This is a genomic window from Micromonospora sp. NPDC005413, assembly GCF_040606435.1.
Lineage (GTDB): Bacteria > Actinomycetota > Actinomycetes > Mycobacteriales > Micromonosporaceae > Micromonospora.
In genome coordinates this window covers 1-361,061 of record NZ_JBEXEV010000003.1, presented here as the reverse complement: position 1 = coordinate 361,061, position 361,061 = coordinate 1, and the positions used below count along the sequence as shown (strand labels likewise).

Sequence of the window (361,061 nt, the reverse complement as noted above, 5' to 3'; positions counted from 1 at the left end):
CGGCCAAAGCCGCCACCACTTCGTGGTGGTGAGCCAGGCTACGGCGTAGCGCGTCCGGGGTGTACCGGGAGAAGGTCCGCCATGGCCCGCGCGGCCGGGACCGGCTGGTTGTACGTCCTGCCCGCGCTGGTGATGTACGCGGTGTTCGTCCTACGCCCCCTCGCGCTGACCGTCCAGTACTCGCTCTACGACTGGAACGGCATCGGTGTGGCCCGCTGGGCGGGACTGGACAACTACGTCACCGTGTTCACCGACAGCGACCTGCTGAAAATCATCGGCAACGCGGTCATCCTGATCGTCTTCTTCAGCTTCATCCCGGTCGCCCTCGGGCTGCTGGTGGCGAGCATGGTTCGCCGGATCACCACCGGCGCGTTCGGGACCGTCGTCCGGACGATCCTCTTCCTGCCACAGGTCATTCCTCTGGTGGCGGCCGGTATCGCGTGGAGCTGGCTGCTCTCGTCGAACGGGCTGATCAACCAGGTGCTGCGCGCCGTTGGGCTGGGCGGCCTTGCCCGCGCCTGGCTGGGCGACTTCGACACGGCGCTGCCCGCCGTGGGCGTGATCGGCGCCTGGGTCCTGCTCGGCCTCTGCACGATCCTGCTGGTCACCGGCATGAGCAAGATCGATCCTGCGCTCTACGAGGCCGCCCGCCTGGACGGCGCCGGGCCGGTCCGCGAGTTCCTCGCCGTGACCCTGCCCAGCCTGCGTCAGGAGATCGGGGTCTGCCTCACCGTGACGATCATCGCCGCGCTGGCCAGCTTCGACATCGTCTACATCTCCACCAGCGGCGGTCCTGGTCTCCAGACCACCGTTCCTGGTTTGGAGATCTATCGGCTGGCCTTCTCGCAGCGTCAGGTCGGGCTCGCCTCCGCGCTCGCTGTCGTCCTGATGCTGTTGGTGCTGGCCTGTGTGCTGCCGATCCAGCGACTGACCCGCGGGGAGAAGCCGTGAACCTGAGCCGACGTGAACAGGTGACCGGCCGGGTCTTCCTGATCGCACTGATCCTCGTCACCCTGCTGCCGTTCGTGAGCATGCTCTCGGCGGCGTTGCAGCCCCGCGGCACCGTGCCCAGCGGCTTGGCCTGGCCGTCGGATCCACAGTGGGGAAACTTCGCCGACGCCTTCACGGCCGCCAACATGGGTGCTCTGCTTCGCTCCAGCCTGCTCATCGTGGCCGGTGTCGTGCCGGTGTCCGTGCTCATCGCCACCATGGCCGGGTTCGGGCTCGGCCAGCTGCGGGTGCCCGGCGGCCGACTCGTCTTCGGCCTCCTCCTCCTCGGTCTGACCCTGCCCTTCGAGGCCGTGGTCACCCCGCTCTATTACCAGATGCAGGATTTCGGCCTGCTCAACACCCGCTGGGCCATCATCCTGCCGCTGATCGGCCTGTACATGCCGTTCGCGGTGTTCTGGATGCGGGCGCATTTCACCAACGTGCCGGTCGAGCTGTCCGAGGCGGCCCGGGTGGACGGCAGCAGCACCTGGCAACTGTTCTGGCGGGTCCAGGTGCCTCTCGCCCGGCCGGCCATCGCCTCGCTGACGATTCTGATGTTCCTCTGGACGTGGAACCAGTTCCTCCTCGCCATCGTCCTCGTCGATGACGCCACCAAACGCACCATGGCGGGGGCGCTCGGCGCATTCCAGGGCCAGTGGGGCACCGATCTGGTGCTGCTGTGCGCCGGATCGCTGCTGATCCTCACCCCCACCCTGATCGTGTTCCTGATCTTCCAGCGACAGTTCATCAAGGCTCTGATCCAGGGATCAGTGAAGGGGTAGGCAGTGGTTACGCAGCCGCAGATCCACGGCGACGTCGACGAACGCTACGGGCGCGTCGCCGACGTCTTCCGCGACAACTTCACCTCTCAGGGAGAGGTCGGCGCCGCGGTCACCGTCTACGCACGGGGCCGCAAGGTCGTCGACCTGTACGGCGGGGTGGCCGACACCCGTACCGGGCGGCCCTGGGACGCGCACACGCCGGTCGTCGTCTTCTCCTGTACCAAGGGGATCCTGGCGATCTGCGCCTACCTGCTGGTCCAGCAGGGCCGGCTCGACCTCGACGCTCCCGTGACGCGCTACTGGCCCGAGTTCGGGCAGCACGGCAAGGCACACATCCCCGTGCGCTGGCTGCTCACGCACCAGGCCGGCCTGCCCGCGTTGGACCGCCCTCTGACCCTCGACGAGGTCCTGGCGTGGGACCCGGTCATCACATCGATCGAGGCGCAGGCACCGTTGTGGCAGCCGGGTACCGCACACGGCTACCACCCCATGACCTATGGCTGGCTGGTCGGTGAAGTGATTCGCCGTATCACCGGCCAACTACCCGGCGCGTTCTTCCGCGACACCGTCGCGGACCCGCTCGGCCTGCACACCTGGCTCGGGCTTCCGGCTGCCGAGAGCGACACTGTCGCATGGGGCCTCGCGCCACCTCCGGACGCCGACCCGTTCGTGGACCCGGTCGCCGAACGAGGAATCACCATGGGCGGGGCCTTCGCCTTTCCCGCCGACTCGTTCGGCCTGGTCAGCTTCAACGACCCCGCCATCCGGGCCGCTGGTGTCCCCGGGGCGGGCGCGGTGAGCACAGCGGACGGCCTGGCCCGCCTCTACGCGGCCTGCGTGTCCGACATTCAGGGTGGGCCCCTGCTCGCGGTCGGGTCGGTGGACGACGCGGTCGTCGTCCGTTCGCGGGGCCAGCAGCGACACGGCCCGCCGGACACCGGGCAACGCTGGGGCACCGGCTTCCTGCTGCACTCGCCCCCGGCCCGGCCGATGCTGGGTGAGCGCAGCTTCGGCCACGACGGCGCCGGCGGGAACCTGGCCTTCGCTGACGCGCAGCACGAGGTGGGGTTCGGCTACGTGGTCAACCAGATGCGCGGAATGGGCGACGAGCGCGCCAACCGGCTCACTGCCGCCGTCGGCGCCTGCCTCGACGCCTGAGGCGGCCGGCTCCGTCGTCGATCGCACCGCGTTCGGCTCTCCGGTGTCGCCCCGGCGATACCGGGGAGCCTGCCGTGGTCGGAGACCGCGCTTCGGCTCGCCTCCGACCAGGCACGCTTGTGGACGGTCCGTCTGTCGTCTCCGGTCCTGTTCGGCGACGGCCAGGCCGGCGCGAATCTCCGGCCGGCCTCCGCCACCGTCACCACCTGGCTCATGCCGTGGGCACAGCTCGCGTTGCTGTGTCTTCTCGCCGTACTGCTCATCGGCCTGCGGGCGGCGGCCCGGCACCGCCGGCGTCGGCTGGCCGGGCTGCTCGCCCGCGCCCGGCAGGAGGGCCGGCAGGAGGGCGAGGAGTCCGTGCTCGTCGGGGGTGCGCTCGCCGGTGACCCGCCAGCGCGATGAGATCGCGCCGGCGGATCGTGGCGATGCGTCGCCCGGCCCCACACCGTGTGCCGCGGCGTCAGGGCTTCGTCTGGTTGAGCAGCCAGCGGAGGATGCTGCTGTCCTCGTAGGTCGGCCCGAACGCCGCGTGGTAGTCCGGCAACGAGAACGCTCCGTCGGCGTACTCGGTGTAGCGAACGAGGTCGGCGGCCTGCTCCGGGGTCTTACCCCGAGCCTCGTACGCCTGCCGCAACATCGCCGAGGAGTTGCGTGCGCCTGAGACGTTCAGCAGGTGGTCGTGCTCGCCGTGCGTGATCCAGACCGGCACCTCGGCCGCCGCGATGGCGGTTGCCTGCGCGGCGTTGACCGGGAAGCCGCCGGTCACCAGCCCACCGGCGAACAGGTCCGGCCGCTTGGCGAACGCCGCCCACAGCAGTTGGGAGCCGTACGACACCGTGGTCGCGTACACCCGGTCGGTGTCCACGGCGAACTGGCCGACGAACTGGTCGAGCAGCTTGATCAGCAGGTCGGCCTCGGCGGCCCCACCGACACGCTGGTGCTGGGGCGCCAGGACGATCACGTCCTCGGAGGTGCCGGTCCAGCGTGGTTGGAGCCATGCGGTCGCCGGGATGTCGGCGGCGAGTTGGACACCGAGGTTGTCGCCGTCCCAGCCCATTCCGTGGCCGGGGAGAACGACCATGAGCGGGTACTTGCGGCCGGGCTGGTAGTTCTTCGGCAGGTGGTAGTGGTACGGCAGCACCATCCCGCCACTCAGGAACGAGCCGTAGGTGAACGAGTCGACCAGTTCGTCGACCGGCTTCTCGGTGACCGGACGGGACTCGCGAGGGGTGGCCTTGGCGAGCACGGGCCCCTTACCGGACCCACGGCCGGGCTGCCCGTGTACGTCCTTGCGTTGCTTCACCTGGGTCGGCAGCTCGGGATTGACCTTCACGGTGCAGAGAAAGGTCGGGCACTTGGAGACCATGACCGTCGAGCCGCCCGTGTCGGCGGGGTCGAGCTCGACGATGACGTACCGGCCCGGTGCCGACCGATGGTCGGTACGCGTGCCCGGCACGCCGTTGGTGTAGGTGTGTGTGATGGTCCGGTCGGCGAGCTTCGGCAGGTCCTCGATGGGGTTGAATCGGAAGTTGTAGATGGTGTCGGTCACCGAGAACGTGGCGGTGTCGAGGGTGCGGGGGTTGACCGTCGCGCCGTACTCGATCGCCACCGCGGAGACCTTCTGACCGTACGTGTAGACGGTGGTGATCGGGGTGATGCTGCGGATTCCGTCCTCGGCGCCCCGGCTGCCGTTCGTGCTGCCGTATGCCGTGCCGGAGGCGCCAGCCAGAACGAGGGTGGCGACGAGCGGAGTCAGTCCTTTTCGCAGTCTCATGCGAGTCCTTTCTCGGGACGGTGCGCTCAGCTAGCGATCTCTGGGGAGGGGCGAGAGTGTCGCTAAACTGATTTAGCAGAGCATCGGTGGCGGTTCCGGTCGTGTCAAGACCGACCTGGCAACAACCCGGAGCCTTCGCCTGCGCAGCTTCCGCTGGACCTCCGGGTGCCCCCGCGAGTCAGCCAGGCCCCGACGTTGGTGCCGCTGCCGATCAGACGGCATGCCGGTGCGCTGGCTCTCCCGTGGGCACTGCAACAAACCTGCAAGCGCTAGCCCTTGCCTTCAGGGAAACCGCTTTCCTACCATTGCGTTACATCGATGTTTCATTCTTGAACCGGGCGATCGTGTATCGAGCTACGCCGTCAGGGGGCACCCGTCTGCGTGGCGACTCCCTGCCGTGGCCAGGGCGATGGGGATATCGATGAAGCTTCTTCGATTTACTGCCGTCAATTTCTAACCGGTCGAGAGGGTTCCGACCGACAGGTGGGCGGTCACGACGACCGCCGCAGGCACCGGCACAAACCAAACGAATGCGAAGGTGAGACGAGATGAGACGACCAGTCGCGCTGCGACTTCAGGCAGCGCTGGCCACGGCAGCCGTTGGGATCGCGATCGGGGTGGCCCTGCCAACCCCGCAGGCGTCGGCGGCGGCCGGCAACGCCACCGGCTACGCCACCCAGAACGGCGGGACCACCGGCGGTGCGGGCGGGCAGACGGTACGGGCCACCACGGGGACGGCGATCCATGCGGCGCTGTGCGGTCGGGCCAGTAGCAGCACCCCGATCACCATTGAGGTCACGGGAACCATCAACCACGGCAACACCAGCAAGGTGTCGGGTTCGAGCTGCAACACCGCAGCGGGCGTGATCGAGCTCAAGCAGATCAGCAACGTCACCATCATCGGGGTCGGCAGCGGAGCCGTCTTCGACCAGCTCGGCATCCACATCCGCGACTCCAGCAACATCATCATCCAGAACGTGACCGTCCGGAACGTCAAGAAGTCGGGCTCGCCCACCTCCAACGGTGGAGACGCCATCGGCATGGAGAGCACGGTCCGCAACGTCTGGGTCGATCACGTCACCCTGGAGGCCTCAGGCGGGGAGTCGGAGGGGTACGACGGCCTCTTCGACATGAAGGACAACACCCAGTACGTGACCCTGTCGTACAGCGTCCTGCGCAACTCCGGTCGCGGCGGCCTCGTCGGGTCCAGCGAGAGCGACCTCTCGAACGGCTTCATCACGTACCACCACAACCTGTACGAGAACATCGACTCCCGGACGCCGCTGTTGCGCGGTGGCACGGCACACATCTACAACAACCACTACGTGAGCCTCCACGAGTCGGGCATCAACTCGCGGGCAGGGGCGAAGGCCAAGGTGGAGAACAACTACTTCCGGAACTCCAAGGACGTCCTGGGTACCTTCTACACCAACGAGCGTGGCTACTGGCAGGTCAGCGGCAACGTCTTCGACAACGTGACCTGGTCCAGCGCCGGCAGCGAGAACTACCCCGCCGGCCCCAACCCGACGTCCAACACCACCGTCAGCATCCCGTATTCGTACAGCCTCGACGGGGCGAGCTGCGTGCCCGACATCGTTCGTCAGACGGTGGGCGCCAACACGGGTCTGAAGGTGTCGAACGGTAGTTGCTCGCCGCAGACCCCGGCGCCGACCACGCCTCCTCCGACCACGGCGCCTCCGACCACGCCTCCGCCCACCACGCCGCCTCCGACCACCCCGCCCCCGCCCAGCGGGACCAACCTCAGCCTCGGTGCCGGTGCCGATGGCTCCAGCAAGGCCAGCGGGACAAGCTACGGCAACGTGCGCGACGGCAACATCAGCACCTACTGGTCGCCGGCCGGGTCGACCGGCTCCATTTCGATCAAGTGGGGTTCCGCCACGCGGGTGTCCCGAGTGATCATCCGCGAGCCGTCGGGGACCCAGGGCTCCATCGGGTCCTGGCAGCTCATCAACCACGACACGGGGGGCGTCCTGGCCTCCGGCAGCGGGGCGGGTTCCATCACCTTCTCCGCGACCTCACTGAGCAAGATCACCTTCATGATCAACAGCTCGGGCGGTGCGCCGCGGGTCGGTGAGTTCGAGACGTACGCCAGCTAGCAGCCGGCGGGGCGGGAGCGGTGACCCTGTCGCTCCCGCCCCGCGCCCGCGTACCCGTCACGAATGTGCCGCTGGCAGCGTGTCCATGAAGGAGCTGACCGAGAAGACGGCCCGGCCGGGTCCGGCCGGGCCGTATCCGGGTGGACTGGACAGGCCGTGGGCGTCCATGGTTGCCCGGTAGACCTCGAGCAGCCGGACGTGGTATTCGAGCGGTGCTCCCTCGGGGTTGGCCCGGCCGAGCGGCGTGGTGGGCTCCGGGCACCAGGTGGTGAACCGCGGTGTGATCCCTCTCGACATGAAGTATCGAAGTCCTTCGGCGGTGGAGTCGATCGCCTCGCTCACGGTTCGGAAGCCGTGCGGGGCGGCCATCTCGATGCCCGCCACGAAGTTCGGGATCACGTTGCGTGGGCCGAACACCTCGGCAGAATCGAGGATGCGGCGGTGCCATTCCTCCCTGCCGACGTACCGCTCCTTGCCGGGGCAGTACAAATCGAACAGCCGCTTGTCCCACACCTCGTAGTTGGGGTGGTAGATGCGGATTCCGTAGTCGTGGAATCGTTGCACGTCGGCTCGGGGCAGCGCCTGGGCGACGACCTTGCCGATCCACCGCCCCGGAAACCGCTCCTCGATCGCCTGGGCGTACCGACCGTAGAAGTCCGCCTCGGCCAGCCCTCCGACCTGCGAGGTGATGCTGCCACCGGTGAGGGTGTATGCCTGTGAAGCCCGGTCGGTGTCGTGCCGGTCGATGATCTCCAGAGCCTCCAGCACCTCGTCAACGGGCTTCACGCCGGTGTAGGGGCGGCCAGCCTGCTTGTGCTGCCGCCAGTTGTGGTTGATGTCGCAGAACTGGCATTCCTCTTTGGCGCCGAAGTATTGGCAGACCCGGAACGCGGTCAGGTAGATGAGATAGCCCCACTGAATTGTCGGAGCGACCTCCATCACCGACTTACCGTTGGCGAGCGTCTCGCGGTAGTACGCCGGCATCGGAGGTAGTCCGACATCGGCGACCGGCCGTCCGTCCAGGAACAGGCGCAGCCGTCCGTCGCTGTCGGTTCGGACCCGGTACGGCGAGCTGGGGTTGGTGCGGACCGAGACGACGGTGCGGCGCAGCTCGTACGGCCCCCCGCTGAGCACGATCTCCTCCGGCGGCCGGCGCAGAGCGGCCGTCCCCAGCTCCGGCAGCGTCCGGTGATCGAAGGAGAAGATGAAGTACGACTTCGGCTTGATGTTTCCGTTCTCGTTGTCCGTCAGCGCCGCGTCGTCGAAGGCCAGTCCGCCGCGAAGCAGATCCTCCTTGAGGACCGCCTCTCGCGGCACCTGCGGGAAACGGCTCATCAGTTCTTCGATGAGGTGGGTGCGCGACGCCATACGGGCCTCCTGGACGCGGTGAACCGAACCGGGTGGCAGCACCACCCGGTTCCGGCGGATCAGCTCTGCTTGGTCTCCCAGAAGATCTTCGAGATCTCCTCGATCTTCGTGAGGAGCTGCTCCGCGACGGTCGGGTCCGCGGCTCCCTTCGCGCCGCCGGCACCGGCCAGCTTGGTGGCCTCGTTGAAGAGTCCGTGTAGCTGCGGGTACTTCTCGAAGTGCGGTGCCTTGAAGTAGTCGGTCCACAGGACCCAGAGGTGGTGCTTGACCAGCTCGGCCCTCTGCTCCTTGATGATCAGCGATCGCGTCCGGAACTCCGGATCGTCGCTGGCCTGGTACTTCTCGGAGATTGCCTTGATCGACTCGGCCTCGATGCGGGCCTGCGCCGGGTCGTAGACGCCGCAGGGGAGATCGCAGTGTGCGCTCACGACGGTGCGCGGGCGGAGAAGGCGTGGCAGGTGCATCAGAATCCCTCCGACAACAATGATGAGGTGACGAACTCCTGTGCGTGCCAGGCCAGCCGCTCGTCATCCGGTCCATGGAGAGTCTCGCGGCGAGGGCGCGACTTGATCCACACGCTGACGCTAGAACCTCAACCGCACTTCAAGTCAAACTGCTCGCGGGCGGAGCCAGTCTGGCGAGGAGTGCGTCCAGGGACAGGTCCGCGGCACTGGGCAGCAGGAGATCCGCGGCCGTGAAGCGGCCGTGGTCCGCGTGCGGGTTCGGTACCGCCACGCAGCGGAGCCCAGCGGCGTGTGCCGCCGCTACGCCGTGCGCGGTGTCCTCGAACGCGACCGCCTGCTCCGCAGGCAGTCCGAGTCGATCCAGCGCCAGCAGGTAGACGGCTGGATCCGGCTTGTGCGCAGGCACTTCCTCGCCGGTTGCCAGCACCTCGAACCGTGCCCGTAGCCCTGCCTGATCCAGCAGTGCGCCGACGTGTGTGATGGGGGAGCTGCTCGCCACGGCGAGCCGCAGCCCCAGCTCTGCGGCCCGGTCCAGCCACCCGAGGATGCCGGGTGCGGGCTTCAGCGCCGAGTTCAGTTCTGCTCGGTACGCCATTCGCAGCGCGTGGCTGGACGCGCGCTCGTAGGCCGGCCCGACCACCGCTTCGAGCGCGGTGTAACGCGCCTCGTTCGCATCGCCGCCGTGGTCGGCGAAGAAACCTGTGGGATCGAGCAGTAGCCCATGCCGCCGCCACTCCCAGCGCCAGCTCTCCAGCAGCGTCGTCTCGGTGTCCATCAGCAGACCGTCGAAGTCGAGGATCAGCGCCTTGGTCGTCACACCGGCCAGTATCCCGGTCCCGGCCGCTGTGCATCCGAAGCCGGCTCACTGCCTCCTGACGTGCTGATTCCGGATGAGAGTCAGCAGGGCGGCATGCGTCCGCTCGTCCGCGGCCACGACAAGACCGTCCCCGCCAGCGTCAAGCGGCCGGCCGTCGATCCCGGTGACCACACAACCGGCGGCCTGACAGAGGGTGATGCCGGCCGCGAAGTGAACGCTGTCCCGGAGACGGTGGCCGTCCGTGACGTAGGCGGCGCGGCGGCCGGCAGCGACCCAGGCCACGGCCAGGGTGGTGGAGACCACCCGTGGGCGGAACTGCTCGATGAAGCCGTCGTCGGCGAGCATCCGGGCGGCCAGGAAGACGTCCTTGTTGGGGAATGGCGGGTCGAGATTGACATCGACCAGCCTCGACTCGGCCGACGGGGCAAGTCGTTCGTCCGTATCACCACGCCGGACATACGCGGCGGTGCCGTCGGTCCAGAACACCTCACTGGTGAACGGGTCCGCCGAGGCGGCCACGTCCACGTGTGTCCCGCTTCGCAGAGCGACGTTGACCGAGGTCAGCATGCTCCGCACGGCATAGTTCAACGTTCCGCACAACGGATCGACCAGCCACATACGTCCGTTCTCGCCGGAGCCCGTACGGCCGCTCTCCTCACCCAACATGACGTCGTCCGGACGCGCCGCGCGCAAGATGTCGAGGATGGCCTTCTCCGCCTCGACGTCGGCGGTGGTGGCGAAGTCGTCCCCGATCTTCATGAAGCGTGTCAGCGATGATCCGTAATGAGAGCGGACGACTGTGGCTCCGGCTTCCGCCGCCTCGATGGCCAGCGCATGGTCTCTGATCGACATGCACAAACCTTAGGAGCCACGCCAGACCGGCGCCATCTCGTGCGGCGCCGCCGGCCCCTGGTCGCGGCCCGCCGGGCAGACGAGAGTGCAAGCGACATCGGTGTACGCCTGGCCTGTCGCAGGTCACGCCACGGTGAGGGTCAGTCTGGCAGCTCGATGATCGGCAGGTGGCTGACGACCGCCGTCATGATCATTGGAGCGTCGCCGTCGCACTGGTTGACCGAGACCGCGATCCACCGGCCTTCGGCCGCCGTCGGCCCCCAGACCGTCAGGTCGCCGTAGCAGTCCATGTCGCACAGCGATTGAAACAGCGTCGGCATGGGTTGGCCGGCCTGGTCCCGAAAGAGCGGTACGCGCATGGAGACCTGCCGGTGCGGGCCCCACCGGTGGTCGAGCTCCCGTACGACGAGGGCCAGGTTCGCCTCAGCGGCTTCCTCCGCCCGGTTCCATTCGGCCTCGTACACGCCCGTGAGGTCTTCGCTCTCCCAGAGTGGCGTGATCCGAAAGCCCTCGCCCCGGGTGCCGGTCCACTCCCCGGTGGTCGGATCCCCCTCGGTGACCGGCGCGCCCTGTGTGGGCAGAGCCGCGGCGAGCATCGACTCGATGTCGGACACGGCCCGACGGGTCTCGAACGCCTCACCGGCCCGAACAGTCATCGCACGCCTCGTTCCGCCGTTCGCAGTCTGCACCACATCTGTCGCACGCCTGCCCCCTCAGCCTCCGGCCCTCGATCATCGCCCAAATCATCGTTGGTGAGCCAGGGTTCGAGGTGGACGTGCCGTCTCCTGGCCTATGCCGCTTCGTCTGATGTCGAGGCTCGGGCAGAGGCAATGATCCGTCCACGCTCCGACTCAGAAAAGCGGTCGAGCATGGCACGCACCTCGTCAGCTCTCACGTTGGCCCCGAACAGCTCGCTGCCCGGTTCGAGCCGTACCCCCTCGGCGAGAGGGCCGGCGACGACCGGATCGAAGCCGAGCGCGTCAACGAGGGCCGCGACCGCGGTGAGATCAGCGGGACCGTCGCCAGCTATCGCGATGGCCTTGCGGCCGGCTGCTCCAGCTGGCCGCGCCTCGTCCTCAAGATCGTGGTAGCCCATGTGGTTGAACGCCTTGACGACGTGGGAGTCGGACAGGAACGCCTGGACGATCTCGCTCGACGAGGTACCCGGGTCGGTGAGGTCATCGCGAATGCCGTCGATCTCCCACCAGTAGTTCATGGCGTCGACGACGAGCTTGCCGTGCAACGCCTCGACGGGAAGGCTGCGGTACTTGCCCAGCGGAAGGGCGAGGATGACGATGTCGGCGCCAGCGGCAGCGTCAACCGCGGTGGCTGCTGCCGCTCCCGGTGCGAGCACCTCGACGGTGAGGGCGATCTTCGCCGGGTCGCCGGATCCGGCGACCAGCACCCGATAGCCGGCGGCGACGGCGAGCCGAGCGAGCACCGTGCCCACCTTGCCGGCCCCGAGGACACCGAGGGTCTGGGGCCGGCTCCGGTCGTTGTCGTTCATGACTTCCTTCCGGTGCTAAAGGTGTCCGTTGGCGTTGTTCAGCTGGCGAGGATGTCACGGACCATGGGGACCACCTTGGAGCCGTACAGTTCCACCGCCCGCAACCGGGCGCTCACCGGCTGCGCTCCGGCGGAGTAGATGAGGTCGAACCTGCCGACGCCGAGACTGCGGATCGCGCGCGCCATCCGACGGGCCACGGTCTCCGGTGAGCCGATGTAGAGGGAACCGTTCTCCACCTCGGAGTCGAACTCCTGGCGGCGGATCGGCGGCCAACCCCGCAGTGCGCCAATCCGGTTCCGCATGACCCGGTAGTGCGGCCAGAACACCTCCTTGGCCTCCTCGTCGGTGTCGGCGATGAAGCCTGGCGAGTGCATCCCGACCGGGTGCGCGGTCGTGCCGAGCTGCTCGGCGGCCCTCCGATAGAGGTCCATGTAGGGCGCGAAGCGTTCGGGAGCACCGCCGATGATGGCGAGCATGAGCGGGAGCCCGTACTGGGCGGTACGCACGACCGACTGCGGCGAGCCTCCCACGCCGACCCAGGTGCTCAGGTGCCCCGATTCTGTCTTCGGGAAGACGTCGGCGTTGTCCAGTGGGGCACGCAGGGTGCCGCTCCAGGTGACCGGCTTCTCGTCCAGCAACTTCACGAACAGCTCGATCTTCTCCTCGAACAGCGTGTCGTAGTCGCGCAGGTCGTAGCCGAAGAGGGGGAACGACTCGGTGAACGAGCCGCGACCGAGGATGACCTCGGCCCGGCCGTGCGACAGCGCGTCCACCGTGGCGAAGCGCTGGAACACCCGGACCGGGTCGTCCGAACTCAGCACGGTCACCCCGGAGGCCAGGCGGATCCGCGAGGTACGGGTGGCGATTCCGGCCAGCACCGTCTCCGGAGTCGACACCGAGTACTCCGGCCGGTGGTGCTCGCCCAGGGCGATGACGTCGACGCCGAGCTCGTCGGCGAGCACCGCCTCGTCGACGACCTGCCGGATCGCCGCAGCGTGGGAAACGAGCTTGCCGGCATCGTCCTCCGGCACGTCGCCGAAGGTGTCGAGGCCGAACAAGAGATCAGACATGGGTGGGCTCCTTCGCCAACAGCTCCCGGACCCGCGGCGCGACCTCACTGCCCAGCAGTTCGATGGTGCGCGCGCGTGCCTCGCGGGGCAGGTGCATGATGTCGTACTTCAGATCGAAGCGGCTCAGCCGCAGGTCGCGGGCGACCGTGGCGATCTTCCGCGCCACCGTCTCGGGTGACCCGACGAAGAGTGCTCCGCGGGCGATTTTCGACCTCTTGGCGCGGGCGGTCCGGTTTGTAGAAGCCGCGTTCCTCGGCGAGCCGCGCCACGACCGGCTCCCAGTACCGCCACCACGTCTCCACCGCCTCCTCGTCGGTGTCTGCGACAAGGCCGAGTGAGTGCTGCCCGATTGGCTGCAGGCTATGCCCGAATTGTTCGAGGGCCTTGGTGTAGAGGTCGACGTGGCCGGCGAACCGCTGGGGTTGAGCCCCAGCTCGAAGCCTGCCGCTGCCATCGTTCCCTCCTCGGTGCTCCGCGCCGTTGACCCACGGGAGCGGACCTACCGGTTGACGTGTCAATGATGTTAACTTGGCGATTGACACGTCAATTCCAGGAGATGACATGACGGAGGCCACACCCGGGCGGCGGGGAGGACGCCAACTCCCGACCGCCGAGGAGCTACGGATCTGGCGGGACTTCATCGAGACCACGGCAGCGCTCGGTTCCCGGCTCGAGTCCCGCCTGCAGAGCGACTCCTCGCTGTCGACGGGGGACTACGCCGTACTGCTTGCTCTCAGTGAGGCGCACGGCCAGGCGATGCGTTCTTCCGACCTCGCGTCACACATCGGTTGGGAACGCAGCCGGCTCTCCCACCACCTGGGGCGAATGGAGCGGCGCGGCCTCATCCGCCGGCAGGAGTGCGCAACTGTTCCCCGAGGGGCGGAGGTGCTGCTCACAACGACCGGAGCCGAAAAGTTCCGGGGAGCCACAGTTCCGCACCTGCGCGCCATTCGTGAACTCTTCGTCGACGCCCTCACGCCCGAGCAGATCCTCGCGGCGGGCGAGATCGCAGCGGCACTCAGAGCGCACCTCGACGTACTGCGCTAGGAATGATCACCATGCGCCTCTTCGGTCATCCGGCGAGTTGCCGGAGCACGGTGGTGTCGGTGATCGTGTCGTCGGCGGCGAGCAGGATCGCCTTCGACAGGATCGTCGACAGCATGGGGTCGTCCTCGAACGGCAGGTGGAGCCGGCCGGTGCGGTCGCGCGCCGGGACGATGCACAGGTAGGCGTCGTTGGGCTCCATCATGATGGTGCCCGAACCGAGGTGGATCCGATAGGTGCGGATGTTTCCACGGACGTGCAGGTACCGGTCGGAGAGATCCACCCGCTCGGCGATTTTCGTTCGCGGTAGAAGCCGAGCCAGCGCGTCCCGGCGTACCTCCGCTGACGGGGCCAGTGCCGCGCTGACCGTGCTGTGCCAGTAGGCCTGGAACCGATCCTCGCCGCGATCGGCCCACTGTGGGTCGGTGGCGATCGACGTGACGCCGACGAACAGGTCCACGTCACGCATGGCCTCACTGAAGACCAGCGGTGGCACGTCGACGGCCGTCGCCGGCCGCCAGTCGGTGCCATCGCGCCGAGCGAAGCGCACCTGGTCCGTGGAGCAGTATTCGACGTCGTAGGTGGACGGATCCGGGTTGTCGACCAGTTGGTGGTGGAAGGACGCCCGCCACGCACCGCCTCCGAGGAGCTTGGTGGCCTCGCTGTCGTAACCACCATCCCAGGTGCCGAGGTAGCCGGTCTGCCAACCCCGCGTGCGCATGAGGGCGTTCGCCTGGCGGTAGCGCAGGATGTGGGCGGCGAACCGGTTGGAGTAGAGGTGTGTCCCCTCCTCGGCGGGCGTGACCAGGTAGACCTCACGGAAGGCCTGTTTGAACGGTTGCGTCAGTGCAGTGGCGAGCACGTGCTCACGCCACGCGAGGACCTCGTGCGTTGTCGCGCGGGCGGGATGCCACAGCCTGACCCGGTCGCCGGCAATGACCCGGCCGTCCCGATCGACAATCGTCCAACCGTCGTTGTCCCGTCGGGGCAGGCCCGTGGACCAGAGATGGCCGTCGGTGCTGGTCTCCCAGAGCAGCCGTCGCCCGTAGGTCCCGGTGATCGGGTGTTCGAGGTATCGCGACGACCAGTCCGCGTACGACCAGGTGCGCTCCTCGGACAGCAGCCCCTCCACCCGCTGGCGCTCTGCGGTCATCGTCGCGCCAACGCGTTTGACGAGGTCACGCAACTGCTTGAGCTCGTCGCCGTACGCCTGCTTGACCTGGCTCGGGACGCTCTTGAGCGGGGCAGCGTCACGAGCGAAGGTCAGTCGCGCCTTCTCGCCGGTGACGTGGACCGTCGCCTCGTACGGCCCAACCTGCGTGCAGAGTCGCCCCTCGGGGCTGAGCCCGTGGTCGTCGATGGCGAGTTCCATCACCTCGCTGAGCGACCACCCGCGCAGCGCGCCGATGCGGGCCAGTGCGGTCTGGACGCGGCTCTGCACCGCCTTGTTCTTGACCGTCACGGCCAGCCTCGCCAGCGTCCGCACCGGCACCTCGCCGCTCCGGCCCGCGAGCAGTTGCACCGCCGCGACAGCCGTGCGTTGGGCATTGGGGAAGCCCGACGCCTGTGGCGGTGCCGCCGCCGCAGCGGCGGTGACCCGTGCCAACAGGTCAGTCGCCGACTCGTCGGGCTGCCGCGACAGCGCCCACGCCAGCCCGCGCAGGAGGCGGTCCGAGTCGTCGTGCAGGCGCCGCCCGTACGCGGCGAATGTTTCAAGGACCGACCGGACGGCCTCAGCGCCGCCCGGCGCGGTGGCGAGGAACTCGTCGAGGCGCCGTTGCCATTTCACCGGTGCTGCCGGCTTTTCCAGCGAGGCGCAGTGCGCCAACAACTCCGGTACGCCCGGCGCGGAGAGGACGCCACTCATCTCGGCACGGACGAGCGGCCCGAACCCGTCTCCACGGTGGAACAGCCATGACGGCAGACGACGACCGGTGGCGCGATCGAGGGCCGCGCCGAGCAGTGCGACGGCACGTCGTCGAGGCTCCGCCGCGATGAAATAGCCGCTGGTCAGTTCGCTGAAGAGGGCGTCGAGGGCCGGCACCAGACCGGCCAGCTCGGTGGGCGCCAGGCGTGCGGCGATCACGGCCGGCAGCTCCAGGTGAGCACCGAGGTCGTAGAAGTCTCCGCGCGCGACCACCTCCAGACACCACACGAGGTCCGCCCGCGTCCAGGGCAGGTCCCCGTCGGCCAGACTCCGCACCACATCGTTGAGCCCACCAGGATCCGAACTGGCCACTGACTCGCGGTGCATGGCCAGCGCCGCGCTGCGGCGCTCCTCGGCCGGCCACGACCCGACGGCGGTCCACTCCGGCACGTTGGTTACCGAAAACCTCCAGTGGTAGGTGCTCGCGCTGTGCAGAACAGCTCTGATCCGAGCATCGGCCTCGGTAAGACCGGTCTCCACGTCTCGTCGGTCCGCATCGGTCAGGCCGGGGAGGAGTTCGGTCCAGTCACCCATGTCAGCCACCTACCAGCGGGACGAGTCGCACGAAAGCCACGTCCGGGTCGGCGAGGAGGTCGATCTCCTCGTCGAGGTCCTCGATCTGGCGGTTGCCGACCAGCAGCAGGAAGCCGTTGCGGGCGAAGGCGGCACAGGCCGCGTCCGCCTGCTGCTCCCAGTCGAGCCGCCGGCCCCGGGCGACCCGGTAGCCGTTCAACGTGGCCTCCGTGTCGGTCGGCTGCACCGGCCCGCGGAAGTGCTCGGACCGGTGGGAGTTGAACCTCGCGACCTCCTCGCGTACCCGCAACCGGACCAACTCCCGAGCTGAGATGCGATCTGGCAGGCCGGTCAACGGCCAGTGGTCGATGGCTTTCCCGGTCGCTGTCTCATCCCGCACAATCGCCGTGGCCATGCCGCCATGCTCCTTGCCTTGAGGTGAGCGGCATCATGGCACGGGCATCCGACGGATCTGGGGTTAGGCTTCGGCGTATGTCAGGGTCGCGGTGGCGTGGCCGGACGGCGGACACGGCTCTGGTGCTCGCCGTCGGGTTGGTCGCCCTCGTCGGCCTGGTGGTGCAGTCGCGTGGCATCGACACCGCCGCCGAATGGGCGGCGCTGCTGGCGGTGCTGGCTTCCGCCGGTGCGCTGTGCTTCCGCCGCCGACATCCCGTGCCGGTGGGTGTGGTGGCGCTGGCTGCCGTCGGCGCGTACGGGGTGTTGCTGCACCAGCCCGGCCCGATCATGCTGGTGTTCGTCGTCGCGCTCTACACCGTTGTCGACGAGGGATATCTCTGGGTCGCCATCGGGCTCGGTATCGCCTCGGTGATCGCCTTCGCCGTCGCGGACAGCGACAACCGATCCCCGGAATCCATGAACGGGGCGACGCTGTTACACGCCGGTTGGCTCATCGCGGTGATCGTCGGTGTGACCCGCAACCGTCGGGCCTACCTTGCCGAAGCACAGGCCCGGGCAGTCGCCGCCGAGCAGCGGGTCGAGGAGGAGGCTCGGCGACGGGCCACCGAGGAGCGATTGCGCATTGCCCGCGAGCTGCACGACGTCCTTGGCCACCACCTCTCGTTGATCAACGTGCAGGCCAGTGCCGCATTGCACCGGCCGGATCCCACCCGGTCCGAGCAGGCGCTCACCGCGATCAAGCAGACCAGCAAGGAGACGCTGCGTGAGTTGCGTACGACGCTGGGCGTGCTGCGGCAGGAGGGCGAGGCGCCGACCGTGCCCGCGCCGGGCCTGGACCGTCTTGACGATCTGATCGCGACGGCCGGGCAGTCTGAGTTGAAGATCCGCACCGAGCTCGCCGAAACCCGGTCGCTGTCGCCCGAGGTCGACCTGGCGGTGTACCGGATCGTCCAGGAGGCGCTCACCAACGTGGCCCGGCACGCGGGCGCCACCGCCGCGGTGGTCCGGGTTCGGCCCGACCACGACGACGTGCTGGTGGAGGTGGAGGACGACGGCACCGGAACACCCGGGACGCCCGGCAGCGGAATCCTCGGCATGCGCGAGCGAGCCCGGGCGCTCGGCGGTTCGCTGACAACGGGTGCACAGCCGGACGGCGGCTTCCGGGTCTGCGCCCGACTGCCGTTGCGGCCCGTCCCGGCGCAGGCGGGGGAGCCGGCGTGATCCGGCTGCTGCTCGTCGACGACCAGACTCTGGTACGCGCGGGCTTCCGGTCCATCTTGGAGGGGGAGGACGGCATCGAGGTGGTCGGCGAGGCCGCCGATGGCGCCGAGGCGGTGCGGCTCGCCGGGCAACTGCGGCCGGATGTCGTCCTCATGGACATCCGGATGCCCGTGCTGGACGGCCTCGCTGCCACCGGGCAGATCGTCGCGAGCTGCGAGGCCCGCGTGATCATCCTGACCACGTTCGACCTGGACGACTATGTCTACGCCGCGCTGCGGGCCGGCGCGAGCGGGTTCCTGGTCAAGGACACCGAGCCGGCTGAGTTGATCCACGGAGTGCGGGTGGTCGCCCGCGGTGACGCGCTGATCGCGCCGTCGGTCACCCGTCGGTTGATCGCCGAATTCGCCGCTCGGGCCAGACATCCGGACCCCGGGCCGCGACTGAGCGTGCTCACCGAGCGGGAGCGTGAGGTGCTGGCACTTGTCGCCGCAGGCCTGTCGAATGACGAGATCGCGGCACGCCTGGTGCTGAGTCCGGCCACCGCCAAGACGCATGTCAGCCGTATCATGACCAAGGCGCAGGTTCGGGATCGAGCCCAGTTGGTGATCCTCGCCTACGAGGCCGGCCTGACTGTTCCCGGCTGGCTCGCGCGCTCCGACGCCCGTCTGCGGGTGACGGAGCTGTAGCCACACCGCGACCGCTCAGGCGGCCAGCCGGCCGTTGCGGCGGGAGCGGACCAGTGCCAGCCCACCGAGGACCACGCCGACCAGCCCGACCGCCAGGGCCACGAAGGCACCGCCTCGCCCGTTGCCCGTGCCGATACCACTGTCGGACGTGGCCACCACCACCCCACCGAGCGCCATGCCGGTCAGCCCTGTTGCCAGGGCCAGGACGGCACCGAGTCGCCCGGTGCCGGAGCCGGTGCCGAGGCGACTGGCGGGGCGGGCCAGAGCCAGCCCACCGATGACCGCGCCGACCAGCCCCAGCAGGGCGGCCACGCTGGCACCGAGTCGCCCGGAGCTCATGACGAGAGCCGTGGCGGCGCCAGGCTGGGAGGCGTGTGCGGCTGTCGGTTCGGCCAGGTCGATCGCCCCGAGCGGGGCGGTTACGGCCGCGGCAAGCAGATGCTGGATGGACATCGCGTTTCCCTTCGATCGTCTGACGGGTACAGCCGGCAGCGTATGTACCGGAGTGCACCCGGGTCGTCATGCCGGGGATGTCGATGGGCCTACCACCCGGGATGTACCGGTCGACGGCGTCGTACTGCCGCAGTTGTCGTCCCGAGCTTCGATGCGCCTTCAGCCGCTGACCCGTGTGGTGCCGGTCAGGGTCGCAGCCAGAAGACATCCCGAAGGACTGCGTTGCGAGCCCTTCAATGGGCTCTGGCCAGCAGGAACGCCTGATCGTCGCGCTCGGTGCCGCGAGCGCGCCGTACCAGGCGGCACTCTTCTCGCAGGCCGGCGGCCTCGATCTCGGCAGCGACCTGGTCCGCCGTGTAACGGTGGCGTTCAAGGTGGATCTCGTGCCCGAAGCGGCGGTACGCCGCACCCACGTCGCACGAACCCTGACCTGCCTGAAATCCGACGAGCAGATGGCCGGATGGGCGGAGGACACGGGCCGCCTCCGCGAAGATGCCCGCCTGCCCGGTGGGAGGTGTGTGGATGGTGGAGTACCACAGCAGCACACCGGCGAACTGGTCGTTGCGGTAGGGGAGGGCGGCCAACGAGCCGACGGTGAACGTCAGGTCGGAGTGGTCGCGTCGGGCCATGGCGACCATGCCCGGAGACAGATCGACCCCCTGCATTAGACACCCGCGCTCGGTGAGGTACCTGCTCATCCGGCCGGGGCCGCACCCGGCGTCGAGGACCCGTGCGTCGCCACCCGACGTTACCGCCTCCGCGAACGCGTCGATCATGGCGAGGTCGAGTGGAGCCTCGGCGCGCGTGTCCGGCAGATAGGCGGCGTAGTCCCTGGCCACCGTGTCGTAGGCACGTCGCACGCCGCGGAAGTCGAGTGGATCTGCGGGCGAGGAAGTCACGGGCCGCATCATTGCACCGGCGAGGCACCACCCGGTCTGGGCTCCAGCACCACCACTGCGGTTTCCGACGGCCTCCGCGTCGCGTGGAGCGCGATGTTCGCGTCGACCTCGCACCAGCGTGCCCACAGTCGCGGTCGCTCGCCGTCGGTGGCGGCGCGCGCGTGTACCAGTCGTCGCCCGTCGACCAGCTCGATGGACGCGCCCGGATGGGCCTGCAGGTTGAGCCACCAGGCCGGCTCACCCGCACCCCACCCGTTCATCGCCAGCGTGACGAGGTTCGGGCCATCCTCGAGGTACCCGACGATGACGCTGCGCTGTTGACCGCTGCGGCGGCCCGTAGTGGTCAGCCGCAGCGTGCCCCACCCGCTCGGGCGCGGACGCCACAGCCCGAACCGGCCGCCCGAGACCCGGTACATGCCGCGATGCACCGACCAGGCCAGACGGATGAACCAACGCGGCGGAAGCTTCGGCATCTTCGCCCCTGGACCGTCCGACATGATGACCTCCTACACCTGCGACGTGCTGCGGTCGTGGTGAGTCGCGGCTGCGGGCTCATGGATCGGGATCACAGTCTCCGCTGTGGGTGCCGAGCGCATCCTGTTGTCCATGATCTGACCTTGGACCGGACCGTTCGACTGAGTCCGCGAATCACCGCCGATGGCGCGAAGGTTGTCCTGCGGCGAGATCGACGAGGGCTACCGCTGCCAGGCGTCGATGGTTCGTACGCCGTCGCGGAGGGCACGGTCCATGATGGCGGGGTTGCCGCTGGTGCCCTCCCACCCCTGGTCGTGGAACACCGTCACCGCGGTGTCGACGCGTGCCACGGCGATCTGGGTGGACGCGTCGCCGCCGGTGCGCTCTCCGTTCAGGCTCGTCTCGGCCCACGTCAAGGTCAGCAGCAGCGCCTCGTCGCCGACATCGGGCAGGGCCTGGCCCTTCACGGTGACGGGGTTTCCGGACTGGTCGTAGGAGGGGCATGCCTCCACGGCGGTGCGGAGACGTCCCATGTACCCCGAGGCGCCGTCGCCGTCGAAGGTGAAGATCGTTTGGTGGATCATCCCCTGCGGCACGTTGGTCGGTGGCTCGTCAGCCTTCTTGTAGGTGACGGTCATCGCCGCGCTCGCGGTGACCTGTCGGCCTCCGGTGCCGAACTCGTTGCCACACAGTTTCGGCAGGGCATCCGCGACCGGCGTGGCCCGTCGCGGAGATTTTCGCAGCTCGGAAGGCAACTCGACGAAGGCCGACGTCGGGATGGTCGCCTGGGTGCTCGCGCTCGGCGATGGTTGGTCGGTCGGGTTCGTTGATCCCACTGCGGTCGTCGGCGCCGTGGTCGACAGGGCTGGGTCGGGCGAGTCCTCAGCAGCGGTGCAGGCAGTCCCGAGTGCGATGGTGCCGAGCAGCGGGATCAGCGCAAGCAGCCTTCGCGTACGGGCGGACGGTGGCGGTGTGTGTCGGCTCATGATCACCCCTCGTCTATCCCTGGGCAGTTCCCTCCGACGAGCCGTCCGAAACGACCCTGGGCAGCCGCCGGTCGCCGAATGGTGCTGTGGGAATCGGGGTGTCCCCACATCGGCCGGGCCGCTAGGCTGCCCGCATGATCAGCGTGATCGCTCAGTGCACCGGGCCGTCGTGTGACGTCCAGGTTGGTGCGCGGCGACGCCGGCGATCCGTCGCCCGCCCGCGCTGACCTGTTTCCTGCGACCGGCGGATCGAGCCGCCGGTCATTCGCTGGTCGTCCTCGGTCCGCCCGCATCTCCCCCCTTTCAACGGCTCGCGTGACAGCGCGGTTCCGAGCGAGATCGGCGTACTCATGGATCTTGAAAAGTTGTTGTCCCACCGGCTGGCGCCGGCGTTCGCGGCGGTGGCCGGCGGACCGGTCGACCCGCTCGTGCGGCGGTCGCCGCGCGCGGACTTTCAGTCCGACGCGGCGCTGGCGCTGGCCCGGCGGCTCGGCCGCCCGCCGCGCGACATCGCCGCCGCGGTGCTGGAGCGCGCGGTGCTCGACGACGTCTGCGCAGAGGCGGAGGTCTCCGGGCCGGGTTTCATCAATCTGACCGTTGCCGACCGGGCACTGGCCGACCTGGTCTCCGGGCTGGCCGACGACGCCCGGTTGGGCGTGCCGCCGACGGCGGCGCCGCAGACCGTGGTGGTCGACTACTCGGCGCCCAACGTGGCGAAGGAAATGCACGTCGGGCATCTCCGCTCCACGGTCATCGGTGACGCGGCGGTTCGGCTGCTGGACTGGCTCGGGCACCGGGTGGTGCGGGTGAATCACCTGGGTGACTGGGGGACACCGTTCGGCATGCTGATCGAGCACCTGGCCGACCTCGGCGAGGCCGGGGCCGCGCACGAGTTGTCGATGGGCGACCTGGACACCTTCTATCGGGCGGCCCGGGTGAAGTTCGACGCCGACGAGGCGTTCCGGGAACGGTCGCGGCTGCGGGTGGTCGCGTTGCAGGGCGGCGACGAGCGGACACTGCGGTTGTGGTGGCTGCTGGTGGCGCAGTCCGAGCGGTACTTCCTGACCGTGTACGACCTGCTCGACGTGACGTTGTCCGGGGATGACTTTCGGGGCGAGAGCGCCTACAACGACCTGCTCGCGGGCGTCGTCGACGACCTGGACCAGTTGGGGCTGCTGGTGCCCAGCGGTGGGGCCGACTGTGTCTTTCCGGCCGGCTTCAGCGGTCGGGACGGCGAGCCGTTGCCGCTGATCGTGCGCAAGAGCGACGGTGGGTACGGCTATCCGGCCACCGATCTCGCCGCGCTGCGGCAGCGCGCCAGCGAGCTGGGCGCGACCCGGCTGTTGTACGTCGTCGGGCTGCCGCAGCGGCAGCACTTCGCGATGGTGTTCGCTGTTGCCCAGGCGGCCGGTTGGCTGTGCCCGCCGGCCCGGGCCGAGCACCTGGGCTTCGGTTCGATCCTCGGCGCCGACGGGCGGATGCTGCGCAGTCGGGCCGGCGAGTCGGTGAAGTTGGTCGGGCTCCTGGAGGAGGCCGTTGCCCGCGCCACCGAGCTGGCCCGGAGCAGAAACCCGGAACTGGACGCCGAGGCCGCCGCCGAGATCGGTCGCGCCGTCGGCATCGGCGCGATCAAGTACGCCGACCTGTCCACCGATCGGACGAAGGACTACGTCCTGGACTGGGAGCGGATGCTCTCCCTGGACGGCAACACCGCGCCCTACCTCCAGTACGCGTACGCCCGTATCCGGTCGGTGTTCCGGCGCGCCGGAACGGCCGCGCGGCTGGACACGCCCATCGTGCTCGCGCAGCCGGTGGAGCGGGCGCTGGCGGTCGAGCTGCTCGGCTTCGGCGGGGTGGTCGGCGAGGTGGAGCGGAGCCTCGAATTCCATCACCTTGCCGGTTACCTGCACCGGCTCGCGACCGCGTTCAACGCGTTCTACGAGCGTTGCCCGGTGTTGCGTGCCCCGGACGAGCTGCGGGAGAGCCGGCTGCTGCTGGCCGAGCTGACAGCCCGGACCCTGCGGCAAGGGCTGCACCTGCTCGGCATCCACACCCTTGAGCGGATGTGACGGGTCAACCACCTGCTCGATCAGCGGGCCTTCTTCGTCGCCCGCTTTCGGGGCGGCGTCAACAGGTCGGCGATCTGCGCGATCGCCGCGGGCACCAGGCGGTAGTACGCCCAGACCCCGCGCTTGTCGCGCTCGAGTAGGCCGGCCTCGGTGAGAATCCGAAGGTGATGACTCACGGTCGGCTGGGAGAGATTGAGCGCCGCGGTGAGGTCACTCACGGACGCCTCACCTTCCGGCGCGGACTGGATCAGGCTGAGCAGCCGGAGACGAGCCGGATCGGCGAATGCCTTCAGCACCCCCGCGAGCCGCTCGGCATCGGCCCGCTTGATTGGATCGCCGGTGAGCGGCGAGATCGCAGGCATGGCAGTTTTCGCAGTTCCCACGCCTGCCATAGTTACACCAACACCATCAATAAGCCGGTAGAACCGGCACCAGTAATCCGATGGCGTCCGTACGGCTGGCTAAGACGGCTGAACGTGAGTCGATCCTCGACGTCCGTGGTGGCGTACGGGCCGTGTGGGGCTTCGCGGAGCCCCACACGGCCCTACTACGGTGTACGCACCGTCGGACCAGCCGAGCCTTCGGGTCAGCGGCGCGGTTTGGGCGTGATGCGCGGCAGGACGTACGGCGGTCCAGCGAAGATCAGGTCAGACTTCAGCTCGTGGTATGCCCGCTTGGGCTGGTAGTTCTCGTCGTAGATGGTGGCCAGGCCCTCCGGCGGGTCGTCGAACCAGCCCGGCACCCAGGAGTGATTGTCGCTGAAACCCCAGACCGTGTACGACAGGCAGCTGCGTACGGCGAGGCACGCCTTCATCAGCACGCTGAAGTTGGCTGCCGACGCCTGCAGTCGGGGGTTGATCTCCTCCGAGTCGCCGGCCTGGACGGCCTCGGTCATTCGGCTGCGGACGTCGACCTCGGTGAACGCGGTGGCGACGCCGAGCCCGCTGAACTTCTTCAGCGCGGCGGTCACCTGGAGGGTGTCGTAGTTGCCGTACTGGGTGCCCAGGTGGCCCTGGGAGCCGACGCCGTCGATCGGCACGCCCTGGGCGCGCAGGCCCTTGGTCATGTCGTAGACGAACTGGGTCTTGTCGTTCGCCGGGTTGCCGGAGCCGAATGCCTCGATGTTGTAGTCGTTGTAGAACAGCAGGGCCTTGGGGTCGGCGGCGCGCGCCCAGCGGAACGAGTCGGCGATGTAGCCGGGCCCGAGGTTCTGCGCCCAGAAGCCCTTGTAGTGCAGGGTCGACGGGGTGTCCCACGGGTCGCTGACCGCCTCGTTGACCACGTCCCACTGCCAGATCTTGCCCTTGTAGCGGCTGGCAACGGTGGTGATGTGCTTGCGCAGCAGGTCGCGTAGCTCCTGCTTGCTGATGGAGCCGTCGGCGACGCCACTGGTCAGCCAGCCGGGAAGCTGGTTGTGCCAGACCAGCACGTGGCCCCGCACGCTCTGCCGGTTGCGCTTGGCGAACTCGACGAGCTGGTCGGCCGCTGCCCAGTCGTAGGTGCCGCGGGTGGGCTCCAGGCTCTCCCACTTCATCGCATTCTCGGCCGTGACCGAGGAGAACTCGGTGGAGGCCAGCTTGCGGTACTGCGGGTCGCTGGCGTCGTTGAGCGCCTCACCGCTCACGGCGGTGCCGATCTGGAGGCCGTGGCGCTGGCCGAGGGTCGCGAGGCTCTGCGCCGTGGGGTCGTACGGCCGGCTGGCGGTGGCCGGCACCGTGTTCAGGGCGGCAACGGTCGCGACCGCGACCGCGCTGACGGTCATCCACTGTCTCAGCTTCATGTGCCTTCCTTTCCACACCATCGATAGACATGTGTCAATCAAGAAGTTGAGGGTCCGGTGTTGGCGGGTGCTGATCGGGGGGTCGGGGCGGGGCGCCCGGGGGTTCGGCCCGGTCCTGGGTGGAGCCGGTAGTTCCGGCCGGAAACCGGAAACTTGCTCGAAACGTTAAGGTGGTCGATGCGTGGGCGTCAACGCTGAAAACTTCCGGAAATTGGTCATATGAGCTGCGGAACCCCTCGCATCCCGTCAGCGAAACTTCCGAAGGCCCGCGGCATGGCGCCACCCTCAGGTCGAACCGGTACCGTCCCGCGCATCATCGGGGCAGCCCACGCTGGCCTACCTCGCGGCGGGCGATCGAGGGCTGCCCGGCTACGTGAAGGGCCTGTTCGTGGCGGGCTCGGCGGTACTGACCGTCAGAAGTCAGCGCAGGCCGGCGAAGAGGTCGTCCTCGGGCGTCGGCGCGCCGGTCCGGTCACGGACCCGCAGGAAGGTCTCCACGCCCATCAGCTCAGTGAACCGCTCCTGGCCCAGTTGCAGGAAGAAGATGTTCTCGGTCTGACTGGCATGGGTGGCCAGCGCGTCGAACTTCTGCGCGCCGTAGCTGCTCGTGTCCACCCAGGTGGTGATCTCATCGTCGGGCAGGCCGAGCTGCGGCCCCGGCTCCGCCGCCGCATCCGGCTCGGCCCACTCGACGCCGAGCTCCTGCATGATCCGGCCCAGCTGCTCGAACGCCGTGCGCGGCACGGTGGTCCAGTACACCTTCGCCGGGATGTCCGTCATCTCGACAGCGGCCATGGTGATCCGATGAGCCTGGATGTGGTCCGGGTGGCCGTAGAAGCCGTTCTCGTCGTACGTGACGACGACGTCTGGTTGGTACTGCCGGATCAGCTCCGCGAGCCGGCCCGCCGCCTCCGCCACCGGCGTTATCCAGAACGCGCCGGGCAGATCGTTGGTCGGCCAGCCCATCATCCCGGAGTCGCCGTACCCGAGGGTCTCCAGGTGGGTGACCTTCAACGCCGCGCAGCTGGCCTCCAGCTCGGCCTGGCGCATCGCCACGACAGCGGCCGGGTCGTGCCCCGGGTCGCCGGGCTTGACCCCACCCGGGCCGTCACCGCACCGCCCGTCGGTGCAGGTCACGAGCACCGTCGTGATCCCCTCCGCCGCGTACCGGGCAAGGACGCCACCGGTGCTCGTCGCCTCGTCGTCCGGGTGGGCGTGCACCGCCATCAAGGTCAGAGGTCGCTCAGCCATGCCATCACCCTACGAGCCGCCGGGCGACCTTGGTTCCTCGCGGGTCAGGAATGCCGTCCGGGCGTTCCACCCGGACGGGGTCGCCGCGGACGAGTTCGTCGTGGATGCGCCACCGGGCGGTGGTGACGGCACGCCGCGCCGCCTCGTCGCCGTGCTCGATGCGTTGCCGCAGCAGTTGCAGGGCGATACGACGGTTGAGGCTGAACTGCCGCTCCTCGTCCACCACGACGACGATGCCCGAGGGGCGGTGCGTCGCCCGTACCGACGTGCTGGCCTTGTTCCGATGCTGACCGCCCGGCCCGCCGGTACGGCAGGCGACGATGTCGACATCCGACTCCGCGAACGTCGTCGGCGGGGCGTCGAGTTGGGGCTGCCGGGCGGTGACGTACCAGTTCTTTCGGCCGGCGCTCGCCCGGTACGGACTGGGGGCCTGCCAGCACAGGGTCCCGGTCCAGGAGCCGGCGAACGCCTCGGCGCCGGCACCGGAGATCTGGATGAGCACCGATCGGTAGGTGCCGGGTCGGTCACCGGGCACGGCCTGGATCTGCTTGACCGTCAGACCGTGCCGGGTGCCGTCGGCGGTCAGGCGGCGCAGTAGCTGGGCCAGCGCCCAGGCGCACTCCTGCGGGCCACGCCCGGCGGACAGCATCAGGTGCACGCTCATGACCGGCCTCGCCGGCCGCGGTGGTCCCGCCGGTCCCGTCGCGGCGCGGACCCGAGGTCGGGCGTCTTGTAGGTGACCAGGGGAGTCGTGCTGACCACCGGCGTGGCCAGTCGGTGCTCGACGAGGTCGGCGATCACCTGCTCGATGCGCTTGTACGCCGTGGGCGCCTCCTCGAAGAGCAGTTGGCGGTCGCCGCACACCACCAGCGAGCCCACCGGCGTGCGGCGTAGCTCCTCGACCGTGTGCTTGGCCCGACCCCGCCGCAGGGCGTCGGCGCGCGACATCTTGCGGCCGGCGCCGTGCGCCACGGAGTGGTTGGCGTCCGGCCCGGCGTGCGCGGCGACCAGGTAGGACGCGGTGCCCCGCGTACCGGCGATGAGGACGTCGCGGCCGTCACCCGGCGCCGCGCCCTTGCGGTGCAGGTAGACCCCGTCCCGGACCTCGACCAGGTTGTGGCACTGATCGACGATCGGCTCGGTGGGCTCGGCACCCAGCGCGGACGCGACCCGGGCGGCCAGCACCCGGCGGTTGAGCGAACCCCAGCGCACCGCTTCGTCGTGCATCGTCAGGTATGCGGCGGGATCGGGGGCGGCGCCGGCGCCGTGGACCTCGGTGTGCGCCCGCAGGATCCGCTCGCCCAGACCACGGGAACCGCTGTGCACGATGAGCACGAGATCGCCGGCGTCGAGCCCGAGACGCCCCGCGTGGGTCGAGTCGAGAACGCTGCCGACACTCGCCAGCTCGACGAAGTGGTTGCCCCGGCCGACCGTCCCGAGGCCGTCCAGGTGGCCGGCGGGAACGTCGCCCTTCAGAACGGCCCAGGCCGGGTCGTCGGCGTCCTGCTCGGGGTCCAACGCGCGGTCGAGGTCGGGGAACCGGGAAACGAGCCGCTCGGGTACGGCGCGCTTGAGCTTGATGGGGAACACGGCGATGCCGCAGCCGATGTCGGAGCCCACCAGGAACGGGTACAGCACGGTCGACGCCATCGCCGCACCGATGGGCGCGCCCTTGCCGGGGTGCAGGTCCGGCATCGCGGCAACGTGGATCATGCCGTCGAGGGCGGCCACCTGCTGGCACTGCGCGAGCGCATCGGACTCGATCCAGCTCGCGGGGGAGGCGAACACCATGACAGTGGCAGGGGTGGACGGGGGCAGGGACTCCCGAGGGGAGTGGTGCTGGGACAAGGACGCTCACTTCTCGCTGAGAACGTAGGAACGGACGGCATCACGGCCACCGGGAGGCGTCACCGGTGGCGCGGAGCAAGGGGGTGGAGTCCGTCAGTACGTCATGGACGTCACTCTCGCGGAGCCCGCCGCACCCCACAAGCGATTTTTTCTCGCGACGTACGCTGCCGCGATGAGCGCACCGCGTCGCATCCTGGTCTACGGGGTGTATGGCTCCGGCAAGTCCACCCTCGCGGCGCGGCTGGCCGAACAGCTCGGGCTGCCCTGGTATCCGGTGGACGATCTGCTCTGGCGGCCGGGCTGGGTCGAGGTGCCGGTCGCACAGCAGCGCAGCCGGATCGAGGACATCTGCCGGCGGGACCGTTGGATCATCGACGGGGCGTACCACGGCTGGCGGGACGTACCGTTGGCTCGTGCCGACCTGGTGGTCGGCCTGGACTATCCACGGTGGCGTTCCTTCGGGCAACTGCTGCGGCGCACGGCTCGCCGGCTGGTGACGGGCGAGGAGATCTGCAACGGCAACCGCGAATCGCTGAGCAGTGTGCTGTCCCCGGACTCGATCCTGGTGTGGCACGTCACCGCGTTCGGCCGGGCCCGGCGGCGGATGCGGGCCTGGCAGACCGGCTCGTCCTTGCCGCCTGTGGTGTTGCTGCGCTCGCCGGCGGACCTGGATGCCTGGCTGGCCGGACTGCCCCGCCAGTGAATCCGCGCGAACAGCCGTCGAGGGAGTCGGTGAGCTATTGGGCTGAGGGTGGACCGAATGGTGAGTCCCGGAAGGGCCCGGCCGGCAGGTCGCCGGCCGGGCCACCGCTCAGGACTCCTGGTTGCGACGCCGCGTGAGGAAGAACACGAGCGCGCCCAGCACGACCATGACACTTCCCATGCCCGTCATGGCCGGAACCACGTTGCCGCCGGTCACCGGCAGGATGGGTGTCTTGCCGCCACCAGGGCTGCCGGGTGCTCCAGGGCTGCCGGGTGCGCCGGGGCTGCCGGGTGCGCCGGGGCTACCTGGTGCGCCGGGGCTACCGGGTGCTCCGGGGCTTCCCGGTGTTCCGGGGCTTCCGGGTGCGCCGGGTGCTCCGGGGCTACCGGGTGCGCCGGGGCTACCTGGTGCTCCAGGGCTGCCGGGTGTGCCGGGGCTTCCGGGTGCTCCGGGGCTTCCGGGAGCGCCGGGGCTGCCGGGTGCTCCAGGGCTACCGGGCGGGCCGGATGGTCCCGGCGGGCCGGTTGGCCCGGGCGGGCCGGTCGGCCCGGCGCACACCGGTGCGGTGATGACGTTGGTGTCGAGGGTGACGGCGGCGGTTCGCGCCAGCGCGCGGCCCTGGAGGGTCGCGCCCGTGGCCATCGTGATTGCCGCCTGGGCCATGATGGTGCCCACGAAGGTGGTCCCCGTGCCGATCGTCGCCGAGCTGCCGATCTTCCAGAACACGTTGCAGGCTGAAGCACCGTTGATCAGGACGACGCTGCTGTTCGACGCCGTCGTCAGCGAGGAGTCGACCTGGAAGATGAACACGGCCGACGGGTCGCCCTGGCCGTTCAGCGTCAACGGCCCGGTGAGCTGGGCGGCCCCGATCCGATAGACCCCGGCGTTGAGCGTGTTGCCGCCGAGTTCCGCGGGAAGGTTGGTGAACGGGGTCCGGCCGGCGGCGTCGTTGAAGGCGATGGTCAGGTCGCTCTGGGCCTGGAGAGCGACCGCGTCGCCGAGGTGGACCTCGCCGCCGATGGTTGCCGTTCCAAAGCCGGACGCGGTGTTTCCCGGGAACCGCCCGAGACTCTGGGCCAGGAAACTGGGGCCGGTGTTGGTGGGCTCGGCCCCGGCCAGGACGGAGAAGTCAGCTGCCGTCCCCAGGTTTACCGGTGCCTCCTGCGCATTGGCCGCAGTCGAGCTGAAGAGCAACAAGCTGGCCGCCACGGTGGCGGCTGCGGCAGCCGCGAGCGCCGGCATGACCGCCCGCCGCCGTAGGCGAAGAATGGATTTAGCTGTCACAGAACACCCTCCGTGGGTACTACTCGCAGGAGACGTCTCGCGAGCCGTGTCCTGCGCAACGGCCTATATGGCGCCGACAAGCGCGGTGACCACCACATCACGTCCACCGCGCAAATGCGGCAAAACGGTACAATAGCTAACGCCTGTCAATGCAAATTCGACTGGCCTTCGCGTTCCTGTTTGTTGGTTTCGCGTTCCCGTATGGGTTCGCCGCCACGACCACCCGGGCCGAGTCGACACTGCGGCATCTGATGTCGGGGCGGGGAGCGCCGCCGGCGACAGCGAACGCGGCCCCGGAGCAGTCGAGTGGCTGGCGTCCTTATTGCAGGGCCGTTGGTGCCGGCCTGATCGCGCGTCCGTGGACGCAGGGCGAGGACGGGCTGTTGCTGGTGGCCGGGAAACGGAACTGGCGCAGTTCCTCGATCACGAATCCTTGCGCCCTGATGGCGGCGATGGTGTCGCGACTGGTGTGGCAGCCGGCGAACAGCTTCGGCCACAGCGTCGCGTCGACCAGCCGTTGGGTTCGGCGCAGGCGGCTGGGCTCCTCGGCGGCGACGTGCTCGAAGAAACGCAACTGGCCGCCGGGGCGCAGCACCCGGCTGACCTCGGCGAGCGCGCTCGCCTGATCGGGCACGGTGCACAACACCAACGCGACCACGGCAGCGTCGAACTCGCCGTCCCCGGCGGGCAGCGCGTCGGCCAGACCGTCGACGACCGTGACCGGCACCGGAGCGGACGGCGCGGCGCGCTCGGCAGCGGCGCGCAGACGTCGTTCGGGTTCGACCGCGACGACCTCGGTCACGCCCGGCGGATAGTGGGAGAACATCCGCCCGTTGCCGGCGCCGATCTCGATCACCCGGCCGGACAGGCCGGCCACCAGGTCCCGTCGGAACTGCGCCGTGCCGGCACGGTCCATGGCGACGCTGAGCCGCTCGTAGACCCGGGCGAACACCGGGTGGGACACCGCTGCCACGTCGACCTCCGGGGGTCAGGTGATCTCCGTCGGACTGTTCTCCGGCGATTGTCCCGCATCCGCGCAAGGTTTCGGTCCTACTGGTGGGCGGGCAGCACGACTCAACTGAGTGCAGACAGGACGTGGTTCGATCATGAAGGTCGTCGTCATCGGGGGCAGTGGCCTCATCGGTTCCAAGCTCGTGGACCGCCTCGGGGCGCAGGGCCACGAGGCGGTGCCGGCCTCGCCGAAGACCGGCGTGAACACATTGACCGGCGAAGGAGTGGCCGAGGCGCTCGCCGGTGCTGACGTCGTCGTCGACGTGTCGAACTCGCCCTCGTTCGAGGACACCGCCGTGCTGGAGTTCTTCGAGACCTCCACCCGGAATCTCCTCGCCGCCGCGACGGACGCCGGGGTGGGCCACTACGTGGCGCTCTCCGTCGTGGGTTCCGACCGGCTCCCGGACAGCGGTTACCTGCGGGCGAAGGTCGCCCAGGAGAAGCTCATCACCGCGTCCGGGATCCCGTATTCCCTGGTGCACGCCACGCAGTTCTTCGAGTTCGTCCAGGGCATCATCGACGCCGCCACGGACGGTGACACCGTGCACCTCGCGCCTGTGCTCATTCAGCCGATGGCCGCGGACGACGTCGCGGCCGCGGTGGCTGAGGTCGTGGTGGGCGCGCCGACGAACGCTGTGGTCGAGGTCGGTGGCCCGGAGCAGTTCCGCCTCGACGAACTGGGCCGATCCGTCCTCGCGGCCCAGCAGGACCCTCGCTCGGTGGTGGCCGACCCCGGCGCCCGGTACTTCGGTGCCACGTTGGGCGAACGCTCGCTCGTTCCCGCCGACGGCGCCCGCATCGCCGGTACGCGCCTCGACGACTGGCGTAGGCGGGCGAGCCGAGGGAAGTGACCCGGCCCGCTACGTGGGTGTGACGGGCGGATCGGCCCGCCGACCGAGGCGCTGCACCAACTCCCGTACCGCCTCGGTGAACGGCTCGTCGGATTCGTCCGGCCAGTGCCCGTGGATGGGTGGGGGGACGCTGTCGCCGGGTGGCGTCACCACGTCCCGGGGATCGCGCTGTCGGCGATCCACCGCGGCTGCCGGGTCGGACGTGGTGGCCGACTCGGGTGGCCGGTGTGCGGAGAAGATCCAGCCGCCGATGGGGTCGGTGTCGCGCCACAGGTTCACCCAGCGCCAACCGACCCGGCGGCCGATCTCGTGCAGTGCCGCGTCGTCGACGTAGGCGGGGAAGAGCCGCGCGTAGAGCCGGCGCAGCGGTGACCCGTGGGTGAGCAGGGCGACGCGGCTGGTGACCTGCGGCGGCAACTGGAGCACCGTGGCGGCGAGCAGGACCGAGCCGTGGCTGTGCCCGGTGAGCAGCACCGCGTTGCCGCGCTCGACGAGGTACGTGATTCGGCGGGTCAGCTCCGGCACCGCCCGCTCCGCGTAGCAGGGCGGGGCGAACGGGTGGGCGGCGCGGGGCCAGAAGGTGCCAAGATCCCAGAGGACGCCGATGTGCCGCCGGAACGGAACGGTCCGGTAGGCGAAGGTGCCCCCGATGATCAGGCCGAGGATCATGGCCGCGATCACCCAACTGCCGAACGAGATGCCGAAGGTGACCGCGTCCGCCGGCAACTTGGCGTTCCGCTCGATGACGTCGGCGGGCAACAGTCCCAGCAGGCCGATGGTGGTGGTGGCCGTGCCGAGGCCGGTGAGGCAGCCGTAGAACACAGCCAGCGGCACCAGTTTCTCGGTGAACCGCGCCCGGGCTATCGCGTCTCGGACCTGCCGCAGTCGGGGCCCGGCCCCCGCGGGCGGGCTCGGGTAGTCATGCGCGACGATCGCCGCCGCAGCCCGGCGCCGTCTGCGGCGGGAGAGCACGATGACCAGGCCGGCGACGATCAGCGTGACCAGCACAGCGCGAAAGAAGCCGTAGATCGCCCAGGTGTATCCCGGGGGTGGACCCGTGGCGATGCCCTCCCCGGTCGGCACGTCGCGATCCAAAAAATCCGCCACCCGGTAGACGAACTCGGCGGAGTACGCCACCGCCAGGCTGATCCCGGCGGCCGCGATCACGAGCGCGCCCAGCCCGAACAGCGGGGTGGCGCCTCGTGCCCGGTCCCGGCGCCAGAGCAGCACCACGCCCAGTGCGACCAACAGCGTCGTCTGTGCGACGAACAACCCGGCCAGGGTCGTGTCGTAGCCGGGAAGTCCACGCCCGTCGTGCCACGGCTGCGGGCTGGTCAGCACATAGGCCAGGACGACAAGGGTCAGGACAGTGGCAGCGGTCCGAAGCGTGCGGGTGACCCTGTCGAGCCGCTGATCGTCGGCAGCCCGGTCGATCAGCGAGGGCGTGCAGAGCAGGCCCACGCTGACCGCCAGGACCACCCCGGTGGTCACCGTCAGCGCGATGGTGGCGGCCGTGGCGCCGCTTGCGGCTCGAGCCAGGAGCAGAGTGAGGTCCAGCGTCGCGAACGCGGCGGCGACGTGGATGGCGCGCAGCCGACCCACCAGCGGCTCGGCGTCCCACCGACCGACCGTGCCGAGCCGAGACCCGCAGACCTCCTGACGGGGTGCGCGAAACACCTCGAACGTCCGTTCCGGGCGGGTGCTGATCCGCCAGACCAGGGCGATCGCGGCGGCCGGGACCAGCGCGAGCACCGCCAGCCGCGGTCCGACCGGCCGCCCGCCCAACCAGGACAACCAACTGCGCCCGGCCAGGCAGCTTGGCGAGGACAGGCACTTCCAGCCGATCATGTCCAGGGCGACACCGGCGATGGCGAGCACGTACAGCACGGTGAGCGTGAGCGCCAGCACCCGGCACAGGGACTTGACCATCGCCTCGGAAGCGGGATTCGCCGGACGCATCCAGATCGCTACGTTGACCAGCATGAACGGCAGCAGGAAGACCACCGCCAGAGTGCGGGCCACGGTCCCGGAGGGCAGGTCACCCCAGTGGTACGCCTCCAGCGTCACCCCGTGCGCGCCGGTGGGGTCCGAACGTTGGGGCCGGGGCCGGTAGAAGCCCCCGCTGCGGTCACCCGCGACCTGCGCTGTCTGCTGCAGGTCCAGCACCTCTCCGGCGCTCGCGCCGGAGACTCCGTGCACCCGCAGCTCCACGACGTCGCCGGAGACGTCCGGCCCACTCAACCGCGCTGATCCATCCAACATCCCCCCGAGGCGTTTCGGCAGCCCCTTGTCACGCGTCCCACCCGAGGTCAGCTCCGCCAGCATCGTGCCGGGGCCCCGCCACCCGGATGGCGGCAGACCGCGGCCTACCCGAACCGGACGGCCTCAATCGCGGCGGGCAGGGACGCGCCGCTTGCCGCCGACCGGCTCTCGCGAGGACTCAGTGCGCCCTGGTGGGTGTCAGGTCGGTCCTCGCCTGCCCGGTGTCCGGGTCGAAGGGGAACGAGACGTGCTGGTGGATCATCTCCCAGCCCAGCTCGGCCCGCTGGAACACCCGGGTGCCCCGGGACCAGCTCACGGTCGTGGCGCCGTCCGGCTGTTGCGCGGTCATCCGGTTCAGGCCCCACGACACGGCCAGGTCGTCGCGGACGATGACCGCCAGCTCAGGAACGGTCCAGGTGACTGTCCCGGTGCTGACGTCGAGGCCGTTCGCGCAGACCGCGCGAACCTGGTCCCTGCCGACGTACTCCAGCGGTTGCTCGTGCTCGTACGAGACGACGGGCTCGGCGATCGGTTCCATGATCCCGTCGAGGTCCTTCGCCTCGGTCGCCTCGAACCAGCGCTGGTGCAGGGCCCGTACCTCGTGCTCGGAGGTCTCGCGGTCGTCGGCACCGCCGTCGTCGGCGAAGGAGTGGTGTTCGTGCGCCACGACCCACGAGTCGTTCTCCTTGCGCAGGCCGAGGGTCAGGCGCAGCAGAAGCTCCGGCCGCCTGGCGAGGTCGTCGGAGGTGCCGCAGCGCAGCAGCGCGTTGGCGTAGGCCACGGTGTCGCCCGCGGTGATGTCGAGGCTGGTCAGCTCGAAGGCGGCCCCCGATGCCTGCCACCGGAAGAAGTCCGGCCAGGTCCGCTCGTAGGCCTCGATGCCCCTGACCCCCTGGTGCGGCGGGGGGACGTCGTACATGACGATGTCCGCGGAGTGCTGGGCGAGGACGCCCGGCAGGTCACCGGCGTGGACCGCCTGCGTCCACCGTTGGATCAGCTCGCGGATCTGGGTCTCGTCGTCGGCCATGGTGCTCCCTCGTGGGTCGGGTTGCGCTCACCTCTACAACCCGCGCGGACCGACAGACTCATCGCCGCGTGCCGAACGACTTTCCTCGTCCCGGTCGAGATCCTGGTCGAGCTGCATCCGCAGACCGCACATCCGCAGGGTTTCCGGGGTCAGGAACGACACCACCTCGGCGATCCGATCGTCGCGCAGCGCGACGACGTCCAGGGCCGCCGCCGTGAAGACCGACGCCTCCGGGCTCCAGAGGTACGTCCCGAACGCGAGTTGCCCGTTGGCGTACGTCGGGACGAGGCGCCACCGGACCGACAACGGGCCGTCCAGCAGGAACTGCCGGATCGCGTCGTGGCCCTCGTACCACTGCGGCAGCGGCGGCATCGAGTACCGGGCGTCGTCGGTGAGCATCGCCAGAATCGCGTCGACGTCGCCCCGCTCCCACGCGGTCACGTATCGCCGCGCCAACTCGCGTACCTTCTCGTCGCCGAGGCCGCTCAGCTCCACCTGCTGGCTGCCGGTCGGGCGCAGCGCGTCCACCACCCGGCGGGCCCGTTGCAGGGCGCTGTTGACCGCGGTGACGGAGGTGCCGAGCAGGTCGGCGACCTCGGCGGCGGGGTAGCCGAGCACCTCCCGTAACAGCAGCACGGCCCGCTGCCGGCCGGGTAGGCGCTGCAGCGCCGCGACGAACGCGAGCTCCAGGTGCTCACTCTCGACCAGCCGCTGCGCCGGGTCCCGCTGCTCGACGGTTACCGACCGCCGGCCCGGGTACGGCCCGAGCCAGGCCGTCTCGGCCACGGGCGCGGCCCCCGGCGTGAGGTCGGTCGGCAGCTCCCGCCGGCGACCCCGGCCCTCGATCATCGTGAGGCACCGGTTCGTGGCGATCCTGTAGAGCCAGGCTCGCAGAGCGCCGCGATCCTCGTACCGGTCCCGGCTCTGCCAGGCCCGCGCGAACGTCTCCTGCACCGCGTCCTCGGCGTCGTGGAAGGAGCCGAGCATCCGGTAGCAGTGGGCCGTCAGCTCGTCGCGGTGCTCCTCGACCAGCCGTACGAACGTCACGGTGGTGCAGCCTACATTCAGCGTGGCCGACGTCTGGTCCTCACACGGCCGGCTGGGCATCGATCCAGCGGTGCCGGGGAGGGTTGATCCGGCCACGGCGGGGAAGGTGCCGCCATGGTCGCTGCCGGTCGGCGCGGAGCGGACGGGGGCACTCCGGCGCGTGCCGGCGACACCGTTCAGGGCGGCCGGGCGGCGACCTTCGTCCGGCTCCGGGACCGCGCGGCGGCCACGCTGCGCGACCGGTTCCGTCGGGTACGGGCCATCGGCGGCCTCGCCGTGCAGGCCGGCCTGGCGGCGGCGCTGTCCTGGCTGGTGGCGCACGAGCTGCTGCACGTCTCGCAGCCCGTGTTCGCGCCGATCTCCGCCGTCGCGACCCTCGCCGCGTCGGTCGGCCAACGGCTGCGCCGCACCGTCGAGCTGATCATCGGTGTCACCGTCGGGGTAGTGGTCGGCGACCTCCTGCTCACGGTGATCGGCACCGGGTGGTGGCAACTCGCCCTGGTCGTCGTGCTGGCGATCGTGGTCGCGTTGTTCCTCGCCGGCAGCGCGGCGGTGGTGATCCAGGCCGGGGCGACGGCAGTGCTCATCACCACGCTCAGCCCGACCGTCCATGATCTGGAGATCCCTCGGTTCGTGGGTGCTCTCGTCGGGGGAGGGACGGCGCTACTGGTCACCGCCGTGTTGCTGCCGCTGAACCCGCTGCGGGTGCTCAACCGGGCCGCGCGACCGGCGTTGGACCTCCTCGTCGCCCAGCTCGACGCCACCGCCGACGCTCTGGCCGAGCGTGATGCCACCCTTGCGCGTACGGCCCAGGGCAGGTTGCGGCAGAACAAGGATGAGCTGAAGGCGTTCGTCGAGGCGACCCAGGGCGCCCGGGAGGCCAGCACCCTGTCGCCGCTGCACTGGCACGAACGGCACGGGCCGGTCGGCCGGTACGCGCGGGCGGCAGAGCCTGTCGACCGGGCGATGCGCAACAGCGGGACGTTGATCCGTCGGGCGGTGACGCTGATCGAGGACGGTGAACCGGTTCCGGAGCCGCTGCCGAGGGCGGTGGCCGAACTCGCCGAGGCCGTCCGGTTGCTGAAGCGGCAGTTCGCCGCGGGTGATGAGCCGAAGCGGGCGCGGGAGCAGGCGCTACGGGCGGTTGAGGTGGCCGGCCAGGCGTACCGGGAGGGGGTTGGTTTCTCCGGTGCCGTCGTGGTGGCGCAGGTTCGGACAACCGTCAGCGACCTGTTGGTGGCCGCCGGGTCGACCCAGGAGGAAGCGAATCGCCTGGTCCGGCGCACGTTCGGTGCCCTGCGGACGTCCAGCGACCCGCGGCGGCCTGATCGGATGGCACCGCCCTGAGCCATGGGTGTTGCGCATTGAGCCAAACTGGTGCCATGATGGTGCCATGGAGCTGAGGTCTTACGTCGAGAACCTGCGTGACGAGTTCGCCGTGGCTGCGGAGGGCGTCGACCCGGAGGCCCGGGTGCTGGCCGAACGGCTCTTCACGCAACTGGAGGCGGCTACCCGTCTCACGTTGCTCGAGGCGCTGTCCGACGCGGCCGACGAGATCACCCGTGAGCTCGCGCCGGGTTCGGTGCACGTCCGGTTGCGCGGGCGGGAGCCTGATTTCGTGGTGACGCCGGCCAGCCCGCCGGTCCAGGAGGCGGGGGAGGTCAGCGGGCCGCCGACGCTGTCGGCGCCACTGCTCGCGCCCGACGGTGACGACGGCGGCACCTCGCGGATCAACCTTCGGCTCCCCGACCATCTGAAGGCCAGCGTCGAGGAGGCTGCTGGCCGCGCCGGGCTCTCGGTCAACGCCTGGCTGGTGCGAGCTGTGGCCGGCGCCATCGGGGCGGGCGAAACGGAGCGTCGCGCGCCCCGGCGGGCGGAGCCGCGCTCCGGCCAGCACTTCACCGGCTGGGCCCGCTAACTCCCCGTACCCCCTCTTCCTTCGCGCCGCTGACCAGCGGCGACATCCGTCGACCACCTTTCGGGAGACCACCATGCCTGTTTTCGACACACCAGAGCCGATCTCCGTCCAGCTCGACCTGCCCGTTGGGGACGCGTGGATCGCCGCGACCGACCGCACCGACACGGTGGTGACGGTGCGGCCGCGTGACCCGTCGAGCAAGGCCGACGTGAGCGCGGCGGAACAGACGACCGTCGAGTACGCCGCCGGGCAACTGCTGATCAGGGTGCAGAAGAGTTGGCGCAGGTACGGCTTCGGCTCCGGGCCGTCGGTCGACGTCCTGATCGAGTTGCCGACCGGGTCGCGGGTGCACGCCGAGGCGTCGTGGGCGGCATTCCGTTGCGAGGGCCGGCTGGGCGAGTGTCATATCAAGACCGGCAGTGGGATCCGGCTCGACGAGACCGGGCCGCTGGACATCGACAGCAGCCACGGCGAGATCGCGGTGGAGCGCGTCACGGGCTCCGCCCGGGTGAAGGCCTCGTCCGGCAAGGTGCGCATCGGTGCGGTCGACGGCACCGCCGAGATCAAGAACTCCTCCGGCGACTGCTGGATCGGCCGGAGCGGCGGTGACGTGCGGGTCAACACCGCGTACGGCGACATCACCGTCGACGCGCCGATGGCCTCGGTGACGGCACGCACCGCGTACGGCAACGTCCGGCTGGGCGAGGTCGTACGGGGGTCGATCGAGCTGGACACCTCGTACGGGGCCATCGAGGTCGGCGTCCGTCGCGGGACCGCCGCCTGGCTCGACGTCAGCTCCAAGCACGGCCGCGTGCACAACGCGCTCGAGACGACCGACGGCCCGGCACAGACCGACGAGACGGTCGAGGTCCGAGCGAACACCTCCTACGGCGACATCGTGATCCGCCGCGCCTGATCCGCCGTCCGGCACCGCCCACGAATTGAGGAGACCATGGCCAGCCCTTCCCGACCCGCCATCATCGCCACCGGCCTACGCAAGTCCTACGGCGACAAGGTTGTGCTCAACGGCATCGATCTGGAGATCGCCGAGGGAACCGTATTCGCGCTGCTCGGTCCCAACGGCGCCGGCAAGACCACCATCGTGCGGATCCTGTCCACCCTGATCGACGCCGACGCCGGCGACGCCCGTATCGCCGGCCACGACCTGGCCCGGCAACCCGACGCGGTACGCGAACTGATCGGCGTCACCGGCCAGTTCTCCGCCGTCGACAGCCTGCTCACCGGGCGGGAGAACCTGAACCTGATGGCCGACCTGTGTCACCTCGACAGGGCGGCCGGCCGACGACGTGTCGGCGAGCTGCTCGACCAGTTCGACCTGACCGAGGCGGCGGGCAAGCCGGCGTCGACGTACTCCGGCGGTATGCGCCGGCGGCTCGACCTCGCGATGACCCTGGTCGGCGAGCCTCGCATCATCTTCCTCGACGAGCCGACGACCGGGCTCGATCCGCGCAGTCGCCGCGCGATGTGGCAGATCATCCGTGAACTCGTCTCCGGCGGCGTCACCATCCTGCTCACCACCCAGTACCTGGAGGAGGCCGACCAGCTCGCGGATCGGGTCGCGTTCCTCGACCACGGCCGACTGATCGCCGAGGGCACGCCGCGCGAGCTCAAACAGCTCATCCCCGGCGGTCACGTCGTGCTCCAGTTCGCCGACCAGGCCGGGCTCGACGCGGCGGCGCGCACCCTCACGACGGCCACCCGCGACGACGCGGCGCTCACCCTGCAGGTGCCGAGCGACGGTGGGGTCGGATCGCTGCGATCGCTGCTCGACCAGCTCGACCGGGCCTCCGTGAGCGTGGCCGGTCTCGCCGTGCACACCCCCGACCTCGACGACGTCTTCCTCACCCTGACCGGCCAACCCGACAACGAAAGGGCCATGGCGCGATGAGCACCCTCACCCTCGCCGTCCGCGACTCGAGCACGATGCTGCGGCGCAACCTCCTGCACATGCGGCGCTACCCGTCGCTGACGCTCCTGCTCATCGGCGTCCCGGTCATCATTCTGCTGCTGTTCGTGTACGTCTTCGGTGGCACGCTCGGTGCCGGCCTCGGCCCCTCCGGCGACCGCAGCGACTACGCCAACTACGTCACCCCCGGCATCCTGCTCATCACGGTGGCCAGCGCGGCGCAGGGCACCGCCATCTCGGTCGCCATGGACATGACCGAGGGCATCATCGCCCGGTTCCGTACCATGGCGATCTTCCGACCGTCGGTCCTCACCGCGCACGTGCTGGGCAGCCTGATCCAGACGATGGTCAGCATCGCGGCCGTCACCGGCGTGGCACTGCTGGTCGGATTCCGGCCCACGGCCAACCCGGTCGAATGGCTCGCCGCGATCGGCGTCCTTGCCATGATCACCTTTGCGGTCACCTGGCTGTCGGTCGCCCTCGGCCTGGTGAGCGAGAGTGTCGAGACGGCGAGCAACCTGCCCATGCCGCTGGTGCTGCTGCCGTTCCTCGGCAGTGGGTTCGTCCCCACCGACTCCATGCCGGCCCCGGTACGGTGGTTCGCCGACTACCAGCCCTTCACGCCCGTCATGGAGACTCTTCGGGGCCTGCTCCTCGGCACCGGAATCGGCGCCAACGGGATCATCGCGGTCGTCTGGTGCGTCGTCATCAGCGTGCTCTGCTTCCTCTGGGCCAAGGCCCTGTACAACCGGAATCGGGCCGCCTGATCCGACAGGCGCTCGACGTCCAGCCAGCGCGACGGACGGCCCGGCCCCGGTGGGCCGGGCCGTCGGCTGTCCGTGTCGCGGGCGCGCCTGCCGATCATGCTTTCGCGTGGTCGCCCGAGGTCGTCCTGGAAACGTCGAATGTTATCGATAACAAGGCCCGGCCATTCGGCTGTGTGATGCACCTGCCGATCTGCGGAGCGCGCAGTCGTGAGCCCAGCGGCATCCGGCAGCCGGTCCATAGATCTGATCATGAGGACTGAGCGGCCGTGTTGATGTTATCGCTGACATCGTCGCCGGCCGGCCGGTGGTCGTGATCGGACACTCGCCCCGCGGGTCGCGCAGGACGCTGCACCTGTCGCCCTGCCTGCCGAGGAGGTTCCCGGTCGAGGCGGAGCCGGGTGTCGTGCTCCGGTCGCCGCACCCTGCGGTCGGTCGGAATGAGGCGTTTTGCACCGGTCCGATATCGACGCGCCCGAGTCGATCCGGCTTCCGCGTTCCGTTACGGAGCTGTTGCGGTCAGATGTCTTGACGAGCCTGGATGTGAGCGTTAACACTATCCCCGTTAACGGTGGAGGTGAACATGAACCGTGTGGACGGAGCTGACGACCGCTACGTCGTCGGTGTCGATTTCGGCACCCTGTCCGGACGAGCTCTGGTGGTCCGGGTCGGCGATGGTGCCGAGCTGGGGACCGCGGTGCACGAGTACGGCGACGGAGTCATCAGCGCGGCACTCCCGGGGGGTCGACTGCTGCCTCCGGACTGGGCCCTACAGAACCCGGAGGACTACCGCGACGTGCTGCGGTACGCCGTTCCGGCGGCACTGTCGGCGGCAGGGGTGGACCCCACCGCGGTCGTCGGCATCGGCATCGACTTCACCGCCTGCACGGTGCTGCCGACGAACGCCGACGGCACTCCGCTCTGTGAGGATCCCGAGCTGCGCGACCGGCCGCACTCCTGGGTCAAGCTGTGGAAGCACCATGCCGCGCAGCCGCACGCCGACCGCATCAACGCGCTGGCCCACGAGCGGGCGGAGCCGTGGATCGGCCGGTACGGCGGCAAGATCTCCGCCGAGTGGCAGTTCGCCAAGGGACTGCAGATCCTGGAGGAGGACCCCGAGGTCTACCACCGGGCCGAGCGCTTCATCGAGGCAGCCGACTGGATCGTCTGGCAGCTCAGCGGCACCGAGACCCGCAACGTCTGCACAGCCGGTTACAAGGGCATCCTGCAGGACGGCCAGTACCCTTCCGAGGGCTTCCTGACCGCCCTCAACCCGGGCTTCGGCGACTTCGTGGCCAAGCTGGACGGCCCGTTGCTGCCCCTCGGTGCCCGGGCCGGCACGCTCACCGAACGGGCCGCCGCGTGGACCGGCCTGCCGGAGGGGATCGCGGTGGCCGCCGGCAACGTCGACGCGCACGTCACGGCGGCGTCCGCGCAGGCCGTGGAACCCGGCCGGCTCGTCGCGATCATGGGGACCTCGACCTGCCACGTGGTCAACGGCGCGCAGCTCGCCGAAGTGGCCGGGATGTGCGGTGTCGTGGACGGCGGCATCAGCCCCGGCGCATGGGGTTACGAGGCCGGGCAGAGCGGCGTCGGCGACATCTTCGGCTGGTTCGTCGAGCACGCCGCCCCGGCTGGCGTCGCCTCGCACGAGCACCTCACCGAGCTGGCCGCGAGCCAACCGGTCGGCGCGCACGGCCTGATCGCGCTGGACTGGTGGAACGGCAACCGCTCGCTGCTGGTCAACCACGACCTGAGCGGGATGATCGTCGGAATGACCCTGGCCACCCGGCCACAGGACATCTACCGGGCGCTGCTGGAATCCACCGCCTACGGCACGCGGATGATCATCGAGGCGTTCGTCGAGGCCGGTGTCGCGGTGAACGACCTGGTGATCGCCGGTGGTCTCACCTCCAACGAGCTGCTGATGCAGATCTACGCCGATGTGACCAGGCGGCCGCTGAACATCATCGGCTCCGCGCAGGGGCCGGCGCTGGGGTCGGCGATCCATGCCGCCGTCGCCGCCGGTGAGTACCCCTCGGTCCACGAAGCGTCGCAGGCGATGGGTCGGGTGCACGAGGCCGTCTACCGACCGGATCCCGACCGGGCGCGCGCCTACGACGCCCTGTACGCCGAGTACCGGACGCTGCACGACCACTTCGGTCGCGGCGGCAACGACGTCATGCTCCGCCTGCGGGCGATCCGGAACGCGGCGGCCGAGACCGCCGCGGCCACGCACGAGACCGCGCTGGAGGTGGTCGCATGAACGCCGAGGTGACCCGACAGATCGACGAGCTGCGCGCGACGGTCGCCCGCCTGCACGCCGAACTCACCCGGTACCGCCTGGTCGCCTGGACGTCGGGCAACGTCTCCGCGCGGGTTCCCGGCCAGGACCTCATGGTGATCAAGCCGAGCGGCGTGGGCTACGACGATCTCTCGGCGGACACCATGGTGGTGTGTGACCTCAATGGTGTCCTCGTCGAGGGAGACCTCGCCCCGTCCAGCGACACCGCCGCCCACGCCTACGTCTACCGGGCGATGCCCGAGGTCGGTGGGGTCGTGCACACGCACAGCTCGTACGCCACCGCCTGGGCCGCGCGAGGGGAGGCGATCCCCTGCTACCTCACCGCCCAGGCCGACGAGTTCGGTGGGGAGATTCCGATCGGTCCGTTCGCCCTGATCGGCGGCGACGACATCGGCAAGGGCATCGTCGGCACGCTCGCCGGGCACCGCTCACCCGCGGTGCTGATGCGCAACCACGGCGTCTTCACCATCGGTCGTGACGCCCGCGCGGCGGTCAAGGCCGCGGTCATGTGCGAGGACGTGGCCCGTACGGCCCACCTGGCTCGCGCACTCGGGCAGCCGGTGCCGATCGGGCAGGACGACATCGATGCTCTTCACCATCGCTACCAGAACGCCTACGGTCAACAACTAGTCCCACCGGCGGGTTCCTGACCGTCCACCGGCCATGCCGGAACCCGTCGGTCTGCACCACGGAGGTACCAGCACGCACCACCCGCGTACGCCGCTTTCCGCACCTCGGCGGCTGGCGCGGTCACCCACCACACCCAGCCAAGGAGATCCGATGAGAAAGATGCGAACGCACTCCGCCTCGTGGCGCGCAGCCGCGGTCGTCGCCAGTGTGCTGCTCGTCGGCAGCATCGCGGCCTGTGGCAACAGCGACACCGGCGGCGGCACCAAGGACGACGGCAAGATCACGATGGGCTTCTCGCAGGTCGGCGCGGAGAGCGGCTGGCGTACCGCGAACACCACCTCGATCAAGGATGCCGCCTCGACGGCGGGGATCGAGCTGAAGTTCGACGACGCTCAGCAGAAGCAGGAAAACCAGATCAAGGCGATCCGCAACTACATCCAGCAGAAGGTCGACGTGATCGCCTTCTCGCCGGTCGTGGAGTCCGGCTGGGACACCGTGCTGAAGGAGGCCAAGGACGCCAAGATCCCGGTCATCCTGACCGACCGTTCGGTGGACTCGGCCGACAAGACCCTGTACAAGACCTTCCTCGGCTCGGACTTCGTCAAGGAGGGCAAGCTCGCGGGTGAGTGGCTGGTCGAGCAGAAGAAGACCGCCTCGGGTCCGGTGAACATCGTCGAGTTGCAGGGCACCACCGGCGCCGCGCCGGCGAACGACCGCAAGAAGGGCTTCGCCGAGGCGATCGCCGCCAACCCGAACCTGAAGGTCATCGCCTCCCAGACGGGTGACTTCACCCGGGCCGGCGGCAAGCAGGTCATGGAGCAGTTCCTCAAGGCCAACCCGAAGATCGACGTGCTGTTCGCGCACAACGACGACATGGGCCTGGGCGCGCTCGAGGCGATCACCGCCGCCGGCAAGGTGCCGGGCAAGGACATCACCATCATCACGGTCGACGCTGTCAAGGACGGCATGCAGGCTCTCGCCGACGGGAAGTTCAACTTCATCGCGGAGTGCAGCCCGCTGCTCGGCCCACAGCTGATGGACCTGGCCAAGAAGGTCCACGCCGGCGAGACGGTGCCTGCTCGGATCGAGACCGAGGAGACCACCTTCACGTCTGAGCAGGCGAAGGAAGCCCTGCCCAACCGCAAGTACTGATCGACGCTGGGGGTCGCCGCGCTCGCGTGGCGGCCCCGCTGCGTCGCCCCTGACCCGCAACGGACCGGGCATGGCCCGCGACCATCCCGTACACCACGCCCGCCCGAGCGACCCGCAGGGACGACCGGGCGGGCGTACGGGAGCGCAGCGGCCCATCCGTGTCGACAACCCAGAAGAGGTCTGATGGGATGACGGATAGCCGTCCGGTCCTGACGATGACCGGGATCAGCAAGTCCTTCCCCGGGGTGCGCGCACTCCACAACGTCAACTTCCGGCTCTTCCCCGGCGAGGTGCACGCCCTGATGGGCGAGAACGGCGCCGGCAAGTCGACCCTGATCAAGGTGCTGACCGGCGTCTACGACACCGACGACGGCACGATCACCCTCGATGACGAGCCGGTGTCCTTCACCGGGCCGATGCAGGCGACCGCCGCCGGGGTGAGCACCGTCTACCAGGAGGTCAACCTCTGCACCAACCTCTCGGTGGCGGAGAACATCTTCATCGGCCGCGAACCCCGGTTGCTCGGTGCCGTCCGGTGGGGTGAGGTTCGCCGCCGCGCGCGTACGCTGCTGGCCCGCCTCGACCTCGACCTCGACGTCAGCGCGCCGCTCGGGTCGTATTCCCTGGCGATCCAGCAGATGGTCGCCATCGCTCGCGCCATCGACATCCAGGCCCGGGTGCTGATCCTGGACGAGCCGACGTCCAGCCTCGACGCCGGCGAGGTCGCGCAGTTGTTCCGCATCATCCGGCAACTGCGCGACGAGGGCATCGCGATCCTGTTCGTCACCCACTTCCTCGACCAGGTCTACGAGATCGCCGACCGCATCACCGTGCTGCGCAACGGCGGGCTCGTCGGCGAGTACACGACCGCCGAGCTGCCCCAGCTCTCCCTGGTGGAGAAGATGATCGGCAAGGAACTCGACGTCCTCGAGGGGATCGAGGAGCATTCCCGCCGGGACCTGGCCACCCTGGAGGAGGGCACCCCCCTGGTGGCGGTGTCGAACTTCGGCCGGGCGGGCGCGGTCGAGCCGTTCAGCCTCACCATCCACGCCGGCGAGGTGGTGGGCCTGGCCGGTCTGCTGGGCTCCGGGCGTACCGAGGTGGCGCGGTTGTTGTTCGGGGCCGACCGGACCGACGGCGGTCAGGTCGCGGTCGACGGCACGGCGGGCAGCCTGCGTACCCCCGCGCAGGCCATCGACCAGGGCTTCGGTTTCTGTTCGGAGAACCGCCGCGCGGAAGGCATCGTTCCCGACCTGTCGGTCCGCGAGAACATGATTCTGGCCATGCAGGCCGCCCGCGGCTGGCTACGGCCCATCCCGCGTCGTCGTCAGGACGAGCTGGTCGACAAGTACGTCAAGGCGCTCAACATCCGGCCAGCGGACCCGGAGGTGCCGGTCCGCAACCTCTCGGGTGGCAACCAGCAGAAGGTGCTCCTGGCCCGGTGGCTGATCACCGAGCCACGACTGTTGATCCTCGACGAACCGACCCGGGGCATCGACATCGGCGCGAAGACCGAGATCCAGAAGCTCGTGACGCAGTTGTCCGACGGCGGCATGGCGGTGCTGTTCATCTCCGCCGAGCTGGAGGAGGTGCTGCGCCTCAGCCACAAGGTGGCCGTGATGCGGGACCGACAAATGGTCGCACAGCTCGCCAATGACGACAGTCTCAACGCCGACCGCATCATGCAGACCATCGCCAGTGGATCTCACCGGGAGGAGGCAGACCGATGAACGACACAATGGGCCGCTACCGGACGATGATCGGTCACCGGCTGTTCTGGCCCGCTGCCGTGCTGGTCGTCATGCTCGCCGCGAACACGATCTACCGGCCCGGGTTCCTGTCCATCGAGCTCAAGGACGGGCACCTGTACGGCTCGCCGATCGACATCCTGCGGCTGAGCGCGCCGCTGATCCTCGTCGCGCTGGGCATGACCCTCGTCATCTCGACCGGCGGCATCGACCTGTCGGTCGGCTCGGTGTGCGCGATCAGCGGCGCGATCGCCTGCATGTACATCAGCAAGCAGCCCGACCAGAACAGCCTCGTCGTGGTGCTGACCGCACTGGCGATGGCGTTGGGGGTCGCGCTCGTGCTCGGCGCGTGGAACGGGGTGCTGGTGGCCGTGATCGGGATCCAACCGATCATCGCCACCCTGATCCTGATGGTGGCCGGCCGGGGCCTCGCCCAGCTGATCACCCAGGGCCAGATCATCACCATCAACTCCGAGCCGTTCCGGGCGATCGGGCTGGGCCACCTGCTGACCCTGCCGCTGGCCATCTTCATCGCCCTCGCCGCGGCCCTGCTCGTCGCCGCCTTCACCCGCCGTACCGCACTCGGCATGATCATCGAATCGGTGGGCGGCAACTCCGAGGCGAGCCGACTCGCCGGCATCCGCTCCGGCCGGGTCATCTTCCTCGCGTACGTCCTCAGTGCCGTCTGCGCCGCGGTCGCTGGTTTCATGATGACGGCCAACGTCTCCAGCGCCGACGGCAACGCCGTGGGCCTCTGGGTGGAGTTGGACGCCATCCTGGCCGTCGTCATCGGCGGTACGTCCCTCGCCGGCGGCCGGTTCTTCCTCAGCGGCACCATCCTCGGCGCGCTGATCATCCAGACCCTGACCACGTCGGTGTACGCCATGAACATCTCACCGCAGACCTCATTGCTGTTCAAAGCGGTCGTCGTCATCGCCGTCTGCCTCATCCAGGCGCCGGCCTTCCGGGCCCGGTTCACCCGCCGTAGGCGCAACGTTCCGCCACCCAACGCCATCGCCGACAAGCCGAAGGAGCAGGTGCCGGCATGACCACTGGATCGCTCACCGCCGGCCGTACCCGGTTCCGGCTGCCGAGGCGGCAGATTCCGGTGCTGGCCACGCTCGCCCTGCTCCTGGTCATGTACGGCATCGGGGTGTCCCAGTACCAGGCGTTCTCCAACGTGCAGGTCATCTTCAACGTCTTCATCGACAACGGCTTCCTGCTCGTCGTCGCGGTGGGGATGACCTTCGTGATCCTCACCGGTGGCATCGACCTGTCGGTCGGGTCCGTCGTCGCCATGACGGCGATGGTGTCGGCCTGGCTGCTCCAGGAGGGCCTGCCGGCGGCACTGGTGCTCGTCATCGCCCTGCTCATCGGTCCGACGCTCGGCCTGCTGATGGGCTGCGCCATCCACTTCTTCGAGATCCAGCCGTTCATCGTGACGCTCGCCGGGATGTTCTTCGCCCGCGGCATGTGCACGTTCATCTCCGGCTCGTCCATCCCGATCACCGACGGGTTCTGGACCAGGATGTCGCAGGAGCGGATCGGTAACCCCGGGGGCAACTTCGTGTCGATCAGCGTGCTGATCGCCTTCGTCGTGGTCGCCGTCGCCGCGTACACGCTGGCCTACACCAGGCTGGGGCGCAACGTGTACGCCATCGGCGGTAACCCCCAGTCGGCGCTGCTGATGGGCCTGCCGGTGGGGCGTACCCGGATCGCCGTCTACACGATCAGTGGCCTGTGCTCCGCGATCGGCGGGATCCTGCTGTCCTTCTACACCCTCTCGGGCGCGCCTCTGATCGCCGTCGGCATGGAGTTGGACGTCATCGCCGCCGTCGTCATCGGGGGCACCGTGCTCACCGGCGGCGCGGGTTACGTCTTCGGAACCGTGCTGGGCGTACTGGTCCTGGGCGTGATCCAGACCCTCATCACGTTCGACGGGAGCCTCAGCTCCTGGTGGACCAAAATCGTGATCGGCGGTCTGCTCTTCGCGTTCATCCTCCTGCAGCGCCTCATCGGAATCCGTTACAAGTGACCGCCCCTCTCGTGGAAGGCAACCCCATGGCACCACACAACGCACCCGAGATCTGGTTCCTCACCGGCAGCCAAGGCATGTACGGCGAGGAGACGCTCCGGCAGGTGGCCGAGCAGTCCCGTCAGATCGCGGCCGCGCTCAACGACTCGCCGCAGATTCCCGCCCGAGTGGTCTGGAAGCCCGTCCTGACCAACAGTGGTGAGATCCTGCAGGTCTGCCGGGAGGCCGCCGCCCAGGGCGCCATCGGGGTCATCGCCTGGATGCACACCTTCTCTCCGGCGAAGATGTGGATCGCCGGTCTGGACGCGCTGAAGACGCCGCTGCTGCACCTGCACACCCAGGCCAACGTCCTGCTGCCGTGGAACGACATCGACATGGACTTCATGAACCTGAACCAGGCCGCTCACGGCGACCGCGAGTTCGGGTACATCCAGACTCGTCTCGGTGTGGCCCGCAAGACGGTGGCCGGGCACGTCAGCGACCCGCGGGTGAGCGCCGGGATCGGGGCGTGGGCCCGCGCGGCGCTCGGGTGGTCGGCGATGCGGTCCCTGCGGCTGGCCCGCTTCGGCGACAACATGCGCGACGTCGCGGTGACCGAGGGCGACAAGGTCGAGGCGGAGCTGCGCTTCGGCGTGTCGGTCAACACGTACGGCGTCAACGACCTGGTCGAGGTGGTCGGTGAGGTCACCGACGCGCAGGTGGACGACCTGGTCAAGGAGTACGAGGACACCTACCGCATCGTCGGCGAGCTGCTGCCCGGGGGTGAGCGGCACGACTCGTTGCGGTACGCCGCGCGCCTGGAGCTCGGCATGCGCGCCTTCCTGGACGCTGGCGGGTTCCGGGCCTTCACCACGAACTTCGAGGATCTCGGCGGGCTGCGTCAGCTGCCTGGCATCGCCGTGCAGCGGCTGATGGCGGACGGCTACGGCTTCGGTGGCGAGGGCGACTGGAAGACCTCCGTCCTGGTCCACACCCTCAAGGCGATGTCGGTGGGCGTGGACGGCGGCACGTCGTTCATGGAGGACTACACCTACGACCTCACCCCGGGCGAGGAGTTGGTGCTTGGTGCCCACATGCTCGAGGTCTGCCCGACCATCGCGTCCGACGTACCCAACGTGGAGATCCATCCGCTGAGCATCGGCGGACGGGAGGATCCGGTCCGGCTCGTGTTCGACGCCGCGCCCGGTCCGGCGGTGGTGCTCGGTCTGGCCGACATGGGGGAGCGGTTCCGGCTCGTGGCCAACGAGATCGACGTGGTGTCTCCGCCGCAACCGCTGCGCCGGCTGCCGGTGGCTCGGGCCGTCTGGCGTCCGCGACCCGACCTGCCCGGCTCGGCCGAGGCGTGGATCACCGCTGGTGCACCGCACCACACGGTGCTGTCGCAGGCGGTGGGGGTGGAGGAGTTGCACGACCTGGCGGAGATGAGCCGGACCGAACTCGTCGTCATCGACGCCGACACAGAACGCCGCCGCTTCGCCAACGAGATCCGCTGGAACCAGGCCTACTACCGGCTGGCCCGCGGCTTCTGATCGCGCGGCCCGGCCGCATCCGTGACGGGTGGTCCGTCCCTGCCCGCATCCCTCGGGCAGGGGCGGGCCACCCGTCTGCGTGCCTGCCTAGCACGACCACGAGCCGATCGGGTTACGTCTTGACTAAGGGCGTGTTATCGCTCACAGTCTATACCCAAGAAGGTCGATGTCTGTGGCTGGCCCGGCCGCGATCTTGTTTCTCCCCGTTCGCGGCAGATCAGTGCCTCGACCCACGGTGAGAGATGTTAGCGATCACATTCGGCGATTCGGCCAGCTCGGCACACCGCCCGGTGCCGCGGATGCCGACCCAGACCATTCGGTTCGCGTCGTCGAAGGAGGATCATGGTTGCCATCGGTCGGGTTCCCTGGGTAGCGCCATCAGCGCGAGGGCGGGGGTGGTTGGCGCGGGTCGCCGCCGCCGCGGTCGCGGTGGTGGTCGGCGGCGCTCTGGCGGCGGTCGCGCCAACGGCTGCCTCGGCGGCGACGGTGGACACCAATGCGTGGTACGTGTTGGTGAACCGCAACAGCGGCAAGGCGCTGGACGTGTACAACCAGGCGACGAACGACGGTGCGCGGATCACGCAGTGGGCGCGTAACGACGGTGCGTGGCAGCAGTGGCAGTTCGTGGACTCCGGTGGTGGTTACTACCGGTTGAAGTCGCGGCATTCCGGCAAGGTGCTCGACATCTACAACTTCTCCACCGCCAATGGTGCCGCGGTGGTGCAGTGGGCTGACGGCAACGGGACCAACCAGCAGTTCCGGTTGGCGGATTCGGCCGGCGGTTACGTGCGGCTGATCAACCGGAACAGCAACAAGGCGGTGGAGGTGCAGAGCGCCTCGACCGCCGACGGTGGGAACGTCGTGCAGTACGACGACTGGGGTGGCAACAACCAGCAGTGGCAGCTCGTCCAGGTCGGGGGAGGCAACCCGCCGCCGTCGGGCAGCACGTACTCGAACCCGGTGGTCTGGCAGGACTTCGCCGACGTCGACATCATCCGGGTGGACAACGCGTACTACATGTCGGCGTCCACCATGCACTACTCGCCGGGCGCGCCGGTCCTGCGCTCGTACGACCTGGTGAACTGGGAGTTCGCCGGTCACTCCGTGCCCCGGCTCGACTTCGGGTCGAAATACGACATGAGCGGCGGTAACGCGTATGTCGACGGGATCTGGGCGTCGACGTTGAACTACCGGCCGAGCAACAAGACGTACTACTGGGCCGGGTGCATCGACTTCGCGCAGACGCACATCTACACCGCGACCGCCGTCGACGGCGCGTGGAGCAAGCACACCACCATCCCCAACTGCTACTACGACGCAGGCATGCTGATCGACGACAACGACACCATGTACGTGGCGTACGGCAACGGCAGCATCAGCGTGGCGCAGTTGTCCGCGGACGGGAAGTCGCAGGTTCGCGCCCAGCAGGTGTACACCACTCCGTCGAGCATCGGCACACTGGAGGGCGCCCGGTTCTACAAGCGCAACGGCGCCTACTACATCTGGCTCACCCGCCCGGCCAACGGCCAGTACGTGCTGAAGTCGACCAACGGTCCCTTCGGCCCGTACGAGCAGCGTCAGGTGCTGCTCAACCTGCCCGGCCCGATCTCCGGCGGTGGCGTGCCGCACCAGGGTGGGCTGGTGCAGACCCAGAACGGCGACTGGTACTACATGGCCTTCGTCGACGCGTACCCCGGTGGTCGGATGCCGGCCATGGCGCCGATCACCTGGACCAGCGACGGCTGGCCCGTGCTGCAGACGGTCAACGGCGCCTGGGGCAGCTCCTACCCGAAGCCGAACCTGCCCGCGCCACCGCGAGCGGTGAAGCCGCTCACCGGCACCGACACGTTCGCCGGCACCACACTCGGCCCGCAGTGGGAGTGGAACCACAACCCCGACAACAGCAGATGGTCGGTCAACAACGGGCTGAGCCTGCAGGCCGCCACCGTCACCGGCGACCTGTACGCGGCCCGCAACACGCTGACCCACCGCATCCAGGGCCCCAGCTCCACCGCCACCATCGAGTTGGACTACTCCACCATGCGCGATGGTGACCGCACCGGCCTGGCGGTGTTGCGCAACTCGTCCGCCTGGATCGGGATCCGTCGGGACAACGGCATCACCCGACTGGTCATGCAGAACGGCCTCGCGATGGACGGCAACTGGAACACGACCAGCACCGGCAGTGAGGTGGCCAGTACCGCCGTCTCCGGTGGCCGAATCTGGTTGCGGGCCAACGCCGACATCAGACCCGGCTCCGGTCGGCAGGCCCGCTTCTCCTACAGCACCGACGGGGTCACCTTCACCTCATTCGGAAATGCCCTGACCCTGGCCAACAACTGGCAGTTCTTCATGGGCTACCGATTCGCCATCTTCAACCACGCGACCCAGGCGCTCGGTGGCGCGGTCACGGTGCGGCGGTTCGACCTGACGACGCCGTGACACCAGTCACACAGCGATCGGTCTGACCGGTGGCGCCGATGAGCGATGTCGGCCCGGCATACGCGGTCGGCGCACCGCGTCAGGTTCTCTCCGGCCTGCTCCACGCTCTGTCCAGGAGCGTGGAGCAGGCCGGCGCTCTGCCGGACCCAGGCCCGCGCGCCGGTTGGCGGCGTGCCAGCGCGGGGATGCGTCATGCGGCCTCGGCACGTCCCGCATTACCCCGCAAAGCCGTGCCGTGTCCGGATCGTTAGCTGGCGTAGACTGTCGACGATCCAGCGCTGGTCACCTGGGATTCAGCACCGGCGTGGTGGCTGAGCGAGGGGATCGGGCCGGGCCGCTCCAGTCGACGTCGACGGGCTGCGGGCCGGAGATGTAGCGGGGGGAGTGAAATGGCCGTCCACGGTCCCGCGATGACGGACGTCGCTCGTCTGGCCGGTGTCTCCCATCAGACGGTGTCGCGGGTGCTCAACGGGCACCCCAACGTCCGGGAACAGACCCGGCTGCGGGTTCGGGCGGCGATCGCCGAACTCGGCTACCGCCCGAACGGCGCGGCTCGCGCCCTGGTGACCGGCCGATCGCAGGTCATCGGCGTGGTCGCGCAGAACACGACTCTCTACGGGCCGGCGTCGCTGCTCGCCGCGTTGGAGCAGACCGCCGCGGCAGAGGGTTTCGCGGTCAGTGTCGGCAGCGTACGGGACCTGGACCACCGTTCCATCTCGGCCGCCGTTGAGCGGCACCTGTCGCACCGGGTCGCCGGCATAGTGGTCATCGCACCGGTGGAGTCGGCGGGTGAGGCGCTGGAACGCCTGCCCAAGGATGTCCCGTTGGTCACGGTCGACGGTGATCCGAGCGGGCCGGTGCCGTTGGTGACGGTCGATCAGGCGGCGGGTGCCCGGGCGGCGACCGAGCACCTGCTCGACGCGGGGCATCGCACGGTCTGGCACGTCTCGGGGCCGTCCGACTGGTTCGACAGCGTTGGCCGCATCGACGGCTGGCGGAAGGCGCTGCTGGCCGCTGGTGTGGACCCGCCGCCGCTGATGCCGGGGGACTGGTCCGCCGCCTCGGGTTACCGGTGTGGGCAGATGTTGGCGCGGATGCCAGAGGTCACCGCGGTCTTCACCGCCAACGACCATCTCGCGCTGGGTGTGCTGCGCGCGTTGCACGAGTTCGGCCGGCGAGTGCCGGACGACATCAGCGTGGTCGGCTTCGACGATGTGCCAGAGGCGGCGTACTTCATCCCGCCGCTGACCACCGTCCGTCCGGACTTCGACGCGGTGGCGCGGGCAAGCCTGCAGATGCTGCTGACTCAGATCGAGTCGGGCGCCGGTGGGGCGTTGCGGCAGACCATCGCCCCAGCCCTGGTCGTCCGCGAGAGCGTCGCTCCACCGCGTCGCTGACGGCCGGGCCGACCAGAGGTCGCCTGGCGCAGCGCTGGGCACCGGTCTCGCCAGCGTCACCGCCCGTTTCCAGTAGATGGCGGTCGATGCTCCGCGCCAGCATCACCTCACCTCGCCGCAATGCCCGGCTCGTCGCGCTGGATAAGACGCGACTCGATCCATCAATGCCGCTGGCGATCGATGGCGTGCGATGCGACCACGGGAAGGTATTGAACCTCATGAAATGTCGCCGTAACATGATGGACGTCTCTGTTAGCGCTAACAAATATTGGCGTCCAGCTATCGCCCCATCGACCAGAGATCGTAGTCACGGGCGGGCGCCACCGACAAGGAGGCTCGATGAACCGCATCACTCGAGGTCGTCGCTGGGGCAGCGTGCTGGCGGCCGGACTTCTACTCGCCGGCGCTCTGGTCGGCCTTCGCGCCCCAACGGCGCAGGCACTGGACAACGGCGTGGCACGCACGCCTCCCATGGGTTGGAATTCGTGGAACTCGTTCGGTTGCAACATCAACGAAGCGCTGATCCGGCAGACAGCGGATGCGATTGTCAGCACCGGGATGCGGGACCTGGGCTACCAGTACGTCGTGGTCGACGACTGCTGGTTCAACCCCAACCGGGACGGCTCCGGCAACATCCAGGGCGATCCGGGCCGGTTCCCCAGCGGGATGAAGGCGCTCGGCGACTACCTGCACGCCCGGGGCCTGAAGTTCGGCCTCTACCAGGTGCCGGTCGACAAGACCTGCGCACAGTACTTCGGCGCCTACCCCGGGGCGACCGGCAGTCGAGGCCATGAGGCGCAGGACGCGCGCCAGTTCGCCGCCTGGGGCGTCGACTTCCTCAAGTACGACTGGTGCTCCCCGGAGGGCAGCATCGACGAACAGGTGACCACCTTCGCCCGGATGCGGGACGCGCTGGCCGCCACCGGCCGACCCATCGTCTACAGCATCAACTCCAACAGCATCCACGCCAAGACCGGCCCGCAGCGCAACTGGGGCGACGTGGCCAACATGTGGCGTACGACGGAGGACATCACCAACGCGTGGAACACCGGCCAGACCAACGGCTACCCGATGGGCATCCAGAACATCATCGACGTGACCGTGCCGCTCGCGTCGTACGCGAGGCCGGGTGGCTTCAACGACCCGGACATGATGGAGGTCGGCCGTGGCGGCATGACCGACACGGAGATGCGCAGTCACTTCGCCATGTGGGCGATCATGGCCTCGCCGCTGATCGCCGGCAACGACGTACGCAGCATGAACTCCGCGACGCAGACCATCCTCAAGAACCCCAACCTGATCGCGATCAATCAGGACGCGCTGGGGCTGCAGGGGACGCAGGTCTCGTTCGACGGCACCCGTCGGGTGCTCGCCAAGCGGCTCGCCAACGGTGATGTCGCCGTCGCCCTGCTCAACCAGGGTGGGTCGACGACGACGATCTCGACCACGGCGGCTGCCGTCGGCAAGTCCGGGACCTCGTTCACGCTTGTCGAGGCGTGGTCCGGTGCCACCAGCTCCACCAGCGGGGCCATCAGCGCCAGCGTGCCGTCGCACGGCACTGTGGTGTTCCGGGTCAGCGGTGGCGGGACGACTCCGCCGACGACCCCACCGCCGACCACGTCGAGCGCGTTCGCCAGTGCCTCCTCCGGCCGCTGCCTCGATGTTCCGGCGAGCAACACCACCAACGGCACCCAGCCGGTGATCTGGGACTGCAACGGCGCCGCCAACCAACGCTGGACCATCAATGGTCAGACCCTGCAGTCGCTCGGCAAGTGCCTGGACGCACCCCTCAACGCCACGGCCGGTGCCCGGGTGCAGATCTGGGACTGCAACGGCGGGGCCAACCAGCGGTGGACGATCAACTCCAACGGCACGATCAGCGGCGCGCAGTCCGGGCTCTGTCTCGACGTCAACAACAACGGCACCGCCAACGGCACCACGGTGCTCCTCTGGACCTGCACCGCGGCGGCCAACCAGCGGTGGTCGCAGCGGTAGTCGATCGGGTCCGCCGACCGATTAGGTCGCGGTAGCCCACCTGATCCTGCCGCAGTTGGTGCCCGCGGACGACGACCGTCGTCCGCGGGCACCAACCTGTGGGGCTTGCACCGACGACCCTGAGTCGCCACGACCTCCGCTTCACAGCGGAGCGGCCAGGTGGCTACGCTGCTTCAATGCCTCCGTTACGAGACCGTGACACCGGTATTTCGGATCAGGTGTTGACGCAGTCAATGTGAGCGCTAACACTACCCGAAAGATGACAGTTGGCCCCGGCAGTCGGCGGGGGAGTCCGGAGAGGAGAAGCCCGTGGGCAGGAAAATCCTGGTTGCTCTCGGCGGCGCGGTGCTGGCGCTGAGCATGGCGGCGTGCAGTGGCGGAGGTGCGGGCAGCGGTGGTGACACCAGCGGCGACAAGCCCGGGGACCTGACCATCGGCGTCTCGATGCCGACCCAGACCTCGGAGCGGTGGATCGCCGACGGCAACGCGGTGAAGTCGAAGCTGGAGGCGAAGGGCTACAAGGTCGACCTCCAGTACGCCGGCGACGACATCCCCACCCAGTCGCAGCAGGTCGACCAGATGATCACCCAGGGCGCGGACGTCCTGGTCATCGCGGCGATCGACGGCACGGCGCTCAACAGCCAGCTACAGGCTGCGGCCGACGCGAAGATCCCGGTCATCTCCTACGACCGGCTGATCCGTGGCAGCAAGAACGTCGACTTCTACGTCAGTTTCGACAACTACAAGGTTGGCGTCGCCCAGGGCACCGCGCTGCTCGTCGGTCTCGGCCTGCTGAACAAGGACGGCTCGAAGGGCACGGCCAAGGGGCCGATGAACATCGAGCTCTTCGCCGGGTCGCTCGACGACAACAACACCCAGTACTTCTTCGGCGGCGCGATGGACACGTTGAAGCCGTTCATCGACGACGGGACGTTGACCGTCAAGTCCCGCCAGACGACCCCCGAGCAGGTGGCGATCCTGCGGTGGCAGCAGGAGGCCGCGCAGAAGCGGATGGAAAACCTGCTCACCTCCGCCTACAACGACGGTGCCGTGGTCAGCGGCGTGCTGTCGCCGTACGACGGCATCTCCCGCGGCATCATCACCGCACTGCAGAACGCCGGCTACGGCAGCGGCGCGAAGAAGCTCCCGGTGGTGACCGGCCAGGACGCGGAGATCGCCTCGATCAAGCTGATCAACGACGGCGTGCAGAGCTCCACGGTCTTCAAGGACACCCGCCTGCTGGCCGACCAGGCCGTGAACGCCGCCGAGGCGTTCCTGCAGAAGAAGCAGCCGCAGGCCAACGACACGAAGACGTACGACAACGGTGTCAAGGTCGTCCCGGCGTACCTGCTGCCGTTCGCGACCGTCTACAAGGACGACATCAAGGCGACGCTGATCGACTCCGGCTACTGGACGGCGGAAGAAGTCGCCGCCGGTCAGGCCAAGAAGTAATCCATCCGTCGGGCTCGGCGGTCCCCGCCGAGCCCGACGCCATGGCGTAACGCGTCCGACCTGACAGAGGGCAGTGACAATGGACGACACCATCCTCGAGATGCGCCGCATCACGAAGACCTTCCCCGGGGTGACCGCGCTGGAGGACGTCACCCTCGCGGTGCGCCGGGGGGAGATCCACGCCATCTGTGGCGAGAACGGCGCCGGCAAGTCCACCCTGATGAAGGTGCTGTCCGGCGTCCACCCGTCCGGTTCGTACGACGGCGAGATCCTCTTCGACGGCAAGCCGATGCAGTTCCGGGGCATCCGGGACAGCGAGGCCAACGGCATCGTCATCATCCACCAGGAGCTCGCCCTGGTGCCGTACCTGTCGATCGCGGAGAACATCTTCCTCGGCAACGAGCGGCGCAGTCGCGGCGGGCTCATCGACTGGAACCGGGCCAACGCCGAAGCGGCTCAGCTGCTGGCGTCCGTCGGGCTGCACGAGAACCCCGTCACCCCGGTCATCCAGCTCGGCGTCGGCAAGCAGCAGCTGGTCGAGATCGCCAAGGCGCTGTCGAAGAAGGTGCGCCTGCTCATCCTGGACGAGCCGACCGCAGCGCTCAACGACATCGACTCGGCTCACCTGCTCGATCTGTTGCGGGCACTCAAGGACCAGGGCATCACCTGCATCATGATCTCGCACAAGCTCAACGAGATCACCGCCATCGCCGACTCGACCACCGTCATCCGCGACGGGCGCGCGGTGGAGACCCTCGACATGAAATCCGACGAGGTGACCCAGCAGCGGATCATTCGGGGCATGGTCGGGCGCGACCTGGACAGCTTCTACCCCGACCGCGAGTCGTCCCCCGGCGAGGAGGTTCTCCGGATCGAGGACTGGACGGTGCGGCACCCGGTCCAGGACCGGATGGTCGTCGAGGGCGTCGGCCTGTCCGTACGCGCGGGCGAGGTCGTCGGCATCGCCGGGCTGATGGGGGCCGGGCGGACCGAGTTGGCGATGAGCGTGTTCGGTCGGTCGTACGGGCGCGACATCCGGGGCCGGCTCTTCGTCCGCGGGCGGGAGGTGCACGCGCGCACCGTCGCGGAGGCGATCGACAACGGCATCGCCTACGTCACCGAGGACCGCAAGCGGTACGGCCTCAACCTCATCGACGACGTTCGGCGCAACGTGTCCGCCGCCGCCCTGGACCGGCTGTCCCGCCTGGGCTGGGTGAACGGCAACGAGGAGATCAAGGTCGCCGAGGCGAGCCGGCGGGAGATGAACATCCGGACGCCCAGCGTCATGGCGGTGGTCGGCAAGCTGTCCGGCGGCAACCAGCAGAAGGTCGTGCTGTCGAAGTGGCTGTTCACCGACCCGGATGTGCTGATCCTGGACGAACCCACCCGGGGAATCGACGTCGGTGCCAAGTACGAGATCTACACGATCATCAACCGGCTGGTGGCCGCCGGTAAGGCGGTGATCATGATCTCCTCCGAGTTGCCGGAGCTGCTCGGCATGTGCGACCGCATCTACACCCTCGCCGCCGGCCGGATCACCGGCGAGATGCCGGTGGGTGCAGCGACGCAGGAGAGCCTCATGGAGCTGATGACCAAGGACAAGGAGCTCGTCGCGTGACCAGCATCAAGACCCCCTCGACGGAGCGCCCGACGCCCCCGGACAGCACGCCCGCCGCCGCCCTGCACAGCGGAACGAGCGACCTGCGGGCGCTGGTGTTGAACAACCTGCGGCAGAGCGGGATCTACGTCGCCCTGGTCGTCATCGTCGCGCTCTTCGCGCTCCTGACCGACGGGGTGTTGCTGAGCCCCGGCAACATCACCAACATCGTCCTTCAGTACTCGTACATCCTGGTGCTCGCGATCGGGATGGTCATCCTGATCATCGGTGGGCACATCGACCTGTCGGTGGGGTCGGTGGTCGCGCTGACCGGGGCGGTCTCCGCCGTCCTGGTGATCCAGCAGGGCTATCCGTGGTGGGTCGGCGTCCTGGCCGCGCTGGCGGTTGGCGTCGCGGTCGGCGCATGGCACGGGTTCTGGGTGGCGTACGCCGGCATTCCGGCCTTCATCGTGACCCTGGCGGGGATGCTGCTGTTCCGGGGTCTCACCCTGCGGGTCCTCGACAACATCTCGCTGTCGCCGTTCCCGGCCGAATACCAGCGGGTCGCGGCGGGCTTCCTCAACGGACTGCTCGGCGGGCAGGGCTTTGACGCCTTCACGTTGCTGATCGGTGCCGTCGCCGTGGCCGGGTACGCGGTGAGCGGCTTCCGCACCCGCGTGGCGCGCATCCGGTACCAGCAGCCCGTCGAGTCGTTCCCGCTGTTCGTCGCGCGGGTCACGGCGGTCGGCGCGGTCATCATGTACTTCGCCTGGCAGTTGGCGCACGCCCGTGGGCTGCCGATCGTGCTGATCATCCTGGCGGTCCTCGTGCTGATCTACGGCCTGCTCACCCGGCGTACCGTCTTCGGTCGACAGGTCTACGCGATCGGCGGAAACCTGTCGGCGGCGGCGCTGTCCGGGGTGAAGGTCCGCACCGTCAACTTCTGGATGTTCGTCAACATGGGCTTCCTGGCGGCGGTGGCCGGCGTCATCTACTCCTCGCGGTCGAACGGCGCCCAGCCCGCTGCCGGCAACATGTTCGAGCTGGACGCGATCGCCGCGGCCTTCATCGGCGGTGCGGCGGTCACCGGCGGGGTGGGCACCGTGGTGGGCGCGATGGTCGGCGGTCTGATCATGGCGGTGATGAGCAACGGCATGCAGCTGATGGGCGTCGACCAGTCGACGCAGTCAGTGGTGAAGGGCCTCGTCCTGCTCGTCGCGGTCGCCTTCGACGTCTACAACAAGCGCCGCGCCGGCGCAGCCCGCTGACCTGTCGACGGTACGCACGTGCCCCTGCTCAACAGGTGAGCAGGGGCACGCGCTTGTCAGCGTTCAGTGGCAGCTGCCCGTGTCGCTGTCGCTGTAGGTCTGCCCCGCCACCGGCACGAACTGCCAGTCGTAGCTGCCGGAGTGCAGGGTGAACTTCAGGACCCCCCACGCCGAGCTGTTGCGCGCCTCGCTGTTGGGCTGGATGGTGCCGAAGCTGTAGTGACCCGCACCGCCCATCCCGGCGACGAAGCTGCGCATACCCCGGCTGGAGTCGGCGCCACCGGCCGGGTTCATCGGCCCGAACCGCTCGTACACGTGGTTGTGCCCCCACACCACGACGTCGGCGTTGTAGTCGTAGAGCGCCTGGTACAGCGGACGCGTCGACGTCGACGGCGCGTGGTTGGAGCTGGACGTGAACAGCGGGTGGTGCCAGTACGCCAGGGTGCACGGCTTGCTGCTGGCGGCCAGGTCCGTGCGCAGCCACTGCTCCTGCGTCGAGCCGGCCGACATGCTGATGTTCGAGTTCAGCGACACGATGTGCCAGTTGCCGAGGTCGAACGAGTAGTAGCCGCGGCCGCTCGGGCCGGCCGTCGTACCGAAGTAGTTGTAGTAACCGGTCGCGCCCGACGTGTTGTAGTCGTGGTTCCCCGGCGACGGGCGGGTGCGCGTCTTGTGGCGACCCCAGGTGGGCTCGTAGTAGCTGGTGAACTGTGACGCGGTGCCGCTGTCGTAGACGTTGTCACCGAGAATCGCCGTCCCCGCTCACCTGACCGCCTTGGTGCCGGGCTCACTGTCTCGTAGAAAACCTTCGATCAATTCGTTGACTTTGACAGTTTGTGCCACAACAATCGTCATCAACATTTATATCCATCTCTGCTTGTCCTCCTGCCGGTACGAGGCACCCACGGCGGTTCTGCGAAGGTGAGGTCACGATGAGACACGGTCGACGATGGGTCGGCGGCGCAGCCGCGACCCTGTTGATGGTCACCAGCCTGATCGGGGTGGCGCCGGGCGTCGCCGCCGCAGCCGTCACCCCCGCGCTCACCGCCGCGGTGACCGCCAAACTACTGGGCGCCGCCGAGCTGTCCGTCGCAGGTGCGCAGCGGGACACCCGGGTCACCGTCAGCCGCACCAGCGGCCGGTGGGCGTTCGGCACCGCCGTCGCGCTCGCGCCCCGACAGGAGGACGCCCACCCGACCGGCTCGATCTTCATCGCCCGATCCGAGCCCGCCGGGTGGCGGATCGCCTTCGACGGCGAGGCCGCCTTCGGTGAACTGGCTGCCGAATCGCCCCTGGTGACGGGCCAGGAGAAAAGCGTGCTCACCACCACGCCGGCCCCGATGTACGCGGGCGGCGACTTCCGGACCGGGATGGCCCTGCCGTTCGGTGTGGGCCAGACGTGGACGCTCACCAGCGGCCCGCACGGCTGGGGCGGAACCGAGTGGCCGTACAGCTCGGTCGACCTGGCCGGTGGTGACCAGGTGGTCCGCGCGACCCGGGCCGGAACGGCGTACACGATGTGTCAGGGGTGGATCCGGGTCATCCACGACCGGGGCTACTCGACCGACTACTACCACCTGTGGAACAGCATCTCCGTCAACGGCGCGGGCGTCGGGCAGGGCGCTGTCCTGGGCAACACCGGCACCGACGTCACCTGTGGCGGCGCAGCCTACGGCCGGCACGTCCACTTCGGGCTGCGGCAGAACAGCGCGTACGTGCCGATCGCCGGCCACGACATCGGCAAGTGGGTGCTGGCCAACGGCGGCGCCGCCTACCAGGGCGGGGCACGGCACGGGTCGGCCTGGGCCGGTGTCGGCGGCGGCCTCTACAACTACGGCGCGCTCGGCTTCAACCAGGGGGTGGTCGACGCGAACGGCGGTGGGGTGCTCACCCGACGTGCCGGGCCGGGGACCGGCTACGGCTCGCTCGGCTCGGTGGCCGACGGCGCCACCGTCACCATCTCCTGCTCCGCCAACGGCACCTCCCACACCGGGCGGTACGGCACCACGGCGCTCTGGAACCGGCTGAGCGACGGCAGTTGGGTGTCCGACGCCTACCTGTCGACGGGTGTGAACGGCCCGATCAACGGCTGGTGCTGACGAGTTCGACCGCCGAGGTTGGCGGCTCACGGGCCGCCAACCTCAGTCACCGCAAGGAGTGCTCATGTCCGTTCGAAGCTTCCACCGAGCCCGGCTCCTGCTCGCCCTGACCACCGCCCTCGCCGGAGTCGTCACGGTCGCGTCACCGGCCGCGGCCGATCCCAACGGGACGTCAGCGTCGTCCCGCCCGCTGGCGACCGCGTTCGACACCGCCGCCGCACGGTACGACGTTCCGCGCGACCTGCTGGTGGCACTCGGATATGCCGAGTCGCGGCTGGACATGCACCGCGGCGCGCCGAGTGCGGCCGGCGGGTACGGGCTCATGCACCTGGCGAGCAACACGCAGGTGCACACCCTGGAGGAGGCGGCAACGCTCACCCGGCTCACTCCGGGCGCGCTGCGGGCCGAACCCGCCGCGAACGTCCTCGGGGCGGCCGCCGTGCTGCGCTCGTACGCCGATCAGGCCGGCCTCACCGACGTGGCCCGCGACGACGTGAACGGTTGGTACGGACCGGTCGCCCGGTACGGCGGCGCCACCGAGCCGTCGGTCGCGCGGCTCTACGCGGACACCGTCTACGACCTGCTGCGCGCCGGGTTCACCTCGACGCGCGGCGAGACGGTGGTCGGGCGGGCCGTCGCGCCCCGGCGGGGTGGCCTGGAGCGGGCCGCCGTGCTCGGTGGGATCGGCACCCTCAGCACCGACTACGGGCCGGCCGCGTGGGCGCCGGCCAGCACGAGCAACTACACCGTGGCCAGTCGACCGGGCAGCCACCCGGTCACCCGCATCGTCATCCACATGACGCAGGGCTCGTACGCCGGCGCCATCGGCTGGTTCCAGAACCCGGCAGCCCAGTCCAGCGCGCACTACACCTTCCGATCCTCCGACGGGGCGGTCACCCAGTCGGTGCGGGAGAAGGACATCGCCTGGCACGCCGGCAACTGGACCTACAACACCGGGTCGATCGGTATCGAGCACGAGGGGTACGTCGACAATCCCGCCTGGTTCACCGATGCGATGTACCGCGCCTCCGCCGTGCTCACCCGCAGCCTCGCCACGAAGTACGGCATACCCAAGGATCGGGCGCACATCATCGGGCACGCCGAGGTGCCCAGCGCCAGCCACACCGACCCGGGCCCGAACTGGAACTGGACCTACTACCTGCAACTGGTCAACGGGATCACCGGCATCGGCTCCGGCACCGTGAGCACCAGCGCGAGCACCCTGAACGTGCGCTCCGGCCCCGGTGCCAGCTTTCCGGTCGTCGGCTCGGTCGCCGACGGTGCCACCGTCGCCATCTACTGCCAGGCCGTCGGAAGCACGGTCACCGGCCCGTACGGCACCACGTCCGTCTGGGACCGGATCGGCACGAATCGCTACGTGTCCGACGCCTACCTGCTGACCGGCTACGACGGATACATCCCGAACGTGCCGCGCTGCTGACGCGGTTCGGCACCTGACCGCGGTCGCTCAGGCGCCTGTCGGCGAGCCAAAGAGCAGGTCCAGCTGGGCGTCCAGCGCGCCCAGCGCCTGCTCGGCGGTGTACTGCCCGCCCAGCAGATAGAGGCCCAGCCCTTCCATAAGCGCCAGCAGGCCGGCAGCGGCGGCGTCTCCATGCCCGTCGGGCAGGACGCTGGCGATGAACTCGGTGAGCTGCCTGGTGTCCTCACGCAGGCCCGGCGCGGCGGCCGGACGCACCGCCGTGTAGGCGAGGAACGCCAGTGCCACCCGTCCGTCGTCACGGGTCCGTTCGTCGAGCGGTAACAGCGCCGCGATCATGGTGCGCAGCAGAAGCCGGGGGGAGGGGTTCTCACCCAGGCGGGCCAGGGCCTCGGTGACCCGGATCTGGCCGCGCTCGCGGACCACTGCCAACGCGAACGCCATCATCTCGTCCTTGGTCCGGAAGTAGTGCTGGACCATCCCGGCGGACACGCCGGCCTCGGCAGCGACGTGGCGGAGGCTGACGGCCTCCAGGCCCTGGTCCGCGGCGACCCGCATCAACGCGTCCGCGATGAGGGTGCGTCGCTCCTGGTGATCGACCTTCTTGGGCATGACCTCGATCGTTTCACAGTGGGTGGTCCGGAGACTCCGCCCGCGTGGGCACCTATCGGCTGACCGCTCCGGTCGCGGGGGTGCCGCGAGCACTGCGTAGCAGGCCGGCCGGGTCGTCGGCATACAGCCGCACCTCGTCGACGGGCTCGGTCCGGCCCCTGGCCAGGTCGAAAGTCATCGGCCGGCGCAACCGGACGTCGACGCTGGTCTGACTGCCGACCGAGATGTGCAGCACCCGGCGGTCTCCCTCCTGCTCTATCTGCACGGATCTGCTGGAGGGCAGCGAGCGATAGCGCTTGTGCAGCGCCTCGACGTCCGTCCACGGGATCCACAGGTCGATGCCCGAACTCAGCCGCACCCGCAGGCCCGTGTCGCCCACGACGTGAGGGTGGATCTTCATGCTCGCGAGGAGGCCGAGCATCCAGAGCAGGCCCCAGACGCCGAGTACGAGCACGATCCAGCGAGCCGGTCGCCACGGCACCACGTTGCTGACGATGAGGTCGAAGATGGGAATCTCGATCGCCGACAGGGCGATGAAGATGCCGAGGATCGGCTTGACCACGTCGAGATAGCCGAACGGGTCGTCGCCCGGAGCCAGCGACAGTGGCCTGCGCCGTGCCCACACGTACAGGCTGCGCCACATCGCGCCCTCGGCTGCGGCGGCCCGGCGTAGCAGCGGGCCGATCGTGGCCCGGGCTGGGGGGTTCGTGTCGATCATTCCTCGTCCTCCGGGTGGTGATCGGGAGGTCGGCGCGATCATCCGCGAGCCCACCCTCTAGGCAATACGGGTGCATTGCAACCCACCGTACCCCGTTTGGCAATGCGACTGCAATCCCATCGGGTCGGGGTGAACGGCGGACCGCGACCCGCAACGGACGCCTTGCCGGCGTCTGCCATGCTCGGGCCGGTGACGACCGGCCGCCCCACCAGAGCCCGCACCCATCGCCGCCCGCGGAGCCGGACCATCGGCCTGCTCGTCGCACTCGTCGCGTTGGCGGTCGTCGTCGGCGTGGCCCTGGTCGTCGTGCCGCTGCTGCGGCCGGTGGGCCCACGCCCGCTCTTCCAGATGCCGGTCACCTGCGGGGAGACCTGGCAGCTCAGCACCTATCCCGGCCACGACGACTACGACGTCGACCTGTTTCCGATCGAGGGCGAGGCGTGGGGGCGACCGGTGCTCGCGTCCTACGACGGAACCGTCACCGTGGCGGGCATCAACGGGTCACTGGGTGGGCGTACCCCGGAGAACCCGGAAGGTCCGCGCGGTCGCGGCGGCGGTTACTGGGTGAAGATCGATCACGGCGGCAAGTGGGAGACGCAGTACCTGCACATGCTCGAACCGCCGCTGGTGAAGGTCGGTCAGCAGGTCGCGCAGGGTGACCAGATCGGGCGACTCGGCAGCACCGGCAACTCCGGCGCGCCACACCTGCACTACGAGCAGCGCCGAGGCTGGGACAAGGTCGAGACCTATTTCGACGGTACGGCGTCGGGCATCACCACCGACGAACGCGAACAGACGCTCCGGCGGGTGAGCAACAACTGCGGCCCGGTCTGACCGTCAACGGCGTCGGGCCGTCTCCCGCGCCCGGCGGGGTTTTCCCCGGCACGGCTCAGGGCACTGAACCGGTGGACAGTTCAGACGCGGAAAGGAGCCGGCGATGGTCAAGGGTGACGTTGACACTTACCACGAGGACGGGCAGTGGAAGAACCGCCCGGAGGGCAACGAGCGGGCCAGCAGCACGCACGGCTCCAAGGCCGACGCGCAGGCGCAGGGTCGCGAGATGGCGGCCGACCGTGGCGTGGAGCACGTGATCAAGAAGCAGGACGGCACGATCGGGGAGAAGAACACGTACCCCCGCAGCCGTGACCCCCGGGACATCGAGGGCTGACAGCTTCCAGCCCCTGTGGACTGACCCCTTCGGCGTGGCCGACGGGGTCAGTCCGCTTTTGTCAGGCCGGAACCACGTACGGGAACGTGTCGGCGCGAGCGCTCCTGGTCACGTCCGCCGTGAGACCGGAGGTCATGGCGGTGTTCAGCACCAGGGCGAACATCACCTCGGGCGCGTTGTCGGCCATCGTGCGGCCGTTGCGGGCGGCGAAGCCGTAGTTGGCCGCCGTCCCGACCTTGTACGACAGCACGTCGGGATAGAGCTGCCGCGCCACGCTCCAGCCGTACGCCTGCGGGTCCGGCGCGGTGCCGTTCGCGGCGACGACCCCCGCGACCGCCGACGCGATCCCCTCGCCGTCCTCCTTGAGATCGTTGCTGGGGTGCCGGACGTTGGCCGGGTTGGAGAAGTCGGTGTCGGTGGGCCAGAAGATCGGCCACATCATCGGGTGACCAGCGCGGTTGATCTGGCGCCACCCGCCGGCGTCGGTTGCCAGCATGGTGCGACACCAGACACCGATCTCGGTGCCGTCGCGCAGCAGCGGCTCGTCGTGGGAGACCTCCAGGACGATCGACTCGACGGTCGTGCCGGCGAAGGTGTTCGTGGCCTTGTCGGCTCGCCAGGTCGAGTGGTCCACCTTCGCGCCGTTCTGGACCGCGCCGTTGATGGTCGCGAGCCCGTTGAGGTCGACGAAGAACGGGTCGGTGATCCGCCCGGCCCAGACCCGGGCGTTGCCGCCGGTCGACACCTCTCCGGTCCGGCCCTGGACGATGGGCGTGCCCATGGCGGCGTCGTCGCGGGCATCCGCGCTGGTGAGCTCGTAGAGCTGGAACGTCTGCCGACTGTCCCCGTCCGGCTCACCGAAGGCGAACCGGTAGGTCAGTTCCTCGGTCTCCCCGCCGTTGAGGTGAATCTTGAACTCGTACCGCGCCTCGGCGTGGAAGCCTCGCTTGATGTCAGCCTTCGTCACCGAGCTGTTGACGTCCATGACGAACACCGTGGAGCGGTCGCCGCCGAAGACGAACAGGTCGTCGATGAAGAGCTGGCCGCTCTTGGCGGCGAGAGGGGTGTCAAGGTGGTGCGACATGGGTTCACTCCTGGCGGGGTCGGACTTTCAGGAACAATCCGAACATAACGCCCGTGTTGTCGCTTCCTCGCGGCAACGGCGGAAGCGGCCCCGTACGCGCCGATGCCGGCGGGTCAGAGCGCCCGCTGGGCGATGATGGCAGCGCGGAGACGGTCGAGGGCCTCCGCGCGGGCGCCGGTCAGGGACGGCTCCTCCGCCAGCCGTGCCGGGCGTACCTCGACGTGGCGGGGCATCCGGGTGAAGGCCGTGGTGATGGCGTCGAAGATCGCGGGGTGGCCGCCCCAGGGGCCGCCGATCATCACCAGCCGCGGATCGGTGAGCGCGACGACGGCGGCGAGCACGCCGCTGACAGCGCGCCCCAGCGCCGCCCTGCCGGCCGCCGGGAGAAGGCGGACGCGCTCGACGTCGATGGCCGTCGTGCCAGCGTGGCGGAGGTCGAGGTCGTCGAACACGTCGATGAACCGGGTTGCCCGGTCGTGCGGGCCGATGGTCACCAGGTGCGCGATCTCGCCAGCGACCCCGGTGTGGCCCCGGCGTACCGCGCCGTCGCTGACGACCGCGCACCCCAGTCCCTCGCCGAGGAAGACGTACGCGAAGTCGTTCAGGCCCGCCGGATCGATGTCTCGTTCGGCCTGCGCCGCCCAGTTGACGTCGTTGTCGACGATGACCGGGCCGGCGACGTGTGGCGTCAGCACCTCGACCGGGTCGAGTTCGCCGAGCAGGAACGGGGCGTCGGGCAGCCGAATCAGTCTGCCGGTGGCGCGTTCCACCGGGTCGGCGGCGCTGACGACCGCCAACCGGATGATTCCTTCGACGCCGTCCTGTGCCCGCGTTGCGGCAGTGCGCAGCGCAACCGTCACCTGCTCGGCCGTGGCCGGCCGGCTGATGTCGTGCCGGGTCCGTCCAACGATGTCGCCGTGGGCGTCGACCCGCTCCACCACCACCCCGTCCGGGGCGATGCTGATGGCCAGGGCGGTGCCGACACTGTCGGCGAGGGCGTAGTACGAGCCGACGCGGCCCCGGCCCCGCCCGCCGGGGGTCCGTTCCCCGGTGTCCACGACCAGGTGGGCTTCGGTCAGTCGGCGCACACTCTCGCCCACCGTCGGCTTGGACAGGCCACTGCGGGCCGCCAGATCAGCCCGGGTCAGCCGTCGTTCCCGCATCAACTCGCGCAGCACGTGCTCGTCGGTCAGCGAGCGGAGCAGCTCCAGTGAGGGCTTGACGATGGTCACGTCACGATTCTAGGCAGGAGCCTTGCCTAGAAGGGCCCAGTCCCCCTACAGTCTTCCAAGAAGGAGCCCTTACTAGAAGGAGTCGCGCCATGGACGCCCACCCCGTACTGGCTGCGGCCCCGCTCCCGGCCCTGCCGCACTGGGAATCGACCCCCGCCGACCTCACCGCCGCGATCCGCGAGATCAAGGCCGCGCTGCGGGCCCGGATCGAGGCCTCCGGCCGTACGGTCGAGGAGGTGTTCGCGGTCGTCGAGCAGCGGGTCCGGGCCAGGGCCGAGGAGATCGCCGCCGCGCGGGACCGGGGCGAGACGATCTGGCCGATCATCGAGTACGCGGACATCGCGGCCGGCACGGTGCCGGCGGAGGCGGTGGCGAAGCTGCGCCAGCGGGGTTGCCTCGTCGTGCGTGGCCACTTCGACCGCCAGCAGGCCCTCGACTGGGACCGCGACATCGTCGACTACGTGGACTCCAACGAGTTCTTCGAGGCCTACCGCGGCCCCGGCGACGACTTCTTCGGCAGCGTGGGGTCCAAGCCCGAGATCTACCCGATCTACTGGTCGGCAGCGCAGATGCAGGCCCGTCAGAGCGACCGGATGGCCCGGGTGCAGGCGTTCCTCAACAGTCAGTGGAAGCACGAGTCCGAGGGCGTCCGCTGGTTCGACCCCGATCGTGACTCGCTCTACCCGGACCGGATCCGCCGCCGGCCGCCGGGCGCCGACTCCAACGGACTGGGCGCCCACCTCGACCCGGGCACCCTCGACCTGTGGATGACCGAGGCGTACCAGACCGCCTTCCGGCACCTCTTCGACGGAACGGTCGAGCAGTACGACCCCTGGGACGCCGCCCACCGCACCGCCGGCCCGCAGTATCCCGGCACCACCATGTGCTCGGCCTTTCGCACGTTCCAGGGCTGGACCGCCCTGTCAGACATGGACCACGACCAGGGGGTGCTGCACACCGTCCCGATCCCGGAGGCGATGGCCTACCTGCTGCTCCGGCCGCTGCTGGCCGACGTGCCCGCGGACGACATGTGCGGCGTCACGGTCAACCAGGTCTTCCCCGTCAGCGAGACGTGGCACCCGCTGCTCATGGACGCCCTCGCCGGCATTCCCGACGTGCGGGCGGGCGACTCCGTGTGGTGGCACTGCGACATGATCCACAGCGTGGCGCCGGTGCGGGACCAGCAGGGTTGGGGCAACGTCATGTACATCCCCGCGGCCCCGTGGTGCCCGCGAAACGAGCGGTACTCGGTCGCCGTCCGCGAGGCCTTCCAGGACGGGTCCAGCCCGACCGACTTCCCGGCCGAGCACTACGAGCGCGACTGGCCCAACCGCTTCCAGCCCGACGGCCTGAACTCCACGGGGCGGCGCGGTCTGGGCCTCGACTGATCGTCGCCACGGGGGCCGCCCGGCCATGTCGTCGGGCGGCCCGCTCGTGTCGGTGTCGTCAGATGCGGGACCACTTCTGGTTGGCAGCGCCAAGGCAGTCCCAGAGGTGCAGCTTGCCGCCGTTGTTGGGGTTGGCTTCCCGGACGTCCACGCACTTGTTGGCGTTGAGGTTGACCAGGTCGCCGGCCCCGTTGAGGGTGAAGCGCTGGGCCGGATTGCCGTTGCAGGTGACGAGGTTGACCTCCGTGCCGTTCGCGGTGCCGGCCCAGGCGGGGTCCATGCACTTGCCCATCGCGCGGACGGTCCCGTCCGAGGCGAAGGTCCAGGCCTGCGCGGCGGTGGTGTTGCAGTCCCAGATCTGCAGCTTGGCGCCGTCGACCGGGTTGGCGCTGGGGATGTCGATGCAGCGACCGCTCTGCGTCCCGCGGATCCGGCTGGTGCCGGGAGCGGGGTCGCCACCACCGCCGGAGGTGTAGCTCGACACCCGGACGTAGTCGACGAGCATCTGCTGCGGGAACTGCGTGGAGCCGTCCGGGTAGCCGGGCCAGTTACCGCCGACCGCCACGTTGAGGATCATGAAGAACGGGTGGTCGAACACCCAGCGGTTGCCGCCGAGGCGGGCGGGGTCGACCCGGTGGTACTGCACCCCGTCCACGTACCAGGTGATGACGTTCGGCTCCCAGTCCACCCGGTAGGTGTGGAAGGCGTCGGCGAGCGGGCTGCCGAGGGTGCGACTGCCGGTGATGCCTCCGCCGCCGGAGTACCCGGGCCCGTGCACGGTGCCGTAGACGGTGTTGGGCTCCTTGCCGACGTTCTCCATGATGTCGATCTCGCCGGCGTCGGGCCACCCGCCGCCGGTGCCGAGCATCCAGAACGCCGGCCAGATGCCCTGGCCGCGCGGGATCTTGATGCGGGCCTCGAACCGGCCGTACGTCTGGGTGAAGGTGGCCGCGCTCAGCAGCCGCGCCGACGTGTACTCGCAGCGCCCGTAGTGGCACTGGTAGTTGGCGGGGTTGTCCCGGCGGGCGGTGATGACCAGGTTGCCCTGGCCGTCGTGGACGGCGTTGCTGGTGCTGTTCGTGTAGTACTGCCGTTCGTTGTTGCCCCAGCCGCTGCCGCCGATGTCGAACCGCCACTTGTTCTGGTCGACGGGCGTTCCGGCCGGGGAGTTGAACTCGTCCTGCCAGCTGATCGGGCCGATGGCGGCCTCGGCCCGGTCGGATTGTGCCGGGAGGACGAGCGCCGCGGCGGTCGCGACGAGGGCGACCGCCGCGAGTACGACAGGGCGAAAGCGGAGGCGGGGGCGGGCTGTGAACACGGGAGGCTCCTCAGCGAGGGGGTGGCGGAGGCTGCGCGCCAGAGAGGCAGAGAGCGCTCTCTAGAGCGAAGCATGTCGATATCATGGCTTTCTGTCAAGAGTGTTTCCAATGCGACGACCGTCCGTTACCGCCTGATGCTGACCAGTGAGCGGCGGGCCGTCGGGCCGGCGGGGATCGGCCACGGGGTGACGCCGGTCCATGCCTCCGAGATGGACGGCGACCGCCCGCCGGAAGAGTCGTCGACGTGCCCGTCGACGTGCGGTCGCGTTACTCGATAGCGGTCGAATCGACCCTTCCTATTGCCGTGGGACGTCCACGCGGGACAGGATGACGAGGCGCGCAGGAAACCTCCCCGTAACCTGCGCGCTGCTGGTCTCTGTCACAAGGAAGTGGGAGTCAGTCATGAGCGACGCGTCGACGGCGCTGGGTGTGCGCCTCTACCCGGACCTGGTCGAGCGGGGTGGTCTGGCCCCCGCGCTCATCGAAACCGCTACTCGCCACGGGCTCGATCTCGGTCGGGTGACCGCTCCCGAGCAGGGACGGAGCCGGTTCACCTGCGCCGAGCTGCACTCCGACCAGGGCGTGGTCTGCGTGGGGTTGGGATCGCAGGCCCGATACTTCATGATCGACCTTCGGGTCTCGGGAGAGGTCCTCGCGCGGGGCGACGTCATGGACCTGGTGCAGGTCGCCCAGGTGGCCTCGGCCTGGCGGGCCGGGCTGACGTTCGCCGAGCTCACCGCCCGATTCCCGTTCATGGAGGAGATCAAGCACCGCCCGGCGCCGGTGGCCCAGGTCAGCTAGCCGGCAGAGCCGGCCGCGGCCGTTCGACGGTTCTTCGTCCGAGATTCGAGCGGCCACGTCCTCGACATCCTCGCCCATCCGCCATCGTGACGCATGCAAGATCGTGCTCGATCCTGGATGTAGTGGTGTCGACGCCGGGGGGAGCGCACTACATCCCGGAAGTAGCACGATCTTGAGCGGCGGAGCGACGGAGCGGGGCGGCGGGGCTGAGCGGCGGAGTCTCCGCACCGGCGAGCCGACGGGCGGCCACCTCGGCGAGTTCGGCTACGCCGAGACCTCGGCGAAGAACTGCCGCAGAGCGTCGGCCACCAGGGTGGGTGCCGTCATGGTCACGAAGTGCGACTGGCCCGGCCAGACGACGTAGCGCGCCGCGCGGATCGTCGTCGCGAGGGTGTTCATCGTCGTGGGCATCGGCTCCCACGTGTCGGCGCCGGCCAGCAGGAGCGTCGGCACGCTGATCGAGGACCACCGGGTGATGTCCGTGCTGTCCTCGGCGAGGGCTTCAAGATCGTGCAGCCAGCCGATCGCCGAACGCCTCGCCTCGACCGGGTCGGGCCTCCGGTCTCCGGCCGCGGCGGCGAATGCGGCGACAACCTCCGCCGGAACCCGTGTCACGTCGTTCAACGCCGCTGCCATGGCCTCGGCGTCGTCACGCTCGAAGGCGGAACGGTACCGGCCGAGCAGGGGTGCCGTCTCCGCTCCGGCCGCGAAGAGCGGTGGCTCGAAGATGGCCAGCGAGCGTACGTCGCGCGGATCAGCCGACGTGGTGTGCAACGCCAGGGTCGCTCCGTAGGACGCTCCGACGAGATGGACCGGCTTGCCCGAGGGCTGGCGTGCCGCCTCGATGACGGTAATCAGGTCGGCGGTGTCGTCCTTGAAGGACTTGGTGCCGGGAGGGGCGTCGCTGGGACCGTATCCGCGCCGGGCCGGCATCCACACCTCGTGGTCGTGGGCGAGGTGCTCCGCGACGGCAGCCCATGAGTGCAACCCGCCGCCCGAGCCGTGCACGAGGACGACGGGGTCGCCGGCACCCAGGCGCCGGACCACCAGGCGGGTTCCGTCGGCCGACTCGACGTGCTGATCGTGGGTGTTCACTTCTGCTCCCGAGTGCCGGTTGGCCAGTTGCTCAGAGTGGTGTGCACGGCGTCGAGGATCGAGTGCCAGGACGCGTCGACAGCGCGGGGATGCCCGAAACCGTCGACCGCTTCGAGACTGGCGAAGCCGTGAAAGGTGCTGCGGACGAATCGCACCGCGTCGGTCAGAGCCGGCTCGTCGAGCCCGTACCCGCGCAGCATCGCGTAGCTCAGCTCGATCAGGCGCAGGTGCCCCGCCGAACTCGTGCCGACCTCGGGCGGTAACTGGAGCTGCGTCGCGGCGTACTGCCCCGGGTGCGTGACGACGAACGCGCGCCAGGCGTCGGCGAACCCGACGAGGGCCTGCTGGCCTGCTCGACCAGCCACGGCGATCGCGAGTTCGTCGGCGAACGCGGCCGCCGCCCGGACCGCGACCTGCTCGATCAACGCGTCGCGACTGCGGACGTGCACGTACAGGGCGGCGTCCGAAACCCCGAAGTGCCGGGCGACGGCCGCAACGGTCAGCCGCGACAGACCGACCGAGTCCGCCAGCTCGGCTGCGGCCGCCGAGACGCGCGCGCTTGTCAAACCCTGCCGTGGCATACCGAACCTTTGACCCGCTAGGAAATAACTTAGGGGCCCTAAGATAGCACCACAGCGAGCCCGCTCTGCCGGACCAGGGCATGAACGGCCCAGTCGGGGGAAGACCGGCTGTTCCGTCGTGATCAAGGTGGTGCTGCACCCGAGCTGAGGTCGGTTCGGCGTGCGCGCCGCCCCTCGTACGGTCATGATCCGCACTTAAGGGACGCCGAGGCACTGATCCGTCCCCTGGTGTCCCGGCGCTGGCAGCTGACCCTTGTCGATTCGTTCCTCCAGCGGAGGCGTGGGTCACACCGGCCGGCCGGGTGTCGTCGTGGCGCCCCGGGGGGCGGCGGGGGAGCCGGCGCTCGATCACGATCATTGATGCGCCGCCGGCGCCGTGCGCTGACGGGCGTCCGACCCGCCGCAGGTCGTGCCTGGTGGACAGCTGCCGGAGCCGATCGGCGGTGTCGTCTGCGGCCCGGGAGGGTGCCGCGGCCGGACCCGCGGTTCCGGGAGGGGTTGCCGGGATTGCTGTGGCAGGCGAGCACTCTGCTACATCTATATTGCCGAATTGTTACATTTTCAACAGGCTCTCGCCTTGCGGATGGCCCTCCGGCCGCAATACGTTGCCGTCAACAACAAAACCGAGTGAAGGTCAAACCTTCCGGAGGCAACGATGACGTTGGCGAGGTGGTACGAGCGATGAGCGACGTGCCCATCCTCCTTGAGATGCGCTCCATCACCAAGGAGTTCCCCGGAGTCAAGGCCCTCTCCGACGTCAACCTGGTGGTTCGCGCCGGCGAGATCCATGCCATCTGCGGCGAGAACGGCGCGGGCAAGTCCACGCTGATGAAGGTTCTCAGCGGGGTCTACCCGCACGGCACCTACGAGGGCAAGATCGTCTACCAGGGGTCGGAGAGCAAGTTCTCCGACATCCGGGCAAGCGAGAACGCCGGAATCGTGATCATCCACCAGGAGCTCGCGCTCATTCCGGGCATGTCGATCGCCGAGAACATCTTCCTCGGCAACGAACCGCGCAAGCGGGGCGCTATCGACTGGAAGGCCGCGAACCGGATGGCGCTGGACCTGATGGCCCGGGTCGGTCTGCAGGAGGACCCGGACACCCTGATCAAGGACATCGGGGTCGGCAAGCAGCAGCTCGTGGAGATCGCCAAGGCGTTCGCCAAGGACGTGAAGCTGCTCATCCTGGACGAGCCGACCGCAGCTCTGAACGAGGCCGACTCCCGGCACCTGCTGGACCTGCTGCGTGGTTTCCGCTCCCGCGGCATCACCTCGATCATGATCTCGCACAAGCTGAACGAGATCGAGGCGATCGCCGACCAGATCACGATCCTGCGTGACGGCCGGACCGTGGAGACCCTGGACGTCAAGGCGGACGGGGTCGACGAGGACCGGATCGTGCGGGGCATGGTCGGCCGCGAGCTGAGCAGCCGGTTCCCGGACCACACTCCGAAGATCGGTGAAGTCTTCTTCGAGGTCCGCGACTGGAACGTCCGGCACCCGATCTCCGCCGACCGGCAGGTCTGCAAGAACGAGAGCTTCGTGGTGCGCCGCGGCGAGATCGTCGGCTTCGCCGGCCTGATGGGCGCGGGCCGCACGGAGTTGGCGATGAGTGTCTTCGGCCGCTCCTACGGGGTGTTCGAGTCGGGCACGATCATCAAGGACGGCAAGGAGATCGTCCTGAAGTCGGTCGCGGACGCGATCGACAACGGGCTCGCGTACGTCAGCGAGGACCGCAAGGCGATCGGCCTCAACCTGCTCGACGACATCAAGTCGTCGACGGTGGCCGCCAAGCTGTCCAAGATCTCGCACCGCGGCGTCCTGAGCGAGGTCGAGGAGTACCAGGCGGCTGAGGCGTACCGCAAGGAGTTGCGGACCAAGGCCCCGACGGTCGATGAGAGCGTCTCGAAGCTCTCCGGCGGCAACCAGCAGAAGGTCGTCCTGGCGAAGTGGATGTTCACCGACCCGGACCTGCTGATCCTCGACGAGCCGACGCGCGGCATCGACGTGGGTGCCAAGTACGAGATCTACGGCATCATCCAGCGGCTCGCCGACCAGGGGAAGGGCGTCGTCGTCATCTCCTCGGAGCTGCCTGAGCTGATCGGGCTCTGCGACCGCATCTACACCGTGTTCGAAGGCTCCATCACGGGCGAGATCGCCCGGGCGGACGCCACCCCGGAAAACCTCATGAAGCAGATGACCTCGACGAAGAAGATGCTGACACGATGAGCCGATTGAAGGACCTTCAGAAGAACCTGTTCGGAGGCACCACCTCCAACGCTCGCCAGTTCGGGATGATCTTCACCCTGGTGGCGATCGTCGTCCTGTTCCAGATCCTGACCGATGGCCTCACCCTTCGGTCGGACAACCTGATCGCGCTGTTCCAGCAGAATTCGTACATTCTGATTCTGGCCATCGGCATGCTCATGGTGATCGTGGCCGGGCACATCGACCTCTCGGTCGGCTCCGTCGCCGCCTTCGCGGGCATCCTGGTGGCCAAGTCGATGGCCGACTGGTCGCTGCCCTGGCCCGTCGCCATCCTGTTCGGCCTCGGGATCGGTGCCCTCATCGGTGCCTGGCAGGGCTTCTGGGTGGCGTACATCGGGGTGCCGGCGTTCATCGTCACCCTGGCCGGCATGCTGCTGTTCCGTGGTGGCAACCAGTACATCGGTAACGCCAACACGATTCCGGTGCCGGAGGGCTTCCGGGAGATCGGCTCGGGCTTCCTGCCCGAGTTCGGTCCGAACACCGGCTACAACAACGCCACGCTGCTGCTCGGTCTGGTCGCGGCGGTGGCGGTGGTGTGGCGCGAGATCCAGGCCCGCAAGACCCGTCGGGCGATGGATGCCGACCCGGCGCCCATGTGGATCTCGATCCTGCGGATGGCCATCATGGTCGGGGCGATCGCCTTCGCATCGCTGCGCTTTGCCAGCGGTCGCGTCGGCACCAGCTTCCCGATCTCCGGCATCATCCTGCTGGTCCTGGTGATCGCGTACTCCTTCTACACCCGCAACACGGCCGGTGGCCGGCACATCTACGCGGTGGGCGGCAACTCCCGGGCAGCCGAGCTGTCCGGCGTGAAGCTCAAGCGGGTCAACTTCTTCGTCATGATGAACATGTCCGTCCTGGCCGCGCTGGCCGGCATGATCTTCGTGGCCCGTTCGGCGGCCTCCGGACCGCAGGACGGCAACGGCTGGGAGCTGGACGCCATCGCCGCGGTCTTCATCGGTGGCGCGGCCGTCTCCGGCGGTATCGGCACCATCAGCGGCTCCATCGTTGGTGGTCTCGTCATGGCCGTGCTCAACAACGGCCTGCAACTGATGGGCGTCGGCACCGACCGCGTTCAGATCATCAAGGGCCTGGTCCTGCTGCTGGCCGTGGCGATCGACGTCTACAACAAGAGCCAGGGGCGTTTCTCCGTCATCGGAAGTCTGATGCGACCGTTCCGTCGCGAGGACTCCGCCCCACCCGGCTCACCGCCGGACGCGGAGCGCGAGCCCGCCAAGGCAGCGGTGTCCGGCTGACGGCCACCGACCTCTCCACCCTTCTCCACCTTCAGAAAGGCAAGTCCTCACATGCGTAAATCTTTCGGCACCTCGGTGGTGGCCATCGGTGCCGCCGCCATGCTGGCCCTCGCCGGCTGCGGCTCCGGCCGCGACGACGATTCCGGCAGCTCCAGCGGTGACACCAAGGGCTTCGCGGCGAACTCGCTGATCGGTGTCGCCCTCCCGGCCAAGACCTCGGAGAACTGGGTCCTCGCCGGTGACCTGTTCAGCAACGGTCTCAAGGAGGCCGGTTTCCAGGCTGACGTGCAGTACGCCGGCGCGTCGACCACGGTCGCCGACCAGCAGGCTCAGATCACGGCCATGACCACCAAGGGTGCCAAGGTCATCGTCATCGGCGCGACCGACGCCGCGCAGCTGTCGACCCAGGTCGCGGCGGCCCACGCGGCCGGCGTGAAGGTCATCGCGTACGACCGGCTCATCACCAACACGCCGGACCTCGACTACTACGTCGCGTTCGACAACTTCAAGGTCGGCGAGCTCCAGGGCCAGGCCCTGCTCGACGGCATGAAGGCCAAGAAGCCGAACGGCCCGTACAACATCGAGCTGTTCTCCGGCTCGCCGGACGACAACAACGCCGGTGTGTTCTTCAACGGCGCGATGAGCGTGCTCAAGCCGGAGATCGACAAGGGCAACGTGGTCGTCGCCTCCAAGCAGACCGACGTCAAGCAGACCGCCATCCAGGGCTGGAAGGCCGAGGGTGCGCAGGCCCGCATGGACCAGCTGCTGACCTCGACCTACGGCAGCAAGGAGCTGGACGGCGTCCTCTCCCCGAACGACACGCTGGCCCGCGCGATCCTGACCTCGGTCAAGGGTGCTGGCAAGCCGACCCCGGTCGTCACCGGTCAGGACTCCGAGGTCGAGTCGGTCAAGTCGATCGTCGCTGGCGAGCAGTACATGACGATCAACAAGGACACCCGCAACCTGGTGAAGGAGACCATCAACATGGTCAAGGCTCTCCAGGCCGGTGACGCCCCGCAGGTGAACGACACCAAGTCCTACAACAACGGCAGCAAGGTCGTCGACACGTACCTGCTCCCGCCGGTCGCCGTCACCAAGGCGAACGCGGCTGAGGCGTACGCCAACGACCCGAAGCTCGCGCCGCTCACCAAGTAATCACCACACGGTAGGCAGCAACGCCGATGGGTCCCGGATCTCCTCTTCCGGGACCCATCGTCGTCCTTGCACCCCCGCACCACCCGGTACCGACCCGGAAGGAGGTCTGACCGTGGCGACACCCGTCCGGTCCAGGCCAGCCGGCGTCGGCCGCAACACCGAATCCCGGCTGCCGTCGGTCCCCAGTGCCAGCCAGGAGGAGGTCCGGCGGCAGAACCTCGGCGCTGTGCTGCGCTACGTCCACCTGCACGGGCCGACGTCCCGGGCCGAGCTGACCACCCGACTCGGCCTCAATCGCAGCACCATCGGCGCCCTCGCGGCTGATCTGGCCGCCAGCGGCCTGGTGACCGAGGAGGCGCCGACCACCGCCCGTCGTGCCGGCCGCCCCTCGCTGGTGGTCAGCCCTCGCTCCGATCGGGTCTACGCGCAGGCGCTGAGCATCGACGCGGACCGACTGCGTGCGGCCCGGGTGGGCCTCGGCGGGCGCATCCTCGACCTGCGCGAGGTCGCCCGCCCCAGCGGGATGTCGACGGTCGACGCTGTCGGGCCGCTCGCCGACCTCGTCCGCGACATGGAACGCTGCGTGGCCGCCGACGCGCTGCTCGTCGGCGGAGCGGTCGCGGTCACCGACACCACCCGGGACGCGGACGACAGGATCCGGATCGTCGGCATCGACGGAACCCTCGGTGCCGCGCTCGATGCCGAACTCTCCGCCGGCCCGGGTTTCGTGGCCGGAGATCTCGCCGACATCGCCGGCTTGGCCGAGCACGTCCGCGGCGTGGCGGCGGGCGTCGATGACCTCATCTACCTGCACGGCGGCATGGGCATCAGCGCCGGCATCATCATGGGTGGCCGACTGGTGATCGGGCACCGGGGCCACAGCGGCAAGGTCGGGCACATGGTGGTCAACCCGAACGGGCTGCCCTGCGGGTGCGGCTCACGCGGCTGCTGGGAGACCGAGATCAGTGAGACCGCGTTGCTGCGGCACGCCGGCCGGGAACCCCACGACCGTGCAGCGGTGGCCGAGGTGCTGCGCGCGGCGGCGGACGGCGACCGGACTGCGCGGGAGGCGGTCGAGCGGGTAGCCGACTGGCTGGGCTTCGGCGTGGCCAATCTGGTCAATGTGGTCAACCCGGACGCCGTGGTGTTCGGCGGCTCGCTGGGCGACATCTTCACGGCCGGAGCGGGCGTGGTCCGCGAGCGACTGGACGCCATGCCGCTGGCGGTCTCCCGCGAGCACCTGCGCCTGGAGGCGGCGGTGCTCGGACCGGACGCCGTCCTGATCGGCGCCGCCGAGCTGGCCTTCGACAAACTCCTGGCCGACCCGCTGAACGTCGGCGTCGCCTCTCAGCTGAGGACCACAGAAACCGCGTAGCCCTCCGGGCCGATGCGCCAAGCGTGGTCGGGCTCAGCGATCACCTCGAACACCTGACCGTCACCAACAGGCCGCGATGCCCCATGCCGTTTGCCGCCGTAAGTGCTACCGTACGTCGTACGACAGGGGCGACGGTGGCATCGAGGGGGAGCGACGTGACGATCGGCGAGGACGCGATAATCGCGCAGGGCCTGCGCAAGCGGTATGGGAACAGGTACGCGCTGGACGGCTTCGACCTGCGGGTTCAGGCCGGCACGGTGTGCGGCCTGCTCGGCCCGAACGGAGCCGGCAAGACCACTGCCGTACGGATCCTCTCCACCCTGCTGCGCTTCGACGAAGGTCGGGCCGAGGTGGCCGGGTTCGACGTGGCACGTCAGCCCGAGCAGGTGCGCTACCGCATCGGGCTGGTGGGGCAGCAGGCCGCGCTGGACGAGATGCTCAGCGGCCACCAGAACCTCGTCATCTTCGGCCGGCTGTTTCACCTCGGCCCGAAAACGGCCCGGCGTCGCGCCACCGAGTTGCTGGAACGGTTCGGCCTCGCCGACGTCGGCGAGCAGCCGGTGAAGGCGTACTCGGGTGGTATGCGCCGGCGGCTGGACCTCGCCGCCGGGATGATCCTCACCCCGTCGGTGCTCTTCCTCGACGAACCCACCACCGGCCTCGACCCGCGCGGTCGCAACGAGGTCTGGGAGTCGGTCCGGGAGTTGGTACGCGCCGGCACCACCGTCCTGCTCACCACCCAGTACCTGGACGAGGCCGACCAGTTGGCCGATCGGGTCTCCGTGGTGGACGCCGGCCGGGTGATCGCCGAGGGCACCCCGGACGACCTCAAGGGCCGCCTCGGCGGCGACCGCCTCGACCTGGTCCTCCGCGACCGCGCCGATCTCGCCACCGCCCTGCCGCGGCTGAGGCAGGTGGTCGGGGTCGAGCCGCAGGTCGACCACGACCGGCGTCTGCTCAGTGCCCGGATCGGGGACCGGGCCGCCACGCTCACCACCGTGCTACGGGTGCTCGACGAGGCAGGCGTGCAGGTGGCGGACGTCGCGCTGCGCCGCCCCACCCTGGATGAGGTGTTCCTGCACCTCACCGGGCATCGACCGCAGCCCTCCGAGGACGGCACGACGCCCGGCGTCCGGACGGCCGGTGTGCCCGCCGACATCGAGGAGGTCCCGGCGTGACGATTCTGACCCTGCCCGGCACCGGATCGCCGGCCCCGCGCTCCACCCTGTTGGCCGACAGCATCACGCTGACCCGGCGGGGCCTCGCCCACTGGCGCCGCGATCCCGGCCCGCTGATCGGCTCACTCGGTTTCGACATCCTGATCGTGTTGATGTTCGTCTATCTCTTCGGTGGCGCCATGGAGGTGCCAGGTGGTGGGAGCTACCGGGAGTTCCTGCTGCCCGGCATGTTCGTGATGACCATGGTGTTCGGCATCAGCCTCACCACCATCGCCGTCTCGGCCGACCTGGACCGCGGGGTGACCGACCGCTTCCGGTCGATGCCCGTCTCGCCGCTGGCTCCGCTCCTGGGACGGGCGGCGGCCGACATGCTGTTCGCGTTGGTCACCCTCGTGGTGATGCTGTTGGCTGGTCTGGCGCTCGGGTGGCGGGCGCACGGCGGTGCCGGCGGCACGCTGGCCGCGGTGGGGCTGATCCTGCTGCTGCGGTTCGCCCTGGTCTGGGTCGGCATCTTCCTGGGACTGGTGATGCGGGGCCAACAGGCGGTATCGGGGGTGCAGATCCTGGAGTTTCCGCTCGGCTTCCTGTCCAACGCGTTCGTCGCGCCGTCCACCATGCCCGCCTGGCTGGGCGCGGTGGCCGAGTGGAATCCCCTGTCGGTGACCGTCGGCGCGACACGTGAGCTCTTCGGCAACGCAGGCTGGGGCGGTGACTCCTGGGTGGTCCAGCAGTACCCGTGGCTGGCCGTCGTGTGGCCAGTCGTCCTGGTCGCCGTCTTCCTGCCGCTCTCGGTGGCCCGCTACCGCCGACTGAGTGGTTGAACCGGAGCTTTCGCACGTCGTACATCACGATTGTCGGGTCGGTGGGCGGCCGCCCACCGACGGTCGATCAGGAGGCAGAGTGTCGTTCGTGGTCGTCTTCACCCCGGGCGATCCGCCCCGGACCGGTACGGTCCACGTCCACCATCCGGTCGACGACGTGCTGCCCGAGGAGTTCGACGGGTTCGGCGAGGGCGGCGAGCTGACCGACCCGAGCGAGGCCCTGCTCGACCTGCCACCCGAGAGGCCCGACAGCAGCCGTCGGTGACGGACCGACGCGCCCCGGCGGCCGGGCACCGGGGCGCGCCACGGATCAGCCGGCGGGGCGCAGCACCCGGCCCGGTCCGGCGGCGTTGTCGGCGGCGGCCTGGCTGCGCTGCGTACCGGTGACACAGACGTCGTCGCCGAGGAACGCCTCGCGCCACACGTAGCCGGCGACGCAGGTGTGCGGGCCGTACGGGCCGCTGACCCAGCGGCTCGCCGCGGCGGCGTTGTCCGCGAGCACCTGGGATCGCGTCGTGCCGGTGACACAGACGTAGTCGGACTGGTCGGCGTCGCGCCAGACGTACCCGCTGACGCAGCTGCTCGGGCCGAACACCAGCCGGGCCGGGTTGCGCCGGGACGCGGCGGCGGCGTTGTCGGCGGCGGCCTGGCTGCGCTGGGTGCCGGTGACGCAGACGTCGTCTCCGGCGTACGCCTCGCGCCACACGTAGCCGGCGACGCAGGTGTGCGGGCCGTACGGGCCGTTCACCCAGCGGCTCGTCGCCGCGGCGTTGTCCGCCCACACCTGGCTTCGGGTGGCACCGGTGACGCAGACCAGGTCGCCGGCGCGGGCCTCGCGCCAGACGTACCCCTGAAGGCAGCGGTTGACCACGTCGGTGGTCACGGTCACCGAGGCGGCGTTGCCGGACACCCAGTTCACGCCGATCTGCACGCCATTGGCATTGAGCGACTGCGCGGGACCGCCGCCGGGGCCGCTGCGCAGCAGGGTCGGGGTGCCGTCGCGGACCTCGTGCAGCAGCACGGTGTCAGTGGGGATGCCGGCGCTCCAGCCGGTCTTGCGACGGAATTCGACGGTGTAGTAGTGGAACAGGTCGGCCGGGTCGAACGGGATCCGGACCAGTTGCGGGCCGCTCGCGGCGGGCACCTCCAGCGGCGCCAGGGTGAGGGTGCGCGACCCGACCCCGTCGGCGGCCATGGTGAAGACCCGGTCCTTCGGAAGCCAGCCCAGCTCGTCACGGTGCGGCCCGTTGAGCCCGACCGCGCTGGTGCCGTAGTTCGCGGTGCCGAAGGCGTGGATGTGCATCGCGCTCATCTCGTCCCACGGGTCGTCGTACTCGCCCGGCTGGGACCATGGCGCGTTCTGGTACGTGGTGTCGTTGGAGAACGAGTGGCCCAGGTTGTAGCCGTGCAGCATCTCGTGCGCGGCGAAGCCGACGTTCCAGGCGCCCGGGTCGAGCAGCACCCGGCCGCCGGCCGCGCCCGAGTCGACCCAGTCGTTGAGCATGACCGCGATCCGGTTTCCGGCGGGAACCGCGTAGCCGGCGGTCGCCGCGGTGTCCACGCACCGCTGGATCCGGGTCCACCGGTCGGTCGACTGGAACTGCGCCAGGGTGTACGGCATGGTGTACCAGCCTCGGACCACCGAGCCGGCCAACGACACCCGCCCGCCGGACTGGTCGGCCAGGTAGTCCGCCACCCCGCCGGTGCCGATGCCGGCCGCGGTGAGGAAGTTGGCGAAGTGCGACGGCGGTTGCGGCTCGGCCGGTTTGTCGCTGAACTTGCACAGCAGCACCGACCAGGCCGTCGCGTTGCGGATCGGACTGGCCGCCGCCGGTGCGGCCGGCAGCGCCACCGCGCCCAGCACCGCACAGGCGAGCGCCACGGTCGACGCGGCGACCCGACGAAGAATTCTGGACTTCACGCGTGCGCTCCCATCGCTGCGGCCCGCCGGACGCGGGCCTCGCGGTCCACATGGGAGCACTGATCGTGATCGGACAGACGCTTTCAGTCGCTTTGGCGACCGGCTGGAATCCGACTCCGCTGGTCGACGCCATGTCGGTGGTCGCCGTTAGGCTCGGCGGCGTGGAGGTGCACCAGCTCGATCGCGTGCAGGCACGACGCATCGCCGTCCGGGCCCAACTGCTGGCCGCGTCCCGGCCGACCGACCTGCTGACCGTGGTGCGCCAGCTGACGCTTGTGCAGATCGACCCGACGGCCGCCATCGCGCCCAGCGCGGACCTGGTCTTTTGGAGTCGGCTCGGCTCGGCGTACCAGCCGGCGCACGTGCGGCAGGCACTGGAACAGGACCGGACGCTCTTCGAGCACCAGGCGATGGTGCGGCCGATGGACGATCTCGGGCTCTACCTCGCCGCGATGGCGGCCTGGCCCAGTCATGAACGGCAGCGCGAATGGCTGCGCGGCAACGACTCGTTCCGGCGGGACGTGCTCGACCTGCTCGGCCGCTCCGGGCCGCTGCTCTCCCGCGACATCCCGGACACCTGCGTGGTGCCCTGGCCGTCGTCGGGCTGGACCAACAACCGCAACGTCACCCAGATGCTGGAGTTCCTGGTCCTGCGCGGTGAGGTCGCTGTCGCCGGTCGTCAGGGCCGACAGCGGCTGTGGGACGTGGCGGAGCGGGTCTATCCGGCCGGCACGCCCGTCGTCCCGTTGGAGCAGGCGCACCGGCTCCGCAACGAGCGGCGGCTGCGGGCGCTGGGCATCGCGCGGGAGAAGGCGGTGGCCGTCCCCGGTGAGCCGGCGGAGGTCGGTGACGCTGGTGAGCCGGCAGTGGTCGAGGGCGTCCCGGGGGTCTGGCGGGTGGACCCGGCCGCGCTCGGGCAGCCCTTCACCGGGCGTACCGCGCTGTTGTCGCCGTTCGACCGGCTGGTGCACGACCGGGTCCGCCTCGCGGACCTTTTCGAGTACGAGTACGTGCTGGAGATGTACAAGCCGAAGGCCAGCCGACGGTGGGGCTACTTCGCGTTGCCGATCCTGCACGGCGACCGGCTGGTCGGAAAGGTCGACGCCACGGCCGACCGTCGGCGCGGCATGCTCACCGTGCACGCCATCCATGAGGACGTGCCCTTCACTGCGGAGTTGACCCGGGCCGTGCACGATGAGCTGCACGACCTCGCGTCCTGGCTCTCGCTGACCGCCGAGGGCCTGCGCTGACGGGTGATCGCCAGGCCCCGTGGCCCCGGCGATCACCCGTTGCCGAGCTACGCGATCCGGCGGACCCGGCGCACGGCCAGGTAGAGCAGGAGCAGGGCAAGGGCGACGAAGATGCCCGTCTCGATGCCCTGGAACAGCCAGAACCGGTCCGCCGGTTGGTACAGCTGCCAGTTGTACGCGCCCGGCTCGATGCCCAGCTCGGCCCCGCAAGCCCGACCGTCCGGCCCCTTTCCACCGGGCGGGCACTGGATCCGGGTGTCCGCCGCGATCATCGTCCCGTCGGGGTTCCGGACGCCCTGGGCGAGGATCCAGTCCCCCCGGCTGATCTCCGGGGTCCCGGTCCCCTCAATCGGGAAGGTCTGGGTGCGGGCGGGCTGGTAGTGCGGCCGGGCCAGGATCGCCACGGCCGCCCGTACGCCGATGAACCCGGCCAGGGTGATGCCCATGGCGGGCAGCATCCGCTTCCAGACGGTGCCGGTGAAGATGCCGAGCGCCACGGCGAAGAGGGTGTAGCCGATCGGGGCGACGCCCTGCAGATCGAACACGATCAGGCCGAGCCGGCCCTCGCTCGCGGCCTGGGTCAGTGGCCCGACCCACCACGACATGCCCAGCCCGTAGCAGACCGCCGCGAGCACCGTCGCCGCGCCGACCAGGCCGAACTTCACCAGGGCCCAGCGGGCACGGCCGACGCCCTGGGTCCAGACAAACCGGTGCGTGCCCTGCTCCACCTCGCGGGCGACCAGCGGGGCACCCCAGAACAGGCCGACCAGCACCGGCAGGGTGAGCAGCAGTACGGCCACCAGGTTCAGGCTGCCGTACCGGTTGGTGAAGCGGCGGAAGCCCGCCTCACAGGTCTCCCGGGTCGCGTCGGCCACGTTCGTGCCGGCAAGCTGGCGTGCGCAGTCCGCCAGCCCGAGATCGGCGAAGCTGTGCCGCATCGACAGGCCGATCGGCACCATCAGGGCGGCCAGCGCCGCGAAGCCCAGCAGGGTGAAGAACGCCTGCTTGCGGTGTTGCCGCCAGGTCAACCAGATCATGCTGGCACCCCCCACTCGCTGTGACTGGTCTGCGTGGTGCCGTCGGCGAGGTAGGCCAGGACGATGTCCTCCAGGCTCACCTCGCGGACCGTCCAGGCCGGATCGGTGACCGGGCCGTCGGTCTGGACCAGCAGCGTGGACTGCCGGTCGGTGTGGCTGGCCCGGACGACGGCGGCGACGCCCCCGATCGGACCGCCGTCGTGCCGGGGGCCGACCAGCTGCCGGTGCCCGGACACCAGGTCGTCGACCGCGCCGGAGAGCTGCACCCGGGCGGCGTTGAGCACGATCAGGTAGTCGCAGACCCGTTCCAGGTCGGCCAGCAGGTGCGAGGAGAGCAACACGGTGGTGCGCGCGTCCGCGACGCTGCCCATCAGCGACTGGAGGAACTCGCGCCGGGCGAGCGGGTCGAGGCTGGCGACCGGCTCGTCGAGCAGCAGCAGCCGGGGCCGCTTGGCCAGCGCGAGGGCGAGCGCCACCTGGGCCCGTTGCCCGCCGGAGAGCTTGCCGACCGGCCGGTCCGGCGGTATGCCGAGCTGGGCCAGGCGGGTACGGGCCAGCGCACCGTCCCACCGCCGGTTGAGCTTGCTGCCGGCGGTGACCAGCTCGGCCGCCGTGAAATCCCGGTACAGCGGGGTGTCCTGTGCGACGAACCCGATGTCGGCCAGGCCCTCCGTGTCGCCGTGCGGCGACCTGCCGAACACCCGGACCTCACCCGCGTCGGGTTTGAGCAGGCCGACGGCCAGGTGCAGCAGCGTGCTCTTGCCCGCACCGTTCGGCCCGACCAGCGCGGCGATCCGGCCGGCGGGCAGGTGCAGCGAACAGTCCCGCAACGCCCAGGCGCTGCCGTATCGCTTGCCCAGCCGGTCGGCCTCCAAGACCATGTCCATCCTCTGTCCTCTCATTCCGCTCCTGCTACCGCTTGACGGCGGTGCGAGCGCTCGTTGCTGTGCCTGATGGTTCGCTGGCTCACGCGGGCTCCTTCTGTGGCGCTTCGTCGGCCAGGGTGGCTCGCAGCGTGGTCTCCACCAGGGCGATGACGTCCTCGGCCGTGAGGCCGGCGGCCTGCGCCCGGTGCAGCCAGGCGACCAGGTCGTCGCGCAGCTCGGCCTGGTTGGGCAGGGACGCGCCGGCCAGGGTGCGCCGGACGAACGTGCCCACCCCGGGTCGGCCGCTGACCAGACCCTCGATCTCCAGCTCCCGGTACGCCTTCAGCACCGTGTTCGGGTTGATCGCCAGTGACTGCGCGACGTCCCGGACCTTCGGCAACTGGTCGCCCGGCACCAGCAGGCCAACCCGCAGTGCCTGTTTCACCTGCTGCACGAGCTGCATGTAGGTGTTCACCTTCGACCGGCTGTCCAGCACAAACTCGATCACTCGAGACGATCCTTCCTGTTGTCCTACGACAGTAGGACTAATAGACAGCTTCACTGGGAGCCCGATCGCTGTCAAGGGCGGCGCGGCGAATCGCCCCGAACGGGCGAGGCCCCGGCCTGGTCGGCGGTGTTGGCACCAGAAGGCCAACCGTTGGCACCGACGGGTCAGCGGGCCGGGAAGGGAACGGGCAGGCGATCCATACCGGACGGGGAGGTGTTCGATGGTCACCAACGAGCTCACGGTGTCGACGGCGACGCCGTTGCAGGCCGCTCGCGCCCGGGGCCGGGTACGCGGGCGCCTGATCCTGCTCGGCCCGGCGTTCATCGCCGCCGTCGCCTACGTCGACCCCGGCAACTTCGCCACCAACTCCGCTGCCGGCGCCCGCTACGGCTACCTGCTGGTCTGGGTCGTGGTGGTGGCCAACCTGATGGCGATGCTGGTGCAGACACTCACCGCGAAGCTGGGTCTGGCCACCGGGCGCAGCCTGCCCGAGCTGTGCCGGGAGCGCCTGCCCCGTCGGGTGAACCGGCTGATGTGGGTGCAGGCCGAATTGGTCGCGATGGCCACCGACCTGGCCGAGGTGATCGGTGGCGCGGTCGCCCTGTACCTGCTCTTCGGCATCCCTCTGCTGCCCGGCGGGATCATCATCGGCACGGCCGCGTTCGCCGTGCTCGCCCTGCGCACACGCGGGTACCGCGCCTTCGAGATCGCCATCGCGGTGCTGCTCGGCGTCATCGTCCTGGCCTTCGCCGCGAATCTGCTCGCCGCCGGGTCCGATCCCGGCTCCGCCATGGCCGGTCTGGTGCCCCGGCTCCAGGGCACGGACAGTGTGCTGCTCGCCGCCGGCATCCTCGGCGCGACCGTCATGCCGCACGTCATCTACGTGCACTCCGCCCTGACCCGCGACCGCATCCCCGCAGCCAACGACACCGAGCGTCGGATCCTGTTCCGCGGCCAGCGCACCGACGTGCTGCTCGCCTTGAGTGCGGCCGGCGCGGTCAACCTCGCCATGTTGCTGATCGCCGCGGCCAGTTTCCGGGGCGGCGGCCCGGGTGGCGCGGACAGCCTGGAGGGGGTGCACGCCGGGCTCGGCCAGACCATCGGCACCGCCGCCGCGTTCGGCTTCGCCATCGCCCTGCTGGTCTCCGGGCTCGCCTCCACCAGCGTCGGCACCTACGCCGGCGAGGTCATCATGCAGGGCTTCCTGCGCCGCCGGGTTCCTCTGCTGCTGCGCCGGCTGGTCACCCTGGTGCCCGCGCTGGCCGTGCTCGCCATCGGCCTCGACCCGACCCGGGCACTCGTGCTGTCGCAGGTCATCCTCAGCTTCGGTATCCCGTTCGCGCTGGTCCCGGTGGTCGCCTTCACCCGCCGTCGCGACCTTATGGGCAACCTGGTCAACCACCCGCTCACCACCGCCGCCGCGTCCCTGGTGGCCGTCCTGGTGGTCGCGCTCAACGCCTTCCTGCTCTGGCAGGTCGTCGCCGGCTGAGCCGGCATGGCGGGCTGAGCCGGCTGAGCCGGCCGGGCGGGCTGAGCCCGCTGAGCCGGCCGGGCGGGCTGAGCCCGCTGAGCCGGCCGGGCGGGCTGAGCCCGCTGAGCCGGCCGGGCGGGCTGAGCCGGCTGAGCCGGCCGGGCGGGTGCGAAAAACGCCAGCAGGTCCGCCGCGACGGTCACCAGGGCGCCGGAGTGTGTAGGCCGGGTCGGAGCGGGTACCGCGTTCGGGCTGGTCGGGGCACGGCCGGCGATGAGCCGAGGTGCCGTACTGCGGAAGGATCCTGCGTGGGGTCGTACCGGATCGGGTGGACCGCCGGAAGCCAGGTGCGACCGGATCATGCGGGCCACCGACCGCTGACCAGGCTCGCCACGGCGGGCCTGGCGACGCACGTGTTCTTCGAGTTGGGCGCCGGCGTCGGAATGCCGGCGGCCTCCGTCCTGGGCCCGGTGCCCGCCGCCGGGGTGTGGGCCCTCGGCACCGGGACGCTGTGGCGGGCGGCCGGCACGCGTCGGGCGTCCGGCGACGCGGTGTTCGCCGTCTGCAACGGCGTCGGGCTGGCCGCGGTGCTCGCCCACCTGCGTGGCTGGCCGCGCCGACGGACCCGGCTGGGCCTGCCGTGGCTGCGCGAGTGCGAGGGGCTGGGGCCGGAGCTGATGCGGTTCTACAACCCGATCCTGTACGCGTGGGGTGCGGCCGCGTTGGCCGCGTCGCTGCGGGAGAACCGGTCGGCGCCGCGCTACCTGCCGCTGCTGGCGCTCGGCCTGGTGCCGTTGTTCATCGTCACGCAGCACGCGGAGCATTGGCGACTACGCGAGGTGGCCAGCCGCCGCCCGGGGTGGTGGAACCGCCGGCTGCGGCAACTGGACTGACCGCCACCGGACGTGGCTCAGTCGGTGGCCGGCACGGTCACGTCCGCCGGCCCTCGTCGCGGGTGGGGATCTCCTGGCGCTGTTCGAGGACGTCGGCTGTGTCGGCCTCGGCCGGGAGCGACGTCGCATCCTCGAGCGTGCCCGCCGGCAGGGATCCCTGCTCGGCCAGATCAGCCTCGGACGCCTCCGGGTCCACGTCACCTGACATTCGGTCCGGCGGCCCCAGGTCGACCGCTTCCTGCCGTTGTTCCAGGGCGTCCGCCTCCGGCGGGGGAAGCGGATCACTCTGCTCGTCCCGGTACGTGCTCATCGCGGCCTCCTACCCGGCTGTTGTCGACATGCCGCCGGGCCGCTGCCTACCCGTCACCGTCCCACTCACGCCTGACCGCCACGGTCCGGTCGTCCGCTCACCGCCCGCGGCATCGGTCCGGCCGTTCGGCGCAACCAGCGCGGCATTCGGCTCCCGCCCGCACCGGACGACCCCGACCACTCAACCCATAGTCGAGCATCGATGCACGCGTCCAGCTGTGGGCGCCGTCTTCGGCGTACCACACCACCGCCGAAGTCCCTGGACGACCGGCGAGAAGAGGGATCAAGCATGCGATGGAACGCACGACGGGCTGCCGCCGGCGGCTTCGGGCTCGTCCTCGGCGCCGTGCTGGCGCTGGCCCAGGTCGCACCCGCACAGGCGGAGTCCAACGGCGGGGTACGGGTGATGCCGCTCGGTGACTCGATCACCGACGGGTACAACGTGCCCGGCGGGTACCGGATCAACCTGTGGCAGCGGCTGGCCGGCGGCGGCTACACCGTCGACTTCGTCGGCTCCCAGTTCAACGGGCCGGCCAGCCTCGGCGACCACGACCACCAGGGCCACTCGGGCTGGCGTATCGACCAGCTCGACGCCAACATCGTCGGCTGGTTGCAGGCCACCACCCCGCGTACGGTGCTGCTGCACATCGGCACCAACGACGTGAGCCAGAACTACGACCTGGCCAACGCGCCCGCCCGGCTCTCCGGCCTGATCGACAAGATCAGGTCGACGGTACCGGGGGTCGAGGTCTTCGTCGCCACCATCACCCCGATATCCGACGCGACCCGGGAGGCGCGGGTGCAGGCGTACAACGCGGCGATCCCCGGCATCGTGGCGCAGAAGGGAAGCCGGGTGCACCTGGTCGACATGCATGCCGCGCTCGGCACCGCCGACCTCGCCGACGGTGTCCACCCGAACGCCGGCGGGTACGACAAGATGGCGGCCCGCTGGTACGACGCACTGCGGTCGGTGCCCGACAGCCTGGTCCCGCCGGGCCCTCCGGTCAGCAGCCCCGTCGGCCTGGCCAACCCGAACTCCGGGCGCTGCCTGGACGTCTTCGGCGCCAGCACCACCGCCGGTGCCCAGACCATCATCTGGGACTGTCACGGCGGCGCCAACCAGCGCTGGACCCGTACCGCCGCCGGGGAGCTGCGGGTCTACGGTGACCGCTGCCTGGACGTGAATGGCGGGGCGAGCGCCGACGGCACCAAGGTGCAGATCTGGACCTGCAACGGCGGCGCGGCCCAGCGCTTCACCTTCCGCGCGGACGGGGCCATCGTGCTCGCCTCGGTCGGCAAGTGCGTGGACCCGGCGTCCGCCGGCACCGCCAACGGCACCAAGGTGCAGCTCTCCACCTGCAACGGCGGCGCCGCCCAGCGCTGGTCCGTGCGGTAACGGTCGCGGCCGGTCCCGGGTGGCGCGGGTCAGTCGACCAGCGCCACCGGGGACCGCTCCCGGCGGGGCCCGGCGGTCAGCCCCAGCGCCAGCAGCGCGGACACCGCGCCGACCAGGAAGAACAGCGAGGCCACCGGCTGGCCGAGCCACTCCCACAGTGGGTGCCACGCCGGGTGCGGCTCGCCCAGGTGGTGGTGCTCCATCAGTTGTGGCGCGGCCAGCAGCACCGGCAGCCACCACAGCACCATGGTCACGCCGAACAGGACGCTCGCCGTGCCACTCACCCGGCGCCCCTCGGTGCGTCGGCTGGCCCAGCCGAAGACCAGCCAACCGGCCACCGCGCCCAACAGCGTGCCCCGGCGAAGAGGCCGCAGATGACCGCCGCCAGCTCGGCCCACGATGGATCATCGATGCATAGGCAAGGATCTGATCGTGTCCCCCTCCCAGGTCCACCACCTATGGGCGGGATCAGCCAGGATTGGCGAGGGCGGCCGAGGCACGGCCGCGATGAAGGGTGGGTCATGGGGGTACGGAAGTGGGCCACCCGGGGGCGGCACGCTCGCGCCGGTACGGCACTGGCCAGCCTGCTCACCGGCGCGGTGGTGCTCGCGCCGGGCGCGGCGGTGGCTGGCGCGCCGGGGGCGGGGACGCCGGTGTGCCAGGTGCGCGACGACCGGCTCCGCGAGCTCTCCGGGATGGTCGCCACCGACGACGGGTACGTGGTGATCAACGACGGTGCCGACGACGAGGCCCGTCGTCGGATCTTCTTCCTCGACCAGCGCTGCGCGGTGGTCCGGACGGTCTCCTACCCGTCCCGGCCCCGCGACACCGAGGACCTGGCGATCGGCCGGGACGGCACCATCTGGGTCGCCGACATCGGCGACAACGACCGCTCCCGGCCGACGATCGCGCTGTGGCGGCTCGCACCGGGCGCGGACCAGCCGGTGCTGCACCGGATGGCGTACCCGGACCGCCCGCACGACGCGGAGGCGTTGCTGCTCGACGCGGACGGGCGGCCGTTGATCGTCACCAAGGGCGGCAGCGGCACCGTCTTCCTGTACGCGCCGACCACCGCGCTGCGGCCGGCCGCGACGACGCCGCTGGCCTCGGTCGGCCAGGTGACCCTGCCGACGACCAGCACCAGCAACCCCTTCTCGTTCCTCGGGCGGGGTGTGATCACCGGTGCGGCCAGCGCACCGGACGGGCGTCGGGTGGTGCTGCGCAGCTACGCCGACGCCTTCGAGTACGACGTGCCCGATGGCGATGTGGTCGCCGCGTTGACCTCCGGCACCGCGCGGATCACCCCGTTGCCGGACGAACCCCAGGGCGAATCGATCACCTACAGTCGCGACGGCCGGTCGCTGCTCACCGTCTCCGAATCCGCCGACCAGCCACCGGGCACCCGTCCGACGATCCTGCGCTACCCGGCCACGGCCACGACGGCCACCGCCGCACGCCCGACGGTGGCGCCGACGGCAGTCCGTCCGGTCGCCGAGAAGGCCGGCGGCGCGGGCGACCGGACCTGGCCGCTGGTTGCCGGCGCCGGGACACTGCTGGTGCTGCTCGGGCTGGCTGGTGTGCTGCGCTGGAGGCGTACCGCGCGCCGGTGAGCGAACAGGGCGGTGCGGCAGGATGGGTGCATGGCCGTGCTGTCCACGCTGCGTCACCCGATCATCGCCGCCCCGATGGCTGGCGGCCCGTCCACGCCAGCGCTGGTGGCAGCCGTCTCCGCGGCCGGTGGGTTGGGCTTCCTGGCAGCCGGGATGATCGACACCGGGCGGCTGGTCGCCGACGTCGCTGAGGTCCGCGCGCGCACCGACCGGCCGTTCGGCGTCAACGTCTTCCTACCCGACCCAAGTGGCGTCGACGAAGCCGCCATCGAGGCGTACGCCGAACGGCTCGCCCCGCAGGCAGCCCAGCGCGGGGTGAGCCTGGGTGAGCCGGTGGGCGGCGACGACGCGTACCCGGAGAAGCTGGCCGCGCTGCTCGCGGACCCGGTTCCGGTCGTGTCCTTCGTGTTTGGGCTGCCCGATCGGGCAGCGGTGGCCGCCCTGCGCGAGCGGGGCACCGAGGTGTGGGCCACGGTCACCCGCCCGGACGCCGCGCAGGCCGCCGCCGAACTGGGCGTGGACGTGGTGGTGGTGCAGGGCACCGAGGCCGGTGGGCATCGCGGCGGTCTACCGGACGACGACGACTACGCGCTGCTGCCGCTGCTCCGACTGGCCGCCGCCCGTTGCGACCGGCCGCTGGTGGCCGCGGGCGGGATCGTCGACGGCCCCGGAGTGGCCGCCGTGCTGGCTGCCGGTGCCGCCGCCGCGCAGCTCGGCACGGCCTTCCTGCGCTGCCCGGAGGCGGGCAGCTCGCCGATGCACCGGGCGGTGGTGGCCAGTGCCGCGCCGACGGCGTTGACCCGGTCGTACACCGGCAAACGGGCCCGTGGCGTGGCCAACGACTTCCTGCGCCAGCACGACGCGGCGGCGCCGAGGGGCTACCCCCAGGTGCTCCACCTGACGCGTCCGCTGCTCGCCGCCGCCCGGCGCGACGAGGACGCGTCGGTCGCCAACCTGTGGGCCGGACAGGCGCATCCGCTGGCCCGGGACCTGCCAGCGGCCGAGGTGGTCGCCGAGGTGAGCGCCGGCGCCCTGGCCGCGCTGGCCGCGGTGGTCGAGCGGTCGACCCGCTGGGGCTGACCAGGGCGCCGGAAGTCCGTACGGGCGGGCGGGACAGGCCGGGCGGGAAACCCGTTAGAGTCTCGCCGTGATCGAGATCGGCGCGCAGGTTGACCTGTCCCACCCGCCCGACCGGGTCTGGCTCGCACTGACGGATCGGGAACTGCTCGGCCGGTGGTTCGCCGAGGCCGAGACGATGGAGGGCGTACCGGACCGGCTGTTGGTGCACACGGCCGGGTTGCCCGGCTTCGAGGCCAACGTCGAGGTCGAGGTGACCGAGCAGCGGGTGCCGGAGCTGCTGGCGCTGCGCTGCGACGAGGCCGGCCGGCTCTCTGAGGCGACCTTTGCCATCACCGCCACGAAGCAGGGCTGTTGGCTGGAGGTACGGGAGGTCAGGACGCACGGCGCGTGGTCCGCCGAGCAGCACGAACCACGGGAGCAGCAGCTTCGGCAGGCGCTGACCGTGCGACTGCCGGCCATCCTGGACTGGCTCGCCTTCCAGCAGGTCGACCTGCGCCGCAGCGACGGCGGGATGACCGCCGAACTGCCGCTGATCGGCGCATTCGGCAAAGGGCGCGCCCGCCGGCGTCGCCGCCAGATAGCCGCGGTGCTGGTTTCAGTGGCGGTCGTCGGAGCAGTGGCGGCGTGGGTGGCGCTCCCGACCGAGTCGAACCAGAGCGCCGCGCCGCCCTCGGCCCCGTCGCCGTCGTCGTCCGTGACGGCCGCCGCGCCCGCCGCCACGCCGCGGGCGACGCCCTCGGTGCGCCCCTCGCGGACGGCCGCGTCGGCGACCGCCCGCCCGAGCCGGAGCGCGTCGGTGAAACCGTCGCCGACCCCCACGTCGGCGCCGCCGCCCCCGCAGCCGTTGACGGCCCGCTACGACACCGACTCCAGCCGGCTGTTCGGCTACACCGGCGAAGTGGTGGTCGACAACCCTGCTGCCACACCGGTGGGGGACTGGGTCGTGGTGGTCAATCTCGCGGAGGGCAGCACCGTCGACGACGCCGATGGCGCGGACTGGCGACAGGACGGGCGGGCGGTCACCTTCACCGGGGCGGCCGTGCCGGCCGGAGGGTCGCAGACATTCCGCTTCGACGTGCGTGACAACCGGCCGAAGGCCAGGGAACCGGAGGCCTGCACGGTGGGCGGCAACCCCTGCGCCGGCCTCTGACCTAGGCTGCCGTCATGGCACTGCTGCACCGGGCGACCCTGCGCCCCACGAAGCTCGACCTGCTGGCGGCCTGGCTGCCCGGCCGACCCTGGTTCGTCGGACCGACCGGTGTCGACGTGGTGAGCCGGGGCGCATACCGCTTCGACGACCCAGCCGGCGAGGTCGGCGTCGAGACGATGCTGGTCGGCACCGCCGACGGCCCGGTCCATCAGGTCCCGCTCACCTACCGTGCCGCGCCCCTCGACGGTGCCGACGACTGGCTGGTCGGCACCACCGAGCACTCGGTGCTCGGCCCGCGCTGGGTGTACGACGGCTGCGCCGACCCGGTGTACGCCGCCGCGCTCGCCCACGCGATCCTCACCGGCAGCGGCCAGGCGGAGCAGTACGTCGAGGTCGACGGCCGGCGCGAAGTGCGTGAGCCGACCATGACGGTCGTCGTCAGCGACGCGGGCGACGCGGGCGACGCGGACGTGCCACCGGTCGGCGCCCTGCGACGGGTGGTCGACGAGGACCACGCGCTCATCAGCACCGATTCCGTCGAGCTCGTCGTCGTCCGCCGGCCCGGCGCCGGGGCCGACCGGTCAGCCGGGGTCACGCTGAGCGGCAGGTGGGACGGTCAACCGACGACCGTGCCACTGGCGTACGCCCGAGTGCTCTGAGTGTGCGGTGGGCGGCCCGAGCTTCTCGGGCCGCCCACCGCGTTCACCACTGCGCCGGAGGCGGGGGCGGCGACACGGGTGGCCGGTCGTCGCAGGTGATGGTGTTGGGCAGCAGCCACGGGGCGAGCCACCCGCCGTCGTTACCGCCGAGGTCGGTCAGGGTGAACTCCGAACCGGCCGGGGTGAAGTGGAACGAGCCGCAGTTGTTGACGCCGACCGCGCCCACGTTGCGGGCGTCCACGTTGGCGAACGAGGCCGATCCCGCCGAGCGGGCGCTGACCACCGAGGTGCCGGTGCCGTCGACCCGGACGTCCCGGAACCGCACGTTGGTGATCGAGTAGAGATCCTTCACCGGCCAGTCGCTGACCAGCATGATCGCGTTGTACGTGCTGTCGAGGTACGCGTCGCCGGTCACCTGGATGCTCGCGTCGATGCTCCGGTCCAGGGCGAAGATCCAGATCGCGCCCAGCCCGATGTTCCAGTTCAGCTCGTACGTACCGGCGCGGGCCGTGGTGTTGTTGGTGAACCGCAGGTGCCCGGTGAACGGCTCCGCGCCGAAGCGGGAACCGGCGTGGATGCCGCTGCCCTCGCGGACGGGATCGGCGATGAGGTTGTGCGAGACGGTGGTGTCCGTGCCGCCGTAGATCGCGATGCCGTTGGCCAGGGTCGGTGACTGCACGGTGTTGTGGTCGAACGTGTTCCGGGCGTTCGCCGTCTTCTCCGACCACATCGCCAGGCCGTCGTCACCGGTGTTGCGGACGAAGTTGTGCGCGACGAGAGAGTCGGTCACACCAGTGTGGAAGTTGAGCGCGTCGGCGATCTGGTCGACGATGATGGTGTTGGTGACCCGGAGGTTCCGCATCGGCCCGTCGAACCACAGGCCCACCTTGGTGTGGTGCAGGTAGAGCCCGTCGATGGTCGAGTCGCTCATCGCGCCACCGATCGCGTTGACCTGGTCGGTGTCGATGCGCTCCCGGACGTCGCCCTCGATGGCGAAGCCGGAGAGGTGGACGTTGTGGCTGCCACCGTCGGCGGCGTCCCGGCCGTAGAAACCGACGCCGGTGTGCACCGAGCCGTCCGGCGTGGGCTCCGGCAGGGCGACCTCGCGGCCCTTGATGATGGTGTGCCAGCTGCCGGCGCCCTCGATGGTCACGTCGTCGACGATGATGTGCCGGTTGACCTGGTAGGTGCCCGGCGGGACGTACACCTTCAGGTGGGTGCGCCGGGCGAAGGCGATGGCCCGGTCCAGTGCGTCGGCGGAGTCCCGCCGGCCGGTGGGGTCCGCGCCGAAGGCCAGCACGTTCGCCGCGAGCAGCCGGATGCGCGGCGGCGCGACCAACTCGGAGTCGAGCAGGTCGATCACCGTCCAGGCGGCTGCGCTGCCGGGAGGCGCGGTGAGCCGGATCTTGTCACCGGCCCGGTAGGTGCGTCCGAGCAGGAGTCGCTGTTCGTCGTAGAAGTGGTTGGGCCGGAACGGCGTGCTGATGCTCGGGTACGGCGTGGTGGCCGACGGCACGCACTGGCACTCGGTGATCCACCAGTCCGGGTGCAGCAGCCCGGCCTGGGGGTCGTTGGTGAACGGGTACTGGTTGTAGAGCCATGAGTACTGCGACGTCAGCGTCATGTCGCGCACGTGCTTGCCGTTGACCGCGACCCGCAGCGGCGCGGTGATCCCTCCGCCCTGCGGCGCGTCCGGGATGCTGTACCGCACGGTGATCCCGTTCGCCGCGCTGGGCAGGACGAACTCCACGTACTCGCCGGGGGTGAGCCGGACCGCCCGGCGGCCGGAAGCCTCCGCGGGCAGCGTGTAGGCGGACCGGTCGGGTCCGATGATGTCGCCGTTGGTGCAGGCGTTCTCCGCCTCCTGCTCGACGAAGTCGACGTCCGCGCCGCGTCCGGCGACCAGCGCCGGATCGAGGGCGGCCCGGGTGACCACCGGCGCCGCGCCGGGGGACGTGGGTGGGCCGGCGGCGGCCACGGTGGGGCCGACGACCAGCATGGTGAGGCCGGTCGCGAGCGCGACTGTGGCGGCGGCCGGCCGGCCTGGGCGCCCCCGCGCCGGCATGATGGTCCGAAACATCGGTGACCCTCCTCAGTGGGTGGTGGTGGGAGGTCCGTCCGGCGCCCCCGACGCCCGACATTGATCGTCATGATGCCAGCACCGAACACCGCGTTGCAAGACAACAATCGAACAGCGAAAAGAAGCGACAATGAGACCGCAAGAAATGGACGGTTGTCGAGTTGAGGTGTCGTGCGTCGCCTACCCCCAGCCTGCTGACGGCCGGCGTAGGCTGAGCCGCGTGGATCAAGAAGACCGGATCGCCCTATTCCTCGACTATGAGAACCTCGCGTTGGGCGCGCGCGACAACCGTGGCGGCGCGGCGTTCGACTTCCGTCCCATCGCCGACGCGCTGGCCGAACGGGGGCGGGTGGTGGTGCGCCGGGCGTACGCCGACTGGTCCTACTTCGACGAAGACCGCCGGATGCTCACCCGGTCACACGTCGAGCTGATCGAGATCCCGCAGCGGATGGGCGCGTCCCGCAAGAACGCCGCCGACATCAAGATGGCCGTGGACGCGATCGAGCTGGCCTTCGAGCGCGACTACATCTCCACGTTCGTCATCTGCAGTGGCGACAGCGACTTCACTCCACTCGTCCACAAGCTTCGCGAGCTGAACAAGCGGGTCATCGGTGTCGGGGTCGAGGGGTCGACGTCGGCGCTGCTCCCGCCGGCGTGCGACGAGTTCCTCTACTACGACCGGCTGGAGGGTGTGGACATCCCGCCGACCCGCAGCCAGCGCGGCCGTCCGACCCGGCAGGCCGGCCCGGACCAGCGCCCGCCCGAGCCGGAGCCCGAGGTGGACCGTCGACCGGCGGGCGAGGAGCCCGGACGGGACGTGGACACACTGGCCGTGCTGGTTGCCCAGACGGTGGCCGGGCTGCAGGGCAGCGCCAACGGCGAGGTCACCGCCTCGCGCCTCAAGCGCACCCTGCTGCGCAAGGATCCGACGTTCAGCGAGTCCGACTACGGTTTCCGCACCTTCGGCGAACTGCTGCGGCATCTCGCCCAGCACAACGTGATCGAGCTGGCCGAAGGCCCCGCGAAGGGTGACCCCGAGGTCTCGCTGCCCGAGCACGGCGACCGGGAGGTGGCGTTCGGCCTACTCCGCGGCGTGGTGGCGGAGCTCGGCAGCGGTGGCAACCCGGTGGCGCTGTCCGGCTTGAAGAACCAGCTGCGCCGGGCCCGGCCCGACTTCAGCGAGAAGAAGCTCGGCTACCGCAGCTTCCTTCAGTTCTGCAAGGCCGCCGCCACGGGTGGAGCAGTCGACCTCCGGTGGAGCCCCGAAGCCGACGACTACCTGCTCACCGCGCAGGGGTGACCCGCTCGTCATCGGGAACGCGATCCTCTTGCTCAACAGAGCGGGTACGCCGGCTCTCTGAGCCGCCGCTCAGCAGGGGAAGGGTCGCCGTTGCGGTACCAACCATCAACACTAGACCCGATTTGCGCCTGAATTGCGGCTCTTACCCCGTTATAGCCCTACCTGCGCCGTACCCTCGGCGCAGAAATTGCTATACGGTCGGCGAATGAAGGTCGAGGAGCATTGGTGGAACGGAGACACGACTCCGCGCGGGCGCCGGGACGTGTATATCCGTACTGATGGGCAAGGTTGGGAGGTCCGCGCCCAGATCGGTGGGGCGTCGGGTCGTGAGCGGGTGCAGCAGTGCCCCAGCCGGGCCTCGGCGGCCATTCTCGCCGACGCCTGGCGCGGCACCCACCCTTCCTGGCGCGAGCTGAAGCAGCGCTGATCCGGCACCGGGCCGGGCCGGCAACGCTCCTGGGCTCCAGCCCGGCGCGGCCGCCGACCGGCCCGGCGCTCGGTTCTCACCCGCCGAAAGGCAGCCCCTGCTCGCCGCGTCGCCGCGATCGGTGGCAGCTCAGCAGGGCGGTGCTCGGTGTGTCGAGTTGCTCAGCTGCCAACGATCAAGAAAGCGGGACCGGGAGTACGACGCCCTCGGTTGCCGACCGGTGCGCCAACTCGATCAGCTCGACCGTGGCCACCGAGTCACGGGGGTCCACCGGCATTGGCGCGCCGTCACGCAGTGCCGTCGCCACCTGCTCGTAGAAGCTCTGGTACGCGCCGGGCTCAGTCGGCACCGGCCGCAGCTCACCGTCGACGCCGAGCATGCCGTACCGCTCCGGCGGGACCTCGCCCCAGCCCGGCTGGCCCGGACGGCCGCCGTCGTGCAGCGCCGCCTCCTGCACGTCCAGGCCGAAGCTCGTGTACGCCGCCCGGTCGCCCAGCACCCGCAGTCGTGGCCCGAGCTGCCCGGTCACCGCGCTCATCCACAGGTGCGAGTGGACCCCGTTGGCGTGCGTCAACGCCACGAACGCGTCGTCGTCGACCAGGGCGTCCTGCCGACGGCGGTCCACCTCCGCGTAGACGCGGTCGACCGGCCCGAACAGCTGCACCGCCTGGTCGATGAGGTGCGCGCCCAGGTCGTAGAGGGCACCGCCGGCCTCACCGGGCCGGTCGCTCTCCCGCCAACCCGCCTTGATCTGTGGCCGCCAGCGCTCGAAACGGGACTCGAAGCGGGTCACCCGGCCCAGCTCGCCGCCCTCGACGAGCCGACGGACGGTACGGAAGTCACCATCCCAGCGCCGGTTCTGGAACACCGTCAGCGGCACCTCACGCTCGGTCGCCTCGTCGATCAGCGCGCGGCCCTCCGCCGCTGTCGCGGCCAGCGGCTTGTCGACGACGACCGGCAGCCCGGCGGCCAGCGCCGCCCGGGCCATCGGCACGTGCTGCCGGTTCGGCGTCGCCACCACGACCAGGTCCAACGCGTCCGGCGTACGCCACAACTCGTCGGCGTCGGCGACCAGGCGGGCGTCCGGGAAGTGCTGTCGCGCCTGCTCGCGCCGCTGCGGATCACGGGTCACGATGGCGTCGAGCCGCAGCCCGGGGGTCGCGGCGATCAGCGGTGCGTGGAACACCCGGCCCGCCAACCCGTACCCCAGCAGACCGACCCGCAGCGCCTCCGCCATGCCGTACCCCTGTCTCCCCGGTCCGCGCCCTGAGTGACGGCGGTACCGCTGAGGGGAATCTACGCCCCGGGCGGTCGTGCCCGATCTCGGCCCGGCGCTGGTCAGCTCGCCAGGTCGGCCCGCAGGTAGGTGAGCACCGCGAGCACCCGACGGTTGGTGTCGTCGCTGGGCGGCAGGTCGAGCTTCAGCAGGATGTTGCCGACGTGCTTGCCGACCGCCGCCTCGGTGACGTGCAGCCGGCCGGCGATCGAGGCGTTGGACCGGCCCTCCGCCAGCAGCGCCAGCACCTCGCGTTCCCGGGCCGAGAGTTTGGCCAGCGGGTCGCGCGGGCGGTGCAGCAGTTGCCGCACCACGTCCGGGTCGATGGCGGTGCCGCCGGCGGTGACCCGGCGCAGTGTGTCGACGAACTCGGTGACCTCGGCCACCCGGTCCTTGAGCAGGTAGCCCACCCGCTGGCCGTCGCCGCTGTCCAGCAGCGCCGCCGCGTACCCGGTCTGCACGTACTGGCTGAGCACGACGACCGGCAGGTGGGGCCGCTCGGCGCGCAATGCGACGGCCGCGCGCAGCCCGTCGTCGCGGCGGCCCGGCGGCATGCGGATGTCGGTCAGCACCAGGTCCGGTTGGTGTTCGCGGGCCGCGTCCAGCAACTCGGGCGCGGAGCCGACGGCGGCGCACACCATGAACTCGAAGCGGGTCAGCAGCGCGACCAGGCCCTCGCGCAGCAGCACCTCGTCCTCCGCGAGCACCACCCGGGTCAGCGACGGCACGGCAGCTCCACCCGGACCAGGGTAGGCCCGCCGGGCGGGCTGGCGAGCAACAGCCGGCCGTCCGCGGCGGCGACCCGGTCGGCGAGGCCGGTCAGACCGGTGCCCCGGCCCGGGTCGGCGCCGCCGTGGCCGTCGTCGGACACCTCGACGACGAGGTCCGCGCCGGCCCGGGTGAGGCGCACCTCGGCGCGGGTCGCCCTGGCGTGCCGGGCGACGTTGCCCAGAGCCTCGGACACCACGAAGTAGGCGGTGGTTTCGACGATCTCCGGCAACTCGCCGTCGGGATCGGCGTGCACGATGACCGGGATGGTGGCCGCGTCGGCCAGCTCGCGTACCGCGCCGGCCAGGCCGAGGTCGGTGAGACTCTGCGGCCGGATGCCGTGCACCAACTGCCGCAACATCACCATCAGACCCCGGGCCTGGTCGTGCGCGACGGCGAGGGGCCGGGCGGCGGGGGAGTCCTCGGGTACGTCCAGCCGGGCCAGGCCCAACTGAAGGGTGAGGCTGGTCAGCCGGGGTTGCGCGCCGTCGTGCAGGTCCCGCTCGATCCGGCGCCGTTCGGCCTCGTACGCGCCGACCAGTCGGCTCCGGGACCGGGCGACCTCGCGCAGCGCCGCCGCCTCCACCGGTCGGGCCAACACCCACCGGGCCACGGCGGCCTGGATGGCGGCGAGGAGCCCGGCCGCGTACCCGAGCACCGGGAGAAGCAGCACACCCACGACGGCGTACGGGATGGCCTCACCGGTGGAGTCCACCGTGCCCCAGAGCACGACGACCTCGTCGGCGTCGCCGGCCAGCCAGGGGCTGGCGATCAGCCCGAGATCGAGCAGCACCAGAAGCAGGAAGATCCAGTACGCGACCGGCGCGAACCCGCCCAGCCAGAACAGGTACGCCACCTCCCGCCAGGTGGCGGCCATGCGGTAGCGGGCGGCCAGGCCGGGCCATGGCGACGCGGGCAGCGGACGCCCGTCCACGAGCCTGAGCCGCCAACGCTCGACGGCGGCCACCGGGAAGCTCACGAGCGGGGCCAGCGCCAACAGGATGAGGCTGCCGGCTGCCAGGAACAGCATCAGGCTGATGGTCGGCGGTCGGCTGTGTAGCCGAACCGCGTTGACGGCGGCCAGCATGGGTGCGCCGATGACGAGCAGCCCGACGGCGAGCATGCCGGCGATCGGCACGGTGCTGATCAGATAGGCCACTGCACGCCAGGGCCAGGCGGAGATCAGCCAGTCGCGGCGGCGCAGCGCCTCGGCCAGGTGACGAGGGTGTTCCGGGGTCATGCCGAAAGACGCTAATCGGGGCAGCCGGGCCGCCCCAGCCGTCCAGAACCACTTCCGGGGTATGCCCAGCCCTACCGTGACCGTCCGGACGTTGGCGCTGATGGGGTGGAAATGGGTGTGGTGCGGCCGGAAACGGGAAGAACGCGCCGTCGCGCGGCCTGCGTGACCTGTGCTGGCGGCGGCTGGAGAGACATGGGTGTCAGAACCTTCGTGGTGGTCGGCGGGACCAGCGGGCTCGGCCTCGCGGTGGCCCGGCTGCTGGTCAACGAGCACCAGGTCGTGGTGTTCGGCAATGTGTCGGCCGAGGTTGCCGCAGCGACCGACGAGCTGGGTTGCGACGGGGTGCTCTGCGACATCTCTTCGTACGAGCAGGTCCGCGACGGGTTCGCCGAGGTGGTGGAGCGCTACGGCACGATCGACGGGGTGGCGGCCTGCGCGTCGATGTGGGCCGGCGGCGACCTGACGGACCTGCCGGTGGAGCACATCCGCCGGGCCGTGGAGATCAACGTTCTGGGCATCACGTACCTGCTGCGGGAGGCGGTGGAGCACCTGCACCGGCAGGGCCACGGGAACGTCGTGTACATCGGCGCGATGGCGCTGACGGCCCCCCGGCCCGGCATCCCCGTCTACCGGGCCACCAAGAGCTACGGCAACAGCCTGGTCGATTCGCTGGCCGAGGCCCAGCACAGCAACCGGGTCAAGGTGATGCAGCTCCATCCCGGGCCGATGCCGACACGCCTGCAGGAACGGGTCGGTGCCGAGTTCCTGGACGAGGTGTACGCCATGCCCGAACAGGTCGCCACCGAGGTCGTCCGGTTGCTGTTGCTCGAACCTGACGATCTCTACGTCTCCGGCGAGCGCGTGCTGCGCGCGGACGGGCGGTGGTGACGGCCGCAGCCGGACCCGACGACCGTCCGGCCTCGGCGTGGGCGCCGCTGCGGACCGCGGTCTACCGAAACCTGTGGCTGGCCCTGCTCGCCGCCAACATCGGGACCTGGATGCAGACGGTCGGCGCCCAGTGGCTGCTGATCCACCAATCCAACGCCTCCACCCTGGTCGCCCTGGTCCAGACCGCCAGCCTGCTGCCGGTGCTGCTGCTGGCGTTGCCCGCCGGGGTGCTGGCCGACAGCTTCGACCGTCGGCACCTGCTGATCGCCGTGCAGCTGTTCCTGGTGGCGGTGGCGGTGGCGTTGACACTGCTCACCCTGACCAACCGGATGCCCCCGGCGCTGCTGCTCACCCTCACCTTCGCGTTCGGGGTCGGGCAGGCGCTCACCCTGCCGGCCTGGGCGGCGGTGATCCCGGAGCTGGTGCCACAGGGTCAGCTGCGGTCGGCGTCCGCGCTCGGTTCGATCAGCGTCAACGTGGCGCGGGCGGTCGGGCCCGCGGTGGCCGGCGTGCTGATCGCCCGCACCGGCGTCGCCCCGGTGTTCGGCCTCAACGCCGTCGCTTTCCTGATCTTCGCGTACGCGTTGTGGCGCTGGCGGCCCGGCAATGCCCGCGCGGTCGAGGTGCCCGAGCGGTTCACCGCCGCGCTGCGCGCCGGTAGCCGCTACGTACGCCACTCGCCGATCGTGCGCCGGCTGTTGCGCCGTGCGCTGGTCTTCGTGGTCCCGGCCAGCGCGCTGTGGGCGTTGTTGCCGTTGGTGGCCAGCCGGCGGCTGGGGCTGGGCTCCGGCGGGTACGGGCTGCTGCTGGCCGCCCTCGGGGTGGGCGCCATCGTGGGTGGTGTGCTGCTGGCCGTGATCCGCACCCGCCTGTCGGCCAACCAGCTCCTGCTGATCGCCGGGGTGTTGTTCACCGTGGCGCTGGCCGTGGTCGGCACCGTACGGGTGGTGCCGCTGGTGCTCATCGCCCTGCTCCCCGCCGGGATGGCCTGGGTGACGGTGCTGGCCAACGTCAACGCCGAGATGCAGCTCTTCCTGCCCAGCTGGGTGCGGGCCCGGGGCCTGGCCGTCTATCAGGTGTGTTTCGCCGGCGGGCAGGCGGTCGGCGCGCTCCTGTGGGGGTTGGTGGCCGACACGGCCGGGCTGTTCGTCGCCTACCTCGCGGCGGCGGCGCTGATGCTGGTCGGCACCGTGACGAGTCGGATCTGGCCCCTGCCGGACCTGCGGTCGGTGAACCGCGAACCGGCGGCCTACTGGCCGCAACTGCACCTGGTGCACGAGCCGGACCCGGGGGTGGGGCCGGTGCTGGTGACGGTGCAGTACACCGTCCGCCCGGAGCGGACCCAGCCGTTCCTGGCGGCGATGGACCAGGTGCGCGGCGCCCGGCAGCGGACCGGCGCGATGCGCTGGGGGTTGTTCCGACCGGCCGAGACGACGGACCGGTTCGTCGAGGTGTACATGGTGCCGTCCTGGGGCGAGCACCTACGCCAGCACGGTGGCCGGTTGACGGGCGAGGACCGCGAGGCCGAGGAACGGGCCCGGGAGCTGACCGATGGCGAACCGGAGGTGCGGCACCTGATGCCCGCCGCCGCCGGCCCGGCGCTGTCCGACGACCGCGAAGCCCTCTGATCTCCGGGCGGCCCGCTGTGTACGCGCGGCGTACGGCGTACGCCCGCGTTGTTAGGATGGCCGCACCATGGCGAGTGAGCGCAAGGCGACCGCGGACCCGGCCCGCAGCCTGGCCATCCTCTGGCGCACCCGGGAGCCGACCAGCCGCAGCGCCGGGCCCGGGCTCAGTGTCGACCGGATCGTCCGGGCCGCGATCGAGATCGCCGACGCCGAGGGCCTCGACGCGTTGACCATGCGTCGGGTCGGTGAGGCGCTGGGTGTCGGCACCATGTCGGTCTACACCTACGTGCCGGGCAAGGCCGAACTCGTCAACGTCATGGTCGACACCGCGTACGGCGAGATGCCGCGCCCCGCCGTCGAGGGAGACTGGCGGGCCCGGCTGGAGCGGATCGCCCGCGACAACCTGGCGCTCTACCAGCGGCATCCCTGGATGCTGCGGGCCGAGACGACCCGACCGGTGCTCGGCCCGCACCTGGTGGCCAAGTACGACCACGAGCTCGGCGCGGTCGACGGCATCGGGCTCACCGACGTCGAGATGGACGCGGTGCTCACGCTCGTCCTCGGCCACGTGAAGAGCGCGGCGCGGGCCGCCTCCGAGGTGGTCGACCTGGAGCGCGAGACCGGCATGACCGACGGCCAGTGGTGGCAGTCGCACGCGCCCTGGCTGGCGACGTTCATGACGGCCGACAGCTACCCGACCGCCTCGCGGGTCGGCACCGCCGCCGGCCAGCAGCACGGTGCCGCGTACGGCCCGGAGTACGCCTTCGAGTTCGGCCTGCAACGCGTCCTCGACGGGATCTCGGTGGTTGTCGTCGAGCGGGCGTCCAGCGGGTAGCCGAACCGGTCAGGGCCCCGCGTCACCAGGGGCTCGCCCATCCCGGTCCTGCCATTGCCAGGAAAACCAGGAACCCGGCTGTCGCCCGTTCCCTGGGTGACAGTGTCTGGCGTAGGCGTGATCGAGAGATGGGACAGCCATGACTGAGCGAATCATGAACCCGTTCGGTTTCGCCTCGACCGCCTCCGTCGGCTGCGGCAGCTGAACGCCGGGAAGGGTGGCGATGGTGAGCTGGCTCTCCGGGCGGCTGCTGCAACGACGGGAGAACCCCCGCCGAGCGTCGTTCCTGGAGCTCTTCGTCGACCTGGCCTTCATCTTCGCGCTGACCCGGCTGTCCCAGGCGCTGCTCGACGACCCCAGCCTCAACGGCGGTTTCCAGGTGCTGCTGATGCTCTGGGTGATGTTCGGTGGCCTGCTGATGGCCGCGGCCGTGCCCACCGCGTTCGCCGAACACGCCATGGTGTTCGCCCTCGCCTACGTGGCCATCCACCTGGGCAGGGCGGCGCTGCTGGTCCCCGCCCTGCGGGGGCACCCGCTGCAACTGCGCACCGTGCGGGTGGCGGTCTGGTTCGCGATCTCCGGCGCGCCCTGCTCGGCCAGATGTCGCTGCTGGTGGCGCTGAGTGGGCAGGTGCTGTGGCACCACGGCCGAGGAGAACGCCGTGAGGCGCTGCCGCGGGGATTGGGCGCGGCGGTGGTCGCGGCCTTCGCGGTCGGCCTGGGCGGCGCGTTCTCCGCCAACCTCGTCTATCAGAGCGGGCACCTGCTTGGGGGCTACCGCGGTGACGGTGGGCCGCCGCTGGCGTACCAGTGGTCGATCCTGGCGTTCTTTCTGCACGTGACCGCGGGGGTGGTGCTCTGCGGCGCGTTGACCCTCCTGTCGCGGCGACGTCGGTGGCGCGTGGCGGCGGCTATCACCGCCCGCGACTTCCCGGCGGTGACGCCCGAGAACGCTGGGCGGCTGCGGCGGGTGACGAAAGCCGTCGCCCGGGCGCGGTTCGCCGAGTGGCTGGGACTGCTCGCCGTCACGTACGCGGCGCTCGCGGCGCTCGGCCTGGCCACAAGCCTGCTGAGGCTGTTCGAGCTGGCACCGGATGAGCTGCCGTGGCGGCTTCTCGGGCTTCCGGCCAGGGCCGTCGGGATGGGGCTCGCGGCGGGCAGTTACCTCATCTCCGCGGTGGTCCTGGCCCTGCTCCTGGGTGGAGTGTTCGCCTACCGCACGGCGTGGTTCCGCCGGCACGTCGGCATTCTGTGGGACCTGGGCACCTTCTGGCCCCGGGCCGCACACCCGTTCGCACCCCCGAGCTATGCCGACCGCGCGGTGCCGGAACTGGCCGACCGGATCACCCATCTGACCGAGCGACACCGCGGGGTGCTGCTCTGTGGGCACAGCCACGGCTCGGTGCTGCTGGCCCTCGCGGTGCTGCGGCTGCCCCCGCGGGTACGCCAGCGCGTCGCGCTGCTCACCTACGGGTCGCCGCTGGACCGCCTGTACGCCCGGCTCTTTCCGGCCCAACTCAACGAGAACGTGCTGCGCGAGGTGGGGGAGCGGGTCGAGTGGCGGTGGCTCAACCTGTGGCGGGAAACCGACCCTGTCGGTGGTTGGATCTTCGCCGCGCACCGGCCCGGTGATCCGCCCCCGGATCCTGCCGATCCGGCTGGCCGGGTCGACCGGCGGTTGCGGGACCCACGGGACCTGCTGCCTGTGCCGGGGGAGCGCCGTCCGCCGCCGCTGCGGGGGCACCATCCGGGCGAGTCCGACCCCGAGTTCCGGGCGGCGGTGAGTGAGCTCGTTGGACGCCTGCGTGGTTCTGACTGAGCGCCCCGGCTCTCCGGCCGACGGGTGGGGACGGCACCGGTCAACGCGCCTCGGGCGACCGGTCGCTCTCCGCCACCGTCGCTCGGACCTTACGCAGGGTGGCGTCGGGCGCGCGGATAGCGGCACGCCACCGGTCCAGCGTCCGGGTGAGCACCCCGACCACGAACTGCAACTGGTTGACCTGCTCGCGGAGCAAGCCCAGCTCGGATCGTGCGTTCAGCGCCTCGCCCTCCAGCTGGGTGATCCGGGTCTGCAATGGCTGCACCAGGGTGAGGGCGGCCTCGGTGAGGGTGTCTGCGGCGTCGGCCTTGAACTTGCCCCGCTGCGACACCACGGTGGCGATCGCGGCCAGGCCGGTGCCTCCGCCGAGGATGCCGAGCACGCTGAGCGCCACCTGCACCCAGGGCGGTGCGGCGGGCGTCGGGGAGGTATTCACGTGACACTTCCCTGTAGCTGTTCGTAGCTCACGCATTCGCAGGCCCGGGCCAGGCGGTGCAGGTCGACGGCGATCTCCCCGGCCCGCCAGAGCGATCCGACCGTCACCGCGACGACGAATGACGCCGTGGCGAAGGATTGTCGGCCCGACATGGCCATGAGGGCCACCGCGTACATGCCGGTGATCGTGCCGAGCACCAGGACCGACGCGAGTTCGACGCCGAGCCCGGTGGAGAGACGGCCGGGCCACAGGATGCCCAGCAGCCCGCCCACGCCCACCGCGATCAGACCCACCTCCCAGGCGATCTGGATGGGCACGGGCATGGCCGTCTGGACGGTGGTCGGCCGGACATCGAGGGTCGCCATCAGAATGCCGCAGACGGGTGCCGCAGCCAGGACTGCCACCTCGTACGGCTGGCGCTGGGATCGGAAACGCAGGTGCCCCACGGTGACTCCTTGGTCGAGGACCGTCATCCAGCAGCGGCCGGTGGGCCGGTGCCGTTCGGTGGGTTGCGACCGTGGTGCGGCGGTCCGTGTGGCGAAGCCCGATGGTGCGTTGCGGGATGGTGGGTCGTTGGTCGAGGAGGTGAAGCGACTCGCCGTCGTTGGCTGGCCGATATCTGCCTGTGTAGCACCGATGACCGGTTGGCGTCCACCTGGTGTAACGTCGCGTTTCCGCAGGTCAGAGCCATTGCTGGACGATCGGCGTGCGGTGGGTGGGACGGAGAGCGGCGACCCGGCAGCACCGTGACCGCCCCGTGACACTAAGTGTCTTGTATCTTACCCACGGTGACACTGGTGCGACCGGGTCGCCGATCGATCAACGGGCGAGCAGGGCGCGCACCGCCCGGACCACCTCGGCCGGTGACTCCTCGGCCATGAAGTGCCCGCAGGTGACCGTCTGGTGCGTCAGGTCCGGCGCCCACGACCGCCACAGCCCGGCCGCGTCGTAGCCGAGCGCCGCGCCCCAGTCCTGCTGGAGCACGGTCACCGGCATCGTCAGCTGGCGACCGGCCGCCCGGTCTGCGGTGTCGTGGGCGACGTCGATCCCGGCCGACGCCCGATAGTCGGCGATGATCGAGGTGACCGCGTTCCGGGACGTGCGCAGGTACGCGGCCCGCACGTCCGCCGGCAGCGCCTCCGGATCGCGGGTCCACACGTCCAGGAAATGGCCGAAGAAGGCGTCCGGGCTGCCGCCGATCAGCACTTCGGGCAGGCCGGGCGGCTGCGCCATCAGGTACAGGTGAAAGGCGACCGCGGCGGTGGTGCCGTGCAGCACGTCCCACATGTCCAGGGTCGGCAGCACGTCGAGCAGGGCGAGCTGGGTGATCGCCGCCGGATGGTCGAGACCGGCGCGGAACGCCACCAGGGCGCCCCGGTCGTGTCCGGCGAGGGCGAACCGTTCGTGGCCGAGCGCGCCGGCCAGCGCCACGATGTCGGCGGCCATGGTGCGCTTGGCGTACCCGTTGCCGTCGGTGTCGAGGGGCTTGTCGCTGTCGCCGTAGCCGCGAAGGTCGGGGCAGATGACGGTGTGGTCGGCGGCCAGGTCGGCCGCGACGTGCCGCCACATGAGATGGGTCTGCGGAAAGCCGTGCAGCAGCACGATCGCCGGCCCGGAACCGCCCACGGCGGCGTTGAGCGTGACACCGTCGGCGACGGTGACGCGCCGGTAGTCGAATCCGTTGATCCTGGGGTCCACGGGGAACCTTCCTGGTGAGCAGTGCCGGCTGGGGCGGTGGCCCTTCGCCGTCGTACGTCGTCGAGCCTGCCCGGCGGTGATCAGCGGACGGTCAGCGTCGAATGAGTGCGGGCCGGCCGAGCGCCTAGATTGGTGCCATGACCAGGCAGCCGACGGCACCTGTCGCGGTGGCGTTCGGCGTGCTCGGGCCGGTGACCGCGGCGACCGAGCGTGGCCCGGTCGCGCTCAGGGGGCACCGGCAGCGCCTGGTGCTGGCCCGGTTGTTGATCGCCCACGGTCGGGTGGTGCCGGTGGATCGTCTCGTCGACGACCTGTGGGAGGTCGCGCCGGGCGGCGCGGTGGGCGCGATCCGGACCTTCGTCGCCGACCTGCGCCGGGCCCTGGAACCTGATCGACCGCCCCGGCAGCCGCCCCGGATCCTGGTCACCGAGCCACCCGGGTACGTGCTGCGGGTCGCCCCGGCCGCGGTGGACGCCGGTCAGTTCGAGGCGGCCGTCGGCGAAACGAGCCGGCTGTTGGCGGCGGGACGCCCAGCGCCGGCCCTGGACGCGCTGGACGCGGCACTCGGGCTCTGGCGTGGGCCCGCGTACGCCGACTGCGCGAACGAGGCCTGGGCGGTCGCGGAGATCAACCGACTGGACGAGCTGCGGATGCTCGCGGTCGAGCGGCGGGCGGAGGCGCTGCTGGCGTTGGGCCGGCCGGACGAGGCCGCGGCCGACCTGCCGGCCCACCTGGCCAGCTATCCGCTGCGCGAGGACGCCTGGCGGCTGCTCGCGGTGGCCCGGTACCGCGCCGGCCGGCAGGGCGACGCGCTGGCCGCGTTGCGCGAGGCCCGGGACGTCCTGGTAACCGAGTTGGGCGTGGACCCGGGGCCCGAGCTGCGGCGGTTGGAGGCCGACATCCTGGCCCAGGCGCCGCACCTCACCCCGCCGCTCGAAGGCACCGCCGCGCCCAGCCCTGCGGGATTGGTGCGACCCCTCGAGTCGGGCCCGGAGCGGCGTTCTACGGCCCGGCCCGATCCGGCGCGGGAGCGTCCGTTCGTCGGCCGCGATGCGGAACTGGACCGGCTGCGGTGGGCCGCCGAGGCCGCCTCTCAACGCCGCCAGCCCACCCTCGCGCTGCTCAGCGGTGACCCGGGCGCCGGGAAGACCGCGCTGGCCGAGACGTTGACCCAGTGGCTCGCCGCCGAGGGCTGGACCACGGCGTGGGGACGCAGCCCGGAGTACGAGGGCGCGCCGGCTGCCTGGCCGTGGAGTCAGGTCACCGACGCGCTCACCGGGCCGGCCGACGTCGTCGAGGCCGTCGGGCCGGCTGACGGCTCGGGTGACCCCGCCGTCACACGGTTCCGCCGGCACCGTGCCGTGGCGTCGCTGGTCTCGGCGGTCGCCGACCGGGGGCCGGTGCTCCTGGTCCTCGACGACCTGCACCGCGCCGACGGTGACACCCTGGACCTGCTGACCGCCCTGCTCACCGGCCCGCAGCCGGCCACCGGGCCGGTGCTGATCCTCGGCACCTACCGGGCCACCGAGATCAGCTCGGAGCTGACCGCCGCCCTGGCCCGCGCCGCCGGGCTGGAGCCGGTCCGGGAGTATCTCGCCGGCCTGTCCGCGTCCGCGACGGGCGAGTTGGCCCGCGCCGTCGTCGGGGCGCCGCTGGACCGGGACACCGCCCAGTTGATCCACCACCGCAGCGGCGGCAACCCGTTCTTCGTCCGCGAGCTGGCCCAGTTGTACGCGGGCGAGGGAGAGGCGGCACTGGCCGCGGTGCCGCCCGGGGTGCGTGACGTGATCCGGCACCGGTTGGCGCAGTTGTCCGCGCCGACCCGTACCGTGCTGCGGCAGGCAGCCGTGCTCGGCCGGGACCTCGACCCGGAGGTGCTCAGCACGCTGGCCGGTGACCCGTCGGTGGTGCTGGACGCCGTGGACCGCGCCCTGCAGGCCGGCTTCCTCACCGAGCGGGAGACCGACGGGCGGCTGCGCTTCACCCACATCCTGGTCCGCGACACGCTCTACGCCGACCTGTCCGCGCCGCGCCGCGCCGCCTGGCACGCGGCCGTCGCCGAGGTGCTGCGACAACGGGATCCCATCGAACCCGCTGCCCTCGCGCACCACCTGCTCCGCGCAGGTGGACCGGTCGCTGCCGGTCGCGCTGCGGCGTACGCCCGCACAGCCGCAGATCAGGCCGAACGGGGTGGTAACCCGCACGAGGCGGCCCGCCTGTGGGGGCAGGCGATCGACGCGTACGACCGCGCCGAGGGGGTCGAGCAGCGCGAGCGGTTGACCGCGTTGCTCGGCCTGGGGCGTGCGCTGGCCGTGACGGGCCGGCTGGCTGAGGCGCGGCGGCGGCGAGCCGAGGCGATCGGCGCCGCCGAGTCCGCCGGCGACCCCCGGCTGATCGAGGAGGTGCTGGCCGGCTTCGACGTGCCGGCCATCTGGACGCGCAACGACGACGACCTGCTCTCCGAGCGGATCGTTCGAGCCGCCGAGCATGCCCTGACCGCTCTCGGCTCGACCGGCTCCGCGCAGCGCAGCCGGCTGCTGAGCACCCTCGCGCTGGAGCTGCGCGGCACCACCACCGACCGTGGCCGCCGTGCGGCGGACGAGGCCGAGACGATCGCCCGGACCATCGGCGACCCGGGGCTGCTGGCCTTCGCGCTCAACGCCCGCTTCATGCACGCCTTCCACCACGTCGGTCTGGCCGCTGCACGGGCCCGGATCGGCGCCGAACTGGTCGACCTGGCCGCCCGGCACCAGTTGGTGACCTTCGAGGTGCTCGGCCACCTCGTCCTGGTGCAGGCACACTGCGCGCTGGCCGACCGGCCCGGCGCCGATGCGCACGCCCGCGCCGCCGACCGCCTCGCCGAACGGTACGAGCTGCCGCTGGTCGGCGTCTTCACCCGGTGGTACGCCGCACTGCGCCTGGCGCTGGACGGCGAGTCGGCCGGGGCGGCGGACGCGTACCGGACGGCTGCCGACCGGCTGACCGCCGACAGCATGCCGGGCCTGACCCGCGGGCTGCTCCCGCTCGCCCTGCTCGGTCTGCGCCTGGCCGAGGCCGTCGGCGGCGACCAGCCCGGCGGTGCGGACCGGCCGATCCCCGGGCCCGGCGGGGCGGACTGGGCGGCCCTGGACTGGGGTCCGCACGAGCCGTGGGTCCGGCCGCTGCTGCTCCTCGCCGACAACGACCGGGACGCTGCCGCAGCCGCCCTGCGGACTCTTCCGGACGGGCCGCACGATCTGCTGCGGGAGGCGCGGCTCTGCCTCGTCGGCCGGGCGGCGCGCGCCCTCGGCGACCGGGTCACGATGGAACGGGTCTACGCCGGGCTGCTGCCGGCCGCCGATGAACTGGCCGCCGGCAGCGGGGTGCTCACCGTTGGCCCGGTGGCCGGGCACCTCGCCGACCTGGCCGACGCGCTGGGCCGCGACGAGGAAGCGGCCGGGCACCGCCGTGCGGCCCGCGCGGTCACCGCCCGGGCCCGCGCCGCAGCTTCCTCGCCCTGACCGCTGCCCACGGCGACTTGCCGGTTTCTGTCGGAACCGACCGGCGGGTGCGGTCAGATGGGACCACCGGTGTGCATGTCACCGTCGGCGGACGATCGAGGGGGTACGCCGTGGAGGGGCTCGTCCTGATCGTGGTGCTGGGCGTCACCGTCCTGGTCGGCACCACCCTCGGCGGTCGGTACCGGGTCGCCCCGCCGGTCCTGCTCATCGCGTTCGGGGTGCTGCTCGGGCTGACGCCGCCGCTGTCCGACCTGACCCTGGAACCGGACCTGGTGCTGCTGATCTTCCTGCCGGCGATCCTGTATCGGGAGAGCCTCACCATCAGCCTGCGCGAGATCCGGGCCAACCTGCCGGTGATCGGCCTGCTCGCCGTGGTGTTGGTGGTGCTCACCATGGTCACGGTGTCGTTCACCGCGCAGGCGTTCGGTGTGAACCCCGCCGCCGCCTGGGTGCTCGGCGCGGTCCTCGCGCCGACTGACGCTGCCGCGGTCACCGGCCTCGCCAAACGGCTGCCCCGGAAGCTCCTCACCACCCTGCACGCCGAGAGCTTGATCAACGACGGTACGGCCCTGGTGGTCTTCGCGGTGGCCGTTGGCCTGCTCACCGGGAGTGCGGAGCCGGGCGTGCTGGGCATCGGCGAGGAGTTTGTCGGAGCCAGCGTCGGCGGCGTGCTCGCCGGCCTGCTGGTGGGGGGCGCCGTGGTGCTGATCCGCAAGCGGCTCGACGATCCGCTGCGCGAGGGCGCGCTGAGTGTGCTGACGCCGTTCGGCGCCTTCCTGCTCGCCGACTCGGTGCACGCCAGCGGTGTGCTGGCGGTGGTGGTCGCCGGCCTGGTGCTGGCCTACGCCGGCCCACGGGTGATCCGCGCCCGGTCCCGGGTTCTGGCGTACGCGTTCTGGGACCTGTCCACGTTTCTGATCAACGGCGGGCTGTTCGTTCTGCTCGGTACGCAGATACCCCGGGCGGTGCGGGGCGTCACCAGCACCTCGCCGCAGCGGGCTCTGGTGATCGTGCTGGTGGTCACCCTGGTCGTCATCGCCACTCGGCTGCTCTTCATCTACCTGACCGCGGAATCGGCGAGGCTGCGGCGCCGCCGGATGGTGGACGACGGCGGAGGTCCCTCGATCTGGCGGGTGGGAACGGTCGCCGGCTGGTCTGGCTTCCGGGGGGCCGTGTCGCTCGCCGCCGCCCTGGCCGTCCCGACGGTGACGGTCGCCGGTCGACCGGTGGTCGAACGCGATCTGATCATCTTCGTCACCGCGCTGGTGATCGTTCTGATCATGCTCATCCAGGGCACCACCCTGCCGCTGGTCGTGCGCTGGGCAGGGCTGGTCGGCGACCCGGAACGCAGCGACGAGACCCGGCAGGCCCGGCGGCGGGCCACCGAGGCGGGCCTGGCCGTTCTGCCCCAGGTCGCCGCCGAGATCGGTGCCCAGGAGGAGTCGGTGCGTCGGCTGCGAGCCGAATACCAGAGGCACCTGGAGGACGTCAACGAGAGCAGCGGGTGTACCGGCGAGGAACGCCGCCTGGAACGCCAACTGCGCCTCAGGGTCCTCGCCCACAAACGGCGCGAGGTCACCCGCCTGCGGGACAACCGGGAGATCGACGACCTCGTGCTGCAAGAGCTCCAGGAAGCTCTGGACAACGAGGAGATCCGGCTGCTGGGACGCGGGCCCAACGAATGATCGCCAGCGGCCTTCCTGCCGGCGCGGCTCAGAGCACCTGGGCGAGGAACCGGCGAAGCCGAGGGTGCTCGGCCCGTTCGAAGATCGCCTCGGGCGGCCCAGCCTCCAGCACCACGCCACGGTCCATGAAGGCAACGGTGTCGGCGACCTGCCGGGCGAAGCCCATCTCGTGGGTGACCACCACCATGGTCATGCCTGCCGCGGACAGGTCGGCCATCACCCCGAGGACGCCCTTGACCAGCTCCGGGTCGAGCGCCGAGGTCGCCTCGTCGAAGAGCATCACCTCGGGCCGCAGCGCCAGCGCCCGGGCGATCGCCACCCGCTGCTGCTGACCGCCGGAGAGCTGCGCGGGCCGGGAGTCGGCCTTTCCGGCCAGCCCCACCAGCTCCAGTTGGGCACGGGCGACGGACTCCGCCTCGTCCTCGCCGAGCTTGCGGAGTCGGCGCAGCGCGAGGGTGACGTTGCGCAGCACGCTCATGTGGGGGAAGAGGTTGAACTGCTGGAAGACCATTCCCACCCGCTGCCGCAGCGCGTCCGGGTCGTCGCCCAGCACGCTGCGCCCGTCCAGCAGCACGTCGCCGCGGTCCGGCTCGATCAGCCGGTTGATGGTGCGCAGGAGGGTGGACTTGCCCGACCCGGACGGGCCGATCACGCAGGCCGTCGCACCGCGCGGCACGGTGAGGTCGACGCCGCGCAGCACCCGGTTCGGCCCGAAGGCGAGGTGCACGTCGCGGACGTCGAGGCTGACCGAGGTGGTCGTGCCGGTGGTCGTCATCGGTTCCCTTCCGTCGCGGCGGGCAGCGCCGGCGCGGTGTCGTCGTCGTCCTCGTCGGCCGGTGCGGCGGTGGGCCGACCGTGGCGCAGCCGCCGGTCGATCCAGTTGACGACGTGCGTCAGCGGCACGGTCAGCGCCAGGTAGAAGAGCCCGGCCAGCAGCAGCGCGGACTCGTTGCCGGTGGTGGCCGCGTAGTCCTGCCCGATCCGGAACAGCTCCCGCTGGCTGGCCACCAGGCCGAGGAAGTAGACCAGGCTGGAGTCCTTGATCAGCGCGATGAGCTGGTTCACCCAGGCCGGCAGCACCCGCCGGATGCCCTGCGGAATGATCACCAGCCGCATCGCGTCGGCCCAGGAGAAGCCGAGAGCGCGAGCTCCCTCCAACTGGGCGGCCTCCACCGACTGGATGCCGGAGCGGAAGATCTCCCCGATGTACGCCGCCGCGATGAGCGACAGCGCCAGGATCCCCAGCGGGTAGGGGTCCGGTCCCCAGACCCGCATGCCCAGTGGGGCCAGCCCGACGCCGATCAGCAGGATCGTCGCCGCGGCCGGTAGCCCCCGGAACACGTCGGTGTAGACCCGCGCCGGCCAGCGCAGCCACCGGCTGCGGGAGATGCCGGCGACGGCGAGCAGCAGGCCCAGCACCGAGCCGAGCAGGGCGGCGGAGACCGCCAGGATCAGCGTGTTGGGCAACCCGACGGTCAGCATCTCGGGCAGCGCCTCGCGCATCGCGTCCCAGTCGAAGAAGGTCTCCCACATGGTGCTCAACGGATCCATCGGTCGCCTCTCCTACCGCCCTGCTCGCTCGTCACCGGGTACGTCTCAGGACGCGGTCGACGCGGACGCCGACGGCACAGTCGACGCGGACGCCGACGGCACGGCCACCGTGCCGCTGCCCGGCTTGAAGTCCTCCGGGACCGGCCGGCCCGGGTAGTACTGCGCCTGCAACCGGCTCCAGGTGCCGTCCGCGATGACCTCGTCGAGACCCTTGTTCAGCGCCTCCCGCAGCTTGTCGCTGCCCTTGGCGACGGCGTACGCGGTCGGTGCCGGGCTGAGCTGCTTGGCCGCCACGGTGATCTTGCCCTTGCTGTCGGCGGCCGACTTCTCGCCGATCTCCGCCGGAGCGATCCACGCGTCGGCCGTGCCGGCCTTGAGCTGGTTGATCGCGCCGTTGTAGTCCGGCACCCGCACCGGGTCGAGCTGCTTGCCCGTGGCGTAGTCGTCCTGGACGGTGCCCTGGACCACCACGACCCGCTTGCCGGCGAGCTGGTCGAAGCCGGTGATCGGCGAGCCGGCCGGGACGTCCAGGCCGAAGTAGCCGAAGTCGTAGCCGTTGCCGAAGTCGACGGTCTTCTTCCGCGCCTCCGTGATGGTGATCGAGGAGCTGCCAACGTCGAACTTGCGGTTGTTGACCTGGGAGAGCAGCGCGGAGAAGTCGGTGCCGACGAACTCGACCTTCAGGCCGAGCTTCCCGGCCACCGCGGTCAGCAGGTCGTTGTCGAAGCCGGTGAACGTGCCGTCCTTGAGGTACACGTTCGGCGGTGCGTCGGTCAGCGTGCCGGCGCGCAGCACGCCCGGCTGGGCCAGGCCGTACGGGTTGGCGGTGGTGTCGGACGAGCTGTCCCCGCCGCAGGCGGTGAGCGCGGTGGCGGCCAGGATCGTGGCCGCGCCCAGGGCAGCGGCGCGGGTCAGGGCAGGAAGGAATCGCACGGGTGTCTCCGAAAGGGTTGCGTCTCGGCGCGCACGGGCGTGCGCCGCCGACGGTGCGCCCGATGGGCGTACCGCTGGGGAGGTTTCGGGAAGAGGGGTGCGCTAGTGCGCGGTGCCGCGACGACAGGCGGCGCTGCACATTCGCATCATGTCCACGTGCCGTCGCCGGGTCAGTGCGGGCGAAGGCCAACCGGCGGGGAGTTCCGCGACGTCGGTCGGTGGGGCGGTGCTGAGGATGCGCATGGCTCTCCCGGGTCTGTGCTGACCTGGGTGCCAGGCCACGCTTGCACCGACGTCGTGCCGGTGCCTGGTCTTCACCCGGGGCACCCCACCGCGGAGGAGGGTTGCCGGCCAGCGAGCCGGGGCTTTGCGCTGGCACTCATGACCTGCGCCGAGACTAGCAGCAGAGGTCCGTCGATCGTCCAGTCGATATGACCACGCTCACCGTCCGCGCCCGACGCGCGGCCCGCAGGTCAACCGGCGTGCACGTGCGGGCGGCGCGTCTGGTCGGGCTCCTGGCGGCGCAGGATCTCCCGGGTGACCGAGGCGATCTCGCCCTGCCCGAACGCCAGGTAGCGCAGGACGTTGCGGGTCGGGCCGCCCTCGGTCCACTCGAAGTAGATGTGTGGGCGCCGCCGGCTGCGGTTGCGGATCTCCAGCAGCATGGCGGCCAGCGCGTTCGGCACCGAGGAGCTGGCAAGCCTGAGCACCGGGAAGCGGTCGTGCGCCACGCTGCCGCGCACCAGCAGGCCGGTCTCGAAGTCCGACGGGTCGGTGACCTGCACCTCGACGAAGATGACGTCGCTGTCGTCGGGGAAGTCGTTGTCCGCCACCGTCTGGGCGAGCTTGTCGCGGTACTCGGTGAGGTCGCGCCGCTCCGGCTCGTGCGCGATGAGGCGGATCCGACGCTCGCTCCGCTCGGCGATGAACGCCGTCGCGACCGGGTCGAAGTCGACCCGGTCGACCCGCAGCTCGAAGGCCCGCATCACCCGCGACAGCACCGACACCACGATCATCCCACCGATGAAGCAGGCGGCGATCTTCACACCGTCGGGACGTTGCACCACGTTCGCCGCTGTGGTGTAGACGAACACCACAGCGATGGTCCCGAACGCGACCGTGCGCCCCCGCTGCCCGCGCCGCCGTGCCGCGAGGGTCACCGCTGTCGCCGCCGAGGTGATCAACACCAGAACCCCGGTGGCGTACGCGCCGCCCTGCGCGTCGACGCTGGCCCGGAAGACGACCGTGATCAGGAACGCCACCGTGGTGAACACCAGCACCAGCGGCCGGATGGCCCGCGCCCAGGTCGGCGCCATGCCGTAGCGGGGCAGGTAACGCGGTACGAGATTGAGCAGACCGGCCATCGCCGACGCCCCGGCGAACCAGAGGATCCCGATGGTCGACAGGTCGTACACGGTGCCGAACACCTGGCCGAGGTGCTGGTGCGCCAGGAAGGACAGGGCCCGACCGTTCGCCGGGCCGCCCGGCTGGAACGCCTCGGGCGGGATCAGCACGGTGGTGGTCACGCTGCTGGTGATCAGGAAGACGCTCATGGTGGCGGCGGCGGTGGTGAGCAGCCGACGCGCGCCCCGGATCCGGCCCAGCGGCCGATCCTCCGAGTCCTGACGGTCCCCCCGGATGTGTGGCATCACCGCCACCCCGGTCTCGAAACCGGACAGGCCCAGCGCCAACTTCGGAAACAGCAGCAGGGACAGCGCGACCACCATCAGGGGATCGCCGTGCCCGGTGGTCAGCGTGGTGGTCCAGTCCCCGACCGCGCTCGGATGGGTCACCACCCGCCACAGCGCGTCGGCGATCACCACCGCGTTCAGCGTCAGATAGACCGCGACCAGGACGACGGCGATCCCGATGGCCTCGCCGAATCCCTTGAGGAACACCGCGCCGAGCAGCGCCACGAGCAGCAGCGTGAGCAGGACCTCGTGGCCCTTGAGGCCGCTGGGCCAGAACGGGTTCTCGTCGAGGTGAGCGGTCGCGTCGGCCGCGGACAGCGTGATGGTGATGATGAAGTCGGTGGCCGCGAAGCCGAGCAGCACCAGCACGAGCAGCTTGCCCGGCCAGTAGCTCAGCAGGCGTACCAGCATCGCGATCGAGCCCTCACCGTGCGGGCTCTCCACCGCCACGCGGCGGTAGACCGGCAGCGCGCCCAGCAGCGTCACCAACACCAGCACCAGGGTGGCCACCGGCGACAGCGCCCCGGCGGCCAGCGCCGCGATGCCCGGCTGGTAGCCGAGCGTCGAGAAGTAGTCGACGCCGGTCAGGCACATCACCTTCCACCACGGGTGGTGCCGCTGCTCCCGCGGGCGGACGTGCAGGCCCTGCGGCACGGGTTGCTCCGACCGGTCGTCGAGCAGCCAGCTCCGCAGCCGGTCGGTCCGCCGGCCGGCGCGCCTGTCGACCTCCATCGGCGCTACCCCCGTCGTCCGCCCATGGTCACCGCGAGTATCCGTCGGCGGGCCGGCACCCGTCCGCCGGTGCGCGGAACCCGCCCGCTGTGGGCGTCCGGGCGAGTGGCGCGTCGGGGTTTCGGGCCGGAGGCAGGGGGGAAGCAGCGCCTCCCGGCGCCCACCCCGACCTGCCCCCGTGTGGGCCGGGAGGCCGCCGGACGGGCGGCCCCGGGAAGGGGGGGTGGGTCATGGTCGGCGGCCGTCGGTTTCGCCCGGGTGGTGGTTTCGGCCGCCAACTCGACGAGTCCGAGACAAGGGTTGGCGTGCCGCCACCGACGGAGTCGCCCGCTGCGCCCGCCGGCGGCCTGGTGGACAGCGCGGTCTACATCCGAGGGCACCGTTTCGCCTCACCGTCCGGCCTCGCCGAGACGTACCGCTGCCTGCAGGACCAGGACGGCGCGATGGCCTGGATCGGGTTGTACCGGCCCGACATCGACCAGGTCACCTCGCTGGCCCGGGAGTTCCGGCTGCACGACCTGGCGGTCGAGGACGCGATCAACGCCCACCAGAGGCCCAAGCTGGAACGGTACGGGCACACGCTGTTCGTGGTGCTGCGCGCCGCCCGCTACGACGACCTGCGGGAGGAGGTCGAGTTCTCCGAGCTGCACCTGTTCATCGGGCCGGGCTTCGTGGTCACCGTCCGGCACGGTGAGGCCCCCGACCTGGCCGCGGTGCGACGGCGGATGGAGACCGAGGCGCAGATGCTCGCCCGGGGTCCGGAGGCGGTCCTGTACGCGATCCTCGACGAGGTTGTCGACGGGTACGCGCCGGTGGTGGCCGGGCTGGAGAACGACATCGACGAGATTGAGACCCAGGTGTTCGGCGGTGACCCGAACGCCAGCCGGCGCATCTACGGCCTCAGCCGCGAGGTCATCCAGTTCCAGCGGGCCGCCCGCCCGCTGCTCATCGTGCTCGGCGCGCTGGCCGACGGCGCCGGCAGCGCCAGCACGGACGAGGAACTGCGCCGCTACCTGCGTGACGTGACCGACCACCTGACCCAGGTGGTGGAGCGGGTGGACGGCTTCCGGCACCTGTTGCAGAACATCCTCACCGTCAACGCCACCCTGGTCTCGCAGCAGCAGAACGAGGAGATGCGCAGCCTCACCGCGGCCAGCTACGCGCAGAACGAGGAGCTGAAGAAGGTCTCGTCCTGGGCGGCGATCCTGTTCGCTCCCACGCTCATCGGCACGGTCTACGGGATGAACTTCGTCCACATGCCGGAGTTGAACTGGCGCTTCGGCTACCTGTTCGCGCTGCTGTTGATGCTGCTGGTCTGCGGCACCCTCTACGTGATCTTCAAGCGGCGCGGCTGGCTGTGACCCGCGCGGCCGAGGATCACTCGATGCCGCGCAGGATGTGCCGTTCGTCGTCGAGGTCGTCGTCGCCGGCACCGATCCGGCCGAGCAGGACGGCGGCCGCCCAGATCGTCAGTGGCGTGGCCGCCCCGGTCAGGCCGCCGCCGGTCCGGTCGTCCCGGGTCTGGCTCCGCTCCGCGCGCGGTGGCCTGCGCTGAGCCTGCATAGGCACTGCCCCTTCTCGTCGAAGCCGCCCTCGGCGGCACGAGGTGCGCCCGCGCCACCGCCTGGGTCACCCGCGCTCGGGCAGGTCACCACCGGTACGGCATCCAGGTCGAACCATCCCACGCCAGGCCGCATCACCACCGCTTGTTTTCGGTTTCCCGACTGTCGCATGCCAAACCGGACATTTTCCTCTAGGGTCCGGTCGATGTGGTCGGGTCAGGGCAGCGGGTGGGCGATGGCGCGCGCGTGGTCGGTGAGCGCCGCGCCGACCACGGTCGCGGCCAGCGGCAACACCTCGAGGCAGCGCCGCACCGCGGCGGCCATCAGCGCGTTCGGCACCCGCATGGAGAGCGTGCAGTGCGGCACCCAGCGGCCCGGCTGGTAGTGCTCGGCCAGGGGGATGCCGGCGGCGGCGAGCCGGTCGTACACCATCTGGTGGTGGGTCAGCAGTTCCGGGGTGGGTGCCGGGCCGAGCCAGAGCACCCGCCCGACGAACTGCCCGGCGTGCTGGAAGTCGAGTCGCAGCGGGGCGGCCACGACGGTCCCGCGCAGCGCCTCGGCGACCTGCTCGGGGTTGAAACGGGGCGCCACCGCGAGCGAGACGTGTGGCCGGTGGCGCTGCTCCCACAGCGACCGCATGCTCTGCACGCCCTCGGCCTCCAGCGCGTCCCAGAGCACCCGGATCCGCCGGGTAGCGTCCGGGTCCAGATACAGCTCCAACGCCGCGACCACGTGATCACCGTAGTGGCCGAGGTTTGATCGCCCGTGTCGGCGGTACCTGATCGGAAACCAACCAGGGAGGCGTGCCCGTGGACGTGAGTGACCTGTTGACCGAGACATACGGCCGACTGCCCGATCTCGTCCGGGCGGCGGTCGACGGACTCACCCCGGAGCAACTGCACCGGGCGCCCGGCCCGGGCGCCAACCCGGTCGGCTGGCTGGTCTGGCACCTGACCCGAGTCCAGGACCATCACGTCGCCGACCTGCTCGACGCCGACCAGGTCTGGGTGAGCGGCGACTGGGCGGGTCGGTTCGGGCTCACCGCCGACCCGGACGACACCGGCTACGGCCACTCGCCGGCGCAGGTCGCGGCGGTCCGGCCAGAGAGCGCGCAGGCGCTGATCGACTACTACGAGGCCGTCGCGTCGCGTACCGGATCGTTCCTGACCGGCCTGCGACCGGCGGACCTGGACCGCGTGGTCGACGAGGCGTGGGACCCGCCGGTGACCCTCGGCGTCCGCCTCGTCAGCATCGCCGAGGACGACCAGCAGCACGTGGGCCAGGCCGCCTACGTGCGCGGTCTGATCGAGGTCGACTGACCGGCGGCGTCCGCCGGGCTCACGGCACGATCACGGCCCGGCCCTCCAACGTGCCGTCGCGCATCTGCCGGTACGCGTCGAGGGCGTTGTCGAGCGCGAAGGTGGTGGTCTTCGGCTTGACCAGACCCCGGGCACCCAGCTCCAGCACCTCGACCAGCTCGGGACGGCTGCCCCAGTAGGTGGTCGCGATGCTCACCTCGTACGGCACGGAGAAGAACGAGACCCCCACGGTGCCTCCGCCGATGCCCACGATCGTCAGGTCGCCCACGGTGCGGGCCACCGCCACGCCGAGCGCCAGGGTGGCGTCCACGCCCACGAAGTCGAGCACCACGTCGGCACCCCGGCCCCCGGTGGCCTCCCGGATCTCCTCGGCGGCGGTGGCGCCCGAGGTGACGGTCTGGTCGGCGCCGCACTCCTGCGCCAGCCGCAGCGCCTCGGCGCGGGTGTCCACGGCGATGATGCGGGCGGCCGTGGTGGCCTTGAGGATCTGGATGCCCACATGTCCCAGCCCGCCGACCCCGATCACCACGGCCGTGCTGCCCGGCGGAAGCTTCGGCCAGGACCGCCGGATCGCGTGGTACGGGGTCAGGCCGGCGTCGGTCAGCGGCGCCGCGTCCACCGGATCCAACCCGTCCGGCAACGGCACGATGTGCCGCGCGTCGGGGACCAGCTCGTACTCGGCCATGCCGCCGTCCAGACCGAGCCCACCGCCCCCACTCGGCACCGGGGCGCCAGCCGGGTTCTCGCAGTACGGGTCGACGCCGACGCGGCAGCGGGCGCAGGTGCCGCAGCCCCACGGTCCGAAGACGGCGACGGGCTGGCCGATCGTCAGCCCTGTCACGCCGTCGCCGAGGGCGTGCACCCAGCCGGCGTTCTCGTGGCCCAGGGTGAACGGCGGGTTCCAGGGCATGGTGCCCGGCTCGAACTCGTCCATCAGGTGCAGGTCGGAGTGGCAGGCGCCGGCACCGCCGATCCGAACCACCACCTGTCCCGGCCCGGGCGTCGGATCCGGAACCTCGACCAACTCCGGTTCCGACTTCCACTCCCGCAATCGCAGCGCGCGCATCCGGTTCTCCCATTCTTCTCGGCCTGACCGCAGGCTCCCCACCTCCCCGCTGAGCAAACGGCCCAGGTGAACCCGCCCTGCTGGGTTCGCTCACCCGTTCCGGGTGAACCGGGCTCACCCCGGCGTGGGTGATCCTCCGAGGAGCCGTGGGGAGGGGACCTGATGGGCACGACGGTGGCGCAGTACCTGCAACAGTTGGATCCCGGCCGGCGGCCCGACCTGCCGGAGACCACGGCCGGCACGCTGCGGCTGGACGTACGCGGCGCCGGCTGCACCGATCACTGGTACCTGACCATCGCCGACCAGCACGTCCGGGTCACCCGCTCCGACGATGACGCCGAGCTGATGGTCCGCGCGGACCGGACGGTCTACGACCGGATGGCGAGCGGCGAGATGCACGTGGCCACAGCGCTGCTGCGCAACGAGCTGACCGTGCAGGGCGACCTGCGCCTGTTGATGCTGCTGCGGCGGATCTTTCCCGGGCCGCCCGGCGCCCGTCATCCGCGCGAGCTGGCTCGGGCCGCGATGGATGGGCGGGCCGCGATGGATGGGCGGTTCGCGGTGGACGGTCGGGATGAGCGGTCGTGAGGCAGGAACTGGTGCACGTCATCGCCGGCAACGCGTTCGCGATCAGCGACGCCCAGGGTGACATCGAGGTCGATCCGCGGGCACCCGTCGGTCTGTTCGCGTTCGACACCCGTTTCCTGTCCCACTGGGTGCTCAGCGTCGACGGCGAACGGCTCAACGCGCTCTCCCGCGACGACATGACGTACTTCGAGACCCGCTTCTTTCTGGTCCCGGGCGTGGCGAGTCACTACGTCGACGCCGACGTGTCGGTCATCCGGCACCGCTCGATCCACGACTGCTTCCACGAGAAGATCACCGTGCTCAACCACTCGTCGCAACCCGCCGAGCTCACCGTACGGATGGAGATGGGCAGCGACTTCACGGACATCGCGCAGATCGGGCAGCGCAGCGGGCGAGCCGTCCAGGTCGTCGCCGACTCCGCGGGCCACCAACTCGTGCTGCGCTACGAGCGGGAGCGGTTCGCGCGCGAGACCACGGTGCAGAGCAACGCTCCCGTCGACGTGGACGAGGGGGGCATGACGTTCCGGATCCGGATCGCCCCCGAGGGGCAATGGGAGGCCGACCTGCACGTCAGGATGACCATCCGGGGCGAAGACGGCCAGGACATGCGCGCCGGCCTGCAGTCGCACCAGCAGGCCGTCCGCACGGGAATGCGCGAGGACCTGGCGGACTGGCTGGACCGGGCACCGCACCTGGTGGCCGAGCGGAACGGGCTGGAGGAGACGTACCGGGGCAGCCTGGCCGACCTGGCGGCACTGCGCTACATGCCGCTGTCGCACAGCGAGCGGGTGCCGGTCGGTGGCCTGCCGTGGGCGATGGCGTTGTGCGGGCGGGACAGCATCATCACCTGCCTGCAGACGATGGCGTTCACCCCCGAGCTGACCCCCGCGACTCTGCGGATGCTGGCGATGTTGCAGGGCGGTCAGCTCGACGACGAGCACGACGAGGAGCCGGGCAAGATCCTCACCCAGCTCCGCTACGGCGAGTCGGCCGCGTTCGGCGACCGGCCGAACGCGCTGTACTACGGCGCAGCCGACATCACCCCCCTCTTCGTCGTCCTGCTCGACGAGTACGAGCGCTGGTCCGGTGACGCGGACCTGGTCCGCGAGCTGCGCCACCCGGCTCGGATGGCGTTGGACTGGATCGACGAGTACGGCGACCTGACCGGTGACGGCTACGTGCGCTACCAGCGCCGAAACGAGCGGAACGGCACGATCAACCAGTGCTGGAAGGACACCCCGGATGCGATCGCCGACGCACACGGCCGGCAACCCGCGTTTCCACGCGCCACCTGCGAGTTGCAGGGCTACGCGTACGACGCGAAACGGCGCGGTGCCCGGCTGGCCCGGGAGTTCTGGGGCGACTCCGCGTACGCCGACCGGTTGGAGCGGGAAGCGGCCGAGCTGAAGGACCGCTTCAACCGGGATTTCTGGCTGCCACACCGGGAGTACTACGCGCTGGCGCTCGACCCGTACGGCGAGCCGGTCGACGCGCTGTCATCCAACATCGGGCATCTGTTGTGGAGCGGTATCGTCGCGGACGATCGCGCGGAAGCGGTCGCCGAGCACCTGGTCGGACCGCGATTGTTCAGCGGTTGGGGCGTGCGCACCTTCGCCGCCGGGCAGCGCACGTACAACCCGATGGGCGCACATCTCGGCGCGGTGTGGCCGTCGGACAACGCCCTGATCGCCGCCGGGCTGCGCCACTACCGCCTGGACGCGCAGGCGGCCCGGATCGCGGGCGGTATTTTCGACCTGGCGCAGACGCTCGGTAGGGCAGTGCCGGAGCTGGTCGCCGGCTATGACCGCAGCCTGACGAAGTATCCCGTCCAGTTGCCGTCGGCCGGTCGCCCACAGTCGTGGTCGTCGGGGGCGCTGCTGATGTTGCTGGGCACCACGCTGGGGCTGCGACCCACCGGCGACAACCTGTTGGTGAACCCGGCCCTGCCCCAGGGCTTCGGTCGGCTGGAGCTGCTGGACATCCCAGGTCGCTGGGGCCGCTCCGACGCCTATGCGAGAGACCGAACCACCTACCACCAACCCGGCGGCCGCCTCCGCTGAATCTCCACCCCTGCCCGCCCGCCCACCTGCGCGGTTGTCACATCAGCCCCGGCAGGGACCGGAGGTGACAGGCGAGGTGGGCGGTGCCGGAACGTCGGCGGACGCGGCCCGGCTCAGCCCATGGTCTTGGCGCCGTCGATCGACTCCCGCAGGATGTCGGCGTGCCCGGCGTGCTGGGACGTCTCGGCGATCAGGTGCAGCAGCACCCGACGGACCGTCCAACTCGCCCCCGGCTCGAACCAGGGCTTCTGCGGCAGCGGGTGCGACGCGTCCAGGTCGAGGGTGGCGATCAGCTCGTCAGTCTGGTCGGCCACCTCCTGGAACCGCTCGACCAGCCCGGCGAGGGTCTCACCCGGCACCATCCGGAACTGACCGACCCAGTCGACATCCTCGCGCTGCATCGCCTCCGCGCCGCCCACGGCGAAGAGCATCCAGCGGTGCGCGGTGATGGTCACGTGTTTGACGAGGCCGCCGAGGCAGAGCTCGCTGACAGTGGTGCGGGTGGCCGCCTGCTCGTCGGTGAGCCCGTCGACGGTCTGCAGGAGGAAACCCCGGTGCCGGCGGAGCGCCTGCAGCAGGTCGGCGCGCTCACCGGTGAGCTGCTCCGTGCTGGTCATGGTGTGCCGCCCTTCCTCGATATTCACTCGGTGTCACCGTAGGACGAGGCACCGACACTTCCCGGGCTCGACACGAGGGCGGCGTTGGGTCACCAGCGGTTGCCGATCTCCGCCAACGGCGGTCCACTGAATGACATGGGTGTCATCAAGGTGGGAACGTCGTCCTGGGCGGACCAGTCGTTGCTGCGCTCCGGGTGGTACCCGCGCTCGGCCAACACACCAGCCCGTCGGCTGGGTTTCTACGCCGGCCGGTTCCCTCTGGTCGAGGTGGACACGTCCTACTACGCCATCCCCGCACCGGAGACCACGCAGGGCTGGGTCGACGCCACACCGGACGACTTCACCTTCGACGTCAAGGCGTTCAGCCTCTTCACCGGTCATCCGACGCCGGTCGCCGCGCTGCCCCGGGACCTGCGCCCGGCCGCCGGCCCGAGCCGGATCCGCCGCCGCGATCTGCCGGAGCCGGCGTACGACGAGCTGTGGGCCCGGTTCCGCGCGGCCCTCGACCCGATCGCGGGGGCCGGCAAGCTGGGCTCGGTGTTGTTGCAGTTCCCGCCGTGGCTGGCACGCGGCGCCGCGGCCGAACGTCGGATCGTCGAGCTGGCGCAGCGCTGCCGGCCGTGGCGGGTCGGCGTGGAGCTGCGGCACCGGTCCTGGTTCGACGGCCCGGCCGCGGCGGACACTCTGGACCTGCTGCGCGCGCACGACCTGTCACTGGTCTGCGTCGACATGCCACAGGGGCATCCGTCGTCGGTGCCACCGATCCTGACCATGACGGCGGAGCCGGCGATCGTCCGCTTCCACGGCCACAGCGACGCCTGGCGCGACGGCGACAAGCAGGAGAAGTTCCGGTACGCGTACGCCGAGGACGAGCTTCGGCACTGGGCCGGGCTGCTGGCCGATTTCGCCGGTCCGGCGGACGACCTGCACGTGCTGTTCAACAACTGCTGCGCCGGTCAGGCCCAACGCGACGCCACCCGGCTGGCGCAACTGCTCACCGAGACGATGATCGCCGATCGGGCTGTACCGGCCCCGGCTGCATCGACCGGCTGACGGCTACGCACACGCCCGCCAGCCGGGAGGGGTGTCAGGAGCGCCGGCCCCGGCTGCGCAGGGCGTCCTGGGTCGACTCGCCGATGTCCGCGTCGTCGGGGAAGGTCCGGCCGCTGGGTGCCGGGTCCGGTGGGGCGCCCGGCCCGGCCATCGACGTACGGGTCGGCTCCACCGAGCCGAAGCCGTGCCGGCCCGCCGGGTCTGACCGGCCCGTCGGGGCACCCGCGCGCCGCTCCCCGCGCCGCCCCTCGGGCACCGCGGTCTCCTCGCTGCCCTCGTCCATCGGCGAGTCCTCGTCCGTGCCCCAGGGCGCGTCGGCGTCGAAGCCGTCGCCGGTGCCCCACGGCTTGGTCGCCTCCGGTTCCAGCCGGTCGTTGTCGCCGCCGCGTCCCTTATGTGCCGTCATGGCCACCCCGCTCGTCGGTCCGCCGCTACCGGCGGTCGTTGTGCAGTCCTCGGGCCGTGCCTGCCCGCTGTCGCCGCGCGACGTTCGTCGTCACGCCGGTGATCGCACAGGCCGGCCAGCGCCCCGCCGTCGAGGTGGCGGTGGGACGCCGACCGGCCCGACGCTCAACGTCCGGACATCGCCATCGGCCGCTTGCCGTTGCTCATTCCCGCCATCTTGATCATGCTCATCGGGGCACTCTTCATCCCGCCGGCCCGACCGAGAAGCCCCCGGAACACCTGGCCGGGCTTCTGCTGCTCACCCATGTACGCGGTGACCACGACCAGGGCCCCGGTCAGCGCCGGGATGGCCCACTGGAGCAGCTTCATCTGCCGCTGCGAGGAGGCCACGCTCGCCGGGGTCTGGTGGTTCGGCTCAGTGGTGCCGTTCACCGGTGGGCCGCCCGCCTTCTGCAACCGCATGCCGAGCAGACGGCTGTAGCCGGTAACCGCGAGCGCGCCGATGGTCAACGCTGTCTTGATCGTGCTGGCTCGGGCCACCCCTGACTGCGCGGCCACACGCGGGCTCTCCGTCACCAACTCGCCGACCGCGCCAGCCAGGTGGGCGCCGATCGCCGCCGCGTTCACCGGGGTCCACTTGGACCATCCGGCCGAGGCGATCGGTAGCCGCTGAGTCGAGTCGCTGATTTTCGTCGCTGCGCCGTTGACGCCGAGCGCTCCCATCAGGGAGCCGCCAAACCAGGCCGCCAGGCCCAGATCGTGCATCGAGCGCAGTGCGGTATGCCGTTCGGACATGTGATCCCCTTCCGCCGTGTCGGGCGCAGCGGCTTACCCGCCGGTCGGGCGGCTAACCCCGTGCCGGGCGGGCCGATCCGCGCCCCCCGGGCACGATCCACTCCATTTCCGCGACAAGGGGGTATCGCGGATCCGTGATACCTCTACATCGGCGATACGGTGTCGATCATGATCACGGCTGGACGTGCCGCTTCGCCACTGGCAGGAGTCGTTCGCGCGGTGGCGGGTAGATCCCGAGCGACGCCGACGAGAGGGGAACGCGATGTCGCAGCCGGACGAGAGCCGGGAGAAGACCCCCAAAACGGACGCGGTGCTCATGCACCCCGACAACGATCCACACAAGAACACCGCGGAGGTCGCACCGCGCAAGGATCACGCGGAGATCCAGGTGGAGCGCGACGGCGAGCTGGTGCCGCTGGACCAGGACGAGTGAGCCGACCGTCGTACGCCGACCGGCCGGTACGACCTCAGCGGGGCGGCAGGTCGCCAGCGAAATCGGCGATCCGCCGCGCCAGCGGGGCGCCCGCGCGGACCCAGGTGAAGTGGTCCAGCGCCGCGCCGGCCTGATCCACTGTGTACCGTTCCCGGACCAGCGGGGCTGCCGTGAGTTTCGCGCAGAGGTGGTCCATTGTCTCGTGCGGGGTGTACTGGTCGTCATCCACGCTGACGGCCAGCACCGGTGTCCGCACCGCGCGTACCGCCGCCTCGGTGTCCGTGCCATTCAGCTGGGGGAAACGGCCGGTCCGCGCGGTGTACGCCCAGTCGCGGATCACGCCGCGCGCCTGCCGGCCGCCGAAGCCCCAGCCCGGCCAGACCCCGAGCAGCGCCGCGGTGGCGGCGATCCCCTGGGTGTACGGCAGCACGCCGAGGCCACGCCGGCCCGGGTAGCTTCGCCAGTAGGGGATCCCGACCGCGACCAGCGCCAGCCCGTCCACGGCGTCGGCGCCGTGCAGGGCGAGGTGCAGCAGCGTGGCCTGACCGCCGAGTGAGTGCCCGAGCAGCAGCCGGGTGCGGCCGTCCAGTCGTGGCTTGAGCGCGGCCAGGACGCTGCCGACGTCGTCGGCCAGCTCGCTGTAGCCGTGCCGGTCGGCGCGACTCGGCGCGGGGGTGCTCGCCCCCGTGCCGCGCAGGTCGGCGACGACCACGGCCAGCCCGGCGGCGCGTAGCGCGGCGGCGAACGGCCGGTAGTAGCGGGCACGCACCCCCATCGCCGGCCAGATCACGACCACCGGCGCACCGGCTGGACCGGCCGGTTCCGGATAGATCTGCACCCCGAGCCGACCGCCGGCGATGTCGACGAACTCCTGCGCGTACTCCGGGTCCCCGTTCACCGGCCCAGCTTACGGCCCGAGGTTACCGACGGGTATCCGCAGGTGAGGTCGGACGCGACGGAGGGCCCCGCCGGGTGGCGGAGCCCTCCGAAGGGCGACCCGGGTCAGGAGACGGAGATCGTCCCGTTGCTGGCCCGGACACAGGCCACCGACCGTGCGCTGGTGACGGCCGCGCCGGCCAGGCACTGGCCGAGCACCTGGTGCCCGGTGGCGTTCGGGTGCCACGACTCCTGGCAGGTCTGGAAGTAGCTGACGCAGGTGTTGGCGATCCGCTGAATGTCGATCTTGTCCTTGCCGGAGAGGCTCGTGACGAAGGTGCCGGTCGCGCCATCCTGCAAGCGGATCGGGGTGGCCAGCGAGCCCGTCGGGCTGGTCGTCGACTCGCAGAGCCGGGCGCCGTCGAAGGCCCGCTGCACGTTCAGGTAGACCAGGTCGTCGGCGGGGAACTCGGCGGCCAGCGTGTCCCGGGTGGTCTTCACGATGGTGCCCAGACCCTGCGAGAAACGGTGCCCGGGGGCGAGGCTGGCCCGGTGGATCGGGCAACCGGCCGCGTACCGCTCGGCCCCGAGGTCGCGGAACTTGTCCCGGGTGTCGTCCCGGCTGTCCTCGGTGTGGAACGCCGGGTTCAGGTCAAACGGCAGCGGGTTCGTGTAGTCCTGGAAGACCACCCGGTGTTGCCCGTCCGCGTCCACCTCGTCGAGGGTGGTCAGCAACTGGCGTACCGCGGCGGTGGTCTCCGCGGTCGCGGCGCTGACCTGCGCGGGGGTGGCCAAGTCGGCGTCGGTGCACGGCTTCTGCTCCACCGGGCCGCCCAGGTACGCCCAGAACTCCCACCAGCCGGTCCAGGCGTCGGCGATGAACCGATTGGCGCACTTCTCCGCGACGCTGCCGAAGGTGAACGAGCTGTTGTTGGACCCCAGGCCGATCAGCACCAGGTCGATGTCCTGGGTCTGCGCGACGGCGCGGAGCTGGGCGAGCTGCGCGGCCACGGTGCGGCCGTTGGTCCGCGCCTGCGAGGCGTTGGCGATGTCGTGTGGCTGGCCGCCGGAGCAGGCCAGGTTGAACCGGTTCTGAATGCCCGGCAGGTTGGCCTTGTTCAGCGAGGCGTTCGCCGAACGGTGGCAGAAGTACGCGTTGTTGTTGGCCGCCGTCCAGCCGGGGAAGCCCTGGGCGACACCGTTGACGTCGACCACCGGGGTGTACGCCCCGGCGCCCTCCCCGCTGATGAAGCTGTCTCCGAGCGCCACCGCGGCGGTGGGCAGTGCGGCGGTCGCGGGTGCGGGCAGCGCGACGGCGGTCGACAGCGCGGCCATGGCGATCGTGAGTGCCGCGGCGAGCGCGGTACGCCGGAATTTGGGCATGGGACTCCCATCCATCGAAAGATGAAAGATTCTCTGAGAGCGAGATCACATCACCTCCGTGCGACGGGCGTCAATGGCCCGTAACACCATCGTTCGATGAAAGACACGCACGCGGACCTCCGGGCCCGGGTGCCACCGCAACGCGTTCGACTTGCCGGCGCTCCGCGTCCTGCTGCTGAAACCCGTCGGTACGACCGGATCCGGCACCTGCTGCCACGCTTGGATCTCCCCGGCGTGACCCGCGGTGATCATCAGCGGGGCGTAGGACGGTGTCGAGGCTGCTCCGGCCCCCGGCGTACTGTTTTCTGGCTCACGTTCGAGGGCTGACGCGCGGCGGGTCGCGTAGGTCCTCCGGGAGTTGTCCGAGCCTCGGGCTAGGCTCGCTGCGGCGCGCCACGCCGGCTGATGTCGCCGGTGACCGGCTGCACACCGCCGAGACCGGGGAGTACGACCAGTTGACCGCAGAGCCTGACACCCTGTACGGGGCCGATGACCTCACGCACCTTGAGGGGCTGGACGCTGTCCGCAAGCGGCCCGGCATGTACATCGGTTCCACCGACAGCCGTGGCGTGGGTCACCTCGTCAACGAGATCCTCGACAACTCCACCGACGAGGGTGTCGCCGGTCACGCCGGCAGCGTCGAGGTGACGCTGCACGCCGACGGCTCGGTGCGCGTCGACGACGACGGCCGGGGCATCCCGACCGACGTGCACGCCAAATCCGGCATCTCCGGCGTCGAGCTGGTGCTCACCCGGCTGCACGCCGGCGGCAAGTTCGGCGGCTCCGGCTACAAGACCTCCGGCGGCCTGCACGGTGTCGGCGCCTCGGCGGTCAACGCGCTGTCCCACCGGTTCGACGTGACCGTCCGTCGGGCCGGCAAGATCCACGCGATGTCCTTCCGGCACGGCGTCCCGGGCATCTTCGACGGCGACGGGCCGGACGCGCCCTTCACCGCCGGCCCCGGGCTGCAGGTCGTCGGTGCGATGAAGCGCGGCCAACGCACCGGCACCTCGATCCGCTGGTGGCACGACGCCCGATACTTCGAGACCGGTGCCGCGCTCGACGTCGAAGCGGTCCGCACGAAGCTGCGCAACACCGCCTTCCTCGTCCCCGGCGTGACCTACCTGCTGCGTGACCTGACCGGCGAGGCGCCCACCGAGGAGCGGTTCCACTACCCCAACGGGCTCAGCGACATGGTGGAGTTCCTCGCACCGGCCGGCGACCGGCCGGTCTCCGGCACCCTGCTGGTCAACGGCGAGGGGACCTACCGGGAGAACGCCGCCGACGCCAACGGTGTCATGCAGTCCAACGTGCAACGGCGCGCCGAGGTCGAGGTGGCGTTCCGGTGGGGCACCGGCTACGAGCGCACCGTCGAGTGCTTCACCAACACCATCCGCAACGCGCACGGCGGCACCCACCGCAAGGGCTTCGAGCGGGCCCTCGTCCGCACCCTCGCCGACGCGATCCGCAACACCCGCGGCCTGCTCAAGGCCAAGGAGGAACCGCCCACCCTCGACGACGTCCTGGAGGGGATGACCGCGGTGGTGCACGTGCGGATCCCCGAGCCGCAGTTCACCTCGCAGACCAAGGACGAGCTCTCCACCACCGGCATCACCAAGGTCATCCAGACCCTGGTCGACGCGCACATCAAGGCCTGGCTGGAGGACAAGCGCACCAAGGCCGAGGCGCGCACCGTCCTGCAGAAGATCGTCGACGCGGCCCGGGTGCGACTCACCCAGAAGCAGCAGAAGGACGCCGCCCGGCGCAAGACCGCCCTGGAGGGCGCGTCCATGCCGCCGAAGCTGGTCGACTGCCGGGCCACCGGCATCGACCGAAGCGAGCTGTTCATCGTCGAGGGCGACAGCGCCCTCGGAACGAGCCGGATGGCCCGTTCCTCGGAATACCAGGCGTTGCTGCCGATCCGGGGCAAGATCCTCAACGTGCAGAAGGCCAACCTCCAGCAGGTTCTGGACAATGTCGAGTGCGCGGCGATCGTCCAGGTCCTCGGGGCCGGCTCGGGGCGTACGTTCGATCTCTCCTCGCTGCGCTACGGTCGGGTGCTGATCATGGCCGACGCCGACGTGGACGGCGCGCACATCCGTACGCTGCTGATCACCCTCTTCGCGCGGTACATGCGCCCGTTGATCGAGGCCGGTCGGCTGTACGCCGCGATGCCGCCCCTGCACAAGATCACCACCAAGGGGCGTAACCCGCAAACGGTCTACACCTACACCCAGGCCGAGATGGAGGCGACGGTCCGCAAGCTGGAGAAGTCCGGCAAGCAGATCGTCACGCCCATCCCACGCTTCAAGGGCCTCGGTGAGATGGACGCCGACGAGTTGTGGGACACCACGATGAACCCGGCCACCCGAGCCGTCCGCCGGATCACCCTCGACGACGTCGACGCCGCCGAGCGGATCCTCGAACTGCTGATGGGGGAGAAGGTCGAGCCGCGCCGCAACTGGCTCATCGACTCCGCCGACCGGGTCGACCGGGATGCGATCGACGCATGAGCACCGGTCTCGTTCAAGGGGATAGCTGAGTCATGGCACGCCGTAAGGAAAACAAGGTCGATCTCTCCTCGTTCGACCAGGCCGGCGCGCGGGTCTTCGACAACCCGCTGGTCACCGAGGTCTCCGACTCCTACCTGGAGTACGCGTTCTCGGTCATCCACTCCCGTGCCCTGCCCGACGCCCGTGACGGTCTCAAGCCCGTGCACCGGCGCATCCTCTGGTCGATGTACGAGCAGGGCTACCGGCCGGATCGTGGGCACGTGAAGTCTGCCCGAATTGTCGGCGATACAATGGGAAAGTACCATCCGCACGGTGATACGGCGATCTATGACGCTATGGTCCGCCTCGCGCAGGACTTCTCGCTCAACGTGCCACTCATCGACGGGCATGGAAATTTCGGATCCCCAGATGATGGACCGGCAGCATCGAGATATACCGAAGCTCGGATGTCCCGCGAGGCGATGCTGCTCGTCGGTGAGCTGGGCGAGGACACCGTCGACGTCGAGCCCAACTACGACGGGTCGCTGACCCAGCCGACCGTGCTGCCGGCCGCCTTCCCCAACCTGCTGGTCAACGGCGCGTCCGGGATCGCGGTCGGGATGGCCACCAACATGATCCCGCACAACCTGGCCGAGGTCGTCCAGGCAGCCCGCTGGCTGATCAACCACCCGGACGCCACTCTGGACAAACTCATGGAGTTCGTCCCCGGCCCCGACCTGCCCACCGGTGGGGTGCTGCTCGGCCTGGACGAGGTGCGCCGGGCGTACGAGACCGGGCGCGGCGTGGTGCGGATGCGCGGCAAGGTGGAGATCGGCCCGATCGAGGGCAGCCGGGGTCGTCAGGCGATCACCGTGGTCGAGCTGCCCTACGGTGTCGGCGCGGAGAAGGTCATCGCGGCGATCACCAACGAGGTCACCAAGACCAAGCGGCTGACCGGCATCGCCGACGTCAAGGACCTCACCGACCGGGAGAGCGGCACCCGACTCGTCGTCGAGTGCAAGGTGGGGGTCAACCCGCAGGCGCTGCTCGCCGACCTCTACCGGCTGACCCCGCTGGAGCAGTCGTTCGGCGTCAACAACCTGGTCCTGGTCGACGGGCAGCCGCGCACGCTCGGGCTGAAGGCGCTGCTGGAGGTCTTCCTGGCCCACCGGTACGAGGTGGTCACCCGACGTACCTCGTACCGTCGTCGCAAGCGCCAGGAACGGCTGCACCTCGTCGACGGTCTGCTGATCGCTCTGCTGGACATCGACGAGGTGGTCCGGCTGATCCGGGGCAGCGACGACGCGCAGGCCGCGAAGGACGGGCTGATGAGCCGGTTCGGCCTCTCCGACATCCAGGCCACCTACATTCTGGACACTCCGCTGCGCCGGTTGACCAAGTTCGACCGGATCGAGCTGGAGGCAGAGCAGGAGCGGCTGCGTGCCGAGATCGCCGAGCTGAGCACGATCCTCGACGACGAGCGGGTGCTCAAGAAGCTGGTCTCCGACGAGTTGGCGGCCGTGGTCAAGCAGTTCAGCACCGAGCGGCGTACGACGCTGGTCGACGGCGATCTGAAGGAGGTGCTGGCCGCGTCCATGCCGGCCGGTCCGCTGGAGGTCGCCGACGACCCGTGCCAGGTGATTCTCTCCGCGACCGGGTTGGTCGCGCGCACCGCGGCCGAGTCGGAGGAGAGCGCCGAGGGGCGCCGGCGCAACGGTCGGGTCAAACACGACACGGTACGCGCGATCGCGCACTCCACCGCCCGTGGTCGGGTGTTGCTGCTGACCAGTGCCGGTCGGGCCTTCAAGGTCGACGTTCTGCCGCTGCCGGTGCTGCCCGAGCAGGCCGGCACGGTGTCGCTGCGGGGCGGTATGTCCGCGGCCGAGCTGGTGCCGTTGGCGACGGGGGAGACCGTCGTTGGTCTGGCTCCGCTGGGCGGGCAGGCGGAGGGCTCACCGGGGCTGGCGCTGGGCACCCGGCAGGGCATGGTGAAGATCTGTGCGCCGGAGTGGCCGGTGCGCTCCGACGAGTTCGAGGTGATCGGTCTGCGCGACGGTGACGAGGTGGTCGGGGCGACCTGGCTGGCCGACGGCGCCGAGACGCTGACCTTCGTCACCTCCGAGGCGTCGCTGTTGCGCTTCCCCGCAGCGCTGGTCCGTCCGCAGGGCCTCAAGGGCGGTGGCATGGCTGGGATCAACCTGCCCGCTGGAGCGCGGGTGGCGTTCTTCGGCGCGGTCCGCACCGACGACCCGGGGCATGGCGAGCCGATGGTGGTCACCTCCACCGGGGCGACGGTCAAGGTGACGCCGTTCAAGGCGTACCCGGTGAAGGGCCGGGCGACCGGCGGCGTGCGCGCGCACCGCTTCCTCAAGGGTGAGACGGACGTGGCGGTCGCCTGGGTGGGTCCGCGCCCAGTCGGCGCGACCGGCACCGGCGACCCGGTAGAGCTGCCCACGGCGGACCCACGCCGCGACGGCTCCGGCTTCGCGGTGATGCTCGGCCCAACGGTGGTAGGCCACCTGATCGAACGCGACTAACCCCCCGCCCCCACCCGGGGACCGGTCCCGCCCGGCCGCCCTCGTTGATCATGAAGTTTATTGCCGCGACACACGGGAGTTTCCGGCAATAACTTCATGATCAACTTGGTGGGGCGGTGGGGATCAGGCGACGTTTATGGGGCGGAACTGGACGCTTACTCGGGGGCCTACCGGGCGGGTGGTTTTCGGGATGGCATGTTCCCAGGTGCGTTGGCAGGAGCCGCCCATCACGATCAGGTCGCCGTGGCCCACGGGGAAGCGCAGGCTGTCGCCGCCGCCGCGGGGGCGCAGCAGCAGTGGTCGGGGTGCTCCGAAGGAGACGATCGCGACGATGGTGTCGGTGTGTGCCGAGCGGCCGATGGTGTCGCCGTGCCAGGCGACGCTGTCCCGTCCGGAACGGTAGAGGCACATGCCGGCGGTGACGAAGGGCTCGCCCAGCTCGGGCGCGTAGTGCCGGGTCAGCTCCGCTCGTGCCGTGGTGAGCACGGGGTGGGGGAGTTGCCGGTCGCCGCCATACCAGCAGAGCAGGCGGGGCACGTCGACCTCGGTGTCGTACATGGTGCGCCGCTCGGCACGCCAGGGCACCTCGGTGAGCAGGGTGTCGAGGACGGTGTCGGAGCCGCGCACCCAGCCGGGGAGGTGGTCGACCCAGGCGCCCCGGCTGAGCTGGTGTCGCCGGATCTGGCCGGGCAGTGGCCCCAGGGTCGGCCCGGCGTCGGCCAGGTCGAGCATCGACGGCTGGTAGGCGGCCTGCGTCATGCGGCCACCCTAGCAGCACTTTCGTACACCCGTGCTATGCCTGTGCCACGCGCATCCCTCAAGATCGTGCTCGATCCTGGATGTAGTGGCATCCCGCGCGATCGAGGGGACTATTTCCAGGATCGAGCGTGACCATGGCGGGCGCGGCGCGCGCGGCGGGCGCGGCGTCGCTCGCGTGCGACAGCGTCAGCCGCGTACGCCGGCGGGGCGTACGGCGTCGAATACCGCGTCCACGACCCGTGCCCTTCCCTGCCCGTCGACGGTGGACCAGGCTTGCGCGGCCAGCGTCGCGCGCCGCTGCGGCGAGCCGAGCAGCCCGTGCAGGGTGCGCGCCGCCGTCGCGCGGGCGGCTCGTCCGGCGACTCCGCCGGCGGTCAGCTCCGGCAACTCGCCGAGGTCGGCGGCCAGGCCGTGGCGCACCACCCGGGTGTACGACTCGCGTTGGTTGTCGACCACGCAGACCAGCGCGGCGGGTGCGCCGAGGCAGCAGAGTTCCCAGGTGGACGTGCCTGCGGCGCTGACCACCAGGTCGGCTTCGGTGATCAGTTCCGGTAGCGAGGTGGTGGGCGGGACCGGCCGGATGATCTGCCCACGGCCGGGCGTGATGTCCTCGACGTCGGCTTCGATCTCGGGTCGGCCGACGATGACCGTGAGGTCCATCGGATGGCCGGTGGCCACCAGCACCCGGGTCAGGACCGGGGCCGCGCCGATCGCGTCGGTGCCGCCGAAGAAGGCCAGCACCCGGGGTCGGCTGACCGCCGTGGTGGGCGGGGGGACCGGTGGTCGGGCGGTGATCACGGAGTCGCGCAGCAGGGCGTACCCGCTGCCGGCGAGCAGCCGTCCGGGCAGCCCCGGGAGCTCCGCTCCGAAGTTCTGGTCGAGGTAGAGGTCCGCGACCTGGCCTCGGCTGTCCCCGTCGATCACGGCGAGGGTGAACACGCCGGCGGCGCGCAGGGCGCCCGCCCCGGCCGGGTCCAGCTCGTAGGAGTCGAGGACCAGCACGTCCAGTTCGTGTCGGCGGGCTGCCTCGACCAGCCCGGCCGGCGAGTCCGGGCCTGGGTGCAGGGGGATTCCGCGCGCGGTCAGCTCCTCCGTGGCCCAGTCGAGCCGTTCGACGGTGCCGAACACGGCGACGTGGGCGCCACGGGCGAGGAACTCCTCGGCGAGCGCCAGGCAGCGGACGAGGTGGCCGACGCCGCGCTGCGGCCCGGCGTCGCAGCGCAACCCGACCCGAAGGGTGCTCAGGACTCCTCCAGCTGTTTCTGTCGCACGCCGACGTTGAGCGCGCGCAGCCGGGGCTGGCCGTCCAGCCAGTCGGCAAGCTTGGCCAGTGGCACGCTGATGTCACCGAAGTGGTCGATGACCGCGCTGACCAGCGCCCAGTCCTGCTCGGTGTCGAGGGTCAGCCGCAGCGCGGAGCGGTCCGGGGTGAGTGTCACGCCGAGCACCCGGAACAGCTCCGGATGGGTGTACGCGTACGAGGTCACGTGCACCCGGTGGTGGTCGGTGGCGAGCCGGTCCAGGGTGCGCAGCGTCTCCGCTCGGATGATCTCGACGTCCAGCCCTCGGGGCAGGGTGCGGGCGATCGAGGTGCTCGCGTAGTCCAGCCCGGGGACCGCCCGGTACACCGACGCGACCAGAGTGATGATCTCCGGGTCGAGCAGCGGGCAGTCGGCGGTGAACCGCATGACCGCGTCCCCTGGGTGGGCCGTGAGAGCGCCCACGAATCGGCCCAGTACGTCGTCGACCGGCCCTCGGTGGCACGGCACGCCCAGCCGCTCGCACTCGGCCACCACGGCGTCGTCGACCGCGTCCGTGCTGGTGGCGACCACCAGGTCGGCCAGGACGCCGCTGTCGCGGGCGGCGCGCACCACCCGACCGAGTACGGAACGCCCGGCGAGCGGGCGGAGCACCTTGCCGGGCAGCCGCGACGAGCCCATCCGCGCCTGCACGATGCCGACGATCCGTGGCCCCGCGTCCTCCGTCGGGGCCATCCCGGGCACGGGTACGCCGGTCACTGCTGTTCCTCCTGCTTCGGGGCGAGCGCCGCGGTGGCCCGGCGCTTGGCGGCGCGGGCACCCCGCTTGGCCAGCCGGGCCGGGGTGATGGCGAGCCGGCCGACACGGTAGCTGAGCGATCCGCTGAGCAGGCCGATCTTCGCCTCGGCCCGGCGCAGCGCCCGTTCCCGCGAGGTGAGCAGTTCCTCGGTCCACGCCGTCAGTGCCGTCAGTCGGGTGAGTTCCTCGCGCTGGCGCAGCCACGCCTCGCGCAGCTGCTGGTAGCTGTGCGTACCGACCGGCGGGTCGGTCGGTACGACGGCGTGCAGTTCGGTGGCGAGGGCGACCCTGCCGTCGGGTTTCAGCCCGTGCAGCGCGGCGGCAATGGCCGCCTCGGCCTCCACCGCCTCGGCGACGGTCGTGCGGTCCAGGTCGTGCCCGGCGAGGCCACCGAGCACCACGGTCAGGCCCGCGACGTCGAGGGTGGACGACCACGGGTGGGCGTACCCGCCGGTGAGCAGGCCCGCCGCGAAGCGCCACAGCCCGCGGGCCAGCACCACGTCGGCGGGCAGCGCGACGGTGGCCCGCCAGCTCGGGTCGAGCACCGTGTAACGCGCGCCGTCGACCACCACGTTGTCGGTGCCGGCCAGCGCCGCCGCGCCCGCGATCCGGCCGTCGCTGTCGGCCTGGTCGGCGAGCCAGCCCGCGTAGCCGTGCAGCAGCGTGCGCAGGGTCGCCAGGTCGCGGCGCAGGGCCGCGTCGAGCAGCAGGGTACGCAGCAGTCGGCCGGACGGCACCGGCCCGGACAGCGCGTCCGCGTCCCGGTACGCGGCCTCGCGGCTGGCGAACGGCGCGGCGGGCGGCACGGTCGCGCCGGTGGCCGCGGTGAGCCCCCAGCGCCAACCCGACGGACCGTGGAGCACCTCCAGCACGCCGATCCCGGGCTGCCCGGTCTGCACCAGTGCCACCGGCAGGTCGCCGCCGGCGGCCGGTGTGGTCGGGTTCGCGGGGTCGGCGGGCCGGTGGGCGAGCATCAGCCAGCCCGGTGCGAGGTCGGCGGCGCGTCCGGCGTGCAGCGCGTCCACCGCCAGCCGGGCCGGGTCCTGGAGCACGGTCGCGGTGGTGGAACCTCCGGCGCACGCGCCGTGCAGCACCGCGTCGAACAGGCCGGAGCCGACGTCCCGGTCGAGGTGGTGGGCGTCGAGCAGCGCCGTCGGGGTGCTGGCATCGGGGTACGCGGCCCAGCACGCGACCGACCGCAGCCCCGCCCTGGTGAGCCGCTCGCGCAACTGGTCCCGGTTGGCCGGGTGGGCGCGGTCCAGCACGCCGCCGATCGCCCAGGCGGAATCGTCCCGGCTGGCGTACCAGGGGGTGGTGGCGACCAGGCGGTGCAGGCCGAGTGGGTTGTCCAGGCGCAGCAGCAACGTGCCACCCGGCCGCACCGTGGCGACCAGTCGCGCCAGCACACCGTCCCAGCCGAGCCGGGTGCCCTCGACCGACTCCACCGGGTCCAGCCCGGCACCGGCGATCACCACGTCGTACGTCTCGTCGTCGGGCAGCCCGGCTGGGCCACCCACCACGACGTGGGCGGACCGCTGGGCCACCGCAACCGCGTCCGGGTGGCTGCGCAGCAGGCAGGTCACCTCGGCGTGGGCGAGTTGGTCGAGCAGCGCCGGGTCGTGCGGCCCGGCCACCAGGACCCGGGCGCCGGGCGGTACGAGCCGTGCGGCCAGCGCGGCGAGGGGTCCACCGTCGGCCAACCGTTCCTGCGGCAGGTCTGACCAGGCCAGCATCTCGCCGCCCGGCAGGGTGATCCGGCCGGCGGGTGCCGTCTCAGTCGTCACGGTCTTCCTCTTCCTCCTGGAGGTTCGCCCAACCGAGCAGCTCGCGCAGCTCGGCTGGCGTGCAGCGGTGGTCGGTGCCCAGCTCGGCGCGGGCGATCTGGACCGCGGTGGGCAGGTCGACGGCGGCGCCGTGCAGCTCCGGCCACTGCCGTCGGATCCGGGCGGTGCCGCCGAAGGTCGGATCCTCATTGGACAGGATCATCGGGTCGCCGTAGACCGCCGGTTCGCACCCCGCCGCGATGCCGTAGAAGATGGCGCTGGTCAGCCGGTTGGATGCCACCCGGCGATGCTGGCGCAGCTCGGTCAGTTGCTTGTCGAGGAACTCCGGGTCGGTGTCCTTCCACCAGTGCCCCCGGTAGCCGTGGCAGATCACCCGGAACCCCGCGCGCTCGTAGAGCCGGCGGACGTGGCGCATGCCGTACTCGTGCCAGTAGAGGCAGACCGTGACCGGGCCTGGCTCGGTGTCGCGGATGCGGGCGATCAGCTCCCGGTGGTCGCCCTTGACGTGCTGGCCCTCCCACCCGTGGAACGGGTACCAGATGGTGCCCTCCCGCTCCTGCGCCGGTGGTTCCTCGGGTCGCATGGCCAGCAGGTAGCTGAACGGCGCGCCGATCACGACCACGTTGCGTCGACCCACCGACCAGGCCCGGCGGCGGGTCTGCTCGGACCAGAGCAGGCTGGGGGTGCGCTCGGCGTACGGGTGACCGGGGGCCAGGCCGTCGCCGATGTTCCAGCCGTGCTGCACGTACCCGTTGATCCGCGGTGGGTGCCGGTCGCCGAGGCCGGCGTAGCGGGCCAGCACGTGCGCGTGGCCGTAGAAGTGGTTGGCGTGGTGCATCAGGTTCCCATCAGGCGGCGGAACGCACCGCGCCGAACCGCAGGGCCGCGGTCAGCGCGTCGATGACGCGATCCTGGTCGGCGTCGCTGAGTCCCGGGTAGAGCGGCAGCGACAGCTGCTGGGAGTAGAACGACTCGGCCACCGGGCAGGATCCGCGTCGGTAGCCCAGGTCGGCGAAGACCGGGTGCCAGTGCACCGGGATGTAGTTGACCTGAACGCCGATGCCGGCTGCCCGCATCCGGTCGTACACCTCGCGGCGACGCCCGTCGAGCACCCGGATCGGGTAGAGGTGCCAGGCCGGGTCGGCCCACGACCTACGGGTCGGCGGCAGCACGCCGTCCAGGTCGGCCAGTGCCTCGTTGTAGCGGGCGACCAGGGTCCTCCGGCGGGCCATGAACTCGCCGAGCCGACGCAGTTGGCTGCGGCCCAGGGCGCAGAGCACATCCGGCAGCCGGTAGTTCAGCCCGAACTCGTGGACCTCGTAGTACCAGCCGCCCTCGTCCGGGAAGCGGAACTCGTCGCGCTCCCGGATTACTCCGACGCTGCGGAACCGACGGGCACGCTCCAGGACCTGCGGGTCCCGTGCGGCGACCGCGCCACCCTCGGCGGTGGTCAGGTTCTTCGTGGGAAAGAACGAGAAGGTGGTCAGGTCGGCGAGCGAGCCCACCGGCCGGCCGTGGTACGTCCCGCCGATGGAGTGCGCCGCGTCGGCGAGGAGCAACGCGTCGCTGCCCACCATCGACGTGCGCAGCGCGTCGTAGTCGGCCGGGTGGCCGGCGTAGTCGACCGCGGCGACGACCTTGGTCCGCGAGGTGACCGCGGCGGCTGCCGCCGCCGGGTCGAGGCAGAAGGTCTCGTCCTCGACGTCGGCGAACACGATCTTCGCGCCGAGGGCGGCCGCGCTGCTGGCGGTCGCCACGAACGTCATCGGCGGGACCACCACCTCGTCGCCCGGGCCCACCCCGGCGGCGGCGTACGCCACCTGCAGCGCGGCGGTGCCGTTGGAGACGCTGGTGACACCGACCCCGCCGGTCCACCGGGCGAGATCGGCCTCGAACGCGTCCACCTGAGGCCCGGTAGTGAGCCAGTCGCCGCGCAGCACACCGGCCACGGCCGCGATGTCGTCCTCGGTGACCGAGTGCCGGCCGTACGGGAGCATCCCCGTCATGCGGCAATGCCGAGCATGTCGCGCAACTGCTCGACGGTGAGCCACTCGTCGTTGGTGTCCGACTGGTAGGCGAAGCCGTCCGGCACCGGGTCGCAGTCGACCGGCGGCTGGTAGCCCCAGGTGGCGATGGTCGGCTGGACGATGAACCGGCCGTCGGCGCGCAGCGTCCGGCGGCTGTCGTCGGGCGCGATCATCTCCTCGTGCAGCTTCTCGCCCGGCCGGATGCCGATCTCGTGGGTGGTGGCGTCCGGGGCCACGGCCTCGACCAGGTCGAGGATGCGCATGCTCGGGATGCGCGGCACGAACAGCTCGCCACCCTGCATCTGGTCGAACGAGTCCATGACGAACTGCACGGCCTGGTCGAGCGTGATCCAGAAGCGGGTCATCCGCTTGTCGGTGATCGGCAGGCTCTTGCCCTCGGCGGCCAGCCGGCGGAACAGCGGGACGACGGAACCACGGCTGCCCACCACGTTGCCGTAGCGCACCACGGCGAACCGGGTGGGGTGCTGGGCGGCGTAGTGGTTGGCCGAGACGAACAGCTTGTCGCCGACCAGCTTCGTCGCGCCGTACAGGTTGATCGGGCTGGACGCCTTGTCGGTCGAGAGGGCGATGACCTTCTTGACGCCGGCCTCGATCGCCGCGTCGACGACGTGCTGGGAGCCGGTGATGTTGGTGGCGATGTACTCGGAGGGGTTGTACTCCGCGGTGTCCACCTGCTTGAGGGCGGCGGCGTGCACCACGTGGTCCACGCCGTGCATGGCCCGGGTGAGGCGGTGCCGGTCCCGGATGTCGCCGATGAACCAGCGCAGCCGCGGGTCGTCGCCGAGCTGCTGGCGCAGCTCGTACTGCTTGAGCTCGTCGCGGGAGAACACCACCACGCGGGCGGGGTCGGCCTCGGTGAGGATGTGCCGGAGGAAGGTCCTGCCGAAGGAACCCGTTCCCCCGGTGATCAGAATGGACGATCCATTCAACTCACTCAATTTGGTGCTCCCGTGATCGTGGATGAACGGGCGGCCCTCGGCCGGCCGACCGGGGTGAGACGCTAGCCATGGCGGGTTAACGGGTAGACGCTCGCGGGTTAACCACAACCCCTGCTCCTGTGAATGCCGAACACCGCGTAGGCAAACACTTTCGGTCCGCCCGTAACGGGCCTGACCAGGCTGGATCGGGCCGCTACAGTGACCGCGCGAGCGACCCGGCTGCCCTGTGCGCGGTCGGCTCCCGCGTTCACCCGACATCCGCACCAGCTCGGTGCGAGCGGGTCACCCCCGAGCGTCACCGGTGCGGGCCGACGTGCCCGCCGGGTCCGCGCGGGCCCGGTCCGGCCGGCAATTCTGGAGGCGTTGATGGCATCCGGTAGCGACGTGATCGAACGGCCGGCGGTTGCGGCCGAGACGCGGGGCCCCGCACCCGCGCGGCGCTGGCTGCTGCCGCTGCTGCTCGTCGTCGGTTGGGTCCTCAGCGTGGCCTGGCGGATGTGGTTGTCCCGGCACATCGTGCTGCCGATCGCGCACACCGACGAGGACAGCTACCTGAACACCGCGCGTGCGCTGGCCGGTGGGCCGGGCGGCTTCAGCAGCGAGAACGACCTGCTGCGCCGGGTCGGCTACCCGATGCTGATCTCGCCGGCGTTCCTCGGGGACCGGGACTTCACCGACAGCTACCGGATCGTCCAGCTGATCAACGCGATGGTGAACTCGGCGCTGCTGCCGCTGGCGTACCTGCTCGGTCGGCGCCTGCTCCGACTGCGTCGGTCGTACGCCCTGCTCGGTGCGGTCGCGGCGGCGACCCTGCCGGCCACCGCCTTCTACGCTGGCATCGCCATGATCGACACGGTGATGGCGCCGCTGGTGGTCGCCTGGCTGCTCGCCGTGCACCGCTGGATCGAGCGGCCCGGCCCGCTCGCCGCCGCCACCGTCGGCCTGCTGGTCGGCGGGTTCCATCTGCTGCACTCCCGCGGCCTGGTGATCGTGGCGGTGCACGCCGGGCTGGTCCTGCTGCTGTTCATCCGCCGCCGGATCAGCCCGGCCACGGTGCTCGCGGCGCTGTTGCCGGTGCTCGCCATGGCGCTGGTCAACGAGGCCGCCATCCGCTACCTCGGCGGCAAGGTCTACCTGCTCGGCAGCACTCCCGGCGGGGGCACGGTCGAGGCGGTCGCCTCCGCCCAGGGTGTGGTGCGCGTCAGCGCGGCCGTCGCCACTCAGCTCTGGTACCTCGTGGTGATCACGTTCGGGATGGCGGGGGTGGCCTGGGCCGCCGCCGTCCGCGAACTGTGGCGCCCACGGCACGGCGACGCCGCCCGCTGGACGATGGGCGTGGCGTTGGTGGTGACCGTCGGGGTTGCCGGCGGTGCGTCGGTGATCCTGGCCGGCATCACCGGCAAACCGCTGGACGCGATCTACGGCCGCTACGTGCAGATGCTGGCGCCGTTCTGGCTGCTGGTCGGGCTCGGGGTGCTGTTCACCGCCGGACGCCGGGCGGTGCTGCGCCGGGCGGCCGTCGCGGTGGCCCTGCTGGTGGGCGGCGGAGCGCTGGTCGCCGTCCGGCTCGCCTACGTCGCCAGCCAGGGCCACCGGCTGCGCTACGGCGGCTTCAGCGCGCCGGATCTGGTGGCGTTGACCGGCGGCTGGCGCGAGATGCGGCCGGTGGTCGGGTCGCTGGTCGGTATCGCCGGCTGTCTGCTGCTCGTCGCGGCCGTCCTGGTGCCCCGGCTGCGGTTGCCGATGCTCGGCGTACTCGTCGTGGTCAACCTCGTCACCATGCAGGTGATCGACCAACGGCTCGTGCGGCCGACCGTCACGAGCACCGCGCCGACGCCCCGGGTGGCCGACATCGGCGTACGCCCCGGCGAGCGGGTGTGGGCCTCGACCGGCGTGCACTACGTCATGCGGTTCAACCTCAGCCACCAGGTGACCTGGACGGACGTGCGCTGGTTCGGCGACCAGCAGCCGCCGGCCGCGGCGCAGGTGGTGTTCGCCCGCTGGGCACCCGGCCAGGCCGACGACTGGGACGGCACGGCGTACGGCTTTGTCCGGCTCGGCGGCAACCCGGTGCAGCACTGGGCGGCCTGGCGGCGAGCCTGACCCGGCACACCCCGGTGGACACCGCTATTCGTGAACGGCGGATGTCCACCGGGAGCACGGTCGGTTAATGCTTTCCGTCTATTGCGGAAATGCGTACGGCAATCAGCGTTGACGGCGGTCGACGCGGGCCAGGGAAATGGGTATGACGGTGATTTCCCGGCCGTCGGACAGCTCCTGCCGTGGAGTGCCCTCGACGAATCGGAAACGCCGGTTCATCTGTCGTACGACGGTGTTGTGGCCGAGCACCTCGCCATCGAGTCGGTCCAGGTGCAGCCCGTCGAAGGCGTACTCGACGGCCTCCCGCATGACCCCCAGCCAGGCCGGCAGCGTCTCGCCCCGCCGGTCCAGCCCGTCGGCGTCCAGATAGAAGCCCCACGCGCCGGTGCGAGGGCCCTCCAGTCGCAGGTCGAAGAAGGTGACCACGCCGCAGGGCAGGTCGTCGCGGACGTACACCAGCACCCGTCGGGAGGGGTCGGCACGGACCCCCGCCCACCACCGGGCGTGCTCGTCGGCGGTGATCTCGTGGCTGGTCTTGCTGACCTGGCGGTTGGTCTCCTGATTACGCCAGGACAACATCAGGTGAACGTCGTCCGCCGTCGCTTCGCGCAGCACGTACGTCTCGCTTTCTTTTCTGTTCACGTCCGGTCCCGGCACCTTACCCGGGCCTACCGGGAAATCAGATATGCATTCGTTGGGTTGTAGACTGCGGCGCATGAACGAATTGAGTCGCGTGCAGATCCGCGACCTCATGACTCAGGTGCTGAAGAACCAGGACAAGGAGCTGCCCGCAGACGACGCGACGCAGTTGCGGGAGATCGGCTTCCGGTCACTGGACTTCTCCGAGCTGGCCCTGCGGGTGGAGGACGAGACGGGGGAGGAGCTCAACTTCGATGCCCCCGGCCTGCGTCGCATCGCCACCGTCGGGGACGTCCTCGATTTCCTCGTCGAGCTCCAGCACCAGTGACCGTCGCGCCGTCGCGCCACCCCGCCCCCGCGCACCCGGAGCCGGCTGGTGTCGACAACAGACTCGTCGTCGGTGGCACCGCGCTGACCTGGCGGGCGCTGCCGTCGCCGACGCTGACCGACCCGGCGGCGGTGCTCGTCCACTCCGCCGTGCAGGCGCTCACCGCCGCACGGCAGCACGCCGTGCACGGCACTGAGCTGCTGCTCAGCACCGCGAGTCGGGTCGACGCGGCGATGCGTACGGAGCTGCTGGACGCCGGGTTCACCGTCCTCGACGACGACGCAGTGCACCAGAGCGGTCCCGCCCGACCGCGAGCCGCCGAGCCGGGCCGGCTCTGGCTGCTGACCTCCGGCTCGACGGGGCGTCCCAAGCGGGTCGGGCACACCCTCGACACGCTGACCACCGTGCGGGCCGACCAGCCCGATCGGACCTGGCTCTGCCCGTACGCCCCCGGCACGTACGCCTGGTGGCAGGTGGTCACCCTGTCGCTGACCCAGCCCGGCCAGCACCTGGTGGTGGTCGAGCCCGACGAGCTGGACGACTGGCCGACGGTCGCGGCCGCGCACGGGGTCGACGCCGCCTCTGGCACGCCCACGTTCTGGCGCCGCACTCTCTACCGGGACGCCGCCGCGCTGGCCCGGGTGCCGTTGCGCCAGATCACCCTCGGCGGAGAGCCGGTGGACCAGGCGATCCTGGACCAGCTGCGGGAGGTCTTCCCCACGGCCCGGATCTCCTGGATCTACGCGTCCTCCGAGGTGGGGGCGTCCATCGTGGTGCACGACGGGCGGGCCGGGTTCCCGGTCGACTGGCTGGACCGGGAAACCCCGGGCCGGCCGACGCTCTCCGTCCGGGACGACGAGCTGGTGGTCACCTCCCCGTACCACGGGGCCGGGTTGGCCGGCCCGATCCGCACCGGGGACCGGGTGCAGGTGCTCGACGACCGGGTGCTGATCACCGGTCGACTGGATTCCGATGAGATCAACGTCGGTGGCAGCAAGGTCTCGGCCGGCGTCGTCCGCGGCGTGCTGACCGGGCATCCGGCGGTGGCCTGGGCACGCGTGACCGGCCGCCGCGCCCCGGTGCTCGGCCGGATGGTGGTCGCCGAGGTGGTCCTCGCGCCCGCCAACCCGTCCGACCACGTGGACACCGACGAGGCCGCGCTCGTCCGCTGGTGCGCCGACCGGCTTCCCGAGCACGCGGTGCCACGCCGGATCCGCGTGCTGACCGAGATCCCCGTGAAGGAGACCCTGAAGAGCGATGTCTGACTTCGCCGACACCCAGTTCGTTCCGCCCAGCTCCGTGGTCCTCGTCTCCGGCGGCTCCCGGGGGTTGGGCCTGGCCATCGTCACCGACCTGCTCGACGCCGGCGTACGGGTGGCCGCGTTCGCCCGTACCGTCACCCCGGAGCTGGAGAAACTCGCCGCCGAGCACCCCGACCGGGTGCACGTCGGCTCGGTGGACATCACCGACCTGCGCGCCGCGCAGAGCTTCGTCCGCGAGGTGGAGCAGCGCCTCGGCCCGATCGACGGCATCGTCAACAACGCCGCCGTCGGGCAGGACTCCCTGCACGTGCACACCGCCACCGACGACATCGCCCGGATCATCGAGACCAACCTGACCGCCCCGCTGCAGCTGACCCGGCTGGTGGTCCGCCGGATGCTCGGCAAGGGGCTGCGCGGGCGGATCGTCAACATCACCTCGATCTGCGCGCAGCGCGGTTTTCCGGGCCTGGTCGCGTACTCGGCCACCAAGGGCGGCATGGACGCCGCCACACGCTCGCTCGCCCGGGAGCTGGGCGGCCGGATGCTGGTCAACGCGGTCGCCCCCGGCTTCTTCGCCTCGGAGATGTCCGCCGTGCTCGGCCCGACCCAGCTCGACCAGATCGTGCGCCGCACACCGACCGGTCACCTGACCGAGCCGGTGGAGGTCGTGCCGGTCGTACGGATGCTGCTGCGGGAGCACACCAACATCAACGGCCAGGTCATCGTGGTGGACGGTGCCGCCTCCATCTGACCTGGACCGGCTGGTCCGGCCACGCCCGGTGCCGGCGCTGCTCGCCGCCGCCGAGCGGTACCTACGGGTCGCCACCCCCGCCCAGGTGGCCGACGCGGTGACCCGCAGCCACCTCGACGACGGCCGCTGCGTCGGCTGGTACGGGCCGCCAGTGCCCGGTTGGCGAGTGGCGATCGATGCGGAGCGCGCCGACGCCGCGGTGCCCCCGGCGCTGGCCCGCCGCTTCGGCGTAGCGGACTTCTGGGCACGGTGGACCCGGGCCGAGTGCTGTTGCAAGCTGGCCGACGTGCCGGTGGCGGCCTGGTGGCGTCGCCACGGGCTGGGTACGCCGGCCGACGGCTCGGCGGTCTGGCGGACCCTGCGGGTGGCCGACCTGGTGGTCACCGTCGGCTTCGTACCCGCTGCCGGCGCACCCCCAGCCCTGCCCAACTCCGTCGATCATGGAGTTGTGGTGCCGCACAAAGCAGGCGCCGGGGGCTGAAACGCCCACCAGAACTCCATGATCGACGGGGCGAGGTGACGGGTCAGATCAGGTCCCAGCTCAGTGGAGTGCCGCGCGGGACTTCGGTGGTGAAGGTGCGGCCCAGCACCTGGGCGATCTCCACGGGAGGCAGGCCGCCGGCTGGCCGGATCGAGCGGACGTTCTGCGCGGTCACCGGGTCGCCGGCGCGAACGTCCTCGACCACGAAGAGCGAACGGCGGAACCGTAGCCCTTCCCGCTCTGCCGGGGTCGGGCCGATCGCGGTGCTGCCCAGTGCCGCGTACGCGCGGCCCGACTCGGCGACCAGGGCCGTCAGCTCCGCCGGGTTCAGTGAGAAGTCCGAGTCCACGCCGCCGTCGGCCCGGTCCAGCGTGACGTGCTTCTCGATGAAGCAGGCACCGAGCGCCACCGAGGCGACCGCCACCCCGATGCCGGGCGTGTGGTCGGAGAGCCCGACCGGCACGTCGAACGCACCGGCCAGCACCGGCAGCCGGCGCAGGTTGCTGTCGGCCGGCGGGGCCGGATAGGACGCGGTGCAGGCCAGCAGGATGATGCCCGCCGCGCCACCGGCACGGGCGGTTCGCACAGCGGCGTCGATCTCGGCGACCGTCGCCATTCCGGTGGAGATCACCATCGGCTTGCCGGTGCTGGCCACGAGCCGGATCAGCGGCAGGTCGACCAGCTCGGACGAAGCGATCTTGTAGGCCGGCGCGTCCAGCGACTCCAGCAGCTCCACGGCGGTCGCATCGAACGGTGACGAGAAGACGGTCAGGCCGCGTACGCGGGCCCGCTCGAAGATCGGGGCGTGCCACTCGTACGGGGTGTGCGCCCGCTCGTAGAGGCGGTACAGGTTCTCCCCGCCCCACAGCTCGTGCCCGCTGGAGATGCGGAACGCCGGGGTGTCGACGTCGATCGTGATCGTGTCCGGCCGGTACGTCTGGAGCTTGAGGGCGTGCGCCCCGCTCTCGGCCACCGCGTCGACGATGGCCAGCGCCCGGTCCAGGTCGCCGTTGTGGTTGCCGGACATCTCGGCGACCACGAACGGTCGCTCCCCGACGCCGACCGCGTGCGGCCCGATCTTGATTGTCGCCGTCATTCCGACCTCTGCTCAGGTACGCCCGCACCGGTGTGCGGTGGTGCTGTCGTCGTCCACCCGGCGGGCGGACGACCTGGAAGACCAGGGCGCCGGAAGCCGACCCGGCTCCCGGCGTGGTGTGCGGTGAAGGCGGTCACGGCAGGCGGCCACCGGCCAGCGACCCGGTGTGCCCGGCGCAGTGCCGAATAGGCCAGCCAGTCGCCCCGCCCGACGAGGCGGTGCTTGAGCCCGGTCACGCCCGGGGGCAGCGGGTAGCCACCGGCGGGCAGGTACCGACGGTAGTGCTCGGCGGCCCGGTGGAAGAAGCCCTGCCGCAGGTGTGGGTGCAACCGGCCGTCGTTGCCCACCACCACCAGGTAATGGTTGATCATCAGCTGGAACAGTTCGGCCTGCAGCCGCTCGTCCGGGTGTTTCCGGGCGACCCAGTCCATCAGCCGCTCGTACTGGGCGAACGCGTCGAAGTGCCGGCCGCTGCGGGTGGAGGTGATCGCGCCCTGCCGGCCCTGTCGGTACAGGTAGCAGACCCGGTCCAGCACGGAGATCTTCTCCGCCCCGATCAGCAGCGGGTGGCTGAACGGGATGTCCTCGTACCAGCCCGGGAAGAACCGCAGCTCCAGCTCGTTCAGGAAGTCCCGGCGGACCACCTTGTTCCAGGCGGTGTGCTGCACCCGCAGCAACTGCGGCTGGTCGGCCAGACGGGTGACGCCGGAGATTCCGCGCAGCAGGTGACTGCTCGCGTCGACCTCCCGCTGGCCGCCCTCGTGCACCCGCAGGTGGTCCAGCATCAGCACGTCGGGCTGGTGTTGGCGCAGCCGGTCCAGCACCGCGGCGATGGTGCCCGGCGGCAACCAGTCGTCGCTGTCGAAGAACCAGACGTAGCGGCCGGCGGCCACGTCGAGACCGGCGTTGCGGGCCAGTCCCAGACCCACGTTACTGCTCAGGTGTACGACGCGGACGCCGTCGCGGCCGGCCGCGTACGAGCGGAGCATGTCGCCGCAGCCGTCCGGGGAGGCGTCGTCGACGGCGATCAGCTCAACCACGGCCGACTCGCCCGCCGGGATGTCGGCCCGGATCGACTCGAGGCACTGGTACAGGTACGCCTCGACGCCGTACACGGGCACGACGATGCTCAGCAGCGGTGCGTGCGTCGGCTCATTGACCACGCCGCCACCTTCGACGATCCGGGTGACCGGCCCCGGAACCTGACGTGGCCGACGGAGGTGGAGTCCCTGAACTCCCGCGGAGCGGAAGGTTAACGCCGCCACCGGCCGCATCCCAGTGCCTGGGACGCCGGTTCGGTGACCACAAGCAGGTCCCGGGCCGGATCTTGAGATGCAGGCGGTGCGCGGGGCGGCGCGGACCGTCGCCACCGAGAGATGATCGTCGCAGTTATTCCGACCGATGGAGGTTTTATGAAGAGGTTGACGGCAGTGTTCCAGGCCACGGGGGGAGCCGGTCACACCAGAGGCGGTCGCATCGCACGCGCCGCCGTTCTGCTCGCCGCACTGTTGGTCACCGCCCCGTTGGTCGCCCCCGGGTCGGCCGCTGCGGCGCCCGCGCCGATTATCGGAGGTGAGACCCAGACCGACGCCGACGGGCTCGCAGCAGTGCTCATCGACGGCCAGTACAACTGCTCCGGCTCGATCGTCGACAACTACTGGGTGCTCACCGCGCGGCATTGCATCTACTCGGGCAGCACCCGGATCGCCGACAGCCGGATCAGCGTCCGGGTCAAGAGCATCTATTACTACAGCGGTGGTGGCGTGGTGAACGTCGCCGACTCTCGGGTGCGGACCAACCACGACATCGCGATGCTCAAGCTCAACCGGTCCGCGAACGCCCAGCCGGTCCGGCTGCCCACGGCGACCACCAAGGTCGGCGCCACCACCTACGCCTTCGGTTGGGGTCGGACCTGCTCGACCTGCTCCCCGTCCGCGATTCTTCGCCGGGCGACGCAGAACGTCACCTCCATCAATGACACCGACTACCACGGTGGCCGGGCCATTCGCACCACCGGGTTGAACGGCGACTCCTGCTTCGGTGACTCGGGCGGTCCGCTGTTCAAGCTCGTCGACGGTCTGAGGTACCAGGTGGGCGTGCTGTCGATGGTCAGCAGCGGCTGCACCGGCACCGCCTACTGGGCGACCGTGCCGGAGAGCCGCGACTGGATTTCGGACGTGATGGCGACGGTGTAGGTCGCGGTCGCCGAGCGGACCGGCCCGGGCTCCGGGTCGGTCCGCTCGCGTCCGTCACCGATGAGACACGTCCGGTTCACCCGGGAGTGACCCGGTAGTGTGCCCCGGTGCGGCCCTGCCGGGCCGTCGTGGGCGTCGCCGTCGCGCGCCGCCCGACGTCGCGCCGAGGAGGAGACGTACGTGCTGGTGACCCTGCGGAGCGTCGGGATCCCGGCATGACGAGCACCGCCGCGGTGTCAGCTGTCCGGCCCGCCCCCGCACCCGCCCGGTTGCCCTCGCTGACCGGGCTGCGCTGGATCGCCGCGTTGCTGGTCTTCGGCTTCCACGCGGGCACCATGCGGATCATCGCCGAGCCGGACTACAAGGCCGTGGTCGACGTGCTGTTCACCCTCGGCCTGTCCGGGGTGCAGTTCTTCTTCATCCTCAGCGGTTTCGTGCTGGTCTGGTCTGCCCGCGAGGGCGACTCCCGGCGCACCTTCTGGCGGCGCCGGGTTGCCAAGATCTACCCGAACCACCTGGTGCTGTGGGGTGCGACGCTGCTGGTCGCCTGGTGGTTCGCCGACCCGGTCCTACCGGCGGCCGCGCTGGAGAACCTGCTGCTGTTGCAGGCCTGGGATCCCCGGCCGGGCTGGTTCTACAGCATCAACACCGTGAGCTGGTCGCTCTCCTGCGAGTTCTTCTTCTACCTGTGTCTGCCGCTGGCGCTGCCGCTGCTGCGCCGGGCCCGACCGAAGCTGCTGTGGGTGCTGATCGTCGCGCTGCCACTGCTGATCCTCGCGCTCTGGCCGGCCCAGCAGTTGGTGCCGGAAGTGAGCCGGTGGTGGTTCACCCAGATCTTCCCGCCCGCGCGGTCGCTGGAGTTCTGGCTGGGCGCGGTGGCGGCCGAGTTGATGCGCCGTGGCCTCTGGCGCGGCCCGGGGCTGACCGTGGCCAGCGGGATCTTCCTGGCCACCTGGGTGGCTGCCGCGCAGTGGATCCGCGCCGAGCTGTGGACCACCCTGCTCGCGGTCGCGTACCTGCTGGTGATCACCGCCGCCGCGGACGCGGACGTACGGGGTAGGCGCTCGCCGTGGCGGTCCCGGCCGCTGGTCTGGCTCGGCGAGGTCTCCTTCGCCTTCTACCTGGTCCACGTGCTGGTGATGACGAGCGTGCTGCGCTGGAGCGGTGACTGGGGGACCGGCTTCGAGGGCTGGCGCGGCCCTGCCGCGGTGCTCGGCTTCCTGCTGGTGAACCTGGCCCTCGCCGGGTTGCTGCATCGCTTCGTCGAGAACCCGATGATGCGCCGACTCGCGCCGCGCCGCCCGACCCGACCGGCGCCCGTCCCCCACCAACGCACGACCGGCACCGAAGTCGCCGGCGGGGCCGACCAGACCGACGGTCGATCAACGTACGCCGACACGCGCTGACACCGTCCACCCTGGTCAAGCGGGGTCGGCGCGGCGTGAGCCGACACGCCCGTGGTCGGTGCGCCCGGGTCGGCCCGACGGTAGCGTGGGGACGTGCTTCCGATCGCGCTCACCTGTCCGCTGTGGTGGGTGGCGCGCTGGGCGACGCGGGTGCTGACCAGCCTCGCCGTCGTCGCGGCCCTGGCGCTTGGCGCGGGCCCGGCCTCGGCCGCCACGCCAACGCTGAGCGCCGGGCCGAGTTCGGTGCCGACCCTGAGTGCCGTGCCAACGGCCGCGCAGTCGGCCCAGGTGGCCCCTGAGGGAGCCGCCGAGACGTCCTCCCGGGCCTGGTCGGTCGACTCGCAACCGGCGCTGCCCGCCGGCCGGGGCACCGTCGCGGCGGCCGGCGTGCTGCCGGTGTGCGCGGCCGGGGCCGACCGGCTGCCCCTCGTCGACGCCCCGAGCAGCCGGGCGCCCCGGGCCCCACCCGGGCGCTGATCCACCGGGACGAGCGTCCCGTCGCCGCGCCCTGTCGATCCACCCGCTCCGCCCCCGTCGATCCGTGGCCCACCGTGGCCCGGTGGGGGTCCCACCGCATTGCTCTCCCCGAGGTGCCGACCATGGAGACCGTCGTCTTCTACCAGTTCGTGACCGAGGTGCCGCAGGCCGCCGCCATCTGGTCGGCCCTGTTCCTGCTGACACTGGGCGTACTCATCGTGCTGGCCGCCCGCCCCGAGCGGGACCGGCCCACGGACGACCCGCTCCCGACCGCGCCCACCGCCCGGGAGTTGGCCGCGGCCGAGGCCGTCGACCTGCGCCGGTACGCCGAGGAGGTGGCCGTCGCCGCAGCCGGCGCGACCAGGACCGCACGGCGGCGCCGCGTGGCCTGGCTGACCGCCCAGGAGCAGATGGAGCGGGCCTGGGCCGGGTACGACGAGGCGGACACCGCCGCCCGTCGGTTCGCGGGCACCGGGGCGCTACCCACCCCGCGAACCCCCCGCACCCCCGCCGAGTACGCCTCCCGGGAGCGCTACCTGCATCGCGCCGCGGCGGCGGCGCACTGGCGGGGCGACCTGACCATGGCGCAGTTCGGCGACGTGTTCGGGCACCGGCACGGCTGGGATCCCCGGCGGCACCCGGTCGAGCAGGAGGTGCTGCTCAGCCGGGCGATCCGGGACGCGAGGCTGGCCGACTACCAGGCCGCCGCCACCCGGGAGCGGGCCGCCTGGCGGGACGCGGAACTGGCCGCCGAGTCGGCCCGCACTCTCGCCGAGGAGGCGTACGCGGCGGCGGACCGGCTGCGGCCGAACCTGGTCCCCGCCCGCCGGGCGGCTACCCGGGCGCTCCGTCCCGCACTCGTGGCACGCTGGCGTCCAGCTCGCGCGGGTTGAACCCGATCCGTTATGTGAGCCCGGTCATGTCAATGGCGAATCGGGCGTCGGGCACGATCGGCTCGATTTTCCCCGTGATTGTGGCCGCATTTTCGGCGGCCTGTCCGGTTGTCGCCCGCAGGCGTCACCGTAACCGGTTGTCCCATCGAGTCACATCATCGGCAATACGCGCAGAAATTGTCGCGCCGATTGGGGTTTACGCAGGTGAACCCGGCTTGGCAGGGTGAGAGCCGGCCAGTACTGTCGTCCTGTCCGGTGCGGTAACCGTTCGCAAGAGGCGACGCCGCACCGACCCGCTCAATCGTGATCTACGAACCGGGGACCCATCAGAAAGTCCGGGGTGAATCCGCGAGCCACGGCCCGCGGTAGGGCGATCTTCCCGCCCGAATCCGTCAGCTAACCCGGTAGGCGGTGTCGGAAGGAGTTCTATCCTCGTGCAGCACCTTTCCATCCCTCGGTTGTTCCCTCGCCTCCACGGCGAAGCAGTGCCCCCGCTCATTCGTCCAGTGACGGTGAGCTGACCCCCCGGGTCACTGCCTTTCCCGCCCGGCCGCGCCGGGCGTTCCCCTGAGCGGTTCACCATCCGCGGACCACGGTCCGCGCGCTGGCGCCTGCCCGGATGCCGGTCCGGCCCCGGTGTGCCGCTCTCCCCCTGATCCGTGGAGGACCCCGTGAAGCACACCCTGAAGCGTCAGCTCCGCCGCCTCGCCACCGAGCGCCCGTACCAGATCGTTGTCGCCTCCGCCGCGGCACTCGCGATCGCCAGCACCACCGGCGCCCTGCTCACCAGCGCCGACGACGCCCCGGCCAGCCAGCACACCGTGACCACGGTCGCCGAGATGCGCAGCGACACCGCTGCCTCCCGCAGCGAGGCGCGCGACGCGTCCCCCTCGGCCAGCGCCGCACCGACCACCGCCGCCCCCGCGCCGGCCACCAGTGCCGCGTCGCCCGCCGCCAAGGCCAGCAGCAACCCGGATCTGACCCGCAAGCCGGAGCCGCCGAAGCCGCCCGCGACCAAGGTGCTCGACTACGACTACCAGGCGCAGAACACGTACTACAACTGCGGCCCGGCTGCCACCCGTAACGCTCTCAGCGCCGCCGGCATCAACCGCACCCAGGATGCGCTGGGCGCCGAGCTGGGCACCACCGAGATGGGCACCAACTCGGCCCTGGACACCACCCGGGTGCTCAACGCCGAGGTGAAGGGCTCCCCGTACCGGACCCGGATGTTCGCCGGCACGCCCAGCTCGGCCCAGATGGACCAGCTCCAGGCCGACGTGGTCAAGGCGATCACCGACGGTCGCGGTGTGGTGGCCAACGTCGTCGGCGACGCCACCGACACCAACGGTGGCTGGCACTCCTACGGCGGCGGGCACTACATCGCCGTGGTGGGTTACAAGGACAACGGCCGGACCGTGCGAATCGCCGACTCGGCCAACGCGGCCGACCCGTCGTACTGGATCACCACGATCGACCTGGCCAACTGGATCGCCAGCCGGGGCTACTCCGCCTGACCCAGGCACGCAGGCCGTCGCGGGCGCCGTCCCCCACAAGGGGCCGGCGCCCGCGGCGTCTCTGTCGGTGCGGTCAGTAAGCGATGAAGCCGTACAGCGCGAGGTGGTTCGATTTCGTCCCGCCGACCGTGTGGTCGATGCTGGACGGCTGCACGGCGCCCTTGACGAAGAGATAATCGATCTTGCTCGACCCGTTGGTGGCCTTCGACCCGTAGCCGGTCATGTCGTAGCCGCTCAGCGTGCCGGGTGCGATGCCCGTGCGGTTCGCGTCGATCCCCACGACGCGGATTGTGGAGGCGTTCAGCAGGCTGGTCGCGTCGGCGCCGAGGTGGATGCCGGTGTTGGCGATGCCCCGGTCGCCGTCGCCGGCGCAGGCGTTCTGCCGGTTTTCCTGCGGCAGGTGCATGGTCGCGGCGAACACGCTCGTGCCGGTCGCCTTGATAGTGAACCGGGCCGCGATGGCGCTGGTCCGCTTCCACTTGTGGTAGTCGGTGCTGTCCGGGTCGCTGTTCGGCGGCTTGTACAGCGTGCATCCGGCACCGTTGGCGTACGCCGTGCCGGGCTTGAGCCAGCCCGCGCTCCAGTACTTCGAGATGTCGCCGGCGGCGAGGCTGAGGGTCCTGGTGTTCCAGATGATCCCGTTGGTCTGCTTCTTCTTGAGGTCACCGAGTGACTGGGAGCTGCACTTGTGCGTGCTGCCCCACGGCTCCGGGTCACTCCAGGCCACGATCGCCCCGTAGGTGCCCGCCGGGTAGCCGAACTTGGCCGAGAGTTGGTCGGCGTACGCCTCGGCCTGGCCGGTGCCGCGCACCTGCTGGACGATCAGGATGTCGGGCGCCACCACGCCACTGGTGCCGGTGCGGCCGGCGTCGTCGACCAGGATCGAGGTCAGGTGGTCAGGCCCGGATATCCGGGTGCAGGTCCCGTCGGAGTTGTTCACCACCAGGTTCTCGATGTTGTTGTTGTAGACCCGCAGGACGCGGTCAGCCGCCGCGACAGCGTCGGCGCCCGGGGCGGGGACGCCCGGCGTGGTGCCGAGCGCGGGAGCACTGGGCGCCGTGCCGAGCGCGACGGCCGCCAGGGCCGCCACCAGTGCTGATCGTTGCCTCGTGAGCAAGGCGGGCTCCTCTCCGCGATGGATCGACAGAATGCTCTGCCCTTCCAGGCGGCGAACTCTACAGTGGATCTCCATCGGTCGGTGCCCCCGCACGTGCCGCGGACAAGGGCTCTCGTACCCGTCCGCGAACCGTGGGAGACTGCGGCCGTGGTGGATGAATCGGGTGGTCACGCTGGTCGAAGGCCGGTCCTGCTGCTGCTGCACGGCATGGGGGCGACGGGTGACGTGTGGTTGCCCTGGGCGCCGTACCTTGAGCAGCGCTGGCCCGGGCGGTGGCTGGCACCGGACCTCGCCGGTCATGGCTGGGCGGCACCGCTGTCGTCGTACTCCTTTGCGGGTTTCGCCGGCCGGATCGCCCACGGCCTCGCCGCTGACGACCGGCTCGTCGTGCTCGGGCACTCGCTGGGTGGGGTGGTCGGCCTCGCGCTGGCCGCCCGCACCGCCGGGTTGCCGGTGGATGCGGTGGTCGGTCTGGGCATCAAGGCATCGTGGTCACCCGCCGAGCTGACCCGCGCCGCCGAGTTGGCCGCGCGTCCGGTGAGCTGGTTCGCCAGCCGCACCGAGGCGGCTCGCCGCTACCTGCGGGTCTCCGGACTGGTCGGCCTGGTCCCGCCGGATGCCCCGGTCGTGGACGCCGGGCTGCGTCAGGTCGACGGCCGTTGGCGTCTCGCCATGGACCCGACCGCGTTCGCCGTCGGTGAGCCCGATCTGGCCGCGTCGCTGGCGGCAACCGACGTGCCGGTGGTGCTGGCGCGTGGTGAACACGACCCGATGGTCACTGACGAGCAACTCAAGGAGTACGGCGTACCGGTCGCCACGCTGCCCGGCCTCGGGCACAACGCGCATGTGGAGGACCCGGCGGCCGTGTTGGCGCTGCTGGACTCGTACCGCTGAGCCGTGCGGTCCAGCGGGACAACCGGGCGGCGGCTGCCGCCCTCATGGCCACCGGCGGCCCGAATGTAGTTGCCGGAGCCCCCGTGACAGCCGAATGGCATGCGCCGGCGGGCACCCCCGGGGTCGTCCGGGTTGAGCTCAGCGCAGGGCGGCGATTCGAATTGAGCTAGGCGTCCGCTCCCTTGCCCGGTCGGGCAGCCCGGTCAGGCAAGGGGGGAGAGCTGAGGCGACCGCACGGCCGCAGAGCCCGGCAACGGTGCCAGCTCCCGGCGGGCGGCGGTCAGGAACGCCTCGGCGTACGACTCGGCCGGGAAGTCGCCCAGGTAGCGGCGGCGGGTCGCCCAACGCGCCTCGGCCAGCGGGTCGGTGTCCAGCAGAGCGGTCAGCACGTCATCCACATTGGACATGTCCCGACGCAGTACGTAACCCGACCCGGCCAACGGGAAGCGCTCCACGAACCGGTCGCCCTCGTCGCCCATGTCGGTGACCGTGTACGGCTTGCCGGAGTAGAGGTAATCCGAGACCACCCCGGACACGTCGGAGACCAGCGCGTCCGAGCGGTTGACGCACTCGGTCAGGCTCAGCTCCCGGGCTGCCGCGCCCACCACGTGCTGCCGCCCGGTGCGGGCACGATCGACCACCAGCAACTCGGTCAGCCGGCCCAGTTGCCGGGCCGAGGCCGGGTTCTGCGCGGTGTACGGGTGGGCCCGCAGGATCACCGTCGCGCCGCGCTCCAGCAGCCGACGCAGCAGCCCTTCGGCCACCGGCAGCGAGCAGTAGTCGGCGTCGGCGTGGTGCCCGGTCCAGGTCGGTGTGTAGAGCACGGTTGGATGTGCCAGTCCGCGTACCGGCTCGGGGCGTACCTCGATCGACTCGACCTGCGGGCGGCCCACCACCACGAACTTGTCCGCCGGGATGTGCACCCCGGCGCGGGCGTACCGGTCGATCGCCGCCGGCCCCGCCACGAAGATCCGGTCGAAGATCCCCGACACCGGGTTGGCGCTCGGCGCCTTGTCGCTGTCGCCGTGGTGCAGCTGCACGTGGGTGAGCTGGGTGAAGCGGATGCAGTGGCTGTTCTTCGCCCCGTGGTTGACGTAGAACGCCGCCCGCAGGCTCGGCACCAGCGCCTCGTCCATGGCCCGCAGGGTGGGGCAGTAGACCACCGGTGCGTCGGTGGCCGCAGCGATCGGGGCCAGGAACTCCGGCTCGCGCAGCACGACCATGAACGGCCGGCCGATCCGTTCCAGGTACGGCAGCCACATGGTGACCTGGTATTCCGACCCGGGAGGCGCGGAGAAGTAGAGCAGGAACTCCGGCTGGTGCCGGCGCAACGCACGGGCCACCGGCCCGCCACCGGCCCTCGGCCGGAACCGCCGCCGGGCCAGGTCCAGTGCGACCACACCGGCGCCCGCGCCGACCAGCAGGCTGGCGGCCAGCGCCACACCGGCCGGCAGGGCCAGCGCGGCAGCGAGGGCCATCGCGGCGAGCAGCCCGAGCAGGGCTGTGCCGATCCGGTCGGCGACCAGCGGCGTCCAGGCCCGCACCGGCAGGTTGGCCGCCCGGATCTCCAGGTTGCCGGCGGTGCGCAGCGGACCCACCAGCAGCACCAGCCCCAGCAGGATCAGCCCGGTGGCGACCAGCGTGAGGTCGAGCCCGTCGTCCAGTCGCCGGGAGTAACCGACCAGGACCGCGGCGGCGATCAGCGTCGTCTCCGCGACGAGGTCAGCGCCGGGCCGGATCCGCTGCTCGGCGGCCGAGGCGACCAACGCGGCGACGGCCAGCGCCAGCCCCCAGCCGGTGGCTCCGGTGAGCGCCAGCACGACGAAGGCCAGCACGGCCAACCCGGTGCTCAGGCACCGGGCAACCAGCTTTCGGACCAGGTCGCCGCGCATGTAGCTCCGTTCGTGGTTGCGCCGTCGGCGTCAGTTCGCAGACGCCGCGTTGGCCGGCGACTCGACCCGACCCGGCCCGGACTGGGCCGGCACGCTCGGCGTGGGCCCGTCACCGTGCGCCCGGCGTACGTCGATCACCTGGCCGGTCAGGTCGGAGATCAGCACGTCCAGCGACGACTGGGCGACGGCCTCCGCGGCGAGCAGGGTGTGCTCCGGCTCCTCGCCGAAGGCCCGCGTCCGCATCGGGGTGGCGGTCCGCTCCGGGTTGATGCAGTTGACGCGTACGCCGACGTCGGCCCACTCGTCGGCGAGCGCCTGGGTGAGGTTGACCAGGGCGGCCTTGGTGGCCGAGTAGAGCGCGTAGCGGGCCCGCCCCCGGGTGTAGGAGCTGGAGGTGTAGAGCAGCAGCTGGCCCTTGGTCTGCTGGAGATACGGAAGGGACTGGCGGGCGATGGTCACCGGGCCGACGAAGTTGACCTGGAGCAGCCGGTCCATCGTCTCCTCGTCCATCTCGGCGAGGGCGCCCTTCTCCAGGATTCCGGCGGTGACCACCACGTGGTCGATGCGGCCGGTGGCCTCGAAGGCGGTCTTCAGAGCGGCTTCGACGTCCTCGGCGCGCTCCACGTGGGTGCCGGTGGTGGAGCGGCTGAACGGGAAGACCTGGGCGCCGAAGCGACGGGCCAGCTCGGTCAGCTCGTGGCCGATGCCGTAGCTGCCGCCGAACACCACGATGGTGCGGCCGGTCAGCTCCTCGCTGTAGCTGCGGTGGTCGGTCAGCCGGGGCGCCTGCGCTGCCGCGAGCTGGAAGAGCTTGTCCGCCAGGTGCACGTCGACCGGGTGGGTGACCTTGATGTTCTCGTCCGAACCGTCGATCACCTTGATCGGGGTGCCGGGCAGGTAGCGCAGCACCACGCCGCAGTCGTCGGTGGCGGCGAAGTGGGGGTCATCCTCGGCGATCCGGTACGCCTCACGGATGGTGGGGGAGCGGAACGCCTGCGGGGTCTGCCCGCGGCGCAGCCGGGAGCGCACCGGAATGTCGGTGATGCAGTCGTTCTCGTCCACCTGGATGATCGTGTCCGCGGACGGGATGGCCACGTCCACGGCGTCGTAGGTCCAGAGCGCGTTCACGCACTCGCGCACGATCCGGCCACTGAGCAGCGGACGCACCGCGTCGTGGAAGAGGATGTTGCAGTCGGCCGGGCCGACCGCGTCCAGCGCGATCCGGGTGGTGGCGTTGCGGGTGTCGCCACCCTCGATCACCTTGGTGACCTTGCGCAGGCCGGCCTTCTCGACGATCTGCTGGGCGTCGTCGACGTGGCCGGTCGCCATCAGCACGATGATCTCGTCGATCTCCGGCGCCGCCTCGAAGACCGCCAGGGTGTGCTCGATGATCGGCTTGCCGGCGATCTTCAGCAGCTGCTTCGGGATGCCGAGACCCAACCGGGTCCCGGTGCCTCCGGCCAGAACCACCGCCACTGTCCGCGAGGGCCGCCACGGCGCCGGGGTCTCCGTTGCGGCGTCCGGGCCAGTGGTCTGGTCCTGCGTCATTGCCGGATCCTCACTCTCAGGGATGCGTTAACGGAAGGTTCCGCCCGAGCGGCGACGGAATGAACCTTAACGCGCGGCCCGCGTCACCCCAACGTGGGCGACGCGGGCCGTGGTGCCGTGTCGATGCCGGACGTTCGCCGGCACTCTACTTGCTGTTCGCGTACGCCTCGTATGCCCGGATGACCTCGTCGGTGGGGCCGTCCATCCGGATGACGCCCGATTCCAGCCAGATCGTCCGTTCGCAGGTGTCGCGCACCGAGGAGAGCTGGTGGCTGACCAGGAACACAGTGCCGGCGCCCTCGCGCAGCTCCCGGACCCGCTGCTCGCTGCGCTTGCGGAAGCCCTTGTCGCCGGTGGCGAGCGCCTCGTCGATGAGCAGCACGTCGTGCTTCTTGGCAGCGGCGATGGAGAACCGCAGCCGGGCCGCCATGCCCGACGAGTACGTCCGCATCGGCAGACTGGCAAAGTCGCCCCGCTCGTTGATCCCGGAGAAGTCGATGATCCCGGCGGCCTGCTGGGCCACCTCGTCGGGATGCATGCCCATGGCCAGGCAACCGAGGACGACGTTGCGCTCACCCGAGAGGTCGTTGAGCAGTGCCGCGTTCACACCGAGCAGCGACGGCTGCCCCTGGGTGTGGATCGCGCCCCGGTTGACCGGCAGTAGGCCGGCGATGGCCCGCAGGATGGTGGACTTGCCGGAGCCGTTGCTGCCGATCAGCCCGATCGCCTCGCCCCGGTACGCGGTGAACGACACCCCCTTCACCGCGTGCACCTCCCGGATGTTCGGCGCGGAGGTGCGCTTGACCAGCCGGCGCAGCGCGGCCACCGGCGTGGTGCCACCGGCAGCGCCCTGGTGCACCCGGTAGATGAGGTGCGCGTCGTCCACGACCACGGTCGGGATGCGCTCCTGCGTCCGGGTCATCGTCGCGGTCGCCTCGAGGGGCGCGTCGAATTGCTCAACCACGGCCGTACTCCTGTTCGCCGCGCCAGAAGTAGATGAAGCCACCGATCCCGGCCACCAGCGCCCACCCGGCGCCGACCAGCCAGAGCTGGGTCAGCGACTCGTTGAGCAGTGGCGCCTGATCCAGCAGCGCGTACCGGGCCAGCTCGATGTAGACCAGCAGCGGGTTGTACTGGACCAGCGTCGTCGCCCAACCGGGCAGCCGCTCGAAGAGGCTGACGCTGTAGAGCACGCCGGAGCCGTACATCCAGGTACGCATGAGGAACGGCATGACCTGCTTCAGGTCGCTGGCCTTGGAACCCATCCGGGCGACCAGCAGCACCACGCCGGCGTTGAACACCGCCTGGAGCAGAAGGGCCGGCACCAGCATCAGCCACTTCCACGTGATCGGCTCGCCGGTCACCAACACGATGCCGATCAGCACCACCATCGAGGCCAGCAGCTGCTGGAACTGGGTGATCGTCGTGGACAGCGGCAGGCTGGCCCGGGGGAAGTGCAGTGCCCGGATCAGCCCCAGGTTGCCGCTGATCGACTGGGTGCCCGCCAGCACCGCGCTCTGGGTGAAGTTGAAGATGAACAGCCCGGTGGTCAGGTAGGCGATGAAGTTCGGGATGCTGTCGTTCTGCGCCAACACCACCCCGAAGATCAGGTAGTAGACGGCGGCGTTGGTCAGCGGGGTGAGCACCTGCCAGAGCTGGCCCAGCTTGGCGTTGCTGTACGAGGCGACAAGCTTGGCGTTGGCGTACGCGGCGATGAAATGCCGGTACGCCCATAGTCGGCGGCTGTACTCGGCGAGGGTGGGTCGCTCACCGGCGACCCGTAGCCCGTGCCGAGCGGCCAGCTGCGCCTGGGTCAGGCCCGTGTCGGGGTCGACCAGCGCGGTGGTGGCCATGGAAATGGCGCTCCGATCTTTCGTGCAGACGGGGTTGCTCGCGACGATCGAATCCTAGTGGGAGATGTGCGCGGGGCGCCGCCTCGTCGCTGCGAGGACAGTAGTCCGAAACACGTCGGGACGCAACCGTACCGTCGTTGCGCTACCCTAGGCGTCGTGACCTGCGATAAGAGCCCTCGATGACGACCGAAAAGAGGCGAGCCCCGGCCGGGGCGGCGGTGCTCCGGGACGAGATCACCACGGCTATCCGGCGCGCCCTGATGCAGGAGCTCGCCGCGGTCGGCTACGGCCGCCTCTCCATCGAGGCGGTGGCCCGCCGGGCCGGCGTCAGCAAGACGGCGATCTACCGGCGGTGGAGCTCGAAGCTCGACCTGGTGCTGGAGATGGTCGCCGCCGCCGCGCACGGCAAGCTGCCGGCACTGGACACCGGCACCGTGCGGGGCGACCTCGCGCTGCTGTTCCAGGCGGTGGCGCACGCGCTGCGTCACCCGCTGGCCTCACAGATCATCCCGGACCTGCTGGCCGAGGCCGCCCGCAACCCCAGCATCGATGCGACCCTGCGTCAGGTGCTGCACGCCCGGCAGCAGGAACTCGGCGGTCGTCTCGTCACCCGCGCCGTGCAGCGTGGCGAACTGCCCGCCGACACCGACCCGCACGCCGCGATCGACCTCATCGTGGGCCCGCTCTACTGGCGGCTCGCCATCGCCCGCCTCCCGCTCACCGACGGGTACCTCGACAACCTGGTCGAATCCGTGGCCGCCGGGCTCGGCGCCGACAGCGCCCTACCCCGTCCCCGGGCGGCCCCGATCTCGGGTTGACCAGGCACCCGACACCCCGCCGCCCGGAAGACCGGTCTCCCTGTCCGATTCCGCTAGGCTGCCCCCTTGACACCCGGCCGTCACCGCGCCGAAACCCTCATCCGCCTGACGAGTAAGGACGCCCGTGGCCAACGTCGACAGCATCGCCGTAGCGCCCGCCGACTCGGATCCAACGCCGCGGCCCGAGCAGACAACCCGGCCCGCCAACCGTCGCCCCCTGGTGTCCCGGGTACGCGCGTTGGTGGCCGTCGCCCCGGCGGTGCTCACCGATGGTGCCGTGATCGCGTTCGCGCTCTTCACCGTGCTGTACCACGCGGCATTCCTGGTGGACCTGCGTCCCTCGGTGACCTTCCGGATCTGGCTGCTCGCCTGCGTGGTGCTCGCGATCGTGGCCCTCCTGCGCGCCCGCCGTCGCTCCGCCAGCACTCCCGTCGACAGCGAGCGGGCGGCACCGGTCGAGCCGACCGGCCCGCAGCCCGCCGTCGACCGCCGCCTGCTGACCGGGGTGCTGGTCGCCGCCGCCGTGGCCGCCATCACCGCCGGTGTGGCCGGGACCGGGGCGGGCCTCACGTGGTGGATCCCGGCGGTGGCCGGCCTGCTCGCGGCGATCGGCGGGATCCTGCTGCTGCGCCGGGTCTGGCTGAGCGGCCCGGTGTCCACTGCGGCCGTCCCGGCGCCCACCACGGTGCAGTCGGCGTACGCGCTGGCCATCTCGGTGCTGGTCGGCATCTCCTCGTTCTTCATGGCCCGCAACACCCCGGACGACGTCTACTACGTCGGCAAGTCGGTCTGGATCGCCGAGCGGGACCTGATCCCGCTCAACGACTTCCTGTTCTCCGAGAACGTGCTGCCGGCCATGGGCTCGCAGCCGCCGATCCCGTCGATCGAGGTCTTCGACGGCGCGTTCGCCAACGTCGTCGGCATCCACGCCAGCTCGGCGCTCTGGTACGTGCTGCTGCCGATCATGGCGGTGCTCGCGGCGCTGGCACTCTGGCGGCTGACGCACCGGTGGGCCCCGCGTCGTCCGATGCTCGCCTTCACCGTCGCCATCGCGTACCTGTACCTCGTCGCCGGCGGGGACGCCGCACTGGGCACGTTCCACCTCCCCCGGCTCCACGAGGGCAAGGGCATGTTCGTCTCGGCGGTCATCCCGCTGATGTGGCTCTACCTGACCGAGTGGTTCGACACCCGGTCGCGGCGCAGCCTGGCGCTCATCGTCGCGCTCTCGATCACCGCGATCGGCCTCACCAACACGGCGGCGATCATCCTGCCGATGCTGGTCGGCGCAGCCAGCTTCGCCATGCTGCTGGTCGGTCGGTGGAAGGCCGCCATCATCGCGGCCGTCGCCGCCCTCGCGTACCCGATCGGTTCGCTGGTGGTCTCCCGCCTGGTGCTCGGCGGGATGACGGCGGCCGGCGCGGACGACGAATTCTTCAACGCGGCGTACACCTACCGACGGACCCTGCTGATCGGCGTGGTCGGGGTGATCAGCGGTCTGGCGTTGTGGTGCGGTCCACTACTCGCCCGTCGGCGCACCCCCGCGCTGCTCGCCGCCGGTGCCACCCTGGCGTTGAGCGTGATGTTCGTGCCCGGCGTGCTGGAGGTGATGAGCGCGTTGAGCGGCATCTCGGTGGTGCTCTGGCGCGTGCCGTGGCTGCTCGCCCTACCGACGCTGATCGGTCTGCTCTGCACCGTGCGCGTGCCGGCACCGACGCCGGCGCTGCGCCGGGCGGCGGCCGGCGGGATCGCGGCGCTGCTGGTCGCCTCGTTCGCTCTGTTCGCCACCCCGATGTGGTCGTCGAAGAGTTGGGTCGACGTGCACGACCGCCCCACCTGGAAGCTCCCGCAGCAGCGTCAGGCGATCGCTTTCTGGATCAAGGGGTTGGACCGCCCGCAGGGCATGCTGCTCGCCCCAAAGACGATCATGCGGACCTCACCGATCATCACCAGCGAGGTCCGGGTCGTCCTGCCCCGCGACTTCTACCTCGTCGAGTACGACCTCGAATCCCAGTTCGCCAAGGACCGGCTGCTGCTCGCCGGCTTCGCCGACGGTGAGACCACCGCGGCACCGGCCGAGCTGGCGTCGGCGCTGGACCGCCTGGACGTGGGCACCATCTGCGTCTACAACGGCAACCGGTACGCCCGCGACACCGCGCCGCAGCTCGGCTACCAGGAGTTCGCCAAGCGCCGGGCGCCCGGGGCGATGACCTGCTTCCGGCGGGTCGCCTGAACGCTTTCCCCGCCGAGCAGCCGGACCCGGTGGCGGGGCCCGGCGCACCGAGGCGCGGAACTTTGACCGAAATGGTGCCGGATACCCGAGCGGCACCGAGGTGTCCCTTCGCGTTAAGGTCGCAGTCACACGCAGCCGGCCGCGACTGACCGCTGCGCGACGGGGAGTGCCGTCGATCCATCACGGGCGCAGCCCGCAACCAAATCTTGTAGGGAGCGAACTCGTTTGTTCGGCACGTTGACAGGACGCCTCGGAGTGGCCGCCCACAGTGCGCTGCTGGTACTGGCCTACCTGGTAATGCTCGTCGGTGGCGTATTCGGCTGGGTCGGCCTGTTCGCCGTCGCCGGGCTGGCCGCCATCATCGGCGAGTTCGCCGTCGCCCGCTGGTCACCGCCGTCGCAGCTGCTGTTGGAGAAGGTGGGCCTGCACTGGTCGTACCGGCAGCTGACCCGGGACCTCGCGGCCGTGTTGCTCGTCGCCGCCGAGGTGCGGCTCAGCGGCGGGGAGCTGACCCTGCTGCTGGTGCTGCCGGCCGCGGTGTGGGTCGTGTCGGTCTTCGCCGGGGCGCTCTCCACCATGATCGAGCGTCGTAACCCGCTCTCCGCGATGGTGCGCAACATCGAGCTGGGTCCGCTGCGGTCGGCCCCCCAGCCGCCGGCCTGGGCGGCGGCGGTCGCCGGTGACCGGATGCCCCTGCTCAACCTGCTGCTGGTGCCGGCCGCTGTGGCCGCCGCGGTGCAGCACGATGCGACGCCGTTCTTCGTCGCCGCCGCGGTGGCGGTCGTGGCGACCGGTGTGGTGGGCGCCATCATCGCGCTGACCTGGCTCCGAGGTCGGGGCCAGGGCGCGGGGCAGGGCCCGCTGCTGCCCGCCGTCCAGCGTTGGCTGGACACCTACCAGCCCGAGGTGGCGCTCTACTTCGCCGGCCCGGCCAAGGACGTCTACCAGGCGAACATGTGGCTCGCCCCGATCGAGGCGCTTCAGCAGCGCGCGGTGGTGCTGATGCGGAGCCGGGAGGCGTTCCTGGAGCTGGCCGACACCCGGCTGCCGGTGATCTGCGTACCCACCGGGGTCGACTTCATGAACCTCGAACTCGGCAGCCTCCGCACGGCGCTCTACGCGGCGAACGTCGGCGCGAACATCCACATGCTCCGCGAGCCGAGCACGAAACACATCTTCGTCGGGCACGGTGACAGCGACAAGCAGGCCAGCGTCAACCCGTACAGCAAGGTGTACGACGAGGTCTGGGTCGCCGGCCTGGCCGGCCGGGAGCGCTACGCCCGGGCCGGTGTGGGTGTGCTCGACTCGGACATCGTCGAGATCGGCCGGCCGCAGCTCGCCGGGGTGCACACCTTCGGCGCCGAGTCGGTGGACCGGCCGTTCACCGTGCTCTACGCCCCCACCTGGGAGGGCTGGCTCGACGACGACCCGTACCACACCTCGCTGGTGCTGATGGGTGAGCGGATCGTCAAGGGACTGCTGGCCACGAATCCCCGGCTGCGCCTGATCTACAAGCCGCACCCGCTCACCGGGTCGCGGTCCAGGGCGGCCAGGGCCGTGCACGAGCGGGTGGTGACGGCCATTCGCGCCGCCGGCGGCAACGCGGACGCGTCCTCCCTGGACGGCACCGCGCACCTGGTGGTCACCGGTCGTACGCCGGGGCTGTTCGACTGCTTCAACCAGACCGACCTGCTGATCAGCGACGTGTCCAGTGTGGTCTCCGACTTCGTGCAGAGCCAGCGGCCGTACGTGGTGGCCAACCCGGCCGGCCTGTCGGAGGACGACTTCCGCCGTGAGTACCCGACGGCTCGGGCCGCGTACCTGCTCTCCAAGGACTGCGGTGAGCTGGAGAAGATCGTGACGGTGACCCGGGCCGGTGACGACCCGATGACCGAGGCCCGCCGGGAGTTGAAGACCTACCTGCTCGGCCCCGCCGAGGCGAACCCGATGGACCGGTTCCAGGAGGAGATCGGCCGCCTCTGCCGCTGAACCTCGCGTACGGCGTTCCGCGCCCGGCCCGACACGTTCCGGGTCGGGCGCGAACGTGTCAGCCCAGGAGGGCGGCCACCGCGTCGGCGGCCGGAGTGTCCGCCGGCAACGCCCGCGCCGCCGCCACCGCCGTGACCGGCAGCGGGCCGTACACGTGTGGGAAGAGGTGCCCGCCGCGCGACGGCTCCCAGCGCAGCGTGTCGCCCAGCCGTTCTTCCTCCACGCTCAGCAGGGTCAACTCGGTCGCCCCGGCGAAGTGCCGGCGCGCCGTCTCCACCACCTGGTCGCGGCCGGAGAGGTGGATGAAGCCGTCCTGCCGGTCCACGGCGGAGCCGGTGAAGGTGCCGGCGGCGAGGGCGTCGTCCCATTCCGTGGTCGGCAGCAGTTTGTAGATCACAGCGGCAGCCTACGGGGGCACGGCCGGGGCGCTCGCCCGGTTTTCGCCCGTACCGCCGCGCCCGTCGCCCCCCGCCGGGCATGCTCAGGTCAAGGGCCGCGGAGGGATGGGCGATGCAGAGCTACGACGACGACTGGACCGACAGCCAGCGCGCGCTGTACGACGAGTGTTACCGGGCCGGCGGCGAGTGGGCCGAGGACCCGGACACTCCGTCCGGCGACGTACAGCACGTGATCAACCTGGCCGAGGCGGACGATGATGCCTTCCAGGACGCCGAGATCGACTATCCGCCCCTGGTCGACGCGGTCACCCAGGCCAGCGGAGTCAACGTCACCAGCGTGCCGGCCAGCCACGAGGACCCGGGTTTCCGCGGCTTCACCGACGGGGTCCGGGACGCCACCGCCGACGACGTCTTCGGCCTCTAGTCGACCCGTCGAGGTGGGCGGACCGCGCGCCGGGCGCAGGCTTCTGCCACCATTCGCAGAACAACGCTGCGACGGACGGGGGCCTGGGTGCGGATCCTGCTGGTGGAGGACGACCGCCGGGTGGCCGCCGCGCTCTCCTCCGCCCTCACCCGCCGTGGGTACGAGGTCGAGCACGCGGGCACCGTCGCCGCCGCGCTTTCCGCCGCCCCGTGCGACCTGGTGCTGCTCGACCTGACCCTGCCCGACGGGGACGGCACCGACCTGTGCCGGGAGCTGCGCCGCCGCAGCAGCCAGCTCGGCATCATCGCCGTGACCGCGCGGGGCGAGGAACGCGATCGGGTGCTGGGCCTGCGCCTCGGCGCGGACGACTACGTCGTCAAGCCGTTCTCGATGGTGGAGTTGCAGGCCCGGATCGAGGCGGTGCTGCGCCGGGCCGCGAACGCCCTGCCGGAGCGGCACCTCATCGAGGCCGGGTCGGTACGCATCGACGTGGCCGCGCGAACGGTGACGGTGGACGGCCGCGCGGTCGCGTTGACCCGCAAGGAGTTCGACGTGCTGCTCTCGCTGGCCCGCCAGCCCGGGGTGGCGGTGCCCCGCGATCGCATCCTGCTCGACGCCTGGGGCACCACCTGGGCTGACCGGCACACGGTCGAGGTGCACGTCGGGTCGCTGCGCGGCAAGCTCGGCGACGCCCGACTGGTGGAGACCGTACGCGGCGTCGGCTACCGGTTGCGCGACGCGTGAGGGGCTGACGTGCGCCGTCGACTGGTGATCAGCTATCTGCTGCTGATGGTGCTCGTCCTCATCGCGTTGGAGACCCCGCTGGCAGCCACCATGGCCAGCAGTGAAACCGAACGGATCCGCGCCGACCGGCTCGCCGACGCCACCCGGTTCGCCTCGTTGGCCGGGCCGGCGTTACGCGACGGCGGGCCGGGGGCGATCGAGTCGGAGCTGAACAGCTACGACAACCTGTACGCGATCGGCGCGGCAGTCGTCGACCGGGACCGGAGCACCTCGGTCTCCTCGCCGAGTTGGCAGCCAGGCCCGGGGACCACGGCGGTGCTGGACATCGCGCTGTCCGGGCAGCAGACCAGCGCCCCCGAGTCGGTCTGGCCCTGGACGACGGGCCCGGTCGTGGTGGCGGTGCCGATCAACGACGGTGGTGAGGTGCTGGGCGCGGTGGTGATCGTGACCCCTTCCGGCCCGATCCGCCGGGCGGTCATCTTCTGGTGGCTGCTGCTCGCCCTCGCTGGTCTGCTCGCCGTGCTGGCCTGCGTGCTCACCGCCTTCGGGCTGGCCGGTTGGGTGCTGCGCCCGGTCACCGAACTGGACGCGGTCACCCACGAGATCGCCGAGGGCGACCGGGGTGCCCGGGTGCAGCACCGCCTGGGCCCGCCGGAGCTACGCCGGCTCGCGGCCAGCTTCAACCACATGGCCGACGTGGTCTCCGACGTGATGGACCGGCAGCGTGCCTTCGTCGCGCACGCCAGCCATCAACTGCGCAACCCGCTCACCGCGCTGCGCCTGCGGGTGGAGGAGCTGGGCCCCAGCCTCAGCGACCCGGACGGCCGAGCCGAGCACCGGCTGGCACTGGAGGAGACCGACCGGCTGGCGTTGGTGCTCGACGCGCTGCTCACCCTCGCCCGGGCCGAACGGGAGGAGAACGAACGGATCACCGTGGACGCCGCGGCGGTGGCCGCGTCCCGGGTGGCCGCGTGGGCGCCACTGGCCCGGCACCGCTCGATCGCCTTGCGGCTGGCCACAACCGACGCCCCGGCGTACGCCCAGACTGTGCCGACCGCCGTCGACCAGGCGCTGGACGCGCTGATCGACAACGCGGTGAAGTTCAGCGGGGCCGGTGGGGCGGTGACGGTGACCGTGGCCCGCCGTGACAACGGCGTGGCCCTGGAGGTGCGCGACTCCGGCCCGGGCATGACCGAGAGTCAACTCGGCCAGGCGACCGAGCGGTTCTGGCGGGCGCCGGACGTGCAGAACGTGGACGGCGCGGGGCTCGGCCTGGCCATCGCCGCGGTGCTGGTGGACGCCTCCGACGGGCGGCTCACCATGCGCCCGGGGGAGTCCGGTGGGCTGATCGCCGCCCTGTGGTTCCCGGCGCCCGAGGCCGACCTGTCAGTGGAGCCCGTGGACGAGGAGTTGGCCGCCGACCTGCGGCCCACCCCGGCAGGGTGAAGGCGGGCCGTCAGGGTTTGGCCGCGCGGTACCAGGCGGCGGCCCCGGGGTGCAGCGACAGCGGCGCGGTGACGATCGCCGAGCGCGGGCTCATCCGCCCCGCCGCGGGATGCGCGGCGGCCAGCTCGGCCCGGCGTTCCATCAGCAGCCGGGTCACCTCCCGGACCAGCGGCTCCGGCAGGTTGGCCCGGACGATCAGATAGTTCGGGTTGGCCACCGTGGTCATCGCGTCGACCCCGTAGACCGAGCGGGGGATGTCCCGGGAGACGTAGACCTGGCCGTAGCGGGAGCGCAGCGGCTCGGTCCATTCGCTGAGGTCCACGATCCGGGTGGCGCTACGCCCGGCCAGCTCCTCGATGCCCCGCACCGGCAACCCGCCGGAGAAGAAGAACGCGTCGATCCGCCCGGAACGGAGCGCGGCCACCGAGACGTCCAGTCCGAGCCGCTCGCGGTGCACCTCGTCACCGCCGAGTTGGGCCACCTCCAGCAGCCGGGTCGCGGTGATCTCGGTGCCCGATCCGGGTGCGCCGACGGAGACTCGACGGCCCCGCAGGTCGGCGACCGTGCGAACCGCACCGCCGCCCGTGGTGACCAGGTGCAGTTGGTCGTCGTACACCCGGGCGATCGCGTCGACCGAGGGGCTTTCCGCCGTGGCGGCGGGCAGCACGTCGGCCTGGGTGAAGCCCAGCTCGGCCCCGCCGGAGCCGACCAGCTGGACGTTCTCCGCCGAGGCTGCGGTGATCACCACGCTGGCCCGCACCTTGGGCAGTTCCCGATTGAGGATGGCCGCCAGGGACTGCCCGAACGCGTAGTAGACGGCGGTGGGGCTGCCGGTGGCGATCCGGATCGACGTCGGCTCGACCGGGGCGTCCCGGCAGCCGGCGGCGGTCAGGATCGTGGTCAGCAGCACCGTCAACAGGGCAGCCGTCCCCGCGTGGTGGCGGCCAGGCCGGCTGGACGAGGTACGACTCACGCGGTGCACTGTGCGCCGTCGGACCGGTGCGCGCAAGCCCCTTCCGGTGGTGTGCGGCCTGATTACCGATCAGCACGCCGGACGACGTGTCGGCGTCACGACCACGCCGCGCGCCGGCTCCAGGGCCGCGCTGCTCAGGATCCGCTCCCGGTCCGGGCCATCAGCCACGCTGACCAGGAAGCAGCCGGTGCCCGGGCGGAGCCCGGCCGGCACGTCGAGCACGGCCGCGCCCCGAATCAGCACCGCGGCCAGCTCCCGGTCGGTGAGTCGTACGCCGAGGATGTGCCGGCGGACGTGCCGTCCGGCGGCCAGCAGCGCCGACCGCCAGGCCGCCGCCGCGAGCCGGGTCACCATCCGCCGGCGCGCTGGAGAGGCGCCGGGCAGCGGCCCGCCGAGCAGCTCGCGCCGCCCCTGCCACCAGCCCGCGTTCAACACCCGGGTGTACGCGCCCTGGTGCTCCTGGGGCACCCAGAGCCGGTGCAACTCGTAGCGGCGGCGCAGGCCGCCGACGGCCACCTCGTGGGTGACCGGGATGTCCAGGCGGGCGAGCAACTGCCGCATCCGCTGCGCGGCGTCCTGCCGGTTGAACTCCACCCCCGGCGAGCGCGCCGGGAGCGCCACGCTCGGCCGGGCGGCCGTCGGCGGCGGTGTGCAGCGCAGCAGGCAGGCGGCCTCGAACGCGTCGCCCAGCGTCAGCCAGTCCAGCGGGGGTGGCGATGCCGGGGAGCGGGGCCGGTCGAGCAGGGCGGGTTCGCGGGCCAACGGAGGCTCCCTTGTCGGAGTCTGGGTTCCCCTACCGTGGCCCCTGCGTCGCCGTTACGGAACTGGTCGCGCCCAGCCTTGAGCAAATCTTGCGGCTGCCCCGCCGCTACAGGTCGCTGACCACCAGATCCACCTGCCGCACCCGGCCGGGCGCGGTGGCCTGCTCCACGACGGTGTGCTTCAACTCCCGCAGCGTGCCGACCATTTCCGCGGCGGTGCGCGGCCGGGCCCCGGCGACGAGCAGGTCACGGACCAGACGCCCCTTGGTCGCCTTGTTGAAGTGGCTGACCACCGAGCGGACCGGCATGCCGTCAACCTCCCGCTCGTGCAGCACCCGCACGGTGACGGTCCGGTCGGCCAGCTCCCCGCGCGGCGTCCAGGTGGCCGCGTACGCGCCGGAGCGCAGGTCCAGCACGGGGCCCCTGCCGGCGGCGGCGTCCAACGCCAGCGCCAGCTCCTTGCGCCAGTACGCCGACAGCGCCCCGACGCCCGGCAGGCGAGCGCCGATCGGGCAGCGGTACGGGGGGATCCGGTCGGCCAGTCGGACCGCGCCCCACAGCCCGGAGCTGATCAGGATCGACCGTCGGGCCGCCCGCTGCGCCGCAGCCGGCAACGAGGTCAACTCCAGCGCCTCGTAGAGCACCCCGGTGTAGAGCCGCTCGGCGGGCGCGGTGGCCGCCTCCCGCAGCCGGGCGTTGCGGCGCAGGTCGCCCCGCTGGCCCTCGCTGAGCCCGAGCGCGGCCCGCGCCGCCGCCTCGTCCGGCCCGGCGCTCAGCGCCACCAGCGCGTCGAGCACCCGCTCGCGGGCCGGGTTCAGCTCCGGCAGCGAGACCTTGTCCGGGGTCCACCGCCGTCCGGTGCCGGCGTCGGCCTTTCCCTCCGAGGGCGGCAGCAGGATGAGCATCGGGTCTCCTCGACGGGCGGGACGGCGCCCCACGCGCCGGCCCGGCCAGCGTACGACCCGCCTCTACCGCCAGGGCCGCAGCGGGGTGTCGGGGTGGTACACGCGATAGCCGCCGACCTCCCGCACCGGCGCGGCGTCGGCCCGGTCGGCGAGCAGCGCGCGCAGCCGCCGATCCATCGGCGAGTCGACCTTCACCACGTAGCCCGGTCGCTCGGCCCGCCCGACCTGCCGCCAGTACGGCCGGTAGCGGTTCTGCCCGGGGGACAGGTCGCCGTCGAGCACCCCGCAGACCACCGTCTCGTCCGTGTTGAAGATCAACCGGTTGCAGGTCCAGTAGTCCCCGTACACCTCGTGGGGGCCGTTGGCGCGCAGCGCGGCGGCCAACTCCCGGGCCTGGCGCTCCTCGGTCCGCAACGCGGCGGTGCCGGTGGCCGCGAAGAGCACGGTGATCACCAGCGTGGTCGCGGTCAGTGCGGCCAGGACGGAGGTGGACAGCGCCCCGGCGAACCGGCCGAGTACGCCGACCGTGCCCCGCCAGCAGGCCACGGCCGCCACCCAGAGCGGCCAGAGCACCGCCGGCAGCGACAGTTGCAGCACCGACAGGTAACGGGCGTTCTCCAGTGGGTTGGTCGCGGCGAGCGGGCTGCGCACGTACGACAGCAGGGTCAGCGCCGCGCCGACGACCAGCGCGAGCTGCACCACCGGCCCGATCCGCTCGCCGCGCGGTGCTTTCGCGGCCCGGCGGTACGCGAGGACCGCGAGCACCGCGCCGGCCACCAGCAGCACCGGATACAACACGCCGAACCACTGTTGCCAGCGTCCGCAGCCGTCCACCGGGCAGAGCCCGTGCGCCAGCGGTACCCCCTCCAACAGGCCGCCGCGGAGCCGGTCGGACCAGGGCGGGGTTGGCCCGGCCTTGGTGCTGATCTCCCGGAACACCGACAGCGAGTCCGCACCGGGCGGGGCCCGCAGGTTGTCCCAGAGCATCGGCGCCACCCCGACGACGACCCCCGCCACCAGCAACAGGCCGGACCAGCCGAACAGCTCTCGCCGCAGCGCCCACACGAGGGTCAGCCCGGCCACCGCCAGGTACGGCAGGATCAGCCAGTCCGACCAGGCGGCGAGCCCGACGAGCAGGCCGAACAGGGCGACCGCGAGCCGTCGGCGGTGGATCGTCCCGGCGGCCAGCCCCACGGTGATCAGCAGCATCAGCAGCACCGCCGGCTTCACCTCGGGTCGGCCACCGACGACGGTGAGTTGGTCGCGCACCACCCGCTCGCCGCCGAGCGCGAGCAGGCCCACGACGAAGGTGGCGAACCAGGGTGTGCAGAGCCGGCGGGTCAGCCGGTGGATCAGATAGAGGAAGACCGCGTACAACGCGAGCATCGGCAGCCGCAGCACCGGCCAGCTCGGCCCGGCCACCGCCACCAGGGGAGCGGCCAGGTACGACTCCAGCATCCCCATGTAGTGCTGGCCGTAGAGGAAGACCGGGCGTTCCCGGCCCTGCCCGATGTGCAGCGCGGCGAGGCCGAACGTCGCCTCGTCGCTGTTCGACACCGGCACCGTGTACAGCGTCAGGACCAGTCGGTACCCGACTCCGGCAAGCCCGAACAGCAGCGCGACGAGCGCCGGCCGGTCGAGTCGTGGGCGCCATCGCCCACGGTGCTGCTCTGGATGTGACACGACCACGCCCCCGTCGTCGTCCCGACGGAGTGTTTCACGTTTGGTGGGGTGGTTGGGGTGGATCGGCTCAGCCGGGGCCGGCTCGCGTGGCCGTGGCTTCCGACGTGTGGCAGGGTTGGCGGGTGCCACCCACTCCCGCCGGCCAGCTGGCCGTTCCGAATCTGCACAGGGCTGCGCGGATCGAGGACGCCGTGCACGAGCTCGTCCAGCGCCGGCTGCGGCGCACCGGTTGGCGGGTCAACATCGTCGCGTACACCGGCTATGGCGCGCCGGGCTGGGTGCGGGTGATGTGCCGCGTGCTGCTGGGCCGCCCGGACACCCGCCAGCGGGGCCGGCTGGACAAGGTCCGCGGCTGGCGCAGCTTCACCACGCTGCCCAACAAACACGTCACCGTGACCATCGAGGCCGGCGGGGTACGACACGAGACGCAGGCCGACCGCAGCGGCTTCGTCGACACGCTGGTCGAGGCCGACCTGGCACCCGGGTGGGGCACGGTCCGGCTCAGCGTCCCGGACGCCGAGCCGGTCGACGCGCCGGTGCGCATCCTCGACCCGGACGTCAAGTTCGGCATCCTCTCCGACATCGACGACACGGTGATGGTGACCGCGCTGCCCCGGCCGCTGCTCGCCGCGTGGAACACGTTCGTGCTCGACGAGCACGCCCGCAACGCCGTTCCGGGTATGGCGGTGCTCTACGAGCGGCTGGTCACCGGGCACCCCGGCGCGCCGGTCTTCTACCTCTCCACCGGCGCGTGGAACGTGGCCCCCACCCTGACCCGCTTCCTGTCCCGGCACCTCTACCCGGCCGGGCCGCTGCTGCTCACCGACTGGGGCCCGACCGCCGACCGCTGGTTCCGAAGCGGAATGGAGCACAAGCGCGTCACCCTGGCCCGGCTGGCCAAGGAGTTCCCGGAGGTGCGGTGGCTGCTGGTCGGCGACGACGGGCAGCACGACCAGGAGATCTACCGGGAGTTCGCCGCCGCCCACCCGGAGAACGTCGCCGGGGTGGCGATCCGCCGGCTCTCCCCGACGCAGTCCGTGCTGGCCGGTAGCCTGCCCGCCCCGGCCGGTCGCCCGTCGTCCGGGCCGGTGGGCCAGAAGTGGTTGTCCGCCCCGGACGGCGCCGGCCTGTGGCAGCTGCTCCGCGAAGCCGGCCTGGTCTGATCTTCTGACATCCACCGGTGTCGACGTGACTCCATAGAGCCGAAGTCGTCGCCGACGCGGTGCGGATCACCCGGCTCTGAGCTGATCCCAGGAGGAGCGGATCAGCTCTCGCTCGGTGGCGGCGAGGTGGGCAGCCGTGGCGAGCCAGGCCCAGGCGTACCGGTCCGGGTCGGGATCGGTACGCCGACCGAACGCATCCCGCCCGCGCCGGTCGGACTCGTCGATGAGCGCGGCGGCCACCGTGGCGGCGGTCGTGAAGCCGGCGCGGCGCAGCGGACCGGTCCCCTCGCCGCGGGCCGCCTCGACGACGGCGCGGCGACCGCCGGAGACGGCCAACTCCACCAGCCGGCGAACCCGCCACAGCGGGGACTCCGCGACCGCATCGGCACCGACGGCGAGGACCGGTTCGGTCATCGCGGCCGGGTCACGCGGCGGTAGGTGACCGCCCTGGATCTCGTCGTAGCCGAGGTCCGCCCGGCCGTGCCAGTCCGCCGGCAGCCGGAGCGTCGTGGCGGCACCGGGCACCGGGCCGACCGCGAGCGGGCGCAGCGTGCTGGCTCGGTCCGGGTCCAGCCGGCCGACCACCCGGATCCGCAGGCCCGGCCGGGAGGCGAGCCGCCGCAGGTTGGCCACGTGGGCCAGCATTGGGTGGGAGCCGACCGGCGCCAGCCGGATCACCGGGCCGTCCGGCACCGGCGCCCGCTCCGGTCCGGTGTCGGTGGCGGGGGCCAGCTCCCGGGCCAGCACCTGGTCGCCGACGGCACCCACGACCATCAGGTCACCGCCGACCAGCGCGGTACCGGCCCGGATCGGGTCCTCCGGGTCGTCGGCGGCGAGTTGGGCGGTCACCACCTCCGCGAGTGGGCGGGCGAACAGTTCCGCCAGCGGTCCGGTGGCCCAGTCGGTCTCGGTGAGCGGGCTGGCGCGGACCCCCTTGCCGGCGCCGAGCCGGCCGTCCGGGGAAACCATGGTGCCGGTGATCCGCAGGCCGCCGCGGGCCAGCACCGCGTGGTTGACCGCTACAGCGCCCATCTCGGTGACCGCCCGGGCGCAGTCCCGTGCCCGCTTCGGGCCGCCCGGTTTCACGTCGCCGAAGGAGAGCCGGCGCCCGTCAGCGGCGACCAGGTGGGTGACCACCCCGGCGTATCCGTTCGCGCTGATCACCGGCTCCCGGCAGACGCCGTACACCTCCAGCGTTCCGTCCGGCTGGTAGGCCCGCCGCAGGATGCCGACCAGCGCCGGGTCGGGATCGCCGGCGGCCAGCCGGCCGACCACGTACAGCAGGTCGTGCAGCACCTCGACCAGCTCGGCCAGCCGGTGGCCGGCCTGTCGTTCCCGCTGGGCGCGCAGGCCACGGACCGTGCGCAGCGCGGCGCTCTCGGCTCGCGGCAGGCCGGCCAGCCGGGCACTGTGGGCGGCCCGCAGCAGTTCGGCCTGGGGAACCGCACCGGCGGCCGGCACGCCGGCCGCGAGCACTGCGGCGGCGGCCCGCCACAGCGCACCGGCGGCGGCCCGTTGCGCCTTCGTCGGTGCCGTGTGCTGGCCGGCACGACCGGCGGCCGATCTCTCGGTCCGCCCGGTTTTCGCGCCATTGCCGTCCGGAGCGGACGACGCCCCGGCGGACGCCGGGTCGGGACGGGTAACCGGATCGGCGACCGGGCAGGCGACCAGGACTGCGGTCCGGTGCAGACAGCGGGGTGCCAGCAGGCAGCTGCACCGCGCCTGGTGCCCTTCGGTCACCGCGCCCGTCGGCCCGGGCGTGAGGGTGACCAGGGCCTCGACGTCGCAGTCGACCGATACGCCGCCGTCGACCCGGCCGACCGGTACCCCGGCCAGCCGTTCGACGGCGGCGTCCAGCCGCTTGTGCAGCCGGGGTGGCAGGGCGGCCACCGCCGCAGCGGTGACCTCCGGCAGCACCGGCGGCAACAGGTCGATGGGTGTGCGGTCCGTCAACGTGATCCTCCGCGGATGCGATCGCCCACCCAGCGGGCGAGTTCGAGCGGGCTGAGAGCGGCGACCGGCATCCCGGCCGCGACGAGCTGCTCGGCCACCGGTACCGAATAGCAGGGCGCGCCTTTGTCGTTCAGCGCGGCGCAGCCGAGCAGATGCACACCGGAAGTGGCCAGGGTGCGGACCTCGCCGAGCAGCCCGGCCAGCGGGTAGCCCTCCTCGAAGTCGCTGACCACCGCGACGATGGTGCGGCTCGGCACGGTCACCAGCGAGCGGGCGTGGGCCAGCCCGGCGGCGATGTGCGTACCGCCGCCGACGCGCACCTCCAGCAGCAGCGACAGCGGGTCGTCGACCCGCTCGGTCAGGTCGACCACCTCGGTGGAGAAGGCGAGGAAGTGGGTGGACAGGGTCGGCACCCCGCCCAGCACGGCGGCCGTCAACGCCGACCACACCACCGACGCCTCCATCGAGCCGGACACGTCGACCACCAGCACCAGTCGCCAGTCGGCCTCCCTGCGGGTCCGGGCATTGAAGACCGGGCGTTCCGGCACCACGACCGTCCGGCCGTCGTCGAGCCGCTGGGTGTGCTGCAGGTTCGCCCGCAGCGTACGGGCGAGGTTGATCCGGCCGCCGGGACGGCGGGACGGACGCGGGTTGGTCAGCCCGGTCAGCGCCGGACGCACCTGGGTGGCCAACTGCTTGGTCAGTTCCTCGACCAGCCGCCGGACCAGTGGCCGGAGCTTGGCCAGGTGCCCCTCGGGCAGTCCGCCGGCCAGTGACAGCACCGAGGTCAGCAGCTCCATCGAGGGGCGTACCGCGGCCGGGTCGAGCTCGGTGAGCACGTCGGTACGGCCGTTCTCGGCAGCCCGGGCGATGACCTCCTCGCGTACCGAGGTGCCGAAGAGCGCCTCGAGTTCGTCGGCCCACTCGCGTGCGGTCGGGAAGGAGGCATCCTGGCCACCACCGCCAGCCCCCTGGCCGACGTTGGTGGCGCCCTCGCCCTGGCCCGCCCCGTACAGCTCGTCCAGGGCGCGGGCATAGCGGCGGGCGCCGGCCGGCAACCGGTCGGGTTGGCGGCCGAGCAGCAGCCGCCACCGGTCGGTGGGGGTGAGCTGGGCGGCCGGCGAGTCCGGGCCGGGTTCGGTGCCGGCGGAGTCGCTCGGCGCGTCCGGGCCGGTCTCGGCGTCGGCGGAGCCGCTCGGCGTGCCCGGGATCGGTATGCGGCGGGCGATCAGGGCGGCCCGACCGGCAAGGTCGGCGGCGGTCCAGCGGGCCAGCATCTCGGGCGGGACGGACAGTGCCAGATCGAGCCGATCGCCGAGCCGGTCGGCGACGGCGTGCAGCAGACGGTCCCGGGCCGCCGGGGTGAGCACGTCGAACCCGCCCCGCAGCGCCGGCAGCCGGTCCAGGAACTCGGTGTCGGTGAGCCGCTCGATCCGCTCCAGCAGCGGGTCCAGCGCGGCCGGGGCAGACTGCAGCAGCGGATGCGCCGCAGTGAGCAGACCCCCGAGAAGCCGGTGCAGCTGCCGACGGGTGTCCGGTCCGGTCGCCGCGTCTATCCAGCCGGCCACCCGGGTGCCCAGGACCTCCAGGTCGGTCAGGTCGAGCAGCACCCGGGCGGCCAGGGCGGCGCCCTGGATCAGCGGCGAACCGGCCCGGGTCAGGTGGCCGAGGGCCTCGTCCAGGCGCAGGCCGATCCGATCCTCGCCGGCGCGGACCGCGAGGTCGACCAGGGCGGTGGCGTCGGCGGTGGCGTCGCTGCCGGCCAGGCCCGGCAGCCCGCGGACCGCCGCGTCCAGCAGCATGACGGCCAGCTCGGCAGCCCGGGCCCGGCCGTCGGCGGTGGTGCCGGGCAGATGCTCGCGGCGCAGGGCCTCCAGCAGGTCCAGGGCGTCCAGCAGCTCGGGCAGCGTGCCGGTGCCGGGCAGCACCACGGTGGCCAGCTCGAGTCGGTCGGTGACCAGCTCGGGCAGGTCGCAACGGGCGGCGTCGCGCAGCCCGGTGAGCAACTGCGCGGCGGTGGGGCCGCCGTCGGCGGCCTCCCGGCGGAACCGGTCCCGCAGGGTGCCGGTCGCGGCCAGCGCCGCGGTCACCCCGCGTACGCCGACCAGGTCCAGTCGGGCCGCCACGGACGGCGTCCAGGCCAGTTGCCAACGGGTGGTCAGGGCAGCGCCGTCGCCGGTGCCGGAGACCGGGATCGGCTCGCCGTAGCCGACGCCGCAGATCTGCAGGCGCTGCAGCAGTATCTCTCGCCGCCCGTCCAGCTCGGTGCGCAGCGAATCCAGCCGGACCTCGCGGGACTTCGGGCTGTCCGGGTTCGGCAGCCGCAGCGCGGTGAGTTCCGCCTCGACGGCGGGACCGAGGCCGGACCGCGGCGTACCGGGGGCGATCCGGCCGCGCTCGGCGCCGACCAGCACAATCTCCAGCGCCTTGGCCAGCGCTCGGCCGCGGCCGAGCAGTTCACCCTGGCCGAGCACGGTGGTCACCGCCTCCAGCACCTCGCCCCGGCCGGGGGCGGGCAGGTTCCGCAGCCGGGCCAGGTCGCCGGCCAGCCGTACCGTCTCGGCGGCCTCGCCGGTACCGGCGGTGTGACCGGCCGAGCGGAGTTCCCGGCACAGGTCGGTGACCGCCCGGGCGGCGGCGGCCCAGATCTGTTCCGGGTCGCCGGCAGCGGTGAAGACGGACTGCTGCCAGCGCGGGTCACGGATCCCGGCCGGGTAGCCGGAGCGGGAGTCGAGCAGATCGAACGCGTACGGCACCAGCGAGGTGATCGCCGTGCCGTCGCCCTGGGTGGCTGGCGCGGGCCGGGTCGTCACGGACCGGACCGGACCGGCCTGGGTGGCGCCGCCGGCCGTGCTGGCCGTCGGGGCGGGGCCAGCGTCGGTCGACGGGGTGGCGAGCAGGGCCGGGGCGTGGAAGGCGCCGATGACGGCGGCGACCCGCCGGCCGTCCGCGCCGGCCTCGGCCAGCACCTGGCGCATGTGTCGCTCGCGGGCCAGGTCCCGGGCCGGTATGCCGTCGCCGCTGGCGCTGTCGGTACGCATCGCCCAGCCGACGCCGAGGGCGGCCCGACGGACCGCCTCCGGTGGGCAGCCCGGCGCGCGCACCTCGACCACCCGGTCCCACAGGTCGTCGCCGTCGCGGCCGGTGCCGCTGGCGCTGAGGGCAGCGGCGTAGTCGGACCGGCGCGGGCCGCGCACCGGCTCGCCGGCGTCCGGGTCGATGGTGTCGGCGCTCCAGCCGGGGTCGGTCAGCGGCAGGTCGCAGCAGACCACCTCGACGCCACGCTGTTGGGCCCAGCGGATCGCGGCCAGCTCAGGGGAGAAGTCGGCGAACGGGTAGAAGCCCGTCGGTCCGTCCTCGCCGTGGCTGCCGACCAGGGCCAGCGGGGCCCGGGCGGCCGGGTCGGAAAGGTACGGCAGCCAGCGCTGGAAGTCGGCCGGCAGCTCGACACAGACCACCTCGGCCGCGGCGGCGTCCAGCAGCGCCGGGAGCACCGCCGCCAGAGCCGGGCTGTGATGCCGCACCCCGATCAGGTACGGCCGGACGCAACCGGCGAGCGCGTCGACCACGGCTCGTGGGTCGGCCGACGTCGAATAGACCGTCGACGGGCCGGCCGCCACCGGGTCGACGGTCGGCGGAGCCACACCGGGCGACGTGCGGGATACGGTCGTCACCGCAGGTTCTCCCGCAGATCCCAGAGCCGGCGCCACATCGCCGAGCCGTCCTCGGCGCGGCGGCGGACCGGGCCGTCCCAGTAGCCGAGCAGCCGGGCGTGGTCGTTCTGGTCGTCCTTGCGGACCACGCCGAGCAGGTGCCCGGGGACCAGGTCGAGCGCGTCCCCGCCGGGCAGGTAGGCGGCGGCCAACCCGAGCGACGCCGCCACCTGCACCGCCTCGGCGGTGGACATCACCGTGCCGGGCCGTTCCACGTCCCAGCCCTCGCCCGACCGGCCGGAACGCAGGTCGCGGAACACGGTGACCAGGGCGTCCAGCACCGCGTCGTCCACGGTGTACGCCGCGCCGGCGCGCTGCACGGCGGCGGTGGCCTGCCGGCGTACCAGGTCGGTTTCGGTGTCCACGTCAGAGATCGGGTGAATGGTCTCGAAGTTGAACCGGCGCTTGAGGGCCGAGGACATCTCCGACACGCCCCGGTCCCGCAGGTTGGCGGTGGCGATCACGGTGAAGCCGGGTGCCGCGCGGATCAGGCCGTCCTCGGAGCCGCTCAGCTCCGGCACGTTCATCCGCCGGTCGGACAGGAGGGACACCAGCGCGTCCTGCACCTCGGGCAGGCAGCGGGTGATCTCCTCGATCCGGACGACCCGGCCGGTACGCATCGCGGTCAGCACCGGCGAGTCGACCAGCGCCTGCGGGGTCGGGCCCTGGGCGAGCAGCAGGGCGTAGTTCCAGCCGTACCGGAAGGCGTCCTCGGTGGTGCCGGCGGTGCCCTGCACGGTCAGCGCGCTGGTGCCGCAGACCGCGGCGGCCAGCAGCTCGGACAGCATGGACTTGGCGGTACCGGGCTCGCCGACCAGCAGCAGGCCCCGCTCGCCGGCGAGAGTGACCACGCACCGCTCGACCAGGCTCCGCTCACCGACGAACTTCGCCGGGATGGTCATGCTGGCCGGCAGGTCGGTGTCGGCCGGGCCGGTGCGCCGGTCGGCGGGCAGCTTCAGCGCCTCGCCGTCGCTGCCCCGGATGAAGGTGACCACAGCGCGCGGGGTCAACGCCCAGCCCGGCGGCCGGGCCCCGTCGTCGTAGGCGGCCAGGAAGGCCAACTCGTCGGCGTACCGCTGTTCGGCGGAGAGGACCTGGGCGGCGGTCTCCGGCACAACGGTGGGGCGGACGTGTTCCGTCACGGTCACTGATGTTCCTCGATCTCTCTCTGGTTCGGGCGAGGGTCAGCGGCGGGTGCCGCGGGTGGGCAGGTTGTCGAATCGGGGCCGGTCGCCGTCGCGGAGGCGTTGCCAGGCCCGCCGGTAGAGGTCGGCGGCGGGCTCGAACGGGACGGTCACGCCGAGCCCGGCCGTACCGTCTGGTGCGAGGCCGAACAGGGTGGTCTTCCAGCCCTCGATCGGTTTCTGCCCGCGACCGCGCTCCAGCCACGGGCCGGGCAGGAACAGCGACCGGCCGGCCCGGGACCGGCTGGCCTCGACGACCAGTTCGGTGCCGGCCAGTTCGGCGCGAGCCGCCTTCAGCCGAGCCGGCTTCCAGCCGGTCCACTTCGTCGTGTCGCGGTCGGTCGGGTCCGGCATGGCCAGCAGCATCAGGTACACCGCCGCCGCGTCAGCGCCCAGGCCGTGTTCCCCGGCTGCCTCGGCGACCAGGTCGGGCACCGAACGGGTCGGATCCTGCGGCCACCAGATCCCGTCCGCCGCCCGCGCGCCGCCGCCCGGCTCCCCCGAATCGCCGAGCAGCGCCGCGAAGCGTGGGTCGCGGACCAGCCGCAGCGCCACCTCCATCGGGTACGGCTTGGTGGCGTCTGCCCGCAGCGCCGGCAGGTACGGGTCCGTCCCGTCGACGTCGAGCAGGTCCGGCCGTAGCGCGGGCGAGGGCTGGGTGTCGGCGGTGGCCAGGACGATGGCGCCGTAGCGTTCCCAGCCCGGGCCGGTCGCCGACGGGGTGCCGGCCACCTGGCGGAACGCGGGCAGGGAGGCGTACTGGTTGAGGTCGAGCAGCAGATCCGGGTTGGCCAGCCGACCCCGGATCAGAGCCAGCGCGGCCGGCAGTGTGGCCCGGTACGGATCGCCGGCCGGCGTGTGGTGGGCGACCCAGGCGGCCAGGGTGACCGCGGAGCACAGCACCTCGCCGGTGAAACCCGTTCGCTGGCCGTCAACCGGCTGGGCCCGATCGCCCTTGATCTCGAAAACCAGGTCGGTGTTCAGCTCGGCCGAGCGGGCGGGGTCGAGCAGCGCCGGCAACGCCTTCGTGGGCGCCCAGTCGGTGCCGACCGAGCGCATCGCGTCGATGAGGAGCTGTTCGGGCACCACCGACCGGCGTCCCACGGCGGCGTTCCAGACCCTCGCGGCGGCGGCCACGTCCACACCGTCGGTCCACAGCCGGGCCGGGTCGTCCGGTAGCAGCGCCGAGACCGCGGCCAGCCGGGCCGCCGGGCTTGACTCGTACAGCAACTCGTAGGCCAGGTTGACCTCGCGGGCCTGCTTGATTCCGAGTGTCTTGAGCAACTCGGGCGTGGCGGTGTCCATCGAGTTCCCGTACAGCAAACCGGCCAGCACCAGCTTCCCGGCGGTGGGGGTGACGCCGGTCAGCTCGGCGAACTGCTCGGCCGCTTCCGGCCGCCAGGGCAGTGTGCCGCGCGCGGCCCACTCGGTGAGGAAACCGGTCAGCCAGCCGGCCGGCCGTTCGTCACCGACCGGTGCCGAGGACCGCACCGTGTACGGCTCGGGCACGGCGAACACGCCGGCCGGGTCGTGGTACAGCGCGTCGAGGAGGTAACCGCCGGCGGTGCCGGAGTGGTGGAGCACGGCGATGAACGCCCCGTCGGGCAACGGCAGGATGCCCGGCCGGGGGTATCGGCGTGCGCCGTCGAGGCCGGTGAGGTCGTCGTCCCGCAGGTACAGCGAGAATCGACGCCAGCGGGCTGGTTCGGCCGCCGCGCTCACGTCGAGCCGGTCCAGCTCGATGAGCAGGGCGCGTAGCGTCTCCCGGTGTTCGTCCGGGGTGACGGCCGCGACTGCCCGGTAGGCGACGGCGGTGACAGCGCCGAGCACGTCCCACCAGTTCAGAGCAACCGGCAGCGACGGCCCGTCGAGGTGCAGCCGTACGGCGGCTTCGCTCCCGGTGGCGGCGGATCGCTGGGCGGCGATCACCTGGAGCTGGGTGAAGGCGTGGGTCGAGCTGCTGGCCCTGGCGGCCGAGTGCAGACCGTTGAGCGCCAGCTTGAGCTGCTCGTCGGTCGGCCCGATCGCGGTGGCCGCCGGTGCCACCGCCTTCGGGGCGGACAGCGACTGGGAGAGCCGCTCGCCTACCGCCTCCAGGTCGGTGCGCACCTGGGCGGCCAGCCGCAGCACGCCGGCCACCCCGGCCAGCAGCGCGTCATGGCTGATTGTCGGCAACGTCGAGCGGACCAGTTCGACCAACGCGTCCGTGCTGTCGGCGGTGGCGGATGCGTCGGCCGGTGGGCGGACCACGGACCCCGGGAGGGCGATGGGAAGGCCGGTGATGGCCTGCGTGGCCGCGGTCAACCCGGATCGGGTCGCCGCCCGGGCTGCGGCCCGTGCGGCCGCTTCGGCCATGGCGGTGCGGCGTTCGTCGAGGGCAGCCGCGAAGAGCGTGGCGGCGATGTCCTGGTCCACCCGGCGCAGGGCCGCGGAGCCGGCCGGATCCCGGTGCAGCATGTTGCCGAGGAACTCCCGCCTCGGCAGCGGGGCCACCCTGGCGGTGTAGGGCCGGCCGGACGACGTTCCGGCGGTGGCTGACACCACACCGTCCGGGTCGACCACGACGAAACCCTCGAGGACGGCCCGTGGCCGGTCGTCGCCGGGCAGCGTCAGCGCCGCGATCGGTTCCTGTCCCGAGGCCACGGTGACGGTACGGCCAGCCAGGTCCTCGCCGCGCACCGTGCCGTCCGGCAGGGTGACCACCCGCCAGCCGAGTAGACCGTCCACCGGAGCGGCGGCCGGGGTGACCCGCTCGGACAGGGCCGGCCGCAGCCAGCTGGCCGACTCCTGGAGGCGGCTTCCGCTCACCGGCAGCTCGGCCAGGAACCGGGGCAGGCTGCGCCGGCCATGGGCGTTGCTGGCCGGGTCGTACTCGCGCCAGCCGTGGTCGCTGTTCTCGTCGTCGGAGCGGTAGACCCAGTGGGAGGTGCCGTCGGTGATGACCGGCAGCTCCATCGGGACAGCGGTGTCACGGGGGTGCAGCACGCCGTCGCCGGTGGTCCGCCCGCCGCCAGCCAGCGGCAGGGTGATCTCGTTCCGGTGCCCCTCGCCGCGAAGAGTGCCGGTGATGGCCTGCAGCTCGTCGGGTGACGAGTGCCAGTAGCCGCGCAGATCGTAGTTGAACGACTGGGAATGCCAGAAGACCAGCAGTTGGCCGTCGACGTAGTGGTAACCGGGCTGACGCCACATGTCGCCGGCCGGGATGCGCAGGTCGTGGCGGAGCACGATGCCCTCGGCGCCGAGCACGCGCACCGTGGTCGGCCCGCCCATGATCACGTACGGCCAGGCGTCCTGCTGGGTCACCTCGACCCGGCTGTCGCCGCCGGTCACCTCCTGCCAGGCCTGCTCCCAGTCCGGCCAGCCCAGCTCGTCGAGGAGGCCGCCGCGCAGGCTGCGGGCGACGTGCCCGGCGAGGTCGACGTCGAGGGCCTGCCTGAGTTCGCCGCCCGCAGCCTGCGCGGCGGGCCCGTCGAGGTCGTCGAGGACCAGGCGCAACGCCTCGACCGGAAGGTTGCCCAGCCACTTCACCGCCTTCGGAAGGTAGGGCAGCCCGGTGGTGAAACGGTCGCGGATCCGGGCCCGCAGCCAGTCGGCCAGCAACGGCCGGACGCCCGACGTCCCGGCCAGCCGGCGCTGGGCCTGCTGCTGGTTGTCGACCTGGTCGAGGCCTCGGCGCAGAGCCCCGGTGAACCGGTCGTCGCCGGCCAGGGCGAGCAGCTCCCGCTCCCCCTTCGCATTCACCCAACGCGCCAGGTCCAGGGTGTCGCGTTCCTTCGGCGGTGCCACCGGCAGATCGAGGGCGAGCAGCAGGTCGAGCAGGTCCAGGTCGCCGGTCACGGCGAGGGCCTCGCCGCTGTCGGCCAGCTCGGCGCACAGCCGGGCGGCCATCCGCTCGACGAGTGGGTACAGCTCCCGCACTGGCTGGTGGCGGTCCAGATTGGCGCGACTCACGAAGCGGCGCAGCCAGCCGGCGGAGCCGTCCTGCGGACGGGCCGCGTCCGGCACCTCCGCGTCGGAGAGTCCGGCGAGCGCACCGCTGTCGGCCAACAAGGCCAGCCACATCACCAGGTTGTTCCGGTCGGCGGGCATCAGATCGAGCAGGCTGCCACGGATCGCCGGGTCGCGGCCGGCCAGCGCCGTCACCGCAGGCAGGTGCGCCTTCCACCAGCCGGCCGGCGCCTCGGCGGCCACCGGCAGCCGCAGCAGCTCGGCCAGGTAGGCCGCCTCGCGGTCGGCGACGGCGGCCGCGCCAGCGGCCTTGGTGGCGGCCCGGACCAGCCGCTGCACCGCGTTGGCCGACTGCGCGGAGGGCACCACGCCGGCGGCCGCTGCCCGCAGCGCCAGCCGGCAGAACCGCTCCAGCGCCTCGTCGGCCGGCAACTGGGCGGACAGCTCCTTCGCGTGGCCGGCCAGCGCGGTCGCGGAGACCACCTTGGCCGCCGCGAACTCCACGTAGACCTCGTCCAGCCGGTTCAGGTCGACCGGCAGGCCGTGCTGCGCCTCCGCCTTGCGCGCCTTGTTGAACAACTGCGTCGCGTAGGTGTCCTGCCCGGCGGCCAGGAACACCCGCGCCGCCTGCTCGAAGAACGTCGGCAGGAAGTGCGGCAGCGTGCGGGCGAGGCGGTCCGCGACGCTCTGGTGCCCGTCCAGGGCGGCCTTCGGCTGCGACCGGACCTGCTTGGCCAGCTTCTGCAGCTCCGGCACCACCGCCAATGCGTGTCGGCCATCCGTTGGGTGGTGCACCAGCACCCACTCCGGGAAGGCCAGTGGGCGGCGCTGGCCCAGCCCGACGACGGCCGGCTCGGCGCCCGGCGTCAGACCGAGGAACCCGACGGCCATGTCCTCGCCCTCACCGAGGGCCGCGTCGACCAGGCGGACCACCGGCCGGTCGTCGAGGGCCGGGTGCCGGTAGGTGCGGGCGGTGAGGGGCACCGCCCGGTCGCCGACGCCGGCGGTGCCGGTCGGCAGCACCGCGCCGGCGGCCAGCAGGCTCTCCGCCAATTCCTCGTCCGACCTGGTCGTCATCCCGGTCACGCCTTTTCCCTCGTTCGGGTCAGGGCGCCGGACAGGGCCGTCGCCATCCGTATTCCTTCCGACCAGGCCACCGGCCCGACCTCGGTCAACCGCAGCGTCGGCCCGTCCACGACCGACCAGGAGAGGCTGCCGAGGGTCGCCTCGGAGTCCCAGTAGGCCTCGTCGAACCACATGGCGGCCTCGACCGTGCGGCCGGCCTCCCAGACCCGGCACGTGACCTGGGAGCCGGAGACCCGGAAGCCGAGCGTGGCGGCCCGGACGGCCAGCCGGTTGGGGACCGTGGTGCCGTGGAAGTCGTTGATCGTGGTGTCCCGGTCCTTCAGGTTGGCCGGCCTGCTCCAGGTGCCCCGGTGCAATTGCTCGACCCGCTGGGTGACGTCCAGTTCGTCGGCGAACTCGCGCAGGTCCGTCAGATCGGGCACGCGCACCGGGTGGGGCAGCGTGGCGCTGGCCGGCGAGAGCCGGACGGTGTCCCCGTCGAGGTTGACCACCCGCAGGTCACCGGTGTCGGTGACGTCCCGCAGGAAGCCCGGCTCGGCCGGGTCGTCCCCGAGCACCACGAGGTCGCGCAGCGCGCCCTGCCAGGCCGGGTCCGGCCAGACCCGGGCCAGCAGCCCGGTCGGCACCGGCAGCGAGGACACCACCCAGGCGTCGACCCGCGCCAGGCATTCGGCGGTGTGCCGATCCAGCCACTGGCCGAGCTGGCGCAACCGGTCCACCTCGGGGTCGTCGCGCAGCGCCTTCGGCAGTGTCTTCAGTGGACGACCGCTGGCCCGTGAGCCGGTGGATCGGGCCGCCACCTTCCCGTCGACAAAAGAGATCTCATAGGAGTCTCCGACCGCTAGCCAGCCCATCAGGATCACCCTCCACAGTGGTAGGCCGGCCCGATTTCATGGCGAGTTGGCCGAGACTGATCAACGAGGGGGGACGCTAACAGCAGTGACCGACACGACAGGAACCCGTTGGCCGGGTGGCGGTGGGGGACCGGGGCCGAGCGGCGGGACGACAAGGACCGGACCTGCGGAAGTCACAGATCCGGTTGGTTCGGCTCCACCCGCGGACGGTCGGGCAACGGTCCGCCGCGACGCCGCCGCGCACCCCGCCGCCTCAGTCGCGGCGGAGCCAGACCGCGCCCAGTGGGGGGACCTGGAGGGCGGCGGAGGCGACCATGCCGTGCCACGGCACGTCCTGCGCGTGCACCGCGCCCATGTTGCCGACCCCGGAGCCGCCGTAGTGGTGCGCGTCGGTGTTGAGCACCTCGGTCCAGGTGCCGCCCGCCGGCAGGCCGATCCGGTAGTCGTGCAGCGGAGACGCGGAGAAGTTCGCCACGCACACCAGCGTCGAGCCGTCCGGGGCGATCCGGACGAACGACACGGTGTTGTTGGCGACGTCGTCACCGGCGATCCACCGGAACCCGGCCGGCTCGGTGTCCTGCGCCCAGAGCGCGGGAGTGTCCCGGTACACCCGGTTGAGGTCAGCGACGAGTCGCTGCACGCCGGCGCGGGCCGGGTCGTGCAGCAGGTACCAGTCGAGGCCGCGCTCCTCGCTCCACTCCCGGTCGTCGGCCAGCTCGGAGCCCATGAAGAGCAGCTGCTTGCCCGGGTGCGCCCACATGTACGCCAGCAGCGCCCGTACGTTGGCCAGCCGCTGCCAGGTGTCGCCGGGCATCTTGCCGGCCAGTGAGCCCTTGCCGTGCACCACCTCGTCGTGGCTGATCGGCAGCACGTAGTTCTCGCTCCAGGCGTACGCCAGGGAGAAGGTGAGCTGGTGGTGGTGGTGCTGGCGGTAGATCGGGTCCTTCGAGGTGTAGAGCAGGGTGTCGTGCATCCAGCCCATGTTCCACTTGAACCCGAAGCCCAGCCCGCCTTCGGCGGTGGGGCGGGTGACACCCGGCCAGGCGGTCGACTCCTCGGCGATCATCACGACACCGGCGTGGTGCTTGTAGACGGTCGCGTTCACCTCCTGCAGGAACGCGAGGGCCTCCAGGTTCTCCCGGCCGCCGTACTGGTTGGGGGTCCACTCGCCGTGCTGACGGGAGTAGTCCAGGTAGAGCATCGAGGCGACGGCGTCCACCCGCAGCCCGTCGACGTGGAACTGGTCGCACCAGTAGAGCGCGTTGGCGACCAGGAAGTTGCGTACCTCGCTGCGACCGAAGTCGAACACGTAGGTGCCCCAGTCGGGGTGCTCACCGCGCTGCGGGTCGGGGTGCTCGTAGAGCGGGGTGCCGTCGAAGCGCGCGAGGGCCCACTCGTCCTTGGGGAAGTGCGCGGGAACCCAGTCCAGGATCACGCCGATGCCGGCGGCGTGCAGCTGGTCGACCAGGTGCCGGAACTCGTCCGGGTCGCCGAACCGGGAGGTCGGCGCGTAGTAGCCGGTCACCTGGTAGCCCCAGGAGCCGCCGAACGGGTGCTCCATGACCGGCAGGAACTCCACGTGGGTGAAGCCCAGCTCGGTGACGTACGCGGTGAGCTGCTCGGCCAGCTCGCGGTAGCTCAGGCCGGGCCGCCACGAGCCGAGGTGCACCTCGTAGACGCTCATCGGCTCCTGGTGCGGCTGCCGTTCGGCGCGGCGGGCCAGCCAGTCCGCGTCGGACCACCGGTAGGTCGAGTGGTGCACGACCGAGGCGGTGGCCGGCGGCACCTCGGCGTACGCCGCCAGGGGGTCGGCCTTGTCCCGCCACTGCCCGTCGGCGCCGAGGATCCGGTACTTGTAGCGGGCCCCGACCCGCGCGTTGGGCACGAACAGCTCCCACACCCCGCTGGAGCCCAGCGACCGCATCGGCCAGCCGTCGTCCGCCCCCCAGCCGGTGAAGTCGCCGATCACCCGGACGCCTCGGGCGTTGGGCGCCCAGACACTGAACGCGACGCCCTCGTCGAAGACCCGGGCGCCGAGCGCCTCCCACAGCCGCTCGTGCCGGCCCTCGCCGATCAGGTGCAGGTCCAGCTCGCCGAGGGTCGGCGGGTAGCGGTACGGGTCGTCGTCCACGGTGCCATCGGTTTCCACCCGGTAGTCGAGGACCGGGCCCTCGACGGTGGTCTCGAACACACCGACGTCGTGTACCCGCTTCATCGGGTGCCGTTCGTCGCCGACGAGCAGCACCACGTCGCCAGCGCCCCGGCGCATCGTGCGGATCGTCGTCGACCCGTCGGCGGCGGGGTGCGCGCCGAGCAACGCGTGCGGGTCGTGCGTCGCGCCGGTGATCAGCTGGTCCATCGGGCGTCCTTCGGGGCGGCGTCGGTCGGTGCGGTATCGGTGCGGGCGGCGTCTCTCGGTGCTCCGGTGGGCCTGCGGGACGCGGGCGTGCGGGAGCCGGACCGGCGGGGCGGGGTCGGGACGGGGGTGGACCGACGAGGCGGGTTCGGAACGGGCAGGTTCGCAACGGGCGCGGTGGGCGAGGTGCCGCCGGATAGGTCGTCGGGGATGTCCGCGACGGTCAGTTCCGGCGCGACGGTCGCGGCATGTGCCGGTGCGGCGGGCGGGGTCGGGCGGCGCACGGTCAGCACGTGCGCCGGTTGCAGGTACGGGTCGAGCCGCACCGCGTTGCGCTGACCCCAGTCGTAGCTGGTGCCGGTGAGTTCGTCGTGCACGGTGAACCGTTCGTGCCAGTCGAAGCCGAGCGCGGGCATGTCCAGGGTGGTGTTGCCCCACTGCACGATGCGCGGGTCGAACGAGCAGATCACGATGACGGTGTTGCCGGTCTCCGGGTCGTGCTTGGACCAGCAGAGCAGGGCCGGGTTGTCGATCTCGTGGAACCGCAGGTTGCGCAGCTGGTGCAGGGCCGGGTTGTCACGGCGTACCCGGTTGAGGGTGGCGAGGAACGGCGCCAGCGAGCGGCCCTGCGCCTCGGCGCCGGCCCAGTCCCTGGGGCGCAGCTCGTACTTCTCGTTGTCCAGGTATTCCTCGGCGCCGGGGCGGGCCACGTGCTCGAACAGCTCGAAGCCCGCGTACAGGCCCCAGGAGGGGGAGAGCAGCGCGGCCAGCACCGCCCGGATCTTGAACATCGGCGGGCCGCCGTGCTGCAACGACTCGTGCAGGATGTCCGGGGTGTTCGGCCAGAAGTTGGGCCGCATGTAGTCGGCCGCCTCGATCAACTCCTCGCAGTACGCCCGCATCTCGGCGGCCGTCGTGCGCCAGGTGAAATAGGTGTACGACTGGGTGAAGCCGATCTTGCCGAGGCCGTGCATGATCGCCGGCCGGGTGAACGCCTCGGCCAGGAACAGCACGTCCGGGTCGACGGCCTTCACCTCGGCGATCAGCCAGTGCCAGAAGTCGAACGGCTTGGTGTGCGGGTTGTCCACCCGGAAGATCCGGATGCCCTCGCCGACCCAGTGCAGCACCACCCGCAGCACCTCGGCCCGAATGCCGTCGGGGTCGTTGTCGAAGTTGACCGGGTAGATGTCCTGGTATTTCTTTGGCGGGTTCTCCGCGTACGCGATGCTGCCGTCGGCCCGGGTGGTGAACCACTCCGGGTGCTCGGTGACCCACGGGTGGTCCGGCGCGCACTGCAACGCCAGGTCCATCGCCACTTCCAGGCCCTGCGCCGCCGCCGCGTCGATGAAGGCCCGGAAGTCTGCCGGCGTACCCAGATCGGGGTGGATGGCATCGTGGCCGCCCTCGGCGGCACCGATCGCCCACGGCGAGCCCACGTCGTTCGGCCCGGCGGTGAGCGCGTTGTTGCGGCCCTTGCGGTTGACCCGGCCGATCGGGTGGATCGGCGGCAGGTAGAGCACGTCGAAGCCCATCGCGGCCACGCCGGGCAGCCGCTCGGTGGCGGTGGCGAAGGTGCCGGACCGGCCGCCCACCGCCCCTTCCGAGCGGGGAAAGAACTCGTACCAGGCCGAGTAGAGCGCCCGCTTGCGGTCAACCCAGAGGGAGTACGTGTCACCGGCGGTGACCATTTCCCGCACCGGGTGCTCCCAGAGCAGGTCGGCCAGGGCCAGCGCCGGGTCGACCCGCTGCGGCAGCGGCAGGTCGGTGTCGACCAGCGCGGTGAGAGCTGCGGCGACCCGGGGCCGGTCGGTCGCCGGCACCAGCTCCCGGGCGGCGGCGAGCACCCGCGCACCCTCGGCCAGGTCGTTGGCCAGGTCGGCCGGCCCCTGCCCAGCGGCGATCTTCTTGGTCACCGCGTTCTGCCAGGTCAGATACGGGTCCTGGAACGCCTCGATGTGGAAGGTCCAGGGGCCGACGGTGTCTGGCGCGATGGTGGCGTGCCACCGGTCCTGGCCGGGCTCGCCGGGGAGCATCCGGGTGAACGGCCGCTGCGCGCCGTCCGGGCCGGCCCACACCACGGTGCAGCCCAGTGCGTCGTGCCCCTCCCGGTAGGCGCGCGCCGACACCGGGATTGGCTCGTCGACCACCGCCTTGGCCGGGTACCGCCCGCACGAGACGACGGGGGAGACGTCTTCGATCGGGAACCGTCCAGTCACCCCGCCAACCTACTGCGCGAGATCCCTTCGCGCGCGGCCAAGCACGCTCGTCAGTCTTCGTGCGAGCACGGAGCACAGGGCTCGCATCGAGATGTGTCACGTATCGTCGGTATTACGTGACGGAGGTTCAGAGCATGCGGTTGGCTCCGCGCCCTGCTTTCGCGCTCACCGGACGCAGCCTCTCGGCCGTCCCGCCGACAAGATCCACACAATGTCGGCGAGGTTGCTGTTTCAATGCCTGTTGATACAGCACTTTCGCCGACGTTGTGTGGATCTTCGCGGTGCGGCTGGCGGTTCGTGATCTCCAGTAGTCTCGCGTCCGTGATCAAACGGGTGCGAGTTGCGGTTGTGGGCGTCGGAAACAACACGTCAGCGCTGGTGCAGGGAATTGCGCTGTACCGCCACAGCGGCAGTCTGGTGGGTATCCGCCGGCCGATGATCGACGGGCTCGGGGTGGACGACATCGATTTCGTCGCGGCTTTCGCCACCTCCGAGGAGAAGATCGGCAGGGACCTGACCGAGGCGATCTTCCTGCCGCCCAACAACTTCCCTCAGCTCGATGGTGAGCTTCCCAGGGCGGATGTCCCCGTGACCAAGGGTCTTGTCGACGCGACCGGGGTGGATCGGGTGGCAGCGGCGCTGGCAGGGGCGGAGGTGCTGCTCTACTCAGCGCCGAGTGGCCGGCCGGGGACCGCGCAGGCGTACGCCGAAGCCGCCCACAGAGCTGGCGTCGCCTTCATCAACACCACCTCCGACCCGATCGCCCGCGATCCGCTCTGGATGAGCAGATTCGAGGCCGCTGGCCTGCCGCTGGTCGGCGATGACCTGGCCAGCCAGTTCGGCACCTCGGTGCTGCACAAAGCGCTGCTGCGGTTACTTGAGGAGCGGGGCCTCACTCTGGTCAGTTCCTACCAGGTCAATCTGGGCGGCACCGAAGACTTCCGTAACCTGGTCGAGAACCCCGACACCAAGAAGCAGTCCAAGCTCAACGCGTTGTCGGCGACCGACAAGGTGCAGGTGGCTCCGCTCGGGTACCTGTCGCATCTCCAATCGCAGAAGGTGGCACACCTCAACCTTGAGGCGCAGGGTTGGGGCGAGACGGCAGTGAGCCTTGACGTGAAACTGAAGGTCCATGACCCGAGTGGTGCTGCCGGGGTCAACATCGATCTCATTCGCATCGCCGCCAGCGCGCTACGAAACGGGCATGGTGGTCATCCCGCCGAGGCGACGTCGTTGCTCAAATCCCCGCCTGGGACGGCGATCTGAACGGATCGACCCGCCGCCCCAACCAATTGGTCTGCCGGGTTGGCGAATGCCTCGTCAGCGGCCGATCTTGTCCAGCTCGGCAAGGTCCTCGTCGGAGATCGAGAGTCCCGCGCCGGCGATGTTCGCGCGCAGGTGTGCCGTGGACGAGGTGCCGGGGATGAGCAGGATGTTCGGCGACCGCCGCAGCAGCCAGGCCAGGGCAACGGACATCGGCGTCGTGTCCAACCGGGCGGCTACGGTCTCCAGCGCCGAGGACTGCAGTGGGCTGAAGCCGCCGAGCGGGAAGTAGGGCACGTAGGCGATGCCCTGTGCGGCGAGCTTGTCGATCAGCTCGTCGTCGTGGCGGTACGCGAGGTTGTACATGTTCTGCACGCACACGATCGGTGCGATCGCCTGTGCCTCGGCGACCTGATCCGCCGTCGCGGTGCTCACTCCGAGGTGCCGGATCAGGCCCTGCTGCTGGAGTTCGACGAGCGTCTCGAACGGCTCAGCGAGCGAGCCGGGTTGGGGTCCCTCGGCGTTGCCGAGCCGGAGGTTGACCAGATCGAGCACCTCAAGGCCGAGGTTCTCAAGGTTCTCGTGCACGGCCCGGCGCAGGTCTTCCGGCTCCCGGGCCGGGGGCCAGCCGCCCTGCGGGTCGCGGGTCGCACCGACCTTGGTCACGATGTGCAGCGATTCGGGGTACGGGTGCAGCGCTTCACGGATCAGTTGGTTGGTGACGTGTGGCCCGTAGGCGTCGCTGGTGTCGATGTGGGTGATGCCGGCCTCGACGGCCTCCCTGAGGACGGCGAGCGCGCCGTCGTGGTCGGCGGGCGGCCCCATGACCCAGGGGCCGGCGAGTTGCATGGCGCCGTAGCCGAACCGGGTGACGGTCAGGTCGCCGAGCGTCCAGGTGCCGCCGGGAAGGGAAGTGGGGGACATGCGCAGACCTCTGATCCTCGTGTTGATTCATGCTGGTGCCGAACCGTTGCCTGCTTCACGGTAGGGAGGTAACTTCCTCACGGGAAGTAGGCACCTTGAGGTGCGTAACGCACCTGCGGTTGGAGGATCGGTCGATGGCAACGATGACGGCGGCCCAGAAGAGGGCACAGACCAAGGCCGAATACGACGCTTTCCTGGCGGGATGCCCCAGCCGCAAGCTGCTCGACCGGGTCTCCGACAAGTGGGTCACGTTGGTCCTGGCCGCTCTGGGCAGCGACGGCTCGCATCAGTTCGGCGCCGACTGCGCTGGTGAGCCCCGGTCGATGCGCTACTCGGAGCTGTCCCGCCTCCTGGCCGGCGTCAGCCAGAAGATGCTCACTCAGACACTGCGCTCCTTGGAGCGTGACGGTCTGCTCACCCGTACCGCGACGCCGACCGTGCCCGTCACGGTCTCCTACGAGCTGACCGACCTCGGGCTCTCACTGCACCAGATGATGCGCGGCATCAAGACCTGGGCCGAGATGCACATGGACGATGTGCTCGCCAACCGCGCGACGTACGACGACCGCGCCGCCTGAACCGGAGCGCGAAGGCGTCACAGGGGTCTGCTCAGCCTGCCGCGCCGACCGAGCGGTAGACGTCGAGGGTCTGCCGGGCCACCGCGTCCCAGGAGAAGTGCTCCACGGCCCGCTGCCGGCCGGCCTGACCGAACCGCGCGGTGCGTTCCGGGTCGGCGAGCAGCTCGTTGATCCGCCCGGCCAGGTCGGCGACGAACTTCTCCGGTGCCAGCGGTCGGCCGGACCCGTCGGTGGCCTGCTCGATGGGGACCAGCAGGCCCGTCTCACCGTCGGCCACGACCTCCGGGATGCCGCCGGTCGCGGTCGCCACCACCGCCGTCTCGCAGGCCATCGCCTCCAGGTTGACGATGCCCATCGGCTCGTACACCGAGGGACAGGCGAAGACGGTGGCGTGGGTGAGCACCTGGATCACCTCGGGCTTCGGCAGCATCTCGGCCACCCAGACCACGCCGGAGCGGTTGGCCCGCAGGTCGGCCACCAGCTCCTCCACCTCGGCGGCGATCTCCGCGGTGTCCGGTGCGCCGGCGAGCAGCACGAGCTGGGTGTCCGCCGGCAGCTCCCGGGCGGCCCGCAGCAGGTACGGCAGCCCCTTCTGCCGGGTGATCCTTCCCACGTAGACCACGCTGGGTCGGGACGGGTCGATGCCGAGCCGGTCGAGCACGTCGGTGCCCTGGTCCGGTGCGTACTGGATGGTGTCGATGCCGTTGTAGACCACCCGGACCCGGGCCGGGTCGATCTGCGGGTAGGCGGTGAGCACGTCGTTGCGCATCCCCCCGCTGACCGCGATCACCGCGTCGGCGGCCTCCATGGCGGTGCGTTCGATCCAGGAGGAGAGCGCATAGCCGCCGCCGAGCTGCTCGGCCTTCCACGGCCGCAGCGGCTCCAGGCTGTGCGCGGTCACCACGTGCGGCACCCCGTGCAGCAGCTTCGCGGTGTGACCGGCCAGGTTCGCGTACCAGGTATGGCTGTGCACCACGTCGGTGCCGGCCGTGCCGGCGGCCATCTCCAGATCCACGCCCATCGTGCGCAGCGCGGCGTTCGCACCGGTCAGGCCGGGCGGTTCGGCGTACGCGGTGACGCCCGGCTCGGTGCGCGGCAGGCCGAAGCAGTGCACCCGCACGTCGGTGAGGCGGCGCAACTCCCGGGCCAGGTACTCGACGTGCACCCCGGCGCCGCCGTAGACCTCCGGCGGGTACTCACGGGTGAGCAGATCGACGCGCAGGGATCCAGTGGCCGGGGAGGAGTCGGTCATGTGCGCACCCTAGTGCAGAAGAGTCCCCGTACGAGTGGTGAAGTGCGACGCGGGTGGATAGCGTCGGGGCATGGCTGCCAAGGTGCTCGCGATCGTCCTGGCGGGTGGTGAGGGCAAGCGCCTGATGCCACTCACCACGGACCGGGCCAAGCCGGCCGTCCCGTTCGGCGGGATGTACCGCATGGTCGACTTCGTCCTCTCCAACCTGGCCAACGCCGGCTATCTCAAGATCGTCGTGCTGACCCAGTACAAGTCCCACTCCCTCGACCGGCACATCACCAAGACCTGGCGGATGTCCACGCTGCTCGGCAACTACGTCACCCCCGTGCCCGCGCAGCAACGGCGTGGCCCGTGGTGGTTCGCCGGCTCGGCCGACGCCATCTACCAGAGCTTCAACCTGATCAACGACGAGCAGCCCGACTACGTCATCGTCTTCGGCGCCGACCACATCTACCGGATGGACCCGCGGCAGATGGTGGAGGACCACATCGCCTCCGGCGCCGCGGTCACCGTCGCGGGCATCCGCCAGCCGCTGTCGACGGCCGACCAGTTCGGCGTCATCGAGGTCGGCGAGGACGGCCGGCGGATCCGGGCGTTCCGCGAAAAGCCCACCGACGCGGTCGGTCTGCCCGACGCGCCCGACGAGATCTACGCCTCGATGGGCAACTACGTCTTCACCACCCGGGCGCTCTGCGAAGCGGTCGAGCGCGACGCGGAAGACAAGACCAGCAAGCACGACATGGGCGGCAGCATCATCCCGATGCTCGTCGAACGGGGCGAGGCGAACGTCTACGACTTCCGCGACAACGAGGTGCCGGGCAGCACCGACCGGGACCGGGGCTACTGGCGCGACGTCGGGACACTCGACTCGTTCTACGACGCGCACATGGATCTGATCAACGTGCACCCCGTGTTCAACATGTACAACTTCGACTGGCCGATCTACACCGAGCAGCCGCCGTGGCCGCCCGCGAAGTTCGTACACCAGTGGGGTGAGCGGGTTGGCCGCGCGGTCGGCTCGATGGTCTCCCCGGGTGTGGTGATCTCCGGCTCGCTGGTGGAAAACTCGATCGTCTCGCCGAAGGTGCGGGTGCACTCCTGGGCGCACGTCGAGGGCTCGGTGCTGATGGAGGGTGTGGAGATCGGCCGGCACGCGGTGATCCGGCGGGCCATCCTGGACAAGAACGTGTTCGTCCCGGAGGGCGCCGAGATCGGCGTCGACCTGGAAAAGGACCGGCAGCGCTACACCGTCTCCGACAATGGCATCGTGGTGATCGGCAAGGGCCAGAAGGTCGAGCTGTGACCACCCGTACTTCCTCCAGGAGGATCCCGCAGTGACCCACCCCCGTGCCGGCCAGCCCGCCGAGCCCGCCGACCTGGTCGACGTGCCGCGTCTGGTGACCGCCTACTACGCCGAGCATCCGGATCCCGCGGACCCGGCGCAGCAGGTCTCCTTCGGCACCTCCGGCCACCGGGGCTCCAGCCTGCGTAACGCGTTCAACTCCGACCACATCCTCGCGGTCACCCAGGCGCTCTGCGACTACCGGCGCGAGCAGGGGCTGGACGGTCCGCTCTTCCTCGCCCGGGACACCCACGCGCTCTCCGCGCCGGCCGCGGTGGATGCCCTGGAGGTCCTCGCCGCCAACGGGGTCACCGTGCTGGTGGACAGCCGCGACGGCTACACCCCCACGCCGGCGCTGTCGCACGCGATCCTCACCCACAACCGGGGGCGTACCAGCGGGCTCGCCGACGGCATCGTCATCACGCCGTCGCACAACCCGCCCGACGACGGCGGATTCAAGTACAACCCCACCAACGGCGGGCCGGCCGACACCGACGTGACCCGGTGGATCCAGGACCGGGCCAACGCCATCCTCGCCGCCGGGCTCAAGGAGGTCCGTCGGGTCACCTACGCGCGGGCCCGGGCCGCCGACACCACAGGGGAGTACGACTTCCTCGCCGCCTACGTCGACGACCTGCCGGCGGCGATCGACATCGACGCGATCCGCGACGCCGGGGTGCGGATCGGCGCGGACCCGCTGGGCGGGGCGAGCGTGGCGTACTGGGGTGAGATCGCCGAGCGGCACCGACTGGACCTGACCGTGATCAACCCGACGGTCGACCCGACCTGGCGGTTCATGACCCTGGACGGCGACGGCAAGATCCGGATGGACTGCTCCTCGCCGAACGCGATGGCGTCGCTGATCGCCGCCCGCGCCGACTTCCAGATCTCCACCGGCAACGATGCCGACGCCGACCGGCACGGCATCGTCACCCCGGACGCCGGTCTGATGAACCCCAACCACTACCTGGCAGTGGCGATCGATCACCTGTTCCGCACCCGCACCGACTGGGGTCCGGCCGCCGCGGTGGGCAAGACCCTGGTCTCCTCGTCGATGATCGACCGGGTCGCCGCCGACCTCGGCCGGCCGCTGTTGGAGGTGCCGGTCGGCTTCAAGTGGTTCGTGCCCGGGCTGCTGGACGGGGCGGTCGGCTTCGGCGGCGAGGAGAGCGCCGGCGCGTCGTTCCTGCGCCGCGACGGCTCCACCTGGACCACCGACAAGGACGGCCTGCTGCTCTGCCTGCTCGCGGCCGAGATCCTGGCCACCACCGGGCGGAGCCCGAGCGAGCACTGGGCGGAGCTGGCCGAGCGGTTCGGCGCACCCGCGTACGCCCGGATCGACGCCCCGGCCACCCGGGAGCAGAAGGCCGTGCTCGGCAAGCTCTCCCCGGAGCAGGTCACCGCCACCGAGTTGGCCGGTGAGCCGATCACGGCGACGCTGACCACCGCGCCCGGGAACGGCGCTCCGATCGGCGGTCTCAAGGTCAGCACCGAGTCCGGCTGGTTCGCCGCGCGCCCCTCCGGCACCGAGGACGTCTACAAGATCTACGCCGAGTCCTTCCAGGGCCCGGAGCACCTCAAGCGCATCCAACAGGAAGCCAAGACCCTGGTGGACGAAGCCCTGGCCCAAGCCTGATCCCCACCCCACCCCACCCCACCCGCGCGCACCCCACCCCGCGCACGCTCCGCCCAGCCGCGGTGATCAAGAGGTTTGCGTCACGACACGCCGGGCGGGCTGACGCAAACCTCTTGATCACCGGAAGCGTGGGTGGATTGGGGTTGGGGGGGGTGGGTGGCGCAGGTGGGTGGGGTTAGCAGCGTGGGGGGAATTCTTGGTTGGCGGCGTTCTGGAGCTCTTTCGGGAGGAGTTCGCGGAGCTGATCAGGTAGGAAGGGCAGGTCGAGCAGGCTCATCTTCAACTGGTTGCGTTCCTGGTAGCGCAGCCGATCGAAGCGGACCACCAGGCCGGCGTTGCGGCGGTAGCTGATGTCCACGGTTCCCTCGGTCGCCGCGTCGCGGAACACCAGCCCGTCCATCTCCACCACGACCGCCGACGACTGGGGATTCAACTCCAGCCGGATCTTCTCGTCCGGGGACAGCACCACCGAGCGGGAGATGCCGGACATCGGCGCCGACGGGGTGATGACCACCGCGTCCGCCGCCGGGGAGATCAGCGGGCCGCCGGCGGCGTAGCTGTACGCGGTCGAGCCGATCGGTGTGCTGACCACCACCGCGTCGGCGCGGTAGTAGCCGTACTTCTGGCCGTCGACCGCGAGGGTGGCGGTGACGAAACCCGAGCCGGGCTGGCGGACCAGCGCGATGTCGTTGAACGCCACGATGTCGTCGCCGCACACGTCGCAGGCCAAGCAGGCGTGCGACTCGAGGGTGAAGTCCTTCGACAGCAACCGGCTCAGCGCCTCGGGCAGCGCCGGGGGCTCGACCTCGACGAGAAAGCCGAGCCGGCCCAGGTGTACGCCGAGCACCGGCTTCGGGTCGAGGATGGCCGAGCGCAGCGCACCCAGCATGGTGCCGTCGCCGCCGATGCTGATCAGTGCGTCGGCGCGGGCGGCAACCTCCGCCGCCGGCACCGGTACAACGCAGGACGGCACGCGGTGCTGGTCCTCTTCGCGCACCATCAGCGTCTTGTGGTGGCGCGTCGCCCACCGTTCGATGATCCCGACCACCTCGGTGACATCCCGGGTGGGGTGCAGCACAAGTCCCAGCCCCGACACCCGTACAGCTCATCACATTGGCGGCGACCTCACCCGGCGTACACCGAAGGTGCGCCGACGGTCCGGGACCGTTGGCGGCGCCACCTCGCCGCCGTCAGGGGCGGGGTTGACCGGTGAGGTGCGTCAGCGATCGGGCAACCAGGTCATCTCGGGCCGCCGGAGGCCGACCCTCCAGCCCGAAGCCCAGGTACACCGCGTCCCCGGTGACCACCACCGAGCCCTCCTCGAACGCCTGCTGGCTGCGCGACCAGTCGTTGTGCGTTGCCAGCGGACCCGGCCGGCGGCCCGGCCACCGTCCAGCCGCCCAGGTCGGCCGACTCGAACGAGGTCTCCGCCACGGTCGAGCCGTCGACCAGCACCCGAGCGTCGTCCAGGAAGACGCCGACACCCTGGGTGCCCAGTCCGAGGCGTACGTTGATCGACACCTCGACCTGCTTGCCGGCGTAACCGGACAGGTCGACCACGAACTCCTTCCAGCCGCTCGACGTCCCGGTCGCCGCGTTCCAATTGCCGGTGCTCCCGGTGGGGGAGCAGTCCGCGGCCTGGTAATGCGCGAGGAACGGGTGCAACTGCGACCAACCCTCACCACAGCTGTCCCCGGTGACCGTGCTGGTCTTGCCGTTGGCGTCCGGCAGGGTCGTCCAGTCGTCGCTGCCCACCTCGTGCGCCGAAGTCCCAGTTCTGCTCGATCTCGTACGAGGTGAAGAAGCGCAGCTCTCCGCTGTTCGCCCCGGTGAGGTCCACCGTGAGCCGCTTGTATGACTCGTCGGCCTGCCCGCTGTACAGGTCGGTGCACTCCGGCGGCGCGTCCGGGTGGTACACGTACGACCCGTTGGAGCCGGTGACGTCCTCCAGTGCGAGGACCAGCACGTCACCGCCGATGTCGTTGTGCACCCGGTAGGTGAAGTGTTCGCTGGCGACCACCTCGGCACGCGGTTTGTTCCCCGTGAACCAGACCTCCACCCGGTCACCCGGCTTCGTGCCGGTGACCGTGACCCGCAGCTCGGCGTAGTAGTCGTCGTGCGTGTCGCCGTACCGCTCGCCGCCGAGCCACTCACGGACCGCGATCGTCTTCGGCCGCGCGCCGTTGACCACGTAATGCATCCGTACGTTCTTCCGCACCCGGCGGGTGACCGAGGCGACCTGCTGGGAACGCCCGTACGAGGTTTCGAAGGCGTCCACCACGAAGTCCGGGTGCTCGGTCCGACCACCGAGACCGGGTCGTCCGGGTCCGCTGCGGACCGTGCCACAGCCAACGCGATCGGCAGGTTCTTTCCCACCTCGCCGGCGATCAGCGTCTCTTCGCGTCGTGGCCGAGGTCGACCCCCGCCGCGCGCAGCTGATCCCGCTGCTTCGCGTCGACCGTGCCGACGTACACCTCCAGGCCGTCACGGGCGCCCGGATCGAACGGCGGCCGCGCGCTGGCCGGTGGGGTGAGTGCCAGTGCGCCGAGCAGAGTGACCACGCTGACGATCGCCAGTCGTCTCGGTCGCATCGCGCCTCCTTGGGTGAAGGAAGAACCTGTAGGCGCGAGCCTTCGGTGCAGGTTGATCGATGCCAATTGGCCAATGGGCGAAAGGTGGCTGATCGTATCGGTGCCCAACTGCCTCGTGTGATGCTCGGGCGGTGTCGGCCAGCTGCCGCAGGGGGCCGGCACTGTCATTCGCACGTGACGAATGCCTTCCCCGCCACGAAATACGCATTCTGCCTTTTAAGCGTTCAAATCAACCGTACGCTCGCTGGTGTCCGAAGTGGTGGTGACGGAGTCAGGCGAGGGAAGGTTCGATGCTTCAGATCCGCAGTGTGGTCCAGCAAGGAACGGTCGCCGGGCGGTGCAGAGCCTGATGCGCGTGTCGTCGCACCGCCCCGGACCTGTGGTCGCGGGAGTTGCCCGCCTCCTGGACCTGATCTGGGTCAGCGGCACGCGGGTCCGCAGGGCCGTCCGTGGCATGGCTAGCGCCAGCCGGTTCGCTGCCCGGGGGGACAACTTCACCTTCGATCCGGATGGCGTCTACACCTACACGACGATCGAGGTCGGCCGCAATGTCGACCTCGGTCACCGCCCGGTCATCATGGCTGCTCGATCCCGGATCCGGATCGGTGACAACGTCATGTTCGGGCCTGAGGTCACCATCCGGGGCGGCAATCACCGGATCGACCGCGTCGGTGCGCCGATGATCGCCGTCGAAAAGGATCCCTCCGACGGGGCTCTCGACCGGGGGGTGACGATCGGCGACGACGTGTGGGTGGGCAGCCGTGCCGTCATCCTGCACGGGGTGACGATCGGTCGGGGCGCGGTGATCGGGGCAGGCGCCGTGGTGACCCGGCCGGTGCCGCCCTACGCCGTCGCCGCCGGCAACCCGGCCCGAGTGATCCGGCTGCGCTGGCCTGTGGAGACGATCATCTCGCACGAACAGCAGCTCTACCCGCCGGACCGCCGACTGAGCCCGGCGGAGCTGGCGGCGCTGTCGGACCTTCCGGGGTCCGATGCGCGGCCAGTCTCAACCGCGGCCGCTCGCCCCTGATGGTCGCCGGACAGCCATCCGCCTCTCGTAGTCGCGCAATGACGAAGCGTGACAGTTGCTGAGAAAAATCGTTGGACCGGATGACCACTCAACGGGGCGTGAAGGCGGAACGAATGCGACTACTCATCACCGGCGGTGCGGGATTCATCGGCTCCAATCTGGCCCGTGCTGCGATCCTGCGCCGCACCGTCACCGACATCCGGATCCTTGATGATCTGGCGACGGGGCGGATGAGCAACCTCGACGGTCTCGACGTGGACACGATTCCGGGTTCGATGCTCGACGACGAGGCGCTGGACCGGGCGATGACCGGCCGGGACGCGGTGGTCCACCTGGCGGCGCTGCCGAGCGTGCCGCGTTCGCTGCGTGATCCGATCGCCTCACACCACGCCAACGCCACCGGCACACTGCGGGTGCTGGAGGCTGCTCGCCGGCATGATGTGAGCCACGTCGTCGTCGCCTCGTCCTCCTCGGTCTACGGCGCGAATCCGGTGCTGCCCAAGACCGAGCTTGCCTGGACTCGCCCGCTCAGTCCGTACGCGGTGAGCAAACTGGCCACCGAAGCCTACGCACTGGCGTACCAGGCGTCCTTCGGCCTGCCCACCCTCGCGTTCCGTTTCTTCAACGTCTACGGCCCGGGTCAGCGGCACGATCACGGCTACGCGGCTGTCATCCCCCGTTTCGTGTACGCGGCACTTCGCGGTGAGCCCGTCGAAATCCACGGGGACGGTCGGCAATCACGCGACTTCACCTATGTCGAGACGGTCTGCGCCGTGCTGCTCGACGCGGTTGAGCGCTCCGTTTCTCATCCTCAACCGGTCAACCTCGCCTTCGGCGCCCGAGCGGAGTTGAACACGGTGGTGTCCGAGTTGGAGCAGATCATCGACCGTCCGGTCCTACGGCGGCACGTGGCGCCACGCACCGGGGATGTCCGGCACTCCGAGGCCGACAACAGGGTGCTCCGCTCACTCTTTCCTGACGTGGTGCCAACTCCCCGAGTCGACGGTCTGCGGGCCACCGTGGAGTGGTTCGAGGCGCATGTGTTGAAGCAGCCGGTCTGATGGTCGACCGGCCTCCGGCCGCCCGGGTGGCCCCATCCGTCCTGGTCGGCGATGTCGGGGGCGTCTCCGCTGAGACCCCGAAGGCAGTACGGGCTGCGACCGCGGGGCCGGAGTCACGCGAAGGTGATACGTCGGCGGCGCGGCGGTCGCGTGGCCGTGCGCTGGTCACCGGCATCGCCTCATCGCTCGCAGGCAAGGCCGTCGGGCTCGCCGCGCCACTGCTGATCACCCCGGTCGCCTTCCGCTATCTCGGCGCTGAGCGGTACGGCATGTGGATGGCGATCACCTCACTGACCGCGATGGCGCTGTTCGCCGATTTCGGACTCGGAAACGGCCTGCTCACCCGGCTCTCTCGGTGGTACGCCGCTGGTGACCGCCGCGCGGCGGCCCGGGAAATCGCCAGCGCGTACGCCTTGCTCGGTACTCTGGCGGCGGCGCTGCTGCTGGTGTTGGTGGTCACCGTCCAGTTGGTTCCCTGGCCGGCGCTGCTGAACGTCGCGGATCCGGTGGTGGCCCGGGACGCCCGGGCGGTGGTGTTGCTCTGCTTCGGTGCCTTCCTGGTCAACATCCCGCTGGCCCTCATCCAGCGGGTGCAGTACGCCCACCAGCAGGTTGCGCAGAGCAACCTTTGGCAGGCCGCTGGCAGTCTCGTTTCGGCGGGCATGGTGGTGGCGGCTGTCGCCACGCATGCCAGTCCGACTCTGGTGATCGCGGCCGCGGTGCTCGCGGTACCCCTCATGAACGTCGCCAACTCGATCTGCTATTTCGGCTGGCAGCAACCCGCCCTTCGGCCACACGTCAAGAACGTTCGTGCGCCGATAGCGCGTGGGCTACTCAGGTTGGGATCCCGGTTCTTCGGGCTCTCCTTGCTGAGTTCCGTCGCCCTCAACATCGACGGTTTCCTGGTCGGCCGGGTGCTCGGCTTGCACGCGGCTGCCAACTACGCGGTGATACTGCGGATGTTCGCCGTGCTGGCTCTGTTCGTGACCCTGGTCAACCTGCCGCTGTGGCCGGCCAATGGCGAGGCGCTCGCTCGGGGCGATGTGGGCTGGGTCCGGCGCAGCACCCGACGGATGGTCTGCCTGTCCGCCGCGGCGGTAACTCTGCCCGCGCTGTGCCTCGTCCTGGGCGGCAACGACATTCTGCAGTTCTGGGTCCGTTCGGAGGATCTCGAACGGGTGCCAGCTCCCCTGTTCGTCGCGCTCGCCGTGTGGTCGATTCTCGTCGCTGTCGCGGCCCCGCTCTTCATGGTGCAGAACAGCATCGGGCTGCTGGGACCGCAGTTCCTTGGTTGGGCGGCCTGCCTGGTTGTCGCCGTACCGCTGAAGATCCTCCTGGCGGCGAGGGGGGGCCTGTCCGGTGTCGCGTTCGCCTCGGCGTTGTCGTACGGGGTCACGGTGCTCCCAGCAGCCATTGTGGGGTATCGCAAGGCGTTGGCCACCGTTCCAGCGGGACGGCCCAATTCGGTTGAAATGGAGCATGATGATGAGTACGGTGCGCGGCATCGTCGCTGCCCTGCGTGATCGACGCGCAGCGGCCAGCAACCCGGAAGAGTTCGCCCGTTCGATCGGGGTGAATCTGCGCGGACGAGTGCGCTTTTATGGAATCAATCGGAGCATGTTCGGCTCCGAGCCCTGGTTGATCACCTTGGGCGACAATGTCTACATCACGGCCGGGGTGCAGTTTCTCACTCACGACGGCGGGACTCTCATTCTGAGGAGGGATCATCCTGACCTGGAGTGGACCGCGCCGATCAGCATCGGCGACGACGTCTACATAGGTGTCAGGTCAATCATCATGCCCGGGGTGCGGATTGGCGATCGATGCATCATCGGGGCTGGCTCGGTCGTGACCCGCGACATTCCCGACAGCAGCGTGGCCGCCGGCGTGCCCGCCCGCGTTCTTCGGAGCACGGACGAGTACCTCGCCACGATGAAGGCCAAGTCACTCGGCTGTGGACACCTGCCGGCCCAGGAGAAGGCTGCGGTGATCCGAGAGATCTACGGCGTGCCGGGGCACGAGGAGGATCGGACGGTGTCGGCGCGACCAGCGGGCAGCAGTGAGGCGCGCAAACCGCCGGCTCCAGCCGGCCCGGTGGTCTGATCGGGCTGTGTCTTCACCTGCTCCGCGGTGGGTGGGCGTTCGCTTCCCCACGCACGTGGTCCTGGCCGTTCGGGACATGTGCGTGACCGGTCACGAAGGCGCTTACCGTGGGTGCCCAGGCGCGGTAGTCGAACGCTGAAGCCCGCTCCCGGGCACAGCGGCTCATCTGCCACCACTGCGCGTCATCAAGGGTGAGTGCCCGCTGGAGGCCATCTCGGACGTCGTCCGCGCTGGGTCCCGCCAGCACAATGCCCTCTCGGCCATCGTCGACGTACGCCGCCAGGTCACTGGTGTGATTGAGCAGAACAGGGCAGCCGGCGGCCAGACTCTCTGGAACCTTCGACGGAAAGCCCGCCTCGGCGTAGCCCCCCGGGGGCCGGACCAGCACTGAGAAGTGCGCCGTGCCCAACTCGGCGAGAACCCGCTCGCGCGACACCCTTCCCAGGAAGTTGACCTGGTCGCCGAGGTCCGCCACCACTTCGTCGTCCAGGTCGGACACGGCAGTGGCCTGTTCCCGGGTCATCCCGGCTATGTTCAGCCGCACCTGCCGGCGCTCCGGCTCGGGCAGCCGGCGGATGCCCTCCAGCACGGCAGCGAGATGATCTTTGGACCCTGCGGTGCCGGCGTACAGCAACCGCAGGCTTCCTTTCAATGATGGCGGCGCCGGCTGGCGATAGTCAGCGCAGTCGACCTGGGGCGGGATGACCAGGATGGGGCGATTCGGCCGGGCGAAACGTCGCTGCAGCGTTGTGGAGATCGCGATGATTCGGTCTGCCAACCGTCCGGCGAGGAAGGAGTGCCACCGGTGCCGGATGAAGTAGGGCGTTAGACGCCCGTGGCGAAACTGCCCAGGCTCGTGCCGTTCGAGCACGTCCACAGTCAACGGGCAGCGCAACGTCAGCCGCAGCACGATCCACGTGGTCAGGTTCCACAATCCCAGTGGAAGGCAGAAACCAGTGAGATCACCGATGGGTACTCCCGCCTCCCGCAGGGCCATGAGCACTCGCACGGGCCGGCTCTGTCGGTGCATCCAGCGACGAAACCGGCCGCCTCCGCCGGCGGCGAATAGCGTGATCAGTCGCAATTCGGGTGGCAGGGCAACCGACTCAGGCTGACGTTCGTTGCCGGGCCAGTCGTTCACGATCAGGGTTGACGTACCTGGGGGGGTCGCGGAGCGTGCCAGCTGGAGCAGCCGGTTCGACATGGCGTCGCCGTGCGGAAACCGATAGGCCGCCACCATGACCACTTGTGGCGCGAGTCCGTCCGGAAGGTTCGGCTGAGCCGGAGAGGTGAGGGTTTCGTAGCTTTTCATTCTTTCCATTCGCATAAAGCGTGTCTCAAGCTGTTGGCGGCTATTGCCGGTGTTACTCTACGCACCGATGCGGTTACGGGGGATCAGGGCGCGCCGCCGGTGGCCCTCCTGGGTCGACGATGGAGTGTCAGTGGAGCCAGCCAGCCGGGACGACCAGGGCCGTCCGAGTGCCCCACCGGTGCGAGCACGGCCGATCGTCGTGCAGCATTCGGCCGGCGCGCCCGGCGCCAACGGGCCGCTGACTGCCGTACAGCGAGTGCTGGATTCCGCGCTCAGCGAGCGGTACGAGTTTGTCCGCATGCACCAGGTCGGTGGCAACGGTGGCCTCAACGTGCCCCTGCTGCGCCAATGGATCCGACTCCTGCGTCGGGTGCGCCCCGACCTGGTGCACGTGCGCGGCCTGCAGAACGAGGGGTTTCATGGCGTGGTCGCCGCCCGGTTGGCCGGCTGCCCCCGAATCTTGGTCACCGTGCACGGCACCGTGCGGGACCTGATGCACGGCGGCCGCACCTGGCGTAGGGCAATGTTGGCCCATGGCGCGGAGCCGGCCACTCTGCGGATGGCCAGCCACGTCGCCACGGTGTGTGAGTACGCCGCCGACCGGGACTTCCTTCGGGCATACGCGGACAGGTTCGTCGGAGTGATCCCCAACGGGGTTCCGCTACCTGCCGATGTGGGCGCCGCGAGAAGCAGCCGACGCGCCGACCTCAACCTGGCCCCCGACGACGTGGTCATGATCGCGGTAGCGCGTTTGAACTGGGACAAAGGATTCGGGGTGCTGGCGAACGCGCTGCGCCGACTGCCGCCGACTGGTCGACGGGTGCTGCTGGTCGCCGGCGACGGACCGGACCGGACCGGAATCGCCGAAGCCCTGGCCGACGTGCACGGCACCGAGGTGCGGCTGCTCGGCAATCGGCTCGACGTGCCGGACCTTCTCTCGGCAGCGGACATCTTCGTCTTCCCCACCCTGCACGAGAACCTGTCCAACGCTCTGTTGGAAGCGATGGCCCACGCCCTGCCCGTCGTCGCCTCGGCCGTTGGTGGCAACGTCGAGGTGCTCCGCCAGGGCGGCGGCCACCTTGTGACGGCCGGAGACCCGGATGCGTTCGCCAGAGCCCTTGAGCCGTTGCTCGCCGACGCTGCCGAACGTCGACACGTGGGGGAGACGGGCCGCAAGGTGGTGCACGACGGGTACAGCCTGCCGGTCATGCTCCGGTCTCTCGATGGCGTCTACCGGCGCATCCTGGAGGGAACAGTGTGACCGACGAGCCTTGTCCCCGCGTACTGCTGCTGGGCTTCACCGTTCCGGACGACCTGTTCCGTCACATCGTGGCGCGGGATGTCGTCATGCCCACGCAAACCCATACGTTCGCCTGGGCCCTGGTGAAGAGCATCCGCGCCGCAGGCTGTCCGGTACGTCTGCTCTCCGCGGCCCCGGCGTCGACCTTTCCGCGGAATCGGCAGATCCGCTTCCGGTCAGGACGGTTCGAGCAGGACGGCGTGCAGGGAGAGCTGCTGGGCTTCGTCAACTTGCTCGGCCTGAAACACCTGACGCGGTTCGCCGCGGCCGTACGTGCAGGTTCGCGGACGTTACGCCAGCAAGGTGACGACGTCCTGCTCATTCACGGGGTCCACACGCCCTTCCTGTGGTTCGGCGCCCTGGTCGCATGGCGACGGTCGGCACGGGTTGTACCCATCCTGACCGATCCCCCCGGGGTGGTCCTCCCCGATGATGGTCGGATCGTCCAGGCGCTGCGCCGGCTGGATCACGCGTTGGTCCGCATGGCGCTACGTCGGTGTTCCGGCGTCGTGGTGCTCACCGCCGCGCTTGCCGAGGACTTCGCGCCGTCGCTTCCGCGTCTTGTCATGGAGGGAATCTGCAACCCGCCCTCCGCCCAGGCGTCAGCGTGCGGGCCGGCCGGTCCGCTCGACGCGGGTCGGCTCCGGGTCGCGGATCGAGGACCTGCGGTCTCTCGGGACGTCGTGTATGCCGGCGGGCTCACTCGGGCCTACGGCGTCGATCGCCTGGTCGAGGCATTCCGTGGCATGGACGATCCCGATCTGCGCCTGCACCTGTTCGGTCGGGGAGAGTTGGAGGAATGGGCGCGGACGCAGGCGAAGCTCGATCCCCGGATCGCCCCACCCGAGCTGCTTGACCGTGGTGCGCTGGTGCAGCGCCTCGCTCGCGCCGCAGTTCTGGTGAACCCGCGGCCGGTGGATCAGTCGTTCGTCCGTTACTCGTTCCCGTCGAAGCTCATCGAGTACCTGTCCACCGGCGTTCCGGTTGTGACCACAAGGCTGCCCGGCATCCCGTCCGACTACGACCCGCATCTGTGCTTCGCTGAGTCCGACACGGCCAAGGGCCTGCGGGACGCTCTGTACCGGGTGCTCACCATGTCTCTTGAGGAGAGGCTCTCTCTCGGCAACGCCGGGGCCACGTTCGTACGACAGACGCGCAGTCCCGCGGCGCAGGGCAAACGGATCCGGTCTTTCCTGGCCGGGCTGATGACCAACTCGTCCGGTCGTGGCGGCGTGTCGGTGGAGAAGCGCGACCTACCGCAGCACCCGCTCGGGCGACGCTGAGCCGCTCGCGCTGCGTGTGAGGGCGGTCCACAGGTACAGGAACAGCAGAGTGGTGAGACCAATCACCGCTGGGCGCGACATGCCGAGCTGATTGTTCGCCGGGATGTACGCGACGAGCAGACACATCTGGACGAAGAGCAAGGTCGGCAGGATGCCCCCCGCGAGGTTCACCTCGCGCCAGAGCCGGGCGAAGAACCAACCCAGGAAGGCCATGAAGAGTACGGTTCCCGGGAAGGTGAGATCCGAAGCCAACCAGGGATAGATCGTCGACCAGTACATGCCCGCAGGCCACCCAGTCCGGGACTCGGTACGAACCGGATATGCCGGGTACTCGTCGGCTTCGATGCCGAGGTACTGACTGCCGTACGAGGTGACAGCTGGGGTGCTGCCCAGCCCGTGGGACCACACAAACGGCGTTTCGAGGTTGTACGCGAGCCCGAGGTAGCCGTGGGTCGGATAGATCACCAGCGCGGCCAGACCGGTCGCCACATGTTCGCCGGCAATCCGCTCCACCGTCGGATTGGCGCGGACGCTATCGTGGGTGCCGAACTGGTCCACCCGATCGGCCTGATTACTCATCATGTAGGCGCAGAAGAGCGCGACCACGACCGCCGCCAGCACTGTCGCGCGCCGCCGCTTCACCCTTTGTGCGGCGCGATCGGGATTTCGCGACGAGGCGATGAGCAGCCCCGCGGCAATCATCAACACAAAGTCCCCGAGGCCCTTCAGTGTGCCGATGTATAGGAAGAAGAGGCTGTAGACGCCGATGCCGGCGAGCCCGACAAGTCGCAGGCCGCCCGACAACCGTCGCCAGTAGACGACGAGCAGTGGGACAAGCGCGGTGCCCAGGACGCCGAGCAGGGTCAGTACCTGGATGATCGGATTCGTCCGCCCATTGTCCTGCTGCTGCTGATAGACGGTGAATTTGTTGAGGTACGCCCCTGCGGGGTCCTGCAGACTGGCGATGATGCTGCCCGGGCCGGTCGCCCCGTACTCGAGTAGCAGGGCCACGCCGAAGATCACGTAGTAGATGCCGCTGGCCAGGACCAGCCGGCGAGCCCGTAGGACGTCGGCGGATCGTGTCGTGCTGGCCCTTGGTCGGGGATCGCCCCGGAAGAGCTGTGCGACATAACCGACGACAAAGGCGCCAGTGGCGCTCATGACGAACAGCCACAGCATGCCGGGATTTGGTACCTCCTGCGCCAACGCCCCGGCCCAGAAGAGGCTGAATGTCCCCAGCATCCAGCCGCCGGCCAGCAGTAGTGGCAGCCAGGCTCGCAAGGAACGACGGAACAGGGCCGGGGGGCGATGATTCAGTCGCGGCAACGCCGACGTCGGCGCGAACCGACGTGTGGTGAGGTCTGGTGTTGTCGTGCTCATCCAGCTGCGCTCCCGCGTCAGTGTTCGCTCCGCCCGGGTGCCTCCCGGTAGTGGTCGTTCCGCTCATCCCCGGTCTGCACCGCCAAAACTGTCCGTCGGTAGGCGCACGAATCGACCAAGACGTGTCGCCCTGAGGGCAGGCCAGGTCGCAGGTGGGCGTGCCGGATGTGATGTCACCAGTGCGTAAGGGTGTTATAGCAAGAGCAGATCCGGCTCTTCGCGTGTTTCATGAAATGACTGCGGCAGATCCGTCCGGGCTGCGGACTTTGACGACTCCCAGCAGCTGCATGCCAGCACTGCCGCGTGACCGGCCACCCGCCGCAGTCGTTGATTCCCCGCAGTGGCCCGGACCGCCGCGCCGCACGGAGCAACGATCGTTTCCTTCTTGTCGTACTTTACGGCTATTTAGCCGAGAGAAGCGTATCTGCTGGGCTGATATGTCGTTGTCCCCGATGCTGCAACCGGCCAAGACGGCCCTTGCTCCAGATGGATGCGTGGGCGGTACCCGGGCTCCACTCGCCGAGTCGTCGGGTAGCGGACCGGCGAATCGACGACACGGGAGGATCAATGACTTTCGCGACCACCGGACGCCGCGTGCTCATCACCGGCGGGACGGGTTCCTTCGGCCAGACGATGGTCCGCCGCCTGTTGAGCCGGGGTGTCGGCGAGGTCCGGGTGCTCAGCCGGGACGAGGCCAAGCAGGACGCGATGCGTCGGCTCCTCGGCGACGAGCGGGTCCGCTACTACGTCGGGGACGTCCGGGACTACGACTCGGTGCTCAAAGCCAGTCGAGGGATCGACTACATCTTCCACGCGGCGGCCCTCAAGCAGGTGCCGTCATGCGAGTTCTTCCCGCTCGAGGCAGTCCGGACGAACGTCCTGGGCAGTAGCAATGTCGTCGAGGCTGCCGAACGCAACGGTGTCGGCTCGGTGGTCGTACTCAGCACCGACAAAGCCGTCTATCCGGTGAACGCGATGGGCATGAGCAAGGCGATGATGGAGAAGGTCGTCCAGGCGCATGCCCGGAACAACCCGAACAGCGCCACCACGGTTTCCTGCGTCCGGTACGGCAACGTCATGTACTCGCGAGGGTCGGTGATTCCGCTCTTCATCGAGCAGATCAAGGCCGGCCGGGCGCCCACGGTGACCGACCCGGCAATGACCCGGTTCGTGATGTCGTTGGCCGACTCTGTCGAGCTGGTCGAGCACGCGTTTCGAAACGCCCGCCCCGGGGACATCTTCATTCGCAAGGCGGCAGCCTGCACCGTCGGTGACCTGGCCGAGGCGGTGTGCCAGCTCTTCGACGTGCCCGCCAAGCTCGATGTGATCGGCGTACGGCACGGTGAGAAGCAGGCCGAGACGCTGGCCAGCCGGGAGGAACTCGTCCAGGCCGAGGACTTCGGGGACTTTCTCCGGGTGCCGCTGGACGGCCGCGACCTCAACTACGCGCTCTACGTCTCCGAGGGTGAGTTCGGCGATGGGCTGGCCGAGGACTTCAATTCGTCGAACGCGCCGCAGCTCGGCGTACCCGAGATCATCGAGTTACTGAAAACGCTGCCTGAGGTTCGGGCGGAACTGGCCCTGCGGGACCCGGTGCTGGCGTGCTGAGGCTCGCCGTCACCGGCGGCGGCGGCTTCCTTGGCTGGCATGTCCGGGTTTTGCTGCGCGCGCTGGGGTGGCCGGAGCCGACCGTACTCAGCCGCGCCGACCTGGCCGACCCTCGCCTGGCCGCGGCCAGGTTGGCGGGGGTTGACCGGGTGCTCCATCTGGCCGGCGTCAACCGGGGGGAACCGGCCGAGGTCGCCGCCGGAAATGTTCAGCTCGCCGCACAGCTCGCGGACGGGCTCAAGCACTGCGCGAACCCGCCGACGCGGGTGGTCTACGCCAACTCGGTGCAGGCTGGCAACGGGACACCGTATGGCGACGCCAAGGCCACCGCCGCGCGGGTGTTGGCGGACACCGGCGTCGACCTCGACGACGTGTTGTTGCCGAACCTGTACGGCGAGCACGGCCGGCCGTACTACAACTCGGCGGTGGCGACCTTCTGTCGGCTGCTCGCCGAGGGTGGGTGGCCCGAGGTGCACGCCGACCGCGAGCTGAGCCTGGTCCATGTCACCGACGCTGCCGCCCGGCTCATCGGTGTGCCGGGGGGCGGGTCGTGGGATCCGGCCATGCCGCCCCTGCACATCGGCGTCCAGAGTCTGGTCGATCGGCTCACCGTGATGGCCACGACGTACCGGACCGGGGAGATCCCGTCCCTGCTGAGCCGGCACGATGTGCGGCTGTTCAACACCTACCGGTCGCACTGCTTCCCGGCGCACTACCCGCTCACGCTGCCCAGGCGCGCTGACGCCCGTGGTGAACTGGTCGAGACGGTCAAGGCGCACGGCGGTGCTGGGCAGACGTTCTGCTCCACCACCCGTCCTGGGATCACTCGGGGAGAACACTTCCACCTGGCGAAGGTGGAGCGGTTCGTGGTGCTGCGGGGCTCAGCCGAGATCAGCCTGCGCCGGATCGGCGACACCGAGGTGCTGCGGTTCGCGGTGAGCGGTGGCGAGCCAGCCCTTGTCGATATGCCCACGATGTGGGCGCACAAGCTGGTGAACACCGGTGCGGACGAACTGGTGACGATGTTCTGGACCAACGAGCTCTTCGATCCGGAGCGGCCGGACACCTGGTCCGAGCCGGTGGAGCCGGCCCGGTCGGCGCCGCTGGCGGTCGGCGCGTGAAGCTCGGCGCCAACCAGTCCGAAGAAATCGTGACTCAGGTGGCAGCAGAGAGGACGGGCATGACCCGGATCATGACGGTGGTCGGCACCCGACCCGAGATCATCAGGCTCTCCCGGGTGATTGCCCGACTCGACGACACGGTCGAACACGTGCTGGTGCACACCGGGCAGAACTGGGACAGCACGCTGTCGGACGTGTTCTTCAAGGAACTGCGCCTGCGGGAGCCGGACAGGTTCCTCCGCGTCGACACCTCGTCTCTCGGCCGGGTCCTTGGCGGGGTGCTTGTCGGCATGGAGACGGCGATCGCGGAGGTGCGGCCGGACGCACTGCTGGTGCTTGGGGACACCAACAGTTGCATCGCCGCGCTGATGGCCCGCCGGATGCGGGTGCCGGTCTACCACATGGAGGCCGGCAATCGTTGCTTCGACCTCAACGTGCCGGAGGAGACCAACCGGCGGCTGGTCGACCACGTGGCCGACTTCAACCTCGTCTACACCGAACACGCCCGGCGCAACCTGCTCGCCGAGGGCCTGCACCCGCGTCGGATCCTGCACACCGGCTCGCCGATGCGGGAGGTGCTGGAGCACTACCGGCAGCCGATCGCCAGCTCGACCATCCTGAGTCAACTGGAACTCGACCGGGGCCGGTACTTCCTGGTCAGCGCGCACCGCGAGGAGAACGTGGACCGTCCCGAGCGGCTTCAGAGGTTGCTGGACTGTCTGGTGGCGGTCCGTGACCGCTGGGGTTTCCCGGTGCTGGTCTCCACCCATCCTCGGACCCGTAAGCGGCTGGAGGCGCTGGCTCCGGATGTCACCGGGTTGGACGGCATCGCCTTTCACGACCCGTTCGGCCTGCTCGACTACGTGCACCTGCAGACCAAGGCGTACTGCACGTTGTCGGACAGCGGCACGATCAGCGAGGAGGCCGCCATCCTCGGCTTCCCCGCGGTGACGCTGCGCGAGTCCATCGAACGCCCCGAGGCGCTCGACGCGGGTGGCATCATCATGACCGGCCTCGAACCGCAGGGCGTGGTCGAGGCGGTCGAGGTGACGGTGGCGCAGGTCGCCGCCCAGGGGGTGCCCTGCCCGGTCGACTACCAGGTGCCCGACACCTCCCGACGGGTGGTCGATTTCATCCTCTCCACCGTGCGCCGGCACCACGACTGGGCGGGCATCCGCCGCTGAACCAGACAGCCAACAGGACCGGCGACCGCGAAATGCGGTCCCGGTCCTGTTCCGTTCGTCAAGTCCGTCGGGTCGGCCGTTCCGGCTGCGGCGGGTGTCGCCGCAGCCGGAACGACCGGGTCGGTCAGCGCGACTGCAGCGGTACGCCGAGCGGGCCGCCCACCACCGGGTCGGCCGGCTGGGTGCAGAGCAGCGCGAGATGCTCGACGACCTTCGCCGCATCCTCGTACGGGTCGAGCCCGCTCACCTCCATCGGGTCGAGCAGCGGCACGGCCACGTGGGACACCAGGGGATGGAACGGCCGGGTGTCGACCTCGCCGGTCCCGAGCAGGTCCTCGTGCAGCTTCTCGCCGGGCCGCAGGCCGGTGTAGACGATGGGCACGGAGCTGGACGCCTGGTCGGCCATCTGGCGAGCCAGGTCGACGATCCGGACCGGGTCGCCCATGTCGAGCACCAGCGCCTCCCCGTCCCGGCCGATCTCGGCGGCCTGGAGCACCAGGTGGACGGCCTCCTGGAGGGTCATCAGGTAGCGGCTGACGTCCGGGTGGGTGACGGTCAGCGGCTTCCCGGTCTCGATCTGCCGTTGGAAGGCGGTCACCACCGAGCCTCGGCTGCTCAGCACGTTGCCGAACCGGACGCTGAGGAACGTACCCGGGAACCGGGACGCGGCGTGCGCGGTCAACCGTTCGGTGATCCGCTTCGAGTAGCCGAGGACGCTGATCGGGTCGGCCGCCTTGTCCGTGGAAATGTTGACGAACTTCGCCACGTCCTGGCAGGCGTCCAGCACCGAGAGGGTGCCCCAGACGTTGGTCTTGATCGCCTCGCCCGGATGCCGCTGCAGCAGCGGCAGGTGCTTGAGCGCCGCCGCGTGAAAAATGATCTCCGGGCGGCGTTCCCGGATGATGCGCCGGATTCCCTCGTCGTCGCGCAGGTCGGCGAGGATCAGCTCGGGGCCGTCCAGCATGGCCCGCCCGGCGAGCGACATCTGAAGGCTGTGCAGGGCCGACTCGTCCCGGTCCAGCATCATCAGCTCACCAGGGTTGGCCTTCATCACCTGACGGCAGAGCTCGGAGCCGATCGACCCGCCGGCGCCGGTGACCAGGATTCGCCGCCCGGTCAGGCTGTTGGTGCTCAGCGGCAGATCACCGATCACCTGCCGACGGCCGAGCAGGTCGCTGATCTGTACGTCCCGGACGTCGGTGACGGTGATCCGGTGGTCGACCAGGTCCCGTACCGGGGGCAGCACCTTGAAGACCGCGCCGGCCTCAAGGGTGGCCTCGCGGATCTGGCGGATCAGCGCGGCGTCGGCGTTGGCCACCGAGAAGATGACGGTAGTGGCGCCGGTACGCCGGACCGAGGCGGCGACATCTTGCCGTCCGCCCAGCACGCGTACCCCGCCGATGCGCAGGTCGCGCTTGTCCGGGTCGTCGTCCAGGGAGCCGACCGGTAGGTACCGGCCTCGGGGGTCGCTGAGCATGGCGCGGAGCAGCCCCTGACCGGCGTCACCCATTCCGAACAGCAGCACCGGGGTCGACGACCGGATGTCCGGCCGCATGGCGAGGTCGCGCCGGTGCCGGTACGCGAACCGGGCGCCGAGCATGAACAGCAGCGCGAGCGCGCCGCCGACCAGAGGGGTGCTCGCCGGTACCGGCCGATCGCTGGACGGCAGCAGGCCGAGCAGCACGATGCCGGCCGTCATGACGGTGGTCCCGGCTACGCCCTGGACCTCCTGCAGGCTGCCCAGCGGGTGCCGTCCTGAGTAGAGCCGGCGCAACGCTGCCACCGCCACGTGCACGACGGCCGCGACGATGCCGACCGCGGCCGCCCGACCCAGTTGGCCCGGGGGAAGCTGGAGCTCGAACCGGGTCCACACTGCCGCGACGAACCCGCCGACCCAGGCGGTGGTGTCGGTGGCGAGGAATCCGACGGTACGTCGGCGGGCCCTGGCCCGCCGCGTCCGCTGGTCCGACCGATCCATGTGCTCCGTGTCCTGCGGCATGTACTGGCTCCCCTGTCCCGTCTTCCGACTGCTTCCGCCGCCCGGCAGAAGGAGCTTTGCGCTCCTTGTACTTGTTACAGGGCGAAGCGACACTGTTGGCCGTTTTCGGGTTAAATGAGCTGAAGTTCCCGCTATCCTCTTGGCTGCCCAGTTCCCGCCCACCGACGACTCTGAGCACCTGTCAGTGCGGCCGGTCGGACGGCCTCGTCCACCACTGGCGCTGTCCGGACTGTGCCGGTGGCTCTCCGGCTCAGGCTGCCTCTCGTCGCCGCGCCACCGACTGAGATGCCGCGCTCGACGGCGCCACCCGCACGGTGGTCACCGACTGGTCGTGACGTGGTCCCGGACCGCTTTCTCCAGGTGGCCGGCGAGGGCAACGCTGCCGACTCGCTCCGACAGCCGTTCCAGGTAGAACTCCCGGCCGCGGCGACCCAGCTCTTCGCGCTTCTCAGCACCCAACTCGTACATCCGGCGGAGGGCGTCGGCCAGCGCGTAAGGGTCGCCGGGAGGAGCGACGAACCCGGCACCGGACTCGTCGACGAGCCGGGCCGCGTCACCCGCCAGGGCGGCGACGACGGGACGGCCGCACGCGAGGGTGCTCTGCACCTTGCTGGGCATGATCGAGCGGAGGAAGGGCTGGTCGCGCAGGGAGATCAACTGGACGTCCCCGAGTGGCATCAGTTCGACCATCCGCTCGATCGGCTGCTGGCCGAGGAAGACCACGCGGCCGGGAGCGTACCGGGCGGCCGATTCGCGGAGCCGGCGCTCCTCTACGCCACTGCCGGCGAACACGAGCGTGAGGTCCGGGATGTCGGCGAGATACTCCAGTGCGTCGACGGCGACATCGAGCCCTTGGAGGTTTCCCATGCTTCCCGCATACATGACGACGAAGCCCTGCAGGCCGAGAGCGGCGGCCATCTGCGGATCAGGTGTTCTCGGGCGGAAGACACGCTCATCGACCCAGTTGTAGACGACCGAGAGTTTGTCCCGGGGGACTCCGCGGCTGGTCAGGATATCGGCCATGCCGGGCGCGATGACGGCCACCGACGATGCCCTGCGGTGCGCCGAGTCGCAGAACCTGTTGAGCAACCGGACTATGAGGTCGGTGCGACGGCCAGGGCGGACGTAGTCGCTCTCCGCCAGGGTGTCCGGCCACAGATCCTCCATGAGGATCACGTACGGGCGTCCGTGCAACCAACGGGCCATCATCGCGGGCAGCGCAACAGTCGCCGGCGAGGAGTAGACCAGCCACACGTCGACCTTGCGGAGTAGGTCCAGCCGGACCGCCGCCGAGGCCGCGAAGCTGAGATAGTTGGCAGCCCGTCTGACTGCCGACCGGTCGTGACTGGGCACCAGCGGCACCCGATGCACCGAGACTCCGTTCATCATCTCGAACTGGTACGGGCGGAGCCGGTATCCCGGAGACAGCTGGCCGGAAGGGTAGTTCGGGAAGCCGGTGAGCACGTGCACCTCGTGCCCGAGTGCGACGAGCGACCGGCTGATGATCCCCGGAAGAACGGCAGAGCCCCCCTCCGGGTCGTACCACTGCGTGATTATCCCGATTCTCACCGTGTTGCCACCGCCGCCGGAGACGCCAACCATCCGGCCAGGTTGTCGTCGGTGCCCACCACCTCGAGGCCGAGTCGGGGGATGCGCCGCGCGGCCTCGGAGCCGATCTGCCCAGCCGAGCCTGACACGAGGGCGAGAGCCATGGAGAACCTTCCTGTTTGGGCGGAGCTACTTCGTCAGATGCGTGTTGGCTGCGTCCGCTCCGCTTGTGTCGCGCAGTTGCGAGTCACCTGTCCTCGGTCCCGCGAAGGCGTCGGCGTGCGGTGACGATGTGGATGGCTGCGGGGTGCCTGCCGTTCTCAGCCGCTCCCATGCCTCGGGGCGCAGCTTGGGCGCCAGCCCCTGGTTGGCCAGCCAGCCCGGCGTCTGTCGCTTCCCGAACAGGAGCATGTCCACGCGGCGCGCATGCGCATTGGCGTTCAGACTCGTTTTCCCGTACGCGGTGAGGCAGCGCGTCGCGTAGCGCGCCACCCGTGGTGGGAGATGCAGTGGTTCGCGGCCACCGAGAAGGCGGAGCAGCAGCCCCGTCGTCATGCCGTTGTAGGGCTGGAGCACGATGGGCGGCACCGTTCCGTTGACGAGCCCGAGGTGGACGATCGCCGCGGCTACATCGTCGATGAGGACCTGGGGCGTCGGCGCCGTACCGTCCCCGGCGACGCAGCTCATGCGCGACTGAGCGAGCCGGATGAGCGCCCGTGTGTTCGGCCGATCCACATCATGGACCCACGTCGACCGATAGATGACCGCATCGATGCGGTCCTCGCGCCGCAACAGGCGTTCACCAATCGCCTTGGAGCGCGAGTACGGCGAGAAGGGCATCGTCCGTGACGTCTCGTCGAGCGCCATCGGTCCCTGCGCCGCGGCAGAACTGACGTGGATCAGTCGGTTGGCGTTGACCAGAGCGCTGGCTCGGGCGACCAGGGTGGGTAGCAGTGCGTTTCCGCCGTACAACCCGGCACTGTCCGGGGCGGACCCGTCCGGCAGCCCGGCCGTGTTGATCACGACCTGGGAGCCGTCGAGCTGTGTGGCGAGTGCGTTGACAACATCGTCGTGGAGGCCCGCCGGGACCGAATCGGTTCGGAGAGCCTGGGTGAGCGGCCATGACAAGCGCGGTGCGGCGACGCGCTGAACCTCGACTCCCCTGCTGCCCAGTTCGGCGACAACCGCTCGGCCGACAAAACCACTGCTGCCGAGCACCGCGACCTTCTTGATCGGCCGATTGTCGGGCCCGGCCAGTTCACCGGCTCGTTGAGCTGACAGTTCTGGCATGGATCGTCCTTCCTTCCGACGAGGGCTGAGGCCGCTGAGCGGCTAGCCACCCGGGGGCAGTGAGGTAGGCAGCGAGGATGGCGAGGGCCGTGGCATCCAGTGCGGCACGGGCGAGTGGGTCGCTGAAGGACGCGGCGACCAGGCAACCAGCCACTATCGCCGCCGTGCCGGCGGTCGCCGCGGTGACCCTCTGATGTGACCATCCGCTGTCGGTCAGCCGCTGATAGGCATGGTTCCGGTGCGGGCGATACCAGGCTTCGCCGTTACGGATGCGGCGCAGGAGCGTCCAGCCCGTGTCGGCGAGATAGAGGGCGAGTGGTGCTACGGCTGCCTCCGGCGGCGTGCCCCGAACGATGGCGTACGCGGCAATCGTGGCGAGCGCGCCGCCCAGGGCGTACGACCCGACATCACCCAGAAAGACTCTGGCGACCCAGGCGTTCCAGGGGAGGAATGTCAGGGACGCGGCGGCGATCAAACTGCCGGCCGCGGTCAGTAGCGGAAGGTCCGTGAGCACTCCGAGGACGGCGTACACCGTTCCGCCGAGGATCGCGTGCACGGCCGAGATGCCGTTTATGCCGTCCATGAAGTTGAAGGCGTTCACATACGAGGTCAGCCACGCCGCCAGGGCGAGTACGAGGACCACATGGATGTACAACGCCTGCCCACCGGGCACCAGGGCCAGGCCCGTGGCCACGCCGGCGAGCAATTGCAGAAGCAGCCGGATGCGGATCGGGACACCCCGGAGGTCTTCCAGGAGCCCGATCACCGCGAAGAAGAGCAGCGGTACGGCAATAGGTCGTGCGTGGTCATTCAGGATTAGTGCGAGGCCCGCCGCCGCGGCGACCCCCACGCCACCGCCGCGCGGGACTGGTGCGCTGTGCGAGGACCGCTCCGAAGGTATGTCGAGAACTGCGGCTGCTCTCAGCAGGCGAAGGATCAGTGGCTGCAGCAGGGTGCCAACGACGAGTGCGAGCAGGATTCCGCCAGAGAGCGGAACACTCATCATGGCGTGGTTCCTGACGAGATGAGGCGGGTGTGCGGGGCGACGGAGGGTGCTGGCCCTGACCAGGTGTGACCTGCCGGCCACCGAGGATTCTCTTGAATGTGTGCGAGATTCACCACTCGAACCTTCGGGTTGAACCGGTCATACCGGGATGAATCAATCATAGGCGGTCGCTACTATGGACAAACGACCGTTCCCGGTATTCGGTGTGCGGCACGCAGCTGAAACTGCTTTCGTTGCCGTCGAAGAAGTCCGGCAGCCCGGTTCGGCGCTGATCTCGGTGACTACCGTCCCGGCCGCGTCGGACGTGGCAGTAGCCGCCGCTTACGAAGTGTGGGACGAGGCGAGCGGCTCGGCTCTTCAGCTCGTGATCAACCTGTGCGCGTTCGTCCTGGCCGGGCTGGTCACCCTCGTGGTGCGGCAGGCCCGGGGGAGGGGGCCGACTCGCCGGTGCCGTCGTCCAACAGTCGGCCGAGCAGCGTCCGCAACGGGATCGACTCGCCGTCGCGGCCACCCGCCCCGACGACCAACGGCGCCGGGCTGGGCTCCGGGTCGACGCCGAACAGCCAGGCCCGCAGGCCGCCCCGCACGGTCAGTAGGTAGAACTGGCCGGCCACGTCCACCGCCCGGGTCTTGGCCCGGTCGACGTACCAGCCGGTCAGCCTGGTCCGGTAGCGCCAACGCCCGCCGTAACCCCAGGCGACCAGCCGGGTGGTGCGCAGCCCTCGTCGGGTCGCCTCGGCCACGAACCAGGCCACCAGCTTCGCCGCCTCTGCCTGCTCGGCGGCCCGCCTCCGCGCGTCGGCGTCGGCGTGCGCACGTACCGCCTGCCGCTGCTGATCCCGCCACTCCTGGCCGTCCCGCTCACCCACGACGCCGACGGTACGCGACCCGCTCAGTCGAGTACGGCCCGCAGCGTGTGCCGGGCGATGCCGGCCATCACCGGGTTGGTCTCGACGTAGTACGGCAGCGCGTTGATCGCCTGCACCAGGGCCCAGCCGCGCCCCCGCTCCCACGTCGCGTCGTCCACGCTCAACGCTCGCCGGTACGTCTCCCGCGACCCGGTGTCGAGCAGGTTCCACGCCGGCATCAGGTCCACCGCCGGATCGCCCACGTTGACCGTGCCCAGGTCGATGACAGCGACCAGACGACCATCGCGGACCAGCAGGTTGCCCGGCATCAGGTCCGCGTGGATCCACACGTCGGCGACGTCGTACCGGGGGCTGTCCCGGCAGTGGTCCCACACCTCGGCGAGCCGCACGGTGTCGGTGAGGTCGCCGCTGATGGCGAGGGCCGACCGCACTCCGGCGTCCTCGGTGGCCAGCGGGCCACCCCGGCCGAACCCGGACCAGGCCCGACCGCCGGTGTCGATGCCGCGCAATGCGGTCACAACGCCGGCGAGGTCGCGGGCGAAGGTCACCGCGTCGCCGATCCGGTCGAGCTGGGCGGTCTCCCCGGGAATGAAGCGGTACGCCGCCCACGGCCCTGGGTACCCCTCGCCCGGCCCGCCGAGGCCGAGCGGTTCAGGCACGGCGACCGGCAGGTGGGCGGCGAGCAGCCCAGCGTGCTCCTGCTCCTGCCGCAGCTCGGCACGCAGTTCGGGATCGACGGTCGGTAGCAGCGGAAAGCGCAGCACGATCTCCGCACCGAGCCGGAACAGGGCGTTCACCGTGCCGGTCGAGGCGAGCGGCCGGACCGGCAGCGCCCGCCACTGGGGAAACTGCTCGGCCACCAGCGTGGCGACCACGTCCACGCTGAGGTCGACCTGGTCGGCATGCATCTTCACCGCGCGATCATCACCCGGAACCCCGCCACCAGGCGAGCCGGTTTCCTGCCGCCGCTGTCGCTGCTGCCGCCGCTGCTGCTCGCCGGCACACCCGCACGGGTGTCTCGCCTCCTGGGCGGCCCGGTCGGCCGACCTCCGGCCAGGAGGGCGGCCGGCGATTGTGAATCTTGGACACTTCCCGTCAGCTGGGCGGGCCCGGGTAAGCAGCTGACGGAAACTGTCCAAGTTCTACACGGAATCGCCGTCTGGGACTCGACGAGGCGGCCACCGAAATGGACGGGACACCGTGAGGCGCCCGGAAGGCCCGCCGATGCGGGTCTCCCGGGCGCCTCATCGCGCCAGGTGACGGTCAGGCCAGTCCGGCGCGGCGCAGCGCCTCCGCCATCGCGTCATTGGCGGGCGCCGACGCACCCGGCCGCTGCTGACCGCCGCGACCACCTTGAGCGCCGCGAGCACCCGAACCACCGCGACCCCCCTGACCGTCAGGTCCACCCTGACCACCGCGAGCACCCGAACCACCACCAGCACCCGAACCACCGCGACCACCCTGGCCGCCCTGGGCCGGACCGCCGCGACCACCCTGACCGTCCTGTGCCGGGCCGCCGCGACCCTCCTGGTTGGTCCGGCCGCCACGGCCGGCGTCGGCGGCCGGGTCGTCCTCCAGGCGCAGGGTCAGCGAGATGCGCTTACGGGGTACGTCCACGTCGAGCACCCTGACCTTGACCACGTCACCGGACTTCACCACCTCGCGGGGGTCCTTCACGAAGGTCCGGGACATCGCCGAGACGTGCACCAGACCGTCCTGGTGCACCCCGACGTCCACGAACGCGCCGAACGCCGCCACGTTCGTGACCACGCCCTCCAGCACCATGCCGGGCGTCAGGTCACCGATCTTCTCCACCCCCTCGACGAAGGTGGCGGTGCGGAACTCGGGGCGGGGATCGCGGCCCGGCTTCTCCAGCTCGGCGAGGATGTCGGTGACGGTGGGGAGGCCGAACCGGTCGTCGACGAAGTCGGTGGCCCGCAGCCCGCGCAGGATTCCGCTCTTACCGATCACGGAGCGCAGGTCCTGGCCGGTGCTGGAGAGGATCCGGCGCACCACCGGGTACGCCTCGGGGTGCACGCTGGAGGAGTCCAGCGGATCGTTGCCGTCGGGGATGCGCAGGAAGCCGGCGCACTGCTCGAACGCCTTGGGCCCGAGCCGGGCCACCTTCTTCAGTTCTGTACGCGACCGGAACGGCCCGTTGGCGTCCCGGTGCAGCACGATGTTCTCGGCCAGCCCGGCGCCGATGCCGGAGACCCGGGTCAGCAGCGGCGCGGAGGCCGTGTTGACGTCCACCCCGACCGCGTTGACGCAGTCCTCCACGACCGCGTCCAGTGATCGGGACAGTTTCACCTCGGACAGGTCGTGCTGGTACTGGCCGACCCCGATCGAGCGCGGGTCGATCTTGACCAGCTCGGCGAGCGGGTCCTGGAGGCGGCGGGCGATGGAGACCGCGCCGCGCAGCGACACGTCCATCCCGGGCAGCTCCTGCGAGGCGTACGCGGAGGCCGAGTAGACCGACGCGCCGGCCTCGGAGACCACCACCTTGGTCAGGTTGAGCTGCGGATGCCGACTGATCAGGTCGCCGGCCAGTTTGTCGGTCTCCCGCGAGGCGGTGCCGTTGCCGATCGCGATCAGCTCCACCCCGTGCGCACCGGCCAGCCGGGCGAGGGTCTCGACCGACGCGTCCCACTGCCGGCGCGGCTCGTGCGGGTAGATGGTGTCGGTGGCGACCACCTTGCCGGTGGCGTCCACCACGGCCACCTTCACGCCGGTCCGCAGGCCCGGGTCCAGTCCCATCGTGGGCCGGGTGCCCGCCGGCGCGGCCAGCAGCAGGTCACGCAGGTTCATCGCGAAGACGCGTACCGCCTCCTCCTCGGCCGCCTGCCACAGCCGCATCCGCAGGTCCGCGCCGAGGTGGATGAGGATCCGGGTACGCCACGCCCAGCGGACCGTGTCGGCCAGCCATCGGTCAGCGGGGCGGCCCGCGCCGGACACCCCGAACCGGCCGGCGATGGCCGCCTCGTACCGGCTCGGGCCGGTCGGCACGGCGTCCGCCTCGCCAGCCTCCTCCGGCTCCATCGTCAGGTCGAGCACGCCTTCCTTCTCGCCCCGGAACATGGCCAGGATCCGGTGCGAGGGCAGCTTCGGGTACGGCTCGGAGAAGTCGAAGTAGTCGGCGAACTTGGCGCCGGCGGTCTCCTGACCGTCGCGTACCCGGGAAACCAGACGCCCCCGCGACCACATCTGCTCGCGCAGCGTGCCGATCAGGTCGGCGTCCTCCGCGAAGGTCTCGATGAGGATCGCCCGCGCGCCCTCCAGCGCGGCGGCGGCGTCGGCGACGCCCTTCTCCTCATCGACGAACCCGGCGGCGGTGGCCCTCGGGTCCTGGGTGGGGTCGGCCAGCAGCGTCTCGGCCAACGGCGCCAACCCGGCCTCGCGGGCGATCTGCGCCCGGGTCCGCCGCTTCGGCTTGTACGGGAGGTAGATGTCCTCCAGCCGGGACTTCGAGTCGGCGGCCATGATCTGCGCTTCCAGGGCCTCGTCCAACTTGCCCTGGCCGCGGATCGACTCCAGCACCGCGGCCCGCCGCTCGTCCAGTTCCCGCAGGTAGCGCAGCCGCTCCTCCAGGGTGCGCAGCTGGGTGTCGTCGAGCAGGCCGGTGGCCTCCTTGCGGTAACGGGCGATGAACGGCACGGTGGCGCCGCCGTCGAGCAGGTCCACGGCCGCCCGCACCTGACGCTCGGCCACGCCGAGCTCGTCGGCGATCCGCTGATGAACAGACTGGGTCACGATCTCGATCCGCCTTCGAAAGTGGGTACCGCCTGCATTCTGCCGGGCGGCCCGGGGTGCTGTCGCCGCGCCCGGCCGGGACGACCGGCGGCGGTCCCGCCGGGCCTGCGCTAGCGTGGCGATCATGGAAACTGCTGCGGATCCGCGCGCCCGGCGGCTCTTCGGCGGCAGCGCCCGGGCCCTCGGCGACCTGACGGGCAACCCGTTCCGCGCCGACCGGGACCGGATCGTCGGCTCGCCGTTCTTCGCCCGCCTCGGCGGTGTCACCCAGGTGATCAGCCCGGTCGGTTCGGGCCTGCTGGTGCACAACCGGCTCACCCACAGCCTGAAGGTCGCCCAGGTGGCCCGGGCGATCGCCGAGCGGCTGACGGCCGACGGGCGGTGGCGGGACCTGCTGGACAGCCGTGGCGGCTGCGACCCGGACGTGGTGGAGGCCGCGGCGCTCGCCCACGACCTCGGCCACCCGCCGTTCGGGCACCTGGGGGAGCGGGTGCTGGACCGGCTGGCCCGCCAGCGCCTCGGCCTCGCCGACGGTTTCGAGGGCAACGCCCAGTCGTACCGGATCGTCACCAGCACCGAGATCCGCGGCGCGGCCACCACCGGGTTGGACCTGACCGCCGCGGTCCGCGCGGCGATGCTGAAGTACCCGTGGACCCGGCTCGACTATCCCGACCCGCACCCGCGCACGATGGATCCACCGCCGCGCGGAGCCACCGCGCCGCCGGACGACCCGGAGAGCGGTTCGTCGAAGTTCGGCGCGTACCGGACCGAGCTCGACGACCTGCGCCAGGCCCGGGAGCCGTTCACCGGCCGCATCCCGGACTGGCAGCAGACCGTGGAGGCGTCCGTGATGGACACCGCCGACGACATCGCGTACGCCATCCACGACGTGGAGGACTTCTACCGGGTCGGTGTGCTCCAGCAGGGCTCGGTCTCCGCGGAGCTGATGGCCTGGCAGCGGGAGAGCGGGCACTTCCGGGCGATCACCGACGCGGCGCTGGCCACGGCGGCACGGCGACCCGGGGCGGCGATCGAGCGGCTACGTCGGCAACTGCACCGCAAGGACGCCTGGATCGCCGACGACGACGCGTTCGCCGCCGCCGTCGAACACGTCCGCGAGGAGTTGGTCGACGGGCTGCTGGCGATGCCGTTCGACGGCTCGATCGAGGCCGAGCAGTACGTGGCCCGGTTCTCCGCCCGCTGGTCGACCCGCTTCGTCGAGGCGATCACGGTGACCGACCAGCCGTCGGTGCGTTCCGGGTACGTGCTGCTGGGCTGCGCGCAGTGGCACGAGGTGCAGGTGCTGAAGTTCGTCCACCACCGGTTCGTGCTGGCCCGGCCGGATCTCGCCCTGCACCAGCGTGGCCAGGCCCGGCTGCTGGGCACCCTGGTCGAGGCGCTCTGGGAGTGGTTGCTCGACCCGGAGGAGGAGTCCCGGCTGCCACGCCGGCTGCACGACCTGGTCGAGTTGGCGGAGGCGGAGCTGCATCCGCGTACCCCGGACCGGATCGGTCGGGCCCGGGGGCGGGCAATCGTGGACTTTGTCGCGCAGCTCACCGACGGCCAGGCGGTGGCCATGCTGGACGCGCTCTCCGGCCGATCCGGAGCGCTCTGGACCGACGCGTTCGTGCTCTGAGCGGCCCAACCCGTCAGGCGATGGCCTGCCACCAGCCGTCGACGGCGGGCGGGTCGTCGACCACCACGCGCTCACCGGGGCGGGGCACGGCCAGCCGGACGTCACGGGCCTTCGCCTCGGACCACAGCCGGTTCACCGGCTCGGACCAGTCGTGCAGGGCCAGGTTGAACGTCGCCCAGTGCACCGGGACGAACAGCCCGCCGCGCAGGTCGAGGTGGGCGTCGACCGCCTCCTCGGGGAACATGTGGATGGTCGGCCAGGCCCGGTCGTACGCGCCGATCTGCATCAGCGTCACGTCGAACGGCCCGTGCTCGGCGCCGATCGCCGCGTACCCGTCGAAGTAACCGGAGTCGCCGGTGTAGAAGACCTTGCGACGGGCTCCGGCCACCACCCACGAGCTCCAGAGCGTGCCGTCGCGGCGCAGCCCCCGGCCGGAGAAGTGCTGGGCGGCGGTGGCGGTGATCTCCAACCCGGCGACCTGGTGTGACTCGGACCAGTCCAGCTCGATGATCCGCTCGGCCGGCACGCCCCAGCGGTCCAGGTGCGCGCCCACTCCGAGCGGCACCAGGAACGGCGCGGACTGCCCGGCGAGCAGCGCCTGAACGGTCGCCATGTCCAGGTGGTCGTAGTGGTCGTGCGAGATCAGGATCGCGTCCAGCGGGGGCAGCTCGTCCAGGCGTACCGGCGGCTCGTGCAGCCGGCGGGGGCCGACCCGGCCGGAGGGGGAGCACCGGTCGCTCCACACCGGGTCGAGCAGGACTCGCCGGCCTTCGATCTCGATCAGGGTCGAGGCGTGGCCGTACCAGACGATGTTGAGCTCGTCGGTGGTGTCGGCGGTCTCCGGTGCGCTGGGCCGCAGCAGCGGCACGGCCGCGGTCGGGCGCCGCTTCTGCTTGCCGAAGATCAGCTCGCGGAGCAGGTTGCGGCCCGGCTCGGCGACCATCGTGCGGGTGCCGGCCTGGTTGTGGAAGGTGCCGTCGCGGAACTGGGGTGAGCGGGCCGCCCGTTCGGCCCGGGCCCCGCTGAGCCGGCCACCGAGCGCCGCCGGCACATCCCGGGCAACCCAGGCCAGGCCAGCCAGCGCGGCCAGCCCGGCCGCGCCCCTCATCCGCCGCCCGAGCGACCGTTCGACGTCCGTGCTCTGCGCTGGTGCCATTGCCGTCCCTCCGACGTGTCCGCCCTACACGGTAGTCACCCGGGCCGGCTCGCGCCTCGGCGGTCGTCGCGCCGGGTCGGCCGCCGGCAGCGGCGACCGACCCGGGACCTGGCTCAGCCGCCGTTGCTGGGGCGCCGGGCGGTCATCCGGTACGCCGTGCCGGCGCCCGCGATCCGGTCCACCGCGGCCAGGAACTTGGGGCCCATGGCGGCCCGGGCCTGCACCGCCGGGTGGGTGGCGCCGAAGTCGTCCGGGTCGGCCTGCCCGTCGGCGAAGAGCGCGTAGGTGAGCACCGCGGCGCCGGAGCGGTCGAAGATCACCCCAGCCTCGTGCCGGGCGTCGGCGTACCAGCCCGCCTTGGTGGCGATCCGGGCCCGCTCGTCGGAGGACATGGTGCGCCGGATGCCGTCGGTGAACGCCACCGGCGAGCGCAGCAGGCCCAGCAGGTGCGCCGTCGAGGCGGGGGAGAGCAGGGTGCCGGCGACCAGGGCGCGCAGCAGGTCGTGTGTCTCCCGGGGAGTGCTGGTGCCGAGGAAGAACCGGTTCGGGTTGGCCACCGGCTGGACCTGGGTGTTCGGGAAGCCCTTGGCGACCAGGATGGAGTTGATCTCGGCAGCCGGGGCGACCAGCCCGCACAGCCGCACTGCCGTGTCGTCCGAGACGGTCAGCAGGTTGGCCAGCACGTGCCCGAGGGTCACACTGCTCGGGTACGCGCCGTCCAGGCTGAAGATGCCGTCACCGCCCGGTACGACGATCGCCGCGCTCACCTCGACCTGCTGGTCCAGGGCGAGCAGCCCTCGGTCGACCTTGTCGAGCACCGCCGTGGCGACCGCGATCTTGTTGACGCTGTACGCCTCGATCCGCCGGTCCGCGTCGGCCGTCACCGCGACGACCGGCGAGCCGGCCGGGTCGGCGACGCTGACGTACGCCTGCCAGTTGCCGCCGGCCTCGGTGCTGTGCCGGGTGTAGACGGCGGCGACCCGGCGAGCGGCCCGGGCGGGTGTGGTCGGGGCGGCCTCGGTGCCCTCGGCGGCGCTCGCCGGGGCAGCGACGCCGAGCACTGTGCCGGCCGTGGCCACCGTGCCGAGCCCGAGTGCGGTCCTGCGGTTCAACCGGATAGTCAATCGTCTCTCCCGTCGTGGGGCGCCGGAGCGCTCGCCGGCCCACCACCCTAGGCGAGTTGATCGATTCACGGTGCCCCCCGACCGCTCACCCGAGCCGTCGGCGCAGCACGGCGCCCACCGCGCCGACGCCGCGCCCGCGAGCGCGTCCAGCGCGCCCGGCTCGGTGCCGCCCGGCCGATTCCGCTGGTCGCGCCGGCGATCACCACGACCCGACTCACGGTTCGAGCACGACCTTGATGCAGCCGTCCTCCTTCTTCTGGAACATGTCGTACGCCTGCGGCGCCCGGGCCAGCGGCAGCCGGTGGGTACGCAGGTCCTCCACGCCCAGCGGGTCGTCGTCGCGGGCGAGCAGCGGCAGGATCTCGTCGGTCCACCGGCGCACGTGGCACTGCCCCATCTGCAGTTGAATGCCCCGGTCGAACATCTCCATCAGCGGCATCGGGTCCGCCTCGCCGCCGTATACGCCGGAGATCGACACGGTGCCACCGCGGCGGACCGCCTTGACCGCGGCGTGCAGGACGGCGAGCCGGTCCATGCCGACCCGGTCGGTCATCGTCTGGGCCAGCTTGTCCGGCAGCAGCCCGGCGGCGGCGTGGGCCAGCTTGCCCACCGGCGAACCGTGCGCCTCCATCCCGACCGCGTCGATCACCGCGTCCGGGCCGCGCCCGTCGACCAGGTCGATCAGCGCGCCCGGCACGTCGGACAGTTCGCGGACGTCGAGCACCTCGATGCCGTGCCGACGGGCCAGCTCCAGCCGCTCGGGCACCAGGTCCAGCCCGATCACCCGCCCGGCGCCGAGGTGCCGGCCGATCCGGGCGCAGAGCTGCCCGACCGGGCCCAGCCCGAACACCGCCAGGGTGCCACCGGCCGGGGTGTCCGCGTACTTCACCGCCTGCCAGGCGGTGGGCAGGATGTCGGAGAGGTAGAGGTAGCGCTCGTCGGCACCGGTCTGCGGGATGACGATCGGGCCGAAGTGGGCCTGCGGGACCCGCAGGTACTCGGCCTGGCCGCCGGGCACCGAGCCGTAGAGCGAGGTGTAGCCGAACAACGAGGCGCCCTTGCCCTCGCTGGTCACCTGGGTGGTCTCGCACTGCGCGTAGAGCTGACGCTGACACATCCAGCAGCTGCCGCAGGAGATGTTGAACGGCACCACCACGCGGTCGCCGGGCTTGAGCCCGGTCACCGCCGACCCGACCTCCTCGACGATGCCCATGGGCTCGTGGCCCAGGATGTCACCGGGCTTCAGGTACGGCCCGAGCACCTCGTACAGGTGCAGGTCGGAGCCGCAGATCGCGGTCGACGTGATCTTGACGATCGCGTCGGTCGGTTCCTCGATCCGGGGGTCCGGTACCTCCTCGACCCGTACGTCCCGCTTGCCCTGCCAGGTCAACGCCTTCATGTCCGTCTTCCTCCCTCGGTCGCTGCCTGATTGCTACCCGGGGCAGGGGAGTTGAACCGGCTGTGCTCCGCCGTCGTCTTTGGGCCTGTCGGTGGTGGCGGTTCGGGTTGGGGGCGACCGTCCCCGGCGTCGGGCGGTCAGGGCTTGATCCCTGCGCCGGGAACGGTCGCTCCCTCCGGTGGATCAGGTGCTGGTGCAGCTCAGCGTTGGTGGGGAACCGGGTGAGCCGTTAGCGATGAACCCGAAGCTGGTGCGCGCGCCGGGTGCGAGTGAGCCGTTGTAGCTCGCGTTGGTCACGGTGGCCGTGCTGCCGCTGGTGGTCAGGGTGCCGTTCCAGACCTGGCTGATGCTCTGGCCGCTGGGCAGCGTCCAGCTCACCCGCCAGCCGTTGGTCGTGGTGGACCCGTTGTTGGTCACGCTGACGTCGGCCTGGAAGCCGCCCTGCCAGCTGTTGGTGACCTGGTAGGTGGCGGAGCACCCGCTCCCGCTCGGCGGCGGCGTGGTCGGGGGCGGTGTGGTGGGCGGTGGCGTGGTCGGGGGCGGTGTGGTCGGCGGCGGTGTGGTCGGGGGCGGAGTCGTCGGGGGCGGCGTGGTGCCGCCGGCGATCCGGTAGGTCACCATCGACCGGGCCGGCACGGTGGCGTTGAACGCGCCGTTGCTGATCCCGAGGGCCGCCTGTGGGGTCATGCCGTTGGAGTTGTTGGTCAGGTATCCGGTGGCGGTCCCGTTCGTCACGCTGTTGCGCAGGCTGAATGCCGTGGACTGCGCGCTGCTGCCAGCGTTGAGTGCGACGACCACCACCGAGCCGTCGGTGTTGCGGTACGCGGACAGCCGCAGATTGCTGTCGGGGGAGCTGGCGCCGATCCGGGTGGCGCCGGGGCGGATGTAGCGGCTGTACCCGGCCATCGCCCAGAACCGCTTGGACACGTTGTAGTTGCTGCCGTTGCCCTGGATGAACGCCCGGGTGTTGTTGGTGGACACCCCGTACCAGTAGACGTATCCGTTGACGTTGCCCGCGGTCAGGGCGGTGTGCAGGGAGTTCGCGACGGTGAACCCGTCGATCCCGCTGCCGTCGTCCCAGTTGGTGTTCCACGAGCTTGAGCTGCCGCCCGGGGACCACTCGGACATCCACGTGCGCTTCCCGCCGACGGAGAGCGGTGAGGTGGGCGCGCTGCTGTAGTGGTGCCCGGTGTGGGTGGTGACCCAGCGGTTCGCCTCCGAGTCGGCCATGATCGCCGAGGCGTAGGAGCGTTGGTCGTTCCAGCCCACCGGGTCGCAGCAGGCGAGCTTCAGGCCGGCCGCGTCGGCCAGTGGCCCGATGATTCTGGTGAACTCGGCGGCCTGGGCCGCGGTGAACCGCATCGACGAGTAGTCGGTGGTGTAGTTGGGCTCGTTGGTGAACCCCAGGTCGGTGATCGGGATGCCCTCCTGGGCGTAGTACTTCGTGTACTGGATCAGGTAGTTCGCGTACGCCCGGCGCCAGTCGCCGCTGCCGCAGGAGGCGCCCTGCAGGCCGCACAGCGTGCCGCCGTTGGCCTCGTCGCCGTTGGTCTTCATGTAGCCCGGGGCGCTCCACGCGTTGGCGTAGAAGCGGTTCACGCCGTACTCCTGGGCCTTCTTGGACAGCCACACCTGGCCGTCGTCGTCGCCGTTCCAGACGTAGCGCGGTGTCGCGTTCGGGCCGCCCGGGTTGGTCGGCTGGATGGAGCTGCTGGTCGAGCTGATCCCGTTGCGCAGGATGCTCAGGCCGGCGCCGGTGCTGCGGCTGAACAGCAGATCGAGCACCTGCTGCTGGTTGGTCGTGGACATGGACCGGATGACGCTGGTCCGGCCGAACGCCTCCGAGATGCCGAAGCCGTCGATCGGCTGGTAACTGGTCGCGCCGTCGATGGTGACGGTCGTGGCGGCGTACGCCTGGGGTTGGTGGAGCACGACGGCGGTGCCGGCGCAGATCAGTGGCACCGCCGCGGCGGCGAGCCAGCGTCTGGGGATACGGGGCATGGTGGTGGGTGCCTTCCCGTGCGCGCGGTGCCGCGACCTCTGCCGGAGCACACGCTGGGTGGTGGGCGCCTGCCCGTCGGCGGACGGCCGGGCGGACGGTGGCCCGCGCGCCGGAAGGCAGGATGCCGCCAGTGTTATCGATAACATTTCGATTCGTCAATCGATCCGCGACGATTTCTGGAAGCGCTCCCAAGGGCGGCGACCCGAACCGGCTCCCGCAACGCCGAGACCGCCGTACCCCGAGCAAGGGGTACGGCGGTCTCGGCGATTGGTCGTGGCGGGTGGACCGCCGCCGGATCAGGAACCGGGGGTGTTGCCGGTGCCCTTCGCGGTGGCCGTGAGGTAGTCGCGGTTGAGTCGGCCGATGGTGTTCAGAGGGATGCCCTTCGGGCAGGCCGGGGTGCACTCACCCGCGTTGGTGCAGCCGCCGAAGCCGGCCTCGTCGTGCGCGTCGACCATGCCGATCACCCGGGTGTACCGCTCCGGCTGGCCCTGCGGCAGCAGCGAGAGCTGGGTGAGCTTGGCGGCGGTGAAGAGCATGCCGGAGCCGTTGGGGCAGGCCGCCACGCACGCGCCACAGCCGATGCAGGCCGCCGACTCGAAGGCGGCGTCCGCGTTGGCCTTGGCCACCGGGGTGGAGTGTGCCTCGGGCGCGCTGCCGGTCGGCGCGGTGACGTATCCACCGGCAGCGATGATCTTGTCGAAGGCGCTCCGGTTGACCACCAGGTCCTTGATGACCGGGAAGGCGCTGGCCCGCCACGGCTCGATGTCGATCGTCTCGCCGTCCTTGAACTGCCGCATGTGCAGCTGACACGCCGTGGTGCCGCGTTGCGGCCCGTGCGCGTCACCGTTGATCATCAGGCCGCACATGCCGCAGATGCCCTCGCGGCAGTCGTGGTCGAACGCCACCGGGTCCTCGCCAGCGAGGATCAGCCGCTCGTTGAGCACGTCGAGCATCTCCAGGAACGACATGTCCGGGGAGACGTCCTCGACCGGGTAGGTCACCATCCGACCCTTGTCCTCAGTGCCCTTCTGGCGCCAGATGCGCAGGGTCAGGTTCACTTGTAGCTCCGCTGCGTGGGGTGGACGTACTCGAACTTCAGGTCTTCCTTGTGCAGCACCGAGGGCTCGCCGTCGGCGGCGAACTCCCAGGCCGCCACATACGCGAACCGGTCGTCGTCGCGCTGCGCCTCACCGTCGGGGGTCTGGTGCTCGGCCCGGAAGTGGCCGCCGCAGGACTCCTCGCGGTGCAGGGCGTCGATGCACATCAGCTCGGCCAGTTCGAAGAAGTCGGCAACCCGGCCGGCCTTCTCCAGCGACTGGTTGAGTTCCTCGCCGCTGCCGGACACCTTGACCCGCTGCCAGAACGCCTCGCGCAGGGCACGGATCTCGTCGATCGCCTTGCGCAGCCCGGCCTCGCTGCGCTCCATGCCGCAGTGCTCCCACATGATCTGGCCCAGCTCCCGGTGGAACGAGTCCACGGTCCGGTCGCCGTTGATCGCGAGCAGCCGCTGGACGCGGTCCTCGACGTCGGTACGCGCCTCGACCGCCGCCGGGTGGCTGGCGTCGACCTTCTCCAACGGGCCCAAGGCCAGGTAGTTGGCGATGGTGGTGGGCAGCACGAAGTAGCCGTCGGCGAGGCCCTGCATGAGCGCCGAGGCGCCGAGCCGGTTCGCGCCGTGGTCGGAGAAGTTCGCCTCACCGATCACGAACAGGCCGGGGATGTTCGACTGGAGGTCGTAGTCGACCCACAGGCCGCCCATCGTGTAGTGCACGGCGGGGTAGATCCGCATCGGCACCTCGTACGGGTCCTCGCCGGTGATCCGCTCGTACATCTCGAAGAGGTTGCCGTACTTGGCCTCGATGGCCTTGCGGCCCAGCCGGCCGATCGCGTCGGCGAAGTCCAGGTAGACCCCGAGCTTCGTCGGCCCGACGCCCCGACCCTCGTCGCAGACGTTCTTCGCGGCGCGGGAGGCGATGTCCCGGGGGACCAGGTTGCCGAAGGAGGGGTAGATCCGCTCCAGGTAGTAGTCCCGCTCGTCCTCTCCAATGTCCCGGGGGCTGCGGTCGTCGCCCTTGGTCTTCGGCACCCAGACCCGGCCGTCGTTGCGCAGCGACTCGCTCATCAGGGTCAGCTTCGACTGGTGGTCGCCGGAGACCGGGATGCAGGTCGGGTGGATCTGCGTGTAGCACGGGTTGGCGAAGTACGCGCCCTTGCGGTGCGCCCGCCAGGTGGCGGTGACGTTGCAGCCCTTGGCGTTGGTGGAGAGGTAGAAGACGTTGCCGTAGCCGCCGGAGGCGAGCACCACGGCGTCGGCCATCTCGGTGCTGATCTCGCCGGTGACCATGTCCCGGACGACGATGCCCCGGGCCTTGCCGTCCACGAGGACCAGCTCCAGCATCTCGTGCCGGGTGTTCATCTCCACGTTGCCCAGGCCGATCTGCCGTTCCAGGGCCTGGTACGCGCCGAGCAGCAGTTGCTGACCCGTCTGGCCCCGGGCGTAGAAGGTGCGTTGCACCTGGGCGCCGCCGAAGGAGCGGGTGTCCAGCAGGCCGCCGTACTCGCGGGCGAACGGCACACCCTGGGCGACACACTGGTCGATGATGTTGACCGAGACCTCGGCAAGACGGTGCACGTTCGACTCGCGGGAGCGGAAGTCGCCGCCCTTGACGGTGTCGTAGAACAGCCGGTGTACGGAGTCGCCGTCGTTGCGGTAGTTCTTCGCCGCGTTGATGCCGCCCTGTGCCGCGATGGAGTGCGCCCGGCGCGGGCTGTCCTGGTAGCAGTAGGACCTGACGTGGTAGCCCTGCTCGGCCAGGGTTGCCGCGGCCGAGCCGCCGGCCAGGCCGGTGCCGACCACGATCACGGTCATCTTGCGGCGGTTGGCGGGGTTGACCAGCTTGGCCTCGAAACGGCGGGTCTCCCAGCGCTTCTCGACCGGGCCGGCGGGAGCCTTGGTGTCGGCGATCGGGTCGCCCTCGGTGAAGAGTTCCATGTCAGGACACCAATCCGGTGAGTACGGCGAACGGGACCACCAGGTACCCGGCGCAGAGCAGCACGGCGAAGATCAGCGCCGCGGTGCGTGCCCTGCGCTCGCCGCGCGGCGTCTGCTGGCCGAGGCTGCGGAACGCGCTGAACGCGCCGTGCCGCAGGTGGAAGCCCACCGCGAGGATGGCGAGCGTGTAGAAGAGCGTGACGTACCAGCGCTCCGGTGCGAAGTCGGCGACGACGTTGCCGTACGGCTTGCTGGCGTCGCCGACCGGGTTCAGCGTGCCGGTGGTCAGGTCCAGGAGGTGGTAGATCACGAAGAGCAGGATGATCACTCCACCCCAGCGCATCGTGCGGGCCGCGTAGCTGCCGTTGACCTTCTTGCGGTGGGCGTACTTGACCGGTCGGGCCGCGCGGGCACGCCGGGCCAGCACGGTCGCTGCCACGATGTGGGCGACGACCGCCACCACCAGCACGGTGCGCAGGATCCACAGGAACCAGACGCCGGGCAGCAGCGGCTTTCCGATGTCGCGCAGCCAGTGCGCGTAGTGGTCGAACGAGGTTTCGCCCGTGAACACCTTCAGGTTTCCGAGCATGTGCGCGATCAGGAACAGCGCCAGCAGGATGCCCGTCACCGCCATGACGGCCTTGAGGCCGACGTTCGAGCGGATGGGCGACCGAGTTTTCGTGATTACCACATGACCGACGCTAGGAGCACTTCGATCAGTCGTCCAATGCATCAAACTCGTAGTGTTGATAGCCGTAGGCTATGTAGATGCAGCTCCATCAGCTCCGGTACTTCGTTGCGGTGGCCGAAGTACGACATTTCACCCAGGCGGCCGACCTCGTCGGCATAACTCAGCCATCTCTCAGTAAGCAAATTCACGCCTTGGAGACCGACCTCGGTGCACCGCTCTTCGAGCGGGTAAGGGGCAACATCGCCCTCACCGCGGCGGGTGAGGTGCTGCTGCCGTTGGCCACCCGGATCCTCGCCGACGTGGAGACCGCGACCCGTGAGGTGCAGGAGCTGGTCGGGCTGCGCCGCGGTCGGGTCCGGCTCGGCGCCACCCCGAGCCTGGCCACCTCGCTCGCCCCGCCGGTGCTGCGCCGGTTCCGCGACGCGCACCCCACCGTCGACCTCAAGGTCGAGGAGGGCGGGTCCCAGGATCTGGTGCGCGACCTGCTCCGCGGCGATCTCGACCTGGCTCTGATCATCATGCCGGCCCAGGGCGCCGACCCCGGGCTGCGCGTCGACCCGATCCTGCGGGAAAGCCTGGTGGTGGCCTCGGTGGGCGAGGTGCCGACCGCGTCGATGACCGGGGAGGTGCACATCACCGACCTCCGCGACCAGCCGATGGTGATGTTCCGGGAGGGATACGACCTGCGCGACGCCACCATCCAGGCGTGTCGGGAGGCGGGCTTCGAGCCGACCTTCGCGGTGGACGGCGGCGAGATGGACGCGGTGCTCAGCTTCGTCGAGGCGGGGCTCGGCATCGCGCTGGTGCCGGGCATCGTGCTGGCCCGGCGGCCGGGGGTGCGAATCACCCCGCTGGCCCCGCCCGGGGTGCGGCGGACCATCGCGGTGGCCCGCCGGCGCGACATCGTGCCGACCCACGCCGGCCGGGAGCTACGACGGATCCTGCTCGACTACGTGCACGCCGCGATCGCCACCGCCGACCTCCCGCCCGGCGTCGACCCCATACCCTGACCGCACCGCCCGCCTGCCCGCCCGCCCGCCCGCCCGCCTGCCCGCCTGTTGCGCGCGTCGATCTAGGGCAGATCGTTGCTACTCGATCTCCAATAACGACGATCTGCCCTAGATCGACGCGGGCTAGGGGCCTTCGCGGGCTAGGGGCCTTCGCGGGCTAGCGGCCTTGGCGGGCTAGCGGCCTTCGGCGGCTAGGGGCCTTCGCGGGCTAGCGGCCTTGGCGGGCTAGCGGCCTTCGGCTTCGTCCATGGCGCGGTAGATGCGCTGCTCGGACACGGGGTACGGGGTGCCTAGGGCCTGGGCGAAGACATTTACTCGTAACTCCTCGATCATCCAGCGGATCTGGCGGACCGGCGCGGAGTTGCGGCGTGCCGGTGGCAGCGCGGCGAGCAGGTCGGCGTACTCCTTCTGCACCGCCGCGACCCGGTCCTGCTGCTGGCGGTCCCGCTGCGGGTTGCCGCCCAGCCGGTCCAGCCGGCGCTCGATGGCGGTCAGGTAGCGCAACAGGTCGGGCAGCCGGGCGTACCCGGCCTCGGTGATGAAACCGGCGTGCACCAGCCCGGCGAGCTGGCTGCGGATGTCGGCCAGCGCGGCCACGACGGCGAGGTTGCGGGTGGCGCCGAGCCGCTGCTCCACGGCGTACGCGGCGGCGAGGACCTTGCGGACCCGGTCCATCACCTCGACCACGGTGTCGACCAGGTCGGCGCGGACCTTCTCGCGCAGCGCCGCGAAGCCGTCGGCGTCCCAGGCGGGCCCGCCGGCGTCGCCGATCAGCCGGTCGATGGCCGCGCCCGCCGCGTCCTCGATCAGCTCCTGCACACCGCCGTGCGGGTTGCGGCTCAGCGCCAGCTTCGCCTCGTTGTTCAGCCGTCCCTGAAGGAACCGCGCCGGGGACGGCACGGTGAGCCGCAACAGCCGGCGGGTGCCGGCCCAGTGCGCGGCCTCGGCCTCGGCGGGGGAGTCGAACACCCGCACCCCGACCGTGGCACCCTCGTCGACCAGCGCCGGGTACGCGGTCACCGCGTAACCGGCGCGGACCTGCTCGATGGTGCGAGGAAGATCGCCGATGCTCCACTCATGGAGGCCCGTCCGGGCGACCTCCGGTGCGGCGGCCGCCACCACCTGGCGTACCTCCTGGCGGAGCTGACGTTGCAGGGCCGGCAGGTCCTTGCCCTCGGCGACCGGCTTGTCCTCGTCGTCGAGCACCCGGAAGGTGACCCGCAGGTGTGCCGGGAGCTTGCCCGGTTCCCAGGCGTCACGGGGCACGGTGACCCCGGTCATCCGGCGCAGCTGCCGGGTGAGCGCGTCCAGCAGCGGCTCCTCGCCGGGGGTGATCGCCGCGAGGGCGGCCCGGGCGTAGTCCGGCACCGGGACGAAGTTGCGGCGTATCGCCTTGGGCAGTGAGCGGATCAGCGCGATCACCGTCTCCTCGCGCAGCCCCGGCACCTGCCAGTCGAAGCTCTCCGCCGGCACCTGGTTGAGCAGCGGCAGCGGGATGTCCACGGTGACACCGTCGGTCGGCGTACCCGGCTCGAACCGGTACGTCAGTGGCAGAGTCACCCCCTGGGTCTGCCACTCGTCCGGGTAGTCGTCCTCGTCCACCCCCGGCCGGCCGTCGTTGACCAACACGTCACGGGTGAAGGTGAGCAGGTCGGGCCGTTCCCGGCGGGTCGTCTTCCACCAGCTGTCGAAGTGCCGGCCGGAGGACACGTCGGCGGGGATCCGCTGATCGTAGAAGCCGAAGATGGTCTCGTCGTCGACCAGGATGTCCCGGCGTCGGGCCCGGCTCTCCAGCTCCTCGATTTCGGCGAGCAGCCGCTTGTTGTCCGCCCAGAACTGGTGGTGGGTCTGCCAGTCGCCCTCGACGAGGGCATGGCGGATGAACAACTCCCGGCTCAGCGCCGGGTCGATCCGCCCAAAGTTGACCTTGCGGGAGGTGACCAGCGGGACGCCGTACAGGGTGACCTTCTCGTAGGCCATCACCGCGGCCTGCTTCTTCTCCCAGTGCGGCTCGCTGTAGCTGCGCTTGACCAGGTGTTGTGCGAGCGGCTCGACCCACTCCGGCTCTACCCGGCCGGCGATGCGGCCCCAGAGCCGGGAGGTCTCCACCAACTCGGCGGCCATCACCCAGCGCGGCGGCTTCTTGAACAACGCCGAGCCGGGGAAGAGCGCGAACTTCGCGCCCCGCGCACCCAGGTACTCGTGTTTCTGGGCGTCCTTCAGGCCGATGTGCGACAGCAGGCCGGGCAGCAGCGACTGGTGCACCTTCGGGGTGTCGATCTCCTCCGGCAGATCCGCGCCGCCACGGCGGCTCGCGGCCCGGCCAGCGTCCGCGTCGTCGGAGGTGTCCCGCGCCGGCCGCCCGCCGCGCCGGTCACCCTCCTGCGGGGTACGCAGCACCTGGCGCAGTTGGCCGACGATGTCCTGCCACTCGCGGACCCGCAGGTAGTTCAGGTACTCCGCCTTGCACATCCGCCGGAACGCGCTGGAGGACAGCTCCCGCTGCTGCTCGCGCAGGTAGCGCCAGAGGTTGAGGAAGGCGACGAAGTCCGACTCCTTGTCGGCGAACCGGGCGTGCGCCTGGTCGGCCTGGGCCTGCTTCTCCGCCGGCCGCTCCCGGGGGTCCTGGATGGAGAGCGCGGCGGCGATCACCAGCACCTCGGTGGCGCAGCCGTTGCGCTCGCCCTCGACCACCATCCGGGCCAGACGCGGGTCGACCGGTAGCTGGGCCAGCCGCCGGCCCAGCGCGGTGAGCCGCTTGGCCGGGTCGGCCTCGGTCGGGTCCAGCGCGCCCAACTCGTGCAGCAGGTTGACGCCGTCGGTGATGTTGCGCTGGTCCGGCGGGTCGATGAAGGGGAACGCGGCGAGGTCGCCGAGCCCGATCGCGGTCATCTGGAGGATGACCGACGCCAGGTTGGTACGGAGGACCTCCGGGTCGGTGAACTCGGGGCGGGATCCGAAGTCCTGCTCGTCGTAGAGTCGGATGCAGATGCCGTCCGAGGTACGGCCGCAGCGCCCCTTGCGCTGGTTGGCCGAGGCCTGCGAGATCGGCTCGATCGGCAGTCGCTGCACCTTGAGCCGACTGGAGTAGCGGGAGATCCGGGCGGTGCCCGGGTCCACCACGTACTTGATGCCGGGCACGGTCAGCGAGGTCTCGGCCACGTTGGTGGCCAGCACCACCCGGCGCGAGGAGTGCGCGGCGAAGACCCGGTGCTGCTCGGCGCTGGAGAGCCGCGCGTACAGCGGCAGGATCTCGGTGCCGAGCAGCGACCGTTTCTTCTGCACCAGCTTGCCCAGCGCGTCGGCGGTGTCCCGGATCTCCCGTTCGCCGCTGAGGAAGACCAGGATGTCGCCCGGGCCCTCGGCGGCCAGCTCCTCGACGGCGTCGCCGATCGCCTGGATCTGGTCGCGGACGGTCTCCTCGTCGCCGTCGCCGTCCTCCTCGCCCTCGGCCAGCTCGACGAGTGGCCGGTAGCGCACCTCCACCGGGTAGGTGCGACCCGAGACCTCCACCACCGGCGCCGGTACGCCCTCCGGCTCGTCGGCGGTGGGTGGCCCGGCGAAGTGCCGGGCGAACCGGTCGGTCTCGATGGTCGCCGAGGTGATGATCACCTTGAGGTCGGGTCGTCGGGGCAGCAGCTCCCGCAGGTACCCGAGGATGAAGTCGATGTTGAGGCTGCGCTCGTGCGCCTCATCGATGATCAACGTGTCGTACTGGCGCAGCATCCGGTCGGTCTGCAACTCGGCCAGCAGGATGCCGTCGGTCATCAGCTTGACCAGGCTGCGCTCGCTGACCTGATCGGTGAAGCGCACCTTGTAGCCGACCACGTCGCCCAACTCGGTGCCCAGCTCGTCGGCGATCCGGTCGGCCACCGTACGGGCGGCCAACCGTCGGGGCTGGGTGTGCCCGATCAACCCGTGCACCCCGCGCCCCAGCTCCAGGCAGATCTTGGGGATCTGGGTGGTCTTACCGGAGCCGGTCTCGCCGGCCACGATCACCACCTGGTGATCGCGGATGGCGGCGGCGATGTCGTCCTTGCGCTCGCTGACGGGCAACCCCGCCGGGTACGTGATCACGGGTACGGCTGCCTGCCGGACCGCGATCCGCTGCTCGGCCCGGACCAGGTCGGCGGTGATCTCGGCCAGCGCCGCCTCCCGGCGCTGCGGGTCGCGCAGCTTGCGGGCACCGTCCAGCCGCCGCTGGAGCCGGCGCTGGTCGCGGAACATCAGAGGGGAGAGGCGGCGGTGCAGCTCGCGAACCGGATCGGTCGCGACGGAGGCGGTTGGATTCTGCATGTCGTGCCCAAGGATAGGCAGCCCGGCGGCGTACCGCCCCCGGGTTACCGCGCGGCCGGTCCTTCGACGGCCACGCACGGGACCTAGAGTTGGCGGTCGACGTCGAGAGCTGGGGGCCGGGATGGAGCTGCGGGACACCGACCGGGCGTTGGTGCAGGCCGCCACGGCGGTTTCCAAACTGCGGTGCCGCAGCCAGCACCACACCGTCGCGTCGGCCGCCCGGACCGCCGACGGGCGGGTCTTCACGGGCGTGAACGTCCACCACGTCTCCGGGGGGTCCTGCGCAGAACTGGTCGTGATCGGCACGGCCGCGACGCAGGGCGTGACCGGCCTTGAGACGATCGTCACGGTCGCCGACCGGGGACGCGAGGTCGTCCCGCCGTGTGACCGGTGCGGGCAGGTGCTGCGGGACTATTTCCCGTCACTGCGGGTGATCGTCGGCGAGATGGACGCCCTGCGGGTGGTCCCGATCAGCGAACCTCCCCCGAGCCCCGCGGCCGGCTGACCGGATCGGCCCGTCGGCCCGGCCGGTCAGTCGCCGGCCGCCGCCTCCAGCATCGACCGGGGGACCGGCACGCCCTCGAACCGCACGTTGCCCTCCGGGACCAGCCAGCTCATCACCCGCACGGCCAGGCGCCCGGCCCGCACGGCCGGATCGTTGGCGTAGAGCGCGCGGACCTCGTCCGGGGCGATGGAGAGGACGACGAACCCCCGCAGACGGTCGTCGTCGGCGTGCAGGAACGGCCCGGTCGCGAGCACCAGTCCCTGCTCGACGAGCCCTGCCTGGTGGGCCAGGTGCGCGTCCTGCAAGCGGTCGATCGCGTCCTGCGGCAGCTCCGGCGGATCCGACGGTCGGACCAGGAGGGCGACCGTGTGCTGGTCGAATCGCATGTCCACACCCTATGGCGCGCCCGAATCACTATGTCCCTCTTATGGGTGTGATCCGCCTTCTGTCCCACTTGTTCCCGTCCGCGAATCCCATTCTCTTATTGAAGGTCGGAGAGCGATGGGGAGGTGCGCCATGGTCAGCAGACGACGGCTGCTCGCCGCCGGTGCCGCTGGTGGCGCCGCGGTTCTGGCCCCGGTGGGCTGGACGGCGTCGGGCCGGGCGCTCGCCGCAGCGGCACCACTGGACGCCGGTGACATTCCGAAGTACGTCGCGCCGCTGCGGATCCCACCGGCCATGCCACCGGTGGCGACCGGTCCGGAGCGGGACACGTACGTGATCGCGGTACGACAGTTCCGCCAGCAGATCCTGCCGGCGTCGTGGCCGCGCACCACTGTGTGGGGATACGGCTCCACCGCCCACCCCGGCAGCTTCGGCTACCCGGCACCCAGCATCGTGGCGCGGGTGAACCGCCCCGTGCGAGTGACCTGGCTCAACCAACTCGTCGACGGCCGGGGCGACTACCTGCCGCACCTGCTGCCGGTGGACCCCACCCTGCACTGGGCCAACCCGGCCGGTGGCCTCGAGCACCGGGACCACCATGGGCGCTGGGACGGCAGCCCGCAGGGGTATCGCGGGCCGGTGCCCCAGGTGGTGCATCTGCACGGTGGGCACAGCACGCAGGAGAGCGATGGACACGCCGAGGCGTGGTACCTGCCGGCGGCCCGTGACCTACCGCCCGACTTCGCGGTGACCGGCAGCGCGTACCACGAGTTCCGGTCCCGCTTCGCCGAGCGTTCCGGCCTGCGCTGGGCGGCGGGTTCGGCGACCTTCGAGTACGCCAACGACCAGCGGCCCTGCACCCTCTGGTATCACGACCACGCGCTGGGGCTCACCCGGGAGAACGTCTACGCCGGACCGGCCGGGTTCTACCTGCTCGGCGGTGGGGACGACCTGCCGGACGGGGTGCTGCCCGGCCCGACGCCGACCCGCGATGATCCGCCGAACGCCTCGTACCACGACATCCCGCTGATGATCCAGGACCGCAGCTTCACCGCGGACGGCGAGCTGCGCTACCCGGAGCGGTACTCCGGCAGCGGCGACGGGCCACCGACCTGGGTGCCCGGCTTCTCCGGCTCCACCATGGTGGTCAACGGCCGCACCTGGCCCACGCTGACGGTGCAGCGCCGGCGTTACCGGTTCCGGCTGCTCAACGGCTGCAACAGCCGGTTCCTGCTGCTCAGCGTGGTCGCCAACGCCACCGCGCGGCCGGCCCGCCCGGTGCTGCCGGTCTGGCAGATCGGCAGCGACGGCGGCTTCCTGCCCGAGCCGGTGCCGCACGAACGCGTGGTACTCGGCCCCGCCCAGCGGGTCGATGCGATCGTCGATTTCACCGACGTGCCGGAAGGCACCGAGCTGTACCTCGTCAACGAGGGGCCCGACGGGATGTACGGCGGCGGCCGGCCGGGGGTGGACTTCGCGCCGGCTGACCCGCGGACCACCGGGCAGGTGTTGCGCTTCGTGGTCACTGACGCGACCGGCGTGGACACCAGCGTGCCGCCGGAGCAGCTGCGGCTGCCGACACACCCGCGGCTCGGAACGGCCCAGCGGGTACGCCGGTTGTCGCTCAACGAGCGGATGTCCGGCGGGTCGGGCTCGATGGCCATGCTCCTCGGCACCCTCGACGAGCGTGGCCGGGGTCTGCCGTTGCGCTGGAGCGATCCGGCGACCGAGCAGCCCACCCTCGGCGCCACCGAGGTGTGGGAGGTGCGCAACTTCACCCGGCACGTGCATCCGGTCCACCTGCACCAGGTCCAGTTCGAGCTGCTCGGCCGAGGGCATTCGGGCAGGGTGCAGCCTGACCCGGGGGAGCGGGGGTGGATGGACACGGTGCTCGCGTACCCGTGGGAGGTGACCCGGATCAAGGCGCGCTTCGACCTGCCGGGTCGCTACAGCTGGCACTGTCACCTGTTGGAGCACGAGGACAACGAGATGATGCGGCCGCTGAACGTGCTGCCGCGCGGTGGCGCGGAGACCGGGGACGGTGGCTCGTCGAGCGTGCCCCCGGAACCCGGGACGGCATCGACCGACGCCTGTTAGGCCACTTTCCGCAGGTCGGCTAAGGTAAGGCGAACCTAAGCCCGATCGTGCAGGAGATTCGTGACCACCCTCGCCAGCCGGCCGACCCGGAGTCGGGCCAGCACCCGCACCGGGCGTCGGGTGACCGTCACCGTCGGGTCCGCGCTGGTGCTGCTGCTCGCCGTGCTGGCCAGCTTCGCGCTCGGCAGCCGGCAACTCGGGGTCGACCAGGTCTGGCACGCACTTGTCGCGCCGGACGGCAGCGACGCCAGCACCATCGTCCGTGAGTTGCGGATGCCGCGTACCGCGCTCGGCCTCGCCGTCGGGCTCGCGCTCGCTGTGGCCGGCGTGTTGTTCCAGGCGCTCACCCGCAACCCCCTCGCCGAGCCCCGCATCCTCGGCATCAGCGCGGGCGCGTCGTTCGGTGTGGTGCTCGCCATCTCCGTCTTCGGCATCGGCACGCTCGCCGGGTACGTCTGGTTCGGCATCGCCGGGGCACTGATCGCCGGGTTGCTGGTCTTCGCCATCGCCACCCGGGCCCGCGAGGGCGCCAGTCCGGTCACCCTCGCGCTGGTCGGCGCGGCGCTCGACGCCAGCCTGGCCTCCGGGGTGTACGCGCTGCTCAGCATCAACGCCCGCACCTTTGAGGAGTACCGGTTCTGGGTGGTCGGCGGGCTGGCCGGCCGGGACCTGTCGGTCACCGCGCAGGTGCTGCCCTTCGTCCTCACCGGGCTGGTGCTGGGCGCCCTGGTGGCTCGAGGTCTGGACGCGCTGGCCCTCGGCGACGACGTGGCCCGCGGCCTCGGCCATCGGATCGGCCGGGTCCGCCTCGGCGGTGGCCTCGCCGCGGTGCTGCTGACCGGGGCCGCGGTGGCGGCGGCCGGGCCGGTCGCCTTCGTCGGGTTGGCCGTACCGCACCTCGCCCGCGCCCTGGTCGGCGCGGACCACCGCTGGACCCTCGCCGTCTCCGCCCTGCTCGGGCCGGCGCTGCTGCTCGGCGCCGACATCGTCGGCCGGCTCGTCGCCCCGCCCGGCGAGATACCGGCCGGGATCGTCACCGCGCTGATCGGTGCGCCGCTGCTGGCCGTGCTGGTCCGCCGCGCCCGGGTGGTGACCGCGTGACGACCACCCACCGCCAGTCCCGTCCTTCGGCCACCGGAGGCGTCACGACGTCCGGCGTCGCCAGCGCGCGGCTGCCCGGGCGGTCGCTGCTGCGCATCGGCCCGGTCAGCCTGCTGATCCGCCGCCGCGCGATGCTGGTGGCCGCCGTGCTGACCGTGCTCCTCCTTCTGGCCGTCGTGCTCAGTCTCTCGCTGGGCACCCCGTACGTCGCCCCGGCCGACGTGGTGCGCGCCCTCTCCGGTGCCGGCACCCCGTACGACCTGGTTGTCTTTGAACTTCGGCTGCCACGGATCGTGCTGGCCGCGGTGGCCGGCGCGGCCTTCGGCGTGGCCGGCACCCTGATCCAGAGCGTTGCCCGCAATCCGCTGGCCAGCCCGGACGTCATCGGCATCACCCAGGGCGCCGGCCTCGCCGCCACCGTGGCACTGACCACCGGGATGTCCGCCGTGCTGGTAGCGCCCACCGCGCTGGTCGGCGGGCTGCTCGCGGCGGTGCTGCTGTTCGCCCTCGGCGCCCGGCACGGGCTGGCCGCGCAGCGGTTCGTGCTCGCCGGTGTGGCGGTCGCCTTCGCGTTCCGGGCGCTCACCGAGGTGGTCATGCTCACCGCCGACCCGATCGACGGGCTGCGCGCGCAGATCTGGCTGATCGGCACCCTGGCGGGCAAGGGCTGGACCGAGGCCGCCTGGATCGCCGGCACGCTGCTGGTGCTGCTCCCGGTGCTCGCCTGGGCCGGCTGGGCGCTGAACAGCACCGCCCTGGACGACGACACCGCCCGGGGCGTCGGGCTGCGCCCGGTGGCCCGCCGGATCGGCCTGGCCGGCACCGGTGTGGTCGTCGCCGCGATGGTCACCGCCCAGGTCGGCGCCGTCGACTTCGTGGCGCTGGTCGCCCCGCAGGTGGCCCGCCGACTGGTACGGGCCGAACGGCCGCCACTGGTCTGCGCGGCGCTGCTCGGCGCGCTCCTGCTGGTGCTGGCCGACCTGGCCGGCCGGCGGCTGTTCGCACCCACCCAACTACCCGCCGGTGTGCTGACCGCCGCGATCGGCGGCCCGTACCTGATCTTCCTGCTGCTGCGCGGACGGCGGCGGTCGTCGTGACGTCTCAAGGAGTCGTGTGATGCTCTCCACCCGCGACCTGGTCGTCGGCTACGACGAGCGGACCGTGCTCGACGGGCTCGACCTGGACCTGCCGACCGACGCGTTCACCGTGATCGTCGGGCCGAACGCGTGCGGCAAGTCCACCCTGCTGCGCACGATGGCCCGGCTGCTCACCCCGCGCCGGGGCACGGTGCTGCTGGACGGCAGCGCCATCCGTGACCTGCCGACCCGGGAGGTGGCCCGCCGCCTCGGCGTCCTGCCGCAGAGCCCGTTGGTCCCCGAGGGCGTCACTGTGACGGACCTGGTCGGGCGCGGCCGGCAGCCCTACCAGCGCTGGTGGCGGCAGTGGTCGTCGGAGGACGGCGCGGCGGTGGATCAGGCGATGGCCCTGGCCGACGTGACCGACCTGGCCGACCGGCCGGTGGACAGCCTCTCCGGCGGTCAGCGGCAGCGGGTGTGGATCGCCATGACGCTCGCCCAGGACACCGACGCCCTGCTGCTCGACGAGCCGACCACCTTCCTCGACCTGGCCCACCAGGTGGAGGTGCTGGACCTCCTGCACCGGCTGCGTTCCGAGCGGGGCCGCACGGTGGTCGCTGTGCTGCACGACCTGAACCAGGCCGCCCGCTACGCCGACCACCTGGTCGCTATGCGCGACGGTGCCGTGGTGGCCGCCGGACCGCCCCGGGAGATCCTCACCGCCGACCTGGTCCGCGACGTCTTCGGGCTGGCCTGCGTGGTCGTGCCCTGCCCGGTGACCGGGGTGCCGCTGGTGGTGCCCGCGTACACCGGCGGCAACTCCGCCCCGGCCGCCGCCTCGCCCTCCAGTGCGGCCCCGTCGGTCGTCGCGTCTTCTGGCGCGGCTCCGTCGGTCGTCGCGCCTGTCGGCGTTGGCGGACCTGACGTCCCGCCGGTTGCCGCGGGCGGCTCGGATTCGTCGGACGCGTCCGTGCCGGACGCCCGACTCCCCACCGGCGACGCGGCTACCCCGCTCGCCGGCTCGTATCCCTCGAAAGGACTCTGATGCGTCGTCTCGTCGCCGCTCTCGCCGCGGCCGCCGCCCTCGGCGTCGGACTCACCGCCTGCGGTGAGAGCGACCCGGTCGCCGGCTCCACCACCGGGGAGACCCGGGAGATCACCCACGCCATGGGCACCACCAAGGTCCCGGCCGAGCCTAAGCGCGTGGTGGTGCTGGACACCGACAAGATCGACACGGCGCTCTCGCTGGGCATCACGCCCGTCGGCGCCGCCACCGCCGGTGAGGCCAAGAGCTGGCCGACCTACTTCGGCGCGGACAAGCTCGCCGGCATCAAGGAGGTCGGAGTGCTCACCGAGCCCGACCTGGAGGCGATCAACGCGCTGAAGCCGGACCTCATCCTCGGCAGCAAGTTCCGCCAGGAGAAGTTCTACGACGAGCTGGCCGCCATCGCGCCGACCGTGTTCACCGACAAGGTGGGCATCACCTGGAAGGAGAACTTCCTCCTCGACGGCAAGGCGCTCGGCCGCGAGCAGCAGGCCAAGGACCTGCTCGGCGCGTACGAGAAGCGGGCCAAGGACTTCGGCGCCACCCTCGGCGACGCCGCCGCGCGCAAGGTGTCGATCGTGCGGTTCCTGCCCGGCAACATCCGGGTGTACGGCCCCGACTCGTTCTCCGGCATCGTGATCGGCGACACCGGTCTGGGCCGCCCCGAGCGGCAGTTGCTCGCCGCCAAGGAGGACAAGCGCTTCGACATGGTCAGCCCCGAGCGGATCAACGAGGTCGACGGTGACGTCATCTTCGTGACCGCCTACGGTGACAAGGCCGCTGCCGAGCAGACCAAGGTGGCCGGCGGGACCCTCTGGAAGGGCCTCAGCGCCGTCAAGGCCGGCAAGGCGTACCCCGTCTCCGACGAGGTCTGGATGACCGGCATCGGAGTCGGCGCCGCCAACAAGATCCTCGACGACCTGACCAAGTACCTCCCCGCCGCCTGACACCCCCAACGCGCGCCCGTGCCGCGTCCCGCGCCGCTGGCCGGGTCCCGCGCGCCGGCCCGGGTCCCGCGCGCCGGCCCGGGTCCCGCGCGCCGGCCCGGGTCCCGCGCGCCGGCCCGGGTCCCGCGCGCTGCCGCGCGCGCCGGGCGCTGCCGCGCGCGCCGGCCATGATCGCGCTCGATCCAGGAAGTAGTGGTCTCCCTCGTCGAGGGAGGCCACTACTTCCATGTTCGAGCGCGATCATCGTTGCGCGGGCGAGTGGGACCGCGCTCGCAGGGCGGCCTTGACCTCGGCGAGGAATCCTTCGAAGTCCTCCCGGAGGCGCTTGGCAGTCACGTGCAGGACGATCCACTCGCCGCCGAGCAGTCGGTTGAGCCGTCGGCGGTCCCGGTGGAACTGCTCGGGATCGTCGTGCCAGAGCCCGTCGTACTCCACCGCGACCTTGAGCTCTGGCCAGGCCAGGTCAAGCCGGGCCACGAACCGACCCTGGTCGGCCACGACCCACTGCGTCTGGGGTCTGGGCAGGCCGGCGAGTACCAAACGCACCCGTGTTCGGGACTCCTGAGGTGACTCCGCGCCGGCATCGGCCAGGTCGACCGCACGCAGCAGGGACCGCCAGCCCCGCCGACCGGCCCGGCTCAGCGCGTACTCGCGTAAGGCCGATACGTGTGTGAGGCGGCTGGCCAGGATGGTGTCGATGACGACCACCGCCTCGACCACATCGAGCCAACGGGCGAGATCCCAGCAGGTCCGCGCCGGGCTGGTCACCCTGAGCCCTGCCCTGTTCACCGTGTCGCCGGGATCGATCTCCCCGTGGTGGATCCGAAGGCCGGCGGTCGGCCCAATCCGGACGTCGTTTGGCACAAGCACGTCGAGTGGCTCGCTCGGGCCCGGTGTCGCGCAGTCGTACAACGCCGCCGCCGCGCGTCCGGCGAGGGCCGCGCCGGGTGGGAGCAGCCAGCGCCCGACGGCGGCGCACCTGAGTCTGTGTGTGACTTTGACCTGGGCATCGGCGTAAACGTCCCGGAAGAGCGGCCGCCACGCGGAGCTGCGCAGGTCGTTTCGGGTCAGCAGACCGCGCGAGACGGCGATCGAGCCACGGAAGATCCGACCGCGTAACTGCGGCGGCCGTCGAGGAGCTTTCGGCATGGGCTCCAGGCTGACCGATCACCCTCGTGCCACGCCGCCCCTGTGGATAACCCCCGACCGCGCTTCGGCGCGGGTGCACACCCGTCGTCCCCATGATCGCGCTCGAACATGGATGTAGTGGCCTCCCGAGAAAGCAAGGCCACTACATCCTGGATCGAGCGTGATCTTGAGAGGGGGCCGGGGTTCGGCGGGTCCGGCGGGTCGGGTCCGGCGGGTGGGCGGGCCGGCGCGCCGGGTGGGCGGGTCGGGGCCGAGGGTCGGCGGGTCGGTGGGGCGAGGTCGGCGGGGCGGCGGGTTGGGGGAACGGTTAGGTGGTGGGTGCGTAGGTGTTAGGCGGCGGTGGACCAGATGGCGCGGAAGGCGGCGGCTTCGCCGGCCAGCCACTGCTCGATCTGCTCGGGCTTGGCGGCGGTGGGCATGCGATGTGCCTGGCCGCGGCGGACGTCGACCAGGACTGGCTCGGCGTGCGGGAGCACCGCGTCCATGTGCCGGGCCATCAGGTGCAGGGTGGCGAGCACCGACTCCTCACTCGGTGGGGTCTCGTCGAAGTGCAGGCGGACCGCTTCGACGCGGCCGTCGGCGTGGCGTACGCCGAAGTGGGGATTGATCTTGACGGGTAGGTCGCCCAGCATGGCCAGGGCGTCGCGGGTCTGGGCGAGATCGACGGCGGCCGGCTCGCCGAGGGAGTGCAGCCAGGCCATGGCGCCGGGAACGAGCGCCTGGTAGAGCGGGCGCCAGCGTGGCTTGACCACGTCGACCACCCCGGTCAGGTGCGAGCCGCCGGTGTGGAAGGCGATGTCGGCCTTGAGCGCCTTGACGAACTGGCCGTGCGGGTTGAAGCCGGACCGGCTGGCTCGCTGCTTGCGCAGCCCGCCCACGAAGGTCGCCTTGGTGGGGCCGGTGCGGTCGACGTAGCGGGTGAAACCGAGCAGTGTGGCGTAGGGGGTGAGGGGCGTGGAGGCGGGCGCGGTCACGGGCGTCCTCCCAGGTCAGGAACTCGATTAGTACATACATTCTAATCGACACCTCTGACATCGCCCAGCGAATCTGGGGGTCCGAAGTTGCCCGCTTCGGGGTTCTTGGCAGTGCGCCTTCCGCGCCTCGACGGCGCCGCCAGGGAATGAGGCCAGTGCCGGCCGCCGCCGCGCTCCGCGGGCTGGGATTGCGAGGGTTACCCGGCCCGGGGCGGTTCGACGGCCGTCAGGGCGGCGGTCAGCTGGCTGATGCCGAACTCGAAGGCCTCGTCGAGGTCGCCGCCGAGGTTGAAGGCGCCCGCGAGTTCCATGCTGATGAAGCCGTTGGCCCAGGCGGTGAACGTGCGGGCGGCCGCCAGGGCATGCTCGGGCCCGGCGAGGTCGGCGGCGACGCGCAGGGCGGGGGCACTGGCCAGGGTGAGGGTGTCGAGGCTGGGGCGGGTCTCCTCGGGGCCGTTGGCGAAGATCAGGTGGTAGCCGGCCGGGTGGGCGTGGGCGAATGCGCGGAAGGCGCGGGCCATCTCTCCGAGGTCCCTGCCTGGATCGCCGCTGCCGTCGACGGCGCTGAGCCGCTCGCCCAGATCGCGGACGTTGGCTTCGGCGACGAGCCGGATCAGAGCGTCGCGGTTGCGGACCCGCTTGTACAGGGAGGGCGCGCGTACGCCGACCCGCTCGGCGACCGCCTGCATGGTCAGCCCCGGGAGCCCTTGCGACTCCAGAATGTGGCGGGCAGCCGTGACGATGTCGGCGAGGGACGTTCGGTCGGGGGTCGGCATGCGGTGTTCCTTCCGGGTGGGCGACGACCGTCACCATGATAGCTATGGCCCTTAGGCATCATGGCTATGTATCGTAGCTATCAGAACGTGACGTCACTTCGGGAGGCAGCATGAAGCTCGGGCCACACCTGCACCGCATCGGCAACGACATCGTCGCCGCCTACCTGATCGAAACCGAGGAGGGTGTGACCGTCGTGGACGCCGGCCTCGCCGGTCACTGGTCCGACCTGGTCGCGGAGCTGTCCGCCATGGGTCGTTCGCTCGCCGACGTCCGGGGCCTGATCCTCACCCACGGCGACACCGACCACATCGGCTTTGCCGAGCGGCTCCGGCGCGATCACGGCGTACCGGTCTACGTGCACAGCGCGGACGCCGCCCGCGCCCGCGGCGAGGTCAAGTCCAAGGCGCCCTTCGGGACGTTCAAGGTGGGCGCGATGGCCGGCTTCCTCTGGTACGCGAGCCGCAAGGGCGGGTTGCGCACCACCTACCTCAGCGAGGTGGTCGCCGTGCAGGACGGTCAGGTGCTCGACCTGCCCGGCGCTCCGCGCGTCATCGGGATGCCCGGCCACTCGCCCGGCAGCATCGCGGTGCACGTGCCGATCGCCGACGCCGTGTTCGTTGGCGACGCGCTCACCACCCGACATGTGCTGACCGGCCAGCAGGGTCCGCAGCCGGCGCCGTTCACCGACGACCCGGCGCTCGCGCTTGCCTCACTCGCCCGTATCGAGGACCTGCGGGCGACGTGGATCCTTCCCGGCCACGGCACCCCGTGGAACGGAGGCACCGGTGAGGCGGTGCGCCGGATCAAGGCGGTCGCCCAGGCCCGCTGACCGGCGCGCCCACCGCGCGCGGTCGTGCCGAGCCTGGTCGTCGTGCCGAGCCTGGTCACCGCAGCGGAAGCGGGCCGGCTAAGACCGGTCCGGTCCGGTCCGGTCCGGACCAGACCGGACCGGAAGCGCGCCAGCTAGGACCGTCCGGCCCGGCCCAGACCGGAAGCTGGCCGGCTAGGACCGCCGGCACGGACAAGGCCGGCCCGGAAGCGGGCCAGCTAGGTCCGGTCCGGTACGGACAAAGGCCGGACCGGACCGGAAACTGCTGTCAGAGTTGGCCGACGTCGGTGATTCGAACGACCGCCGCGCCGATCTCGTCCGAGGCGGCCAGGTCGATCTCGGCGCTGATGCCCCAGTCGTGGTCGCCGTCCGGGTCGTCGAAGATCTGTCGGACGGTCCACCGCTCCCGGCCCTGCTCGATCATGAGCAGCGCGGGGCCCCGGGCGTCCGGTCCGACGCCGATCGAGTCGTACGACTCGAAGTAGGGCCTGAGTGCCTCGGCCCACGCGTCGTAGTCCCAGCCGTCGCCAGCGTCCAATTCGGCGAGCAGGTCCCAGCGGCGCAGCGCGGCCAGCTCGACGCGGCGGAACAGCGCGTTGCGCACCAGCACCCGGAACGCCCGCGCGTTGCGGGTCACCGCTGGGGGCCGGTCGGTCAGGGCAGCGTGCGCCTGGGCCACCTCGGCCACGTCGGACGGGTTGCGCAACCGCTCCCACTCGTCGATCAGGCTGGAGTCGACCTGGCGGACCAACTCGCCCAGCCACTCGATGAGGTCGATCAGCTCCTCGGTCTTGGCGTCCTCGGGCACGGTCTGCCGCAGCGTCTTGAACGCGTCGGCCAGGTAGCGCAGGACGAGGCCTTCCGAGCGGGTCAGCCCGTAGAACTGCACGTACTCGGTGAAGGTCATCGCCCGCTCGTACATGTCGCGGACCACGGCCTTGGGGGAGAGCTGGTGGTCGGCGACCCAGGGGTGCCCCTGCCGGTACATCTCGTACGCGGCCTCCAGCAGCTCGGCGAGGGGCTTCGGGTAGGTCACCTCGTCGAGCAGTTCGAGGCGGGCCTCGTACTCGATGCCTTCGGCCTTCATGGCGGCGACCGCCTCGCCGCGCGCCTTGAACTGCTGCGCGGAGAGGATCTGCCGGGGGTCGTCGAGGATCGACTCGATCACCGAGAGGACGTCCAGGGCGTACGACGGGGACTCGGCGTCGAGCAGCTCGATCGTGGCCAGCGCGAGGGGGGAGAGCGGCTGGTTGAGCGCGAAGTCGAGCTGGAGGTCGACGGTGAGTCGGATCCGCCGGCCGGTCTCGTCGGGCTCGGGCAGCTCCTCGACCACACCACCGGCGCGCAGCGCGCGGTAGATGGCGATCGCCCGGCGGATGTGCCGGCGCTGGGCGGCAGGCTCCTCGTGGTTGTCGGTGAGGAGGTGCCGCATGGCGGTGAACGCGTCCCCGGGCCGGCCGATGACGTTGAGCAGCATCGAGTGGCTGACCTGGAAGCTGGAGGTCAGCGGCTCCGGCTCGGCGTCGACCAGCCGGTCGAAGGTGGGCTGACCCCAGCCGATGGAGCCCTCCGGTGGCTTCTTGCGGACCACCTTGCGGCGCTTCTTCGGGTCGTCGCCGGCCTTGGCGAGAGCCTTCTCGTTGTCGATGACGTGCTCGGGGGCCTGCACCACGACCCGGCCGATGGTGTCGTAACCGGCCCGGCCGGCTCGTCCGGCGATCTGGTGGAACTCCCGGTTCTTGAGCAGCCGGGTGCGGACCCCGTCGTACTTGGACAGGCCGGTGAACAGCACCGTGCGGATGGGCACGTTGATGCCGACGCCGAGGGTGTCGGTGCCACAGATGACCTTGAGTAGGCCGGCCTGGGCGAGGGTCTCCACCAGTCGGCGGTACTTGGGCAGCATGCCGGCGTGGTGCACGCCGATGCCGTGCCGGACCAGCCGGGAGAGTGTCTTGCCGAAGCCGGCGGTGAACCGGAAACCACCGATCGCCTCGGCGATCATGTCCTTCTCGGCGCGGGTGCAGACGTTGACGCTGGTCAGCGCCTGGGCGCGTTCCAGCGCGGCGGCCTGGGTGAAGTGGACCACGTACACCGGGGCCTGCTTGGTCTCCAGCAGTTCCTCGAGCGTCTCGTGCAGCGGCGTCATGGCGTACGAGAAGATCAGCGGGACCGGCCGCTCGGCCGTGCGGACGACGGCGGTCGGCCGCCCGGTGCGCCGGGTCAGGTCGTCGACGAACCGGGTGGTGTCCCCCAGGGTGGCGGACATCAGGATGAACTGGGCCTGCGGCAGCTCGACGATCGGCACCTGCCAGGCCCAACCCCGGTCCGGCTCGGCGTAGAAGTGGAATTCGTCCATGATCACCTGGCCGACGTCGGCCTTCACGCCCTCGCGCAGCGCCAGGTTGGCCAGGATCTCGGCAGTGCAGCAGATGATCGGCGCATCGGCGTTGACGCTGGCGTCGCCGGTCAGCATGCCGACGTTCTCGGCGCCGAAGACCTCGCAGAGGGCGAAGAACTTCTCCGACACCAACGCCTTGATCGGCGCGGTGTAGAAGGTTGTCCGGCTGTCGGCGAGCGCCGTGAAGTGGGCGGCGATCGCCACCAGGCTCTTACCCGAGCCGGTGGGCGTGTTCATGATCAGGTTGGCGCCGGAGACGATCTCGATGACCGCCTCCTCCTGATGAGGGTAGAGGTCGAGGCCGCGCTCCTTCGCCCAGCTGGCGAATGCGTCGAAGAGGGTGTCGGGGTCGGCGCTTGTCGGCAGCGCGGCGGTGAGCGTCATAGCCTGTCCATGGTGCCTGGATCATGCCCCCGCGCGCCAACCCGGCCTCCGCCGGACCCCCGTCCGTGCGTCGCGGACGCCCCGCCGGTCACCGTCGGCGGTAGAGCAGGTCGGCGACCGGCCGGCCAGCCGTGATCGCCCGCCGCTCGAACTTCGTCACCGGCCGGTGCGCCGGACGCGGCGCGAAGCCGCCGTACGCGTCCACCAACCCCGGGTCCGCATCCAGGGTCCGGCGCATCGCCTCGGCGTACTCGGCCCAGTCGGTCGCACAGTGCAGCGCGCCGCCGGGCCGCAGCCGGGACCGCAGCAGCGCCACGTGCGCCGGCTGGATGATCCGGCGCTTGTGGTGGCGGGCCTTCGGCCACGGGTCGGGAAAGAAAATGTGTACGGCGTCCAGCGCGCCCTCCGGCAAGCCGCTGACCAGGAACAACGCGTCGCCTTCAGCCACCCGCACGTTGCTCAGGCCGCCGCGGTCCACCAGGTCGAGCAGGTTGGCGATTCCCGGCGTGTGCACCTCGACCGCCAGATAATCTCGATCCGGGTCAGCGGCAGCCATCGCAGCGGTGCTGTCGCCCATGCCCGAGCCGATCTCCAGCACCACCGGCGCCCGGCGACCGAACAGGTCGGCCAGGTCGACGGGCACGACCGGCCCGTCCGGCACATCCAGGCCGTACGCGGGCCAGAGCCGGCCCAGCGCGTCGGTCTGCCGGTCGCTCATTCGACCCCGGCGGGGGTGGAACGTGCGGATCGGCCGGCTCGCGGGCAGGACAGCGGGGTCATGGTCGGTGGCGGTCACAGCGACCCGAGCGTACGCGACCTCGCCGGCGGATCGGATGTGATGTGCGACCGGAAATGAGAGGATCCAACTGGTACGGCAGGTCGGGTGCTCCGCTGCCCGACACGGCCGCACGGCGTCGAGAGGGGGCATCGTGGCAGTGACCCGTGGCGGCGTGACCCTGTCGGTGATAGCGGTGCTCGCCGGCCCCCTGCTGGCAGCCACCCCGGCACACGCCGCGCCCCTGGCCGCCGCCCCCGCACATGCCGCGTCCACCGTCCGGGCCGCTCCCGTATCCGCGATCCAGCCCGCCGGCCTCGTGCTCCGGGCGCCCGGCGCTCTCCAGCCTGCCGGTGTCGCACCCGCCCCACAGCCCGAAGGCCCTCCGGGGGGCGCGCCCCAGCCGGCGCCGCCGGTGGATGTCTTCGTCGAGGTGAGCCCCAGCACGGTGCAGCCCGGCTACCTGGTCGGCATCCGGGCCAGTTGCCGGGACAACTCGGTGGGCGCCACCGTGGTCTCCGACGCCTTCGGCGCGGTCGGCGTACAGCCGCAGCGCGGAGTGCTCACCGCCGCACCGATGGTGCGCGAGCGCACCCGCCCCGGCAACTACCGGGTCAAGTTGGAGTGCCGCGACGGTGAGACCGCCTCGACCATGCTCCAGGTGGTCAAGAAGGTTCCGGCCCAGCCCAGTCGCGGCCCGGCCACCGGCTTCGGTGGGGGCTCCGGCGGAATGACCAGCAAGCTGCTGCTGCCCGGCGGCGCGGCGCTGACCATCACCGGGCTGATCCTCGCCGTGGTGGCGTTGCGCCGGCCGCGTTCCGTCCGTGCCGCTGCGCGCAACTGAGCCCGCCGTGGAGATCTTCCGCCCCACGCCACCGCCGGCCTCCGATCGCCCGGCGGTGGCTGCTCGCCCGCCGACCGCCGTGACGCCTCGGCGTAGCCGTCCTCCTGGCCGTAGCCCCTGGTCGGTGCCGCTGGCCGTGGTGCTGGTGCTGGCCGGCGTCTTCGCCACCGGGGCGGGCCTGGGTCGCTCGGTCGGCCCGCTCGACCTGGCCCCGGCTGGCGGTGACCGGCCGCCCCGCAGCGAGTCGGTCGGGATGTCGGCCAGTCGCCCGGTGCGACTCTCGGTGCCGGCGATCAAGATCGCCGCGCCGGTGGCGCCCGTCGGGCAGGCCCGGGACGGCTCGATCGCCGTACCGCCGCTGGAGCGGCACAACGAGACCGGCTGGTACGACCGTGGTCCGACGCCCGGCGAGCCCGGCCCGGCGGTGATCGTCGGGCACGTGGACACCAAGAGTGGCCCGTCGGTCTTCTACGACCTGGGCAAGCTGCACCCCGGCGACCTGATCGAGGTGGCCCGGGCGGACAAGACGGTGGTGGTGTTCAAGGTCGACACCGTCGAGCACTTCCCGAAGGATCAACTGCCCGGCGAGCGGATCTACGGCCACGACGGGCCGCCCGGGTTGCGGCTGATCACCTGCGGTGGCCAGTTCGTCGGCGGACGCACCGGCTACGCCGACAACGTCATCGCCTTCGCCACCCTCCAGTCCTCCCGCAAGTCCTGAGACCGACCCCGGCCAGGCCGGCTGAGCCGTCCGCTGGGTTTGATCGACTCGGGATCATTGATGTCGCGGTGTCGGGCCGACCCCGGACACCCCGGTGTCGCTGAACCCGAGTGGATCAACCGGGGTGCCCGCAGGTCGGTCCGGCGTCAGCTCAGGAACGCCAGGAGCTGGCGGGTGGTCTCGTCGGGGGCTTCCTCTGGGATGAAATGCCCGACCGGGACCGGCTCGCCGCGCACGTCGTCGGCCCACTCGCGCCAGATCGCGAGCGGGTCGTCGTAGAGCTTCGCGACCTGGCCGCGTTGGCTCCAGAGGAACAGCACCGGGCAAGTGATCTTCCGGCTCCCTCGATCCGCCTCGTCCTGCTGATAGTCCAGCGTCGCGGCGGCGCGGAACTCCTCGCAGATCGCGTGCACGGTGGCGGGGTCGCTGAACTGCTTGACGTACGCCGCCCGTACCGGGGCGGGGAAGGCGTCCTTCACCTCGGGCCAGGTGTCGAGCATGAAGTCGACGAGCACCGCCGGCGCCGCGTCGATGAACTGCTCGGGCACCGGCGCCGGTGCCGCCAGGAACGACCAGACCCAGTAGGAGAGGCTGAACGTCTTGTCGGCGCGGTTGTAGACGTCGCCGATGGGCACCACGTCCATCACGGCCAGCCGAGCGACAGCGTCCGGTTCGTCCAGCGCGAGACGGTATGCGCAGCGGGCCCCACGATCGTGGCCGACGAGTCGGAACTGCTCGTGGCCCAGACTCCGCATCACCTCGACCTGGTCGCGGGCGATGGCGCGCATGCTGTACGGCTCGTGATCCGCAGTGCTGGGCGGTTTGCCGCTGTCGCCCCAGCCCCGCAGGTCGGTGGCGACGACGGTGTAGTTCTCGGCGAGCCGTGGCGCGACCTGGTGCCACATGAGATGCGTCTCGGGGATGCCGTGCAGCAGCAGAACGGGCGGCCCACTTCCGCCTCGGCGTCCGTGGATCGTCGCGCCGGGCGTGTCGATGTCGAATTCCTCGAAGCCGTCGAACATGGCCGGAACCCCCGCACCTTCCTGGGACCGCCCGGCGCGAACGGCCTGTGCCGGCAAGCAGGGCGACTGGTGGCCGGCTACCGCTCGGGCCGCTTCGACGCTATCAACGGAAACATTCAGTTGGGCCCGATTTTGCGGCGGCGCGGGACCCTTGTGACCAGGGTTCAGTCATCCGGTCGAACGGGGGTCGAGGTGCAAATCGATGAGCCGATCTCCAAGGCAATGGAGTTGTTCATGGCGAACCGCATACTCGACGCGCACTGGACTCAGGCACTTGACCGGCCGTGGCGGGTGGGCGTATCAATCCCGGGCTATTGCCCGAGGGCTTGATCGACATCGCCGAAGTGGAGTCGATCAACCCGCGAGGGCTTCGTTTGCGTCTCACGGCTTGGGGGGGGTGGCTAGGGCTGGGGGACGTGCAGGGCCACCTCGAACTCCAGGAGACTAGCCAGCCCGAGACACCCGGCTTCGCCACGGCGAGCTGAGCGGCGAGCGACAGGCACGCCGCCCCGACTAAGAGGGCGAGCGGGTACCCCGTTGGCACGCCCGCCCGACGCCGCCGGATTTCCAGCAGCGACGCCACCGGGACCAACTCGCTTACGCACGCGTTGACCCAGCCGAAGGCTTCCGGCGTCCCGGCGGGCCTGTTCGCTATCGTCCAGGCGTGCACGTGGCTAAAGCTCGCCCAGCCGGCCGCAGCGCCCACAACGAGCAGGATCAGGACCAGCAACGTGCCCTCGGCGCGTTCGGTGTGGTTCATGCGACGGCCAGGCGACGCAGGTATGCCGGAACGTCGGCCAGGGTCACGACCGGTACGCCGAACAACACGGCGTAGACCGGCTCGGGGAAGTCTTCGGCCTCGGGCAGTATCACGACGACGTCAGCGGCGCGGGCGGCGTCCATGTCGTCGGCGACCAGGGCGACGAGGTCGTCAGCGTCGGCCGGATCGGCTGCGGTCGCAGTGGTGACCAAGTAGCCGGCGGCGACCAGGGCGGCGAAAGCGGCGGCGAGGGGGCACGTTCGGGGCCTGCCAGGTAGGCGACAGAGTGATGGTTAGGGTTGGACACAGCGGAACCTCCGAAGTGCCGTTAGGGCCCTGGTCGGCGGCGGAATCGCTCGGCCGGGGCCTGTTTAGTGGGGATGGGTTAGGCAGTCGTGGCGGTCGCGGGCGTACCGACCCAGTCGACCGAGACACGGGACTCGATCGACGGGCGGTAGCCACGTGCCGGGGCCTTCGTGATCGTGATCCGCCGGACGAAGATCGCGACGAACGCCCGCCGCTCGGCCAGCGACGCGCCCGCCCACCAAGACCCCGGCCCGATCGGGTCGTCGCCAGGCTCGGCTAGCCATTGCTCGATCGGAAGCGTGGGCGTAGCGGCGGCGTCGATCTCCGTAAGCCGGGCGGTCAGCGCCACAATGCGAGCGTCTAGCGACTGGGCGGCGGCACGGAACCGGCGTTGCCCGATCTCGCTCCCGTACGCGCCCGCGGCCCGGTCGTCGTATAGCTCGTCGAGTGACCGCTTCGCCTCGTCCAACTCTCCGGCCACGGCCCCTCGCTGGGCGGCGGCGGCCGGGTCGATACTGGCGAGGCCGAATAGGCGCGTAGCTTCCGCCAGGACGTCGAGCGTTTCCGGGTCGTCCTCGGCCGTAGCGATCAGGGCGAAGATCCGGCGGGCTACATAGTCGTCTAGGGAACGCTGCGAGATCGTGCAGCCGCCGGAATGCTGGCCGGGCTGGGCGAGACCGTGGACACGCGTACAGGCATAGACCGAGTAGTAGCTGAGACGCTCGTTCCGGTGCGACGACTTGGGGGATCCGCACTCGCAGAAAAGGAGGAGGGCCGACAGTAGGGACGGCGCGGGCGCGGCGTACGGCGTCTTGTGGGTCGCGCCGGTCAAGCGGGCTTGTAGGGCAAACCAGTCGGTCGGCGCGACAATCTCGGGATGCGCCACGACCGGAACGCCGTTCTCGTCGCGAGAGATCCGGTAGTGGTCGATCCGCTTACTCGGGCTGCCGTCCGGCCGGGGGACGTAGACGATCTCGGCCGCGTATCCCGCGATCCTCGGGTCACGCAGGATGCGATGGAGCGTGCGGGGCCGCCAGATGCTGTCCGAGTGCATCTTCCCGACGGTGACGCCCCGGGTCGGGACCCGGTCGGCGTTCAATTCGGTCACGAGACCGTTCACGGTGGTCGGGTTCTCCGGGTCAAGCATCCGCGCGACCATGCGGCGCACGACCGGGGCTTCGTCGGGGTGCTCGGCGAGAAGTTGCACCCTGACGGGGCGGCCGTCGGCGGTAACCCGGTTCTCGGGCCGCAGGGCGAAGCCGAACGGCGGCTTGCCGCTGACGTACCCGCCCAACTCCCGGGCAACGGATTTCGCCCCGCGTACCGCATCGCTCTTGTTCTTCGAGTCGTTGTGCGCCTGGTCGAGCCGCATGATCAGGTGGATTAGGTCCATAAGGTTGCCCTTACGGAACTCGCCCTCGGTCACGCTGATGATCGTCACGTTTCGGTTCAGGAGGTCGGTCACGACGGGGATAGCGTCGAGGGGGTCGGCCCGCGAGAAGCGGGACATGTAATAGACGACGATCAGGTTCACGCGGCCGGAGTGGCAGTCGGCGATCAGCCGGTCAAACTGGGGGCGCTCGATCCCGCTGAAGGCGCTTAGTCCTATGTCGGCGTACTCGTCGACGAAGGTCGCGCCCATCTGGTCGATGCGGGTGCGGTTCGCAGTGCTCTGCGTGGCGGGAGACGCTTCCGACCCGCCTGCCTTCTTATTGGACTGGCGGACGTAGCTGCCCGCTCGGTACTGGTGAAAGGGGGACATACGGCGGACTATATCGGCGTAGGCGGGAACCCTCGGTCTCCCAGCGGGTGTAAACGAAGTAGCGGGTCTCGCCGGCCACCGGCCGGAGCAGTTCGAAGCCGAGGAAGCCGGGGGAGTTCTCCACCGTCCCGGCCCGGGCGGCGAACCGCTTCTCCAACTCCGCGCCGCTACCGGCGGGGACAGCGAGTTCAGAACGCCTCGACCACCGGCACCAGGTCGGCGTCGACCACGATCGGGGCGTGGTCGGAGGGGCCCTTGCCCTTGCGGGCCTCCCGGTCCACGTACGCCGAGCGGACCGCACGGGCGAACGGCGCCGAGGCGTACACCAGGTCGATCCTCATGCCCTTGTTCTGGTGGAACATCCCGGCGCGGTAGTCCCAGTAGGTGAAGGGGTGTGGCCCCTTCATCGGGGTGGGAACCACGTCGTCGAGGCCCAGGTCGCGCAGCGCCGCGAGGGCCGCCCGCTCGGCGGGGGTGACGTGCGTGGAGTGGGTGAAGACCGCCGGGTCCCAGACGTCGGCGTCGGTCGGAGCGACGTTGAAGTCGCCGCTGACGGTCAACGGCAGCCCACCGGCCAGCTCTGCCTCCAACGCGTCGCGCAGCGCCGCGAACCAGGCCAGCTTGTACGCGTAGTGCGGGTCGTCCGGCGTCCGGCCGTTGGGCACGTACACCGACCAGACCCGCACCCCGTCGCAGGTGGCGGAGATGGCCCGAGCCTCGGGCTCGGGAAAGCCGGGCTCACCGGTGAACCCGACCCGGACGTCGGTCAGGCCGACCCGGGACAGGATGGCCACCCCGTTCCACCGGCCGTCGCTGTGGCTGGCCACGGTGTAGCCCAGCTCGCCCACCTCGGCCACGGGGAAGGCGCCGTCCGGGCACTTGGTCTCCTGCAGGCAGACCACGTCCGGCCCGGTGCTGGCCAGCCACTCCAGCAGCCGGGGCAGCCGGGCCTTCACCGAGTTCACGTTCCAGGTCGCCAGGCGCATGCCCCCAGCCTGCCGCATCCGCCCCCGCGACGCCCGGTCAGCTGCCCGGGGTGTCGCCGGGACGGGTCTGTTCGGCCAGGAACCGTTCCAGCTCCGCGCCGAGTTCGTCGGCGGTGGGCAGGGGGCCGGCGTCCGCGGCGAGCAGGCTCTTCTCGCCGCGACCCCGGGCGAACGCGTCGTACTGCTCCTCCAGGGCCTGGACCAGGGCGGCGGCGTCCTCGGTTTGGGCGACCTGCCGGTCGATCTCCACTCGAACCACCTCGGCGGCCGAGCGGAGCCCGTCGCCGGGCAGCAGCAGCCCGGTGCTGCGCGACACCGAGGTGAGCAGCACCTCGGCGGCGGCCGGGTACTCGGTCTGCGCCACGTAGTGCGGCACGTGGGCGGCGAAGCCCAGCGCGTCGCGGCCCTGCTCGCCGAGGCGGAACTCCAGCAGGTGACCGACGCTGCCGGGCACCTGGACGCGTTGCAGCCAGGGCTCGTACCCGGCGATCAGCTCGGGGCGGGTGGCGTGCGCGGTCACCCCGGTCGGTCGGGTGTGCGGCACCGCCATCGGGATCGAGTTGAGCCCCACGGTGAGCCGGACGTCCAGTCGGGCGGCGAGCCCGGCGACGGCGGCCACGAAACGCTCCCACTGCAGGTCCGGCTCGGGGCCGGTGAGCAGCAGGAACGGGGTCTCGTCGTCGTCCTGCAGCAGGTGCAGCTCCAGCTTGGGCGCGTCGACGCTCTCCCAGTGGTCCTCGACGAAGGTCATCACCGGTCGCCGCGACCGGTAGTCGAAGAGCTGGTCGACGTCGAAGGTGGCGATCGGCCGGCCCTCCAGCGAGGTGAGCAGTTGCTCGCGTGCCAGCCGGCTGGCGTTGCCGGCGTCCACGAACCCGGTGAGGGCCTGGATGAGGACCGGTTGCCCGAGGTCGGGCAGATCGTCGGTGAGCTGGTAGAGCTCGTGTGGGTCGAGCACCGGTGCGGACCTCCCTGAAATGTGCCTGCGGGGTGCCGACGCGACGGAGGGCACCCGTTCGGGCAACGTACCCGCCATCCTGGCGCATTCCTGCGCCGGGCGATCCGTCGCCCGGAGGATGGCCATGACCGGACCAATTACCCGATTACGCCGCCAGGCCGGTTCGGTCGACCGATCGGCCGAGGGGCGGTTCGGCCCAAAGGCCGAGTTTGTCGATCATGTCAGGCCGGGGGGTTCGATGTCCGGGCCTGTCGCCAGCCGTGCCGGCCTGCGTGCGACGCCAGCTTCATCCGGTACGCGAGGTACGTTCCCTGGGCTGGTGGACCCGCCCGGGTCGTCCACCAGCAAGGGTCCAATCTGTGGCGAGCGCCACGTGATCACCGTGCGTGATCGGGGTTTCCCCCTGCCTAGCCTCGGTTGATGCGTGACGACGGCACCCTCGACGACCCGTACGCCCCGAGCAGCCCTACTGCCGATACGGAGGATGGCACCTCAACCGAACGGACAACCGCCGCGAGTCGGCTCCTGGCGTACGCCCGGGACCTGACCGGTCGACGCCGGGCGCAGGTGGCCCTCGCCACCGGTGTGGTCTGCTGCCTCGGCCTGGCCGCCGTCGTGCAGGTCCGCGACGAGAGCGGCGGTGGGGCGGCCCCGGTCGACTCGCTCGCCAACAGCTCGGAGCTGCTCCAGCGCGCCGAGCAGCAGCGCGCGTCCCGTGACCTTGAGCGCGTTGCCGTCTCGAGCACTCCCTCCGCCAGCGCGACCTCGGCAGACCCGGACACCACCCCGCAGGCCCGCAAGACCGCCGCGGCGCTCCCGACCGACCCGGCGCCCGTCGCCGGGCTGGACGAGGACCAGATGGAGAACGCGGAGGCGATCGTCCGCGCCGGTCGCACGATGGGGGTGCCCCGCCGAGCTCTGGTGATCGCGGTGGCCACCGCCATGCAGGAGAGCAACCTCTACAACGTGGCCAGCGGTGTGCTGCCCGAGTCGCAGAACTACCCGCACCAGGGCGTGGGCTGGGACCACGACTCGGTTGGGCTGTTCCAGCAGCGTTCGAGCAGTGGCTGGGGCCCGGTGGGCCGGCTCATGGAGCCCGAGTTCGCCACCCGGCAGTTCCTCGCCGCGCTGGAGCAGGTGCCCGGCTGGGAGCGGATGCGGCTCACCGACGCTGCTCAGGCGGTGCAGGTCTCCGCGTACCCCGAGCACTACCAGCAGCACGAATGGCGGGCTGACCGGGTCGTCGACGCCATCGTGCCGGCGGGACGGTAACCTACCGCCCACTATGGACGGTCGAGGTTGAGGCTGTCGCGTCCCGGGTACATGTGTTGCGGGTTCGGGGTACACATGACAGAGGGATCATCGACAGGAGGACGTCATGTCACTGATGCAGCGGATCACCAGGTTCCTGAAATCACCGAAGGGGCAGCAGCTGGTCGAGCGAGGCCGTCGGGAGATGGCCAAGCCCGGCAACCAGCAGAAGCTCAAGGGGTTGGCTGCTCGGCTGTCCAACCGCCGCCGCTGACCGCCCCATCGGCCGCCCTGTCCGTCGTTCCCACCCCTGGGGAGACCCGGTGACCGACACTCCACCCGTCGGCGGCCAGCACGCCGCCCCCACCCCCCAGCCGTCCGTCGGCCTGCCGGCCGGGCCGGTGGACGCCCCCGAGGGTCCGCCGGCCCGCCTCTGGGACCGGATGCGCAACGACCCGCAGTACGCGCCGGAGCACCTCGCCCTGGAGGCGGTGCGTCGGCTCGGGCCGGAAGCCGTGCAGTGGGTCAGCCGGGCCCGAGCCGAGCAGCCCGGCATATCGGCCGATGTCCTGGCCGACCAGGCGGCCCGCAAGTTCGTCAACCTGGCTCGCCTGTCCGGTGCGGTCTCCGGCGTGGCCGGGCTGCCCGGCGCCGTGATTGACGTCGGCGTGCTGGCCTGGACCCAGGCGCGGATGGTGCTGCACATCGCCGCCGCGTACGACGTCGACCCGCTGCACGGCGACCGGGCCACCGATCTGCTGGTGCTCCAGCGCGTGCACAAGGTCGCCGAGAGCGCCCGGCTGGCGCTCGGGGTGGCCGCCGGCCGGGAACGCGCCGACGCGCTCTTCGGTCCGGCTGGCCAGCGGCCACTCGGTCGGGTCATGGTGCAACTCGGCATCCGGCTGGCCCGGATGGCCGGCGTCCGGGCCGCCAAGCGGATGTTCGCCAAGATCGTCCCCGGCGCGGCCATCGTGCTCGGCACCTGGGCCAACTCGTCGGCCACGAAGGACCTCGCGCAGCGTTCCGGGGCGCTCTACCGCACCCGCGGCATCGCGGTCCCGGAGCCTCGCCGGCCCTGACGAGGCCATCCGGGTCGGTCAGTTGGCCATGCCGGAGGCGCGCCAGGTCACCTCGGCGAGCCGGCCCTGGCCGGTGGCGTTCGGGTGGAACCAGTCCAGCGGGTTGAGCAGGTCCAGGGTGAACCGGACCTTGTGCGCCGCGCCGCCGTCATGCCGGCAGCGTGAGCCGTACGCCCGGCACGCCGCCACCAGTTCGGCGTTGTACGCGTCGATCCGGTCCCGGACGGCGGCCCGGCGCGCCCGGTCGGCGGGCGCTGTCGAGGTCGCCTCGGCCAGCAGGGCCGGGCAGATGCCCCGCCGCCAGGCGCGTACCGCCCGTGGGTCGTCGTGTCCGACCTCCCAGAGCCGGTACAGGTCGGGGATGCTCACCACCAGCACCCGTGCCTTCGGCCGACCGGTCCGCAGCACCCGTAGGCCCCGGTCGACGTCGGCCCGGAACTGTGCCACCGGCGTCATCGCGTCCACCCCGCTCCGGCAGACGTCGTTGGCGCCGATCAGCACGGTGACGTAGTCGGCGCGGTCGCGTACCGCTGCCGTGGCCTGACCCTCCAGCGCGTCCGCGCGGGCGCCGGGACGGGCGTGGTTGTACGTCCGGTCGCGGATCGCCGAATTCTGCTCGAGCAGCCGCCGGTAGTGGCTCTGCACCCGCAGGCCGTCCCCGGTCGACCAGGAGTTGCGCTCGCAGGAGGTGAGCACCAGGCAGGAGGCGAAGCCGGTGCTGATCGAGTCGCCGAGCGCGGCGATGCCGCCAGGCCCTCCGGACTGCGGGGCGCTCTTGGTGGGGCGGGGTGTCGCGGAGGTGCCACCCTCGCAGGCGAGCGCGACCAGCGCCGCGAGACAGGCCAGGGCGGCGACCCAACGTCGAGGCATGACATCCCCCGGTCTCGCAGCAGAGAGCGACAGCGCGGTAACTCTATGCGTAGGACGTGGTTTGTCGGGGAGTTGCTGTCGGGTATGCGGCAGAGCGCCGACGCTGGTGCCACCGGGGTGCTATAGGCCCCGCCAAGGCGCCGGCTGGCCGTGCAGCCACCAGTGCAGCGCCCGGGTGATCTGGGGCAGCACCAGATAGGTCATCAGCGGGGTCAGACAGAGCGTCATCAGCAGCACCCGCGCCGCCAGCGGTACAGCGTCGAGGAACTGGCTGGTCAGCAGGGTCGCGGTGAGGCTCAGCGGAAAGAACGCCAGCCAGATGGTCACCGCCTGCTTCCACCTCGGCGGCGACGTGGGCGCAACCGGCTCGACCGGATCCACCGAGTGCTCCAACGGGCGGTCGAACCAGCCCTCGATCCCGGTACGCCGTTCGACCCGGGTGTGCTCCACGATGCCCTGCGCGGAGCTGAGCCACCAGTGCCGCTGCGGCGACTCCTCCCACCGGCCAAGCGTCTCGGCGTCGGCGAAGCGGTAGAGCATGTGCCACTCCGGCGAGCCGGGACCGCTCTGCACCCAGCCGGCGCCGAGGAACCCGGGGAACGCCTCGGCCAGCGCGGTGCCGGCCCGCATCCAGGCCACCATCTCGCTGGTCCGGCCCGGATCGACACGGCGGGAGATGGAGACGGTCACCGGCACGGCGAGGGTCATTGACATGCGCCCATCCTGCGGCCGGCGGGGCCGCCGCGCGAACGGATGTGCCAGAGCACACCGGCGCTGGAGGGTGTGGAAGCGCGCCGTGCCGGTTAACCCGGCCGATCGGGGGTAGGTCGGGGGGTATGACGAGATCGCAGCCCCGACGTGCCCGCGGCACGGTCGGCCACGCGAACAGCGCGCTGAACCTCCGGCTCACCCTCGCCGGCTTCGGGTTGGTGATCATGGTGGTCTTCGCGGTGCTGGCGTTCTGGGTCGGCATCGCCTGGCTCGGCGTGGTCTGCGCGATCCTCGCCGTGGTCGCAGTGGTCGACCTGGTCGTGATCCAGCGCCGCCGCGCCGCCCGTCACCGCGAGGAGCCGGGCGTCAAGCACTCGCTGTTCGAGTGACAGGAGGACGAGATGCCCCACATCGCCACCACCAACCCCGCCACCGGCCAGGTGCTCAAGACCTATGAGGCGATGTCCACCGAGCAACTCGACGGTGCCATCGAGCGCACCGACCTCGCGTACCAGCAGCTGCGGCAGACCACCGTCGACCAGCGTGCCCGGTGGATGAACGCCGCGGCTGACCTGCTCGACGCCGAGCGGGACGAGATCGCCCGGATCATGACCACGGAGATGGGCAAGACCTACGTGGCGGCGCAGGCCGAGGTGACCAAGTGCGCCGCGGCAGCCCGCTTCTACGCCGACAAGGCCCCGGGATTCCTCGCCGACGAGCCGGCCGACGCCACGGCGGTGAAGGCGATCCGGGCGTTCATCCGCTACCAGCCGATCGGCGTGGTGCTCGCGGTGATGCCGTGGAACTTCCCGCTCTGGCAGGTGATGCGCTTCGCCGCACCGGCGCTGATGGCCGGCAACACCGGTCTGCTCAAGCACGCCTCGAACGTGCCGCAGACCGCGCTGCTGCTGGAGGACGTGTTCCGTCGGGCCGGCTTCCCCGAGGGGGCCTTCACCACCGTGCTGGTCGGCTCGGACGCCGTCGACCGGATCCTCAGCGACCCCCGGGTGCGCGCCGCCACGCTCACCGGCAGCGAGCCGGCCGGTCGGTCCATCGCCCAGATCGCCGGGCGGGAGCTGAAGAAGACCGTCCTCGAACTCGGCGGCAGCGATCCCTTCGTGGTGATGCCCTCGGCCGACGTGGACCGGGCCGCCGAGGTGGCCACCACCGCCCGCTGCCAGAACAACGGCCAGTCCTGCATCGCCGCGAAGCGGTTCATCGTGCACACCGACGTCTTCGACGCCTTCGCCGAGAAGTTCGCCGCGAACATGGCCGCACTGCGCGTCGGCGATCCGATGGACCCGAACACCGACGTCGGGCCGCTGGCCAGTGAGCGTGGCCGCGACGAGGTGCACGCCCAGGTCCGCGACGCGGCGGACAACGGCGCGACCGTGCTCTGCGGCGGCGAACCGCCGACCGGCGAAGGGTGGTTCTACCCGCCGACCGTGGTCACCGACCTCACCCCGCAGATGCGGATGTGGTCCGAGGAGGTCTTCGGCCCGGTCGCCGGGCTGTTCCGGGTGTCGTCGTACGAGGAGGCGATCGAGGTCGCCAACGGCACCAGCTTCGGGCTCGGCTCGAATGCCTGGACGCGGGACTCGGCCGAGCAGGAGCGCTTCGCCACCGACCTGGACGCGGGCAACGTCTTCATCAACGGGATGACCACGTCCTACCCGGAGTTGCCGTTCGGCGGTGTGAAGAACTCCGGTTACGGGCGGGAGCTGTCCGCGCTGGGCATGCGGGAGTTCTGCAACACCAAGACGGTCTGGGTGGGTGAGGGCGCCGCCTCGGCCGGCGCCGGCGCGCACGCCGAGTAGGTCGGGCGCGGCACGCGTCAGCCGGTGCCGTCGTGGGTAGGAAGTGTGCCCATGACGTCGTTCGGTTTTCACTCCTCGCATGAGCAGATCGGTCCGCGCGCCCTGTTGGAGGCGGTGATACACGCCGAGCGGGCCGGCTTCGACGCCGCCATGTGCTCCGACCACTTCTCCCCGTGGAGCACCCGGCAGGGCGAGTCCGGCTTCGCCTGGTCGTGGCTGGGTTCCGCGCTGCAGGCCACCGGTATGCCGTTCGGTGTGGTCAACGCGCCCGGTCAGCGGTACCACCCGGCGATCATCGCGCAGGCGATCGGCACCCTCGGCGCGATGTACCCGGGCCGGTTCTGGGCGGCGCTGGGCACCGGTGAGGCCAGCAACGAGCACATCACCGGCGACCCGTGGCCGCGCAAGGACGTACGCGCCGCCCGGCTGCGCGAGTGCGTGGACGTGATCCGTGCGCTGCTGGCCGGGGAGGAGGTCAGCCACGACGGCCTGGTTCGCGTGGATCGCGCCCGGCTGTGGACTCGCCCGGAGCAGCCGCCCGCGCTGGTCGGCGCCGCCGTCAGCGTGGCCACCGCCCGCTGGTGCGCCGAATGGGCGGACGGGCTGATCACCGTGAACGCCCCGGTGGCGCACCTGCGCGAGATGATCGACGCGTACCGCGACGCCGGCGGGCGCGGGCCGCTGCACCTGCAGGTGCACGTCTCCTGGGCGCCGGAGCAGGCGCAGGCGGAGGCGATCGCGTACGACCAGTGGCGCAGCAACGTGTTCCCTCCGCCGGTCTGCTGGGACCTGGAAACCGCCGAGCACTTCGACGCGGTCTCGGCCGACGTGCCGGCGCAGCGGGTCGCCGAGGTGGTGAACGTCTCGGCTGACCTGGGCCGGCACGTCGGCTGGCTGGAGGAGTACGTGGAGCTCGGCTTCGACCAGATCGCCCTGCACCACGTCGGGCAGGAGCAGCGCGGCTTCATCGACGCGTTCGGCGCCGAGGTGCTGCCGAAGTTGCGCCGGGCTGGCTGATCGAGGTCCGGACCGGCGGACCCCTAGGCTCGTACCCCATGGAAAGCCTGTTTCCGGTCGTCGTCTTCCTGGCGATCGCCACCCTGGGCGCTGCGCTGGCCCGCCGGCTCGGTCTGCTCGCGCCGATCGTGCTGGTCGTACTCGGTCTGGCGCTCTCCTTCGTGCCGGGCTTCCCGCAGGTGGAGCTCGACCCGGAGTTGGTGCTGGTCGGCATCCTGCCGCCGCTGCTCTACGTAGCCGCGTTGGAAACCTCGGTGCCGGCGTTCAAGAACAACATCCGGCCGATCCTGCTGCTCGCGGTCGGCCTGGTGCTGTTCACGGCGTTCGTGGTTGGGTTCGTGCTGCACCTGCTGCTGCCGCAGCTGCCGTTCGCGATCTGCCTGGCCCTCGGCGCGGTGGTCGCCCCGCCGGACGCCGTGGCCGCAACGGCGGTGGCCCGGCGGGTCGGCCTGCCCCGGCAGGTCGTCACCATCCTGGAGGGGGAGAGCCTGGTCAACGACGCCACCGCGCTGGTGTTGCTGCGGGTCGCGACGCTGGCCACGATCGGCTCGGCGGTCGGCACCGCCGAGGTCGCCATCGAGGTGTTGCGGGCCACTGGTGGCGGCATCCTGATCGGGGCGCTCGGCGCGCTGGTGTTCGGCTTCTTCCACCGGAGGATCAACGATCCGCTGCTGGACAACGCGCTGTCGTTGATCATCCCGTTCGCGGTGGTGTTCACGGCCGAGGCGGTGCACTCCTCCGGTGTGGTCGCGGTGGTGGTCACCGGGCTTGCGTTGGGCCACAAGTTGCCCCAACTGCTGTCGGCGGCCTCCCGGTTGCAGGTCGGCGCGTTCTGGCGGCTGGCCCGGTTCCTGCTGGAGGGGCTGGTGTTCCTGCTGGTCGGCCTCCAACTGCGGGAGGTGCTGCGGGACCTCGACGAGCCGATCGGCTCACTCACCACGATCACCCTCGCGGTGCTCGCCACGGTCTTCCTCACCCGGTTCGTCTGGCTCTTTCCGGCCACGTACCTGGCCCGGCTCGTGCCCCGGATCCGCCGTCGGGACGAGGCCCCGTCGCCGAAATTTCCGATCATCATCGGCTGGGCCGGTATGCGGGGCGTGGTGACTCTCGCCGCCGCGCTGGCCCTGCCGCTGACTCTGGCCGACGACGAGCCGTACCCCAGGGCGTTGTTCATCTGGCTGGCCTTCGCGGTGATCGTTTTCACCCTGGTCGGTCAGGGTGCCACGCTGCCGTTGGTCGCCCGCAGGTTGAAGCTGCCGCAGGACGACCCGGTGCAGGACGCGCTGTCCGCAGCCGGTGTGCAGCAGCAGGCGAGCCGGGCTGCCCGGGACCGCCTCGACGAGCTGGCCGAGGGTGCCCCGGAGGCGGTGGTGGACCGGCTGCGCCGAGCGGTGGAGGACCGCACGAACATGGCCTGGGAACGGCTCGGTGGCGCTGAGCGGGAAACCCCGTCGCAGGCGTACGGTCGGTTGCGACAGGAGATGATCGACGCCGAGCGGGATGTGTTCCGGGCTGCCCGGGACGCCGGTCGGATCCCCGAGGAGGTGTTGGTGCGGGCCTATCGTGACCTGGACCTGGAAGAGTCGTTGCTGCGGGAGGTCGAGAAATGAGCTGTCAGCACCTGACCGAGGCCGGTGCCGCCGAGGCGCGTACCCCCGACGAGTGCGCGGACTGCGTCGCCATCGGCGACACCTACTGGGTGCACCTGCGCACCTGTCTGAGCTGCGGGCAGGTCGGCTGCTGCGACTCGTCCCCGAACCAGCACGCGAGCAAGCACTTCGCGTCCACCGGTCACCCGGTGATCCGCTCGGCGCAGCCCGGCGAGGCATGGCGCTGGTGCTACGTCGACGAGGAGATCGGCTGACCGATCCGGCTGCGGCCGGACGGCGTACACGTCGAGATCGTCGTGCGGGACGGCCTGGTCAGCCACGTGTTAGCGCGCGCCGGGTGAGCGCGGGACTGGCCAGGCCCACCACGGCGAAGAGCGCTCCGACGGCCAGCCAGCCGGGCACGCCACCGTCGAGCACCACCAGCGTCAACAGGGCCGGGGCGACGGCCCGGGCCAGACCGGCGAGCATCCCGTCGGCCCCCTGGTAGGCGCCGATCGCGTCCGGCGGCGCGAGATCGTAGGCCAGTCCCGCCCCGGCGGTGCCGTGCCACAGGTCGCCGACGGTGTAGACGACGGTGGCGAGCAGCAGCAGCGCGACCGCCGCAGCGGTGGGCAGGCCGGCGGTCGCGGCGTACAGCAGCATCGTCGTGGCCAGCACCAGGCCGGCTCGGCGCATCTTCCGGGCGGCCGGCGCGGCGGTGTCCGCGCCCCGACTCAGCCGCACCGCCAGCAGCACGGTGAGCACGGTGTTGGTCAGCAGCACCGCGGACACGATGGGCGGAGGTGCGCCGAGCAGGTTCACCGCCCAGAGCGGCACCACCAGCGTGAGCACCGTCTGATGGAGGGCGAGCACCGCCGACGCGCCGCTCACCGCGAGGAAGCGGCCGTCACGCAGCGGCCGCCCCCGGCGGAGGGCGGCGGCCGTGGACGGACGCGGGGGTGGGGCAAGGGCCGGCAATCGCATCAGCAGGGCCGCCGACACCAGATAGGTGGCCGCGTTGCCGACAACCAGGATGTGGTACGCCAGCCGCGTGTCGGCAGCCAGCGCGACCCCGGCCAGCCCCGCCCCGGCCGCGATGCCCAGGTTCGCCACCGCCCTCAGCGTGGCGAAGGCGTGCACCCGCCCCTGCGGACCGGCGACGGCGGCCACCAGCGCGGCCCGGACCGCCAGGTTGCCGGAGACCAGCAGCGCGTCCAGTGTGGCCACCAGCAGAAAGACCGGAAACGAGCCCACCAACAGGTACGCGACGGCGACGGCGGCCTGCGCCAGTTGAAGGACCGCCCGGAGGGTCCGTGGGTCGCGGCGGTCGGCCAGCCCGCCAAACGGCACGCTGGCGGTGAGGCCGACCAGCCCGGCGAGGGTCAGCCCCAACCCGACCTCGGTCGGGCTCAGCCCGACGACGCGGGTGAGGTAGAGCGCCGAGCCGGTGACCCACAGCCCGGTGCCGACCGTGTTGGCGAGGGTGGCCAGCGACAGAATGCGCAGTCGGCCGGGTGGCGGGAACGGCGACAGCGACCGCCAGCGGCCCGACCGGTCGCCGGATCGCGTCGCCCCGGTCTCGTGGCCCGCCACGGTCCGACTCTAGGTCGTTCGTCGAGTTCGGTGGGGCCCGCGGAGGACCGGCGAGCCCGAGGATCGGCATCGAGCCAACCCGATCCGGCGAGCGCGGTGGCCGTCGGCGTACGACCGCATCGCAGTGGTGCAAACCGCTGCCCCGCCGTTGCCGCACAAGCATTGACCAACAATCGTTGGCCAACATATCTTGGCTAAATGCCTACCCCGCATCCGAAGCAGATCACCGACCCGCGGGCGCTGCGCGCGCTCGCCCATCCGATCCGGCTCAGGTTGCTTGAGCTGCTGCGCGTGGACGGCCCGGCAACCGGCAGGAAGCTGGCAGATATCACCCGCGAGTCAACGGCCTCGATCAGCTACCACGTCGGCCAACTGGTGAAATGGGGTCTCGTCGAGCAAGCCCACGATCTGCAGCGTGGCCGGGAGAAGCCCTGGCGAGCGACCAGCCGAGGGATCACCTGGACCGCAACCGGGGACGGGTCGCCGGAGTTCGCGGCCGCCTCACGGGCATTGCGGGAGCAGTTCATCGTCCGGGGGATCGCCGCGTTGAATCAGTTCCACCGTCACGAGGACGAGTTCGAGGTCACGTGGCAGGAGGCGGCCTGGCTCGGCGCGGACATGGGCTACCTCGACCCCACCGAGCTGTCCGAGGCGACCGAACGGATCAAGGCCGTGATCGCGGAGTACACCGACACCGCACGGCCCCGCAAGGAAGGCGCTCGGCAGGTCGCGTTCTTCGCCTACGCCGTGCCCACGTACGAGGATCCGAGCTGATGCTGCGCACGCCGGGCCTGTTCGCACTGTTCACCGCGAAGTTGCTGTCGACATTCGGATCCTGGCTGACCCTGCTCGCACTACCGTGGTTCGTGCTGGTCACCACAGGCTCGCCGGTGCAGATGAGCCTCGTCCTGGCCGCCGAGTTCATGGGCGTGGTGATCGTCGGTCTGTTCAGCGGCAGGCTGGTCGCCGTACTGGGCGCACGGCGAACCATGCTGATCGCCGACGCCGCCCGGGTGCCGCTGATGGCGTCGATTCCGTTGCTGTATCTGGCCGGTGGGCTGACCCTCCCGATCCTGCTGATGGCGTCGTTCGGGCTCGGCGTATTCACCACGCCGTACGTCTCGTCGCAGCGGCTGATCCTGCCCGAACTGCTGGGTCCCGTGCGGAGCGCGGACGAACGACTCGTCGGCCGCGCCAACGGCCTCGTCGACGCCGCCACCAGGATCGCCGCGCTCGCCGGTCCCGCCGTTGGTGGCATCCTCATCGCGCTGCTCGGCCCTGCGCAGGTCCTCTGGATCGATGCCGGAACCTACTTCGTGTCGTTCCTGGTCCTGCTCGTCTTCGTGCGGCCACCCGCGAACGGTCTCGCGCGGGGACCAGGGAAGCACCCCGCGAAGGGCGGTCTGCGCCAGGTGCTGAGCGACCCCCCGCTGCGTCTGTTCGCCGCCGCGCTGACCCTGGTGACGCTCACGATTACCGCGATCTTCCTGTGCCTACCGGTGCTGGTTCTGAACGACCTCGGTGGCGGCCCTCGCACGCTGGGCCTGCTCACCGCGGCGAACGGGGCCGGGCTCGCGCTCGGCAGCTTGATCGCGGTCACCGCTCTGGCCCGGATGGGCACCACCGCCCTGACCGCGGCGGCCGTACTGCTGTGCGTGCCGCTGTGGCTGCTGCTCGTCCAACTGCCGTTGGCTGTGGCCGTTGGGTTGTTCCTCAGCGGGCTGGCGACTCCGGTGCTCGCGACGACACTCATCACGCGATTCACGGTGCGCACCCCGCCTGATCAGAGGCCGCATGTTCTGGCTGCGGTAACGAACACCGAGAACCTTGCCGGGTTCGTCGGTGCCGTGGCCACTGGACCGGCACTGCAGTTCGCCGGCGTGCGCCCCGTCCTCGCCACCATCGCGGTCCTTGCGGGCGCGGGCGCCGCGATCTTCGTTCGAGGGCTACGAGTGCCACCGGTCGTTTCCTTCGCGTCACGGTAGGGGGCCCGTGCGCGGTGTGGCGTGTACGGCTGGTGGCCGCCCAGAGGGAGCGGCCACCAGCCGTACCGGTCAGGAGAGCGAGCAGGCTGCTCCGTTGACGGTGACCAGGCCTGGGTCGGGGTTGGCCCCGCCCGCGGTGGTCGCGTTGAAGCCGAACGTCACAGTGCCGCCGGGCGCGATCTTGGCGTTGTACGACTCGTTGCGCGCGGTCACCGTCGCGCCGGCCTGGGTGACCTTCGCCAGCCACGCCTCGCGGACCCGCTGGTCGCCGGTGAACGCGAAGCGCACGCTCCAGCCGTTGACGGTCGTGGTGCCCGTGTTGTGGATGGTCAGCTGCGCGGTGAACCCGGTGCCGCCCTGCCAGGCGCCGTAGTTGGTGTAGCGCACCGCGCAGGTGGTGGGCGGCACCGCGCGGGCGTCACCCTGGTCGGCCAGGAACGAGGCGATCCAGGCGAGCGCCGAGTTCCAGTTGACCGCCACCTCGTTGGTCGCGTACGAGTTGATGTCGTCGACGTAGCAGAACATCGGTGCGCAACCGGCGAGCAGTTGCGCCGCGAACGGGTCCTGGAGGGCCGCGTTCGGGCCGCCGGCGAGGGAGCCGGCGGGCGGTCGGGGCAGGCTCGGGTCGAGCTGGTGGCCGAAGATCCGACTGTGCTGGTTCTGCGCGGCGTGCTCCCCCCACCCGGTGACGTAGGAGATGTTCAGGGCGTTGCGGCCGAGCACGTAGTCCATCGCCTGCACGGCGCCGTCGCGGTAGACGGGGTTGCGGGTCAGGTCGAACACGATGGCCAGCACCACGGCGTTGTTGATGACGTTGCTGTTGCCACCCCAGAAGTAGCTGTTGGCGTCACCGGGCATCGGCAGCCCGTACGCCTGCCGGCGCAGCTCGGCGAGGTACGTGTCGGCGGCGGCGGTGACCGAGGCGCGGACCCGGGCCAGATCGGCGGCGGGCAACCCGTTCGGCACCGTGGCCAGGTCGAGGCGGCCCAGCGCGGCCGTGCTCTGCCAGCCGAAGCCGCGTGAGTCGAACACGTTCCCGGCGTGGTGTGGTGAGGCGGTCAGGTCGGCCAGGTAGTTCTGCGCCCCGGTGGTGAGGTACAGCTCGGCCGCCGCCCAGTAGAACTCGTCGGTGACGGTGCTGTCGTCGTACGCGCCGCCGCCGGTGCCGTCGGTCGGGCTGGCGTACACGGCCGGGTGGGCCTTGGCTGCGGCGTAGGCCGTCTTGGCGGCAGTGCCGCAGCGGGCCGCGAACGCCGCGTCGTAGGGGGCGAAGAGCCGTGCGCACTGGGCGGCGGTGGCGGCCATGTTGAGGGTGGCCGCGGTCGACGGCGGGTGCAGCTCGCGCGGCTGCGGGTCGTCGTGCGGGGCGAGCGGCAGGCCAGTCCAGTTCTGGTCGTGGATCTTGTGGTGGACCATGCCGGCGAGCGGCTTGCCGGCGGGCACCTGCATGCGCAGCAGGAACTCCAGCTCCCAGCGGGCCTCGTCGAGGATGTCCGGGACGGCGTTGCCGCGCTCGGGCACCCGCAGCGTGCTGTCGGCGAGCCCGGCGCCGCCGGCCGCGGTGGCCGCCGTCTTGGTCCGCTCGAAGGTGCTCAGCAGTTGGTAGGTGGCGATGCCGCCATTGACCACGTACTTGCCGTGGTCGCCGGCGTCGTACCAGCCGCCGCGCACGTCCAGGGAGTAGTCGCAGACGCCCGGCTGACAGGGCACGCTGGTGTCGCCCTGGTTCGGTGCCACACCGAGGTGGCCTGCGGGGCGGGCGTACTCGTCGCCGATCAGGTCGCCGTCGATGGCGATGCCGCTGCGCTGGGCGTAGAAGAACTGCAACGAGTCGGAGCGCAGTTGGTCGTAGAGGGCGCCGGAGATGTCGAACGGGTGGCTGGTCTCGCCGTCGATGGTGAGCGTCAGGCCGCTGCCCGGGGTGCGGTAGCTGGAGAAGTCGGCCGTATGCACGTTCTGCCCGGAGGCGGCGTCGACGCCGCGAGCGGTGGTGGTGCCGCTGGCCACGACGGTGCCGGTGGCCGAGCGCAGCTGCCAGGGCAGCGCCGTGGTGGCCTCGGTGACGACGGTGGCGTTCTTCGGGCCGCCGGGTAGGTAGCCCACCTGGTTGACGCGTACCCGTGGCCCGGTGTCCGGCACGTACGGCTCAGGCGGCTCGCCACCGCGCAGCGAGACGTCGTCCAGGCAGATGGTCTGCGCCTCGGCGGCGCCGCCGACCTGGAAGATCAGTTGGGCGTTGGGGTTGTCGTCCGGGACGGTGAAGGTCTGCTCGACCCGCTGGGTGGTGCCGGTGGCGGCGGCGTCCACGGCCGCGTACGTGGTGTACGGGGCACTGCCGAGCTGCAGCACGGCCTTGACCCCGGCGCCGGGGGTGGCGGAGACGGCGAAGCCGAGGGTGTATTCGGCACCCGCGATCAGCGGTACGCCGTCCTGGCCGATGCCGGCGTCCCACGGGTTGGCCAGCCCGCCTGCGACCGTGGTGCAGAGCCGGCCGTCGGTGACCGCGAGCGGGCCGGTGCCAAAGGAGAACCAGGGGCTCACGCCGGCGCTGAAGTCGCCGTTGTCGATCTGCTCGGGGGCGTCCGGTGGTGGGTCGGCGTGGGCCGCGCCGGCGCCAGCGCCGGTGAGGGCCAGGGTGGTCGCCGCGGCGAGCAGGAGGCGGCGTCGGGATGGCGTCACGGGGAGTCCTTCCGGGACGGATGCGAGACGGTGATGGTGGCGGATACCTGGGAGCGCTCCCAGGTATCGGCTCGATGTTTCCAGCGCCGGTCCGTCATGTCAATTGATCTGGTTGGATGGGTTGTGGCATTCGACGAGGGCGGCCAGCCCGGCGGGTGCGCCGCGACGCGTCGACGCGTGGACGTGAGATTGGCCGCGCCACGCGCCGTCGTCCTGATCTCCTAGAGACAACTGCGCCCTTCGCCTGGCAGGCTGCCACCCATGACCCTGAAGCTGCGTTCCGTGGGAACGAGCGACCGTGGGCTGATCCGCAGCGGAAACCAGGACGCCCTGCACGCCGGAACCTGGCTCGTCGCCGTCGCCGACGGCATGGGCGGGATGGCCGCCGGCGACCTGGCCAGCGCCCTCACCATCGACGCGATCGCTCCGCTGGACGTGGAGACCCCCGAGGACGCCCTGGTGGCCGCGCTCGAGGGTGGCATCGCGCTGGCCACCTCCCGGATCCAGCAGGCGGTCGCCCAGGATCCCGAGCGCCAGGGCATGGGCACCACGCTGACCGCCCTGCTCTTCGCCCGTACCGGAAGCTGCCTGGCCCTCGCGCACGTCGGCGACTCCCGGGCCTACCTGTTCCGCGAGGGCGTGCTCAAGCAGGTCACCCGGGACGACACGTTCGTGCAGATGCTGGTGGACCAGGGCGTGATCACCGCGGACCAGGCCAGCAGCCATCCGCGCCGCGCGGTCGTCACCCAGGCGTTGCAGGGCGAGGAGGTCACCCCGTCGTACGCGACGATGGTGCCGCGGGCCGGCGACCGGTGGCTGCTGTGCAGCGACGGCCTCTCCAACGTGGTCCGTCCGGACACCCTCACCGAGGTGCTCACCGGCTACCCGGACCGGGCCGCCTGCGCCGGCAAGCTGATCGACCTGGCGTTGCACGCTGGCGCACCGGACAACGTCACCGTGGTGGTGGCCGACGTCGTGGAGGAGTAGCCGGCGCTCAGCGCCGACGTGGCGTGGCGTGCCGGGTGGGCGTCGCCGTTCCCGGGTCCTCCGGCCAAGGATGGCGGGGATAGCGTCCGCGCAACTCGGAGCGGACCTGCGGGTAGCCGGTACGCCAGAAGGACGCCAGATCGGCGGTGACCGCCACCGGCCGGCCGGCGGGGGAGAGCAGGTGCAGTAGCACCGCTACCCGCCCGTCGGCGACGCGTGGGGCCGCGGACCAGCCGAACGTCTCCTGCAGCTTCACCGCGAGCACCGGCGCGGCGGGGTCGGTGTAGTCCACCCGGATCCGAGAACCACTCGGCACCTCGAACCGTTCCGGGGCCAGCTCGTCCAGACGGGCGGCCTGCGCCCAGGGCAGCAGCCGGCGCAGCGCCGACGTCACGTCCGCCCGCGCCAGGTCGGCCCGGCGCCGGGCGGCGGCCACCTCCGGGCCCAGCCAGGTCGGCGCGGCGTCGAGCAACGCCTCGTCGCTGACATCCGGCCACGGGGCGCCCAGATGGTGCCGGAGGAACGCGAGCCGCTCACGCAGTGCCCGCGCCGCAGGCGTCCAGGTCAGCAGTCGCAGCCCTTCCTGGCGCAGACCGGTCAGCAACGCCGCGGCCACCTCCGCCCGGTCTGGCCGGTCCAGCCGCCGCTGGAGCAGCTCGATCGCGCCCAGCCGGGTAACCTCCCGTGCCACCACGTCCCCGTCGGACCAGCCGACCTCGCGGCTGGTGCGGAGCAGCGGGCCGGCCGCCTCCCGGGCCGTCGCCTCGTCCAGCGGCGAGGCCCGGCGGATCCGGGCCGACGGCGCGCCCGGCGTGCGGTCCGCGACGGCAACCGCCAGCCAGTCGGACCCGGCCAGCCCCGACCCGGCCGCCAGCTCCGCGGCGGTTCCGCCAGTCATCAGGTACGCCGATCCGCCCGGCCGCCGCACCCGGGCCAACCGTTCCGGGTACGCCAGTCCGACGAGCAGCCCGGCGGCGAGATCGTCGGTCAGCCCGGTGGAGTCGGCCCGCCCGGTGGAGTCGGCCCGTCCGCCGGTTTCCGGTCCGGCCACTCGGCCGCCCCGGCCGCCCCGGCCGGATCTGGTGCGGCCCCCGGGCGGGGCGTCGACGGGCAGCGCGGCGCGCAGCCGACGTACCTCGGTGCGCCAGCGGGCGGTCGCGCCGGCGTCGACGCCCGCGCGCAGCCGGCGCCAGCCGGCGACCAGGTCGTCACCGGGGCCGGCTGCGCTCTCCTCGGCGAGCAGGGCGACCACCTCGGCCGCCCGGTCGGCGCCGACCCGACCGGCGCCGTCGAGCAGAGCCCGCGCCAGCCGTGGGTGCGCGCCCGCGGCGGCGATGGCCCGACCTCGCGCGGTGATCCGACCGTCGGCGTCGACCGCGCCCAACGTCTCCAGGGTGTCCCGGGCCACCGTCATCGCGGCGGCCGGTGGTGCGTCGGGCAGCGCGAGCCCGACGCCATCCGGCCGGCCCCAGGCGGCCAGCTCCAGCGCGAAGCCCGTCAGGTCGGCGGTGGCGATCTCCGGTTCGGCTCGGGCGGGTAGCCGCTCATGGGTCGCCGCGGACCAGCACCGGTAGACGTACCCGGGGGCCTCCCGGCCGGCCCGGCCAGCCCGCTGGGTGGCGGCGGCCCGGGAGACCGGCACGGTGACCAGTGCACCCAGCCCACGGGCCAGGTCGATGCGGGGCACCCGGGACAGCCCGGCGTCCACCACGACTCGCACGCCCGGGACGGTCAGGCTGGTCTCGGCCAGCGCGGTGGCCAGCACGACCCGGCGGCGATCAGCGGGACGCAGGGCCGCATCCTGCTCGGTGCCGCGTTGACGGCCGTGCAGCGGCAGCAGCGCAACGGTGTCCCGCAGGTCGGCCAGCCGGCCGGTGACCGCCGCGATCTCGCCGGCCCCGGGCAGGAAGACCAACACGTCGCCGTCGCGCTCGCGCAGCGCCCGTCGGACGGTGGCGGCCACGTGGTCGAGCAGGGCCCGGTCCACCGGCCCGGCCCCGGGCGGAGCGATCGGGCGCGCCGGCGGCGCCCAGATCCGCTGGACCGGGTGCAGCGCCGAGTCGGCCCGTACCACCGGGGCCGGGGCGGGTCCGCCGAGCAGCGCGGCGAACCGGTCGGTGTCCGGGGTCGCGGACATCGCCAGCAGCCACAGATCCGGCCGGAGTGTGGCCCGTGCTTCCACGGTGAAGGCCAGCGCGAGGTCCGCGTCGAGCTGTCGTTCGTGGCACTCGTCGAGCAGCACCGCGCCCGTGCCGGGCAGCTCCGGATCGTGGTGCAGCCGCCGGACCAGCAGGCCGGTGGTGACCACCTCCACCCGGGTGGCCGGGCCGACCCGGCGCTCGCCGCGGACCGCGTAGCCGACGCGCTCACCGACGCGCTCACCGAGCAGCTCGGCCATTCGCCGGGCGGCGGCACGGGCGGCCACCCGGCGGGGTTGGGCGATCACCACCCGACCGGTCACCTGGTCGGCCACCGCCAGCGGCGCGAGGGTGGTCTTCCCGGTGCCCGGTGGAGCCACCAGGACGCCGGCGCCGGCCGCGTCGAGTGCCGCGACCAGCGCCGGCAGCACCGGGCGTACCGGCAGGTCCAGGGTTACGTCGGAGAGCACGGGCCCAGTCTCGCACCGGCGTGGGTGCCTCAGTGGCGACGGACCTCACCGACGCCGAGCACGAAGGCCCGCCAGGCCGACGGGCCGAAGGTGAGCACCGGGCCGGAGCGGTCCTTGCTGTCCCGGACGGCGGCCTGACCATCGGGTGTCGCGACCTCCACGCAGTTGCCGTTGCCGCTGCTGCGCGTGCTGGTGCGCCAGTCCGCCCGGGTCAGGTCGTGCTCCGTCATCCGCGGTACCTCTCGTCTGCGTCGGCGTGCCGCAGAAGCGGTCACGCAAAGTTACGAGAAGCCTGCTCTAGACGGATCAACGACGCCGCCGGATCGAGCGCCAACTGGCACAGCTCCTCGTGCAGAAGGCTATACCGGAGCACCTGGTCGACATCCTCCAGCGCCAGTCCCATCGTGAGGTTATCCAGGTAAACCACGGACGCGTCGGCGGCATCGGCGAAGTTGAGGATCACGTACGGAGTGCTCATCGCGGGATGGCCGCCAGCCGCGAATGGAAGTACCTGAATTACTACGTTGGGTAACTGCGCGATGCGACTCATGTGGACCAGCTGCTCGGCCATCACCGCATCGCCGCCGACGGGACGCAGGAGCACCGCCTCATTGAGCACCACCGACAACTGGACCGGGTTCTCGCGGCGCAGCACCTCCTGCCGGTGCAGTCGGGCGGCGACCTTGCGCTCCAGGCCGTCCTCGCCCGCGGTGCGCCGGAAGATCTCCCGGGCGTACGCCTCGGTCTGCAGGAGCCCGGGTACCGACTCGGCCTCGTACGTGCGCAGCGCCGCGGCCTCGGCCTCCAGTCCGACGTAGAACTCGAACCACTCGGGCAGCACGTCGCTGTAGTTCTGCCACCAGCCGCGCTGCTGTGCCCCTCGGGCGATCTCGATCAGCGCCTCGGCGTCCGCCCCGGTCACCTGGTAGAGCGCGAGCGCCGCCCGGACGTCGCGCGGTTTGATGCCGATCTGCGCGTTCTCGATCCGGGAGAGATTGCTCTTCGACATGTCGAGCTGGCGGGCGGCCACATCGAGGGTCATGCCCGCGCGTTCCCGGAGCTGGCGGAGCTCCCTGGCGATGCGTCGACGGCGCACGGTCGGGCTGGCAGCGGGTCGGATGGCGGGGGTGGCGGTCACCGTCCGAGTCTGCCACGACAAGATCCGCAGGTCGCGCCTGTACGGAGTGCAACTTTCGAATCTGGGAGTTGCATTGCAGTAGCTGTCGGTGCATCCTTTCCCGGTCGCGATCACTGTGGACACACCTGTGCGGGAGGACCGTTGCTCATCGCCGACGAGTTCTTTTTGATCGCACACAACGACAGTCGTGGCAAGGCCAAACTGCACCCGGCGGCGACCGGGCTCGGGCTGGCCGGCGGGCTGCTCGGTGAGCTGATCCTTTATGGACACATCACCGTCTCGGGCGGGCTGGTCAGCGTCATCGACCGGCGTCCGCCGGCTGACGCGCTGGCGCACACCGTGCTCGACCAGCTGGTCGGCGAGTCCCAGCACCAGGAGCTGCGCACCTGGCTCAGCTTCCTGGCGCAGAGCGCGACGACCTCGGTGGGGGAGCGGCTCGCCCGCGCCGGGGTGCTGCGCCGCCAGGAGAGCCGCCGGCTGCTGCGCACCTCGGTCAGCTATCTCCCGATCGACCTCAACGCCGTGGCCTGGCCGGCCACCCGGCTGCGGGCCCTGCTGGACCGGCCCGACCCACCGAGCGTGCCGGACGCGTTGCTGCTCGGTCTGGTCGTGGCCGCCGGGTTGACCCGTGAGGTGCTGTGGAGCGCCGGACCACGCGCCCACCACCGGCTGAGTGTCCTCATCCCCGCGCTGCCGGCACCGCTGAAGGAACTCGTCGGACACACCGAGGCCGCCGTCGGCGCCGCGGTGCTGCGCGGCCTTCCCTGATCCCCCGGTAACCCCAACCCTCCCCTCGACAACCGGAGTAGTCGTATGCGCCCGACATCGACAGTCGACAGACCCAGCAACGTCTCCGAATCTCTCGCCCGGGGCCGCCTCGGCATCCCCTCGGTCATCTTCTTCGTGCTCTCCGCCGCCGCGCCGCTGACCGTGGTGGCCGGTGTCGTCACCACCGGGTACGGCATCGTCGGCGTGACCGGCATCCCGCTGGCCTTCCTGGTGGTCGCCGCGGTGCTCGCCCTCTTCTCGGTGGGCTACGTGGCGATGTCCCGTCAGGTGGAGAACGCCGGCGCCTTCTACGCCTACGTCTCCCGCGGCCTGGGCCGGCCGGCTGGCGTGGCCGCCGCCTGGGTGGCGCTGACCGCGTACAACGCGCTTCAGGTCGGGCTCTACGGGACCATCGGCGTCGCCGCCGAGCCGGTGCTCGACCGGATCTTCGGCGGGCACCCGCACTGGTCGATCGTCGCCCTGGTGGCGTGGGCACTGGTCGGCATGCTCGGCCTGCTCCGGGTGGACCTCAACGGCCGGGTGCTGGCGGCGCTGCTGGTCGCCGAGATCGTGGTGGTCCTGGTCTTCGACCTCGGCCAACTCGGCAACCCGGCGGGCGGCGAGGTCAGCTTCGCCGGGTTCTCGCCGGACAACCTCCTCGTGCCCGGGGTCGGCGCGGTGCTGGTGCTGGCCATCCTCGGCTTCGTCGGCTTCGAGTCCGCAGTGGTGTTCAGCGAGGAGAGCAAGGACCCGAAGCGGACCGTGCCGCTGGCCACGTACCTCTCGGTGGCGATCATCGCCGGGCTGTACGCGCTCTCGTCCTGGACCATGGCCGTCGCCGTCGGACCGGACAAGATCGTCGCCGAGGCGGGGGAGCAGAGCGTCGGGCTGATCTTCAACCTTGCCGGCGCGCACCTGGGCGACACCGCGGTCACCATCGGCCAGGTGCTCTTCCTGACCTCGGTGCTCGCCGCGATGATCTCGTTCCACAACACCACGGCCCGTTACGCTTTCGCGCTCGGCCGGGAGCGGGTGCTGCCGGCGGTGTTCGGGCAGACCTCGCCGCGGACCGGCTCGCCGCGGGCCGCCTCGCTGGCGCAGAGCGTGTTCGGCCTGCTGGTCATCCTGCTCTACACCGTCAACGGCTGGGATCCGGTGATCAAGCTGTTCTTCTGGGTCGGCACCACCGGCGGCTTCGGCGTGCTGCTGTTGATCGCCACCACCTCGGTTGCGGTGATCGCCTACTTCATCCGCTCGGGCGGCGGCGAGACGCTGTGGCGGCGGGTCATCGCACCCGGCCTGGCCACCGTCGCGCTCGTCGTGATCATCTGGCTGGCGGTGTCGAACTTCGCCGACCTGCTCGGCGTCGCGCCGGACTCGCCCCTGCGCTGGGCGCTGCCCGCCGTGTACCCGGTGGTTGCCGCCCTGGGCGTCAACTGGGCGCTCGTGCTGCGGAGCAACCGCCCGGACACGTACGCCCGGATCGGCCTCGGCGCGGCGAGCGCCGCCGCCGTTGTCAAGCCGGAGGCGCCGCCGGCCAACGTGGAGGTGACCCGATGAGCGTTGTCATCGAGCAACTCGGGCCGGAGGAGACCACCCTGGTGGCCGGCCGGATCGCCGAGGCGTTCACCGCCCTGGAGGTGACGTCCTGGCTGGTGCCCGACGCGAGCAAGCGGGAGGCCGTGCTGGCCGGGGACTTCGAGATCCTGGTCGGGCACGCGATGCGGCACGGCATGGTCCACGCCACCAAGGACCGGGCCGCGGTCGCGGTCTGGTTCCCGTCGGTCGGTGAGCCGGCTCCGCCACCCGTGGACTACGACGCCCGACTGGCTGCCGCCTGCGGCGAGTGGACCGACCGGTTCCAACATCTCGATGAGCTGTTCGCGGCGAACCACCCCCATCCGGATCACCACCACCTGGCGTTCCTGGCGACCCAGCCGGACCGGCAGGGTCAGGGGTTGGGCACCGCGCTGATGCAGCACCATCACGCCTGGCTGGACGCCAACGGGATGCCGGCGTACCTGGAGGCGAGCAGCCCTCGCAGCCGGGATCTGTACGCGAAGTACGGCTACCTGGCCGGCGAACCGTTCCGGGTGCCGGACGGCACGCCGTTCTGGCCGATGTGGCGGGAGCCGGTCGGCCGCTGACGGGACCGGCCGGGGTCGGAGTGACCCCGGCCGGCACGCCCTGCGGCCACGTTGTCACGCTCGCGTGACGACGTGGACACGGAAAAGGGCCGGGTCCGCCGACCCGGCCCTTTTCCCGTGAACTGCTCAGTAGGTGCCGTCGAGCTGACCGCGCAGCTTGGTCAGCGCCCGAGCCAGCAGCCGGGAGACGTGCATCTGCGAGACGCCGATCTGGTCGGCGATCTGCGACTGGGTCAGATTGCCGTAGAAGCGCAGCGTGAGGATCTTCTGCTCGCGCTCGTCGAGGGTGGCCAGCGCCGGGCCGAGGGCGACCCGCAGCTCAGCCAGCTCGAACTCGGTGTCCTCGCCGCCGAGCATGTCGCCCAGCTCGGTGGCGCGCTCGCCGTCACCGGTCGGGGTGGACAGCGACACCGCGTTGTACGCGCGGGCGCCCTCCAGGCCCTCCAGCACCTCTTCCTCGGTGAGCTTGAGGTGGGCGGCGATGTCGGCGACCGTGGGCGAGCGACCGAGGGTCTGCAGGAGCGAGCTGTTGGCGTCGGAGATGGCCAGCCGCAGCTCCTGGAGCCGGCGGGGCACCCGGATGTCCCAGGTGCGGTCGCGGAAGTGCCGCTTGAGCTCGCCGATGATGGTGGGGATCGCGTACCCGGCGAAGTCGACACCGCGGGACGGGTCGAACTTGTCGATGGCCTTGATCAGGCCGATCGCGGCGGTCTGGGCCAGGTCGTCGGTCGGCTCGCCGCGCCCGCTGTAGCGGTGGGCCAGGTGGTTGGCCAGCGGCAGCCAGGCCTCGATCGCCCGGTCCCGCAGTGCGGAGCGCGACGGGTGGTTGGCGGGCAGCGCGGCCATCGCGTTGAGCAGATCGGCGGCGCTGTCGGTGAGAGCGCGCGGGTCAAGCTTGGTGGTGACCTTCGCAGCGGTGCTCGGCTGCTCGGTGATCGTTGGCGCGGTCATGGGTGGTCCTCCCTGCACCTCGTCCGCGGACAAAAAAAGGTGACGCTTTGGTTTAGCTTCCTATCGGCCGTTCGGGACTCACCTTAACCTGATCGGCTCCCGGAAATCTAGCCGAAAGGTTGATGTACTTAAGGTGTGTTGAACCGCAAAAGGCGCAAACAGGGCGGAAGCTCTGAGGGTTGTGAGGATCCTTACCCGTCGTCCACGCCGAGCGGTCAACATGGAATCCGACATCGGGGCAGGAGTGTCGTCTATCCGTCCTTGTCCCACTGGCGGGACCGGCCTAGCGTCGCGGGTACATACCCGGTTCGGAGGCACCATGCTCGATCCAGCCGCTCCCCAGCTCGTCGTGAACAGCCGCACGCTCTACGTCAGCTGGCTGCCGGCGGATCCGGACGCGGTCGCCGCACTGGTCCCGCCCGGTCTGTGCCCCCGCCCCGACCACCAGGTCTTCCTCAACCAGTACATCGTCGAGGACGAGACGCAGACCTCGGGCTTCGGCGCGTACTCGCTGACCTACGTCGGCGTCTCGCTGGTGGGCGTCGACGCGCCCGGCGGCCTCAACCCGGGCGGCTGGTGGACCCACTACGTGGCCTCCAGCCGCCGGGTCCGTGAGTACGCTGCCGCCCGCGGTGCCCCGGTGCTCGCCGGCCGGACCCGCATCGAGGTGAGCGGTGAGGCGCTGCTCTCCGAGACGACGATCGACGGAACGCCGTTGATCCGGGCACGGTGCCGAGTGGGGGAGACCGGTCACGTGATCAGCAGTGGGCACCACCGCTACTTCACCCGCCGCGACGGCCAGCTCCTCAGCTCGGTCTACCCGTTCGTCGCCGAGCCGGTCGCCCCGTTCGAGATCGAGTCGGTGGAGTTCCTCCAGCCTGGGCACCCGATGTACGCGCTCCGCCCGGCCAACCCGCTGACCATCGGCTTCGGTTACTACTCGCCACGTTCCTCGTTCGCCTACCCCGGTGGGCTGAGCGTGCACCCGGTCGTCGCCGCGCCGCAGCCGGCCCGATCGATTCACCAGGTGCCGGCCAGCCTCGCTCGCAGCGGCCTGCCGTCCGGGTCGTAGACCAGCCGGTACACCGGCAACGCCCAGGCGCGGGTGTACCACGGCAGCCGCGCAGGGCGGTGCGGGCGCAAACGACCGGGCGGGCGCTCGCCCACCTGGCCGTCGTCGTACCACTGTTGCAGCGCGTCGGCGGCGGCCGTGACAGCCGCGACGGCGTCCGCCGGATCGAGCAGGTCGGCGTCGTCCGCGCCCTCCGGGTCGCGGTCCAGGTGCTCGCGCCACAGCCGCAGTCGCAGGTCCCGGGCGAAGGCCCGCGCGCCGTCGCCCTGTCCGGCGGGGTCGGTGGGCTCCCGCTTGTCGCGGGTGTCGTCGAGCACCGCGCAGGACAACTCGCTGTCGTGCGTCCAGGATCGGCGGTTGAAGTTGTCGCTGCCCACGCTGGCCCAGACGTCGTCGACCACGCACACCTTCGCGTGGACGTAGACCGGGTCGCCGGCGTGGTTCTCCACGTCGAACACGTGCACCCGGTCCGGTGCGGCTCGCTCACACAGCGACAGCGCCTGCTCGCGCCCGACCATGTTCGGCGGCAGCGCCAGCTTGCCGTCCACGTCGGGGTGCCGGGGCACCACAGCGATCAGGTGCAGCTCCGGGTTGTCCCGCAGCGCGTGCGCGAACAGGTCCGCCACCTCGGCCGACCAGAGGTACTGGTCCTCCAGGTAGATCAGCCGGCGGGCGCGGCGTACCGCCTTGGTGTAGCCCCGCGCCACGGTCCGCTCGCCGTCGGGCGCGAAGGAGTAACGCGGGCGGACGGCGGGGTAGGTGCGCAGCACCTGGATCTGGTGCGGACCGCAGGGCGGCGGATCGGCTGGTTGCTCGGGCAGCGGGTCGGGCCGCAGGTCCGCGCCGCGCAGCCGATCCCGCAGGTAGGCCATCGGGTTCTCCGAGTCCAGTGGCATCGGGTCGGTCCAGCGTTCCCGGAACAGGGTGTCCAATGCACCGACCACCGGGCCGCGCACCGCGAGCTGCACGTCGTGCCAGGGCGGGTGAGGGCCGTACCGGGGAGACATCTGTACCGGCTGCGGGTCGCCGTGGTGCGCGGCGTCGTCGCGCCGGCTGTGGCACAGGTCGATCCCGCCGGCGAACGCGATGTCCCGCTCCGGGGAGCCCTGATGCCGAAGCACCACCAGCTTCTGGTGGTGTGAGCCGCCGCGCCGGACCCGCTGGTCGAGCAGCACCTCCCCGCCCGCCGCCGCGATCGTCTCGCTGAGGTCGCGGTTCTCCGCCTCGCTGTAGGCCAGCACGTCGAGGTGCGAGCGCCAGATCAACCCCTTGACCACCACCCCGCGCTGGGCGGCCTGGGCGAAGAGCTGGGCCACGGTCGGGCCGTCCGACCGTAGCCGCTGGTCCGGGTCGCCCCGCCAGTCGGTGAAGAACAGATGGTCGCCGGGGCCCAGCGCCTCCACCTCGTCGACCAGCCGGTCGAAGTACGCGGCACCGTGAATCAACGGCTCGGCGAGGTTTCCCGTGGTCCATACGGGTAACCCAGAGACCGGGTTGGCGCGTTCCTGCGCGGTGAGGAACCAGTCCTGCAACGGCAACGTCCAGCCCCCCTGGAGGTCGGCAACGTCCTCACGGTAGGGCCCCCGACACGGGTCCGCACGCCAGGCCGCAAGACCGGTGACCTGGCCAACGCCATCGGAAGCGACGCGACAACAGCCGAGGAGACCACACCATGTCCCGCGACACGACGAATCCCGTGACCGAGTACCGCGAGCCGGCGGTGGAGAGCGAACGGGGTGCGCTGGTAGCGGTGTTGGTGATGGTGATTCTGGGAGTCGCCGGGATTTTTGCGGTCTCCTGAGGCGGCGTCGGCGCCGATCTCAGCGGTTGACCGTGGTCAGGGCCGAGTGCCCTGGCCGCCGGTGTGTGGCAGCCGCTCGGTGGGGATCACGCCGAGGCGGCCGGCCTGGAAGTCCTCGAATGCCTGAATCAGCTCGTCCCGGGTGTTCATCACGAATGGGCCGTACTGCGCCACGGGCTCCCGGATCGGCTGGCCACCCATGATGTAGAGGTCCAGCGCAGGGGTGTTGCTGTCCTGCCCGGTGTCGGCGCTGAACCGCAGCGCGTCACCCGGACCGTGCACCGCGAGCTGGCCGGTGCGCACCGGCCGCCGGTCGGTGCCGACCGTGCCGCGTCCGCCGAGGACGTACACCAGGGCGTTGAACTCGGGCTGCCAGGGCAGCTCGACCTGGGCCCCCGGCTGCACGGTGACGTGGGTGATGGTGATCGGGGTGAAGGTCGAACCCGGGCCGCGGTGCCCGGCGACCTCACCGGCGATGACCCGGATCAGCGCGCCGCCGTCGGGCGTGGTGAGCAGCGCCGACTCCCGACCCCGGATGTCCTGGTAGCGGGGCGGGTTCATCTTGGCCGAGCGGGGCAGGTTGACCCAGAGCTGGGTGCCGTGGAAGAGCCCACCGCTCATCACCAGGTGCTCCGGCGGGGCCTCGATGTGCAACAGACCGCGACCTGCCGTCATCCACTGGGTGTCGCCGTCGGTGATGGTCCCGCCGCCACCGTGCGAGTCCTGGTGGTCGAAGACGCCGTCGATGATGTAGGTGACGGTCTCGAAGCCCCGGTGCGGATGCCACGAGGTTCCCTTGGGCTCGCCCGGCGCGTAGTCGACCTCGCCCATCTGGTCGAGGTGGATGAACGGGTCCAGGTCGGTGGTCGACACCCCGGCGAAGGCTCGACGGACCGGGAAGCCCTCACCCTCGAAGCCGGTGGGCGCGGTGGTCACCTTGCGGACCGGGCGGAACGTGGTGGACTCGTCCAGCCGGGGCAGGCGGGGCAGGACGAGAACGTTGTCAACGGTGATCGCGGGCATCGGAGGTTCCTAACTCGTGGCGTGGGTGGTCGAGTTGGCCCGGGACGCCCGCAGGCGGTCACCGATCCGGCCGAAGACCCGGGTGAGGCAGGCGACCTCGGCATCGTCGAGGTCGTCCATCAGGTAGGTGCGCACCGACGCCAGATGGTGGGGTGCGGCTTCCCGCAGGGCGAGCAGCCCGGCGGCGGTGAGCACCGCCTCGCTGCCGCGTCGGTCGTCGGGGCAGGGCTCCTTGCTGACCATGCCGCGGCGCTGCATCGAAGAGATCTGGTACGTGAGTCGGCTGGGCGAGAAGATGAGCCGGCTGGCCAGCTCGCCCATCCGTAGCCGCTGCCCCGGAGCCTCGGAGAGCAGGACCAGCACGTGGTAGTCGGCGAAGCTGAGGTCGCTGTCCGCGCGCAGGTCCTCTTCGACCTGGGTGTAGAGACGCTGGCTCGCCTCGATGTAGGCGCGCCAGGCGGCCTCTCGGGTGCTGTCCAGGCTCTCGGTCACGTTCACGACGATAGCACTCGTACAAATTTTAACTAGTGCCTAATTCGGCGGTCGAGATCTGGTGTGATGTGCCAGACTCCGGCCTCGTGGAACACGTGGAACTCACCGCTGCCGACCTGCTGTTGCGCCCCTGGCGGGACGAGGACGCACCGGCGGTGCGCGGCGCACTACGCGACCCGGCGATCGCCCAGTGGAACCCACAGGGTGGCGGCCCGATCGACGACGAGGTCGCGCTGCTCTGGGTTCGCCGCCGGGCAGACTGGTCCTCCGGCGGCCACGCCTCGATGGCGGTGACCTCGGCTGCCGACGGCGAACTGCTGGGCTCGGTGTCGCTACACCGCATCCACGACGGCGACGCGTCCATCGGCTACTGGACGATGCCGGCGGCGCGCGGGCGCGGGGTGGCGGTGCGCGCTGTCGTCCGGCTCACCGACTGGGCGTTCGCCGACCTCCGGCTGCACCGGGTGGAGTTGTGTCACGCGGTGGCCAACCCGGCCTCCTGCCGGGTCGCCGACCGGGCTGGCTACCCCGCCGAGGGGACGCTGCGCGAGTCGTACCGGTACGGCGACGGTCGCCGCTACGACGAGCACCTGCACGCCCGCCTGGCCACCGACCGTCAGATCACTCGTTGACCTTGCGAAGGAATGCCGCGAGGGTGGCCCTGACGCGGTCGATCCTCTGCGGGAGGGGCAGCGGCTCGGGCATGGGGGGCCCGGCCTGCTTCTTTCCCCGCAGATAAAGCGAGCAGGCCAGGTCGGAGCACATGTACGTGCCCACGGAGTCGCCCTGCCGTCCACCCGGACCGGCCTTGCGGGCGGTCATCAACGAGACGCCGTCGCCGAGGTGCGTGGTCAGGCAGAGCGAGCACATGCTGCGCCGCACGCGCCCGATCTGGTGCGTCGCGGCCCGCAGCACCAGTCCGACGAGCTTGCCGTCGGATTCGGCGAGCAGGTAGGCCCGCTGCGGTGCCGCTGGGTCCCGCCAGCCGAGGAAGTCGAGGTCGTCCCAGGGGCGCATCTCAAGATCATTCGGTACGGCCAGCCTCTTCGCCTCACCCTTGGTGCAGTTGACGAAGGACGTGCGGATGACGGATTCGGTCACGGCTAACATAGGTAGTAGCCTAGCCACGTTAGGCAAACCATTAATAAGGCTAGGTTGGGGGTGTGCGGCATGGCACGTGCGGGGGTGACCGTCGAGCGCCTGACCCTGGCCGCGGCGGAGCTGGCCGACGAGATCGGCATGGCGAACGTGACCGTCGCCGCGCTCGCCCGCCACTTCGGCGTCAAGGACGCCAGCCTGTACTTCCACATCAGGAACGGGCAGGACCTGCGGGTCCGGGTGGCGCTGCTGGCGCTCGGGGAGCTGGCCGACCGGGTCGCCGCCGCGCTCGCCGGCCGCGCCGGCAAGGACGCGCTGGTGGCCTTCGCCAACGCGTACCGCGACTACGCGAGGCGGCACCCCGGTCGGTACGCGGCGATGCAGATCGACCTCGACCCGGAGACGGCCGCCGCGAGCGCCGGCGTCCGGCACGCCGAGATGACCAGGGCCATCCTGCGCGGCTACCGGCTCTCCGAACCGGACCAGACCGACGCGGTACGGATGATGCACAGCACGTTCCACGGGTTCGTGAGCCTGGAGACGACAGGCGGTTTCCGCCATACCCCGCGTACGGCGGACGACTCCTGGTCGCGCACCCTGGACGCCCTCGACGCCGTCCTGAGCAACTGGCCGCCAGCCTGACGGCAGGACGGGCATCATCACCCGCCCTGCCACCTGTACCCGCGGCGTGTCCGTTGTGCTCAGGACGTCATGCCGTCACGTTCACCAACCAGTCGGTCCCGAACGTGTCGGTACACCTGCCGTACAGGGCGCCCCATGGCGACCGGGCGAACGGCACACTGACCGCACCGCCAGCGGAGAGCAACTCCCAGTACGCGGTGAGCTTCGCTTCGTCACCGCCGAGCGCAATCGAGGAACCGTTGGCGCCGTCGGTCCCCGGTGTTCCGGTCCGAGCCCATCAGCACGATCCCGGTCGTCCCCTTGAGTACCGCGTGCCCGACCAGCTCGTCCTGCGACTCGTCCGTCGACTGGCGGAGGTCGGCGAATGTGTTGATCTCCAGGCTCCCCCCGAACACCGACTGGTAGAACTCCATGGCCTCCCGGGCGTTGCCGGCAAAGCTGAGGTACGGGCTGACTCGAGCGCTCATCGTCCAGCCTTTCCGGAGAGTGTGCGTCGCTGGGCGGTCTGCTGCCGGAGCAGGACGAACCCGAGGCCTGCCAGGAACCAGGTGGCGAGGACGGTGAGCGGCACCAGCGTGTGGGAGCCGTTGAAGTAGCCGAAGTTGTTTACCGCGCGTACGGCTGCGCCCGGCGGAAGCTTCGCCGAGATCGCCTGCGCCCAGTCCGGTAGCAGGTCGACCCCGATCGTCGCTCCGCTCGTGGCGTTGCCGATCGTGGTGAGGGTGAGGACGGCGAGGGCGATACCGGCCGGCCCAAGCCAGGCCCCGAGAGCCTTCGTCGTGAAGGCGCTGGCGGCGGACAGGAGGATGAGCGACAGTGCGAGCAGCGGGAACGGGGCCGTCAGCGACCCGTAGATCGGGCCCGCCACGGTCGCCGCGATCACGCCGATCGCGACGGCGAATCCGCCCATCGCGTAGAGACGCAGGCGCAGGCGCACCTTCGCGGTGGCCGCGGTGAGCCCCTGCGCGAGCACGAACGACGAGAGAGTGACGCCGAAAACCACGTAGAAGGCGGACAGCCCGCGGCTGTCGTAGCTTGCCAGCGGCACGATGTCGTTCTCCTGCACGGTCGCTCCAGCCCTACCGGCAAGACCGGCGACGAGCTGACGGGCCGTGCCGCTCTCGCTGAATCCGCTGGCACCGGCGTAGTCGAGTGTCAGTGTGGTGGGGGACGTCGCGCCGAGTACGGCGACGGCATCGCCGTCTCGTACCAGGGCTGCTCCGTCGTCGACGCTCGCGACCTGCGTGACGGCGACAGCCTCACCGAAACCGGTATGAGCGGAGGTGGCGAGTTGCTCTCCGACCACCGCGATCGGCAGGTGGCTCGGCTCGGGACTGCGTTGCAGCCCGACATAGACGGCGATGAACGCCGTGCCGATGATCAACCCGGTGAGTACGAGCGAGATCCAGGCTCGGCGTTGTGTGGCGACGAGTCTTTCTCCGTCGGTGCGTGGGTCGGGTGACGACGACATGGGGGCTTCCTCGGGTAGTGTGGTTTGAATGTCCAACCAGACGAACCGTAGCACGGACGGTTTGAAAACCAAACCAGAGCGGGACACCCTCGCTGTGGCGCTCGACGCAGTCAACGACAGGTGGTCGCTGCACATCGTGCGAGCGCTCGCGTTCGGCGCCTCGCGATACACCGAGATCCTGCGAGCCGTCGGCGCACCCAGGGACGTCCTCGCCGCCCGGCTGCGGAAGCTCGCCGAATCCGGCATCCTCCAGCCTCGTTCCACCGAGAACGGCAAAGTCGCGGGGTACGAACTCACCCAGAAGGGCAAGGACCTCGGGCAGGTCATCCTCGTGCTCAAACGCTGGGGAGACACCTACAGCGACGGCGACGTGCCCAGGGTCGACTTCATCCACGACGTCTGCGGCCAGGTCTTCGTCGCCGAGGTGCGCTGCCAGGCGTGTGGCAGGCCGGTGCGGTCCGGAGAGCTGTCATTCGATCAGGCGTCCCCCGGATGCTGACCGATCTTGAGCTCGTCGACTGGCGGGAGCGGGTGGCCAGGCTGTACCTGTCCGACGTCGACCTGACCGGGTTCCGCGCTGGCCGCGACGAACTCTTCGCCACCCACCCGCAGAGCCCGATCCCCCCGGCCGAGCGCCCCGATTTCGCCGGGGTGCACTACTTCCCCGCCAACCCGGGTGCCGTGGTGGAGGCACCGCTGCGCCCGGCCAGCGGCGAGCTGCGAATCGACACCGGCGGCCCCGACGGGGTGGTCGCGTACCGGCGGGTGGCGGTGGCCGAGACCTCCTGGGGGCCGCTGACCCTGTGGTGGATCGAGGCGTACGGGGGCGGGCTGTTCGTGCCGCTGCGCGACGGCACCTGCGGGCGGGAGACGTACGGGGGAGGCCGGTACCTCACCGACACGGTGAAGGGCACCTTCGGCCGGGGCGTCGAGCTGCTGCCCGGCGACCGGGTCCGGCTGGACGGCAACTACCTCTACAACCCGAGCTGCGCGTACGACGACCGCTGGGCCTGCCCGCTCGCGCCACCGGAGAACCGGGTCGACGTCGAGATCCGCGCCGGCGAGCTGGCGTACCACGACTGAACGGCCGCCCGCCCCGAGTGCTGCCGGGACGGGCGGTCCATCGTTCGCTCAGCGGGCGTTCGTGGCCGAGCTGGGCATCTGCATCCGACCCAGCAGCTGCCGGGCCTGGTCGGCGAGCTGCGCGTCGACGGTCACCGCGTACTGGCCGGCGCGCAGTGAGCTGGCCGAGGTGAAGTCGCGCTGCCCGCCCGTCATCGCGTGGGCGACCGCGCCGAACACGGCACCCCAGATCGCACCGATGACCAGCCCGACCAGGATCACTGCCAGCCAGTTGCCGACGGTGAAGATGCCGAACAGCAGGCCGATGAAGAGCCCGAACCAGGCACCCGTGCCGGCGCCGAGCAGACCGGCTCGTCCGGTGGTCATCCGCCCGAGCACCGTTTCCACCAGGGTGAGGTTGGTGCCGACGATGGCGCTGTGCTCCACCGGAAAGCGGTTGTCGGCCAGATAGTCGACGACCCGCTGCGCGGCCGGATAGTCCGGGTACGAGCCGATCGTCACGGTGGGCGGGCCGGTCTCCGGCCCGTGGCCGTCACCCGCCGGCGTCGACAGGCGGCCGGCCGGCGCGGCTGGAAGCAGGTCGCCACCCTGTGTGCCGGACCGCCAAGCGGCGGTCGGCCCCGAAGCTGACGTCATGAGCATCCTCCCTCGTCAGCCTGCCGGGTTCCCGTCCACGCCGACCGGTAACGCCAGCCAGCACGGTGAATGCCGTTCTCTTCTGGGGAGAATGCGCGCGGGCGGCCCGGGTAGCCAGTCAGGTGGAGAGCGGACAGATCAGCGACTACGGGTTCCTCGCCGACGGCCGCAGCGCGGCGCTGGTGGACCGCTCGGGCTCGGTGAACTGGTGGTGCCCGGGCCGCTTCGATGCGCCGTCGGTGTTCGCGCGACTGCTCGGCGAGGGCGGCGGGCACTGGTCGATCCGCCCGCGGCTGACTTCACCGTCGAGCGCTGCTACCTCGACGACACCCTCGTGCTGCGGACCGTCTTCCGCACCAGCCAGGGGGAGGTGGCACTGACCGACGCGCTCGCCTTCGAGCCCGGCGCGCGTGGGCACGACATCGGGCTGCACTCGCCGCAGGTGCTGGTCCGCAGCGTGCAGGGCCTTTCCGGCGAGCGGCGGCGACCGGAACTACGACTACCGCTACGTCTGGGTGCGCGACTTCAGCCACACCCTGCGAGCGCTGTGGCGGTCGGCGTGCTTCGACGAGGTGCGGCGGCAGTTCGCCTGGTTGGGCCGGGCGATGGGCATGATCAACGACCAGCCGGTGCCCATCATGTACGGGGTGCTGGGGGAGCGGGACCTCACCGAGCACCGCCTGGAGCAGCTCGGCGGTTACCGGGACAGTCCGCCGGTGATGATCGGTAACGACGCGTGGCGGCAGCGGCAGACCGACATCTTCGGCGAGGCGTTGGATGCCGCCTGGCTGATGCGCGACAAGCTGGAGCCGTTCGACCCGGAGGTCTACCACCTGCTCCGGGTGCTCGCCGACCAGGCTGTGCAGGACTGGAAGCTACCGGACGCGGGGATGTGGGAGGAGCGTGGAATCCAACACCACCACGTGTCCTCGAAGGTGCAGTGCTGGGTCGCCCTGGACCGGGCGGTCCGCTTCGGCGACCGGCTCGGCCAGCCGCAGGACGTGGCCCGCTGGGCTGCCGCCCGCGACGAGGTGCGCGCCGCCGTACTCGAACGGGGGTGGAACGACCGGCTCGGGACGTACACCGGGAGTTTCGATTCCGACGACATGGACGCGTCCGTGCTGGTGATGCCGTTGGTGGGGTTTGTACGGGCCGACGATCCGCGGATGCGCTCGACGATGCGTGCCGTGGAGCAGACGCTCTCGCACGACGGCCTGCTGCGGCGCTGGGACGGTGACCCGGCGGGGTTCGTCATCTGCTCGTTCTGGTTGGTGGGTTGCCTGGCGCTGGTCGGTGAGCGGGACCGGGCGCACGAGTTGTTCGACGCCTTGGCTGGTCGGGTGAACGACCTGGGTCTGTTCGCCGAGCAGATCGACCCGCTGACCGGGGAGCAGTTGGGCAACTTCCCGCAGGCGTTCTCGCACATTGGCCTGATCAATGCCGCCGGTGTGCTCACCGACGTTGAGCAGGACCCGGCGCTGCGCGACTGCGGTATGCCCCCGGCGCACTTCACCCCGACGCGCCGCTGAGCCGTACTTTCGTCTAAATCTTGACAACTTTCTATCTACTGAAGCGAAGTTCTATCGCCTTCCAGTGAAAGACGTTAATGTCCGGGACACCACGGTGCTCCTCCAGTCGGCGGGAGCGGCACCGAGATCCCCCGGACAGCTGGAGGTCTCGTGTCCCGCACTCCGCGCCGACGTCTCGTCGTCGCCACCACCCTGTTCACCCTTCTCGCCACCCTCTTCCTGGCCCCGCCGGCCACCGCCGAGCGTCCGGCAACCGCGTCCCCGGCGCGGGCGGACGCGGCCCTGGCACCGCCCGCCACCGTCGGCTTCGAGAAGATCGCCCTCGACGGCGGGCTCGCCATGGGGGAACCCATCGAGCTGGCCGTCGCCCCCGACGGCAAGGTCTTCTACATCAACCGGGGCACCAGCAGCGCCGGCGGCCAGGTCCGCCTCTACAACCCGGCGACGAGTTCCACCACGGTCGCGCTGACCCTGGCGCTGGACGCCCGATTCGAGGACGGCCTGATCGGCATCACCCTGCATCCGAGCTTCGCGAGCAACCGCTGGGTCTACCTCTTCTACTCGCCCAAGGTCACCCCACTGGTCAACCGGATCAGTCGGTTCACCTTCAACCCGTCCACCCTGCTGCTCGACCCGGCCAGCGAGGACATGCTCATCGAGTGGCCCACCGAGCGGGACCTCTGCTGCCACTCGGCCGGCTCGATGAGCTGGGACGCCGCCGGCAACATGTACTTCGCCGTCGGCGACAACACCAACTCCGGCGGCGACTCCGCCGGGATGGCCCCGATCGACGAGCGGACGAACCGCAACCCGCAGTACGACGCCCAGCGCACCTCCGGCAACACCAACGACCTGCGCGGAAAGATCAACCGGATCCACCCGGAGAACGACGGCAGCTACACCGTCCCTTCCGGCAACCTCTTCGCCGCCGGCACCGCGCGAACCCGCCCGGAGATCTACGTGATGGGCGTGCGCAACCCGTACCGGATCTGGGTCGACCGCAAGGCCAACAACACGCTCTACTGGGGCGAGGTCGGCCCGGACGCCGGCGTCGACCTCGCCAACCGTGGTCCGGCGGCGTACGACGAGTTCAACCGTGCCACCGCGCCCGGCAACTACGGCTGGCCGTTCTGCGGCGGCCCGAACGTCGCCTACAACGACTGGGATTTCGCCGCTGCCGCGCCGCGCGGCTGGTTCCCGTGCGGCGGTTCGACCGGCCCGGTCAACAACTCGCCCCGCAACACCGGTCTGCAGCAGCTCCCGCCCACAAAGCCGGCGCTGGTCTGGGAGCAGCACGGTGGCAGCGAGGACTGGCCGGCCCTGGACAACCCGGGTGGGTGCGGTTCGCCCAACCACGTCGAGGTCTACCACTACGACCCGAACCTCGTCTCGGATGTGAAGTGGCCGGCCTACTACGACAACAAGTGGCTGATCTCCGAGTACTGCCGCAACTGGATCAAGGAGGTCCAGTTCGACAACGGCAACCCGTCCACCGGCACGCCGACCGTGATCGAGCCAGTGCTCTCCGGCATGAAACTCGTCCACCCGATCGACTGGCAGTTCGGCCCGGACGGCTCGCTCTACCTGCTTGAGTACGGCAGCGGCTACTTCTCCGGCGCCGTCGACGCCGGTCTCTACAAAATCAACTACGTCCAGGGTGGCCGCTCGCCGGTGGCCAAGGCCACCGTCAACAGGGACAATGGCCTGGCCCCGCTGGCCGTGACCTTCTCCAGCGCCGGCAGCACGGACCCGGACGGCGACCCGCTGACGTACGCCTGGGACTTCACCAACAACGGCAGCCCCGACTCGACCGCCGCGAACCCGTCCTTCACGTACTCCGCCAACGGCAGCTACAGCGCCCGGCTCACCGTCAGCGACGGCACCGGCCGCAGCGCGACCACACTGGTGCCGGTGGTCGTCGGCAACAACCGGCCGACGGTCACCCTGAACGGACTGCCCGCCGGCGGGCTCTTCGACTGGGGGCAGGACCTGACGGTGAGCGCCGCCGCCAGCGACCCGCAGGACGGCACGCCAGCCTGTTCCGCTGTGGTCCTCCGGGCCGCACTCGGACACCAGGAGCACGCCCACGAGGAGGGGGAAGGGACCGGCTGCGGCGCCACCTTCAACACCGGCCCGGTGCACGCCGGCCCCGACTCGGTGCTGTTCTTCGTACTCCGGGGCAGCTACGCCGATCGCGGCGCGACCGGCTCGGCCGTCCTGACCGGGGAAAAGGACATCAGCCTCTACCCGAAACAGTGGCAGGCCGAGCACTTCGTCCAGCTCAACGGGCCCAAGGTGATCGACCAGGCGGCGGCCGAGGGTGGCAAGCGACTGGGTGACATCCAGAACGGCGAGAACGTCCGGCACCACGCGGTGAGCCTCAAGGGGATCACCGGAGTCCGGGCACGCGTCTCCTCCGGCGGCCCCGGGGGCGCACTCTCCTTCCGGTACGACTCACCCACCGGCACGGAGGTCGCCCGGATCGCGGTGCCGAACACCGGCGGCTGGGACAACTACACCGAGTTCAGCGCCACGGTGACCAAGCCCGACGACGGCACCCACGACCTGTTCCTGGTCTTCACCGGCGGCAGCGGCGCGCTGCTGGACGTGGACAGCTACACCTTCACCGGGCCGGGGGTCGGCGTTGGCGGGCCGCGCACCGGGGAGGTCAAGGCCCTCGGCAAGTGCGCGGACATCGCCTCCAGCCAGACCGCCAACGGCACCCCGGTGCAGACCTGGACCTGCAACGGCACCGCCGCGCAGCGCTGGACCCTGCCCGGCGACGGCACGGTGCGCGGGCTCACCAAGTGCCTGGACGTGAAGGCGAGCGGCACCGCCGAGGGCACGCTCGTGCAGCTCTACGACTGCAACGGCAGTGGGGCCCAGCAGTGGGCCGCCCAGCCGGAAGGCAGCCTGCGCAACCCACAGTCCGGGCGCTGCCTGGACATCCCCAACTCCGACCTCACCGACGGCAGGCAACTGCGGATCTGGACCTGCAACGGCACCGGGGCGCAACGCTGGACCCTGCCGTGACCGGCCCCTGATTCGTGGGGCGGAGTCCGGCCGTCCACCCGCGTCCCCGGGTGGGCGGCCAGGGCTCGGGGGAGAATGCCGGGATGCGGCTCGTACTCACGGCGGACACCCACCTACCGAAGCGGGCCCGGGATCTGCCTGGGCCGCTCTGGACGGCCATCGAGGAGGCGGACGTGGTGGTGCACGCTGGCGACTGGGTGGACGAGGCACTGCTCGACGCGATGACCGTGCGTTCGCGCCGACTGATCGGGGTGTACGGCAACAACGACGGCCCGGCGCTGCGCGCCCGGCTGCCGGAGGTGGCTCAGGTCGAGCTCGACGGACTGCGGGTCGCGGTGGTGCACGAGACCGGGCCACGGACCGGCCGCGAGAAGCGGTGCGCGGCCCGGTTCCCCGATGTCGACGTGCTGGTCTTCGGGCACTCGCACATCCCGTGGGACACCGAAGCGCCCGGTGGGCTGCGCCTACTCAACCCCGGCTCACCCACCGACCGCCGCTCCCAACCCCACGCCACCTACCTCACCGCCGAGATCCGCGCGGGCAGCCTGGCTCAGGTGCGCCTGCACAGTCTTCCCCGCCCCTGACCCCGCGATCTTGCACTTGCTGTCGGTGTATCGCGAGGAATGTGTGTTATGTCGCGACAGAAAGTGCAAGATCGCGCAGGGGTGGGGTGGGGTTACTGGCCTCGGCCTGTTTGGGCTTGGAGTTCGTCAATCTGCTTGGACGCCTCGGCCTTGGTGAGGTCGTCCGGGAGGTCCGCGTCGGCCTCACGGGCGAGCGTGTTCAGGTAGGACTCCTGCGCCGCCGTCGGCGGCTCGTCGCCGGTGACCCACTCGTCGGGGTCCTTGATCGCGCCGCGCGGGTCGGCGTACTCGTTGCTGCGGTCCGTCATCGTCATCACCCTCTCTTCGAACAGGTGTGCCAGTACCCCGATACTCGGTGGTTCATGCCCGCCGACGGCCGCTGCCGCCCCGCCGCCGTCTGGTGGTGACCCGCTGTGGACCGGGCGCGTCGACTGCTCGATCATCTCGGCCTGCGGACGCCAAAGGCGCCGGTACCCGCGTGGAACGAAGTGGGCCAGCCTTATCGAGGTTGGCCCGCCCGTCCGATCGGGCTGTCGTTCGGGAGCTTCAGTGTGTACGGGCGCTCGGGCCACTTGCTGAGGACACCTATGCGCCGCCGGCACCCTCGGAGGGATCGACGGCGGGCTTGCGGAACGGCCCCCACGCGACGAAGCGCTCGTACAGCTCTCGCGGGGTCGGCCCGTCGTGCGGGTTCAGGTGGTACAGATCCCTGGTCGCCTCGTAGAACATGCCCGCCAGGTAGATCGAGAGGCCGGGCCTGTTGTCCTCGAACTCGGCCCTGAGTAGAAGCTTGGCCTCCGCGCAGGGCCACGGCTGGCCATCCACCCGGCAGAACCACATCGGACGCAGTGGGGTGTGGGGCTTCCGCGTGCGGTGATCGCTCGGGCGGCTGGGCTTCGGGCCGGCGAGGGGCGGTGGCGCCTGAGTGCTGAGGCTCATTGAGTCATCTCCTGCCTACGGGTCACCATCTCGGCGGCCAAGGTCCAGTTGATCTCTGTTGGGGCGTTCCACGAGGGACTGAAGGGCGGTACGAAGCCGCCGACCAGGGGCGGGTCATACCGCGTGACCCGCTGCGCCGGGGCGTCGTTGGTCCGCTTCGACTTGCGGGCGGTGCGGCAGAAGGGGCACGCGCACTTGCGGCCACCCGGGAAGCGCTTCGACCGATGCGGCCGGTGCCTCGGCTGGGCCAGATCGGCATCGTCGTCATCCACGGACGCACCCCTCCTTGCAGTTGCACGGAGTCCGGGCCGCGAACTCCAATCCCCCTCCACGACCCGGACCCCGAATCCTCGGGGCGCGGTGCCGAGGTACCAAGGGGGAAGCAACTCGGCACCGCGCACTTCACAGTCTGGTGAGGACGCCGCTACCCTCGGAAGGCGTTCTCGCTGGTCTCGGTGATGGTCTGGTGTTCACCGTCCGGATCTGGTGACGCTTGGTGATCTTGGCGAACCCCTGGAGGACCCTTGGAGCGCGAGCAGACGGCCGATATGATCCGTGCCCAGCTCCGCAGGCAGCGCACGCTGACCGGCATGAACCAGGATGAATTCGGCAAGCGCACGAACTACTCGGGCTCGACCGTGTCCGCCGTGGAGACTGGCACCCGCGCGTTGGACCTGCCATACGCCCGGCGTGCGGACGAAATCCTGGAGACCGGGGGCCTGTTCGAGTACCTGCTGAAGGAGGCGCGGCGCGACGGGCAGCCGAGCTGGTTCAAGCCCTGGCTCGATGCCGAGCGCGCCGCGAAGCAGCTCCGGTACTTCAACCCAACGCTCATCCCCGGCCTGCTCCAGACGGCGAATTACGCGCGAGCGGTCCTGCGCTTCGATGACACTCGCCCGGAGGATGAGGTCGAACAGCAGGTCGCCTCTCGGCTGGAGCGTCAAGAGGTCCTGCGACGCGAGCGACCTCCGCAGGTGATCGCGGTTATTGATGAGTCCGCACTGCGCCGGCTTGACGCGATCATGGTCGAGCAGCTTGCGCATCTGCTGAGGATGTCGGAGCTGCCTCACATCCACATCCATGTGATTCCAGCCGCCGCCGGCCTACACGTCGGGCTGTCCGGGCCACTGGCCTTGGCCATGCTTCCGGACGGCGCATGGGTCGGACACCTGGAGAACCAGCTTGCAGGCACTCCCGTGGATGTTGAGGGTGGAGTCGCTACGCTGATGGCGAGATGGGAGAGCGTGAGGGGCGTAGCCCTCCCGCACAACCTATCGGTAGCCCTCTTGAAGGAAGTAGAGAGCCAGCATGGACCTCAGTAGCGCTCAGTGGAAGAAATCAACCCGCAGCGGAACGAGCGGCGGCGACTGCGTTGAGGTGGCCGACAACCTGCCTGGAGTGATTGCCGTCCGCGACAGCAAGGACCCGTCCGGCCCGGTGCTGGCCTTCGAGCCGGCCACCTGGCAGTCGTTCGTCGGGTTCGCCAAGCAGTCCTAACAGGACAATAAGGCAGGTCTTTCAGCGTGATGCTGGGGGCCTGCTTCGTTGTTGGGCGCCTTCGCCTCGCGGGTGGCGATCGAGCCCAGCGCGTGGCCGATGGAAGGCCCAAGCCTCAGGGCCAGGCCAAGCAGCCTGGCGTGCCTGGTGTAGAGCACGTAGAGCGCTGGCGGGTCATCGGTCGGGTCGATCAATGGGCGAGGCGCTTCATGCCCACGGACGGCCACCTACGATCACCGGATGAGCGTGGACCGGTCGGGTGTGGTGGTGGTCGGGGCGGGCATCGCCGGGGTGGCCTGCGCGGTGGAGCTGACCCGGGCCGGGGTGCCAGTGCAGGTCCGGGAGCGAGGGCACGTCTGCGGTGGCCGGATGGCCAGCAAACGCTTCGAGGGCCGGCCCGCGGACATCGGTGCCGCCTACTTCACCGCCACCGACCCGGACTTCGCCGCCGTGGTCGAGCAGTGGGGGGCCGCAGGCCTGGTCCGGGAATGGACCGACACCTTCCAGGCGTACGACCGGAACGGGCACCACGACGTGCCCGGGCCGATGCGCTTCGCCGCCCCGCGTGGGCTGCGCTCGTTGGTCGAGCACCTGGCCGGCGCGGTGCCGGTGACCGTGGACCGGCTGGTGCTCAGCGTGGAGCCCGGGCCGGCCGTGGACGGCGCGCCGTGCGCGGCGGTCGCCCTGGCCATGCCGGGCCCGCAGGCCGCACTGCTGCTCGACCCGGCCCTGACCGAGGCCACCCGGGTCGTGCAGGCGCAGCGCTGGTCGCCGTCACTGGCCGCGGTGCTGCGTTTCCCGACCCGGCGCTGGCCGGACATCCGTGGTGCGTTCGTCAACGACCACCCGGTTCTCAGCCTCGTCTGCGACGACGGCGACCGGCGCGGTGACGGTGCCCCGGTGCTGGTCGCGCACACCGTGCCGGAGTTCGCCGCCGGGCACCTGGCCCAGCCCACCGGGGCCGGTCCGGCGATCCAGCAGGCCGTCCGGGATTTGCTGGGGTTGCCCGAGCAGGCCGTCCACGTGCACGTGCATCGCTGGACGTACGCGAAGCCGGCCAGCGGCGCTGGCGGCGACACCCACCACCTGGATGCCGACGGGATCGGCCTGGCCGGCGACGCGTTCGGCAAGCCCCGGGTCGAGAGCGCCTGGCGCTCGGGCCGGGACCTCGGCCGTGCCCTGGCCGCCCAACTGGCCTGAACGCGTCTGGCTCGCCGGGCGGGTGGTCGCGGGCTCAGGCGTGGCCGGCCGTGGCGACGGGCCGGGCATCAGTGTCACGTTCGCTCGGGTCGGAGGTCCGCTCGCCCTCCCGGTCCAGCAACTGCATGACCGGCGTTGCCGTGATGCCGTGCACCACCACGGACACGAGCACCACCAGCCCGACGGTCGCCCAGAGCAGTTCGGCCTGCGGGAAGTCGGCCTTCGTGGTGGCGTACGCGAGGTAGTAGAACGAGCCGACGCCGCGGATGCCGAACGACGAGATGACCCAGTGCTCGGCCGGCCTGCCCGGCGCGCCGCGCAGTGACAACCAGCCCATCAGCGGCCGAATCAGGAACACCAGCGCCAGCCCGACGGCAGCCGCCGGCCAGGTCAGCGGGACCAGCAGGCCACCCACGATCGCGCCGCCGAGCAGCAGCAACAGCACCAGGGTGAGCAGCCGTTCGACCTGCTCGGCGAAGTCGTGCAGCACCGAGTGGAACTCGTGGGTCCGCTCGGCGGCCCGGATCGCCCGGGCGGCCACGAACACCGCCAGGAAGCCGTACCCGCCGATCACCTCCACCAGCCCGTACGCCAGGAACGTCGCGGCCAGCGCCAGGAAGCCCTCGGCGTGCCGGGCCAGCCGCAGCTTGCTGGGCGCGCGGAAGAACAGCTTGCCGAGCAGCCAGCCGATGAGCAGGCCGCCCCCAACCCCGGCGCTCACCTTCCAGAGCACGTCCACGGCGAACCACTCGGCCAACCAGTCGCGCGGGGCGAGGCTGGTCGAGGCGATGGCGATGGCGGCGTAGACGAACGGGAACGCCAGCCCGTCGTTCAGGCCAGCCTCGGAGGTCAACGCGAAGCGGACCTCGTCCTCGGAGTCCTCCACGTCCGTCGGCTCGCCGACCTGCACGTCGGCGGCGAGCACCGGGTCGGTCGGGGCCAGCGCGGCGCCCAACAGCAGTGCGGCGGCCGGCACCAGCCCCGCCCACCACCAGCCGAGCAGTGCCACCGCCGCGATGCACAGGGGCATCGCGATGGCCAGCAGCCGCCAGGTGGACGACCACCGCCTCCAACTCAACGGCCGGTCTATCTTGAGCCCGGCGCCCATCAGCGCGACGATGACCCCGATCTCGGTGAGGTGCGTGGCCAGCTCCGGGTGGGCCAGCGGGTCGGGTGTGGGCAGTCCGACGGGCAGCAGGAACACCAGCATGCCGAGGGCGAGGAAGGCGATCGGCATGGACAGCGGACGCTGCTCCAGCACCCGCGGCAGGATGCCCGCGAGCAGAGCGCCCAGGCCCACCAGCGCGAACGCCACATCTACCGGCTCCACGGCACCATCCTTCCGCGCACCCGCGCGGCGCGGGCAGGCGGAGACAGACCTTGCCCCACAGGGCCTCCGGCTATGCGCGCACGAGCCGGTGAACCGGAGTGAGCCTCAGCGCGGTCGGGCGAGCGGCGAGTCCGCCAGTTCGGCCAACAGCGCGCCCGGGTCGTCGTACACCGCCACCGCGCCAGCGCCGGCCAACTCGCCGCGGCTGGTGCCGCCGCACGTCAGCCCCACACACGGGATGTTCAACCTGCCGGCCGCGACGACGTCCCACACCGAGTCGCCGACGAAGACCACCCGCTCGGCGGCCAACCCGGACTGCTCCAGCGCCGCCACCACGATGTCCGGGGCCGGCTTGCTCTGCTGGGCGTCCGCCGAGGAGGTGACAGTCTCGATCACGTCGTCGGCGGCCAGCGCCCGTCGCAACGCGCCGACCTCAGGTTCCGAGGCGGAGGTGGCGAGCACCACCCGCAGCCCTCGCTCCGCGCAGGCGCGCAGCAGGTCCGCAGCCCGGGGAAGCGGCGTGAGCCGCTCCCAGTACTCGGCGTACAGGGTGTCGTGCGCGTCGCGCAGCTTCGTGTCGGCGTCGCGGTCCCGCTCAGGGCCGAGCAGGTGGTCGAGCAGCTTGTCCGATCCCATCCCGATCGAGCGGTGCACCATCGCCATCGGCACCGGCTGATCGGTCTGGCGTAACGCCTCCCACCAACTGACGGTGTGCAGGTAGGTGGTGTCGACCAGGGTCCCGTCGACGTCGAAGAGGACCCCGGCGAGCCGGTCGGTACGCATGGCGTCCTCCTACCCGTTCGGGTGGTCTCAGGGGCGCTCGGCCGGCGGGGTGAGGATCTCGAACCAGACCGTGGAGCCGCGGACCGACGGGTCGGTGCCCCAGGCGTCACTGAGCTCCTCGATCAGGCCGAGACCGCGCCCGCGACTGCTCAACGTGTCGGTGCGGGTCCGGGTCACGGTCCCCCGGGTGCCGGAGTCGGCGACCGAGACCAGCAGCCGCTCGGGACTGAGGTCGATCTCCACCCGGGCGGCGGTGCCGGCGTGCAGCAACGCGTTGGTGGTCAGCTCGCTGGTGCACAGCACGGCCGCCCCGATCACCGACTCGGGCACCTGCCACTCGGTGAGCTGGCCGGTCATCCAGTGTCGGACCCGGCTGGGCGCGGTCGGCTCCGCGGGCACCTCCATGCTCGCCGAGCGGCTCGGCTTGAGCGCGTGCTCGACCGCCAGCACGGCCACGTCGTCCTCGGTGCCGCCCGGTACCGCTGCGGTGGCCACCGCGCAGAGCGCGCGGGGGTCGCCACTGGCGGCCTTGCCGACGGCGTCGCCGAGGGTGGCCAGCCCGGCACTGAGGCTGTGTCGGCGACGCTCCACCACCCCGTCGCTGAACAGCAGCAGGGTGTCACCGGGGCGGAACGCGACAGTGGTGGTGCCCGGCCGGCCGCCCAGACCCAGCGGAGGGCCGGCCGGCACGTCGACGTACTCGGCGTGGGAGCGGCCGTCCGGGTCGCTACGGCGGATCAGTGGCGCGGGATGACCGGCGCTGGCCAGGGTCAGCTCCCGTCGCTCCGCGTCGATCACCCCGAACGCCACGGTGACGAAGAGCTCGTGGGTGCCGGCCTCCGCGCCCAGGCTGGTCACCAGCCGGTCCAGCCCGGCCAGCACCGCGTCGGGCGCCGGGTCGGTCAGGGCCAGCGCGCGCAGCGCGGCGCGGACCTGCCCCATCCGCGCGGCGGCCTGCACGTCGTGCCCGGCGACGTCGCCCAACACCACGCCGAGCCCGCCGTTGGGCAGCAGGAAAGCGTCGTAGAAGTCGCCTCCGGCGGCGTTGCCGTCCACCCCGGGGTCGTAGCGGGCCGCGATCCGCAACCGGGGCAGGTCCGGCAGGTGCTCCGGCAACATGCTGCGTTGCAACAGTTGGGCGGTGCCGTGCTGGGTCTCGAACCGGCGGGCCCGCTCCGCGGCCTGGCCGATCAGCTCGGCCGAGGCGGCCAGGAGCGCCCGCTCGGCGGGCGACCAGGCATGCGGCACCTGGTAGCCGACCGCCAGCCCGCCGCGGACCACCGACGTGCCCAGGGGCAGGGCCGCCATCGAGCGGATCTTCTGGTCGTGGCGGTCCACCGCGGTCTCGCGCAGCGGTTGCCCGTCGTTGGTGAACGACGGGGCGCCGGAGCGTGCCACCTGCACCACCGGAGCCGACCAGTCCGCCGGCGCGCGCCGCCAGAGCGGGGGAAGCCGCTCGTCGGCCTCGTCCAGCAACTCGCCACGGACCCGGCGCACCATGCGCCAACCGCCGCCGCCCTCGTCGACCCCGAACGAGGCCTGGTCGGGGTCGAACGTGGTGATCGCGTACCGTAGCGCCACCCGGGCCACGTCATCGAGGGTGAGCGTGCCGGCGAGGGCCGCGGCCACCTCGCTGAGGCTCTGCAACTGCTCGGTGACATGGGTGGTCTCGGCCGCGACCGTCAACACGCCGACGATCTGCCCGGCGCTGTCGCGCACCGGCGAGTAGCCCCGGGTGAAGACCGCCTGCTCCACCGGCGCGGAGTGCCCACGGACCATCGGGATGGTGGATTCCTTCTCCAGGAACGGCACGCCCTGCCGGTAGGTGCGCTCGATCACCGCACCGAGACCGGGCAGCGCCCAGATGTCGTCGAACACCTCGGCGGCCGGGCGGCCGAGGGCGCTCGGGTGCTCGGTGCCCAGCAACTCGGCGTAACCGGCGTTGTAGAGCAGGACGAGGTCGTCGCCGTACGCCAGGGCCATCGGCATCGGCGAGGCGAGGATGAGCTCGACCACGGCCCGGATCGCCACGTCCCAGCCCTCGGGTGGGCCCAGCGGGGTGCCGGCCCAGTCGTGGGCGAGCACGGCAGCGGGCGCGCCGGGCCCGGTGGATGCGCCTGGGCCCGGAGTTGCTGGCGTGGGGACTCGCCCGACCGTTCCTGGCATGTTCGCAGCCTAGTCGGCCGACCGGAAAAGGCATCCGATCATGGCGGCGGGCCGTCGCCGCCCTCGCCGCCGGTGGCCGTTCGGGCAGTTCAAGGCCCTTGTCCGGCGGCTTGTCGCAAAAAATGCGGCGTGCTGCGCGGACTGCCACTCCGGTTGCCGGGTATGCGCCCGGCGCAGTCCATGCGACAGGAGGGACATCATGCTGAAAACCCTCGCGGTCCGGCAGGCCGATATCGGTGATGCCATCGCCGACACCTGGAGGTCGGTGCTGCTCTTCATCCCGAAGGCAGTGGCCTTCATCGTGATCCTCGTGGTCGGCTGGCTTATCGCCAGAGCGGTCCTCAAGATCGTGGACACGGTGCTGGAACGGGTGCGCTTCGACGAGGCCGTCGAACGCGGAGGCATCAAACGGGCACTGGAGAGAACGAAGTACGACGCCAGCGACATCCTGGCCAGACTGGCGTACTACGCAGTCCTGCTGTTCACCCTGCAGTTCGCCTTCGGCGTCTGGGGGCCCAACGCGATCAGTGACCTGATCAGGGGTGTGGTGGCGTGGCTGCCACGGGCGTTCGTCGCGATCATCGTGGTGGTGGTGGCGGCCGCGATCGCCAACGCCGTCCGGGATCTGGTCACCGGGGCGCTGGGAGGGCTCTCGTACGGCAAGGTTCTGGCCGACCTGACGGCGATCTTCATCATCGCGCTCGGCGTGATCGCCGCGCTGAACCAGGTGGGTATCGCCACCACGGTGACCACCCCGGTGCTGATCGCGGTGCTCGCCACGGTGGCCGGCATCCTGATCATCGGTGTCGGTGGTGGTCTCGTGAAACCGATGCAGAACCGCTGGGACGGCTGGCTGGACCGGGCGGCCAAGGAGGCCCGGGCGGTGCAGCAGCAGCGTCAGGCCACGGCGGCCGGGCGTAGCGACGTGGAGCGCCAGATGGCCGACCGTGGGGGCGACCGCACCCAGGCCATGCCCCAGGTGGACGAGGCCCAGCAATACCGCTCGTAGCGGCGGGAACGGCACGGCCGGTGGGAGGGTGTTCCGCGTGCGACGCGGAATGCCCTCCCCGCCCGCGTCAGGCCCGGTCGAGCGAGCGGGCCAACGCGCAGACCGCGAGCAGCCGGGTGAGCAGCCACTCCGGGTGGCTCCAGTCCACCGGCCCGCTCGGCGGCGCCCAACCGTGCTCCAGGGCGGCCACGCGGACCCCCTCGGCGTAGCCGGCGAGCGTCGCTGCGGTCAGCGGTCGGCGGTCACCGTCGAGGCTGTCGCGTACGGCGGCCGCGTGCTGGTCGACGAGGGCCAGCAGCCCTGGTCGCGCGGCGGCGGCGGCGAGCCCGACGGTGCCGACGGAGACGGTGAGGGCGGCCAGGGTGGACCGCGCCGAGTCGACGGCGGTACGGGAGGCGACCCGGTTGAACGGCACACGCATGGTGACCGAGGCTAACCGACCGGTCACCGCGCCGACCTCGGCCGCTTGGCGGATGTCGGCTGTGCCACTGGGCGACCGGGGCTGACCGCGGGGGTTGATCCGGCACAGACGGGGCAGCAGGAGAACCACCCGCACACAGTGGCACACGGCACGGAGGCACGGATGGGACAGCAGACGGACGGACCGGACGAGCAGCACCGGCGGCCGGCCGAGGTGAGCGACGCGACGATCGCCGCGCTCGGCAAGCTCAGCGAGGCGCTGGAGTGCGTGGAGCGGGCCCGGGGGCATCTGTATTCGCTGCACCAGCTGATCGGGCATGCCGACCTCATGCTCGACGACGCGGTGGAGCGGTTCCGCGCCGCCGGGCATCCGCGGCTGGCCGACCGGATCGACACGGAGTTGCTGGGCCGCAACGTCATCGCCGGCCGGTGGACGTTCCAGATCGTCGAGGATTTCGACGACGGCTACCACGCGCTGTTCCGGGAGTTGGACCAGCAGGCCCGCGACGAGTTGGTGGGCGGGCGACGCCACCTCTACGAGGCGGAGATGAAGGAACGCCGCCGCAGCCGGGGCCGGCCGGGGCACGAGGCCCGACCGGGCAGCGAAGGTTAGTCGCCGGTCGCGCCGGCCGGGCGCCGCCGTGCCGCGTCGTCGGCGATGATCACCGTGGCCACCATCAGTGCGACGCACAGGCTGAACAGCCACGACTCGTCGGCGACGAGCCAGGCGGACACGGGTGCCTGCAGCGCGGCGAGCAGGAAGCCGAGCCAGGCGAGCCGACGCTGACGCGATGAGAGGATTCCGGAGCCTTGATGCATTCCGAAATTCTTACGCGAACCAGCCGGCTTGCCGTCCTCCGATCGGCCGATTCTGGATGAGCTGTCCATTTTCTCGACCATCCGGGCACGACTTCTTGCCGCCGCGAACGATCGGGTGCCTCCGGCACTAGGGTGTCGCTGCGGCAGGATGGTGTCTCGTGTCCACCACGCCCTCGCGCCCTCGCGCCTCGCTGCTCCTGCTGGCCTACCTCGCGTTCGTCAGCCTCGGCCTGCCCGACGGTCTGCTCGGCGTCGGCTGGCCCTCGATCCGGGGCGACTTCGGCGTACCGACCGAGGCGGTCGGGTTGGTGCTCACCGCGGGCACCATCGGCTATCTCACCTCCAGCGTGCTGGCCGGGTTCACGCTGGCCCGGGTCGGTGTGGGTGCGCTGCTCGCCGGCAGCACCCTGCTGGCCAGCCTGGCGCTGACCGGCTATTCCCTGAGCCCTGTGCTGGCCGTGCTGGTGGGCTGTGCGCTGCTGCTCGGGCTCGGCTCCGGCGCGGTCGACTCCGGGCTCAACGCGTACGCCGCCGGGGCCTTCGGCCCGCGCCACATGAACTGGTTGCACGCCTTCTTCGGCCTGGGCGTGGCGATCGGCCCGCTGATCATGACCGCCGCGCTGAGCGCCGGTCTCGCCTGGCGCTGGGGGTACGGCATCGTGGCCGCCGCCCAGCTCGTTCTCGCCGCCGCGTTCGCGCTCACCGTCCGGGCCTGGAAACGCAGCGTCCCGGGCACCACCGAGACGGGCGCCGCCGCCGCGAGTGCGAGTGGCGGCACGTCGCCGACGGTCCGGGTCCCGGTCCGGGCGACGCTGCGGTTGCCGGCGGTCTGGTCGGGGACGCTCGCCTTCGTGCTGTACGTCGCCATCGAGGTGTCCGCCGGACTGTGGGCGTTCCTGCTGCTGACCGAGGGGCGTGGGCTGAGCGCGGCGGTGGCCGGCGGCTGCGTCTCCGCGTACTGGGGCAGCCTCTTCGTCGGCCGGGTGGTGCAGGGTGTGGTGGCCGAGCGGCTGGGATCCGGGCTGGTGCTGCGCGTGAGCCTTGCCGGAATGGCCGTGGGCGCGGTGCTGATCGCCGTCCCCGGGCCGGCCGCGTTGGCGGTGCTCGGCCTGGTCGTGGTCGGTTTCGCCGCCGCACCGGTGTTCCCGCTGCTCACTCTCACCACCGCCGACCGGGTCGGCCCTGCGCACGCGGACCGGGCCATCGGGCTTCAGATCGGCGCCGCCGGCATCGGCGCGGCGCTCGTCCCGGCCGGGCTCGGTGTGCTGATCGGCAACACGTCTGTCGAGGTGCTGGGTTCGGCCCTGGTGGTGCTCGCGCTGGCGTTGATCGTGCTGTACGAGTTGGGTGCCCGCCGACCGACCGGCCGGCCCGCCCCGGAGCTGGCCGAGCAGCCGGTGCCCGCTCAGCTCGCCGGGGAGGCTCAGACGTCGGGCCCGGTCCGGCCGGTGGTGGACGGGCGGTAGGCGCGCTCCGGGTCGGTGGGCTCCTGGCCGCTGCCCTGGGCCTGCCCGTCACGGTCCGCCGCTGCCGGCCCGTGCCCGAACGCGGCCTCCTCGCCTGCGTCGTTGCCGGTCACGTCGTCGGCCTGCCCGTCGAGGCTGGAGCCCGACACGGCGCGCTCCAGCTCTTCCAACGGAAGCCGTTCCTCGTCCCGCCACACCCTGTCGTCGGTCATGCCATCAGCCGTACCCGGGCGCGATGATCGCAAACGGTGCCGTGCGGGCTCAGGTACGGCGATGGCCGCCGGGACTCCGGCGGCCATCGCGTGTCGTTGCTCAGGATCACGGCTGCGGACGGTCCACCGAGCCGCGCCAGGCGCCGGTCTCCTGACCGCGCCGCTCGATGTAGGTCTTGAACCGCTCAAGGTCGCCCTTGGCGCGCCGGTCGACGATGCCGAGCTTGTCGCCGGCCTGCTCGACCACCCCGTGCGGCTCGAACTCGAGCTGCAGGGTCACCCGGGTCTTGTCCTGGTCCAGCCGGTGGAAGGTCACCACACCGGCCTGCTGGGTGCCGCCGGTCGAGCGCCAGGCGACCCGCTCGTCGGGAAGCTGCTCGGTGATCTCGGCGTCGAACTCACGCTTCACCCCGGCGATGTCCACCGTCCAGTGGGTCATCGTGTCGGAGAGCTGCCGGACCTCCTGCACGCCCTCCATGAACTCGGGGAACTCCTCGAACTGCGTCCACTGGTCGTACGCGGTGCGTACGGGCACGGACACGTCAACATGTTCGGTAACACCACTCATCGGGGAACCTCCTTCAGCCGCTGGTGGTCTCCCGGATCGGGGGGTGATCCGGTCACCAGCGAGTTGTCTCGTTCCTGTTGCCGAGCGCGGCCCACACCTCGGAAACCGTCTGGTAGAGGGTGCCGTCGGGCAGCCGCTCCAGCGCCGCCACGATGTCGTCCGGCGCCTGGTTCTCGCGTGCGCTGGCGATGAGCACCAGGCGGTCGCCCGGCAGGGCGCTCATCGAGATGAACCGGCCGAGCCGGCTGCGCTGCTCGACGTCTGTCGAACTCATCCCTTGCGGGGTGCCGGTACGCAGGTCGCCGGCCGGTGCGGTGGTCGTCTCCGGCTGGTCCTCGCCGGCCGGTTCCGGCACTCGCGACTCGTCGACCCGAGAGCCACCGGTCCCCGGCCCCTGTACGAGACCGCTGACCTCCTGACTCATCTGTTCGTCGATCCTCGGTCCGTGCTTGCTGTTGCCACGCTCCATGCCTTCTGCGCTACCCGGCACCCCGCCCGATAAACCGGCACCGGGCCACGCACCGGTCCTCGACGCGGCCCTGGGCCGGACAGCTGATGCCAAACCGGGCTAGGCGTCGGCGGGCTTCCGCGGCGGCAGCACCGGCTCCTCCGGGTTCGGGTCGCCGGCCTGCAACCGTCGTCCGCGCTGCACCTCGGCGTTGATCTGCACGCCCAGCAACAGCGCCGAGTTGGACAGGTAGAGCCAGACCAGGAACGCGATGGCCGCCCCCAGGCTGCCGTAGGTGGTGTCGTACGAGCCGAAGTTGGCCACGTAGAGGCCGAAGCCGAAGGAGGCCAGCGCCCAGGCGACCAGGGCCACCGCGCCGCCCGGGGTGAGCCAGCGGAACCGGGGCTGCCGCACGTTCGGCGCGATCCAGAACAGCAGCGACAGCAGCGCCAACATGATCATGGCGAGCACCGGCCATTTCGCCACGCTCCACATCGTGCGGGCCAGGCCTCCGGCGTTGATCAGGTCCCCGACCGCGTCGGTGACCGGACCACTGACGATCAGGCCGAGGGCGACCAGCGCGAGCAGCACCAGCGTGATCGCGGCCAGGCCGATTTGCAGAGGCCGCAGCTTCCAGACCGGCCGGCCCTCGGTCACCCCGTAGACGGCGTTGGAGGCCCGGGTGAAGGCCCCGATGAAGCCCGACGCGGACCACAGCGCCCCCAACAGGCCGAAGCTCAGCAGCAGCTTGGGGTTGCTCTGCTCGACCACCACGGTCCGAATCACTCCGACCACGCCGCCCTCGGCCACCACCGACCCGGCACCCATCTGCTTCGCCAGGTCGACGACGGTGTCGACGGTCTGCTCGCCCTTGGAGACCAGACCGACCAGGGCCACCACCACGATGGCGGACGGAAAGAGCGCCAGGACCCCGTAGTAGGTCAACGCGGCCGCCCAGTCGGAGCAGTTGTCGGAGATGAAGTTCCGCACGCTGCGGACCACCACCCCACGCCACGTCCGCCAGCTCAGCTGCCGCATCCGGCGGGGCACCCGCGTGCCCTCCGTGCCGCCGAACGTCGTACCGGGCTCCGTGGTCGTCATGCCCGCTCCCTGTGCCCCGGCCACCGGATGACCGGTCGTCCGGTCGGGCCTGGCCCCGCCGTACCCGGATCGCGAAATCGAGAAACTCACCCAGCGCCTGCGGGCACCGCGTACGGTTTGCCGCCCCCTCCGGGGGGAACGGTCATGGGAACCTTTCGACACGGAGGAGGACGAGATGCCCGGGCGCGAGGACATGCCCAGCACGCTGCGGCGCTCCCCGGACAAGGCGCAGCGCACCTGGGAGAAGACGCACGACTCGGCGGTCGAGACCTACGGCGAGGGGGAGCGGTCGCACCGCACCGCTTTCGCCGCCGTGAAGCACGAGTTCGAGAAGGTCGGAGACCACTGGGAGCCGAAGGGCCGCAAGGGCCCGAGCGACCAACAGGCCGCCGGCGGCGGGCCGGAACGGCGGGCACCCACCGCGGGTGGGGTGGACGCCAACGCCACCAAGGACCACCTGATGTCGGTGGCGCGCAAGCTGGACGTGCCCGGTCGGTCCAGCATGACCAAGCCGGACCTGGTCAAGGCGATCGAGAAGGCCAACGACCGGGCCACCCGCAAGGCCCGCGGCGACTGACCAGCGCCGCACCGGAGCACACCGACGCGGTACGGGCGGACGCACCATTGCGTCCGCCCGTGCCGCTCTGATCCACTCCGTTTCGCCGAGGTGGTGGCAACCGTCTCCCCGGACACCGCCCCATCGGCGAACTGGAGCTGATCAAGGTCACCAGTGCCCGCCGCCGGGGGCCTCGATGTGCACCGCCTTCGTGGCGGTGAACTCGTCCAGCAGTTCCGGGCCGTATCCGAAGCCCTGCCCACTGGCCCGACGCGGATGTGCGGCGCCACCCGGCGCGCCCCCGAACACCGCGTTGACCTTGACGGTGCCCACCGGCAACTCCCGCCAGGCCCGCTGGGCGTGGCTCATCGACGCGGTCAGCACCGTGGCGGCCAGCCCGTACGGGGAGTCCGCGGCGCAGCGCAGCGCCTCGTCGAACGAGTCGACCACCACCACCGGGGCGACCGGCCCGAACGTCTCCTCCCGCACCAGCGGCATGTCGTGCCGGCAGTCGGTGACCACGGTGGCCGGGTAGAACGACCCCGGCCCGTCCGGCAGCTCTCCGCCGGCACAGACCCGCGCGCCGTCCGCCACCGCCGCGGTCACCTGCCCGTGCACGTGGTCGCGGTGCCGCCGGTCGACCAGTGGGCCGAGCTCGGTGCCCGGGTCCTGGCCCGGCCCGACCCGCAGCGCGTCGGCGCGACGCACCAGCGCGGCCACGAAGTCGTCGGCCACCTCCCGGTGCACGTAGATCCGTTCCACCGCCACGCAGAGCTGCCCGGCGTTGGCGAACGCGCCGAGCGCGGCCTGACCGGCCGCCCACTCCGGGTCGACGCCCGCGTCCACGATCAACGGGTCACTGCCGCCGTTCTCCAGTAGGGCCTTCGCGCCGGTGCGGGCCGTGGCGGCGGCGATCGCCCGCCCGGTTGCGGTGGAGCCGACGTGCGCGACCACGTCCACGTCCTGGCCGGCCAGCGCCGCACCGACCTCCGGCCCACCGGTGAGCAACGACAGCACCCCGGCCGGCAGCGCCTGGTCCAGCGCCCGGGCCAACAGCCAGCCGGTCGCCGGAGTGCGTTCGCTGGGCTTGAAGAGCACCACGTTGCCGGTGACCAGGGCCGCGCCGAGCAGCCCGCACGAGACCGCCACCGGGTCGTTCCACGGGGTGATCGCGGCCACGACGCCACGTGGTTGCGGGGTCATGAAGTCCAGCGCGCCCGATGCGCCGTGCAGCGTCCGCCCGCCGCGCAGCGGGGCCAGCTCCGCGTACTGTCGCAGGGTGCCGATGCCCGCCTCGACGCCGCCGCGGGCATCCGCCAACGGCTTGCCCATCTCCGCGGTGACCGCCGCCGCCAGCTCCTCGGTGACCGCCGCGACCGCGTCGGCGGCCCGGTGCAGCGCCGCCGCCCGCTCGGCCGGCGCGGTCGCCGCCCACTCCGAGGCCGCCTCGCGCGCCGCCTCCACCGCCTTGCCGACCTCATCGGCCGTGGCCACCGGCACCTGGCTGACCGGCGAACCGTCCGCCGGATCGTGGACGACCAGCTCGCCGCCCGCGCCGCCCGCTCCCCACACCCCGCCCACCAGCTGCGCAACCGTGTACATGCGGCGCTGGATGCCCCGGCGTCGGCGGGACAAACGCGTTTCGCCCGGTTGCACGCCGGGTAGGCGGATCGGATGACTACCACCGGCGCAGAGAACGCGGACGCCGTCGTCGTCGGGGCCGGCCACAACGGCCTGGTGGCGGCCAACCTGCTGGCGGACGCCGGGTGGGACGTGATGGTGCTGGAGGCGACCGCGGTGCCCGGCGGCGCGGTCCGCTCCGCCGAGGTGACCGCGCCGGGCTATCTCAGCGACCTCTACAGCTCGTTCTACCCCCTCGGGTACGCCTCACCGGTGCTGCGCGGCCTCGACCTGGGCCAGCACGGGTTGTCCTGGCGGCATTCGCCGGACGTGCTGGCGCACCTGCTGCCGGACGGGCGGGCCGCGGTGATCAACCGGGACCCGGACGTCACGGCCGGTTCGCTGGAGCAGTTCGCCCCGGGCGACGGTAAGCGCTGGCTCAACGCGTACGACGACTGGCTCGACGTGGCCGAGCCGATGCTGGAGAGCATCACCACGCCGTTCCCGCCGGTACGCGGCGGGCTGGGCCTGTTGCGCCAGCTGCGGGTCGCCGGCGCGCTGCGACTGGCCCGGCGCCTGGTGGTGCCGGTCCGCAAGCTGGGTGACGAACTCTTCGACGGCCCCGGCGGGCCGGCCCTGCTGGCCGGCTGCGCCCTGCACACGGACCTGTCCCCGGAGGAGGCCGGCTCCGGGGTGTACGGGTGGCTGCTGGCCATGCTCGGCCAGCAGGTCGGCTGGCCGGTGCCCGACGGCGGCGCACAGCAGATCACCAACGCGTTGGTGGCCCGGCTACAGGCGCGCGGCGGTCGGATTCTCTACGGCGCCCGGGTCGACCGGGTCCTCACCGCCCGGGGCCGGGCGATGGGGGTACGCACCGTGGGCGGGGCGCTGTGGCGGGCCCGCCGGGCCGTGCTGGCCGACGTGCCGGCGCCAGCGCTCTACCTCGACCTGGTCGGCGCGGCGGCGCTGCCGTCGCGGCTGGTGGAGGACCTGGCGCACTTCCGGTGGGACGGTTCGACGCTGAAGGTGGACTGGGCGCTCTCCGCGCCGGTGCCGTGGACGAACCCGCAGGTGGCCGGCTCCGGCACCGTGCACCTGGGCGCGGACCTCGACGGGCTGACCCGCTACGCCGGTGAGCTGGCCCGCGGCGAGCTGCCGCGCGACCCGTTCCTGCTGCTCGGGCAGATGTCGGTGGCCGACCCGAGCCACTCACCGCCGGGCACCGAGTCGCTCTGGTCGTACACTCACCTGCCGTTCCGACGGGACTGGCGGGCCGAGGACGTCGCCGGGCACGTGCAGCGGATGGAGGACGTGCTGGAGGCGGCGGCCCCGGGTTTCCGGCAACTGATCGTCGGCCGACACGTGGCCGGGCCGGCCGACCTGGAGAAGGGCAACCCGAGCCTGGTCGGTGGCACGCTCGGCGGCGGCACCGCCGCCGCGTACCAGCAGCTGTTCCTGCGCCCGATCCCCGGCCTGGGCCGGGCGGACACCCCGGTGGACCGGCTCTTCCTGGCCAGCGCGTCGGCGCATCCCGGCGGCGGGGTGCACGGCGCACCCGGCGCGAACGCCGCCCGCGCGGCACTGGCCCGCGACCGCGCGCTCACCGGCCGCGCCTACGCCGCCGCGATCGGCGCCGCGCACCGCGCCGTCTACCCGGACTGACCGCCCGCGCCGCCCCGCCCGTCGCGCCTCCGCCACGGGCGGGCGGGATGCGCGGGTCAGCGGGTGATGTTGCGGTGCTTGCTGCGCAGGCGGAACGGCATCAGCGCGCTCTCCACCTTGGTGGCGGTGGTCATCTTCGACTCCCCGTCGCGCCGCTCCTCGAAGCGGATCGGCACCTCCAGGATGGTGTGCCCCAGCTTGGTGGCCAGGTAGTGCATCTCCACCTGGAAGCTGTAGCCGTTGGACTGCACCCGCTCCAGGCCGATGTCCCGCAGCGCGTCGGCCCGCCAGATCTTGAAGCCGGCGGTCAGGTCCCGGATTCGCACCCGCAGCAGGGTGTGCACGTAGAGGTTCGCCCAGCCGCTGAGGGCCCGACGGTACAGCGGCCAGTTCTCGTCCAGCTCGCCGCCGGGCACGTAGCGGGAACCGATCACCACGCTGGCCTGGGTGGAGAGCAGCGCGCCCAGCATCCCCGGCAGCGCCGCCGCCGGGTGCGACAGGTCGGCGTCCATCTGCGCCACGTACTCGGCGCCGCCCTCGATCGCCCGCCCCATCCCGTCCACGTAAGCCCGGCCGAGGCCTTCCTTGCCGGCGCGGTGCACGACCTCGATCCGGTCCGGATGCTCGATGGCCAGTTTGTCGGCCACATCGCCGGTGCCGTCGGGGGAATTGTCGTCCGCGACGAGGATGCGCAGCCCCGGCAGCGGCAGTGCGAGCAGTCGCTCGACCAGCGCGGGTAGGTTGCCCGCCTCGTTGTAGGTGGGCACGACGACGGTCAGGCGTGCGTCCCGCCACGGCGAGGGCAGCTGCACAGGCTCGATCATGTCGGACATCCTCGGTTTGCGGACAGGGGCTCCTAGAAGGGTATCCAGTTGTCACATTCGGGTTGAAGAGGCACCCCTTCCGGGCGTTGCGGAAGGCGATCCACCGCAGCGCCCGGGCATCGATCCGCTGGTCGCGGCGTTGCCGGTCAACGCTTGCGTCGACCGGTGTCGGCGCTGGTCCGCGTCACGCCGAGCCCTTCTGCCGCGTGGCGATGTCGGAGAGCCGGTTCAGCGTCTCCCGGTTACGCAGGTGCAGCACCAAATCGTTGATCTTGTTGCGGACCCAGCGCAGTGGGCCGGCGGCGAAGTCCTCCCCGATGCGGACCCGGGTGGCGCCCTCGCCGACCGGTTGCAGGGTGAAGGTCACGATCGCCTCGCCGGCCGGCCAGAGACCGGCCTTCAGTACGAGCCGGTGCGGCGGCTCACAGACCAGCACCGTCGACGCGTCCTGCAACGAGAACGGCCACGGCCCGGCCCGGTGGTGCAGTTGGCTGCCCACCCGGGGCCAAGCGTCGTCCACGTCGCGCACGTGCGCCGTGCCCACGACCCAGTCGCTGTACGTCCACCCGTCGGCGAGCACGTCGAACACCTGCTGCGGGGGAGCTTCGATCACTTTCTCCACAATCGCCACTGGGCTCCCATACCCGCGCCGCGGCGGAGCTAACGGCCATCGCGTTAGCTTCTCCTTCGCGGCGGGTAAGGCCGACGTGGGGCACCGCTGGCGGCGCTGGCCCACCGCGCCGCCGACGACGTTTACTCCTCGGGGCGCAGGGAACCCGCCGGCTGTGCGACAGGACCAGGAGGATCCGTATCAGCGCAGGTCAGCCGGGGTGTACGCCGCTGCTGACCGCGCCGGTTCCGGGTCCGTCGGGAACCTCCGACCCGTCCTGTACGACGCCGTGTTGCTGGACCGCGACGGCACCCTGATCGAGGACGTGCCGTACAACGGCGACCCGGAGAAGGTGCGGCCGGTGCCGGGAGCGCGGGCGGGGCTGGACCGGCTCCGGGCGGCCGGGCTGCGGCTGGCGGTCGTGACGAACCAGTCCGGCCTGGCCCGGGGCTACTTCACCGGCGAGCAGATGCGGGCGGTGCACGCCCGCGTCGAGGAGTTGCTGGGCCGGTTCGACGCGTGGCTGATCTGCCCACACGACGACGCCGACAGCTGCGACTGCCGCAAGCCGGCGCCCGGCCTGGTGCACGCCGCCGCCCGGGAGCTGGGCACGACCGCGTCCCGGTGTGTGATGGTGGGCGACATCGGCCGGGACGTCGCCGCCGCGCTGGCCGCGGGGGCCGCAGGGGTGCTGGTGCCCACGCCGGTGACCCGGCCGGAGGAGATCGCCGCCGCCGGGTGGGTGGAAACCGATCTGCCGGCGGCGGTGGACGAGATCCTGCGCCGCCAACAGGCCGTACAGCCCGCGACCCCGCCCGGCGACCCGGTGCGGACAGCGCTGGTGGTCCGGTCGGATTCGGCGGGGGACGTGCTGGTCACCGGGCCGGCGATCCGTGCCGTCGCGGCCGGGGCGCAGCGGGTGGTGCTGCTGTGCGGGCCGCGCGGACGTGCCGCCGCCGACCTGTTGCCCGGCGTCGACGAGATCATCGAGCACCCGCTGCCGTGGATCGATCCCACGCCGGCGCCGGTCGACCCCGAGGCGATGCGAAGCCTGACCGCGCGCCTCGGCGCGGTCGGCGCGGATCAGGCGGTGGTGTTCACCTCGTTCCACCAGTCCGCGCTGCCGCTGGCGCTGTTGCTGCGGATGGCGGGGATCGGCCGGATCGCGGCGATCAGCGACGACTATCCGGGCTCACTGCTGGACATCCGGCACCGGGTGCCGGCGGGCGTCCCCGAACCCGAACGTGCCCTCTCCCTCGCCGCCGCCGCCGGCCACCGGCTGCCCGACGACGACGAACCCGTGCTCCGGCTCCGACGCGACGCCGTGGCGCCACGCCCGGCCGACCTCGGCGACCCGGGGTACGTGGTGCTGCATCCCGGCTCGGCCGCGTCGAGCCGGGCCTGCCCGACCGAGTTGGCGACCCGGATCGCCGGGGCGCTGACCGCCGCCGGGCACCGGGTGCTGGTCACCGGTGGCTCCGACGAGCGTGCGGTCACCGCCCGGGTGGCGGCGGCCGGCGGCACCGACCTGGGTGGCCGAACCGACCTGGCCGGGCTGGCCGCGATCGTGGCGGACGCCGGCGCGGTCGTCGTCGGCAACACCGGGCCCGCGCACCTGGCCGCCGCTGCCGGTGTGCCGGTGGTGAGCCTCTTCGCGCCGACCGTTCCGTTCGGCCAGTGGGGGCCATACCGGGTGCCCACCGTCCGACTCGGCGATGCCGCCACGCCCTGCCGGGACACCCGGGCAGCCAGCTGCCCGGTCCCCGGGCACCCCTGCCTCAGCGGCATCGACCCGGACGAGGTGGTCGACGCGCTACGGACGCTCGCCGTCAGTGGTGGTGGTGGCGGCCGATGAACATCCTGCTCTGGCACGTGCACGGCTCCTGGACCACGTCGTTCGTGCACGGCAGCCACCGCTACCTGATCCCGACCACACCCGACCGCGGCCCCTACGGCCTCGGCCGGGCCCGCACCTACCCCTGGCCGGACAGCGCCGTCGAGGTCGCCCCGGAGGACCTGCCGGGCACCGACGTCGACCTGGTCATCCTGCAACGCCCCGACGAGATCGACCGGGCCGAGGCGTGGCTGCGCCGCCGCCCCGGCCGCGACATCCCTGCCATCTACGTCGAACACAACACCCCCAAGGGCGACGTGCCCAACACGCGCCATCCGATGGCCGACCGCGACGACCTGCTCATCGCCCACGTCACCGGGTTCAACCAGATCTTCTGGGACACCGGCGCCAGCCGCACCACGGTGGTCGACCACGGCATCGTCGCCCCCTCCGCGTCCTACACGGGCGAGCTGGACCGGCTCGCCGTGGTGATCAACGAGCCGGTACGACGAGGTCGGGTCACCGGCACCGACCTGCTGCCCCGCTTCGCCGAGATCGCGCCGCTGGACGTGTTCGGCATGGGCGTCGCCGGCCTGGCCGACCACCTCGGGCTGCCCGCCGACCGGCTCACCAGCCACGACGACGTACCCCAGGAGTGGATGCACGCCGAGTTGGCCCGGCGGCGTGCCTACCTGCACCTGTGCCGGTGGACCTCGCTCGGGCTCAGCCTCATCGAGGCGATGGCGATCGGCATGCCCGTCGTCGCGCTCGCCACCACCGAGGCGGTGACGGCGGTGCCCCCGGAGGCGGGCGCCCTCGCCACCCGGACGGACATCCTGCTCGACGCCGCCCGCCGGTTCATCGCCGAACCGGCGACCGCGCGCCAGGCCGGCGCGGCGGCGCGAACGGCCGCGCGCGACAAGTACGGCCTCGACCGTTTCCTCGCTGACTGGGACCGGCTGCTGGAGGAGGAAGTATGCGGATCGCGATGATCTCGGAGCACGCCAGCCCGCTCGCCGTCCTCGGAGGGGAGGACGCCGGCGGCCAGAACACGCACGTCGCGGAGCTGTCCGCCGCGCTCGCCGCCGCCGGGCACGACGTGCGCGTCTACACCCGCCGGGACGCGCTCGACCTGCCGGTGACCGTTCGCAGCCCGGATGGGTACGACGTGGTGCACGTGCCGGCCGGACCGGCCGAGCCCGTGGCCAAGGACGCGCTGCTGCCACACATGCGGGAGTTCAGTCGCTGGCTGATCGAGCGCTGGCGGGGCGGGGACTGGGTGCCCGAGGTGATCCACGCGCACTTCTGGATGAGTGGCCTGGCGGCGCTGACGGCCGGCCGGCAGGCCGGGGTGCCGGTGGTGCAGACGTACCACGCGCTCGGCACCGTGAAGCGCCGCTACCAGGGCGTGCAGGACACCAGCCCGGCCCGGCGGGTGTCCTATGAGCGGGAGTTGGGCCGCTCGGTGGACCGGATCATCGCGCAGTGCCGCGACGAGGTGGGCGAACTGGTCCGGATGGGTGTGCCCCGGTCCCGGATGACCGTCGTGCCCTCCGGGGTCAACCTCGCCACGTTCGCCCCGCTCGGCCCGGCCGCCGACCGCGAGCCGGGTCGGGCCCGGATCCTGACCGTGGGCCGGCTGGTCGAACGCAAGGGCTTCCAGACCGTGATCCGCGCGATGGCGCTGGTCCCGGACGCCGAGTGCGTGGTCGTCGGCGGTCCGCCCGAAGGGCTGCTGGAGACCGACCCGTACGCCCGGCGGCTGCGGGCCCTCGCTGAGTCGTGCGGGGTGGCGGACCGGGTGCACCTGGTCGGCGCGGTACCGCGGGAGGAGATGGGCCGCTGGTACCGCTCGGCGGACCTCCTGGTCGCGGCACCCTGGTACGAGCCGTTCGGGTTGACTCCGCTGGAGGCGATGGCCTGCGGGGTGCCGGTCGTCGGCACCGCCGTCGGTGGCATCCGGGACACCGTGGTCGACGGGACGACCGGTGACCTCGTGCCGGCGCGGGATCCGCATGCTCTGGCCACCGCGATCCAGGGGCTGCTCGACGACCGGATCCGGCGTTTCGCGTACGCCGCGGCGGCGCGCGAGCGGGCCCGGGCACGGTACTCGTGGGCGGCCACCGCCGAGCGGCTGGTCGAGGTCTACAGCGAGGTGGCCGCGGTGCGCCGGCCGACCCGGGTGGTGGCCTGATGCCGGCGGGCAGTCTGCTCGACACCCACCTGACGAATCTCTCCGCGGCGCTGGTGCCGTACCGGCGCTGTGAGTCGCAGCTGGCGCGCTGGGGCGCGGACCTGGCCCACCGGCTGGCCGCCGGGGGTCGCCTGCTGGTCGCCGGCAACGGCGGCAGCGCCGCCGAGGCCCAGCACCTCACCGCCGAGCTGGTCGGCAAGCTCCACCACGACCGTCAGCCGTTGTCCGCGATCGCCCTGCACGCCGAGACGAGCGCGCTCACCGCCATCGCCAACGACTACGGCTACACCGACGTCTACGCCCGCCAGGTGCGCGCCCACGGCCGCCCCGGCGACGTCCTGCTGCTGCTCAGCACCAGCGGCACCAGCCCCAACCTGGTCACGGCCGCGCAGGCTGCGCGCGACGCCGGCCTCACCACCTGGGCGCTCACCGGGGCCGCCCCCAACGCCCTCGCCGACGCCTGCGACGACGTGCTGGCCGTCGCGTCCCCCGACACCCAGGTCGTTCAGGAGCTGCACCTCGTGACCAGTCACCTGCTCTGCGAGTACCTCGAACAGGAACTGCCCGCCGCGCTGGCCGCAGCCGCCCAACCAGCGGCCGCCCACCCCGTGCCGGCGGAGCCCGCGCCAGCCGGTCGGCTCCCGTCCGGGCCGGTGCGCACCGGGGTCGAGGTGGTGCTCGACGGTGGGCCGGGACAGCAGGTCGACGCGTGAGGATGAGGAGGCAAGCGTGAGGGGACCTGTGGTGGTGCTCGGGGACACCCTGCTTGACCGGGACGTGGAAGGGGTGGTGAACCGGCTCTGCCCGGACTCCCCGGTGCCGGTGCTCGACGAGACCGCGGCCATCGACCGACCCGGTGGCGCCGGCCTGGCGGCGGTGTTCGCCGCCGCGCAGGGCGCCGAGGTGGTGCTGGTGACCGCGCTCGCCGACGACGCTGGCGGGGCCCGACTGAGCGCGCTGCTCGCCGCCGCCGGTGTGCAGGTGTACCCACTGGCCCTGTCCGGTGCGACGCCGGAGAAGATCCGGCTGCGGGCCCGGGGCCGGGTGCTGCTGCGCCACGACCGTGGCGGCGCGTCCGGCGAGCCGGGTCAGCCTTCCGACGAGGTGCTCCGCGTGATCGGCGCGGCGTCCGCGGTGCTGGTCAGCGACTACGGCCGGGGCGTGGCCCGGCAGCCCGCGCTGCGCGACGCGCTGGCCGCCACCCGCGCGCCGGTGGTGTGGGACCCGCACCCGCGCGGGCCGGCGGCGGTGCCCGGCGTCCACCTGGCCACCCCGAACGAGTCGGAGGTCCGCGACCTGGTTCCCGCACTGCCCGGCGCCTCCCGGCTGGCCACGGCGTCCCGTGGTGCCCAGGGGCTTCGGCGGCGTTGGCGGGCCGGTGCGGTCGCGGTGACGCTGGGCGGTGACGGCGCGCTGCTCTGCCATGCCGGATCGACGCCGCTGGTGGTGCCGACCCCGGGCAGCGCCGAGGGGGACACGTGCGGGGCCGGCGACCGGTTCGCGGCTGCCGCCAGCCTCGCGTTGGCCCAGGGTGCTCTGGTCTCCGAGGCCGTGCAGGCGGCGGTCGCGGAGGCGTCCGCGTACGTGGCCGGTGGGGGAGTGGCGGCGGCCCTGCCTCCGCCGGTGCCTCCCATGAACGCTGGTGTGGTCGGCCGGGGTGGTGACCGGGTGGGAGTCGTTGCGGTTGCCACGCTCCTGGGCGAGGTACGCGCCGCGGGCGGCACGGTGGTGGCGACCGGGGGGTGCTTCGACCTGCTGCACGCGGGGCACGTGGCCACCCTGCAGGCCGCCCGGCAGTTGGGCGACTGCCTGATCGTCTGTCTGAACTCCGACGCCAGTGTCGCCGGGTTGAAGGGGCCGGATCGACCGGTGATGTCCGAGGGTGACCGCAGTCGGTTGCTGGCCGCCTTGAGCTGCGTCGACGCGGTCCTCATCTTCGACGAGCCGACCCCGGACGCCGCGCTGTCCTGGGTACGACCGGACATCTGGGTCAAGGGCGGCGACTACGCCACCGGCGGTGGGGACGCCGCCGCCACACTGCCGGAGGCGGAGGTCCTGCGCCGGTGGGGCGGGAACACGGTGGTGGTGCCCTACCTGGACGGTCGTTCCACCACCGACATGATCGTCCGCTCCATCGGGGAGCGGACCCGATGACCGCCACGCCCGGCGCCGGGCCAACCGTCCTGGTCACCGGCGGCGCCAGCGGGCTCGGCGCCGCGGTGGTCGCCGCGGTGGCCGCCTCCGGTGGACGACCGCTCGTGCTGGACCGGCAGCCGCCGGTCGACGGGGTGTCCTGGACCGAGTGCGACCTGGCCGACACCCGGGCCGCCGAGGTCGCCACCCAGCACATCGCCGAGCAGGCCGGTGGTCTGGACGCGGTGGTCACCGCCGCCGGGACGGACGTGCCGGGCCGACTCGCCGACCTGCCGGGGGAGACCTGGGACCGGATCGTCGCCGTCGATCTGCTCGCCACCGCAGCGGTGATCCGGGCCGCGCTGCCGTTCCTGCTGACCTCCCGGGGCCGCATCGTCACCGTCGCCTCCACCCTGGGCGTCAAGGCGGTCAGCGACGCCACCGCGTACTGCGCGGCGAAGTTCGGCGTGGTCGGCTTCACCCGCGCCCTCGCCGCCGAGCTGGCCGGTCAGGTCGGCGTCACCCTGCTCATCCCGGGCGGGATGCGCACCTCGTTCTTCGACGAACGCGACCCGCAGTACAAGCCGGGGGCGGACGCGATCCTCAACGATCCCGCCGACACCGCCGCCGCGATCATGTTCGCGCTCAACCAGCCGCCCGGCTGTGCGGTTCGCGAGCTGGTGGTCTGCGCCGAGCAGGAGACCTCGTACCCGTGATCCTCGTCCTGCGCGCCCTCGGCGTCGGTGATCTGGTCACCGCGGTGCCCGCGCTGCGGGCGCTGCGGGCCGCGTACCCCGGTCGGGAGCTGGCGCTCGCCGCGCCCGCCTGGCTGGCCCCGCTGGTCGACCTGGTTGGCGGCGTCGACCGGCTGGTGGACACCGCCGGGCTGGAGGGGCCCATCGGGGTGGGGTCGGCCCCGCAGGTCGCGGTCAACCTGCACGGGCGCGGCCCGCAGTCGCACCGGTTGCTCGCGGCCACCCGGCCCGGCCGCCTGCTCGCCTTCGCCGCACCGGACGCCGGCCACACCGACGGCCCGCGGTGGGCTACCGACGAGCACGAGGTGGACCGGTGGTGCCGTCTCCTGTCCTGGTACGACATTGCGGCCGACCGGACCGATCTCGCCCTGCGCCGGCCCGCGCCGGCCGGGCTGCCCAGCGGGGCCACCGTGCTGCACCCCGGCAGCAAGATCGCCGCCAAGCGGTGGCCCGCCGAGCGGTTCGCGGCGCTGGCCCGGGCGCTCACCGAACAGGGGCATCGGGTGCTGCTCACCGGCTCGGTCGACGAACGGGCGCTGGCGGCCCGGGTGGCCGACGCGGCCGGCCTGGCATCCGACTCCGTGCTGGCTGGCCGGACCGACCTCGGCGCGCTCGCCGCGCTGGTGGCCAACGCCCGGCTGGTGGTCAGCGCAGACACCGGCGTGGCCCACCTGGCCACCGGGTACGGCACCGCGTCGGTCGTCCTCTTCGGGCCGGTGCCGCCGGCCCACTGGGGTCCGCCACCGGATCGGCCCCAGCACCGGGTGCTCTGGGCCGGCGAGGGGGACTGGCCCAGGTGGGACGGGGTAGGAAGCCACCCGACGATGGCGGCTCTGCGCGTCGACGAGGTGCTGGCCGCCGTGGCCGAGGTGGAAAGGGTGATGCGGGTCTCCGGTGCGGTTGCGGCGTAGCGACCCGGGCCGGCCGGGGTACGGACGGCGCCGACGCGGACGGGGCTGGCTGTTCCTCGATCCGACCGGCGGTGCGGTCCGTGATCCTGATGTCCTGGCCCGGCTGCGGGAGCTGGTCATCCCTCCGGCCTGGCAGAACGTCTGGATCTCACCGCACCCGAACGGGCACATCCAGGCGACCGGGATCGACGCGGCCGGGCGCAAGCAGTACGTCTACCACCCGCTGTGGCGGGAGAAGCAGGACGAGGCGAAGTTCGACCACATGTTGGAGGTGGCCCGACGGCTGCCGGCGCTGCGGGAGCGGGTGGGGAGCGACCTGGACGGCCGAGGGCTGGGCCGGGACCGGGTGCTGGCCACGGTGGCCCGACTGTTGGACATGGGGATGTTCCGGGTCGGCAGTGACCAGTACGCCGCCGGGGACGACCCGACGTACGGGGTGTCCACCCTGCGCCCCGAGCACGCCCGGTCACGAGGCGGCTGCGTGGTCTTCGTGTTTCCGGCGAAGGGCGGTATCGAGCAGGTCCGCCGAATCGAGGACCCGGAGCTGTGCCAGGTGCTGGTCAATCTGCGCCGTCGTCGGCGGCAGGCGGACCGGTTGTTCGGCTACTGGGACGGCCGGGAGTGGCGCGACGTGCGCAGCGACGAGGTCAACGGTTACCTGCGCGACGCCAGTGGCGGGGAGATGACCGCCAAGGACTTCCGCACCTGGCACGCCACCGTGCTCGCCGCCACCGAGCTGGCCACCGCCGGCCCGGCCCGATCGGTGACCGCCCGTCGCAAGGCGGTGGTCGCCGTGATGCGCGAGGTGGCCGAACTGCTGGGCAACACTCCGACGGTGGCACGTGCGTCCTACGTGGATCCGCGGGTCGTCGACCTCTACCACGACGGGGTGGTGGCCTCGTTGGACCCGGGGGCACCACGCGAGGAGGCCGAGCGGATCGTGCTGGAGCTGCTGGAGAAGGCCTGACCGGCCCCGCCGACGATCCTGGGGGGGAGAGCGACGGGACCGGGGCCTCAGGTGTGACCAGGGTGCACCGGGCGGCCGCCCGCCGCGCCTGGCGGCGGGCGCTCGCCACGGCCCCCGTTGGCGGCCTCCCGCAGACCCGGCGGTGCGGGCGGCGGTCGGCCACGTTGGCTGTCAGTCTGCCCGCACCGAGTTGACCGTGAACGCCGCGCGGTTGACGATCCGCGCCGGATCCGAGTTGCTCTCCCGATACGCCTGCGGGCTGATCCCGTAGGCCGTCCGGAACACCCGGCTGAAGTGGGCCTTGTCGGGAAACCCCCAGCGGGCGGCAATGGCCTGCGCGGGTTGGTTGCGGAGGGCCGGGTCGGTCAGGTCGCGCCGGCACCGGGCCAGCCGCATGTCGCGGATGTACGACGCCACGGTCGAGTCCTCGGCTTCGAACAACCGGTGCAGCGACCGCACCGAGATGTGGTGGGCATCGGCGATGGACTGTGGGCTGAGCGTCGCGTTGCCCAGGTGCCGGTGGACGTACGCCTGGACCTGGGTGAGCAGCGCCCGGCGGCGGACCTCGGTGGGCACCGCGTCCTCGGCGACGAGGTGCCGTCCGAGCAGGGTGGTGGCGAGGTCCAGCCCCACCGCGCCGAGGCGACTGGTGTCGGCGGCGTGGTACTGCTCGGGGTGCCCGGTGACCTGCAGCAGGAACTGCGCCAGCAGCGCGCCGATCCCCTCGCTGCCGGACATGCGGCCACCGTAGAGCGCGGCCATCCGCTGCGGCGGCAGCGGCAGTGCGGCATGCGGAATCATGGTGATGATCGAGGTGGCCCGGCCCCGCTCCGGCTCGGTCGCGTGGTGGCACACGTCGTGCGGCCGCGACGCGTCGTAGAAGGTGAATTCTCCGGCCAGGATCTCGCTGCGGCGACCGTCCTGGCTGGACGTGCCGACGCCGCCGGTGGTCAGAGCGAGTATGTACAGCTCCGGGTCTGACTGGCGGACAAGCTTCTGGGTCCGGGTGGCGTCCAGCGACGGGTACTGGTATTCCACCAGCTGGATGGGGCCGAGCTCGATGAAGTTGGCCCGGGCGGCGAAGTCGTGGGCGTGCGCGGACTGGATGCGCAGCGGCGCCGAGGTGCGCGCGACGAGGTCCAGCCACATCCCGAACCGGTCGCCCGGTGGCAGGATGGTGGTGTCGATGGTGTCTCTCGGCAGCATCCGGCTCCTTCAGCCCGCTCGGCGTTGGATCAGCGCCTCGATGCCGTCGAGGATCCGGTCCAGGCCGAAGGTGAACTCGTCGTCGGGGTCGTCGTTTTGGCTGAGCACCCCGGAGGTCAGCACCCGGTGCAGCGCCGGGAAGCGGTCCGGCTCGATCAACCGGGCCACCATCCGACCGTACGCCGGCATCATCTCACTCGGCGCGACGCCGGCCGCCCGGCTGCCCTCGGCGACCTGTGCCGTGAGGGTGGCCTCGTTGCGGATGTAGCCGGTGATCAACAGCAGCACCGACATCTTCTCGCTCTCGGCGAGCGTGGTGCCGTCGAGGCAGCGCAGCCCGTCCTCCATCCAGCCGAGCTGCTGCGGAGTGATGGGCGGGCCGCTGATCGGCACGTGCAGCAGCCAGGACCGGTGCCGCAGCACCTCGTGCTCGGCCCAGGCCCACCGGGTCAGGCCGGCGCGCCACTCGTGGTCCGGCGGGGGCGGGCCGGGTGACGGGCCGTACCCGGCGTCGACCATGAGCATCAGCAGCTCGTCCTTCGAGCCGACGTAGCGGTAGAGGGCCATGGTGGCGGCGCCCAACTCCTTGGCCACCCGGCTCATCGAGACGGCGGCCAGCCCGTCGGCATCGGCCACCCGGACGGCGGCGTCCACGATGGCGGGCACGCTCATCCCCGGTCGGGGGCCCTTGGGTGGCCGTTCCCGCAGCCCCCAGGCGCTCTCGATGGCCGGCGGGATCACTGGCCCGCTGTCGTCTGTCTTCGCCGCCACATTTTCCTCCTTGCTTCGTCATCCTATTTCTGCGTATGGTCTACGCATAACAGCGTACGACATACGCAGAGGGGAGCTCATCATGACGACGACGAGCACACCGGCACCGCGCGCGGGCCGGCGGGAGTGGATCGGATTCACGGTGCTGATGCTGCCGCTGCTCCTGGTCTCGATGGACGTGTCGGTGCTCTACTTCGCCGTCCCGTTCATCAGCGAGGAGTTGCGCCCCACCGGCGCCCAGCAGCTCTGGATCTTCGACATCTACGGCTTCGTGCTGGCCGGGCTGCTCATCACCATGGGCTCTCTGGGCGACCGGATCGGCCGACGTCGCCTCCTGCTGATCGGCGCCACCGCGTTCGGGGCGGCATCGCTGCTGGCCGCGTACGCCGACAGCGCCGCGACGCTGATCGCCGCGCGGGCCGCGCTCGGCGTCGGTGGGGCCACCCTGATGCCGTCCACGCTCGCCCTGGTGCGCAACATGTTCCACGATGCCAAGCAGCGCGGCACCGCGATCGGCATCTGGACCGCCACGCTCACCGGCGGCATCGCGATCGGCCCGGTGCTCAGCGGCATCCTGCTGGAGCACTTCTGGTGGGGCTCGATCTTCCTGATCAACATCCCGGCGATGCTGATGCTGCTCCTGCTCGCCCCGATCCTGGTGCCCGAGTTCCGCAACCCGGCGACCGGGCGGTTCGACCTGATCAGCGCAGCACTGTCGCTCGGCGCGCTGCTGCCGGTGATCTACGGCATCAAGGAGATGGCCCGCGACGGCCTCAGCCCGGTGCGGGTGCTCGCCATCGTCGCCGGCCTGCTGGTGGGGGCGCTGTTCCTGCACCGGCAGCGGACCCGGGCGTACCCGATGATCGATGTGGCGTTGTTCCGCCGTCGTGGCTTCGCCGGGTCGCTCGCGGTCAACCTGCTGGCGATGTTCGCCCTGGTCGGCTTCGCCATCTTCACCACCCAGCACCTCCAGTTGGTGCTCGGCCTGAGCCCGCTGCGGGCCGCACTGTGGAGCCTGGTGCCGTCGCTCGCGGTGGGTGGAATCGCGCCGGCCGCCGCCGCACTCGCCCAGCGCGTCGAACGGGCGTACCTGATCGGCGCGGGCTTCGGGATCGCCGTGCTCGGCTTCGCGGTCCTGACTCGGGTCACACCGGAGACGCCGCTGTGGCTGCTGCTCGTCGGCGCCAGCGTCTACGCGGGTGGCCTGGTGATGGTGATGTCACTCGTCACCGAGCTGGTCCTCGGCGCGGCGCCGCCCGAGCAGGCCGGTGTCGCGTCGGCGCTGACCGAGTCCAGCAGCGAGCTGGGTGGCGCGCTGGGGATGGCCATCCTCGGCAGCGTGGGCGCGGCGGTCTACCGCCGCGAGATCGTCGACGGCCTGCCGGCGGGGTTGCCCGCGGATGCCAGTGGCGAGGCGCGAGAGACCCTGGGGGGTGCGCTCGCGGTGGCGCAGGGGCTGCCGGCGGATCTGGCCGACGCGGTGCTGCACGCGGCGCGGGTCGCGTTCACCGACGGGTTGCACCTCGCCGCGATCGCCGCCATGGTGGCGATGCTGCTGGGCGCGGTGACCGCGCTGGTCGCGCTCCGCGGCGTCCGGCCGGCCGACCCCGCGGCGCTGGCCGCAGAGCCGACCGGTCCGGCCGGTCCGTCGTTGTCGTCGGTCAGTCGTTGAGCACGTGCGCGAGCCGGTCGCGGAAGCGCCGCTCGGAGTCGCTGACCGACTCGCCGCCGAGACCGAGCAGCCCGCCGCTGGAAGCGGCGCCCACCACCTGCTCGGCGATCTTCACCAGCCAGTGCTTGTACGCGCCGGCCGCACCCTCGTCGACCCGCGCGGCCAGCAGCGTGGCGGCCTCGGCGGCCCGCAGCAGCACGTCGTCGATCATCGCCCGCGGGTCGGCGGGCGCGATGACCGGCAACTCCTCGCCGGTCTCCGGATCGCCGACCCGGGTCACGATCTCGCCGGCCACGGCGACGACCAGCGGGCTGGCCGACTCCCGGCCTGCGGCGATGGTCTCCAACCCGGCCGCGTTCTCCGCCATGGTCCGGCGGGTGCCGTCGGACTCGGCGGCGCTCGCCGCGGTCAGCACCGACTGCGGCAGGCCGACCAGCAGCCCCCACTCCTCGTCGGAGAAACCGAAACCGGTGTACGCCGGCTGCTCGATCACGGCAACGCCCCTTCCACCCTGCTCTGTTTGGTCAATCGGTTGGCCCGGTGCCCGGGACAGGCTAGTCCAGGGTCAGCAGGCCCTGTTCGGACACCACGCGCACCGACAACGTCTTGTACCCGACCTCATCGAAGAGAACCGTCATCTTGTCCATCTCGTACCCGAGCACCATGCCGTGCCCCCACTCCGGGTGGCGCACCTGACTGTGCACCGGGAACGGCCCGACCGCCCCCTGGTCGGCGACGCTGGTGCCGGCGTGGCAGTTGTCGCAGTGCCCGCAGACCTGGGTCATCTGCTCGCCGAAGTACGCCAGCAAAGTCTGCCCCCGGCAGGCGCTGGTCTCGGCGAAGGCCCGCATCATGTCGGTGCGGGACCGGGTCACCGTCTGCTGGCGTTCCGCCTCGGCCAGTGCCGCCGCGGCGGCGTCCACCGGGTCGGGGGAGTAGCGCGGTGCGCTGATGCGCTGCCGGGCGCGCGGCTCGGCCGCCCCGACCTGCTCCAGCAGGGAGAGGTACTGGCCCAGCTTGCGTGGCCCGAGGCCGGTGGTCTCACGCAGCTCGGTCTTGGTGGCCGGCTTGCGGCGCAGCAGCGCGGCCAGGTCCCGCAGCTCGTCGGAGTTGGGCAGGCCGCCGCTGAAGAACCGTTGCAGGCCCACGTCCTCGGCCTGCCAGAGCAGCAGCACCCGGGCCGGTTGCCCGTCGCGCCCGGCCCGGCCGATCTCCTGGAAGTAACTGTCCGGCGAGTCGGGCAACGCCATGTGCACCACCCAGGCGATGTTGGGCTTGTCGATGCCCATCCCGAACGCCGAGGTGGCCACCATGATCGGCACCTGGTCGGCGAGGAACGCCTCGTGCAGCTCCGTGCGCGCGCCGGCGGCCATTCCGCCGTGGTAGAACTGCGCCGGAAAGTCGGCGTCGGTCAACCGGGCAGCCAGCTCCTCGGCGGCGCGGCGGGTCGGCACGTAGATGATGCCCGGCCGCTCCTCGTCGCGCAGCAGCGTCACCAGGCGCCGCCACCGGTAGTCCTCGGTGGGGCAGTGCGCCACCTCGAGGAACAGGTTGGACCGGTCCAGCCCGGAGACCACCACCTCCGGCTCGCGCAGCCGCAGTCGGGCGATGATGTCGTCGCGTACCGGCGGGGAGGCGGTGGCGGTCAGCGCCACCACCGGCGGCCGGCCGATGCCCTCGATGAGGTGCCCGAGCGCTAGGTAGTCGGGGCGGAAGTCGTGCCCCCAGGCCGAGATGCAGTGCGCCTCGTCGATCGCCACCAGCGCGGGCTTCAGCGCGGCGACCTCGGCCATCCGGTCGGGGTTGCTCAGCTGCTCCGGGGTGATGAACAGGAACTCCGCTCGACCCTCGCGGATCTCGGCGATCGCCTCGGCCTGCTGGGCGGCCGACTCGTTCGAGCTGATCCGCACCGCCCGCAGCTCCGGGCGCTGGCGCTCGTTGAGGGCCGCGATCTGGTCCTGCTGGAGAGCCAGCAGCGGGGAGATCACCACGGTGGGGCCGGGGATCAGACTGGCCGGGATCTGGTAGATGGCCGACTTGCCGGCGCCCGTGGGCAGCACGACCAGGGCGTCACGTCGCTTCATCACCGCGCGCATGGCGGCCAACTGGTTGGGCCGCAGTGCGGTCCAACCGAAGAGGCTCCGGGCCGCGCGGCGCAACGTCATCGAATGCGTGGACAGTTTCATCGAGGGCCGGAGGTACCCGAGCCCACGACCGTCGAAACACGTTCGGACGATCATGGGCTCGTCGGTGCGGGGCTCAGCGCAGGCGGGGCAGGACCTCGCGCTGGTAGAGATCGAAAAGGCCCTGGTAGTGCGGGCCGGTGTTGGCCACGTAGACCTCGTCGAAGCCGGCCTTGGCGTACTGGTCGATCATCTCCAGGTGCGCGTCGGCGCTGTTGCCGCAGACGAACGTCTCCTTCAGCATCTCCGGCTTGACCAGTTGGGCGGCCTGCTCGAAGTGGCGCGGTGAGGGGAGCACCTGGGACAGCTCACCCGGCACCCCCGCGTTGGGCCAGCGCTCGTACGCGATCCGCATGCCCTCGTCCTCGCTGTCCGCGTACGCCGCCTTGAAGCCGGCCTGGCACGGCTTGTCGCCGCCGCCGTTCTCGCGGAAGCGCCGGACCATCTCGCCGTCGGGCATGGTGCTCACGTAGCCGTCGCCGATCCGGGCGGCCAGGTCGATGGACTTCGGGCCGAAGCCGGAGACGTAGATCGGCGGGGGACTGTCGGGCAGCGTGTAGATCCGGGCGTGCTCGACGGTGTAGTGCTTGCCGTGGTGGTTGACGAAGTCGCCGCCCCACAGCGCGCGCAGCACCTCGACGGCCTCCTCCAGCATCTCCATCCGGACGTCGGTCTGCGGCCACGCGTCGCCGAAGATGTGCTCGTTGAGCGCCTCGCCGGTGCCGACGCCGAGCACGAACCGCTCGCCGTGCAGCACCGCGCTGGTCGCCGCCGCCTGGGCGATCACGGCCGGGTGGATCCGCAGGGTCGGGCAGGTCACCGCAGTGGTCACCGGCAGCGAACAGACCTGGCTGAGCGCGCCGATCATCGACCAGACGAACGGGCTCTGGCCCTGTGCGTCCACCCAGGGGTGGTAGTGGTCGGAGATCCACAGCGCCTCGAAGCCGGCCTGTTCGGCACCGCGCGCCTGCTCCAGCAGCTCGGCTGGCGTGAACTCCTCACTGGACAGAAAGTAACCGATCTTCATTGCTTCCCCTTCGGCACGCGGACCCGCTGATGGGAGAGCCGTACCCCGGCCGCCGTCGGCCACACCCGGCTCGCCGGGCCCCGATCGGCGGGTAGCGCTCAGCGCCGACCGAACATCGCCCGGATCGCGGCGAGCAGCAGCAGGGCGCCGACCACCAGGCCGAGCAGGCGTACGCCGGGGATGTCGGCCGGGCTCGTCGCGTCGGCCAGCAGGGCGGGGTTCATCCCCGCACTCTCCCGGGGACCGGGCCGCCGGGCAACTGTAAGGTTTATTGACTATTGAATCGCCCGGTGTGACCATGGCAGGACCGCCTGCCGGTGGCGGTGCGCCGAGGGCGCGTGAGAGATGGGTACGGGGGCCGCATGAGCGAGCGCAACCAGCGGGTCGACGGGGGCGCGCCGACGCCGGTGATCGACGCCGACCGCCACGAGGGGGCGGCGTGAGCGCGCCCACCGGGCACCTTCCGGCGCTCGCGTCCGCCGTCCTGCAACCCGGGTTCGTCGGCACCACCCCGCCACCGTGGGTGTGCCGCTGGCTCGGCGAGGGCCTCGGCTCAGTGGTGCTCTTCGCCCGCAACGTCGTCGACTCCGCACAGGTGGCGGCGCTCACCGCGACGCTGCGCGCCGAGCGGCCGGACGTCATCGTGGCGATCGACGAGGAAGCCGGCGACGTCACCCGGCTCGAGTCGGTCCACGGCAGCACCCGACCCGGCAACTTCGCCCTCGGCGCGGTCGACGACCCGGAGCTGACCGAGGCGGTCGCCCGGGACCTCGGCGTCGAGCTGGCCGCGGCGGGGGTCACCCTCAACTACGCCCCGGACGCCGACGTCAACTCCAACCCGGAGAATCCGGTGATCGGCGTCCGCTCGTTCGGTGCCGACCCGACGCTGGTCGCGCGGCACACCGCCGCCTGGGTCCGCGGGCTTCAGGCCGGCGGCGTGGCCGCCTGCGCGAAGCACTTCCCCGGGCACGGCGACACCCGCGTCGACTCGCACCACGACCTGCCTCGGATCACCGCCGACCGGGACCGGCTGGACGCCTGCGAGCTGGCCCCGTTCCGGGCCGCCGTGGCCGCCGGGGTGCAGGCGGTGATGACCGGCCACCTGCTGGTGCCCGCGCTCGACCCGCACCTGCCCGCGACGCTGAGTCAGCGCATCCTGGGCGGGTTGCTCCGCGACGAGATGGGCTTCTCCGGCGTGGTGGTGACCGACGCGGTGGAGATGCGCGCGGTCGCCGACCGGTACGGCTTCGCCGGGGCGACGGTCCGCGCCCTCGCCGCCGGGGCCGACGCGATCTGCATCGGCGGCGAACGGGCCGACGAGCAGGCGGCCCGCGAGCTGCGCGACGCCATCGTGGCGGCGGTCGTCTCCGGTGAGCTGCCCGAGGAACGTCTCGCCGAGGCGGCCAAGCGGGTCGGTCAACTCGCCGCGTGGACGGTGGCCGCCCGTACCACCGGGTTGGCCGGAGGGCGCGGTGCCGCCGACGTCGGCCTGGTCGCCGCCCGCCGGGCCGTCCGGGTCACCGCCGCCCAGACCGCGACGATCGCGCTGCCCCTGACCCACGCGGCGCACGTGGTCGAGTTCGAGCCGCTCCGCAACATCGCTATCGGTGCGGAGACCCCGTGGGGCGTCGGCGCGCCGCTGGGCGAGCTGTTGCCCGGCACGAGCACGGTCCGCTACGCGGAACGCGACGTGCCGGCTGACCCGGGCGCCGGGGCGGGCACCCGCCCACTGGTCCTGGTGGTCCGCGACCTGCACCGGCACGACTGGATGCGGTCCGCCGTGCAACGCGCGTTGGTCGCCCGGCCGGACGCGGTCGTGGTCGAGCTGGGCGTGCCCGAGCTGGTCACCGGGGCGGTGCACCTGGCCACCCACGGCGCCACCCGGGCCAGTGGGTGGGCCGCCGCCGAGGTGCTGACCGGCGCCCGCTGAGACGGTCTGCCGGCGCGCCCGCGCCAGCGCTGATCGATCGGTCCTACGGAAGGTCGGCGATCAGGTCGGCGTACTCGGGGTGCTTGTCGATGAACGCGGCCATGAAGGAGCACTGCGGCACCACCTTCGTGCCACGGGCGCGGACCTCGTCCAGAGTGCCCCGCATCAGCGTGCCGCCCACGCCCTTGCCCTGGAAGCCCCGGTCCACCTCGGTGTGGGTGAAGACCAGGACCTCCCCGCGCGGCACGTACGCGGTGAAGCCGGCCAGCGCGTCGTCGACCAGGATCTCGAAGCGGTGCTTCGCCGGGTTGTCCTCGACCAGGGTGCTCATTCGGCCATTCTCCCCGCGGCGTCGGTCACTGCGTCCAGTTCGGTGAGCAACCGGTCGACCTCGTCGGCCGTGTTGTAGTGGTAGATGCTGGCCCGCACCGCGCCGCCGCTGTCGCGCAGACCCATCATCTGGAAGTACTCGTAGGCGTAGTAGTCGCCGACGGAGAGGCAGAACCCGGCGGCGCCCAACGCCTCCTGGGTGGCCGCTGGTGACATTCCGGCGACCCGGAACGAGACCGTCGGGCAGCGCCGGGCCGGCGAGCCGTAGACGGTGATCGCCGGCCGCTCCACCAGCCCGGCGAGCAGCCGGTCCAGCAGTGCCTCCTCATGTGCCTGGGCGGCGGCCAGCCCGGCCCGCAGCCGCGCCCGCCGGTCCCCGACCGCGTCCGGGTCCAGCCCGGCCAGGTGATCCACCGCGGCGGTCACGCCGGCCAGCAGCGGGAAGCTCGGGGTGCCGTACTCGAACCGGTCCGGCACCGCGTCGGAGGACGGCACCAGCTTCGCCGGGCGCAGCGCCGCCCACCGGGCCGGGTCGGCCACCATCGCCGCCAGGTGCGGCCCGGACCACTTGTACGCGCTGGTGACCAGCACGTCGGCGCCGAGCGACGTCAGCTCGGTCGGGCCGTGCGGGACCGAGTGCACCCCGTCGACGTAGACCAGCGCGCCGACCGCGTGCGCGATCTTGGCGATCGTCGGCACGTCCGGCATGGTGCCGATGGCGTTGCTGCCGGCCGTCACGGCGACCAGTTTGGTCCGCTCACCGACCAGGTCGGCGTACTGCCCGGCGGGCAGCTCGCCGGTGTGCCGGTCGACCTCGGCCCAGCGCACGGTCGCGCCGGCCGCCTCGGCGGCCTGCACCCACGGGCGCACGTTCGCGTCGTGGTCGAGCCGGGAGACCACCACCTCGTCGCCCGGTCGCCAGCTCGCGCCGAGCGTGCGGGCCAGGGTGTACGTCAGCGCGGTGGCACTCGGGCCGAGCACCACCCCGGCCGGGTCGGCGCCGAGCAGGTCGGCCACCGCCGAGCGGGCCTCGGCCACCAGCTCCAACGACCGGCGACCCGGTACGAAGGCGGCGCTGCGGTTGCCGACCGCCGCCCCCATGGCGTCGGTGACCGCGTCGATCACGCCAGCTGCGGTCTGGGTGCCCCCGGCCCCGTCGAAGTGGACGAAGCCCTCGGTCAGGGCGGGGTAGGCGGCCCGGGTGCGGGCGATCTCGAACGGCATGTCCCGGACCCTAGCCGGTGCTCCTCGCGCCCTGGTCGGCCGCCGGGTGATCACCGTTCGCCGCGGGCCTCGCGGGCGTCTCGTACCCTTGGCAGGGTGACGAAACGACCCGCCACCATGTCATTGCCCCCCATTCGCCGCACCGCCGGCCTTTTCGCCGGTCTGGCGCTCGGCCTCGCCGTGCTCGCCGGTTGCAGTTCCCAGGGCGCCTCCACAGACTGTGGTCTGGACGCCTGCACGGTCACCTTCGAGCGGGGTGTCGACGCGCGGACCACCATCCTGGGCGTCGAGGCCAAGCTGGTCGGCGCGGAGGGTGACCAGGTGACCGTCGAGGTCGCCGGCGAGCAGCTCACCCTCACCACCGGGCAGCAGGCCGCCGAGGCCGGGGGCTTCGCGGTCACCCTGGACAGCGTCACCGACCAGCAGGTCAAGATTCGCGTGGCGCGCAACCCGGGCAGCTGACCCGGACGGGCGGCGGTGGCCGACGTTTGGGAATCTTCAGAAACGGAGATTGTGGCGCCATGTCACTCACCCGTAGCGCCGAAGCCACCGCCTCCCGAACGGCGGACAGCCGGTGGCTGGAACTCCTCGCCCGGGCCGGCTTCATCGGCTACGGCATCGTCCACCTCCTCTTCGCCTGGTTGGCGTTGCAGATCGCGTTCGGCACGTCGTCCGACGACGGCGACCAGTCCGGCGCGCTGCGTACCCTCTCCGAACAGCCCCTGGGTAAGTTCCTGGTCATCGCCATCGCGGTCGGCCTGCTCGCGATGGCGATCTGGCAGGCGCTGGAGGCGGCGGTCGGGCACCGCGCCGAGCGGGGCAAAGAGCGGATCATGGAACGGGTCGCCTCGGCCGGCCGCACCGTCGTCTACCTCTACTTCGCCTGGACCGCCTTGAAGGTCTTCCGGGACGTCGGGTCGAACAGCGCCGACCAGCAGGAGGCGCTGACCGGGAAGCTGATGACCTCCAGCGGCGGTCGCTGGCTGGTCGGCCTGGCCGGGCTGGTGCTCGCCGCGATCGGTGTCGGCCTGGTCATCTACGGCATCCTGAAGAAGTTCGAGAAGCACCTGAAGACCGGTGAGATGAGCCCGAAGACCCGCCAGTTGGCCCGCCGCCTCGGCATGGCCGGCTACGTCGCCAAGGGCATCGCGTACGGCATCGCCGGTCTGCTGGTCATCGTGGCGGCGGTGAACTATGACCCGGAGAAGGCCCGTGGTCTGGACGCCGCGCTGCACACCCTGCGCGAGCAGTCGTACGGCACGTTCCTGCTGACCCTGGTCGCCCTGGGCATCGCCGCCTTCGGCCTCTACTGCTTCCTCCAGTCCCGGTACCGCAAGGTCTGAGCTGGTCGATTCCGAGGATGTCGGGCACTCTTGGGCTTTTGCCCGAAGTGCCCGACGCTTCGTCGAAGGGAAGCACCGAAGCCGTGCAGAGTTATCTCGAAACGGCCGTCGCCGCGCTCGTCGCGGCGGCGGTCGCCCTGTTCCTGGTCGAGGTCGTCCACCGGCTGACCCGGCGGTTCGGCCGCCGGTCGCAGCTGTTGACCGAGCTGACCGACCACGCGCACCGCCCGTTCCAGGTCGCGGGCACGGTCCTTGCCGTGCAGTTCGCCGTCCGCCTCAGCACCGGGTACGCGGTGGGCGAGAGCTGGCGGCAGCTGCTGCTGCACCTGCTCGTCCTCGGCGTCATCGCCAGCACCGCCTGGCTGGTCGCCTCTCTGCTGGTCGTGGTGGAGGACACCGCGCTGGCCCGGTTCCGGGTCGACGTGCCCGACAACCGGCATGCCCGGCGGGTACGGACCCAGGTGGTGATGCTGCGCCGGCTGACCATCGCGATGATCGTCATCCTGACCGTCGGCGTGATGCTGATGACGTTCCCGAGCGTGCGCGGCATCGGCGCCGGTGTGCTGACCTCGGCCGGTGTGGTCGGTGTGGTGGCCGCCCTCGCAGCGCAGAGCCTGCTCGGCAATGTCTTCGCCGGCATTCAGCTCGCCTTCAGCGATGCCGTCCGGCTCGACGACGTGGTTGTCGTCGAGGGGGAGTGGGGTCGGATCGAGGAGCTGACCCTCAGCTACGTCGTCGTGCAGATCTGGGACGACCGGCGGTTGATCCTGCCTACCTCGTACTTCACCAGCAAGCCGTTCCAGAACTGGACCCGGACCGAGGCGGCGGTGCTCGGCACCGCCGAGATCGACGTGGACTGGGCGGTGCCGGTGCAGACCATGCGTGAGGAACTGCGCCGCCTGGTCGAGGGCACCGAGCTGTGGGACGGCCGGGTCTGCGTCCTGCAGGTCACCGACGCCACCGGCGGAATGGTGCGGATGCGCGCGCTGGTCAGCGCCGCCGACGCGGGCAGCCTGTGGGACCTGCGCTGCCTCGTCCGCGAGCACCTGGTGGCCTGGATCCGGGACAACCGCCCGACCGCGATGCCCCGGATGCGCACCGAGCTGGGTGACTCCGGCAGCAACCTGCCCTGGCAGTGGGTTCAGCCGAGGCGGCCGGCCCGCCGCGCGACCGACACCGAGGCGCCCGACGACGCGCGCGTCTTCGGCGGCAGTGATGACGGCGACGCCCGCAGCGAAGCCTTCGTAGGCCCCGAAGAAACCCGCCCGTAAACCCACCCCCCTATTCGCGTGATCATGAAGTTGGCGGCGGCCGGAACGGCGTGTCGCACCGCTAACTTCATGATCGACGAGGGCGTGCGGTGGGGGTTGGGGTTTGGTGGGAGGTTTGGTCGGGCTTGGGTGGGGGATCTGCTGCCGGACGTCTCTGGCGCGATCGAGTGGGCCAGCGTCGGATTGGCGGCGCGGCGACCGGACAACGGGGACGGTGAGCTGCTCGGCGCGCTTTAGGATTGACGGGCGGCGACTCCGGGCATACAGCGCGGTGATGAGGAAAGGAGGACAGCATGGCTGACGTGGCGAACGCCCGCACACCCCGCAATGGGAGCGAGCCCTCCACCGCCGAGTTGGTGCAACGGGCCACCGAGCAGGTCTCCCGCCTCGTGCGGGACGAACTGGCGCTGGCCCGGGCGGAGTTGACCCAGAAGGGCAAGCACGCAGGCATCGGGATCGGCCTGTTCGGCGGCGGCGGCGCACTGGCGTTCTTCGGCCTGGGCGCGTTGGTCGCCACGGCGATCCTGCTGCTCGACCTGGTGTTGCCCGCCTGGGCCGCCGCGCTGATCGTGGCGGTGGCCTGCTTCCTGGTGGCCGGCGTCCTCGCCCTGGTGGGCAAGAAGCAGGTCAGTCGGGCGGTTCCGCCGGTGCCGGCGGCCACGGTCCGCAGCCTCCGGGCCGACATGGACACCGTCACCGCCGCGGTGAAGGACAGGGGGCGGCAATGACGGGCAACGGGACCGGCGACACCGAGGCGCTCCGCGAGGAGATCCGTCGCACCCGGGTCGAGTTGGGCGAGACGATGGAGGCGCTGGCCGCCAAGGCCGACGTCAAGGCGCGCCTCAAGGAGTCCGCCGGGCAGGCGAAGGAGCGGATGCGCGAGCAGGCGGCGCAGACCGTCGCACGGGTCCGTGAGCAGGCCGTGCGTGGCGCCGGGATGGCGCGGGCGCAGGCATACGAAAAGGGCGAGTTGGTGCGTGCGCAGGCGCACGACAAGGGCGAGTTGGTGCGACACAACCCGGTGCCATGGGCGGCCATCGCCGCCGGTGCGGTGGCCACCGTGGTGGTGTTGATGATCGTGCGGGGGAGGCGTAGGTGAGCAAGAGCATCGGCAGGGTCGCGTACCGGCCGGTCGGCGTGTTGTTGGGTATCGCCGCAGGCACGGTGGCTGGCGCGATCTTCCGGCAGGTCTGGAAGGTCACCGCGGGCGACGGTGAGGCGCCCAACGCGATCGACGAGGATCGCGGCTGGGGCGAGATCCTGGCCGCCGCGGCGTTGCAGGGGGCCATCTTCGCGGTCGTCCGGGCTGCCGTGGACCGTGGTGGCGCGGTCAGCGTCCGCCGGATGACCGGCAGCTGGCCGGACTGACCACAGCGACTTCAGCCCCCTTTCCGCATCGATGGGAAGGGGGCTTTCGCATGGCATCGGACGCCGCCCAGCGGATCTCAGGCATCCGTCAGGTCACATGTCGGAGAAATTCGTTCCAGAGGTCGTGACAGACTTTTTGCGTACGTGATTTGCTGTTCCACGCTGTTGCGAGATGGCGTGGGTTGAGAGAAGTCTCCTTCGTGGGGCCGCCTCAGGCACCGCTGCTCGAAAACGGCCAATCGGCCGCACGGCGTGCACGGCCACGAGTTTTAGAAGGAGATTCGCATGGCGCAGGGAACCGTGAAGTGGTTCAACGCTGACAAGGGCTTCGGCTTCATCACCGTCGATGGCGGGGGTGCTGACGTGTTCGTCCACTTCTCGGCCATCCAGTCCAGCGGCTACCGTTCGCTGGAGGAGAACCAGCGGGTGGAGTTCGAGATCGCTCAGGGTCAGAAGGGCCCGCAGGCTGAGCAGGTCCGTCCCATCTGAGCACTATGGCCGGCCCCCGCCGGTCAGTGGGACGATCCGGCCAGGGGGTCGTTGTGTAGCCCCGTATCCCTCCCGGGATGCGGGGCTTTCCACGTGTCGGGCCGGTTCGGGCTCCGCAGTCGAGCGCCTGCTCAGTGTCGGCGGCGCGAGCGCAGGCCGAGCCAGAGCACCACCAGCCCGGCCAGTGCCACGAGCGGGCCGACCACCGCCCAGATCTTCTCGTCGGTCATGACGCTGCCGCTGACGTAGCCGAGGCCCTGCACCGTCCACACCGCACCGATCACGACCGCCAGCAGGCCGAGGGTGAGCGGAAGCCAGCCCCTCATCGCGTCCCCTCTCCGCCGCCCGGGGCGGCACGCCGCCCTCCAGCATTACCGGTCGGGCGACGCGACGCGAGCACCCCGGGCGCGCGGGTCACCACCGGTCGTGCACCTGCGGGCGGATCAGCTCGTCGTAGATCTCGCGTACGCCGGCCAACTGGCCGTCGGTGAGCGGCGACAGGTCGGCCGCGGCGGCGTTGCGCCGGGCCTGGTCAGCGTCACGGGCGCCGGGGATGACGACGGTGACGCCCGCCTGGTCCAGCACCCAGCGCAGTGCGAACTGCGCCATCGTGCGGTCGGCGTCGACCAGCGGCGCCAGCCGACGTACGGCGGCCAGGCCCCGCTCGAAGTCGACCCCGGAGAACGTCTCCCCGACGTCGAAGGCCGCACCCTGCCGGTTGTAGTTGCGGTGGTCGTCGGCGGGGAACTCGGTGTGCTCGTCGTACCGGCCGGAGAGCAGGCCACTGGCCAGCGGCACCCGGGCGATGATGCCGACCCCGGCTGCCGCGGCGGCCGGCAGGACACGCTCCAGCGGCTTGTGGCGGACCGCGTTGAGGATGATCTGGACGCTCGCCACCCCCGGTCGGGCAATCGCGGTGAGGGCATGGTCGCAGGTCTCGACGCTGACGCCGTACCCGGCGATGGCCTTCTCGGCGACGAGGGTGTCCAGGCCGTCGAAGACCTCGTCGGAGGAGAAGACGGCGGTGGGCGGGCAGTGCAGCTGGACCAGGTCCAGCGTGTCCATTCCCAGGTTGGCCCGGGACCGGTCGGTCCACTGCCGGAAGTTGGCCAGGGTGTACGCCTCCGGCCGCTGCTCGACGCGGCGGCCCATCTTGGTGGCGACGGTCAGCCCGGCGTCGGGTCGGGAGCGCAGGAAGCGGCCGATCAGCTGCTCGCTGCGGCCGTCGCCGTACACGTCGGCGGTGTCGAGGAAGGTGACCCCGGCGTCCACGGCGGCGGCGAGCACGGCCATCGCGTCGTCCTCGCTGACGGTGCCCCAGTCCGCGCCGAGCTGCCAGGCGCCGAGGCCGACCATCCCGACGGTCCGGCCGAGCCGGTTGAAGCTGCGCTGTTCCATGCCCTGAGCCTAGTGATCGGCTTGCCGGGGTGCCACGCGAACCGTACCTTGAAACATAACGGGCGTACTGTTTGGAGGCGACGATGTGGGATCCGACGACCTATCTGCGCTACGGCGACGAACGATCCCGGCCGTTCCACGACCTGGTCGCGCGGATTCCGGCCGAGCGGCCCCGGACGGTGATCGACCTCGGCTGCGGCCCCGGCCAGCTCACCGCCACCCTCGCCGAGCGCTGGCCGACGAGCCGCGTGCTCGGCCTGGACTCCTCGCCCGAGATGATCGACCGGGCCGCCGCCCTCGACGCTCCCGTCGACTTCGCCGTCGCCGACCTGCGCGACTGGCGTCCGGTCGGCGACGAGGACGTGGTGGTCACCAACGCGGCGCTGCAGTGGGTGCCCGGCCACCAGGAGCTGCTGCGCCGCTGGGCCGCCGAGCTGCCCGCCGGAGCGTGGCTCGCCATGCAGGTCCCCGGCAACTTTGCCGCCGCATCGCATCGCGCCCTGCGCCAGGTCGCTGACCTACCGACCTGGCGGGCCGAGGTCGCCCCGCTGCTGCGTGCCGACCCGGTCGACGACCCGGCCGACTACGCGGCGCTGCTGACCGCCGCAGGCTGCGCGGTGGACGCCTGGGAGACTACCTACGTGCACCTGCTGCCCGCCCGGCCCGCCGCCGACCACCCGGTGCTGGCCTGGATGGAGGGCACCGCGCTGCGCCCGGTCCGGGCCGCGCTGGACACCGCCGGCTGGTCCGCCTTCCGGGCCGAGCTGGGGGTACGGCTCACCGCCGCTTACCCGGTCCGGCAGGGTCAGGTGTACTTCCCGTTCCGCCGCGTCTTCGTCGTCGCCCGCACCGGCGACCATGTCCAGGAGAACTCGTGACCGACCTGCCCACCTTCATCGCCGGCCTGCCCAAGGCAGAGCTGCACGTGCACCACGTCGGCTCCGCCTCGCCCCGGATCGTTGCCGAGCTGGCCGCCCGCCACGAGGGACGCACTCCCGTGCCGGCCGACCCCGAGGCGCTCGCCAACTACTTCGAGTTCCACGACTTCGCACACTTCATCGAGGTCTACCTGAGCGTCGTGGACCTCATCCGCGACCCGGAGGACGTCTGGATCCTCACCCACGAGGTGGCCCGGGAGCTGGCCCGCCAGCAGGTCCGGTACGCGGAGCTGACCATCACCCCGTACTCGCACGTGCGGCGGGGCATCCCCGCGCCGGCGTTCTGCGAGGCGATCGAGGACGCCCGCAAGCGCGCCATGGCCGACTTCGGCATCGAACTGCGCTGGTGCTTCGACATCCCCGGCGAGGCGGGGCTGCCCGCGGCCGAGGAGACGCTGCGCATCGCGTTGGAGGAGCGCCCGGACGGGCTGATCAGCTTCGGTCTGGGTGGCCCGGAGATCGGCGTACCCCGGCCGCAGTTCCGGCCCTACTTCGATCAGGCCCGCGCCGCCGGGCTGCACTCGGTGCCGCACGCCGGGGAGACCACGGGCCCGCAGACCATCTGGGACGCGCTGAACGAGCTGGGCGCCGAGCGGATCGGGCACGGCATCTCCGCCGCACAGGACCCGGAGCTGCTCGCGTACCTGGCTGAGCGGCAGATCGGGATGGAGATCTGCCCGACGTCCAACGTACGGACCCGGGCGGTGGCCACCCTCGACGAGCACCCGCTGCCCCAACTGGTCGAGGCCGGGCTGCTGGTCACCATCAACTCCGACGACCCGCCGATGTTCGGCACGACCCTCAACGACGAGTACGCGGTGGCGGCCCGGCTGCTCGGGATGGGCCCCGAGGGTCTGGCCGGGCTGGCCCGCAACGCGGTGACCGCGTCCTTCCTCGACGCCGCCGGCAAGCAGCGGATCACCGCCGAGATCGACGCGTACCTCGCCACCGCCGCCAGCTGAGCGGATCAACCGCAGAACGCGGCTGAGCGGGTCGGCCGCAGAACGCGGCTGAGCGGATCGGGGAGCAGGGCGCGCGGCGGGAGCGTGGGTGTGGGGGGACCTGATACTCCCGCCGCGCGCGCGGCTCCACCGGCCGTGGGTGCGTGGTGCGCTTGGCCGGTGGAACTGGTGGGTTCGTGCTGTGATCCTGTCAGCCCACGGCCGGTCCACCACTGTCGTTAAGCCCGATCTAAGGAAGACTTGCGCCGGCGCACAGCCCCGGCCGGCCCGGTCAGTCGTCGGTGGGGCGCTGGCGGGGCCAGCGACGTGCGCTGGCCTTCGTGTCCCGGGCGTCGCGTGCCATCCGGCCGACCAGACCGAAGCGGCTGACCTGTCGGGGCGTCGCCTCCGGGTCGGCGAGCAGCATCACCACGCTGGCACCGCCCAGCCGGGCGCGGTCGATGCTCACCGAGCCGTTGGCCTGCAACGCCACCCGCTTGGCAATGTCCAGGCCGAGCCCGGTCGAGCCCTGGTCACTGGTTCCCCGGCGCAGCGCCCGGTCCGGGTTGGCGATGCCGGGGCCGGCGTCGTCGATCCGGATCGCCACGTAACCGTCCCGCCGGGACACGGCCACCTCGAACGCGGTGCCCTGCGGTGTGTACCGGAAGACGTTGCCGATCACCGCGTCCAGCGCGGCAGCCAACTCGGCCCGCGGCACCGGCGCGGGGATGCGCAACTGAGCGCCGTTCACCCGGTGCGGCCGGTTCTGGTCGCCGGCCAGCGCCGCCCAGAACACCATCCGGTCCCGGACCACCTCGCTGACGTCGCACATCGCCGGCCCGGCCTCGTGCGCCACCGCCTTGCGGGTGGTCTTGATCAGCACGTCGATCTCACCCTCCAGGGTGACGATCGCCTGCCGGATACGCCGGATGCCGCGGAGCCGGTCCAGCTCCGCAGGGCTGAACGAACCCACGCTGGTGTCGTCGGACTCCAACGCCTCCGCGTCCAGCCGCAGCACGGTCAACGGGGTACGCAGACGATGCGACAGGTCGGCCACCAGCTCACGCTCATCGGTGCGAGCTGCGTCCAGCCGATCGGCCATCCGGTTGAAGGCGTACCCGGCCTCGGCGAGCTCGCGCGGACCCGTCGGCTCGATGCGTACGCCCACGTCGCCGTCGCCGATCGAGAGCGCGGCCTTGACCAGACCACGGGTCGAGTCCACCGCGCGGGCGGCGACCCGGTCGACCACCAGCACCGCCGCGCCGGCCATCGCCGCACCGACCGCGAACAGCAGCAACCAGGTGCCGCCGGCACCCTCGCCCAACGCCGAATCCGGGAGGAACACCTCGACCACTGCCGTCCGGTCGCCGAGGACGACCGGGTCGAGCCGGACCACCCCGCCGTCGACGTCGACGACCAACGACCGCCGGTCGGCGCGCGCCCGATCCAGGTCGCTGCCGCTGGCCCGACCAGCTGACTCGTCCAGACCCAGCCCGTGCACCACCGGCCGGGTCGGTGCGCCCTCGGCGCTGGCCACCACGGCACGCTCGACGACCGCCGGGTCGGTGCTCACCGCCAGCGCGCCGGTCACCAGCGCGCTGCGCCGGGCCGCGTCGGCGATCGCCTCGTCGCGGCTCTGCTCACGCAGGCTCAGCCCGAGAGGGATCAGGAACGCGAGCGCGACGAGACTGCACATGCCGGCCGTGAGCAGGGCCAGCGCCGTTCTCAGTCCGGTGCCACCAGCCGGAACCCGACCCCCCGCACGGTGCGCAGGTAGCGCGGCTTCGCCGCGGACTCGCCCATCTTTCTGCGGAGCCAGTACAGGTGAACGTCGATGGTCTGATCCTCGCCGACCGATGGCTGCCGCCATACCTCCTCCAAGAGTTCCCGGCGGGACACTACCCGCCCGGGTCGTGCGGCGAGATACGCCAGCAGGTCGAATTCCTTGCGGGTCAGCGCCAGCGGCTCCCCGTCGAGTTGGGCGCTGCGCTCGCCCACGTCCACCCGCAGCCCGCCGACGCTGTGCACCGCGGGCTGCACCGTCCGGCTGGCCCGGCCAGCCCGGCGCAGCACGGTGGTGATCCGCGCGTCCAGGTGCGCCCCGGTGAACGGCTTGACCATGTAGTCGTCGGCGCCAGCGCGCAGCAGCTTGACCACCGACTGCTCGTCATCGCGCGCGGTGGCGATGATGATCGGGACGTCGGTGATGCCGCGCAGCATCCGCAGCGCGTCCGAGCCGTCCAGGTCGGGCAGGCCGAGGTCCAGCACCACCAGATCGGGTGTCTCCGCGGCGACCCGACGCAGGGCGTCCAACGCCGTACCCACGGCGTGCACGGCGTGCCCCCGGTCAGTGAGGGACCGCAGCATCGCGCCGCGTACGACGTGATCGTCTTCGACCAGGAGCACGGAGGCCACGACAAGACCGTACTTGGCCTGGCAAGTTGATCGCGTTGCGACGTGCCTGGCAAGCGGGCAAGCTGGTACGACGATGTCGTTCATCCTGTTCGCCGATGCCCGCCTGGCGCTCGCCCGGGACAGCCTCGCCGGTCTCTCCACCGGCGACGCGCTCGGCGCGCAGTACTTCCTGCCGGGGTCAGCGCCCGCAGATCTCGCGACGGGCGCACTGCCGCCGGCGCCCTGGGATCTCGCGACGGGCGCACTGCCGCCGGCGCCCCCGGACCTCGCTGCGGGCGCACTGCCGCCGGCGCCCTGGGAATGGACCGACGACACCGAGATGGCCTGCTCGGTCCTCGCCGAGCTGGCCGACTCCGGAGGCATCGACCGGGACCGGCTGGCCCTGGCCTTCGCCGAGCGGTGCGCCCCGCGCCGGGGCTACGGCGCTGGCGCGATGCTGATCCTGCGGCTGATCCGCACCGGCACCCCGTGGCCGGTGGCCGCCGCGTCCGCCTTCGACGGCCAGGGCTCCTGCGGCAACGGCGCCGCGATGCGCGTCGGCCCGCTGGGCGCGTACTTCGCGGACTCGACCGCCCGTGCCGCGGCGCAGGCCCGGGCCTCGGCCGAGGTGACCCACGCGCACCCGGAGGGGATCGCCGGCGCTGTCGCGGTGGCTGTTGCCGCCGCGCTGGCCGCCCGGGCCCGCCTCGACGGACACCGGCCGTCCCCGGAGCGGCTGCTCGGCGGGATCGCCGCCGCGCTCGACCCGGGCACCGAGGTATACCGACGCATCAGCCGGGCGGCCGGGCTGCTCGGCCGGCCACTGGCCCGGGTGGTGGCGGCGCTCGGCAACGGCTCCCGGGTGACCGCCCAGGACACCGTCGGGTTCACCCTCTGGGTGGCCGCCACCCACCTCGACGACTATCCGGCGGCGATCCAGGTCTGCGTGCAGGCCGGTGGGGACGTGGACACCACCTCCGCCATCGTCGGCGCGGTGGTGGCCGCGTACACCGGCGTCGGCACGCCCGGCGGGGTGCCCGAGCCGTGGCTGGCCGCCCGCGAGCCGCTACCCACCTGGGCACCCTAACCATGATCGACACCAGATCGGCGATCTAGCGGTGTCCCGGGCGGGGAATGCCGCAATGTCGGCGATCTGGAGTTGATGATGGGTGCTCTGGTGCCGTTCAGCCGGTGCGCACCGCGTTTCGGACGGACGCCGGCTCCGCATCGGCCGGTGCCGGGGCGTCAGACGCCGCTGGCGCCGGTTCCGCCCTCGTGGAAACGGCTGACGTCGGGTTGGCCGGTGTCGGGTTGGCCGGCGTCAGGTCGTGCGAGGTCGGGTTGGCCGGCGTCGGGTCGTTCGGCCCCGGGTCGTTCGGGTTCGGGTCGGCTGGCGTCGCCGCCTCGTCCGCGCCGCCGATCACCTCGGCGAGCGCCGCGTCCTCGGCCGGGTCGCGTCGGCGCCACCGGCTGACCAACCAGCCGATCGCCGCGCCGCCGCCCAGCCCGGCCAGCAGGCCGGCGGCCAGCATCCCGTCGGCGCTGCCTGACTCCTCGCCAGCGTCGCCCGCACCATTCGCCGGCTCCGCGGCGACGCCGGCGTCGGGGTTGGTCCCCGCGTCGGCCGCGGTGCCGTGGCCCCCGTGCCCGGCGGGGCCAGCCGCGCCCGCCGCCGCCGGCAGCAGGGTCAGCACCGGGGCCCGGTGCGCACCGGTGGCGTCCGCCCAACGGATCACCGTGTCGTCGGCGTACGTCTGGACGACCTCGAAGGTGAGCCGCTCCACCTGGGGCATCGGCCCCATGGACAGCGCCAGCCGGGTCGGCCCAGGTTCGCTCTCGCCGACCCGGACCCAGGTCACCGCGGTGGTCACCGTGCTCACCCCGGTGGAGTGGATGCCGGCCACCGGCTTGTCCAGGGTGCGCGAGCTGATCCGGGGAGCCCAGCCGTTCACCGACATCGGGTAGACCTCCGCCACCGGGGCGTCGGCCGGCAACCGGACCTCGATCTGGCGGGTCTTCGTGCCGGCCCGCTCCTCCGGCACGGTGAACTCCAGGCGTACCGCGTCGCCCTGCCGGGCCTCGGTCGGGGTGGTCGTCACGTCCGCCGCCTGCGCCGTGCCGGGCCATCCGAGCAGAAGCCCGGCGGCGGTCAGCGCGGTCACCGCCCCGATCCGCCGCCGGCGCCCACCGCCGTGCGTGCTCGCCATCTCGTGCCCCCATCGTGTCGACGCGACCGGCACCGGTTCCGGCCACACCTCCTAGTTCGGCTGTGAGCGCCAAAAGGTTCAACGCCGGCGGTCAGGAAGTGCCCTGCTTGCCGCCGGCGTTAGGAAGGTGCCCTTCCTTGGCCTGGGTGGGTGGACCGATAGCATCGGCAGGAGCCGAGGATCGGCACCGTTTCGTACTGCTTGGAGGAGTCACCGTGTCCGCACCCCGTACCCCCGCCGTGGCCGACCCCGTCGTCGTCGCCGCCGGGACCACGGCGGCCGACGCGGTGGCCGCGGCCGGACTGCCCGCGAACGGCCCCAAGGCGATCGTGGTGGTCCGCGACCCGGAGGGTCAGCTGCGTGACCTGGACTGGGCGCCGGCCGAGGAGACCGTCGTCGAGCCGATCACCCTGGACTCGCCCGACGGGCTCAACGTGCTGCGCCACTCCACCGCGCACGTGCTGGCCCAGGCCGTGCAGGACATCTTCCCCGAGGCCAAGCTGGGCATCGGCCCGCCGATCGAGAACGGCTTCTACTACGACTTCGACGTCGACAAGCCGTTCCAGCCCGACGACCTCAGCAAGCTCGAGAAGCGCATGCAGGAGATCATCAAATCCGGGCAGCGGTTCCGCCGCCGCCGCTTCGGCAGCCTGGACGAGGCGCGCTCCGAGCTGGCCGACGAGCCGTTCAAGCTGGAGTTGATCGAGGTCAAGGGCGAGGGCCTGGACACCGACGAGGTGATGGAGGTCGGCGGCGGCGAGCTGACGATCTACGACAACCTCGACGCCAAGGAGGGCAAGGTCTGCTGGTCGGACCTGTGCCGGGGCCCGCACCTGCCCACCACCCGGCTGATCGGCGCGTTCAAGCTGATGCGCTCGGCCGCCGCATACTGGCGAGGCTCGGAGAAGAACCCGCAACTACAGCGGGTGTACGGCACCGCGTGGCCGACCCGCGACGAGCTCAAGGCGTACCTGAAGCTGTTGGAGGAGGCCGCCCGGCGCGACCACCGCAAGCTCGGCGCGGACCTGGACCTGTTCAGCTTCCCCGACGAGATCGGCTCCGGCCTGGCGGTCTTCCACCCCAAGGGCGGCATCATCCGCCGGGAGATGGAGAACTACTCCCGCCAGCGGCACGAGGAGGCGGGGTACGAGTTCGTCAACACCCCGCACATCAGCAAGGCGCAGCTGTTCCAGACGTCCGGTCACCTGCCCTACTACGCGGACACGATGTTCCCGCCCATGCAGCTGGAGGGCGCGGACTACTACCTCAAGGCCATGAACTGCCCGATGCACAACCTGATCTTCAGGTCGCGCGGGCGGTCGTACCGGGAGCTGCCGCTGCGGATGTTCGAGTTCGGCACGGTCTACCGGTACGAGAAGTCCGGCGTGGTGCACGGCCTGACCCGGGTTCGTGGCCTGACCCAGGACGACTCGCACATCTACTGCACTCGGGAGCAGATGGCCGGAGAGCTGTCCACGCTGCTCAGCTTCGTGCTGGACCTGCTGCGCGACTACGGTCTGGACGACTTCTACCTGGAGCTGTCGACCCGGGACGACTCGCCCAAGTTCATCGGCGCCGACGAGGACTGGGCGGAGGCGACCGAGGCGCTGCGGACCGCCGCCGCGACCTCCGGCCTGGACCTGGTGCCCGACCCGGGCGGCGCGGCGTTCTACGGGCCGAAGATCTCCGTGCAGGCCCGCGACGCGATCGGCCGGACGTGGCAGATGTCCACCATCCAGGTCGACTTCAACCAGCCGGAGCGGTTCGGGCTGGAGTACCAGGCCGCCGACGGCAGCCGGCAGCGGCCCGTGATGATCCACCGGGCGCTGTTCGGCTCGATCGAGCGGTTCTTCGGGGTGCTCACCGAGCACTACGCGGGCGCGTTCCCGGCGTGGCTGGCGCCGGTGCAGGTGGTGGGCATCCCGATCCGCGAGGACCACACCGACTACCTGCACGGTTTCGTCGCGGCACTGCGCGCCGAGGGGATCCGGGCCCAGGTGGACGCGGGTGACGACCGGATGCAGAAGAAGATCCGTACGGCTCAGCAGCAGAAGATCCCGTTCATGGTGATCGCCGGTGACGACGACGTGGCGGCGGGCACGGTCTCCTTCCGCTACCGCGACGGTTCCCAGCGCAACGGGGTCCCGATCGCCGAGGCGGTGACCCACGTCCTCGACGTGGTGTCCTCCCGCACCAACATCGGCCCGTCCGCCGCCGCCGAGTAACCAGCCGCGGCCGGGCGTCGCGGCGGCGTCGCGGCCGTGTGTTGCGTTGCGGCCGATCGTTGCGTGCGGCCGCGCGTCTCGTCGCGGCCCCTACGAAGATCGCGCTCGATCCAGGATGTAGTGGCCTCCCCAGCACGGGGAGGCCACTACATCCATGTTCGAGCGCGATCTCTGCCGCTGCGGCGACCGGTAGCCGCGGCCCGCTCGTAGCGCGCCGTGGTCGGACGGGTCGCTGTGGTCGGACGGGTCGCCGTGGCCGTACGGCGCGCTGCGGCCGTACGGGTCGGGCGTCAGACGCCGCAGTTCGGCGCTGACCAGCCGCCGACCGCCGCGACGTGGGTGTGGTCGTTGTGGTCCGGGTAGCCGGGGCCGAGGATCTGCCCGAAGCCGTGGTAGCGGGCCTGCTGGGCAAGCCGGCAGAACGACGGAGACCCCACCAGGTCCACCCCGTCGCCGTACAGGTGCCGACTGTTCGACGCTCCGCCGACCGCGCTGTTGCAGGCGTAGCTGCGGAAGCTGCTGCTGATCGCGATGTTCACGTCGCCGAGGGCGTGCCGCATGGCCTGGAGCTTCCACATCGACACGAGCGCGTTGAACCGGGCGGTGCTCGCCGCGACCGCGCCGCCGGACCAGGTGCTGTTGCACTTGTTCAGCTCGGCGTAGCTGAAGTTGACGGGCGTGCAGTCGTCGTCCTGGAGGGCGTAGAGCCGGTTGAAGGTCTGCGGGCCGGCGACGCCGTCCGCGGACAGCCCGTACGCCTGCTGGAAGCGGATCACCGCGGACCGGGTGGCCGGGCCGTACGCGCCGTCGATGGTCAGCACGGCGGCGTAGCCGGGGTAGCCGGCGACCCGGATCTGGAGTTGCCGGACGTCCTCGCCGGACATCCCCTGGGACAGGGCGCGACCCCAGGTGTAGCAACCGTCCGCCTGTGCCGCGCCGGCGGTGAGGGTGACGCCGGTCACTGTGGTGGCGGCGGTCAGCGCGAGCGCCGCGAGGATTCTGCCGAGCCGTCGGATCATGTAACTCTCCATCAATCAATGGAAGTACGTGGATGCATGGGATTTTCAGGTTCAGGCATTGATCCGTCAAGAACTTGCAGCGAAGAGTTTTCCCCGGCGGTCGGTGTCGCGGCCCGCCTGCGCGGCTCCGTAGGATCGGCTCGTGACAGGGGCGGAACGGCACACGGACATCGGCGGCCTGGCGGACGGCCTGGAGCGGCTCTGGACGCCGCACCGGATGACCTACATCTCCGGCGAGGACCGCCCGGCCGAGGGCTACGAGAAGCCGACCGGTTGCCCCTTCTGCCGAGCACCCAAGCTGCCGCCGGAGGAGAGCCTGGTGGTGGCCCGGGGCGAGCACGTCTTCGTGGTGCTCAACCTCTACCCGTACAACCCGGGGCACCTGCTGGTCTGCCCGTACCGACACGTCGCCGACTACACCGACCTGGACGTGCCGGAGACCACGGAGCTGGCGTCGTACACCCAGACCGCGATGCGGGTGATCCGCAAGGTGAGCAACGCGCACGGCTTCAACCTGGGCATGAACCAGGGCGGGGTCGCCGGTGCCGGCATCGCCGCGCACCTGCACCAGCACGTGGTGCCGCGCTGGGGCGGCGACGCGAACTTCATGCCGGTGATCGGCCGCACCAAGGTTCTGCCGCAGTTGCTGCACGACACCCGCGACCTGTTCGCCCGCGCCTGGCCGTCCTGACCGCCGCCGGTCCGCGCCGGTCCGGCTAAGGCGTGTTTCGTAAGTCAGGCTGGCGGGGTCGAGGTCACGGCGTGGCGGTGATCGACAACTGAAGAGGTCTCCGGTATCTGGTTCTGCGAC

At 71.1% G+C, this 361,061-nt stretch carries 322 protein-coding genes, 4 pseudogenes and 2 riboswitches; of the genes and pseudogenes, 162 read left to right on the top strand and 164 right to left on the bottom strand.

The annotated features are described in order from the left end of the window. Positions 1-81 precede the first annotated feature (81 nt). The 4 genes from ABZS37_RS07450 (at position 82) to ABZS37_RS07435 (ending at position 3,332) form a co-directional block, all read left to right on the top strand. On the top strand, positions 82-951 hold the full coding sequence (locus ABZS37_RS07450; RefSeq protein WP_355166500.1) for a sugar ABC transporter permease: 870 nt from the start codon (positions 82-84) through the stop codon (positions 949-951). Next, entirely contained in the window at positions 948-1,772 is an 825-nt protein-coding gene (locus tag ABZS37_RS07445) for a carbohydrate ABC transporter permease (protein ID WP_272616810.1), read from the top strand. The genes ABZS37_RS07450 and ABZS37_RS07445 overlap by 4 nt, the downstream gene beginning before the upstream one ends. A 3-nt stretch (positions 1,773-1,775) precedes the next feature. Further along, positions 1,776-2,930 (top strand): serine hydrolase domain-containing protein, encoded by a 1,155-nt coding sequence (locus ABZS37_RS07440; RefSeq protein ID WP_355166498.1) that lies wholly within the window; start codon positions 1,776-1,778, stop codon positions 2,928-2,930. Positions 2,931-3,047: 117 nt separating this feature from the next. Further along, positions 3,048-3,332, top strand: a complete 285-nt coding sequence (locus ABZS37_RS07435) for a hypothetical protein (protein WP_355166496.1) — start codon at positions 3,048-3,050, stop codon at positions 3,330-3,332. 58 nt (positions 3,333-3,390) lie between these two features. Here ABZS37_RS07435 and ABZS37_RS07430 read toward each other — a convergent pair whose 3' ends face one another. Then, positions 3,391-4,704, bottom strand: a complete 1,314-nt coding sequence (locus ABZS37_RS07430) for a hypothetical protein (RefSeq protein ID WP_355166494.1) — start codon at positions 4,702-4,704, stop codon at positions 3,391-3,393. 548 nt (positions 4,705-5,252) lie between these two features. On the opposite strand from ABZS37_RS07430, the gene ABZS37_RS07425 reads away from it, so the two are divergent. Next, complete coding sequence (locus ABZS37_RS07425) at positions 5,253-6,821, top strand: polysaccharide lyase family 1 protein (protein WP_355166492.1); 1,569 nt, start codon at positions 5,253-5,255, stop codon at positions 6,819-6,821. A 57-nt stretch (positions 6,822-6,878) separates the two neighbouring features. On the opposite strand, the gene ABZS37_RS07420 is transcribed toward ABZS37_RS07425, so the two are convergent. The 8 genes from ABZS37_RS07420 to ABZS37_RS07385 all read right to left on the bottom strand — a co-directional run bounded on the left by ABZS37_RS07420 (position 6,879) and on the right by ABZS37_RS07385 (position 13,065). Further along, positions 6,879-8,189 carry a radical SAM protein gene (locus tag ABZS37_RS07420; RefSeq protein WP_355166490.1) on the bottom strand — a complete coding sequence of 437 codons (1,311 nt, stop codon included), beginning with the start codon at positions 8,187-8,189 and terminating at the stop codon, positions 6,879-6,881. A 59-nt stretch (positions 8,190-8,248) separates the two neighbouring features. Next, positions 8,249-8,653: a superoxide dismutase, Ni gene (gene sodN / locus ABZS37_RS07415; protein ID WP_355166488.1), complete on the bottom strand. Its 405-nt coding sequence runs from the start codon at positions 8,651-8,653 to the stop codon at positions 8,249-8,251. Positions 8,654-8,792: 139 nt separating this feature from the next. Then, the gene (locus tag ABZS37_RS07410; protein WP_355166486.1) at positions 8,793-9,470 is read right to left on the bottom strand and encodes an HAD-IA family hydrolase; all 678 of its coding nucleotides are present in this window, start codon (positions 9,468-9,470) and stop codon (positions 8,793-8,795) included. 45 nt (positions 9,471-9,515) lie between these two features. Further along, entirely contained in the window at positions 9,516-10,322 is an 807-nt protein-coding gene (locus ABZS37_RS07405) for an inositol monophosphatase family protein (protein WP_355166484.1), read from the bottom strand. Positions 10,323-10,462: 140 nt separating this feature from the next. After that, entirely contained in the window at positions 10,463-10,978 is a 516-nt protein-coding gene (locus ABZS37_RS07400) for a hypothetical protein (protein WP_355166482.1), read from the bottom strand. A gap of 134 nt (positions 10,979-11,112) precedes the next feature. Then, the gene (locus ABZS37_RS07395) at positions 11,113-11,829 is read right to left on the bottom strand and encodes an NAD(P)-binding domain-containing protein (RefSeq protein ID WP_355166480.1); all 717 of its coding nucleotides are present in this window, start codon (positions 11,827-11,829) and stop codon (positions 11,113-11,115) included. 38 nt (positions 11,830-11,867) lie between these two features. Then, complete coding sequence (locus tag ABZS37_RS07390; protein ID WP_355166478.1) at positions 11,868-12,899, bottom strand: LLM class flavin-dependent oxidoreductase; 1,032 nt, start codon at positions 12,897-12,899, stop codon at positions 11,868-11,870. Then, entirely contained in the window at positions 12,892-13,065 is a 174-nt protein-coding gene (locus tag ABZS37_RS07385) for a hypothetical protein (protein ID WP_355166476.1), read from the bottom strand. Before ABZS37_RS07385 ends, ABZS37_RS07390 begins: the two co-directional genes overlap by 8 nt. Positions 13,066-13,460: 395 nt before the next feature. On the opposite strand from ABZS37_RS07385, the gene ABZS37_RS07380 reads away from it, so the two are divergent. Further along, complete coding sequence (locus ABZS37_RS07380) at positions 13,461-13,946, top strand: MarR family transcriptional regulator (RefSeq protein ID WP_355166474.1); 486 nt, start codon at positions 13,461-13,463, stop codon at positions 13,944-13,946. Positions 13,947-13,971: 25 nt separating this feature from the next. On the opposite strand, the gene ABZS37_RS07375 is transcribed toward ABZS37_RS07380, so the two are convergent. Together ABZS37_RS07375 and ABZS37_RS07370 are read right to left on the bottom strand one after the other, a co-directional pair. After that, positions 13,972-16,404: a DUF4132 domain-containing protein gene (locus tag ABZS37_RS07375; protein WP_355166472.1), complete on the bottom strand. Its 2,433-nt coding sequence runs from the start codon at positions 16,402-16,404 to the stop codon at positions 13,972-13,974. A 1-nt stretch (position 16,405) separates the two neighbouring features. Further along, on the bottom strand, positions 16,406-16,798 hold the full coding sequence (locus ABZS37_RS07370) for a hypothetical protein (protein WP_355166470.1): 393 nt from the start codon (positions 16,796-16,798) through the stop codon (positions 16,406-16,408). A 77-nt stretch (positions 16,799-16,875) separates the two neighbouring features. Between ABZS37_RS07370 and ABZS37_RS07365 the strand changes: the two genes are divergently transcribed. Then, positions 16,876-18,021 (top strand): sensor histidine kinase, encoded by a 1,146-nt coding sequence (locus ABZS37_RS07365; RefSeq protein ID WP_355166468.1) that lies wholly within the window; start codon positions 16,876-16,878, stop codon positions 18,019-18,021. Next, positions 18,018-18,707, top strand: a complete 690-nt coding sequence (locus ABZS37_RS07360) for a response regulator transcription factor (RefSeq protein ID WP_355166466.1) — start codon at positions 18,018-18,020, stop codon at positions 18,705-18,707. The genes ABZS37_RS07365 and ABZS37_RS07360 overlap by 4 nt, the downstream gene beginning before the upstream one ends. Before the next feature lie 15 nt (positions 18,708-18,722). Here the strand turns inward: ABZS37_RS07360 and ABZS37_RS07355 are convergent, their stop codons facing one another. The 4 genes from ABZS37_RS07355 to ABZS37_RS07340 all read right to left on the bottom strand — a co-directional run bounded on the left by ABZS37_RS07355 (position 18,723) and on the right by ABZS37_RS07340 (position 21,519). Then, positions 18,723-19,160: a DUF6223 family protein gene (locus ABZS37_RS07355; RefSeq protein ID WP_355166464.1), complete on the bottom strand. Its 438-nt coding sequence runs from the start codon at positions 19,158-19,160 to the stop codon at positions 18,723-18,725. A gap of 233 nt (positions 19,161-19,393) precedes the next feature. Next, positions 19,394-20,020, bottom strand: coding sequence for a class I SAM-dependent methyltransferase (locus ABZS37_RS07350; protein ID WP_355166462.1), 627 nt, complete (start codon positions 20,018-20,020; stop codon positions 19,394-19,396). A 47-nt stretch (positions 20,021-20,067) separates the two neighbouring features. Beyond that, complete coding sequence (locus ABZS37_RS07345) at positions 20,068-20,556, bottom strand: nitroreductase/quinone reductase family protein (RefSeq protein ID WP_355166460.1); 489 nt, start codon at positions 20,554-20,556, stop codon at positions 20,068-20,070. A 198-nt stretch (positions 20,557-20,754) separates the two neighbouring features. Continuing rightward, a complete protein-coding gene (locus ABZS37_RS07340; protein ID WP_355166458.1) occupies positions 20,755-21,519 on the bottom strand; it encodes a hypothetical protein in 765 nt (254 codons plus the stop codon). A gap of 350 nt (positions 21,520-21,869) precedes the next feature. Here ABZS37_RS07340 and argS point away from each other — a divergent pair, with 350 nt between their 5' ends. Further along, complete coding sequence (gene argS, locus ABZS37_RS07335) at positions 21,870-23,588, top strand: arginine--tRNA ligase (protein WP_355166456.1); 1,719 nt, start codon at positions 21,870-21,872, stop codon at positions 23,586-23,588. Positions 23,589-23,608: 20 nt separating this feature from the next. Here the strand turns inward: argS and ABZS37_RS07330 are convergent, their stop codons facing one another. The 5 genes from ABZS37_RS07330 to ABZS37_RS07310 form a co-directional block, all read right to left on the bottom strand. Next, on the bottom strand, positions 23,609-23,950 hold the full coding sequence (locus tag ABZS37_RS07330; protein ID WP_088947102.1) for a metalloregulator ArsR/SmtB family transcription factor: 342 nt from the start codon (positions 23,948-23,950) through the stop codon (positions 23,609-23,611). A 224-nt stretch (positions 23,951-24,174) separates the two neighbouring features. Then, on the bottom strand, positions 24,175-25,368 hold the full coding sequence (locus tag ABZS37_RS07325) for an endo-1,4-beta-xylanase (protein ID WP_355166454.1): 1,194 nt from the start codon (positions 25,366-25,368) through the stop codon (positions 24,175-24,177). 420 nt (positions 25,369-25,788) lie between these two features. Next, the gene (locus ABZS37_RS07320) at positions 25,789-26,619 is read right to left on the bottom strand and encodes a PIG-L family deacetylase (RefSeq protein ID WP_355166452.1); all 831 of its coding nucleotides are present in this window, start codon (positions 26,617-26,619) and stop codon (positions 25,789-25,791) included. A gap of 4 nt (positions 26,620-26,623) precedes the next feature. Then, on the bottom strand, positions 26,624-27,283 hold the full coding sequence (gene prfH / locus ABZS37_RS07315; RefSeq protein ID WP_355166450.1) for a peptide chain release factor H: 660 nt from the start codon (positions 27,281-27,283) through the stop codon (positions 26,624-26,626). Further along, positions 27,280-28,467 carry an RNA ligase RtcB family protein gene (locus tag ABZS37_RS07310; RefSeq protein ID WP_355166448.1) on the bottom strand — a complete coding sequence of 396 codons (1,188 nt, stop codon included), beginning with the start codon at positions 28,465-28,467 and terminating at the stop codon, positions 27,280-27,282. Before ABZS37_RS07310 ends, prfH begins: the two co-directional genes overlap by 4 nt. A 172-nt stretch (positions 28,468-28,639) precedes the next feature. Between ABZS37_RS07310 and ABZS37_RS07305 the strand changes: the two genes are divergently transcribed. Next, complete coding sequence (locus ABZS37_RS07305; protein ID WP_355166446.1) at positions 28,640-29,170, top strand: adenylate kinase; 531 nt, start codon at positions 28,640-28,642, stop codon at positions 29,168-29,170. Positions 29,171-29,278: 108 nt separating this feature from the next. Here the strand turns inward: ABZS37_RS07305 and ABZS37_RS07300 are convergent, their stop codons facing one another. Then, on the bottom strand, positions 29,279-30,454 hold the full coding sequence (locus tag ABZS37_RS07300) for an ice-binding family protein (RefSeq protein ID WP_355166444.1): 1,176 nt from the start codon (positions 30,452-30,454) through the stop codon (positions 29,279-29,281). Positions 30,455-30,773: 319 nt separating this feature from the next. Next, positions 30,774-31,427, bottom strand: a complete 654-nt coding sequence (locus ABZS37_RS07295; RefSeq protein ID WP_355166442.1) for a methyltransferase domain-containing protein — start codon at positions 31,425-31,427, stop codon at positions 30,774-30,776. Positions 31,428-31,560: 133 nt separating this feature from the next. Between ABZS37_RS07295 and ABZS37_RS07290 the strand changes: the two genes are divergently transcribed. After that, positions 31,561-32,316: an SDR family oxidoreductase gene (locus ABZS37_RS07290; protein WP_355166440.1), complete on the top strand. Its 756-nt coding sequence runs from the start codon at positions 31,561-31,563 to the stop codon at positions 32,314-32,316. A gap of 9 nt (positions 32,317-32,325) precedes the next feature. On the opposite strand, the gene ABZS37_RS07285 is transcribed toward ABZS37_RS07290, so the two are convergent. From ABZS37_RS07285 to ABZS37_RS07275, 3 genes are all read right to left on the bottom strand, one after another. Further along, positions 32,326-34,557, bottom strand: coding sequence for a hypothetical protein (locus ABZS37_RS07285; RefSeq protein WP_355166438.1), 2,232 nt, complete (start codon positions 34,555-34,557; stop codon positions 32,326-32,328). Between the two features lie 199 nt (positions 34,558-34,756). After that, entirely contained in the window at positions 34,757-35,605 is an 849-nt protein-coding gene (locus tag ABZS37_RS07280; protein WP_355166436.1) for a nuclear transport factor 2 family protein, read from the bottom strand. Positions 35,606-35,638: 33 nt separating this feature from the next. Further along, positions 35,639-36,652 carry a sigma-70 family RNA polymerase sigma factor gene (locus ABZS37_RS07275; RefSeq protein ID WP_355166434.1) on the bottom strand — a complete coding sequence of 338 codons (1,014 nt, stop codon included), beginning with the start codon at positions 36,650-36,652 and terminating at the stop codon, positions 35,639-35,641. Positions 36,653-36,766: 114 nt separating this feature from the next. Here ABZS37_RS07275 and ABZS37_RS07270 point away from each other — a divergent pair, with 114 nt between their 5' ends. From ABZS37_RS07270 to mmsB (ABZS37_RS07185), 18 genes are all read left to right on the top strand, one after another. Beyond that, on the top strand, positions 36,767-37,999 hold the full coding sequence (locus ABZS37_RS07270) for an FUSC family protein (protein WP_355166432.1): 1,233 nt from the start codon (positions 36,767-36,769) through the stop codon (positions 37,997-37,999). Between the two features lie 46 nt (positions 38,000-38,045). After that, positions 38,046-38,570 carry a hypothetical protein gene (locus tag ABZS37_RS07265; protein WP_355166430.1) on the top strand — a complete coding sequence of 175 codons (525 nt, stop codon included), beginning with the start codon at positions 38,046-38,048 and terminating at the stop codon, positions 38,568-38,570. A 73-nt stretch (positions 38,571-38,643) separates the two neighbouring features. Then, a complete protein-coding gene (locus ABZS37_RS07260; RefSeq protein ID WP_355166428.1) occupies positions 38,644-39,486 on the top strand; it encodes a DUF4097 family beta strand repeat-containing protein in 843 nt (280 codons plus the stop codon). 36 nt (positions 39,487-39,522) lie between these two features. Continuing rightward, positions 39,523-40,479, top strand: coding sequence for an ATP-binding cassette domain-containing protein (locus ABZS37_RS07255; RefSeq protein WP_355166426.1), 957 nt, complete (start codon positions 39,523-39,525; stop codon positions 40,477-40,479). Further along, positions 40,476-41,264: an ABC transporter permease gene (locus ABZS37_RS07250; protein ID WP_354997366.1), complete on the top strand. Its 789-nt coding sequence runs from the start codon at positions 40,476-40,478 to the stop codon at positions 41,262-41,264. The genes ABZS37_RS07255 and ABZS37_RS07250 overlap by 4 nt, the downstream gene beginning before the upstream one ends. Before the next feature lie 580 nt (positions 41,265-41,844). After that, positions 41,845-43,527: a ribulokinase gene (araB, locus tag ABZS37_RS07245; protein ID WP_355166424.1), complete on the top strand. Its 1,683-nt coding sequence runs from the start codon at positions 41,845-41,847 to the stop codon at positions 43,525-43,527. After that, positions 43,524-44,216, top strand: a complete 693-nt coding sequence (locus ABZS37_RS07240) for an L-ribulose-5-phosphate 4-epimerase (RefSeq protein ID WP_355166422.1) — start codon at positions 43,524-43,526, stop codon at positions 44,214-44,216. The genes araB and ABZS37_RS07240 overlap by 4 nt, the downstream gene beginning before the upstream one ends. Positions 44,217-44,346: 130 nt before the next feature. Beyond that, on the top strand, positions 44,347-45,348 hold the full coding sequence (locus ABZS37_RS07235; RefSeq protein WP_355166420.1) for an ABC transporter substrate-binding protein: 1,002 nt from the start codon (positions 44,347-44,349) through the stop codon (positions 45,346-45,348). Between the two features lie 188 nt (positions 45,349-45,536). Then, positions 45,537-47,078, top strand: coding sequence for a sugar ABC transporter ATP-binding protein (locus tag ABZS37_RS07230; protein ID WP_355166418.1), 1,542 nt, complete (start codon positions 45,537-45,539; stop codon positions 47,076-47,078). Beyond that, positions 47,075-48,145 carry an ABC transporter permease gene (locus ABZS37_RS07225; protein ID WP_355166416.1) on the top strand — a complete coding sequence of 357 codons (1,071 nt, stop codon included), beginning with the start codon at positions 47,075-47,077 and terminating at the stop codon, positions 48,143-48,145. Before ABZS37_RS07230 ends, ABZS37_RS07225 begins: the two co-directional genes overlap by 4 nt. Then, the gene (gene yjfF, locus ABZS37_RS07220) at positions 48,142-49,131 is read left to right on the top strand and encodes a galactofuranose ABC transporter, permease protein YjfF (protein WP_355166414.1); all 990 of its coding nucleotides are present in this window, start codon (positions 48,142-48,144) and stop codon (positions 49,129-49,131) included. The genes ABZS37_RS07225 and yjfF overlap by 4 nt, the downstream gene beginning before the upstream one ends. A 26-nt stretch (positions 49,132-49,157) precedes the next feature. Beyond that, entirely contained in the window at positions 49,158-50,660 is a 1,503-nt protein-coding gene (araA, locus tag ABZS37_RS07215; protein ID WP_355166412.1) for an L-arabinose isomerase, read from the top strand. A 342-nt stretch (positions 50,661-51,002) separates the two neighbouring features. Further along, entirely contained in the window at positions 51,003-53,102 is a 2,100-nt protein-coding gene (locus tag ABZS37_RS07210) for a family 43 glycosylhydrolase (RefSeq protein ID WP_355166410.1), read from the top strand. Positions 53,103-53,512: 410 nt separating this feature from the next. Then, positions 53,513-54,499, top strand: coding sequence for a LacI family DNA-binding transcriptional regulator (locus ABZS37_RS07205; protein WP_355166408.1), 987 nt, complete (start codon positions 53,513-53,515; stop codon positions 54,497-54,499). A gap of 339 nt (positions 54,500-54,838) precedes the next feature. Next, entirely contained in the window at positions 54,839-56,494 is a 1,656-nt protein-coding gene (locus tag ABZS37_RS07200) for an alpha-galactosidase (RefSeq protein WP_355166406.1), read from the top strand. Between the two features lie 309 nt (positions 56,495-56,803). Next, on the top strand, positions 56,804-57,946 hold the full coding sequence (chvE, locus tag ABZS37_RS07195; RefSeq protein ID WP_355166404.1) for a multiple monosaccharide ABC transporter substrate-binding protein: 1,143 nt from the start codon (positions 56,804-56,806) through the stop codon (positions 57,944-57,946). 79 nt (positions 57,947-58,025) lie between these two features. Then, a complete protein-coding gene (mmsA, locus tag ABZS37_RS07190) occupies positions 58,026-59,564 on the top strand; it encodes a multiple monosaccharide ABC transporter ATP-binding protein (protein WP_355166402.1) in 1,539 nt (512 codons plus the stop codon). Next, the gene (gene mmsB, locus ABZS37_RS07185; RefSeq protein WP_355166400.1) at positions 59,561-60,811 is read left to right on the top strand and encodes a multiple monosaccharide ABC transporter permease; all 1,251 of its coding nucleotides are present in this window, start codon (positions 59,561-59,563) and stop codon (positions 60,809-60,811) included. Before mmsA (ABZS37_RS07190) ends, mmsB (ABZS37_RS07185) begins: the two co-directional genes overlap by 4 nt. Before the next feature lie 63 nt (positions 60,812-60,874). Here the strand turns inward: mmsB (ABZS37_RS07185) and ABZS37_RS07180 are convergent, their stop codons facing one another. Continuing rightward, on the bottom strand, positions 60,875-61,561 hold the full coding sequence (locus ABZS37_RS07180; RefSeq protein WP_355166538.1) for a metallophosphoesterase: 687 nt from the start codon (positions 61,559-61,561) through the stop codon (positions 60,875-60,877). A gap of 182 nt (positions 61,562-61,743) precedes the next feature. On the opposite strand from ABZS37_RS07180, the gene ABZS37_RS07175 reads away from it, so the two are divergent. Continuing rightward, complete coding sequence (locus tag ABZS37_RS07175) at positions 61,744-62,910, top strand: peptidoglycan DD-metalloendopeptidase family protein (RefSeq protein ID WP_355166398.1); 1,167 nt, start codon at positions 61,744-61,746, stop codon at positions 62,908-62,910. Positions 62,911-62,974: 64 nt separating this feature from the next. Beyond that, a complete protein-coding gene (locus ABZS37_RS07170) occupies positions 62,975-64,351 on the top strand; it encodes an N-acetylmuramoyl-L-alanine amidase (protein WP_355166396.1) in 1,377 nt (458 codons plus the stop codon). 27 nt (positions 64,352-64,378) lie between these two features. Here ABZS37_RS07170 and ABZS37_RS07165 read toward each other — a convergent pair whose 3' ends face one another. Both ABZS37_RS07165 and ABZS37_RS07160 read right to left on the bottom strand, forming a co-directional pair. After that, complete coding sequence (locus ABZS37_RS07165) at positions 64,379-64,960, bottom strand: TetR family transcriptional regulator C-terminal domain-containing protein (RefSeq protein WP_355166394.1); 582 nt, start codon at positions 64,958-64,960, stop codon at positions 64,379-64,381. Between the two features lie 52 nt (positions 64,961-65,012). Continuing rightward, on the bottom strand, positions 65,013-65,678 hold the full coding sequence (locus ABZS37_RS07160) for a hypothetical protein (protein WP_355166392.1): 666 nt from the start codon (positions 65,676-65,678) through the stop codon (positions 65,013-65,015). A gap of 177 nt (positions 65,679-65,855) precedes the next feature. Here ABZS37_RS07160 and ABZS37_RS07155 point away from each other — a divergent pair, with 177 nt between their 5' ends. Both ABZS37_RS07155 and ABZS37_RS07150 read left to right on the top strand, forming a co-directional pair. Further along, on the top strand, positions 65,856-66,512 hold the full coding sequence (locus ABZS37_RS07155) for a M23 family metallopeptidase (RefSeq protein WP_355166390.1): 657 nt from the start codon (positions 65,856-65,858) through the stop codon (positions 66,510-66,512). A gap of 103 nt (positions 66,513-66,615) precedes the next feature. Beyond that, entirely contained in the window at positions 66,616-66,846 is a 231-nt protein-coding gene (locus ABZS37_RS07150; RefSeq protein ID WP_355166388.1) for a DUF2188 domain-containing protein, read from the top strand. A gap of 61 nt (positions 66,847-66,907) precedes the next feature. Here ABZS37_RS07150 and ABZS37_RS07145 read toward each other — a convergent pair whose 3' ends face one another. Both ABZS37_RS07145 and ABZS37_RS07140 read right to left on the bottom strand, forming a co-directional pair. Further along, on the bottom strand, positions 66,908-67,930 hold the full coding sequence (locus tag ABZS37_RS07145; protein WP_355166386.1) for a DUF4331 family protein: 1,023 nt from the start codon (positions 67,928-67,930) through the stop codon (positions 66,908-66,910). Positions 67,931-68,043: 113 nt separating this feature from the next. Further along, positions 68,044-69,162 carry an ROK family transcriptional regulator gene (locus ABZS37_RS07140; RefSeq protein WP_355166385.1) on the bottom strand — a complete coding sequence of 373 codons (1,119 nt, stop codon included), beginning with the start codon at positions 69,160-69,162 and terminating at the stop codon, positions 68,044-68,046. 89 nt (positions 69,163-69,251) lie between these two features. Here ABZS37_RS07140 and ABZS37_RS07135 point away from each other — a divergent pair, with 89 nt between their 5' ends. Beyond that, positions 69,252-70,550 (top strand): YbiU family protein, encoded by a 1,299-nt coding sequence (locus ABZS37_RS07135; RefSeq protein ID WP_355166384.1) that lies wholly within the window; start codon positions 69,252-69,254, stop codon positions 70,548-70,550. Positions 70,551-70,608: 58 nt separating this feature from the next. On the opposite strand, the gene ABZS37_RS07130 is transcribed toward ABZS37_RS07135, so the two are convergent. After that, positions 70,609-71,868 (bottom strand): family 16 glycosylhydrolase, encoded by a 1,260-nt coding sequence (locus tag ABZS37_RS07130; protein WP_355166382.1) that lies wholly within the window; start codon positions 71,866-71,868, stop codon positions 70,609-70,611. A 403-nt stretch (positions 71,869-72,271) separates the two neighbouring features. Between ABZS37_RS07130 and ABZS37_RS07125 the strand changes: the two genes are divergently transcribed. Further along, the gene (locus ABZS37_RS07125) at positions 72,272-72,670 is read left to right on the top strand and encodes a hypothetical protein (protein ID WP_355166380.1); all 399 of its coding nucleotides are present in this window, start codon (positions 72,272-72,274) and stop codon (positions 72,668-72,670) included. Positions 72,671-72,934: 264 nt separating this feature from the next. On the opposite strand, the gene ABZS37_RS07120 is transcribed toward ABZS37_RS07125, so the two are convergent. Together ABZS37_RS07120 and ABZS37_RS07115 are read right to left on the bottom strand one after the other, a co-directional pair. Next, positions 72,935-73,765, bottom strand: a complete 831-nt coding sequence (locus tag ABZS37_RS07120) for an alpha/beta hydrolase (RefSeq protein WP_355166378.1) — start codon at positions 73,763-73,765, stop codon at positions 72,935-72,937. Next, positions 73,762-74,346 carry a TetR/AcrR family transcriptional regulator gene (locus ABZS37_RS07115; RefSeq protein WP_355166376.1) on the bottom strand — a complete coding sequence of 195 codons (585 nt, stop codon included), beginning with the start codon at positions 74,344-74,346 and terminating at the stop codon, positions 73,762-73,764. The genes ABZS37_RS07120 and ABZS37_RS07115 overlap by 4 nt, the downstream gene beginning before the upstream one ends. Before the next feature lie 681 nt (positions 74,347-75,027). Between ABZS37_RS07115 and mmsA (ABZS37_RS07110) the strand changes: the two genes are divergently transcribed. From mmsA (ABZS37_RS07110) to ABZS37_RS07080, 7 genes are all read left to right on the top strand, one after another. Beyond that, complete coding sequence (mmsA, locus tag ABZS37_RS07110; protein ID WP_354994013.1) at positions 75,028-76,575, top strand: multiple monosaccharide ABC transporter ATP-binding protein; 1,548 nt, start codon at positions 75,028-75,030, stop codon at positions 76,573-76,575. Continuing rightward, positions 76,572-77,870, top strand: coding sequence for a multiple monosaccharide ABC transporter permease (gene mmsB, locus ABZS37_RS07105; RefSeq protein ID WP_354994012.1), 1,299 nt, complete (start codon positions 76,572-76,574; stop codon positions 77,868-77,870). The genes mmsA (ABZS37_RS07110) and mmsB (ABZS37_RS07105) overlap by 4 nt, the downstream gene beginning before the upstream one ends. A gap of 51 nt (positions 77,871-77,921) precedes the next feature. Continuing rightward, on the top strand, positions 77,922-79,025 hold the full coding sequence (locus ABZS37_RS07100; protein WP_355166374.1) for a sugar-binding protein: 1,104 nt from the start codon (positions 77,922-77,924) through the stop codon (positions 79,023-79,025). A gap of 169 nt (positions 79,026-79,194) precedes the next feature. After that, positions 79,195-80,400: an ROK family transcriptional regulator gene (locus ABZS37_RS07095; protein ID WP_355166536.1), complete on the top strand. Its 1,206-nt coding sequence runs from the start codon at positions 79,195-79,197 to the stop codon at positions 80,398-80,400. Positions 80,401-80,555: 155 nt separating this feature from the next. Continuing rightward, on the top strand, positions 80,556-81,578 hold the full coding sequence (locus tag ABZS37_RS07090; protein WP_355166372.1) for an ATP-binding cassette domain-containing protein: 1,023 nt from the start codon (positions 80,556-80,558) through the stop codon (positions 81,576-81,578). 11 nt (positions 81,579-81,589) lie between these two features. Next, on the top strand, positions 81,590-82,399 hold the full coding sequence (locus tag ABZS37_RS07085; protein ID WP_355166534.1) for an ABC transporter permease: 810 nt from the start codon (positions 81,590-81,592) through the stop codon (positions 82,397-82,399). Between the two features lie 79 nt (positions 82,400-82,478). Next, on the top strand, positions 82,479-82,664 hold the full coding sequence (locus ABZS37_RS07080; RefSeq protein WP_355166370.1) for a hypothetical protein: 186 nt from the start codon (positions 82,479-82,481) through the stop codon (positions 82,662-82,664). A 45-nt stretch (positions 82,665-82,709) separates the two neighbouring features. On the opposite strand, the gene ABZS37_RS07075 is transcribed toward ABZS37_RS07080, so the two are convergent. Beyond that, on the bottom strand, positions 82,710-84,320 hold the full coding sequence (locus tag ABZS37_RS07075) for a hypothetical protein (protein WP_355166368.1): 1,611 nt from the start codon (positions 84,318-84,320) through the stop codon (positions 82,710-82,712). Positions 84,321-84,481: 161 nt separating this feature from the next. Here ABZS37_RS07075 and ABZS37_RS07070 point away from each other — a divergent pair, with 161 nt between their 5' ends. Next, the gene (locus ABZS37_RS07070) at positions 84,482-85,570 is read left to right on the top strand and encodes a crosslink repair DNA glycosylase YcaQ family protein (protein WP_355166366.1); all 1,089 of its coding nucleotides are present in this window, start codon (positions 84,482-84,484) and stop codon (positions 85,568-85,570) included. A 47-nt stretch (positions 85,571-85,617) separates the two neighbouring features. Here ABZS37_RS07070 and ABZS37_RS07065 read toward each other — a convergent pair whose 3' ends face one another. The 3 genes from ABZS37_RS07065 to ABZS37_RS07055 form a co-directional block, all read right to left on the bottom strand. After that, a complete protein-coding gene (locus ABZS37_RS07065; protein ID WP_355166364.1) occupies positions 85,618-86,607 on the bottom strand; it encodes a transporter in 990 nt (329 codons plus the stop codon). Next, positions 86,604-87,494 carry an ABC transporter ATP-binding protein gene (locus tag ABZS37_RS07060; RefSeq protein WP_355166362.1) on the bottom strand — a complete coding sequence of 297 codons (891 nt, stop codon included), beginning with the start codon at positions 87,492-87,494 and terminating at the stop codon, positions 86,604-86,606. The genes ABZS37_RS07065 and ABZS37_RS07060 overlap by 4 nt, the downstream gene beginning before the upstream one ends. A gap of 79 nt (positions 87,495-87,573) precedes the next feature. After that, positions 87,574-87,981 carry a GntR family transcriptional regulator gene (locus tag ABZS37_RS07055; protein WP_355166360.1) on the bottom strand — a complete coding sequence of 136 codons (408 nt, stop codon included), beginning with the start codon at positions 87,979-87,981 and terminating at the stop codon, positions 87,574-87,576. Between the two features lie 220 nt (positions 87,982-88,201). Here ABZS37_RS07055 and ABZS37_RS07050 point away from each other — a divergent pair, with 220 nt between their 5' ends. Together ABZS37_RS07050 and ABZS37_RS07045 are read left to right on the top strand one after the other, a co-directional pair. After that, the gene (locus ABZS37_RS07050) at positions 88,202-89,470 is read left to right on the top strand and encodes an Nramp family divalent metal transporter (RefSeq protein ID WP_355166358.1); all 1,269 of its coding nucleotides are present in this window, start codon (positions 88,202-88,204) and stop codon (positions 89,468-89,470) included. A gap of 290 nt (positions 89,471-89,760) precedes the next feature. Further along, positions 89,761-90,345, top strand: coding sequence for a hypothetical protein (locus tag ABZS37_RS07045; RefSeq protein ID WP_355166356.1), 585 nt, complete (start codon positions 89,761-89,763; stop codon positions 90,343-90,345). A gap of 37 nt (positions 90,346-90,382) precedes the next feature. On the opposite strand, the gene ABZS37_RS07040 is transcribed toward ABZS37_RS07045, so the two are convergent. After that, positions 90,383-90,655: a hypothetical protein gene (locus ABZS37_RS07040; protein WP_355166354.1), complete on the bottom strand. Its 273-nt coding sequence runs from the start codon at positions 90,653-90,655 to the stop codon at positions 90,383-90,385. 288 nt (positions 90,656-90,943) lie between these two features. Here ABZS37_RS07040 and ABZS37_RS07035 point away from each other — a divergent pair, with 288 nt between their 5' ends. Further along, positions 90,944-92,050, top strand: coding sequence for a ricin-type beta-trefoil lectin domain protein (locus tag ABZS37_RS07035; RefSeq protein ID WP_355166352.1), 1,107 nt, complete (start codon positions 90,944-90,946; stop codon positions 92,048-92,050). A 29-nt stretch (positions 92,051-92,079) separates the two neighbouring features. Here the strand turns inward: ABZS37_RS07035 and ABZS37_RS07030 are convergent, their stop codons facing one another. Beyond that, on the bottom strand, positions 92,080-92,448 hold the full coding sequence (locus tag ABZS37_RS07030) for a hypothetical protein (RefSeq protein ID WP_355166350.1): 369 nt from the start codon (positions 92,446-92,448) through the stop codon (positions 92,080-92,082). 123 nt (positions 92,449-92,571) lie between these two features. Between ABZS37_RS07030 and ABZS37_RS07025 the strand changes: the two genes are divergently transcribed. The 4 genes from ABZS37_RS07025 (at position 92,572) to ABZS37_RS07010 (ending at position 96,549) form a co-directional block, all read left to right on the top strand. Continuing rightward, positions 92,572-93,660 carry a hypothetical protein gene (locus ABZS37_RS07025; RefSeq protein WP_355166348.1) on the top strand — a complete coding sequence of 363 codons (1,089 nt, stop codon included), beginning with the start codon at positions 92,572-92,574 and terminating at the stop codon, positions 93,658-93,660. Positions 93,661-93,690: 30 nt separating this feature from the next. Then, complete coding sequence (locus ABZS37_RS07020) at positions 93,691-94,740, top strand: nitronate monooxygenase (protein WP_355166346.1); 1,050 nt, start codon at positions 93,691-93,693, stop codon at positions 94,738-94,740. Positions 94,741-94,807: 67 nt separating this feature from the next. Beyond that, the gene (locus tag ABZS37_RS07015; protein WP_355166344.1) at positions 94,808-95,890 is read left to right on the top strand and encodes a cellulose binding domain-containing protein; all 1,083 of its coding nucleotides are present in this window, start codon (positions 94,808-94,810) and stop codon (positions 95,888-95,890) included. Positions 95,891-95,904: 14 nt separating this feature from the next. Further along, complete coding sequence (locus tag ABZS37_RS07010; protein WP_355166342.1) at positions 95,905-96,549, top strand: hypothetical protein; 645 nt, start codon at positions 95,905-95,907, stop codon at positions 96,547-96,549. Positions 96,550-96,592: 43 nt separating this feature from the next. Here the strand turns inward: ABZS37_RS07010 and ABZS37_RS07005 are convergent, their stop codons facing one another. After that, positions 96,593-98,629, bottom strand: a complete 2,037-nt coding sequence (locus ABZS37_RS07005; RefSeq protein ID WP_355166340.1) for a glycosyl hydrolase family 28-related protein — start codon at positions 98,627-98,629, stop codon at positions 96,593-96,595. A gap of 220 nt (positions 98,630-98,849) precedes the next feature. On the opposite strand from ABZS37_RS07005, the gene ABZS37_RS07000 reads away from it, so the two are divergent. Together ABZS37_RS07000 and ABZS37_RS06995 are read left to right on the top strand one after the other, a co-directional pair. After that, positions 98,850-99,929: an NYN domain-containing protein gene (locus ABZS37_RS07000; protein WP_354993994.1), complete on the top strand. Its 1,080-nt coding sequence runs from the start codon at positions 98,850-98,852 to the stop codon at positions 99,927-99,929. Positions 99,930-100,134: 205 nt separating this feature from the next. Beyond that, positions 100,135-100,356 carry a hypothetical protein gene (locus tag ABZS37_RS06995; protein WP_030335934.1) on the top strand — a complete coding sequence of 74 codons (222 nt, stop codon included), beginning with the start codon at positions 100,135-100,137 and terminating at the stop codon, positions 100,354-100,356. A 175-nt stretch (positions 100,357-100,531) separates the two neighbouring features. Here ABZS37_RS06995 and ABZS37_RS06990 read toward each other — a convergent pair whose 3' ends face one another. From ABZS37_RS06990 to ABZS37_RS06980, 3 genes are all read right to left on the bottom strand, one after another. Continuing rightward, positions 100,532-101,593, bottom strand: a complete 1,062-nt coding sequence (locus tag ABZS37_RS06990) for a Gfo/Idh/MocA family oxidoreductase (protein WP_355166338.1) — start codon at positions 101,591-101,593, stop codon at positions 100,532-100,534. A 101-nt stretch (positions 101,594-101,694) separates the two neighbouring features. Beyond that, complete coding sequence (locus tag ABZS37_RS06985) at positions 101,695-102,360, bottom strand: response regulator transcription factor (RefSeq protein ID WP_355166336.1); 666 nt, start codon at positions 102,358-102,360, stop codon at positions 101,695-101,697. Beyond that, entirely contained in the window at positions 102,348-103,640 is a 1,293-nt protein-coding gene (locus ABZS37_RS06980; RefSeq protein WP_355166334.1) for a sensor domain-containing protein, read from the bottom strand. Before ABZS37_RS06980 ends, ABZS37_RS06985 begins: the two co-directional genes overlap by 13 nt. 192 nt (positions 103,641-103,832) lie before the next feature. Between ABZS37_RS06980 and ABZS37_RS06975 the strand changes: the two genes are divergently transcribed. From ABZS37_RS06975 to ABZS37_RS06955, 5 genes are all read left to right on the top strand, one after another. Continuing rightward, positions 103,833-104,528: an SDR family oxidoreductase gene (locus ABZS37_RS06975; RefSeq protein WP_355166332.1), complete on the top strand. Its 696-nt coding sequence runs from the start codon at positions 103,833-103,835 to the stop codon at positions 104,526-104,528. After that, positions 104,522-106,156 (top strand): MFS transporter, encoded by a 1,635-nt coding sequence (locus ABZS37_RS06970; protein ID WP_355166330.1) that lies wholly within the window; start codon positions 104,522-104,524, stop codon positions 106,154-106,156. The genes ABZS37_RS06975 and ABZS37_RS06970 overlap by 7 nt, the downstream gene beginning before the upstream one ends. 67 nt (positions 106,157-106,223) lie before the next feature. Continuing rightward, the gene (locus ABZS37_RS06965) at positions 106,224-106,991 is read left to right on the top strand and encodes a TetR/AcrR family transcriptional regulator (RefSeq protein WP_355166328.1); all 768 of its coding nucleotides are present in this window, start codon (positions 106,224-106,226) and stop codon (positions 106,989-106,991) included. A 226-nt stretch (positions 106,992-107,217) separates the two neighbouring features. Beyond that, a complete protein-coding gene (locus ABZS37_RS06960; RefSeq protein WP_355166326.1) occupies positions 107,218-107,613 on the top strand; it encodes a low temperature requirement protein A in 396 nt (131 codons plus the stop codon). Then, positions 107,592-108,809: a hypothetical protein gene (locus tag ABZS37_RS06955; RefSeq protein WP_355166324.1), complete on the top strand. Its 1,218-nt coding sequence runs from the start codon at positions 107,592-107,594 to the stop codon at positions 108,807-108,809. Before ABZS37_RS06960 ends, ABZS37_RS06955 begins: the two co-directional genes overlap by 22 nt. A 40-nt stretch (positions 108,810-108,849) precedes the next feature. Here ABZS37_RS06955 and ABZS37_RS06950 read toward each other — a convergent pair whose 3' ends face one another. From ABZS37_RS06950 to ABZS37_RS06940, 3 genes are all read right to left on the bottom strand, one after another. Further along, positions 108,850-109,245 (bottom strand): hypothetical protein, encoded by a 396-nt coding sequence (locus tag ABZS37_RS06950; protein ID WP_355166322.1) that lies wholly within the window; start codon positions 109,243-109,245, stop codon positions 108,850-108,852. After that, positions 109,242-109,691, bottom strand: coding sequence for a hypothetical protein (locus ABZS37_RS06945; protein ID WP_355166320.1), 450 nt, complete (start codon positions 109,689-109,691; stop codon positions 109,242-109,244). The genes ABZS37_RS06950 and ABZS37_RS06945 overlap by 4 nt, the downstream gene beginning before the upstream one ends. Before the next feature lie 373 nt (positions 109,692-110,064). Then, positions 110,065-110,943: an alpha/beta hydrolase gene (locus ABZS37_RS06940; RefSeq protein WP_355166318.1), complete on the bottom strand. Its 879-nt coding sequence runs from the start codon at positions 110,941-110,943 to the stop codon at positions 110,065-110,067. Between the two features lie 137 nt (positions 110,944-111,080). Between ABZS37_RS06940 and ABZS37_RS06935 the strand changes: the two genes are divergently transcribed. Together ABZS37_RS06935 and ABZS37_RS06930 are read left to right on the top strand one after the other, a co-directional pair. Further along, a complete protein-coding gene (locus tag ABZS37_RS06935) occupies positions 111,081-114,443 on the top strand; it encodes a BTAD domain-containing putative transcriptional regulator (RefSeq protein ID WP_355166316.1) in 3,363 nt (1,120 codons plus the stop codon). 110 nt (positions 114,444-114,553) lie between these two features. Further along, positions 114,554-116,128, top strand: coding sequence for a Na+/H+ antiporter (locus ABZS37_RS06930; RefSeq protein ID WP_355166314.1), 1,575 nt, complete (start codon positions 114,554-114,556; stop codon positions 116,126-116,128). Between the two features lie 28 nt (positions 116,129-116,156). Here the strand turns inward: ABZS37_RS06930 and ABZS37_RS06925 are convergent, their stop codons facing one another. The 4 genes from ABZS37_RS06925 to ABZS37_RS06910 all read right to left on the bottom strand — a co-directional run bounded on the left by ABZS37_RS06925 (position 116,157) and on the right by ABZS37_RS06910 (position 121,035). Beyond that, positions 116,157-116,903, bottom strand: coding sequence for an amino acid ABC transporter ATP-binding protein (locus ABZS37_RS06925; protein WP_355166312.1), 747 nt, complete (start codon positions 116,901-116,903; stop codon positions 116,157-116,159). Further along, positions 116,900-117,679: an amino acid ABC transporter permease gene (locus ABZS37_RS06920; RefSeq protein WP_355166310.1), complete on the bottom strand. Its 780-nt coding sequence runs from the start codon at positions 117,677-117,679 to the stop codon at positions 116,900-116,902. Before ABZS37_RS06920 ends, ABZS37_RS06925 begins: the two co-directional genes overlap by 4 nt. Before the next feature lie 45 nt (positions 117,680-117,724). Next, positions 117,725-118,612: an ABC transporter substrate-binding protein gene (locus ABZS37_RS06915; RefSeq protein WP_355166308.1), complete on the bottom strand. Its 888-nt coding sequence runs from the start codon at positions 118,610-118,612 to the stop codon at positions 117,725-117,727. Between the two features lie 275 nt (positions 118,613-118,887). Further along, positions 118,888-118,999, bottom strand: a riboswitch (SAM riboswitch). 86 nt (positions 119,000-119,085) lie between these two features. After that, entirely contained in the window at positions 119,086-121,035 is a 1,950-nt protein-coding gene (locus tag ABZS37_RS06910) for an amino acid transporter (protein ID WP_355166306.1), read from the bottom strand. A gap of 305 nt (positions 121,036-121,340) precedes the next feature. Between ABZS37_RS06910 and corA the strand changes: the two genes are divergently transcribed. Then, complete coding sequence (corA, locus tag ABZS37_RS06905; RefSeq protein ID WP_355166304.1) at positions 121,341-122,396, top strand: magnesium/cobalt transporter CorA; 1,056 nt, start codon at positions 121,341-121,343, stop codon at positions 122,394-122,396. Positions 122,397-122,412: 16 nt separating this feature from the next. Here corA and ABZS37_RS06900 read toward each other — a convergent pair whose 3' ends face one another. Together ABZS37_RS06900 and ABZS37_RS06895 are read right to left on the bottom strand one after the other, a co-directional pair. Then, positions 122,413-122,604, bottom strand: a complete 192-nt coding sequence (locus ABZS37_RS06900; protein ID WP_355166302.1) for a hypothetical protein — start codon at positions 122,602-122,604, stop codon at positions 122,413-122,415. Between the two features lie 209 nt (positions 122,605-122,813). After that, positions 122,814-123,329: a 2'-5' RNA ligase family protein gene (locus ABZS37_RS06895; RefSeq protein WP_355166300.1), complete on the bottom strand. Its 516-nt coding sequence runs from the start codon at positions 123,327-123,329 to the stop codon at positions 122,814-122,816. A gap of 77 nt (positions 123,330-123,406) precedes the next feature. Between ABZS37_RS06895 and ABZS37_RS06890 the strand changes: the two genes are divergently transcribed. Further along, positions 123,407-123,916: a DinB family protein gene (locus tag ABZS37_RS06890; protein ID WP_355166298.1), complete on the top strand. Its 510-nt coding sequence runs from the start codon at positions 123,407-123,409 to the stop codon at positions 123,914-123,916. Positions 123,917-123,935: 19 nt separating this feature from the next. On the opposite strand, the gene ABZS37_RS06885 is transcribed toward ABZS37_RS06890, so the two are convergent. Next, entirely contained in the window at positions 123,936-124,982 is a 1,047-nt protein-coding gene (locus tag ABZS37_RS06885) for an NAD(P)-dependent alcohol dehydrogenase (RefSeq protein WP_355166296.1), read from the bottom strand. A gap of 162 nt (positions 124,983-125,144) precedes the next feature. On the opposite strand from ABZS37_RS06885, the gene ABZS37_RS06880 reads away from it, so the two are divergent. Next, positions 125,145-125,570: an SCP2 sterol-binding domain-containing protein gene (locus ABZS37_RS06880; RefSeq protein ID WP_355166294.1), complete on the top strand. Its 426-nt coding sequence runs from the start codon at positions 125,145-125,147 to the stop codon at positions 125,568-125,570. Continuing rightward, positions 125,567-127,630, top strand: a complete 2,064-nt coding sequence (locus ABZS37_RS06875) for a glycogen debranching N-terminal domain-containing protein (RefSeq protein ID WP_355166292.1) — start codon at positions 125,567-125,569, stop codon at positions 127,628-127,630. The genes ABZS37_RS06880 and ABZS37_RS06875 overlap by 4 nt, the downstream gene beginning before the upstream one ends. 113 nt (positions 127,631-127,743) lie before the next feature. On the opposite strand, the gene ABZS37_RS06870 is transcribed toward ABZS37_RS06875, so the two are convergent. Further along, a complete protein-coding gene (locus ABZS37_RS06870) occupies positions 127,744-128,274 on the bottom strand; it encodes a DinB family protein (RefSeq protein WP_355166290.1) in 531 nt (176 codons plus the stop codon). 108 nt (positions 128,275-128,382) lie between these two features. Between ABZS37_RS06870 and ABZS37_RS06865 the strand changes: the two genes are divergently transcribed. Beyond that, positions 128,383-129,300, top strand: coding sequence for a DUF72 domain-containing protein (locus tag ABZS37_RS06865; RefSeq protein WP_355166288.1), 918 nt, complete (start codon positions 128,383-128,385; stop codon positions 129,298-129,300). Positions 129,301-129,334: 34 nt separating this feature from the next. Here ABZS37_RS06865 and ABZS37_RS06860 read toward each other — a convergent pair whose 3' ends face one another. Both ABZS37_RS06860 and ABZS37_RS06855 read right to left on the bottom strand, forming a co-directional pair. Next, entirely contained in the window at positions 129,335-129,706 is a 372-nt protein-coding gene (locus ABZS37_RS06860) for a hypothetical protein (RefSeq protein ID WP_355166286.1), read from the bottom strand. Between the two features lie 164 nt (positions 129,707-129,870). Continuing rightward, positions 129,871-130,500 carry a hypothetical protein gene (locus ABZS37_RS06855; RefSeq protein WP_355166284.1) on the bottom strand — a complete coding sequence of 210 codons (630 nt, stop codon included), beginning with the start codon at positions 130,498-130,500 and terminating at the stop codon, positions 129,871-129,873. A 262-nt stretch (positions 130,501-130,762) separates the two neighbouring features. On the opposite strand from ABZS37_RS06855, the gene ABZS37_RS06850 reads away from it, so the two are divergent. After that, positions 130,763-130,933, top strand: coding sequence for a hypothetical protein (locus ABZS37_RS06850; RefSeq protein ID WP_184183828.1), 171 nt, complete (start codon positions 130,763-130,765; stop codon positions 130,931-130,933). Between the two features lie 34 nt (positions 130,934-130,967). Here the strand turns inward: ABZS37_RS06850 and ABZS37_RS06845 are convergent, their stop codons facing one another. Both ABZS37_RS06845 and ABZS37_RS06840 read right to left on the bottom strand, forming a co-directional pair. After that, positions 130,968-131,831 carry an alpha/beta fold hydrolase gene (locus ABZS37_RS06845; protein ID WP_355166282.1) on the bottom strand — a complete coding sequence of 288 codons (864 nt, stop codon included), beginning with the start codon at positions 131,829-131,831 and terminating at the stop codon, positions 130,968-130,970. A gap of 104 nt (positions 131,832-131,935) precedes the next feature. Beyond that, a complete protein-coding gene (locus tag ABZS37_RS06840) occupies positions 131,936-133,192 on the bottom strand; it encodes a hypothetical protein (protein WP_355166280.1) in 1,257 nt (418 codons plus the stop codon). 383 nt (positions 133,193-133,575) lie between these two features. On the opposite strand from ABZS37_RS06840, the gene ABZS37_RS06835 reads away from it, so the two are divergent. Continuing rightward, a complete protein-coding gene (locus ABZS37_RS06835; RefSeq protein WP_355166532.1) occupies positions 133,576-135,705 on the top strand; it encodes a DNA topoisomerase IV subunit B in 2,130 nt (709 codons plus the stop codon). A gap of 32 nt (positions 135,706-135,737) precedes the next feature. After that, the gene (locus tag ABZS37_RS06830; protein WP_355166278.1) at positions 135,738-138,221 is read left to right on the top strand and encodes a DNA topoisomerase IV subunit A; all 2,484 of its coding nucleotides are present in this window, start codon (positions 135,738-135,740) and stop codon (positions 138,219-138,221) included. A gap of 123 nt (positions 138,222-138,344) precedes the next feature. Here the strand turns inward: ABZS37_RS06830 and ABZS37_RS06825 are convergent, their stop codons facing one another. The 7 genes from ABZS37_RS06825 to pseB form a co-directional block, all read right to left on the bottom strand. Continuing rightward, a complete protein-coding gene (locus ABZS37_RS06825) occupies positions 138,345-138,980 on the bottom strand; it encodes an alpha-ketoglutarate-dependent dioxygenase AlkB (RefSeq protein ID WP_355166276.1) in 636 nt (211 codons plus the stop codon). A gap of 186 nt (positions 138,981-139,166) precedes the next feature. After that, positions 139,167-140,225 (bottom strand): glycosyltransferase, encoded by a 1,059-nt coding sequence (locus ABZS37_RS06820; RefSeq protein WP_355166530.1) that lies wholly within the window; start codon positions 140,223-140,225, stop codon positions 139,167-139,169. After that, complete coding sequence (locus tag ABZS37_RS06815) at positions 140,222-140,974, bottom strand: glycosyltransferase family protein (protein ID WP_355166528.1); 753 nt, start codon at positions 140,972-140,974, stop codon at positions 140,222-140,224. The genes ABZS37_RS06820 and ABZS37_RS06815 overlap by 4 nt, the downstream gene beginning before the upstream one ends. Positions 140,975-140,994: 20 nt before the next feature. After that, positions 140,995-142,821: a class I SAM-dependent methyltransferase gene (locus tag ABZS37_RS06810; RefSeq protein ID WP_355166274.1), complete on the bottom strand. Its 1,827-nt coding sequence runs from the start codon at positions 142,819-142,821 to the stop codon at positions 140,995-140,997. Continuing rightward, positions 142,811-143,659, bottom strand: coding sequence for a hypothetical protein (locus tag ABZS37_RS06805; protein WP_355166272.1), 849 nt, complete (start codon positions 143,657-143,659; stop codon positions 142,811-142,813). Before ABZS37_RS06805 ends, ABZS37_RS06810 begins: the two co-directional genes overlap by 11 nt. A 10-nt stretch (positions 143,660-143,669) precedes the next feature. Further along, positions 143,670-144,827 carry an aminotransferase class I/II-fold pyridoxal phosphate-dependent enzyme gene (locus ABZS37_RS06800; RefSeq protein ID WP_355166270.1) on the bottom strand — a complete coding sequence of 386 codons (1,158 nt, stop codon included), beginning with the start codon at positions 144,825-144,827 and terminating at the stop codon, positions 143,670-143,672. Then, a complete protein-coding gene (gene pseB, locus ABZS37_RS06795) occupies positions 144,824-145,807 on the bottom strand; it encodes a UDP-N-acetylglucosamine 4,6-dehydratase (inverting) (RefSeq protein ID WP_355166268.1) in 984 nt (327 codons plus the stop codon). The genes ABZS37_RS06800 and pseB overlap by 4 nt, the downstream gene beginning before the upstream one ends. 366 nt (positions 145,808-146,173) lie before the next feature. On the opposite strand from pseB, the gene ABZS37_RS06790 reads away from it, so the two are divergent. After that, positions 146,174-147,910, top strand: a complete 1,737-nt coding sequence (locus ABZS37_RS06790) for a hypothetical protein (RefSeq protein ID WP_355166266.1) — start codon at positions 146,174-146,176, stop codon at positions 147,908-147,910. A 102-nt stretch (positions 147,911-148,012) separates the two neighbouring features. Here ABZS37_RS06790 and ABZS37_RS06785 read toward each other — a convergent pair whose 3' ends face one another. After that, positions 148,013-148,549 (bottom strand): GNAT family N-acetyltransferase, encoded by a 537-nt coding sequence (locus tag ABZS37_RS06785; protein ID WP_355166264.1) that lies wholly within the window; start codon positions 148,547-148,549, stop codon positions 148,013-148,015. Between the two features lie 73 nt (positions 148,550-148,622). On the opposite strand from ABZS37_RS06785, the gene ABZS37_RS06780 reads away from it, so the two are divergent. From ABZS37_RS06780 to ABZS37_RS06765, 4 genes are read left to right on the top strand one after another with little or no spacing between them, the layout of a single operon-like run. Next, on the top strand, positions 148,623-148,874 hold the full coding sequence (locus ABZS37_RS06780; protein ID WP_355166262.1) for an acyl carrier protein: 252 nt from the start codon (positions 148,623-148,625) through the stop codon (positions 148,872-148,874). Beyond that, positions 148,871-150,139 (top strand): AMP-binding protein, encoded by a 1,269-nt coding sequence (locus tag ABZS37_RS06775; RefSeq protein ID WP_355166260.1) that lies wholly within the window; start codon positions 148,871-148,873, stop codon positions 150,137-150,139. The genes ABZS37_RS06780 and ABZS37_RS06775 overlap by 4 nt, the downstream gene beginning before the upstream one ends. Beyond that, positions 150,132-150,887, top strand: a complete 756-nt coding sequence (locus ABZS37_RS06770) for an SDR family NAD(P)-dependent oxidoreductase (RefSeq protein WP_355166258.1) — start codon at positions 150,132-150,134, stop codon at positions 150,885-150,887. The genes ABZS37_RS06775 and ABZS37_RS06770 overlap by 8 nt, the downstream gene beginning before the upstream one ends. After that, positions 150,871-151,368, top strand: a complete 498-nt coding sequence (locus ABZS37_RS06765) for a hypothetical protein (protein WP_355166256.1) — start codon at positions 150,871-150,873, stop codon at positions 151,366-151,368. Before ABZS37_RS06770 ends, ABZS37_RS06765 begins: the two co-directional genes overlap by 17 nt. A 43-nt stretch (positions 151,369-151,411) precedes the next feature. On the opposite strand, the gene pseI is transcribed toward ABZS37_RS06765, so the two are convergent. Together pseI and ABZS37_RS06755 are read right to left on the bottom strand one after the other, a co-directional pair. After that, positions 151,412-152,464 carry a pseudaminic acid synthase gene (pseI, locus tag ABZS37_RS06760; RefSeq protein ID WP_355166254.1) on the bottom strand — a complete coding sequence of 351 codons (1,053 nt, stop codon included), beginning with the start codon at positions 152,462-152,464 and terminating at the stop codon, positions 151,412-151,414. Continuing rightward, the gene (locus ABZS37_RS06755; protein WP_355166252.1) at positions 152,461-153,627 is read right to left on the bottom strand and encodes a glycosyltransferase; all 1,167 of its coding nucleotides are present in this window, start codon (positions 153,625-153,627) and stop codon (positions 152,461-152,463) included. Before ABZS37_RS06755 ends, pseI begins: the two co-directional genes overlap by 4 nt. A gap of 249 nt (positions 153,628-153,876) precedes the next feature. Here ABZS37_RS06755 and ABZS37_RS06750 point away from each other — a divergent pair, with 249 nt between their 5' ends. From ABZS37_RS06750 to ABZS37_RS06730, 5 genes are all read left to right on the top strand, one after another. After that, complete coding sequence (locus tag ABZS37_RS06750) at positions 153,877-154,659, top strand: trypsin-like serine protease (protein ID WP_355166250.1); 783 nt, start codon at positions 153,877-153,879, stop codon at positions 154,657-154,659. 215 nt (positions 154,660-154,874) lie between these two features. Beyond that, the gene (locus ABZS37_RS06745) at positions 154,875-156,065 is read left to right on the top strand and encodes an acyltransferase (protein ID WP_355166248.1); all 1,191 of its coding nucleotides are present in this window, start codon (positions 154,875-154,877) and stop codon (positions 156,063-156,065) included. Between the two features lie 93 nt (positions 156,066-156,158). Continuing rightward, positions 156,159-156,542, top strand: coding sequence for a hypothetical protein (locus tag ABZS37_RS06740; protein WP_355166246.1), 384 nt, complete (start codon positions 156,159-156,161; stop codon positions 156,540-156,542). Positions 156,543-156,664: 122 nt separating this feature from the next. Next, a complete protein-coding gene (locus tag ABZS37_RS06735; protein WP_355166244.1) occupies positions 156,665-157,435 on the top strand; it encodes a hypothetical protein in 771 nt (256 codons plus the stop codon). Positions 157,436-157,719: 284 nt separating this feature from the next. Then, a riboswitch (cyclic di-AMP (ydaO/yuaA leader) is annotated at positions 157,720-157,861 on the top strand. Positions 157,862-158,094: 233 nt separating this feature from the next. After that, positions 158,095-158,949 (top strand): C39 family peptidase, encoded by an 855-nt coding sequence (locus ABZS37_RS06730; protein WP_355166242.1) that lies wholly within the window; start codon positions 158,095-158,097, stop codon positions 158,947-158,949. A gap of 73 nt (positions 158,950-159,022) precedes the next feature. Here the strand turns inward: ABZS37_RS06730 and ABZS37_RS06725 are convergent, their stop codons facing one another. Next, positions 159,023-160,039 (bottom strand): hypothetical protein, encoded by a 1,017-nt coding sequence (locus ABZS37_RS06725; RefSeq protein WP_355166240.1) that lies wholly within the window; start codon positions 160,037-160,039, stop codon positions 159,023-159,025. A 174-nt stretch (positions 160,040-160,213) separates the two neighbouring features. Between ABZS37_RS06725 and ABZS37_RS06720 the strand changes: the two genes are divergently transcribed. After that, positions 160,214-160,960, top strand: a complete 747-nt coding sequence (locus ABZS37_RS06720; protein ID WP_355166238.1) for an alpha/beta hydrolase — start codon at positions 160,214-160,216, stop codon at positions 160,958-160,960. A gap of 203 nt (positions 160,961-161,163) precedes the next feature. Here the strand turns inward: ABZS37_RS06720 and ABZS37_RS06715 are convergent, their stop codons facing one another. From ABZS37_RS06715 to ABZS37_RS06700, 4 genes are all read right to left on the bottom strand, one after another. Then, positions 161,164-162,852, bottom strand: a complete 1,689-nt coding sequence (locus ABZS37_RS06715) for a CDP-glycerol glycerophosphotransferase family protein (protein ID WP_355166236.1) — start codon at positions 162,850-162,852, stop codon at positions 161,164-161,166. Between the two features lie 30 nt (positions 162,853-162,882). Then, the gene (locus tag ABZS37_RS06710) at positions 162,883-164,400 is read right to left on the bottom strand and encodes a bifunctional cytidylyltransferase/SDR family oxidoreductase (RefSeq protein ID WP_355166234.1); all 1,518 of its coding nucleotides are present in this window, start codon (positions 164,398-164,400) and stop codon (positions 162,883-162,885) included. 145 nt (positions 164,401-164,545) lie between these two features. After that, the gene (locus tag ABZS37_RS06705) at positions 164,546-165,322 is read right to left on the bottom strand and encodes an ABC transporter ATP-binding protein (protein ID WP_355166526.1); all 777 of its coding nucleotides are present in this window, start codon (positions 165,320-165,322) and stop codon (positions 164,546-164,548) included. A gap of 34 nt (positions 165,323-165,356) precedes the next feature. After that, on the bottom strand, positions 165,357-166,253 hold the full coding sequence (locus tag ABZS37_RS06700) for an ABC transporter permease (RefSeq protein WP_355166232.1): 897 nt from the start codon (positions 166,251-166,253) through the stop codon (positions 165,357-165,359). 179 nt (positions 166,254-166,432) lie between these two features. Between ABZS37_RS06700 and ABZS37_RS06695 the strand changes: the two genes are divergently transcribed. The 3 genes from ABZS37_RS06695 to ABZS37_RS06685 all read left to right on the top strand — a co-directional run bounded on the left by ABZS37_RS06695 (position 166,433) and on the right by ABZS37_RS06685 (position 171,290). Beyond that, positions 166,433-167,071, top strand: coding sequence for a TetR/AcrR family transcriptional regulator (locus tag ABZS37_RS06695; protein ID WP_355166230.1), 639 nt, complete (start codon positions 166,433-166,435; stop codon positions 167,069-167,071). 124 nt (positions 167,072-167,195) lie between these two features. Then, positions 167,196-169,301 carry a DUF6077 domain-containing protein gene (locus ABZS37_RS06690; RefSeq protein ID WP_355166228.1) on the top strand — a complete coding sequence of 702 codons (2,106 nt, stop codon included), beginning with the start codon at positions 167,196-167,198 and terminating at the stop codon, positions 169,299-169,301. Positions 169,302-169,526: 225 nt separating this feature from the next. After that, positions 169,527-171,290 carry a CDP-glycerol glycerophosphotransferase family protein gene (locus ABZS37_RS06685; protein WP_355166226.1) on the top strand — a complete coding sequence of 588 codons (1,764 nt, stop codon included), beginning with the start codon at positions 169,527-169,529 and terminating at the stop codon, positions 171,288-171,290. Between the two features lie 58 nt (positions 171,291-171,348). On the opposite strand, the gene ABZS37_RS06680 is transcribed toward ABZS37_RS06685, so the two are convergent. Beyond that, positions 171,349-171,687: a DUF952 domain-containing protein gene (locus tag ABZS37_RS06680; protein WP_355166224.1), complete on the bottom strand. Its 339-nt coding sequence runs from the start codon at positions 171,685-171,687 to the stop codon at positions 171,349-171,351. A gap of 113 nt (positions 171,688-171,800) precedes the next feature. On the opposite strand from ABZS37_RS06680, the gene ABZS37_RS06675 reads away from it, so the two are divergent. The 3 genes from ABZS37_RS06675 to ABZS37_RS06665 all read left to right on the top strand — a co-directional run bounded on the left by ABZS37_RS06675 (position 171,801) and on the right by ABZS37_RS06665 (position 174,302). Next, positions 171,801-172,112 (top strand): hypothetical protein, encoded by a 312-nt coding sequence (locus tag ABZS37_RS06675; protein ID WP_355166222.1) that lies wholly within the window; start codon positions 171,801-171,803, stop codon positions 172,110-172,112. 87 nt (positions 172,113-172,199) lie between these two features. Further along, positions 172,200-172,856 (top strand): response regulator transcription factor, encoded by a 657-nt coding sequence (locus ABZS37_RS06670; RefSeq protein ID WP_355166220.1) that lies wholly within the window; start codon positions 172,200-172,202, stop codon positions 172,854-172,856. A 9-nt stretch (positions 172,857-172,865) separates the two neighbouring features. Continuing rightward, a complete protein-coding gene (locus tag ABZS37_RS06665; protein ID WP_355166218.1) occupies positions 172,866-174,302 on the top strand; it encodes a HAMP domain-containing sensor histidine kinase in 1,437 nt (478 codons plus the stop codon). 10 nt (positions 174,303-174,312) lie between these two features. Here the strand turns inward: ABZS37_RS06665 and ABZS37_RS06660 are convergent, their stop codons facing one another. The 4 genes from ABZS37_RS06660 to ABZS37_RS06645 form a co-directional block, all read right to left on the bottom strand. Further along, entirely contained in the window at positions 174,313-175,284 is a 972-nt protein-coding gene (locus ABZS37_RS06660; protein ID WP_355166216.1) for a TAXI family TRAP transporter solute-binding subunit, read from the bottom strand. Positions 175,285-175,344: 60 nt separating this feature from the next. Beyond that, positions 175,345-176,037 (bottom strand): hypothetical protein, encoded by a 693-nt coding sequence (locus ABZS37_RS06655; protein ID WP_355166214.1) that lies wholly within the window; start codon positions 176,035-176,037, stop codon positions 175,345-175,347. 106 nt (positions 176,038-176,143) lie between these two features. Next, a complete protein-coding gene (gene yaaA / locus ABZS37_RS06650; protein ID WP_355166212.1) occupies positions 176,144-176,941 on the bottom strand; it encodes a peroxide stress protein YaaA in 798 nt (265 codons plus the stop codon). 63 nt (positions 176,942-177,004) lie between these two features. Then, a complete protein-coding gene (locus ABZS37_RS06645) occupies positions 177,005-178,630 on the bottom strand; it encodes a hypothetical protein (RefSeq protein ID WP_355166210.1) in 1,626 nt (541 codons plus the stop codon). A 116-nt stretch (positions 178,631-178,746) separates the two neighbouring features. Between ABZS37_RS06645 and ABZS37_RS06640 the strand changes: the two genes are divergently transcribed. Next, positions 178,747-179,787, top strand: a complete 1,041-nt coding sequence (locus tag ABZS37_RS06640; protein ID WP_355166208.1) for a phosphatase domain-containing protein — start codon at positions 178,747-178,749, stop codon at positions 179,785-179,787. 66 nt (positions 179,788-179,853) lie between these two features. On the opposite strand, the gene ABZS37_RS06635 is transcribed toward ABZS37_RS06640, so the two are convergent. The 7 genes from ABZS37_RS06635 to ABZS37_RS06605 form a co-directional block, all read right to left on the bottom strand. After that, complete coding sequence (locus tag ABZS37_RS06635) at positions 179,854-181,740, bottom strand: hypothetical protein (protein WP_355166203.1); 1,887 nt, start codon at positions 181,738-181,740, stop codon at positions 179,854-179,856. After that, positions 181,737-185,414, bottom strand: a complete 3,678-nt coding sequence (locus ABZS37_RS06630) for a DUF5682 family protein (protein WP_355166201.1) — start codon at positions 185,412-185,414, stop codon at positions 181,737-181,739. Before ABZS37_RS06630 ends, ABZS37_RS06635 begins: the two co-directional genes overlap by 4 nt. After that, positions 185,411-186,601 carry an AAA family ATPase gene (locus ABZS37_RS06625; protein WP_355166199.1) on the bottom strand — a complete coding sequence of 397 codons (1,191 nt, stop codon included), beginning with the start codon at positions 186,599-186,601 and terminating at the stop codon, positions 185,411-185,413. Before ABZS37_RS06625 ends, ABZS37_RS06630 begins: the two co-directional genes overlap by 4 nt. Before the next feature lie 36 nt (positions 186,602-186,637). Beyond that, positions 186,638-191,662 (bottom strand): hypothetical protein, encoded by a 5,025-nt coding sequence (locus ABZS37_RS06620; protein ID WP_355166197.1) that lies wholly within the window; start codon positions 191,660-191,662, stop codon positions 186,638-186,640. A 5-nt stretch (positions 191,663-191,667) separates the two neighbouring features. Continuing rightward, entirely contained in the window at positions 191,668-192,525 is an 858-nt protein-coding gene (locus ABZS37_RS06615) for a DUF4132 domain-containing protein (protein WP_355166195.1), read from the bottom strand. 253 nt (positions 192,526-192,778) lie between these two features. Continuing rightward, a complete protein-coding gene (gene glgB / locus ABZS37_RS06610; RefSeq protein ID WP_355166193.1) occupies positions 192,779-194,884 on the bottom strand; it encodes a 1,4-alpha-glucan branching protein GlgB in 2,106 nt (701 codons plus the stop codon). Continuing rightward, positions 194,872-197,097, bottom strand: a complete 2,226-nt coding sequence (locus ABZS37_RS06605) for a maltotransferase domain-containing protein (protein ID WP_355166191.1) — start codon at positions 197,095-197,097, stop codon at positions 194,872-194,874. Before ABZS37_RS06605 ends, glgB begins: the two co-directional genes overlap by 13 nt. 321 nt (positions 197,098-197,418) lie before the next feature. Between ABZS37_RS06605 and ABZS37_RS06600 the strand changes: the two genes are divergently transcribed. Next, the gene (locus ABZS37_RS06600) at positions 197,419-198,363 is read left to right on the top strand and encodes an inositol-3-phosphate synthase (protein ID WP_355166189.1); all 945 of its coding nucleotides are present in this window, start codon (positions 197,419-197,421) and stop codon (positions 198,361-198,363) included. Positions 198,364-198,417: 54 nt separating this feature from the next. On the opposite strand, the gene ABZS37_RS06595 is transcribed toward ABZS37_RS06600, so the two are convergent. Beyond that, positions 198,418-199,284 carry an aldo/keto reductase family oxidoreductase gene (locus ABZS37_RS06595; RefSeq protein ID WP_355166187.1) on the bottom strand — a complete coding sequence of 289 codons (867 nt, stop codon included), beginning with the start codon at positions 199,282-199,284 and terminating at the stop codon, positions 198,418-198,420. A 134-nt stretch (positions 199,285-199,418) separates the two neighbouring features. Here ABZS37_RS06595 and ABZS37_RS06590 point away from each other — a divergent pair, with 134 nt between their 5' ends. Beyond that, positions 199,419-199,862, top strand: coding sequence for a helix-turn-helix domain-containing protein (locus tag ABZS37_RS06590; protein WP_355166185.1), 444 nt, complete (start codon positions 199,419-199,421; stop codon positions 199,860-199,862). 31 nt (positions 199,863-199,893) lie between these two features. Here ABZS37_RS06590 and glgA read toward each other — a convergent pair whose 3' ends face one another. Next, the gene (glgA, locus tag ABZS37_RS06585) at positions 199,894-201,114 is read right to left on the bottom strand and encodes a glycogen synthase (RefSeq protein ID WP_355166183.1); all 1,221 of its coding nucleotides are present in this window, start codon (positions 201,112-201,114) and stop codon (positions 199,894-199,896) included. A 70-nt stretch (positions 201,115-201,184) separates the two neighbouring features. Here glgA and glgC point away from each other — a divergent pair, with 70 nt between their 5' ends. Both glgC and pgm read left to right on the top strand, forming a co-directional pair. After that, on the top strand, positions 201,185-202,417 hold the full coding sequence (gene glgC / locus ABZS37_RS06580; RefSeq protein ID WP_354993913.1) for a glucose-1-phosphate adenylyltransferase: 1,233 nt from the start codon (positions 201,185-201,187) through the stop codon (positions 202,415-202,417). A 31-nt stretch (positions 202,418-202,448) separates the two neighbouring features. Continuing rightward, positions 202,449-204,092: a phosphoglucomutase (alpha-D-glucose-1,6-bisphosphate-dependent) gene (gene pgm / locus ABZS37_RS06575; RefSeq protein ID WP_355166181.1), complete on the top strand. Its 1,644-nt coding sequence runs from the start codon at positions 202,449-202,451 to the stop codon at positions 204,090-204,092. Between the two features lie 175 nt (positions 204,093-204,267). On the opposite strand, the gene ABZS37_RS06570 is transcribed toward pgm, so the two are convergent. From ABZS37_RS06570 to ABZS37_RS06560, 3 genes and pseudogenes are all read right to left on the bottom strand, one after another. Further along, positions 204,268-205,188: an NAD(+)/NADH kinase gene (locus ABZS37_RS06570; RefSeq protein ID WP_355166179.1), complete on the bottom strand. Its 921-nt coding sequence runs from the start codon at positions 205,186-205,188 to the stop codon at positions 204,268-204,270. 94 nt (positions 205,189-205,282) lie between these two features. Next, a pseudogene (locus ABZS37_RS06565) lies at positions 205,283-206,492 on the bottom strand (zinc carboxypeptidase); the annotation flags it as partial. Then, positions 206,480-206,683 (bottom strand): hypothetical protein, encoded by a 204-nt coding sequence (locus ABZS37_RS06560; RefSeq protein WP_355166177.1) that lies wholly within the window; start codon positions 206,681-206,683, stop codon positions 206,480-206,482. The gene ABZS37_RS06560 and the pseudogene ABZS37_RS06565, both read right to left, overlap by 13 nt. Before the next feature lie 349 nt (positions 206,684-207,032). On the opposite strand from ABZS37_RS06560, the gene ABZS37_RS06555 reads away from it, so the two are divergent. The 4 genes from ABZS37_RS06555 (at position 207,033) to ABZS37_RS06540 (ending at position 210,877) form a co-directional block, all read left to right on the top strand. Next, on the top strand, positions 207,033-207,713 hold the full coding sequence (locus tag ABZS37_RS06555; RefSeq protein WP_355166175.1) for an acyltransferase: 681 nt from the start codon (positions 207,033-207,035) through the stop codon (positions 207,711-207,713). Positions 207,714-207,793: 80 nt separating this feature from the next. Further along, positions 207,794-208,774 carry an NAD-dependent epimerase/dehydratase family protein gene (locus tag ABZS37_RS06550; protein ID WP_355166173.1) on the top strand — a complete coding sequence of 327 codons (981 nt, stop codon included), beginning with the start codon at positions 207,794-207,796 and terminating at the stop codon, positions 208,772-208,774. Next, on the top strand, positions 208,774-210,297 hold the full coding sequence (locus tag ABZS37_RS06545; protein WP_355166171.1) for a lipopolysaccharide biosynthesis protein: 1,524 nt from the start codon (positions 208,774-208,776) through the stop codon (positions 210,295-210,297). The genes ABZS37_RS06550 and ABZS37_RS06545 overlap by 1 nt, the downstream gene beginning before the upstream one ends. Next, the gene (locus ABZS37_RS06540) at positions 210,260-210,877 is read left to right on the top strand and encodes a DapH/DapD/GlmU-related protein (RefSeq protein ID WP_355166169.1); all 618 of its coding nucleotides are present in this window, start codon (positions 210,260-210,262) and stop codon (positions 210,875-210,877) included. Before ABZS37_RS06545 ends, ABZS37_RS06540 begins: the two co-directional genes overlap by 38 nt. A 13-nt stretch (positions 210,878-210,890) precedes the next feature. Here the strand turns inward: ABZS37_RS06540 and ABZS37_RS06535 are convergent, their stop codons facing one another. Beyond that, a complete protein-coding gene (locus ABZS37_RS06535) occupies positions 210,891-212,189 on the bottom strand; it encodes a glycosyltransferase (protein ID WP_355166167.1) in 1,299 nt (432 codons plus the stop codon). Between the two features lie 130 nt (positions 212,190-212,319). Here ABZS37_RS06535 and ABZS37_RS06530 point away from each other — a divergent pair, with 130 nt between their 5' ends. Beyond that, entirely contained in the window at positions 212,320-213,450 is a 1,131-nt protein-coding gene (locus ABZS37_RS06530; protein WP_355166165.1) for a glycosyltransferase family 4 protein, read from the top strand. Beyond that, positions 213,447-214,772 carry a glycosyltransferase gene (locus tag ABZS37_RS06525; protein ID WP_355166163.1) on the top strand — a complete coding sequence of 442 codons (1,326 nt, stop codon included), beginning with the start codon at positions 213,447-213,449 and terminating at the stop codon, positions 214,770-214,772. Before ABZS37_RS06530 ends, ABZS37_RS06525 begins: the two co-directional genes overlap by 4 nt. On the opposite strand, the gene ABZS37_RS06520 is transcribed toward ABZS37_RS06525, so the two are convergent. Beyond that, positions 214,743-216,152 (bottom strand): hypothetical protein, encoded by a 1,410-nt coding sequence (locus ABZS37_RS06520; RefSeq protein WP_355166161.1) that lies wholly within the window; start codon positions 216,150-216,152, stop codon positions 214,743-214,745. The genes ABZS37_RS06525 and ABZS37_RS06520 overlap by 30 nt on opposite strands. Positions 216,153-216,719: 567 nt before the next feature. Between ABZS37_RS06520 and ABZS37_RS06515 the strand changes: the two genes are divergently transcribed. From ABZS37_RS06515 to wecB, 3 genes are read left to right on the top strand one after another with little or no spacing between them, the layout of a single operon-like run. Next, the gene (locus tag ABZS37_RS06515; protein ID WP_355166159.1) at positions 216,720-217,760 is read left to right on the top strand and encodes an SDR family NAD(P)-dependent oxidoreductase; all 1,041 of its coding nucleotides are present in this window, start codon (positions 216,720-216,722) and stop codon (positions 217,758-217,760) included. Beyond that, positions 217,754-218,881 (top strand): NAD-dependent epimerase/dehydratase family protein, encoded by a 1,128-nt coding sequence (locus ABZS37_RS06510; RefSeq protein WP_355166158.1) that lies wholly within the window; start codon positions 217,754-217,756, stop codon positions 218,879-218,881. Before ABZS37_RS06515 ends, ABZS37_RS06510 begins: the two co-directional genes overlap by 7 nt. Before the next feature lie 38 nt (positions 218,882-218,919). After that, a complete protein-coding gene (gene wecB, locus ABZS37_RS06505) occupies positions 218,920-220,065 on the top strand; it encodes a UDP-N-acetylglucosamine 2-epimerase (non-hydrolyzing) (protein WP_355166156.1) in 1,146 nt (381 codons plus the stop codon). A 124-nt stretch (positions 220,066-220,189) separates the two neighbouring features. On the opposite strand, the gene ABZS37_RS06500 is transcribed toward wecB, so the two are convergent. From ABZS37_RS06500 to ABZS37_RS06465, 8 genes are all read right to left on the bottom strand, one after another. Continuing rightward, positions 220,190-222,064, bottom strand: coding sequence for a nucleoside-diphosphate sugar epimerase/dehydratase (locus ABZS37_RS06500; RefSeq protein WP_355166154.1), 1,875 nt, complete (start codon positions 222,062-222,064; stop codon positions 220,190-220,192). A 318-nt stretch (positions 222,065-222,382) separates the two neighbouring features. Continuing rightward, positions 222,383-223,633: a glycosyltransferase family 4 protein gene (locus ABZS37_RS06495; RefSeq protein WP_355166152.1), complete on the bottom strand. Its 1,251-nt coding sequence runs from the start codon at positions 223,631-223,633 to the stop codon at positions 222,383-222,385. Continuing rightward, on the bottom strand, positions 223,630-223,776 hold the full coding sequence (locus tag ABZS37_RS06490; protein WP_355166150.1) for a hypothetical protein: 147 nt from the start codon (positions 223,774-223,776) through the stop codon (positions 223,630-223,632). The genes ABZS37_RS06495 and ABZS37_RS06490 overlap by 4 nt, the downstream gene beginning before the upstream one ends. A 25-nt stretch (positions 223,777-223,801) precedes the next feature. Beyond that, on the bottom strand, positions 223,802-224,902 hold the full coding sequence (locus ABZS37_RS06485; RefSeq protein WP_355166148.1) for an NAD-dependent epimerase/dehydratase family protein: 1,101 nt from the start codon (positions 224,900-224,902) through the stop codon (positions 223,802-223,804). Continuing rightward, positions 224,871-225,908, bottom strand: coding sequence for a glycosyltransferase family 4 protein (locus ABZS37_RS06480; RefSeq protein ID WP_355166146.1), 1,038 nt, complete (start codon positions 225,906-225,908; stop codon positions 224,871-224,873). Before ABZS37_RS06480 ends, ABZS37_RS06485 begins: the two co-directional genes overlap by 32 nt. Positions 225,909-226,309: 401 nt before the next feature. Continuing rightward, positions 226,310-226,777 (bottom strand): hypothetical protein, encoded by a 468-nt coding sequence (locus tag ABZS37_RS06475; protein WP_355166144.1) that lies wholly within the window; start codon positions 226,775-226,777, stop codon positions 226,310-226,312. Positions 226,778-226,800: 23 nt separating this feature from the next. Continuing rightward, complete coding sequence (locus ABZS37_RS06470; protein WP_355166524.1) at positions 226,801-227,685, bottom strand: aminoglycoside phosphotransferase family protein; 885 nt, start codon at positions 227,683-227,685, stop codon at positions 226,801-226,803. A gap of 355 nt (positions 227,686-228,040) precedes the next feature. After that, positions 228,041-230,527 carry a Tex family protein gene (locus ABZS37_RS06465; protein ID WP_355166142.1) on the bottom strand — a complete coding sequence of 829 codons (2,487 nt, stop codon included), beginning with the start codon at positions 230,525-230,527 and terminating at the stop codon, positions 228,041-228,043. Between the two features lie 124 nt (positions 230,528-230,651). On the opposite strand from ABZS37_RS06465, the gene dgt reads away from it, so the two are divergent. Beyond that, a complete protein-coding gene (gene dgt / locus ABZS37_RS06460; RefSeq protein WP_355166140.1) occupies positions 230,652-232,163 on the top strand; it encodes a dGTP triphosphohydrolase in 1,512 nt (503 codons plus the stop codon). A gap of 13 nt (positions 232,164-232,176) precedes the next feature. Here the strand turns inward: dgt and ABZS37_RS06455 are convergent, their stop codons facing one another. From ABZS37_RS06455 to ABZS37_RS06425, 7 genes are all read right to left on the bottom strand, one after another. Continuing rightward, positions 232,177-233,271 (bottom strand): MBL fold metallo-hydrolase, encoded by a 1,095-nt coding sequence (locus ABZS37_RS06455; protein WP_355166522.1) that lies wholly within the window; start codon positions 233,269-233,271, stop codon positions 232,177-232,179. Between the two features lie 161 nt (positions 233,272-233,432). Then, positions 233,433-234,431 carry a serine hydrolase gene (locus ABZS37_RS06450; RefSeq protein WP_355166138.1) on the bottom strand — a complete coding sequence of 333 codons (999 nt, stop codon included), beginning with the start codon at positions 234,429-234,431 and terminating at the stop codon, positions 233,433-233,435. Between the two features lie 226 nt (positions 234,432-234,657). Next, positions 234,658-235,842, bottom strand: coding sequence for a zinc-dependent alcohol dehydrogenase (locus ABZS37_RS06445; protein WP_355166136.1), 1,185 nt, complete (start codon positions 235,840-235,842; stop codon positions 234,658-234,660). Between the two features lie 183 nt (positions 235,843-236,025). After that, complete coding sequence (locus ABZS37_RS06440; RefSeq protein WP_355166134.1) at positions 236,026-237,843, bottom strand: cellulose binding domain-containing protein; 1,818 nt, start codon at positions 237,841-237,843, stop codon at positions 236,026-236,028. Positions 237,844-238,140: 297 nt separating this feature from the next. Then, positions 238,141-238,905, bottom strand: coding sequence for a succinate dehydrogenase/fumarate reductase iron-sulfur subunit (locus ABZS37_RS06435; RefSeq protein ID WP_355166132.1), 765 nt, complete (start codon positions 238,903-238,905; stop codon positions 238,141-238,143). Further along, positions 238,902-240,839, bottom strand: coding sequence for a fumarate reductase/succinate dehydrogenase flavoprotein subunit (locus ABZS37_RS06430; protein WP_355166130.1), 1,938 nt, complete (start codon positions 240,837-240,839; stop codon positions 238,902-238,904). Before ABZS37_RS06430 ends, ABZS37_RS06435 begins: the two co-directional genes overlap by 4 nt. Position 240,840: 1 nt before the next feature. Then, positions 240,841-241,572 (bottom strand): succinate dehydrogenase cytochrome b subunit, encoded by a 732-nt coding sequence (locus ABZS37_RS06425; protein ID WP_355166128.1) that lies wholly within the window; start codon positions 241,570-241,572, stop codon positions 240,841-240,843. 35 nt (positions 241,573-241,607) lie between these two features. Here ABZS37_RS06425 and ABZS37_RS06420 point away from each other — a divergent pair, with 35 nt between their 5' ends. After that, on the top strand, positions 241,608-242,540 hold the full coding sequence (locus ABZS37_RS06420; RefSeq protein ID WP_355166126.1) for a LysR family transcriptional regulator: 933 nt from the start codon (positions 241,608-241,610) through the stop codon (positions 242,538-242,540). Positions 242,541-242,765: 225 nt separating this feature from the next. Here ABZS37_RS06420 and hrpA read toward each other — a convergent pair whose 3' ends face one another. Continuing rightward, positions 242,766-246,836 carry an ATP-dependent RNA helicase HrpA gene (gene hrpA, locus ABZS37_RS06415; RefSeq protein ID WP_355166124.1) on the bottom strand — a complete coding sequence of 1,357 codons (4,071 nt, stop codon included), beginning with the start codon at positions 246,834-246,836 and terminating at the stop codon, positions 242,766-242,768. A gap of 121 nt (positions 246,837-246,957) precedes the next feature. Between hrpA and ABZS37_RS06410 the strand changes: the two genes are divergently transcribed. Further along, the gene (locus ABZS37_RS06410; protein ID WP_355166122.1) at positions 246,958-247,341 is read left to right on the top strand and encodes a cytidine deaminase; all 384 of its coding nucleotides are present in this window, start codon (positions 246,958-246,960) and stop codon (positions 247,339-247,341) included. 26 nt (positions 247,342-247,367) lie between these two features. Here ABZS37_RS06410 and ABZS37_RS06405 read toward each other — a convergent pair whose 3' ends face one another. Beyond that, the gene (locus ABZS37_RS06405) at positions 247,368-247,727 is read right to left on the bottom strand and encodes a YciI family protein (protein WP_355166120.1); all 360 of its coding nucleotides are present in this window, start codon (positions 247,725-247,727) and stop codon (positions 247,368-247,370) included. A 130-nt stretch (positions 247,728-247,857) separates the two neighbouring features. On the opposite strand from ABZS37_RS06405, the gene ABZS37_RS06400 reads away from it, so the two are divergent. The 5 genes and pseudogenes from ABZS37_RS06400 (at position 247,858) to ABZS37_RS06380 (ending at position 253,991) form a co-directional block, all read left to right on the top strand. After that, positions 247,858-249,822, top strand: a complete 1,965-nt coding sequence (locus tag ABZS37_RS06400) for a multicopper oxidase (RefSeq protein ID WP_355166118.1) — start codon at positions 247,858-247,860, stop codon at positions 249,820-249,822. 60 nt (positions 249,823-249,882) lie between these two features. Continuing rightward, a complete protein-coding gene (locus ABZS37_RS06395) occupies positions 249,883-250,923 on the top strand; it encodes an iron ABC transporter permease (protein ID WP_355166116.1) in 1,041 nt (346 codons plus the stop codon). Continuing rightward, positions 250,920-252,020 (top strand): iron ABC transporter permease, encoded by a 1,101-nt coding sequence (locus tag ABZS37_RS06390; protein WP_355166114.1) that lies wholly within the window; start codon positions 250,920-250,922, stop codon positions 252,018-252,020. The genes ABZS37_RS06395 and ABZS37_RS06390 overlap by 4 nt, the downstream gene beginning before the upstream one ends. Before the next feature lie 19 nt (positions 252,021-252,039). Next, positions 252,040-252,804: pseudogene (locus ABZS37_RS06385) on the top strand (ABC transporter ATP-binding protein); the annotation flags it as partial. A gap of 239 nt (positions 252,805-253,043) precedes the next feature. After that, complete coding sequence (locus ABZS37_RS06380) at positions 253,044-253,991, top strand: iron-siderophore ABC transporter substrate-binding protein (RefSeq protein WP_355166112.1); 948 nt, start codon at positions 253,044-253,046, stop codon at positions 253,989-253,991. A 240-nt stretch (positions 253,992-254,231) separates the two neighbouring features. On the opposite strand, the gene ABZS37_RS06375 is transcribed toward ABZS37_RS06380, so the two are convergent. The 3 genes from ABZS37_RS06375 to ABZS37_RS06365 form a co-directional block, all read right to left on the bottom strand. Then, entirely contained in the window at positions 254,232-255,140 is a 909-nt protein-coding gene (locus ABZS37_RS06375; RefSeq protein WP_355166110.1) for a hypothetical protein, read from the bottom strand. A gap of 329 nt (positions 255,141-255,469) precedes the next feature. Then, on the bottom strand, positions 255,470-256,114 hold the full coding sequence (locus ABZS37_RS06370; RefSeq protein WP_355166108.1) for a hypothetical protein: 645 nt from the start codon (positions 256,112-256,114) through the stop codon (positions 255,470-255,472). Between the two features lie 197 nt (positions 256,115-256,311). Further along, a complete protein-coding gene (locus ABZS37_RS06365; RefSeq protein WP_355166106.1) occupies positions 256,312-256,890 on the bottom strand; it encodes a TetR/AcrR family transcriptional regulator in 579 nt (192 codons plus the stop codon). 110 nt (positions 256,891-257,000) lie between these two features. On the opposite strand from ABZS37_RS06365, the gene ABZS37_RS06360 reads away from it, so the two are divergent. Then, positions 257,001-257,720, top strand: a complete 720-nt coding sequence (locus ABZS37_RS06360; RefSeq protein WP_355166104.1) for an MBL fold metallo-hydrolase — start codon at positions 257,001-257,003, stop codon at positions 257,718-257,720. Between the two features lie 268 nt (positions 257,721-257,988). Here the strand turns inward: ABZS37_RS06360 and ABZS37_RS06355 are convergent, their stop codons facing one another. Together ABZS37_RS06355 and trmB are read right to left on the bottom strand one after the other, a co-directional pair. Then, on the bottom strand, positions 257,989-260,502 hold the full coding sequence (locus ABZS37_RS06355; RefSeq protein WP_355166102.1) for a DUF3516 domain-containing protein: 2,514 nt from the start codon (positions 260,500-260,502) through the stop codon (positions 257,989-257,991). A gap of 88 nt (positions 260,503-260,590) precedes the next feature. Continuing rightward, positions 260,591-261,220 carry a tRNA (guanosine(46)-N7)-methyltransferase TrmB gene (gene trmB / locus ABZS37_RS06350; protein WP_355166520.1) on the bottom strand — a complete coding sequence of 210 codons (630 nt, stop codon included), beginning with the start codon at positions 261,218-261,220 and terminating at the stop codon, positions 260,591-260,593. Between the two features lie 208 nt (positions 261,221-261,428). On the opposite strand from trmB, the gene ABZS37_RS06345 reads away from it, so the two are divergent. Together ABZS37_RS06345 and ABZS37_RS06340 are read left to right on the top strand one after the other, a co-directional pair. Then, positions 261,429-262,121, top strand: coding sequence for a hypothetical protein (locus ABZS37_RS06345; protein WP_355166518.1), 693 nt, complete (start codon positions 261,429-261,431; stop codon positions 262,119-262,121). 79 nt (positions 262,122-262,200) lie between these two features. Further along, on the top strand, positions 262,201-262,842 hold the full coding sequence (locus ABZS37_RS06340) for a class F sortase (protein WP_355166516.1): 642 nt from the start codon (positions 262,201-262,203) through the stop codon (positions 262,840-262,842). 146 nt (positions 262,843-262,988) lie between these two features. Here ABZS37_RS06340 and ABZS37_RS06335 read toward each other — a convergent pair whose 3' ends face one another. From ABZS37_RS06335 to ABZS37_RS06310, 6 genes and pseudogenes are all read right to left on the bottom strand, one after another. Next, positions 262,989-263,864, bottom strand: coding sequence for an alpha/beta hydrolase (locus ABZS37_RS06335; RefSeq protein WP_355166100.1), 876 nt, complete (start codon positions 263,862-263,864; stop codon positions 262,989-262,991). A 756-nt stretch (positions 263,865-264,620) separates the two neighbouring features. Further along, positions 264,621-264,836 (bottom strand): hypothetical protein, encoded by a 216-nt coding sequence (locus ABZS37_RS06330; protein WP_355166098.1) that lies wholly within the window; start codon positions 264,834-264,836, stop codon positions 264,621-264,623. A 173-nt stretch (positions 264,837-265,009) separates the two neighbouring features. Continuing rightward, positions 265,010-266,692 (bottom strand): recombinase family protein, encoded by a 1,683-nt coding sequence (locus ABZS37_RS06325; protein WP_355166096.1) that lies wholly within the window; start codon positions 266,690-266,692, stop codon positions 265,010-265,012. A 31-nt stretch (positions 266,693-266,723) separates the two neighbouring features. Continuing rightward, positions 266,724-266,891: pseudogene (locus ABZS37_RS06320) on the bottom strand (antibiotic biosynthesis monooxygenase); the annotation flags it as partial. Then, complete coding sequence (locus ABZS37_RS06315) at positions 266,881-267,678, bottom strand: exodeoxyribonuclease III (RefSeq protein ID WP_355166094.1); 798 nt, start codon at positions 267,676-267,678, stop codon at positions 266,881-266,883. The gene ABZS37_RS06315 and the pseudogene ABZS37_RS06320, both read right to left, overlap by 11 nt. Before the next feature lie 37 nt (positions 267,679-267,715). Beyond that, positions 267,716-268,636 (bottom strand): PAC2 family protein, encoded by a 921-nt coding sequence (locus ABZS37_RS06310; RefSeq protein WP_355166092.1) that lies wholly within the window; start codon positions 268,634-268,636, stop codon positions 267,716-267,718. Between the two features lie 420 nt (positions 268,637-269,056). On the opposite strand from ABZS37_RS06310, the gene ABZS37_RS06305 reads away from it, so the two are divergent. From ABZS37_RS06305 to ABZS37_RS06295, 3 genes are all read left to right on the top strand, one after another. Continuing rightward, positions 269,057-269,908 (top strand): peptidase M23, encoded by an 852-nt coding sequence (locus tag ABZS37_RS06305; RefSeq protein ID WP_355166090.1) that lies wholly within the window; start codon positions 269,057-269,059, stop codon positions 269,906-269,908. A 106-nt stretch (positions 269,909-270,014) separates the two neighbouring features. Then, positions 270,015-270,161, top strand: coding sequence for a hypothetical protein (locus ABZS37_RS06300; RefSeq protein WP_355166088.1), 147 nt, complete (start codon positions 270,015-270,017; stop codon positions 270,159-270,161). Positions 270,162-270,210: 49 nt separating this feature from the next. Beyond that, entirely contained in the window at positions 270,211-270,966 is a 756-nt protein-coding gene (locus ABZS37_RS06295; protein ID WP_355166086.1) for an EcsC family protein, read from the top strand. Positions 270,967-270,984: 18 nt separating this feature from the next. On the opposite strand, the gene ABZS37_RS06290 is transcribed toward ABZS37_RS06295, so the two are convergent. Together ABZS37_RS06290 and ABZS37_RS06285 are read right to left on the bottom strand one after the other, a co-directional pair. Next, positions 270,985-271,836 carry a GDSL-type esterase/lipase family protein gene (locus ABZS37_RS06290; RefSeq protein WP_355166084.1) on the bottom strand — a complete coding sequence of 284 codons (852 nt, stop codon included), beginning with the start codon at positions 271,834-271,836 and terminating at the stop codon, positions 270,985-270,987. A 120-nt stretch (positions 271,837-271,956) separates the two neighbouring features. Next, positions 271,957-272,550 carry an antibiotic biosynthesis monooxygenase gene (locus ABZS37_RS06285; protein WP_355166082.1) on the bottom strand — a complete coding sequence of 198 codons (594 nt, stop codon included), beginning with the start codon at positions 272,548-272,550 and terminating at the stop codon, positions 271,957-271,959. Between the two features lie 122 nt (positions 272,551-272,672). Here ABZS37_RS06285 and ABZS37_RS06280 point away from each other — a divergent pair, with 122 nt between their 5' ends. From ABZS37_RS06280 to ABZS37_RS06260, 5 genes are read left to right on the top strand one after another with little or no spacing between them, the layout of a single operon-like run. Continuing rightward, positions 272,673-272,936 (top strand): DUF6343 family protein, encoded by a 264-nt coding sequence (locus tag ABZS37_RS06280; RefSeq protein ID WP_355166080.1) that lies wholly within the window; start codon positions 272,673-272,675, stop codon positions 272,934-272,936. 12 nt (positions 272,937-272,948) lie between these two features. Continuing rightward, entirely contained in the window at positions 272,949-274,364 is a 1,416-nt protein-coding gene (locus tag ABZS37_RS06275; RefSeq protein WP_355166078.1) for an NADP-dependent succinic semialdehyde dehydrogenase, read from the top strand. A 51-nt stretch (positions 274,365-274,415) separates the two neighbouring features. Next, a complete protein-coding gene (locus tag ABZS37_RS06270; RefSeq protein ID WP_355166076.1) occupies positions 274,416-275,381 on the top strand; it encodes a TIGR03885 family FMN-dependent LLM class oxidoreductase in 966 nt (321 codons plus the stop codon). A gap of 38 nt (positions 275,382-275,419) precedes the next feature. Continuing rightward, positions 275,420-276,991 (top strand): Na+/H+ antiporter, encoded by a 1,572-nt coding sequence (locus tag ABZS37_RS06265; protein ID WP_354993855.1) that lies wholly within the window; start codon positions 275,420-275,422, stop codon positions 276,989-276,991. Beyond that, positions 276,988-277,245, top strand: coding sequence for a UBP-type zinc finger domain-containing protein (locus ABZS37_RS06260; RefSeq protein WP_355166074.1), 258 nt, complete (start codon positions 276,988-276,990; stop codon positions 277,243-277,245). Before ABZS37_RS06265 ends, ABZS37_RS06260 begins: the two co-directional genes overlap by 4 nt. A 58-nt stretch (positions 277,246-277,303) precedes the next feature. Here the strand turns inward: ABZS37_RS06260 and ABZS37_RS06255 are convergent, their stop codons facing one another. Then, positions 277,304-278,503 carry an MFS transporter gene (locus tag ABZS37_RS06255; protein WP_355166514.1) on the bottom strand — a complete coding sequence of 400 codons (1,200 nt, stop codon included), beginning with the start codon at positions 278,501-278,503 and terminating at the stop codon, positions 277,304-277,306. Positions 278,504-278,761: 258 nt separating this feature from the next. Between ABZS37_RS06255 and ABZS37_RS06250 the strand changes: the two genes are divergently transcribed. Continuing rightward, complete coding sequence (locus ABZS37_RS06250) at positions 278,762-279,337, top strand: winged helix-turn-helix domain-containing protein (protein ID WP_355166072.1); 576 nt, start codon at positions 278,762-278,764, stop codon at positions 279,335-279,337. After that, on the top strand, positions 279,337-280,548 hold the full coding sequence (locus ABZS37_RS06245; protein ID WP_355166070.1) for an MFS transporter: 1,212 nt from the start codon (positions 279,337-279,339) through the stop codon (positions 280,546-280,548). The genes ABZS37_RS06250 and ABZS37_RS06245 overlap by 1 nt, the downstream gene beginning before the upstream one ends. A 69-nt stretch (positions 280,549-280,617) precedes the next feature. On the opposite strand, the gene ABZS37_RS06240 is transcribed toward ABZS37_RS06245, so the two are convergent. Further along, positions 280,618-283,227, bottom strand: coding sequence for a glycoside hydrolase family 9 protein (locus ABZS37_RS06240; RefSeq protein WP_355166068.1), 2,610 nt, complete (start codon positions 283,225-283,227; stop codon positions 280,618-280,620). A 261-nt stretch (positions 283,228-283,488) separates the two neighbouring features. Here ABZS37_RS06240 and ABZS37_RS06235 point away from each other — a divergent pair, with 261 nt between their 5' ends. Beyond that, the gene (locus ABZS37_RS06235; protein ID WP_355166066.1) at positions 283,489-284,214 is read left to right on the top strand and encodes a protein phosphatase 2C domain-containing protein; all 726 of its coding nucleotides are present in this window, start codon (positions 283,489-283,491) and stop codon (positions 284,212-284,214) included. A gap of 7 nt (positions 284,215-284,221) precedes the next feature. Here ABZS37_RS06235 and ABZS37_RS06230 read toward each other — a convergent pair whose 3' ends face one another. Genes ABZS37_RS06230 through ABZS37_RS06220 form a run of 3 tightly spaced genes read right to left on the bottom strand, consistent with a single transcriptional unit; the run spans position 284,222 to position 287,918 of the window. Next, positions 284,222-286,822: an ATP-dependent helicase C-terminal domain-containing protein gene (locus ABZS37_RS06230; protein WP_355166064.1), complete on the bottom strand. Its 2,601-nt coding sequence runs from the start codon at positions 286,820-286,822 to the stop codon at positions 284,222-284,224. A gap of 29 nt (positions 286,823-286,851) precedes the next feature. Then, positions 286,852-287,052 (bottom strand): DUF397 domain-containing protein, encoded by a 201-nt coding sequence (locus ABZS37_RS06225; RefSeq protein ID WP_355166062.1) that lies wholly within the window; start codon positions 287,050-287,052, stop codon positions 286,852-286,854. Positions 287,053-287,093: 41 nt separating this feature from the next. Next, positions 287,094-287,918 (bottom strand): helix-turn-helix transcriptional regulator, encoded by an 825-nt coding sequence (locus ABZS37_RS06220; protein WP_355166512.1) that lies wholly within the window; start codon positions 287,916-287,918, stop codon positions 287,094-287,096. A 183-nt stretch (positions 287,919-288,101) separates the two neighbouring features. Here ABZS37_RS06220 and ABZS37_RS06215 point away from each other — a divergent pair, with 183 nt between their 5' ends. The 3 genes from ABZS37_RS06215 to ABZS37_RS06205 are packed head-to-tail and all read left to right on the top strand — an operon-like array spanning position 288,102 to position 290,875. Then, the gene (locus ABZS37_RS06215; RefSeq protein WP_355166060.1) at positions 288,102-288,728 is read left to right on the top strand and encodes a GPP34 family phosphoprotein; all 627 of its coding nucleotides are present in this window, start codon (positions 288,102-288,104) and stop codon (positions 288,726-288,728) included. A 45-nt stretch (positions 288,729-288,773) separates the two neighbouring features. Then, on the top strand, positions 288,774-290,288 hold the full coding sequence (locus ABZS37_RS06210) for an APC family permease (RefSeq protein ID WP_355166058.1): 1,515 nt from the start codon (positions 288,774-288,776) through the stop codon (positions 290,286-290,288). Further along, positions 290,285-290,875, top strand: coding sequence for a GNAT family N-acetyltransferase (locus tag ABZS37_RS06205; RefSeq protein ID WP_355166056.1), 591 nt, complete (start codon positions 290,285-290,287; stop codon positions 290,873-290,875). Before ABZS37_RS06210 ends, ABZS37_RS06205 begins: the two co-directional genes overlap by 4 nt. A 126-nt stretch (positions 290,876-291,001) precedes the next feature. Here the strand turns inward: ABZS37_RS06205 and ABZS37_RS06200 are convergent, their stop codons facing one another. After that, complete coding sequence (locus tag ABZS37_RS06200) at positions 291,002-291,826, bottom strand: SigB/SigF/SigG family RNA polymerase sigma factor (protein ID WP_355166054.1); 825 nt, start codon at positions 291,824-291,826, stop codon at positions 291,002-291,004. Between the two features lie 319 nt (positions 291,827-292,145). Between ABZS37_RS06200 and ABZS37_RS06195 the strand changes: the two genes are divergently transcribed. After that, complete coding sequence (locus ABZS37_RS06195; RefSeq protein WP_355166052.1) at positions 292,146-292,898, top strand: hypothetical protein; 753 nt, start codon at positions 292,146-292,148, stop codon at positions 292,896-292,898. Here ABZS37_RS06195 and ABZS37_RS06190 read toward each other — a convergent pair. Beyond that, positions 292,847-294,436 (bottom strand): phospholipase D-like domain-containing protein, encoded by a 1,590-nt coding sequence (locus tag ABZS37_RS06190; RefSeq protein ID WP_355166050.1) that lies wholly within the window; start codon positions 294,434-294,436, stop codon positions 292,847-292,849. The two genes, ABZS37_RS06195 and ABZS37_RS06190, sit on opposite strands and share 52 nt — an antisense overlap. Before the next feature lie 134 nt (positions 294,437-294,570). Here ABZS37_RS06190 and ABZS37_RS06185 point away from each other — a divergent pair, with 134 nt between their 5' ends. Then, positions 294,571-294,699, top strand: a complete 129-nt coding sequence (locus ABZS37_RS06185; protein WP_355166048.1) for a hypothetical protein — start codon at positions 294,571-294,573, stop codon at positions 294,697-294,699. Between the two features lie 36 nt (positions 294,700-294,735). Here ABZS37_RS06185 and ABZS37_RS06180 read toward each other — a convergent pair whose 3' ends face one another. Next, entirely contained in the window at positions 294,736-295,722 is a 987-nt protein-coding gene (locus tag ABZS37_RS06180) for a pirin family protein (protein WP_355166046.1), read from the bottom strand. Between the two features lie 9 nt (positions 295,723-295,731). Then, the gene (locus ABZS37_RS06175) at positions 295,732-296,214 is read right to left on the bottom strand and encodes a MarR family transcriptional regulator (protein ID WP_355166044.1); all 483 of its coding nucleotides are present in this window, start codon (positions 296,212-296,214) and stop codon (positions 295,732-295,734) included. A gap of 86 nt (positions 296,215-296,300) precedes the next feature. On the opposite strand from ABZS37_RS06175, the gene ABZS37_RS06170 reads away from it, so the two are divergent. Then, positions 296,301-296,846, top strand: a complete 546-nt coding sequence (locus tag ABZS37_RS06170; protein ID WP_355166042.1) for a GNAT family N-acetyltransferase — start codon at positions 296,301-296,303, stop codon at positions 296,844-296,846. On the opposite strand, the gene ABZS37_RS06165 is transcribed toward ABZS37_RS06170, so the two are convergent. Then, a complete protein-coding gene (locus tag ABZS37_RS06165; RefSeq protein ID WP_355166040.1) occupies positions 296,836-297,324 on the bottom strand; it encodes an FBP domain-containing protein in 489 nt (162 codons plus the stop codon). The two genes, ABZS37_RS06170 and ABZS37_RS06165, sit on opposite strands and share 11 nt — an antisense overlap. Positions 297,325-297,384: 60 nt before the next feature. Here ABZS37_RS06165 and ABZS37_RS06160 point away from each other — a divergent pair, with 60 nt between their 5' ends. Beyond that, positions 297,385-297,954 (top strand): WHG domain-containing protein, encoded by a 570-nt coding sequence (locus tag ABZS37_RS06160; RefSeq protein ID WP_355166038.1) that lies wholly within the window; start codon positions 297,385-297,387, stop codon positions 297,952-297,954. Between the two features lie 212 nt (positions 297,955-298,166). Here ABZS37_RS06160 and ABZS37_RS06155 read toward each other — a convergent pair whose 3' ends face one another. Together ABZS37_RS06155 and ABZS37_RS06150 are read right to left on the bottom strand one after the other, a co-directional pair. Beyond that, a complete protein-coding gene (locus ABZS37_RS06155; RefSeq protein WP_355166036.1) occupies positions 298,167-298,421 on the bottom strand; it encodes a hypothetical protein in 255 nt (84 codons plus the stop codon). Beyond that, the gene (locus ABZS37_RS06150) at positions 298,418-299,425 is read right to left on the bottom strand and encodes a hypothetical protein (protein ID WP_355166034.1); all 1,008 of its coding nucleotides are present in this window, start codon (positions 299,423-299,425) and stop codon (positions 298,418-298,420) included. Before ABZS37_RS06150 ends, ABZS37_RS06155 begins: the two co-directional genes overlap by 4 nt. A 61-nt stretch (positions 299,426-299,486) precedes the next feature. Here ABZS37_RS06150 and ABZS37_RS06145 point away from each other — a divergent pair, with 61 nt between their 5' ends. Next, positions 299,487-299,924 (top strand): helix-turn-helix domain-containing protein, encoded by a 438-nt coding sequence (locus ABZS37_RS06145; protein WP_355166032.1) that lies wholly within the window; start codon positions 299,487-299,489, stop codon positions 299,922-299,924. After that, positions 299,921-300,508: a DUF1684 domain-containing protein gene (locus ABZS37_RS06140; RefSeq protein WP_355166510.1), complete on the top strand. Its 588-nt coding sequence runs from the start codon at positions 299,921-299,923 to the stop codon at positions 300,506-300,508. The genes ABZS37_RS06145 and ABZS37_RS06140 overlap by 4 nt, the downstream gene beginning before the upstream one ends. 48 nt (positions 300,509-300,556) lie before the next feature. Here ABZS37_RS06140 and ABZS37_RS06135 read toward each other — a convergent pair whose 3' ends face one another. Continuing rightward, the gene (locus tag ABZS37_RS06135) at positions 300,557-301,144 is read right to left on the bottom strand and encodes a general stress protein (protein WP_355166030.1); all 588 of its coding nucleotides are present in this window, start codon (positions 301,142-301,144) and stop codon (positions 300,557-300,559) included. A 122-nt stretch (positions 301,145-301,266) separates the two neighbouring features. On the opposite strand from ABZS37_RS06135, the pseudogene ABZS37_RS06130 reads away from it, so the two are divergent. The 3 genes and pseudogenes from ABZS37_RS06130 to ABZS37_RS06120 all read left to right on the top strand — a co-directional run bounded on the left by ABZS37_RS06130 (position 301,267) and on the right by ABZS37_RS06120 (position 306,290). Next, a pseudogene (locus ABZS37_RS06130) lies at positions 301,267-302,673 on the top strand (glycoside hydrolase family 15 protein). Between the two features lie 150 nt (positions 302,674-302,823). After that, entirely contained in the window at positions 302,824-305,706 is a 2,883-nt protein-coding gene (locus tag ABZS37_RS06125; protein WP_355166028.1) for a ricin-type beta-trefoil lectin domain protein, read from the top strand. 83 nt (positions 305,707-305,789) lie between these two features. Beyond that, the gene (locus tag ABZS37_RS06120; RefSeq protein ID WP_355166026.1) at positions 305,790-306,290 is read left to right on the top strand and encodes a metallophosphoesterase; all 501 of its coding nucleotides are present in this window, start codon (positions 305,790-305,792) and stop codon (positions 306,288-306,290) included. Between the two features lie 92 nt (positions 306,291-306,382). Here the strand turns inward: ABZS37_RS06120 and ABZS37_RS06115 are convergent, their stop codons facing one another. From ABZS37_RS06115 to ABZS37_RS06105, 3 genes are all read right to left on the bottom strand, one after another. After that, positions 306,383-306,598 carry a DUF3072 domain-containing protein gene (locus ABZS37_RS06115; RefSeq protein WP_355166508.1) on the bottom strand — a complete coding sequence of 72 codons (216 nt, stop codon included), beginning with the start codon at positions 306,596-306,598 and terminating at the stop codon, positions 306,383-306,385. A 277-nt stretch (positions 306,599-306,875) separates the two neighbouring features. Further along, positions 306,876-307,229 (bottom strand): hypothetical protein, encoded by a 354-nt coding sequence (locus tag ABZS37_RS06110; protein WP_355166024.1) that lies wholly within the window; start codon positions 307,227-307,229, stop codon positions 306,876-306,878. After that, positions 307,226-307,501 (bottom strand): hypothetical protein, encoded by a 276-nt coding sequence (locus ABZS37_RS06105; RefSeq protein ID WP_355166022.1) that lies wholly within the window; start codon positions 307,499-307,501, stop codon positions 307,226-307,228. The genes ABZS37_RS06110 and ABZS37_RS06105 overlap by 4 nt, the downstream gene beginning before the upstream one ends. A gap of 252 nt (positions 307,502-307,753) precedes the next feature. On the opposite strand from ABZS37_RS06105, the gene ABZS37_RS06100 reads away from it, so the two are divergent. The 3 genes from ABZS37_RS06100 (at position 307,754) to ABZS37_RS06090 (ending at position 309,926) form a co-directional block, all read left to right on the top strand. Then, the gene (locus ABZS37_RS06100) at positions 307,754-308,551 is read left to right on the top strand and encodes a helix-turn-helix transcriptional regulator (protein WP_355166020.1); all 798 of its coding nucleotides are present in this window, start codon (positions 307,754-307,756) and stop codon (positions 308,549-308,551) included. Further along, positions 308,538-308,726, top strand: a complete 189-nt coding sequence (locus tag ABZS37_RS06095; protein ID WP_355166018.1) for a DUF397 domain-containing protein — start codon at positions 308,538-308,540, stop codon at positions 308,724-308,726. The genes ABZS37_RS06100 and ABZS37_RS06095 overlap by 14 nt, the downstream gene beginning before the upstream one ends. Positions 308,727-308,966: 240 nt before the next feature. Beyond that, positions 308,967-309,926, top strand: coding sequence for an FAD-dependent oxidoreductase (locus tag ABZS37_RS06090; RefSeq protein ID WP_355166016.1), 960 nt, complete (start codon positions 308,967-308,969; stop codon positions 309,924-309,926). Positions 309,927-309,960: 34 nt separating this feature from the next. Here ABZS37_RS06090 and ABZS37_RS06085 read toward each other — a convergent pair whose 3' ends face one another. The 3 genes from ABZS37_RS06085 to ABZS37_RS06075 form a co-directional block, all read right to left on the bottom strand. After that, the gene (locus ABZS37_RS06085; RefSeq protein ID WP_355166014.1) at positions 309,961-311,256 is read right to left on the bottom strand and encodes a cation:proton antiporter; all 1,296 of its coding nucleotides are present in this window, start codon (positions 311,254-311,256) and stop codon (positions 309,961-309,963) included. Between the two features lie 105 nt (positions 311,257-311,361). Then, on the bottom strand, positions 311,362-312,039 hold the full coding sequence (locus ABZS37_RS06080; RefSeq protein ID WP_355166012.1) for an HAD family hydrolase: 678 nt from the start codon (positions 312,037-312,039) through the stop codon (positions 311,362-311,364). A 27-nt stretch (positions 312,040-312,066) separates the two neighbouring features. Beyond that, positions 312,067-314,205 carry a SpoIIE family protein phosphatase gene (locus tag ABZS37_RS06075; protein WP_355166010.1) on the bottom strand — a complete coding sequence of 713 codons (2,139 nt, stop codon included), beginning with the start codon at positions 314,203-314,205 and terminating at the stop codon, positions 312,067-312,069. A 199-nt stretch (positions 314,206-314,404) separates the two neighbouring features. Between ABZS37_RS06075 and ABZS37_RS06070 the strand changes: the two genes are divergently transcribed. Further along, positions 314,405-315,214: a hypothetical protein gene (locus ABZS37_RS06070; protein WP_355166008.1), complete on the top strand. Its 810-nt coding sequence runs from the start codon at positions 314,405-314,407 to the stop codon at positions 315,212-315,214. Between the two features lie 67 nt (positions 315,215-315,281). On the opposite strand, the gene ABZS37_RS06065 is transcribed toward ABZS37_RS06070, so the two are convergent. Continuing rightward, positions 315,282-315,635, bottom strand: a complete 354-nt coding sequence (locus tag ABZS37_RS06065) for a DUF6401 family natural product biosynthesis protein (protein WP_355166006.1) — start codon at positions 315,633-315,635, stop codon at positions 315,282-315,284. A gap of 162 nt (positions 315,636-315,797) precedes the next feature. Here ABZS37_RS06065 and ABZS37_RS06060 point away from each other — a divergent pair, with 162 nt between their 5' ends. Further along, complete coding sequence (locus ABZS37_RS06060; RefSeq protein WP_355166004.1) at positions 315,798-316,247, top strand: hypothetical protein; 450 nt, start codon at positions 315,798-315,800, stop codon at positions 316,245-316,247. On the opposite strand, the gene ABZS37_RS06055 is transcribed toward ABZS37_RS06060, so the two are convergent. Further along, positions 316,244-316,534 (bottom strand): hypothetical protein, encoded by a 291-nt coding sequence (locus tag ABZS37_RS06055; RefSeq protein ID WP_355166002.1) that lies wholly within the window; start codon positions 316,532-316,534, stop codon positions 316,244-316,246. The genes ABZS37_RS06060 and ABZS37_RS06055 overlap by 4 nt on opposite strands. A 77-nt stretch (positions 316,535-316,611) precedes the next feature. Here ABZS37_RS06055 and ABZS37_RS06050 point away from each other — a divergent pair, with 77 nt between their 5' ends. Further along, complete coding sequence (locus ABZS37_RS06050) at positions 316,612-317,919, top strand: MFS transporter (protein WP_355166000.1); 1,308 nt, start codon at positions 316,612-316,614, stop codon at positions 317,917-317,919. Here the strand turns inward: ABZS37_RS06050 and ABZS37_RS06045 are convergent. The 4 genes from ABZS37_RS06045 to ABZS37_RS06030 form a co-directional block, all read right to left on the bottom strand. After that, positions 317,877-318,131, bottom strand: a complete 255-nt coding sequence (locus tag ABZS37_RS06045) for a hypothetical protein (protein ID WP_355165998.1) — start codon at positions 318,129-318,131, stop codon at positions 317,877-317,879. The two genes, ABZS37_RS06050 and ABZS37_RS06045, sit on opposite strands and share 43 nt — an antisense overlap. Positions 318,132-318,237: 106 nt before the next feature. Beyond that, complete coding sequence (locus ABZS37_RS06040; protein WP_354993816.1) at positions 318,238-318,699, bottom strand: SRPBCC family protein; 462 nt, start codon at positions 318,697-318,699, stop codon at positions 318,238-318,240. A gap of 52 nt (positions 318,700-318,751) precedes the next feature. Further along, positions 318,752-319,168 (bottom strand): DUF2795 domain-containing protein, encoded by a 417-nt coding sequence (locus tag ABZS37_RS06035; RefSeq protein ID WP_355165996.1) that lies wholly within the window; start codon positions 319,166-319,168, stop codon positions 318,752-318,754. Positions 319,169-319,267: 99 nt separating this feature from the next. Then, positions 319,268-320,248, bottom strand: coding sequence for a YihY/virulence factor BrkB family protein (locus ABZS37_RS06030; RefSeq protein ID WP_355165994.1), 981 nt, complete (start codon positions 320,246-320,248; stop codon positions 319,268-319,270). A gap of 175 nt (positions 320,249-320,423) precedes the next feature. On the opposite strand from ABZS37_RS06030, the gene ABZS37_RS06025 reads away from it, so the two are divergent. Continuing rightward, positions 320,424-320,825, top strand: coding sequence for a ChaB family protein (locus ABZS37_RS06025; protein WP_355165992.1), 402 nt, complete (start codon positions 320,424-320,426; stop codon positions 320,823-320,825). A 147-nt stretch (positions 320,826-320,972) separates the two neighbouring features. Here the strand turns inward: ABZS37_RS06025 and ABZS37_RS06020 are convergent, their stop codons facing one another. Continuing rightward, a complete protein-coding gene (locus tag ABZS37_RS06020) occupies positions 320,973-322,406 on the bottom strand; it encodes an aldehyde dehydrogenase family protein (RefSeq protein ID WP_355165990.1) in 1,434 nt (477 codons plus the stop codon). A 72-nt stretch (positions 322,407-322,478) separates the two neighbouring features. Here ABZS37_RS06020 and ABZS37_RS06015 point away from each other — a divergent pair, with 72 nt between their 5' ends. After that, positions 322,479-324,086, top strand: coding sequence for an NAD(P)/FAD-dependent oxidoreductase (locus ABZS37_RS06015; protein WP_355165988.1), 1,608 nt, complete (start codon positions 322,479-322,481; stop codon positions 324,084-324,086). 56 nt (positions 324,087-324,142) lie between these two features. Here ABZS37_RS06015 and ABZS37_RS06010 read toward each other — a convergent pair whose 3' ends face one another. Together ABZS37_RS06010 and ABZS37_RS06005 are read right to left on the bottom strand one after the other, a co-directional pair. Then, positions 324,143-324,910, bottom strand: a complete 768-nt coding sequence (locus tag ABZS37_RS06010; protein WP_355165986.1) for a polyprenol monophosphomannose synthase — start codon at positions 324,908-324,910, stop codon at positions 324,143-324,145. A gap of 184 nt (positions 324,911-325,094) precedes the next feature. Beyond that, complete coding sequence (locus ABZS37_RS06005; RefSeq protein WP_355165984.1) at positions 325,095-325,523, bottom strand: SRPBCC family protein; 429 nt, start codon at positions 325,521-325,523, stop codon at positions 325,095-325,097. A 217-nt stretch (positions 325,524-325,740) separates the two neighbouring features. On the opposite strand from ABZS37_RS06005, the gene ABZS37_RS06000 reads away from it, so the two are divergent. The 8 genes from ABZS37_RS06000 to ABZS37_RS05965 are packed head-to-tail and all read left to right on the top strand — an operon-like array spanning position 325,741 to position 334,314. After that, positions 325,741-327,375, top strand: a complete 1,635-nt coding sequence (locus ABZS37_RS06000) for an HAD-IIIA family hydrolase (protein WP_355166506.1) — start codon at positions 325,741-325,743, stop codon at positions 327,373-327,375. Continuing rightward, positions 327,372-328,346 carry a glycosyltransferase gene (locus ABZS37_RS05995; protein WP_355165982.1) on the top strand — a complete coding sequence of 325 codons (975 nt, stop codon included), beginning with the start codon at positions 327,372-327,374 and terminating at the stop codon, positions 328,344-328,346. The genes ABZS37_RS06000 and ABZS37_RS05995 overlap by 4 nt, the downstream gene beginning before the upstream one ends. Next, on the top strand, positions 328,331-329,548 hold the full coding sequence (locus ABZS37_RS05990) for a glycosyltransferase (protein WP_355165980.1): 1,218 nt from the start codon (positions 328,331-328,333) through the stop codon (positions 329,546-329,548). The genes ABZS37_RS05995 and ABZS37_RS05990 overlap by 16 nt, the downstream gene beginning before the upstream one ends. Then, positions 329,545-330,261, top strand: a complete 717-nt coding sequence (locus ABZS37_RS05985; RefSeq protein WP_355166504.1) for an SIS domain-containing protein — start codon at positions 329,545-329,547, stop codon at positions 330,259-330,261. The genes ABZS37_RS05990 and ABZS37_RS05985 overlap by 4 nt, the downstream gene beginning before the upstream one ends. Positions 330,262-330,277: 16 nt before the next feature. Then, complete coding sequence (locus tag ABZS37_RS05980; protein WP_355165978.1) at positions 330,278-331,702, top strand: PfkB family carbohydrate kinase; 1,425 nt, start codon at positions 330,278-330,280, stop codon at positions 331,700-331,702. After that, positions 331,699-332,397: an SDR family oxidoreductase gene (locus tag ABZS37_RS05975; RefSeq protein ID WP_355165976.1), complete on the top strand. Its 699-nt coding sequence runs from the start codon at positions 331,699-331,701 to the stop codon at positions 332,395-332,397. The genes ABZS37_RS05980 and ABZS37_RS05975 overlap by 4 nt, the downstream gene beginning before the upstream one ends. Beyond that, positions 332,394-333,347: a glycosyltransferase family 9 protein gene (locus tag ABZS37_RS05970; RefSeq protein WP_355165974.1), complete on the top strand. Its 954-nt coding sequence runs from the start codon at positions 332,394-332,396 to the stop codon at positions 333,345-333,347. The genes ABZS37_RS05975 and ABZS37_RS05970 overlap by 4 nt, the downstream gene beginning before the upstream one ends. Beyond that, positions 333,331-334,314, top strand: coding sequence for a DNA topoisomerase IB (locus ABZS37_RS05965; RefSeq protein ID WP_355165972.1), 984 nt, complete (start codon positions 333,331-333,333; stop codon positions 334,312-334,314). Before ABZS37_RS05970 ends, ABZS37_RS05965 begins: the two co-directional genes overlap by 17 nt. Positions 334,315-334,485: 171 nt before the next feature. Here the strand turns inward: ABZS37_RS05965 and ABZS37_RS05960 are convergent, their stop codons facing one another. Together ABZS37_RS05960 and ABZS37_RS05955 are read right to left on the bottom strand one after the other, a co-directional pair. Beyond that, positions 334,486-335,520 carry a helix-turn-helix domain-containing protein gene (locus tag ABZS37_RS05960; RefSeq protein ID WP_355165970.1) on the bottom strand — a complete coding sequence of 345 codons (1,035 nt, stop codon included), beginning with the start codon at positions 335,518-335,520 and terminating at the stop codon, positions 334,486-334,488. Positions 335,521-335,529: 9 nt separating this feature from the next. Next, positions 335,530-336,291: a TetR/AcrR family transcriptional regulator gene (locus ABZS37_RS05955; RefSeq protein ID WP_355165968.1), complete on the bottom strand. Its 762-nt coding sequence runs from the start codon at positions 336,289-336,291 to the stop codon at positions 335,530-335,532. An 82-nt stretch (positions 336,292-336,373) separates the two neighbouring features. Between ABZS37_RS05955 and ABZS37_RS05950 the strand changes: the two genes are divergently transcribed. Continuing rightward, a complete protein-coding gene (locus tag ABZS37_RS05950) occupies positions 336,374-337,963 on the top strand; it encodes an MFS transporter (protein ID WP_355165966.1) in 1,590 nt (529 codons plus the stop codon). Here ABZS37_RS05950 and ABZS37_RS05945 read toward each other — a convergent pair. From ABZS37_RS05945 to ABZS37_RS05930, 4 genes are all read right to left on the bottom strand, one after another. After that, the gene (locus ABZS37_RS05945) at positions 337,953-338,456 is read right to left on the bottom strand and encodes a hypothetical protein (RefSeq protein WP_355165964.1); all 504 of its coding nucleotides are present in this window, start codon (positions 338,454-338,456) and stop codon (positions 337,953-337,955) included. The two genes, ABZS37_RS05950 and ABZS37_RS05945, sit on opposite strands and share 11 nt — an antisense overlap. Before the next feature lie 61 nt (positions 338,457-338,517). Then, positions 338,518-340,149 carry a RecQ family ATP-dependent DNA helicase gene (locus ABZS37_RS05940; protein ID WP_355165962.1) on the bottom strand — a complete coding sequence of 544 codons (1,632 nt, stop codon included), beginning with the start codon at positions 340,147-340,149 and terminating at the stop codon, positions 338,518-338,520. Positions 340,150-340,222: 73 nt separating this feature from the next. Then, complete coding sequence (locus ABZS37_RS05935) at positions 340,223-341,173, bottom strand: TIGR03557 family F420-dependent LLM class oxidoreductase (protein ID WP_355165960.1); 951 nt, start codon at positions 341,171-341,173, stop codon at positions 340,223-340,225. 98 nt (positions 341,174-341,271) lie between these two features. Further along, positions 341,272-341,397: a hypothetical protein gene (locus ABZS37_RS05930; RefSeq protein ID WP_354993796.1), complete on the bottom strand. Its 126-nt coding sequence runs from the start codon at positions 341,395-341,397 to the stop codon at positions 341,272-341,274. A gap of 215 nt (positions 341,398-341,612) precedes the next feature. On the opposite strand from ABZS37_RS05930, the gene ABZS37_RS05925 reads away from it, so the two are divergent. Further along, entirely contained in the window at positions 341,613-343,103 is a 1,491-nt protein-coding gene (locus ABZS37_RS05925; RefSeq protein ID WP_355165958.1) for a glycoside hydrolase family 3 N-terminal domain-containing protein, read from the top strand. A 43-nt stretch (positions 343,104-343,146) separates the two neighbouring features. Here the strand turns inward: ABZS37_RS05925 and ABZS37_RS05920 are convergent, their stop codons facing one another. Both ABZS37_RS05920 and ABZS37_RS05915 read right to left on the bottom strand, forming a co-directional pair. Continuing rightward, the gene (locus ABZS37_RS05920; protein WP_355165956.1) at positions 343,147-343,434 is read right to left on the bottom strand and encodes a GNAT family N-acetyltransferase; all 288 of its coding nucleotides are present in this window, start codon (positions 343,432-343,434) and stop codon (positions 343,147-343,149) included. Next, entirely contained in the window at positions 343,431-344,657 is a 1,227-nt protein-coding gene (locus ABZS37_RS05915) for a cysteine desulfurase-like protein (RefSeq protein ID WP_355165954.1), read from the bottom strand. Before ABZS37_RS05915 ends, ABZS37_RS05920 begins: the two co-directional genes overlap by 4 nt. Positions 344,658-344,774: 117 nt before the next feature. Here ABZS37_RS05915 and ABZS37_RS05910 point away from each other — a divergent pair, with 117 nt between their 5' ends. From ABZS37_RS05910 to ABZS37_RS05880, 7 genes are all read left to right on the top strand, one after another. Continuing rightward, complete coding sequence (locus tag ABZS37_RS05910) at positions 344,775-345,119, top strand: hypothetical protein (RefSeq protein ID WP_355166502.1); 345 nt, start codon at positions 344,775-344,777, stop codon at positions 345,117-345,119. Positions 345,120-345,178: 59 nt separating this feature from the next. Further along, on the top strand, positions 345,179-346,000 hold the full coding sequence (locus tag ABZS37_RS05905) for a DUF1206 domain-containing protein (protein ID WP_355165952.1): 822 nt from the start codon (positions 345,179-345,181) through the stop codon (positions 345,998-346,000). An 83-nt stretch (positions 346,001-346,083) separates the two neighbouring features. Next, positions 346,084-347,271, top strand: coding sequence for a mechanosensitive ion channel domain-containing protein (locus ABZS37_RS05900; RefSeq protein WP_355165950.1), 1,188 nt, complete (start codon positions 346,084-346,086; stop codon positions 347,269-347,271). Positions 347,272-347,564: 293 nt separating this feature from the next. After that, complete coding sequence (locus ABZS37_RS05895; RefSeq protein WP_354993790.1) at positions 347,565-347,999, top strand: phage holin family protein; 435 nt, start codon at positions 347,565-347,567, stop codon at positions 347,997-347,999. Continuing rightward, complete coding sequence (locus ABZS37_RS05890; RefSeq protein ID WP_354993789.1) at positions 347,996-348,370, top strand: DUF3618 domain-containing protein; 375 nt, start codon at positions 347,996-347,998, stop codon at positions 348,368-348,370. Before ABZS37_RS05895 ends, ABZS37_RS05890 begins: the two co-directional genes overlap by 4 nt. Beyond that, complete coding sequence (locus tag ABZS37_RS05885; protein ID WP_355165948.1) at positions 348,367-348,639, top strand: DUF4235 domain-containing protein; 273 nt, start codon at positions 348,367-348,369, stop codon at positions 348,637-348,639. Before ABZS37_RS05890 ends, ABZS37_RS05885 begins: the two co-directional genes overlap by 4 nt. A gap of 285 nt (positions 348,640-348,924) precedes the next feature. Continuing rightward, positions 348,925-349,128, top strand: coding sequence for a cold-shock protein (locus ABZS37_RS05880; RefSeq protein ID WP_088962828.1), 204 nt, complete (start codon positions 348,925-348,927; stop codon positions 349,126-349,128). A 131-nt stretch (positions 349,129-349,259) separates the two neighbouring features. On the opposite strand, the gene ABZS37_RS05875 is transcribed toward ABZS37_RS05880, so the two are convergent. Together ABZS37_RS05875 and ABZS37_RS05870 are read right to left on the bottom strand one after the other, a co-directional pair. Beyond that, entirely contained in the window at positions 349,260-349,454 is a 195-nt protein-coding gene (locus ABZS37_RS05875) for a hypothetical protein (protein WP_355165946.1), read from the bottom strand. Positions 349,455-349,542: 88 nt separating this feature from the next. Further along, the gene (locus ABZS37_RS05870; protein ID WP_355165944.1) at positions 349,543-350,526 is read right to left on the bottom strand and encodes an aldo/keto reductase; all 984 of its coding nucleotides are present in this window, start codon (positions 350,524-350,526) and stop codon (positions 349,543-349,545) included. An 83-nt stretch (positions 350,527-350,609) separates the two neighbouring features. Here ABZS37_RS05870 and ABZS37_RS05865 point away from each other — a divergent pair, with 83 nt between their 5' ends. Together ABZS37_RS05865 and ABZS37_RS05860 are read left to right on the top strand one after the other, a co-directional pair. Beyond that, the gene (locus ABZS37_RS05865; protein ID WP_355165942.1) at positions 350,610-351,404 is read left to right on the top strand and encodes a trans-aconitate 2-methyltransferase; all 795 of its coding nucleotides are present in this window, start codon (positions 350,610-350,612) and stop codon (positions 351,402-351,404) included. After that, positions 351,401-352,426, top strand: coding sequence for an adenosine deaminase (locus tag ABZS37_RS05860; protein WP_355165940.1), 1,026 nt, complete (start codon positions 351,401-351,403; stop codon positions 352,424-352,426). Before ABZS37_RS05865 ends, ABZS37_RS05860 begins: the two co-directional genes overlap by 4 nt. A 271-nt stretch (positions 352,427-352,697) precedes the next feature. On the opposite strand, the gene ABZS37_RS05855 is transcribed toward ABZS37_RS05860, so the two are convergent. Together ABZS37_RS05855 and ABZS37_RS05850 are read right to left on the bottom strand one after the other, a co-directional pair. Further along, complete coding sequence (locus ABZS37_RS05855) at positions 352,698-354,101, bottom strand: HAMP domain-containing sensor histidine kinase (RefSeq protein ID WP_354993783.1); 1,404 nt, start codon at positions 354,099-354,101, stop codon at positions 352,698-352,700. A gap of 29 nt (positions 354,102-354,130) precedes the next feature. Continuing rightward, positions 354,131-354,820: a response regulator transcription factor gene (locus ABZS37_RS05850; RefSeq protein ID WP_030489108.1), complete on the bottom strand. Its 690-nt coding sequence runs from the start codon at positions 354,818-354,820 to the stop codon at positions 354,131-354,133. Between the two features lie 73 nt (positions 354,821-354,893). Here ABZS37_RS05850 and ABZS37_RS05845 point away from each other — a divergent pair, with 73 nt between their 5' ends. Then, positions 354,894-355,886 (top strand): ADP-ribosylglycohydrolase family protein, encoded by a 993-nt coding sequence (locus ABZS37_RS05845; protein ID WP_355165938.1) that lies wholly within the window; start codon positions 354,894-354,896, stop codon positions 355,884-355,886. 97 nt (positions 355,887-355,983) lie between these two features. Here ABZS37_RS05845 and ABZS37_RS05840 read toward each other — a convergent pair whose 3' ends face one another. Next, positions 355,984-357,006, bottom strand: coding sequence for a DUF1775 domain-containing protein (locus ABZS37_RS05840; protein WP_355165936.1), 1,023 nt, complete (start codon positions 357,004-357,006; stop codon positions 355,984-355,986). Positions 357,007-357,221: 215 nt separating this feature from the next. Between ABZS37_RS05840 and thrS the strand changes: the two genes are divergently transcribed. Further along, the gene (thrS, locus tag ABZS37_RS05835; RefSeq protein WP_355165934.1) at positions 357,222-359,231 is read left to right on the top strand and encodes a threonine--tRNA ligase; all 2,010 of its coding nucleotides are present in this window, start codon (positions 357,222-357,224) and stop codon (positions 359,229-359,231) included. A 290-nt stretch (positions 359,232-359,521) separates the two neighbouring features. On the opposite strand, the gene ABZS37_RS05830 is transcribed toward thrS, so the two are convergent. Further along, a complete protein-coding gene (locus tag ABZS37_RS05830; protein WP_355165932.1) occupies positions 359,522-360,262 on the bottom strand; it encodes a D-Ala-D-Ala carboxypeptidase family metallohydrolase in 741 nt (246 codons plus the stop codon). Positions 360,263-360,392: 130 nt separating this feature from the next. On the opposite strand from ABZS37_RS05830, the gene ABZS37_RS05825 reads away from it, so the two are divergent. Next, entirely contained in the window at positions 360,393-360,941 is a 549-nt protein-coding gene (locus ABZS37_RS05825) for an HIT domain-containing protein (RefSeq protein WP_355165930.1), read from the top strand. Positions 360,942-361,061: the final 120 nt, after the last annotated feature.

What these genes read in the sequence shown, in the direction of transcription:
- ABZS37_RS06420 (WP_355166126.1), top strand. Translation starts at nt 241,608, where the DNA reads ATGCAGCTCCATCAGCTCCGGTACTTCGTTGCGGTGGCCGAAGTACGA.
- ABZS37_RS06300 (WP_355166088.1), top strand. Translation starts at nt 270,015, where the DNA reads ATGTCACTGATGCAGCGGATCACCAGGTTCCTGAAATCACCGAAGGGG.
- glgB (WP_355166193.1), bottom strand. Translation starts at nt 194,884, where the DNA reads ATGGACCAGCTGATCACCGGCGCGACGCACGACCCGCACGCGTTGCTC.
- ABZS37_RS07380 (WP_355166474.1), top strand. Translation starts at nt 13,461, where the DNA reads ATGACGGAGGCCACACCCGGGCGGCGGGGAGGACGCCAACTCCCGACC.
- ABZS37_RS06935 (WP_355166316.1), top strand. Translation starts at nt 111,081, where the DNA reads ATGACCAGGCAGCCGACGGCACCTGTCGCGGTGGCGTTCGGCGTGCTC.
- ABZS37_RS07005 (WP_355166340.1), bottom strand. Translation starts at nt 98,629, where the DNA reads ATGTTTCGGACCATCATGCCGGCGCGGGGGCGCCCAGGCCGGCCGGCC.
- ABZS37_RS06360 (WP_355166104.1), top strand. Translation starts at nt 257,001, where the DNA reads ATGAAGCTCGGGCCACACCTGCACCGCATCGGCAACGACATCGTCGCC.
- ABZS37_RS06800 (WP_355166270.1), bottom strand. Translation starts at nt 144,827, where the DNA reads ATGACGGGGATGCTCCCGTACGGCCGGCACTCGGTCACCGAGGACGAC.
- ABZS37_RS06180 (WP_355166046.1), bottom strand. Translation starts at nt 295,722, where the DNA reads ATGCCCGCGATCACCGTTGACAACGTTCTCGTCCTGCCCCGCCTGCCC.
- ABZS37_RS06040 (WP_354993816.1), bottom strand. Translation starts at nt 318,699, where the DNA reads ATGAGTGGTGTTACCGAACATGTTGACGTGTCCGTGCCCGTACGCACC.
- ABZS37_RS07115 (WP_355166376.1), bottom strand. Translation starts at nt 74,346, where the DNA reads ATGCCACGGCAGGGTTTGACAAGCGCGCGCGTCTCGGCGGCCGCAGCC.
- ABZS37_RS07050 (WP_355166358.1), top strand. Translation starts at nt 88,202, where the DNA reads ATGGTCACCAACGAGCTCACGGTGTCGACGGCGACGCCGTTGCAGGCC.
- ABZS37_RS06485 (WP_355166148.1), bottom strand. Translation starts at nt 224,902, where the DNA reads ATGCCAGAACTGTCAGCTCAACGAGCCGGTGAACTGGCCGGGCCCGAC.
- ABZS37_RS06790 (WP_355166266.1), top strand. Translation starts at nt 146,174, where the DNA reads ATGGCATCCGGTAGCGACGTGATCGAACGGCCGGCGGTTGCGGCCGAG.
- ABZS37_RS06965 (WP_355166328.1), top strand. Translation starts at nt 106,224, where the DNA reads ATGGCGAGTGAGCGCAAGGCGACCGCGGACCCGGCCCGCAGCCTGGCC.
- ABZS37_RS06855 (WP_355166284.1), bottom strand. Translation starts at nt 130,500, where the DNA reads ATGTCCGAACGGCATACCGCACTGCGCTCGATGCACGATCTGGGCCTG.
- ABZS37_RS06715 (WP_355166236.1), bottom strand. Translation starts at nt 162,852, where the DNA reads ATGCGCGGCGACCTGGTCCGAAAGCTGGTTGCCCGGTGCCTGAGCACC.
- ABZS37_RS06430 (WP_355166130.1), bottom strand. Translation starts at nt 240,839, where the DNA reads ATGGAACTCTTCACCGAGGGCGACCCGATCGCCGACACCAAGGCTCCC.
- ABZS37_RS05830 (WP_355165932.1), bottom strand. Translation starts at nt 360,262, where the DNA reads ATGGAGAGTTACATGATCCGACGGCTCGGCAGAATCCTCGCGGCGCTC.
- ABZS37_RS05865 (WP_355165942.1), top strand. Translation starts at nt 350,610, where the DNA reads ATGTGGGATCCGACGACCTATCTGCGCTACGGCGACGAACGATCCCGG.
- ABZS37_RS05950 (WP_355165966.1), top strand. Translation starts at nt 336,374, where the DNA reads ATGACGACGACGAGCACACCGGCACCGCGCGCGGGCCGGCGGGAGTGG.
- ABZS37_RS07370 (WP_355166470.1), bottom strand. Translation starts at nt 16,798, where the DNA reads ATGGCCACGGCGATTGTGCGGGATGAGACAGCGACCGGGAAAGCCATC.
- ABZS37_RS07340 (WP_355166458.1), bottom strand. Translation starts at nt 21,519, where the DNA reads ATGAGCCGACACACACCGCCACCGTCCGCCCGTACGCGAAGGCTGCTT.
- ABZS37_RS07375 (WP_355166472.1), bottom strand. Translation starts at nt 16,404, where the DNA reads ATGGGTGACTGGACCGAACTCCTCCCCGGCCTGACCGATGCGGACCGA.
- ABZS37_RS06410 (WP_355166122.1), top strand. Translation starts at nt 246,958, where the DNA reads ATGGAGCTGCGGGACACCGACCGGGCGTTGGTGCAGGCCGCCACGGCG.
- ABZS37_RS07035 (WP_355166352.1), top strand. Translation starts at nt 90,944, where the DNA reads ATGCGATGGAACGCACGACGGGCTGCCGCCGGCGGCTTCGGGCTCGTC.
- ABZS37_RS06335 (WP_355166100.1), bottom strand. Translation starts at nt 263,864, where the DNA reads ATGTTCGACGGCTTCGAGGAATTCGACATCGACACGCCCGGCGCGACG.
- ABZS37_RS06865 (WP_355166288.1), top strand. Translation starts at nt 128,383, where the DNA reads ATGGGTGTCATCAAGGTGGGAACGTCGTCCTGGGCGGACCAGTCGTTG.
- ABZS37_RS06695 (WP_355166230.1), top strand. Translation starts at nt 166,433, where the DNA reads ATGACGACCGAAAAGAGGCGAGCCCCGGCCGGGGCGGCGGTGCTCCGG.
- ABZS37_RS06260 (WP_355166074.1), top strand. Translation starts at nt 276,988, where the DNA reads ATGAGCTGTCAGCACCTGACCGAGGCCGGTGCCGCCGAGGCGCGTACC.
- ABZS37_RS07135 (WP_355166384.1), top strand. Translation starts at nt 69,252, where the DNA reads ATGGACGCCCACCCCGTACTGGCTGCGGCCCCGCTCCCGGCCCTGCCG.
- ABZS37_RS06555 (WP_355166175.1), top strand. Translation starts at nt 207,033, where the DNA reads ATGCGCGTGTCGTCGCACCGCCCCGGACCTGTGGTCGCGGGAGTTGCC.
- ABZS37_RS06120 (WP_355166026.1), top strand. Translation starts at nt 305,790, where the DNA reads ATGCGGCTCGTACTCACGGCGGACACCCACCTACCGAAGCGGGCCCGG.
- ABZS37_RS07355 (WP_355166464.1), bottom strand. Translation starts at nt 19,160, where the DNA reads ATGTCCATCCAGCATCTGCTTGCCGCGGCCGTAACCGCCCCGCTCGGG.
- ABZS37_RS07175 (WP_355166398.1), top strand. Translation starts at nt 61,744, where the DNA reads ATGAGACACGGTCGACGATGGGTCGGCGGCGCAGCCGCGACCCTGTTG.
- prfH (WP_355166450.1), bottom strand. Translation starts at nt 27,283, where the DNA reads ATGAGCGTGCACCTGATGCTGTCCGCCGGGCGTGGCCCGCAGGAGTGC.
- ABZS37_RS06285 (WP_355166082.1), bottom strand. Translation starts at nt 272,550, where the DNA reads ATGTCAATGACCCTCGCCGTGCCGGTGACCGTCTCCATCTCCCGCCGT.
- ABZS37_RS06080 (WP_355166012.1), bottom strand. Translation starts at nt 312,039, where the DNA reads ATGCGTACCGACCGGCTCGCCGGGGTCCTCTTCGACGTCGACGGGACC.
- ABZS37_RS06045 (WP_355165998.1), bottom strand. Translation starts at nt 318,131, where the DNA reads ATGACCGACGACAGGGTGTGGCGGGACGAGGAACGGCTTCCGTTGGAA.
- ABZS37_RS06270 (WP_355166076.1), top strand. Translation starts at nt 274,416, where the DNA reads ATGACGTCGTTCGGTTTTCACTCCTCGCATGAGCAGATCGGTCCGCGC.
- ABZS37_RS06160 (WP_355166038.1), top strand. Translation starts at nt 297,385, where the DNA reads ATGGCACGTGCGGGGGTGACCGTCGAGCGCCTGACCCTGGCCGCGGCG.
- ABZS37_RS07235 (WP_355166420.1), top strand. Translation starts at nt 44,347, where the DNA reads ATGAGAAAGATGCGAACGCACTCCGCCTCGTGGCGCGCAGCCGCGGTC.
- ABZS37_RS06380 (WP_355166112.1), top strand. Translation starts at nt 253,044, where the DNA reads ATGCGTCGTCTCGTCGCCGCTCTCGCCGCGGCCGCCGCCCTCGGCGTC.
- ABZS37_RS06210 (WP_355166058.1), top strand. Translation starts at nt 288,774, where the DNA reads ATGCGCCCGACATCGACAGTCGACAGACCCAGCAACGTCTCCGAATCT.
- ABZS37_RS06700 (WP_355166232.1), bottom strand. Translation starts at nt 166,253, where the DNA reads ATGGCCACCACCGCGCTGGTCGACCCCGACACGGGCCTGACCCAGGCG.
- ABZS37_RS05840 (WP_355165936.1), bottom strand. Translation starts at nt 357,006, where the DNA reads ATGGCGAGCACGCACGGCGGTGGGCGCCGGCGGCGGATCGGGGCGGTG.
- araB (WP_355166424.1), top strand. Translation starts at nt 41,845, where the DNA reads ATGAACCGTGTGGACGGAGCTGACGACCGCTACGTCGTCGGTGTCGAT.
- ABZS37_RS06705 (WP_355166526.1), bottom strand. Translation starts at nt 165,322, where the DNA reads ATGACCCGGACGCAGGAGCGCATCCCGACCGTGGTCGTGGACGACGCG.
- ABZS37_RS06010 (WP_355165986.1), bottom strand. Translation starts at nt 324,910, where the DNA reads ATGATCGAGCCTGTGCAGCTGCCCTCGCCGTGGCGGGACGCACGCCTG.
- ABZS37_RS07405 (WP_355166484.1), bottom strand. Translation starts at nt 10,322, where the DNA reads ATGTCGATCAGAGACCATGCGCTGGCCATCGAGGCGGCGGAAGCCGGA.
- araA (WP_355166412.1), top strand. Translation starts at nt 49,158, where the DNA reads ATGGCACCACACAACGCACCCGAGATCTGGTTCCTCACCGGCAGCCAA.
- ABZS37_RS06165 (WP_355166040.1), bottom strand. Translation starts at nt 297,324, where the DNA reads ATGTTAGCCGTGACCGAATCCGTCATCCGCACGTCCTTCGTCAACTGC.
- ABZS37_RS07330 (WP_088947102.1), bottom strand. Translation starts at nt 23,950, where the DNA reads ATGCCTGCGATCTCGCCGCTCACCGGCGATCCAATCAAGCGGGCCGAT.
- mmsB (WP_354994012.1), top strand. Translation starts at nt 76,572, where the DNA reads ATGAGCCGATTGAAGGACCTTCAGAAGAACCTGTTCGGAGGCACCACC.
- ABZS37_RS05995 (WP_355165982.1), top strand. Translation starts at nt 327,372, where the DNA reads ATGAACATCCTGCTCTGGCACGTGCACGGCTCCTGGACCACGTCGTTC.
- ABZS37_RS06325 (WP_355166096.1), bottom strand. Translation starts at nt 266,692, where the DNA reads ATGTCCCCCTTTCACCAGTACCGAGCGGGCAGCTACGTCCGCCAGTCC.
- ABZS37_RS07400 (WP_355166482.1), bottom strand. Translation starts at nt 10,978, where the DNA reads ATGACTGTTCGGGCCGGTGAGGCGTTCGAGACCCGTCGGGCCGTGTCC.
- ABZS37_RS05910 (WP_355166502.1), top strand. Translation starts at nt 344,775, where the DNA reads ATGTCATTGCCCCCCATTCGCCGCACCGCCGGCCTTTTCGCCGGTCTG.
- ABZS37_RS05990 (WP_355165980.1), top strand. Translation starts at nt 328,331, where the DNA reads ATGCGGATCGCGATGATCTCGGAGCACGCCAGCCCGCTCGCCGTCCTC.
- ABZS37_RS05930 (WP_354993796.1), bottom strand. Translation starts at nt 341,397, where the DNA reads ATGAACCCCGCCCTGCTGGCCGACGCGACGAGCCCGGCCGACATCCCC.
- ABZS37_RS06975 (WP_355166332.1), top strand. Translation starts at nt 103,833, where the DNA reads ATGGGTGTCAGAACCTTCGTGGTGGTCGGCGGGACCAGCGGGCTCGGC.
- ABZS37_RS07365 (WP_355166468.1), top strand. Translation starts at nt 16,876, where the DNA reads ATGTCAGGGTCGCGGTGGCGTGGCCGGACGGCGGACACGGCTCTGGTG.
- mmsA (WP_354994013.1), top strand. Translation starts at nt 75,028, where the DNA reads ATGAGCGACGTGCCCATCCTCCTTGAGATGCGCTCCATCACCAAGGAG.
- ABZS37_RS06445 (WP_355166136.1), bottom strand. Translation starts at nt 235,842, where the DNA reads ATGAAGGCGTTGACCTGGCAGGGCAAGCGGGACGTACGGGTCGAGGAG.
- ABZS37_RS05975 (WP_355165976.1), top strand. Translation starts at nt 331,699, where the DNA reads ATGACCGCCACGCCCGGCGCCGGGCCAACCGTCCTGGTCACCGGCGGC.
- ABZS37_RS05960 (WP_355165970.1), bottom strand. Translation starts at nt 335,520, where the DNA reads ATGCTGCCGAGAGACACCATCGACACCACCATCCTGCCACCGGGCGAC.
- ABZS37_RS06480 (WP_355166146.1), bottom strand. Translation starts at nt 225,908, where the DNA reads ATGATGAGTGTTCCGCTCTCTGGCGGAATCCTGCTCGCACTCGTCGTT.
- ABZS37_RS07230 (WP_355166418.1), top strand. Translation starts at nt 45,537, where the DNA reads ATGACGGATAGCCGTCCGGTCCTGACGATGACCGGGATCAGCAAGTCC.
- ABZS37_RS06675 (WP_355166222.1), top strand. Translation starts at nt 171,801, where the DNA reads ATGCAGAGCTACGACGACGACTGGACCGACAGCCAGCGCGCGCTGTAC.
- ABZS37_RS06060 (WP_355166004.1), top strand. Translation starts at nt 315,798, where the DNA reads ATGGGACAGCAGACGGACGGACCGGACGAGCAGCACCGGCGGCCGGCC.
- ABZS37_RS06440 (WP_355166134.1), bottom strand. Translation starts at nt 237,843, where the DNA reads ATGCCCCGTATCCCCAGACGCTGGCTCGCCGCCGCGGCGGTGCCACTG.
- yaaA (WP_355166212.1), bottom strand. Translation starts at nt 176,941, where the DNA reads ATGCTCATCCTGCTGCCGCCCTCGGAGGGAAAGGCCGACGCCGGCACC.
- ABZS37_RS07060 (WP_355166362.1), bottom strand. Translation starts at nt 87,494, where the DNA reads ATGGACATGGTCTTGGAGGCCGACCGGCTGGGCAAGCGATACGGCAGC.
- ABZS37_RS06205 (WP_355166056.1), top strand. Translation starts at nt 290,285, where the DNA reads ATGAGCGTTGTCATCGAGCAACTCGGGCCGGAGGAGACCACCCTGGTG.
- ABZS37_RS06155 (WP_355166036.1), bottom strand. Translation starts at nt 298,421, where the DNA reads ATGAGCGCTCGAGTCAGCCCGTACCTCAGCTTTGCCGGCAACGCCCGG.
- ABZS37_RS06750 (WP_355166250.1), top strand. Translation starts at nt 153,877, where the DNA reads ATGAAGAGGTTGACGGCAGTGTTCCAGGCCACGGGGGGAGCCGGTCAC.
- ABZS37_RS06620 (WP_355166197.1), bottom strand. Translation starts at nt 191,662, where the DNA reads ATGACGACCAGGTCGGACGAGGAATTGGCGGAGAGCCTGCTGGCCGCC.
- ABZS37_RS07430 (WP_355166494.1), bottom strand. Translation starts at nt 4,704, where the DNA reads ATGAGACTGCGAAAAGGACTGACTCCGCTCGTCGCCACCCTCGTTCTG.
- ABZS37_RS07145 (WP_355166386.1), bottom strand. Translation starts at nt 67,930, where the DNA reads ATGTCGCACCACCTTGACACCCCTCTCGCCGCCAAGAGCGGCCAGCTC.
- ABZS37_RS06590 (WP_355166185.1), top strand. Translation starts at nt 199,419, where the DNA reads ATGGCAACGATGACGGCGGCCCAGAAGAGGGCACAGACCAAGGCCGAA.
- ABZS37_RS06910 (WP_355166306.1), bottom strand. Translation starts at nt 121,035, where the DNA reads ATGGAGGTCGACAGGCGCGCCGGCCGGCGGACCGACCGGCTGCGGAGC.
- ABZS37_RS06955 (WP_355166324.1), top strand. Translation starts at nt 107,592, where the DNA reads ATGTCGCTGCTGGTGGCGCTGAGTGGGCAGGTGCTGTGGCACCACGGC.
- ABZS37_RS07265 (WP_355166430.1), top strand. Translation starts at nt 38,046, where the DNA reads ATGGAGCTGAGGTCTTACGTCGAGAACCTGCGTGACGAGTTCGCCGTG.
- ABZS37_RS06425 (WP_355166128.1), bottom strand. Translation starts at nt 241,572, where the DNA reads ATGCATTGGACGACTGATCGAAGTGCTCCTAGCGTCGGTCATGTGGTA.
- ABZS37_RS06400 (WP_355166118.1), top strand. Translation starts at nt 247,858, where the DNA reads ATGGTCAGCAGACGACGGCTGCTCGCCGCCGGTGCCGCTGGTGGCGCC.
- ABZS37_RS07425 (WP_355166492.1), top strand. Translation starts at nt 5,253, where the DNA reads ATGAGACGACCAGTCGCGCTGCGACTTCAGGCAGCGCTGGCCACGGCA.
- ABZS37_RS06405 (WP_355166120.1), bottom strand. Translation starts at nt 247,727, where the DNA reads ATGCGATTCGACCAGCACACGGTCGCCCTCCTGGTCCGACCGTCGGAT.
- ABZS37_RS07170 (WP_355166396.1), top strand. Translation starts at nt 62,975, where the DNA reads ATGTCCGTTCGAAGCTTCCACCGAGCCCGGCTCCTGCTCGCCCTGACC.
- yjfF (WP_355166414.1), top strand. Translation starts at nt 48,142, where the DNA reads ATGACCACTGGATCGCTCACCGCCGGCCGTACCCGGTTCCGGCTGCCG.
- ABZS37_RS07205 (WP_355166408.1), top strand. Translation starts at nt 53,513, where the DNA reads ATGACGGACGTCGCTCGTCTGGCCGGTGTCTCCCATCAGACGGTGTCG.
- ABZS37_RS06290 (WP_355166084.1), bottom strand. Translation starts at nt 271,836, where the DNA reads ATGCCTCGACGTTGGGTCGCCGCCCTGGCCTGTCTCGCGGCGCTGGTC.
- ABZS37_RS06885 (WP_355166296.1), bottom strand. Translation starts at nt 124,982, where the DNA reads ATGCGCGCGCTGCGATTGCGGGAGTGGAAGTCGGAACCGGAGTTGGTC.
- ABZS37_RS05855 (WP_354993783.1), bottom strand. Translation starts at nt 354,101, where the DNA reads ATGTGCAGTCTCGTCGCGCTCGCGTTCCTGATCCCTCTCGGGCTGAGC.
- ABZS37_RS07395 (WP_355166480.1), bottom strand. Translation starts at nt 11,829, where the DNA reads ATGAACGACAACGACCGGAGCCGGCCCCAGACCCTCGGTGTCCTCGGG.
- ABZS37_RS06540 (WP_355166169.1), top strand. Translation starts at nt 210,260, where the DNA reads ATGAGTACGGTGCGCGGCATCGTCGCTGCCCTGCGTGATCGACGCGCA.
- dgt (WP_355166140.1), top strand. Translation starts at nt 230,652, where the DNA reads ATGGAAACTGCTGCGGATCCGCGCGCCCGGCGGCTCTTCGGCGGCAGC.
- ABZS37_RS06110 (WP_355166024.1), bottom strand. Translation starts at nt 307,229, where the DNA reads ATGAGCCTCAGCACTCAGGCGCCACCGCCCCTCGCCGGCCCGAAGCCC.
- ABZS37_RS06615 (WP_355166195.1), bottom strand. Translation starts at nt 192,525, where the DNA reads ATGGGCTGGCTAGCGGTCGGAGACTCCTATGAGATCTCTTTTGTCGAC.
- ABZS37_RS06315 (WP_355166094.1), bottom strand. Translation starts at nt 267,678, where the DNA reads ATGCGCCTGGCGACCTGGAACGTGAACTCGGTGAAGGCCCGGCTGCCC.
- ABZS37_RS07025 (WP_355166348.1), top strand. Translation starts at nt 92,572, where the DNA reads ATGGGGGTACGGAAGTGGGCCACCCGGGGGCGGCACGCTCGCGCCGGT.
- ABZS37_RS06185 (WP_355166048.1), top strand. Translation starts at nt 294,571, where the DNA reads ATGTCCCGCGACACGACGAATCCCGTGACCGAGTACCGCGAGCCGGCG.
- ABZS37_RS06500 (WP_355166154.1), bottom strand. Translation starts at nt 222,064, where the DNA reads ATGCCGCAGGACACGGAGCACATGGATCGGTCGGACCAGCGGACGCGG.
- ABZS37_RS06470 (WP_355166524.1), bottom strand. Translation starts at nt 227,685, where the DNA reads ATGCATGCCGACCAGGTCGACCTCAGCGTGGACGTGGTCGCCACGCTG.
- ABZS37_RS05895 (WP_354993790.1), top strand. Translation starts at nt 347,565, where the DNA reads ATGGCTGACGTGGCGAACGCCCGCACACCCCGCAATGGGAGCGAGCCC.
- ABZS37_RS06815 (WP_355166528.1), bottom strand. Translation starts at nt 140,974, where the DNA reads ATGGCCCCGACGGAGGACGCGGGGCCACGGATCGTCGGCATCGTGCAG.
- ABZS37_RS05920 (WP_355165956.1), bottom strand. Translation starts at nt 343,434, where the DNA reads ATGAGCACCCTGGTCGAGGACAACCCGGCGAAGCACCGCTTCGAGATC.
- ABZS37_RS07280 (WP_355166436.1), bottom strand. Translation starts at nt 35,605, where the DNA reads ATGGCCGACGACGAGACCCAGATCCGCGAGCTGATCCAACGGTGGACG.
- ABZS37_RS06015 (WP_355165988.1), top strand. Translation starts at nt 322,479, where the DNA reads ATGACTACCACCGGCGCAGAGAACGCGGACGCCGTCGTCGTCGGGGCC.
- ABZS37_RS07345 (WP_355166460.1), bottom strand. Translation starts at nt 20,556, where the DNA reads ATGTCGGACGGTCCAGGGGCGAAGATGCCGAAGCTTCCGCCGCGTTGG.
- ABZS37_RS07450 (WP_355166500.1), top strand. Translation starts at nt 82, where the DNA reads ATGGCCCGCGCGGCCGGGACCGGCTGGTTGTACGTCCTGCCCGCGCTG.
- ABZS37_RS06920 (WP_355166310.1), bottom strand. Translation starts at nt 117,679, where the DNA reads ATGGATCCGTTGAGCACCATGTGGGAGACCTTCTTCGACTGGGACGCG.
- ABZS37_RS07420 (WP_355166490.1), bottom strand. Translation starts at nt 8,189, where the DNA reads ATGGCGTCGCGCACCCACCTCATCGAAGAACTGATGAGCCGTTTCCCG.
- ABZS37_RS06925 (WP_355166312.1), bottom strand. Translation starts at nt 116,903, where the DNA reads ATGACGACCACCGGCACGACCACCTCGGTCAGCCTCGACGTCCGCGAC.
- ABZS37_RS06095 (WP_355166018.1), top strand. Translation starts at nt 308,538, where the DNA reads ATGGACCTCAGTAGCGCTCAGTGGAAGAAATCAACCCGCAGCGGAACG.
- ABZS37_RS06265 (WP_354993855.1), top strand. Translation starts at nt 275,420, where the DNA reads ATGGAAAGCCTGTTTCCGGTCGTCGTCTTCCTGGCGATCGCCACCCTG.
- ABZS37_RS07100 (WP_355166374.1), top strand. Translation starts at nt 77,922, where the DNA reads ATGCGTAAATCTTTCGGCACCTCGGTGGTGGCCATCGGTGCCGCCGCC.
- ABZS37_RS07255 (WP_355166426.1), top strand. Translation starts at nt 39,523, where the DNA reads ATGGCCAGCCCTTCCCGACCCGCCATCATCGCCACCGGCCTACGCAAG.
- ABZS37_RS06860 (WP_355166286.1), bottom strand. Translation starts at nt 129,706, where the DNA reads ATGACGGCACATAAGGGACGCGGCGGCGACAACGACCGGCTGGAACCG.
- ABZS37_RS07260 (WP_355166428.1), top strand. Translation starts at nt 38,644, where the DNA reads ATGCCTGTTTTCGACACACCAGAGCCGATCTCCGTCCAGCTCGACCTG.
- ABZS37_RS06355 (WP_355166102.1), bottom strand. Translation starts at nt 260,502, where the DNA reads ATGACGCTCACCGCCGCGCTGCCGACAAGCGCCGACCCCGACACCCTC.
- glgC (WP_354993913.1), top strand. Translation starts at nt 201,185, where the DNA reads ATGGCTGCCAAGGTGCTCGCGATCGTCCTGGCGGGTGGTGAGGGCAAG.
- ABZS37_RS06850 (WP_184183828.1), top strand. Translation starts at nt 130,763, where the DNA reads ATGTCGCAGCCGGACGAGAGCCGGGAGAAGACCCCCAAAACGGACGCG.
- ABZS37_RS07290 (WP_355166440.1), top strand. Translation starts at nt 31,561, where the DNA reads ATGAAGGTCGTCGTCATCGGGGGCAGTGGCCTCATCGGTTCCAAGCTC.
- ABZS37_RS06035 (WP_355165996.1), bottom strand. Translation starts at nt 319,168, where the DNA reads ATGGAGCGTGGCAACAGCAAGCACGGACCGAGGATCGACGAACAGATG.
- ABZS37_RS06150 (WP_355166034.1), bottom strand. Translation starts at nt 299,425, where the DNA reads ATGTCGTCGTCACCCGACCCACGCACCGACGGAGAAAGACTCGTCGCC.
- ABZS37_RS07390 (WP_355166478.1), bottom strand. Translation starts at nt 12,899, where the DNA reads ATGTCTGATCTCTTGTTCGGCCTCGACACCTTCGGCGACGTGCCGGAG.
- ABZS37_RS06115 (WP_355166508.1), bottom strand. Translation starts at nt 306,598, where the DNA reads ATGACGGACCGCAGCAACGAGTACGCCGACCCGCGCGGCGCGATCAAG.
- ABZS37_RS06595 (WP_355166187.1), bottom strand. Translation starts at nt 199,284, where the DNA reads ATGTCCCCCACTTCCCTTCCCGGCGGCACCTGGACGCTCGGCGACCTG.
- ABZS37_RS06025 (WP_355165992.1), top strand. Translation starts at nt 320,424, where the DNA reads ATGCCCGGGCGCGAGGACATGCCCAGCACGCTGCGGCGCTCCCCGGAC.
- ABZS37_RS06840 (WP_355166280.1), bottom strand. Translation starts at nt 133,192, where the DNA reads ATGCCCAAATTCCGGCGTACCGCGCTCGCCGCGGCACTCACGATCGCC.
- ABZS37_RS06365 (WP_355166106.1), bottom strand. Translation starts at nt 256,890, where the DNA reads ATGCCGACCCCCGACCGAACGTCCCTCGCCGACATCGTCACGGCTGCC.
- ABZS37_RS06745 (WP_355166248.1), top strand. Translation starts at nt 154,875, where the DNA reads ATGACGAGCACCGCCGCGGTGTCAGCTGTCCGGCCCGCCCCCGCACCC.
- ABZS37_RS06235 (WP_355166066.1), top strand. Translation starts at nt 283,489, where the DNA reads ATGACCCTGAAGCTGCGTTCCGTGGGAACGAGCGACCGTGGGCTGATC.
- ABZS37_RS06195 (WP_355166052.1), top strand. Translation starts at nt 292,146, where the DNA reads ATGCTCGATCCAGCCGCTCCCCAGCTCGTCGTGAACAGCCGCACGCTC.
- hrpA (WP_355166124.1), bottom strand. Translation starts at nt 246,836, where the DNA reads ATGCAGAATCCAACCGCCTCCGTCGCGACCGATCCGGTTCGCGAGCTG.
- ABZS37_RS06805 (WP_355166272.1), bottom strand. Translation starts at nt 143,659, where the DNA reads ATGCACCACGCCAACCACTTCTACGGCCACGCGCACGTGCTGGCCCGC.
- ABZS37_RS05935 (WP_355165960.1), bottom strand. Translation starts at nt 341,173, where the DNA reads ATGAAGATCGGTTACTTTCTGTCCAGTGAGGAGTTCACGCCAGCCGAG.
- ABZS37_RS06545 (WP_355166171.1), top strand. Translation starts at nt 208,774, where the DNA reads ATGGTCGACCGGCCTCCGGCCGCCCGGGTGGCCCCATCCGTCCTGGTC.
- ABZS37_RS06245 (WP_355166070.1), top strand. Translation starts at nt 279,337, where the DNA reads ATGCTGCGCACGCCGGGCCTGTTCGCACTGTTCACCGCGAAGTTGCTG.
- ABZS37_RS06735 (WP_355166244.1), top strand. Translation starts at nt 156,665, where the DNA reads ATGGAGACCGTCGTCTTCTACCAGTTCGTGACCGAGGTGCCGCAGGCC.
- ABZS37_RS05875 (WP_355165946.1), bottom strand. Translation starts at nt 349,454, where the DNA reads ATGAGGGGCTGGCTTCCGCTCACCCTCGGCCTGCTGGCGGTCGTGATC.
- ABZS37_RS07155 (WP_355166390.1), top strand. Translation starts at nt 65,856, where the DNA reads ATGCTCGGGCCGGTGACGACCGGCCGCCCCACCAGAGCCCGCACCCAT.
- ABZS37_RS06135 (WP_355166030.1), bottom strand. Translation starts at nt 301,144, where the DNA reads ATGACGTCAGCTTCGGGGCCGACCGCCGCTTGGCGGTCCGGCACACAG.
- ABZS37_RS06535 (WP_355166167.1), bottom strand. Translation starts at nt 212,189, where the DNA reads ATGAAAAGCTACGAAACCCTCACCTCTCCGGCTCAGCCGAACCTTCCG.
- ABZS37_RS05940 (WP_355165962.1), bottom strand. Translation starts at nt 340,149, where the DNA reads ATGAAACTGTCCACGCATTCGATGACGTTGCGCCGCGCGGCCCGGAGC.
- ABZS37_RS05905 (WP_355165952.1), top strand. Translation starts at nt 345,179, where the DNA reads ATGTCACTCACCCGTAGCGCCGAAGCCACCGCCTCCCGAACGGCGGAC.
- ABZS37_RS05870 (WP_355165944.1), bottom strand. Translation starts at nt 350,526, where the DNA reads ATGGAACAGCGCAGCTTCAACCGGCTCGGCCGGACCGTCGGGATGGTC.
- ABZS37_RS06520 (WP_355166161.1), bottom strand. Translation starts at nt 216,152, where the DNA reads ATGAGCACGACAACACCAGACCTCACCACACGTCGGTTCGCGCCGACG.
- sodN (WP_355166488.1), bottom strand. Translation starts at nt 8,653, where the DNA reads ATGCACCTGCCACGCCTTCTCCGCCCGCGCACCGTCGTGAGCGCACAC.
- ABZS37_RS06020 (WP_355165990.1), bottom strand. Translation starts at nt 322,406, where the DNA reads ATGTACACGGTTGCGCAGCTGGTGGGCGGGGTGTGGGGAGCGGGCGGC.
- ABZS37_RS07165 (WP_355166394.1), bottom strand. Translation starts at nt 64,960, where the DNA reads ATGCCCAAGAAGGTCGATCACCAGGAGCGACGCACCCTCATCGCGGAC.
- ABZS37_RS06455 (WP_355166522.1), bottom strand. Translation starts at nt 233,271, where the DNA reads ATGAGGGGCGCGGCCGGGCTGGCCGCGCTGGCTGGCCTGGCCTGGGTT.
- ABZS37_RS05890 (WP_354993789.1), top strand. Translation starts at nt 347,996, where the DNA reads ATGACGGGCAACGGGACCGGCGACACCGAGGCGCTCCGCGAGGAGATC.
- mmsA (WP_355166402.1), top strand. Translation starts at nt 58,026, where the DNA reads ATGGACGACACCATCCTCGAGATGCGCCGCATCACGAAGACCTTCCCC.
- ABZS37_RS05915 (WP_355165954.1), bottom strand. Translation starts at nt 344,657, where the DNA reads ATGCCGTTCGAGATCGCCCGCACCCGGGCCGCCTACCCCGCCCTGACC.
- ABZS37_RS07040 (WP_355166354.1), bottom strand. Translation starts at nt 90,655, where the DNA reads ATGAGCACGTACCGGGACGAGCAGAGTGATCCGCTTCCCCCGCCGGAG.
- ABZS37_RS05845 (WP_355165938.1), top strand. Translation starts at nt 354,894, where the DNA reads ATGTCGTTCATCCTGTTCGCCGATGCCCGCCTGGCGCTCGCCCGGGAC.
- ABZS37_RS06830 (WP_355166278.1), top strand. Translation starts at nt 135,738, where the DNA reads ATGGCACGCCGTAAGGAAAACAAGGTCGATCTCTCCTCGTTCGACCAG.
- ABZS37_RS07200 (WP_355166406.1), top strand. Translation starts at nt 54,839, where the DNA reads ATGAACCGCATCACTCGAGGTCGTCGCTGGGGCAGCGTGCTGGCGGCC.
- ABZS37_RS07150 (WP_355166388.1), top strand. Translation starts at nt 66,616, where the DNA reads ATGGTCAAGGGTGACGTTGACACTTACCACGAGGACGGGCAGTGGAAG.
- ABZS37_RS06490 (WP_355166150.1), bottom strand. Translation starts at nt 223,776, where the DNA reads ATGGCTCTCGCCCTCGTGTCAGGCTCGGCTGGGCAGATCGGCTCCGAG.
- ABZS37_RS06375 (WP_355166110.1), bottom strand. Translation starts at nt 255,140, where the DNA reads ATGCCGAAAGCTCCTCGACGGCCGCCGCAGTTACGCGGTCGGATCTTC.
- ABZS37_RS06200 (WP_355166054.1), bottom strand. Translation starts at nt 291,826, where the DNA reads ATGACCGCGCCAACGATCACCGAGCAGCCGAGCACCGCTGCGAAGGTC.
- ABZS37_RS06560 (WP_355166177.1), bottom strand. Translation starts at nt 206,683, where the DNA reads ATGCGACCGAGACGACTGGCGATCGTCAGCGTGGTCACTCTGCTCGGC.
- ABZS37_RS07320 (WP_355166452.1), bottom strand. Translation starts at nt 26,619, where the DNA reads ATGGCTGAGCGACCTCTGACCTTGATGGCGGTGCACGCCCACCCGGAC.
- pseI (WP_355166254.1), bottom strand. Translation starts at nt 152,464, where the DNA reads ATGACGGCGACAATCAAGATCGGGCCGCACGCGGTCGGCGTCGGGGAG.
- ABZS37_RS06770 (WP_355166258.1), top strand. Translation starts at nt 150,132, where the DNA reads ATGTCTGACTTCGCCGACACCCAGTTCGTTCCGCCCAGCTCCGTGGTC.
- ABZS37_RS06980 (WP_355166334.1), bottom strand. Translation starts at nt 103,640, where the DNA reads ATGACCCCGGAACACCCTCGTCACCTGGCCGAGGCGCTGCGCCGCCGC.
- ABZS37_RS06090 (WP_355166016.1), top strand. Translation starts at nt 308,967, where the DNA reads ATGAGCGTGGACCGGTCGGGTGTGGTGGTGGTCGGGGCGGGCATCGCC.
- ABZS37_RS07010 (WP_355166342.1), top strand. Translation starts at nt 95,905, where the DNA reads ATGGCACTGCTGCACCGGGCGACCCTGCGCCCCACGAAGCTCGACCTG.
- ABZS37_RS06075 (WP_355166010.1), bottom strand. Translation starts at nt 314,205, where the DNA reads ATGCCAGGAACGGTCGGGCGAGTCCCCACGCCAGCAACTCCGGGCCCA.
- ABZS37_RS06710 (WP_355166234.1), bottom strand. Translation starts at nt 164,400, where the DNA reads ATGACGCAGGACCAGACCACTGGCCCGGACGCCGCAACGGAGACCCCG.
- glgA (WP_355166183.1), bottom strand. Translation starts at nt 201,114, where the DNA reads ATGACCGACTCCTCCCCGGCCACTGGATCCCTGCGCGTCGATCTGCTC.
- ABZS37_RS06275 (WP_355166078.1), top strand. Translation starts at nt 272,949, where the DNA reads ATGCCCCACATCGCCACCACCAACCCCGCCACCGGCCAGGTGCTCAAG.
- ABZS37_RS07160 (WP_355166392.1), bottom strand. Translation starts at nt 65,678, where the DNA reads ATGATCGACACGAACCCCCCAGCCCGGGCCACGATCGGCCCGCTGCTA.
- ABZS37_RS06995 (WP_030335934.1), top strand. Translation starts at nt 100,135, where the DNA reads ATGAAGGTCGAGGAGCATTGGTGGAACGGAGACACGACTCCGCGCGGG.
- ABZS37_RS07250 (WP_354997366.1), top strand. Translation starts at nt 40,476, where the DNA reads ATGAGCACCCTCACCCTCGCCGTCCGCGACTCGAGCACGATGCTGCGG.
- ABZS37_RS06065 (WP_355166006.1), bottom strand. Translation starts at nt 315,635, where the DNA reads ATGCGTGTGCCGTTCAACCGGGTCGCCTCCCGTACCGCCGTCGACTCG.
- ABZS37_RS06880 (WP_355166294.1), top strand. Translation starts at nt 125,145, where the DNA reads ATGGGCACGACGGTGGCGCAGTACCTGCAACAGTTGGATCCCGGCCGG.
- ABZS37_RS06780 (WP_355166262.1), top strand. Translation starts at nt 148,623, where the DNA reads ATGAACGAATTGAGTCGCGTGCAGATCCGCGACCTCATGACTCAGGTG.
- ABZS37_RS06305 (WP_355166090.1), top strand. Translation starts at nt 269,057, where the DNA reads ATGCGTGACGACGGCACCCTCGACGACCCGTACGCCCCGAGCAGCCCT.
- ABZS37_RS07125 (WP_355166380.1), top strand. Translation starts at nt 72,272, where the DNA reads ATGAGCGACGCGTCGACGGCGCTGGGTGTGCGCCTCTACCCGGACCTG.
- ABZS37_RS06280 (WP_355166080.1), top strand. Translation starts at nt 272,673, where the DNA reads ATGACGAGATCGCAGCCCCGACGTGCCCGCGGCACGGTCGGCCACGCG.
- ABZS37_RS07225 (WP_355166416.1), top strand. Translation starts at nt 47,075, where the DNA reads ATGAACGACACAATGGGCCGCTACCGGACGATGATCGGTCACCGGCTG.
- ABZS37_RS07240 (WP_355166422.1), top strand. Translation starts at nt 43,524, where the DNA reads ATGAACGCCGAGGTGACCCGACAGATCGACGAGCTGCGCGCGACGGTC.
- ABZS37_RS05880 (WP_088962828.1), top strand. Translation starts at nt 348,925, where the DNA reads ATGGCGCAGGGAACCGTGAAGTGGTTCAACGCTGACAAGGGCTTCGGC.
- ABZS37_RS07210 (WP_355166410.1), top strand. Translation starts at nt 51,003, where the DNA reads ATGGTTGCCATCGGTCGGGTTCCCTGGGTAGCGCCATCAGCGCGAGGG.
- ABZS37_RS06070 (WP_355166008.1), top strand. Translation starts at nt 314,405, where the DNA reads ATGCTGAAAACCCTCGCGGTCCGGCAGGCCGATATCGGTGATGCCATC.
- ABZS37_RS07065 (WP_355166364.1), bottom strand. Translation starts at nt 86,607, where the DNA reads ATGATCTGGTTGACCTGGCGGCAACACCGCAAGCAGGCGTTCTTCACC.
- ABZS37_RS06225 (WP_355166062.1), bottom strand. Translation starts at nt 287,052, where the DNA reads ATGACGGAGCACGACCTGACCCGGGCGGACTGGCGCACCAGCACGCGC.
- ABZS37_RS06990 (WP_355166338.1), bottom strand. Translation starts at nt 101,593, where the DNA reads ATGGCGGAGGCGCTGCGGGTCGGTCTGCTGGGGTACGGGTTGGCGGGC.
- ABZS37_RS07020 (WP_355166346.1), top strand. Translation starts at nt 93,691, where the DNA reads ATGGCCGTGCTGTCCACGCTGCGTCACCCGATCATCGCCGCCCCGATG.
- ABZS37_RS06030 (WP_355165994.1), bottom strand. Translation starts at nt 320,248, where the DNA reads ATGACGACCACGGAGCCCGGTACGACGTTCGGCGGCACGGAGGGCACG.
- trmB (WP_355166520.1), bottom strand. Translation starts at nt 261,220, where the DNA reads ATGAGCGACCGGCAGACCGACGCGCTGGGCCGGCTCTGGCCCGCGTAC.
- argS (WP_355166456.1), top strand. Translation starts at nt 21,870, where the DNA reads ATGGATCTTGAAAAGTTGTTGTCCCACCGGCTGGCGCCGGCGTTCGCG.
- ABZS37_RS07325 (WP_355166454.1), bottom strand. Translation starts at nt 25,368, where the DNA reads ATGAAGCTGAGACAGTGGATGACCGTCAGCGCGGTCGCGGTCGCGACC.
- ABZS37_RS06825 (WP_355166276.1), bottom strand. Translation starts at nt 138,980, where the DNA reads ATGACGCAGGCCGCCTACCAGCCGTCGATGCTCGACCTGGCCGACGCC.
- ABZS37_RS06515 (WP_355166159.1), top strand. Translation starts at nt 216,720, where the DNA reads ATGACTTTCGCGACCACCGGACGCCGCGTGCTCATCACCGGCGGGACG.
- ABZS37_RS07305 (WP_355166446.1), top strand. Translation starts at nt 28,640, where the DNA reads ATGAGCGCACCGCGTCGCATCCTGGTCTACGGGGTGTATGGCTCCGGC.
- ABZS37_RS07270 (WP_355166432.1), top strand. Translation starts at nt 36,767, where the DNA reads ATGGTCGCTGCCGGTCGGCGCGGAGCGGACGGGGGCACTCCGGCGCGT.
- ABZS37_RS06550 (WP_355166173.1), top strand. Translation starts at nt 207,794, where the DNA reads ATGACCACTCAACGGGGCGTGAAGGCGGAACGAATGCGACTACTCATC.
- ABZS37_RS06250 (WP_355166072.1), top strand. Translation starts at nt 278,762, where the DNA reads ATGCCTACCCCGCATCCGAAGCAGATCACCGACCCGCGGGCGCTGCGC.
- ABZS37_RS06055 (WP_355166002.1), bottom strand. Translation starts at nt 316,534, where the DNA reads ATGGTCGAGAAAATGGACAGCTCATCCAGAATCGGCCGATCGGAGGAC.